The sequence below is a fragment of the Pseudomonas sp. TE9122 genome (assembly GCF_056278925.1).
In genome coordinates, this window is the sequence record NZ_JBWBQI010000001.1 from 2,672,605 (window position 1) to 3,130,818 (window position 458,214).

At 59.6% G+C, this 458,214-nt stretch carries 392 protein-coding genes, 1 tRNA gene, 16 pseudogenes and 1 riboswitch (2 of these 410 cut by a window edge); of the genes and pseudogenes, 225 read left to right on the top strand and 184 right to left on the bottom strand.

What is annotated here, in order from left to right:
- Both ACZ9BE_RS12055 and ACZ9BE_RS12060 read left to right on the top strand, forming a co-directional pair.
- A pseudogene (locus ACZ9BE_RS12055) lies at positions 1-1,176 on the top strand (ATPase domain-containing protein) (it extends 328 nt beyond the left edge of the window).
- Positions 1,173-2,844, top strand: a pseudogene (locus ACZ9BE_RS12060) (ATP-binding protein). The pseudogenes ACZ9BE_RS12055 and ACZ9BE_RS12060 overlap by 4 nt, the downstream one beginning before the upstream one ends.
- Before the next feature lie 34 nt (positions 2,845-2,878).
- Here the strand turns inward: ACZ9BE_RS12060 and ACZ9BE_RS12065 are convergent.
- From ACZ9BE_RS12065 to ACZ9BE_RS12085, 5 genes are read right to left on the bottom strand one after another with little or no spacing between them, the layout of a single operon-like run.
- Positions 2,879-3,256, bottom strand: a complete 378-nt coding sequence (locus ACZ9BE_RS12065) for a response regulator (RefSeq protein WP_056789776.1) — start codon at positions 3,254-3,256, stop codon at positions 2,879-2,881.
- Between the two features lie 44 nt (positions 3,257-3,300).
- Positions 3,301-4,515, bottom strand: a complete 1,215-nt coding sequence (locus ACZ9BE_RS12070; RefSeq protein ID WP_041480260.1) for a hybrid sensor histidine kinase/response regulator — start codon at positions 4,513-4,515, stop codon at positions 3,301-3,303.
- Positions 4,509-5,102, bottom strand: a complete 594-nt coding sequence (locus ACZ9BE_RS12075; protein WP_041480259.1) for a chemotaxis protein CheB — start codon at positions 5,100-5,102, stop codon at positions 4,509-4,511. Before ACZ9BE_RS12075 ends, ACZ9BE_RS12070 begins: the two co-directional genes overlap by 7 nt.
- On the bottom strand, positions 5,099-5,932 hold the full coding sequence (locus tag ACZ9BE_RS12080; protein ID WP_016774863.1) for a CheR family methyltransferase: 834 nt from the start codon (positions 5,930-5,932) through the stop codon (positions 5,099-5,101). Before ACZ9BE_RS12080 ends, ACZ9BE_RS12075 begins: the two co-directional genes overlap by 4 nt.
- Positions 5,932-9,405, bottom strand: a complete 3,474-nt coding sequence (locus tag ACZ9BE_RS12085) for a response regulator (protein WP_122706356.1) — start codon at positions 9,403-9,405, stop codon at positions 5,932-5,934. The genes ACZ9BE_RS12080 and ACZ9BE_RS12085 overlap by 1 nt, the downstream gene beginning before the upstream one ends.
- A 266-nt stretch (positions 9,406-9,671) precedes the next feature.
- On the opposite strand from ACZ9BE_RS12085, the gene ACZ9BE_RS12090 reads away from it, so the two are divergent.
- The 20 genes from ACZ9BE_RS12090 (at position 9,672) to ACZ9BE_RS12185 (ending at position 36,990) form a co-directional block, all read left to right on the top strand.
- Entirely contained in the window at positions 9,672-10,031 is a 360-nt protein-coding gene (locus tag ACZ9BE_RS12090; protein ID WP_095180108.1) for a response regulator, read from the top strand.
- 606 nt (positions 10,032-10,637) lie between these two features.
- The gene (locus ACZ9BE_RS12095) at positions 10,638-14,126 is read left to right on the top strand and encodes a hypothetical protein (protein WP_476249475.1); all 3,489 of its coding nucleotides are present in this window, start codon (positions 10,638-10,640) and stop codon (positions 14,124-14,126) included.
- 96 nt (positions 14,127-14,222) lie between these two features.
- Positions 14,223-15,527 carry a glycosyltransferase gene (locus ACZ9BE_RS12100; RefSeq protein WP_476249476.1) on the top strand — a complete coding sequence of 435 codons (1,305 nt, stop codon included), beginning with the start codon at positions 14,223-14,225 and terminating at the stop codon, positions 15,525-15,527.
- 107 nt (positions 15,528-15,634) lie between these two features.
- A complete protein-coding gene (locus tag ACZ9BE_RS12105; RefSeq protein ID WP_315435115.1) occupies positions 15,635-16,498 on the top strand; it encodes a PI-PLC domain-containing protein in 864 nt (287 codons plus the stop codon).
- An 88-nt stretch (positions 16,499-16,586) separates the two neighbouring features.
- Positions 16,587-17,492 (top strand): AraC family transcriptional regulator, encoded by a 906-nt coding sequence (locus ACZ9BE_RS12110; protein ID WP_056789758.1) that lies wholly within the window; start codon positions 16,587-16,589, stop codon positions 17,490-17,492.
- Positions 17,493-17,834: 342 nt separating this feature from the next.
- A complete protein-coding gene (locus ACZ9BE_RS12115; RefSeq protein WP_476249477.1) occupies positions 17,835-19,145 on the top strand; it encodes an ABC transporter substrate-binding protein in 1,311 nt (436 codons plus the stop codon).
- 156 nt (positions 19,146-19,301) lie between these two features.
- Positions 19,302-20,228, top strand: a complete 927-nt coding sequence (locus ACZ9BE_RS12120; RefSeq protein WP_041480415.1) for a carbohydrate ABC transporter permease — start codon at positions 19,302-19,304, stop codon at positions 20,226-20,228.
- A gap of 8 nt (positions 20,229-20,236) precedes the next feature.
- Complete coding sequence (locus ACZ9BE_RS12125; RefSeq protein ID WP_016774872.1) at positions 20,237-21,067, top strand: carbohydrate ABC transporter permease; 831 nt, start codon at positions 20,237-20,239, stop codon at positions 21,065-21,067.
- Between the two features lie 164 nt (positions 21,068-21,231).
- The gene (locus ACZ9BE_RS12130; protein WP_252884290.1) at positions 21,232-22,335 is read left to right on the top strand and encodes an ABC transporter ATP-binding protein; all 1,104 of its coding nucleotides are present in this window, start codon (positions 21,232-21,234) and stop codon (positions 22,333-22,335) included.
- A gap of 15 nt (positions 22,336-22,350) precedes the next feature.
- On the top strand, positions 22,351-23,823 hold the full coding sequence (locus ACZ9BE_RS12135) for a mannitol dehydrogenase family protein (RefSeq protein WP_476249478.1): 1,473 nt from the start codon (positions 22,351-22,353) through the stop codon (positions 23,821-23,823).
- Positions 23,824-24,027: 204 nt separating this feature from the next.
- Complete coding sequence (xylB, locus tag ACZ9BE_RS12140; protein ID WP_236169059.1) at positions 24,028-25,524, top strand: xylulokinase; 1,497 nt, start codon at positions 24,028-24,030, stop codon at positions 25,522-25,524.
- Positions 25,525-25,537: 13 nt separating this feature from the next.
- Positions 25,538-26,476, top strand: coding sequence for a carbohydrate kinase family protein (locus tag ACZ9BE_RS12145; RefSeq protein ID WP_252876384.1), 939 nt, complete (start codon positions 25,538-25,540; stop codon positions 26,474-26,476).
- A 77-nt stretch (positions 26,477-26,553) separates the two neighbouring features.
- Entirely contained in the window at positions 26,554-27,141 is a 588-nt protein-coding gene (locus ACZ9BE_RS12150; RefSeq protein ID WP_041480414.1) for a transglycosylase SLT domain-containing protein, read from the top strand.
- A 275-nt stretch (positions 27,142-27,416) separates the two neighbouring features.
- Complete coding sequence (locus ACZ9BE_RS12155) at positions 27,417-29,465, top strand: type VI secretion system Vgr family protein (protein WP_476249479.1); 2,049 nt, start codon at positions 27,417-27,419, stop codon at positions 29,463-29,465.
- A complete protein-coding gene (locus tag ACZ9BE_RS12160; RefSeq protein WP_476249480.1) occupies positions 29,456-30,313 on the top strand; it encodes a DUF4123 domain-containing protein in 858 nt (285 codons plus the stop codon). Before ACZ9BE_RS12155 ends, ACZ9BE_RS12160 begins: the two co-directional genes overlap by 10 nt.
- A 28-nt stretch (positions 30,314-30,341) precedes the next feature.
- The gene (locus tag ACZ9BE_RS12165) at positions 30,342-33,896 is read left to right on the top strand and encodes a LysM peptidoglycan-binding domain-containing protein (protein ID WP_315435120.1); all 3,555 of its coding nucleotides are present in this window, start codon (positions 30,342-30,344) and stop codon (positions 33,894-33,896) included.
- Positions 33,893-34,900 (top strand): tetratricopeptide repeat protein, encoded by a 1,008-nt coding sequence (locus ACZ9BE_RS12170; RefSeq protein WP_476249481.1) that lies wholly within the window; start codon positions 33,893-33,895, stop codon positions 34,898-34,900. The genes ACZ9BE_RS12165 and ACZ9BE_RS12170 overlap by 4 nt, the downstream gene beginning before the upstream one ends.
- An 89-nt stretch (positions 34,901-34,989) precedes the next feature.
- The gene (locus ACZ9BE_RS12175) at positions 34,990-35,961 is read left to right on the top strand and encodes a tetratricopeptide repeat protein (RefSeq protein WP_252886290.1); all 972 of its coding nucleotides are present in this window, start codon (positions 34,990-34,992) and stop codon (positions 35,959-35,961) included.
- A 270-nt stretch (positions 35,962-36,231) separates the two neighbouring features.
- The gene (locus ACZ9BE_RS12180) at positions 36,232-36,501 is read left to right on the top strand and encodes a DUF2790 domain-containing protein (RefSeq protein ID WP_095180120.1); all 270 of its coding nucleotides are present in this window, start codon (positions 36,232-36,234) and stop codon (positions 36,499-36,501) included.
- 90 nt (positions 36,502-36,591) lie between these two features.
- Entirely contained in the window at positions 36,592-36,990 is a 399-nt protein-coding gene (locus tag ACZ9BE_RS12185) for a hypothetical protein (RefSeq protein WP_076562707.1), read from the top strand.
- Here ACZ9BE_RS12185 and ACZ9BE_RS12190 read toward each other — a convergent pair.
- Positions 36,987-37,256 (bottom strand): DUF1652 domain-containing protein, encoded by a 270-nt coding sequence (locus ACZ9BE_RS12190; RefSeq protein ID WP_041480220.1) that lies wholly within the window; start codon positions 37,254-37,256, stop codon positions 36,987-36,989. The genes ACZ9BE_RS12185 and ACZ9BE_RS12190 overlap by 4 nt on opposite strands.
- 369 nt (positions 37,257-37,625) lie before the next feature.
- Here ACZ9BE_RS12190 and eco point away from each other — a divergent pair, with 369 nt between their 5' ends.
- Positions 37,626-38,111: a serine protease inhibitor ecotin gene (eco, locus tag ACZ9BE_RS12195; protein WP_122611356.1), complete on the top strand. Its 486-nt coding sequence runs from the start codon at positions 37,626-37,628 to the stop codon at positions 38,109-38,111.
- 36 nt (positions 38,112-38,147) lie between these two features.
- Here the strand turns inward: eco and ilvA are convergent.
- A pseudogene (ilvA, locus tag ACZ9BE_RS12200) lies at positions 38,148-39,137 on the bottom strand (threonine ammonia-lyase, biosynthetic); the annotation flags it as partial.
- A gap of 286 nt (positions 39,138-39,423) precedes the next feature.
- Here ilvA and ACZ9BE_RS12205 point away from each other — a divergent pair.
- Positions 39,424-39,603, top strand: a complete 180-nt coding sequence (locus ACZ9BE_RS12205) for a hypothetical protein (RefSeq protein WP_252876388.1) — start codon at positions 39,424-39,426, stop codon at positions 39,601-39,603.
- A 15-nt stretch (positions 39,604-39,618) separates the two neighbouring features.
- Here the strand turns inward: ACZ9BE_RS12205 and ACZ9BE_RS12210 are convergent, their stop codons facing one another.
- Positions 39,619-40,920, bottom strand: a complete 1,302-nt coding sequence (locus ACZ9BE_RS12210) for an ATP-binding protein (protein WP_252878281.1) — start codon at positions 40,918-40,920, stop codon at positions 39,619-39,621.
- A gap of 4 nt (positions 40,921-40,924) precedes the next feature.
- Positions 40,925-41,626 carry a response regulator gene (locus ACZ9BE_RS12215; RefSeq protein ID WP_016774890.1) on the bottom strand — a complete coding sequence of 234 codons (702 nt, stop codon included), beginning with the start codon at positions 41,624-41,626 and terminating at the stop codon, positions 40,925-40,927.
- A 253-nt stretch (positions 41,627-41,879) separates the two neighbouring features.
- On the opposite strand from ACZ9BE_RS12215, the gene ACZ9BE_RS12220 reads away from it, so the two are divergent.
- From ACZ9BE_RS12220 to ACZ9BE_RS12235, 4 genes are all read left to right on the top strand, one after another.
- On the top strand, positions 41,880-43,037 hold the full coding sequence (locus ACZ9BE_RS12220; RefSeq protein ID WP_041480213.1) for an efflux RND transporter periplasmic adaptor subunit: 1,158 nt from the start codon (positions 41,880-41,882) through the stop codon (positions 43,035-43,037).
- A gap of 15 nt (positions 43,038-43,052) precedes the next feature.
- Complete coding sequence (locus ACZ9BE_RS12225; protein WP_476249482.1) at positions 43,053-46,151, top strand: multidrug efflux RND transporter permease subunit; 3,099 nt, start codon at positions 43,053-43,055, stop codon at positions 46,149-46,151.
- 180 nt (positions 46,152-46,331) lie between these two features.
- Positions 46,332-46,973 carry a DUF1345 domain-containing protein gene (locus ACZ9BE_RS12230; protein WP_476249483.1) on the top strand — a complete coding sequence of 214 codons (642 nt, stop codon included), beginning with the start codon at positions 46,332-46,334 and terminating at the stop codon, positions 46,971-46,973.
- Positions 46,974-47,140: 167 nt separating this feature from the next.
- Positions 47,141-47,650, top strand: coding sequence for a hypothetical protein (locus ACZ9BE_RS12235; protein ID WP_315435125.1), 510 nt, complete (start codon positions 47,141-47,143; stop codon positions 47,648-47,650).
- Positions 47,651-47,700: 50 nt separating this feature from the next.
- Here the strand turns inward: ACZ9BE_RS12235 and ACZ9BE_RS12240 are convergent, their stop codons facing one another.
- From ACZ9BE_RS12240 to ACZ9BE_RS12250, 3 genes are all read right to left on the bottom strand, one after another.
- On the bottom strand, positions 47,701-50,142 hold the full coding sequence (locus ACZ9BE_RS12240) for an autotransporter outer membrane beta-barrel domain-containing protein (RefSeq protein ID WP_476249484.1): 2,442 nt from the start codon (positions 50,140-50,142) through the stop codon (positions 47,701-47,703).
- A 249-nt stretch (positions 50,143-50,391) separates the two neighbouring features.
- Positions 50,392-52,476: a hypothetical protein gene (locus tag ACZ9BE_RS12245; RefSeq protein ID WP_056789691.1), complete on the bottom strand. Its 2,085-nt coding sequence runs from the start codon at positions 52,474-52,476 to the stop codon at positions 50,392-50,394.
- A 105-nt stretch (positions 52,477-52,581) separates the two neighbouring features.
- Complete coding sequence (locus ACZ9BE_RS12250) at positions 52,582-53,427, bottom strand: hypothetical protein (protein ID WP_476249485.1); 846 nt, start codon at positions 53,425-53,427, stop codon at positions 52,582-52,584.
- Between the two features lie 237 nt (positions 53,428-53,664).
- On the opposite strand from ACZ9BE_RS12250, the gene ACZ9BE_RS12255 reads away from it, so the two are divergent.
- From ACZ9BE_RS12255 to ACZ9BE_RS12275, 5 genes are all read left to right on the top strand, one after another.
- Positions 53,665-54,693 carry a LacI family DNA-binding transcriptional regulator gene (locus tag ACZ9BE_RS12255; RefSeq protein WP_476249486.1) on the top strand — a complete coding sequence of 343 codons (1,029 nt, stop codon included), beginning with the start codon at positions 53,665-53,667 and terminating at the stop codon, positions 54,691-54,693.
- A 150-nt stretch (positions 54,694-54,843) separates the two neighbouring features.
- Positions 54,844-55,626 carry a sugar phosphate isomerase/epimerase family protein gene (locus tag ACZ9BE_RS12260; RefSeq protein ID WP_150740936.1) on the top strand — a complete coding sequence of 261 codons (783 nt, stop codon included), beginning with the start codon at positions 54,844-54,846 and terminating at the stop codon, positions 55,624-55,626.
- Entirely contained in the window at positions 55,619-56,638 is a 1,020-nt protein-coding gene (locus ACZ9BE_RS12265) for a sugar kinase (RefSeq protein ID WP_476249487.1), read from the top strand. The genes ACZ9BE_RS12260 and ACZ9BE_RS12265 overlap by 8 nt, the downstream gene beginning before the upstream one ends.
- Before the next feature lie 57 nt (positions 56,639-56,695).
- Complete coding sequence (locus ACZ9BE_RS12270) at positions 56,696-57,994, top strand: MFS transporter (protein ID WP_041480189.1); 1,299 nt, start codon at positions 56,696-56,698, stop codon at positions 57,992-57,994.
- A gap of 13 nt (positions 57,995-58,007) precedes the next feature.
- The gene (locus ACZ9BE_RS12275; RefSeq protein ID WP_476249488.1) at positions 58,008-58,985 is read left to right on the top strand and encodes a 2-hydroxyacid dehydrogenase; all 978 of its coding nucleotides are present in this window, start codon (positions 58,008-58,010) and stop codon (positions 58,983-58,985) included.
- Between the two features lie 142 nt (positions 58,986-59,127).
- On the opposite strand, the gene ACZ9BE_RS12280 is transcribed toward ACZ9BE_RS12275, so the two are convergent.
- From ACZ9BE_RS12280 to ACZ9BE_RS12295, 4 genes are all read right to left on the bottom strand, one after another.
- Positions 59,128-60,315: a pyridoxal phosphate-dependent aminotransferase gene (locus tag ACZ9BE_RS12280; protein ID WP_476249489.1), complete on the bottom strand. Its 1,188-nt coding sequence runs from the start codon at positions 60,313-60,315 to the stop codon at positions 59,128-59,130.
- 41 nt (positions 60,316-60,356) lie between these two features.
- On the bottom strand, positions 60,357-61,982 hold the full coding sequence (locus tag ACZ9BE_RS12285) for a methyl-accepting chemotaxis protein (RefSeq protein ID WP_476249490.1): 1,626 nt from the start codon (positions 61,980-61,982) through the stop codon (positions 60,357-60,359).
- 305 nt (positions 61,983-62,287) lie between these two features.
- Positions 62,288-63,427: a glycerate kinase gene (locus tag ACZ9BE_RS12290; protein WP_236169077.1), complete on the bottom strand. Its 1,140-nt coding sequence runs from the start codon at positions 63,425-63,427 to the stop codon at positions 62,288-62,290.
- 238 nt (positions 63,428-63,665) lie between these two features.
- The gene (locus ACZ9BE_RS12295; protein WP_150635138.1) at positions 63,666-64,787 is read right to left on the bottom strand and encodes a sugar diacid recognition domain-containing protein; all 1,122 of its coding nucleotides are present in this window, start codon (positions 64,785-64,787) and stop codon (positions 63,666-63,668) included.
- 171 nt (positions 64,788-64,958) lie between these two features.
- Between ACZ9BE_RS12295 and ACZ9BE_RS12300 the strand changes: the two genes are divergently transcribed.
- Together ACZ9BE_RS12300 and rarD are read left to right on the top strand one after the other, a co-directional pair.
- A complete protein-coding gene (locus ACZ9BE_RS12300) occupies positions 64,959-66,269 on the top strand; it encodes an MFS transporter (RefSeq protein ID WP_476249491.1) in 1,311 nt (436 codons plus the stop codon).
- Positions 66,270-66,558: 289 nt separating this feature from the next.
- A complete protein-coding gene (rarD, locus tag ACZ9BE_RS12305; protein WP_071172591.1) occupies positions 66,559-67,440 on the top strand; it encodes an EamA family transporter RarD in 882 nt (293 codons plus the stop codon).
- A 173-nt stretch (positions 67,441-67,613) separates the two neighbouring features.
- Here the strand turns inward: rarD and hppD are convergent, their stop codons facing one another.
- Complete coding sequence (hppD, locus tag ACZ9BE_RS12310; protein WP_016774910.1) at positions 67,614-68,690, bottom strand: 4-hydroxyphenylpyruvate dioxygenase; 1,077 nt, start codon at positions 68,688-68,690, stop codon at positions 67,614-67,616.
- 351 nt (positions 68,691-69,041) lie between these two features.
- Here hppD and ACZ9BE_RS12315 point away from each other — a divergent pair, with 351 nt between their 5' ends.
- Positions 69,042-70,577 carry an EAL domain-containing protein gene (locus tag ACZ9BE_RS12315; protein WP_476249492.1) on the top strand — a complete coding sequence of 512 codons (1,536 nt, stop codon included), beginning with the start codon at positions 69,042-69,044 and terminating at the stop codon, positions 70,575-70,577.
- 227 nt (positions 70,578-70,804) lie between these two features.
- Positions 70,805-71,170, top strand: a complete 366-nt coding sequence (locus tag ACZ9BE_RS12320) for a histone-like nucleoid-structuring protein, MvaT/MvaU family (protein WP_041480175.1) — start codon at positions 70,805-70,807, stop codon at positions 71,168-71,170.
- A gap of 215 nt (positions 71,171-71,385) precedes the next feature.
- Here the strand turns inward: ACZ9BE_RS12320 and ACZ9BE_RS12325 are convergent, their stop codons facing one another.
- Positions 71,386-71,904 carry a DUF4946 domain-containing protein gene (locus ACZ9BE_RS12325; RefSeq protein WP_236169079.1) on the bottom strand — a complete coding sequence of 173 codons (519 nt, stop codon included), beginning with the start codon at positions 71,902-71,904 and terminating at the stop codon, positions 71,386-71,388.
- A 137-nt stretch (positions 71,905-72,041) separates the two neighbouring features.
- On the opposite strand from ACZ9BE_RS12325, the gene gloA reads away from it, so the two are divergent.
- Positions 72,042-72,563: a lactoylglutathione lyase gene (gloA, locus tag ACZ9BE_RS12330; RefSeq protein ID WP_039762746.1), complete on the top strand. Its 522-nt coding sequence runs from the start codon at positions 72,042-72,044 to the stop codon at positions 72,561-72,563.
- A 251-nt stretch (positions 72,564-72,814) separates the two neighbouring features.
- On the opposite strand, the gene ahpF is transcribed toward gloA, so the two are convergent.
- The 3 genes from ahpF to ACZ9BE_RS12345 form a co-directional block, all read right to left on the bottom strand.
- Positions 72,815-74,377, bottom strand: coding sequence for an alkyl hydroperoxide reductase subunit F (ahpF, locus tag ACZ9BE_RS12335; RefSeq protein WP_252876398.1), 1,563 nt, complete (start codon positions 74,375-74,377; stop codon positions 72,815-72,817).
- A gap of 124 nt (positions 74,378-74,501) precedes the next feature.
- Positions 74,502-75,065, bottom strand: coding sequence for an alkyl hydroperoxide reductase subunit C (ahpC, locus tag ACZ9BE_RS12340; protein ID WP_016774916.1), 564 nt, complete (start codon positions 75,063-75,065; stop codon positions 74,502-74,504).
- A 137-nt stretch (positions 75,066-75,202) separates the two neighbouring features.
- Positions 75,203-76,141 carry a site-specific integrase gene (locus ACZ9BE_RS12345; protein WP_056789641.1) on the bottom strand — a complete coding sequence of 313 codons (939 nt, stop codon included), beginning with the start codon at positions 76,139-76,141 and terminating at the stop codon, positions 75,203-75,205.
- A 177-nt stretch (positions 76,142-76,318) separates the two neighbouring features.
- Here ACZ9BE_RS12345 and ACZ9BE_RS12350 point away from each other — a divergent pair, with 177 nt between their 5' ends.
- Positions 76,319-77,335: a DNA-binding protein gene (locus ACZ9BE_RS12350; RefSeq protein WP_406226695.1), complete on the top strand. Its 1,017-nt coding sequence runs from the start codon at positions 76,319-76,321 to the stop codon at positions 77,333-77,335.
- On the opposite strand, the gene gorA is transcribed toward ACZ9BE_RS12350, so the two are convergent.
- Positions 77,332-78,690 (bottom strand): glutathione-disulfide reductase, encoded by a 1,359-nt coding sequence (gorA, locus tag ACZ9BE_RS12355; RefSeq protein ID WP_076562656.1) that lies wholly within the window; start codon positions 78,688-78,690, stop codon positions 77,332-77,334. The genes ACZ9BE_RS12350 and gorA overlap by 4 nt on opposite strands.
- Before the next feature lie 129 nt (positions 78,691-78,819).
- Positions 78,820-79,659, bottom strand: coding sequence for a UTP--glucose-1-phosphate uridylyltransferase GalU (gene galU / locus ACZ9BE_RS12360; protein ID WP_024013124.1), 840 nt, complete (start codon positions 79,657-79,659; stop codon positions 78,820-78,822).
- Between the two features lie 258 nt (positions 79,660-79,917).
- Between galU and ACZ9BE_RS12365 the strand changes: the two genes are divergently transcribed.
- Together ACZ9BE_RS12365 and ACZ9BE_RS12370 are read left to right on the top strand one after the other, a co-directional pair.
- Complete coding sequence (locus ACZ9BE_RS12365; RefSeq protein ID WP_016774922.1) at positions 79,918-80,103, top strand: hypothetical protein; 186 nt, start codon at positions 79,918-79,920, stop codon at positions 80,101-80,103.
- A 140-nt stretch (positions 80,104-80,243) separates the two neighbouring features.
- Entirely contained in the window at positions 80,244-80,531 is a 288-nt protein-coding gene (locus tag ACZ9BE_RS12370; RefSeq protein WP_016774923.1) for a hypothetical protein, read from the top strand.
- Positions 80,532-80,534: 3 nt separating this feature from the next.
- On the opposite strand, the gene ACZ9BE_RS12375 is transcribed toward ACZ9BE_RS12370, so the two are convergent.
- Positions 80,535-80,765, bottom strand: coding sequence for a hypothetical protein (locus ACZ9BE_RS12375; protein ID WP_016774924.1), 231 nt, complete (start codon positions 80,763-80,765; stop codon positions 80,535-80,537).
- Positions 80,766-80,837: 72 nt separating this feature from the next.
- On the bottom strand, positions 80,838-81,194 hold the full coding sequence (locus ACZ9BE_RS12380) for a hypothetical protein (protein ID WP_016774925.1): 357 nt from the start codon (positions 81,192-81,194) through the stop codon (positions 80,838-80,840).
- 211 nt (positions 81,195-81,405) lie between these two features.
- Here ACZ9BE_RS12380 and ACZ9BE_RS12385 point away from each other — a divergent pair, with 211 nt between their 5' ends.
- The 4 genes from ACZ9BE_RS12385 to ada all read left to right on the top strand — a co-directional run bounded on the left by ACZ9BE_RS12385 (position 81,406) and on the right by ada (position 83,728).
- Complete coding sequence (locus tag ACZ9BE_RS12385) at positions 81,406-81,708, top strand: DUF1883 domain-containing protein (protein WP_007912251.1); 303 nt, start codon at positions 81,406-81,408, stop codon at positions 81,706-81,708.
- 28 nt (positions 81,709-81,736) lie between these two features.
- The gene (locus ACZ9BE_RS12390; protein WP_016774926.1) at positions 81,737-81,907 is read left to right on the top strand and encodes a hypothetical protein; all 171 of its coding nucleotides are present in this window, start codon (positions 81,737-81,739) and stop codon (positions 81,905-81,907) included.
- Between the two features lie 7 nt (positions 81,908-81,914).
- A complete protein-coding gene (alkB, locus tag ACZ9BE_RS12395; RefSeq protein WP_476249493.1) occupies positions 81,915-82,586 on the top strand; it encodes a DNA oxidative demethylase AlkB in 672 nt (223 codons plus the stop codon).
- 80 nt (positions 82,587-82,666) lie between these two features.
- The gene (gene ada / locus ACZ9BE_RS12400; RefSeq protein ID WP_476249494.1) at positions 82,667-83,728 is read left to right on the top strand and encodes a bifunctional DNA-binding transcriptional regulator/O6-methylguanine-DNA methyltransferase Ada; all 1,062 of its coding nucleotides are present in this window, start codon (positions 82,667-82,669) and stop codon (positions 83,726-83,728) included.
- Here the strand turns inward: ada and acuI are convergent.
- Entirely contained in the window at positions 83,718-84,701 is a 984-nt protein-coding gene (acuI, locus tag ACZ9BE_RS12405; protein WP_056789624.1) for an acrylyl-CoA reductase (NADPH), read from the bottom strand. The genes ada and acuI overlap by 11 nt on opposite strands.
- A 206-nt stretch (positions 84,702-84,907) precedes the next feature.
- On the opposite strand from acuI, the gene ACZ9BE_RS12410 reads away from it, so the two are divergent.
- The 10 genes and pseudogenes from ACZ9BE_RS12410 (at position 84,908) to ACZ9BE_RS12455 (ending at position 92,230) form a co-directional block, all read left to right on the top strand.
- Positions 84,908-85,972, top strand: coding sequence for an NAD(P)H-dependent flavin oxidoreductase (locus ACZ9BE_RS12410; RefSeq protein WP_256810028.1), 1,065 nt, complete (start codon positions 84,908-84,910; stop codon positions 85,970-85,972).
- 133 nt (positions 85,973-86,105) lie between these two features.
- Positions 86,106-86,873: a molybdate ABC transporter substrate-binding protein gene (gene modA, locus ACZ9BE_RS12415; protein ID WP_476249495.1), complete on the top strand. Its 768-nt coding sequence runs from the start codon at positions 86,106-86,108 to the stop codon at positions 86,871-86,873.
- The gene (gene modB, locus ACZ9BE_RS12420; RefSeq protein ID WP_065616245.1) at positions 86,874-87,554 is read left to right on the top strand and encodes a molybdate ABC transporter permease subunit; all 681 of its coding nucleotides are present in this window, start codon (positions 86,874-86,876) and stop codon (positions 87,552-87,554) included.
- 3 nt (positions 87,555-87,557) lie between these two features.
- Positions 87,558-88,637 carry a molybdenum ABC transporter ATP-binding protein gene (gene modC / locus ACZ9BE_RS12425; RefSeq protein WP_476249496.1) on the top strand — a complete coding sequence of 360 codons (1,080 nt, stop codon included), beginning with the start codon at positions 87,558-87,560 and terminating at the stop codon, positions 88,635-88,637.
- Positions 88,638-88,708: 71 nt separating this feature from the next.
- Positions 88,709-89,746 (top strand): DNA topoisomerase IB, encoded by a 1,038-nt coding sequence (locus tag ACZ9BE_RS12430; protein ID WP_150740954.1) that lies wholly within the window; start codon positions 88,709-88,711, stop codon positions 89,744-89,746.
- Positions 89,747-89,907: 161 nt separating this feature from the next.
- Positions 89,908-90,138, top strand: coding sequence for a hypothetical protein (locus ACZ9BE_RS12435; protein WP_076562638.1), 231 nt, complete (start codon positions 89,908-89,910; stop codon positions 90,136-90,138).
- Between the two features lie 309 nt (positions 90,139-90,447).
- Positions 90,448-90,564 (top strand): annotated as a pseudogene (locus tag ACZ9BE_RS12440) (con-10 family general stress protein); the annotation flags it as partial.
- Between the two features lie 376 nt (positions 90,565-90,940).
- Positions 90,941-91,492 (top strand): ATP-dependent Clp protease proteolytic subunit, encoded by a 552-nt coding sequence (locus ACZ9BE_RS12445; RefSeq protein ID WP_041480149.1) that lies wholly within the window; start codon positions 90,941-90,943, stop codon positions 91,490-91,492.
- Positions 91,493-91,724: 232 nt separating this feature from the next.
- Positions 91,725-91,982: a DUF6555 family protein gene (locus ACZ9BE_RS12450; RefSeq protein ID WP_041480147.1), complete on the top strand. Its 258-nt coding sequence runs from the start codon at positions 91,725-91,727 to the stop codon at positions 91,980-91,982.
- Positions 91,979-92,230: a hypothetical protein gene (locus ACZ9BE_RS12455; RefSeq protein WP_150635126.1), complete on the top strand. Its 252-nt coding sequence runs from the start codon at positions 91,979-91,981 to the stop codon at positions 92,228-92,230. Before ACZ9BE_RS12450 ends, ACZ9BE_RS12455 begins: the two co-directional genes overlap by 4 nt.
- A 12-nt stretch (positions 92,231-92,242) precedes the next feature.
- Here ACZ9BE_RS12455 and ACZ9BE_RS12460 read toward each other — a convergent pair whose 3' ends face one another.
- Complete coding sequence (locus ACZ9BE_RS12460; protein ID WP_150635125.1) at positions 92,243-92,656, bottom strand: cupin domain-containing protein; 414 nt, start codon at positions 92,654-92,656, stop codon at positions 92,243-92,245.
- 215 nt (positions 92,657-92,871) lie between these two features.
- On the opposite strand from ACZ9BE_RS12460, the gene ACZ9BE_RS12465 reads away from it, so the two are divergent.
- Positions 92,872-93,252, top strand: a complete 381-nt coding sequence (locus ACZ9BE_RS12465) for a RidA family protein (protein WP_024013136.1) — start codon at positions 92,872-92,874, stop codon at positions 93,250-93,252.
- A gap of 164 nt (positions 93,253-93,416) precedes the next feature.
- On the opposite strand, the gene ACZ9BE_RS12470 is transcribed toward ACZ9BE_RS12465, so the two are convergent.
- A complete protein-coding gene (locus ACZ9BE_RS12470) occupies positions 93,417-93,893 on the bottom strand; it encodes a hypothetical protein (protein WP_460095265.1) in 477 nt (158 codons plus the stop codon).
- Positions 93,894-94,117: 224 nt separating this feature from the next.
- Here ACZ9BE_RS12470 and ACZ9BE_RS12475 point away from each other — a divergent pair, with 224 nt between their 5' ends.
- Positions 94,118-96,106 carry a peptidase U32 family protein gene (locus tag ACZ9BE_RS12475; protein WP_056789588.1) on the top strand — a complete coding sequence of 663 codons (1,989 nt, stop codon included), beginning with the start codon at positions 94,118-94,120 and terminating at the stop codon, positions 96,104-96,106.
- A 113-nt stretch (positions 96,107-96,219) separates the two neighbouring features.
- Here ACZ9BE_RS12475 and ACZ9BE_RS12480 read toward each other — a convergent pair.
- A tRNA-Gln gene (locus ACZ9BE_RS12480) sits at positions 96,220-96,294 on the bottom strand.
- Between the two features lie 306 nt (positions 96,295-96,600).
- Between ACZ9BE_RS12480 and ACZ9BE_RS12485 the strand changes: the two genes are divergently transcribed.
- Positions 96,601-97,635 carry an alpha/beta fold hydrolase gene (locus ACZ9BE_RS12485; protein ID WP_095180156.1) on the top strand — a complete coding sequence of 345 codons (1,035 nt, stop codon included), beginning with the start codon at positions 96,601-96,603 and terminating at the stop codon, positions 97,633-97,635.
- 219 nt (positions 97,636-97,854) lie between these two features.
- Here ACZ9BE_RS12485 and ACZ9BE_RS12490 read toward each other — a convergent pair whose 3' ends face one another.
- The 3 genes from ACZ9BE_RS12490 to ACZ9BE_RS12500 all read right to left on the bottom strand — a co-directional run bounded on the left by ACZ9BE_RS12490 (position 97,855) and on the right by ACZ9BE_RS12500 (position 101,153).
- Positions 97,855-98,865 (bottom strand): GlxA family transcriptional regulator, encoded by a 1,011-nt coding sequence (locus ACZ9BE_RS12490; protein WP_191636952.1) that lies wholly within the window; start codon positions 98,863-98,865, stop codon positions 97,855-97,857.
- Positions 98,866-98,980: 115 nt separating this feature from the next.
- A complete protein-coding gene (locus ACZ9BE_RS12495; protein WP_056789581.1) occupies positions 98,981-100,141 on the bottom strand; it encodes a radical SAM protein in 1,161 nt (386 codons plus the stop codon).
- A gap of 118 nt (positions 100,142-100,259) precedes the next feature.
- Complete coding sequence (locus tag ACZ9BE_RS12500; protein ID WP_476249497.1) at positions 100,260-101,153, bottom strand: LysR family transcriptional regulator; 894 nt, start codon at positions 101,151-101,153, stop codon at positions 100,260-100,262.
- 113 nt (positions 101,154-101,266) lie between these two features.
- Here ACZ9BE_RS12500 and ACZ9BE_RS12505 point away from each other — a divergent pair, with 113 nt between their 5' ends.
- From ACZ9BE_RS12505 to ACZ9BE_RS12545, 9 genes are all read left to right on the top strand, one after another.
- Positions 101,267-101,665 (top strand): RidA family protein, encoded by a 399-nt coding sequence (locus tag ACZ9BE_RS12505; RefSeq protein ID WP_041480136.1) that lies wholly within the window; start codon positions 101,267-101,269, stop codon positions 101,663-101,665.
- A gap of 157 nt (positions 101,666-101,822) precedes the next feature.
- Positions 101,823-102,686, top strand: coding sequence for a putative selenate ABC transporter substrate-binding protein (locus tag ACZ9BE_RS12510; protein WP_123442322.1), 864 nt, complete (start codon positions 101,823-101,825; stop codon positions 102,684-102,686).
- Positions 102,683-103,480, top strand: a complete 798-nt coding sequence (locus ACZ9BE_RS12515) for a phosphonate ABC transporter ATP-binding protein (protein ID WP_252878308.1) — start codon at positions 102,683-102,685, stop codon at positions 103,478-103,480. The genes ACZ9BE_RS12510 and ACZ9BE_RS12515 overlap by 4 nt, the downstream gene beginning before the upstream one ends.
- Entirely contained in the window at positions 103,474-104,301 is an 828-nt protein-coding gene (locus tag ACZ9BE_RS12520) for a PhnE/PtxC family ABC transporter permease (RefSeq protein ID WP_150635119.1), read from the top strand. The genes ACZ9BE_RS12515 and ACZ9BE_RS12520 overlap by 7 nt, the downstream gene beginning before the upstream one ends.
- On the top strand, positions 104,298-105,065 hold the full coding sequence (gene phnE, locus ACZ9BE_RS12525) for a phosphonate ABC transporter, permease protein PhnE (RefSeq protein WP_476249498.1): 768 nt from the start codon (positions 104,298-104,300) through the stop codon (positions 105,063-105,065). The genes ACZ9BE_RS12520 and phnE overlap by 4 nt, the downstream gene beginning before the upstream one ends.
- A 178-nt stretch (positions 105,066-105,243) precedes the next feature.
- Positions 105,244-106,923, top strand: a complete 1,680-nt coding sequence (locus tag ACZ9BE_RS12530) for an MFS transporter (RefSeq protein WP_130901568.1) — start codon at positions 105,244-105,246, stop codon at positions 106,921-106,923.
- 108 nt (positions 106,924-107,031) lie between these two features.
- A complete protein-coding gene (locus ACZ9BE_RS12535; protein ID WP_016774958.1) occupies positions 107,032-107,250 on the top strand; it encodes a hypothetical protein in 219 nt (72 codons plus the stop codon).
- A gap of 230 nt (positions 107,251-107,480) precedes the next feature.
- The gene (gene relB / locus ACZ9BE_RS12540; RefSeq protein ID WP_056789559.1) at positions 107,481-107,675 is read left to right on the top strand and encodes a type II toxin-antitoxin system RelB family antitoxin; all 195 of its coding nucleotides are present in this window, start codon (positions 107,481-107,483) and stop codon (positions 107,673-107,675) included.
- Positions 107,676-107,712: 37 nt separating this feature from the next.
- A complete protein-coding gene (locus tag ACZ9BE_RS12545; protein ID WP_236708189.1) occupies positions 107,713-107,934 on the top strand; it encodes a type II toxin-antitoxin system RelE/ParE family toxin in 222 nt (73 codons plus the stop codon).
- Between the two features lie 56 nt (positions 107,935-107,990).
- Here ACZ9BE_RS12545 and ACZ9BE_RS12550 read toward each other — a convergent pair whose 3' ends face one another.
- The 9 genes and pseudogenes from ACZ9BE_RS12550 to gspG form a co-directional block, all read right to left on the bottom strand.
- Positions 107,991-120,476, bottom strand: coding sequence for a filamentous haemagglutinin family protein (locus ACZ9BE_RS12550; RefSeq protein ID WP_476249499.1), 12,486 nt, complete (start codon positions 120,474-120,476; stop codon positions 107,991-107,993).
- Between the two features lie 174 nt (positions 120,477-120,650).
- On the bottom strand, positions 120,651-121,754 hold the full coding sequence (locus ACZ9BE_RS12555) for a substrate-binding domain-containing protein (protein WP_476249500.1): 1,104 nt from the start codon (positions 121,752-121,754) through the stop codon (positions 120,651-120,653).
- A gap of 437 nt (positions 121,755-122,191) precedes the next feature.
- A pseudogene (gspF, locus tag ACZ9BE_RS12560) lies at positions 122,192-123,405 on the bottom strand (type II secretion system inner membrane protein GspF).
- Positions 123,405-124,811: a type II secretion system ATPase GspE gene (gene gspE, locus ACZ9BE_RS12565; RefSeq protein WP_252876416.1), complete on the bottom strand. Its 1,407-nt coding sequence runs from the start codon at positions 124,809-124,811 to the stop codon at positions 123,405-123,407. Before gspE ends, gspF begins: the two are co-directional and overlap by 1 nt.
- Before the next feature lie 1,161 nt (positions 124,812-125,972).
- A complete protein-coding gene (gene gspD / locus ACZ9BE_RS12570) occupies positions 125,973-128,354 on the bottom strand; it encodes a type II secretion system secretin GspD (RefSeq protein ID WP_476249501.1) in 2,382 nt (793 codons plus the stop codon).
- Positions 128,351-128,899 carry a type II secretion system protein GspM gene (gene gspM / locus ACZ9BE_RS12575; protein WP_476249502.1) on the bottom strand — a complete coding sequence of 183 codons (549 nt, stop codon included), beginning with the start codon at positions 128,897-128,899 and terminating at the stop codon, positions 128,351-128,353. Before gspM ends, gspD begins: the two co-directional genes overlap by 4 nt.
- Complete coding sequence (gene gspL / locus ACZ9BE_RS12580; protein WP_476249503.1) at positions 128,892-130,013, bottom strand: type II secretion system protein GspL; 1,122 nt, start codon at positions 130,011-130,013, stop codon at positions 128,892-128,894. The genes gspM and gspL overlap by 8 nt, the downstream gene beginning before the upstream one ends.
- Positions 130,010-130,930, bottom strand: a complete 921-nt coding sequence (gene gspK, locus ACZ9BE_RS12585; protein WP_476249504.1) for a type II secretion system minor pseudopilin GspK — start codon at positions 130,928-130,930, stop codon at positions 130,010-130,012. The genes gspL and gspK overlap by 4 nt, the downstream gene beginning before the upstream one ends.
- Before the next feature lie 47 nt (positions 130,931-130,977).
- Positions 130,978-131,436, bottom strand: coding sequence for a type II secretion system major pseudopilin GspG (gspG, locus tag ACZ9BE_RS12590; RefSeq protein WP_076562599.1), 459 nt, complete (start codon positions 131,434-131,436; stop codon positions 130,978-130,980).
- A 148-nt stretch (positions 131,437-131,584) separates the two neighbouring features.
- Here gspG and gspI point away from each other — a divergent pair, with 148 nt between their 5' ends.
- Entirely contained in the window at positions 131,585-131,971 is a 387-nt protein-coding gene (gene gspI, locus ACZ9BE_RS12595; RefSeq protein WP_476249505.1) for a type II secretion system minor pseudopilin GspI, read from the top strand.
- Positions 131,972-132,337: 366 nt separating this feature from the next.
- Here the strand turns inward: gspI and ACZ9BE_RS12600 are convergent, their stop codons facing one another.
- Positions 132,338-132,697: a DUF6124 family protein gene (locus tag ACZ9BE_RS12600; RefSeq protein ID WP_016774969.1), complete on the bottom strand. Its 360-nt coding sequence runs from the start codon at positions 132,695-132,697 to the stop codon at positions 132,338-132,340.
- Positions 132,698-133,325: 628 nt separating this feature from the next.
- On the opposite strand from ACZ9BE_RS12600, the gene ACZ9BE_RS12605 reads away from it, so the two are divergent.
- The 3 genes from ACZ9BE_RS12605 to ACZ9BE_RS12615 all read left to right on the top strand — a co-directional run bounded on the left by ACZ9BE_RS12605 (position 133,326) and on the right by ACZ9BE_RS12615 (position 138,884).
- Positions 133,326-136,751, top strand: coding sequence for a P-loop NTPase fold protein (locus ACZ9BE_RS12605; protein ID WP_476249506.1), 3,426 nt, complete (start codon positions 133,326-133,328; stop codon positions 136,749-136,751).
- Positions 136,752-136,877: 126 nt separating this feature from the next.
- Positions 136,878-137,414, top strand: coding sequence for a hypothetical protein (locus tag ACZ9BE_RS12610; RefSeq protein WP_476249507.1), 537 nt, complete (start codon positions 136,878-136,880; stop codon positions 137,412-137,414).
- Between the two features lie 393 nt (positions 137,415-137,807).
- A complete protein-coding gene (locus ACZ9BE_RS12615) occupies positions 137,808-138,884 on the top strand; it encodes a hypothetical protein (protein WP_476249508.1) in 1,077 nt (358 codons plus the stop codon).
- Between the two features lie 372 nt (positions 138,885-139,256).
- Here the strand turns inward: ACZ9BE_RS12615 and ACZ9BE_RS12620 are convergent, their stop codons facing one another.
- Positions 139,257-139,694, bottom strand: a complete 438-nt coding sequence (locus ACZ9BE_RS12620) for a type II secretion system protein N (RefSeq protein ID WP_476249509.1) — start codon at positions 139,692-139,694, stop codon at positions 139,257-139,259.
- Between the two features lie 120 nt (positions 139,695-139,814).
- Between ACZ9BE_RS12620 and ACZ9BE_RS12625 the strand changes: the two genes are divergently transcribed.
- Both ACZ9BE_RS12625 and ACZ9BE_RS12630 read left to right on the top strand, forming a co-directional pair.
- The gene (locus ACZ9BE_RS12625) at positions 139,815-140,261 is read left to right on the top strand and encodes a GspH/FimT family pseudopilin (RefSeq protein WP_206422054.1); all 447 of its coding nucleotides are present in this window, start codon (positions 139,815-139,817) and stop codon (positions 140,259-140,261) included.
- A complete protein-coding gene (locus ACZ9BE_RS12630) occupies positions 140,258-140,866 on the top strand; it encodes a prepilin-type N-terminal cleavage/methylation domain-containing protein (protein ID WP_476249510.1) in 609 nt (202 codons plus the stop codon). Before ACZ9BE_RS12625 ends, ACZ9BE_RS12630 begins: the two co-directional genes overlap by 4 nt.
- Before the next feature lie 235 nt (positions 140,867-141,101).
- Here ACZ9BE_RS12630 and ACZ9BE_RS12635 read toward each other — a convergent pair whose 3' ends face one another.
- From ACZ9BE_RS12635 to ACZ9BE_RS12645, 3 genes are read right to left on the bottom strand one after another with little or no spacing between them, the layout of a single operon-like run.
- Positions 141,102-142,040 (bottom strand): FecR family protein, encoded by a 939-nt coding sequence (locus ACZ9BE_RS12635; protein WP_150740977.1) that lies wholly within the window; start codon positions 142,038-142,040, stop codon positions 141,102-141,104.
- A 32-nt stretch (positions 142,041-142,072) separates the two neighbouring features.
- Entirely contained in the window at positions 142,073-142,624 is a 552-nt protein-coding gene (locus tag ACZ9BE_RS12640; protein WP_122698125.1) for an RNA polymerase sigma factor, read from the bottom strand.
- Positions 142,621-143,343: a secretin and TonB N-terminal domain-containing protein gene (locus ACZ9BE_RS12645; RefSeq protein WP_168772673.1), complete on the bottom strand. Its 723-nt coding sequence runs from the start codon at positions 143,341-143,343 to the stop codon at positions 142,621-142,623. Before ACZ9BE_RS12645 ends, ACZ9BE_RS12640 begins: the two co-directional genes overlap by 4 nt.
- 150 nt (positions 143,344-143,493) lie before the next feature.
- On the opposite strand from ACZ9BE_RS12645, the gene ACZ9BE_RS12650 reads away from it, so the two are divergent.
- Positions 143,494-143,796, top strand: coding sequence for a hypothetical protein (locus ACZ9BE_RS12650; protein WP_041480100.1), 303 nt, complete (start codon positions 143,494-143,496; stop codon positions 143,794-143,796).
- A 132-nt stretch (positions 143,797-143,928) separates the two neighbouring features.
- Here the strand turns inward: ACZ9BE_RS12650 and ACZ9BE_RS12655 are convergent, their stop codons facing one another.
- Positions 143,929-144,369: a carboxymuconolactone decarboxylase family protein gene (locus tag ACZ9BE_RS12655; RefSeq protein ID WP_071172671.1), complete on the bottom strand. Its 441-nt coding sequence runs from the start codon at positions 144,367-144,369 to the stop codon at positions 143,929-143,931.
- 443 nt (positions 144,370-144,812) lie between these two features.
- Between ACZ9BE_RS12655 and pdxR the strand changes: the two genes are divergently transcribed.
- From pdxR to ACZ9BE_RS12675, 4 genes are all read left to right on the top strand, one after another.
- Positions 144,813-146,246, top strand: coding sequence for a MocR-like pyridoxine biosynthesis transcription factor PdxR (gene pdxR, locus ACZ9BE_RS12660; RefSeq protein ID WP_476249511.1), 1,434 nt, complete (start codon positions 144,813-144,815; stop codon positions 146,244-146,246).
- Positions 146,247-146,369: 123 nt separating this feature from the next.
- Positions 146,370-146,663: a putative quinol monooxygenase gene (locus ACZ9BE_RS12665; RefSeq protein ID WP_476249512.1), complete on the top strand. Its 294-nt coding sequence runs from the start codon at positions 146,370-146,372 to the stop codon at positions 146,661-146,663.
- A gap of 192 nt (positions 146,664-146,855) precedes the next feature.
- Positions 146,856-147,257 (top strand): cupin domain-containing protein, encoded by a 402-nt coding sequence (locus ACZ9BE_RS12670; RefSeq protein ID WP_476249513.1) that lies wholly within the window; start codon positions 146,856-146,858, stop codon positions 147,255-147,257.
- Positions 147,258-147,532: 275 nt separating this feature from the next.
- Positions 147,533-148,831 carry an NHL repeat-containing protein gene (locus ACZ9BE_RS12675; protein WP_476249514.1) on the top strand — a complete coding sequence of 433 codons (1,299 nt, stop codon included), beginning with the start codon at positions 147,533-147,535 and terminating at the stop codon, positions 148,829-148,831.
- A gap of 61 nt (positions 148,832-148,892) precedes the next feature.
- Here ACZ9BE_RS12675 and ACZ9BE_RS12680 read toward each other — a convergent pair.
- Both ACZ9BE_RS12680 and ACZ9BE_RS12685 read right to left on the bottom strand, forming a co-directional pair.
- Positions 148,893-153,789: pseudogene (locus tag ACZ9BE_RS12680) on the bottom strand (NAD-glutamate dehydrogenase).
- A gap of 479 nt (positions 153,790-154,268) precedes the next feature.
- Positions 154,269-155,663 (bottom strand): hypothetical protein, encoded by a 1,395-nt coding sequence (locus tag ACZ9BE_RS12685; protein WP_476249515.1) that lies wholly within the window; start codon positions 155,661-155,663, stop codon positions 154,269-154,271.
- 293 nt (positions 155,664-155,956) lie between these two features.
- Here ACZ9BE_RS12685 and ACZ9BE_RS12690 point away from each other — a divergent pair, with 293 nt between their 5' ends.
- From ACZ9BE_RS12690 to ACZ9BE_RS12730, 9 genes are all read left to right on the top strand, one after another.
- Positions 155,957-156,313 carry a hypothetical protein gene (locus ACZ9BE_RS12690; protein ID WP_252882159.1) on the top strand — a complete coding sequence of 119 codons (357 nt, stop codon included), beginning with the start codon at positions 155,957-155,959 and terminating at the stop codon, positions 156,311-156,313.
- Positions 156,314-156,832: 519 nt separating this feature from the next.
- Positions 156,833-158,020 carry a YcaO-like family protein gene (locus ACZ9BE_RS12695; protein WP_082530321.1) on the top strand — a complete coding sequence of 396 codons (1,188 nt, stop codon included), beginning with the start codon at positions 156,833-156,835 and terminating at the stop codon, positions 158,018-158,020.
- 26 nt (positions 158,021-158,046) lie between these two features.
- Positions 158,047-159,753, top strand: coding sequence for an ATP-binding cassette domain-containing protein (locus tag ACZ9BE_RS12700; protein ID WP_252878334.1), 1,707 nt, complete (start codon positions 158,047-158,049; stop codon positions 159,751-159,753).
- A 167-nt stretch (positions 159,754-159,920) separates the two neighbouring features.
- Entirely contained in the window at positions 159,921-160,880 is a 960-nt protein-coding gene (locus tag ACZ9BE_RS12705; RefSeq protein WP_007913915.1) for an AAA family ATPase, read from the top strand.
- A 5-nt stretch (positions 160,881-160,885) separates the two neighbouring features.
- Positions 160,886-161,830, top strand: a complete 945-nt coding sequence (locus ACZ9BE_RS12710; protein WP_016774988.1) for a DUF58 domain-containing protein — start codon at positions 160,886-160,888, stop codon at positions 161,828-161,830.
- Positions 161,827-162,324 carry a DUF4381 domain-containing protein gene (locus ACZ9BE_RS12715; RefSeq protein WP_476249516.1) on the top strand — a complete coding sequence of 166 codons (498 nt, stop codon included), beginning with the start codon at positions 161,827-161,829 and terminating at the stop codon, positions 162,322-162,324. Before ACZ9BE_RS12710 ends, ACZ9BE_RS12715 begins: the two co-directional genes overlap by 4 nt.
- Positions 162,317-163,396, top strand: coding sequence for a vWA domain-containing protein (locus ACZ9BE_RS12720; protein ID WP_476249517.1), 1,080 nt, complete (start codon positions 162,317-162,319; stop codon positions 163,394-163,396). The genes ACZ9BE_RS12715 and ACZ9BE_RS12720 overlap by 8 nt, the downstream gene beginning before the upstream one ends.
- Complete coding sequence (locus tag ACZ9BE_RS12725) at positions 163,393-165,129, top strand: tetratricopeptide repeat protein (RefSeq protein WP_252867732.1); 1,737 nt, start codon at positions 163,393-163,395, stop codon at positions 165,127-165,129. Before ACZ9BE_RS12720 ends, ACZ9BE_RS12725 begins: the two co-directional genes overlap by 4 nt.
- Entirely contained in the window at positions 165,126-166,757 is a 1,632-nt protein-coding gene (locus ACZ9BE_RS12730) for a BatD family protein (protein ID WP_476249518.1), read from the top strand. The genes ACZ9BE_RS12725 and ACZ9BE_RS12730 overlap by 4 nt, the downstream gene beginning before the upstream one ends.
- A gap of 90 nt (positions 166,758-166,847) precedes the next feature.
- Here ACZ9BE_RS12730 and ACZ9BE_RS12735 read toward each other — a convergent pair whose 3' ends face one another.
- The 6 genes from ACZ9BE_RS12735 to ACZ9BE_RS12760 all read right to left on the bottom strand — a co-directional run bounded on the left by ACZ9BE_RS12735 (position 166,848) and on the right by ACZ9BE_RS12760 (position 170,146).
- A complete protein-coding gene (locus ACZ9BE_RS12735) occupies positions 166,848-167,150 on the bottom strand; it encodes a hypothetical protein (protein WP_252884344.1) in 303 nt (100 codons plus the stop codon).
- Between the two features lie 81 nt (positions 167,151-167,231).
- Positions 167,232-167,651 carry a hypothetical protein gene (locus ACZ9BE_RS12740; RefSeq protein ID WP_236169867.1) on the bottom strand — a complete coding sequence of 140 codons (420 nt, stop codon included), beginning with the start codon at positions 167,649-167,651 and terminating at the stop codon, positions 167,232-167,234.
- Positions 167,652-167,769: 118 nt separating this feature from the next.
- Positions 167,770-168,111 (bottom strand): hypothetical protein, encoded by a 342-nt coding sequence (locus tag ACZ9BE_RS12745; RefSeq protein WP_252884345.1) that lies wholly within the window; start codon positions 168,109-168,111, stop codon positions 167,770-167,772.
- Between the two features lie 64 nt (positions 168,112-168,175).
- Positions 168,176-168,538 carry a ribonuclease toxin immunity protein CdiI gene (cdiI, locus tag ACZ9BE_RS12750; RefSeq protein ID WP_476249519.1) on the bottom strand — a complete coding sequence of 121 codons (363 nt, stop codon included), beginning with the start codon at positions 168,536-168,538 and terminating at the stop codon, positions 168,176-168,178.
- Positions 168,539-168,799: 261 nt separating this feature from the next.
- Positions 168,800-169,240, bottom strand: coding sequence for a hypothetical protein (locus ACZ9BE_RS12755; protein WP_252867736.1), 441 nt, complete (start codon positions 169,238-169,240; stop codon positions 168,800-168,802).
- Positions 169,241-169,669: 429 nt separating this feature from the next.
- Positions 169,670-170,146 carry a hypothetical protein gene (locus ACZ9BE_RS12760; RefSeq protein ID WP_252867737.1) on the bottom strand — a complete coding sequence of 159 codons (477 nt, stop codon included), beginning with the start codon at positions 170,144-170,146 and terminating at the stop codon, positions 169,670-169,672.
- A gap of 724 nt (positions 170,147-170,870) precedes the next feature.
- On the opposite strand from ACZ9BE_RS12760, the pseudogene ACZ9BE_RS12765 reads away from it, so the two are divergent.
- The 6 genes and pseudogenes from ACZ9BE_RS12765 to ACZ9BE_RS12790 form a co-directional block, all read left to right on the top strand.
- Positions 170,871-171,332 (top strand): annotated as a pseudogene (locus tag ACZ9BE_RS12765) (toxin VasX); the annotation flags it as partial.
- Between the two features lie 3,109 nt (positions 171,333-174,441).
- The gene (locus ACZ9BE_RS12770; RefSeq protein ID WP_236169625.1) at positions 174,442-175,557 is read left to right on the top strand and encodes a SoxR reducing system RseC family protein; all 1,116 of its coding nucleotides are present in this window, start codon (positions 174,442-174,444) and stop codon (positions 175,555-175,557) included.
- 201 nt (positions 175,558-175,758) lie between these two features.
- On the top strand, positions 175,759-176,919 hold the full coding sequence (locus tag ACZ9BE_RS12775) for a hypothetical protein (RefSeq protein ID WP_236169624.1): 1,161 nt from the start codon (positions 175,759-175,761) through the stop codon (positions 176,917-176,919).
- A 77-nt stretch (positions 176,920-176,996) separates the two neighbouring features.
- Positions 176,997-178,241, top strand: a complete 1,245-nt coding sequence (locus ACZ9BE_RS12780) for an exonuclease SbcCD subunit D C-terminal domain-containing protein (RefSeq protein WP_476249520.1) — start codon at positions 176,997-176,999, stop codon at positions 178,239-178,241.
- Positions 178,238-181,879, top strand: a complete 3,642-nt coding sequence (locus tag ACZ9BE_RS12785; RefSeq protein WP_476249521.1) for an AAA family ATPase — start codon at positions 178,238-178,240, stop codon at positions 181,877-181,879. The genes ACZ9BE_RS12780 and ACZ9BE_RS12785 overlap by 4 nt, the downstream gene beginning before the upstream one ends.
- Positions 181,876-182,472: a glutathione S-transferase gene (locus ACZ9BE_RS12790; protein ID WP_236169621.1), complete on the top strand. Its 597-nt coding sequence runs from the start codon at positions 181,876-181,878 to the stop codon at positions 182,470-182,472. The genes ACZ9BE_RS12785 and ACZ9BE_RS12790 overlap by 4 nt, the downstream gene beginning before the upstream one ends.
- 121 nt (positions 182,473-182,593) lie before the next feature.
- On the opposite strand, the gene ACZ9BE_RS12795 is transcribed toward ACZ9BE_RS12790, so the two are convergent.
- The 8 genes from ACZ9BE_RS12795 to ACZ9BE_RS12830 all read right to left on the bottom strand — a co-directional run bounded on the left by ACZ9BE_RS12795 (position 182,594) and on the right by ACZ9BE_RS12830 (position 189,393).
- Positions 182,594-182,851 (bottom strand): hypothetical protein, encoded by a 258-nt coding sequence (locus ACZ9BE_RS12795; protein ID WP_056789426.1) that lies wholly within the window; start codon positions 182,849-182,851, stop codon positions 182,594-182,596.
- Positions 182,848-183,060 (bottom strand): hypothetical protein, encoded by a 213-nt coding sequence (locus ACZ9BE_RS12800; RefSeq protein ID WP_039763920.1) that lies wholly within the window; start codon positions 183,058-183,060, stop codon positions 182,848-182,850. Before ACZ9BE_RS12800 ends, ACZ9BE_RS12795 begins: the two co-directional genes overlap by 4 nt.
- 265 nt (positions 183,061-183,325) lie before the next feature.
- On the bottom strand, positions 183,326-183,505 hold the full coding sequence (locus tag ACZ9BE_RS12805; protein WP_016775003.1) for a hypothetical protein: 180 nt from the start codon (positions 183,503-183,505) through the stop codon (positions 183,326-183,328).
- Positions 183,506-183,661: 156 nt separating this feature from the next.
- Entirely contained in the window at positions 183,662-184,837 is a 1,176-nt protein-coding gene (locus tag ACZ9BE_RS12810) for a lactonase family protein (protein ID WP_476249522.1), read from the bottom strand.
- Complete coding sequence (locus tag ACZ9BE_RS12815; RefSeq protein ID WP_056789420.1) at positions 184,824-185,135, bottom strand: DUF5629 family protein; 312 nt, start codon at positions 185,133-185,135, stop codon at positions 184,824-184,826. Before ACZ9BE_RS12815 ends, ACZ9BE_RS12810 begins: the two co-directional genes overlap by 14 nt.
- 207 nt (positions 185,136-185,342) lie before the next feature.
- Positions 185,343-186,923, bottom strand: a complete 1,581-nt coding sequence (locus tag ACZ9BE_RS12820; RefSeq protein WP_252878344.1) for an aldehyde dehydrogenase (NADP(+)) — start codon at positions 186,921-186,923, stop codon at positions 185,343-185,345.
- A 9-nt stretch (positions 186,924-186,932) separates the two neighbouring features.
- Positions 186,933-187,925, bottom strand: coding sequence for an AraD1 family protein (araD1, locus tag ACZ9BE_RS12825; RefSeq protein ID WP_073471123.1), 993 nt, complete (start codon positions 187,923-187,925; stop codon positions 186,933-186,935).
- A gap of 145 nt (positions 187,926-188,070) precedes the next feature.
- Positions 188,071-189,393, bottom strand: coding sequence for an MFS transporter (locus ACZ9BE_RS12830; RefSeq protein WP_071172697.1), 1,323 nt, complete (start codon positions 189,391-189,393; stop codon positions 188,071-188,073).
- Positions 189,394-189,585: 192 nt separating this feature from the next.
- On the opposite strand from ACZ9BE_RS12830, the gene ACZ9BE_RS12835 reads away from it, so the two are divergent.
- The gene (locus ACZ9BE_RS12835) at positions 189,586-191,322 is read left to right on the top strand and encodes an IlvD/Edd family dehydratase (protein ID WP_406226727.1); all 1,737 of its coding nucleotides are present in this window, start codon (positions 189,586-189,588) and stop codon (positions 191,320-191,322) included.
- Between the two features lie 187 nt (positions 191,323-191,509).
- Positions 191,510-192,229 carry a FadR/GntR family transcriptional regulator gene (locus ACZ9BE_RS12840; protein ID WP_024013185.1) on the top strand — a complete coding sequence of 240 codons (720 nt, stop codon included), beginning with the start codon at positions 191,510-191,512 and terminating at the stop codon, positions 192,227-192,229.
- 264 nt (positions 192,230-192,493) lie between these two features.
- Here ACZ9BE_RS12840 and ACZ9BE_RS12845 read toward each other — a convergent pair whose 3' ends face one another.
- Together ACZ9BE_RS12845 and ACZ9BE_RS12850 are read right to left on the bottom strand one after the other, a co-directional pair.
- Positions 192,494-194,878, bottom strand: a complete 2,385-nt coding sequence (locus ACZ9BE_RS12845; protein ID WP_076562517.1) for an efflux RND transporter permease subunit — start codon at positions 194,876-194,878, stop codon at positions 192,494-192,496.
- Positions 194,875-195,918: a WD40/YVTN/BNR-like repeat-containing protein gene (locus ACZ9BE_RS12850; protein ID WP_423662151.1), complete on the bottom strand. Its 1,044-nt coding sequence runs from the start codon at positions 195,916-195,918 to the stop codon at positions 194,875-194,877. The genes ACZ9BE_RS12845 and ACZ9BE_RS12850 overlap by 4 nt, the downstream gene beginning before the upstream one ends.
- A gap of 462 nt (positions 195,919-196,380) precedes the next feature.
- Here ACZ9BE_RS12850 and ACZ9BE_RS12855 point away from each other — a divergent pair, with 462 nt between their 5' ends.
- From ACZ9BE_RS12855 to ACZ9BE_RS12885, 7 genes are all read left to right on the top strand, one after another.
- The gene (locus tag ACZ9BE_RS12855) at positions 196,381-196,971 is read left to right on the top strand and encodes an amino acid synthesis family protein (protein WP_150635081.1); all 591 of its coding nucleotides are present in this window, start codon (positions 196,381-196,383) and stop codon (positions 196,969-196,971) included.
- Between the two features lie 32 nt (positions 196,972-197,003).
- The gene (locus tag ACZ9BE_RS12860; protein ID WP_024013187.1) at positions 197,004-197,837 is read left to right on the top strand and encodes an alpha/beta fold hydrolase; all 834 of its coding nucleotides are present in this window, start codon (positions 197,004-197,006) and stop codon (positions 197,835-197,837) included.
- Positions 197,834-199,315, top strand: a complete 1,482-nt coding sequence (locus ACZ9BE_RS12865; RefSeq protein WP_353187616.1) for an aldehyde dehydrogenase — start codon at positions 197,834-197,836, stop codon at positions 199,313-199,315. The genes ACZ9BE_RS12860 and ACZ9BE_RS12865 overlap by 4 nt, the downstream gene beginning before the upstream one ends.
- A 12-nt stretch (positions 199,316-199,327) precedes the next feature.
- Positions 199,328-199,813, top strand: a complete 486-nt coding sequence (locus ACZ9BE_RS12870; RefSeq protein ID WP_071172702.1) for a flavin reductase family protein — start codon at positions 199,328-199,330, stop codon at positions 199,811-199,813.
- 130 nt (positions 199,814-199,943) lie between these two features.
- Positions 199,944-200,333, top strand: coding sequence for a carboxymuconolactone decarboxylase family protein (locus ACZ9BE_RS12875; RefSeq protein WP_027613073.1), 390 nt, complete (start codon positions 199,944-199,946; stop codon positions 200,331-200,333).
- Positions 200,334-200,390: 57 nt separating this feature from the next.
- Positions 200,391-201,155, top strand: a complete 765-nt coding sequence (locus tag ACZ9BE_RS12880; protein ID WP_016775014.1) for a GntR family transcriptional regulator — start codon at positions 200,391-200,393, stop codon at positions 201,153-201,155.
- Position 201,156: 1 nt separating this feature from the next.
- Positions 201,157-201,720 carry an NUDIX hydrolase gene (locus tag ACZ9BE_RS12885; RefSeq protein ID WP_024013191.1) on the top strand — a complete coding sequence of 188 codons (564 nt, stop codon included), beginning with the start codon at positions 201,157-201,159 and terminating at the stop codon, positions 201,718-201,720.
- A gap of 123 nt (positions 201,721-201,843) precedes the next feature.
- Here the strand turns inward: ACZ9BE_RS12885 and ACZ9BE_RS12890 are convergent, their stop codons facing one another.
- Positions 201,844-202,140: a DUF1330 domain-containing protein gene (locus ACZ9BE_RS12890; protein ID WP_095180201.1), complete on the bottom strand. Its 297-nt coding sequence runs from the start codon at positions 202,138-202,140 to the stop codon at positions 201,844-201,846.
- 68 nt (positions 202,141-202,208) lie between these two features.
- Between ACZ9BE_RS12890 and ribBA the strand changes: the two genes are divergently transcribed.
- The 5 genes and pseudogenes from ribBA to ACZ9BE_RS12915 all read left to right on the top strand — a co-directional run bounded on the left by ribBA (position 202,209) and on the right by ACZ9BE_RS12915 (position 207,664).
- Positions 202,209-203,318 (top strand): bifunctional 3,4-dihydroxy-2-butanone-4-phosphate synthase/GTP cyclohydrolase II, encoded by a 1,110-nt coding sequence (gene ribBA / locus ACZ9BE_RS12895; RefSeq protein ID WP_016775017.1) that lies wholly within the window; start codon positions 202,209-202,211, stop codon positions 203,316-203,318.
- Between the two features lie 426 nt (positions 203,319-203,744).
- Complete coding sequence (locus ACZ9BE_RS12900; protein ID WP_016775018.1) at positions 203,745-204,770, top strand: ABC transporter substrate-binding protein; 1,026 nt, start codon at positions 203,745-203,747, stop codon at positions 204,768-204,770.
- Positions 204,767-205,675 (top strand): ABC transporter permease, encoded by a 909-nt coding sequence (locus tag ACZ9BE_RS12905; RefSeq protein ID WP_252887972.1) that lies wholly within the window; start codon positions 204,767-204,769, stop codon positions 205,673-205,675. Before ACZ9BE_RS12900 ends, ACZ9BE_RS12905 begins: the two co-directional genes overlap by 4 nt.
- Before the next feature lie 6 nt (positions 205,676-205,681).
- On the top strand, positions 205,682-206,491 hold the full coding sequence (locus ACZ9BE_RS12910) for an ABC transporter permease (protein ID WP_007918021.1): 810 nt from the start codon (positions 205,682-205,684) through the stop codon (positions 206,489-206,491).
- A gap of 17 nt (positions 206,492-206,508) precedes the next feature.
- Positions 206,509-207,664, top strand: a pseudogene (locus ACZ9BE_RS12915) (ABC transporter ATP-binding protein).
- A gap of 203 nt (positions 207,665-207,867) precedes the next feature.
- On the opposite strand, the gene map reads toward ACZ9BE_RS12915, so the two are convergent.
- Both map and ACZ9BE_RS12925 read right to left on the bottom strand, forming a co-directional pair.
- Positions 207,868-208,659: a type I methionyl aminopeptidase gene (gene map, locus ACZ9BE_RS12920; RefSeq protein ID WP_122704021.1), complete on the bottom strand. Its 792-nt coding sequence runs from the start codon at positions 208,657-208,659 to the stop codon at positions 207,868-207,870.
- Positions 208,656-208,883, bottom strand: coding sequence for a ParD-like family protein (locus tag ACZ9BE_RS12925; RefSeq protein WP_007918027.1), 228 nt, complete (start codon positions 208,881-208,883; stop codon positions 208,656-208,658). Before ACZ9BE_RS12925 ends, map begins: the two co-directional genes overlap by 4 nt.
- 209 nt (positions 208,884-209,092) lie before the next feature.
- Positions 209,093-209,284: riboswitch (cobalamin riboswitch) on the top strand.
- Positions 209,285-209,423: 139 nt separating this feature from the next.
- Between ACZ9BE_RS12925 and ACZ9BE_RS12930 the strand changes: the two genes are divergently transcribed.
- The 3 genes from ACZ9BE_RS12930 to ACZ9BE_RS12940 are packed head-to-tail and all read left to right on the top strand — an operon-like array spanning position 209,424 to position 212,211.
- On the top strand, positions 209,424-210,437 hold the full coding sequence (locus ACZ9BE_RS12930) for an ABC transporter substrate-binding protein (RefSeq protein ID WP_476249523.1): 1,014 nt from the start codon (positions 209,424-209,426) through the stop codon (positions 210,435-210,437).
- A complete protein-coding gene (locus ACZ9BE_RS12935; RefSeq protein WP_122507927.1) occupies positions 210,434-211,450 on the top strand; it encodes a FecCD family ABC transporter permease in 1,017 nt (338 codons plus the stop codon). The genes ACZ9BE_RS12930 and ACZ9BE_RS12935 overlap by 4 nt, the downstream gene beginning before the upstream one ends.
- On the top strand, positions 211,447-212,211 hold the full coding sequence (locus ACZ9BE_RS12940) for an ABC transporter ATP-binding protein (protein WP_252867753.1): 765 nt from the start codon (positions 211,447-211,449) through the stop codon (positions 212,209-212,211). The genes ACZ9BE_RS12935 and ACZ9BE_RS12940 overlap by 4 nt, the downstream gene beginning before the upstream one ends.
- Positions 212,212-212,420: 209 nt before the next feature.
- Here the strand turns inward: ACZ9BE_RS12940 and metE are convergent, their stop codons facing one another.
- Positions 212,421-214,709 (bottom strand): 5-methyltetrahydropteroyltriglutamate--homocysteine S-methyltransferase, encoded by a 2,289-nt coding sequence (gene metE / locus ACZ9BE_RS12945; protein WP_476249524.1) that lies wholly within the window; start codon positions 214,707-214,709, stop codon positions 212,421-212,423.
- A 364-nt stretch (positions 214,710-215,073) separates the two neighbouring features.
- Between metE and ACZ9BE_RS12950 the strand changes: the two genes are divergently transcribed.
- The 3 genes from ACZ9BE_RS12950 to ACZ9BE_RS12960 all read left to right on the top strand — a co-directional run bounded on the left by ACZ9BE_RS12950 (position 215,074) and on the right by ACZ9BE_RS12960 (position 218,595).
- Positions 215,074-216,450: a pyridoxal-phosphate dependent enzyme gene (locus ACZ9BE_RS12950; protein WP_095180209.1), complete on the top strand. Its 1,377-nt coding sequence runs from the start codon at positions 215,074-215,076 to the stop codon at positions 216,448-216,450.
- Positions 216,447-217,619 carry a cystathionine gamma-synthase gene (locus ACZ9BE_RS12955; protein ID WP_076562462.1) on the top strand — a complete coding sequence of 391 codons (1,173 nt, stop codon included), beginning with the start codon at positions 216,447-216,449 and terminating at the stop codon, positions 217,617-217,619. Before ACZ9BE_RS12950 ends, ACZ9BE_RS12955 begins: the two co-directional genes overlap by 4 nt.
- A gap of 250 nt (positions 217,620-217,869) precedes the next feature.
- Positions 217,870-218,595 carry a hypothetical protein gene (locus ACZ9BE_RS12960; protein ID WP_375122303.1) on the top strand — a complete coding sequence of 242 codons (726 nt, stop codon included), beginning with the start codon at positions 217,870-217,872 and terminating at the stop codon, positions 218,593-218,595.
- Between the two features lie 50 nt (positions 218,596-218,645).
- On the opposite strand, the gene ACZ9BE_RS12965 is transcribed toward ACZ9BE_RS12960, so the two are convergent.
- Positions 218,646-220,274, bottom strand: coding sequence for an ATP-binding response regulator (locus ACZ9BE_RS12965; RefSeq protein ID WP_476249525.1), 1,629 nt, complete (start codon positions 220,272-220,274; stop codon positions 218,646-218,648).
- A 114-nt stretch (positions 220,275-220,388) separates the two neighbouring features.
- Between ACZ9BE_RS12965 and ACZ9BE_RS12970 the strand changes: the two genes are divergently transcribed.
- Positions 220,389-220,991, top strand: a complete 603-nt coding sequence (locus ACZ9BE_RS12970; RefSeq protein WP_252878413.1) for a LuxR C-terminal-related transcriptional regulator — start codon at positions 220,389-220,391, stop codon at positions 220,989-220,991.
- Positions 220,992-220,997: 6 nt separating this feature from the next.
- Here ACZ9BE_RS12970 and ACZ9BE_RS12975 read toward each other — a convergent pair whose 3' ends face one another.
- Positions 220,998-221,996 (bottom strand): bile acid:sodium symporter family protein, encoded by a 999-nt coding sequence (locus tag ACZ9BE_RS12975; protein WP_041480047.1) that lies wholly within the window; start codon positions 221,994-221,996, stop codon positions 220,998-221,000.
- An 82-nt stretch (positions 221,997-222,078) separates the two neighbouring features.
- Between ACZ9BE_RS12975 and ACZ9BE_RS12980 the strand changes: the two genes are divergently transcribed.
- Positions 222,079-222,867 (top strand): helix-turn-helix domain-containing protein, encoded by a 789-nt coding sequence (locus ACZ9BE_RS12980; RefSeq protein ID WP_315434746.1) that lies wholly within the window; start codon positions 222,079-222,081, stop codon positions 222,865-222,867.
- Positions 222,868-223,106: 239 nt separating this feature from the next.
- The gene (locus tag ACZ9BE_RS12985) at positions 223,107-224,081 is read left to right on the top strand and encodes a TerC family protein (protein ID WP_476249526.1); all 975 of its coding nucleotides are present in this window, start codon (positions 223,107-223,109) and stop codon (positions 224,079-224,081) included.
- Between the two features lie 124 nt (positions 224,082-224,205).
- Here ACZ9BE_RS12985 and ACZ9BE_RS12990 read toward each other — a convergent pair whose 3' ends face one another.
- A complete protein-coding gene (locus tag ACZ9BE_RS12990) occupies positions 224,206-225,306 on the bottom strand; it encodes a polyamine ABC transporter substrate-binding protein (protein WP_041480044.1) in 1,101 nt (366 codons plus the stop codon).
- 249 nt (positions 225,307-225,555) lie between these two features.
- The gene (locus tag ACZ9BE_RS12995; protein ID WP_016775036.1) at positions 225,556-226,962 is read right to left on the bottom strand and encodes a purine-cytosine permease family protein; all 1,407 of its coding nucleotides are present in this window, start codon (positions 226,960-226,962) and stop codon (positions 225,556-225,558) included.
- A 323-nt stretch (positions 226,963-227,285) separates the two neighbouring features.
- Here ACZ9BE_RS12995 and ACZ9BE_RS13000 point away from each other — a divergent pair, with 323 nt between their 5' ends.
- Complete coding sequence (locus tag ACZ9BE_RS13000; protein WP_016775037.1) at positions 227,286-227,771, top strand: flavin reductase family protein; 486 nt, start codon at positions 227,286-227,288, stop codon at positions 227,769-227,771.
- 139 nt (positions 227,772-227,910) lie between these two features.
- Here ACZ9BE_RS13000 and ACZ9BE_RS13005 read toward each other — a convergent pair whose 3' ends face one another.
- Together ACZ9BE_RS13005 and ACZ9BE_RS13010 are read right to left on the bottom strand one after the other, a co-directional pair.
- On the bottom strand, positions 227,911-228,678 hold the full coding sequence (locus tag ACZ9BE_RS13005; RefSeq protein WP_370593578.1) for a methyl-accepting chemotaxis protein: 768 nt from the start codon (positions 228,676-228,678) through the stop codon (positions 227,911-227,913).
- 138 nt (positions 228,679-228,816) lie between these two features.
- Positions 228,817-229,857, bottom strand: a pseudogene (locus ACZ9BE_RS13010) (cache domain-containing protein); the annotation flags it as partial.
- Between the two features lie 203 nt (positions 229,858-230,060).
- Here ACZ9BE_RS13010 and ACZ9BE_RS13015 point away from each other — a divergent pair.
- Entirely contained in the window at positions 230,061-231,104 is a 1,044-nt protein-coding gene (locus ACZ9BE_RS13015) for an LLM class flavin-dependent oxidoreductase (RefSeq protein ID WP_101155121.1), read from the top strand.
- Positions 231,105-231,197: 93 nt separating this feature from the next.
- Here the strand turns inward: ACZ9BE_RS13015 and ACZ9BE_RS13020 are convergent, their stop codons facing one another.
- From ACZ9BE_RS13020 to ACZ9BE_RS13065, 10 genes and pseudogenes are all read right to left on the bottom strand, one after another.
- Positions 231,198-231,542, bottom strand: coding sequence for a hypothetical protein (locus ACZ9BE_RS13020; protein WP_056789328.1), 345 nt, complete (start codon positions 231,540-231,542; stop codon positions 231,198-231,200).
- A 139-nt stretch (positions 231,543-231,681) separates the two neighbouring features.
- The gene (locus ACZ9BE_RS13025; RefSeq protein ID WP_056789325.1) at positions 231,682-232,233 is read right to left on the bottom strand and encodes a hypothetical protein; all 552 of its coding nucleotides are present in this window, start codon (positions 232,231-232,233) and stop codon (positions 231,682-231,684) included.
- A gap of 465 nt (positions 232,234-232,698) precedes the next feature.
- On the bottom strand, positions 232,699-232,974 hold the full coding sequence (locus ACZ9BE_RS13030; protein WP_056789322.1) for a hypothetical protein: 276 nt from the start codon (positions 232,972-232,974) through the stop codon (positions 232,699-232,701).
- A gap of 498 nt (positions 232,975-233,472) precedes the next feature.
- Entirely contained in the window at positions 233,473-233,907 is a 435-nt protein-coding gene (locus ACZ9BE_RS13035; RefSeq protein WP_016775049.1) for a hypothetical protein, read from the bottom strand.
- Positions 233,907-236,597, bottom strand: a pseudogene (locus ACZ9BE_RS13040) (DUF637 domain-containing protein); the annotation flags it as partial. The pseudogene ACZ9BE_RS13040 and the gene ACZ9BE_RS13035, both read right to left, overlap by 1 nt.
- Positions 236,598-236,724: 127 nt before the next feature.
- A complete protein-coding gene (locus ACZ9BE_RS13045; RefSeq protein WP_237143779.1) occupies positions 236,725-237,207 on the bottom strand; it encodes a hypothetical protein in 483 nt (160 codons plus the stop codon).
- Positions 237,208-237,311: 104 nt separating this feature from the next.
- Positions 237,312-239,882 carry a DUF637 domain-containing protein gene (locus tag ACZ9BE_RS13050; RefSeq protein WP_476249527.1) on the bottom strand — a complete coding sequence of 857 codons (2,571 nt, stop codon included), beginning with the start codon at positions 239,880-239,882 and terminating at the stop codon, positions 237,312-237,314.
- 146 nt (positions 239,883-240,028) lie between these two features.
- Positions 240,029-240,295 (bottom strand): annotated as a pseudogene (locus ACZ9BE_RS13055) (hypothetical protein); the annotation flags it as partial.
- Positions 240,296-240,651: 356 nt separating this feature from the next.
- A complete protein-coding gene (locus tag ACZ9BE_RS13060) occupies positions 240,652-249,036 on the bottom strand; it encodes a two-partner secretion domain-containing protein (RefSeq protein ID WP_476249528.1) in 8,385 nt (2,794 codons plus the stop codon).
- Between the two features lie 25 nt (positions 249,037-249,061).
- Positions 249,062-250,768 (bottom strand): ShlB/FhaC/HecB family hemolysin secretion/activation protein, encoded by a 1,707-nt coding sequence (locus ACZ9BE_RS13065; protein WP_460095179.1) that lies wholly within the window; start codon positions 250,766-250,768, stop codon positions 249,062-249,064.
- Between the two features lie 223 nt (positions 250,769-250,991).
- Here ACZ9BE_RS13065 and ACZ9BE_RS13070 point away from each other — a divergent pair, with 223 nt between their 5' ends.
- A complete protein-coding gene (locus tag ACZ9BE_RS13070) occupies positions 250,992-251,810 on the top strand; it encodes an alpha/beta fold hydrolase (protein ID WP_095180222.1) in 819 nt (272 codons plus the stop codon).
- A 115-nt stretch (positions 251,811-251,925) separates the two neighbouring features.
- The gene (locus tag ACZ9BE_RS13075; RefSeq protein ID WP_056789310.1) at positions 251,926-252,549 is read left to right on the top strand and encodes a glutathione S-transferase family protein; all 624 of its coding nucleotides are present in this window, start codon (positions 251,926-251,928) and stop codon (positions 252,547-252,549) included.
- 12 nt (positions 252,550-252,561) lie between these two features.
- Here the strand turns inward: ACZ9BE_RS13075 and ptrR are convergent, their stop codons facing one another.
- Positions 252,562-253,440 (bottom strand): putrescine utilization regulator PtrR, encoded by an 879-nt coding sequence (gene ptrR / locus ACZ9BE_RS13080; RefSeq protein WP_038862196.1) that lies wholly within the window; start codon positions 253,438-253,440, stop codon positions 252,562-252,564.
- Positions 253,441-253,543: 103 nt separating this feature from the next.
- Here ptrR and ACZ9BE_RS13085 point away from each other — a divergent pair, with 103 nt between their 5' ends.
- Positions 253,544-254,935: an aldehyde dehydrogenase family protein gene (locus tag ACZ9BE_RS13085; protein ID WP_476249529.1), complete on the top strand. Its 1,392-nt coding sequence runs from the start codon at positions 253,544-253,546 to the stop codon at positions 254,933-254,935.
- Between the two features lie 252 nt (positions 254,936-255,187).
- Here ACZ9BE_RS13085 and ACZ9BE_RS13090 read toward each other — a convergent pair whose 3' ends face one another.
- Positions 255,188-256,357: an acetyltransferase domain-containing protein gene (locus ACZ9BE_RS13090; RefSeq protein ID WP_476249530.1), complete on the bottom strand. Its 1,170-nt coding sequence runs from the start codon at positions 256,355-256,357 to the stop codon at positions 255,188-255,190.
- 182 nt (positions 256,358-256,539) lie between these two features.
- Between ACZ9BE_RS13090 and ACZ9BE_RS13095 the strand changes: the two genes are divergently transcribed.
- Entirely contained in the window at positions 256,540-257,136 is a 597-nt protein-coding gene (locus tag ACZ9BE_RS13095; protein ID WP_476249531.1) for a paraquat-inducible protein A, read from the top strand.
- Positions 257,133-257,819, top strand: coding sequence for a paraquat-inducible protein A (locus tag ACZ9BE_RS13100; RefSeq protein ID WP_056789305.1), 687 nt, complete (start codon positions 257,133-257,135; stop codon positions 257,817-257,819). Before ACZ9BE_RS13095 ends, ACZ9BE_RS13100 begins: the two co-directional genes overlap by 4 nt.
- Here the strand turns inward: ACZ9BE_RS13100 and ydiJ are convergent.
- Positions 257,752-260,778 (bottom strand): D-2-hydroxyglutarate dehydrogenase YdiJ, encoded by a 3,027-nt coding sequence (ydiJ, locus tag ACZ9BE_RS13105; RefSeq protein WP_476249532.1) that lies wholly within the window; start codon positions 260,776-260,778, stop codon positions 257,752-257,754. The genes ACZ9BE_RS13100 and ydiJ overlap by 68 nt on opposite strands.
- 157 nt (positions 260,779-260,935) lie before the next feature.
- Here ydiJ and ACZ9BE_RS13110 point away from each other — a divergent pair, with 157 nt between their 5' ends.
- Positions 260,936-261,820 (top strand): LysR substrate-binding domain-containing protein, encoded by an 885-nt coding sequence (locus ACZ9BE_RS13110; RefSeq protein ID WP_150635058.1) that lies wholly within the window; start codon positions 260,936-260,938, stop codon positions 261,818-261,820.
- A 102-nt stretch (positions 261,821-261,922) separates the two neighbouring features.
- On the opposite strand, the gene ACZ9BE_RS13115 is transcribed toward ACZ9BE_RS13110, so the two are convergent.
- Positions 261,923-263,197, bottom strand: a complete 1,275-nt coding sequence (locus ACZ9BE_RS13115) for a glucarate dehydratase family protein (RefSeq protein WP_252882195.1) — start codon at positions 263,195-263,197, stop codon at positions 261,923-261,925.
- A gap of 30 nt (positions 263,198-263,227) precedes the next feature.
- Positions 263,228-264,595, bottom strand: coding sequence for an MFS transporter (locus tag ACZ9BE_RS13120; RefSeq protein WP_476249533.1), 1,368 nt, complete (start codon positions 264,593-264,595; stop codon positions 263,228-263,230).
- Positions 264,596-264,714: 119 nt separating this feature from the next.
- Between ACZ9BE_RS13120 and ACZ9BE_RS13125 the strand changes: the two genes are divergently transcribed.
- Positions 264,715-265,614, top strand: a complete 900-nt coding sequence (locus ACZ9BE_RS13125; protein WP_056789291.1) for a LysR family transcriptional regulator — start codon at positions 264,715-264,717, stop codon at positions 265,612-265,614.
- A gap of 104 nt (positions 265,615-265,718) precedes the next feature.
- Here the strand turns inward: ACZ9BE_RS13125 and ACZ9BE_RS13130 are convergent, their stop codons facing one another.
- Both ACZ9BE_RS13130 and ACZ9BE_RS13135 read right to left on the bottom strand, forming a co-directional pair.
- Positions 265,719-266,363 (bottom strand): DUF6338 family protein, encoded by a 645-nt coding sequence (locus ACZ9BE_RS13130; protein ID WP_252876470.1) that lies wholly within the window; start codon positions 266,361-266,363, stop codon positions 265,719-265,721.
- Between the two features lie 189 nt (positions 266,364-266,552).
- Entirely contained in the window at positions 266,553-266,888 is a 336-nt protein-coding gene (locus ACZ9BE_RS13135; protein ID WP_041480781.1) for a hypothetical protein, read from the bottom strand.
- A gap of 184 nt (positions 266,889-267,072) precedes the next feature.
- Here ACZ9BE_RS13135 and ACZ9BE_RS13140 point away from each other — a divergent pair, with 184 nt between their 5' ends.
- Positions 267,073-267,312 (top strand): hypothetical protein, encoded by a 240-nt coding sequence (locus ACZ9BE_RS13140; RefSeq protein ID WP_041480783.1) that lies wholly within the window; start codon positions 267,073-267,075, stop codon positions 267,310-267,312.
- Positions 267,313-267,376: 64 nt separating this feature from the next.
- Here the strand turns inward: ACZ9BE_RS13140 and ACZ9BE_RS13145 are convergent, their stop codons facing one another.
- A complete protein-coding gene (locus tag ACZ9BE_RS13145) occupies positions 267,377-267,574 on the bottom strand; it encodes a DUF2188 domain-containing protein (protein WP_095180231.1) in 198 nt (65 codons plus the stop codon).
- Between the two features lie 218 nt (positions 267,575-267,792).
- Here ACZ9BE_RS13145 and ACZ9BE_RS13150 point away from each other — a divergent pair, with 218 nt between their 5' ends.
- Positions 267,793-268,155, top strand: coding sequence for an NUDIX hydrolase (locus ACZ9BE_RS13150; RefSeq protein WP_460138113.1), 363 nt, complete (start codon positions 267,793-267,795; stop codon positions 268,153-268,155).
- A gap of 3 nt (positions 268,156-268,158) precedes the next feature.
- On the opposite strand, the gene ACZ9BE_RS13155 is transcribed toward ACZ9BE_RS13150, so the two are convergent.
- Positions 268,159-268,401 carry a DUF1652 domain-containing protein gene (locus ACZ9BE_RS13155; protein WP_016775073.1) on the bottom strand — a complete coding sequence of 81 codons (243 nt, stop codon included), beginning with the start codon at positions 268,399-268,401 and terminating at the stop codon, positions 268,159-268,161.
- A gap of 105 nt (positions 268,402-268,506) precedes the next feature.
- Entirely contained in the window at positions 268,507-269,406 is a 900-nt protein-coding gene (locus ACZ9BE_RS13160) for a polysaccharide deacetylase family protein (RefSeq protein ID WP_476249534.1), read from the bottom strand.
- A gap of 198 nt (positions 269,407-269,604) precedes the next feature.
- Between ACZ9BE_RS13160 and ACZ9BE_RS13165 the strand changes: the two genes are divergently transcribed.
- Complete coding sequence (locus ACZ9BE_RS13165) at positions 269,605-270,285, top strand: SOS response-associated peptidase (RefSeq protein WP_041480789.1); 681 nt, start codon at positions 269,605-269,607, stop codon at positions 270,283-270,285.
- A 263-nt stretch (positions 270,286-270,548) separates the two neighbouring features.
- On the top strand, positions 270,549-270,821 hold the full coding sequence (locus tag ACZ9BE_RS13170) for a hypothetical protein (RefSeq protein ID WP_041480791.1): 273 nt from the start codon (positions 270,549-270,551) through the stop codon (positions 270,819-270,821).
- Between the two features lie 44 nt (positions 270,822-270,865).
- Here the strand turns inward: ACZ9BE_RS13170 and ACZ9BE_RS13175 are convergent, their stop codons facing one another.
- On the bottom strand, positions 270,866-271,009 hold the full coding sequence (locus ACZ9BE_RS13175; RefSeq protein ID WP_164488351.1) for a hypothetical protein: 144 nt from the start codon (positions 271,007-271,009) through the stop codon (positions 270,866-270,868).
- Between the two features lie 129 nt (positions 271,010-271,138).
- On the opposite strand from ACZ9BE_RS13175, the gene ACZ9BE_RS13180 reads away from it, so the two are divergent.
- Positions 271,139-271,525, top strand: coding sequence for a DUF2784 domain-containing protein (locus ACZ9BE_RS13180; RefSeq protein WP_041480792.1), 387 nt, complete (start codon positions 271,139-271,141; stop codon positions 271,523-271,525).
- Here ACZ9BE_RS13180 and ACZ9BE_RS13185 read toward each other — a convergent pair.
- Positions 271,522-272,049 carry a DUF3087 domain-containing protein gene (locus ACZ9BE_RS13185; protein ID WP_095180232.1) on the bottom strand — a complete coding sequence of 176 codons (528 nt, stop codon included), beginning with the start codon at positions 272,047-272,049 and terminating at the stop codon, positions 271,522-271,524. The genes ACZ9BE_RS13180 and ACZ9BE_RS13185 overlap by 4 nt on opposite strands.
- A gap of 222 nt (positions 272,050-272,271) precedes the next feature.
- On the opposite strand from ACZ9BE_RS13185, the gene ppnN reads away from it, so the two are divergent.
- Complete coding sequence (gene ppnN, locus ACZ9BE_RS13190) at positions 272,272-273,645, top strand: nucleotide 5'-monophosphate nucleosidase PpnN (RefSeq protein ID WP_056789275.1); 1,374 nt, start codon at positions 272,272-272,274, stop codon at positions 273,643-273,645.
- A gap of 202 nt (positions 273,646-273,847) precedes the next feature.
- Here the strand turns inward: ppnN and ACZ9BE_RS13195 are convergent, their stop codons facing one another.
- Together ACZ9BE_RS13195 and ACZ9BE_RS13200 are read right to left on the bottom strand one after the other, a co-directional pair.
- Entirely contained in the window at positions 273,848-275,251 is a 1,404-nt protein-coding gene (locus ACZ9BE_RS13195) for an FAD/NAD(P)-binding protein (protein ID WP_476249535.1), read from the bottom strand.
- The gene (locus ACZ9BE_RS13200; RefSeq protein WP_476249536.1) at positions 275,252-275,815 is read right to left on the bottom strand and encodes a helix-turn-helix domain-containing protein; all 564 of its coding nucleotides are present in this window, start codon (positions 275,813-275,815) and stop codon (positions 275,252-275,254) included. It abuts the gene before it with no gap.
- A gap of 85 nt (positions 275,816-275,900) precedes the next feature.
- Here ACZ9BE_RS13200 and ACZ9BE_RS13205 point away from each other — a divergent pair, with 85 nt between their 5' ends.
- The 7 genes from ACZ9BE_RS13205 (at position 275,901) to ACZ9BE_RS13235 (ending at position 283,064) form a co-directional block, all read left to right on the top strand.
- On the top strand, positions 275,901-276,836 hold the full coding sequence (locus tag ACZ9BE_RS13205) for a DMT family transporter (RefSeq protein WP_476249537.1): 936 nt from the start codon (positions 275,901-275,903) through the stop codon (positions 276,834-276,836).
- Positions 276,837-277,006: 170 nt separating this feature from the next.
- Positions 277,007-279,925 carry a monovalent cation/H+ antiporter subunit A gene (locus ACZ9BE_RS13210; RefSeq protein ID WP_476249538.1) on the top strand — a complete coding sequence of 973 codons (2,919 nt, stop codon included), beginning with the start codon at positions 277,007-277,009 and terminating at the stop codon, positions 279,923-279,925.
- The gene (locus ACZ9BE_RS13215) at positions 279,925-280,269 is read left to right on the top strand and encodes a Na+/H+ antiporter subunit C (RefSeq protein ID WP_016775082.1); all 345 of its coding nucleotides are present in this window, start codon (positions 279,925-279,927) and stop codon (positions 280,267-280,269) included. Before ACZ9BE_RS13210 ends, ACZ9BE_RS13215 begins: the two co-directional genes overlap by 1 nt.
- The gene (locus ACZ9BE_RS13220) at positions 280,266-281,945 is read left to right on the top strand and encodes a monovalent cation/H+ antiporter subunit D (RefSeq protein WP_095180236.1); all 1,680 of its coding nucleotides are present in this window, start codon (positions 280,266-280,268) and stop codon (positions 281,943-281,945) included. The genes ACZ9BE_RS13215 and ACZ9BE_RS13220 overlap by 4 nt, the downstream gene beginning before the upstream one ends.
- The gene (locus ACZ9BE_RS13225) at positions 281,942-282,430 is read left to right on the top strand and encodes a Na+/H+ antiporter subunit E (protein WP_041480806.1); all 489 of its coding nucleotides are present in this window, start codon (positions 281,942-281,944) and stop codon (positions 282,428-282,430) included. Before ACZ9BE_RS13220 ends, ACZ9BE_RS13225 begins: the two co-directional genes overlap by 4 nt.
- On the top strand, positions 282,427-282,705 hold the full coding sequence (locus tag ACZ9BE_RS13230; RefSeq protein WP_041480807.1) for a K+/H+ antiporter subunit F: 279 nt from the start codon (positions 282,427-282,429) through the stop codon (positions 282,703-282,705). Before ACZ9BE_RS13225 ends, ACZ9BE_RS13230 begins: the two co-directional genes overlap by 4 nt.
- Complete coding sequence (locus tag ACZ9BE_RS13235) at positions 282,702-283,064, top strand: Na+/H+ antiporter subunit G (protein ID WP_041480808.1); 363 nt, start codon at positions 282,702-282,704, stop codon at positions 283,062-283,064. Before ACZ9BE_RS13230 ends, ACZ9BE_RS13235 begins: the two co-directional genes overlap by 4 nt.
- 114 nt (positions 283,065-283,178) lie before the next feature.
- Here the strand turns inward: ACZ9BE_RS13235 and ACZ9BE_RS13240 are convergent, their stop codons facing one another.
- The 4 genes from ACZ9BE_RS13240 to ACZ9BE_RS13255 all read right to left on the bottom strand — a co-directional run bounded on the left by ACZ9BE_RS13240 (position 283,179) and on the right by ACZ9BE_RS13255 (position 285,518).
- Complete coding sequence (locus tag ACZ9BE_RS13240) at positions 283,179-283,619, bottom strand: DUF3995 domain-containing protein (RefSeq protein WP_353187595.1); 441 nt, start codon at positions 283,617-283,619, stop codon at positions 283,179-283,181.
- A 92-nt stretch (positions 283,620-283,711) separates the two neighbouring features.
- The gene (locus tag ACZ9BE_RS13245) at positions 283,712-284,728 is read right to left on the bottom strand and encodes an ABC transporter substrate-binding protein (protein WP_236168660.1); all 1,017 of its coding nucleotides are present in this window, start codon (positions 284,726-284,728) and stop codon (positions 283,712-283,714) included.
- A 125-nt stretch (positions 284,729-284,853) separates the two neighbouring features.
- Positions 284,854-285,051: a hypothetical protein gene (locus ACZ9BE_RS13250; RefSeq protein WP_476249539.1), complete on the bottom strand. Its 198-nt coding sequence runs from the start codon at positions 285,049-285,051 to the stop codon at positions 284,854-284,856.
- The gene (locus ACZ9BE_RS13255) at positions 285,048-285,518 is read right to left on the bottom strand and encodes a hypothetical protein (RefSeq protein WP_039763128.1); all 471 of its coding nucleotides are present in this window, start codon (positions 285,516-285,518) and stop codon (positions 285,048-285,050) included. Before ACZ9BE_RS13255 ends, ACZ9BE_RS13250 begins: the two co-directional genes overlap by 4 nt.
- Positions 285,519-285,977: 459 nt before the next feature.
- Here ACZ9BE_RS13255 and ACZ9BE_RS13260 point away from each other — a divergent pair, with 459 nt between their 5' ends.
- Together ACZ9BE_RS13260 and ACZ9BE_RS13265 are read left to right on the top strand one after the other, a co-directional pair.
- Entirely contained in the window at positions 285,978-286,190 is a 213-nt protein-coding gene (locus tag ACZ9BE_RS13260; RefSeq protein WP_236168680.1) for a hypothetical protein, read from the top strand.
- 49 nt (positions 286,191-286,239) lie between these two features.
- On the top strand, positions 286,240-286,479 hold the full coding sequence (locus ACZ9BE_RS13265) for a DUF2789 family protein (RefSeq protein ID WP_056789253.1): 240 nt from the start codon (positions 286,240-286,242) through the stop codon (positions 286,477-286,479).
- 6 nt (positions 286,480-286,485) lie between these two features.
- On the opposite strand, the gene ACZ9BE_RS13270 is transcribed toward ACZ9BE_RS13265, so the two are convergent.
- The 3 genes from ACZ9BE_RS13270 to ACZ9BE_RS13280 form a co-directional block, all read right to left on the bottom strand.
- On the bottom strand, positions 286,486-286,689 hold the full coding sequence (locus ACZ9BE_RS13270; protein WP_016775093.1) for a hypothetical protein: 204 nt from the start codon (positions 286,687-286,689) through the stop codon (positions 286,486-286,488).
- Between the two features lie 109 nt (positions 286,690-286,798).
- Positions 286,799-288,403 carry a methyl-accepting chemotaxis protein gene (locus ACZ9BE_RS13275; RefSeq protein WP_476249540.1) on the bottom strand — a complete coding sequence of 535 codons (1,605 nt, stop codon included), beginning with the start codon at positions 288,401-288,403 and terminating at the stop codon, positions 286,799-286,801.
- 228 nt (positions 288,404-288,631) lie between these two features.
- Positions 288,632-289,036 carry a TraR/DksA family transcriptional regulator gene (locus tag ACZ9BE_RS13280; protein ID WP_016775095.1) on the bottom strand — a complete coding sequence of 135 codons (405 nt, stop codon included), beginning with the start codon at positions 289,034-289,036 and terminating at the stop codon, positions 288,632-288,634.
- A 403-nt stretch (positions 289,037-289,439) separates the two neighbouring features.
- Between ACZ9BE_RS13280 and ACZ9BE_RS13285 the strand changes: the two genes are divergently transcribed.
- From ACZ9BE_RS13285 to ACZ9BE_RS13295, 3 genes are all read left to right on the top strand, one after another.
- Complete coding sequence (locus tag ACZ9BE_RS13285) at positions 289,440-290,348, top strand: MurR/RpiR family transcriptional regulator (RefSeq protein WP_041480819.1); 909 nt, start codon at positions 289,440-289,442, stop codon at positions 290,346-290,348.
- 61 nt (positions 290,349-290,409) lie between these two features.
- Positions 290,410-291,015, top strand: a complete 606-nt coding sequence (locus ACZ9BE_RS13290) for a glutathione S-transferase (protein WP_252867782.1) — start codon at positions 290,410-290,412, stop codon at positions 291,013-291,015.
- A 2-nt stretch (positions 291,016-291,017) separates the two neighbouring features.
- Complete coding sequence (locus tag ACZ9BE_RS13295) at positions 291,018-292,121, top strand: DNA alkylation repair protein (protein WP_252886369.1); 1,104 nt, start codon at positions 291,018-291,020, stop codon at positions 292,119-292,121.
- A gap of 102 nt (positions 292,122-292,223) precedes the next feature.
- Here ACZ9BE_RS13295 and ACZ9BE_RS13300 read toward each other — a convergent pair whose 3' ends face one another.
- Positions 292,224-292,703 (bottom strand): GNAT family N-acetyltransferase, encoded by a 480-nt coding sequence (locus tag ACZ9BE_RS13300; RefSeq protein ID WP_056789243.1) that lies wholly within the window; start codon positions 292,701-292,703, stop codon positions 292,224-292,226.
- 34 nt (positions 292,704-292,737) lie between these two features.
- Positions 292,738-293,649: a LysR family transcriptional regulator gene (locus ACZ9BE_RS13305; RefSeq protein WP_150635036.1), complete on the bottom strand. Its 912-nt coding sequence runs from the start codon at positions 293,647-293,649 to the stop codon at positions 292,738-292,740.
- A 133-nt stretch (positions 293,650-293,782) separates the two neighbouring features.
- Between ACZ9BE_RS13305 and ACZ9BE_RS13310 the strand changes: the two genes are divergently transcribed.
- Positions 293,783-295,444, top strand: a complete 1,662-nt coding sequence (locus ACZ9BE_RS13310; RefSeq protein ID WP_150635035.1) for a GMC family oxidoreductase — start codon at positions 293,783-293,785, stop codon at positions 295,442-295,444.
- Positions 295,445-295,576: 132 nt separating this feature from the next.
- A complete protein-coding gene (locus ACZ9BE_RS13315; protein WP_476249541.1) occupies positions 295,577-297,199 on the top strand; it encodes an MFS transporter in 1,623 nt (540 codons plus the stop codon).
- A 53-nt stretch (positions 297,200-297,252) separates the two neighbouring features.
- Here ACZ9BE_RS13315 and ACZ9BE_RS13320 read toward each other — a convergent pair whose 3' ends face one another.
- Entirely contained in the window at positions 297,253-297,615 is a 363-nt protein-coding gene (locus tag ACZ9BE_RS13320; protein ID WP_431078056.1) for a DUF427 domain-containing protein, read from the bottom strand.
- A 192-nt stretch (positions 297,616-297,807) separates the two neighbouring features.
- On the opposite strand from ACZ9BE_RS13320, the gene ACZ9BE_RS13325 reads away from it, so the two are divergent.
- Entirely contained in the window at positions 297,808-299,751 is a 1,944-nt protein-coding gene (locus tag ACZ9BE_RS13325; RefSeq protein WP_476249542.1) for a DNA topoisomerase III, read from the top strand.
- A gap of 542 nt (positions 299,752-300,293) precedes the next feature.
- Complete coding sequence (locus ACZ9BE_RS13330) at positions 300,294-300,623, top strand: hypothetical protein (RefSeq protein WP_041480831.1); 330 nt, start codon at positions 300,294-300,296, stop codon at positions 300,621-300,623.
- 173 nt (positions 300,624-300,796) lie between these two features.
- On the opposite strand, the gene cynR is transcribed toward ACZ9BE_RS13330, so the two are convergent.
- Positions 300,797-301,678, bottom strand: a complete 882-nt coding sequence (gene cynR / locus ACZ9BE_RS13335) for a transcriptional regulator CynR (RefSeq protein ID WP_476249543.1) — start codon at positions 301,676-301,678, stop codon at positions 300,797-300,799.
- Between the two features lie 122 nt (positions 301,679-301,800).
- Here cynR and cynS point away from each other — a divergent pair, with 122 nt between their 5' ends.
- Both cynS and ACZ9BE_RS13345 read left to right on the top strand, forming a co-directional pair.
- Complete coding sequence (gene cynS, locus ACZ9BE_RS13340; protein ID WP_041480833.1) at positions 301,801-302,268, top strand: cyanase; 468 nt, start codon at positions 301,801-301,803, stop codon at positions 302,266-302,268.
- A gap of 57 nt (positions 302,269-302,325) precedes the next feature.
- Positions 302,326-302,985, top strand: a complete 660-nt coding sequence (locus ACZ9BE_RS13345) for a carbonic anhydrase (protein ID WP_476249544.1) — start codon at positions 302,326-302,328, stop codon at positions 302,983-302,985.
- Positions 302,986-303,114: 129 nt separating this feature from the next.
- On the opposite strand, the gene ACZ9BE_RS13350 is transcribed toward ACZ9BE_RS13345, so the two are convergent.
- Complete coding sequence (locus tag ACZ9BE_RS13350; protein ID WP_476249545.1) at positions 303,115-304,617, bottom strand: aldehyde dehydrogenase family protein; 1,503 nt, start codon at positions 304,615-304,617, stop codon at positions 303,115-303,117.
- 196 nt (positions 304,618-304,813) lie between these two features.
- Positions 304,814-305,722: a glutaminase B gene (glsB, locus tag ACZ9BE_RS13355; protein ID WP_024013269.1), complete on the bottom strand. Its 909-nt coding sequence runs from the start codon at positions 305,720-305,722 to the stop codon at positions 304,814-304,816.
- Between the two features lie 139 nt (positions 305,723-305,861).
- Between glsB and ACZ9BE_RS13360 the strand changes: the two genes are divergently transcribed.
- Positions 305,862-306,350: a GFA family protein gene (locus ACZ9BE_RS13360; protein WP_137214906.1), complete on the top strand. Its 489-nt coding sequence runs from the start codon at positions 305,862-305,864 to the stop codon at positions 306,348-306,350.
- Positions 306,351-306,449: 99 nt separating this feature from the next.
- On the opposite strand, the gene ACZ9BE_RS13365 is transcribed toward ACZ9BE_RS13360, so the two are convergent.
- The 3 genes from ACZ9BE_RS13365 to ACZ9BE_RS13375 form a co-directional block, all read right to left on the bottom strand.
- Entirely contained in the window at positions 306,450-307,736 is a 1,287-nt protein-coding gene (locus ACZ9BE_RS13365) for an ATP-binding protein (protein ID WP_150741051.1), read from the bottom strand.
- Positions 307,737-308,444, bottom strand: a complete 708-nt coding sequence (locus tag ACZ9BE_RS13370) for a response regulator (RefSeq protein ID WP_137214904.1) — start codon at positions 308,442-308,444, stop codon at positions 307,737-307,739.
- A gap of 262 nt (positions 308,445-308,706) precedes the next feature.
- Positions 308,707-309,315, bottom strand: a complete 609-nt coding sequence (locus tag ACZ9BE_RS13375; RefSeq protein WP_041480839.1) for a MiaE family protein — start codon at positions 309,313-309,315, stop codon at positions 308,707-308,709.
- A gap of 159 nt (positions 309,316-309,474) precedes the next feature.
- On the opposite strand from ACZ9BE_RS13375, the gene ACZ9BE_RS13380 reads away from it, so the two are divergent.
- Entirely contained in the window at positions 309,475-310,338 is an 864-nt protein-coding gene (locus ACZ9BE_RS13380; RefSeq protein ID WP_476249546.1) for a universal stress protein, read from the top strand.
- Positions 310,339-310,431: 93 nt separating this feature from the next.
- Here the strand turns inward: ACZ9BE_RS13380 and ACZ9BE_RS13385 are convergent, their stop codons facing one another.
- Positions 310,432-310,902 (bottom strand): DUF1289 domain-containing protein, encoded by a 471-nt coding sequence (locus ACZ9BE_RS13385; protein ID WP_024013275.1) that lies wholly within the window; start codon positions 310,900-310,902, stop codon positions 310,432-310,434.
- A 467-nt stretch (positions 310,903-311,369) separates the two neighbouring features.
- Between ACZ9BE_RS13385 and acnB the strand changes: the two genes are divergently transcribed.
- Complete coding sequence (gene acnB, locus ACZ9BE_RS13390) at positions 311,370-313,979, top strand: bifunctional aconitate hydratase 2/2-methylisocitrate dehydratase (protein WP_039763151.1); 2,610 nt, start codon at positions 311,370-311,372, stop codon at positions 313,977-313,979.
- 198 nt (positions 313,980-314,177) lie between these two features.
- Here acnB and ACZ9BE_RS13395 read toward each other — a convergent pair whose 3' ends face one another.
- The 3 genes from ACZ9BE_RS13395 to ACZ9BE_RS13405 form a co-directional block, all read right to left on the bottom strand.
- Positions 314,178-315,458, bottom strand: a complete 1,281-nt coding sequence (locus ACZ9BE_RS13395) for a serine/threonine transporter (RefSeq protein WP_476249547.1) — start codon at positions 315,456-315,458, stop codon at positions 314,178-314,180.
- A 254-nt stretch (positions 315,459-315,712) separates the two neighbouring features.
- On the bottom strand, positions 315,713-315,883 hold the full coding sequence (locus tag ACZ9BE_RS13400) for a hypothetical protein (protein WP_177434191.1): 171 nt from the start codon (positions 315,881-315,883) through the stop codon (positions 315,713-315,715).
- Positions 315,884-315,932: 49 nt separating this feature from the next.
- Positions 315,933-316,127 carry an FtsB/FtsL family cell division protein gene (locus ACZ9BE_RS13405; RefSeq protein ID WP_056789207.1) on the bottom strand — a complete coding sequence of 65 codons (195 nt, stop codon included), beginning with the start codon at positions 316,125-316,127 and terminating at the stop codon, positions 315,933-315,935.
- 248 nt (positions 316,128-316,375) lie between these two features.
- Between ACZ9BE_RS13405 and ACZ9BE_RS13410 the strand changes: the two genes are divergently transcribed.
- From ACZ9BE_RS13410 to ACZ9BE_RS13425, 4 genes are all read left to right on the top strand, one after another.
- Positions 316,376-316,759, top strand: a complete 384-nt coding sequence (locus ACZ9BE_RS13410; RefSeq protein ID WP_095180253.1) for a tautomerase family protein — start codon at positions 316,376-316,378, stop codon at positions 316,757-316,759.
- Positions 316,760-316,914: 155 nt separating this feature from the next.
- Positions 316,915-317,883, top strand: a complete 969-nt coding sequence (locus tag ACZ9BE_RS13415; protein ID WP_476249548.1) for a 2-hydroxyacid dehydrogenase — start codon at positions 316,915-316,917, stop codon at positions 317,881-317,883.
- A 163-nt stretch (positions 317,884-318,046) separates the two neighbouring features.
- A complete protein-coding gene (locus tag ACZ9BE_RS13420) occupies positions 318,047-319,114 on the top strand; it encodes a phosphotransferase family protein (RefSeq protein ID WP_095180255.1) in 1,068 nt (355 codons plus the stop codon).
- A 37-nt stretch (positions 319,115-319,151) separates the two neighbouring features.
- Entirely contained in the window at positions 319,152-319,919 is a 768-nt protein-coding gene (locus ACZ9BE_RS13425; RefSeq protein ID WP_041480848.1) for an SDR family oxidoreductase, read from the top strand.
- A 1,085-nt stretch (positions 319,920-321,004) separates the two neighbouring features.
- On the opposite strand, the gene ACZ9BE_RS13430 is transcribed toward ACZ9BE_RS13425, so the two are convergent.
- The 4 genes from ACZ9BE_RS13430 to ACZ9BE_RS13445 all read right to left on the bottom strand — a co-directional run bounded on the left by ACZ9BE_RS13430 (position 321,005) and on the right by ACZ9BE_RS13445 (position 326,104).
- Complete coding sequence (locus ACZ9BE_RS13430) at positions 321,005-321,262, bottom strand: DUF1652 domain-containing protein (RefSeq protein WP_024013284.1); 258 nt, start codon at positions 321,260-321,262, stop codon at positions 321,005-321,007.
- A 140-nt stretch (positions 321,263-321,402) separates the two neighbouring features.
- Entirely contained in the window at positions 321,403-322,899 is a 1,497-nt protein-coding gene (locus ACZ9BE_RS13435) for a helix-turn-helix transcriptional regulator (RefSeq protein WP_095180256.1), read from the bottom strand.
- 201 nt (positions 322,900-323,100) lie between these two features.
- A complete protein-coding gene (locus ACZ9BE_RS13440; RefSeq protein ID WP_476249549.1) occupies positions 323,101-324,384 on the bottom strand; it encodes a Zn-dependent hydrolase in 1,284 nt (427 codons plus the stop codon).
- A 235-nt stretch (positions 324,385-324,619) separates the two neighbouring features.
- Entirely contained in the window at positions 324,620-326,104 is a 1,485-nt protein-coding gene (locus ACZ9BE_RS13445; RefSeq protein WP_252867800.1) for an NCS1 family nucleobase:cation symporter-1, read from the bottom strand.
- A gap of 624 nt (positions 326,105-326,728) precedes the next feature.
- Between ACZ9BE_RS13445 and hydA the strand changes: the two genes are divergently transcribed.
- From hydA to preA, 3 genes are all read left to right on the top strand, one after another.
- Positions 326,729-328,168: a dihydropyrimidinase gene (gene hydA / locus ACZ9BE_RS13450; protein WP_252876494.1), complete on the top strand. Its 1,440-nt coding sequence runs from the start codon at positions 326,729-326,731 to the stop codon at positions 328,166-328,168.
- A 155-nt stretch (positions 328,169-328,323) separates the two neighbouring features.
- Entirely contained in the window at positions 328,324-329,691 is a 1,368-nt protein-coding gene (locus tag ACZ9BE_RS13455; protein ID WP_476249550.1) for an NAD(P)-dependent oxidoreductase, read from the top strand.
- On the top strand, positions 329,692-330,966 hold the full coding sequence (gene preA / locus ACZ9BE_RS13460; RefSeq protein WP_476249551.1) for an NAD-dependent dihydropyrimidine dehydrogenase subunit PreA: 1,275 nt from the start codon (positions 329,692-329,694) through the stop codon (positions 330,964-330,966). It abuts the gene before it with no gap.
- Positions 330,967-331,168: 202 nt separating this feature from the next.
- On the opposite strand, the gene ACZ9BE_RS13465 is transcribed toward preA, so the two are convergent.
- Positions 331,169-331,789, bottom strand: a complete 621-nt coding sequence (locus ACZ9BE_RS13465; protein WP_024013291.1) for a TetR/AcrR family transcriptional regulator — start codon at positions 331,787-331,789, stop codon at positions 331,169-331,171.
- A gap of 90 nt (positions 331,790-331,879) precedes the next feature.
- Complete coding sequence (locus ACZ9BE_RS13470; protein WP_476249552.1) at positions 331,880-332,902, bottom strand: hypothetical protein; 1,023 nt, start codon at positions 332,900-332,902, stop codon at positions 331,880-331,882.
- A gap of 280 nt (positions 332,903-333,182) precedes the next feature.
- Here ACZ9BE_RS13470 and ACZ9BE_RS13475 point away from each other — a divergent pair, with 280 nt between their 5' ends.
- Complete coding sequence (locus tag ACZ9BE_RS13475) at positions 333,183-333,464, top strand: hypothetical protein (protein ID WP_122751039.1); 282 nt, start codon at positions 333,183-333,185, stop codon at positions 333,462-333,464.
- Positions 333,465-333,515: 51 nt separating this feature from the next.
- Here the strand turns inward: ACZ9BE_RS13475 and ACZ9BE_RS13480 are convergent, their stop codons facing one another.
- Positions 333,516-333,722 (bottom strand): hypothetical protein, encoded by a 207-nt coding sequence (locus ACZ9BE_RS13480; RefSeq protein ID WP_016775135.1) that lies wholly within the window; start codon positions 333,720-333,722, stop codon positions 333,516-333,518.
- A 244-nt stretch (positions 333,723-333,966) separates the two neighbouring features.
- On the opposite strand from ACZ9BE_RS13480, the gene ACZ9BE_RS13485 reads away from it, so the two are divergent.
- The 4 genes from ACZ9BE_RS13485 (at position 333,967) to paoC (ending at position 339,763) form a co-directional block, all read left to right on the top strand.
- Positions 333,967-335,721 carry an L-lactate permease gene (locus ACZ9BE_RS13485; RefSeq protein WP_041480863.1) on the top strand — a complete coding sequence of 585 codons (1,755 nt, stop codon included), beginning with the start codon at positions 333,967-333,969 and terminating at the stop codon, positions 335,719-335,721.
- 270 nt (positions 335,722-335,991) lie between these two features.
- Positions 335,992-336,615 carry an aldehyde dehydrogenase iron-sulfur subunit PaoA gene (paoA, locus tag ACZ9BE_RS13490; protein ID WP_041480864.1) on the top strand — a complete coding sequence of 208 codons (624 nt, stop codon included), beginning with the start codon at positions 335,992-335,994 and terminating at the stop codon, positions 336,613-336,615.
- Positions 336,612-337,568 (top strand): FAD binding domain-containing protein, encoded by a 957-nt coding sequence (locus ACZ9BE_RS13495; protein ID WP_236168639.1) that lies wholly within the window; start codon positions 336,612-336,614, stop codon positions 337,566-337,568. Before paoA ends, ACZ9BE_RS13495 begins: the two co-directional genes overlap by 4 nt.
- On the top strand, positions 337,565-339,763 hold the full coding sequence (gene paoC, locus ACZ9BE_RS13500) for an aldehyde oxidoreductase molybdenum-binding subunit PaoC (RefSeq protein WP_476249553.1): 2,199 nt from the start codon (positions 337,565-337,567) through the stop codon (positions 339,761-339,763). The genes ACZ9BE_RS13495 and paoC overlap by 4 nt, the downstream gene beginning before the upstream one ends.
- Positions 339,764-340,087: 324 nt before the next feature.
- On the opposite strand, the gene ACZ9BE_RS13505 is transcribed toward paoC, so the two are convergent.
- Positions 340,088-340,564, bottom strand: coding sequence for a (R)-mandelonitrile lyase (locus ACZ9BE_RS13505; protein WP_056789169.1), 477 nt, complete (start codon positions 340,562-340,564; stop codon positions 340,088-340,090).
- Positions 340,565-340,660: 96 nt separating this feature from the next.
- Between ACZ9BE_RS13505 and ACZ9BE_RS13510 the strand changes: the two genes are divergently transcribed.
- Entirely contained in the window at positions 340,661-341,554 is an 894-nt protein-coding gene (locus ACZ9BE_RS13510; RefSeq protein WP_150635015.1) for a LysR family transcriptional regulator, read from the top strand.
- A 333-nt stretch (positions 341,555-341,887) separates the two neighbouring features.
- On the opposite strand, the gene ACZ9BE_RS13515 is transcribed toward ACZ9BE_RS13510, so the two are convergent.
- Positions 341,888-342,847: an aldo/keto reductase gene (locus ACZ9BE_RS13515; RefSeq protein ID WP_406226757.1), complete on the bottom strand. Its 960-nt coding sequence runs from the start codon at positions 342,845-342,847 to the stop codon at positions 341,888-341,890.
- Positions 342,848-342,958: 111 nt separating this feature from the next.
- On the opposite strand from ACZ9BE_RS13515, the gene ACZ9BE_RS13520 reads away from it, so the two are divergent.
- Positions 342,959-343,729 (top strand): alpha/beta hydrolase, encoded by a 771-nt coding sequence (locus tag ACZ9BE_RS13520; RefSeq protein WP_056789165.1) that lies wholly within the window; start codon positions 342,959-342,961, stop codon positions 343,727-343,729.
- A 133-nt stretch (positions 343,730-343,862) separates the two neighbouring features.
- Here the strand turns inward: ACZ9BE_RS13520 and ACZ9BE_RS13525 are convergent, their stop codons facing one another.
- Positions 343,863-344,672 carry an OBAP family protein gene (locus ACZ9BE_RS13525; protein WP_476249554.1) on the bottom strand — a complete coding sequence of 270 codons (810 nt, stop codon included), beginning with the start codon at positions 344,670-344,672 and terminating at the stop codon, positions 343,863-343,865.
- Positions 344,673-345,111: 439 nt separating this feature from the next.
- On the opposite strand from ACZ9BE_RS13525, the gene ACZ9BE_RS13530 reads away from it, so the two are divergent.
- Complete coding sequence (locus tag ACZ9BE_RS13530) at positions 345,112-345,540, top strand: nuclear transport factor 2 family protein (protein ID WP_150741067.1); 429 nt, start codon at positions 345,112-345,114, stop codon at positions 345,538-345,540.
- 97 nt (positions 345,541-345,637) lie between these two features.
- Here ACZ9BE_RS13530 and mqo read toward each other — a convergent pair whose 3' ends face one another.
- Entirely contained in the window at positions 345,638-347,284 is a 1,647-nt protein-coding gene (gene mqo / locus ACZ9BE_RS13535; RefSeq protein ID WP_041480875.1) for a malate dehydrogenase (quinone), read from the bottom strand.
- 529 nt (positions 347,285-347,813) lie between these two features.
- On the opposite strand from mqo, the gene ACZ9BE_RS13540 reads away from it, so the two are divergent.
- Positions 347,814-348,245, top strand: a complete 432-nt coding sequence (locus ACZ9BE_RS13540) for a nuclear transport factor 2 family protein (RefSeq protein ID WP_071172808.1) — start codon at positions 347,814-347,816, stop codon at positions 348,243-348,245.
- 179 nt (positions 348,246-348,424) lie between these two features.
- Here the strand turns inward: ACZ9BE_RS13540 and ACZ9BE_RS13545 are convergent, their stop codons facing one another.
- Together ACZ9BE_RS13545 and ACZ9BE_RS13550 are read right to left on the bottom strand one after the other, a co-directional pair.
- Positions 348,425-349,288: a methyl-accepting chemotaxis protein gene (locus tag ACZ9BE_RS13545; RefSeq protein ID WP_406229202.1), complete on the bottom strand. Its 864-nt coding sequence runs from the start codon at positions 349,286-349,288 to the stop codon at positions 348,425-348,427.
- Positions 349,283-350,059: pseudogene (locus ACZ9BE_RS13550) on the bottom strand (MCP four helix bundle domain-containing protein); the annotation flags it as partial. The gene ACZ9BE_RS13545 and the pseudogene ACZ9BE_RS13550, both read right to left, overlap by 6 nt.
- A gap of 222 nt (positions 350,060-350,281) precedes the next feature.
- On the opposite strand from ACZ9BE_RS13550, the gene sodC reads away from it, so the two are divergent.
- From sodC to ACZ9BE_RS13565, 3 genes are all read left to right on the top strand, one after another.
- Positions 350,282-350,803, top strand: a complete 522-nt coding sequence (gene sodC / locus ACZ9BE_RS13555) for a superoxide dismutase [Cu-Zn] SodC (protein ID WP_476249555.1) — start codon at positions 350,282-350,284, stop codon at positions 350,801-350,803.
- 125 nt (positions 350,804-350,928) lie between these two features.
- A complete protein-coding gene (locus ACZ9BE_RS13560) occupies positions 350,929-351,243 on the top strand; it encodes a DUF2388 domain-containing protein (protein ID WP_024013308.1) in 315 nt (104 codons plus the stop codon).
- 80 nt (positions 351,244-351,323) lie between these two features.
- On the top strand, positions 351,324-351,725 hold the full coding sequence (locus ACZ9BE_RS13565) for a hypothetical protein (protein ID WP_071172813.1): 402 nt from the start codon (positions 351,324-351,326) through the stop codon (positions 351,723-351,725).
- Here ACZ9BE_RS13565 and ligD read toward each other — a convergent pair whose 3' ends face one another.
- On the bottom strand, positions 351,726-354,341 hold the full coding sequence (ligD, locus tag ACZ9BE_RS13570) for a DNA ligase D (RefSeq protein WP_476249556.1): 2,616 nt from the start codon (positions 354,339-354,341) through the stop codon (positions 351,726-351,728).
- Between the two features lie 132 nt (positions 354,342-354,473).
- Positions 354,474-355,211: a tellurite resistance TerB family protein gene (locus tag ACZ9BE_RS13575; protein ID WP_476249557.1), complete on the bottom strand. Its 738-nt coding sequence runs from the start codon at positions 355,209-355,211 to the stop codon at positions 354,474-354,476.
- A 260-nt stretch (positions 355,212-355,471) separates the two neighbouring features.
- Here ACZ9BE_RS13575 and pcsA point away from each other — a divergent pair, with 260 nt between their 5' ends.
- Complete coding sequence (gene pcsA, locus ACZ9BE_RS13580; protein WP_039762346.1) at positions 355,472-356,194, top strand: phosphatidylcholine synthase; 723 nt, start codon at positions 355,472-355,474, stop codon at positions 356,192-356,194.
- Between the two features lie 133 nt (positions 356,195-356,327).
- On the opposite strand, the gene ACZ9BE_RS13585 is transcribed toward pcsA, so the two are convergent.
- The gene (locus ACZ9BE_RS13585) at positions 356,328-357,140 is read right to left on the bottom strand and encodes a class I SAM-dependent methyltransferase (protein ID WP_095181981.1); all 813 of its coding nucleotides are present in this window, start codon (positions 357,138-357,140) and stop codon (positions 356,328-356,330) included.
- A gap of 230 nt (positions 357,141-357,370) precedes the next feature.
- Between ACZ9BE_RS13585 and ACZ9BE_RS13590 the strand changes: the two are divergent.
- Positions 357,371-357,832: pseudogene (locus tag ACZ9BE_RS13590) on the top strand (GNAT family N-acetyltransferase).
- Positions 357,833-357,849: 17 nt separating this feature from the next.
- On the opposite strand, the gene ACZ9BE_RS13595 reads toward ACZ9BE_RS13590, so the two are convergent.
- The 3 genes from ACZ9BE_RS13595 to ACZ9BE_RS13605 all read right to left on the bottom strand — a co-directional run bounded on the left by ACZ9BE_RS13595 (position 357,850) and on the right by ACZ9BE_RS13605 (position 359,828).
- Positions 357,850-359,061 (bottom strand): cytochrome c biogenesis protein DipZ, encoded by a 1,212-nt coding sequence (locus ACZ9BE_RS13595; RefSeq protein ID WP_252876510.1) that lies wholly within the window; start codon positions 359,059-359,061, stop codon positions 357,850-357,852.
- Between the two features lie 89 nt (positions 359,062-359,150).
- Positions 359,151-359,531 (bottom strand): hypothetical protein, encoded by a 381-nt coding sequence (locus ACZ9BE_RS13600; protein ID WP_476249558.1) that lies wholly within the window; start codon positions 359,529-359,531, stop codon positions 359,151-359,153.
- Positions 359,532-359,564: 33 nt separating this feature from the next.
- Positions 359,565-359,828 carry a DUF2790 domain-containing protein gene (locus tag ACZ9BE_RS13605; protein WP_016775158.1) on the bottom strand — a complete coding sequence of 88 codons (264 nt, stop codon included), beginning with the start codon at positions 359,826-359,828 and terminating at the stop codon, positions 359,565-359,567.
- Between the two features lie 299 nt (positions 359,829-360,127).
- Between ACZ9BE_RS13605 and ACZ9BE_RS13610 the strand changes: the two genes are divergently transcribed.
- The 4 genes from ACZ9BE_RS13610 (at position 360,128) to ACZ9BE_RS13625 (ending at position 364,270) form a co-directional block, all read left to right on the top strand.
- Positions 360,128-360,868: a response regulator gene (locus ACZ9BE_RS13610; RefSeq protein ID WP_024013314.1), complete on the top strand. Its 741-nt coding sequence runs from the start codon at positions 360,128-360,130 to the stop codon at positions 360,866-360,868.
- The gene (locus tag ACZ9BE_RS13615) at positions 360,865-362,175 is read left to right on the top strand and encodes an ATP-binding protein (RefSeq protein ID WP_071172820.1); all 1,311 of its coding nucleotides are present in this window, start codon (positions 360,865-360,867) and stop codon (positions 362,173-362,175) included. Before ACZ9BE_RS13610 ends, ACZ9BE_RS13615 begins: the two co-directional genes overlap by 4 nt.
- Positions 362,176-362,325: 150 nt before the next feature.
- The gene (locus ACZ9BE_RS13620; protein ID WP_476249559.1) at positions 362,326-363,372 is read left to right on the top strand and encodes a class I SAM-dependent methyltransferase; all 1,047 of its coding nucleotides are present in this window, start codon (positions 362,326-362,328) and stop codon (positions 363,370-363,372) included.
- Between the two features lie 55 nt (positions 363,373-363,427).
- Entirely contained in the window at positions 363,428-364,270 is an 843-nt protein-coding gene (locus ACZ9BE_RS13625; RefSeq protein WP_258706862.1) for an NAD-dependent protein deacetylase, read from the top strand.
- A 150-nt stretch (positions 364,271-364,420) separates the two neighbouring features.
- On the opposite strand, the gene ACZ9BE_RS13630 is transcribed toward ACZ9BE_RS13625, so the two are convergent.
- A complete protein-coding gene (locus tag ACZ9BE_RS13630) occupies positions 364,421-366,037 on the bottom strand; it encodes a L,D-transpeptidase family protein (RefSeq protein ID WP_476249560.1) in 1,617 nt (538 codons plus the stop codon).
- Positions 366,038-366,189: 152 nt separating this feature from the next.
- Between ACZ9BE_RS13630 and ACZ9BE_RS13635 the strand changes: the two genes are divergently transcribed.
- Positions 366,190-366,903 carry a murein L,D-transpeptidase catalytic domain family protein gene (locus tag ACZ9BE_RS13635; protein WP_016775166.1) on the top strand — a complete coding sequence of 238 codons (714 nt, stop codon included), beginning with the start codon at positions 366,190-366,192 and terminating at the stop codon, positions 366,901-366,903.
- Here ACZ9BE_RS13635 and ACZ9BE_RS13640 read toward each other — a convergent pair.
- A complete protein-coding gene (locus ACZ9BE_RS13640; RefSeq protein WP_150741083.1) occupies positions 366,900-367,520 on the bottom strand; it encodes a cell wall hydrolase in 621 nt (206 codons plus the stop codon). The genes ACZ9BE_RS13635 and ACZ9BE_RS13640 overlap by 4 nt on opposite strands.
- A 197-nt stretch (positions 367,521-367,717) precedes the next feature.
- On the opposite strand from ACZ9BE_RS13640, the gene ACZ9BE_RS13645 reads away from it, so the two are divergent.
- The 5 genes from ACZ9BE_RS13645 to ACZ9BE_RS13665 all read left to right on the top strand — a co-directional run bounded on the left by ACZ9BE_RS13645 (position 367,718) and on the right by ACZ9BE_RS13665 (position 373,970).
- Positions 367,718-368,569 carry a CAP domain-containing protein gene (locus ACZ9BE_RS13645; RefSeq protein ID WP_095181988.1) on the top strand — a complete coding sequence of 284 codons (852 nt, stop codon included), beginning with the start codon at positions 367,718-367,720 and terminating at the stop codon, positions 368,567-368,569.
- A gap of 119 nt (positions 368,570-368,688) precedes the next feature.
- On the top strand, positions 368,689-369,687 hold the full coding sequence (gene moaA, locus ACZ9BE_RS13650) for a GTP 3',8-cyclase MoaA (protein ID WP_041480911.1): 999 nt from the start codon (positions 368,689-368,691) through the stop codon (positions 369,685-369,687).
- A gap of 25 nt (positions 369,688-369,712) precedes the next feature.
- Positions 369,713-370,612 (top strand): bestrophin family protein, encoded by a 900-nt coding sequence (locus ACZ9BE_RS13655; protein ID WP_252867818.1) that lies wholly within the window; start codon positions 369,713-369,715, stop codon positions 370,610-370,612.
- 563 nt (positions 370,613-371,175) lie between these two features.
- On the top strand, positions 371,176-372,540 hold the full coding sequence (locus ACZ9BE_RS13660) for a glutamine synthetase family protein (protein WP_476249561.1): 1,365 nt from the start codon (positions 371,176-371,178) through the stop codon (positions 372,538-372,540).
- Between the two features lie 146 nt (positions 372,541-372,686).
- On the top strand, positions 372,687-373,970 hold the full coding sequence (locus ACZ9BE_RS13665; protein ID WP_476249562.1) for an NAD(P)/FAD-dependent oxidoreductase: 1,284 nt from the start codon (positions 372,687-372,689) through the stop codon (positions 373,968-373,970).
- A 112-nt stretch (positions 373,971-374,082) separates the two neighbouring features.
- Here ACZ9BE_RS13665 and ACZ9BE_RS13670 read toward each other — a convergent pair whose 3' ends face one another.
- Positions 374,083-374,865, bottom strand: coding sequence for a DeoR/GlpR family DNA-binding transcription regulator (locus tag ACZ9BE_RS13670; RefSeq protein WP_476249563.1), 783 nt, complete (start codon positions 374,863-374,865; stop codon positions 374,083-374,085).
- Positions 374,866-374,948: 83 nt separating this feature from the next.
- On the opposite strand from ACZ9BE_RS13670, the gene ACZ9BE_RS13675 reads away from it, so the two are divergent.
- Entirely contained in the window at positions 374,949-375,113 is a 165-nt protein-coding gene (locus ACZ9BE_RS13675) for a hypothetical protein (protein ID WP_163012744.1), read from the top strand.
- A 108-nt stretch (positions 375,114-375,221) separates the two neighbouring features.
- Here the strand turns inward: ACZ9BE_RS13675 and ACZ9BE_RS13680 are convergent, their stop codons facing one another.
- Complete coding sequence (locus ACZ9BE_RS13680; RefSeq protein ID WP_476249564.1) at positions 375,222-376,241, bottom strand: AbrB family transcriptional regulator; 1,020 nt, start codon at positions 376,239-376,241, stop codon at positions 375,222-375,224.
- Between the two features lie 166 nt (positions 376,242-376,407).
- Positions 376,408-376,830, bottom strand: a complete 423-nt coding sequence (locus ACZ9BE_RS13685) for an HD domain-containing protein (protein ID WP_476249565.1) — start codon at positions 376,828-376,830, stop codon at positions 376,408-376,410.
- Positions 376,831-376,989: 159 nt separating this feature from the next.
- Between ACZ9BE_RS13685 and ACZ9BE_RS13690 the strand changes: the two genes are divergently transcribed.
- Positions 376,990-377,421: a hypothetical protein gene (locus ACZ9BE_RS13690; protein WP_258706871.1), complete on the top strand. Its 432-nt coding sequence runs from the start codon at positions 376,990-376,992 to the stop codon at positions 377,419-377,421.
- Between the two features lie 70 nt (positions 377,422-377,491).
- On the opposite strand, the gene ACZ9BE_RS13695 is transcribed toward ACZ9BE_RS13690, so the two are convergent.
- The 5 genes from ACZ9BE_RS13695 to ACZ9BE_RS13715 all read right to left on the bottom strand — a co-directional run bounded on the left by ACZ9BE_RS13695 (position 377,492) and on the right by ACZ9BE_RS13715 (position 383,269).
- Positions 377,492-377,776, bottom strand: a complete 285-nt coding sequence (locus tag ACZ9BE_RS13695; protein WP_217849279.1) for a hypothetical protein — start codon at positions 377,774-377,776, stop codon at positions 377,492-377,494.
- Positions 377,777-377,918: 142 nt separating this feature from the next.
- The gene (locus ACZ9BE_RS13700) at positions 377,919-378,467 is read right to left on the bottom strand and encodes a cupin domain-containing protein (RefSeq protein ID WP_011333561.1); all 549 of its coding nucleotides are present in this window, start codon (positions 378,465-378,467) and stop codon (positions 377,919-377,921) included.
- Positions 378,468-378,814: 347 nt separating this feature from the next.
- A complete protein-coding gene (locus ACZ9BE_RS13705; RefSeq protein WP_353188110.1) occupies positions 378,815-380,098 on the bottom strand; it encodes an NAD(P)/FAD-dependent oxidoreductase in 1,284 nt (427 codons plus the stop codon).
- A 49-nt stretch (positions 380,099-380,147) separates the two neighbouring features.
- Positions 380,148-381,638, bottom strand: coding sequence for an aldehyde dehydrogenase (locus tag ACZ9BE_RS13710; protein WP_041480929.1), 1,491 nt, complete (start codon positions 381,636-381,638; stop codon positions 380,148-380,150).
- 254 nt (positions 381,639-381,892) lie between these two features.
- Complete coding sequence (locus ACZ9BE_RS13715) at positions 381,893-383,269, bottom strand: glutamine synthetase family protein (protein ID WP_476249566.1); 1,377 nt, start codon at positions 383,267-383,269, stop codon at positions 381,893-381,895.
- A gap of 282 nt (positions 383,270-383,551) precedes the next feature.
- On the opposite strand from ACZ9BE_RS13715, the gene ACZ9BE_RS13720 reads away from it, so the two are divergent.
- The 5 genes from ACZ9BE_RS13720 to ACZ9BE_RS13740 all read left to right on the top strand — a co-directional run bounded on the left by ACZ9BE_RS13720 (position 383,552) and on the right by ACZ9BE_RS13740 (position 388,898).
- Entirely contained in the window at positions 383,552-384,313 is a 762-nt protein-coding gene (locus tag ACZ9BE_RS13720) for a gamma-glutamyl-gamma-aminobutyrate hydrolase family protein (protein ID WP_476249567.1), read from the top strand.
- Between the two features lie 369 nt (positions 384,314-384,682).
- Positions 384,683-385,825 carry a polyamine ABC transporter ATP-binding protein gene (gene potA / locus ACZ9BE_RS13725; RefSeq protein ID WP_024013333.1) on the top strand — a complete coding sequence of 381 codons (1,143 nt, stop codon included), beginning with the start codon at positions 384,683-384,685 and terminating at the stop codon, positions 385,823-385,825.
- A complete protein-coding gene (locus ACZ9BE_RS13730) occupies positions 385,822-386,736 on the top strand; it encodes an ABC transporter permease subunit (RefSeq protein ID WP_024013334.1) in 915 nt (304 codons plus the stop codon). The genes potA and ACZ9BE_RS13730 overlap by 4 nt, the downstream gene beginning before the upstream one ends.
- Positions 386,733-387,605, top strand: a complete 873-nt coding sequence (locus ACZ9BE_RS13735; RefSeq protein ID WP_056789082.1) for an ABC transporter permease subunit — start codon at positions 386,733-386,735, stop codon at positions 387,603-387,605. Before ACZ9BE_RS13730 ends, ACZ9BE_RS13735 begins: the two co-directional genes overlap by 4 nt.
- Before the next feature lie 195 nt (positions 387,606-387,800).
- Positions 387,801-388,898, top strand: a complete 1,098-nt coding sequence (locus ACZ9BE_RS13740; RefSeq protein ID WP_024013335.1) for a polyamine ABC transporter substrate-binding protein — start codon at positions 387,801-387,803, stop codon at positions 388,896-388,898.
- 257 nt (positions 388,899-389,155) lie between these two features.
- Here ACZ9BE_RS13740 and thpR read toward each other — a convergent pair whose 3' ends face one another.
- The gene (thpR, locus tag ACZ9BE_RS13745) at positions 389,156-389,695 is read right to left on the bottom strand and encodes an RNA 2',3'-cyclic phosphodiesterase (RefSeq protein ID WP_095182001.1); all 540 of its coding nucleotides are present in this window, start codon (positions 389,693-389,695) and stop codon (positions 389,156-389,158) included.
- A gap of 107 nt (positions 389,696-389,802) precedes the next feature.
- On the opposite strand from thpR, the gene ACZ9BE_RS13750 reads away from it, so the two are divergent.
- Positions 389,803-389,997, top strand: coding sequence for a hypothetical protein (locus ACZ9BE_RS13750; protein WP_024013337.1), 195 nt, complete (start codon positions 389,803-389,805; stop codon positions 389,995-389,997).
- A gap of 126 nt (positions 389,998-390,123) precedes the next feature.
- Here ACZ9BE_RS13750 and ACZ9BE_RS13755 read toward each other — a convergent pair whose 3' ends face one another.
- Positions 390,124-391,266, bottom strand: a complete 1,143-nt coding sequence (locus tag ACZ9BE_RS13755) for an HlyD family secretion protein (RefSeq protein ID WP_041480937.1) — start codon at positions 391,264-391,266, stop codon at positions 390,124-390,126.
- Positions 391,263-392,918: an MFS transporter gene (locus ACZ9BE_RS13760; RefSeq protein ID WP_476249568.1), complete on the bottom strand. Its 1,656-nt coding sequence runs from the start codon at positions 392,916-392,918 to the stop codon at positions 391,263-391,265. Before ACZ9BE_RS13760 ends, ACZ9BE_RS13755 begins: the two co-directional genes overlap by 4 nt.
- Before the next feature lie 309 nt (positions 392,919-393,227).
- Between ACZ9BE_RS13760 and ACZ9BE_RS13765 the strand changes: the two genes are divergently transcribed.
- The 6 genes from ACZ9BE_RS13765 to ACZ9BE_RS13790 all read left to right on the top strand — a co-directional run bounded on the left by ACZ9BE_RS13765 (position 393,228) and on the right by ACZ9BE_RS13790 (position 399,477).
- Positions 393,228-394,523, top strand: coding sequence for an OprD family porin (locus ACZ9BE_RS13765; RefSeq protein WP_016775185.1), 1,296 nt, complete (start codon positions 393,228-393,230; stop codon positions 394,521-394,523).
- 272 nt (positions 394,524-394,795) lie between these two features.
- Positions 394,796-395,620: an NAD-dependent epimerase/dehydratase family protein gene (locus ACZ9BE_RS13770; RefSeq protein ID WP_236168613.1), complete on the top strand. Its 825-nt coding sequence runs from the start codon at positions 394,796-394,798 to the stop codon at positions 395,618-395,620.
- A gap of 44 nt (positions 395,621-395,664) precedes the next feature.
- Positions 395,665-396,558, top strand: coding sequence for an SMP-30/gluconolactonase/LRE family protein (locus ACZ9BE_RS13775; protein ID WP_460061856.1), 894 nt, complete (start codon positions 395,665-395,667; stop codon positions 396,556-396,558).
- 61 nt (positions 396,559-396,619) lie between these two features.
- The gene (locus tag ACZ9BE_RS13780; RefSeq protein ID WP_150634991.1) at positions 396,620-397,594 is read left to right on the top strand and encodes a TRAP transporter substrate-binding protein; all 975 of its coding nucleotides are present in this window, start codon (positions 396,620-396,622) and stop codon (positions 397,592-397,594) included.
- 75 nt (positions 397,595-397,669) lie between these two features.
- Entirely contained in the window at positions 397,670-398,197 is a 528-nt protein-coding gene (locus tag ACZ9BE_RS13785) for a TRAP transporter small permease (protein WP_056789065.1), read from the top strand.
- A complete protein-coding gene (locus ACZ9BE_RS13790; protein ID WP_016775191.1) occupies positions 398,197-399,477 on the top strand; it encodes a TRAP transporter large permease in 1,281 nt (426 codons plus the stop codon). The genes ACZ9BE_RS13785 and ACZ9BE_RS13790 overlap by 1 nt, the downstream gene beginning before the upstream one ends.
- A gap of 85 nt (positions 399,478-399,562) precedes the next feature.
- On the opposite strand, the gene ACZ9BE_RS13795 is transcribed toward ACZ9BE_RS13790, so the two are convergent.
- The 3 genes and pseudogenes from ACZ9BE_RS13795 to ACZ9BE_RS13805 all read right to left on the bottom strand — a co-directional run bounded on the left by ACZ9BE_RS13795 (position 399,563) and on the right by ACZ9BE_RS13805 (position 402,127).
- Entirely contained in the window at positions 399,563-400,363 is an 801-nt protein-coding gene (locus ACZ9BE_RS13795; protein ID WP_476249569.1) for a sulfite exporter TauE/SafE family protein, read from the bottom strand.
- 10 nt (positions 400,364-400,373) lie between these two features.
- A pseudogene (locus tag ACZ9BE_RS13800) lies at positions 400,374-401,619 on the bottom strand (NAD(P)/FAD-dependent oxidoreductase).
- A gap of 166 nt (positions 401,620-401,785) precedes the next feature.
- Positions 401,786-402,127 (bottom strand): ArsR/SmtB family transcription factor, encoded by a 342-nt coding sequence (locus ACZ9BE_RS13805; RefSeq protein WP_016775194.1) that lies wholly within the window; start codon positions 402,125-402,127, stop codon positions 401,786-401,788.
- Between the two features lie 92 nt (positions 402,128-402,219).
- Between ACZ9BE_RS13805 and ACZ9BE_RS13810 the strand changes: the two genes are divergently transcribed.
- Positions 402,220-403,083, top strand: a complete 864-nt coding sequence (locus ACZ9BE_RS13810; protein ID WP_476249570.1) for an MBL fold metallo-hydrolase — start codon at positions 402,220-402,222, stop codon at positions 403,081-403,083.
- Between the two features lie 177 nt (positions 403,084-403,260).
- Here ACZ9BE_RS13810 and bkdR read toward each other — a convergent pair.
- Positions 403,261-403,750, bottom strand: a pseudogene (gene bkdR, locus ACZ9BE_RS13815) (Bkd operon transcriptional regulator BkdR).
- 185 nt (positions 403,751-403,935) lie between these two features.
- Here bkdR and ACZ9BE_RS13820 point away from each other — a divergent pair.
- The 5 genes and pseudogenes from ACZ9BE_RS13820 (at position 403,936) to ACZ9BE_RS13840 (ending at position 410,152) form a co-directional block, all read left to right on the top strand.
- Positions 403,936-405,171, top strand: a complete 1,236-nt coding sequence (locus ACZ9BE_RS13820) for a 3-methyl-2-oxobutanoate dehydrogenase (2-methylpropanoyl-transferring) subunit alpha (RefSeq protein WP_071172847.1) — start codon at positions 403,936-403,938, stop codon at positions 405,169-405,171.
- Between the two features lies 1 nt (position 405,172).
- On the top strand, positions 405,173-406,231 hold the full coding sequence (locus ACZ9BE_RS13825; protein ID WP_273528165.1) for an alpha-ketoacid dehydrogenase subunit beta: 1,059 nt from the start codon (positions 405,173-405,175) through the stop codon (positions 406,229-406,231).
- Positions 406,232-407,506 carry a dihydrolipoamide acetyltransferase family protein gene (locus ACZ9BE_RS13830; protein WP_476249571.1) on the top strand — a complete coding sequence of 425 codons (1,275 nt, stop codon included), beginning with the start codon at positions 406,232-406,234 and terminating at the stop codon, positions 407,504-407,506.
- 6 nt (positions 407,507-407,512) lie between these two features.
- Complete coding sequence (gene lpdA / locus ACZ9BE_RS13835) at positions 407,513-408,886, top strand: dihydrolipoyl dehydrogenase (protein WP_476249572.1); 1,374 nt, start codon at positions 407,513-407,515, stop codon at positions 408,884-408,886.
- Between the two features lie 245 nt (positions 408,887-409,131).
- Positions 409,132-410,152, top strand: a pseudogene (locus tag ACZ9BE_RS13840) (branched-chain amino acid aminotransferase).
- 184 nt (positions 410,153-410,336) lie between these two features.
- On the opposite strand, the gene ACZ9BE_RS13845 reads toward ACZ9BE_RS13840, so the two are convergent.
- The 4 genes from ACZ9BE_RS13845 to ACZ9BE_RS13860 all read right to left on the bottom strand — a co-directional run bounded on the left by ACZ9BE_RS13845 (position 410,337) and on the right by ACZ9BE_RS13860 (position 414,560).
- Positions 410,337-411,239 (bottom strand): TIGR03915 family putative DNA repair protein, encoded by a 903-nt coding sequence (locus ACZ9BE_RS13845; protein ID WP_476249573.1) that lies wholly within the window; start codon positions 411,237-411,239, stop codon positions 410,337-410,339.
- Entirely contained in the window at positions 411,236-412,456 is a 1,221-nt protein-coding gene (locus ACZ9BE_RS13850) for a putative DNA modification/repair radical SAM protein (protein WP_024013352.1), read from the bottom strand. The genes ACZ9BE_RS13845 and ACZ9BE_RS13850 overlap by 4 nt, the downstream gene beginning before the upstream one ends.
- A 167-nt stretch (positions 412,457-412,623) precedes the next feature.
- Positions 412,624-413,943, bottom strand: coding sequence for an Nramp family divalent metal transporter (locus tag ACZ9BE_RS13855; protein WP_041476995.1), 1,320 nt, complete (start codon positions 413,941-413,943; stop codon positions 412,624-412,626).
- An 80-nt stretch (positions 413,944-414,023) separates the two neighbouring features.
- The gene (locus ACZ9BE_RS13860) at positions 414,024-414,560 is read right to left on the bottom strand and encodes a chalcone isomerase family protein (protein WP_056789037.1); all 537 of its coding nucleotides are present in this window, start codon (positions 414,558-414,560) and stop codon (positions 414,024-414,026) included.
- 146 nt (positions 414,561-414,706) lie between these two features.
- Here ACZ9BE_RS13860 and ACZ9BE_RS13865 point away from each other — a divergent pair, with 146 nt between their 5' ends.
- Both ACZ9BE_RS13865 and ACZ9BE_RS13870 read left to right on the top strand, forming a co-directional pair.
- Complete coding sequence (locus ACZ9BE_RS13865; RefSeq protein ID WP_476249574.1) at positions 414,707-415,480, top strand: hypothetical protein; 774 nt, start codon at positions 414,707-414,709, stop codon at positions 415,478-415,480.
- 84 nt (positions 415,481-415,564) lie between these two features.
- Positions 415,565-416,122, top strand: coding sequence for a DcrB/PsbP domain-containing protein (locus tag ACZ9BE_RS13870; protein ID WP_095182014.1), 558 nt, complete (start codon positions 415,565-415,567; stop codon positions 416,120-416,122).
- On the opposite strand, the gene ACZ9BE_RS13875 is transcribed toward ACZ9BE_RS13870, so the two are convergent.
- The 4 genes from ACZ9BE_RS13875 to ACZ9BE_RS13890 all read right to left on the bottom strand — a co-directional run bounded on the left by ACZ9BE_RS13875 (position 416,112) and on the right by ACZ9BE_RS13890 (position 419,863).
- Positions 416,112-416,828: an alpha/beta hydrolase gene (locus ACZ9BE_RS13875; protein ID WP_476249575.1), complete on the bottom strand. Its 717-nt coding sequence runs from the start codon at positions 416,826-416,828 to the stop codon at positions 416,112-416,114. The genes ACZ9BE_RS13870 and ACZ9BE_RS13875 overlap by 11 nt on opposite strands.
- Before the next feature lie 181 nt (positions 416,829-417,009).
- Positions 417,010-418,122 carry a succinylglutamate desuccinylase/aspartoacylase family protein gene (locus tag ACZ9BE_RS13880; RefSeq protein ID WP_476249576.1) on the bottom strand — a complete coding sequence of 371 codons (1,113 nt, stop codon included), beginning with the start codon at positions 418,120-418,122 and terminating at the stop codon, positions 417,010-417,012.
- A gap of 199 nt (positions 418,123-418,321) precedes the next feature.
- Entirely contained in the window at positions 418,322-419,101 is a 780-nt protein-coding gene (locus ACZ9BE_RS13885) for an ABC transporter substrate-binding protein (protein WP_056789026.1), read from the bottom strand.
- A gap of 333 nt (positions 419,102-419,434) precedes the next feature.
- The gene (locus ACZ9BE_RS13890) at positions 419,435-419,863 is read right to left on the bottom strand and encodes a rhodanese-like domain-containing protein (RefSeq protein ID WP_252884435.1); all 429 of its coding nucleotides are present in this window, start codon (positions 419,861-419,863) and stop codon (positions 419,435-419,437) included.
- Positions 419,864-419,965: 102 nt separating this feature from the next.
- Between ACZ9BE_RS13890 and ftrA the strand changes: the two genes are divergently transcribed.
- The 3 genes from ftrA to ACZ9BE_RS13905 all read left to right on the top strand — a co-directional run bounded on the left by ftrA (position 419,966) and on the right by ACZ9BE_RS13905 (position 421,782).
- A complete protein-coding gene (gene ftrA, locus ACZ9BE_RS13895; protein WP_476249577.1) occupies positions 419,966-420,955 on the top strand; it encodes a transcriptional regulator FtrA in 990 nt (329 codons plus the stop codon).
- 191 nt (positions 420,956-421,146) lie between these two features.
- Complete coding sequence (locus ACZ9BE_RS13900) at positions 421,147-421,470, top strand: type II toxin-antitoxin system RelE/ParE family toxin (protein WP_457262757.1); 324 nt, start codon at positions 421,147-421,149, stop codon at positions 421,468-421,470.
- Positions 421,471-421,473: 3 nt separating this feature from the next.
- Positions 421,474-421,782, top strand: a complete 309-nt coding sequence (locus tag ACZ9BE_RS13905; RefSeq protein WP_016775213.1) for a helix-turn-helix domain-containing protein — start codon at positions 421,474-421,476, stop codon at positions 421,780-421,782.
- A gap of 134 nt (positions 421,783-421,916) precedes the next feature.
- Here the strand turns inward: ACZ9BE_RS13905 and ACZ9BE_RS13910 are convergent, their stop codons facing one another.
- Complete coding sequence (locus tag ACZ9BE_RS13910) at positions 421,917-422,255, bottom strand: FKBP-type peptidyl-prolyl cis-trans isomerase (protein ID WP_041477007.1); 339 nt, start codon at positions 422,253-422,255, stop codon at positions 421,917-421,919.
- A 131-nt stretch (positions 422,256-422,386) separates the two neighbouring features.
- On the opposite strand from ACZ9BE_RS13910, the gene ACZ9BE_RS13915 reads away from it, so the two are divergent.
- Positions 422,387-423,433, top strand: coding sequence for a M4 family metallopeptidase (locus ACZ9BE_RS13915; RefSeq protein ID WP_056789017.1), 1,047 nt, complete (start codon positions 422,387-422,389; stop codon positions 423,431-423,433).
- A gap of 14 nt (positions 423,434-423,447) precedes the next feature.
- Positions 423,448-423,759, top strand: a complete 312-nt coding sequence (locus ACZ9BE_RS13920) for a protealysin inhibitor emfourin (RefSeq protein WP_041477010.1) — start codon at positions 423,448-423,450, stop codon at positions 423,757-423,759.
- Between the two features lie 21 nt (positions 423,760-423,780).
- Here the strand turns inward: ACZ9BE_RS13920 and ACZ9BE_RS13925 are convergent, their stop codons facing one another.
- Positions 423,781-424,089 carry an RcnB family protein gene (locus tag ACZ9BE_RS13925; protein WP_150634977.1) on the bottom strand — a complete coding sequence of 103 codons (309 nt, stop codon included), beginning with the start codon at positions 424,087-424,089 and terminating at the stop codon, positions 423,781-423,783.
- Between the two features lie 887 nt (positions 424,090-424,976).
- Between ACZ9BE_RS13925 and tcuC the strand changes: the two genes are divergently transcribed.
- Both tcuC and ACZ9BE_RS13935 read left to right on the top strand, forming a co-directional pair.
- The gene (gene tcuC / locus ACZ9BE_RS13930) at positions 424,977-426,269 is read left to right on the top strand and encodes an MFS transporter (RefSeq protein WP_016775219.1); all 1,293 of its coding nucleotides are present in this window, start codon (positions 424,977-424,979) and stop codon (positions 426,267-426,269) included.
- A gap of 12 nt (positions 426,270-426,281) precedes the next feature.
- Positions 426,282-427,052, top strand: coding sequence for a substrate-binding domain-containing protein (locus tag ACZ9BE_RS13935; protein ID WP_252876540.1), 771 nt, complete (start codon positions 426,282-426,284; stop codon positions 427,050-427,052).
- On the opposite strand, the gene ACZ9BE_RS13940 is transcribed toward ACZ9BE_RS13935, so the two are convergent.
- Positions 427,042-427,956, bottom strand: coding sequence for a LysR family transcriptional regulator (locus ACZ9BE_RS13940; protein WP_476249578.1), 915 nt, complete (start codon positions 427,954-427,956; stop codon positions 427,042-427,044). The genes ACZ9BE_RS13935 and ACZ9BE_RS13940 overlap by 11 nt on opposite strands.
- A gap of 249 nt (positions 427,957-428,205) precedes the next feature.
- Here ACZ9BE_RS13940 and ACZ9BE_RS13945 point away from each other — a divergent pair, with 249 nt between their 5' ends.
- Positions 428,206-430,014, top strand: a complete 1,809-nt coding sequence (locus tag ACZ9BE_RS13945; RefSeq protein ID WP_095182026.1) for a monovalent cation:proton antiporter-2 (CPA2) family protein — start codon at positions 428,206-428,208, stop codon at positions 430,012-430,014.
- Between the two features lie 121 nt (positions 430,015-430,135).
- Here ACZ9BE_RS13945 and hcnC read toward each other — a convergent pair whose 3' ends face one another.
- The 4 genes from hcnC to ACZ9BE_RS13965 form a co-directional block, all read right to left on the bottom strand.
- On the bottom strand, positions 430,136-431,395 hold the full coding sequence (gene hcnC / locus ACZ9BE_RS13950) for a cyanide-forming glycine dehydrogenase subunit HcnC (RefSeq protein WP_476249579.1): 1,260 nt from the start codon (positions 431,393-431,395) through the stop codon (positions 430,136-430,138).
- Positions 431,388-432,797: a cyanide-forming glycine dehydrogenase subunit HcnB gene (gene hcnB / locus ACZ9BE_RS13955; RefSeq protein ID WP_375122360.1), complete on the bottom strand. Its 1,410-nt coding sequence runs from the start codon at positions 432,795-432,797 to the stop codon at positions 431,388-431,390. The genes hcnC and hcnB overlap by 8 nt, the downstream gene beginning before the upstream one ends.
- A complete protein-coding gene (locus tag ACZ9BE_RS13960; protein WP_056789002.1) occupies positions 432,794-433,108 on the bottom strand; it encodes a (2Fe-2S)-binding protein in 315 nt (104 codons plus the stop codon). The genes hcnB and ACZ9BE_RS13960 overlap by 4 nt, the downstream gene beginning before the upstream one ends.
- Positions 433,109-433,527: 419 nt before the next feature.
- On the bottom strand, positions 433,528-434,457 hold the full coding sequence (locus ACZ9BE_RS13965; RefSeq protein ID WP_056788998.1) for a hypothetical protein: 930 nt from the start codon (positions 434,455-434,457) through the stop codon (positions 433,528-433,530).
- Positions 434,458-434,764: 307 nt separating this feature from the next.
- On the opposite strand from ACZ9BE_RS13965, the gene ACZ9BE_RS13970 reads away from it, so the two are divergent.
- Entirely contained in the window at positions 434,765-435,448 is a 684-nt protein-coding gene (locus ACZ9BE_RS13970; protein ID WP_056788996.1) for a response regulator transcription factor, read from the top strand.
- Positions 435,426-436,820, top strand: coding sequence for a sensor histidine kinase (locus ACZ9BE_RS13975; protein ID WP_041477024.1), 1,395 nt, complete (start codon positions 435,426-435,428; stop codon positions 436,818-436,820). Before ACZ9BE_RS13970 ends, ACZ9BE_RS13975 begins: the two co-directional genes overlap by 23 nt.
- 142 nt (positions 436,821-436,962) lie before the next feature.
- On the opposite strand, the gene ACZ9BE_RS13980 is transcribed toward ACZ9BE_RS13975, so the two are convergent.
- The 4 genes from ACZ9BE_RS13980 to ACZ9BE_RS13995 all read right to left on the bottom strand — a co-directional run bounded on the left by ACZ9BE_RS13980 (position 436,963) and on the right by ACZ9BE_RS13995 (position 439,682).
- Complete coding sequence (locus tag ACZ9BE_RS13980; protein ID WP_252878487.1) at positions 436,963-437,373, bottom strand: SRPBCC family protein; 411 nt, start codon at positions 437,371-437,373, stop codon at positions 436,963-436,965.
- A 21-nt stretch (positions 437,374-437,394) separates the two neighbouring features.
- Entirely contained in the window at positions 437,395-438,192 is a 798-nt protein-coding gene (locus tag ACZ9BE_RS13985; RefSeq protein WP_073471267.1) for an SDR family NAD(P)-dependent oxidoreductase, read from the bottom strand.
- 351 nt (positions 438,193-438,543) lie between these two features.
- Positions 438,544-439,212: an HAD-IA family hydrolase gene (locus tag ACZ9BE_RS13990; protein WP_431078063.1), complete on the bottom strand. Its 669-nt coding sequence runs from the start codon at positions 439,210-439,212 to the stop codon at positions 438,544-438,546.
- A gap of 56 nt (positions 439,213-439,268) precedes the next feature.
- The gene (locus ACZ9BE_RS13995) at positions 439,269-439,682 is read right to left on the bottom strand and encodes a response regulator (protein WP_056788985.1); all 414 of its coding nucleotides are present in this window, start codon (positions 439,680-439,682) and stop codon (positions 439,269-439,271) included.
- Positions 439,683-439,880: 198 nt separating this feature from the next.
- On the opposite strand from ACZ9BE_RS13995, the gene ACZ9BE_RS14000 reads away from it, so the two are divergent.
- Positions 439,881-440,822 (top strand): class I SAM-dependent methyltransferase, encoded by a 942-nt coding sequence (locus tag ACZ9BE_RS14000; RefSeq protein WP_476249580.1) that lies wholly within the window; start codon positions 439,881-439,883, stop codon positions 440,820-440,822.
- Positions 440,823-440,944: 122 nt separating this feature from the next.
- Here ACZ9BE_RS14000 and ACZ9BE_RS14005 read toward each other — a convergent pair whose 3' ends face one another.
- Positions 440,945-441,724 carry a helix-turn-helix transcriptional regulator gene (locus ACZ9BE_RS14005; protein ID WP_476249581.1) on the bottom strand — a complete coding sequence of 260 codons (780 nt, stop codon included), beginning with the start codon at positions 441,722-441,724 and terminating at the stop codon, positions 440,945-440,947.
- A gap of 111 nt (positions 441,725-441,835) precedes the next feature.
- On the opposite strand from ACZ9BE_RS14005, the gene ACZ9BE_RS14010 reads away from it, so the two are divergent.
- Both ACZ9BE_RS14010 and ACZ9BE_RS14015 read left to right on the top strand, forming a co-directional pair.
- The gene (locus tag ACZ9BE_RS14010) at positions 441,836-442,939 is read left to right on the top strand and encodes a polyamine ABC transporter substrate-binding protein (RefSeq protein ID WP_476249582.1); all 1,104 of its coding nucleotides are present in this window, start codon (positions 441,836-441,838) and stop codon (positions 442,937-442,939) included.
- A gap of 73 nt (positions 442,940-443,012) precedes the next feature.
- Positions 443,013-444,137, top strand: a complete 1,125-nt coding sequence (locus tag ACZ9BE_RS14015) for a DmpA family aminopeptidase (RefSeq protein WP_460068089.1) — start codon at positions 443,013-443,015, stop codon at positions 444,135-444,137.
- Positions 444,138-444,354: 217 nt separating this feature from the next.
- Here ACZ9BE_RS14015 and ACZ9BE_RS14020 read toward each other — a convergent pair whose 3' ends face one another.
- On the bottom strand, positions 444,355-444,987 hold the full coding sequence (locus tag ACZ9BE_RS14020) for a TetR/AcrR family transcriptional regulator (RefSeq protein ID WP_056788969.1): 633 nt from the start codon (positions 444,985-444,987) through the stop codon (positions 444,355-444,357).
- Between the two features lie 158 nt (positions 444,988-445,145).
- Between ACZ9BE_RS14020 and ACZ9BE_RS14025 the strand changes: the two genes are divergently transcribed.
- Positions 445,146-445,586, top strand: a complete 441-nt coding sequence (locus ACZ9BE_RS14025) for a hotdog fold domain-containing protein (protein ID WP_056788967.1) — start codon at positions 445,146-445,148, stop codon at positions 445,584-445,586.
- Positions 445,587-445,649: 63 nt separating this feature from the next.
- Here the strand turns inward: ACZ9BE_RS14025 and ACZ9BE_RS14030 are convergent, their stop codons facing one another.
- The 4 genes from ACZ9BE_RS14030 to ACZ9BE_RS14045 form a co-directional block, all read right to left on the bottom strand.
- Entirely contained in the window at positions 445,650-446,336 is a 687-nt protein-coding gene (locus ACZ9BE_RS14030) for a GNAT family N-acetyltransferase (protein ID WP_110600861.1), read from the bottom strand.
- Positions 446,337-446,423: 87 nt separating this feature from the next.
- Positions 446,424-446,981, bottom strand: coding sequence for a YceI family protein (locus ACZ9BE_RS14035; protein ID WP_252876548.1), 558 nt, complete (start codon positions 446,979-446,981; stop codon positions 446,424-446,426).
- A 62-nt stretch (positions 446,982-447,043) separates the two neighbouring features.
- Entirely contained in the window at positions 447,044-448,069 is a 1,026-nt protein-coding gene (locus tag ACZ9BE_RS14040) for an acyltransferase family protein (protein WP_252876549.1), read from the bottom strand.
- Positions 448,070-448,157: 88 nt separating this feature from the next.
- Positions 448,158-449,516, bottom strand: a complete 1,359-nt coding sequence (locus ACZ9BE_RS14045) for an MATE family efflux transporter (RefSeq protein ID WP_071171782.1) — start codon at positions 449,514-449,516, stop codon at positions 448,158-448,160.
- A gap of 198 nt (positions 449,517-449,714) precedes the next feature.
- Here ACZ9BE_RS14045 and ACZ9BE_RS14050 point away from each other — a divergent pair, with 198 nt between their 5' ends.
- Both ACZ9BE_RS14050 and ACZ9BE_RS14055 read left to right on the top strand, forming a co-directional pair.
- Positions 449,715-450,284 (top strand): chorismate mutase, encoded by a 570-nt coding sequence (locus ACZ9BE_RS14050; RefSeq protein ID WP_150634961.1) that lies wholly within the window; start codon positions 449,715-449,717, stop codon positions 450,282-450,284.
- Between the two features lie 124 nt (positions 450,285-450,408).
- A complete protein-coding gene (locus ACZ9BE_RS14055) occupies positions 450,409-450,888 on the top strand; it encodes a phage infection protein (protein WP_476249583.1) in 480 nt (159 codons plus the stop codon).
- 74 nt (positions 450,889-450,962) lie between these two features.
- Here ACZ9BE_RS14055 and ACZ9BE_RS14060 read toward each other — a convergent pair whose 3' ends face one another.
- Positions 450,963-451,298, bottom strand: a complete 336-nt coding sequence (locus tag ACZ9BE_RS14060) for a hypothetical protein (protein WP_476249584.1) — start codon at positions 451,296-451,298, stop codon at positions 450,963-450,965.
- 177 nt (positions 451,299-451,475) lie between these two features.
- Between ACZ9BE_RS14060 and ACZ9BE_RS14065 the strand changes: the two genes are divergently transcribed.
- Positions 451,476-453,131, top strand: a complete 1,656-nt coding sequence (locus ACZ9BE_RS14065; protein WP_236168585.1) for a sensor domain-containing diguanylate cyclase — start codon at positions 451,476-451,478, stop codon at positions 453,129-453,131.
- A 506-nt stretch (positions 453,132-453,637) separates the two neighbouring features.
- Here ACZ9BE_RS14065 and ACZ9BE_RS14070 read toward each other — a convergent pair.
- Complete coding sequence (locus ACZ9BE_RS14070) at positions 453,638-454,015, bottom strand: c-type cytochrome (RefSeq protein WP_476249585.1); 378 nt, start codon at positions 454,013-454,015, stop codon at positions 453,638-453,640.
- 40 nt (positions 454,016-454,055) lie between these two features.
- Positions 454,056-455,387 (bottom strand): aminotransferase-like domain-containing protein, encoded by a 1,332-nt coding sequence (locus ACZ9BE_RS14075; protein ID WP_476249586.1) that lies wholly within the window; start codon positions 455,385-455,387, stop codon positions 454,056-454,058.
- 89 nt (positions 455,388-455,476) lie between these two features.
- On the opposite strand from ACZ9BE_RS14075, the gene ACZ9BE_RS14080 reads away from it, so the two are divergent.
- Positions 455,477-456,370, top strand: a complete 894-nt coding sequence (locus tag ACZ9BE_RS14080; protein WP_476249587.1) for a DMT family transporter — start codon at positions 455,477-455,479, stop codon at positions 456,368-456,370.
- A gap of 3 nt (positions 456,371-456,373) precedes the next feature.
- Here the strand turns inward: ACZ9BE_RS14080 and ACZ9BE_RS14085 are convergent, their stop codons facing one another.
- On the bottom strand, positions 456,374-457,189 hold the full coding sequence (locus ACZ9BE_RS14085; protein WP_150741130.1) for an AraC family transcriptional regulator: 816 nt from the start codon (positions 457,187-457,189) through the stop codon (positions 456,374-456,376).
- A 131-nt stretch (positions 457,190-457,320) separates the two neighbouring features.
- Here ACZ9BE_RS14085 and ACZ9BE_RS14090 point away from each other — a divergent pair, with 131 nt between their 5' ends.
- Complete coding sequence (locus tag ACZ9BE_RS14090; RefSeq protein ID WP_095182048.1) at positions 457,321-457,839, top strand: carboxymuconolactone decarboxylase family protein; 519 nt, start codon at positions 457,321-457,323, stop codon at positions 457,837-457,839.
- A gap of 186 nt (positions 457,840-458,025) precedes the next feature.
- Positions 458,026-458,214: the 5' portion of a response regulator gene (locus ACZ9BE_RS14095; protein WP_476249588.1), read on the top strand. Its footprint extends 2,043 nt past the window's final position; the window shows 189 of its 2,232 coding nt (coding positions 1-189); the start codon lies at positions 458,026-458,028; the stop codon falls past the right edge of the window.

Consider the following 458,214-nt stretch of genomic DNA (forward strand, 5'->3'; position numbering starts at 1 on the left):
ATTCCTCGGACCTTGAACTGGGTGAGGCGACTAGGCAGATTTTCGAAGTGGTCGAACGTTTCAAACCGACTCGCGTTGTGCTCGACAGTCTCTCGGAGATCCGTCTGTTGGCGCAGAGCTCGTTGCGCTATCGTCGGCAGATTCTGGCGATCAAGCATTACTTCGTGCGCTACGACGCCACCGTCCTGCTGCTCGACGACCTGACCACCGAGTCCCTCGACAAGACCGTGCACAGTGTCGCCCACGGCGTGATTCGTCTTGAAGAGCTGACACCGAGCTACGGCGCTGAGCGTCGGCGCGTTCGAGTGGTCAAGTATCGCGGGCAGAAATACCGTGGCGGTTTCCACGACTTCACCATCATGGGCGACGGCGTCCCATGTTTTTCCACGCTTGGTAGCGGCGGAGCATCGCGGCGACTACCCACGTCTGCAGCTGTCCAGCGGCATCCCGCAAATGGACGCCCTGCTCGGCGGCGGCATCGAAACCGGCTCCAGCACGCTGATTCTCGGCCCGGCCGGTACCGGTAAATCGCTGATCTCGATGATCTTCGCCGCCGCAGCGGTGGCTCGAGGCGAAAAAGCCGCGCTGTTCATTTTCGATGAAGAGCTGGGCCTGCTGTTCGAACGCATGCGTCATCTCGGTATCGACCTCAAAGCCTTGCAGGCCACCGGTAATCTGCTGATCGAACAAGTAGACGCCGCCGAATTGTCTCCCGGTGAGTTGTCCCATCGCGTGCGGCGTTGCGTCGATGAGCTGGGTATCAAAACCGTGGTAATCGACAGCATCAACGGCTATCAAGCGGCGATGCCGGAAGAAAACGCGCTGGTGCTGCACATGCACGAGCTGTTGCTGTACCTGAACCGCAAAGGCGCGGCGACTTTCATGACGGTCGCCCAGCACGGTCTGGTGGGCGATATGCAGGCGCCGGTCGATATCACTTACCTGGCCGACACGGTGATTCTGTTGCGCTACTTCGAAGCCCTCGGCAAAGTCCGCCGGGCGATCTCGATTATCAAGAAACGTACCGGCAACCACGAGTCGACCATCCGTGAATACCGGATTTCCTCGCATGGCATGACCATCGGCCAACCGCTGGAATCCTTCCAGGGCGTGCTGCGTGGCGTGCCGACCTACATGGGAGCGAGCAATCCATTGCTTGAGGATGAAAGCTTGTGACGGTCAACACGCCGTTGGCCGAGCGGGTGCTGGTGCTGGCGCCCATGGGTCGCGACAGCCAGATCGCGTTGATGATCCTCAACGAAGCCGGCTACGGCGGCATGGTGGCGCCGAATCTCGGCGCTTTATGCACCGAGCTGGAGGTCGGTGCCGGACTGCTGCTGATTGCTGCTGAAGCGCTGCGCGGACCTGAACTGGAAAGGGCTAATCGCCTACCTTGACCAGCAGCCCGCGTGGTCGGACATGCCAATTGTCCTGCTGACTCATCATGGCGGCGATGAACAAGGCCCTCCGTCGCGCCTCAGTACCCTGCTCGGCAACGTGACGTTTCTCGAGCGCCCCTTCCATCCCGCGACGCTGGTCAGCCTGGTCTCCGCCGCCCTGCGTGGGCGACGACGACAATATGAAGCGCGCGATCGGCTGATCGACCTGAGTGAAAGCGAACGACGCCTGCAATCGACCCTGGAAACCCTCGAGCAGCAAGTCGAAGAACGCACCGCACAACTTCGCCACAACGAAGAAGCCCTGCGCCAATCGCAGAAAATGGAAGCGGTCGGCCAACTCACTGGCGGCATCGCTCACGACTTCAACAACATGCTCACTGGCATCATCGGCAGTCTCGAATTGCTGCGTCGACGTCTGGCCCGAGGCCGCACGGAAGACCTCGACAGCCTGATCGATCTAGGTGTGACGTCAGCGAACCGCGCCGCCGGCCTGACTCACCGTCTGCTGGCGTTCTCGCGCCGTCAGTCACTCGACCCGAAAGCCGTGCAAATGAACACGCTGGTGCTGTCGATGGGCGAGCTGCTGCAACGCAGCCTCAATGAAAGCATTCATCTGGAAATGCGCCTGGACGACAATCTCTGGGTGGCCGAGGCCGATCCCAATCAACTGGAAAGCGCCCTGCTCAACCTGGTGATCAATGCCCGTGATGCGATGCCCGAGGGTGGCAAGCTGGTGGTGGAAACCAGCAATCAGGTGCTGCATCGCGAATTCACGGCTGCGTACAGCAATCTGGAGCCAGGCGATTACGTGATGCTCAGCGTCACTGACAATGGCAGCGGCATGCCCCAGAGCGTGGTCAGCCGTGCGTTCGATCCGTTTTTCACCACCAAGCCGATCGGCCAGGGCACCGGCCTCGGACTGTCGATGATCTATGGTTTCAGCAAGCAGTCGCGTGGGCATGTGTCGATCGACAGTGAAATCGATGAAGGCACCACGGTAAAACTCTATCTGCCGCGTTTCCGGGGTGAGGAAGTAGAAATTCCCGTCTCGGATTCGCAGCAGGCTCCGTATGCGATGGATGGCGAAACCGTACTCATCGTTGAAGACGACCCTGCGGTGCGCGTATTGGTCAGCGCCGTGCTCAGTGAGCTGGGTTACGCGTTCGTCGAGGCCGGTGATGCCGACGGCGCCATGCCGATTCTCAATTCGACGCAACGTATTGATTTGCTCATCAGTGACGTTGGTCTGCCGGGGATGAACGGTCGTCAACTGGCGGAGGTTGGTCGGCAATATCGCCCAGGTCTGAAAGTGTTGTTCATCACCGGCTATGCCGAGCACGCTGCGGTGCGCGGAGGCTTCCTCGACTCGGGGATGCAGATGATCACCAAGCCATTCACCTTTGATCTGCTCACCGCAAAGGTGCGCGAGATGATCAATAGCTGAATCGATAGGAGCTGCCGACGGCAGCTCCTACATATCAGGCCAGCAATTCCTGAATCTTTTCCTGCAACACATCCAGATCAAACGGTTTTTCCAGAATCGGTGCGCTGTTGGTAATCGGGCTGCCGGTCTCACGGATTTCCTGCGGATAGCCGCTGATGAAAATCACTTTGAGGTCCGGTCGCAATTTCACCGCCGGATCGGCAATCTGCACGCCGGAGATCCCGCCCGGCAGGCGGAAATCGGTAATCAGTATGTCGAGATGAGGTTTGCTGGCGAGGATCTCGAAAGCCTGCTCGCCATTTTCCGCTTGCAACACGCGATAGCCCTGCCCCGACAGGTAATCCGTCAGGACCATCAAGATAACCGGTTCGTCTTCGACGACGAGTACTACATCTTGCGCATCTACGCTCATGGGAAGCCTTTGTTCGGTCAATAGCTGCTGATACGACCGTGTGGTCACTCAGAGGTTGCGTCGGATATGCCGTTTTCCTGGATTGGCAGACAAACGCGAAACAGGGCGCCCTCGTTGATTTCACTCTCGACGACGATGGAGCCGCCATGGGCGGCGACGATCTGCTCGGAAATGAACAGACCCAGCCCGAGCCCGGCCACCACCGTCTTGGCGGACACCCGTTCGAACTGCTGAAAAATACGCTTCTGGTTCTCGGCGCTGATGCCGATGCCGTGGTCTTGTACCTCGACCCGGGCCTCGTCATCTTCGCGATAGACGCGCACCTGAATCGGGCTGCGACCACCGTAACGCAAGGCATTGGTCAGCAGATTGGACACCACTTGCTCGATGCGGAACTCGTCCCAGCAACCTTCTACCGGCGCCGATGCCTCGAAGGAAACGCTGGTTTCTGCCGCTTCCATTTGCGAGGCAAAATTCTGCAGGAGATTGCTGACCAGTTGCACCAGATCAAAACGACTCGGTCGGATCGACAGTTTGCCGGTGCGGATTCGCGAGACATCGAGCATGTCTTCGATCAGGCGAATCAGGCTTTTGATCTGCCGCTCATCGCGGTCGACCATCGCCTGCATCTTGTCGAGGGTGAACGCTGAGGCGTTGTCTCGCGCCAGATGCATTTTACGCAACTGGGTTTCGAGAATCAGGCCATTGAGCGGCGTACGCACCTCGTGGGCGACGATGGACATGAAGTCATCACGCATGCGCACCGCTTGTTCCAGCTCCAGCTGGGTGCTTTGCAGTTGTTGCAGCAGCGCTTCCTGCTCACGCCGGGCCTGCTCCAACGCCTCGACCTGCTGCTTCATCGCCTTGCTCTGGCGATACAGATCGACGAAAACGTTGACCTTGCTCTTCACCGCATGGATATCCAGCGGCTTGTGCAGGAAGTCCACCGCACCGCTTTCATAGCCTTTGAACGCGTAGTTGAGTTCTCGGCCGGCAGCGCTGACAAAGATGATCGGAATGTTCTTGGTCTTCTCTGTACCGCGCATCAGCTCGGCGAGTTCGAAGCCGTTCATGCCGGGCATCTGCACGTCGAGAATGGCCATGGCGAATTCGTGCTGCAGCAACAGCGACAGTGCTTCGTCCGCCGACAGAGCCTTGTAGACCGTGCGATCCTCGCGCTTGATCAGCGCTTCCAGCGCCAGCAGGTTTTCTGGCAGATCGTCAACGATCAACAGTTTGGCTTGGATATTACTCAGCATGCGATTCGTTCCAGCTCGACTAGCAGACGGCCGATGCCGTGAATGGGTAGGACATGATCCGGCTGCAGAACGTTCAGTGCAGCCTGGGGCATGGTGGCAACTTGTGCATCCTCGGGGTCTTGAACAATGGTCAGGCCGGCGCAACGCTTGACGTAAGCGAGCCCGCGCGCGCCATCGTGATTGGCGCCGGTCAGCAGGACGGCGGCGAGTGTCTCGCCGTAAACGTCAGCGGCGGATTCAAACAGGTAATCAATAGACGGCCGCGAATGATGTACGCGGTCCTCCAGGCTCAGTGACAAGCTGCGATCCGCTTCGACCGACAAGTGATAACCGGGCGTGGCGAAATACACCGTGCCGGCTTCAATGTCCTGCTTGTCTTCAGCTTCCTTGACCGGCATCGCCACACGGCGGGAGAACACTTCGGCCAGATGACTGCGGCGTTCTTCCGGCAGATGCAAAACGATGATGATCGGCAGCACATAGCCTTTGCGCAACGGCCCGAGCAGGGTCAACAAGGCCTCGACACCGCCCGCAGAGGCGCCGATCACGACAGCCTCGATACGAGGCAGGCTCGGGGTGTCGTTCATGATTTGCGGTAGATCCGTTCTTGTTTGACCAACGCCTCGAACTGATTCGAATAGTTGGAAAAATCCAGGGTTTCCTTGCTGCCCAACACCAGAAAGCCGCGATGCGACAGTGATTCATGGAACAGCCCGAATGCCCGGTCCTGCAGCTTCTTGTTGAAGTAGATCAGCACATTGCGGCAGGAAATCAACTGGGTTTCGGAGAACACGCTATCGGTGGCCAGGCTGTGGTCGGCGAATGTCACGTTCTCGCACAGGCTCTTGTCGAAAATCGCGTAGCCGTAGGCTGCCGTGTAGTAATCGGCAAACGAACGCTGACCGCCGGCCTGCTGATAGTTGGCAGTGTAGGCGCGGACGTTTTCCATGGAGAAAATCCCTTGCTTGGCCTTCTCCAGCGAGCGCGGGTTGATGTCGGTGGCATAGATGATCGTGCGGTCGAGCAGGCCTTCTTCGCGCAGCAGAATCGCCATCGAATAGACCTCCTCGCCCGTGCTGCAGCCGGCAATCCAGATTTTCAGCGACGGATAGGTGCGCAGCAGCGGCACCACTTCGTTGCGGATCGCCAGGAAGTGCGACGGATCGCGGAACATCTCGCTGACCGGGATCGTCAGCAGTTGCAGCAGCTGCATGAACGCCGTCGGGTCGTGCAGGACTTTTTCTTGCAGGGCCGAGATGGTCGCGCACTCGAACTGACTCAGCGCGTGCTGCACCCGGCGCTTGATCGAAGCGCCGGAGTAGTCGCGAAAGTCATAGCTGTACTTCAGGTAAATCGCCTCGATCAACAAGCGTAATTCGATTTCGCTGTTGCGCTCGGCTGAACTGCTGCGTTCCACTAGATGCGTTCCATTTTCGGTAACCACACACGTATCAGCGAGAACAGACGATCAAGGTCGATGGGCTTGGCCAGGTAATCGTTGGCGCCCGCTTGCAGGCAGCGCTCCTGATCGTCCTTCATGGCCTTGGCCGTTACCGCGATGATCGGCAGCTTGCGCCAGCGCGGATCCTTGCGGATTTCCATGGTGGCTTCGAAGCCATCCATTTCCGGCATCATCACGTCCATCAGCACCAGGTCGATGTCCTCGACTTCATGAAGTTTCTCAATCGCTTCGCGGCCATTACGGCCGATCACCACGACTGCGCCTTTGTGTTCCAGTGCACTGGTCAGGGCGAAGATGTTGCGCACATCGTCGTCCACCAGCAGCACTTTACGACCTTCAAAGACCTTGTCGCGGCTGCGCGCGGTCTTGAGCATCTTCTGCCGTTCATGGGACAGCTGCGATTCGACTTTGTGCAGAAAGAGTGTGACCTCGTCGAGCAACCGCTCCGGGGAGCGTGCGCCCTTGATGATGATCGAGCGTGAATACTTGCGCAGCTCGGCCTCTTCATCGCGGGTCAGGTTGCGGCCGGTGTAGACAATGACCGGCGGGAACGAGCAAATGTCTTCGGTGGACATGCGCTTGAGCAGATCGTTGCCGAGCATGTCCGGCAGCTTGAGGTCGATGACCATGCAGTCGTAGATGGTCGTGCGCAGCAATTCCAGGGCGTCCTGGGCCAGGCCGACCGCAGTGATTTCGATGTCTTCGTCGCCAATCAGCCGCGCGATGCTTTCGCGTTGCAGATCGTCGTCTTCGACCAGCAGCACGCGCTTGACCTTCTGCGTCAGCTTGGCCTCAAGACGGGCGAACACGTCCTTGAGCTCTTCGCGGGTGGTCGGCTTCACTGCGTAGCCGATGGCGCCCATGTGCATGGCGGCTTCGACGCGGTCTTCCACGGAAATCACGTGCACCGGAATGTGCCGGGTTTCGGCGCGTTCTTTCAAGCGTTGCAGCACGGTCAGACCGGAATGATCCGGCAGGCGCATGTCGAGCAGGATCGCATCCGGCACGAATTCGCGGGCCAGGTCGTAACCTTCGTCAGCGCCGTGGGCGACCAGACACATGTAGCCCAACTCATGGGCCAGGTCATAGAGGATACGGGCGAAGTTCGGTTCGTCCTCCACCACCAGAATGCAGCGGGTGGCGAACGGTGCCTTGTCGCGATCGTCGGCAAAGCGCGGGATGACTGCCGGAATCGCCGATGCCAGCGGAGCCGCAACAGCAACTGGCGCAGGCGTCACAGGTGCCGGGTGGAAGGTCAGCGGCGCGGCCGGCGTTTCACCGAATTCGTGATACTGACGCGGCAACACCAGCGTAAACGTACTGCCCTGCCCCGGTACGCTGTCGACGCTGATCGAACCGCCCAGCAACGTCGCCAGATCCCGCGAGATCGACAGGCCCAGACCGGTGCCGCCGTACTTGCGATTGGTGGTGCCATCCGCCTGACGGAACGCCTCGAAGATACTTTCCTGCTGATCCGCGGCGATACCGATCCCGGAATCCTTGACGCTGAAGGCGATGTGATCATTCGGCTGCGCGGTGATGGTCAGGCTGACGGCGCCGTGCTCGGTGAACTTGATCGCGTTGGACAGCAGGTTCTTGATGACCTGCTCCAGACGCTGACGGTCGGTGAACAGTAAGCCCGGTGCGTCCGGCTGAACCTCGACGCTGAAGGCCAGTTTCTTGTCCGCCGCCAACGGTTCGAACATCGAGCGCAAGCCGTCGACCAGACGATCGACGCGGGTGTTTTCGGCAATCACTTCAAGTTTGCCGGCCTCGACCTTGGAAATGTCGAGAATGTCGTTGATCAGGTTGAGCAGATCGTTGCCGGCCGAATAGATCGATTCGGCGAACTTGACCTGTTCCGCCGACAGATTCTGCTGCGGGTTTTCCGCCAGCAGTTTGGCCAGAATCAGCGAACTGTTGAGCGGCGTGCGCAGTTCGTGGGACATGTTGGCGAGGAATTCGGACTTGTACTTGCTCGAGCGTTGCAGCTCTTCGGCACGCTCTTCAAGCTGGATCTGCGCCTGATTCAGCTCGGTGTTTTTCTTGTCCATCGCATCGCGCTGCTCGGCGAGCTGCTCGTTGGTCTGCTCCAGCTCAACCTGCTGGGTTTCCAGATGCGCCTGGGATTCCTTGAGAATCCGCGACTGTTCTTCCAGCTCTTCGTTGGCGGTCTTCAGCTCTTCCTGCTGCACTTGCAGCTCTTCATTGAGCTGCTGGGTTTCGGCGAGCACTTCCTGCAAGCGCTGACGGTAACGCGCCGCTTCGATCGAGGTGCCGATGTTGCCGGCAATCAATTCCAGCAGTTCGATGTCGCGCTCGGACAGCGGACGCAGGAAACCCAGCTCGATCACGCCATTGACCCGATCGTCATCGCTGGTCGGCACCACCAGCACACTGTGCGGCAGACCTGCACCGAGCCCGGAGCTGACTTTGAAATAGTCGCCCGGGACCGCGTCGAGACGGATCAGGCGTGCCTGTTCTGCCACTTGGCCGACGATGCCTTCGCCGCTGTAGATCGTTTGATTGAGCTCTTCCTGCTCGCGGGAGAAACCATAAGTCGCCACGCGCTTGAGGCCGCCATGTTCTTCGCGCACATAAAGCGCGGCGACGGCAGTACCAAGGTATTGCGCACAGAATTGCAGAATGTTGCGCCCCAGCAGGTTCAGCGTCAGTTGCCCCAACACCTGCTCGGCCAATTGTGTCTGGCCGTTGCGCAGCCACGCCTGCTTCTCCAGGCGTTCAGCGCTGGCCAGCTGCGCGGCGAGGTTGGCGCTGTAATTGGTCGACAGGTTGAGCAGATCACGGCGGCCGATGTAGGCCAGCAAACCGCTGATCCCGACGATGAAGATCAGATAAAGAGTGATGCTCCAGATGGTGGTGCGACGCACATCCTCGTTGCGCGTGGCGCGCAGCACTTGCTCGGTCTCGATGACGTCCTCGAATTGCTTGCGGATTTCATCTGTCAGGCGCTTGCCCCGCCCGGCCTTGACCGCGCCTCGATAATCACCGCTGCTGCGCTGCAGATCGATCATCGATTGCGCGTAGTTGGCCCATTCCACCTGCAAGGCTTGCAAACGGCGCAAGCGATCGGTCTGCACCGGATTATCGGCGGTCAGCTCCAGCAACGTATTGAGAGCGACCTCGATACGCGGCTTGGCAACTTCGTACGGGTCGAGAAAGTGCTCGTCACCGCTGAGCAGATAGCCGCGCATGCCGGTTTCGAGATCGACAGTGAGTTTCACCGCCTCATTGGCGTTATTGATCACCCGGTCGGTATGCTCGACCCACTGGATGACGGACAGCAAATAGGTGATCAGTGAGACGAAAAACACCGCACTGAGCACGCCGACGCCCAGCGGCAGGCTGACGTTGCGACTCAGAAGTTTGCGGAACCGTTGTTCATCAACCGAGGACGGAGAGGACATGGGGCAGCCTTGTCGAACTGTTGAAAACCCGAGAGTTTGCCCCAAAACCCCGCCATGGATCCATTTTTCTCACACAAATGATGGCATTTTCCTACGCACACCTGCGCATTGGACGACGCCAACGGTTATCCTTGCCTCACCGCACTGACCTGTTCTTTTTTTGTATCAGCTCGGGAACTTGTGGCTATGCGCCACTTACTCATGCAAGAGTCCGGCAAATTCGCTTGCCCGGTATCCCCCGATTTCATTTTTCTGAGAGTCCTGCCATGTCTGCCACTCCATCCACTATCCTGGTCGTAGAAGACGACTCCATCGTGCGCATGCTTATCGTCGATGTGCTGGAGGAGCTGGAATACACGGTATTGGAGGCTGATGACGGCAACGCGGCACTCGAAATCCTTGCGGATCCTGGCAAAGCCATCGATTTGATGATGACCGACTACGGCCTGCCTGGCATGAATGGCCGCGAACTCTCTCAAAAGGCCCGTCAGCTGCGCCCTGCTCTGCCCATCCTGTTCGCCAGCGGCTATGCCGAGAGTCTCGAAGTACCCGATGGCATGCATGTCATCGGCAAGCCCTTCTCCATCGATCAATTGCGCGACAAAGTTAAAGGCATTCTGAAATAAACCTGATAAATGCCCGTCGCAGATGCAACTTGTCACATCCGAAAATAATCAGCAACTAACTAACACTGCCATTGCTTAACCTGCCAGCTCTATCCTGAATCATCTTTGGCCGCGTTAATAAATAACGAAATACAGCCAGGGAACTTTCGATACTCATTCAGGATAGTGCCCATGCAGTTCATTTCTTCCGACGTGCCTGCCGCCGTCGATTGCTCCGCTTCTGACAAACAGGAACGCGCGCTTATTGTTCAGTTACTTGTTGAAGCCCTTAAGGCAACTGAGTTTGAAGTCTCGGCCGACAGTTACTCGGCAAGCGCCTCGCTGCCGGTCGCCACTGTATTTAATGTGCAAGATCGCTTCATACCCCGGGTCATCGGCAGCAGTTTTGACGAACGCTGTGAACCAGCACGCAATGCCTTGAAAAATTTAATTGCAACCCCGGAGTTTGCGCAGCTGTTACGCAACCATTCTTTTTCAGCTGATATTCAACTAGCAGTGGATACCAACGCCGGAGTTCTCGTTGTTTATGACTCAGAGTTCGAATCCCATCGTTTCAGTATTGCACTGGATAATGCTGAAGTTTCGGTGTTTTCCGAAGAACTCGATATGCTCGCCGATTTGGCGAAGAACATCGGCGGCGTCGTTTATTCCGGCCAAGTGATTGGCATAGTGCAATGGTTGAAGTTCAACGGTTATGACTTGCCGACGAACATTGCCGAAACCCGGGCTCTGATTGAATGGCTGGCCTTCGAACTGCCCGAGCCACCCGCCTTGGGCGACTACCACGAATTGCTCCACGCCGATGAGTCATCACCGTTTCATCTATCGATGGCGGACCGCAAAGTCATAACCCAGACAGTGCATGAGCTGACCCAAGGTGCGACAAGCCTGTTGCAGGTACTGGCGTTCGCCAACTTCAACCTGATTCCGGCACAGGACATACGCGACAACGCGGACAAGTTCCTGCACAACTTCCTGAGGCGAAAAACCGCTCGCGCCCTGGGAGAAACCCTGCATGCACGCCTTGGCTGGCATCTGGAAGCCAATAACGCGGACGTGCGCGAACGCCAGGTCAATGAGTTAGTCATCGCTGCGCTGATCATCGACATGCAATTGCGCTCCGATCAGCCTCTTGTCGCCGGCTATGACTTCTATCAACCGGCGAATTCCACACTCAGCGCTGCCGAAGTACGCGTCCTGTTCGAACAGCATCTGGTTGATCTGGGCCTGAGCGAAGCGCACAACGCGCCACTGGCAGCGCATCTATTGATCGCGGGTGCAGCACCGGAGTTGCTGATCGACCAGATCCCGCCCGGGCTCACGCTGGACAAGCCAGGCTGGGTAACTGCGCGCCAGAGCGCTGCCGTGGTCGAGCACGCCGCACCTGGCAGCTCGCGTGCAATGACGTTTGCACAACTCAAGGCGTTTTCCGAGCTGACCCCGGTTTCCGGTGAGCTCGACAAGTTGTACGAAGCGGCGGCGATCCCGGCGGTGGTGGACTGGGCGGTACTCAACGGAGTCATCCCTTACCGCAGCGACAAAGACTACGACAAGACCACGGTGATCAAGGCCAGCGCGTATTTCTCGCGTTACATGGAGGCTCTGGCCCAGTCTGAAACAGGCTTGTCCACCGCGCCACCGGACCGGCGCAAAATCGCTCTGCGTGCGCTGGAGCAAGTGATGCCCGCCGGCGCCTATCTCGAACAGCCGGCCTTCGAAATAAAGTACCTGGACAGTTTCGGCGAACGTAGCTGGCTCGAAGGGTTGAAGGCTGCGCATCCGGCGGGAATTCTCACCGAGTTCTGGAATTTCCTCGCCAGCGCCACTGACAACAACCAATACGCGATCAACGGCCTGTTGCGCCTACGCCTGTCGATTCTCGATCTGTATCTTTCCGGCGATCTGGTTGAAGACGGGCAACTTTCGGACAAATTCAAGACCCGCGACAACTTCCACCCCCCGGCCGATGCCTTCACCCGCCTGGCCGAACTGCAATCGCCGTCGCAACTGTTTGACCAGGCGTTTGATCGTTACTACCGGAACGTGCGCGAGGGTCTATCGTCCCTGATCAAAATGGCGATCACGCAGATGCCAGAGCATGATCGTCAGGCCTTGACCAGCGGCCAAATGACCTTCTACACCGTCAGGAAGGAAGTCAATCCACTGAATACGCAGCAAGAAACGCAAATCCAGCGAGATGAGGCCAATGGGCGTTACGGGATTATTCTTTGCTGCGACAACGGTGATCGGCTGCGCGCTTACGAACTGTTCACGCTGCGCGGCGTTTGCTACGAGCGTCCGGATCTGGCGCTCAAGCTGCAACACACCGGTCTCATTCATCAACGGCCGACCCTTTCATACACTGGCAGCAAGTACGATTTTCAGGACAAGAACAAAGCCAGCGAGTGGCCCCTCGATTACGCCGCCTACCGCGAAGGCAGCGAACCACGCCAGGGCATGACTTCAAAAGTAGTGGTGGAGAAGCTCTGGCAGTTGCAACTGCAAGAGACTGATGTGCGCGCGGTTCCGCTGTTCTTTTCTGCGCAACTGGATGAGATCGCCCAATGCGTACTGGACAATCATCCTGTCGCCCGCCGCGAAGAGTTGTATGCCGCACTGGATGTGCGCAACGGCCTGGAAGAATGGCGCGACACCAGGGAGATCGTCGAGAACCTGGCAATCAATGTCATCGTGCCGTTCAAACAGTGCATTGAAGACATTCGTTCCGGACGCACCGACCGTGTCGCCGAAGGCATTGGTGGCTGCATTCTGGATGGCCTGTCGGTCATCGGCCTGCTGGTCGGTCTTGGCGCGTCGGCAGCGAGCATCATCGCCAAGACCGGGTCGACCACCCTAAAACTGCTGAAAGTCGCCAAAGCCGTGGCCCGAGCGGCCGTGTCGCTGATCAACCCGCTCGACGGATTGCCCACCCTCGCCCGCAAAGGTTTTCGTCTGGTCAAACGCGGCGTGGTCTTTGCCGGTGAAACCGCGCTCGACACCGCGCACACCGCCAGCGTGCAATTGAAAAGGTTGATCCATGGCGTCGAGAGTCGGGACTGGCTCAGGCTCTCCCACACCGGCGATGTGCGTCAGGCGACCTGGCGAGGCGCCGACGCGCTTGGCGAGGCGATCGACATCGCAGTGCTGGAACGCAACCAGGACTGGCACGCGCTGAGCATCCGCACCGGCGGTGCCTGGGGCCCGCGCCTGAAACTGCTCGACCTGGGTAACTTCGCCCCGTTGAAGCGCCTGTTCGGCCGCTTCAAGCCATTCAGTTACACCCGCGGTTATCTGAAAAAAGCCATTCCCCGCGCCCGGACCAAGCTGGACAACTCCATCAACGCGCTGTCGCAACCGTCTTCCAACGACGACATTCGCGCGGTGCTCAAGCATGTGTTCGGTAACGATTCCGATGAAGTGGCACAGCACGTGTCGAAACATCTCAGCGCGATGCGCAAGGATCTCGAGTCGATCAGTTTCAGCAATGTGACGTTCCGCCCGCATCAACCCGGCGTGATCGCCTCGCTTTCGCCACCGGCCTATAAGCGTTGGCAGACAGCGCTGCGCACCGGCGAAAAAATCGATGAGTCCGCAGGCCGGTTTCTGTCGATCTACCCGGACAATCTCGATGAGTTTTACAAGTTGTCGCGCTACGACGACGGCAGCGTCGCCGACGTGCTGATTCACGAAATGTCCCACGGTGGCCCGGACACCCTCGACCTGTACTACGGCAAGGTCTACCCGGAGTTGCATCAGGCGGAGTTCGATGCGGTCGGACTGCTGGAGCTGGCTCGGGACGCGCGCAAGGCGCATCCGGACAACCTGATCAATCCACATCACGCTCTGGCGCACCGACCGGGATTCGTCGAGTTCAACCAGGTAAAAACCAGTCTGCCGAAACTGGTCCAGGACCATCCGGCGCTGGCCAACGCTGAGTCATACATGCTTGCGGTATCGCTGCTCGATCAAGCACAAACGCGTCCGGCCATATTGAGCTTCAATGTGAAGACCATCGACGATGCCGTGCGCAACACCGCTGCAGGCAAGTTTCTACAAGGGCCGCTGCTGCTCAACCTCGCCAAACCGGTCATTTAAACGCTGAAACGGCTGGTCGGTGGACAGGGTGCATTTCAATCACTTCGCTGTGGTTTAATTGCGCCCTTTTTTCTTCCATGGGTCAGAGGATCAGTCGTGAGCCATTCGCGTACCACCAAAGTTCTGGTCATCGGCTACGTCTGGCCAGAACCGCGCTCATCGGCGGCCAGCGGGCATGTCATGCAGATCCTCGAGACATTTCTCGATCAGGGATGGGACATCACGTTCAGCAGCCCGGCCGGCCCGGGTGAACACAAAGCTGATCTGACGGCGCTGGGCATTCGCGAAGTATCGATCGAGCTCAACAACAGCAGTTTCGACGTGTTCATCAGCGAGTTGGCGCCGGATATCGTGCTGTTCGATCAGTTCATGATGGAAGAACAGTTTGGCTGGCGGGTGGAGAAACACTGCCCGGGCGCCCTGCGCCTCCTGGAAACTTCCGACCTGCAAAGCCTGCGGCATGCGCGTCATCAGCGCCTGAAGGACCGGCTGAAAAGCAACGACGAGCAGACTGATTTCACCGGGCTGTTTGCACCGGCATTGCACGAAGAATTCCAGCTGATGGCCGGCACCGATCTGGCCAAACGGGAAATCGCTGCGCTGTATCGGTGCGACTTGAACCTGATGATTTCCGAAGTCGAGATCGACCTGCTGGTGGAGGAATTTGGCCTGCCTCGGCAAATCCTGCATTGGTGTCCGTTGATGATTGATCTTCCGGACACCGCCCCGCCAGGTTTCGAAGAGCGGGAGCATTTCCTCAGCATTGGCAACTTCCGTCACGCGCCGAACTGGGATGCCGTGCTCTGGATGAAGACCGCCCTCTGGCCGCTGATCCGCGCGCGCTTGCCTCGCGCGCAACTGCATATCTATGGCGCCTATACACCGCCCAAAGCCACCGCACTGCACAATCCGGCCCAAGGCTTTCACATCATGGACTGGGCCGAAGATGCACTTGAAGTGATGTCGGCAGCACGAGTCTGCCTTGCGCCATTGCGCTTCGGCGCGGGAATCAAGGGCAAACTGCTCGATGCCATGCTCTGTGGCACGCCGAGTGTGACCACACCGATCGGCGCCGAAGCCATGCACGGCGAAGCTCCGTGGCCGGGAGCCGTCGCCCTCGACGCAAACACCTTTGCCGAACAGGCGGTGCAACTGTACGAAAATCCGGCGCGCTGGCAGCAGGCGCAGATTCAGGCTTCGGCACTTTTGCAGCAGCGTTATCAGCGCAGCGTACATGGCCCGCGTCTGATCAACCGGATAGATGATTGCCGACAACACTTGGCACAACTTAGAAACGACAACTTCACCGGCGCCATGTTGCGACATCACACACTCAAAAGCACTCAATACATGGCTCAATGGATCGAAGCCAAAAACCAATCGAGCCCAACAGAGCGCTGATTACATCAATTACATGACTTGCATTAAAAGCCAACTTTCGCAATAACACGAACATGCTTATAAACATCCTGCGCGCAACTTACTAACCACTTCGCAGGATGTGCAACATGGAAAACTTCGACGATATACCAACCCATCAATGGATGGCTTATTCACCACAAATCGATAATCTTTCGTTATTTGAAATGACCCTGCCCGGCGCGCATAACGCCGGTTGTGACTGGGAAGCGTCTTACGCCCTTATTCCCGGGAAAAACTGGCTTGCCTGCCAGGACGTTTCCTTTTATTCGCAGTTGAATCGCGGCGCTCGCGCACTTGATGTACGCCTTGTTTACAACAGCAAGGCGAAACAACTGGCGAGATTCCGTTTTCACCACAATGGATTCAACTCTTCGCGAACGCTTGAAGACCTGATCAGGGACCTTAAGGGGTTTTATGAAAGAAGCCCGAATGAGTTTATCATTCTGGACTTTCATGAACTTTCCAGCGCTACAGATCCATTCAACCATGAGGAATTCAAAACAGCTTTGCTGGAGCACCTTGGGGAACGGATCATTCCCACCGACAATCTGCATCTGACAATTGGCCAACTCAAAGCCATCAATCCATTGCAACGCATTATGGTGGCCGCGCCGATGACCTGGGAAAGCGAAGACTTTCGTTTCTACAGACCAATCAATCACAAGTGGATCGGCAAATCACAGGTCAGCACCTCGGATCTTTATGGCTATATAGACAACGTACTGAGCACACCTGTCAGTACGCTTCGCCCATGGTCGCTGTCGGCAACCAGTTACACACTCGGCGGGCCGCAGCGAATCCTCGACAGTCTTGACGAGTGGTTCGACCCGGAAAAATCCGATTGGGCGCGCAAGTGCAACATTATCAATTTCGACTTCATCAAAAATTCCAACATCGTGCGTTTCTGCCAAATGGCCAACCTGCAAAAGGCGCGCGACAAGCTCAGTTGAGCGGTCACCACGGACGGCCGGTCGGAAGTGGCACAAATGGCAAAAAACGAGGCATGATCGCGCAGCGATAATAAAAAAGTGCCCCGTCATGACCCGAACCGCTCGCGTGACCGACCCTTCCTACGAGTTGATGGACGACCATAACGGTTTGTCCATCATCTACCGCCAGCACGGCTTCCCCTGCCCGCTGGTGCGCTGGCATTTCCACAAGGAGTACGAGCTGCACCTGATCGTGGCCAGCTCCGGCAAGGTGTTCATCGGCGATTACATCGGCAACTTCTATCCAGAGACTTTGTTTTTGACCGGTCCCAACCTGCCGCACAACTGGATCAGCCAGGTCGCCGAGGATGAAGTGGTGGAGAAGCGCGACATGCTGGTCAACTTCACCGACGAATTGTTCGAGAGCGGGCACCAGGTGTTCGCTGAGCTGAAATCCCTGGCGCCACTGCTTGAGCGTGCGCAGTACGGCATCGAATTTCGTTGCAAGCGCACGATCCGTCAGGCCATGACACTGATGCAGCGGATCGCCGACAGCACCGGCATCACTCGCCTCGGGCACTTTTTCATCCTGATGGAATTGCTCGCGGCCAGTGATGACTTCCAGTTGTTGTCCGGCGCCACCACGCCGCAACTGGCCGACGAACACAACATCGACCGCACCAACCGCGCGGTCGACTACATCTTCAGCCACTACGCGCGGGACATCTCACTGGAAGAAGTGGCCGAGCACCTGGGCATGACACCGACCTATTTCAGCCGGGTATTCAAACAGGCCACCGGGCGCAACTTCATCGAATTCGTCAATCGCCTGCGCATCAGCAAATCCTGTGAGCTGCTGGCCGATGGTGACAAACCGGTGACCGAGGTGTGCTTCGAGTCGGGCTTCAACAATATTTCCAACTTCAATCGACGCTTCCAGCAACTCAAGGGCATGACGCCGTCGCACTATCGACGGCTGGCGGTGCAACGGCTGACTGAACAGAACCATCTCTGACGACACGCCACCTGTGGGAGCGAGCCTGCTCGCGAAAGCGGTCTGTCCGTGAAAAATCCTGTGGCTGACACACCATCTTCGCGAGCAGGCTCGCTCCCACAAAAAACCGTGCCCCGGCTGGCGAAATCTGTACGCATTCGCTAACGCCCCCTCGCGCAAAACCCCTTCCCTGCGTTCCCCCGCCCAAACCCCAGTGCAAAAAAGTATCGACAAAAGTGCTAGGGATGATTTGTCAGCTCCGCCGTGGAAGGCTGTAATCAGCGCAGATTCTTCCTGCATTCGGAAGACACAAAAACAATAACTGTCCTTCTGCCCCGTCGGGTGTCAGAAAAGGAGTGCACGATGCAACCCACTGCAAAAGCTCTGCTCGCTCTCACCTGCATGACCCTCAGCAGCGTCAGCCTTGGCGCCCAGACCCTGACCATCGCCACCGTCAACAACAGCGACATGATCCGCATGCAGAAACTCTCGAAAACCTTCGAGAGCGAGCATCCGGACATCAAGCTCAATTGGGTGGTGCTGGAAGAAAACGTCCTGCGTCAGCGCCTGACCACCGACATCGCCACTCAGGGCGGCCAGTTCGACGTGTTGACCATCGGCATGTACGAAGCCGCACTCTGGGGCGGCAAGGGTTGGCTGGAGCCGATGAAGGACCTGCCGGCCAATTACGCCCTCGACGACGTCTTCCCGTCGGTGCGCGAAGGCCTGTCGGTGAAGGGTTCGCTGTATGCGCTGCCGTTTTACGCGGAGAGTTCGATCACCTATTACCGCACCGACCTGTTCAAGGAAGCCGGGCTGACCATGCCGGAGCGTCCGACCTGGGAAGAGATCGCCGGGTTTGCCGAAAAGCTCACCCACAAAGACAAAGAGCAGTACGGTATCTGCTTGCGCGGCAAGGCTGGTTGGGGCGAGAACATGGCGCTGGTCACCACGGTCGCCAATGCTTATGGCGCGCGCTGGTTCGATGAGCAATGGAAACCGGAATTCAGCGGCCCGGAGTGGAAAAACGCGCTGAATTTCTACGTCAACACCATGAAGAAATCCGGCCCGCCGGGCGCATCCAGCAACGGTTTCAATGAAAACCTCGCCCTGTTCAACAGCGGCAAATGCGCGATCTGGGTCGATGCCAGCGTGGCTGGTTCGTTCGTCACCGACAAGACCCAGAGCAAGGTCGCCGATCACGTCGGTTTCACCTTCGCTCCGCATCAAGTCACGGATAAAGGCTCGGCGTGGCTGTATTCGTGGGCGCTGGCGATTCCGACCAGCTCCAAGGCCAAGGACGCAGCAAAAACCTTCAGTGCTTGGGCCACGTCCAAAGAGTACGGCGAACTGGTTGCCAAGACCGATGGCATCGCTAACGTGCCGCCGGGCACCCGCGCTTCGACCTACAGCGATGCTTACATGAGCGCCGCGCCGTTTGCCAAAGTGACGCTGGAATCGCTGAAAGCCGCTGACCCGAGCAAACCGACGCTGAAACCGGTGCCGTACATCGGCATTCAACTGGTGACCATTCCTGAATTCCAGGCAGTCGGCACCCAGGTCGGCAAGCTGTTCTCGGCAGCGCTGATCGGCCAGACCACGGTGGATCAGGCGCTGGCGGCGGCGCAGCAGACCACGGAACGCGAGATGAAGCGCGCGGGTTATCCCAAGTAACCGCTGAATGCCTTGCTCCTGCCTCTTGTGGGAGCGAGCCTGCTCGCGAAGGCGTCGTGTCAGCCAACACACATGACACTGACCCAGCGCTTTCGCGAGCAGGCTCGCTCCCACATGGGGATCTCCATAGGTCTGTATGACTCGGTTGTGAATGCCATGAATACTTCAACTGCCAAAGCCCACATCGACCTGTCGCCACCGCAGCGCAAGCTGCGCGTGCGCAATCCCGGCTGGTTTCTGGTCAGTCCTTCGGTGGCGCTGTTGCTGCTGTGGATGATCGTGCCGCTGGGCATGACCCTGTACTTTTCGATGATCCGCTACAACCTGCTCTACCCCGGCGAGAATGAATTCGTCGGGCTGGAGAACTTCACCTATTTCCTCACTGATTCGGGCTTCATGCCCGGTGCGACCAATACGTTGTTGCTGGTTGGCAGTGTGCTGCTGATCAGCGTGGTCTTCGGCGTGCTGATCAGCGCGTTGCTCGAGGCCAGCGAATTCCTTGGTCGCGGCCTGGTGCGGGTGATGCTGATCTCGCCGTTTTTCATCATGCCCACCGTCGGCGCGTTGATCTGGAAAAACCTGATTTTCCACCCGGTCTCGGGGATCCTCGCCTACATCTGGAAACTGTTCGGTGCGCAACCGGTGGACTGGCTGGCGCACTACCCGCTGCTGTCGATCATCATCATTGTTTCGTGGCAATGGCTGCCCTTCGCGATCCTGATTCTGATGACCGCGATGCAATCGCTGGATCAGGAACAGAAAGAAGCTGCACGCCTGGACGGTGCCGGCCCGATCGCGATTTTCTGGCACTTGACCCTGCCGCACCTGGCGCGGCCGATTGCCGTGGTGGTGATGATCGAAACGATCTTCCTGCTCTCGGTGTTCGCCGAAATCTTCACCACCACCAACGGTGGCCCCGGCTACGCCTCGACCAACCTCGCCTACCTGATCTACAACCAGGCGCTGGTGCAGTTCGACGTCGGCATGGCTTCGGCCGGCGGTTTGATTGCCGTGGTCATCGCCAACATCGCCGCGATCATTCTGGTGCGAATGATCGGCAAAAACCTGACTGACAAAGCGTGAGGCCTGCCATGACGCTCCAACAATCCCGTCGCCTGCAAAGCCTGCTGCTCGGCACGCTGGCCTGGGCCATCGCGATCGTGATTTTCTTCCCGATCTTCTGGATGGTGATGACCAGTTTCAAGAGCGAAATCGACGCTTTCGCCACGCCGCCGCAGTTCATCTTCACGCCAACGCTGGAGAACTACCTGCACATCAACGAGCGCAGCGACTACTTCAGCTTCGCCTGGAACTCGGTGGTGATCTCCTTCAGCGCCACCGCCCTGTGTCTGTTGATCGCGGTGCCGGCGGCCTACTCGATGGCGTTCTACGAAACCCAGCGCACCAAAGGCACGTTGCTGTGGATGCTCTCGACCAAGATGCTGCCGCCGGTGGGCGTGCTGATGCCGATCTACCTGCTGGCCAAGAGTTTCGGCCTGCTCGACACGCGCATCGCGCTGATCGTGATCTATACGCTGATCAACCTGCCGATCGTGGTCTGGATGGTTTACACCTACTTCAAGGACATCCCCAAGGACATCCTCGAAGCCGCCCGCCTCGATGGTGCGACGCTGTGGCAGGAAATGGTCCGCGTGCTGCTGCCAATCGCCAAGGGCGGCCTCGCCTCGACCGTGCTGCTGTCGCTGATCCTGTGCTGGAACGAGGCGTTCTGGTCGCTGAACCTGACCTCATCGAATGCCGCACCGCTGACCGCGCTGATCGCCTCGTATTCAAGTCCCGAAGGGCTGTTCTGGGCCAAGTTGTCGGCCGTATCGACCCTGGCCTGTGCGCCGATTCTGATCTTTGGCTGGATCAGCCAGAAGCAACTGGTGCGCGGTCTCTCGTTCGGCGCCGTGAAATGAACATCCCGAATCCAACCCTATCCCCTGTGGGAGCGAGCCTGCTCGCGAAAGCGGAGTGTCATTCAACCCTGATGTCGACTGACACGGCCCCTTCGCGAGCAGGCTCGCTCCCACAGAAAAGCCGATCTGGTTTAACCCAATAATAAATTGCGGAGGCCCATCTCATGGCCAACCTGAAAATCAAGAATCTGCAAAAAGGCTTCGAAGGCTTTTCCATCATCAAGGGCATCGACCTGGAAGTGAACGACAAGGAATTCGTGGTCTTCGTCGGCCCGTCGGGCTGCGGCAAATCCACCCTGCTGCGCCTGATCGCCGGCCTTGAAGAGGTCAGCGGCGGCACCATCGAACTCGATGGCCGCGACATCACCGAAGTCAGCCCGGCCAAGCGCGATCTGGCGATGGTGTTCCAGACCTACGCGCTGTACCCGCACATGACGGTGAAAAAGAACATGTCGTTCGCCCTCGATCTGGCCGGCGTGCCGAAAGCCGAAGTCGAGCGCAAGGTCGGCGAAGCGGCACGCATTCTTGAACTCGGGCCGATGCTCGAGCGCAAACCCAAACAGCTGTCCGGCGGTCAGCGTCAGCGCGTGGCGATCGGCCGCGCCATCGTGCGCAACCCGAAGATTTTCCTCTTCGATGAGCCGCTGTCCAACCTCGACGCGGCGTTGCGCGTGCAGATGCGTCTGGAACTGCTGCGCCTGCATAAAGACCTGCAAGCGACGATGATTTATGTGACCCACGATCAGGTCGAAGCGATGACCATGGCCGATAAAGTCGTGGTGCTCAATGGCGGCAGAATCGAACAGGTCGGCTCGCCGCTGGACCTCTATCACAACCCGGCCAATCTGTTTGTCGCAGGCTTCCTCGGTACGCCGAAAATGGGTTTCCTCAAAGGCAAGATTGCCCGCATCGACGGCGCCAGCTGCGAAGTTTCGCTGGACGCCGGCACGCGCATCACCCTGCCGTTCAACGCCGCCAACCTCAGTGTCGGAGGCGCAGTGACGTTGGGCATTCGCCCTGAACACTTGGAGCTGGCGCAACCCGGCGACTGCACGTTGCAGGTGACTGCCGACGTCAGCGAACGCCTTGGCAGCGACACCTTCTGCCACGTCACCACCAGCGCCGACGAAGCCCTGACCATGCGCGTGCGCGGCGATCTGGCCAGCCGTTACGGCGAGCAATTGAGCCTGCGCCTGGACCCGACTCACTGCCATCTGTTCGATGCCGAAGGTGTGGCGCTGACCCGTCCACTGCGCGCTGCGGCCTGATTTCGAGACTATCCGATGAAACTCAACCAACAGAACCTCAATCGCCTCGCCGCCCAAGTGCAGCTGCCGGGCTACGACCTCGGCGCCACACGCCAGGGCATCGCCCACATCGGCGTCGGTGGTTTCCATCGTGCGCATCAGGCGTATTACACCGATGCCTTGATGAACACTGGCGAAGCGCTGGACTGGGCAATCTGCGGCGTCGGGCTACGCCCGGAAGATCGCCGCGCCCGCGATGATCTGCGCGAGCAGGATTACCTGTTCACCCTGTTTGAACTGGGCGACAGCGATGACACCGAAGTGCGCGTCATTGGCGCGATCCGCGACATGCTGCTGGCCGAAGATGGCGCGCAAGCACTGATCGACAAACTCGCCGAACCGCAGATCCGTATCGTTTCGCTGACCATCACCGAGGGCGGTTACTGCATCGACGACAGCAACGGCGAATTCATGGCGCACCTGCCGCAGATTCAACACGACTTGGCCCATCCCGAGGCGCCGGGCACCGTGTTCGGTTTCCTCTGCGCCGCGTTGGCCAAACGGCGTGCGGCGGGCGTTCCGGCATTTACTGTGATGTCCTGCGATAACCTGCCGCACAACGGCGCCGTCGCCCGTAAGGCGCTGCTGGCTTTCGCCGCCCTGCGTGATCCGGATCTGCGCGACTGGATCGACCAGAACGTCAGTTTCCCCAACGCCATGGTCGATCGCATCACACCGATGACCAGCACCGCGCATCGCCTGCAACTGGCCGACAAACACGGCGTCGACGATGCCTGGCCGGTGGTCTGCGAACCATTTGTACAGTGGGTGCTGGAAGACAAATTCGTCAGCGGCCGCCCGGCATGGGAAAAGGTCGGCGTGCAGTTCACCGACGATGTGTCGCCGTACGAAGAGATGAAAATCAAACTGCTCAACGGCAGTCACCTGGCGCTCACTTATCTGGGTTTCCTCAAGGGTTATCGCTTCGTCCACGAGACCATGAACGATCCGCTGTTCGTGCGTTACATGCGCGCTTATATGGATCTGGATGTCACGCCGCAGCTGGCCCCGGTGCCGGGCATTGATTTGAGCGAATACAAGGACACGCTGGTCGCGCGATTCTCCAATCAGGCGATTGCCGATCAGCTGGAGCGCGTGTGTTCGGATGGCTCATCGAAGTTTCCCAAGTTCACCGTGCCGACGATCAATCGGCTGATCGCCGATGGCCGCGAGACCAAACGTGCAGCGCTGGTCGTGGCGGCGTGGGCGTTGTATTTGAAGGGCGTGGATGAGAATGGCGATACGTATTCGATTCCGGATCCGCGAGCGGCTTTCTGCCAGGGATTGGTGGCGGACGATGAGTTGATCACCGAGCGCCTGTTGGGCGTGGAGGAGATTTTCGGCACGGCGATACCGAAGTCGGCGGAGTTTGTTGCGGCATTCGAGTGGTGCTGCCAGAGTTTGCGCGAGGTTGGGGTTTCGCGGACTCTGGAACGGGTGCTCGGCTGAAAAGCCCCTCACCCTAGCCCTCTCCCGGAGGGAGAGGGAACCGACCGCGTGGTTCTTCCGTTATTCATCGACCTGAAATTCCGAGTCGAATACAGAGTGTGAAAGGCATGAAAATCTGCTCCCTTTCCCCCTCGCCCCCGTGGGGGAGAGGGCTGGGGTGAGGGGGTAGCTCTTGATCTTCAGCGCAATCTGACAGGCCCATACATGACAACAACAAAGCTCTTCCTGGGTATCGACTGCGGCACCCAAGGCACCAAAGCGATCATCCTCGATGCCGACAGCGGTCAGGTGCTCGGTCTGGGCGCGGCGCCGCACACGATGATCAGCGGCGCCAACGGCCGCCGCGAACAAGACGTTCAGCAATGGCTCGATGCATTCGTTAGCGCCACCCGCCAGGCCTTGCAAGCGGCAAACGTCGACGGCCAAGCGATCCTCGGCGTTGGCGTCTCCGGCCAGCAACACGGCCTGGTGCTGCTCGATGAGCAAGGCGCAGTGCTGCGCCCGGCCAAGCTCTGGTGCGACACCGAAACCACGCCGGAAAACGACCGCTTGCTCGCGCAACTGGGCGGCGAGCAAGGTTCGCTGGAACGCCTCGGCGTGGTCATTGCGCCGGGCTACACGGTGTCGAAACTGCTCTGGACCAAAGAGCAGCATCCCGACGTGTTCTCACGCATTGCACGCATTCTGTTGCCCCACGACTACCTCAATTACTGGCTCACTGGCCGCGCCTGCAGCGAATACGGCGACGCCTCCGGCACCGGCTATTTCGACGTGCGCACGCGGCAATGGGATGTGCAGATCCTGCGCGACATCGACGCCAGCGGCCGTTTGCAAGCCGCGCTGCCGGAGCTGATCGACGCGCACGCCGCCGTCGGCACCCTCCTCCCGGCAATCGCCGAGCAACTCGGCATCAACCCCAACACGGTGGTCTCGAGCGGCGGTGGCGACAACATGATGGGCGCCATTGGTACCGGCAATATTCAGCCCGGCGCGATCACCATGAGCCTCGGTTCGTCCGGCACGGTCTACGCGTTCTCCGACGCACCGAACGTCAGCGCCGACGCCTCGGTTGCCACGTTCTGTTCCTCCAGCGGCGGCTGGCTGCCGCTGATCTGCACAATGAATTTGACCAACGCCACCGGTGCGATTCGCGAACTGTTCAAGCTCGATCTGCCGACCTTCAACGAACTGGTCGCGCAATCGCCGATCGGCGCCGAAGGCGTGAGCATGCTGCCGTTCCTCAACGGTGAGCGCGTCCCCGCCCTGCCCAACGCCACCGGCAGCTTGCACGGCCTGACCATGGACAACCTGACCCAAGCCAACCTGTGCCGCGCCGCTGTCGAAGGCACCACCTTCGGTTTGCGCTACGGGCTGGATTTGCTCCGCCAGAATGGTTTACAAAGCCTGCGCATTTGCCTGATCGGCGGCGGCTCGAAGAGCGCGGTGTGGCGGCAGATCGTCGCCGACATCATGAACGCTCCGGTGATCTGCACCGAACAAAGCGAAGCCGCCGCACTGGGCGCGGCGATTCAGGCAGCGTGGTGCGCGTCGCGCTCGAACGGCGATGATGTGTCCCTGGCCGATCTGTGCGAACGCTGCGTCAAACTCGACGCGCGCAGTGAAACCCTGCCGATCGCCGCCAATGTCGCGGCGTTCCAGCAGGCCTACGAACGCTATCAACAGCATGTCGCAACCCTATAACGAGCAAACAACTATGTACCTGGTGTGTGGCGAAGCCCTGTTTGATTTTTTCAGCGAAAACGACGCCAGCGGTCTGGCCTCGAAAGTCAATTTCAAGGCGATTGCCGGCGGCTCGCCGTTCAACGTTGCCGTAGGTTTGCGGCGTTTGGGCGTGGACTCGGCGCTGTTCGGCGGGTTGTCCACCGACTACCTCGGCCGACGTTTGCAGCAAGTGCTGCAGGACGAAGGCGTGCGCCCGGAATACCTGGTGGATTTCGCCGCGCCGACCACCCTGGCGATGGTCGCGGTAGGCGCCAATGGCTCACCGCACTACAGCTTCCGTGGCGAAGGCTGTGCCGACCGGCAACTGAGCGAGGCGCATCTGCCGACACTTGGCGACGAGGTGCGCGGCCTGCACATCGGCTCGTTTTCGCTGGTGGTGCAGCCGATTGGCGACACGTTGCTGAAACTGGTCCAACGCGAAAGCGGCAAACGCCTGATCAGCCTCGACCCCAACGTGCGCCTCAATCCCGAGCCGAACATCGAGCTATGGCGCGAGCGCATCGCCACGCTGGTGCGCCTGGCCGATCTGATCAAAGTCAGCGACGAGGATCTGAGCCTGCTCTATCCCGAGCAGGATCCGCAGCATGTTATTGAAAGCTGGCTCGAGCATCGCTGCCAGATCGTATTCCTGACACGCGGTGGCGACGGCGCAACGGTGTTCAGTCGCACCCATGGCTCGTGGTCGGTACCGGCGAATCCGGTGAAAATTGCCGACACCGTTGGCGCTGGCGATACCTTCCAGGCCGCGCTGATCACCTGGCTGACGGAGCATTCGCTGGACTCGGTAGAAGGCGTGCAGCAGCTCAGTCGAGAGCAAATCGACGGCATGCTCAGGTTCGCCGTACAAGCCGCCGCACTGACCTGCAGCAAAACCGGTCCGGATCTGCCCTATCGTCATCAATTGAGCTGAGCGCGTAGACTGTCGGCCTTTTTGCGCACGACGGAAAACAGCTCTTGAATCACAGGCACATCCTCGCCCTCCTGACCATGGCCACCCTGCTGAGCGGTTGCGGCACCTCGCCGCCCCGCTCCCCGGAAGACATCTGCGCAATCTTCCGCGAGAAAAGCGATTGGTACGACGCTGCGCAAGTCACGCAGAAACGCTGGGGCGTGCCGATCCAGGTGCCGTTCGCGATCATGTATCAGGAATCCGGCTACCGCTACGACGCCAAGACGCCGCGCAAATACCTGCTCTGGGTGATTCCTTGGGGCCGCGTCTCGACCGCGTCCGGCTACGCGCAAGCCAAGGACGAAGTCTGGGCCGACTACCAGAAAAGCACCGGCCGCAACTGGGCCGATCGCGAAGACTTCGACGACGCCATCGACTTCGTCGGCTGGTACATGGACAAGACCACCTCGATCAACGGCGTGTACAAATACGACGCCTATAACCAATACCTGAACTACCACGAAGGCTGGGGCGGCTTCCGCAACAAGACCTACGCGAGCAAAGCCTGGCTACCGCCGACCGCGCGCAAGGTGCAGAACCGTTCGGATCTGTATGCGCAGCAATATGCCGGCTGCAAGGAAGACCTCAATCGCGGGTTCTGGAGCCGGTTCTGGCATTGGTTGTAGAAGCCCTTCGCGAGCAGGCTCGCTCCCACAAGACCTTAGTGAACGCCGATTTTGTGTACACCCGAGAAACCTGTGGGAGCGGGCTTGCCCGCGATGGCAATCTCTCAAACACCATCAAAGTCTATGAAAGGCCCGATTTCACTGACCCAAACCGCCCTCCTAAGGGTTTTCCCTATGGCACTGACGCCCCACACCTACGCCATTTGCGCCTTGAATGAGGCCGTCTAATCCTGCAACATCCATCACCTGCTTATTCAACGGACGGAATTCAAGGCATGCTGGACGCCAATGCAACCCACATCACCCTCTCGATCGAAGACGCCAACGCCGACCTGCAAGTCCTCAGCTTCACCGGTCGCGAAGCCCTCAACGAACCGTTCCGTTTCGACCTCGAACTGGTCAGCGCCCGCCCCGACCTGAAGCTCGAAGAGCTACTGCACAAGCGCGCCTGCCTGACCTTCGGCGCCACCGGAGAAGGCAAGATTCACGGCCAGGTCTACCGCATCGAGCAGGGCGACTCCGGCAAGACCCTGACCCGCTACAGCATCAGCCTGATGCCGCAACTGGCGTATCTGCAGCACAACCATGATCAGCAGATCTTCCAGCAACTGACGGTGCCGAAAATCATCGCCCAGGTGCTGGAAGATCGCGGCATTCTCTCTGACGCCTACAGCTTCCAGCTCGGCGCCGAGTATCCGGAACGCGATTATTGCGTGCAATACGACGAGTCCGACCTGCATTTCATCCAGCGTCTGTGCGAAGAGGAAGGCATCCACTTCCACTTCCAGCACAGCAGCAGCGGCCACAAACTGGTGTTCGGCGACGACCAGACGGTGTTCCGCAAACTGAAGCCGGTCAGCTACCAGCAAGACTCCGGCATGGCCGCCGAGAAGCCGGTGATCAAGCGCTTTAACCTGCGCCTGGAAACCCGCACCACCCGCGTCAGCCGTCGCGACTACGATTTCGAAAAACCAAAGCTGCTGCCCGAAGGCGCGGTCAAATCCGAATTCGCCCCGGATCTGGAAGACTACGATTACCCCAGCCGCTTCACCACCCGCGAGCGCGGCAAGTTCCTCTCGACTCGCGCCCTCGAACGCCATCGCAGCGACTACAAACTCGCCGAAGGCAAAGGTGATGAACCGACGCTGACCAGCGGCCATTTCCTCACGCTCGCCGAACACCCGCGCGCCGAGTGGAACGACCTGTGGCTGCTGCTGGAAGTCTTCCACGAAGGCAAACAGCCGCAAGTGCTCGGCGAAAACGTCACCAGCGACGTCACCGACAACAAAAGCGATTTCCATCAGGGCTACCGCAACAGCTTCCTCGCCACCCCGTGGGACGCGCACTACCGCCCTGCCCTCGAACATCCGAAACCGAAAGTCCTCGGCAGCCAGACCGCCGTCGTCACCGGCCCTGCCGGTGAAGAAATCCACTGCGATCAATACGGCCGCATCAAGGTGCAATTCCACTGGGACCGCGACGGCCAGTCCGACGACAAAACCACCTGCTGGATGCGCGTCACCAGCGGCTGGGCCGGCGCAGCCTACGGCGGCATCGCCATCCCGCGCATCGGCATGGAAGTCCTCGTCACCTTCCTCGAAGGCGACCCCGACCAGCCCCTCGTCACCGGCTGCCTGTACCACAAGGAAAACGTCGTCCCCTACGACCTGCCGGCCAACAAAACCCGCAGCACCTTCAAAACCCTCAGCTCCCCGGGCGGCAAGGGCTACAACGAATTCCGCATCGAAGACAAAAAAGGCGCCGAACAGATCTACATCCACGCCCAGCGCGACTGGGACGAAAACATCGAACACGACCAGAAAATCCGCGTCGGCAACGAACGGCATGACACTGTTGAAGCCAATGTGCTTAGCGAATTCAAGGTTGAAGAGCACCGGATCACCCATCTGGACCGCATCAGCGAAATGCGCGCGGATGATCACCTGACGGTGGGTGTGACGCAGCATGTGAAGGTTGGGACTGGGCAGTTTGTTGAGGCCGGCAACGAAATCCATTATTACGCCGGCCAGAGAGTCGTGGTCGAAGGCGCCATGGAGCTGACCGCGAAGGCTGGAGGCAGCTTCGTCAAGGTCGATGCGGGTGGCGTGACCATCAGCGGCGCTGAGGTGAAGGTCAATACCGGCGGCTCGCCCGGGGTGGGCACGCCGGCGGCGCCGTTGCTGCCGGGGCCGATGAAGGTTGCGGATGCGGATAAGGCGGGGAAAGCACCGCTCCCTGCCCGTCTTAATGAGTCAGGTATTACCCCGCTGTGTGGAAAACAGAGTAACGGCGCTTGCAGCCGTAAGGATTGCACATGCATGTAAAAGCGCTGAGCGCTCTCCTCGCCGAGCCTTGTTACAACTTTTCTGACTTGCCCGCTACCAGCGAGTCGCTGTGTTTCATCATTGACCAAGGGCTCCAGCCTGACGCTTTAGGCCGTCTTTATCGATTAGGCGAACCCGTCGTCGCTCAAGGTCTGTTTGTAGGGACAGACCTTGCAGGGATTCCTGACGAGCCATTGTGGCTGGTGGCCCCAAAGGGCGGCAAAGTGGCAAAGGTCGCTGTGGAACTATGTGAGGAACGCTTTTCGGGAATCGCAATCTCAACCCGGGATCCTGGAAAAGCTCTGGCTCATGCGCGCTGGCTGCTTAAGGCAAACGATGGTTCAGGTGGCCAAAGTCTGCTGAGTTTCCACAAGCCGAGTCTATGGGCTGCGCTGGCCTACACCGCCGATAAAGCATTCGATCAGTTACTAGGCTGCTGGGATGCGGTCTACAGCCCGGCTCCAATTCATTTCGGTCAAGAGCGTGGGCGATGGCTGACCTGGAAAGCCACCGATCAATCAACGTGGGACGGTGACAGAGCGGCGTTCAATCTGCCCGAGGCGGCCGCGAAAGTACAAGCGCGCCTGGGCTGGATGTACTGGATCGATGAGGAATACACAGCATTCAATGAGCCAGACGATGACCGCTTGAATGACATGGCGGACAACCTCGACATGTTGCTCAAAAACAACATTTATGATGGCGATCACCTGCTCAAGCTTGGCCATGTCGTGAACGGTCCGCTGTTCGAGACCCAGCCTGGGATCATGGCGATCCTGCAATCAAAGGACGAGTCGTTTATCAAAGTAGATCGGCTCCTGGAATCAGCCGCCGTTGCCCAACACTAAGGCGACGCGACAACAGAACGGAATCACCATGGAAATTACAAATCACGCTGTGATGCCCGGCGAAACTCTGGGCCAGATTGCTACGCGCTACAACACTACTGTGGCGCAACTTCGTCAGATGAATCCCTTCATCACCAACCCGGATAACGTCAAAGTCGGATGGAACCTGAGCGTTCCGAAAAGCGCACTAACGCCTGCTGCGCCTGCCGCTCAGACACCCGCCGCAGCTCAACCGCCTGCGCAAACTACCCCGGAAGCCGCAACTCAGTGCTCTGCGGAGGATCTGGTTGAACTGGAGCCTGTCAAAGACACCCCAGATCAGAGCTCAAAGACTTTCAAACCGCACGCGCCGCCCTGCTCGAAAAAGTTTGCCAGTGCGATTTATGCCACCGAAGAGCAAGAATTTTGGCTGCTTCCCGAACGGGCAAAGTCCGCCATCAAAGAATCCATGTTCGCCCTGGATAAAATGATTGCACCCAGCAAACCACGTGATGCACGCCTGAACGGGTTGCAGGAATCTGGTTTGCTGGAATACTTCCTTGAACCTAAGTTGAGTAATTTCCTCACGGGCGCACAGCGTGCACGTATGGAAGAGTTTGAAGCGATGGGCGATGAGATCGAAATCGATCCAGCCACCGCCAAAAAAAGGCAGAACGAAGCTAATGGAAACAAACCGGCAGTCGCTCCTGCTCAGTCCATGGACGAGGAGACGCCAGTATCTCGCCTCGACCGTCTAGCGGCAGACATAGCTACTGACCAGCGCGTTCACGAAGCATATGCCGACTTTTACAAGCGGCGGGCTGAGTGGGTCGCGTTAAAAAAAGAAGCGGTAGCGGCCGCTAAGTTAGAAGGCTACACCTACGAAAGCGGCTCGCTGTACTCCAAGGAGGCGATTGAAGCGCGGGCACGCGTGCAAGCTTATCTGGAGGCTCGCAAGAAATTCCTCGGCAACAAAAACTTCAAGCAGGTATCGCTGGAAGACGTTGCCAAAGCCTTGGCGGAAAAGAAAAAAAGTTACGACAATATCTGCAATGGCATGACTGACTGCACCGCCGATCTGGTCGGCTATGTTTACACACTACACAAAAACGCCGATGCGCTTGATTACCACGCTTACACCGAATCCATCATGAAGGCTTCCGATTATGGAATCGCGCTTCCAGAGTTTGCGCTGATAAACGACGGCCTTGCCTCTGGCATCGAACAATTCAAGCTGTATTTGGATACAGAGAAAAAGCAATCGGAAGCAACTGCGCAACTTCAGGACAAGTACAAACGCTGGATCGAAGCAACAGGCCAAAATGCCCAGGCCCCTGCAGGTTTGGTGGAAGCAGAGCGTGCAAAGTGGGACCAACTGCAGAAAATCAAAGAAGACCTCTATACAGCCGCTCAGAATAATGTCAACGCGACGAAACCCCGACGTTATCTGATCTGGGAGCCGGAAGCGTTCCAGCCCAAGCCAGTAGATCGCATGGTTAAACCTGGTTTTCCTTTGCGCGAAGTCAGCCTTTCGGACGCCAAGGGCACTCCGTTGGGCTGGTTCAGTATGTCGAACCTGAAAGACGCAAAAAAAATAATGAAAGAGGACTTCAAAAAAGTCCCTGGCTCTGTATCCAAGGCCTTTAAAAGTCCCCCGACAGATGCCACTGAAGGTTCTGATAAAAACAGTGAGCTCAGTTCGTTCCGCCAATGGCTGTTGGCTCAGGGCGCTGTAAAGTTCAGCGATCAGGTCGGCGACTGTTTCGATGAAAAAGGTTGGTTCAAAGCCAAAGACTTTTACGCTCACTTAAAAAAGGAAGGCTATGAGGTCACTGAACTAGAGGACGAGGCAGCTCTTACCAATTGGGGTAAGCATCTTCAGCAGCTGGTGTTTCAGAAAAGTGTACGCGGTAAAGTGAGACTCTTCGATGCCAGTCCTCAGGCGCAGTTCGTTCGCTGCCTGACACCTCCACAACCAAGCATTCACGCTGAAGTGAAGCTGGAAAGCCCCCCCATCAGCGCTGCAGAAGGTTTTCAAGCGTCGGCCAGCGCGGGGATGAGCCTCGACTTGGCACGCGGCGAAGTGGAATTGATGAAAGTCGATATGCCCGCCCAAGCGAGCGCACAGGAAATCACGCTCGACTACCTATTGGACGGTAGCCCACAAAAAATGAATTTTGGGCGTTTCTCCTTCCACTTCGGCGTGAAGGCGTGGGGATATGCTGGTGCTTCGCTGCTACTTGCCGGCAGCGTCGAATTGAGCCCTATCTTCGGTAACGTCAAATACGGTGCCTCACTGAGCCCGGTCAAACGCGCACAGCGTGAAGATGCCTCAGCCAAACAGGAGCGCGCCGATCACGCAGCCGCCAAGCAAGCAAAAGCCGACAGTGGCGACGATAGTCCTACTCCAGATCTCGTCCATCAATCAAAAGCCCCCACCGCTGCGGGCACCCTGAGCACAGGTCAGATGTCGACTGGTCGCCTCGCCAATGGTCAAATCGAAAATGGCGCGAAGGCAAGCTTCAACGTATTCGGCGGTTTGCAAGCCGCTATTGAGCTCACTGGTGCACTAAACTGGGCGCCGCCAAAAGAGCTCGTCGCCCGAAGTACCGCGCCATCGTTGGGTATAAGCGGTCCTAAAGACGCAAGGACAGCCAATCCATGGCTGACGCTTGCAAAATTGGGCGGGTCCGTAGGAATCGCGTTAGGCGCAGGATTTCAAGGGAACGCTCAGGTTTCTCTTGATAAAGGACGGTTCATTCTTAATTTGAAGGCAACAGTAGTGCTTGGACCGGGCGCTAACGGTAGTTTCAAATTTGAAGTGGGTTATGAGGCGGTGGTCGACCTCATTAACATATATCGCAAAGAGCTGCATAAGACCAAAGGCCGTAAAGTTGAGTGGATGGATCCTGAAGCGAGTGAGTATGCCTCCGCACTTAACGCTTTGGGCGTTGCCGGATTGAATGTGGCAATGGCATACATGATGCGTTGGGATGTTGTGATGGGTCTTTATGAGTCTCTGACGCGACGTGGCAAGGGCGGACCGATTGCGGACGCGATCATGAATTATAAGAACCAAAGCGAGCTCGAAGAGTGGATTATTAATGCAATTCCTAACGCGCTGGGCCCACTGTTAAGAACGCTTATAAGCCAGCCCGAAGAGTTTAAAATTACTACAGCCAGTCCTGAAAACAATAGCATATCTGACAAGGGTCGCACATATAGTCAATCCGAAGGCCATGTTCTCCAGCAAAAAGCCATAGAAAGAATTTTGCGCTGGATAGTCAACAATGCAAAAAAAACCAACACTATTGACAAAGCACAAAGACAATTTGAACTCGCATGCATGTCAATGAATGAGTTTGGCATAAAAGAGCAAGCTGGAGAACAAGAGTATTGCAAAAATCGTATGTCACTAGATACTTTCATGGCGGAAAGCGTTCAAAGCCTCTTTGACGATACAATTGTTGAAGTACGTAAAAACTATAAATCGCACGCAAAATTACTTGGCGCAAATCTGGCCGATTATTGTCAACAAAATTATGTCCCATCACCAACCTACTCGCTTAGTGGGGCGACACCCTATTTAAAAGGCTACCAATGAACAGACTAATAAAAATCAAATTAAATCAAATCATTCTAATGTTCAGCTTGGGTTTGATTTCAGTATCGCCGTATAGCGCCAATTTTACCAATGCATCCTCAGTCCCTCAGCAAAGTGGACCAAGCGGAATCATTCTTTACAACCAGATGAAAATAGATGCGGCAATTCCACAGCTAGAGCGAGAGGCAAAAGACGGCGCAATAGAATCACAGTATTATCTTGCCGAAGCTCTTCGAAAGAAAAATGGATACATGACTCCCGAAGCCCAATTTTGGTATGAATCGGCAGCAGAGAAAAAAAACATATACGCAATGATTCAGTTGGGTCGAGCAAAAAAAGATCTTTGCGCAACGATGGGAAATTGCCCGTCGTCAAAAAAAACTCAAGCAGAATGGTTCGTAGAGGCAAAAAAAATAACGTTACCTAAGGCAAATGATGGCGATCCTGAATCTTTATACTTGATGTACGAAATCACGCTGGATCACCATTGGTTAGAAAAATCTGCTAATGCAGGCTATCCGCTCGCGCAATATTGGATGGCGATCAGCGAAAGGCAGGGAGAGGGTTACTTCTTTACTCCTGGAGGACGTGAAGCGTCGGTCAAAAAATGGCTGCTACTCTCTGCGGAAGGTGGCAACCCTAAAGCTATGATGCAATATCTAGAGACGCTTTATAAGCAAGGAGACATGGCGAGCATTCGACATTGGCTCGAGAAGGCTGCCGCAACAGGCGAACAAGCTGCAATGAGTAACTATGGTGCGTACATTTCACATACGCCAGATAAAGTAGGTTACTCTTTGGATTTAGTCAAAGGCTACGCTATTTTCTCTTTGTTAAAAGAACTCGGTGACGCCGGTGGCGTGCAAGATTATGTCGACCGTAAGATCGAAAAAATTTCTGAAAAGATGACACCAGAACAAATTGAAGAATCAAAAATCGTCGCTGAAGAATGGAAAACCAATCACCCACCGCTGTCTTTCTTCCCCGACAAGCTGAGTAATTGAGTATATTTTTAGGTTGTCCGCACCCAAATTCCATCTAGATAAATTATCGCCACTGCCCTTGATGAACGACTGAATAGGCAAAGACTTCAATGAAACTGCTGGCCACTGCGTTAACATTTTTAAGCCTAGTATCAGCCCAGTCAAACGCGCTTACGAACGAACAATCTCAGGCAAAAATCAAGGGCATTGAACTATACAATCAACACAAAGCCATCTCCGCAATTGAAACATTACAAATAGCAGCCGAAGGCGGTGATGATGAAGCACTTTACTATTTGGGAGAATCTATAAGAAAAAACAATAGATACATGACTCAAGAAGCGCAAAAGGCTTACGAGGAGTCAGCAAAGAAAGGCAATATTTACTCTATGATTCGGCTCGGCGGCGCGGATCAAGATTTGTGCGTAACTATGAATAATTGTTCTTCCTCTGAGCAATCGCCTAAAGATTGGATGAACAAAGCCAAAACCCTTGCTACAGATCAGGCATCTCATGGTGACGCTGAGTCGATGTACCTACTATGGGAGATAACAGGAAACGATGAATGGCTTGAAAAGTCCGCAGAAAAAGGTTTTGCATTAGCGCAATTTCGTTTAGCGACCAAGTATCAAGAGGGGGGAGGCATGTTCCTACTACCCTCTAGCAGATCAGATGAAATCGAAAAATGGATGAAAGCCGCTGCAGAGAATGGTTATCCACCAGCCATGATGGGATTTGCCGCTACGAGGATTGAAAAAGCCGATTTGTCATCATTTAGAAAATGGAATGAAAAAGCTGCAGCCTCAGGCTATGCATCTGCAGTTTTTGGTTACGCGTCATATATTGGCGAAGCTGAACCAAAATACGGATTCGAATCAGACCCGGTAAAGTCATACGCACTATTGTCGAATCTACTGGAGCTTGATGGTGGTGGAAACGTAATAAACAACGTTAACGACGTATTGCCGGAAGTAGAAAAAAAGCTGTCAAAAGAGCAACTAGAAAAAGCAAAAGAACTCGCAAAAACGTGGAAGGCCACTCACCCACCGCTCTCGTTTTTTCCAGATAAGTTAGGGTACTGAAATTTAGCAGCACAGCCTTATCATTAATTTTTTTCGAGCACGTCAAAGCCCGTACCCTAATGATTCATATCGCAAACGACAAATGCCCGAGACAAGGGAAAAGCAACCGTAAATAACTCAGCTCATGTTCACATCGGTTAACTCAGCCTTAACGCCACAGTCAGAGACTCCATATCACCGCACACCCTCAGCTTTCCCCCGCTGACGCCCAGTGCGGCAGGCTCGCCCGGCTTCGTGCCGGGCGCCTACCCGCAACGCTGGAGTCCTCTCATGAACATTCGTCCCTTCCTGCTCACTGCCACCCTCGCCTGCAGCTCATACGCCGCACTGGCCCAAGCCAACGTCACCTCCGCCACATCGAATCAAACACCCTACCAATACGGCATGCCACTACACGTGGCGAAGGTGCTTTCGCTAACCGAGCCGCCGACCTCGGAATGCAAAGTCATCACCGCCGACATGAAATACATCGACAACACCGGCAAGCCCGCACAAATCAGTTACAGGAAATTATCTGACGCATGCAGTCAACAGAACTGACAGACGCTTCTGATTTTCCGCTTGGCCATAGGCGTGCGGTGGTTTCGGCGGGTATGCTCGGGGCCTTCCCTACTGCCGCAAGGATTGGCCATGCAGTTGTCGTTCCGCACGTTGTCGAGCTTCACTTCAATCCTGTGTTTTCTGCTGGCGCTGGTCTGGGGATTTTTTCCGGAGGTGTTGCTGGCGATCTGGAGTATTGGCTATTCGGAAGGCACTGGCGTAGTCGCAAGGCGCAGCGCGGTGCTGTTTGCGGCGTTGGCGGTGATGTTTTGTTTGCTGCGCAATGCTCCGCCGTCAGTGGCACGCAGTGCACTGAGCAATGGTTTTATCGTCGGCTGTTTCGGTTTGGCGGCGTTGGGTTTTGGCGAATGGCTCAATGGCCATGCCGGCCCCGGGATTTTGCTCGCGGTGCTGGTCGAGTTCGCGCTGGGCCTAGGTTTCGTGCAGGCCCGGCGCGTGACGGTCGAACTGGGTGAAACGGTGGGTTAAACGGCTCGAGAGCGAGCGCTGGTTTGATGGGTCGTGGTTTGTTGCGCGAGGTCGGAACGCAGGCCAGCGACCAGGTTGTTGATCTCACGGCAGCTGTTCAGGCGGCTGGCGTCGATTCCACTTACGTAGAGATCGGCTTGGTCGGTTCGATGGTCGCCAAATACTTTGACGGACATCGACAAGTCTGGTGTCAGCGTGCACTGGCAGCGTTTCGGCAGGAAGCTGCTTTCAATGATATTGCGTAATTCCAAGGCAGATAAAAACATGGCGAACCCTCTCCTTTCTGTGCGATTGCCAATCAAGTATTCACGCTGACCCTCTGCTGCGCCTTCACGGGTGTGCCCCCGCTGTTTCCCTGGTGCGGCAAGTGGTGGTACTGCGAAATGCCCATTGGAGTGTAGGCGCCCAAATCCTGTGCGCCTCACCAAAAGAACGCATAAAACGTGCCTTTGATCGGTTCGTTTTGCTCCCTTCAAAATCAAGCACTTGGAAATGTGGCCAGTATCCTGCTATTTGCAAATTGCATGAATCGACCACCCGTCCCCTGCAATCTGCAATCTCCGGGCAAATTTGCTTTCGAAGGCTATGACGGCAAGAATGTCTCCCATTGCAATTCAACCCGCACGGAGGCCTCCATGAATTCCTTAAGCGTTTGCGCGATCACCGGCCTGTTGATCGCCAACCTTTCCACCCTCGCCCACGCCGCCAAGCTCGAAGACGTCGCGCCGTACCCCAAAGCCGAAGCCGGGTTTACCCGACAAGTCATCCATCTGCCCAAGCAAGAGCAGGAAGAGAATTTCCAGGTTGAAATTCTCGCCGGCAAAACCCTCGAAGTGGATTGCAATCGCCAGCGTCTGGGCGGTGTGCTCGATGAAAAGAATCTGCAAGGCTGGGGCTATCCGTTCTATCGCCTGGAAAAAGTCATCGGCCCGATGAGCACGATGATGGCCTGCCCGCCTGGCAGCCAGAAAAAGCGCGCTTTCGTTCCGGTCGTCGGCGATGGCTTCATGTTGCGCTACAACAGCAAGCTGCCAGTCGTGGTGTACGCCCCTTCGGACGTCGAAGTGCGCTATCGCATCTGGTCGGCGTCGGACAAAGTCGGCACCGCCCTGCAGGAATAACCGGAGAGCTTATTACGCCGGCACGCCGCAAGCAGCGGCGCGTTCGGCGACATGGCGCAGGCTGTCGAAGTTGATGTTGGCCCCGGAGTCGATGGCGACGAATGTCTGATCGCGAACCCCACTGCGCGCCACGTACTGCTTGATCCCCGCCACGGCCAGCGCCCCCGACGGTTCAGTGATCGAACGGGTATCGTCGTAGATATTCTTGATCGCGGCGCAGAGTTCGTCATTGCTGACCGTGATCACTTCATCTACGCAGAAGCGGCAAACCTCAAAGCCATACGCGCCAATCTGTGCTACCGCTACGCCATCGGCGAAGGTGCCGACACTGGGCAGGACCACCCGCTCGTCCGCACTTAAAGCCGCCTGCAGGCACGCCGAATGTTCGGATTCGACGCCGATGATCCGCACTTCCGGACGCAGGTATTTGACGTAGGCCGCGATACCGGCGATCAAACCTCCGCCCCCGACCGGGATGAAGATGGCGTCCAGCGCGCCTTGATGCTGGCGCAGGATTTCCATTGCCACGGTGCCTTGTCCGGCGATCACGTCAGGATCATCGAACGGTGAAACAAACGTGCATCCGGTCTGCTCGGCCAAGTGCAACGCATGGGCCAAAGCAAAGGGGAAACTATCACCGTGCAGCAATGCGTCGGCACCGCGACTGCGCACGCCGAGCACCTTGAGCTCAGGGGTGGTAGACGGCATGACGATCGTCGCGGCAATGCCCAATTCCCGTGCCGCCAGCGCTACACCCTGCGCGTGATTACCCGCCGATGCAGTGATCACTCCCCGCGCTCGCTGATCATCGCTCAGTTGCACGAGTTTGTTGTAAGCACCACGGATCTTGAAAGAGAACGTCGGTTGCAGATCTTCGCGCTTGAGCAGGACCCGATTGCCCAATGCTTGCGACAATGCCGGCGCAGGCTGCAACGGGGTACGCACCGCAATGTCGTACACCGGCGCGGCCAGGATTTTCTTTACATAGTGCTCGAGCAGGGATTGCTGGTCGGGGCTGTGCGGCATGGTCGTCTCCTGACATTTTTCAGAACCCCGGAGACAGAAAGTAAAAACCCGCCTCTAGGGCGGGTTGGGTGCTGCAGTCGTGAGCTAGCCCGCCAAATAAGGAATGGCGGTAATAATGCTTGGCTGGCAGCGCGATACGGTGAAAGTCATGGACTGGAAATTAGCCTGCCGTTGGATGACAAGTCAATGGCCCGCTGCAGAACTTTGAATCTTCCGCAGAACTGAGCAGTAACTGCAAAGGAGAACAACAACTTCTGCTCCAAGCCGATGAAAGTGGAGATCGACCATGAATATCCGCCAAATGCTGTTCGCCGTCCCGCTGCTGGTCGCCGCCCTGTCCAGCCCTGCTGCTTTCGCCGTCGATGAAAGCGACGCCGTGAAAAAGCCCGAATGTCCGAAAGGCCAGGTGTGGGACAGTAAAACCCAGCAATGTGTGTTGCAGACCAGCGGCACAACGCAGCCCTGAAATTCGTCATACGGTTCAGGCCATGGCCGGCAACCACAGCCTGAATCGCGCCCCACCCAGCGGCGAACTCTCAACGGTAAGTGTGCCGCCCTGCGCTACGAGCGCTCGGCGGCTTATCGCCAAACCGAGGCCGAACCCACCCGTCGCGCGATCACGGCTGCGGTCGAGCCGATAGAACGGTTCGAAAATCCGCTCGCGCTCATCGTCGGGAATGCCGATGCCATCGTCGTCAACCCATATCTCACACCCGCCGGCAATGACCTGCACGCCAATCTGAATGCGCTTTTCGCAATAGCGCATGGCATTGCGCAACAGGTTCTGGATGGCCCGGGCGGTCAGGCGCGGATCCAGCGCGAAGCGTTCGAGTTGACCGTGCAGCAGAACGTCAATCACGATGTCTGGCGACTCCAACTCCTCATCGACGCTGCCGAGAATGCTGTCGATGAATTCGTCCAGCGACACCTCGATGCGCTCAGGCGACTGCGCCGGATTCTGCAAACGGCTGTAGGAAAGCAACTCCAGCACCAATTCATCCAGCTCACGAATATGGGCGACCAAACTCTGCAGGCGCTCGCGGCTGGCAGCCGGCAAGTCTTCTGACAATGCCAGCGCCAGGCCGAAATCCAGACGCGTCAACGGCGTACGTAGCTCATGGGAAACGGCGTTGAGCAGATCACGTTGCTGGTTGAGAAGGTTTTCGATATCGCCGGCCATGGTGTCGAACACGTTGGCGAGGCTGCCGATGTTCGAACTAGGGGCGATTCTGGTTCGCTCGCTCAAATGCCCCTTGCCGAAGCGTTCGGCAGTGCCCTTCAAACGTTCAAGGTCGCGCCAGTGCGGGCGCAACCAGAGCAGCAGGCAGCCGAGCAACATGGCGCCGATGAGCACATTAATGCTCCAGTACAACAGATCGACGTCGACCGGATCCGGCGGTACGACCATACGCACGGCCATGTCCGCATTCAGCGGAGTGACTGCCAAAGTTCGCCAGCCCCAATCGCCGATGCGCACCACGTTCTCACCACGGTGCAAACGTTCCTGCTCGATGGGCGTGAACACTGGGTCGTCGATTGGCGTCAGGACGATGTGCAGCGGCTGAAACTCCTTGTCCATCGCCGCCGCAATCGCCGGCCATTGCTCTTGCGGCGCAGCATGAAACTGCTTGGTGATCAGCGATTGCAGACCTCGGGAGAATTCCAGATTGTAGGTGACGAAGCGATCCCGAAAGGCCATGACCACCAGATCCGGCACCAGATAGATCGCCGCACTATAGGAGACGATCGTCACCAGATACAGGCGAAACAGAATGCGAAACATCAGCTCAACATTCCCATTCGGACCGGCTGAACAGATAGCCCTTGCCCCACACGGTCTTGATCTTGCGCGCCTCGCCGGCGTGATCATCGAATTTGCGCCGCAGCTTGGAAATCGCCACGTCCACCGAGCGGTCAGTGCCATTGAATTCAATACCGCGCAGCCGCTGAAGAATCTGATCGCGACTCAGCACTTCGCCGGCATGTCGGGCCAGCACCACCAGCAAATTGTATTCGCCGCTGGACAGTTCAACCGCTTGATCACGCCAGGTCACGGTGCGCTCGGACAGATCGATGCACAGATTGCCCATGACGATCCGATCGTTGACCGCCAGCGGTTCGCCGAGGCTGCTGCGCCGCAACAACGTGCGCACTCGCGCCAGCAGCACTCGTGGCTCGCAGGGTTTGGTGACGTAGTCGTCAGCGCCCATTTCCAGGCCCAGTACCTGATCATGACTGTCATCGCGGGCCGTGAGCATGAGGATCGGCAGTGTCGCCGAATCGGCACGCAGCAAACGGCACACCTGCAAGCCGTCGAGGCCCGGCAGCATGAGGTCGAGGATCACCAGATCCGGCGGACTGATCCGCGCCCGCTCGCGCACATGGTCGCCACGGCCGATGACGCTGACGGAATAACCGTTGCGCTCCAGGTAGCTGGAAATCAGTTCGGCGAGGGCGGTGTCGTCTTCGACCAGGAGAATGTTGGGCATGGGGTGTTCCAGAGAATGCTGTGGCGACAGTCGGGACTCATTCGCTCGCACATTGAAATGCGATCTCCTGTGGGAGCGAGCCTGCTCGCGAAAGCGATCGAACTGTCGCAATAAATTTCAAGGCCTGCAGGATATACGCCCTCGCGCACCACCGAGCAAAACCCTTACACAATTTCACACAGCAGCTACAAAGCTTCACCGCTAACCTCCCCGTCTGGCCGTAGGATGCGGCCTTCAATATTGGGGGTGGTACATGTCTGGAAAACTGCTGGCCGGGCTCGGCCTGATCGCATTGGCGCTGACGCTGAGCGCCTGTGACTCATCCTCGAACGCCGAAGAGCAAGCACCACCAGCCACCGTGCGCATCGAGACCATCAAAACCCAGCCATTGTCGATCAGCAGCGAACTGAGCGGCCGCATCGCCGCGCCACGGATTGCCGAAGTGCGTGCGCGAGTGGCCGGCGTAGTGTTGCAACGCACCTACCGCGAAGGCAGTGACGTGAAAAAAGGCGATGTGCTGTTCCGCATCGACCCGGCACCTTTCAAGGCGGATCTGGACAGTGCCGAAGCCGCGCTGCGCAAAGCCGAGGCCAACGCCTTTCAGGCCAGATTGCAAGAACAACGCTATGCGCAGTTGATCGAGGACCAGGCCATCAGCGGTCAGGACTACGACAACGCCCGCGCCGCTGCACGGCAGACGGCAGCTGATGTCGCGGCCAGCAAAGCGGCGCTTGAACGGGCGAAACTGAACCTCGGCTATGCCACCGTCACCGCGCCGATTTCCGGCCGTATCGGTCGCGCCTTGGTCACCGAGGGTGCGCTGGTCGGGCAGAACGAAACCACGCCGCTGGCGTTGATTCAGCAACTCAACCCGATCCATGCCGACCTCACCCAGTCGACCCGCGAGCTCAATGAACTGCGCCGGGCATTGCGCTCCGGGCAGTTGCAGGAAGTCGGTCAGGATCAAGCGAAGGCCACGCTGATTCAGGATGACGGTAGCGTGTATCCGTTGCCCGGCAAGCTGCTGTTCAGCGACATCACTGTCGATCCCGGCACCGGGCAGATCATTGTGCGCAGCGAGTTTCCCAATCCGGATCTCGACTTGCTGCCGGGCAGCTTCATCCGCGTACGCCTTGAGCAGGCAACCATCCAGAACGGCATCACCGTACCGCAACGCGCGGTGCAGCGTGACAGTGCCGGCATTGCCCAGGTGCTGACTGTCGATGAACAGATGCGCGTGGCGCAGCAACCGGTGCAACTGGGTGCGGTGCAGAACAATCGCTGGATTGTCACCGGCGGCCTGAAGCCCGGCGACCGTGTTGTCATCGAAGGCCTGCAACACGCCCGTCCCGGGGAAAAGGTGCAGATCGACGAAACCCCACTTCCACTTGCCCAGACCACTGGTCAGTAAGCAGGACGCTTCTATATGCCGCAGTTCTTTATCGACCGCCCGGTGTTTGCCTGGGTGGTCGCCCTGTTCATCCTGTTGGCCGGTGCGCTGGCCATTCCGCAGTTGCCGGTGGCGCAATACCCCGACGTCGCCCCGCCGCAAATCGAGATTTACGCCGTCTACCCTGGCGCCTCGGCGCAAACCGTCGATGAAAGCGTGGTCAGCCTGATCGAGGAAGAGCTCAACGGCGCCGATCACTTGCTCTATTTCGAATCGCAGAGCAGCCTGGGCAGCGCGACGATCAAGGCAACCTTTCAGCCGGGCACCAATCCCGAGCTGGCGCAGGTCGATGTGCAAAACCGCCTCAAGGTGGTCGAGTCGCGCCTGCCGCAAGCGGTCAATCAGCAGGGATTGCAGGTGGAGAAGGTCTCTTCCGGTTTCCTCTTGCTGATCACTTTGACCTCCAGCGACGGCAAGCTCGATGACGTTGCGCTCAGCGATTATCTGGCGCGCAACGTGATGAACGAGATAAAGCGTCTGGACGGTGTCGGCAAGGCGCAGTTGTATGGTGCCGAGCGGGCTATGCGCATCTGGATCGATCCGCAGAAGCTCATCGCGTTCAACCTGACGCCGGCCGATGTCAACGACGCCATTGTTGCGCAGAACGCCCAGGTTTCGGCAGGTAGCATCGGTGATCTGCCGTCACCTTCGACGCAGGAAATCACCGCGACAATTCTGGTCAAAGGCCAATTGTTGACTCCGCAGGAATTCGCCGACATCGTGCTCAAGGCCAATCGCGATGGCTCCACGGTGCGCATCGGTGATGTCGCGCGAGTGGAGATCGGCAGTCAGGAATATCAGTTCGGTACACGCCTGAACGGCAAGCCGTCCACCGCCGTTGGCGTGCAGCTTTCTCCAGGCGCCAACGCACTGAACACCGCGACGCTGGTGCGGGCGAAGATGGATGAACTGGCGCGCTACTTCCCGGCCGGCGTGGAGTACAAGATTCCGTACGACACCTCGCCCTTCGTCAAAGTCTCGATCACCAAAGTGATCTACACCCTTGGCGAAGCGATGCTGCTGGTGTTTGCGGTGATGTTCCTGTTTCTGCAAAACGTGCGCTACACGCTGATCCCGACACTGGTGGTGCCGGTGGCGTTGATGGGCACTTTCGCGACCATGCTGGCGCTGGGGTTCTCGATCAACGTGCTGACCATGTTCGGCATGGTGCTGGCCATCGGCATTCTGGTGGACGACGCCATCGTCGTGGTGGAGAACGTCGAGCGGATCATGGCCAGCGAGGGCCTATCGCCCAAGGAAGCCACGCGCAAGGCGATGACGCAGATCACCGGGGCGATCATCGGCATTACTCTGGTGCTGGTCGCGGTGTTTATTCCGATGGCGTTCATGCAGGGTTCGGTAGGGGTGATCTATCAACAGTTCTCGCTGTCCATGGCCACCTCGATTCTATTCTCGGCGTTCCTTGCTCTGACGTTGACCCCGGCATTGTGCGCGACCTTGCTCAAGCCTGTTGCCAAGGGCGAGCACCACGAGAAGTCCGGATTTTTCGGCTGGTTCAATCGTCGCTTTGAGCAATTGACCGACCGCTATCAGGGTTGGGTCGGCTATGCGCTCAAGCGTACGGGTCGCTACCTGATGATCTACGTGGTCCTGCTGATTGGACTCGGAATCTGTTTTGCGCGCCTTCCCTCTTCGTTTCTGCCGACCGAGGATCAGGGCTACACCATCACCGATATTCAGCTGCCACCCGGCGCAACGAAGAACCGTACTGTACAAGTGGCCGAACAGCTCGAAGCGCACAACGCCGGTGAGCCGGGAATCAGTGACAGTGTGGTGATCCTGGGTTTCAGTTTCTCCGGTAGCGGGCAGAACGCAGCGCTGGCGTTTTCGACGCTCAAGGATTGGTCGGATCGTGGCAGTGACGATGCTGCCAGCTCGATCGCCGATCGCGCCAACGCGGCGCTGAGCCAGATCAAGGACGCCATGGCCTTCTCGGTGCTGCCGCCGCCGGTGGATGGCCTTGGCACGTCCAGCGGTTTCGAGTTCCGCTTGCAGGATCGCGGTGGTCTGGGCCATGCGACGTTGATGCAGGCGCGTACGGAACTGCTCGCCGCCGCCGAGAAAAGTCCGGTATTGATGAACGTCCGTGAAAGCGCGCTGGCCGAAGCACCGCAGGTGCAGCTGATCGTCGACCGCAAGCAGGCGAATGCCTTGGGCGTATCGTTCGCCGACATTGGCAACGTGCTGTCCACTGCCGTGGGTTCGAGTTACATCAATGACTTCCCCAATCAGGGCCGTATGCAGCGGGTGGTCGTGCAAGCCGAAGGTGATCAGCGCAGTCAGGTGGATGATTTGCTGAAAATGCATGTGCGCAACAATGCTGGAAACATGGTGCCGCTGTCCGCATTCGTCCAGGCCAACTGGATTCAAGGCCCGGCGCAGTTGACTCGTTACAACGGCTATCCAGCGATCGCGATATCTGGTGAACCGTCACCCGGGCACAGTACCGGCGAGGCCATGGCGGAAATCGAACGACTGGTTGCGCTGGGGCCGAAAGGTCTGGGTCAAGAGTGGACCGGTTTGTCGTTGCAGGAGCGTCTGTCCGGCAATCAGGCGCCGATTCTGCTCGGTTTGTCGCTGCTGGTGGTGTTCCTGTGTCTGGCGGCGCTGTATGAGAGCTGGTCGATTCCGACCTCGGTATTGCTGGTGGTGCCGCTGGGTGTACTCGGCGCGGTGCTGGCGGTGACGATGCGCGGCATGCCCAACGACGTGTTCTTCAAGGTCGGACTGATCACCATCATTGGTCTGTCGGCGAAGAACGCGATCCTGATCATCGAGTTCGCCAAGAGCTTGTATGACGAAGGTCACGATCTGATCGATGCGACGTTGCAGGCCGCGCGTTTGCGTCTGCGGCCGATCGTGATGACATCGCTGGCGTTCATTCTCGGCGTAGTGCCGCTCGCGATTGCAACTGGCGCGAGCTCGGCAAGTCAGCAAGCAATCGGCACAGGTGTGATTGGCGGGATGATCACTGCGACACTGGCGGTAATCTTCGTGCCGGTGTTTTTCGTCGTGGTCATGAAGCTCGTACAACGATTCACCAAACAACGCTGATCAAACTGTGGGAGCGAGCCTGCTCGCGAATGCGTCCGGTCTGCCAACATTAATGTTGAATCTGCTGACGTCTTCGCGAGCAGGCTCGCTCCCACAAGGATTGGCCAACATCATGCGCAGTGGCCACATCTGTCATCGCTGGGCTAAGGTGGTGAAACCTCCCTCGCCTACCGAGCTTTCATGCGCTTCCTCGCCCGCACCCACCCTCGCCTTTCCGCTGCCGCCTCGCTCGGCCTCGCCACCGGCCTGTTGGTCCCGGCCGATTCCATCGTCAGCAAAATTCTCATTGGCTGGAACGTCGGTGTCTGGACATACCTGATCCTGATGTTCTGGCTGACCATACGCGCCAAGGCCCCGGACGTGCGACGCATCGCTGAAGTCGAAGACGAGAACGCCGGGCTGGTGCTGTTTGTGGTGTGCATTGCCGCGTTGGCCAGTCTCGCCACCATCACCCTTGAACTGGCCGGCAGCAAAGACCTGGAAACCTCACGCAAACTCATGCACTACGGGTTCACAGCGCTGACAGTGACCGGCTCATGGCTGCTGATAGGTGTGATCTTCTGTGTGCACTACGCCAGATTGTTTTACACCTGGGACGGCAAAGAGCCGGCGCTGCGTTTTGCTGAAGGACTGACCACCCCCAATTACTGGGATTTTCTGTACTTCTCGTTCACCATCGGCGTGGCTGTGCAGACTTCGGATGTGGGTGTTGCAACGCGGAATATTCGAAAGATTGTGCTGGCGCAGTCGTTGATCGGTTTTGTGTTCAATACGGCGATCCTCGGGTTCTCGATCAACATTGCAGCAGGATTGTTCGGCTGAAAAACACGGCTTGTTCTGGCAGTTCAAAGCTCACAAAAACGTACGCCTGTAAACTGTCAACACTGACAGTTTACAGGCGTACTGTATTCACGCTTCCATACAACATCCAGAAGTAGGACGGGTCAGTCTTTGGATGTCCCCAACCATATTGTATGGAGATAAAACTCATGAGCTATGCAGCCCGAGCCTACACGACGATCTCTCCGGTTTTAGCGCCGACCTATTTGTCAGCCACTATCAACGGCGATGCCAACCCAAACTACAGGTTTGTCAAAATCCCTCAATTCATGGAGTTTCGATCTACCTCTGTACCTTCCTTCGGGCCGAAGCCCTACCCGGAAGGCCTGCGTTACGTTCTGACAGCCGGACACACTAAGGATGGTGTGACGCGTACGCTTGAGTTTGTGTTCCCTTTTAAACCCCAATCGTCGACCTATGAACTCTCCAAAGATAGCGATGATGTCAGAAGTACCTACTATTCCAATCCTGCGACGGGTGATCTGCACGTCTCTGTGAGCGGGAGCCTGACATTGAAATATGACGACATTGAAAAAACCCTGAGTGGCACTTGGTCCGGCACATATGACCATGGTGGAGAGAGCGGCAACGAAGAGTTTCCGATCACTGGGGAGTTTGTCGCTAACGCAGACCTGAGCAAGAGAAAAAACGCTTACTGACTACGACAAAAAGGAAGCTGCGAGGCTTCCTTTTTTTAATGCTGATGCAATCAGAAACTGAAGCTCAGCCCAACACTCCCTCCTAGCTCCTGGTCAGCTTTGCTGCCCCTGCTGGTCCCTATCTCGCCATACAGTTGCCATTTGTTATTGGCCGGAACCCAATTGAGGCCCCCGGTCAGTTCGAGGCTGGTGCTGGACAAATCGTTGTTGAATCCAGTGTCATTCACGCTGACACGATTATTGTTGACGAATTCATGACTTAACGCCGCGTGCAGCCTGGGTTGCAATTTTCCGCCATTGTTCAGCACCACCTCGCGACCAACGGTCATTCCGACCTTGCCGAGCAATGAGCGGGTCTCGTTGCTGTCTACCTGCAGTCCGTTGTCCAACTTGTAGTCCTTGCCTTTTACCGTCGCAACACCAACCTGAGCAGAGGGCTCGATGAAGTAACCTCGGTTAAAGACTATATGCTTACCTACTTCGACGGTTCCACTGATGCCGAGATTATCGAAGTCACCCTTTGTTCGAGTGTCATCGCTCAAGGTGACTTTGACGTCATTACTGAAACGGTTGATTTTGCCAACGGTATCCACGTAATACCCGGTCGTTTCGTCATACCAGGACAGATACATCCCGCCATAGGTGCTGTTGATCGTGCCGGCGCTGCCGCGGGCCAGGTTAAGGCGAGTGGTGCTGTAGCCACCAAAAACCCCGATCAACCATTGGCCATCACCTATCGGTAGTGGCGTGTCCACCCCCAATGAGACGCCAGTCTGATTTTGTTTATAACCATCACCGTAGGCATTCTTGACGTTGTACTGATTGGCATGAGTGCGTATCCACAGGCCGCTGGTCGCGTTCTGATTATCTGAGTCCAGTGACGCAATCGATCGCGATCGGGGCTGAGTGCCGGCCATGCGACGGTCGCCGAGGCGGGTATTGAGAGTGGTCATTTCCGAATAGATAACAGTAGGAGCGGTACCGGCAATTGCCAATGCTGTTTGTGAACCAGTGCTCGGCGTTGTCCCATCAGGCCGCAGGAAAATACCTTCGCCCTCTCGCACCAGTTTGTACGCCAAAGCACCACGATCAACCTGACCGTTTCTCAGATCGAACTCAGCATCCCCGCCAGCGATGTTAGCCACTTGAAGCGGTGCACCGGTGACAGGTTCGCTGGCGCTTGCACCAACTACCAGCTCGTGACGGCCACTGGCTGATTCCGTGACATTGAGAAAGTCCGTTTCACCGGTGGACACGTCAGCATCCAAAAAAAACCGGCCGTTGCCTGACAGGTTGGCAACATCCAGGCGGACGAACTCGGCGGGCGTGCCGAATCTCACATTCCCGCCCTGCATTTCGAGATTCGATAACGAATTGCTGCCAACCAGGTTCCATTCAGCGCCACGCCCGATGGACATAGCACTGACGCCGGTAACCGAACCGTGCAGGATCGAGTCGTTATCCAGCATCACGACGCCAGTCCCGGAGCCCTGAATGTTACCGGTGAGTATGCTTCGGGTATCGAGCGAAACAGAATCGACGTTGGTCAAATCGCCGTCAAGGCTGGCATTGTTTTGCAAGAAAACCGCGGCGGTCCCGCCGTCAGCAACCGCTACATTGCCGGTCAACTGGCTGTCGTCGATTTGAAAGCGCGCTGCTGCGCCATCCATGACCTCGAGGATATTACCGTTGCCGCCGATCAGATTCGAACGGTTAGCTATCTCGATCAATACCGGTTGATCGTCCGGCGTCGCAAAATCGACTTTGATCGCTGCGCCGGTGCGGCCCTGCACGGTTGACCCATCAATCTTCAGTACACTCTGTGCGGTGACATCGCTCGGGTTCAGGACAGTATCCTCGCCAAAGATGATCCCATCCAGTTCTCCGATGACCTCGCTGGCTGCACTGATGTTGGCGTTGCCGCCGTAAAGTTCGAGGCCAACACCGTCTGCGTCGGTCCCTTCAACCCGGCTGTCCACCAGATTCAACGTACTGAGGGATGTCACCGCTGCACCCGAAAAACCGCCTGTCAACGTACTGCCAGTGACGGTCGCTGTTGAGCCAACGGGTATATTCAGGTCGCGCGCAAGCGACATTGCTCTGCCATCGCTGGACAGCGTACTGCCGGATACCACTGCCGAGCTGTCGGTCAAGCTCAGCGCAGTGTCGAAATTGCTAGCCGTCACCGTTGCCGCCTCCAGAGACACTCGGGCGTCTGCTGAGGCTTCAATCTGTGAAGTGCTGGCGGAAATCGCGTTTAACGTCCCACCGCCGACAACGATGTTCAGCGTATCACCGCCATTGACGTTAAGCGTGGCAGTGGCAGGGATGAACCAGGCTTCTGGCGTAGCACCGACGGATACGGTTTCGACTTCACCAGGATTGAGATTTCGGGAAAAGGCCGTCTCGGATATTGCGATCAGTAATGCTGCACAAGAGAGCGTGCCAGTGAGTTTCAAAACTGTCGGTCCCAAGCTATTTTCAAACGTCATATACACTTCTCGTTGAGGTTTATCGGGACGGAAGAAGGACGGTTCAGACGTACATATTCCATCAGACGACCTTTGTAGGCGACGCCGGAGAATACCTGCTAGTCTGGACTTTCTCTGTAGGACTAATCCTCTTAGTAGGTGGGCTTAATCGCCCACTCGCGACATTTCGAGCTATTTCTTGCTTCCCCAATTAAATTGCATTGCCTGAAGAGGTTGGCTCTCCGGCAATGCAATGATCGCGAATGCCGTTTATGGAGCAGGCGCAGGATCCCAGCCCGGTTCCGATTCGCAGTACAAGAAGTCAGCATTGAGCAGGTAGACAATCATTTCCTGAACTTCTGACGTGGTTACAATTGGCGTCGAATACCAGATTTTGACATAACCTGCGTAAAAGTCGGTCGGATCAGGCGTGGTAGCAGGTGGACGAGGAAGATTACGAATAAAAGGTGCGTATGGCACTTCCCAAAGCATCCCCTCCGTTAACTCGAGCGAAGTGATCGCACGAGTATCGGAAAAAACCGTATCCGGCGGTGCGTCTATGGTGTATTTATCGTCATGCCAGCCTTGCCAATTGAATGTGATATTCATCCCATCGGTGAAATGATCATTAGGTTTGATCTTGAACGTCGCAACGTGATCATCCCCCGTCAAGCTCTCGCAAATAATGTATGGGTCTTCGGTGCCATCTGTAGGTGGGCGTTGGAATTCTGGCTTATCGAGAACGATGACTACAGTATTGACAGTTACCGTCTCCTTTGCCGAGTCTTGAGTATTATTCCGGGCGGGGTTTTCATATGTCCACCAAGCCTCTTTAAGCCCGATACCACCCGGACCGACAACGGTATATGGCAAATCTATCTGAACGACATTATTGATATTCGACTGAGTCATTTGAATGGAATTAACGATAATTTCGCCTTGATCCCCAAGATACTTCAGGGTAACCAGATCGCCCGGTTCGGGATCGGGAAACGACGTCCCGGCGGTGACAGGCGAGACATCGATGTGAGCCTTGGCTGTCTGATCGACATCCTGAGGGCCCAGTAAGTTATCCGTGACAGGTGGCTGTCCGCGGACGATCAGTTTCCGGAATTCGGGATTAACTTCAGGGGGCGGGGTCGTCGGGTCGACGGTATAAGGCGGATGCGTCGAGAAATCTGTTTTGACAGTTGTTGATCCGTCGTCGATGGATAAGCCGCCACGCATCAAGTCAGCTTTGACGACCACGTCCAATTCAAAATTCGTACCCGTCTGGTTATCAAAGTATTGTTTGCTCAGACTCGACCAAGGAATGGTGAACTCCAGCTCCGTGAGTGCGTTGAATGGCAGATCCTGGGCTGGTTGAGCGCCGTATGTCAGGCTCACTACGTCGGTGCCGATTGTATCTACCAACCGGCTGACTTTTACCTTCACACCTGCACGCGCATCTTTTAAATCGATCAGACCATCTTCGTTTGCCGGGACGGTAATGACGCCCAGTTTGGGAAGTGGCAGAAAACGCACGTTTTTGAAATACACGCCCCATGCGCTCTGGTTGCCAGCAGCGTCAGTAATGATGAACCAGATGAAGGCCCGGCCGCTCGTTACCTTGCGTAGCTCTGCGGTCGGGATGGACAGCTTGCCATCGGTGGGCATCGGTCCGTTGAAAAAAGGGGGCACCTGCGGAGGGTTGGTACGTGTACCTGCCACGTACAGGGTCAACGTGTCATCCGGCTGAACGTTGGCGTAGCCGGTATCAATTTGTACCTGCAATCCCCCTTCGTTACCTGGCTGACCTGCCCATGTGTCATCCAGATCCCCGGGGGCATTTGGAAACGTGGCTGGCGGAATTGTTCTGGCGCCTGGAACCTGTCCTGGATTTGTACCTGTTTGTGCAGGTTTCGCTTGCCAGGCACCAGTACGGTCGATAAAAAACTTCATCACAGGACCGGTCAGCGGGTTGAGCCCCCGCTCATACAGCACGCTACGCACCCAGATCGGCGTCGGCCCCACCGGGGTTGCATCCTCACCCAGAAATTCGGTAGGCACTGTGATCGGAAAATCTACAGGACGGCTGGCCACGTCGCCGAGGTTTACCCTGTTTAACCGCGTGAAGTCTGTCGGCAGCGGATTGGCAGGAGGCTGGGTTCGCGTAACGTCAAGGGCGATCTGATCTCTGCTGTTAGGATTCGACCACACATTGGTCTTGACCATAAGTGTCAGCGCGGCGCCCACAGGTATCGCAGCTATCGGAATGATGTCCTTGTTCGTGCCGCGCCCGTCTGGCAATTCGGGGGTAGGTGCGACCAGAACGCCCAAGGGTGTGCCTGACTCCGCAGTTTGAATACTTGTCATGTGCCTTCTCCATTGCGTAGAAAATGTTTTTTGATCCATGCATCTTCGACAATGACGAATGTCGCCAACTGCAGTCGTAATATCGCTGCTACTGTTGCGGCCTGATCACTGCATCCAACTTGCATCCGAGCAATACTTGCTTTCTCCCGGAATTTTCCTGTCTACCTTCACCAGCCCGGTAAACGAGCGAAAGATAGGTACACCGTCGCGCAATAGTTGGTAATTAACTAAGGCCGAATCGTTTTCCTCCATGGGTTCTATATGTGAAGCAAAGGGCTTGATTACAATCTTCACTGGCTCCTTGGTCACAACATCTGTCACAACCTCAGTAAAGTTAAACACCTGTGTCAAAGGGTTTCCCGACCCGTTTAAAGAATCCCATGCCTGCCAATCCAGGCTGAGGACATCCGCAAGCTGAAACAAGTCATCGAAAGGAATTTCGATACGTACCCCTTCCCAGATAAACAAGGCTTCCGGATCGCCGGGATGGTTCTTGTAACATCCGATATATCCCCAAGCATCCGCATCGGGAAAAGTAACCTCCTTCAAAAGTTGCGGCGGCTTAACTATCGCAAAAGTCAGGCGTCGTGAAGGTGACGTAGTAGGGTTGATCGAACGTACTGTGTAGAAAAGCTCAAACGAAGCCACATCCGGAAGTTTCTCGGGAGCTACTGGAATACGAAACTCCGGCGCATCGTCCGCGGCCCCATACTCGCCAAAGGCGACGAAATCAGGGTTACCAACAATGAAAATTTCAACACGATCTTTATTCACGCCTGAAACAGGAAAGTTCGGCCAGCGGTCAATAATACAAACGATGCCCACCTGTTTTGCGTCCGGCGGCAATGTTCCGGCCGGGTCAAGCGGATCGACGCCTTCCACTCGTGGCAGGCTCAGAAGCACGCCGGGATTCAATGGATTGCTGGAGGTAGTCGGCGTTTCGATCGGCATGGAATTTCTCACTGGCTGGTCATCTAGGCCTGAAAGAAATTAAGCGCTGGTATTGGAAAGATGCCTACTGTCAGATCTGACAGGTAAAGCAACCGTTTGTCGGAAATCCATTTTGCCGTGACTGCTTCCGCTGCATTTGAAGGTTGACGGCTCAAGGTCAGATAGTGTCTTCTGAAACCGGTTTCAGCGGTATCCATGCCGTTAAAACGCTACATTTCAAAAATAAGGTCTGCCCCATTGAACGACTTCTCCGCCGCCCAGCGCAGCCGCGTGACCATGCTTGATGTTGCCGAACGCGCTGGTGTATCCAAGGCCAGCGTCTCGCGCTTCATCGGCGAAGACCGCGCGCTGCTCTCCGATGCCATTGCCCGGCGCATCGAGCAGGCGATTGATGAACTCGGTTACCGCCCCAACCAAATGGCCCGCGGCCTGAAACGCGGGCGCACTCGGCTGATCGGCATGCTCGTCGCCGATATCCGTAACCCCTATTCGATTGCCGTGATGCACGGGGTGGAAACCGCCTGCCGTGCGCACGGCTACAGCCTGGTGGTGTGCAACACCGACCGCGATGACGAGCAGGAACGCCAGCATCTGGCGCTGTTGCGCTCGTACAACATCGAAGGGCTGATCGTGAACACGCTGGGCCATCACCGTGACGAATTGCACGAGCTGCGCCGCGAGATGCCGCTGGTGCTGGTGGACCGCAAGGTCGACGGGCTGGACAGCGACATGGTCGGACTGAATAACCCGCAAGCGGTTGAAATGGCACTCACACACCTTGAGCAGCGCGGATATCGGGACCTATTGATGGTCACCGAACCGTTTGACGGCACCAGCTCGCGGATCGAACGGGTCAGCAGTTTTCAAGCGCAGATTGCCCACCGCTCGGCCCTGACCGGGGCGGTGCTGGAAACCGGCGATGATCTGAAGGCGCAACTGCAAACTTTTCTAAGCACCTCCGGTGACGGTCCGAAAGCACTGTTTTGCGCCAATGGCGTGGCGGCGCTGGCGGCGACTCACGCGTTGCGCGCACTCGGTGTGCGCTTGTTCGAGGATGTCGGGCTGATTGCCCTGGATGATCTGGATTGGTATCCGCTGGTGGGCAGCGGGATCACCGCGCTGGCACAGCCGACGCAAGAGATAGGCGCGCGGGCGTTTGAGTGTCTGCTCAAGCGCTTGCGCGGGGATGATGAGGTGGCGCGAATTGTGGATTTTGCGCCGGTGCTGATTGAGCGGGGTTCGACCCGAGGGATTGGCGGCGTCTGATCTGGCGCTTTCGCGAGCGGGCTCGCTCCCACAGGTGACCGTGTTGCAAATGTGGGGGCGAGCCTGCTCGCGAAAGGGCCTGCAAAAACACTACAGAATCACCTGATTTTTTTTGAACAAAAATGAAACCGGTTTCAGAGGTCAATAACAATGAATAAACCCGCCGTTTCCATCAGTTTGTCCAGCTACGGTGCCGAGCTCGTGCGCCAGCGTGGGCAAGATTGTTTTATCGACATCCTCGCGGCAGCCGGGGCGAATCGCATCGAGTGGCGTGAAGAGCTGCTGACCCGTGAAGACCCGGCGCAACTGGCTCAGGCTACCCAGGCGCAGGGCCTGCAAAGCATTTATTCCTCACCCACCGAACTCTGGCTCGCAGGGCAAGCGCAGCCAAATCCCGAACTGATTACCGCGCTGCAACAGGCCCAGGCATTCGGCTCGAAATGGCTGAAAGTGTCCCTCGGTTATTTCACCGACAACTCTGACTTGCAGGCACTGGCCGAGCGACTCAAGCAAAGCCCGGTGCAACTGCTGGTGGAGAACGACCAGACCTTGCACGGCGGACGTATCGAGCCGTTCCAGCGTTTCTTTGCCGCCGTCGAGCAGTACAACCTGCCGATCAAAATGACCTTCGACATTGGCAACTGGCACTGGCAGGACCAGTCCGCCGCCAGCGCCGCACGCGCGCTCGGCCGTCACGTCGGTTATGTGCATTGCAAAGCCGTTGCGCGCCGCGCCGACGGCAAACTGATCGCCGTACCGCCGGCCATCAGCGATCTGCATCTGTGGGAACAACTGCTGCGGCACATGGACCAAGGCGTTATGCGCGCCGCCGAGTACCCGCTGCAAGGCGATGATCTGGTGCAACTGACCCGCGAACACGTCGCCGCCCTCGCCCGCCTCGGTCAATCGCGCCTGGAGCCAGCTCATGTCTGAGATCGATATTCTTTCTTTCGGTGAAACCATGGCGATGCTGGTCGCCGAGCAGACCGGCGATCTGGCCAAGGTCGAGCAGTTTCACAAACGGATTGCCGGGGCCGACAGCAACGTCGCGATCGGCTTGTCGCGCCTGGGTTTCAACGTCGCGTGGCTGAGCCGGGTCGGTAACGATTCACTCGGACGCTTTGTGGTCGAGACGCTGATCAAGGAAGGTCTGGATTGCAGCCACGTCGAAGTCGATAAAAACCAGCCAACGGGTTTCCAGTTCAAATCGCGCAACGACGATGGCAGCGACCCGCAGGTCGAATATTTCCGGCGCGGTTCGGCGGCCAGTCATTTGTCGCCGAACTCCATCAGCGACAACCTGCTGAGCGCCCGCCATTTGCACGCCACCGGTATTCCGCCGGCGCTGTCAGGCTCCAGCCGGGAAATGTCCTTCGAGCTGATGACCCGGATGCGCAACGCCGGGCGCAGCGTGTCGTTCGACCCGAATCTGCGCCCGAGCCTGTGGGCCAGCGAGGGCGAGATGATCCGCCAGATCAACCGCCTCGCCGCCCTTGCCCACTGGGTCCTGCCGGGGTTGAGTGAAGGTCGCTTGCTCACCGGTTTCGACGACCCGGCCGACATTGCTGCGTTCTATCTGGATCAGGGCGCCGAGGCCGTGGCGATCAAGCTCGGGCCTGCGGGTGCTTACTACCGCACGCAGCTGGATCAGGGCTTCGTTGCTGGCGTGCCGGTGAGCAACGTGGTCGATACCGTGGGCGCCGGTGACGGCTTTGCGGTGGGGATGATCAGCGCCCTGCTCGAGCATCAGAGTTTTGCCGAGGCCGTGCAGCGGGCGAACTGGATTGGCAGTCGCGCGCTGCAGAGTCGTGGCGACATGGAGGGGTTGCCGACCCGCCAAGAGTTATCGGTTGAATTTGAATCCGCCTTCGCGAGCAGGCTCGCTCCCACATTTGGAATGCAATCCTCTGTGGGAGCGAGCCTGCTCGCGAAGAGGCCCGCCTGATCACCGCAAATCAATGAACCTGCTGCGACAAAAACAACAAGCTCAGGAGTCACACCGATGAAAACCGCTACCCTCGCCACCCGCCGCTGGTGGTACATCATGCCGATTGTGTTCATTACATACAGCCTGGCCTATCTAGATCGCGCCAACTACGGTTTTGCCGCCGCATCGGGCATGGCCGAAGACCTGATGATCACACCGGGTCTGTCCTCGCTGCTTGGTGCGCTGTTCTTTCTCGGTTACTTTTTCTTCCAGGTTCCCGGCGCGATCTACGCGCAAAAGCACAGCGTCAAGAAACTGATTTTCGTCAGCCTGATCCTCTGGGGTGGTCTGGCCACGTTGACCGGCGTGGTGTCCAACGCCTATTGGCTGATCGTCATTCGCTTCATGCTCGGCGTGGTCGAAGCGGCGGTGATGCCGGCGATGCTGGTGTATCTGTGCCATTGGTTCACCCGTGCCGAACGTTCGCGGGCCAACACCTTTCTGATCCTCGGTAACCCGGTGACGATGCTGTGGATGTCGGTGGTGTCGGGCTATCTGGTGCAGCATTTCAGCTGGCGCTGGATGTTCATCATTGAAGGTCTGCCGGCGGTGTTGTGGGCGTTTATCTGGTGGCGTCTGGCCGATGATCGACCAGCTCAGGCCAAGTGGCTCAATGAGCAGGAAAAACACGATCTGGAAAGCGCGCTGGCCGCTGAGCAGGTCGGGATCAAAGCCGTGAAGAACTACGCCGAGGCGTTCCGTTCGCCGAAGGTGATCATCCTGGCGCTGCAGTTTTTCTGCTGGAGCATCGGCGTCTACGGTTTCGTTTTGTGGCTGCCATCGATCCTCAAGGCCGGCGCGCAGATGGACATGATCGAGGCTGGCTGGCTGTCGGCGCTGCCGTATCTGGCGGCGGTGATCGGCATGCTCGCGGTGTCGTGGGGTTCGGACAAATTGCAGAAGCGCAAACGCTTCGTCTGGCCGCCGCTGCTGATCGCCTCCATCGCGTTCTACGGCTCGTATGCCTTGGGCGCCGAACACTTCTGGTGGTCGTACACGCTGCTGGTCATTGCCGGCGCCTGCATGTACGCGCCATACGGGCCGTTCTTCGCCATCGTCCCGGAGATCCTGCCGGCGAACGTCGCTGGCGGCGCCATGGCGCTGATCAACAGCATGGGCGCGCTCGGTTCTTTTGGCGGCTCATATCTGGTCGGTTATCTGAACAGCTCGACCGGTTCGCCCGGCGCTTCCTATCTGCTGATGAGCGGCGCGCTGTTGCTGTCGGTGGTACTGACGATTTTCCTCAAGCCCGGCGCCAGTGATCGCGTCGTCGCCAAAGCCGTCGCCACGCCGCGTGTGCCGGCGCATTCCTGAAAGGACTTTTGCCATGAAAAAACAGGTCGTGCTGTACAAGAAACTTTCGCCCGCGCTGATGGCGCGCCTGCAAGAGCAATTTGACGTAACGCTGATCGAAAGCCTCGACGCCGACGGCCTCATGCAGATGCGCGATGCCCTGCCCCGCGCCCACGGTTTGCTCGGCGCCAGTCTGAAACTCGATGCCGCGCTGCTGGATCTGGCGCCGCAGCTGGAGGCGATTGCCAGCGTCTCGGTGGGTGTTGACAACTACGACATCGAGTATCTGAACCGGCGCAAGGTTCTGCTGACCAACACCCCCGACGTGCTCACCGAAACCACCGCCGACACCGGTTTCGCCCTGATCCTCGCTGCCGCGCGGCGGGTGGTCGAACTGGCGAACATGGTCCGTGGCGGGCAGTGGAGCCGCAACATCGGCCCGGCGCATTTCGGCACCGATGTGCACGGCAAGACGCTGGGCATCATCGGCATGGGCCGAATCGGCGAAGCCTTGGCCCAGCGCGGGCATTTCGGTTTCGGCATGCCGGTGATCTACCACAGCCAGTCGCGCAAACCGGCGGTCGAGGAGCGTTTCGACGCACAATATCGCAGCCTCGAAGAGTTGCTCCAGCAGGCCGATTTCATTTGCCTGACCTTGCCGCTGACGGCGCAGACCGAACGTTTGATCGGCGCCGAGCAATTTGCGCTCATGCGGCCGGAAAGCATTTTCATCAATATCTCGCGGGGAAAGGTGGTTGATGAGGCGGCGATGATCGAGGCGTTGCGCAGCAAGCGGATTCGCGCGGCGGGGCTGGATGTGTTCGAGCGCGAGCCGTTGAATCATGACTCGCCGTTGTTGCAGTTGAGCAACGTGGTGGCGACGCCGCACATGGGCTCGGCGACTCATGAAACGCGTGAGGCAATGGCGCGGTGTGCGGTGGAGAATCTGTTGGCGGCGTTGAATGGACAGCGGCCGGCGAATCTGGTGAACGCCTCTACTTGGCAAAACTGAGATCTTTATTGCCGGCTCTGGCCTCATCGCTGGCAAGCCAGCTCCCACAGGATTTCGGGTCGTCCATGAGTGTCATGGACACTGAAAAACCTGTGGGAGCTGGCTTGCCAGCGATTTGGCCAGTGAAGACACAGCAAATCCATCAGGCACTCCGCGCCTGCAACAGCTGCACCGCACACAACGCAATCCGCGCGCAGGCATCCGCCAGTTTGACCCGATCCACCACCAGCCCGATGCGAATATGCCCCGCCGCGCTCGGCCCGAACGCTTCACCGGCCAACACTGATACCCCGTAACCTTCCAGCAAGCGCTCGGCAAATGCTTGCGCGCCGAGGCCAGTCTGGCGCACATCGACCATCACGAACATGCCGCCATCCGGGCAAATCGGCTGCAACCCAGGGCAACCGTACAAACGTTCGCAGACCAGATCGCGGCGCAAGCGATACTCCTCGCGCATCTGAGAGACTTCCGGCAGATCACTTTGCAGCGCCACTTGCGCGGCCTTCTGTACAAAATCCGGCAGACCGAAGAGCATGCTCAGCGACAGATTCACCAGATGCTCGGCCAAGGGTTTCGGGCCGATCATCCAGCCGATACGCCAACCGGTCATCGCATGGGATTTCGACAGACTGTTGATCGTTGCGGTGCGCTCGGCCATGCCCGGCAGGCTCGCCGGGCTGATGTGCTCGCCTTCATATAACAGCTCGCTGTACACCTCATCGCTGATCAGCCACAGATCATGACGAATGCACAGCGCTGCCAGCTCCTGCCAGATCAGCAAGGGCAAACTCGCGCCGCTGGGATTGTTCGGACTGTTGAGCAGCATGGCGCGCGTTCGCGGGGTAATGCGCGCGGCAACATCGGCCGGGTCGACACGGAAACCGTTCTCCGGGCGCACCGGCACCGCAATCACCTTGGCACCGCAGGCGCCAAACACACCTTCGTAAGTGACGTACATCGGCTCGGCGACGATCACTTCATCGCCCGGATCGAGCAGGCACTGCGCCACCGAGTACACCGCGCATTGTGCGCCGGGCAGGACAATCACCTGATCAGGATCAACCCGTTGACCACTGCGCTGGCGATGACGCTCGGCAATCAGCCTGCGCAGCTCAAACCGCCCACGCACATCGGCGTAATGGGTATCGCCGGCCAACAGGCTATCGATCGCGCCATGGACGATCGGCAACGGCGTATCGAAATCCGGATCGCCGACGCTCAACAACAAAACATCAACGCCCTCGGCGCGCAGTTCCAGCGCTCGGTCGTGAATCTGCCAGGCAGCGGCACCCTCCCCGGCGATTCGTTGGGTCAAGGCTGAATAGCGCATGTACGTCTCCTGTTAGCGCGGTTTCCAGCCTTCACCGTATCTCAAATCACGAAACGCGCCACCATGGCGTTCAAATCCACTGCCAGTCGCGACAGTTCGTGGGTCGCGGCACTGGTCTGATTGGCGCCGGCGGCCGATTGCGTGGCGAGGTCGCGGATGTTGACCAGGTTGCGATCGACTTCGCGCGAGACTTGCGCCTGCTCTTCCGACGCACTGGCGATGACCAGGTTGCGTTCGTTGATCTGGTGAATCGATTGCGTGATCTGCTCCAGTGCCACGCCAGCCGCGCGGGCCATTTCCAGAGTGGACTGGGTACGCTGGTTGCTTTGCTGCATCGAGGAGACCGCTTCACCGGTACCGTTCTGGATGCCGGCAACCATTTTCTCGATTTCCTGGGTCGACTGCGCGGTGCGATGGGCCAAGGCGCGCACTTCGTCAGCCACCACGGCAAAGCCACGGCCAGCCTCGCCGGCACGCGCCGCTTCGATGGCAGCGTTGAGGGCGAGCAGGTTGGTCTGCTCGGCGATGGCCCGAATCACGTCCAGCACCTTGCCGATGTCACGACCCTGCGCGGCGAGGCCTTCGATCATCTGCGCGGTGTTCTGCACGTCGTGGGTCATGGTCTGGATCGCGTCGACGGTTTTCACCACTTGATCGCGACCTTCGCGGGCGGCGTGGGTCGACTGATTGGAAGCTTCGGAAGTCGAAACGGCATTGCGCGCCACTTCTTCCACCGCAGCGGTCATCTCGTTGACGGCCGTGGCGGCCTGTTCGATTTCGTTGTTCTGCTGCTGCAACCCGCGCGACGCTTCTTCGGTGACCGCGCTGAGTTCTTCGGCAGCGGCGCCCAGTTGCGTGGCGGAACCGGCGATCTGCTCGATGGTTTTGCGCAGGTTGGTCTGCATCGCGGCCAAGGCTTCGAGCAGGCGCGCCGGTTCGTCCTTGCCGTCGACTTCGATGGCTTTACCGAGGTCACCGCCAGCAATGGTTTGCGCAGCGAGCACGGCGCGGTTGAGCGGCGTGACGATGCTGCGGGTCAGCAACCAGGCGAGCAACACGGTGGCCAGCGCCGCAATCACGGCGACGATGATGATCCCGGTGATGGCGCTGTCATAGTTTTCACCGGCCTTAATGGCCGCCGCTCTGGCCCCGGCGGTATTCATGCCGATCAGCTTGTTGAGCTGCTCGCCCATCTGATCGGTGCCTTCCTTGATGCGCGTGTTGATCAACGCGCGCATCGCTTCCAGATCGCCCTTGCGCGACAGCTCAATCATCTGATTCTGCGCTTGCAGGTAATTATCGAGCGTCGTCGAAAACGTCTGGAAGACCGCGCGCTCTTCAGGGCCTGCCGGCAACGCAGCGTAGCTGGCCTGCGCTTTGCGCACCTTGTCGACGAGCACCGCGATGCGGGTTTCTGCCTCTTGCAGGCTGGCCGGTTCGCGATTGACCAGCACACGGAACGAGAGAATGCGCATGCGCAGGACGTTTTCCGTGACCACGCTGAGGTGGGTCACGCTTGGCAATTGGTTGGTGTCCATGTCGACCGACGCCTGACGAATGACCGTCATGCGGCTGACCGCGAACACGCCGAGGACAATCACCAACAAGGCGATAAAGGCAAAACCGAGGAAAGCACGTGGCGCGATATTCAGGTTACGCAGGGACATGGTCGGACTCTCGAAAGAAAGAAACTACGAGCGTCCATGCCGTGAGCACTGGCCCATAGCGGGCGACAGTCCGGCGGCACTGAATTGTGGTTTTGTGTGCGCCTGACCGTTGTATCGGCCAGGCTTGAGGAAGGTTTCGGGTCTGCGGTAAATATTTTTCAGGACGTGGCAACAATCAAAAACTGCTCCGCTGCCCTTGGTAGGAGCTGTCGAGTGCAACGAGGCTGCGATCTTTTGATCCTGCTTTTAAAAGTCAAAAGATCGCAGCCTCGTTGCACTCGACAGCTCCTACATAGGCAAGCCGATCAGCGTTGGGCGGCGAGTTGCCAGACCCGAGCAATATCGGTGGCGCGTTCACGCAGCAGGCGCGGTGCTTCGGCGCAGGCTTGTTCGAGTGTCATCGGTCCGCTGGTCACGGCGAAAGCGGCGTCGATGCCGTGTTGATAGAGCTCCTGATAGCCCTCGCCCAAGGTCCCGGCAATCACGATCACCGGCACAGCGTGTCGTTTGGCAACTCGCGCAACACCGAACGGCGTTTTGCCGCGAAGGGTTTGCGCATCGAAGCGGCCTTCTCCGGTAATCACCAGATCCGCACCCTTGACCGCGTCAGCGAGCCCGACCAGTTCCGCTACCACCTCGACGCCCGCCTGAAACTGCGCACCGAGAAAAGCCTTGGCGGCAAACCCCAGACCACCCGCCGCGCCGCTGCCCGGTTCATCGCGCACGTCCCTGCCCAATGCTTGCGCGCAAAGCTCGGCGAAGTGCCCCAGCGCCTGATCGAGCTGCTCAACCTGCGCAGGCGATGCGCCTTTCTGCGGGCCGAAAATGGCCGAGGCGCCGTGAGGGCCGCAGAGCGGATTGTTGACATCAGCGGCGATGTCGAAACGCACATCGGCCAGACGTCGATCAAGTCCACTCAGATCCAGTCGCGCCAGTTGCGCCAAGGCGAGGCCGCCGGGCACCAGCGACTGATTCTGCGCATCCAGCAACTTCACCCCCAGCGCCTGCATCGCCCCGGCGCCGGCGTCATTGGTCGCGCTGCCGCCAATCGCCAGAATCACCCGTTGCGCGCCGGCATCCAGCGCTGCACGAATCAATTCACCTGTGCCAAACGTGCTGCTGATGCAGGCATCGCGCTGTCCCGGCGGGACCAGTTGCAGACCGCTGGCCTCGGCCATTTCGATGATCGCGGTGTGGTTGTGCGGCAGCCAGCCCCATGCGGCTTCGACCGGCGCGCCCAGTGGACCGCGCACGCGGGTGCGGCGTAACTCACCTTCGCAGGCTGCGAGAATCGACTCGACCGTACCTTCGCCGCCATCGGCCATCGGGCATTTGATCAGCGTCGCCTGCGGCCAGACCTGGGCCAGTCCGAGGGCAATGGCTTCGGCAACGCCTTGGGCACTCAGGCTGTCCTTGAACGAGTCGGGGGCGATGACGATTTTCATGGGAATTCTCCGGTTGCAGTGGCGTTCATGCTGCCAGCGGTCGTGAGCGTTGACGCCAGTCGGGTGCACAAGTGGCGTCGACGTTTATTGTTCATTTCCACAAAAGATATGTGTTGGTCGTACCGGCCTCATCGCTGGCAAGCCAGCTCCCACAGGGTTCTGCGGTGGCTATGGAAGTTATGAACGCCTTCTGACCTGTGGGAGCTGGCTTGCCAGCGATGGCGGCCTCAAGGACAACTCATGGCAATGGATCAGTCTGCGGCAGCAGCTGCACCCCAAGATACAACGCCAGCATCCCGTCCAGCTTCAACGGATCAACCCCGCTCAACTCGGCAATCCGCTCCATGCGATAACGCAGACTATTGCGATGAATGCCCAACGCCTCAGCGCAGGCCTGACTCTGCCCGTCGTGCTCGCACCAACTGCGCAGGGTCGCCAGCAACTGGCCGTTGCTGTCCTTGGCGATGACCTGGCGCAGCGGCTTGAGCAGTTCGTCCAGCGCATCATCGTTGCGATGACGCCACAGCATGACCGGCAAGCGATAACGATTGAGCGTCAGCAGTCTGGAATTCGGCAGCACGTCACGACCATAAGCGAGCAAATCGCCGACTCGTCGGTAACAGCGACGCAACCCTGCCAGACCATCCGCCTGCCCGCCGACGGCGATGCGCAAAATCTTCCAGCCGAGGCCATCGAGTTTTTCCAGCAGGCGATCATGCTCGACGTTCTGGCTCGCCGGGCGACACCACAACAACGAAGACTTCGCCGAACTCACGCACCAACTGTCCGGATAACGCGAGGTCAGCCACGCACTCAGTGCCTCGACGGTTTGCCCTGGGCCGTGCTCGAGCCCCAGTTCAAACAGATACGGCACCCGGGTCAATTGCGGCTTGAGCCCAAGCTGCTGCGCCTCATCGATCAGACGCGGCGAATCCCCCGCTTCGCTCAGCAGCAACGCCAGCAGATCATCGCAACGCTGCCGTCGCCATTGTTGCTCGGCCTGCTGGTTGCGCTGGCCGACCAGCATTTCAGCGGTCATGCGCACCAGCTCGGCGTAGGTGCGCAATTGCTCCGGCTCGCCGGTGATGCCGAGCACGCCGATCAAGCGCTGATCGAGCAGCAGCGGCAGATTGATCCCCGGTTGCACACCTTTGAGATGCACCGCCGTCTGCGCGTCGATTTCCACCACACGCCCGTTGGCCAGCACCAGTTGCGCGCCTTCATGACGGGTGTTGATGCGCTCCGGTTCGCCGCTGCCGAGGATCAGGCCCTGACTGTCCATGACGTTGACGTTGTACGGCAAAATGGCCATGGCCCGGTCGACGATGTCCTGGGCAAGGTCGTGATCGAGTTCGAACATAGCGGCGGCAATCCTTCAGTTCAGGCACGAACGGTTGTTCAGCCGCACAGGGTCTGGCGGCAAACCCTGTGCTCAGGCACAAAGACAATCCGGCCAAAGGTGGCCGAGACTCTCAGGGCGATCAACGTTACCCTTTGCATCGCAAAAAATCATAATAAAGAGAGAGCCGCTATGTCGCAGAGCGCCGCAGCTACCCAGACCATCGACGACGGTAAAAACGCCGTCTACAAACGCATCACCCTGCGTTTGATTCCCTTCATTTTCATCTGCTATCTGTTCAACTACCTCGACCGGGTCAACGTCGGCTTCGCCAAACTGCAGATGCTCGATGCACTGAAATTCAGCGAAACGGTGTACGGCCTCGGCGCCGGGATTTTCTTCATCGGTTATGTGCTGTGCGGCGTGCCGAGCAACCTGGCACTGACCCGCTTCGGTCCTCGGCGCTGGATTGCCTTGATGATGATCACCTGGGGCACGCTGTCGACCTGCCTGTTGTTCGTCACCACCCCGACCGAGTTCTACACCCTGCGCTTTTTCACCGGTGCCGCTGAAGCCGGTTTCTTCCCGGGCGTCGTGCTGTATCTCTCGCAGTGGTTCCCGACCTTCCGCCGTGGCCGGATCATGGCGTTGTTCATGTCGGCAATTCCGGTCTCCGGTTTGCTCGGCAGCCCGTTTTCCGGCTGGATTCTCAACCACTTCGCCGCTGGCCAGGGTGGCCTGGCCGGCTGGCAGTGGATGTTCCTCCTGCAAGGCATTCCGACGATGATCCTCGGCGCACTGGCGTATTTCCTGTTGAGCGACAGCTTCGCCAATGCCAAATGGCTGACCGCCCATGAACGTTCGGTGCTCGAAGCCGACCACGCCGAAGACCTCGCCAACAAACCGAAAACCGCCACCGACTCGCTGCTCGCGGTGTTCAAGAACCCAGCGATCTGGGCCTTCGGCCTGATCTATTTCTGCATCCAGAGCGGCGTGTACGCGATCAACTTCTGGCTGCCGTCGATCATCAAGAACCTCGGCTTCAGCGACAACCTGGTGATCGGCTGGCTGAGTGCGATTCCGTACCTGCTCGCGGCGGTGTTCATGCTGGTCGTCGGCCGCTCGGCGGACTTGCGCAAGGAGCGCCGCTGGCACTTGGTGGTACCGATGCTGATGGGCGCTGTCGGGCTGGTGATCGCGGTGAATTTCGCGGCCAATCCGGCGATTGCGATTCTCGGCCTGACCATAGCGACCATGGGCGCACTGACCGGTCTGCCGATGTTCTGGCCGGTGCCGACCGCCATGCTGAGCGCGGGCGCAGCGGCTGGTGGGCTGGCGCTGATCAACTCGATGGGGCAGATGGCCGGGTTCCTCAGCCCGTACCTGGTGGGTTGGGTCAAGGACAGCACGGGTTCGACGGATGCAGCGTTGTACGTGCTGGCGGCGGTGATCGTCGGCGGGAGTCTGCTGGCGTTGCGGATGACGCGGACGTTGCGGGCCTAATCAGACGCGCAGATCAAAAGATCGCAGCCTTCGGCAGCTACTGTGGAATGCGTTCCCTGTAGGAACTGCCGAAGGTTGCGATCTTTTGCGTTTAAGCGATGCAATCATGCATAGCGCCAGCCGACGCAACATCTATGCTGAATCTGCTGGCCTCTTCGCGAGCAGGCTCGCTCCCACAGGTTTTGTGCTTGGCTCCAGGATGTGGGAAATAATGAGCATCCGCTCAATATTCAGCACAAAAACCACGTATCCTGCGCGCCCCGTTCAACCATCACGTCGCGAGGACAGTTTGTCTAAAGGTATCGCTCTATCGGTTTCAGCCTCCGTGCTGTTTGCCGTCATGTATTACTACACGTCGCTGCTGACCCCTCTGAGCGGCGTGGAAATCTTCGGCTGGCGCATGCTTCTGACCGTGCCGTGCATGACGGTGTTCATGCTGGTTTCCGGGGAATGGCGGCGGGTGCTGGAGCTGTTCCGATTGATGGCCGCCAGGCCGAAGCTGATCGCCGGGCTGCTGGTTTCTTCCGCCCTGCTCGGGGTTCAGCTGTGGCTGTTCATGTGGGCACCGCTCAATGACTACAGCCTGGATGTATCACTGGGCTATTTCCTGTTGCCACTGGCGATGGTGCTGACCGGGCGGATTGCCTATGGCGAGAGCCTGTCTTACCTGCAGAAAATCGCGGTATTTTTCGCCAGTCTTGGCGTGTTGAACGAGCTGTATCAGGTTGGCGGATTTTCCTGGGCGACGCTGGTGGTCGTGGTCGGTTATCCGCTGTATTTCGTGCTGCGCAAATACCTGAAAACCGACAACCTCGGTGGCCTGTGGGTCGACATGACCCTGATGCTGCCGGTCGCCTACTGGTTTGTGCAGGGCGGCGAACAGGGCCTGGCCGTGTTCGATCAATATCCGGGGCTGATGTGGCTGATTCCACTGCTCGGTCTGATCAGTGCGTCCGCGCTGGTGGTGTATATCATCGCCAGCCGCTTGCTGCCGTTCAGTCTGTTTGGGTTGTTGAGTTATGTCGAACCGGTGCTGTTGCTCGCGGTGGCATTATTGCTGGGAGAGAGCATCAAGTCGGGCGAGTGGCTGACTTACATCCCGATCTGGCTGGCGGTTGTGGTGCTGGTGTTCGAGGGCTTCAAACACTTGACGCGCCAACGCCGCTCTTGAATGCAACACAAGACAAATGTGGGAGCGAGCCTGCTCGCGAAGTCGTCAGACCAGTCAACATGACTGTTGAATGAAAGTCCGCATTCGCGAGCAGGCTCGCTCCCTCAGGTTTTGTATGAAGCAAAAAAATCCCGGCCCTGCATTTCTGCAGGCCGGGATTTTTTCATTTCAGATTACTCGGTGGTCAACACACCACGACGCACCTGGTCACGCTCGATCGATTCGAACAGGGCCTTGAAGTTGCCCTCGCCGAAGCCATCGTCGCCCTTGCGCTGGATGAATTCGAAGAACACCGGCCCCATCAGGGTCTCCGAGAAAATCTGCAGCAGCAGACGCTTGTCGCCCTGCTCCGATGCGCCATCGAGCAGGATGCCGCGCGATTGCAGCTGATCGACCGGCTCGCCGTGATTCGGCAGGCGACCTTCGAGCATTTCGTAGTAGGTATCCGGCGGCGCGGTCATGAAGCGCATGCCGATTTTCTTCAGTTGATCCCAGGTCTTGATCAGGTCGTCGGTGAGGAACGCAACGTGCTGGATGCCCTCGCCGTTGAACTGCATCAGGAACTCTTCGATCTGCCCGGCGCCCTTGGACGACTCTTCGTTGAGCGGAATGCGGATCATGCCATCCGGTGCGGTCATGGCCTTCGAGGTCAGGCCGGTGTACTCGCCTTTGATGTCGAAGTAACGGATTTCACGGAAGTTGAACAGCTTCTCGTAGAAGTTCGCCCAATAGGCCATGCGACCGCGATAAACGTTGTGGGTCAGGTGGTCGATGATCTTCAGGCCAGCGCCAACCGGGTTGCGATCAACACCTTCGATGAACACGAAGTCGATGTCGTAGATCGAGCTGCCTTCGCCGAAACGGTCGATCAGGTACAGCGGCGCGCCGCCAATGCCTTTGATTGCCGGCAGGTTCAGTTCCATCGGACCGGTCTCGATGTGAATCGGCTGAGCGCCGAGTTCGAGTGCGCGGGAATAGGCCTTCTGCGAATCCTTCACGCGAAACGCCATGCCGCAAACGGACGGGCCGTGTTCGGCGGCGAAGTACGAGGCGACGCTGTTGGGTTCGTTATTGAGGATCAGGTTGATTGCGCCCTGGCGATACAGGTGCACGTTCTTGGAACGGTGGGTCGCGACTTTGGTGAAGCCCATGATCTCGAAGATCGGCTCCAGTGTGCCAGGAGTCGGCGCTGCGAACTCGATGAATTCAAAGCCCATCAGGCCCATTGGGTTTTCGTATAAATCTGCCATGGTGACGCCTCATCATTTCTTATCAATTAACCAGGGTTATTTGTCAGGAAAGTGATGTGGAGGGCGGCGCGCAGGAGATGCCACGCACGCTGCGCGCGAGGAAGTCTCCGTAGATCAGTTGAAACCCGAATATCTTCATTGTCGACCCAAGGCTCTTGCGGGCGAGGCTTCTGCTGCCAGAAGACGATTATTATTGTATGCGTAACCCGATTCTACACAGCGTAACCAGGCCTGTCTGCCCTCTGTATAAAATCCGCTTTTTTACCTACGGCGCAAGCGCCATCTGCCATCTATTCTCCCCTCTGGCTCAATTGTTTATCGGGTCGGATTTCTAAACCACAGGATGTGTCCATGCCACTGACCCACCGATCCCGCCGCAAACGCAGCACCCGAATCGCCGTGACTTTGCTCAGCGGTCTGCTGCCAATCGTGCTGGGCAGTGGGATTCTTTATATGCAGGCAAAACGAACGCTGGAGCAAAGTGCCGGGGAAACGGCCGAACAAGCGTTGCAACAGTTCGATCTGATGCTCGACAACACGGCAGAAGCCGCCCGGGTTCTGCTGCCTCTGGCCGGGAAAAATTGCGAAGACGTGAAACTGGCCCTGCGCGACCAAGTGACCCGCCGCCCCTTCGTGCGCTCGACCAATCTGGTCTGGGACAACACGCTCTACTGCAGCTCACTGTTCGGGCAGTTCAAGGAAGCGGTCAATGCCGGGGACTATCATCAAGGCAAACTGTGGTTGATGAACGGCAATCCCGTCACTCCCGACACGGCATTGTTGATCTACCGCCTCAGCGACGGTCGTGGCGGCGCGCTGACCACGCTTGATGGTTATCACCTGAGCAACATCCTGCGCCTGATCGGCCGCCAGACATTACTGATGTTGCAAGTGGGCGATAACTGGCTGTCCGCCGACGGCAGAGTGCATCAAGGGCCCCTGCCCGCTTTCCCGGTCGCGCACAGCATGCTCGAATCCGAACGATACGGTTTCAACGTGTCGGCGGGTTTTCCCGAGGGAGAGACCTGGCGTTACATGGCGGCCAACTACCCGCCGTTGTTCAGCCTGCTGATATTTTTCGGCGTGATCTCGGGCGCCATCGGCCATGTCGTGCAGAAACGCTCGAACTCGCCCAGTCACGAAATGCTTCGCGCACTCGAGGCCTGGGAATTCATTCCTTATTTCCAGCCGGTGGTTCACGGTGACAGCAAGCAGTGGTCCGGCGCTGAAGTGCTGATGCGCTGGAATCACCCGAAAGAGGGCCTCGTACGCCCGGATCTGTTCATTCCATTTGCCGAGCATTCAGGCTTGATCGTGCCGATGACCCGCTCGCTGATGCAACAGACTGCCGCCCTGCTGGGACCGCATTCTGCGGCCTTCGCCAAACCTTTCCATATCGGCATCAACATCACTGCCAGCCATTGCAAGGATCTGGAACTGGTCGAAGACTGTCGCGACCTCCTGGCGGCGTTTGCGCCCGGCAGCGTCGAGCTGGTGCTGGAATTGACGGAGCGCGAGCTGATCGAACCGAACGACATGACCCTGCAACTGTTTGAGCAATTGCACGCACTGGGAGTGAAAATCGCGATCGACGATTTTGGTACTGGCCACTCAAGCCTCGGCTACTTGCGCGCCTTCAAGGTCGACTTTCTCAAGATCGATCAGAGCTTTGTCGCCATGATCGGCATCGATGCGCTATCACGACATATTCTCGACTCCATCATTGAACTGTCGGCAAAGCTGGATCTGGCCATTGTTGCCGAAGGTGTCGAAACACAGGCCCAAGCCGATTACCTGACGGAGCATCAGGTGGATTTCATGCAAGGCTATTTGTTTGCCAAGCCAATGCCGGCAGCAGATTTCATCAGCGCATTAAGTGATCGTTAACTCATTAGCATAGCCCGTCCAACAACCGCACCAAATTGATACAAAAAGTCATTGTTGTTACATGGCGACAACATCAGGATTTACTCTTGTCGCATTAACTACTACAATTTTTTCAACCTGAGCCAGACTGACAGGTGAGCCAATTATCACCGAGTCGCTTCCAGGCTCTTGGCTTATAGCTTTGTTTGCGGTTGGTATCAGCCAAACACACTATTGGAGTAAAGATATTGTCCAGACTCGCTGAATTTCGCGCAGCTGAAAAGGCCCTTCAGGAACAGCTCAAACAGCTGGAGTCACTGAAGAATGACGCCGGGCTCAAGAAAGAAATCGAATTCGAAGAAAAGCTCCAGGGACTGATGAAAACCTATGGCAAAGGCCTGAAAGACATCATCGCCATCCTCGACCCGAACCCGGCGAAGTCCGGTCTGCAGGCCGCCCCAGCGCCGAAGACCCGCCGCGCCCGCGTCGTCAAGGTTTACCAGAACCCGCACACTGGCGAGCTGATCGAAACCAAGGGCGGCAACCATCGCGGCCTGAAAGCCTGGAAAGAACAGTACGGTGCGGCCACCGTGGATTCATGGTTGCGCGGTTAATCTGACGCCAACAAAAAGCCCTGCGCGATGCAGGGCTTTTTTATTGACAATATCTAACAAATGAAATGATTTTCATCGAACAAGTTGGAAAATTGTGTAACGTTACTGAGTCATCACGCTAAACATTTTGCTGCGCGATGTTGCTGCAAACGATGAATCAAACTTTGTGCTTAATCCTTTCCGGCATTCAAAACACCGCGAGTTAGTACGGACGTTTATAATTTCAGGCTGTTACGTGCCGCCTCTATGTCGTCGGCGCTCGCCTTATAAACCTCAGCCTGACCGGCATATGAAAGTACATAAGCCTTGTCTGTTTCCACGGCAGCCACCAGCGTTTGTGATAATACGTGCCGGCCGTTCTCGGTGATCGTGCAGGTCGTCTCCAACCCGGTCAATGATCCGAGCGCAGCCGGATGGATTCGGTTGCAGACGCTCTGATAACCACTGCGGAAGAAATCCTTCTGGATGGATTTGCGCATCTCCAGCAGCACGCCTTGCAAATTGACCTGATGCCCCGCCTCCACTTGCGTCATGGTCAACTCCATCACCATCACCTGATTGCCGTCGGCATCGAGCTTCACCGCCCTTTGCCGCGAGACTGGCGGCGCGGTATCCGGCAACATTTCAACCTTCCAGCCCGCCGGCCAGGTGATGCTCGGTTCGGCCATGGCCGGGAAAACCACGGCCAATGACAAAGCAAAAAAAACAAACACGGATTTGAACAGTCGGATCATTGCCGGACGCACTCGAAGGTAGAGAGCAAAGTCTGAGCCCCGCCCTCGCGCAGGGCAAGCCCGCCTTGCATTTGGCGATGCCGGCCGGCATGCGTATCATTGCGCCCATTCACTCGCCCATTGTTATTGGAGGGCCCATGAGCCTCAACGAACTGAACACTTTCCCCGGTGTGACAGCCACGCCAGACAGCGCAACCCGCAACTTCGTGTTCAACCACACCATGCTGCGCGTGAAGGACATCACCAAGTCGCTGGATTTCTACACCCGCGTCCTGGGTTTCTCGCTGGTCGAGAAGCGTGATTTTCCGGAAGCCGAATTCAGCCTGTACTTCCTTGCGCTGGTCGATAAAGCGCAGATCCCGGCCGATGCTGCTGCGCGTACCGAATGGATGAAATCGATTCCAGGCATTCTCGAATTGACCCACAACCACGGTACCGAAAACGATGCCGACTTCGCCTATCACAATGGCAACACCGATCCGCGTGGCTTTGGTCACATCTGCATTTCGGTGCCGGACATCGTCGCAGCGTGTGCACGCTTTGAAGAGCTGGGTTGCGATTTCCAGAAGCGCCTGACCGACGGCCGGATGAAGAGCCTGGCGTTCATCAAGGACCCGGATGGCTACTGGGTCGAGATCATTCAGCCTGCGCCGCTGTAAAAGCTGAAAGCCCCTCACCCTGGCCCTCTCCCAGAAGGAGAGGGGACTGATTGCGGGATGTTGGAGAATTACGCCGACTTGAACGATTGGCGGTGAATCCATAATCGACCGGCTCTCTCAGGTCGATGGATGACTTCAGACACCTCGGTCGGCGCCCTCTCCCTCGGGAGAGGGCTGGGGTGAGGGGTGGCTTTCCACGCGCAAAAAAAACCCATGATCGCTCATGGGTTTTTTCGTTTTCGACCTGGCAGTTACGCCGGGGCCGAAGTCCGGATCAAGTGATCGAACGCACTCAGCGAAGCCTTGGCGCCCTCGCCCACTGCAATCACGATCTGCTTGTACGGCACAGTCGTCACGTCACCCGCTGCAAAGATTCCCGCAATGGAAGTCTCGCCACGGTTGTCGACAATGATCTCGCCACGCGGCGACAGCTCGATGGTGCCCTTCAGCCAATCGGTGTTCGGCAGCAGACCGATCTGCACGAAGATGCCTTCCAGCTCAACCGTGCGCAGTTCATCTGTAGTGCGGTCCTTGTAGCGCAGGCCGTTGACCTTCTCGCCATTGCCGGTGACTTCAGTGGTTTGCGCACTGGTGATCACGGTAACGTTCGGCAGGCTGTGCAGCTTGCGTTGCAGCACGGCGTCGGCACGCAGTTGCACGTCGAATTCCAGCAGCGTTACGTGCGCCACGATACCGGCCAGATCGATCGCCGCTTCAACGCCGGAGTTACCGCCGCCGATCACTGCTACGCGCTTGCCCTTGAACAGCGGGCCGTCGCAGTGCGGGCAGTACGCCACGCCTTTGTTGCGGTATTCCTGCTCGCCCGGGACGTTCATTTCGCGCCAGCGTGCGCCGGTCGCGAGAATCACGCTCTTGGCTTTCAGGGTTGCACCGCTGGCGAAGTGGACTTCATGCAGCTCGCCATTCTTGCCCGGGATCAGCTTGTCAGCGCGTTGCAGGTTCATGATGTCGACGTCGTACTGCTTGACGTGTTCTTCCAGCGCCGTGGCCAGTTTCGGCCCTTCGGTTTCCTGCACGGAAATGAAGTTCTCGATGGCCATGGTATCCAGCACCTGACCGCCGAAGCGCTCAGCCGCGACACCGGTGCGGATGCCTTTACGTGCGGCGTAGATAGCGGCCGAAGCACCCGCCGGGCCACCGCCGACGACCAGCACGTCAAAGGCTTCTTTGGCGCTGATCTTCTCGGCCTGACGCTCAATCGCGCCGGTGTCGAGTTTGGCAAGGATTTCCTCCAGGCCCATGCGGCCCTGGCCGAAGTTTTCGCCGTTGAGGTAGATGCTCGGCACAGCCATGATCTTGCGATCGTTGACTTCGTCCTGGAACAGCGCGCCGTCAATGGCGACGTGGCGGATGTTCGGGTTGAGCACGGCCATCAGGTTCAGCGCCTGAACGACGTCCGGGCAATTCTGGCAAGACAGGGAGAAGTAAGTCTCGAAGCTGAACTCGCCTTTAAGCGAGCGGATCTGCTCGATCACTTCAACGCTGGCCTTCGACGGGTGGCCACCGACTTGCAGCAGAGCCAGCACCAGCGAGGTGAATTCGTGGCCCATTGGAATGCCGGCGAAACGCAGGCTGATGTCGGCTCCAGGGCGATTGATCGAGAACGATGGCTTGCGGGCATCGTCACCGCTGTCGATCAGAGTAATCTGGCTCGAAAGACTGGCAACGTCTTTCAGCAGTTCCAGCATTTCACGGGATTTCGCACCGTCGTCGAGGGATGCAACGATCTCGATCGGTTGGGTGACCCGTTCCAGGTACGATTTCAACTGGGCTTTAAGATTGGCGTCCAACATACGGGCGATTTCCTTTATTTGAGGCGAAAAAAAGCCCGAGCGAATCTCGCCCGGGCATTTTTATTGGGCGGTGCAGCTAACTTAAGAAGGTGCGGCGTGCCGCCCTGCGTTGCATGTCACAGACTTAGATCTTGCCGACCAGGTCCAGCGACGGAGCCAGAGTGGCCTCGCCTTCTTTCCACTTGGCCGGGCAAACTTCGCCTGGGTGTGCAGCGACGTACTGAGCAGCCTTGATCTTGCGCAGCAGCTCGGAAGCGTCACGGCCAACGCCGCCATCGTTCAGTTCAACGATTTTGATCTGGCCTTCAGGGTTGATCACGAAGGTGCCACGGTCAGCCAGACCAGCTTCTTCGATCAGCACGTCGAAGTTGCGGGAGATGACGTGGGTAGGGTCGCCGATCATGGTGTATTCGATTTTGCCGATGGCTGGCGAAGTGTTGTGCCAGGCAGCGTGAGCAAAGTGGGTGTCGGTCGAAACGCTGTAGATTTCCACGCCCAGCTTCTTGAACTCAGCGTAGTTGTCAGCCAGGTCTTCCAGCTCGGTTGGGCACACGAAGGTGAAGTCGGCTGGGTAGAAGAACACTACGGACCACTTGCCTTTCAAGTCAGCATCCGAGACTTGAACGAAGTCGCCGTTTTTGAACGCGGTAGCTTTGAACGGTTTTACTTGGCTGTTGATGATAGGCATCGATGACTCTCCGTCAGGGGTTATGAAGTTGATGGGTGAATCCTACCCACTCACTCGACGGAAGGCTCATTGGCAAACCTGATACTGCTGATTTGTTTTCGCTATTAGCTGACTGTATTAATAGAAGAAAACGATCTCTACGGCTGATCCGGCTTATCCATAATCCGAGCCATTCCCTGGAATGGGCTGACCTCAACATAGCGCATGGCGGATTTCATGTCCTTCCAGCCAACGTAGCTCATCAGCGATTTCAGGTCCCAGCCGCTTTGATGCGCCCATGTGGCAAAGCCACGCCGCAGTGAATGGCTGGTGTAGTTGGCGGCGGCAATCCCGGCGCGCTGCAACGCCTGTCTCAACAGCGGAATGATGCTGTTGGCGTGCAGCCCCTCCTCGCTCAGATTGCCCCAGCGATCAATGCTGCGGAACACCGCGCCGCGCACCAGCGCAGCCTCTGTAATCCAATCGATATAGGCCTGCACCGGGCACAGCTTCAGCAGCGCCGGGGCCTGATAAGTCTGCCCGAGGTTTTCCCGGTCGCCCTTGCTGCGCGGCAAATACAAAGTGATTCCTTTGCCAGCACTCGCCTGCACATGCTCGATCTGCAAGCGGCACAACTCGTCGCTGCGAAAGCCGCGCCAGAAGCCCAACAGAATCAGCGCGCGATCCCGATACGCCTTGAGCAAGGTCGGGCGGTCCTGTTCTTCCCGGGCCGTCTGCACCTCCTGCTCAAGCCAATCGATCACGCGCTGCAGATCCTGCAATTGCAGCGGCTCAGCCTGTTTTTCCTGCGCCGGGTGCAAAGCACGAATGCCCTTGAACACCTTGCGCACCACTGGCGCCTTGGTCGGATCGGCAAACCCCTGACTGTTGTGCCACTGCGCCAGCGCCGACAGACGCAGCTTCAGCGTGTTGATCGACAGCACGCCAGCGTGCGCCACCAGATAGCGCGCCACGCTATCGGCAGTGGCCGGCAGAAATCCGCCCCACGTCACCTCGAAGTGCTCGATCGCCATGCGATAGCTGCGGCGGGTGTTGTCCCGGGTGGCGGCTTGCAGATATCGATCAATGTCGCTCATGGGCAATTGTCTCGCTGGTGTACGGGTTCAGGCATGCAGATGCGCATTTTGCCCCCTGACATTGGGTAATACCAGTATATCCCGCCTGTTTTATCTCAAAGATTTACCTATATTTTCAGCATGGTACACTGCGTACTTTAGTGGCATGTACCACAGTACGTAAACGTAGGAGTTCACATGGCCCGTGGCGGCATTACCAAAGCATTGGTGCAAATCGCACGCACAGCGATCCTCGCTCGCGGCGAACACCCAAGCATCGATGCAGTACGCATTGAAATGGGCAACACCGGCTCGAAAACCACGATCCATCGCTATCTGAAAGAACTGGACGACGGTGCCCAGCCGAATGAGGCGTCAGCAGAACCGATCGATGATGAGCTCACCGCCCTCGTCTCTCGACTCGCCCAGCGCCTGAAAGAACAAGCACAGGAACCCATCGAGCAAGCCCGCGAACAGTTCGAGGAACAACGCCAAGCACTGGAAGCCGAGCTGAAGCAGACGCGCCAGGCGCTGGAAAAACTCGAGCACGACCACGACATTCAAGGCGCCGCGCTGCAACGCGAATCCGAGGCGCTGAGCAACACCCGCTCGATGCTGCAAACCGAACAGACGCGCAACGCCGGCCTCAACCAGGCATTGGCTGACTTTGAATTGCGCTTGCAGGACAAGGACGAACAGATTCGCTCACTGGAAGAGAAGCACCTGCACACCCGCGATGCGCTTGAGCATTACCGTAACGCAACCAAGGAACAGCGCGAGCAGGAGCAGGCCCGCCATGAAGGGCAACTTCAGCAGATACAGGCAGAATTGCGTCAAGCCCAGCAGAGCGCGTTGGTGCGTCAGGATGAGATCACACAGTTGCACCGTGACAACGAACGCTTGCTCACCGAAAACCGTGGCACTCAGCGCGAGCTGAACCTGGTGCAGGATCAGCTCAAGCACAGCAATCAGCGTCAGGATCAGTTGCTCGAGCAGGCCACGCGCATGGACAGCGAGCGCACCCTCCTCCAGGAACGTCTGCGCGTGGCGGCACTGGAAAGCCAGGCGCTCAAACAGAGCGTCGACGAGCAGACGCAGCTCAATCAGTCACTGGAGAAGGAATTGCTCAAGGTTCAGGCAAGCCTTGAAGACAGCCAGCGTCTGGCGTCTACCGTTGCGGCAGCGCCAGACTCGGCCAAAGCGACAGACGCTTAAGCGCTGACCGGCGTACGCATGGTGACGAACTCCTCGGCGGCCGTCGGGTGCACCCCGATGGTGTCGTCGAAGTCGCGCTTGGTCGCGCCGGCCTTCAAGGCGATCGCCAGACCTTGCACGATCTCGCCAGCGTCCGGGCCGACCATGTGGCAGCCAAGCACCTTGTCGGTTTTGGCGTCGACCACCAGCTTCATCAGGGTTTTCTCCTGGCAGTCAGTCAAGGTCAGCTTCATCGGCCGGAAGCGGCTCTCGAAGATCACCACCTCGTGGCCGCATTCGCGCGCTTCTTCTTCGCTCAAACCGACCGTGCCGATGTTCGGCAGGCTGAACACGGCGGTCGGAATCATCTTGTAGTCCACCGGACGGTATTGCTCCGGCTTGAACAGACGCCGCGCCACGGCCATACCTTCGGCCAGAGCGACCGGGGTCAGTTGCACGCGACCAATGACGTCGCCCAGCGCCAGAATCGACGGCTCGGTGGTTTGATACTCGTCGTCGACTTTGATAAAGCCCTTGTCGTCGAGCTGCACATCGGTGTTTTCCAGGCCCAGATTGTCCAGCATCGGACGCCGGCCGGTGGCGTAGAACACGCAGTCGGCTTCGAGTACGCGACCATCCTTGAGCGTCGCCTTCAAGCTACCGTCGGCCTGCTTGTCGATGCGCGCAATGTCGGCATTGAATTGCAGATCGAGGCCACGCTTGGTCAATTCCTCTTGCAGGTGCTTGCGCACCGACCCGTCGAAACCACGCAGGAACAGATCGCCGCGATACAGCAGCGTGGTGTTGGCGCCGAGGCCATGGAAAATTCCGGCGAACTCGACGGCAATATAACCGCCGCCGACCACCAGCACACGCTTGGGCAGCTCTTTGAGGAAGAACGCTTCATTCGAACCGATCGCATGCTCATGCCCCGGAATTTCAGGGATCTGCGGCCAGCCGCCGGTGGCGATCAGAATGTTTTTCGCGGTGAAGCGCTCGCCATTAACCTCGACCTCGTGCGGCCCAACGATTTTCGCGTGCGCCTCATGCAGGGTCACGCCACTGTTGACCAGCAAATTGCGATAAATGCCGTTGAGGCGATTGATCTCGCGATCCTTGTTGGCGATCAGCGTGGCCCAGTCGAAGTTGGCTTCGCCCAGGTTCCAGCCGAAACCGGACGCCTGCTCGAAGTCCTCGGCAAAGTGCGCGCCGTAGACCAGCAGCTTTTTCGGCACGCAGCCGACGTTGACGCAGGTGCCGCCCAGGTAACGGCTTTCGGCCACCGCCACTTTCGCCCCGAAGCCTGCGGCAAACCGCGCAGCCCGCACACCGCCGGAACCGGCACCAATCACATAAAGGTCAAAATCGTAGGCCATTTCTATCTCCTCGGCAGGCCATCAGCATACCCGCAGCCATTCATTGGGCAAGCACTGCCATCCATATAAGGGCGGAAAATGAAAAAGCCACCCGAAGGTGGCTTTCTTTTGCAGACGCGGCGAAGACTATTAGTAAGCCTTGCCAGTCTTGTAGAAGTTTTCGAAGCAGAAGTTGGTCGCGTCGATGTAGCCTTCAGCACCACCGCAGTCGAAACGCTTGCCCTTGAACTTGTAGGCCATGACGCAGCCGTTCTGGGCCTGCTTCATCAGGGCGTCGGTGATCTGGATTTCGCCACCCTTGCCTGGTTCGGTCTGCTCGATCAGATCGAAGATGTCCGGGGTCAGGATGTAACGACCGATGATCGCCAGGTTCGACGGCGCGTCTTCCGGCTTTGGCTTCTCGACCATGCTGTGCACGCGGTAGATGTCGTCGCGGATCATTTCGCCGGCGATGACACCGTACTTGTTGGTTTCCTGCGGATCGACTTCCTGGATCGCGACGATCGAGCAGCGGAACTGCTTGTACAGCTTGACCATCTGGGTCAGTACGCCGTCGCCGTCGATGTTGACACACAGGTCATCCGCCAGGACCACGGCGAACGGTTCGTCACCGATCAGTGGGCGGCCAGTCAGGATTGCGTGGCCCAAACCTTTCATTTCGGTCTGACGGGTGTAGGAGAACGAGCACTCGTCCAACAGCTTGCGGATACCGACCAGGTACTTTTCCTTGTCGGTGCCCTTGATCTGGTTTTCCAGCTCGTAACTGATGTCGAAGTGGTCTTCCAGAGCACGCTTGCCACGGCCGGTGACGATGGAGATTTCCGTCAGGCCCGCGTCCAGTGCTTCTTCAACGCCGTACTGGATCAGTGGCTTGTTTACCACCGGCAGCATTTCTTTAGGCATGGCTTTGGTCGCTGGGAGGAAGCGAGTGCCGTAACCGGCTGCTGGAAACAAGCATTTCTTGATCATATAAGTCCTTGAAAAGGCTGTGTGTACGAGTTTCGAGGCAGTCTAATCAGGCGGCGTGCGCCTTACAATGCCCCGCGCTGGCTAACCGATGCCAACATAGAGAAATATTCGCGCGGATAGTTCCATTCGGGTATTTCAGCGGCGGCGTCAGCGTAGCTCAAGATCCGGGCAAACAGGATCACCATACGCTTATCAGCCCCCATTGCGAGCATTTGCCGCTATCATGGCGCCTTTGAACCAGCGAATGAGACAGACTAGATGGCCGCGGTAAAAATCATCAACGGGTATGTGATCGACAAGAAAGACGGCAAGTGGACGCTGACCACTACCAATGGCGAACACATCGCCGGGCCTTTCGACAGCGAGCAGATGGCGACAGATGTGGCCTCGGTGTTCACTGATACGCCTGCTTCTTCCAAGCGCCGAGGCAAAGATCAGGACTGATCCTTTTAGCACTTGCGCCAAGCCCTGCCAGCATGCAGGGCTTTTTTGTGCTTTGTTGGCAAACAAGTGGCCAATCGCTATAACCTTTTCATCGCGGCGCTGTCAGAGCAACCAGTCCCCCACTTGAAGACCTCGCAACCATGAACCTGAACAAACTGCAGCCGCTTTTCGCGGTATTGGTACTGAGCGGCTGTGCCACTTCGCAGCCCACCTATCTGAACAATGGCGAACAGGGTCTGAGCATCGACTGTTCCGGCGAAGCCAACTCATGGGCCATGTGCTACGAAAAGGCCGATGCCTCCTGCGCCGGCACCGGCTATCGCATCGTCGGCACTGATGGCACACCGGCGCCCAAGGAAGATGACAAAACCCTGGGCGTTGACGTTGGCAATTACAAGACCCGTAACGTCGTGGTCGTCTGCAAGTAAGCCTTACATGTGGATTTCAGCGAACTTGATCCCGAGGCCACGGACGACCTCGATGAGATCGTCGAGCCGATTGAAGGATTCGACTTCATCATTGTCATCCACCAAAAAGTAGCTGCGCCCTGCACTCTTCTTGAAAAACACGATCCATTCACCCGGATTCGCCGGGTTCTGGATGACATGAGTGGCAGAGATAAGGCCCTCTGCGTGGCGCTCCCGCACGTGCTCTCGCTTCATTGCGACTCCATAAATGACAATGCCGCCACAGCAGGACTGTGACGGCATCGGGTGCTGATGTTCGATAGTCTATCAGCCGGAAATACAGGCGTTCGCAGCTTTCTGTACATCGCGAGGGCGAACCGGCACGTTGGACATGCGCTCATGCAGCTTGATGCTGCTGCCGCCGGCGCGATCCTCGATATCAAACACGGCTGCCGGGCCTGACGAAAGTTTGCCGGGAACGATGACTCGTACACCGTCCTTCTGCGGCTGGACTTGCAACGCACCACGACTGTCAGCGAGCTTGTCGGTCAGACACTGCGCATACTCCTGGGGCTTTTTGCCGGAGATCACGCTCATGGTTGGCAGCGTTTCATTGATTTCGGAAACATTTGCACAACCGGCCATCGCCAGAATCAACGGCACACACACCACACCCCACTTCATAGAAATCCTCCGTTAAAGACCGTCCGACAGCACAAATGCCGCTTTTCTCCGGGGCCTTGTGCATTTAACCCGCCCGCCATGGCGAAGTTCTGTTCAAAATTTGTCAAAGCAACGCCCGACGGCCAGATAATAACCCGTGCGGGCTGATAAACTGCGCCCATCGACAAGCTATCGTTTTGATTTAGTAGAAAAAGCCCTTCTGGAGGCGCCCATGAAATTCATTCACCAGCGCGAGCACCTCAACGAAGACGACATCGTCGTCATTCAATGCTCGCAGATGTGCAACATCCGTTTGATGAACGACGCCAACTTCCGCAGCTTCAAAAACGGCGGCCGTCACACCTACCACGGCGGCGCGTTCGACACGTTCCCGGCACGCATCACCGCACCGAGCACCGGCTTCTGGAACATCACCATCGACACCGTCAACCGCCGCGCAATCAGCGTGACGCGCAAGCCGACGCTGACCCACTCGATCAAGATCATCCGTCGCTCCAGCACTAAACTGAGCTGAGACGCGCAGCCTATTCTGCAAGGGAAACATGACCGTGGCGCAAAAAACCAAATACGTGATCAAGTACAAACTGGACGGTGAACAGCGTTTCGAATTCGCTGAACTGGAAACCGGCACTGACGAGGAAGCGAAAGCGGCGCTGAAGAAAATGCACGCTGACGAAGAACTCAGTGACATCAAGGTCAGCAAAGCGCTGTAACCGAGTCATGCAACCGACCACGTTTGACCTGTTCGCCGACAACGAACCCGTACAGCAGCCCCGCGCCGAGCAGATCGGCGAACAATCGTGGGTGCTGCGCGGGTTCGCCTTGCCGCAGGTCGAGCAACTGCTGACCGGGCTCGACGCCATTCTTGCCGCCGCCCCGCTACGCAACATGGTCACGCCCGGCGGTTTCAGCATGTCGGTCGGCACCAGCAGTTGCGGACAGCTGGGCTGGATCACCGATCGCAGCGGTTACCGTTATTCCAGCGTCGATCCACTCAGCGGCTTGCCGTGGCCGTCGATGCCGGCGGTGTTTGCCGAACTGGCACACCAAGCGGCTGAGCGCGCCGGTTTCCCGGATTTTCAGGCCGACTCCTGCCTGATCAACCAGTACGTCCCCGGCGCCAAGATGTCGCTGCATCAGGACAAAGACGAAAAAGGTTATGCCGCGCCCATCGTTTCGCTGTCGCTAGGTTTGCCGGCAATGTTTCTGTTCGGCGGCTTCGAACGCAGCGATAAAACCCAGCGCATTCCGCTGTTGCATGGCGACATGGTGGTCTGGGGCGGCGTGGACCGCCTGCGCTATCACGGCGTGCTGCCAATCAAACCTGGCCATCACCCGCTCTTGGGCGAACGGCGCATCAACATCACCTTCCGCGTCGCGGGCGCTCAATAAAAGTTTGACCGCAAGGCGCGGAGTGTTGCGGGTTACGATGCTGGTTAACCTGAATCAAACAGGTCAACGGATTCCCTCTCATGGACAAGCTTTCGAAGACAATCAGCATTGAACACGATCCCCGCTGGGCCGCTGTGGTGGCGCGCGATCCGCGTGCCGACGGGCAATTTGTCTATGCGGTCAAAACCACTGGCATCTATTGCCGGCCGAGCAGTCTGGCGCGCCTGCCGAAACCGCAGAACGTCGAGTTTTTCGACAGCGCCGAACTGGCCGAAGCTGCCGGGTATCGGCCAAGCAAACGCGCCAGCAAGGATCAGAGTGATGCGCAGCATGCAGCGATCGTGGCTGCAGCCTGTCGGCAGATCGAGACCTGTGAGACGCTGCCGGCGCTCAACAGCCTCGCGGCCACCGCTGGCCTCAGCCCTTTTCATTTCCACCGGCTATTCAAAGCCGCGACCGGCCTGACGCCCAAGGCTTACGCCACGGCGCATCGCTCACGCAAACTGCGTGCGCGCCTGGCGGACGGCGGCTCGGTGACCGACGCGCTGTATGACGCTGGCTTCAATTCCAACAGCCGCTTTTACGAATCAGCCGATCAACTGCTGGGCATGAAGCCCACCGATTACCGCGCCGCCGGGCAGAACAACGACATTCGCTTTGCCGTTGGCCAATGCTCGCTGGGGGCGATTCTGGTGGCGCAAAGCGAACGGGGGATCTGCGCGATTCTGCTCGGCGACGATCCGCATCAGCTGGTCTGCAACCTGCAGGATCAGTTTCGCAAGGCCAACCTGATCGGCGCCGACCGCGAATTTGAACAGTTGATCGCCAGCGTCGTCGGCTTTGTTGAAGCGCCCGCGACGGGCCTGAACTTGCCGCTGGATATACGCGGCACAGCGTTTCAGGAGCGCGTCTGGCAGGCGCTGCGTGAGATCCCCGCAGGCAGCACCGCAAGTTACGCCGAAATCGCGCAACGCATCGGCGCGCCGACTTCGATGCGCGCCGTGGCCCAGGCTTGCGGGGCCAACCGTTTGGCGGTGGCGATTCCCTGCCACCGCGTGGTGCGCAGTGACGGCAATCTTTCCGGCTACCGCTGGGGCGTCGAGCGCAAACGCCAACTGCTTGAGCGCGAACTCAACGATTGACGTCGACCACCACCCTGCCCCGCAGTTGCCCGGCGAGTAATCTGGGCGCGGCCTCAAGGGCTTCGCTCAAGCTGATTTCGTGACTGATCAATTGCAATAACGAGAAATCCAGATCCTTGGCCAGTCGGCCCCAGGCCTCGATACGGCGCGCCTTGGGCTGGGTCACGCTGTTGATCCCGGCCAGCGTTACGCCGCGCAGAATGAACGGTGCTACCGAGGCCGGGAAATCCATGCCTTGCGCCAACCCGCATGCCGCGACCACGCCTTCCGAGCGCGTGCTGGCGCAAGCATTCGCCAGCGTATGACTACCGACCGAATCGACCACCGCCGCCCAGCGCTCTTTAGCCAACGGCTTGCCCGGTTCCGACAAGGTGGCTCGATCGATGATTTCGGCAGCACCCAATTGCTGCAGGTATTCATGCTCGGACACCCGCCCCGTGGACGCCACCACCCGATAGCCCAAATTGCTGAGCAAGGCGATGGCAAAGCTACCGACCCCGCCATTGGCGCCGGTGACCAGCACTTCGCCGTGATCCGGTGTCAGGCCATGGCGCTCCAGCGCCAGAATGCACAGCATTGCCGTGTAACCTGCGGTGCCGATGGCCATGGCTTGCGCCGGGGTGAAAGCTTCGGGCAGTGGAATCAGCCAGTCACCGTTGAGCCGGGCCTTTTGCGCCAGTCCGCCCCAGTGGCTTTCACCGACGCCCCAACCGTTGAGCAGCACCCGATCGCCCGCCTTGAAATCGGCATGCGAACTGGACTCGACAGTCCCCGCCAGGTCGATCCCCGGTACCATGGGAAACTTGCGCACCACCGGGCTGCTGCCGGTGATCGCCAGGCCATCTTTGAAATTCAGGGTGCTGTACGCGACGTTCACGCTGACGTTGCCTTCGGGCAGTTGCTGCTCATCGATTTGCTGCAGATTGGCGCGATAACCGCTGTCATCTTTGTCGATCAGAATGGCATTGAACATGACGGCCCCTCGAAAATAATGGGAAGAAAGCGTGCCCTGAAATAACACATCGCAACACATTGCCACACTCGACTTTCGCTAAGCCACCCGCACCGACGCTGAAAAACTGCACGTAATGTTCAGAATTTCAGACTGGCCCCGCAGCCGGTTTTGCTGCTAAAACCGCTTGCCGTCCCTGCCCGTTTCATCGTTCGGAGAATTGCTTTATGAGCCAGTGGCCAGACACCCGTATCCTTGATCTTCTCGGTATCGAACTGCCGATCATCCAAGGCCCGATGGCCGGTGCGACCAATTCTTCGATGGTGATTGCCGTGTGCAATGCCGGCGGCCTCGGTTCAATGCCCGCAGCGATGCTGAGCATCGAGCAACTGCGCGAAGAACTGAAGACGATTCGCCAGCACACCACCAAGCCGTTCAACGTCAATTTCTTCTGCCATCAGCCACCGGCGCCTGATGAGCAGCGAGCCCGGGACTGGAAAAATCTGCTCGAACCTTACTACCGCGAACTCGGTGCCGATTTCGAGGCGCCGACGCCGGTGTCCAACCGTGCTCCTTTCGACGAGACTGCGTGTGCCGTGCTCGAAGAATTCCGCCCCGAAGTGGTGAGTTTTCATTTCGGGTTGCCGGAGAAAAATCTGCTCGATCGGGTCAAGGCAACCGGGGCGAAAATCCTTTCGTCTGCCACCACGGTCGAAGAAGCGATCTGGCTGGAGCAACACGGCTGCGATGCGATCATCGCCATGGGTTATGAGGCGGGCGGGCATCGCGGGATGTTTCTCAGCGATGATCTGAGCAGCCAGGTCGGCACCTTTGCACTGGTGCCGCAGGTGGTCGACGCGGTGAAAGTGCCGGTGATTGCGGCGGGTGCGATTAGCGATGCCCGAGGCGTTGCAGCCGCGTTGATGCTCGGAGCCTCGGCGGTGCAAGTCGGCACGGCGTTTCTGTTTACCCCGGAGGCGAAGGTCAGCGCCTCGCACCACAAGGCCCTGCGCACCGCCAAGGAAAGCCAGACCGCCATCACCAACATTTTCACCGGACGTCCGGCGCGGGGCATTGTCAATCGGGCGATGCGTGAACTCGGCCCGATGTCAGCGCAAGCGCCAGCCTTCCCGTTGGCCGGCGGTGCGCTGATGCCGCTGCGGGCCAAGGATGACGCCGATTTTGCCAATCTGTGGGCCGGTCAGGCGCTGACGTTGGGCAAGGATATCGGTAGCGCTGAACTGACCCGGCAACTCGCCGAGGGCGCATTGGCGAAACTCAACCGTCATTGAATTTACGCGGCGAGCGGATTTATTCCCTCGCCACTTGGCGGCATATCGCTATATATTTCCGTATACAGCGATTGCGCCCGTGTATCGGCGTTATCCAAAGCAAAGCATTCAATGCCGATCACGGAGCCTTTACATGACACTTGCTGCCACACGCCTCGCCCCTGCCTGTCTCGCCTCATTCCTCGCATTTTTCAGCATCGGTGCCGCGCAGGCTGACGAAGTGCAAGTGGCGGTCGCCGCCAATTTCACCGCGCCAATCCAGGCCATCGCTGCCGACTTCGAAAAAGACACCGGGCACAAACTGGTCGCCGCCTATGGTGCAACCGGCCAGTTCTACACCCAGATCAAAAACGGCGCGCCCTTCGAAGTGTTCCTCGCCGCTGACGACAGCACCCCGGCAAAACTCGAACAGGAAGGCGAAACCGTCAAAGGCTCGCGCCTCACCTACGCCATTGGCACGTTGGCGCTGTGGTCGGCAAAAGAAGGTTATGTGGATGCACAGGGTGACGTGCTGAAAACCAACCAATACCAGCACTTGTCCATCGCCAACCCGAAAGCCGCGCCATACGGTCTCGCCGCCACCCAGGTGCTGGAAAAACTCCAGTTGAGCGAAGCCACGAAAAGCAAAATCGTCGAAGGCCAGAACATTACTCAGGCCTACCAGTTCGTCTCCACCGGCAACGCCGAACTGGGCTTCGTGGCCCTGTCGCAAATCTTCAAGAACGGCAAAATCAGCAGCGGCTCGGCATGGATTGTTCCCGCCACCCTGCATGATCCGATCAAACAGGACGCGGTGATCTTGAACAAAGGCAAGGACAGCGCTGCTGCCAAGGCCCTGATCGATTATCTCAAAGGCCCGAAAGCCGCTGCGGTGATCAAGTCCTTCGGATATGAACTGTAAATGTCGCTGACCAGTGCCGACTTCGCCGCGATCTGGCTGACCCTGAAACTGGCGTCGCTGACCACCGTGATCCTGCTGGTGATCGGCACACCGATCGCGTTATGGCTGTCGCGCACCTCGTCTTGGTTGCGCGGCCCGATTGGCGCCATCGTCGCCCTGCCGCTGGTGCTGCCGCCGACGGTGATCGGCTTTTATCTGTTGCTGGCGCTGGGGCCGCACGGTTTTCTCGGCCAGTTCACTCAATGGCTGGGGCTGGGCACGCTGACGTTCAGTTTCACCGGGCTGGTGATCGGCTCGGTGATCTATTCCCTGCCGTTCGTGGTGCAACCGCTGCAAAACGCTTTCTCGGCAATCGGCACCCGCCCGCTGGAAGTCGCCGCGACGTTGCGCGCCAATCCCTGGGACACGTTCTTCAGCGTGATCCTGCCGCTGGCACGCCCCGGCTTCATCACCGCAGCGATTCTCGGCTTCGCCCACACCGTCGGTGAATTCGGCGTGGTGCTGATGATCGGCGGCAACATTCCCGACAAGACCCGCGTGGTCTCGGTGCAGATTTACGACCACGTCGAAGCACTGGAATATGCCCAGGCGCACTGGCTGTCCGGGGCGATGCTGGTGTTCTCGTTTCTGGTGTTGCTGGCGCTGTATTCCAGCCGCAAAACCCGCGCAGGCTGGAGCTGATCGATGATTGATGTACGCCTGAAACGCACTTATCCGGGGTTCGAACTGGATGTTGATCTGCAAGTGCCGGGCCGGGGCGTCACTTCGCTGTTTGGCGATTCCGGCTCGGGCAAAACCACTTGCCTGCGCTGCATCGCCGGGCTGGAGCGCGCCGAGCAGGGTTTTGTGCAGATCAATGACGAGATCTGGCAGGACAGCGCCAACGGCATCTTCGTACCGCCGCATAAACGTGCGCTCGGCTACGTGTTTCAGGAAGCCAGCCTGTTCCCGCATCTGTCGGTGCTGGCCAATCTGGAGTTTGGTCTCAAACGCATCGCCAAGTCGCAACGCCGGGTCGATATCAACCAAGCGACCGAACTGCTCGGCATCGGCCATTTGCTCGAGCGCCATCCGCAGCATCTGTCCGGCGGCGAGCGGCAGCGCGTCGGCATCGCCCGCGCCCTGCTGACCAGCCCGAAACTGCTGCTGATGGACGAACCACTGGCGGCTCTCGACAGCCGGCGCAAGAGCGAAATCCTCCCATACCTGCAACGCCTGCATGACGAACTGGATATTCCGCTGCTGTACGTCAGCCATGCCCAGGATGAAGTCGCGCGTCTGGCCGATCATCTGGTGTTGCTGAGCGATGGCAAAACCCTCGCCAGCGGCCCGATCGGCGAGACCCTGGCGCGTCTGGATCTGCCTTTGGCGCTGGGCGATGACGCCGGGGTGATCATCGAAGGTCAGGTCAGCGCCTACGACGCCACCTATCAATTGCTTAGCCTGCAACTGCCAGCTACCGAAATGAACATTCGCGTCACCCATGCGCCGATGGCCGTGGGTCAGGCCCTGCGCTGCAAGGTGCACGCCCGTGACATCAGCCTGGCGCTGAACAACGATGCAGCCAGCAGCATTCTCAATCGTCTGCCCGTTACGGTCATCAGCGAACAGGCCGCTGACAACAGCGCCCACGTGCTGATCCGCTTGGATGCCGGCGGCACGCCGCTGCTGGCGCGGATCACCCGCTTCTCGCGTGACCAATTGGGCGTGCATCCGGGCCAGCGGCTGTGGGCGCAGATCAAGGCGGTGGCGGTGCTCGCGTAAATCATTCGGCACGACGGCCAGCGCCTGCGGTCAATCAGTTACAGACTGCCGTATGACCGAAGGAAACCGCCATGCCCGATACCGTGCTGACAGATGCCCTGCCCGCCGATCTGCATTACGTCGATGACACTCAGCCTGGTATCACCCGGAAAAAACTGCGCGGCAAGTTCGTCTATTTCGAACCGTCGGGCCAGCGCATCACCGACCCGGACGAAATCAAACGCATCAATGCCCTCGCGGTGCCGCCGGCTTACACCGATGTGTGGATCTGCGCCGACCCGTGCGGTCATCTGCAAGCCACCGGCCGCGATGCGCGCGGGCGCAAGCAATACCGTTATCACGCACGCTGGCGCGAAGTGCGCGACGCCGACAAATACTCGCGCCTGCGCGAGTTCGGCCTGGCCTTGCCCAAACTGCGGCGCCAGCTTGAGGCGCTGCTCGACGCCCCGGGCTTCAGCCGCGACAAGGTCATGGCCACGGTCATCACCTTGCTCGACGCCACGCTGATCCGCGTCGGCAATACCCAATATGCGCGAGACAATCGCTCTTATGGCCTGACCACGCTGCGCAGCCGCCACGTCGAGGTCAATGGCAGCGCGATCCTGTTCCAGTTCCGCGGCAAGAGCGGCATCGAGCACCAGATCACCGTCAAGGATCGGCGTCTGGCGCGAATCATCAAGCGCTGCCTGGAGATTCCCGGGCAAAACCTGTTTCAGTACCTTGACGAACACGGCGAACGGCACACTGTCACCTCCTCCGACGTCAACGCCTATCTGCAAAAGCTCACGGGCGCTGAATTCACCGCCAAGGACTACCGCACCTGGGCGGGCAGCGCATTGGCTTTGGCAGTGCTGCGCGAGCTGCAGCATGAGTCGGAAACCGAGGCCAAGCGCCATGTGGTCGAAGCCGTGAAGAACGTCGCCAAACAGCTGGGCAACACGCCAGCGGTGTGCCGCAAATGCTACATCCACCCTGCGGTGCTCGAACATTTCATGCTCGGCGCGCTCGCCGAACTGCCCCGCCCGAGAGTGCGCAAAGGCCTGCGCGCTGAGGAAGTAGCCTTGGCGATGTTTCTCGAGCGGATGTGTGAGGTGAGCGAGGCGTCCTGAGTCGCACAACCCCCCTGCAGGCTCACTCCTACAAGATTTGCCGATGAGCTGAGCCGGGTATTTTTTGCACGATCGCGCAGGGCTTCTATAGTTGATCTGAAGGTTCGCGCCATGCGGGCTTTTTGTTGCAACTCAGCCGTTTCAGCGAACGGAGGTGTTTCATGTCCGAGAAAGAGTCCATCACCACCCTCCTCACCCTGCTCGACGCCCGCCAGGCGCGCCTGGCAGCCGCCTGCAAAGAGATCGCCGACTGGGTTGATCATCAAGGCGGGCATCCGACAGCTTTGCGCATTCGCGATCGACTGCACGACATCGAGAAAGATACGCCGCTGATTCGCGATACGCTTTCGACGCTCAAGCCAATTGATCGGCCGTTGCCACGATTCAGATAGTCGAGGTTCAATTAACTTCAACAACCGGCTCGGCATCGGTGTAAGTGTTTTTCTTTATTATCCAATGCGATTGAGCGTAGCCCTTTTAGTTATATGTGCACTACTGGCCGATACAAGTTGAAAGTGCAGGCACCGCTCATCGGATCAATTAAAAAAAATCAAAACACCGTGAACCGATATGTAATCGAAGTAGGTGTCCATGACGAAAACGGACATCACTAGCGAAACGTTAATAGATATCGGAGAGCTATCATGACCACCGGAAATAAAAATACAGGTAACGCCGGCAACGATCGTGACAAGATGCAAGAGTCCGGAAAAAAAGGCGGACAGTCTGGCGGCAACTTCGCCAACGATCGTGAAAAAGCATCCGAGGCTGGTCGCAAAGGCGGACAATCCAGCCACAGTGGAGGTCGCAAGTCGTAAATGAGCGGTACAAGGGCAGCCTCGCTGCCCTTGTAATATTCGACGGAGCGCAAAGATGAACACCTCCACACATACGCCTCCAAGCCAGTTACACCAACACGAAGGCGCTGAAGTTGTAGCAGAAGCGACGCGCAGCTCCCCGGAGAAACTGCCGGACAACGCTGTGTCTCCGTGCATTGAAAGAAAACCTGGCCACCCGCAGCACAGCGATCGTGCCCAACATGAATGTTACGAGCGCAGGCAGTTGCTCGTTGACTCTGAAAACTCTCGAGAAACGCAAACGACGCCAACGTACGAACGCAGCTCCTGACTGACGAGCACCAGTCCTTGCGCAAAGAGCCCGTTTGCAGAGCCCCGGCCCGTCGAGGAAATTGCCATGCCTGTTCACGTGATTAACTTTACCGGCCCGATCAATGCTTCAACCTGTGGTCAGCTGATTGATAGAGCCTCGCGTGCGGTAAAGGAAGATGCACCCAGGTTGATTCTGAACATCGCTACCATGGGTGGCGAATGCAGTTACGGTTTCACGATGTACAACTTTCTGATGGCGCTGCCCGTCCCGGTACACACGCATAACCTGGGAACGGTCGAGTCGATGGGCAATATCGTTTTCCTCGCCGGCCAGCGCCGCACTGCGTGCACTCATAGCAAGTTTCTGTTTCACCCTTTTCATTGGCACTTGCAGGGAGCGGTTGATCATTCGCGCATGTCGGAATATGCCATGAGCCTGGATTACGACTTGCATCTGTACGCGCAGATTGTCGCCGAGCGTACCAGTAACGGGAAAAATGCGTTGGAGACAGAAAAATACCTGACAGCGGCTCCGCGCATTATCAATCCTGAAGAAGCTTTGCATGCAGGTCTGATCACAGCGGTTGAAGACACCGAGATTCACGCAGACTTTGTCTGCTCATGCATTTACTCCTGAAGCCCCTCCTGAATAACGCGCCGTTTTAGATGCGTTTCATTCTAGTGAGATCGCCACTCTCAGCAGCGACATTACAAGATCATGTAGTGCATTGGCGCATCAACTTGTACACGCCCCAACGGGCGGTATAACGCAAAACAAGCGGCTTATGCCGGTCATCCCAGCCAAAAGAATTTTCTCTGAATTATTTATTTCGCCAGACATCCCTCTTTTTAACAGCCGGAGGAAATGTATGAGCGCAGTGGACTTGTACGTGATCGAGTACCTGTTACATGGAAAGCCCAGGTCATTCGTCATTCGCACAAAAAACATGAACAACGCCGAAGCGTGGCAGTGGGCAAGTTGCGACGCAGGAATCGCGCCCATCCCCCGCCCCGGTAGGCCTCCGTTGAAACGTTTTTCCAAACCAATGGCGGAACGCTTCGGCGTAACCGAGGTGCAATGGCGCGAGTCGGTGCCTCTGGTGTGGGAGGAGGATCACGCAAAATGAATGAGCACACGTTGAAATTCGGTTTCGGCCGATCCTGGGATGACGAGATGGCAGAAAACGCCGCGATGTTCCGCGAGGCCGACCTGCTGGAAGAGGCGGCCTACAGAATCATTGAGCATGACGCCGACAGTCCTGAGGCCTGGGCTCGCTTCAGCGAAGCAAAAGCCTTGGCCGACGCCAAGCGAACGGCGGCCTATCAGGACTGGATGCGCATCAAGCGCGCAATGAGCAAGCCGCGCTCGAAATAGCAGCCTGACAGGTCATGGTTTGAGGATCAGCAGCGGCTCGCCTTTCGGCACGACGTAAGTGGCCAGTTCCACGCCCTTTTCGCTGCCAATGTTTTTCGCCACATGCGCCACGCCCGCCGGAATAAACAGGGAATCGCCGGCCTTGAGCGTAACCGGCGCCTGACCTTCGAGCTGGTATTCAAACGTGCCACTGATCACGTAGGCAACCTCAACGCCGGGGTGAGCATGCCGAGGCGAGGTGACGCCAGCATCAAAATCGATACGCGCCTGAATCACTTCGCGATTGTCAGCGCCGAGATCCTGGCGAACCAGATCAGTACGGCTCAGACCTTTCTGCCAACTCGTCGCCGGCGCATCTGCCGCATGGGCGAAACCGGCAAGGGAGGCGAAGACAACGGCAGAAGCCAGAAACAGTGGACGGTACATGGTGGTGCCCTCTTGAACGTAGTGTTGGTGTGAGGGCTACTTTGGGCTCGGCATGTAGGGCGGATGTGTCTCGAAGGCGCAGTTTGGTGTTGCCGTGTGTATCGGCTGAGCGGTGATACACGCTTATACAAACGTGTCGCGGTCCCCGTCCGGGCCATGGTGGGAAAGAATCTGTAAACTGCCGCAATCTTCATTCACCCAAACAAGAGATGCCCATGGCTAATCAAGACATCATCTTCACGCCTGATCCGGACACCGATTCGATTTCTTCCGACGTCGCCACCTTTGGCGGGATCATGGTCTCGACGCAAATCCCGACCCGCGCCGATGGCAGCCTGGAACTCGGCGGCATCACCGAGCAAAGCGAGTGCACGCTGCAAGCGCTGAAAGTCGCCTTGGAACGTGCTGGCAGTTCGATGGACCGGGTGCTGCACCTGACCATTTACCTCACCGACATGGGCGATCGCGGGGCTTTCAATGAAGTGTACAAACGCTATTTCGCCAAGCCTTGGCCAGTGCGGGCAGCGGTGGGCGTCGCCTCGCTGGCGGTTGAAGGGATGCGTGTGGAGGTGACGGCGATGGCGGCCAAGGGCTGATTTGCGGAAATACTGCGTAGGCTGCCGCCACGATTCCGGTTGCGGCGTACGCAGTGAAATACTCAAGGGCGCGCGCCAAACACAGCAGCCACCAGGATGCGGCCGTTTGGCATGCGCTGGCTCGCTCGTTGAGCGAATTGGCGTCAACGGTCTATCCACAAAACTTAAAGTGGACCGCTAGCTACAACAAACAGTTTACCTTCTGATACCCGGTATGTTTGCCCGCGGTGCTCGATTTCAAAATTGAATGTTGCCGTAATCGAATCGATGCCTTCTTCGTGTTTGCGAGCAAACTCTATTGTTCCTGTTTTCGCATATAAGATTTCATGCGACATAGTCATCAATCCCGCGACAGGGCTTCCGAACCCGCCAATTTCATGCGTACCGTCCGTAAGGGAGCGATCTATCACAAATGAAATGATCTCACCCACCTCGTCCGTAAAATATTGACCAATAACGCTAAACGTCTCTTTTGTGCCGAAATAAAGATGCCGAGTAGCGGAGAATATTGGCTTGCCTATGCCCGGATGATCGGGTGACACGACCGCTTTGTAATACACTTCGGCCGTCTTGCGAGGACGCGGTTTAAACGACGCGAAATCCGAGATACCAATCGTCGCGAAGGCGTTATTACCTTTCATGATATTAATCTCCAATGTCTTGCGTGATATAGGCCAGAGCGACTTTCCCGCTCCCACCTGATGTTCACGCTTTGGACGCGGGCGGACAACTGACAGTCTTTACAGTTATGCATTGCCTCGTATTGTGCTAGGTCCTTCGTACCTGATATCGGCACGCTGATGCCGCCCAGGTGTTTCACAGGTACAATGCGCCCCTTGCCCGTGACCGCCTGACTAAAAAAACTATGTCCTTGCCCAAGCATCACCTGGAATTGCTCAGCCCTGCCCGCGATGTCGCCATTGCCCGCGAGGCCATCCTGCATGGCGCTGACGCCGTGTACATCGGCGGCCCGAGCTTCGGCGCACGCCACAACGCCTGCAACGAAGTCAGCGAAATCGCCGAACTGGTCGAGTTCGCCCGCCGTTACCACGCACGCATCTTCACCACCATCAACACCATCCTGCACGACAACGAGCTGGAGCCGGCGCGCAAGCTGATCCATCAGTTGTACGACGCCGGCGTCGATGCGCTGATCGTTCAGGATCTGGGCGTAATGGAGCTGGACATTCCGCCGATCGAGCTGCACGCCTCGACCCAGACCGACATCCGCACCCTCGAGCGAGCGAAGTTCCTCGATCAGGCCGGTTTCTCGCAGTTGGTGTTGGCCCGTGAGCTGAACCTGCAAGAAATCCGCGCCATCGCCGATGAAACCGACGCGGCCATCGAGTTCTTCATCCACGGCGCGCTGTGCGTGGCCTTCTCCGGCCAGTGCAATATTTCCCACGCGCAAACCGGCCGCAGTGCCAACCGAGGCGACTGCTCCCAGGCTTGCCGCTTGCCGTACACCTTGAAAGACGAAAAGGGTGGCGTGATCGCTTACGAAAAACACCTGCTGTCGATGAAAGACAACAACCAGAGCGCCAACATCCGCGCGCTGGTCGAAGCAGGCGTGCGTTCGTTCAAGATCGAAGGTCGCTACAAGGACATGGGCTATGTGAAGAACATCACTGCCTATTACCGCCAGCGTCTGGACGACGTGCTCGAAGACCGCCCTGACCTGGCCCGCGCCTCCAGCGGCCGGACCGTGCATTTCTTCCTGCCCGACCCGGAAAAGACCTTCCACCGTGGCAGCACCGATTACTTCGTCACCGATCGCAAGATCGACATCGGCGCCTTCGATTCACCAACCTTCACCGGGCTGCCGGTCGGCACGGTGGAAAAAGTCGGCAAGCGTGACATGCAGGTTGTCACTCACGAGCCGCTGTCCAACGGCGACGGCCTGAACGTGCTGGTCAAGCGCGAAGTGGTCGGTTTCCGCGCCAACATCGCCGAGGCCAAAGGCGAGTTCGAAGAAGACGGCGAGAAGCGCTACCGCTACCGCGTCGAGCCGAACGAAATGCCCGAGGGCCTGTTCAAGCTGCGTCCAAGCCACCCGCTCAATCGCAACCTTGATCACAACTGGCAGCAGGCGTTGCAGAAAACTTCTTCGGAACGTCGCGTAGCCCTGAGCTGGTTCGCCCGCCTGCGCGAAGAACAGCTGGAAGTGACCGCGACCAGCGAAGAAGGCATCAGCGCCAGCGTCACCCTCAACGGGCCGTTTGGTGTCGCCAACAAGCCTGAACAAGCGCTGGAGCAATTGCGCGACCTGCTCGGCCAGCTCGGCACCACGCAGTATCACGCCACCGACATCAAGCTGGATGCGCCGCAAGCGTTCTTCATTCCCAACTCGCAGCTCAAGTCGCTGCGTCGCGAAGTGATCGAAGCGCTGACTGCGGCACGTGTCGCCGCGCATCCGCGTGGCAGCCGCAAGGCCGAGACCACGCCGCCGCCGGTGTACCCGGATTCGCACCTGACCTTCCTCGCCAACGTCTACAACCAGAAGGCGCGCGACTTCTACCACCGTCACGGCGTCAAGCTGATCGACGCGGCGTACGAAGCTCACGAAGAGCCAGGCGAGGTGCCGGTGATGATCACCAAGCACTGCCTGCGTTTCTCCTTCAACCTGTGCCCGAAGCAGGCCAAAGGCGTGACCGGCGTGCGCACCAAGGTCGCGCCGATGCAGTTGATCCACGGCGATGAAGTGCTGACGTTGAAGTTCGATTGCAAGCCGTGCGAGATGCACATCATCGGCAAGATGAAAGGCCACATCCTCAACCTGCCGCAGCCGGGCAGCGTGGTCGGCCACATCAGCCCTGAAGACCTGATGAAAACCATCCCGCGCGCACCGCACTGAGTGACCGGCGTGCGCGGTGCTTCGGCATCGCGCACGCCTGCTTGGCTCAAGCGCAGTAAATCGCAGGCATAAAAAAACGCCAACTTCTTGCGAAGTTGGCGTTTTTTCGTAGATGGCAGGGGCGGCTGGATTCGAACCAACGCATGGCAGGATCAAAACCTGCTGCCTTACCGCTTGGCGACGCCCCTGTAGCTCTGTCAGCGGCTCCGTTAGGATCGCTGTGAGAACGGGGCGCAATTTAACAACATTCATTTCATTTGGGAAGCCCGGAATAAATTTTTTTTTGTTTTAAAACAGCCACTTATTATTTTCGCGCGAAAACTCACCGTTTCATCGCCATGTATCACACTGTGTACGCGCCCCGCTGCTACACAACCCAATGCAAAAACGCTCTCTGGCGACACAGAGCAGATACCTCGCCACGCTTCAATGCACCCAGGGTTTCAAGGGTTCATCCAGCCCCTTGGCCACAGGCTCGCAAAGGAGACGTCAGCATGAAACAGGCTCTGCACACCTCTAAAATCACCGCCGCGCTCGGCTTGTCAGTCCTGGCGCTGTCACTGTTCGGCGCCGTCGGCAGCGCTCAGGCGCAAACCACAGAACCCGCCGCCGTCAGCTATTCCGCGCCCTCGCCTTTCGGCCCGCTGAAGCACATCAAGGCTGGCTTGCTCGACGTGGCCTACGCCGAAACCGGCCCCGCTGATGGCCCAGTGGTGATTCTGCTGCATGGCTGGCCCTACGACATTCACAGCTACGACGAAGTCGCACCACTGCTCGCGGCCAAGGGTTACCGCGTGCTGATGCCGTATGCGCGGGGTTATGGCGACACGCAGTTCCTGTCCAAAAACACCCTGCGCAACGGCCAACCGGCGGCGCTGGCCAGCGACGTGATCGACTTCATGGATGCGCTGAAGATCAAGCAAGCAGTGCTGGGCGGCTACGACTGGGGCGCGCGTTCGGCGGACATCGTCGCGGCCTTGTGGCCAGAGCGCGTGAAGGCGCTGGTGGCGGTCAGCGGCTACCTGATCGGCAATCAGGCCGCCGGGCAAAACCCGCTGCCGCCGAAAGCCGAATTGCAATGGTGGTACCAGTTCTACTTCGCCACCGAACGCGGCCGTGCCGGCTATGAAAAAAACACCCACGACTTCGCCAAACTGATCTGGCAGCTGGCTTCGCCGCAGTGGAAGTTCGACGACGCCACTTTCGACCGCAGCGCCCAAGCGTTGCAGAACCCCGATCACGTCGAAATCACCGTGTTCAACTACCGCTGGCGGCTGGGCCTGGTGCAGGGCGAGGCGAAATATGCCGCGCTGGAAGAAAAATTGGCTACTGCGCCTTCGATCAGCGTGCCGACGATTACCCTGGAAGGCGACGCCAATGGTGCGCCACATCCCAAGCCTGAGGACTATGCCAAGCGTTTTACCGGGAAATATCAGTTCCGGTTGATTGAGGGTGGGGTTGGGCACAATTTGCCCCAGGAAAGCCCGGCGGCGTTTGCGCAAGCTGTAATCGATGCTGATCGTCTCTGACAGACCCGCCCTCAATACCCCTCACCCTAGCCCTCTCCCGGAGGGAGAGGGAACTGATTGGGGGATATTCGAGATTTACGCCGACCTGAAAGCGCTGTATTGAATCCAAAGTCGACGTCCATCTTTCAGGTCGATGTACAGCGCAAGATACCTCGGTCGGCTCCCTCTCCCTCTGGGAGAGGGCTGGGGTGAGGGTTTTTGGGGATTGCACCGGTCGATCTATTTAACCAGCCGTTTTTCCTTCGAAGGCCGATAACCAAAATACGAGCTGTAGCACTTGCTGAAATGGCTCGGTGAAACGAAACCACACGCCACCAGCACTTCCACCTGCGACAGCTCGGTATGTTGCAGCAGGCGCCGTGCTTCGGTGATGCGCAGTTCCAGGTAATAGCGCTGCGGCGTGGTGCCCAGTTGTTCCTTGAACAAGCGCTCGAGCTGGCGCCGTGAGCGGCCGGCGTAGACCGCCAATTGTTCCAGCTCCAACGGTTCTTCGAGGTTGGCGTCCATCAGCTTGATCACTTCCCGCAACGGCGCGCTGACGCAGATGTTTTCATCCGGTTTGATCCGCCGGTAGCGCGATTCCTCAAACGCCAGAATGTCCTCGACACCCTCGACCAGCGCCTTGCCGTGCAGGCTTTTGATCCAGTCCAGCGCCATGTGGAAAGCCCCCGATGGGCTCGACGCGGTGAGACGGTCGCGGTCGATCACATAAGGCTCGCTGCTGACGTGCGTAGCCTTGGCAATTTCCGTCAACGCGGGGCGATGTTCCGGGTGAATCGCGCAACGGTAGCCGTCGAGCAACCCGGCACGCCCGAGAAACCACGAACCATTCCACAACCCGGCCAGACTGACGCCCCGCTCCGCCGCCAGTTTGAGCAAGTGCACAAACCCATCGCTCGCTCGCAGTTCAGTGCGATAACCGCCGCAGACCACCAGCAGATCCAATTCCTCGAGCGCTGCTGAGTCCAGACGCGCATCGGGGCGGATCACCAGCCCCAGGTCGCTGATGACCTCGCCCTCACCCAGCCCGAAGGTGCGCGAGGTAAACAGCCCCGGGCGCAACAGATTGGTAGTCACCACGGCGTCCAGCGTCTGCGTAAAGGCCGGTAGCGAAAAGTGTTCGAGCAGCAGAAAACCGGTGCGCGTCAACTGCGCGTTATCGCTTTGCTCATTCAGATAGCGGAGGTTTTTCCCCTTCATGCCTCCGCTGAATTGGCGTCGTTCGGTCAAGTTTCAATCCATCGGTCACATTGTTGTGCGCCGATAGTTGGCCGGAACCGGTAAAGAGTCAATCACGTCATCAGGCCACACCTTCAAACAACCCATGGCCGTCGCCCCGGGTATCTCAAACGATCGTATTCAACCCCGCCCCGAGCCGACCTTCGAGGCGCCCAAACAGGACGTAGTGTTGATAGCCACTGGAGAAGGCGCCTGTGGCGATTGCAGTCTTTACGTCGGCATTGAGGCGCAAATATTGCTCCTCATCGAAGTGCTCGGCGCTGACTTCACCTGTACGGCCCAGACGTTCGCTATCGATCGGCTGTTCGAGAATCGTGCGTCGTTGAAAGTCGATGATGCGATTGACCGCATGACTTTCCAGCGGCCCCTTGTTGGGCGATGCGGAGTAGATGTGCAGACCGTTCTTCGCGCAGCGGTTGCACAAGTCCACGCAGTTCTTTTGCGTGGATTTGCGACTCATCAATTCCTGTACCGGCATGTCCAGATACTTGCCGACGCTGTATTCCGCCTGATTGAAAATCGTGCAGCACAGCACGGTATTGCCATTGCAATCGAGTACCAGCCAATCATCTTTCAGGGTGCACGCCTGTTTGGGGTATTGCTTGACCAGATTGACCAGGTCTGCATACGGTGGCAACGCCAGGCGCTTGAGGGTTTCCCGGTCCGTGTCGGTGACCGAGGCATCGTCTTCGACGATAGCGAAGGTTTTTTCCAGCGGCATCATCACCGAGTAGCCGGTGGAGAAATTGAAACCCAGGCGCTCGCTGAACTGGCGCATCAGCCCCTCTTCTTCGAGGTTATCCAGATAGCGATGGTAATAGACCTCGATAAGCGTATTCAGGCCGTGACGCTGCTTGAGGTCATGCAGCTTGATCATGTTCTGCTTGACCACTTCGATGTCGCCGCCGACATGCCCTTGGCGGTAGGTATCCTGGTGGAACCCGGACAGGGAGACACGGAAGAACCAGGGATTGGCGAGCATCGCGCTTTCAATGTTCTTGGCCAGGTTAAGGTTGGAGCTGATGCCGCTTTGCAAGCCAGCTGCGTTGATGATTTCGACGAACTCACCAATGCGCGGGTGAATCAACGGCTCGGTCCAGTTGTACAAGAAGATCGCCTTGACCCCTTCACGACGTGCCTTATCGACAATCTGCGTGAACATATCGAGCTGCATGGCTTTCTTGAAATTGGCATTTTCCGAATTACCCATCGGGCATGACGGGCAGCTCAGATTGCAGGCGCCGACGATATCGATGTACATATTCATTACGCGCATAGCTCCTTGGGTCGAACGTGCGCCTCTCATCACGAGCACGTTCGGGTCGCCGGGTTGGTTGTTTTTCTGACGACCTGCCTTCACGTAAAGCAATAAGCGCACCAGAGCCCTACGCCATTAACGCCACAATCCAGTCGATAAATACCCGCAATTTCAAGTTGACATGCCGGTTCGGCGGATACGCGACGTAAAGCGGCATGCTTTCCAGGCGCCAGCCCGCAAACAACGGCACGAGCTCGCCGCGCGCGACATGCGCATCGGCCATATACGTCGGCAACCACAACACCCCCATGCCCGCCAGTCCCGCCGCTAGATAGGCATTGCCGTCATCTACCGCAAGCACATGCCGGCCCTTGATCTGCAAGCGCTCGGTGCCGTTGTGCAACGTGTACGGAAGAGGTTTACCAGTGCGAGCCCAAAGAAACGCGACCACCCGATGATGGGAGTCTTCCAGTTCGCGTGGATGGTCGGGCGTACCTTCGCGAGCCAGATAAGCCGGCGCGGCAAATACCCCCAATGGTAGATCGGCGAGCTTGCGCGCCATCAGCGATTGATCGAGCAATTCGCCGCCGCGCACCACGCAATCGACGTTCTCATCGATGATGTCGACGATGCGGTCGCTGACGCCCATGTCGATCTGGATGTCCGGGTAGCGCGCATGAAACTCCGGCAACGCCGGCACCAGAATGTGCCGCGCGAACGGGCTCGGCACGTCGATGCGCAAGCGCCCCCGTGGCCGTGCGGCGGCACCGGGCAGGCTGGTTTCGGCGTCGTCCATGTCGGCCAGCAACTTGATCACCCGCTCGTAATACGCCGCACCATCGGCGGTGACTTTGACCTTGCGCGTAGTGCGATTGAGCAGCTTGACCCGCAGCCGCGCCTCCAGCTGCTGCACCAGTTGCGTCACCGTGGTCTTGCTCATGTGCAGGGTTTCGGCAGCTTTGGTGAAACTGCCCGCCTCGACCACCCGGGCAAAGGCCTGCATCGCATCGAACCGGTCCATCCGCGCCCCTCGATTGTTTGGAATTTGCAAACAGTGAACGCCAAGCTTGCGCGTTTATCCAGCAGCTGCAAACACCTAAAGTCACCCCATCAACCACTGATGGAGTCAGCCCCATGTCCAAGCGCGATGTAGTTTTTCCACCTGCCCGCCACGCCCTGTATGAACGTCACCGTTACTCGCCGGCGATTCGCTCCAACGGTTTCCTGTTTGTCTCCGGACAAGTCGGCAGCCGTGAGGATGGCTCGCCCGAGGCCGATCTGCGCGATCAGGTGCGCACCGCCTTCCACAACCTCAACGCGATCCTCGCTGCGGCCGGTTGCAGCTTCGATGATGCGGTGGATGTCACCGTGTTCATGGTCGATCCGCACTCGACGTTCGAAACGATCTGGACTGTGGTGCCGGAGTTTTGGGGCGAAGCGCCGTTTCCGACCATCACCGCTGTCGGCGTGACCTGGCTGGCGGGTTTCGATTTCGAGATCAAGGTGATTGCCAAACTGCCCGAGGCGGCTTGACCACAACCGTACACAAACAGACACACCGCGCCGGCACGGAGGCTGGCCAATCTCCTCGCGAATGCGTATAACCTCGCCGTTTCGTCTACCCTGACGTGGCGCGCCGCCCGGTAGCGGCTGCCCTTCGAATGTTGACGCTTACGAAACGGAGAATTCTATGTTCAAGCGTACCCTCGCCCTCACCGCCGGTCTGGCGCTGTCCTTTTCTGCCCTGATGACGCAAGCCGCTGATGTCCTGCGCGTCAGCGCGATTCCCGACGAAGCCCCGACCGAGCTGCTGCGCAAGTTCGAACCACTGGGTGCCTATCTTGAGCAGCAGTTGGGCATGAAGGTGCAGTTTGTGCCTGTCGCCGACTACCCGGCGGTGGTTGAAGCGCTGGCCACCGATCGCCTCGACATGGCCTGGCTCGGCGGTTTCACTTTTGTGCAGGCTCGTTTGAAGACCGACGCCACTACACCAGTGATCCCGCTGGTGCAGCGCGAACAGGATGCGCAGTTCACCAGCAAATTCATCACCGCCGACCCGAACGTGAAAAGCCTCGCCGACCTGAAGGGCAAGACCTTCGCCTTCGGTTCGGTGTCGTCCACCTCGGGCAGTCTGATGCCGCGTTACTTCATGCTGAAGAACGACGGCATCAAGCCTGAGGGCTTCTTCAGCCGCGTCGCCTACTCCGGCGCGCATGACGCCACCGTTGCCTGGGTGCAGGCCGGCAAGGTCGACGCTGGTGTGTTGAACGCCAGCGTCTGGCAGAAACTGGTCGACGCCGGCAAGGTCGACACCAACAAGGTCAAAGTCTTCGCCACCACCCCGACCTACTTCGATTACAACTGGACCGTGCGCGGCACCCTTGATCCGAAGCTGGCCGCGAAGATCAAGCAAGCCTTCCTCGACCTCGACCCGGCCAATCCTGAGCAGAAGAAGATCCTCGATCTGCAGGCCGCCAGTCGCTTCATCGAGACCAAGCCCGAGAACTACAAGGGCATCGAGGAAGCCGCCCGCGCCGCCGAACTGCTGAAATGACCCTACGCCTCACCCAGGGCAGCCTGCGCCATGCCAATGGCGTCGATGCCCTTCGCAACATCGACGTGCAGATTGGTGCCGGCGAACAGGTCGCGATCATCGGCCCGTCCGGCGCGGGCAAGTCGAGCCTGCTCAATCTGCTGGCCACCGCGCTCAAGCCCAGCAGTGGCGACATCGAAGTGCTCGGCGAACGCGCCTGGCACTTGTCGGCGCACCAGCGGCAGCGCCTGCGTGCGCGCATCGGCCTGGTGCATCAGGCGCCGCCGATTCCGCCGCGTCAGCGGGTCATTACGGCGGTGCTGGCCGGCAAGCTCGGTCAGTGGAGTCTGGGCAAAAGTCTGCTGAACCTGCTGCATCCACTGGATGTGGCGGGCGCTCGCGCGGCGTTGGCGCGGCTGGATCTGGGCGACAAACTGTTCGCCCATTGCCAGCAGTTGTCCGGCGGGCAATTGCAGCGCGTCGGCATTGCGCGAGTGCTGTATCAGGCGCCGGAAATATTGCTCGCCGACGAGCCAGTGTCAGCGATGGACCCGGTGCTTGCCGGCCACACGCTGTCGATCCTGTCGCGCCACGCCCGTGAGCACAACGTCACGCTGGTGGCGAGCCTGCACGCGGTGGACCTGGCGCTGGCGCACTTTCCACGGATCATCGGTTTGCGCGACGGGCAGATTCTTTTCGATTGCCCTTCTGCTGAAGTCAGCCGCGACAAGCTCGATGCGCTGTACGCCAATGAACAACTGCAATCGCCTGCGCCGGCGGTCGCGCCTTTGATTGTGCAGATTCCGCGATGCTGAAAGCCGATTCACGGGACCCGGCGGCGTGGCCGCGATTGTTGCTGACGCTGCTGGCGCTGGCTTTGCTGTGGCCGGGCATTCAGCTCAGCGAACTGGACTTGGGCGTGCTGTTTCAGGCCGATAGTCAGAACGAAATGGGCCGTTTTGTTTCGGCATTCTGGCCGCCGGCGCACGATCAGGCGTTCCTGCAACTGCTGCTCAAAGCCACCCTGCAAACCCTGGCGATTGCCACAGCGGGAATGGCCCTGGCGTTGCTGCTGGCAGTGCCGGCAAGCCTGATCGCCAGTCGCGCGTTGTCGCTCTCGGCGGCGTCACGGGGCGGCGTGCCGAGCCTGCCCGGGCGCTTGCTGCGCTGGCCGGTACGCGGCTTGCTGATCTTTTTGCGCAGCGTGCCGGAGATCGTCTGGGCGCTGTTGTTCGTGCGCGCGGTCGGCCTCGGCCCGGCGGCTGGCGTGTTGGCCATCGCCATCACCTACAGCGGCATGCTCGGCAAGGTCTACGCAGAAATTTTCGAATCCACCGACCAACGCCCGGCGCACGCATTGTTGCAGGCCGGCAGCGGTCGACTGGCGGCGTTTGCCTACGGCACGCTGCCGAATGTCGCCGCCGAACTGCTCTCGTACACGGTGTATCGCTGGGAGTGCGCGATCCGTGCCTCAGTGGTGATGGGCTTTGTCGGTGCCGGTGGGCTGGGGCAACAGATCGACCTGTCGATCCGCATGTTCGCCGGCGGTGAAGTCGCCAGCATGTTGCTGACGTTCCTGCTGCTGGTGCTGTGCGCCGATCAACTCAGCCGCTTGCTGCGCTGGAGGCTGGCATGAGGCGCCTGATCAACCTGCTGCTGCTCGCCGCCATTGCGGTCGCGGTGGTCGCCTCTTTTGCCTATCTGGAACTGGATCTCGCCGAACTCGGCAGCGCCAACAGCCTCAAGCAGATGGGCAGTTATGTGCAGCGTTTTCTAAGTCCCGACTTGAGCGCCGGTTACCTGAAAGCCATTGCCCACGGTTCACTGGAAACCCTGGCCATGTCCGCGTTGGGCACCCTGCTTGCGGCGCTGTTCGGCATCGTTCTCGCGCTGCCCGCTGCCGGGCGTTTCGGCTGGCCGCTGCAAAGTGCGGCGCGCCTGCTGCTCAACGGCTTGCGGGCGATTCCAGAGCTGGTCTGGGCGGCGCTGATGGTGCTTGCCGCCGGTCTCGGACCGAACGCCGGCACCCTCGCCCTTGCCCTGCACACCACTGGGGTGCTCGGTCGGCTATTTGCCGAAGCATTGGAAAACACTCCGCCACAACCGGCCGAGGCGATCCGTTTGCAGGGCGGCGATCCGATCCTCGCGTTCTGCTACGGCACCCTGCCGAACCTCGCCCCGCAACTGCTCGCCTACTGCCTGTATCGCTGGGAAAACAACATCCGCATGGCCAGCGTGCTGGGTTTCGTCGGCGCCGGCGGCCTGGGGCAGATGCTGTATGTCAGCTTGAGTCTGTTCCAGGAAGCCCAGGCCAGTACGGTGATTCTGGCGATGCTGTTGCTGGTGTTTCTGGTCGATTGGTTGAGCGCCTGGAGCCGGCAGCGTTGGGTCAACGCGTAGGCCAAGTGGATATTCGCCAAAAGCTGATTATGCTTCAGGAAACCTTGCAGCCCTGCGAGGCGGTCAGACTGTGCAAGCTTCACGCTAGAGCAACGGCGGCAGATGCCAACGGGCCAGAGTGCGACAGGCAGTAACGGGGGACTCCGGCCTACAACAATAAGCACGACGGAGAACCCCCATGGCCACAATCGACACAGCATCCACCGGCACACCGCCCCGCAGCGGCGGCATCACCAAGGAGGAGCGCAAGGTCATCTTCGCTTCCTCGCTGGGCACGGTTTTCGAGTGGTACGACTTTTACCTCTACGGCTCACTGGCGGCGATCATCGCCAAGCACTTCTTCGCCGGCGTCAACGAAACCACCGCGTTCATCTTTGCCCTGCTGGCGTTTGCCGCCGGGTTTGCGGTGCGGCCGTTCGGCGCCATCGTCTTCGGGCGCCTGGGTGACATGATCGGGCGCAAACACACGTTTCTGATCACCATCGTGATCATGGGCGTGTCCACAGCAATCGTCGGTTTGCTGCCCGGCTACGCCACCATCGGCGTCGCTGCCCCGGTGATTCTGATCACCCTGCGCTTGCTGCAAGGCCTGGCGCTGGGTGGTGAATACGGCGGCGCGGCGACCTACGTAGCGGAGCACGCACCACGCAATCGCCGTGGCTTTTTCACTTCGTGGATTCAAACCACCGCCACCCTCGGTCTGTTCATGTCGCTGCTGGTGATTCTCGCCTGTCGCACGGCGCTGGGTAACGAGGCGTTCGAGGCTTGGGGCTGGCGGATTCCGTTTCTGCTGTCGATCATTCTGCTGGCCGTGTCGGTGTACATCCGCCTGCAACTGAGCGAGTCGCCGGTATTCCAGAAAATGAAGGATGAAGGCAAGGCCTCGAAAGCGCCGCTGACTGAATCCTTTGCACGCTGGGACAACCTCAAAGTGGTAATCATGTCGCTGCTGGGCGGCACGGCCGGGCAAGCAGTGGTCTGGTACACCGGGCAGTTCTATGCGCTGTTCTTCCTGTTGCAAACATTGAAGATCGACGCGCAGACCGCCAACCTGCTGATCGCCGGATCGCTACTGATCGGCACACCGTTCTTCGTGATTTTCGGCAGCCTGTCCGATCGCATCGGGCGCAAACCGATCATCATGGCCGGGTGCATTCTGGCTGCTTTGACCTACTTTCCGATCTTTACTGCGCTGACCCAGTACGGCAACCCGGACGTGTTCGTCGCTCAGGAAAAAAATCCGGTCAAGGTGATCGCCAATCCTGATCAGTGTTCGTTCCAGTTCGATCCGGTGGGCAAGGCCAGATTCACCAGCTCCTGTGACCTGGCGAAAACGTTGCTGGCGAAACGCGCGATCCCTTATGAGAACGTCGCCGCCGAACCGAACACGGTCGCGCAGGTGCGCATCGGTGACCGCGTTGTCGAGAGCTTCGAAGGCAGCGCCCTCACCGCCGCCGACTTCAAGGCCCGCAACGACGCCTTCACCGCCAGCCTCGGCGCGGCGTTGAAAGACGCCGGTTACCCGGAAAAAGCCGACCCGGCGAAAATCAATTACCCGATGATGCTGCTCCTGCTGACCGTGCTGGTGATCTACGTGACCATGGTTTATGGCCCGATCGCCGCGTGGCTGGTCGAGCTGTTCCCGACGCGCATCCGCTACACCTCGATGTCGCTGCCCTACCACATCGGCAACGGCTGGTTCGGCGGCTTCCTGCCGACCGTGGCGTTCGCCATGGTCGCCGCCACCGGTGACATCTACTACGGGCTCTGGTACCCGATCGTCATTGCAGTGGCGACGGCAATACTCGGCACGTTCTTCCTGCCGGAAACCAAGGATCGCGACATTCTCAAGGACTGAAAAAAGCCGCAGCGCCCTCTCCTGCCGGAGAGGGCCTCGCAGCTGAAAAATTTCGAACGTCTGCCGCCGCGCTGTCTCCAATGTGTACACCCACAGGAGGCCAGCGCCATGAACCCCAACGACGACAAAACTCCCAACGCCCCACCCACCGATGCCAGCGGCAAACCGGTGAACGTGGTCGAGCGCGATCTGCAGGACCGCGACAACAACACCGAGGGCGTAGACAAAGTCATCACGCCGTCTTCCACTCGGGTCAAAGAGCAGGAAGCTGAAGAGCTACAGCGCAAAGTCGATGAGATCGAGCGTAAGGTTGCAGACGGTAACTGAGTGCAGCGTGGCTGTGGCCGCAGCTTTGAGCGGCGGCTGTCAGCCCGATGACCAAAAGCTGATTTCCTACAGAATTGAACTACACAGCTGATCGACTTCACGTGCATCACAAGCGAAGCGTCTGACAGATTTGCATCGTCTGTTTGCGGATGATGTCTCCCTCGTCCCGCCAGTGACGACAACGAGCCCACATCCCCTTAGACTGCTTCACATTGATCATGGAGGTCATGATGAGCGCTGAACTTTCACTTATCGTTTCAGACTTCGAAACCGAAGAAGAGGCTGCGGATTACGATCTTTGGTATCGCGCCAAGGTACAAGCCGCACTTGATGATCCACGTCCGCCTATCCCCCACGATGAGGCAATGGTGCTGCTAGGTCAGATGCTGGAAGAGAGACGCAAGAATCGACGCGCTGCCGGTTAGCTGGAGTAAACCGGCTCTTGGAGACCTGGCTGACATCATCGAATACGTAGAACAACGCAACACTGTCGCTTCAGTTGCACTGCACCAAAAGCTCAGCGCCGCAGCGCGAAGGCTTTCCTGGATACCGCATGGTTTCCGCTCCGGCCGAATACCGGGCACTCGCGAAATGGTCATCAACTCGAATTATTTACTGGTCTATCAGGTGACAGACCACATCAAAATTCTGACCGTGTTGCACGCCCGTAAAAAATATCCATAACCATTCATAAAAAAAGGCGGCCAACCGGCCGCCCAAACGTACTGCACGAGAGCCTTTTACAACGTCAGCTGCCCACGCTCCTCCTCGGTCAGCTGCTGCTTAGCCTGTTCATCCAATGCCCCGGCGCCCAGCACCTGCACCGGGCTGTCCGGGTTATAACCCGTCGCTGGCGCGCGACTGGCACCATCGCGCGTTGGTGCCAGTTGCTCGTTGCCGAAGCTGAGAACCTGCACGGTGAACACCGAGGCCTGGTTCTGCCGCGCCGCTGCCTGTTGCTGCCGGACGACGTCTTCCGCCGCTTGCGTAGCGGAGGATGCCGCCGAACTGGCCGAGGTGATCGCGCCGGTGTTCACCGCCGACACCACCGGCACGCCGGTTGCCTTGCCCTGCACCGAAATGTTCGCGGCGTTGACCACAGTCAGCGCGGCGATGTTGACGTTACCCGACACGCGAATCCCCGCCTCGCCGGCATCGATGGTGCCCAGTGGCGCAATCAGGTCGATGTTGCCCGGTGCCACTTCGGCGATCGGATTGAGCGTGGCGATACCGGCGCCGGTACTCGGCACCGACGGCGACAGCGTGACGTTGCCCCAGATGTCGTAGACACGTTTTGGCGGCGTGTAGACCACGGTGGTTTTCGAGCCGCGACCGGCGTTGATGTCGCCCTCGGCGGACCAGCCGAGAATCGAGCCGCCGAACGTGGTCATGATCCGGCTCTGGCCGAGCAGAATGCTGCCTTGCGAGTACAACTGAATGTCGCCCGAACCTTGGGTGATGATCCCCGCCGTCGACGGCGGCGCCGCGCCTTCAATACCGAACACCTGACCACCGCCCGGCGTGAGCATCTGGATATCGCCGCCAAACAGCGTCTTGACCCCGGCGCCGCCGTACATCGTGATATCGCCGTCGTAGCGAATCGGATTGCCGGCGACATCAGTGGTCGGAAACAGTGCCGCAATGGCGTTGCGACCGCGCAGGTAACTGCCAGTGCGTGGACCATCGGCATCGGTGTATTCCAGGCCACCGGCACGCAATTCGGCGAAGTACACCTGGCGGGCGAAGATCGCCTGTTCGGTACTCGGCAGTGCGGCGAAGAACGCTTGCGCCTGTTCGTCGCTACCCTTGAAGCCATAACCCAGGCTCAGCCAGCTCTGCAGTTCTTCGACGAAGGTCTTGACCACTTTGCCCGGTTGCGCGCTCAGAGCCACCGCTGAATCCGCTACGTTTTGCGGGTTCAGATAACGCGCAATGAACCGTGAGTAATCCGGCCCCTGCGCGCCCGCACCCGCTTGCATCACGATGCTCGCACCGGGGCGCTGATCACCTGCCACGACAGGGCCGAGGCTGGTGATGCTGGCGCGATCTTCCATCAGGATATTGCGCCCGGCATTGACGTCCAGAACACCCGGGCCGGCAATGTCGAAGCTGCTGTAGAGAATGTCTCGCCCGGCCGAAATCCGCGAAATGTCGCGCGCATCGTTATGCACGAACAGATTGCCGGTAGACGCGATCTGTTCGTTATTGCGACCCATGCCCCCAACGGGCGCAAACGTGGGTTGCCCCAAATTGGTACCGGACGCCACGATGTCACGCCCCGCCACCATCCACACCGGGCCTGCCGATTCATACCAGGTGCGCTTCGTGGTCGCGAACGCCAGCGTTTCGCCCGTGCGAATTCCTACCAGGTCACCGGTCAGTGCATAGAAGCGCGCCGGCCCCTGAACACTGCTCAACCCCGAGTAGCTATCGGGACCAAAGGCAAACAGTGGATAGCGCGAATTGGTTTGCGCCAGCACACCATCGCTGCCGGCGTTGGTCGTGATCGGCCGAGCGGACTGGTTGTTGCCGTAGCCATTGAACGCGGGTGCAAACGGTGTGGCGAGCGCCGCTGGGCTGGCCCCTGACTGGTTGATGGCGTAGCCGCCGGCATAGATCGAATCCCCAGCGATCAGTTCAAGCTGCCCCGCGCTGGAAGGCGCCAACAGCAATGACCAGGCCAGAGCCGGCGCCGGGTTGCCTATGCCGTAGGCCGCTGATGGTCCCGCATAAATCGAGCCCTGGCCGGCCACGGCACGCAATATCGAAGGAAAGACGAAGCGGTCATCGGTCGGTGACCCGTTAAGCCCGGCGACGGGGTCCTGCCCGGTGGTTTCCATCAACTGGGTGCTGGGCGTCAGGTTGCCGCCGGCCGAGAACAAATCGATGGCCGTGTGATCGGTCCACAGCGAGAAACCACTCAAACCGCCACCGGCATGGTAAATGCCATCCGCCGTGGTAAACGGTGTGGAGTTCTGCAACCTCACGCGGCCCGGATCGGCGGCGCCACCCAACACCAGATCGCCGCGGGTGTTGAGGCGCATGCCGGAGTCACCGGGAATCAGCACCAGCCCACCACTGGCATTACTGGCCGTCGAGTTGAACGGGTCGAAGGCGCGCGTTTCCCGTGGGTCATGAAACAGCGCCGAGGCGCCGTACTGCAGATTGATACCGCCCAACGCGGCGCCCGTCAGTTGCGCCGCACCGCGCAGGTTGATGAGCGCGCCCTGCAAGTCGTGCGTCGGCGTGCCGGTACCCGCGAGGCCGGCACGTGCCTGCAGAGACGGATTAAGGACACCGCCCAGACGAATATCCAGGTCTCCGCCACCGGTCAGTTGCAGGTTCCCGTCACTGTCCACGCGGCCCGTACTGCCGACAGCCACGATCAACCCCTGACTGCGAGGGTACGACGCATACCTGTCGTCGCCCATGGCCTTGAGCATGCCTGCATCCCCGCCGGCGCTCAGACTGATGTTGCCGCCGCCCAGCGTACCGAACCCGGTAAAGCCCACCAGATAAGGTCTGGTTTCCTCGCCCAGCGCTGGCAATGGCTGCGCAGCGTAGCTGCCGAAATTGATCCACCAGGCAGTCGGTACATCGTTGTTGCCGGTGCCCTGGCGCCAGAGCCAATTGCCCACCGCCACACTGGGCACCTGCTCCCGCGTACCGTCGCCCGTGGCGACCGAGCGACGGCCAAGCACATCACCCGACACAGACCCGCCGGCATTGATCGTCAGGTTACCGCCCATCTGCGGATACCAGGCCTGATAGAGGTTGGCACTGCCGCCATCGACCCATTTTTCGTAATCGCTGCCAACGCTGCCCAATACCGAGCCATCAGCCGACAGCCTTCCGCGGGGCTGGTTATAACGCGCGTCGACGTCTGCCGATTGGGTGCCGGCGGTGTAGACGCCGAAAGGTGAGGCCATGCTCAGGTTACCGGCCGCCATCAAATCCAGGTCGCCGGTGCCAGTACGCAAAACGCTGAACATCTGCGTGTGGGCCTGGGCGCTCTTGCTCGGATTGTTTTCAATGCACAGTGCCGGGTCGATGGAGCACCAGAACAATTCGTCATCGTTCATCGGTGTGTAATCCGGCATGCCCATCCAGTTGCCAGGCGCCCACACACTGCGCGCCATGGGCGCGCAAGAACCGGGAGCGATATCACAGAGCACAAGGTATTCCTCGGGAACCGGTTCGTACGGTGTAAAGCCATACTCGTTATCCACCGCCCAGACCAGTTTGCCGGCCACCTCGATCATGCTCACACCATAGTGAGTGTCGGCCATCTGCAAGTTGCCAACGCTGGCCTGAGGTTTCACGCTACGGCTGTCGGCCGCGGTCAGATCGGCCCCTGCCACCATGCGCATCGACCACGACGCACTGCCCGCCGGCAGCATGCTGGCGATCGCCCAGTTTCGACCTTGCTGGTTTCCATTGGCAGGACGCAGGTCGAGGAATACCGTGCCATCGGCGAGCTTCACGTTGGTCATGGAGGGGATCAGCGAACCCCGCAACAGCGCCAACGTTCCGTTCAACACCACACCCACCGTTTTATTGTCGGCATCAACCGCACCCGGCAGCGGCACGCCTTTGGGCCAGAGCAGGGCCTGCAGTGCGGTGGCGTTGTTCAAGCGAATACCTGCACCCAAACGACTGCCGGCCGGCAGGGTCACAGCGTTGTCGAGCAACGTACCGGCGGCATACATCAGGTTACCCGCCGCGTCATGCACATCGCCGGCCAGCACCGTTCCACCCTGTAACACGTAAGGTGCGGCCAAAGTGCTCTGAACCGGCAACACCGTGCCCGCAGCCAGTGTGGCGGCTTGAATCGGCAGGTCGTAATTCAAGGTGGCGCCAACCGGAAAGAGCGTCCCTTCGGCAAGGCTGACACCACTGCCCGGTACGATCAGGTCACCGCCGAAAGGCTGTATCCCCGGCAACAGTTTCCAGCCGGCGTCGTCCACGGTTTCCGGCGGCGGTGCGAAACCGTCGTTGATGCTGCCGTAGATATCGAGGTTGCCACCGGCACGGATCAACAGGCTGCCCGCTTCCCCGCTGCCATACACCGAGGTCCGGCGAGTGTGCGGGTTGAGGCTGGCGTAACGGTAGCCGGACAAGTCGAGATCGCCCTGCACCACCAGATCGCCGTCAGCGGTTTTGCTGACGATTTCCACCCCCGGGCGCAGATGAAACGCATCGGCATAGGTCGCATTGTTGAGGCCGGCCAGTTTGCGTTGTAGCAGATCACTGTTACCCAGCGCCGCATCGATAAAGCCGCTGCTGTCTGAGTGAATGCGATCCAGGTAGGCTTGATCGATCACTTGATACGGGCGACCGCTGGCCGCCGGATCGGTGCCATCGGCAGCATCACTGTAACTTCGCACGGCATTCAGCCCGATGGAGCGGGCACCTTGAATATTCAACGTACCGCTGGCATCCACCGCAATGTCACCGCCGCCCAGGCGCGGTGCATTCAGCTCCAGCGTCCCACGCAACACGTCATCGCGTTGTCCCGCCTGGTTTCCAGGCACGGCATCGGTGCCGTGACGCAGATCAATCCGTGCACCAGCGGCCAGCGTCAGCACGCCGTCACCTGAATTGAGTTCAACCATGGCGCGGTTCGGTGCGTCGATGATTTTGCCGTAGCTGTCGACGCGCAGTACGCGGCCATGGGCATCGAGCAGCGCGTTGCCTGTCAGGTTCAAACCGTTTTTGCCGGCAAGGCGAATGCTGCCGACCCGTTCACCACTGGCATCGATCACCCCGCCCACGGTCAGGTTGCCGTTGTCCACCGAGACATTGACTTGGCCCGCTTTGAGTTCGTTACCGATACGCAGATTGCCCTGCTTGAACTGGAAACTTCGACTGCCCACTACTCCGCCGGCATTCAAGCGCAGGTTAAGGCTGGCAAAGGCCTCGCTCAAATCACCCGCCAGGCGCTGGGCGCGAATGTCCACGCCAGCGGCCTTGTACGGCACCCACGTACCGCCCGCGTCGTAATAGCCACTGCTGCTGCCGACAATCTGCCCTTGCAGATCAACCTGTCCAGCGTCAGTGGCCAGGGCCACAACGTTCAATTGCCCGGCCTGATTGTTGACGGCGGACAGATCGATTCGCGAGCCCGCCAACTGACGAATATTGCCGTTGTTGCTCTGCAACGACACGTCGCCGCCCCAGCTGTATTTCTGCACATCATTGAACGGCAGAACCCGGCCCGCCATGTCCACCTGCGCGCCGCTGCCAAGCAGCAGATCATCCTCGGCATTGACCAGCAGCTTGCCGCTGGCGAGGACGATGCGACTGTCGAGCACAACACTGCGTGCCGTCAGGCTCAGTTGCGCACCGAGGGCATCCGCGGCAGACGTTGTGGCGCTACCACTCAGAGTCAGGTTGTTGCCCGCCTTGAGTTCACTGACCGAGGCGGCCTCGCCGGTCAGCAATGGCGTGCGCAGATTGAGATTGCCGCCGCTGTAGCTGAACCCCTTGACCGCGTCATAAGCTCCTTGGGATTCGTACACCGCCAGACTGCCCTTGTGGTTGGCGGTGATGCGCTCGCTGGCGTTGAAGTTGACGTTGGCAAATCCCAGGGCCAGTCGGTTATTGCGATCCAGGCCATTGGGCTGCGGGTTCGGGCCATAACCCAATTCGATCCGCTGCGCCTGAATATCCAGCGTGCCGTGCCCGTTGCCGGCGCCGTCGTTGACGACCGTACCCGGGGCCTGAGTCGCCCCGTTCCAGATCAGATTGCGGGTGCGGATCGTCGCGACATCGGTGGCAGCGCCCGAGCCGTAGATAGCCGGGCTACCCAACACCAGATTCTGCAAACGGCTCTGGCCGGTCTGCGGATCAATGGTGTCGAGGGTCACGCTGCCGAAAAAGTTGAACGCATCGCGGGCCACCAGACTCAGGGTTTCCAGGGCGGGGGCGCCAGATTGCGTGTCGCCCTGCAACAGGCGATCCAGCACGTTCTGGTTAAGCGTCAGGCCCGCGGGTGTGCGGCCGCTGGCTGCGGCCAGTGCTTGCGGACTGCCGGCATTGACCACACCGACCGAAAGCCCGAGTTGGCGAGTGCCAAAGCGCACGCTTTCGCCCAGTTCGAAGTCTTTGTCAGTGGCGGCGATGATGCTGCCGTTGGAGTACAGCAACGCCGCAGCGGTGCAATCGGCCGTCGGACAGTTGCCGATACGAATGCTCCCGCCCCCGCCATCGGAGGGCGCAAGCACCGGCGTCCAGCCGTTGGACACCACCAGCAGGCTGGAGCGCCCCGGTTCGTAGACGAAACCGGCTGCGGCATCATACGGGACGTTACCTCGCCCCAAGGTATTGACCCCCGCTCCCGCATCGATGGTGATGCCGCCATTGGCGCTGTTACTGCTCAACACAACCTCTGGCGCCGATAGGATCGCGCCTTCGCGCAGACGAATCGCCGAGGTATTGCCGATCACCTTGATCGAGCCGCCCTCTGAACCGTAATACACGGTTGGGGTGCCACCGATGGTCAAACGTCCGGCATTCAAGCGGTTGAGGGTGTCGGCGTACAGCGATACACCGTCGAACCCTGGCGTTCGCGTATGCCCGGCACCGAGAATTTCAAACTCTGCGCCGGTATAACCGCCCTGAACGACCGCCGTACCAATGACTCCGCCGCTGGCAGGTTTGAACAGCACCTGCCCGTTGAAATCCAGGGCTGAGTCGTGCTCGCCGCCACTGACCATGCGCAGGTGCAGCGTGTTGCCGTCCAGCGGTGTGCGGGCGCGCGGCAGACCGCGGCGGGCAGCATCGTTGAGCACAAATTGGCTGAACCCGGTTTCGTTGTACTGTGAATAGCGCCGCAGCACATCGGCAGACGTCACGATGACCTGGCTGGGCAAACTGTCGCGGATACCGGTGTTGGCAATCGACAGCTGTCCGGCCGTGGTCCACGAGCCATTGCGCAACTTCAACGCACTGTCCATCGGCCCCGCAATCGCTTGACCATTGATTTCGACCCGGAAGGCGCCCGGTAACAAGGCAAAGGTCGATGGCAACAAGGTGTAGGTGCCGGGTGCCAGTCCGGCAACGCCGGTCCCGAGGGTGATCTGCTGGCCGATACGCGGGTCGACCGCGCCGGCCTCGGCCAGCATCGGCGCATAGCGGCTCTGGTCACCGGCCACGATTGCATACACGGGGTTGTTGGCCAGTCCCGGCAAACTGAAGGTGCCATCGGTGGCATTGCGTACCAGCGGATTGAAACGCGCATCGGTGGAGCCACCTCGTCCGGAGACAAAACCGGCACCGCGCAAATCGCCGCCGCCCGAAAGGTCGATCACCGCCCCGGCCTGCACATTGGTGTATTGCGCATCAAGGATGACCCCGGAGGTCGCTCCGGCAATGCCATTCAACATCACCGACTTACCGTTGTACCGATAGTCGATACCGTCGGTGGTTCCTCCATAGGGCATGACCAGTCCGGCGGCGCTGACTGAAGTCACGCTGCCCGGCAGAAGTTGAAGTTCACGGGTTTTGACAATGACGTCATCACCCAGGGATATCAGCCCCAAAGGCGCACGAATGACGCCGCCCTGCTCGATCTGTCCCGCACTGAGTGTCAGGCTGCCGAACACCGAGTAAGGCAAAGCGGTCGGCGCCGCCCCGTGATTGCCGATACGCAACGTATGCTCCGGCACCGATCCGGCCATACTTTGATAGCCCACTCGCACCTCAGCCGAGACGCCACTGGCCGGGTAGATCTGCGCAGCCCGCATGTGCATGTCACCCGCAGTCCACAGACGGCTGCGCTGCTGTTCATCGGTTGGCGCGAGGAAGCGCAAGTCGCCCTGGCTGTCGAGCGTGACCAGACCAAAGCCACGGCGGCTGACCGCCAGCGCCGGTGCGGCCGATTGCACAAGAGTCCCTTCGGTGCCGAATGAAAGCGAGTTGCCCACGTCCAGCAGGTTCGCGCTGGCGGTGAATTGCGCGCCGGACAACTGCGCTGTCGGATTGCTCATCACCCGCGGACGCACTTTGACTTCCGAGCTCAAATAGGTGCCCAGCCCTGACAGGCGCAGGTAAGGTGCGCTGAGGTTGACCCGGGCGCTGTCACTCGCCGACTCGGCCAATGAAAGAGAACCGGCGAACAGGCTCAGGCCCTGCCCCATATGCAGGTCGACATCGCCGTCGAACGTCATCAGACCGTTGCTCAGCAGACTCACGCTGCCGAAGCCACCGCTCATCAGCTGATCGGCACTCAAGCGTGCACGCCCGTAGCGTAAAAGTGGCGAAGCCTCACCCGCTCGCAGCGGCTGCGGCAGTGCCGGCGCGGACCCTTGGCCAATGATCATTTCACGTGGCACGCGCACCGCATTGCTCAAGTTCGCGGGACCGTACGCCGGTGTATCCAGAGCGATCTCCAGACGCCCGCCCGCCGCACCTGCACCGCCAGCACTGGCCTGCAGACTGCCCTCGATGAACAGACCATTGTAGGAACTCAGGGTGATCCGTCCGCCATCGGTGGCCACACGAGCGGGGCCTTGCCCACCGCTATCGAGCACGGCTTGCGCACCGGACGCTTCCAGTCGCGCACCTTGGCGGATGATGACGTAAGCATCGGCAGCGGTCGCCGTGATTTTCTTCACATCAATCTCGCCACCGACAATGATCGAGCCACCCTTGCCAACCTGGCCGTAGACGCGGCCCAGCGCATCGACAGCGGTCGCTGCCCGACCGGCGACATCGATCAAGGCATGTTCACCGATCCAGATCGAACGGTTGTGCGGGGTCGGATCGGCCTCTTGCAAGGACGTCGCCACATCAATCGCGCCGAACTGCTGTTGACGGATATCGACAATACCGCCCCAGGCGTTGAGTTCACCATCAAGCGTGATCTGGCCTGCCCCGCGCAAACCGATGCGCTGGCCGGGATCGACACTGATCCGTGAGCCTTCGCCAATCGACAACGGACTGCTGGCGGGATCAATCAAGCCAGCAAGCGTCGCGCCGGCCTGCAATGCGACAGAAGCGCCGGCCCTTTGCGTCAAGACGCCCTTGAGCGGGTCTTCCTGAAATAACGCGGGAGTCCATAGCTCCAGCGCAGCGCGCGGCGACAAACCGGACACAATGGTCGAGGCGGATTCGCCAAATCGATAGACCGGCATCTGCACATCGATCGCGCTTTGCGCGGCGACCTCCAGCTCCTTCAGACCGATGATGTTGTAGGCGCTGAACCCCGTGCGGAACAGCTCCGGCGTCAGGCGCAGGGTCTGGTCTTCGGACACTTCGCCGGAAGCGCCGATCCGCACCTTGCTGGCCTGCACGGTCAAGGTGCCGCCGCCGTTCACGCCATAGCCCTGCACCTCGCCATCGAGCACCATGCGCGACAGGCCTGGCGCACTGTTGGCGCTGGATTCAAGCGTCACGTCGCCACCCTTGCCGCCACGCATCTTGCCGTTGGCCAATACCGCACCGCCCGACGAAACATCGACCAGACTGCCACTGGCCAGCAGAATATCGCCGGTACTGCGGATCGACACCGTCCCGCCATTGAGGTACGCCAGGCCGCCCGCGTCGTCCGGGTTACTCGACAGGTTGCTCCACAGACCGCGTGTCTGCAGCTGCACACCCTGCGCAACCGTCACCCGCGCTTGCTTGCCTGCTGAAACCTGGAGACTGGTGTCATCACGCCGATCGGTGGCGAGCTGGTTCAAAACGTTGCCCAATTGCAGGCTGCCGCCTTGCGCAATCAGATCGGCATTGACCTGCACGTCAGGGCTGAACAGGGTGATGTTGCCACCGTGATCCACCGTCACGCCTTCATTGACTTCAATCGTGTTTTTCGCCGAAATCTTCAGCGCGCCCAGCGCGAAACCATTGAGCAGCCCGGCATCGAGGAACAGTTTGCCTGCGCGTTCTGCCGCGACCGCGTCGGTCAGCCCTGCGTTCGCTACGCTGGCATGCGCGCCCCCCACTTGCACCTGATCGAGCAACGGGTCGAGTTGATAGAGCAGGCCTGCACTGGCAGCGACATAAGCAGCATCGTAACTGCCAACCACCAACTGCCCTCGCCGCGCCCGGGCGGTCTGGGTCTGGGCATAGCCGTCCAGACCTGCCCGCGGTGCCTGGATTTGCCGTTCGCCCTGAAATACCTCACCCAACAGCTGGCCTTCCAGCACGGCGTTGCCCGTGGCGATCACCAACTGGCCGGCATCCCGGCCAACGGTGTAACCCGCTTCCTGACGACGCGCCGGCGCGATCAGCGGGCTATAGAAATAATCCGTCTGGCCCCAGCGCTCGCTGTGACTTTCGTAACCTTTGTAAAGACCGTTGTAGAGAATATCGCCCGGCGCACGCGACACTTCGTATAAGCGCCCGTCCGCACCGCGCAGCCAGCTCTGGCGAATCTCGCCGCCCTGCACATCAAGCGTGCCGCCGGACACATTGATCAGCGAACCTTTTTCGCTGATCACGTCCTTTCCGGAAAACCGCACCTCACCGCCCTGCGCCATCCATTCACCAACGCCATGGCCCTGAGTGCCGAGGTATCCGCCGACCTCCAACAACCCACCGGCGGTGTACCAGCGGTCGGTGGCGTAACCGTTGGTGCCCGCCGGCACGAATACCAGCTCACGGACATCGACCCAGATGTCGTTACTGTTGAGCGCGCCGCTCTCGCGATTGACCGGCGCATCACGCTGCTCGTTGCCCTGGACGTTGATCTTGATGTTGTTGTTTGCCATCGCCACTTTGACGCCGAGGGCGCCGGACACGTCGATCACCGCCCCCTCGCGCAATAGACTGCGCTGTCCGGCGGCAACCGCCACCTGCCCACCGGTGGCAAGGGTGATCGAGCCGCTTTTGAATTCGACGGTGCCGCCGCTGCCGATGTCGATGCGTGACTGATCGCTGCGGATCCGGTTGTTGGCATTGACGCCGGTCAGCGCCGCCTCGCGCTGGCTGTCCAGGGCCGTGAGATCACTGCTGTCGAGCAGAATCGCACTGACGCCATTTTCGCCCAGGGTCACACGGCCTTGGGCATCGCTGGCCGGATTGAGCAGATGCACGGTGCCGCGCGTCGCCACCGAAGTGCTCGCCAGCAGCACACCGTTTTGCACAACATCGCGGCCGGTCAGGGTGATGTCGCCGGTGGATGCCTGGATCAGGCCGGTGTTGCTGACTTTGCCCGAGCTGTCAGCCTTGAAACCGGGAATGACCTCACTGCCGAAAGTGGTTGAATAACCATTGCCGTCAGTGCCCGAGCCCTTGCGGATATAGAAACGGTCCCCCGCACCCAGCACCGTCTGACCTTTGGCCGTACTGATCGAGCCGTCGTTCTGCACGTCCTGGCCGAGCAGCAAGGTATAGCCGCCGGCGTCGGTGGAGAGCGCAGGTTGATGCGTTTGTATGGTTGCGCCACGCTCCACCAGGACTTTGCCAGCAGCGTCGGTAAAGGTTGGCTGACTGCCGGTGCTGTCGAAATACAGACCCCGATTGCGAAATTGTGCATCGGTCATGTTCGCGGCTGCCGCTACCAGATTTCGTACATTGACCTGGCTGCCACCGCTGAAGACGATGCCGTTGCGGTTGATCAGCATCACCGTGCCGTCCGCTTTGATCTGCCCCTGAATCTGGCTGGCCCGTGCGCTCGGATCGTTGACGCGATTGAGCACCGCCCAGTTGGCCTGCTGGGCAAATTCCACTGTGGTATTGCGGCCGACGTTGAACGTTTCCCAATTGAGAATCGCCTTGTCGGCGGTCTGCTCGATCTTCACCGTGGTCTTGCCGTCGGCCTGGGTTTGTTGCGGGCCTTTGGCGTTCATCCAGCCCTGGCTCAGGCTGTTATCGACCTTAAGGCCGCCCTCGCCCAATCCGTCCGGAACCACTTGCACACTGCCCAATGCGGCGGCACGTCCAGCGGCTTGTGCGGCCTGCTGAGCGGCAATCGCTGCAACGGTGTTATTGAGTGTCTGCAAAGAGCGCTGCAACTGCTGGCTGGCCCGTTGCTGCTGTGCCAGCGGTGGGGTCATCCCCGGCAGACCGCTCCCACCCGGACGCGACGCCGAAGCCTGCTGCGCTGCGCCCTTCGCGGCAAACCAGGTGGAACTGAACGCTGTCGCCGCCTCGGCACTGCCCGCCACCAGACACAAGGCGACAGCTTGCGCCAATGGCTTGAGCAGCCACTGTGCGGGATCGCCCGCGCCACGTTTGATCGGCCGGATACGGTTACTGTGACGGGAGGTGCGAGCAAGCATCACTACAGGTCCTTTTGGGTGGCAGGTCGGATCAGCCCTGCTGTTACGACATAGGCAGTTGGCGAGCCTCACGACCGAACGGATGTCACACAAACTTCATGTTCGAGGAGTAAATCGGCAAAAAAAAACAGCAGCCCGAAGGCTGCTGCCGTTTCATTGCAGTTGAGACAAGGCTTACAAAGGACGACCAATGCCGTTACAGGCGTTGGCGTTGTTGATGTCCAGGTTATTGCCCGAGGTGTTGGTGATGAAGTTGGCGGTCACAGCGGTTTTCCAGTTGTTGGGAACCGGCGTGAAGCTGTGGGCGACGGTGGCGACGTTGTTGCCCGGGTTGCTGTAGTGGGTGGTCAGGAAGTTGCGCACGGCGGTGGCCACGGCTGCATCTTTGTAGCACTGGCCGAAGATGAAGTTGGTGTAAGCCACAATCGGGTAACCGCTTGCCGGGTTAGGCACGACCGGGGCCCAGCCAGCCGGGTTGGCAGGTGCGCTTGGCACCGGTGCAGTGCTCAGCGCCAGCGTCACGTTAGCGTTGGTTGGCTGGACGCCATTGACGCGGGCAACCACAGCGTTGCTGGTGGCGTTCACGCCGTCCGGACCCACATAGCCGATCGAACCGTCCACGGCGTTCACCGCAGTGGCCACATCAGCGGTGTTGGCTACGCCGACCCAAGTCGATGGCAGCGCGGAACCGGCCGGCAGACGAGCGTTGGTGAAGGTGGAGTTGACGGCGAATTTGCCTGGGCAAACGGCGTTCAGGTGGCGACTGAGGATTTCAGTGGTGCCACTGGACACGCTGCGGTAAACCACACGGATCGGCGTGCTGTCGGCGTTACCCAGCAGAGCGCCCCAAGTGGTGGCGGTGCCCGACAGCGCATCGCACAGTTGAGCGCTGGTCAGATTGAGCGCGGTCTGACCGGATTTTTTGTACGGAATGGCAACCGAAGTGGCCACCGATGGCAGCTGGATCAACGGGCCGTACGAAGCACCGAAGTTGGTGGTGTAGGTGCTGAGTTCCGTAGCGCTGAGGATCGAGTCGCTAGCGGCGAAGTGCACGGTGCCGGTGGTGCTGAACTGGGCAGCGTTGTTGGTCAGGAAAGCGCTTTTGCCAATGCCGCTACCGGTTACGGCGTAGCTGAAGTTGGCTGGCAGGATGCTGTTGGCAGAACCTTTGTACAGAGCGGCAGGCAGGGAAGCACCACCACCGGTTACGGCCATGGCCTGGGCGGAAGCCAGAGCGGCGACGGTCAGTGAGGCGGCGATCAGAGTGCGCTTGAACATGAAGAATCTCCTTTTCAACTTGGTTTGGAACACAGGTTTCGGAAGGCTTGCATGACACCGGGAGGGTCCACCGCAGTGGAGCCGCAGGAAGAAATTCGCAGCTTCCGGTGACAGATAAAGGAAAAAACCTCGGGAGCTGCGCGGGGATTTTGGTGCGGATTTCTCGGGTGTTTGCGGTGGGTTGCGGCGCGTCTGGATCGGGGGTTTGGCTGAATCGGGCTGGAGCCGTTGGCGGATGGTTGCAGATGACAGAATGGAGAACCCGAGGACGGGCGGATTGGGGCTCGGGTGAGGGTCAGGCCGGTGCAAAATATTTGAGTTTTGTGTTGTCGGGACTGGCGCTTTCGCGAGCAGGCTCGCTCCCACAGTTGAAATGCGTTCCTCTGTGGGAGCGAGCCTGCTCGCGAAGAGGCCAGCCCGGCCAACATCAAAAGCGGCTACTGCACCAACTGATTGATCTCAATAATCGGCAACAACACCGCCATCACAATCACCAGAACCACCCCGCCCATCACCACAATCATCAGCGGCTCCAGCAGCGCGGTCATGCCCATCGCTCGCCGTTCGATATCCCGCGACAAGGTCTGTGCCGCGCGCTCGAGCATCGGCGGCAGCGAACCGGTTTTCTCGCCGCTGGCGATCAGGTGAATCAGCACCGGCGGGAAGACATTCTCCACGCGCAGCGCGGCGGCGAGGTTGACACCTTCTCGCACCTTCGCCGTGGCCTCGCTGACGCTCAGGCTCAAGCGGTCGTTGGACAAGGTCTGCCGCGCTGCTTCCAGTGCACGCAATAACGGCACGCCGGCACCGCCGAGAATTGCCAGGGTCGAGGCGAAACGCGCGGTGTTCAGGCCGAGAATGAAACGCCCGAACAGCGGCAACTTCAGCACCCGGTGATGCCAGCTCAAGCGCGCCGCCGGATTGCGCAAATACAAACGCCAACTCCAGAACGCCCCGGCCATGAGCGCCGCACACAACCAACCCCACGCGCGAATGAAATCACTGGCGGTGAGCATCGCCAGGGTCAACCCCGGCAAATCCTGCCGCGCTTGAGAGAACGCGCTGACCACCTGCGGCACCACGTAGCTGAGCAGGAAAATCACAATGCCGATCGACACCAGCCCCCGACCACGCCCGGATAGATGAACGCGGTAAGAATCTTGCCGCGCAGGTTGTTGCGTTCCTCGATGTAATCGGCCAGCCGTTCCATCACCTGCGCCAGATCGCCGGACTCTTCGCCAGCGGCAATCAGCGCGCGGTAAATCTCGGGAAAATCCCGTGGCCGCGACGCCAGCGATTCCGCCAGACGCATGCCGCTGCGCACATCGGCGCGCACGGCGCTAAGGGTCTGGGCGATGTGCTTTTTCTCGGCCTGCTCGACCGTGGCGCTCAGCGCTGCTTCGAGCGGAAGACTGGCGCCGAGCAGGCTCGCCAGTTGCCGCGTGGCCCAGGCGAGGTCGTTGTCGGAGAGTCTGGCGCTGAACAAACCGCCGCCGCCGTGTCGGGCGACGTTGCTTTCCTCGTGCACCGACAGCGCCGTCAGGCCACGCCCGCGCAAGGCACTGAACGCCGCGCTCTGGCTGTCCGCCTCAAGGTGCCCGGACTCGATTTTCCCGGTGGCATCCGCCGCTTCAAAGCGATAGCGATTCATCAGGCGTCCCGTGTCACACGAAGGATTTCTTCCGGCGCGGTGGCACCGCTGCGAATCCAGCGCTCACCGTCCTCACGCAGGCTGAACATCCCCGCTTTCGACGCCGCCGCGCGCAGGGCCTGCTCCCCTGCTCCTTGGTGAATCAGCGTGCGGATGTTGTCGTCGATGCAGAACAATTCGTGGATGCCGGTGCGGCCGCTGTAACCGGTGTGATTGCACGCCGCGCAACCGACCGGACGCCAGGTGCCGGGCGTCGCCGGGTCTTCCTGTTTGCACTGATTGCACAGGCGTCGCACCAGGCGCTGCGCAAGCACGCCGAGCATGGATGACGCGAGCAAGAACGGCTCAACGCCCATATCGATCAGGCGATTGACCGCCGACACCGCGTCGTTGGTGTGCAGCGTCGCCAGCACCAGATGCCCGGTGAGCGAGGCCTGCACGGCGATTTGCGCGGTCTCGAGATCGCGGATCTCGCCGATCATGATGATGTCCGGGTCTTGCCGCAGAATCGCCCGCAGCGCGAGGGCAAAGGTCATGTCGATCTTGGCGTTGACCTGAATCTGGCTGATCCCCGGCAAATCGTATTCCACCGGATCTTCCACGGTGAGGATGTTGCTGGTGCTCGCATCCAGCCGCGCCAGCGCCGCGTAGAGGCTGGTGGTTTTGCCGCTGCCGGTAGGCCCGGTGACCAGAACGATGCCGTGGGGCTGGCGGATCAGGTGATCGAGTTTGGCCAGCACCTGCGCATCCATGCCCAAGGTTTCCAGATGCAGGCGCCCGGCCTGTTTGTCGAGCAGGCGCATCACCACGCGCTCGCCGTGGCCGGTGGGCACCGTCGACACCCGAATATCGATCGGCCGCCCCGCTACGCGCAAGGCAATGCGACCGTCCTGCGGCAAGCGTTTTTCGGCGATGTCGAGCTGAGCCATGATCTTGATCCGCGACACCAGCGCACCGTGCAACGCCTTGCGCGGCGAGACCACGTCGCGCAGAGTGCCGTCGACGCGGTAGCGCACCACCGAATGGGTTTCGAACGGTTCGATATGAATGTCGCTGGCCTCATCGCGCGCGGCCTGGGTGAGCAAGGCGTTGATCATGCGAATCACCGGCGCGCCGTCCTGGGTGTCGAGCAGGTCGGTGATTTCCGGCATGTCCTGCATCAGCCGATCGAGGTCGACTTCGTTTTCCGCCGCGCCGACCACCGCCGCCGCACTGCCGGTATCGGCGTAAGCACTGGCGAGCAGCCCGTCGAGCTCGTCATCACGCACCCGCTCAACCTGCGTCGCACCGAACTGCCGACGCACTTCGCTGATCGACCAGCCGGGCGTCGATGGGCACACCGTCAACACGCCATCGCGCAAAAGAATCCGCTGCGCCTTGGCCCAGGCGTACGGCAATACACTCATCGTCCATGCTCCCCACAATCCACCGTGGCAATGAGATCCCCTGTGGCAATGGGATCCTCAGTGGCAATGAGATCCCCTGTGGCAATGCGATCCTCTGTGGCGAGGGGATTTATCCCCGTTGGGCTGCGCAGCAGACCCAAACCTTGAGAACCGGTTTCTACAAGCACATCGCGTGTACCGGTTTTACGACTGCTGCGCAGCCGAGCGGGGATAAATCCCCTTACCACAGTCATCATCTCAGTCAAAACCGGGTGCTCCCTTCAATCAGTACCGTGGCAATGGGATCCTCTGGGGCAATGAGCCCCCCTGTGGCGAGGGGATTTATCCCCGTTGGGCTGCGAAGCAGACCCAAACCTTGAGAACCGGTTTCCACAGGCAAATCGCGTGTGCCCGGTTTACGACTGCTGCGCAGCCGAGCGGGGATAAATCCCCTCGCCACCGTCATCCTCTCAGTCAAAACCGGGTGCTCCCTTCAATCGAAACCGTGGCAATGGGATCCCTTGTGGCAATGGGATCCTCTGGGGCAATGAAATCCTCTGGGGCAATGAGCCCCCCTGTGGCGAGGGGATTTATCCCCGTTGGGCTGCGCAGCAGACCCAAACCTTGAGAACCAGTTTCTCCAGGCAAATCGCGTGTACCGGTTTTACGACTGCTGCGCAGCCGAGCGGGGATGAATCCCCTCGCCACAGTCATCATCTCAGTCAAAACCGGGTGCTCCCTTCAATCGAGACCGTGGCAATGGGATCCTCTGGGGCAATGCGATCCTCTGTGGCAATGCGATCCCCTGTGGCGAGGGGATTTATCCCCGTTGGGCTGCGCAGCAGACCCAAACCTTGAGAACCAGTTTCTACAGGTAAATCCCGTGTACCGGTTTTACGACTGCTGCGCAGCCGAGCGGGGATAAATCCCCTCACCACAATCACCATCTCAGTCAAAACCGGGTGCTCCCTTCAATCGGTACCGTGGCAATGGGATCCTCTGTAGCAATGCAATCCTCTGTGGCAATGCGATCCCCTGTGGCGAGGGGATTTATCCCCGTTGGGCTGCGCAGCAGACCCAAACCTTGAGAACCGGTTTCTACAGGCAAATCGCGTGTGCCCGGTTTACGACTGCTGCGCAGCCGAGCGGGGATGAATCCCCTCGCCACCGTCATCATCTCAGTCAAAACCGAGTGCTCCCTTCAATCGGTACGGCTTTGATCGTGGCCCGTGGGCCTGATGTCGGCCCCGGCGCTGGCACGCCTTGCGCGGCGCTTGGCAATTGCGGCGCCTGCATGTCGGGCATCGCCCAGCTGCGTTCCGGTTGCAAGCCACCCTGGGCGCGGCGCATGAAGTCGTAGCGGTTGAGGGTGATGCTGCGCCCCGCTTCGCTGTCGCGGATGATGTACGGGCGCAGGAACACCATCAGGTTGGTCTTGGTGATCGCCCGGCGTTCGTTGCGAAACAGCGCGCCGATGCCCGGCAGGCTGCCCAGCCACGGCACTGCATCACTGCTCTGGCTGTAACCGTCCTGAAGCAACCCGCCGAGGACCATGATCTGCCCATCGTCGAGCAGAATGCTGGTGTCGATCGCGCGCTTGTTGGTGACGATGCCCGCCGCAGTCACGCTGTTGGATGCGCGCTCATCGATGCTGCTGACTTCCTGATAGATATCCAGCTTCACCGTGCCGCCCTCGGAGATCTGCGGGCGTACGTTGAGCTTGAGGCCGACCTCTTCGCGGGTCACTGTCTGGAACGGGTTGTTGCTGGTGCCCCCGCCGCCGGTGACGTAGCTGCCGCTGACAAACGGGATGGTCTGGCCGACAAAAATGCTCGCCGCTTCGTTGTCCAGGGTCAGCAGGTTCGGCGTCGACAGCACGTTGGTGCCGCCCTTGCTCTTCAACGCCCGGGCCAGCACTTTCAGGTCGAGAATCTTGCCGATGCCGGGGATGTAGACCGTGCCGTTGACATAGCCAAGGTTCAAACCCTGCGGCAGTACGTCGATGCTGTTCTTCGCTCCCGTATTGAGACCCGCGCCACCCAGATTGGCGCCACCGATCACGCCCTTGCCGCCAAGATTGCCGGTCTGCCATTGCACACCGAATTCGCTAGCATCGTCCTCGCCAACCTCGACGATCAGGCTCTCGATCACCACTTGCGCACGGCGCTGGTCGAGCAGATCGATAACCTCACGCAGGTTGCGATACAGCGGTTCCGGCGCGGAAATCAGCAGTGTGTTGGTGGTGGCGTCAGCCTGAATCGTCACACCGCCAGCGCTGAAAGCAACGTTCTGTTCGCTGCTCTGCGTACCGCCACTGCTGCTGCCGCCGCCACTGCCCTGCGCATAGCTACCGCCGGTTGCGCCGCTGCCAGTCGTCGTTGAAGTGCCAGTGCTCGGCGTGCTGCTCTGGCCGTTCTGCCCGGCATTGCCGCCGGTGCTGCTGCCCATCGCGCTGAGCACCGACCGCGCCGCGTCGCTGCTGCCGCTATCACTTTCGCCGGTGAGCAAACCGCGCAGCGCCTGCGCCAGTTTCGCCGCTTGGGCGTTGCGCAGATAAACCACGTGCAGATTGCTCGGATTGCTCTGCGCGTTGTCGAGTTTGTAGATCAGGTTGCGCGCCAGCTCGGTACGCTCGGGGCTGCCGGCGCGGATGATGATGGTGTTGGAGCGCGGGTCGCCGATCACGGCGATTTTCTGCGTCGGATCATTGCCCGGCGCGTCGAGCAAGTCGGCCACCATCGGCGCGATATCGGCGGCAATGCCGTTCTGGATCTGCACCACATCGGTGTCGATCGCGCTCGGCGTGTCGATGCTCTCGATCAACTGCGCGACACGGGTGAGGTTCTCGGCGTAATCGGTGATGACCACGGTGTTGTTGCCGGGATAAGCGTTGATCGGATTGTTCGGCGAGACAATCGGACGCAGCACCGGAATCAGGTTCACCGCGTTCTCGTATTGCAGGCGAAACGTGCGCGTGAGCATGCCGTTGCCGGCCGGTTTGTCGGCGCTGTAGATCGGCCCGCCGAGCAGTTTGGCGTCGGCCTCGGGAACCACCTGCGCCACGCCGCCGACATCGACCACGCTGAAGCCTTGCATGCGCAACGCCGCGAGCAGCATGTCGTAAGCCTGGCGGGCTGGCACCTGACCTTCCGAGACCAAGGTCAGATTGCCCTTGACCCGTGGATCGACGAGAAACTGCTGCCCGGTGGCCCGCGACAGCGCCCGCACCACCGCCTGAATATCGGCCTCGACAAAATTCAGCGTCACCGGTTGCTCGCCCAACGGATTGCGCGGGATCGCATTGCTCGGCGCAACACCAGCACTGCGCCCACGCTGACTGATGTTGTGCAACTGCTTGGGCACCGGTCGCGCCTGGGCCTGCGCCCGCTCGCGATCGGCCACCGCATCGCCGCTGCGCTGGGTGTTGGCCAGGGGCCGCCCGAGTTCGCTGTCGACCAACAGCGGCGGCTGATGCTGCGGCGCCGTGGTGCTGTTGCACGCGCTCAATGCCATCAGCAACAACGGCAGCGCCAGACGTGCCGGTTTGCAGCGTGACTCCTTCATGAAGCTTCCTTAGCGCCCTGCGCCTGATCCATGCGAACGGTGCCTGACAATGTGCCGGCAGTGACTTCGGTCGAGGCCGCGCTTGCGCGCTGCAACTGCGCCTCGACCACCTGCAGAGAAAGTTGTGATGGCTGGCTGAGCAGCCAGTCGAGCAGCGCATCGGCCGGCGCGGCGTCGACATTCAACTGCCACGCACCGCCCTCCGCTGCTTGTAATTGGTAATGCCCGGCCAGCCCCGCCGCTTGCAGACTTTGCTCCAGCGACTGGTCAACGCTTTGCCCCTGCGGCCGCACATTGACGCTGCGCAACAGCACTTCCAGCGCCTCGGTTTGTGCGCGCAACTTGGGCGTTTCGCTCTGCCAAAAAGTGATCCTGGCCAATGGCGGCTTGACCAGCGTCAGCCAGATCAGCAGACCGACAAGCACCAGCGCCATGCCGGCGACCATGCGTTTCTCACGCAGCGCCAACGGCTGCCAACGCGCCTGCAACTGACTGCTGAAGCGCTGCCAACGCGCACGGTAAATCGCCAGCGTCGCCCTACTCATCGTCTGCTCCGCTGTCGTCGTCTTCGTTGGTGTTGGCGCTGGATTCATCGCTCGGGCGCAGCGTCCAGCCTGCGTCATCGGCAGTGACGCTGATGCCGGCCTGGGCCAACGTGCTTTGCCAGTCCTTATCGTTGCCGCCACGGTTTGCATCGCTCAGCAAGGCCAGTTGCAAGGCGCCGTCGCGATAGGTCATTCGCTCGACACTGCCGGCCATGAACGGCATGCCCGTGCCGGCCTGCAATACCAGCCGATTGAAGTTCTGCGCCGGGTCATCGACCGCGCCTTTTTGCCGCTGCTCCAATTGCTGACGCGCCTGTTGCAGCGGGTTGAGAATCACCGGCAATTCAGGGAAAGCCTGCTTCACCCGCTGACTCATTTGCGCCTTGAGCTGCTGGCCCTGCCGCGCTTCGCGAGCGGCGTAAAGATTCAGACCAATCACCCAAACCGCCACGGCCAAAGCCACACACCCGACAGCGCGCCCCCAGCCGCGTTGCTCGCCGCCGGTTTGCTGCAGACCTCCGTGCAAACCCCAACCGGACAAGGGGCCGATCCAGCGTTGTGCTGATCCGGCTTCAAACGATGCCTCATCAACTTCGTCACCGAGCAACGGCTCAACCTGCGCACTGTTCAAACTCTCGCGACGGAGCAAATGCCCGTCCGCCACACAAGCGACAACCCCCGGCAGCACTGGCAGGCTGTACGGCGCCGGATACAAACCGCGCAGCGTCAACCCCGCCTGCTTGAGTACCGCAGCCAGACGCTGCAAGTGCTGCCGCGCCACCCAGGCGATTTGCACCTGCCCACTCGCATCACGAGGGCTGTGGCCGATATGCATTTGGCTGCTGTCGCCGAGCATCAAAGCCTGCGCCGCGCACTTAACAGCGGCCGCCGTTTTGTTCGCGGGCAGTGGCGGTAGATCAATGCTGGCGAGCAGGCTGTCGGCCGGATGCAGAAAACACAGCAATGGCGGCTGTTTCGGCTGCTGCCCCAACTGGCGCAGGGTGAGCCGTTCCTCACGACTGACCTGCCCCTGACGATCCAGCCAGGCGCAACTCACTTCGCTGTGCAACTCCAGCTCCGCCAGCGGCGGCAACCCGACGCGCAACTGGCTCATGCGCCCACCCGCGACCAGATCACCTGCGGCAGCCGATCCTCGCTGCGATGCAACAAAGCGTCGAGGCTGACCCGGCGCTGATCACGCCGCGCTTCACCGCGCAAACGAAACCAGTCACTGGTGATGCCGACTTTGACGCTGCTCATTTCCAGCTGCGGCATGCGCAAGCGGTTCACAAAATCGCCGCGATTGATAAACCAGCGCCCGGCGTCACGCTCGGCAATCAACGCCGTCGCCCGCTCCAGCGAAAGCCCCGGCACATACGCCGCCAGCACCTGCGCCGTGGCGGTGTTGCCGTTGATCCACGTCGTCGCCGGAATCACCGTCACGTACGGCGCCAGTTGGCCGACCAGTGCATCGGTCACGCCTTCGACGCTGCGCAAATCATCCAGCGTGCGCAGCATCGGCACCTTCGGCGGTGGCGGTTTGTGATCGGCATCGGGCGAAGTCGCGCGGCCGCTGTCGAAACCCGCTTTGCCCGTCGCACCAATCTGCGCATTCAGCAGATGCGGATAACCGGCAATCACCCGCTGACGGATGCGCTGGCTGACCACGCCACTCACGCCGATCAGCTCACACAAGCGCTCGAACGCCTGCACCTGCGCCTCATCGATGCGCTCATTGGCGACCAAATTGCGCAGGTTGAACTTGCCCTGCTCGTCCTCCAGCCGCCCGGCAAAACCCGCCGCCAGCAACGGCTGCGCCCAAGGCTGATCACGCCGAGTCAACGGATCACGCAGGCGCGCATCCCAGAGCAACTGCCGGCTGATCTCCAGACCACCCTGCGCGACCCAACGCCCCTGCACCCGCTGCTGATCGGCTTCCAGCGCCCGGGTCGCCACGCTCTGCCGCGTCAACATCCCCGCCGCAATCACCGCCACCACGGCGGCAATCAACAAAGCGCTGATAATCGCCATGCCCCGTTGCTTCGCCCCGTTGAGCGAACCAGTTTTCACGGCCGGCCTTACAACTGCCAGGAACCGATATCGGCATTCACGCCATCGCCGTCAGGCTGACCATCGGCGCCGAGGGAAAAGATATCGACCTCGCCATTCGCGCCCGGGTTGAGGTACTGATAAGGCCGGCCCCACGGGTCATTCGGCAAACGCTCCAGATACGAACGCCAGTTGCTGTTCTTCGCATCCGCCGGCCGCTCGACCAACACCTTCAGCCCCTGATTCATGCTCGGATACGTGCCGTGATCGAGGCGATACAACTTCAACGCCTGCATCAACCCACCAATATCCTGCTTCGCCGCCGTCGCCCGCGCCTGATCCGGCCGGTCGAGCACCTTGGGCACCACCATCGCCGCCAGAATCCCCAGAATCACCACCACCACCATGATCTCAATCAAGGTAAAACCCTGCTGCCCACGCGGCATGCGCGGCGACTGACTGAGCGTGTTCAAAGGTGCGATATCCATCTCGACATTCCCTGGCTTGACCTGATTTCGACGCGCAGTGTTGCAAGAAGATATGTCAGGGATGTTGAAAATCCTCGGGTGTTTCCGTCGTCAAGCCGTCAAGGACGGGGGTTAGCGTCGAGGGCTGGGTTTTGCTTTTGGGCCATGTATGCGCGCGCGTTCGCGAGAGGAAGGATTCACCCTGATTGAAGTGCTGGTGGCACTGGCGATCATCGCCGTCGCCATGTCCGCCGCCGTGCGCGTCGCGGGGTTGATGACGCAGAGTAATGGGGTGTTGCGGGATAGATCGATTGCGCTGATTGCGGCGCAGAGTCGGATGGCTGAGCTACGCCTTGAAGGTCGGTTGCCGAATGGGATGAAGGCTGTTGAATGTGATCAAGGACGGCTTATGTTGCGCTGCGAACAGGTGATCGCCAGCGCAGAAAATGGACGGCTGCTCAGGATTGGAATCCAAGTATTTGATCGCAACCAAGATGCGCCGCCGTTGGCCAGACTGGAGACCCTGTTGCCACGGCCAGGAAGCCCCTCACCCTAGCCCTCTCCCGAGGGAGAGGGAACCGATTCGGGGATGTTCCAGAGATACGCCGACCTGAACGCATCGCTCTGAATCCAGCATTGCTGAAGCCCAGCAAAGCCATAGCCGCTAAGGTCTTCCAGGTCGATGTATAACGCAAAACACCTCGGTCGGCTCCCTCTCCCTCCGGGAGAGGGCTGGGGTGAGGGGCTCTTCTGCTGCGGTGCATAAGCATCAAAAATCCATAATCAACACGCTCGTCCAGGTCGATGCACAACGCAAGACACCTCGGTCGGCTCCCTCTCCCTCCGGGAGAGGGCTGGGGTGAGGGGCTTTTCTGCCGCACCTAAAATCCCAAGGCCCAGCGCCGGATCAAGGCCAACGACATCACCCCGCCACCTCCAAATTATCCATCACCCGATTCACCGCCAGCTCCCCCAGCATGATCAGTTGAGCAACCCCCAACAATGCCCGCCGCTGCGGCGCCGGCAGCAAACTGGAAATGTCCTGAGCAATCGTCTTCGCCGAAGCAAGCGTTTCACTCGCATCAGCCAGCAGTTCTTCATTCTTGGTATCCGCCGTCACCGCATACATCCCACGCGCCTTGCGCGGCGGAGGCAGGAGATTGTTTGGCGACAGGTAATGATCGAGCGCGCGGTCAGCGGCTTCGTGGAGTTTGTTGGAATCGAGGGACTCGTAGGGAGACGTGGGATCGGTTTCGGGTGGGTTGGGTGTTGGTTTGATCATGAGTGAATCTCCAAATCATAGAAAAGGAGCCATCATCTTTTCGCTACCAAACGAAGGGGTGGTGGCCATACGAAGGTTGGTAGACCGGTGACTTGGAAAACCGGCGCGCCCGAAGACGCCCTGCGCATGGCCACCATAAAGACACAGCCCCAAAAAGGACTGAATCGGGTGACGCTATGCGCCAAGTCTAAGCCGGGCTACCAAACCCGATCGCTGATTCGTCAGCGACCCGACCACAATAGAACCCGCCCCCAAGGCGCACAAGCCGGCGGATTCTGGCGTAGCTGTAGGCAAAAGCGCAAGGATATGTAGCCTAGGAGCGTGACTGGAGATGTTTTTTTAAACATTTGTGTTTATGAGGCGCAATTGCGCCACGTTGGGCTAGACACATGCGTCCCGCATCGGCTTGTTGAGCTGACTATTACCCTTTAAAACGGCAGCTTTCGGCTAAAAGCGGACGCTTCCGAAGCGTCCTAAGCTGGCTATCCTTGAGGCTTAGGTTATCTATGGAACTAGGTAAGGCACTTGCTCGGATAATCATTAATTCGCTTGCCATCACAGGCGGTCGTCCGTGATATTAATGTGCTATTTTTCTCACCTGACTTGATCCCCTCGAAAAGGATTTTCCGTGTCACGCATATCCTTCCAAAATGAGCAGCCGTCTGAGCTGGACGTGTTTCCTGGTGGTAGCCATGACAAGGTGGCCTCTGCGATGTGTGACTATATTGCGGATGACGAAAACTCCAGAGTAATCGGGCTCGATGGTGAGTTCGGGTCAGGCAAGAGCTCCATCCTGAAGATGCTGCAGCAAAAGCTCGTGAAGGTCGATCAGAAATACAAGGTATGGTTTTTTGATTGCGAGCAAAACTATCAGGGCTCCATAAAGAGCAATTTTATTGAGCTATTTACCGATGAGCTAACTGACAAAATCGGTTCTGACAAGAAGATAAAAGAATCACTTAATGATAGTCGAGACCGTGCTTTAGGACGGCAATTCACGTACACCAAGAGCACGGTAAGTCGTGTAAGTTCCTGGGCATTGATTCTCGTAATTGCCTTGTTTTTCTCGACTAGTTCCTTCAAAGAGCTATTTGGGATAGGCAAGATGAAAGATCCTATTGTTGCTTGGATCTTTGTTCATATTTTTTCCCTGATAAGTCCCTTGATTGTGTTGCTTGTTGCGCATTTCAAGCTTAAAAACACTATGGTAGGCGACCAGCCTTGGAGCATTCTCCACCTCTTTAAGGGAGGGTCTGATGATACCATCAACGAAAAAATCAAGGTTGCTAAGGAAGTAACGCCTCTAGATCTCAAACGCACACTTGAAGATGATTTGAAACTGGTAGGTGACCTTCATTATGTAGTCATCTTGGACAACCTGGATCGCTTACCGAAAGAGAGCTTGCGAGCAGTCTGGAGCGATTTAGAAATCTTTACTTGGGTCTCGGCAGACAACCATTTTACGGTTGTCGTGCCGTTTTGCTCAAATAAAGTTGCCAAATATCTTGCGCCCGAGAATGAGCGAACTTATGATTCGCGAGATTTTATAGCAAAAAAATTCCCGGTTGTTTTTCGCGCTCCGCCTATTATTACAGCAGGCTGGAAGGATGGATTCTACCAATTGTGGAAAAATACCTTTCCAGATATCTCTAAAGACGTTGCGGAAAAATGCGCGCTGCTACTTCAGCGCCATAGTCCAATGAGAAATAAGTTGGTAACTCCTCGCTTACAAAAGCGCTTTATCAACGATATTGCCACTACTTCTCTGACGTTGGGTGATGATATAGATATCGTCTGCATTGGGGCACAATTGCTCCTATGCAAGTACGGTGAGCTGCCACTTGCAGAAGTGATCAGGGCAAATGGGCTTTCAGATACCTATAAGAAAGCCAATCCAGAATTTGATGATGCTGACCTTGTTATTACACAGCATCTCCTAGAAAAGCATGCGGGCTCCGACTTGGAGGGTGGATGGCAGATACAGTTTCTCCAAATCCACTTTCTGACCGACAGAGCGATTGCGATGGCCGAATTGATTGATGAGCCTTTACTGTCGTCTGTTAGTGAGAAAGATGGTGAGCGCTTTGCTGAGCTCGTATCAACATTCGGATTCAACGATGCGTTCAAGCGGTACCTCTCGAAAGATGTCTTTAACCAGGATCTGATTCGAGTAGTTGCGGATGCGTCACAGAAGCTATCTGAAGAGAATTTACAGCGCGTAATTTCTTTGTTGAATGCCGAAGGAAAGATATTTCAGGGCAGTGTCCCAGACGATGGCGACGAGTTCTTTGCTGCATTGAAGACCTGTCGACTGGCAGGTTTGAACACTGCCGGAATGGAACGGCTAAAGGCTGATTTGGCGAAGTCTCTGAGGTTGGCTGTTAATGATGGCGTCGATACTGAAACCCTTGAGGTCAAACGAGACCTGCTAAGGGATTATGATCTCTTTATCGATGCGCTTGGTCATGAGCCAATTACGTTTAACATAAGTAATGCTGCTTACTTTGTTCACGTTTTTACTGAGTGCGAGGATCTGAAAGCTGTCAGTATCGATCAATTTAATTTCACGCCGACTGGACTAAAGAGTGTAAAGCAACACATAGTTGCGCTGCCGGATTCGACTGAGACTTTGCTTGTCAATGAGATTCAGCGGGAAATACTACTAGATGTCCTCAATGGTGCCCGTAGGATAGGTCAAGACCTCCAAGTTCCTGTGACTGATGAGGAGGTTTTGCAGCTTTCGCAATCGCTGACGGCTTATCCAAATAACGAAGCACTTCTTTACGGCATGGCTCTGTCTAAAGAGTTGCCAGAGATGGCTATCACTCAGGTCATGAATCAATCCTTTGATAAGAGAACTGTAAATCAAAATGCCGCAGTTGCTGTGGTGTTGATGGTGGCTAAAAAATTTGATGAACTAGCCAAGTTTGAAAGTCTAGATAGTATTGTAGAAAGTAAGGTTTTCAAGCTGCTTTTTCGGGGTGTGGGCAGTGCTGACACACTAATTTCTGGATATCTTGATCCAGCAGTTGGGCCAATTATTTCTAAAGTTTGGGCTTGGATAATTCATGATAATGCGGCGTGGAAGATGAATTCTGTTTATGTTTGTCGTAATTTTAGTAAGGTAGTTACCGCCGTTTCGTCTAACGGTGTCGATTCGCAAGTGCTATTCGACTGGATTGAAGATTGGCAGCATAATTTTAAAGCTGACTTCGATGCTCTTGATAAACTTGATGGCGTTTTTTTAGATAAGTTCGTCACTTCCTCCGTTGAACAGTGTAAAGATTTTAAGCTTAAAGTTTTGGAATTTTACAGTTCCGATCGCAGTAGCGAAGAATGGGAACCGATCTTGTTGAGCCGTAGCGATAATCATCATAAATTAATCGGATGGTGCTACGAGCAGGGAGGTTTCATCCTCGCCTCCACTTATCGCAGCTGCTTTATTGATATCTTGAGAAAGATCATGGTGGGCGAGTTGGAGAACCACGAATGCGTTCGTGCTGTGCGTAGCCTAGCTCCACTGATCACGGTCGCAGATCAGGCTCAGAAAAATCTATTGGGTGCTGACCTTCGAGATATTGTGTATGTGGAAGGTGGCAATGCTGAATCAGCCGTCTGGCTTTTAAGAAACTTCGGCAATCTTATTGTCGATATCCAACCTGCCAACACTGCTGAAGTTGGCAGGCTAATGGGGCTTCTGGATTACTTGAGGGTGCACCTGCAGGAATCGAATGATGTACTGACTTACCTTGAAGACCGTGCTAAACAAATCGCAAGCTTCAATTACTCTGAGGAACTTCGTGAGGCAATGGCTACTGCCGTAGCCAAGCTTAAAAAGTCTGCGCCAAAGCTCTATCAAGCGTTCGCTAAGCGATCTATGTTTAAGAATATCTTCAAGATCATCCAAACTTCCGAGAAAAAAGCCGAGCAGGCGAACGTTGAGTTGCTCAAGGCAGAACAGGCGGTCGCTCAAGATGCTATCCAGACAAAGCCCGAAGAGCGAGACTCGCTTTCAACACTCCCTGACGCAGACGCCTCTAATCCTAAAAAATAAAGCGCTCCCCCTGTCGGGGCCTTGTAACAGATGGTTAAGGGCTAAGTTCCCAGGAGCGTAGACACATGTTTGAATGGGAGCACATAAAGCCAGTCGTTGCGTTTAGCCAGTCGAAGGAAAAATGTTATGTGGCTATGTGAAGGATCGAAAGTCGAATGGACTGCGGTTGCTGCTTGTATCGCGCTCGCAGTTTGGATTATTGACAAATTTCAAAGAGGGCGTGAACGAACTGCAAGTGCCAGGCTTTTAGCCCAGATCATGATTTCCCACATTGCGACCACGCAAGGTGAATTAGCTAAATTCAGATCCACAGTGGTACCGTCAAGCGGCGACCAATCGTTTTTGATTGACGTTCGAAATAGTCAGGAAGCCCGGCAAACTTTAGCATCAAAAGCCTTACTGCTGTCAGTCGAGCTACCCTCTCAGTTTCTAGACAAAGCTGACCTTTTTAGCGAGTCGCTGAGTCAAACTCTCGCCAACGCGCTCTTCCAAGTTAACCACTTAAAAAACTTCAGTAAATTGCTGGGAGATGTCCCTGACTCCTCGCCCGAAGTGGAGATCGATCAGCACCTGATGGCTGTTCTCACGCAGATCAAAGATGCCGAAAAAGCTATCGATGATGCGTTTAAAGTCTTGAGGCACGCAGGTACTTCTTCGACGTAATCCTCATTTGCATCGTCGCTAATTTTCCACGCGATACTTCAATGTCTTCGTGTGCCTGACTGTGGTCTCGTACGAGTGACGGTTTTTGGCCGGCTCAAGTCCCCCACGGATGGCCGCTATGGGTCGAAAGCCGTCGTTCGTGAACGGCAGCCATCGGTCAGTACCGGACGGTGATAATAGGCAGAAGACGGCCAGACGTGCGAATCAAGGGCAACTCGTTTCTCGTCAGGGACAGATTTTGTTGGTGGGTATCACTAACACGTCGTCAGAGATGTATCAGTTATACCAGCAAGCACCGCAGCTAAAATTCAAAAACAGCCCGATAAGACATATAATGCTTGCTCAATATTTTTATGCCAAATTACCATGTTTTTTAAGGTGGGTGGAGGAGTTATGGAGTCTGTGATTGAGCCGTATTTTTCAGATAGTTCGAGAAGGTCAATCTTCGAGCATGCATCCACACGAATCAGGACAGTTATCGACGGCCTTGGCGAAGATGAGGATGAGAAGAACCGATATCTATTAAATTTCATTGGCGCTACTTTCCATCATATAAAATCTTATCCTGAGCTTTTTGATGAAAGGTGCCCTGTAAATATAAACAGCATGGGAGATAGATATGTCGAGGGCGCAAACCACCTAGTGCTGAGCGACATTTCAGATGTAGAGTTTATGTTTTCAACATCATACAGGTTTCTTGTTGAGTACCAGCTAGGAAGCGTTGATACATTGCCAGGCGACTTGTTAGGGCTTATTGCTCGCATATATGACTATGAATATGATGGAAGGACATTTTCCCAACTGAAATATGCCGAGCATCAAATGTTGATTGATATTGCCAAGCGCTACATTCACCATCCAAACATGCTAGCGCTAAGAGAATTACCTGCACAGCTTGAGCAAGTTGAACTTGAACGAAAAAGAATAGCTACAGACTTGGGTGAGCGTGAAGTTAGAGTCAACTCCTTAAAGGAAAAGTTAGACACCTACAAAAATGCCTTTAACTTCTTTGGTTTGTATGACGGTTTCAGCAAACTTCGAGCTGCCAAAGGAACAGAAGGAGCTATAGGTTTATTCGTATTGGTTTTTTTGGCGCTGTTAATGGTTCTACCGTTCGCTGTGAAATTTTATATCGCGCTTACTCCTGGTTCTCGGCCAGAGCTTGATACTCAGTTTTATTTGGCGCTTCTAGGCTTTGAAGTCGTAATGGCTTACTTTTTTAGAGTCGCGCTGCAAAATTACAGATCAGTAAAGGCGCAATTAATACAAATAGATCTTCGCATGACGCTTTGTCAGTTTGTTCAGGATTATGCTGTATACGCTAAAGAGGTAAGCAAGGATAATCCCCAATTGCTAGATCGATTTGATCAAATAGTTTTTAGTGGGATAGTAAATGATGAGGGGGCAATTCCTTCGACATTTGATGGGCTCGAACATCTTGCCAATGTAATATCAAAGATCAAAAAATAGCAAGTGCAGCTTAGGCGAGCTTCTGATAACTATACTTAGAGCACGTCACCTGAGGACTCACTCTATCGATCACGACAGGTTGGATCCTTGGGCTTATAGCATGCATATTTGATTTGCTTTCCCATCTTGGAGTTCTTGCCATCTTATTCTATATCCATATAAATACTGATTTCTCTTCAAATTACCAGTATCAATATGCCAGTACAAGCGCGGGAGCATGACCGATAGATGCTTCAAACGTTTCAGAATGCCCAGCGAATAGGGAGCCAGAGGACGAGACTAACGTCCGCTTCTGGCCGATAGCGGACAAACACAATTGTTTTTATTTAGGTAGAGCAACGCCAAGACCTCGGGATTGTCCCTTTGCCCTCTCTACAATTCGGGCCTCACTAACCTCGGCAAAACCACCCCCTCCCCCAACCTCTCCACCCCCAACCGCACCCTCTCCCCCCCTCGCTCAATCACCACCCCGTCCCCCTCAACCCCCACCAACTTCACCCCAACCCCAACCTTCTCCCCCACCAAAAAACTCCTCGGCGCGCCATCATTCAAACTCAATATCGCCACCGTCCCACTCCCGCCCGCGATCACCCCGCTCACCTTGATATCCACCGGTGCGGTCTCATTGGAGAACCACTGCAACGCCGGGCTATCGCTCCTGGTCGCGAGCACTTGCGGGGCGGCTGCGGGTGTGTGGGATTCCGCCGAGGTCAGCAGCAGCGACGACCATGTCGCGACGCCCACCAGGGCGGCGAGCAGGGCCAGGGCCTGGACGGTTTGTGCCGGGGTAATCCGTGCGGTGAGTTTCATGGGTTGTCGCTCCTTGTTGTCCCTGTTGCCAGCCTACGCGGCAATTCTCTCCGTTTTATTTCACATGCCTTACATGTTCACCGGGCACGATGGGGTGGGACGCCAAGGAGCGCGTGGGTGATGAGCAGGCAGCAGGGTTTTACGTTGATCGAGTTGATGGTGGTGCTGGTGATCATCGGGATTGCCAGTGCGGCGATCAGTTTGAGTATCAGGCCCGATCCGTTGCAGTTGTTGCGCAAGGATGCCGAGCGGGTTGCGCAGTTGTTGCAGGTGGCGCAGGCCGAGGCTCGCGCGGATGGGCGGCCGATTGTGTGGGTGACGGATGCCAAGGGGTTTCGCTTTGGTCGGCGTGGGGATGATGGCGTGGGGTTTGAGTCGTTCAAGGAGGATGCGCAGTTGCGGCCGCGTGTGTGGCAGAGCCCGAAGGTGGAGGTGCGTGTGGAGCCCCGGCAGACGGTGGTGCTGAATGCCGAGTGGATCAATCCGCCGTTGCGGCTGATTTTGTCTGATGGGGCCAATCGGCTGAGTGTGCTGCGCGATGGCAGTGGGCGGATCAGTATTCAATGAAGACTCAGCAAGGGTTCACTTTGATCGAGGTGATGGTCGCGATTCTGCTGATGGCGGTGGTGAGTCTGATTGCCTGGCGCGGGCTGGACAGCGTGACGCGGGCGGACAGTCATTTGCAGGCGAGCAGTGAGCAGAGCGATGGCTTGTTGCGGGTGTTGAATCAGTTGCAGCGCGATGTCGACATGCGCGCGGGGGTGGAGTTGAGCGAGCCGCGCAAGGTCGGGGCTGAGGATGAGGCGCCGACCGCGCCGCCGGCGGTGACGGTGCGCAGCAGTGACAGCAAGGGGTTTCGGCTGGACATTATTCGTAGCGCGGCGGATCAGCCGGGGGCGTTGCAGCGGGTTCGGTGGTGGGTCAAGGGGGATACGTTGTATCGGGCGGTGGCTGAGGCGCGCAATCGCTATCCGTTGCCGGCGCCTGGGAATGGGGTTGCGGTGTTGAGTGAGGTGAGTGATGTGCAGGTGCGGGTTTGGGAGGTGGACAAGGGCTGGCGGAAGCTGAGTGGGAATCGGCGGGAGGATCCGTTGGGATTGGAGATTAGTTTGAGTCGGCAGACGGCGCAGGGGGTTGAGCGGTATCGGCAGGTGATTGGGTTGTTGCAATAGCCGGGGTCACCGCAGCTTTTTTTGTAGGAGTGAGCCTGCTCGCGATTGCGGTGGGTCAGTCAATATTGTTGTCACTGGTAGACCGTTTTCGCGAGCAGGCTCGCTCCCACAATTGGGTTGGGGGCGGTCTTTTAGGCCGTCAGCGCTGGCAAGCCAGCTCCCACAGAAGGCAGGATCAAGATCAGAAGATCGCAGCCTTCGGCAGCTCCTACATTTGGATCGCGCTGGGCTTTGGTTAGCTGAGCACGACCACGCCGCCGGGCAGTTCGGTGCATTTGACGCCGTACGCATCACGGATCAGCAAGGCGACGCCGGCGAGTTGGTCGAGGTTGAAGCGGGCCTGGACGCGGCGTTGGCCGAGTTCGCGGTTGAGCAGCAGGAGCATGCCGGGGCGGTAGCGGTTGATTTCGTCGATCATCTGGCTGAGGGTCGCGCCGTTGAACACCAGCACTTGTTGGCGCCAGTTCATCACGGCGGCGGTGTCGACGGTTTGCACGTTGCCGATTTGCCGTGCGTCGTAGGTGACTTGCTGGCCCGCTTCGAGGCGCAGGTTGCGGCCTTCGATGGCGACGTCGACCGTGCCGTCGAGGCAGGTCACGCAGACTTGCTGGTCGGTGTTGCGCAGGTTGAAGCGGGCCTGGCTGGCGCGCAACCACCCTGCTCCGGCCTGCATCGCCAGCGGCAGGCGTGCGGTTTGCACTTCGACTTCGCCGCTGACCAGTTCAAAGCCCTGCACGCCGTTTTCGACGCTGCGCTGGTTGATGCGGGTCTGGGTGTTGAGCTCGAGGCTGACACCTTGTGCCGGTTCGACTCGGCGCTGTTGGCCGACTTCGGTGATGTAGTCGGCGCCCAAGCCTTCGAAGCCGCCGGGAATCGTGCCGCGCACCAGCAGGAATGCGGCGGATGCGGCAATCGCGCCGCCGAGAAATGCCCGTCGACCGAAGCTGCGTCGGCCCTGCACGGCTTCGGCGGCCGGTTGCAGGTGATGCCACAGCCGCTTGGCTTCTTCGAACGCCTGGGCATGTTCGCCGCTTTGCGCGCACCATTCGCGCAGGGCGCGGGCGTCGGCGACGGTGGCGCGGCCCGAGGTCAGCAGGATCAGCCAATCTTGGGCTTCGCTGTGCAGAGACTCGGTGGCCGAAGGCTCGGCGGGTTTCAGTCGAAAGATGTTCAAACGCGCAAATTCTCAACGGATTAATCGGGTCACTATTCGCTAGACGGTTTTCCGGCCCCGCGACCGAACCGCTGAAACACTTTTCTTTCCAGTTTTGCTGCGCAGAAGCCCAGCGCGGCTTTGATTTCCTTCTCGACCATGCGCGTGGAAATGCCGAAACGCTGGGAGATTTCCAGGTGTGGCGCCTCTTCCAGCCGCGCGGCGATGAAGATCCGCCGACGCCGTGCGGGCAGTTCGTACAAGGCGCTGAGCAGGGCCTGCATCTCCTTTTGCCCGCCGACCACCCGCGCCGGGTCGAGGGCTTCGTCGCCCAGTTGCAGCAGCTCTTCGACCTCAGTACCGGTGAGCAGGCGCGCATCGGCCTGGCGGCGGTCGGCGGCGATGTTCAGGGCCATGCGATACAGGTAGGCGTTGGGCTTGAGCAGGTTCGGCGGGGTCTCCATGCGATCGACCCGCAGCCAGGTCTCGTGCAGCACGTCATTGGCCAGGTCCTCGGAACCGAGGCGGCGGCGCAGGCGCACGCGAAAATCCTCGTAGGAGCTGAGGAACAGCTGGCCCATCACGCTTTGTCCGGCGTCTTTCATCCCCCGGAAACTCCTTCCCATCTCGTGCATTCCATGCGCTTCCCTGACGACTCCGGTAACAACAGCAACGTGACCGGCTGGCGCAAGGCGCTGGGCGTCGGCCGATCGATTGTGAGGTTGCGAAAACTTTCCACCAGCGCGTTATCGCGCCGTACATCGCCGGTCGAAGTGACCAACCGGTTGTGCTGCACCACGCCGTCGCGCCCGACCCACACCTGCAACACCGCGCGATAACTGCCCGGTCGTGTCAGCGGCGAGCGGCACAGCTTGCGCTCGATCGCCGCTTGCACCGCCGTCGCGTAACTGCGGTTGACCGCGACAGCGGCCGGCGTGGGTTTGTCCGTCGGCACCGGCAGATCTTCCACCTGCGCCGCTTGCAGGGTGAACGCGTCGGCGCGGGCGTAACGCGCCATCAACCCGGTGCCGCCGAGCAAATGGCGCAAGGCATCGGCGGCGGTGAATTCGCCATCCACGGCGAGGGAGCGGCGGCCCCGGCTCAACTGGCTGTCGACCAGCACGGCGACGCCCGTGGCGCGGCTGTATTGATCCAACGCCCGAGCAAGTTCCTGCGCGGGGATGTGCAAGGTCATGCGCATATCTGCCGCTGCTGGATCTGCATTGGCCGCGCAGGCCAGCAGACCGAGTAGCCACCCCAGACCCGCGCGGCGCACAAGCGTCGCCGAGCGCTGAAGACTGATCCGCGAACTGCCTCGCTGCACGACTGGCGCACCCCTGAAAATCGCTATCCTGCGGGGCATTTATGACTCTGGTATGACGGGCGGTGCAAAAAAACCATCACGGGTTTTGCGCCGCGCTTGCACTAGACTCAAACCCCAGAGCGGCCCATTCGGGCGGGCCAGGAGGCGGACATGAAAACGCGGTGGATGTGGGTCTTGCTGATGACGGTGGGCGCGGCGCAGGCGGAAGAGCCGCTGGGCTGTGTCGAGGTCACGGTCGGCGGTTACAAGGCGCCGAATTACGATTGCCTGAGCCAGCAGATGGGCAACAATCCCGACGGCGCGGCGGCGGCGCAGAAGAATATGGAAGCGTTGAATGTGCCGGTGCACAAGCGCGCGCCGAATCAGGTCGGACTGGCGACCCCGGCTGCGACCAGTACGCGGATGGGCAATACGTTTGGCACATCAGTGAAACCGCAGCGGCCGGCGAATTAGGCAGGTTGATCGTTCCCACGCTCCGCGTGGGAATGCCTCAAGGGACGCTCCGCGTTCCAATGGGACGCAGAGCGTCCCGGGCTGCATTCCCACGCGGAGCGTGGGAACCATCAAAGACAGGGATGGGTGCTTTCAGTCACTCGGGGTCTGACGGAAGCTGACAGCCAAACGATTCCAGCTGTTGATGGTGCTCACCGCTACGGTCAGGTCCACCAGTTCGCCTTCATCGAACTGCTCGCGCGCCTGCTGGTAGACGTCATCCGGCACGTGGCTTTCGGCCAACAGCGTCACCGCCTCGGCCCAGGCCAGCGCCGCGCGTTCGCGGGGGTTGAAGAAGTTGCTGTCGCGCCACACCGCGACCGCATACAGGCGCCGATCACTCTCCCCGGCCCGCCGCGCGTCCACCGAGTGCATGTCAGTGCAGAATGCGCAGCCGTTGAGTTGCGAAGCGCGGATCCGGATCAATTGCAGAAGCGGCGCTTCGATGCTCAGGTTGGCGGTCAGCGCCTCCATGGCAAGCATCGCTTTCATCGCCTTGGGCGAAGCGTTGTAGTAATCCAGACGCAGGGACATGGCGCGGCTCTCGGCAGGCGGAATGATGAGTTCACGGTAAGGGCTGTGAGGGCTGTGTTACAGCCCCAATTCCATGAATTCCGGCTACACCAATGAACCTCGGCCAAACGCAATACCTGTGGGAGCGAGCCTGCTCGCGAAAGCGGTTTCCCAGACAAATATTCATCCACTGCACCACCGCCATCGCTGGCAAGCCAGCTCCCACAAGGTTTAACTTCGTTCACAAGATTTGTGCACGCCGCAAAAACTGTGGGAGCTGGCTTGCCAGCGATAGCGGAGTGTCAGACAACGAATCTGTTCAATGACACACCGCCATCGCGAGCAGGCTCGCTCCCACAGGGACTTGCGCCAATTTGCGGTTTTTACTCCACGCAACTACTGCCATAAGCCCAACAACGCTAATCTGACCGACACTTCACTCAACACCCGGGAGCCTCGTCGGTATGGAACTTCATGTCGTGATCAACGGCCGCAAGGATCTTGCCGGTCAGTTGTATCAGCAGTTGCGCGCGGCGATTGAATCCGGGCGACTGGCGGAGGGTACGCAGTTGCCGCCGAGCCGCTTGCTGGCCGAGCAATTGGGCATTTCGCGCAAGACCATTTCCGACACTTATGCGCAGCTGACCTACGAAAACTTCCTCACCGGCGTGATCGGCAAAGGCACCTACGTCAACGCCCGACCGGCGCAGGTGCAGCGCAAGCAGAGCCACACCGAGCTGGCCAGTGCCGAGGTGATCGAGAGCTGGCGCAATCTGCCGGTGTTCCTGCGTCACCCGACGCTGGAAGGTTCGCTGCGCTACGACTTTATCGGCGGCGCCACCAGCAAAGGCCAGTTCCCCCACGACGACTGGCGCCGCTGCGTCGCCCATGCGATGCGGCAGATGGCGCAGTCGAAAGGTTTCTACAGCGTCGCCGAAGGCTTGCCGGCGCTGCGCAATGCGATCGCCCGGCACATCGCGTTTTCCCGTGGCATCAACTGTCAGGACGAGGACATCGTCGTGTGCAACGGCGCGCAGCAGGCACTGGACCTGATTGCCCGCGTATTGACCCGTCCCGGCAGTCTGGTGGCCATGGAAGACCCCGGCTACCCGCCCGCGCGCTTGTTGTTCGGCACGCATGGCGCGGAGGTGGTCGGGGTGCCGGTGGATGCCGAGGGCATTCAGGTCGAGCACATTCCCGATGGCACCCGGCTCATCTATGTGACGCCATCGCATCAGTTTCCGCTGGGCATGGCGATGAGTCAGGCGCGCCGCGAGGCCCTGCTCGCCCGTGCTCACGATCTCGGCGCGATCATCATTGAGGACGACTACGACAGCGAATTCCGCTACGAGGGCCGACCCACCGATTCGCTGTACAACCTCGATCAGCGCGGCATCGTCGCCTACGTCGGCACCTTCTCGAAAACCCTGCTGCCGGAGTTGCGCCTGGGCTACGCGATCCTGCCGCCGTCGATCATCGAGGCGGTGATCCGCGCCAAACAGCTCACCGATCTGCACGCCTCGACTCTGCCGCAATGGGCGCTGGCCAAGTTCATCGCCGAGGGTTGCCTGCTCAAGCACATCCGCCGCTGCCACACGATCTACGCGCAACGCCGCGAACGCATCCTGGAGCGCATGGCGACGGATCTGGCGCCATGGCTGCAAGCCGTGCCGGCCAGCGCCGGGTTTCACATGGCGGTGTTCTGCAAGGTGCCTATCGATTTGCCGTTGGTCATCGAGCTGGCAAAAAAGGTCGAGGTCGGCCTGTATGCGATCAGTGGTTTCTACTACCAGCAGCCGGCGAAAGAAGGCCTTTACTTCGGTTTCGGCGCCATCGAAACCCTCGACATCGACATTGCCCTCGATCGCTTGCGCGACATCCTCGAACAGCTGTCATGAGCCGTTGGTATAAGGCTTTTACCGCCGATTGGTTATTGGTGATTCATGGCGACAGGCCTATTCTGCACAGGCGTTATCCCTCAGTGAGCAGGATTCGTCCGGCCTGATTCAGGAGTGTGAGCAATGTCCAACGAAGTGATCAACACGGTTGAAGTGAAGGCTTTTGCGGGCCGCTCGGAAGAGCTCGGCAAGCAATTGCAGAAGATCGTCGACACCCTGCGCGAAACCCCGGGCTGCGATTCCTACCTGGTCGACCGCTGCCCCGAGGACAGCCACCGCTGGACGGTCAGCGCGCGCTGGCAGTCGGAAGCGGCGATGCAGGCGCATTTCAACCGGCCCGAGGCACAGGGGTTTATCGACCTGATCGATAGCCGCCTGGCCAATAGCGTCGATTTCAACAGCTTCCCTATCGTCTAAAAGCAAGATCAAAAGATCGCAGCCTTCGGCAGCTCCTACTCTGGAATGCGTTCCCCTGTAGGAGCTGCCGAAGGCTGCGATCTTTGCTTTTGAACCAGAATTGGTCACCTGATCTTCGCGAATATTGGCCGTTTGAACCGGCCACATTGCGGCCTACTGTGAGCACACCCCCACCATCACAGGTAACCCGCCATGAAAGCCCTGCACCTCGTCGCTGCCGCCCTCGCCTTCACCCTCTCCGCCTCGGCAATTGCTCACGACCCATCCGAAAAAATCACCGTCCTGCAGGACCAACTGCTGAAAAACGCCCCCGGCAAGAAAGCCATGATGATCGAAGTCGACTACCAGCCCGGGCAATCCTCGATCGCCCATAAACACGAAGGCACGGCGATGGCTTACGTGCTCGACGGCGAAGTGATTTCCCAAGTCAAAGGCGAACAGGCGATCACTTACAAAAAGGGCCAGTACTGGTACGAGCCGGCCGGCTCCGAGCATCTGGTGTCGAAAAACGCCAGCTCAACCAAGCCTGCCAGGTTGCTGGTGTTCATGGTGATGGCCCCGAACGAGCAGGTGCTGATCCCGCTGGAAAACTGATGGCTGCCTGATCACATTTGGAATGCGATCAACCGTGGGAGCGAGCCTGCTCGCGAAGGCGCCAGACCAGACACCACAAAATCCCTCAGACATTAAATCCCCGGCAAGACAGGCCATCCCGTCTTCCAAATCCACAATCATCCGCCGCTGTCCACTGTCAGGTCTGACAGTGGACAGCGCGACCGAAAGCTCCCCAAATACCAGCACTGCGTTGATTTGCCGGTCCCTATCGACTGATCGCTTTACGCAAAAACAGCGTATTCGAGGAGCAGACCATGACTGAAGTAAAAGACACCGCTGTGCATAATCTGGACCCCACTTTCGGCCCCGATAAAAATGGCCTCACCTGGTTTAAATATCCCGATCAGGAAAACGGCTTCGCCAACGCAGTTGCCGTCGCGGCGGACGGCAAGCTGCTGATCGCCGCAAGTCCGGGCAACAAGTTCGCCATTGTGCGATTGAAGCCTGATGGCACACAGGACACTTCGTTTGCCCGGGATGGCGTGGCCAGCGGGGTTTTCGCTCCGGGCTATAAATCCACGGGTGGCAGCATCAGCATCCTCAAGAACGGAAATCTGTTGCTTCAGGGTGCCTTTTATCTACACGAATACGCACAGCCACAACGCTGCCTGGCAATGTTTCGCAATGACGGAACGCCCGAGACCGCATTTGGCGTCAACGGCATAGTCTTCGTTGGCCCGATTCCGGTGCCCGCGCTCACGTCGTCCGAGATCGAACTTGGGCAAAAACGCACTACGGCATCCGATTACAGTGGCCATGCCATTGAACTGGACGACGGAAAACTGATGGTGTTGAGCAACCATCGATATTCCCCCAATGACCAATGCGGTCTTTTGATCAGACTGCAAAGCAACGGGGCTCTGGACACTGCGTTTGGCCAGGGGAAGGGTTACGTCGTGATTCGATACCTGGCCAACTTCACGTGGGCTGGCTCACTGATCCGGCTCCAGGACGGCAAATTCGCCATCGCAGGTTACGTTTCACGTGAAAACCGCTACCGCGCAATGATCGCCCTCTTCGACGCCACAGGTAAGCCTGTCAGCAGCTTTGGCGATAACGGTTTTGCCCTGTTCGACCGCCTGGACAAGCTCAGTCAGATCAACCAACTGGTCGAAATGCCTGGTGGCAACATCCTTGGCATCGGTAGCGCCACCTCGAAGGATTTTGTTCACCAGGGCGTCCTGGTTTGTGTCGACAGGAACGGGAAATACGCCATCGACATCAATGAAGGGAGGCCAGTCCTGACGTCCTATCCAAAAGCCCTTTTCGGCATCCAATGGACTGCTGGCACGCTGAGGGACGGACACATCGTCGTGCTTTCCAGCACCCACGGCGAACAAGACTCGGAAATCGTCATTGCCCAGTTCAAATCGGACGGCTATCCAGATAGCGATTTTGCCGACGACGGTGTGCTGGTCATCAATCTGACCGGCGTGCTCGACATGGCGGGAGGCCTTGCCATTCAGGACAATCAGATTGTCGTAGCCGGAACATCCCTGCCCCGTACGGACGGCGTCGGTAGCTTCGCCTTTCGCTGCGCCGATACGTTCTGAATGACAGACAAGAAAAAGCCCCGCCTCTTTCGAGAGCGGGGCTTCTTCATTCAGCCACTACTTACGCCAGTTCAAGCTCGGCATTCGCAGTGATCGCAGGCACGATTGCTTGCCCGCTCAACGCCAGATCCAGCAGTTCACGGTTGGCCACCGCGTACATGGCGTAGTCCGTACCGCTCGCAGCACGGATTTCCACCAACATGGCGCGCCAGCGTTCGATCATGCTTTCGTGCTGGGCCATCCACAGCGCCAGGCGTGCTTCCACGTCCTGCGAGCCGTCGCCCTGTTGCAGGACGGAGATGGTGATCGCCCGTTGCTGCCAGTCGACGTCATCACGGAACGCTTCACGGGCCAGAGCCTGCCAGTTGTTTTCAACCGGCAGAGCGCTGATCTGTTGCAGGTACCAGGTGATGTCCAGCGCAGAGCCGACGGCGAAGTAGGCCTTGGCCACTTCGGCCGGGTTCTGCCCGGTGACGTCTGCGGCTTCGATGATCGGCAGCAGCGTGTACAGGTGCGAAGTGCCCGCAACCATACGCGCCAGCAGTTCCGGCACACCGGCTTCGACGTACGCTTGATAACGCGACTGCCAGTTCTCGCGGATTTCGCCGCTGAGCAGCTCGTCGAGTTTCAGGCCCAGTTCTTTCAGGTGCGGACCGAAATGCGCGACGTCACGGGCAGCGTTCTGCTCGTTGCGGCGGGCACGCAGGAACCAGCGCGTGGCGCGACGGCCCAGACGCATCAGCTCGTCCATCAGCTCCAGCTGCACGTCAGCGGAAACCTGGTAGTCCAGCGCTTCGATCTGACGGAACCAGTGCGGGAGGTGGAAGATGTCGCGCACGATCACGTAAGCGCCAGCCACGTTTGCCGGGCTCATGCCGGTCGACTCTTTGAGTCGCTGCACGAAAGTGATGCCCATGTGGTTGACCAGATCGTTGGCGATCTGGGTGCTGACGATCTCGCGCTTCAGACGGTGGCGACGCATGGCTTCGGAGAACTTGCTGACCAGGGTCGGCGGGAACGCCGTTTCCATGTCGCGGGTCAGGTAGTCGTCGTCCGGCACCAGCGAACCGAGCAGCTGTTCCTTGAGGTCGATCTTGCTGTAGGAAATCAGCACCGACAGCTCAGGACGGGTCAGGCCGTGGCCCTCAGCGACGCGCTCGGTCAGTTGCTCTTCGGTCGGCAGGAACTCGATGGCACGGTCCAGCTTGCCACGGCCTTCCAGATCGCTCATCAGACGCTTGTACTCAGCGATGCGCGCGTAGGCACGGCGCGCCGCCAGGGACAGGGCCTGAGTCTGCTTGTAGTTGTTGCCCAGCACCAGATTGCCGACTTCGTCGGTCATGCTCGCGAGCAACTGGTTGCGTTGCTTGTCGGTCATGTCACCGGCCTGAACCACTTCGTTCAGCAGGATCTTGATGTTCACTTCGTGGTCGGAGCAGTCCACGCCACCGGCGTTGTCGATGAAGTCGGTGTTGGAACCGCCGCCATTCAAGCCGAATTCCACACGACCCAGTTGGGTCATGCCAAGGTTACCGCCCTCGCCCACGACTTTGCAGCGCAGCTCGTTGCCGTTGACGCGCAGTGCATCGTTGGCCTTGTCGCCGACATCAGCGTGGCTTTCGGTGCTGGCCTTGACGTAGGTGCCGATACCGCCGTTCCACAACAGATCCACCGGCGCCTTGAGCAAGGCATTGAGCAGTTCGGTCGGGGTCAGCTTGTCAGCCTGGATGTCGAAGCGTTCTTTCATCTGCGGCGAGATCGCGATGCTCTTAGCGCTGCGCGAGAAGATACCGCCACCTTCGGACATGATGCTGGTGTCGTAGTCGGTCCAGGCCGAACGCGGCAGGTCGAACAGACGCTGACGCTCGACGAAACTGGTCGCCGGGTTCGGATTCGGGTCGATGAAGATGTGCATGTGGTTGAACGCAGCGACCAGTTGCAGCTTGTCGGACATCAACAGGCCGTTACCGAACACGTCGCCGGCCATGTCGCCGACACCAACCACGGTGATGCTGTCTTCCTGAACATTGATGCCGCGTTCGCGGAAGTGGCGCTGTACGCCGACCCACGCGCCCTTGGCGGTGATGCCCATTTTCTTGTGGTCGTAACCGGCCGAACCACCGGAGGCGAACGCGTCACCCAGCCAGAAGCCGTAGTCGATGGCGATGCCGTTGGCGATGTCGGAGAAGGTTGCGGTGCCCTTATCCGCCGCGACCACCAGGTACGGGTCATCATCGTCATGACGCACGACGTTGACCGGCGGCACCAGGGCGCCGTCCTTCAGGTTGTCGGTGATGTCCAACAGGCCGGAAATGAAGATGCGGTAGCAGGCGATGCCCTCGGCCGCGATTTCGTCACGGCTGCCGCCCAGTGGCAGGCGACGCGGCAGGAAGCCGCCCTTCGCACCCACCGGCACGATGACCGAGTTCTTCACTTGCTGGGCTTTTACCAGGCCGAGCACTTCGGTACGGAAGTCTTCTTCACGGTCGGACCAGCGCAGGCCACCACGAGCGACGTTGCCGAAGCGCAGGTGCACGCCTTCGACCGCGTGGCGAGTAGACGAAGATTTCAAACTTCGGCACTGGCTTCGGCAGTTCAGGAATCGCATGCGGGTTGAACTTGAAGCTGAAGTACGACTTGTTCTGGCCGTTGGCGTCAGTCTGGTAGAAGTTGGTACGCAGCGTGGCTTTGATCAGGTCAAGGTAACGACGCAGGATGCGGTCTTCGTTGAGCACCTGAACATCGTCCAGTGCAGTCAGAATCGCTTGTTCCAGACGCAGTTGCTTGTCTTCCAGATCATCGCTGCCGAGCTTGCGCGCCAGGTAGAAACGGGTCTTGAACAACCGGGTCAGCTCGCGAGCGATGTCGGTGTGGTTGTTCAAAGTGCTGGCGATGTAACCCAGATCGAAGCCCAGACGAATCTGCTTCAGGTAGCGGGCGTAGGCACGCAGCAGCGCCACGTCGCGCCATGGCAGACCAGCGGTCAGCACCAGACGGTTGAACGCATCGTTCTCGGCATCGCCACGCACGATGTGCACGAACGCGTCCTGCAGGGTGTCGTTGAGTTGCTGGATGTCGAGGTCCAGACCTTCAGCGGCGGTGAAGGCGAAATCGTGAATCCAGAATTCGCGGCCGTTGGTGTGGCGCAGGCGGTACGGGAATTCACCCAGCACGCGCAGACCGAGGTTTTCCAGAATCGGCAGGACGTCGGACAGCGCCAGCGGCGTGTCGGCGTGATACAGCTTGCAATGCAGCTCGCGCTGGCCGGAGACCTGACCGAGCGGCTGATAGAAGCTCATCACCAGCGGATTTTTTTCGTTGAGGCTCAGCAGGTGCTGCATGTCGACCACGGCCGAATGCGCAGCAAAACGCTCGCGGTAGCCGGCCGGGAAGCCTTTCGGGAAGTCGGCCAGCACGTTGGTGCCGTGGGCTTCGCCGAAGCTCTCGACGGTCAGTGCGGCGTAGTCGTCCTGCCAGCTGCGGCACGCTTGTACGACTTCTTTTTCCAGCAGCAGCGGGTCGATGTCGAGGCGGTTCTTCGGATCGACGCGCAGAATCAACTGCACACGGGCCAGCACGGATTCCGAGAAGAAGGTCCAGAATTCGCAATCGGACGCCTTCAGGCGCTCCATCAGCACTTGCTGGATCTTCTGGCGCACTTCGGTGGAATAGATGTCGCGCGGCACGTAGGCCAGGCAGTAGCAGAAGCGACCGTACGGGTCTTTGCGCAGGAACACGCGGATCTTGTTGCGTTCCTGGATCTGCACGATCGACATCACGGTGGTGAACAGTTCGTCGACCGGGGTCTGGAACAGGTCGTCACGCGGCAGCACTTCGAGGACCTGGGCCAGTTCCTTGCCCAGGTGAGCCTTGGACTGGAAGCCGGAGCGGCGCTCGATTTCTTCGACCTTGCGGCGGATGAACGGGATGACCCGCACGCTCTCGCCGTACACCGACGAGGTGTACAGGCCCATGAAGCGGTGTTCCTTGATGACTTTGCCGTCGGCGTCGATTTCACGGATCGACACGTAATCCGGGTAAGCCGGACGGTGCACACGGCTCGGGTGCGCAGCCTTGGCGAACGACAGCAGGGTCGGTTCGCGCAGATAGGACACGGCGTAGTCTTCGATGCGCAGGTCTTCGTAGGTCAGGCCGGTGCGCAGCAGTTTCGTCAGGCCGAGGAAGGAGTTCCGGTCGTACTCGATGTGGCCGCCATCGGCCTGATCGGTGACCACGAACTCTTCGTAGCCGAGGAAGGTGAAGTGGTTGCCCACCAGCCATTCCAGGAAGCTCTTGATTTCATTCTTTTCGTCGGCATCGACCGGATAGGCGCTGTTGTCGAGCTGGGTGAGGATGTCCTGCACCTTGGCTTTCATCGGCTCGAAGTCAGCGACGGCGACGCGCACTTCACCGAGCACCTGCTCAAGCTCTTTGCTCAGCACATTCAGCTCGGCCGCATTGGCGCAACGGTCGATTTCCAGGTACATCAGCGATTCGTGCAGCACGCCTTCGCCGGTGCTGCCTTTTGGCAGGATTTCCAGCAATTCGCCCTTGCTGCCACGACGCACGCTGAGCACGGTGGTCTGCAGGGTGTGAATGCTGTAGCCGCGACGGTTCAGCTCGGTACGCACCGAGTCGACCAGAAATGGCAGGTCGTGGTGCAGCACTTCGACCGCGGTGTGGGTCGACTGCCAGCCGTGGCGTTCGTAATCGGGGTTGTAGACACGCACTTGCGGTTGCGCGTGATCGAAGCGCTCAAGCAGGCGCCACGCAGAGAGAGTACAGCCAGCGAGGTCGGAGAGACGACGTTGAGTCAGCTCGTCCAGGGAAATGATGCCGAAGAATTGTTCAGCGAACAGCGCCACTTGTGGCAGTGCCTGTTCACTGATGTGCTGCGCCAGTGCCGCTTGCAGTTGGTGCTGGAAGTCGGCTTTGCTGGCTGCGGTGAAGAACGCCATCTGTGGTACTCCGCTTAAGCTTGTTATTGATGGAAAGCGTCGCGTGCAACACCCCTTTCGGGGCTGGTGTCGCCCTGTTCCTGATTCTCGGGCAGAGGAAACAGGGAGACAGGTGGGTGAAGCTGGACGGGACACTCAGGTCACATTCACCTTCCATGAATGAGCATCTGCAAAAGCGACTGCCAACGCTGCCGACAATGCCTTTACGGGTGCTCATCCGTTGCGCAGCTTAATGGGTGCGACAATGTGTCTGCTTGCGGTGCTGCGACATATTCGGTCATTGGCACGTAAATGCAGGGTTTCGCCTGCTTCAACACTAGCAGGCGTGAGCTTAAATGCAGGTTCGAAACCCCGGTTTCACGGGACTTTCGTGCCAGGACAATCCTTGGGAGCGTTACATATCCGGAAACGAAAACGCCCAAGGCCCTGTTATCGACCCTGAGCGTGGCATCCGGTTCAGCGGCAGCGGTTGACGCGGATCAGTCCGGCAGTTCCTCAAAGGCTCTGAATTTGCTCACCGTGGCGCAGTCGTAGCACATCGTCTGCAGGATCTGCTTGTCCATGCTGGCGTCAATGTTGCTCGAATCGCATTCGCGGCAGAACAGGCGCAGATTGCCCAGCAAGTCGCTGTCGAACGCTACGGCGCTGAAGAATTGCGGAACCAGTTCGTCGCGCCAGTACATGCCCGGCGATTTGGAGAATCCGGCGCCGCTGTCCTTGAGCACCACGTCGTAGAGCAAGCGCTGCAAGGCCGTTTGCGGTACTCGCGAATCGCGATGGCCGTTCTTGCGCCAGTTACGGGCGAGCGCGTCCTGCGCCGTGCCCAGCATGTTGCGCGAAATGGTGTTGGAGGCGTGACTGCGCCCCTTGGAATTGCCGGTGGCATAGAAATGCGCGGCGTTTCTCACGGCCAGCCGGGCAAAGTAATACAGCTGACTGACCGAGAAGTCCTGCAGCAACTGCCCGACCACCTCCTCGGCACGGGCCTCGGCCGTGAAGGCGAAATCCACCTCACTGGCCAGCACACGAATGTATTGAAGCGACTCTTCGCGGGCGAGACTGAAGACCAGCGAATAGATTTCGCTCTTCCAGGCCGCCTTTACGCTGCCCGACAATTCCTGATACAGCGCCAGATACAGATTCTCTCGGGTACAGCGCGCCAATCCATCCAGCGTGACGTTGGGCAGCCAGCGCACGGCGCTGTAATCGCGAATACTGCAGCCCTCGCTGCGATCGAAGGCGTTGATATCGGATTCGGTGGAAACCGCCAGCACCCCGGCTTCGTGCAGGTTTTTGAGCAACTCTTCCCGCGCCTCGAACGTCAGGGCAAGCAGCTCTTCTCGGGATGGCGCGTTCAACGGCGCAATCCATTCAACGTTTGCGCCGTAGCCATCATCAAGCAAGGCGAGCAACGTCAACTTTTGCACAAAGCCCAGATTGGCGTAAGGCACTGCAGGGAGTTGCGCGCCATATCTGGCCTGCAACTCCAGACGGTCCCGCGCTGCCCGGGCGGCCAGTTGCTGCTGGCGAACCTTGAAACATTCTGTGCAGTTGCACGCTGTGTGGCGGCCATTGGCGCCGGGGACACTGTGCTGGTGTTCACAGCGTACGCATTTGAACTGACCCCGCAGTGAGAGCGGAGTACCTCTGGCGTATCGGCGCACCCACATCGGAAGTTCACAGTAAGGACAGGTAAGGTCTGCACTGACAATCGGTGGCAAAACCTTGAGCAGACTGCGCACCCTGGAAGGAATCTGGAATTGCTCCATCAGCTGCGAAGTTTTCTCACCTTCCAGATAGCGCTTGTAGATCTCCTCGATCTGTTCATCAGACAGGTGGCGAATTTCTTCGGCGCGTTCGAAATATTGGGTCATGGCAAAGGTCCTTTTTTTGGGTTTTGGTAACGCACTCCGTTGCGCAAGAGCGGCGAAACTAACGGCAAAACGGTGGCGATCACAAGCGAAAAATCGCAATTTCGGGTGGATTTAGCGCATCCGGTAATTGCCTTACGCTGGCGTCGGATTTTCCCTTCTCGCTATTCGGAACCGGGCGACGGAAATGTCCTGCTTTGCGACCTTTTGCCGATGCAGGCAGCGCGAACGAGCAGAGACTGGCAAAATCGCGCCTTCGAACAGATTCACCGCCGCCACTGCCCAGGATTTCCCCCATGCAAATGACCACCGCCCTACTGATCGTCAACCCGTGCGACGACGAAGAAGACAACATGGCCATGCTCTGCTGCCACAGCGACAAGGGCGAGATGTTCCTGATGAGCCGTTATCCGGATGAGGATGAGCTGGAGATCACGCTGGATGGCGAGCCTTCAACGCTGGAGGGAGTGAAGGTCACGCTGACGTCGGAACTGCTGAAGATCGAGATTGCTGCGACGGATGCCGATGCGTTGAATGGGGATGATGTGCTGGAGATCAGTTTCAATCCGGATATGGTGGATATGGATGAGGTTGTTGAGACCTTGAAGAATATTCTCGATGGGACAGGAACTTTTGTAATTAATCTGGAATAACCAGTTCGGCTCGCATGACAAGATAAATGACGACGGCATTTGATCGCCCCTTATGCCATCGTCATTAATTCCACGCTGATCGATACCTCTACAAGCTCTAAACACCTGAAAACCATAATTCGCGCTAATTTTCCGCATAGAACGCCGCTGTGTTTAACAGCACGAAGCTCGATCCTACTACTCCTCAAGAAGTGCCCTACGCAATCATCGGAAGCCGTCTGATTGCGGGCCCACCCCTCCCTTGTTATTACTCGTTGCGCTTGCAAAAAAACATGCAAGCTCGGCGCACAAAAAAGTGCCGACAACGTGATATTCAATGGAGTCATATGTAATGGGTAGAAAACGTTCTGAAATAAACACCTTCGAGGATTTGCCTTATGGCTCGGGCCACTTTGAAGGTTTCCTGGCGACGGAACTGGACTTCTTCGCCTCACTGACCCGCTGACTCGGCCTCCCGATCAGCCAATCCTGAAAATGCCGAAAGTCGATCTTTCGGCATTCAAGCCTACGAGGCTCACCATGTCAGAGCGTGAGATTTCATCCAGCGAAGCGTTTGTCCGAATAAACAATGTTATTCAGACACTGGGTTTGAAAGCGCGAGTGCGCTATGTCGATGACGGTAATCTGGTCGCTACTGCCGAACTCTATAACGAATACGACACGCTGATTGAATCAGGCGCAGGCAAAGGTCCCGACGCGCTTGTAGGTGCACTTGCTGAAAGCCTTGAGCACTACGCGATGTTTCACGCCGAGCCGCCATTTTGCACAACGCTCGGTTGCAGTGACATCGCTTCGCAGAACGGGGTCGAGTCGGACGGCATTTTCACAAGTCTGCGAAAAAACATCGAGCCTCTACAGTGTCTGCAGCTTGCAGCACTCGACGGCTGCGCCGGGCTTTTTGTGCCATGCGCCCTGCTGTATCCGGTCAAAGATGAACGTAAAACAACGAGTCAACCGACGCGCTTTTTAAATCGCTACGCCTCTAACTCAGGAACTGCTTTCGGCTGCACGAAATCAGAAGCACTGCTGCACGGTACCCTGGAACTGATTGAGCGACACCTGTTGTCCCGGTTTTTCATGGCCGTCTGCAGACTGATACCTGCGATAGATCTCTACTCACCGTCGGCGCCCCTGCTTGCGCAAGCCCTGTTCAACAACTCATACGCGCTACGGGCTGCCGAAGCTTTGCAGATCATCATTATCAAAGACGAGTCAGAAGTTTATCTGGCGGTTGCATTCCCACGAACCGGCCCCGGCGACCGACATATATCCGCAATCGGCTCCGGCTGTTCTTTGGACATATTTATCGCCATCCAAAGAGCGGTAACGGAGCAATTCCAATCAAACGCCTTATACGACGCCAACGATGAAATCGCGGACCGAAAGGTACTTGATGTGCTTTGTCAATCCGAGAAACTGAAACAGCTGATAGACTTTGCACCCGTTAAAAACTTGAAACTCAATACCCTGGCGCCGCCAAAAAGCCTGCTTGCACTCTCTGTTCCTGAACAACTTGCCTTGCTCCGAAAAAACCTGAGCGGTATGAACAAAGTCCTATTTTTCAGAACAGTCATGGAGTACCCGGGGACCAACGTAGTTACCCAGACTTATATCCCGGGTCTCGACCGATTCAACATAATCAGAAATGGCCAACCCGTAGCTCCTCAGCACATTTTGCTCGGCACCAGGAGCACGCCAACGGCGTGATCCAAAACGACCACAGGCCCATACTCATGCAGACATTTATAAGAACAGCCTGCGAGAAACATCGACTCCTGCTGGTGATGACAATAGGCGCGACCATCACCCTGAAAATCCTGGCCCTGGCCCCTCCTTTGTTATTGGGCAAGATCGTCGATTCACTAAACGATGCCGATCACACAACGCTGCGTACGCTGCTTTTTTTCACCGCAGCTTTTACGCTGGCCGGTTGCATTCAGTCGATGACCACCCCCCTGCAAACGCTGCTGCTCTCAAAGCTCGTCCAGCGAATTGTCATGGATGCTTCCATCAATTGGATGGCGCGGTTGATGGGCAAGGATTTTTCCCAGTTTGGCACGTGGCGAGTAGGACACTTCATCAAGTCGGTCGAGCGCGGAATCACTGCCCACGAACAGTTGCTGATGTTCTTCGTCACTACGGGTTTTCCCCTGTGCCTGGAATTTCTTATTGTGGCCGGCGCATTCTGGTATATGGGCGGAGCCTGGGTTTTCTGCGCGCTAGCTGGCCTCGGTGGCTGTTATCTCTATGCAACTCACCGGATCATTCGATGGCGCAGAAAACACATCGATGCTGTTAATGACCAGGAGGATGAGCTGAGTGCAACCTTGGTCAATACTTTGAGGGCTGGTAAATCCATAAAACTGGAACGCGCCGAACGCACGGCCCTGCAACCCTTGAACCGAGCGTTTGAGCGCTACGCCAATGCTGCGGTGACCGTAGCAGGCTCGGGCGGACTGTTGAGCGCGGCGAAGATTTTGTTTATCAGCCTGTCCACCGGCGGTTTGTTGGCTTGGGGAGTCATGGATCAGACGTCCGGACAAGCAAGTATCAGCGTCGGTCAGTTGGTGGCCATTTCCTCTATTGCTGGTACGTTCCTGTTGAATGTATCGGCGCTGACCGAAGGCTATCGGGTGCTGGATCAATTTTCGGCTGATCAACGGCGACTCAAAGAATTACTTGCAACTGCTGACTTCGATAACGATCGCCGCAATGACTCTGATGCGTTGCATAACCTATCAACATTACGGCTCGAGCCCTGCGAGATCACCCATAACGGTGTTGCGCAGCTATCAATTGCCAGCCAGATCAGCTTCCGACAGGGCCAATCCGTTGCGATCATCGGGCCCAGCGGCGCTGGCAAATCGACGTTACTCGAAGCGCTGGCAGGACTGGATTTTTCGGTGCGGCCCCGGCTGTTCATCGACGAGCTGTGCATAGATCGCTTAAATGCTCGCGTTCATCTGGAAACGGTGCGTTACAGCCCCCAGTCTCCGCAGTTCCTGGAAGGAAGTTTTGAACAGTCCGTACTTTTCGGTGTTGAGCAGTCGAAAACATTGAACGAGGCAATTCAATGCCTCCAGCTTGATGAAATCATTGGCCGAGGTCACATCGCTGAAAACGCCACCAATATCTCCGGAGGTGAAGCGAAGCGGCTTTCGTTGCTGCGACTTCTGAATCGACCGGGCAAATTCAATCTGTTTGATGAGCCGAGTGCTTCGATTGAACCGAAACTCGCTACACCAGTGTGGGATTTGCTATTCAAGACATTCGCTGGACAGGGCCTTATATGTGTCACCCATGATGTTGAACATCTCCATCGTTTTGACCGCGTGCTCGTCATGCAGCAAGGCGCCATCGTTGATGAAGGCAAATGGTTCGAACTGCTTGAGCGCCCCGCCATCAAGGTCATATTGCACAGCTTGCACACGCAGACCTGAATCGCAAAAACGTCCAGAAACGGCCCCACGCAGTGCAAACGAGGGCCGATACTGACAAATCGCGCAAATGCCGTTAGTCGCCGCCCCCCACGATGGATTAAAGTAACGCCCCCAGCCCCGGCGTTATCCGAACGCCCCGGCCACCCCCTTTCCAGGAACAGTCACCGATGGAACATCGTGAAGCGCTGCTGGCGCTGCGAACCTTTCTTTCAACGCAGATTCTCGGCCAGGAAAAACTCATCGAGCGCCTGCTCATCGCCCTGCTCGCCGACGGCCACATGCTGGTCGAGGGCGCTCCCGGTCTGGCCAAGACCAAAGCGATCAAAGAACTCGCCGAGGGCATCGAAGCCCAGTTCCATCGTATTCAGTTCACCCCCGACCTGCTGCCGGCCGACATCACCGGCACCGAAATCTACCGTCCGGAAACCGGCAGCTTCGTCTTCCAGCAAGGGCCGATCTTTCACAACCTTGTGCTGGCGGACGAAATCAACCGTGCGCCGGCCAAGGTGCAATCGGCCTTGCTCGAAGCGATGGCCGAGCGCCAGGTCAGTGTCGGGCGCAGCACCTATGAGCTGTCGCCGCTGTTTCTGGTAATGGCCACGCAGAACCCGATCGAACAGGAAGGCACCTATCCGCTGCCGGAAGCCCAGCTCGACCGTTTCCTCATGCACGTCAAGATCGGCTTCCCTGACGCCGCCGTCGAACGGCGCATCCTGCAACAGGCGCGCGGCGAGGCGTTGAACGGCGAGACCAAGCCCGAGCGTCGGGTCAGCCAGCAGGCGATCTTCGCCGCGCGCAAGGAAATCCTTGGTTTGTACATGGCCGACGCCGTGGAGGAATACCTGGTGCAACTGGTCATGGCCACGCGCAACCCGGCCAAGTTCGACCCGGAAATGGCCGAGTGGATCGCTTACGGCGCGAGTCCGCGCGGTTCGATCGCCCTCGATCGCTGCGCCCGCGCCCACGCCTGGCTGGCCGGTCGCGATTTCGTCAGCCCGGAAGACATTCAGGCCGTGCTGTTCGACGTGTTGCGCCACCGCATCATTCTGTCGTTCGAAGCCGAAGCCGCTGGCATCGATCAGGATCGCGTGGTGCAGCGGATTCTCGACGTCGTCGCCGTCGCTTGACCCCCATGAACGCCGCCCTGCCCTCCGAACCCGGTATCCGCATCAGCCTCGCCGAGCTGATCGAGATGCGTCACCGCGTGCGCGAGGTGCAGCTGTTTTCCACGCCGAGTCAGCGCAGCCCGCTGATCGGCCTGCATCACTCGAAATTCCGTGGCCGTGGCGTCGACTTCGATCAGGTGCGGGTGTATCAGGCTGGCGACGACGTGCGCACCATCGACTGGCGCGTCACTGCGCGCACGCAGGAGCCGCATACCAAGCTGTTCCATGAAGAACGCGAGCGGCCGATTTTCATCATGGTCGAGCAAAGCACGCGGCTGTTTTTCGGCTCGGGGCTGATGTTCAAGTCAGTGCTGGCGGCGCAGGTTGCAGCGTTGATTGGCTGGGCCGCGCTGGGGCACAACGACCGCGTTGGCGGGCTGGTGTTCGGCGATAACGAGCACTACGAAATCAAGCCTCGGCGCAGCAAGCAGAGCCTGCTGCAATTGCTCAACCGGCTGGTCAAGGTCAATCAATCGCTGCACAGCGAGCGCGAGCCGGATCGCGATGCCTTCGGCGTGGCCTTGCGCCGGGCGCGGGAAGTGCTGCGGCCGGGCAGTCTGGCCATCGTTATTTGCGATGAGCGCGCGTTGTCCGACAGCGCCGAGCAGCAATTGAGTCTGCTGGCGCGGCATTGTGATCTGCTGATGTTGCCGCTGTCCGATCCACTCGATCACGCCCTGCCCGCCGCCGGCCTGCTGCGCTTCGCCGAACGTGGCGCGCAACTGGAGATCGACACGCTGAACTTCGACCTGCGCCAGACCTACCGCGCCCAGGCCGAAGCGCGCATCGCTCGCTGGGAGCTGCTCGCACAAAAGCTGCGGGTGTTGCTGATGCCGCTGAGCACGCAGAGCGAAATGGTCGAGCAGATGCGCGAGTTCCTGAACCCGCAGCGTCCGGGGAAAGGTCGATGAACGGCCTCGAACAACTGCAACCGCTGATCTCACCGCCGCCGATCGCCTTCTGGCCGCCGGCGCCGGGCTGGTGGCTGCTGCTTCTGCTGTTGCCGCTGCTGGGTTTCGCCGTGTGGAAGCTACGGCGTTTCATTCCGATGAAGAAACGCCCGGTGGTGCGCGCCGAGCAGCCGCTGGATCCGGTGCGCATCGCCGCACTCGCCGAACTGGCGCAAATGCCCAAACCCTACGACGGTGCACCCGCCGGCGCCTGGCTGCAACAACTCAACGGCCTGCTCAAACGCCTGTGCCGCAACCACTATCCGTACAGCCAGAGCCACACCCTCAACGGCCGCAAATGGCTGGCCTTCCTCGATAACCGCTGCCCCGCTGCCGGCCTGACGCGCTGGATGGTGCTGGTTGAAGGCGCGTACAAACCGGAATGCAAACTCGACGACAAAGCCATCGTCGGCCTGACCCAAGCGGTCGACACGTGGATTCGCAAACATGTTTGAGTTCGCCTGGCCTTGGATCTTTGTGCTGCTGCCGCTGCCGTGGCTGATGCGTCTGATCCTGCCGGTGGCCGACAGCGGCGAGCCGGCATTGAAAGTCAGTTTCCTCGCCGACCTCGAAGGCCTCGCCCGCCGCCGCGCCCGCGCCAACTTGCCGGCGTGGCGGCAGCAGGCGCCGTTTATCTTGCTGTGGCTGATCTTGCTGATCGCCGCCGCGCGCCCGCAATGGCTCGGCGAACCGCTGCCGATTGCCGCCAGTGGCCGTGATCTGCTGGTGGCGGTGGACGTGTCCGGTTCGATGGATTTCCCCGACATGCAATGGCAGGACGAAGAAGTCAGTCGCCTGTCGCTGGTGCAGCACTTGCTCGGCGATTTCCTTGAAAGCCGCGACGGCGACCGCGTCGGCCTGATCCTGTTCGGCAGCCAGGCCTACCTGCAAGCGCCACTGACCTTTGACCGGCGCACCGTTCGCGTGTGGCTCGACGAGGCGCGGATCGGCATCGCCGGCAAGAACACCGCGATCGGCGATGCCATCGGCCTGGCCCTGAAACGCCTGCGCCTGCGCCCGGCGCAAAGTCGCGTGCTGATTCTGGTCACCGACGGCGCCAACAACGGCGGCGAAATCAATCCGCTGACGGCCGCAAAACTGGCCGCCAGCGAAGGCGTCAGAATCTATCCGATCGGCATCGGCGCCAATCCCGAGGACAGCGGCTCGACCGGCCTGCTCGGGGTCAATCCGAGCCTCGATCTGGATGAGCCGGCACTCAAGGCCATCGCCGAAATCACCGGCGGCCAGTACTTCCGCGCCCATGACGGCAAAGAGCTGCAAGCGATCAAGGACACCCTCGATCAGCTCGAACCGGTGACTCAGCAACCGACTCAGGCACGCCCGGCGCAAGCCTTGTATCACTGGCCGCTGGCGCTGGCGCTGTGGTTGAGTCTGTTGCTGGTCGTCCGCGAACTGTGGCCGGATAACCCGCTGCAACGCCTGTTTACCAAACAACTGTATTTGCAAAGTCCGCTGCCGGACTGGCGTGAGCGCTTGCAGCGTTTGCGCCTGCGGAGGCGCCGATGATCGCGCTCTGGCCGCACTGGTTCCGCCCTTGGTGGCTGCTGCTGTTGCCGCTGCTCGGCTGGCTGCTCTGGCAACTCTGGCACAGACAGAAACGCGCCGGGCGCTGGCAGATGATTCTGCCGCCGGCATTTCACGCTGCGCTGCTCAGTGGCGGCAGCGGTCGCCAGAGCAAACTGCCGTGGATCGCCCTAGGCGTGGCGTGGTTGCTGACCATTCTGGCCTTGCTCGGGCCGAGCTGGGAGCGCGTCGAACAGACCAGCCAGAAACCCGCCGACCCGCTGGTAGTCGTGCTCGAACTGACCCCGGAGATGCTCGCCACCGACTCTCCACCGACGCGTCTGGAACAGGCGCGGCGCAAGCTGTTCGACCTGTTGCAGGCGCGCAGCGATGCGCAGACCGCCATCGTCGTTTATGCCGGCAGCGCGCACACGCTGGTGCCGCTGTCGGATGATCTGGCGACCAGCCGCAATCTGCTCGACGCGCTGAAGCCGTCGCTGATGCCGGAAGCCGGCCACCGCGCCGATCTGGCCGTGGGCAAAGCATTGGCCTTGCTCAAGCAAGGTGCGCTGGGACAGGGACGGATTCTGTTGATCGGTTCGTCGCTCAATGAAGAGGAACGGCGCGGCATTCGCCGTGCGCTCAATGGCGAGTCGACGCAACTGCTGATGCTCGGCATCGGCACCGCCGAAGGTGCGCCGATTGCCCAGGAGGACGGCAGTTTCCTCAAGGACGAGCAAGGCGCGATCCGCGTGCCGCAACTCGACAGCCCCGGTCTGGCGACTTTCCTCAACAGCGTAGGCGGTGAGTATCACCCGGCGCGTCTTGACGAGGCTGATCTTGGCGCCCTTGGCCTGCTCAACGGCCCCCGCAGCCTGCGCGACGACGGCCAGACCGTGCGCCTCGATACGTGGGCCGATCAGGGCTATTGGCTGCTGTTGCCGCTGCTGTTGCTCGCCGCTTGTGCCGGGCGCCGTGGCTGGCTGTTCTGCCTGCCGCTGCTGTGGTGCCTGCCGCAACCGAGCTACGCTTTCGACTTCGAAGACTTGTGGTTGCGCCCCGACCAGCAAGGTTTGCACCTGCTCAAGCAGAAACGCCCGGCCGAAGCCGCGCAGCATTTCGATGATCATCAGTGGCAAGGGGTGGCGTTGTACGAGGCCGGCGACTACAGTGGCGCCGCTCAGCGTTTCGCCGAGGGCAGCGATGCCCGCGCCCACTACAATCGTGGCAACGCCCTGGCCAAAAGCGGCGAGCTGGAAGCAGCAATCGACGCCTATGAACAGGCGCTCGAGCTGCAACCGGATCTGCGTCCGGCGCAGACCAACAAGGCGCTGGTGGAAAACCTGCTGAAGCAGAAAAACGCCCCGCCGCCGCCCGAACCGGACAACCAGCCCAACGAACAAAGTCTACCCGGCGATGAGCCTTCGCCCACCACCGCGCCCCCTCCGGCGGTGAGCAGTGAAACCCAGAGCGAGGCGCAACCGACCGAGTCGGCCAGCGAACCGCCTCCGACCGCCCCGCCGCTGCCAGGCCCCAATGAAATCCCCGGCAGCAACGAGGAAGAGGAAACCGACACGGTGCCGACCCTGCGCCCGAGCGAGAACAACCTCGAAGGCGAGCAGCGTCAGGCGCTCGAACAATGGCTGGGCAAGATCCCGGACGACCCGGGCGAACTGCTCAGGCGCAAATTCTGGTACGAACAGCAACAACATCAGGATCAGGAAAACAATCGATGACCCGCTTCACCGCTCTCTTGCTGCCCCTGCTGATCTGCACGGCCACCGCTCATGCGGCCGAGCTGACCGCCAGCGTGGATCGCAGTCGCCTGAACTCCGGCGAGACGGTCGAGCTCACCCTCGAAACTGACGACGTCACCCAGTTCGGCAAGCCCGATCTGTCGGCGCTGGAAACGCTGTTCGAAGTGCGCGGCACGCGCCAGGTCAACCAGCTCAACACCCTCAACGGCGACAACCGCGCGACCACACGCTGGATCATCACCCTGCTGCCAAAAGAAAATGGCAGCGTAGTGATTCCGCCGCTGCAACTGGGCGAAGCACAGAGCCAGCCGATCACCGTGCAGGTGATCGCCAGCGACAACCGCGAAGACAACAACAGCCTCGATCCGGTGTTCATCGAAGCCAGCCTCGATCAGACCAGCGTCTACGTGCAGGCCCAGGCCATCCTGACTTTGCGCATCTACCACTCGGTTTCGCTGTACGACGACAGCAGCCTGAGCCCGCTGCAAATTGCCGATGCGCGCATCGAACAACTTGGCGACACGCGCACCTACGAGAAAGACATCAACGGTCTGCGCCACGGCGTGATCGAGATGCGCTACGCGATCTATCCGCAACACAGCGGCCTGCTGACCATCGCGCCGCAGACGTTCAGCGCCACGCTGGTCGATACCGCGCCATCAGCAGACGCCTCGGGGCCGAAGCCCGGCAAACTGATGCGCGTCAGCTCGGCGTCGATTCCGCTGACGGTCAAACCGAAACCGCTGACCTACCCGGTCGATGCACCATGGCTGCCGGCGCGCAACCTCAGCCTCAGCGAAAGCTGGAGCCCGGAACCGGATCACACTCAGGTCGGCGATTCCCTCACCCGCAGCCTGACCCTGAAAGTCGAAGGCCTCGCCAGCTCGCAACTGCCGGCCCTGCCCGCCACCGACGTCAACGGCCTGCGCCGCTACCCCGACCAACCGGTGCTGGGCAACCAGAGCAGCGACCGCGGCATCATCGGCAGCCGCGAAGAACGCGAAGCCCTGGTGCCAAGCCGCAGCGGCGCGATCGACCTGCCAACCGTCGACGTGGTCTGGTGGAACACCTTCGAAGACCACCTCGAACACAGCAGCCTGCCCGCGCGCACCCTGCAAGTAGCGAACAACCCCAGCCTGCAAATCGACACCCCGGCCGGCACCCTGCAACCGAGCACGCCCGACAACGACACCCTGTGGTGGTGGAAACTCAGCACCCTGATCCTCGCCTGCACCACCCTGCTCGGCTTCGGCCTCTGGTGGCGCGCCCGCTGGCAACCGGCAATCCACCGCGCCGCCCAGACCGGCCCTAGCCCACGCACCCTGCTAGACGACATCAAACGCGCCAGCCAAGCCAACGACCCCCACGCCACCCGCCAGGCACTGGACGCCTGGGCGCGGCAGCAGCCGGAGACACTGGCAGACATGGCCGCGCGGTTTGTGCCGTTATCGGATGCGTTGGATGGCTTGAACGGCGCGCTGTACAGCGAGACCGGGCAGCATTGGCAGGGTGAGGATTTGTGGCGGGCGATTCGTACTATTCCCGCCGCCGAGCGCGTGCAGGATCCGGTGAGTGAGAGTGGATTGCCGCCGCTTTACCCCAAGTAAAAGCAAAAAGATCGCAGCCTTTGGCAGATCCCTACGGATTGTGTGTAGGAGCTGCCGAAGGCTGCGATCTTTTGGTCTGAAAGTCTGGAATCAATATGCGAATTTTGTTTGGACTTGTTCGCCTTCTCGATAGGAGAGGACGAATGACTTCCATGGCTCGCCACGCTTGACTGCGTTTTCCTGAAGCTGGTCGACCAAACGAAGGATAATCGCCCCGTTAATATCAGTTTCAGCGTTCCAGTCCTCGACGCCATCTTTCTCAACGCACAGCTCCGTCTCGATGTAGCCCTCCCCCAACTCCACGCCATAACGGAACGCGTCATAGCCATGGACGATGCCGGCTTCGACCACCTGGAAGATCTCTTGGACGATCTTTATGTCTTCGGTAATCACTGTAAAACCTCCAGATTGCGACTGAAGCTGAGTTCCTCTGAGATGTCCAATCCATAAGCTATTTGTTTCCCGCGCCTCTCCTCATGCGCCACCAACTTCTACATAGACAGCCTCAACGATGGCGTCGTTTTCCCCGAAATCAGGCACATAAAACCTTAAACCCACGCCAGTGACACTGAAGCCTGAATTATTGAAAACCAGAACCTCTCCTCGCTTGGCCAAAAACTGTCGAACCACAAGCGCATTCTCACCGACCAGTTTCTGGTTGTCCCAAACAAGCTCACTCCATTTCAAAAACTCAACGCCAAAGACCCGGTAGCGCTCATCAAAGTAAACGTGCACGCCTAAATCATCGTAAGCGTCGGTCGGTACTGTCGAATATTCGGCTTTGTAAAACGCCTCAAACCGATCACCAAGAGCCTTCCTTGATTCTTCTCGGGACATGCCAGCGTGAATCAATCCGAGATCACCGCGACTTAAAAAACTAAATACCATTGTCATCTTTTCCGGGATCTCCTGAACCAAGAAAGATGCGCGAGTCCTTCCAAGATGGTCACGCTTGACGCCCGCGCCCCTTACTAAAGACCCGATGTCGTCGCATTCTGCACCTATGGATAACTCACTGGTGGTAGCCCTGATAATCAAATCCTTCTGGAATATCCGGCCAGACTGGCTTGCGCAGCAGTGCATCCAAATCGTCGAAAATATCCCTGAAAAAATTGGCGAGATCCATGAAGTCCGTTCGTGAATTCAGCAACGCGGCTTTCAACATGACATCATCTGTATTTTCTTTGGCGGATGCCGCTCTAGACATATTGTAGAAAGCGTTTGCTAGCCTTTCCGCTAACTCGTCTTCCCAGTTCAGCTTGTAATCAGCTTCCCAACTGCCACCATCAAAATCACCGGCTTTATCTTTCACCAATTGGATAATCAGTTTCTTTACTGACTCTAAATCTTTCATCCTTCAACTTTCTCTTGATCGGATAACTTTTGGCTGCGCTGGACAAATGGCACATTTTTACTTATCAGACATGGCTCTCACTCAAGAGAACATCGACTTCCGCCTTATTTTCAGGATGACGCTGCAGGTATTTATCACAAGCTAGCCGAAGGTATTCCATGCAAACCTCTTCACTGACAACAATTGTGTCTGCATCGCTAGAGGGATACCCATAAGAAAACTCCACTCCTTCGAAATGGCCCTCTTCAAATGAGCTATTTACATCAGGGAAGTTACAGTATGCTCCATCAACACTGAACCCCCAACGCCCCACAATATAGCCGGCCGCCTCGATGAAACGGCCATCATCATACATCCTGTCGAAATACCCTTTGACAATCCAATAAGGGTCTGACTGGCGGTATGGCTGACCGAACAACTCCTTCATAACAACCTCACTTCATTGCCGGATCATACACTGTCATTTCTTGAGTCTTCTGAACCGGAAACAATGTCCAACTCGCCCCTATGGCATCGACAAGCCTATGCTTTCCATATAAGTCCCAAAATCCAGAAAAGGCGCAACGCCGATCGCCTCAATTGAAAACCAGGTAGCGTCGCACTCTGGGCACATGAATAACTCTTTCCCAGTGGCGTTGACATGGGCACAGACAATGTAATCCTGCTGACATCTTGGGCAGATGATCATCTATGCCTCCTGCAAGGGCACGACACCATTGAATGAGTTTTCGCGACGCAGACTGATATATAAAGTGGTGATCAAGTCGTCGTCATCGTCAACATAGAACCCCATACCCAACTCACCGACTTCAAATCCGTCATCGTCAATGACGGGATCAATACCGTGGCGACGAAACAAAGCCAACACGTCCGAGGATGTTTCGCCTACCAGCCTGTGGCCGTTCCAGGACACCGTGCTTCTTTCGAAAAACTCTACCCCTTTAACCATATCGCGCGCGTCGTAGTAGACATGAAGGTCGAGCTGAAAATAAGCATCCGTAGTATTCAAGGAGTCAGCTGTTTTCCAGAACACTTCGAAACCGGCTCCCAGAATTTCGCGCACTTGAGCTCTGGACAGTTTTCCATTCAGGGGGCCGACCAATCCGTATTCCGCAATTGAAAAGTCCATTTGAAGCCTCTTGCTGGCGAACAATCCAGTTTCTACTCTTTCCCCGCAACGCATGTGGGCGCGCCCTAACGTACTTCCTTGGTATAGGAAGAAAATTTACCGCCACCTTGATCAATATGTAGTCGTTCGCATTTATTGCATCGATAAACAGTAGTAGCACCCGCTCCTATCTGCTGATAGAACTCTTCCTCTGACAACCAACGATCTGCCAAGGCAGCACCCAGCTCATCTATCTTTCGCTCGGCAACCATCGAATATTCTGACTCGGACGTACCATGAGACAAATTGATTATCTGACCGCACACACAGGAAAATTTAGGCATTGTATTGGTGGCTCAACTCAAGAAAAGTAACTGCTCGCACACGGTCTTGAGACGGGCACATCAAGACAAAAAATCTTTTATCAGCGAGCATTGGGAATGGGATCAATCATTGTTTCACCTGACAAAACGTAACCACCGGGCCGTAATCCTCATCCGAGTTCGACACCTCGACAGTGAATAATGTGTCCGGGAATTTCTCCTTCAGCACCATTCGCCAGGCAAACCCGATCATCTCGCACAGCTGAAGAAATATTCTGGGCGATACACCATTTCCGTATTGGCCAAAAACATCATAAATCTTCACACAATTCATAAGCAGCTCAACCTCCGCCATGTCGCCAGCGGCCAGGTTCACGCAGCGCGCGAACGCTTCGTGTGAAAAATTTCGCTCGAGGAAGACGCCTCCCTCAGACACGATGAACGTCGGGAACAGCAACGTGGAAAACATCAATATCTGTTCCGGGTGGCATTGGTCGTTGATATACGAATGAATATCCAGGCCTTCCTGATTTGCCCATTGCTGCTTCCACGCGTCATAGGGTTCAGTGTCGATGACGAAGGGTAAAGAGTTGATCAGATGCATTGCATGGGCTCCAGACACGATTTTCCGCCGTAGGGGACCTGGGGGACAGATCTCTGTTTATCAGAACTTGGTTTGTCCCTGGTTCTGCTCCATTACCCGCACGATCCAGCGAGATACTGGGATTGGCAACGACGAGGCCATCGGCCTGCGCTCATAGTGGCTGCAAGACCATGATGTTTGCCAGCAGGAACGTCTGTCCGCGCTTGGGCATGCCAATGAACTGATGAGTTCGCCCACAGGGGCAGGAGACTGGTGCGCGAGGAATACGTACGACGAACGTCCATGTAGAAGATCCTGTAACGGGCAATAATCGATCTGATCAGGTGCCATGCTCGGCCGGACAGCGGCGCGGATGAGCGCAAAGAGTCGCTGGCGTCTCTACAATGGCGCATCAGCCGGCATGATATTATGTGGCCACTATTTTGGCGTCAATCAATGGATGGGTTGAACAATCGGTTTCGATGAGCGGTACAGCCCGTATCCTCGGGCAATGCGCCTGTTAAAGGCTCTGTTTGCCCTGCGTCGGTTGGCGACCGCGGGTACGCATTTCGAGCTACTCACGATTCATCCGAAGTAACCTCTGTAAGATTTCAGTCGATCCCTCGTAGGTTTCATCCCGAGTGTTCGATTCCTACGCAAAACACAGAAAGATCTGACTGCTGTCGCTTTCCAGATACACGCACATTTCTCTGTCACAAACAGACACAGGGAAATGTGCTCAATGATGCACCCCGCCAACCTCGCGGCAGCTGCCGCCTCGAAAGCGCCCATTGGTGCGCCAGCCGCCTGCCCCTTGCGCAACACCCACGTGCAACTGCTGCCCCTCGCTTACGGCCTTGTCGAAAAACCCTTCGATCCCAGCACCGAGCTCACGCTGCCGTACACCCTGACCACGCGCCCCATGGGCATCCGCCGCCTGCGCGACGGTTGGCTGTACATCGTCGACAGTCTCAGCGGCGAGCTCTATGAATACCGTGTGCTTGAAGGCGTCATCAGCGCATTGCTGCATCGCGGCAAAAGCGTCAGCGAGGATCAGCGCAGCGCCATCGAAGAACGTCCGGCGTTGATCTTTTCGCGCAAAAGCACCCTTTACGTGACCTTCGCCGATGTGCAGTTGAGCGCGGCGAAGTGCCGACAGGTGCTGGACAGTGCGCAGGAACGCGAGCACTTCATGCAGGCGGTCGATCTTGGTCCTGTGCATTGTCTGATCGGCGGCGAGCATTTGCTCACCGTGGCTCAGGCGAAACAGTGGCTGGCGGAAGTGGCCTGCACAGCGAAACCGCTGGCCGAGGCGGACGCCACGCGGATGCCGGCGTTGCAGGTCAGCGATGCGCCGGAGCACGAACGCGAACCCTATCTGTGGGAAAACCCGCGACGTTTTCGCGAGGCGCATATCGGCGAATTTCTTGGTCGGGTGCGCGGACCTTATCAGGACGACACGCTGTTTCTGCTGGTCAACGACGACCTTGGGGTGATGCGCGACCTGGCCGATTATCAGGACCTGGTAGTCGGCTGGATCGAGCAGTGGAGCAACACCGACAACAACGAGCGCGACTATCTGCTGGCCAGCTACATCGAGTCGCTGAGCCAGTTGGGCGCTCAGGATTTCGACTCCTTGGCCAAGGCCAGCGACGATCCGCGCGCCCAGGCATTGTTTGCTGAACTGGAGCAATTGCCCGAGCCGGATCGGGAAAATACCCGGCAGGCGCTGCTCGAGTATTTGAACAAGGGGGGTGAGGTCGAGCCAGTTGCAGTCGAAGCCACGCCTGAATTGCAACAGCTTCGGGAAAAGGCACTGGACGAGTCATTGGCGCTGAACCGCTTCGACGGCGTCGCCCCTGATTTCACCGCGCACGCTCGCGTCACCGCCGAGGCAGATCGGCGCTTTTACACCCGCGAATATTTTGCTGAAGTGGCCCCGGCCGATTTCGTCGAGCGTCATCTGAACACACTGGTCGACCTCGGCAAGGATCAGAACCGACGCATGAGAGACGTGCTCGACGGCCCGTTGCTCAGCGGCAAACGCGGCATCAACGACCTGATCGACCGCCCGGCGATGGACGAGGTTCTGAACAGGCATCGCGACAACCTCGGACGCTGGAATCGCCTGCTCGAACGCATCACCGCCGATCGCGCGCAACTGCTGTGCGCCGGGCGTTTCCATCGCTCTGCGTGGTATTTCGACGGGCAAGTGCAGATCGATCAGGCGCTCGCCAGCGAATACGCCTGCCTCAAGGACATCGGCCGTAGCGACGCGGCCAATGAGCAAATGCTCGGTTACCTCGAGCAGCACCCGCAACTGACCCGCCCGTTGTTCTACACCTTGCCGCTGCGCTTGCAGACCGAACAGGCCGGGCAATATTCAACGCTGTCCAACGCCGGCATGGCGATGTTCAACAACCTGCCGGACTGGCTGGCCAAATTGCAGAGCATCGAGCAGCCGCAGCTGCCCGCGCTGGACGACCTGCCCGCACACAGCCGAGTCCTCGCCGATGCCGTGCAAGACACCTACAGCCCGGCGCTGAACCTCGGCCTGAGCCGGGCGCTGGAAGGTTTTGATCTTGCCGGCGAGAAAATTCCCGACCTCGACGAACTGTTCCAGCGCCTGCCCAAAGCCCTGCGCCTGCGCGTGTTCGACGCCGCGCGAACCAGCGGCGTGACCTTCACCGTATCCACCCCGGCGGAGCAAGCGGCGCTGCAAGCCACGATCAAGGAAGTGCTGCGCGAGCGCGACTACCTGAAAACCCTCAACCGCGAACGCAACCAGCTCACCCACAACAAAAACCGCCAAGGCCACAAAACCGCCCGGGCGGTGGAATTGCAGCAGGAAATCGTCCGCGTGCGCACGCAATTGGCGCTGTTCGAAGGCCGCCTTGCGGCAGCGTTGAGCCCGATTGATGAACTGCCGGATCGCTTGGCACGGCTGTATGGCGCCACCCCGGCGAAAGCGGGCGTGACGGTGGTGTTTCCGTCGGCGCAGCAAGGGGAATTGCGCGGGTTGCTGGAGAATATTCGCGCGGGAGTGGCGGGAGTTTCGAAGGCGAGCCTGGTGCGGACGGAGGGGATGGGATTGTTGGTGGTGTTGGTGCAGGTGGTGAATTTGGTGGGGGTTTATCGGGAGCTGCGCAGGCAGGCTGTAAATGAAAGAGTGTGGACCTCGTTGATGAATTCAGTCGTTGCAACGGGAGCGGCGGGATTTAGTGCCGCACAAAGTCTTGCTGATACGGCGTTAAAAGTTCGCTGCGCTTCTCTAGTGGCAAGCGTTCAGCTCCATGCCTTGCAGACCGTGCACGTGCAGATGGGGAAATTGCATGTGGGATTGGGTTTTTTTACATATTTGTCAGGGTTGGCTTCTTCTACGAACAGTATTGTCACGCAGCGCAAAAACTGGGAACAGGCGGTTCGCAGTGGAAATCATTCGGCGCAAAGCGCAGCTGCATTGGCGACGATGGGAGCTGGTGGAATGACATCAGTTAGTGGCTATGGTTTGACCAACACTGTCCACTCCACATTCAAGGTATTGAAGGCGTCAAGTAATGCCGCTCGTAGAGCTGCTTGGGCCGCTGCTGGCACACGTTTATCCACCGTCTTTTTCCGCTTCAATCTCGCTGGAGCACTTTTTACTGTTCTAGAGCTGGGGGGTAGCTTGCTGTACAGCCGCTACAACATCAGTGCTCACGATAAATGGTTGAAAATCACACCGTGGAGTAGGGATAGCGAGATGCGTGGCGACCACTCACTTGATGACTATCAAAGTTATCTGGCTTTTTTAATTCACGCACCTTACGCGCAGCTTGGCCCAAATCTGTACGACTCTTGGCTGAAGGATCTGTTATTCAAAGCCAAACCCAGCGATATTCACTTAGCATTGCCGACCCTAACGCTGAATGATCTGCTGCGTCCGTTTGGCGGCAACCCAACCTCCCGTTTAGGTATCGGCGCGCACCGCATTTCAATTCCGCTGCACAGTCGAGGAGCACCACGAGAGCAGCGAGATGTCATTAGTGACGAGATTTTAAGCAGCCTGCGCATCGTGAAGTCCAGCCCAGAAGGACTGATACTTTGTCTCCAGTATCCAGCGGGCCTCGGGTCGGAATTTGTTCCCGCGAAAGAAACGCTGGAATTGGCTGTGTGCGTTCAGACATTGAATAAAAAAGGTGAATGGGCATCTCGAACTCGCGTCATTCACCTCGATCCGCGTGGTGAGGGTCATTTTGGGGTTGTTACTCCCCAACAGGTCAAAGAAAAACCTCCAGTTTTGCTGGTTGAGGCTCACCTGTTAGAAAGAGCTGACCATGCTGAATAATCACGATGATCCATTAGCAACTCGCCCGCTTCGACAGCCTAGAAAGACCGGTGACATTGAGGCGTTTCCGAGCGGAAAAATTACCTATCTCGCGCCCTTGCCATTACCAACATCAATGCCAGCTTACGGTCCGCATATTGGTGAACTGAATGACGTTTATATGGATTTCGGTTTAGGGACACTGGAGGTTTTTTCTTGGCAAGTCATTTTAGGCGGACCATTCAGCGGCACATTAATGATCGCGTTTCTATATCCACTGATGGGAGGGTTTATAGGACTTCTGTTAGGTGATAGCTGGGAGTTCATTAAAGAAGTCATTGAGGGTATTTTTTTTGCCATTTACAAATTGGCTTTCTCAACGGGTTTAATTGCCTTGTTTATTGGCCTAGGCGTCTGGCACCACGTCCACAAAACCCGCGCCACCCTCATCCCAACCCGCTTCAACCGTCAACGCCGCGAAGTCTGTTTCATGCCCCAAGGCGCCACCGAGCCGGTCTTTGTCCCGTGGGAGTCGCTCAGCGCCTGGATCATCGAAGCCAAAGGCGCCACCCAGTTTGGCATCCACCGCCAATACGGCATGGGCATCGGTTTTCATCACGGCGAAACTCTCACCAGCCAGGAATTCCAATGCGCCGGCCAGCAGCTCGCGATCAGCCATTGGGAGGCGATTCGCGGTTACATGGAGTACGAAGTCAACGACCTCAAATCGATTCAGGACCTGCAAGACCTGCAAGGCCCGGACGACCCGCCCCACGAAGGCCTGCACACTTTCCGCAATGCCCGCGCGCGGATGCATCAGCAGATCCGTGAAGGCCACCGCTCGCGGCTGTCGGGGTTCTTCTGGTACCTGTATCACGTCATGACTTTATGGACGATTCCCAACCGTCTGGTCGAATGGGAAGTGCGCCGTCTGGAAAGAATCGGCAAGCAGGCGCTGCCGGAAGTCATGCGCGAATGGTCTGAGCCGCTGCCGAAAGAGCAATGGGCCAAGCCCAGTGAAGAGTTGCTGCGGCTGAGCGAACAAGTGCGGCGGATGCACAAGCGCCAGCCGCATCGGCCGATTACGCAGATTTTCGCTGAGATTTGCAGGCGGGCTGTGGACTGATGCAGAGCAGTTTTGTGACCAGACGGAGGGAGGTTTTTTGCCTGTTTGAGCGCCTTCGCGAGCAGGCTCGCTCCCACAGGGGACCGCGTTGGATGCGGATGTTTCGGTTGATCTTGGCCGAGGCGAGAGACCCTCGGGGTGACGGCCATTTCCCAGTTGTTGCTACCGGCTCGTTCAAGGAAAACCCGATGGTTCTGCTGGTTGAAAATCAATACCTCGAAAGGGCTGACCATGCTGAATAATCACAATGAGCCTCTTGTTGATGCGCAATGTGAGGTGATCAGAAAAGCGGGCGATGTAGAGCCGTTTCCGAGTGGAAAAATTACCTATCTCGCGCCCTTGCCATTACCAACACAAACGCCACCCTACGGGCCTCATATAGGGGTACTAAACAGTGTTTACATGGACTTCGGGTTGGGAAACCCGCAGGTATTCATGTGGCAGATGACTTTAGGAGGACCGTTCAGTGGCACATTCATGATCGCGTTTCTATATCCACTGGTGGGAGGCTTAATTGGGCTCATGTTTGGAGATAACTGGGAGTTCATTAAGGAAATTATTGAGGGTGTTTTTCTTGCCCTTTACAAATTGGCGTTATTAACGGGTTTTATGGCCTTGGGTATCGGCCTGGCCGTTTGGCACCACGTCCACAAAAAACGCCTCTCCCTCATCCCAACCCGCTTCAACCGTCAACGCCGCGAAGTCTGCTTCATGCCCCGGGGCGCGACCGAACCGGTCTTCGTCCCGTGGGAATCGCTCAGCGCCTGGATTATCGAAGCCCAAGGTGCCAGCCAGTTCGGCGTCCATCGCCAATACGGCATGGGCATCGGTTTCGATCACGGCGAAACCCTAACCAGCCTCGAATTCCAATGCGCCGGCCTGGAGCTTGCGATCAGCCACTGGGAAGCGATTCGCGGCTACATGGAGTACGAGGTCAACGACCTCAAATCGATTCAGGATTTGCAGGATCTGCAAGGCCCGGACGACCCACCCCACGAAGGCCTGCATACATTCCACAATGCCCGCGCGCGGATGCATCAGCAGATCCGTGAAGGCCACCGCTCGCGGCTGTCGGGGTTCTTCTGGTACCTGTATCACGTCATGACCTTATGGACGATTCCCAACCGTCTGCTCGAATGGGAAATTCGTCGGCTGGAAAGAATCGGCAAGCAGGCGGTGCCGGAAGTCATGCGCGAATGGTCCGAGCCATTGCCGAAAGAGCAATGGGCCAAGCCGAGCGAAGAGTTGTTGCGGCTGAGTGAACAAGTGCGGCGTATGCACAAGCGCCAGCCGCATCGGCCGATTACCGAAATATTCGCCGCTGTCGGTGCAAGCAGACACACGACAAGGCAAGGGGCGTGATTTGCCAGTAAACTCCCCTCCTTTCGCCGCCCTTTGTTCCTCGCGGCCACCCTCTTGATCAAAATGCGGAGTCCACCTTGCGTCTGTTCCACACCTCCGACTGGCACCTTGGGCAAAACCTGCACGGCCAGGAGCGCGATTTCGAGCACGCGTGTTTTCTCGAATGGCTGCTGCGCCAGTTGCACTTGGCGCAGCCGGATGTGCTGCTGATTGCCGGCGATATCTTCGATACGGTCAATCCGCCGGTCAAAGCTCAGGAACGCCTTTACGACTTCATCGTCAGCGCTCACGAACAGCAGCCGTTGCTGACCATTGTCATGATCGCCGGCAACCATGATTCCGGCTCGCGGATCGAGCTGCCGGCGCCGTTGATGCGGCGTTTGCGCACTCACGCGTTGGGTCGGGTGCTGTGGCTGGATGACGGGCAGCTCGACGCCGAACGTTTGTTGCTGCCGCTGCCGAATGCCCAGGGAGAAATCGCCGCGTGGTGTCTGGCGCTGCCGTTCTTGCGCCCGGCGGAAGTCACTGGCGCGCATCTGGGTGACAACTATCTGCGCGGCATCGCTCAGGTGCATGAATGGCTGATCGCGGCGGCGAATGCCAAGCGTCAACCCGGGCAGGCGTTGATCGCTATCAGCCACGCGCACATGGCCGGGGGCTCTGTGTCGGAGGATTCCGAACGCAGCCTGATCATCGGCAATGCCGAAGCGCTGCCCGCCAGCCTGTTCGGCGAAAGCATCAGTTACGTCGCCCTCGGCCATTTGCACAAGCCGCAGAAGGTCAACGGCGAGGAGCGCATCCGCTACAGCGGCTCGCCGATTCCGCTGTCGTTCTCCGAAATCGGTTATCAACATCAGGTTCTCGATGTGGTCCTCGAGGGTGAAACCCTGGTCGGCGTCGAGCCGAAATTGATCCCGCGCTCGGTCAATCTGCAACGCATCGGCCCGGCGCCGCTGGCCGAGATTCTGCTGCAACTGGCCGACCTGCCGAACATCGATCTGCTCGCCGAAACCCAGCGCCAGCCCTGGCTCGAAGTGCGCGTGCGTCTGGATGAGCCGCAGCCGGATCTGCGCCATCAAGTGGAAACCGCACTGCAAGGCAAAGCCGTGCGACTGGTGCGCATCGCCGCTGAATACGCCGGCAATCGTGGTGCCGATGGCAGCGATGACGGCAGCACGTTGATCGAACTAGACCAGCTCACCCCGCAGGAATTGTTCAGCCGCGCCTGGCTCGACAATTACGGCAGCGAGGTCGACGAGCAGACGCTCAAGGACTTCGCCGAACTGCTGCAGGACGTGCAACTGGAGGGCGAGCAGCCATGAAGATTCTCGCCATTCGTTTGAAGAACCTGGCCTCGCTGGCCGGTCCGTTCGAGATCGATTTCACCGCCGAACCGCTGGCCAGCGCTGGTCTTTTTGCGATCACCGGCCCCACAGGCGCTGGCAAGAGCACGTTGCTTGATGCGTTGTGTCTGGCGCTGTTCGGCGCCGTACCGCGCCTGAACAACACCGGTCGCGATGCCAAAGTCCCCGACGCTGACGGTGAAATCGCCACTGGCGACCCGCGCACCTTGCTGCGACGCGGCACCGGTGAAGGCTATGCCGAAGTGGATTTTGTCGGCGTCGATGGCCGCCGCTATCGCGCGCGCTGGGAAGCCAATCGTGCTCGCGAGAAGGCTGGTGGCAAACTCCAGGCCAGTCGGCAGAGCCTGCGCGACATCGATCAGGATCAACTGCTCGCCAGCCAGAAAGGCGAATACAAAACCCAGCTGGAAGCCGCGCTGGGCCTGAACTTTGAACAGTTTACTCGCGCTGTGCTGCTGGCGCAGAGTGAGTTCAGCGCGTTCCTCAAGGCTGACGACAACGACCGCAGTGAACTGCTGGAAAAACTCACAGACACCGCGCTCTACACCCGCCTCGGCCGCCGCGCTTTCGACAAGACCAAAGAAGCCCGCGAAGCGCACAAGCTGTTGCAGGATCAGGCTACCGGGATAACGCCTTTGGCGCCGGAAGCGCGCGCCGAACTCGACGAGCGTTTCAACACCGCGCAGCAACATATGAAGGCGCAACAGGCGCAGCTCAAACAGCTTGAGCAACAACACGGTTGGCTGAAGGATTTGCGTCAGTTGCAGGACGCGCAAAAAGCCGCCAGCGAACAACTGCAAACCGCGCAACAGCAATGGCAGGCACTGGCCGGCGAGCGGGTGAAGCTGACGCGTCTGGAACAGCTTGGCCCGCAACGCCATCAGTTCGCGCGCAAGGCCGAGCTTGATGCGCTGCTGACGCCACTGACGACGCAGATTGCCGCGCACACCCAACAACACGCCGCGTTGGGCGAACGCCAGACGCAACTGGCGCAAAACCTCGACGCAGCAAAAGTCGCCCTGAGCGAAGCGCAACAGCGCCAGAGCGAAAACGCGCCGCTGTTGCGTCAGGCATTCGAAGAGCAAAGCACCCTCGCCCGTCTGATCAAGGACACTGCCAGCAGCGCCGAAGCCCGACAAACCGCCGAGCAAGCGTTCAAGGATGGCCAGAGCGCGATTCAGGCCTTGCAGGAAAAACAGGCTGAAGTCGCCGCACGCTTGCAACGCATCGCCACCGAGCTTGAGCAGAGCGCCCATCTGGCGCCCTTGAGCGATGCCTGGAGCGCCTATCGCGACCGTCTGCAACAGCTGATGCTGATCGGCAACCGCATGAACAAGGGCCAGACCGAACTGTCGTCCCTCGAACAGAACGCCGCGCGCAGTGCTGAGCAACTGGCCTCGCACAAACAGCAACTGGAAGTGCTGTTCAAAGAGGCCGGCGCCGAGCCCGATGCGGTTGCGGAACAGATCGGCCTGCTCGGCACCTTGCTGCAGGACAACCGCAAAGAGCTGCGCGCAATCGAAGACCTGTCGCGCCTGTGGGCGTCTCAGCAGGATCTCGACAAGCGCAGCGCCGAGTTGCAACAACGTCAGCTCGACGCGCAGCAGCAACGCGAACGCCTGACCCAGGACGGTGTGAAAACCAAGGCCGAACTGACCGTCGCCGAGCAGACCCTCAATGTCACTCGCGAACTGCTCGAGCGTCAGCGGCTGGCGCGCAGTGCCAGTGTCGAAGAGTTGCGCGCGCAGTTGCAGGACGATCAGCCCTGCCCGGTCTGCGGCAGCAACGAGCATCCCTATCATCAGCCCGAAGCTCTGTTGCAAAGCCTTGGCCGTCACGATGAAAGCGAACAGGCCAACGCCCAGCAAGTGGTCGATCAGCTCAAGGAAAAACTGATCGAGCTGCGCGGCGAAGTCGGTGGCGTGATCGCGCAACAGAAAGAATTGCTCCAGCAACAGGAACAACTGGCGGCGCAACAACAAGCCCTGGCGCCGAGCCTCGACGCGCATCCGCTGGCCGCGCAACTGTTCAATCAGGACGCCGACAAACGCGACGCCTGGCTCAGCCGCCAGACCGAGCAGTTGAACCAGAGCATCACTCAAGACGAGCAACGGCAAAGCGCCCTGCTCACCTTGCAACAGGACGCGGCGCGCTTGTCGCAACAATTGCGTCAGGCCGAGGTGGCGTATCAGCAAGCGGCGCAACAGCTGAGCCATCAGCAGCATGAACTCAACAGCGACCGTCAGCGCCTTGAAGAAGAACTCAGCGCGTTCGGTCCGCTGCTGCCGGCTGACACCCTCGAAGCACTGCGCCTGGAGCCGGCGGCAACATTCATGCAGTTGGATCGGCAGATCGCCGAGCGTCTGGCCCAGCTCGAACAGCAAAAGGAAGAGCTGAGCGAACAGCAGCAACGCCAGCAGACGTTGGAGAAAGAACAGGATCGCCAACAGCTGCGCACTCAGCAACTGCACAGCGCCGAGCAACAATTCACCGCGCTGACCGAGCAGCAGCAAAGCTGTCAGGAAAAACTCGCGCAGTTACTTGGCAAGCACGACAGCGCCGAGCATTGGCAGCAGCAGCTGGAACACGCGGTGGAACAGGCGCGCGTAGCCGAAACCAGTACAGCTGAAGAGCTGCAAAGCGTGCGCACGCAGCTGGTGCAGATCGCAGCCGAACTCAAGTCACAGCAGGATCGCCTGAAAGCATTGGAGGCTGAAGAACAGGCACTCGCCGGCAAGATCGCCGATTGGCGCGCCAGCCACCCGGAACTGGATGACAGCGGCCTGGAAGACTTACTGCGCTTCGACGACGCGCAAGTCGCCGACCTGCGTCAGACCCTTCAGCACAACGAAAAAGCCATCGAACAGGCCCAGGTCTTGTTGCAAGAGCGCGATCAGCGCCTGCTCGATCACCAGGCCCGGCAGGACGGCAATCTTGACGCCGAACAGCTGGACAGCGCCCTCGCCGAGCTGCAAAACCAGTTCGCCGTCAGCGAACAGCAGTGCGCCGAACTGCGCGCCGAACAGGCGGAAGACCAGCGCCGACAGAACGCCAATCAGGCGTTGGCCCGGCAGATCGCTGACGCCTACGCCGAGTATCAACGCTGGGCGCGACTCAGTGCCTTGATTGGCTCGGCCACCGGTGACACCTTCCGCAAGATCGCCCAGGCGTACAACCTCGACCTGCTGGTGCACCACGCCAACGCGCAGCTGCGCCAACTGGTCAAACGCTATCGCCTCAAACGTGGCGGCAGCATGCTCGGCCTGCTGGTGATGGACACGGAAATGGGCGACGAACTGCGCTCGGTGCATTCGCTGTCGGGCGGCGAGACGTTCCTCGTATCACTCGCCCTTGCGCTGGGTCTGGCCTCGATGGCGTCGAGCACGCTGAAAATCGAATCGCTGTTTATCGACGAAGGTTTCGGCAGCCTTGATCCGGAATCCTTGCAACTGGCCATGGACGCGCTCGATGGCTTGCAGGCACAGGGACGCAAGGTGGCGGTGATTTCCCACGTGCAGGAAATGCACGAGCGGATTCCGGTGCAGATTCAGGTGCGGCGCCAAGGCAATGGTTTGAGCACGCTGGAGGTGAAATGAACACGCTGTATTCCTTCCGCCGCTGCCCTTACGCCATGCGTGCGCGAATGGCGTTGCGTTATGCGGGCGTGCCGGTGGAGATTGTCGAAGTCAGTCTCAAGGACAAACCGGCGCAGATGCTGGCGCTCTCGCCCAAGGGCACCGTGCCGGTGCTGAATGCCGATGGCGTGGTGATCGATGAGAGTCTGCAGATCATGCGCTGGGCGTTGGCGCAGAATGATCCGGATGATTGGTTGCTGGGCGGTGATTCGTTCGCGGCACTGTGGATGGAGAAACTGATTGAAGGCAATGATCAGATTTTCAAATCGGCTTTGAATCGCTACAAGTACGCCGAGCGTTACCCTGAGCAGCCGATGGAAGCTTATCGGGCTGAAGGTGCGTTATTTCTGCAGAAACTGGATGAGCTGCTTGAAGGACGTGAGTACTTGCTGGCCGATCATCCGAGCCTCGCCGACATCGCCCTGCTGCCCTTCGTCCGGCAGTTCGCTCACGTTGATCGAGAGTGGTTCGCGCAGACGCCTTATGTTCGCTTGCAAGCCTGGTTGCAGCGCTTGCTCGAATCCGAGCTGTTCACCTCGATCATGAAGAAGTAACCCTCTCTCCCTCTTGATCGTTCCCACGCTCCGCGTGGGAATGCAGCCGGGGACGCTCTGCGTCCCAGTGGAACGCGGAGCGTCCCTTGAGGCATTCCCACGCAGAGCGTGGGAACGATCATTAGGCCAGTGCTTGGCACATGCCCAGCGCCATGCAATCCACTTCAAACGGCCCGAGAAAATCCAGCGCAACCTTGACCGGTGGATTGCCGGCCATCAGCCCCAGCGTGTTGGCTCGTTCAATGTTGTGCGCGATGTTGTGGTTGGCCTCTATGGCCCGGGCCAAGCCGCCCACCGAGCCCTGGCCAAATCCCAACAGTGAGGCGCCGTTGGTCATCAGCGCGAGGCTGGCGATGACCCAGAGTCTGTAGCCTTTCATGCGCCGCCGACTCCTGCGAGTTCGGCCCTGTCGACCATTGCGCTTTGCGAGCGCAGTTCGAACTGGATGCCGGGGTGGGCGACGTCGATCGGGGCGTCGAAGCTGTGTTCCATTTGCGCGCCGATGCTGACAAACAGCACCACGGCCAGGTACAGACCGATGGCCAGATAGGCGCCGCGTTTGGCGGAAGTGAGGATTGCGCTGGCCATGGTGTTCTCCGTGGGCAAAGGTTTCGATGGCCACAGAATCAAACAAAAAAGCCGAAGCAACCACTCAGGGTTTGCAATGATGAATATCAGCTTCGTTGATTATTTAGCGGCTCTATTTGCCGGCGAGAGAAAACCTATGAGTGGAGAACGCGTACGCGCACAGGAGCTGCCGAAGGCTGCGATCTCTTGTTTGATCATTCCCACGCAGAGCATGGGAACGATCAAGATCGCAGCCTTCGGCAGCTCCTACAGGAGAACGGTGCGCTCAGGCTTGGGTTTTGTGATCCAGCGCGGCGTAGAAGTTGGCGCTTTGTTGCAGGTATTTCTGGGTGTAGCTCTGGGTGTGGGATTTTTTGCTGGCGATTTCGACGTTGGCACCGGCTGGCAATACCACGGTGGCAGAAATGGCGGAAGCGGCGATGACGGAGAAGAGATTGAAATTCATGGCGGTAACCCTCGTGTTCGTTTGCTTGGTTTGCCCGGTCGGGCTGTGAAACAAACGTAACGCTCGAGGGTTGCTCGCTTGAAATCTTTTGTAGCATTAGCCGATATCAGTGCAATTAATACAACGATGCAGGCCCCGCAGACCGGGGCCTGTGGCTTATTGTCGCACTAGAAACTTCAGATCGCTTGGCGCGTCCATCGGCAGTTTTTGCACGGTTTTACCGAGCAGACCCGTCTTGGTATCGCGCTCGACGACGACAATCTGGTTGCTCTTCTGGTTGGCGATCAAGACGAATTTACCGCTCGGATCGAGAGCAAACTCGCGCGGGTGATCCCCCTCGACCGAGCGCTTTTGCAGCTCTTTGAGCTGACCGGTCGCAGGATCAATGCCGAACACTACGAGTTGATTGGCCGTGCCGCGATTGCTCACGTAGAGAAACTTGCCGTCAGCCGAAGCATGCAGCGCCGCGCCGGCCTTGTCCGAGGTTGGCTGGCCCGCCGCCAGATCGACCAACTGCGTCTGGCTCAGTACGCCGTCCTTGTAGTCGAACATCGCGACCTGTGCACTCATCTCCATGGTCAGCCAGGCGTGTTTGCCGTCAGCGCTGAACAGCAGATGACGCGGGCCACTGCCGGCCGGCAAGGCTACCGAGGCGGTTTTCGCCGGGGTTAGCGGCAGGTGCGGGTTGGCCTTCGGGTCGTACTGATAGATGAAAACCTTGTCCGCGCCCAAATCATTGGAGAACACATAGCGACCGTCCGGCGAAGACACCGTCGAGTGCACGTGATTCGAGGCCTGGCGCTCAGGGTTGACCCGACTGGCCGGGTGGCCGCTCATCTGCACCACCGGTTTCAGCTGGCCGTCGGCATCGACCGGCAATACCGCCAGGGTGCCGCCCGGGTCTTCCATCACCGAGTAGTTGCTGACGAACAGGTGTCTGGCATCAGCGCTGAGGCTGGAATGGGTCGGCTCGTTGCCCAGGCTCTGCACCTGATTGATCAGGCTCAGCGCGTGGGTCTTCGGGTCGATGGCGAAGCTGCTGACGCGGCCGACCGGGTCAGTCTGGCCCGGGCCGTTTTCGTTGACCACGAACAAGCGCTTCTGGTCTTTCGAGAGGGTCAGCCAGGACGGGTTTTCGGTCTTGATCACTTGCAGCGGCTTGGCGTCGATCTGGCCGGTGGCACTGTCGAACTGCATGCGGTAGATGCCCTGGCTGGAACCGGCGGTGTACGAGCCGACCAGCAACTGCAAGGTGTCGGCGCTGGCGCTGGAAAGCCCCATCGCGCCGACGCTGCCGGCCATCAGCAAAGGCCAGAAATTACGCATCTTCATTATTGTCATCCTCATCGTCGCTGCTGCTGACTACGTCGCCGAGGCACACCAGACGATGCTCGCCCGTGGTCTTGGTGTCGCTGGCGTAACCGACGATCAGCCAGCTCTGCAGCGTCTCATCGAACGTCGCTTGCGCGACCTGCGCCGGGGTGAATTCCCAGTGCTTGGCTGCACGGCCATCAATGCATTCGATGTGCAGGTTATCGTCCTCGTCGAGGGCGAATTCGAAGGCGTGCAGGCCATCGATTTCGACCATATCGCAGTGTTCGAGGGCGTTGAGAAGGGTTTGGGCAGTCATGGCAAACAGTCTTTCTTTGGGGGGAAAGGGCCAATGATAGCCCAATGTGATCCAGAGGCCCCTGCTGGAACCTCTGTCTGATCGTTCCCACGCTCCGCGTGGGAATGCCTCAAGGGACGCTCCGCGTTCCATTGGGACGCAGAGCGTCCCGGGCTGCATTCCCACGCAGAGCGTGGGAACGATCAACACAAAAAATCGCGGTGCTGGCTAGATCGCCTCACGCGATGGCTTGCCATCCACCAGGCGCTGAATCCGCAGCGGGTTGGCGTTTTTCAGTGGTTCGGGCAGCAAGCTGTCCGGGTAGTTCTGGAAGCACACCGGGCGCAGGAAGCGATCGATCGCCAGCGTGCCCACTGACGTGCCGCGCGCATCGGACGTCGCCGGGTACGGGCCGCCATGCACCATCGAATCGCACACTTCGACACCAGTCGGATAACCATTGAGCAGGATGCGCCCGACTTTCTGTTCCAGCAGCGGCGTCAGTTCGGCGAATTGCTCGAAGTCAGACGGCTCACCAATGATCGTCGCGGTCAGTTGACCGTGCAGGCCGTGCAGCGCTGCGCTCAGTTGTGCCTGATCGGCCACTTCGACGATTACTGTGGTCGGACCGAACACTTCTTCCTGTAGCACTTCGTCGCCGTTGATCAACAGGCTGACATCGGCCTTGAACAACTGCGGCTGCGCCTGATTGCCCTGCTGCGGATTACCGGCCAGATGCTCAATGCCGCTGTGCGCCAGGAGCTTTTCCAGGCCTTTACCGTAGCTGCCGAGGGTGCCGGCGTTGAGCATGGTTTGCGCCGGTTGATCACCGATCGCAGCGGCGACTTGCTCTACAAACGCGCTGAACTGCGGTGAGCGAATACCGATCACCAGCCCCGGGTTGGTGCAGAACTGACCGCAACCCTGCACTACCGAAGCGGTGAGGTCGCGCGCGACGGTTTCCGCACGCGTGGCCAGGGCCTGCGGCAAGACGATCACCGGGTTGATGCTCGACATCTCGGCAAACACCGGGATCGGTTGCGGACGTGCGGCAGCCATGTCGCACAGGGCGCGACCGCCCTTCAGCGAGCCAGTGAAACCAACGGCCTGAATCGCCGGATGCTTGACCAGCCATTCGCCGACGCCGCCACCGTAAATCATGTTGAACACGCCAGCGGGCATACCGGTTTTTTCTGCGGCACGAATGATCGCGTCGGCGACCAGTTCAGCCGTGGCCATATGGCCGCTGTGGGCCTTGAATACCACCGGGCAACCCGCGGCCAGTGCTGCTGCGGTATCGCCACCGGCAGTGGAGAACGCCAGCGGGAAGTTGCTCGCACCAAACACCGCGACCGGGCCGAGGCCGATGCGGTACTGACGCAGATCCGGACGTGGCAGCGGCTGGCGATCCGGCAGTGCCAGATCGATCCGTGCGCCGTAGAAATCACCGCGACGCAGGACTTTGGCGAACAGACGCATCTGCCCGCTGGTGCGACCACGCTCGCCCTGAATGCGTCCGGCGGGCAGCGCGGTTTCGCGGCAGACCACGGCGACGAAATCGTCGCCAAGCGCATCCAGTTCATCCGCGACCGCATCGAGGAACTGCGCGCGACGTTCGGCGCTGAGGCTGCGATAGGTCGGGTAAGCCGCAGCGGCAGCCTTGGCGGCGGCATCGACCTCTTCGGCCGTGGCCTGGATGAAATCATGCGGCAGGGCCTCGCCAGTGCTGGCGTCGACCGAGTGCAGTTTGACGCTGCCGGCGGCGCTGCGCTGACCGCCGATGTAGTTGTGACCGAGAATCTGAGTCATGGGATCTCCTTAAAGGGTGCCGATGCTGTCCGGTTCAAAAGCCGCCTGAACCGGTGCGATACCGTTGACCAGCGGTGCGCCGAAGTCGGCCTGGCTGATCTCGAACGTGTCGCCCGGCTGGGTGCGGATGCCGTCGGCAAACGACAGGGTCGCAGTGCCGAAAAAGTGAATGTGCACGTCGCCCGGACGCAGGAACTGACTGTATTTGAAGTGGTGGTACTCGAGGTTCGCCAGGCTGTGGCACATGTTGGCCTCGCCACTGAGGAACTCGTTCTGCCAGAGCACTTCGCCGTCACGCAGGATTCGGCTGGTGCCGGCAAGGTGTTGAGGCAATTCACCGGTACGAAGTTCCGGGCCATAACTGCAACTGCGCAATTTCGAGTGCGCCAGGTACAGGTAATTCTTGCGTTCCATGACGTGATCGGAGAACTCGTTACCGACGGCGAAACCGAGGCGATACGGCTTGCCGTCGTTGCCGATGACGTACAGGCCGGCCATCTCTGGCTCTTCACCGGCGTCTTCGGCGAACGGCGGCAGCGGGAACGCCTGCCCCGGACGCACGACAATGCTGCCGTCGCCCTTGTAGAACCACTCCGGTTGCACACCGGCCTGCCCCGCCGCCGGTTTGCCACCCTCCACGCCCCATTTGAAAATGCGCATGGTGTCGGTCATTGCCGCTTCATCGCCGGCCTGCTGGTGCATCTTGTCCCGGGCCGAAGCGCTGCCCAGATGGGTCAGGCCGGTACCGCTGACCAGCATGTGCGCCGGGTCCGGGTGATCGAGTGGCGGCAGGATGCGCAGGTCTTTGAGCAACTGCCCATAGTCGTGACTGGCGCCGAGGCCGAGGCTTTGCACTTGCTGCTCAAGCGAGTTGCCGGCCTCGATTGCCGCCAGGGCCAGATCACGGACACTGCGGGCGTCCTCGACTTCGCGGACCTGACCGTTGTCGACCACGCCGACCCGGCGCTCGCCGTTGGGTAATTCGAATTGAACCAGATGCATGATTTTCTCCTGTTCCATCAAAAACGCCGCTATCCCCTGTGGGAGCGAGCCTGCTCGCGAAAGCGGTGTACCGGTCACCAACAGTGTTGAATGTGATGGCCTCTTCGCGAGCAGGCTCGCTCCCACAGGGGCCAGTGTTGGTCAGTCAAGTTCGGGTCGCGCCACGGGCGCTGGCGGCGAACTGGTCGACGGGCAGCACATGCTTGCGTTCCAGCACGCGGTAAACGACGCCGGTCAGAATCAGCCCGAACACCATCACGCCCGAGAGGAAGTACAACCCCGAAGCCAGATTGCCGGTGTATTCCTTCAACGCGCCGATCACGAACGGCCCGATATACCCGCCCAGATTGCCCACCGAGTTGATCAAGGCAATCCCCGCCGCCGCACTCGCGCCAGCAAAGAAACGCCCCGGCAAGGTCCAGAACACTGCGGTGCATGAGAACAGCGCGAACGCCACCAGACACAGCGCCGCCAGTTGCGCCACCGGTAGCGACAGCCAGGCACTGAGGAACAGGCCCAGCGCACCGAGCACATAGAGCACCGCCAAGTGGCCGTAGCGATCATTCAAGCGGTCGGAACTGCGCGGAATGATCAGCAGGCCGATGATCCCGAAAATGTATGGCACCGAAGAGACGAAACCGGTGACCAGATCGCTGCCGCCGAACTGTTTGATCAACGTCGGCAGCCACAGGCCCAGACCATAAATGCTCAGGGTCACCGGCAGATAGAACAGCGCCAGCAACAACACACGTTTGTCTTTCAGCGCATGCAGCGGATTGCCGTGACGGGTCTGGCCGTACTCCTGCAAATCCTTTTTCAGTTCGCCGGTCAGCCAGTCTTTTTCCGCCTGATCCATCCACTTCACTTGCTGCGGGCCGTCCGGCAGCCAGCGCAGCACCGGCCAGGTCAGCAGGATCGCCGGGGTGCCGATGACGATGAACAGCCACTGCCAGCCGTGCAGGCCGAGGATGCCGTCCATGCCGAGCAAACCGCCGGACACGGGACCGGTGATCATCATCGCGATGGGTTGCGAGAGGATGAACAGGCCGAGGATCTTGCCGCGATGGCGCACCGGGAACCATTGGGTGATGTAGTACAGCACGCCGGGAAAGAAGCCCGCTTCGGCCGCGCCGAGCAGAAAACGCATCACATAGAAGCTGTGCGGCCCTTGCACGAAGGCCATGCCGATGGTGATCGCGCCCCAGGTGATCATGATCCGCGCGAACCAGCGCCGCGCGCCGAAGCGTTCGAGCATCAGGTTGCTGGGAATCTCTAGAAGAAAGTAGCCGATGAAAAACAGCCCGGCACCGAGGCCATAGGCGGCGTCGCCGATACCAATGTCCGCGCCCATGTGCAGCTTGGCGAAGCCGACGGCGGAGCGATCCACATAGGCGATCAGGTACAGCAGGATCAGGAAGGGAATCAGTTTCAGTGTGATGCGCCGGACAAGCCGCAATTCCTGGCTCATGAGATCGGTCTCCGATTGTTGTTTTTATAGAACCTCGGGGGACGCCTCTCGCCAAAACAGCCAGGGCCATCCCTCCGTCGAAAACGACTATATAGTAATACTAATTACCCAACAACACTACCAAAGCGCGGATTTTGAGCTTAGATTAAGCGTCAGCTCGCAAACAATAGTCTTACAATAAGAGAATCGATCATGTCTGATAAGAAACCCACCCTGCGCTCCGCCCAATGGTTTGGCACGGCCGACAAGAACGGCTTCATGTACCGCAGCTGGATGAAGAATCAGGGCATCGCCGACCATCAGTTCCACGGCAAGCCGATCATCGGCATCTGCAACACCTGGTCGGAACTGACCCCGTGCAACGCGCACTTCCGCCAGATCGCGGAGCACGTCAAACGCGGGGTGATCGAGGCTGGTGGTTTTCCGGTGGAGTTTCCGGTGTTCTCCAACGGCGAATCGAACCTGCGCCCGACTGCCATGCTCACCCGCAACCTGGCGAGCATGGACGTTGAAGAAGCGATTCGCGGCAACCCAATCGACGGCGTCGTGCTGCTCACCGGTTGCGACAAAACCACTCCAGCACTGTTGATGGGCGCGGCCAGTTGCGACGTGCCGGCCATCGTCGTCACCGGCGGGCCGATGCTCAACGGCAAGCACAAGGGCAAAGATATCGGCTCTGGCACCGTGGTCTGGCAGCTCAGCGAACAAGTCAAGGCCGGCACCATCACCATCGACGACTTCCTCGCAGCCGAGGGCGGCATGTCGCGTTCGGCGGGCACCTGCAACACCATGGGCACCGCGTCGACCATGGCGTGCATGGCTGAAGCGCTGGGCACTTCGCTGCCGCACAACGCCGCGATTCCGGCCGTAGATGCGCGCCGTTATGTGCTGGCGCACATGTCCGGCATGCGTGCGGTGGAGATGGTTCGCGAAGATTTGAAACTGTCGAAGATCCTCACCAAGGAAGCCTTTGAAAACGCCATTCGCGTCAACGCCGCCATCGGTGGTTCGACCAATGCCGTGATCCACTTGAAAGCCATTGCCGGGCGCATCGGCGTCGAGCTCGATCTGGACGACTGGACCCGCATCGGTCGCGGCATGCCGACCATCGTCGACCTGCAACCGTCCGGGCGTTTCCTGATGGAAGAGTTCTACTACGCCGGTGGCCTGCCAGCGGTACTGCGTCGCCTCGGCGAAGCCGATCTGATCCCCAACCCGAACGCACTGACCGTCAACGGCAAGTCCATCGGCGAGAACACCAAGGACGCGCCGATCTATGGCGAAGACCAAGTGATCCGCACCCTCGACAATCCGATTCGCGCTGACGGTGGCATCTGCGTGTTGCGCGGCAATCTGGCGCCGCTGGGCGCGGTACTCAAACCGTCCGCCGCTAGCGCTGAACTGATGCAGCATCGCGGTCGCGCCGTGGTGTTCGAGAACTTCGACATGTACAAGGCGCGGATCAACGATCCGGAGCTGGACGTCGATAAGGATTCGATTCTGGTGATGAAGAACTGCGGGCCGAAGGGTTATCCGGGCATGGCTGAAGTCGGCAACATGGGCTTGCCGGCCAAGCTGTTGGCGCAAGGCGTGACGGACATGGTGCGCATTTCCGATGCACGCATGAGTGGCACCGCTTACGGCACGGTGGTTTTGCACGTTGCCCCGGAAGCGGCAGCGGGCGGGCCTTTGGCGGCGGTGCAGGAAGGCGACTGGATCGAACTCGATTGCGCCAGCGGCCGTCTGCATCTGGACATTCCGGACGCGGAACTGGCCGCGCGCATGGCCGATCTGCAAGCGCCGCAACAGTTGTTGGTGGGCGGTTATCGTCAGCTGTACATCGATCACGTCCTGCAGGCGGATCAGGGTTGCGACTTTGACTTCCTGGTTGGTTGCCGAGGTGCCGAGGTTCCGCGCCACTCCCACTAACAGCGCAATTCCCCTGTGGGAGCGAGCCTGCTCGCGAAGAGGGAGTGTCAGTCGACATCTATTTGACTGATATGCCGCCTTCGCGAGCAGGCTCGCTCCCACAGTTGCTTTTGCGTATCGCCTCAAATCTGTGCCGTGCCTGCTATGATGCGCGGCATCTCCATCGCTCAGGATCGCGCCACTCCCCATGGATTACCGCAAACCTTCCGACCGTAAAAGCATGCACTCGCGCATCGTCCAGGAACTGGGCATGCAGATCGTCTCCGGACGCTTTTTGCCCGACGACAAACTGCCCGCCGAAGCCCTGCTGTGCGAGGAGTACGCGGTCAGTCGGCCGGTGTTGCGCGAAGCCACGCGGGTGCTGGTGGCCAAGGGGCTGGTGTATTCCAAGCCGCGCGTCGGCACCGTGGTCAAGGCGCGCCGCGAATGGCACATGCTCGACCCGGACGTGCTGCACTGGTTGATGCAGAGCAGCCCGCAGAATGAATTCTTCAACGTGCTGACCAGCGTGCGCAGCATCATCGAACCGGCAGCCGCCGCCCTCGCCGCCCAGCATGCAACCGATGCCGACATCGCCGCGATCAACGAAGCCTACCAACGCATGGAAGCCGCGCCGACCCCGGAAGCGCTGTTGCAGCCGGACCTGGACTTCCACAGCCGCATCGCCGATGCGACGCACAACGACCTGCTGGCGAACCTGTGCAATATGTTGGCGGTAGCGATTGCCGAGGCGTTGAAGCATTCCAATCAACGGCCGAATCTGCATGAACTGGCGTTGCCGCGACACAAGGCGATTCTGACGGCGATCGAGAATCGTGATGCCCTGGGCGCCCGGCATGCGACGCTGGTGCAGCTGGATGATGCGCGCAGTGCGTTGAGTGTGGTGCTTGGCGCTGAGCTTTCTTAGGGCTTGAGACCGCTTGCCCTCACCCTAGCCCTCTCCCAGAGGTAGAGGGGACCGATTGGGGAATATTTGAGATTTACGCCGGCTTGAACGTTCTGCTGTGAATCCATAACCGACTCGGTATTTCAGGCCGATATATCTAGCCGCACCCCTCGGTCAGTCCCCTCTCCCTCCGGGAGAGGGCTAGGGTGAGGGGCTCTTGATGTTGATTCACAAAAAAAGCCGCAACCCCTCAAGGTTGCGGCTTTGTCGTTTCAGCCTGTCAGATCAGTGGGCAAACAGCGAATTGCCCTTCTGCCCCGCCAGCTTCTCAGGCTTGATCAGGAACTTGGCCAGCGCCGGCAGCAGCCACAGCGCACCGAACATGTTCCACAGCAGCATGAAGGTCAGCATCAGGCCCATGTCGGCCTGGAACTTGATCGCCGAGAAGATCCAGGTGCACACGCCGATCGCCAGGCACAGGCCGGTGAACAGCACCGCTTTACCGGTCGACTTCAGCGTCTGGTAATAGGCTTCCTGCAACGGCAGCCCGGCACGCAGGAAACTTTCCAGGCGGCTGTAGATGTAGATGCCGTAGTCCACGCCAATCCCCACGCCCAACGCCACCACTGGCAGCGTCGCGACTTTCACGCCGATGCCCATGAACGCCATCAGCGCGTTGCCGAGTACCGAGGTCAGCACCAGCGGCAGGACGATGCACAGGGTCGCTGCCCATGAGCGGAAGGTGATCATGCACATCACTGCCACGCAGATGTACACCAGGATCAGGATGGTCAGCTCAGCCTGTTTGATGACTTCGTTGGTGGCTGCTTCGATCCCGGCGTTACCGGCAGCGAGGATGAATTCCAGGCCGTCCTTGTTGTTTTCCTTGGCGAACTCCTGCACCGCGTTGACAGCACGATCGAGGGTTTCAGCTTTGTGATCGTTAAGGAACACCAGTACCGGTGCCAGCGAGCAGCTGTTGTTGTACAGGCCATCGGCGCGGGCGATCGAGTTGTTCAGTACGTCCGGGTTGCGCGACAGGGTTTCCCATTTCAGGTTGCCCTCGTTCATGCCCTTGATCATCTGCTTGGACACGGTCACCAGCGAGATCGCCGACTGTACGCCCTCGGTGTTCTGCATCTTCCACATCAGCTGATCGATCGGCGCCATGGCTTCGTAGCGCGAGCAGCCTTCAGCCTTGGTCTTGACCATCACCACCAGCACGTCGGAGCTGGTCGAGTAGTTGCTGATGATGAAGTTGTTGTCCTTGTTATAGCGCGAGTCCGGACGCAGTTCCGGCGCGCCCTGGTCGAGGTCGCCGATCTTCAGGTTCTGGCTGTACCAGAGGCCACCACCGAAGGCGATCAGCGCCAGCGCTACCGAAATCGGCGCGACTTTCGGGCTGGCGAAGTTCGACAGCAGGCGCCAGAACGGGTGTTCGCGGTTCGCATCTTTCTTGCTCTTGGCAATCGCGCGCTTGCTGATGCCGACATAGGAAATCGCCACCGGCAGCAGGATCAGGTTGGTGAACACGATCACCGCAACGCCGATGGACGCGCCGATGGCCAGTTCACGGATCACCCCGATGTCGATGATCAGCAGGGTAATGAAGCCCACCGCGTCGGCCAGAATCGCGATCATCCCCGGCAGGAACAACTGGCGGAAGGTGCGCCGAGCAGCGGTCAGCGCGTTATCGGCCTCGCTGGATTGCAGGGCGATACCGTTGATCTTCTGCACGCCGTGGGAGATGCCAATGGCGAAAATCAGGAACGGCACCAGCATTGAATACGGGTCGAGGCCGAAGCCGAAGAAGTGCATCAACCCGAGCTGCCAGACCACCGCCACCAGCGTCGTGCTCAACACCGCGATGGTGCTGCGCAGGCAGTTGGTGAACCACAGCAGCAGTATCAGGGTGATGACGAAGGCGACACCGAAGAACAGCACCACCATCACCAGACCGTCGATCAGGTCGCCGACCTTCTTGGCGAAACCGACGATGTGGATCTTGATGTTGGGGTTCTGCGCTTCGAACTTGTTGCGGATCTTGTCTTCCAGCTCATGGGAGAACTGGCGATAGTCCAGCGCCAGCAACTTGCCCTGATCCTGCGGGTCCGGGTAGGCCTCCAGCAGCGGGATGTCGACGATGCTCGACTTGAAATCGTTGGCTACCAGACGCCCGACCTGGCCGGACTTGAGCACGTTGTTGCGCAGCAGATCGAGACTGTCTTGAGAGCCGTTGTAGCTCTGCGGAATCACTTCACCGCCGGCGAAACCCTCTTCGGTCACTTCGGTCCAGCGTACGCTCGGGCTCCACAGCGATTTGAGGCCGGAACGATCGACGCCGGAAATGTAGAACACTTCGTCGTTGATCTGGCGCAGGGTCTCCATGTACTCCTTGGAGAAGATGTCGCCGTCGGTGGCTTCCACCGAAATACGCACGGTGTTGCCGAGGTTCGCCAGATCGTTGCGGTGTTCCATCATCTTTTCGATGAAGGGATGCTGCAGCGGGATCATTTTTTCAAAACTGGTCGACGGCCGGATCAGCGTGGCCTGCCAGAACAGGAAAATGCTCACCACCAGGCAGATCAGGATCACGGCCGGACGGTTGTTGAAGATCAAGCGTTCAAGAAACGTCGCCTTGTCTTGCTGAGGAGTGATCAAGGAAGTCATAGCCCCGCCTTCTTGTTATTGGTCTCGGCACCGTTTGGCTGGGTGATGTGCAAGCCACCCTGCCCGGTCAGAATCAGGTTGCCGTTGCCGGCGGCGGTGACCGACGACAGCGAAATGCGATCCGGGCGGTTGAACACGCTGAAGCTCTCGCCATTGTCGCTGCTGCTGATCACCGAGCCGCCGTTGCCGACGATGACGATCGAGCCGTCTTCCAGCAGCGTGCCGCCGGACAGGCCGAACTCCAGCGCACCGCGTGCGGCTTTGAGTTCGACCTGCTCCCAGTTGCTGCCGAAATCAGTGGAGCGATAAAGATTGCCGCGCAAGCCGTACGCCAGCAGGGTCTGCGGCTGCGCCGTGCCGATCACACCGAACAGCGAACCTTCGTACGGGCCTTCGAGCTTTTCCCAGGTCTGGCCGTCATCGGCGGAGCGGAACATGCTGCCGGACTCGCCGACGATGAACAGCCCGGCGTCTTTCACGGCGGCGATGGCGTTGAGGTGGAACTGGTCTTCGTTGTCGAGGCGATCGCTGACGTCTTCCCAGTTCTTGCCGCCGTCGGTGGTTTCCAGCAGCGTGCCGTAGGCGCCCACGGCAAAGCCGCTGCTGGCGTCCTTGAACCAGACGTCGAGCAGCGGCGATTCGCGTGCGAGGTCTTCGAATTGTTTGGTCCAGGTCAGACCGCCGTCTGCGCTGGCGAGAATCTGTGCGTCGTGGCCCACGGCCCAGCCGTTTTTGTCATCGACGAAATACACGGCAGTGAGCAGTTGCCGGGTCGGCACCTTGGCCTGGGTCCAGGTTTTGCCCTGGTCATCGGAATAGACGATGTGCCCGCGATCGCCGACCGCGACAAGACGCGCGCCAGCGTGGACGACATCAAGAATCAGGCTTTTTGCGGCCTTGGCCGATTCGGTGGCATAGACCACGTCAGCCGGGGCCTCGGCGGCAATCACAGGTGCCGATAACGTGGCAAAGCCCAGCAGCGAGAGTGCTGTGGCCAGCAACGCGGTGTTGCGTAACGCCGGCGGGCGGCAACGACTCATAGACCTTCCCCTATTTATTATTGTTGGGCCATCGGGCCTTCAAGGGCGCCGCAAGGGTGCTCGGCTACTGGCGTTTCAGAAGCATAGTCCTGAAACCCGCAATCCAGAGCCCCTTCGGAAGCTGGCTCATCCTATCGGGCTTTGCAAATGTCTGACAATCGGCGCCGCGTTATCTTTTGTTAACCGAAAGCGGCTCTCTGTAACCCATCATTTTCCCTGTGGGAGCGAGCCTGCTCGCGAATGCGGTGTATCAGTCACCCTGTTTATTGGCTGACCCACCGCTTTCGCGAGCAGGCTCGCTCCCACAGGGTTTGTAGTGATGGTTGGTTTTGCGACAAAGGGTGAATGCGCAGCCATTCGTAGGATGGATGACGCAATTGTTGCGGAGGGGACTTGCAGGATCGGTATTATGGTATACCATCAGACGCACAGACACTCTCAATCCCCCAAACGGAGCAGCTCATGAGTTTCGAAATTCGCAAGATCGTCAGCTATGTCGAAGAAACCTTCATCGAAGGCGGCAAGTCCACTGACAAGCCGGTGACCATGGTCGGCCTCGCCGTGGTGATGAAGAACCCGTGGGTGGGCAATGGTTTTGTCGAAGACCTCAAGCCGCAGATCCGCGCCAACTGCTCCGACCTCGGCGCAATGATGGTCGAGCGTCTGGTGGGCATCATTGGTGGCGCCGAGAAGATCGAGGCTTATGGCAAAGCGGCGGTGGTCGGCGCTGATGGCGAGATCGAACACGCCTCCGCGGTGATCCACACCCTGCGCTTCGGCAACCACTATCGCGAAGCGGTGAAAGCCAAGAGCTACCTGAGCTTCACCAACAAGCGCGGCGGTCCGGGCACGTCGATTCAGATCCCGATGATGCACAAGGACGACGAAGGCCTGCGTTCGCACTACATCACCCTGGAAATGCAGATTGAAGACGCGCCGCGTGCCGACGAAATCGTGGTGGTGCTGGGTTGCGCCGACGGTGGCCGCCTGCACCCGCGCATCGGCAACCGCTACATCGATCTGGAAGAACTGGCCGCCGAAAAAGCCCAGTAATCACAACAAGAAAGGCATTGCAGGAGCGCTCCATGATTCGGCTCACCGCTGAACTCACCCCGGCTGGCACCAGTTACCTGGCGACCGGCCAAGGCCAGCCCGTGGTATTGATCCACGGCGTGGGCCTGAACAAAGAAATGTGGGGCGGGCAGATTGTCGGCCTCGCCAGCCAGTACCAGGTGATCGCCTACGACATGCTCGGCCACGGCGCCAGTCCGCGCCCGGCCAGCGGCACCGACCTGCTCGGTTACGCCGATCAGTTGCTCGAGCTGCTCGATCACCTGAATCTGCCCCAGGCAGCGGTGATCGGTTTCTCCATGGGCGGTCTGGTCGCGCGGGCCTTCGCCCTGCACTACCCGGAGCGCCTGCAAAGCCTGGTGGTGCTGAACAGCGTGTTCAACCGCAGCGAAGAACAGCGTGCCGGCGTCATCGCACGCACTGCGCAGGCTGCCGAGCATGGCCCGGACGCCAACGCCGAAGCCGCCCTGTCACGCTGGTTCAGCCGTGAATATCAGGCGGCCAACCCGGCGCAGATCGCCGCGTTGCGCCAGACCTTGGCCAACAACGATCCGCAGGGTTACCTGACCACCTACGAATTGTTCGCCACCCAGGACATGTACCGCGCCGACGACCTGAGCAGCATTCAGGCGCCGACACTGATCGCCACTGGCGAACTCGACCCCGGTTCGACCCCGGAAATGGCCGAGCAACTGGCCCGACGCATCCCCGCTGCGAAGGTTGCCGTGCTGCCCGAGCAACGGCATATGATGCCGGTAGAGTCGCCGCGTCTGGTCAATCAGATGCTGCTGGAATTTCTCCAATTCGCACACGCCCGACAAAACCATATAAAGGGGATCGTTGCATGACACTCGCACGCTTCCAGATGTGCATCGGCGGAGACTGGGTCGACGCCCTCTCCGGCAAGACCTTCGAAAGCCTCAACCCGGCCTCCGCGCAAGCCTGGGCGCAATTGCCCGACGCCGATGAAGCGGACGTCGAACGCGCCGTGCAAGCAGCGCAAACTGCTTTTGACAGCCCGGCGTGGCGCGGTCTGACCGCCACTGCGCGCGGCAAACTGCTGCGCCGCCTCGGTGATCTGATCGCAGAAAACAAGGAACACCTGGCGCAGCTTGAAAGCCGTGACAACGGCAAGCTGATCCGCGAAACCCGTGGCCAGGTCAGCTATCTGCCAGAGTTCTTCCACTACACCGCAGGCCTCGCCGACAAGCTTGAAGGCGGCACCCTGCCGCTGGACAAGCCTGACCTGTTTGCCTACACCGTGCACGAAGCCATGGGTGTGGTCGCCGCGATCATTCCATGGAACAGCCCGCTGTACCTGACCGCGATCAAACTGGCCCCGGCCCTCGCCGCCGGCAACACGATTGTGATCAAGCCGTCCGAGCACGCCTCGGCGACCATTCTCGAGCTGGCGCGTCTGGCCCTTGAAGCCGGGATTCCGCCGGGCGTGGTCAACGTCGTCACCGGTTACGGCCCGAGCACCGGCGCCGCCCTCACCCGCCATCCACTGATCCGCAAGATCGCCTTCACCGGCGGCGCGGCGACGGCACGGCATGTGGTGCGCAGCAGCGCCGAGAATTTCGCCAAGCTGTCGCTGGAACTGGGCGGCAAGTCGCCGAACATCATTTTTGCCGACGCCGATCTCGACAGCGCGATCAACGGCGCGATTGCCGGGATCTACGCAGCGTCCGGGCAGAGTTGCGTGTCCGGTTCGCGCTTGCTGGTGCAGGACGAAATCTACGACGAATTCGTCAATCGTCTGGTCGAGCGCGCCCAGCGCATCCGCATCGGCAACCCGCAGGAAGACCACAGTGAAATGGGGCCGATGGCCACCGCGCAGCAACTGGCGGTGGTCGAAGGTCTGGTCGCCGATGCGATCGCCGAAGGCGCGCGTTTGCGCACCGGTGGCAAGCGTCCGGCGGATCTCGGCGAAGGCTGGTTCTACGAGCCGACGCTGTTCGAGTGCGACCGCAATTCGATGAAGATCATGCAGGAAGAAGTCTTCGGCCCGGTGGCTTCGGTGATTCGTTTCAAAGACGAAGCCGAAGCACTGGCGATCGCCAACGACTCGCAGTTCGGCCTCGCCGCCGGCATCTGGACCCGTGACCTCGGCCGCGCCCATCGTCTGGCGCGTGATGTGCGCTCGGGGATTATCTGGGTCAACACTTACCGCGCAGTGTCGGCGATGGCGCCGATCGGCGGCTTCAAGAACAGTGGCTATGGACGCGAAAGCGGCATCGACTCGGTGCTGGCCTACACCGAACTGAAAACGGTGTGGATCAACCTCTCCCAGGCGCCAATGCCTGATCCGTTTGTGATGCGCTAGGAGTCCTGCGAAATGATCGAACCCGGCATTTACAAAGACGTCATGAGCTCGTTCCCGTCCGGCGTCACGGTGGTCACCACCCTCGACCCGGACGGCGGCATCGTCGGTATCACCGCCAGCGCGTTCAGCGCGCTGTCGATCGACCCGGCGCTGGTGCTGTTCTGCCCTAACTATGCGTCCGACACCTACCCGGTACTGCGCGACAGCAAGAAATTCGCCATCCATTTGCTCTCCGCCGAGCAGACCGCCGAAGCCTACGCGTTCGCCGGCAAGGGCAAGGAAAAGGCCAAGGGCATCGAGTGGCACTTGAGCGATTTGGGCAACCCGATTCTGGCCAAGGCCACGGCGATCATCGAGTGCGAGTTGTGGCGTGAATACGACGGCGGCGATCACGCGATCATTGTCGGCGCAGTGAAGAACCTGATCCTGCCCGAGCAACCGGTGACGCCGATGATTTATCACAAAGGCAAGCTCGGCCCGTTGCCGACTCTGGCCTGAAGCGACAATGCAAAACCCTGTGGGAGCTGGCTTGCCAGCGATGGCGACGGAACATTCAACATCAATGCTGACTGAACTACCGCTATCGCTGGCAAGCCAGCTCCCACAGGATTGAGGTGAGGCGAAAGAAATGAGTAACGAGAAGTATGAAAAAGGTCTGAAAATCCGCACCCAGGTATTGGGCGAAGCCTACGTGCAGCGCTCGATAGACAACGCCGACGATTTCACCCGTCCGCTGCAGGAAATGGTCACCGAATACTGCTGGGGACATGTCTGGGGGCGTGAGGGTCTGTCGCTCAAGGAACGCAGCATGATCAACCTGGCGATGATCTCCGCGCTCAACCGCCCGCATGAACTCAAGCTGCATGTGCGTGGCGCCTTGCGTAACGGCCTGAGTCGTGAGCAAATACGCGAAATTCTGCTTCAGGTCGGCATTTATTGCGGCGTTCCGGCGGCCGTGGACAGTTTCCGGCTGGCCCGTGAAGCCTTTGCCGAAGCCGACGCCGAGGCCTCCAGTTAACCCTCGGCTGTTTTGATGCCCGTCTGGCATGGACAGCCAAGCTCAAGAGCGGACCCCATGAAACGCCAGCCACTCGACGACAGCTTCAAGGTCAATCGCAACCCCGTTACCCTGCGCGAAATCGTGCTGGACAAACTGCGTAGCGCGATCATGAATTTCCAGCTCATGCCAGGCGATCGCCTGGTCGAACGCGACCTGTGTGATCGCCTCGGCGTCAGCCGCACTTCGGTGCGCGAAGCATTGCGTCACCTTGAATCCGAAGGTCTCGTCGAATTCGCCGACGCCAAAGGCCCGCGCGTAGCCATCATCACCCTCGACGACGCCGTCGATATCTACGAATTGCGTTGCGTGCTCGAAGGCTTGATCGTGCAGTTGTTCACCCTGCGTGCCAAAGCCAAGGACATCAAGGCCCTGGAAAAAGCCCTCGATGACAACCGCAAGGCGTTGAAGGACGGCGAGCTGCAACAGGTGATCGACTCGGTGCAGGGCTTCTACGACGTGCTGCTCGAAGGCTCGGGCAACCATGTCGCCGCCACGCAATTGCGTCAGTTGCAGGCGCGCATCAGCTATCTGCGCGCGACCTCGGTCTCCCAAGAAAACCGACGCGGCGCGAGTAATCACGAGATGGAAAAAATGGTCGAGGCGATCAAGAGCGGCGATCCGCTGGCGGCGCATCAGGCCTGTGTGGATCACGTCCGCGCGGCGGCTGCCGTGGCCCTCGATTACCTCAAGCGCAAACAGGAAGAAACCGGCGTCGCCGTCAAAGGCACCCCGGCGATCACCCTGCCGATCGCGCTGAAAGAACCCCGCATAGGTCAATGACATGTTCAGCCCGAGCTTTTGCCCGAAATGCGGTGGCCCTGACCTCGGTCAGCAGACGCCGCCGGGCGATACGCACGAGCGCCTGATGTGCCGCGGCTGCGGCTATATCCACTACGTCAATCCGAAGATCATTGCCGGCTGCATCATCGAGCAGGACGGCAAATACCTATTGTGCCAACGGGCGATTCCTCCGCGCCCGGGCACATGGACCCTGCCGGCCGGTTTCATGGAAAGCGGTGAAACCACCGAGCAGGCGGCGCTGCGCGAAGTCTGGGAAGAAAGCGGCGTGCGCGCGGAAATCGTCTCGCCATATTCGATTTTCAGCGTGCCGAAGATCAGCGAGGTGTACATCATCTTCCGCGCCATCGCCCTGGAGATCACCGGGCAGTACGGGCCGGAGACCATGGATTACAAGTTCTTCGCCCCGGAAGAGATTCCGTGGGAGCAGATCTACTACCCGGCGATCCGGCAGATCCTCGAGCGCTATATCGAAGAGCGCCAGGCCGGGGTGTATGGGATCTACATGGGCAATGATGACAGCGGCAAGATCCATTTCATGCGCTGATCACCACCTATACCCCTGTGGGAGCGAGCCTGCTCGCGAAGGCGTCGTGTCAGTCGATACAAATGTTGAATGATCGAACGCATTCGCGAGCAGGCTCGCTCCCACATAGTTTGGTGGTGTGGCTCAGTTCGGGGCGATGCCTTCTACGATGATGATCTCCGCCCTCGCCCATTCTTCGCGGTAACTTTTCGCCTCCTGATACGCCGCCGAGCGATAGCACGCCACGGCCTGTTCGTAGCTCGCGAACTCGATGATCACGGTGCGCTGTGGCGTCTGCCGCCCTTCCAGCGCTTCACTGCGCCCGCCTCTGGCGAGAAACTTGCCGCCGAATGCGGCAATCGCCTGCGGGGTGCGCTGGGTGTATTGGCTGTAGTGCTCGGCATCGGCTATATCCACATGTGCAATCCAGTACGCCTTCATAGTGACCTCTTTGTTGATTTTGTATTATGGTATACCAATATATTTCCAACGAACCCTGAGAGTCCAGCATGGCCTTCAACAGCATCGAAGAAATCATCGAAGATTATCGCCTCGGCAAAATGGTCCTGCTGGTCGATGACGAAGACCGCGAGAACGAAGGCGACCTGCTGCTGGCCGCCGACCGTTGCACGCCGGAGGCTATCAGCTTCATGGCCCGCGAAGCACGCGGGCTGATCTGCCTGACCCTCACCGACGAACATTGCCAGCGTCTGGGCCTGGAGCAAATGGTACCCGCCAACGGCAGTGTGTTCAGCACTGCATTTACCGTGTCGATCGAAGCGGCGGTCGGCGTGACCACCGGCATCTCCGCGGCGGATCGTGCCTGCACCGTGGCCGCCGCCGTCGCGCCGAATGCCCGTGCCGAAGACCTGGTGCAGCCCGGTCACATCTTCCCGTTGCGCGCCAAGGAAGGTGGCGTGCTGACCCGCGCCGGGCACACCGAGGCCGGTTGCGATCTGGCGCGCCTGGCCGGTTTCACCCCCGCCTCGGTGATTGTCGAAGTGATGAACGACGACGGCACCATGGCCCGCCGCCCGGATCTGGAGCAGTTCGCACGCAAACACGGGATCAAGATCGGCACCATTGCTGACCTGATCCACTATCGCCTGAGCACCGAGCACACCATCGAACGCATCGGTGAACGTGAGCTGCCGACGGTGCATGGCACCTTCCGTTTGATCACCTTCGAAGATCGCATCGAAGGTGGCGTGCACATGGCGATGGTCATGGGCGACCTGCGCCGCGAAGAGCCGACGCTGGTGCGCGTGCATGTGATCGATCCGCTGCGCGATCTGGTCGGCGCCGAGTACAGCGGACCGACGAACTGGACCCTCTGGGCAGCGTTGCAACGGGTCGCGGCGGAAGGTCATGGAGTTGTGGTCGTGCTGGCCAATCATGAATCGTCGCAGGCGTTGCTGGAGCGCGTGCCGCAGTTGACCCAGCCGCCACGGCAGTTCAGCCGCTCGCAGTCGCGGATTTATTCCGAGGTCGGGACGGGGGCGCAGATTCTGCAGAACCTTGGGGTTGGCAAGCTGCGCCACCTTGGCCCACCGCTGAAGTATGCAGGGTTGACCGGGTATGACCTTGAGGTGGTTGAGAGCATTCCGTTCACTGAATGACGCCGCCCTCACCCCAGCCCTCTCCCAAAGGGAGAGGGAGCCGACCGCGTTGACCGGTCGCTATACATCGACCTGGGATACCGAGTCGAACTCAGCTTTGAGCAGCATACGGATCCACTCCTTTCCCATTACCGAATCGGGCTCGGTTTTGAACAGCATGAAGATCGGCTCCCTTTCCCCCTCTCCCCTTGGGAGAGGGCTGGAGTGAGGGGCTGGATCTCACATTCACAAAATATCTCAGGCCGAACGGCTCAAAAAAACCAACCGGCCAGATAACCGGTAAGGCAAAGTGCTTGCACAAAGTTTGGAATACCATAATATGATATTCCATAGACCGGACGACGTGAAAAAGCGTCCAGCTACTGCTCCCGACAGGCGGGCAACAACGCAAGGCCCGCTCAAAAACACAACAATGAGGGCGTGAACATGGTGTTGAACAAAGCTGCAACCGCGATCTTTTTCGCGGGACTGCTCAGCGTTACCGGCCAGGCTGCAATGGCTGCCGAAAGCGTGAATTTTGTCAGCTGGGGCGGTAGCACCCAGGATGCGCAGAAACAGGCCTGGGCCGATCCGTTCAGCAAGGCCAGCGGCATCACCGTCGTCCAGGACGGCCCCACCGACTACGGCAAACTCAAAGCCATGGTCGAAAGCGGCAACGTGCAGTGGGACGTGGTCGATGTCGAAGCCGACTTCGCTCTGCGCGCCGCTGCCGAAGGCCTGCTCGAACCCCTCGATTTCAAAGTGATCCAGCGCGACAGGATCGACCCGCGCTTTGTCAGCGATCACGGCGTCGGTTCATTCTTCTTCTCCTTTGTCCTCGGCTACAACGAAGGCAAGCTCGGCGCCAACAAGCCGCAGGACTGGAGCGCGCTGTTCGACACCAAGACCTACCCGGGCAAGCGCGCCCTGTACAAATGGCCAAGCCCCGGCGTGCTCGAACTGGCGCTACTGGCCGACGGCGTTGCGGCTGACAAGCTCTACCCGCTGGATCTGGATCGCGCCTTCAAGAAACTCGACACCATCAAGAAAGACATCGTCTGGTGGGGCGGCGGCGCGCAGTCGCAGCAACTGCTGGCGTCCGGCGAAGCGAGCATGGGCCAGTTCTGGAACGGTCGGGTGCACGCCTTGCAGGAAGACGGCGCACCGGTCGGCGTGAGCTGGAAGCAGAACCTGGTCATGGCCGACATTCTGGTCATTCCCAAAGGCTCGAAAAACAAAGATGCGGCGATGAAGTTCCTCGCCAATGCCAGCAGCGCCAAAGGCCAGGCCGACTTCTCCAACCTGACCGCCTACGCGCCGGTCAACCTCGACAGTGTGGAGCGTCTGGATTCGACGCTGGCTCCCAACCTGCCGACGGCTTACGCCAAGGATCAGATCACCCTTGATTTCGCTTACTGGGCCAAGAACGGTCCGGCTATCGCGACACGGTGGAACGAATGGCTGGTCAAATGAAAATCGCGGCCACTGCGCCTCGTCCTTCCACTGCCACCGGGAGCGCCGCCGGCGCTGCCGGTCCGGCCCTCAAGCAACGCTGGCGCGGCGCCGGCAACCTCGTCCCGGCGCTGCTGTTCCTCGGCCTGTTCTTTCTCGCGCCGTTGATTGGCCTGCTGTTGCGCGGTGTGCTGGAACCTGTGCCTGGTCTCGGCAACTACGAACAGTTGTTCGCCAACTCGGCCTATGCGCGAGTGCTGCTCAACACCTTCTCGGTGGCCGGGCTGGTGACGCTGTTCAGCCTGCTGCTGGGCTTTCCGCTGGCTTGGGCGATCACCCTGGTGCCGCGCGGCTGGGGGCGCTGGATCCTCAACATCGTGCTGCTGTCGATGTGGACCAGCCTGCTCGCCCGCACCTATTCGTGGCTGGTGTTGCTGCAAGCCTCGGGCGTGATCAACAAGACCTTGATGGCCATGGGCATCATCGATCAACCGCTGGAGATGGTGCACAACCTGACGGGCGTGGTGATCGGCATGAGCTACATCATGATCCCGTTCATCGTACTGCCGTTGCAGGCGACCATGCAGGCCATCGACCCGATGATCCTGCAGGCCGGCTCGATCTGTGGCGCCAGCCCGTGGACCAACTTCTTCCGGGTGTTCCTGCCGCTGTGCCGGCCGGGTCTGGCCTCCGGTGGTTTGATGGTGTTCGTGATGTCGCTCGGTTACTACGTCACCCCGGCACTGCTCGGCGGGGCGCAGAACATGATGCTGCCGGAGTTCATCATTCAGCAGGTGCAATCGTTCCTCAACTGGGGCCTGGCCAGCGCCGGCGCCGCGTTGCTGATCGCAATCACCCTGGTGTTGTTCTACTTCTACCTGAAGCTTCAACCGGAATCCCCGGTTGGCGCCAGTAACGCGAGGTAAGCCGACATGCTCCTGACCCCCAATGCCATGAGCCGGCGCATGCGTTTCGGCCTCTACGCTACGACTGGGCTGATCGGCCTGTTCCTGCTGTTGCCGATCGTGTTCATCGTGCTGCTGTCGTTCGGCTCCTCGCAGTGGCTGGTGTTCCCGCCACCAGGCTGGACGCTGAAATGGTACGGCCAGTTCTTCTCCAATCCCGACTGGATGAACGCCGCTGCCGCCAGCCTCAAGGTCGCCGTGCTGACCACCATCTGCGCTGTGGCGCTCGGTTTGCCGACCGCGTTTGCGCTGGTGCGCGGACGCTTTCCCGGCCGCGAGATGCTCTACGGCCTGTTCACCCTGCCGATGATCGTGCCGCTGGTGATCATTGCCGTGGCGGTGTACGCGCTGTTTCTCAAGCTCGGCTACACCGGAACGATGTTCGCCTTCGTCGTCAGCCATGTGATCGTCGCGCTGCCGTTCACCATCATCTCGATCATCAACTCGCTGAAGCTGTTCGATCAGTCGATTGAAGACGCGGCGGTGATCTGCGGTGCCTCGCGCTTGCAAGCGGTGTTCAAGGTGACGTTCCCGGCGATTCGTCCGGGCATGGTCGCCGGCGCCCTCTTCGCCTTTCTCGTTTCGTGGGACGAAGTGGTGCTCAGCGTGATGATGGCAAGCCCGACTCTGCAAACCCTTCCCGTGAAAATGTGGACCACCCTGCGCCAGGACCTGACCCCGGTGATCGCCGTCGCTTCGACGCTGCTGATCGGCCTGTCAGTGTTGGTCATGGTGATCGCCGCCGCCCTGCGCCGGCGCAACGAAATCAGCGCCTGAGCGCCCAGGAGTACGACATGAGTGCCGTGATCAAAGACGCATCCCAGCAGAGCGACAAACCCCTGGTCAGCCTGCGCAACCTGAACAAGCACTACGGCGATTTCGCTGCCGTCGACAATATCTCGCTGGACATCAAGGACGGTGAATTCCTCACGTTCCTGGGCTCCAGCGGCTCGGGCAAAAGCACCACGCTGTCGATGCTCGCCGGTTTTGAAACACCGAGCAGCGGCGAGATCCTCGTCAACGGCCAGTCGCTGGTCAACGTGCCGCCGCACAAGCGCGACATCGGCATGGTTTTTCAGCGTTACTCGCTGTTCCCGCATCTGTCGGTACGCGACAACATCGCCTTCCCTCTGGCCATTCGCAAACTGGCTGCGGCCGAGCGCGAAAAACGCGTCGATGCGATGTTGAAGCTGGTGCAACTCGAACAGTTTGCCCATCGCCGCCCTTCGCAACTGTCCGGTGGTCAGCAACAACGTGTTGCTATCGCCCGGGCGCTGGTTTACGAGCCGCGCATTCTGCTAATGGATGAACCGCTGGGCGCGCTGGACAAGAAGCTGCGCGAGGACTTGCAGGATGAACTGCGCCAACTGCACCGACGCCTGGGTATCACCATCGTGTACGTGACCCACGACCAGGAAGAAGCCATGCGTCTGTCGCAACGCATCGCGATTTTCAGCCACGGCAAAATCGTTGGTCTGGGCAGTGGTTATGACCTTTACCAGAATCCGCCGAATGCGTTTGTCGCGTCGTTTCTGGGTAATTCGAACTTCCTCAAGCTCAAGGTGCAAGGCAATGCAGCGGCGAGTTTCGAGGGCCAGTCGTTGTCGATTCGGCTGACGTCCGGGTTGCACACTGATCAGGATGTGCTGCTGATGGTGCGTCGCGGAAAAGGCCTTGGCGCTGAGCACGCAGCAGGCGCTGGATGAGCCGCTGGCGGCGGGCTGGAATGAGGTGTCGGCGAACGTTGTGGAGGTGCTGTTTCTCGGTGAAAGCCAGACGTGCAGCGTGGTGACTGCGGGCGGGACGTCGATGACGGTGAAAGCGCTATCGGCAGCGGGCATGCCGCTCAAGGCCGGCGATCCGGTACGGGTGCGCTGGGCGACGGCGGATGCTTGTGTTTATACCGAGTGGACCGAGAGCGACTTGAACAAGGCTGCCGGGGCTCACTGATTGCGCTGAGTCAGTTGGATCTACCCCCTCACCCCAGCCCTCTCCCCCACGGGGGGCGAGGGGGAAAGGGAGCCGATCTTCATGCTGTTCAAAATGTAAGTTCGACTCGGTATCGCACGTCGGCGTATCTCGCAACAACACCTCGGTCAGTCCCCTCTCCCATTGGGAGAGGGCTAGGGTGAGGGCAAGCAGGCGACACGGTATTAGCCAATGGCCCGGTACCCTTCAATCTCATCCGGCCAAGCCGTCAGCACTTCGAACCCGCTCTCCGTCACCGCGACCATATGCTCCCACTGCGCCGACAACGAGCCATCCTTGGTCAATACGGTCCAGCCATCCGGCATGTTCTTCACATGGCGTTTGCCGGCATTGAGCATCGGTTCCACGGTGAAAATCATCCCGGCCTTAAGCTTCAGGCCCTGATTGGGAAAGCCGTAATGCAGGATCTGCGGTTCATCGTGATAGACCTTGCCGATGCCATGGCCGCAGTATTCGCGTACCACACTGAAGCCCTCCGCCTCCGCCAGGCTCTGGATCGCGTGACCGATATCGCCCAGCGTTGCGCCCGGCTTCACTGCACGGATGCCTGCGCACATGGCTTCGTAGGTGGTCTTGATCAGGTGCTGCGCTTCAGGAGTCGCCTCGCCCACCACATACATGCGACTGGTATCGCCGAACCAGCCGTCCTTGATCACCGCGATGTCGAGGTTGACGATGTCGCCGTCTTTCAATGGCGTACCCGATGGAATCCCGTGGCACACCACATCGTTGACCGACGCGCAGACGGTTTTCGGAAAGCCGTGATAACCGACATTGGCTGGCACCGCCTTCTGCACATTGACGATGTAATCGTTGCACAGTCGATCCAGCTCATCGGTGGTCACGCCAGCCTTCACATGCGGCACCAGCATTGCCAGCACTTCAGCGGCGAGTTTGCCGGCGGCACGGGATTTTTCGATGTCGGCCGGGGTGTTGATCTTGATCTGGTTTCTCATGCGCTGACGGCTTCCTGAGTCAGTTGTTGCAGATCCAGCCCACCATTCTGTTCGGCGCGGATCAGCAGGCGGCAAATGGCGCTGTGGTCGAGATTGGGATGCAGCTCGGCGAGCATGCCGATGCGCATCCAGTGCTCGGCCTGCGCGTTGATCGAGCGGCTGAGGGCGTTGCTGGAGATACGCAGGTTCTCGTGCATGTCCTCTGAAATCTTTACGATGCCCATGTCTATATCCGATACGAAATGTATATGGATCGTATACTAGCCAAGCTTACCCTCGGATTGCAAACACTCCGCCACGCAAACACGCACCCGTGTAGGAGCTGCCGAAGGCTGCGATCTTTTGATCTTGCCCGTTAAAGACCAGATCAAAAGATCGCAGCCTTCGGCAGCTCGTACCAAAGCAGATTCGGCTCCCCATCAGCGGCCTGATCGACTACCATGCCCGCGCCGGTTTCCACACGGAATTAATAGGGAATCCGAGGTGCTCCACGCATCAATCGGAACTGCCCCCGCAACTGTAGGTGCCGAGCCTGCTCCTCGACTGCCACTGGGTGAACCCCGGGAAGGCCGGAGCGTGGCGATGACGCATCAGTCAGGAGACCTGCCGGCACAGTGACTGACCAACCGGCGGGGTGTCCGGGAAGGACATCGTGCCGTGCGCATTTTCCCCGTGCCGGCCTTGCGCAGTTTCCACGACCGCGCCCGAGGTGTGTTTCCAAACCGTACCCGCCCGCTCCCGTACGGTTCCCTTGGAGATGCCCCATGCTGCTGCCCCGCGTTGCCACCCTGCTCACCGCTCTGAGCCTTTGCGCCCTGGCGCAAGCGGCGCCGACTGCGTATCCGCTGACCGTCGAAAATTGTGGCAGCAGCCTGACCTTTCAACACGCACCTGCGCGCACGGTGACTATCGGCCAGGCCGGCACCGAAATGCTCTACGCCTTGGGTCTGGGCGACAAAGTCGTCGGCACTTCGCTGTGGTTCAACGATGTGCTGGGCACATACAAAGCACAGAACGACAGGATCGAGCGCCTCGCCGACAACGAGCCGAGTTTCGAAGCGGTGATCGCCAAACGCCCGGAGCTGGTTGCCGTCGAGCTGGAATGGATGGTCGGCCCGCAAGGCGCGGTCGGCACCCGCGAGCAGTTTCATGAACTGAAGATTCCGACCTATCTGCTGCCCTCCGATTGCGAAGCCAAGGACAACCTCGTTGGTTCGGACGGGACGCGGCTGGCACCGTTTCGCATCGACAGCATCTACAAAAGCGTGAGCCAACTGGCGGCGATTTTCGACGTGCAGGCGCGTGGCGAGCAGCTCAATGAGCAGCTCAAAGCCAGCCTCGCGCAGTCGATCGCCACCGCGAAAAACCAGCAGCGCAAAGACGTCAGCGCCCTGGTGTGGTTCTCCAGCGCCGAGATGGACATCGAGCCGTTCGTGGCCGGGCACAAAGGCGTTCCCGATTTCATGCTCAGCACCCTCGGCGTGCGCAACGTCGTCGAGTCCGATGAAGAATGGCCAACGGTCGGCTGGGAAACCATCGCCAAGGCCAACCCGACGTTTCTGGTGATCGCGCGCATGGATCGTCGACGTTTCCCGGCGGACGACTATCAGAAGAAACTCGCCTTCCTGCGCAGTGATCCGGTGACGCGCAACATGGACGCGGTCAAGCACAACCGCATCATCATCCTTGACGCCATGGCCATGCAGGCCAGCCTGCGCACCTTCGACGGCCTCGAACAACTGGCCAGCGCCATCAACGGCTACGACCTGTCGCAATGAGCAGACGCCTGATCCGTTTGCTGCTGGTGCTGTTGACGCTGTCGGTCGCGCTGATCGGCGGCGTGGCCATTGGTGAGACTTCGATCGAGCCGAGCGTGGTGTTGCAGGTGCTGGCCAACAAGCTGTGGGGCGCCGGTTATGTGCTCGACCCGATCGACGAAGGCATCGTCTGGAACTATCGCCTGACCCGCGCGCTGGTCGCGGCGGCCTGCGGCGCCGGTCTGGCGACGTGCGGGGTGATCCTGCAATCGCTGCTGCGCAATCCGCTGGCCGATCCGTATCTGCTGGGGATTTCCGCGGGTGCCTCGACTGGCGCGGTGATGGTCGCCCTGCTTGGCGTCGGCGCCGGGGCGATTTCACTGTCGGTCGGTGCGTTTGCCGGCGCGGTGACGGCGTTCGTACTGGTGATCCTGTTGGCACGGGTCAGCGGCTCGGCCAGCGGCACCGGGCAGATCATTCTTGCCGGGATTGCCGGCTCGCAGCTGTTCAACGCCCTCACCGCTTTTCTGATCACCCGCTCGGCCAGCTCGGAACAGGCGCGCGGGATCATGTTCTGGCTGCTCGGCAATCTCGGCGGCGTGCGCTGGCCGTCGGTGTGGCTGGCGGTGCCGGTGGCTGTGTTGGGGTTGGTTGTTTGTCTGTGGCATCGCCGGGCGCTGGATGCGTTCACCTTTGGTGCGGACTCGGCGGCCTCCCTCGGCATTGCCGTGCGTAGCGTACAGATCCTGCTGATCGGCTGCGCCGCGCTGGTGACGGCGGTGATGGTGTCGATTGTCGGCTCGATCGGCTTTGTCGGTCTGGTGATTCCCCACGCAGCGCGGTTATTGCTCGGCACCGGTCATGCGCGTCTGCTGCCGGCCAGCGCCCTAGGCGGCGCGGTGTTTCTGATCGCCGCAGATGTGCTGTCGCGCACCCTGATCAAGGGTCAGGTGATCCCGGTCGGCGTGATCACTGCGCTGGTCGGCGCGCCAGTGTTCGCGCTGATTCTGGTGGGCCGGAGATCGGCGCGATGAACACGGTTCTGAGCTGTGCTGGGTTGAGCTTCAAGGTGCGCGGTGCCGAGTTGCTCAACGGTGTCAGCATCGACGTTCAGCGCGGCGAGACCCTGGGCATTGTCGGGCCGAACGGTTCGGGTAAATCCACGCTGCTCAAATTGCTGGCCGGCCTGCGCGAACCGAGCGCGGGCCATGTGCAGCTCGGCGGTCAGGCGCTGGGCAAAATGTCGCGGCGCAGCATCGCGCAGACGCTCGCGGTGGTTGAGCAACAGGCCGATACCGACGATGGCATTCGCGTGTTCGACGCGGTGGCGCTGGGGCGCACGCCGTGGTTGTCGGCGCTGCAACCGTGGTCGCCCGCCGATGACGCCATCGTCGAGCAAGCGCTGATTGACGTCGACGCCGTGCACCTGCGCAACCGCCTCTGGCGCAGCCTCTCCGGCGGGGAACGCCAACGCGTGCACATCGCCCGCGCACTGGCGCAGCGCCCGCAGATCCTGCTGCTCGACGAGCCGGCCAACCACCTCGACATCCAGCATCAGTTGAGCATTCTGCAAGTGGTGCGCGCACTGCCGGTGACTACGCTGATCGCCCTGCACGATCTCAATCAGGCGCTCAAGTGCGATCGCCTGGCGGTGCTGGAGCGCGGGCGTCTGGTCGCGCTTGGCGAGCCGCTGCAAGTGCTGACGCCGGAGCGGTTACAGACGACTTTCGGGGTCAGGGCGCACTATCTGACAGACCCGTTCGATGGTGCGCCGATATTGCGCTTCCTTGCCTGATGCATGGGTGGCTGACACACCGCTTTCGCGAGCAGGCTCGCTCCCACAAAGGATTTGTGTGTTGCCGTGAATGACGGGGAGAACGCGAGTTCTGTGGGAGCGAGCCTGCTCGCGAAGGCGTCAGGTCATCCAACATGGTGTCGATTGACACACCGCTTTCGCGAGCAGGCTCGCTCCCACAGGGTTATGTATTCCAGGGCGGTAAAGGGTCAGGCCCACTCTTTGCGCAGTTGCCGCGCGGCGCTGACCATGTGCACCAACGCCGCCTCGGTCTCTGGCCAGCCTCGGGTTTTCAAGCCGCAATCCGGATTGACCCACAGCCGCTCCACCGGAATACGCTGCGCCGCCTTGCGCAGCAAGCCAACCATTTCCGACACATCGGGAATGCGTGGCGAGTGAATGTCGTACACGCCGGGGCCGATGTCGTTCGGGTAGGCAAACGCTTCAAACGCTTCGAGCAGTTCCATGTCCGAACGCGAGGTTTCGATGGTGATGACATCGGCGTCCATCGCCGCGATCGACTCGATCACATCGTTGAACTCGCTGTAGCACATGTGCGTGTGGATCTGCGTTTCGTCGCGCACGCCGGAGGCGCACAGGCGGAACGCTTCGCTCGCCCAGTGCAGATACGCCGGCCATTGCGCCCGGCGTAACGGCAAGCCTTCACGGAACGCCGCTTCGTCGATCTGCACGATTTTGATTCCCGCCGCTTCCAGATCATTCACCTCGTCACGAATGGCCAGCGCCAGTTGTTGAGCCTGCACCTCGCGGCTGACGTCTTCGCGCGGGAACGACCACATCAGCATGGTCACCGGGCCGGTCAGCATGCCTTTCATGACCTTGTCGGTTAGGCCTTGGGCGTAGCGGATCCACTCGACCGTCATCGCCTGCGGGCGGCTTAGGTCACCGAAAATCACCGCCGGTTTGACGCAGCGCGAACCGTAGCTCTGCACCCAGCCAAAGCGGGTGAAGGCATAGCCGTCGAGCTGTTCGGCGAAGTATTCGACCATGTCGTTGCGCTCGGCCTCACCGTGCACCAGCACATCCAGGCCGAGGCGTTCTTGAATTTCCACCGCGTGGCGAATCTCCGTGTGCATCGCATCGGTGTAATCGGCCGCGCTGAGCTTGCCTTGCTTGTAGGCCTGACGCGCCAGACGGATCGCCGCCGTTTGCGGAAACGAGCCAATGGTGGTGGTCGGGAATAACGGCAGGTCGAGCTTGCCGCGCTGTTTGGCAATACGCTGGGCAAACGGCGATTGGCGTTGCGCATCCTTGGCAGTGATCGCCGCGACCCGCGCTTGTACCGCCGGTTTGTGAATACGCGGCGAGGCAGCGCGGCTGGTCTGCACCGAACGGCTTTGCGCGAGGGCACGCAGTACCTTCGGCGCTTCCGGTTCGCTGACCGCTTGAGCGAGCACGGCGACCTCTTCGCACTTCTGCACGGCGAACGCCAGCCAGCTTTTCAGTTCGGCATCGAGCTGGTCTTCGCGGCCCAGATCAACCGGGCTGTGCAGCAACGAGCAGGACGGCGCTACCCACAAACGATCACCCAGACGCTCATGAGCATGGCGCAGCGTCGCCAGCGCGTTTTGCAGATCGCAGCGCCAGACGTTCCGACCGTTGACCACACCCAACGACAGCACCTTATAAGCCGGCAGACGATCCAGAATGGTCGGGTATTGATCCGGCGCGCGCACCAGATCGATGTGCAAGCCATCGACCGGCAGGTTCGCCGCCAGACCGAGGTTTTCTTCCAGACCACCGAAGTACGTGGCGAGCAGTTTTTTCAGCGGATCGCGCTGGATCTGGTTGTAGGCGCGCTCGAAGGCATTCTTCCAGTCCTGCGGCAAATCGAGCACCAGAATCGGCTCATCGATCTGCACCCACTCCACGCCCAATGCCGCCAGCCGCGCGAAGATCTGGCCGTACAGCGGTAGCAGGCGATCAAGCAAATCGAGTTTGTCGAAATCGGTGCCTTTGGTTTTGCCGAGCCACAGATAGGTCAGCGGACCGATGATCACCGGTTTGACGTTGTGCCCTAGCGCACGGGCCTCTTCGGTTTCTTCAAACAGCTGCTCCCAACTCAGCTGAAATTGTTGATCGACGCTGAATTCCGGTACGAGGTAGTGATAGTTGGTGTAGAACCACTTGGTCATTTCCTGAGCGTGGCCTTCGCCGCAGCAAGTATTGCTGACGCCACGGGCCATGCTGAACAGGGTGTGCAGCGTGGCTTTGCCGTCATGGGGGCGGAAGCGCTCGGGGATCACGCCGAACATCAGCGAGTGGGTCAGCACTTGGTCGTACCAGGCGAAATCGCCAACCGGCAGCAAGTCGATGCCGGCGTTTTTCTGCAAGTCCCAATGGACCTTGCGCAGCTCACGCCCGACGTCACGCAGGCCCGCCTCGTTCAGTTCTCCTTTCCAGAACGCCTCTTGCGCTTTCTTCAGTTCGCGGTCGCGACCGATGCGCGGAAATCCAAGGGAATGGGCCAGTGCCATGACAAACAACTCCAGATGCTTATTCGATGGCGGGTATTGTCGGGAACCGGACTTGATGAAACAAACTCAATAAATTCTAGATCATCACAAGTTCTACTCATGCACAGGCGCCCCGTGGGAGCTGCCGAAGGCTGGGATCTTCTGGCCGTAGGGACGCAGAGCGTCCAAGGCTGCATTCCCACGCGGAGCGTGGGAACGATCAGAACACCTCAGGGCAACATGCAAGTTTTCGTTCTATCGTTAGATCCAAATGGCTGGATTTTCCAAGGATTAGAGGTTGCGAGAGAGGATGTCTGCGCCTAAGTTGCACGCGAGTCTTTTCCCCGCGATTGGAACGCGATCAACACCATAAAGAGGTGAAGAAATGTCAAAGGAATCACGCCCTGCCGTGCTTGGGCTGATAGGCAATACTCCGCTGGTGCAGGTCACCCGCTTCGATACCGGACCGTGCACGCTGTTTCTCAAACTCGAATCGCAGAACCCTGGCGGCTCGATCAAGGACCGTATCGGTCTGGCGATGATCGACGCTGCCGAACGTGACGGCCGCCTGCAACCGGGCGGGACGATTGTCGAGGCCACTGCCGGCAATACCGGTCTGGGTCTGGCGCTGGTCGGTCGCGCCAAAGGCTATCGCGTAGTGCTGGTGGTACCGGACAAGATGTCCACCGAGAAAGTCCTGCACTTGAAGGCCATGGGCGCCGAAGTGCACATCACTCGTTCTGACGTCGGCAAGGGCCATCCCGAGTATTACCAGGACGTCGCCGCCCGCTTGGCCAAGGACATTCCCGGCGCGTTTTTCGCCGACCAATTCAACAATCCCGCCAACCCGCTGGCCCATGAATGCAGCACCGCGCCGGAAATCTGGGCGCAGACCGAACATGATCTGGACGCCATCGTCGTCGGCGTCGGATCGGCCGGCACGCTGACCGGGCTGAGTCGTTTCTTCAAGCGCGTGCAGCCGGATCTGGAAATGGTCCTCGCCGATCCGATCGGCTCGGTGATGGCGCAATACAGCCGCGACGGTACCTTGCCGACGCCCGGTTCGTGGGCGGTCGAGGGTATCGGCGAAGACTTCATTCCGTCGATCACCGACCTCTCCAGCGTGCGTCACGCCTACTCGATCAGCGACGCGGAAAGCTTCGATCACGCGCGCCAGTTGCTCAAGGCCGAGGGCATTCTCGGCGGTTCATCGACCGGCACCCTGTTCGCTGCTGCGCTGCGTTATTGCCGCGAACAGACCGAGCCGAAACGCGTGGTCAGCTTCGTCTGCGACACCGGCACGCGGTACCTGTCGAAGGTCTACAACGACCAGTGGATGACCGATCAAGGCCTGTTGCAACGCAAAGGCTACGGCGACTTGCGCGACTTGATCGCACGGCGTTTCGAGGACGGCCGGGTGATCAGCGTCGGCCCTGACGACACCCTGCTCACTGCGTTTCAGCGCATGCGTCTGGCGGATGTTTCGCAACTGCCGGTGCTGGTCGAAGGCAAGCAACTGGTGGGCGTGATCGACGAGTCCGACATCCTCCTCGGCGTCCACGAAGATGCCGCGCGCTTCAGCCAGTCAGTGTCCAGCGTGATGACCGACAAACTGCAAACCCTCGCCCCGGCTGCGACCCTGGCCGAGCTGGAAGCGGTGCTCAGCCGTGGCCTCGTCGCGATCATCGCCGACGCCTCCGGCTTCCATGGCCTGATCACCCGCACCGACATGCTCAACCAATTACGGAGATCCCTTGCATGAGTCAGCACGACGATAAATCCCAAGGCTTCGCCACCCGGGTGATCCACGCTGGGCAAGAGCCGGACCCGACCACCGGCGCGCTGATGCCGCCGATCTATGCCAACTCCACCTACCTGCAAGACAGCCCCGGCGTGCACAAGGGGTTCGACTACGGCCGCTCGCACAACCCGACGCGCTTCGCGCTGGAGCGCTGCGTCGCCGACCTCGAAGGCGGCACCCGCGCGTTCGCCTTCGCCTCGGGGCTGGCGGCGATTTCCACGGTGTTGGAACTGCTCGACGCAGGCTCGCACATCGTTTCCGGCAATGACTTGTACGGCGGCACCTTCCGCCTGTTTGACAAGGTCCGTCAGCGCAGTGCCGGGCACCGTTTCAGCTTCGTCGACCTGACCGATCTGTCGGCGTTCGAAGCCTCGCTGCAGGACGACACGCGCATGGTCATGGTCGAAACCCCTACCAACCCGCTGCTGAGCCTGTCGGATCTGGCCGCCATTGCGCGCATCTGCCGCGCGCGCGGGATCATCTGCGTCGCCGACAACACCTTCGCCAGCCCGTACATCCAGCGCCCGCTGGAGCTGGGCTTCGACATCGTCCTGCACTCGACCACCAAATACCTCAACGGCCACTCCGACGTGATCGGCGGCATTGCCGTGGTCGGGCAGAACGCCGAGCTGGCGGAAAAACTCGGTTTCCTGCAAAACGCCGTCGGCGCGATTTCCGGGCCGTTCGATGCATTCCTCACCCTGCGCGGGGTGAAGACTTTGGCGCTGCGCATGGAACGTCATTGCAGCAACGCCCTGGATCTGGCGCAGTGGCTGGAACAGCAACCGCAGGTCAAGCGCGTCTACTATCCGGGCCTTGAGTCGCACCCGCAGCACGAACTGGCCAAGCGGCAGATGCGCGGTTTTGGCGGGATGATTTCTGTTGATCTGAACAGCGACCTGGCCGGTGCGCGGCGCTTTCTGGAAAACGTGAAGATCTTTGCGTTGGCCGAAAGCCTCGGTGGCGTGGAAAGCTTGATCGAGCATCCGGCGATCATGACCCACGCGACGATTCCACCGGAGACGCGCGCCAAGCTTGGTATTGGCGATGGCTTGGTGCGGTTGTCGGTCGGAGTTGAAGACGTTGAAGACCTGCGCGCCGATCTGGCTCAGGCACTGGCAAGAATGTAAACAGCTCCACCCAAAGAAGCCCGCGCAATGCGGGCTTCGTCTTTTTTTGTCCGTCGATCTTTCTGCCGTGGCAGTTCCCGAGGCCGATCCTATACTCAATCGGCTCGATCAAAATTATCTCGACACCCGCACGCCGTTCGGTGTGCCCGTGCCTTTCGCCAACCAGGTAGAACCCAAGCCAGTGAGTCGTGGCGTCTGTATGCATCGCGCGCGATTGATCGCTGTTTGGCAACGGGTCGTGGAGAAAACCATGAAATACAAGTTGTTGTCAGGCGTGCTTCTTGCGGTAGCGGCCAGCGTTGTGGTGCCGAATGTCTTGGCGGCGCAACCGCAGGCGTTGGCTTCGGATGGGGCTGATCATGTTGGCGCCGGCGCGGTGGCTGCCGATGGTGCTGATCGCGTCGGTGCAGGCGCGGTGGCTGCCGATGGCGCTGATCGCGTCGGTGCAGGCGCGGTGGCTGCCGATGGCGCTGATCGTGTCGGTGCCGGCGCGGTGGCTGCCGATGGCGCTGATCGCGTCGGCGCGGGCGCGGTGGCTGCCGATGGTGCTGATCGTGTCGGCGCTGGCGCAGTGGCTGCCGATGGCGCCGATCGTGTCGGTGCCGGCGCGGTGGCTGCCGATGGCGCTGATCGCGTCGGCGCGGGCGCGGTGGCTGCCGATGGCGCTGATCGCGTCGGCGCGGGCGCGGTGGCTGCCGATGGCGCTGATCGCGTCGGCGCGGGCGCGGTGGCTGCCGATGGCGCTGATCGCGTCGGCGCGGGCGCGGTGGCTGCCGATGGCGCTGATCGCGTCGGCGCGGGCGCGGTGGCTGCCGATGGCGCTGATCGCGTCGGTGCCGGAGCATTGGCAGCGGATGGGGCCGACCGCACCGGCGTCAACCGAGTGGCCTACTCCCGGGTCGGAGTCGGTTCTGATCGCGTGGCATCGGCGCTGATGACCGGCAGCTATTCCGACCAGTTCAACAGCCCACAATAATCGCCGCGAAATAACGGGCGAGCTCCTGAGCCGCCCGTTTACATCGGCCTTTACAGCATCTGTTCAACCGCTGCGCCTTGTCGATCACGCAGGGCGCGCAACGTCGCGCGTAACTCGGCCGGGCGCACAGGTTTCGACAGAATCGCAATCTGCCGGTCATGCAAGGCTGCCTGAATCTTCTCGACGTCGTGCCCGGTGATGATCATCGCCGGCACGGCCCAGCCGCGCTGCCTGCGCACTTCGTCAATGCATTCGATACCCGTGGCATGGGTGCCGAGGTCATAGTCGGCAACGATGATGTCGCAGTCGGTGACCAGGCCTTCAGCCGACCACTCGGCCTGCACCACACAGCCCCAGCGTTCGAGCAACGCCGAAGTCGCGAGCAACACGTTGCGGTCATCCTCGACCAGACACACCTTCAGCCCGGTCAACAAACCTGCCTGCCGCGCTTCACTGCGAACCACCGGTGACTGCGGCGCGGCCACGATCGGCAACCCCGCAAGCGTCACAGCTGTGCCGCGCCCCAACTGTGAACGCAGAGCAACGTGCACATCGATCAGTTCACCCAGACGCTTGATGATCGACAGGCCCAGCCCCACGCCCTCGACATCTTTGTCGCGCACTTGCCGTACCCGATAAAACTCCTCGAAGACCTTGTGCAGATGCTCTTCGGCAATGCCGTTGCCACGGTCATGGATGACGATGGCCAGCCCTGCCCCACGTTTACGCACGCCGATCAGCACGGGACGTTGCGCGCCGTATTTGAAGCAGTTGGAGAGCACGTTCTGCACCATGGTCGCGAGCAGCGCCGGGTCGGTTCTGACCCAGTGGTTGCACGGTCGCAGCCGCAGCTCGACGCCTGCCCAACGGGCCGCTTCCTGGTGTTGGCGTATCAGATCCGCAAGCCATTCACCGAGATTCAGCGTTTGCATTTTCGCTTCGACCCGACCGTTATCGAGGGTGTAGAGGTCGAGAATCGAGCGGAACAATTGCGAGACGTTGAGCAGTGAGCGGTCGATGTTATCGACCAGCCGCCGCTCGTCATCGCCCAGGCGCGACTCTCGCAGACACGCGGTAAACAGACCGATGGAATGAATCGGCTGACGCAAGTCATGACTGGCCTGCGCCAGAAACCGCGACTTTTCCAGATTAGCCGCCAGCGCTTCTTCCGACGCCTTGCGCGTACGCTCAAGCAGCAAGTGCGCATAAAACGGAATCACCGTGCTGGTGATCAGCAGCATCAGCACCATGAACGGCTGCGCCTGCCAATACGGCGTCAGGCGATAGACCACCAGCAGCGCCACCAATGCAAGGCCGGTGGCAATTGCCAGATAGCGCGAGCCGTAGCGCATGCCGTTGCCCAGATTGACCCAGACCATCACCGCATACAACGGCAGCGCCGCTTCGCCGCCGATCACCAGTCCAAAACAGGTGCCGGTGTAATCGTGGACCATGGCAAAAATCCGCCGCGCCGGATAATGCCCGGGCCAACGCGCAATGGCTTGGCGGAACGTGATCGAAGCCAGCAGAAACAAGACAATGTAAGTGATGACCGGCAGGTAGGTATCGAAGCGATGGCCCGGCAGAAAACCCAGCACGACCATGTAAACTACCGCAATGGCAGCGATGATAATGCGCAGGTTGGCCTGGTCGAGTTCGGTATTTTTTTCGAACTTCATGGTAAACGTCCTTGTGCAGCAATCGTCAGTTTCGGAAGCAGCCTACAGGCAACCTTCGCGTCCAGTGCTAAGGTGCAGGCCTTGAATCACGCCTGACCCAGGGAGGGTCGCGTCATGACGTGCCGGATCATCATAGCCGACGATCACCCGCTGTTTCGCGAGGCGATGCTGCGCACCGTGCAGCGCTTGCTGCCCGATGCCGATACCTGCGAGGCCGGCGACTTCGACGCGGTGCTCAAGCTGCTGCCACAGGGCGACGAGCCGGACACGCTGATGCTTGATCTGCGTTTTCCCGGACTGACCTGCATCACTCAACTCGCCGACTTGCGCCAACGATTGCCGCGCACCACGCTGATCGTGGTGTCGATGGTTGACGATCAGACGCTGATCAGTGAAGTCATGGCGGCGGGCATTGACGGTTTTATCGGCAAGAACATTGCGCCGGATGAAATCGGCCAGGCAATTCTGGCGATCCGTGAAGGTGAGGTGCTGGTGAAGTCGGCGCCGTCCGGCTTGTTGCCGCTGGAAACCGCGACGACGCTGACGGCGCGTCAGCAGGACGTGCTGCGGTTGATTGCGCAAGGCAAGACCAACAAGGAAATCGCCCGTGAGCTGGATATTTCGCCGTTCACGGTGAGGATCCACGTGTCTTCGTTGTTGCGCACGCTGGACGTGCCGACGCGGGCGGCAGCGGCGGTCAAGTATTCGGGTCTGTGAAGCGTTTTACGGGTCCACCTGCGCCATCAGATCAGGCACCGACTCCGGCCGCTTGGCATAGCGCTGGGCCAGCACCGCGCAGACCATCAGCTGAATCTGGTGGAACAGCATCAGCGGCAGAATCAGCACGCCGATGGTGCTACCGGCAAAGAGTACCTGCGCCATTGGCACGCCGGTGGCCAGGCTCTTTTTCGAGCCGCAGAACAGGATGGTGATGCGGTCTTCCTGATTGAAGCCAAACGCTTTGCTCAACAGAATTGATGCCACCAGAACCAGTGTCAGCAGGATGCAGCAGACCACGACCAGACCGAGCAACTCGAACAACGGAATCTGCTGCCAGATGCCTTCGTTGACGGCTTCGCTGAATGCGCCGTACACCACCAGCAGAATCGAACCCTGATCAACGAATTTCAGCCAGTTCTTGTTGCGCCCTACCCACGCGCCGATCCAGCGGCGGGCGATCTGCCCGGCAATGAACGGCAGGAGCAATTGCACGCTGATCTTCACGATCGCATCGAGGGTCGAGCCGCCGTCGCCGTGGACGTTGAGCAGCAAAGTCACCAGCAGCGGCGTAAGAAAAATCCCGAACAGGCTGGACGCCGCCGCGCTGCAGATCGCCGCCGGAATATTGCCTCGCGCCAGCGAAGTGAACGCGATGGCCGACTGCACCGTAGCTGGCAACGCGCAAAGGTAGAGCATGCCCATGTACAGCTGATCGCCGATCAGCGGTGACAACAGCGGTTTCAGCGCCAGACCGAGAATCGGGAAGAGCACGAAGGTCAGGCCGAACACCAGCAGATGCAGACGCCAGTGGCCAGCGCCGGCGATGATCGATTCGCGCGACAGCTTGGCGCCATGCAGGAAAAACAGCAGGGCGATGGCGATGTTGGTCAGCCAGCCGAAGCCGACCGCGACTTGACCGCTGGCGGGCAGGAAGCTGGCCAGCAGAACCACGCCGATCAAAGTCAGGGTGAAGTTATCGGGCAGAAAACGTGGGCGCGTCATGAGATTCATCCGGGGGTTGCCAGTGCGTGCCGACGACTCTAACGTGACTGGCAATTACCGACTAACGCCGAAGAGCCGCAAGATGCCGCCTAAAGGACATGCCAAAAGCGTCCGCCGCAGTGTTCCCGGGCTGCCGAGCCTGCCGCGCCCCGTGTATGGACGCACTGAATCTCTGCCCAACCGCGCCCTCACCCGCCGCCACAGTCATCCGTGGGTGCAGTTGTCCTACGCGATTCAGGGCGTGCTCGAAGTGCAGACCAGCGCTGGCCGTTTCGTCGCGCCGCCGGAGCGTGCGGTGTGGATTCCGGCGGGCGTGCCGCACCGGGTGTTCAGCGCGCCACACACGGAAATGCGCAGCCTGTACATCGACAGCAGCGTCACCGGTTGGGCGGCCGAGCATTGCCATGTGCTCGGCGTCAGCGCGCTGCTCAGGGAATTGATTCGCGCCTTCAGTCAGGTCCCGGTGGAATACGACGAGAGCGGCCCTGACGGACGCTTGGCCCAGGTGATCCTTGATCAATTGGCCGACGCGCCGACCATCGATTTGATGCTGCCGCTGCCGCAAGACCCGCGCCTGAAGCAGATCTATCAGAGCCTGGAGCAACATCCGGAGCAGCAGACCACGCTGAGCCACTGGAGCGAAAAATTCGGTGTCACCGAAAAGACTCTGACACGGCTGTTTTTGCGCGACACCGGCCTGACCTTCCGCGCCTGGCGCCAGCGCCTGCGCTTGCTTGGCGCCCTGACCCCGCTGGAAAAAGGCGAGCGTGTGACCGATGTTGCGCTGGCTTGTGGATACGACTCGACCTCGGCGTTTATCGCCGCATTTCGTCAGCAGTTTGGCGAGACGCCGGGGGAGTTTTTCCGCTGACACTTCGTTTTTGCCGAACTGTCAGTCAGAAATAAACGATTTTTCTTTGCTCCAGATCCGTCGCTAGCATGGCCCCGTCTGACTTTGATCGAGAAGAGAAGATGATCCCTGTGGGAGCGAGCCTGCTCGCGAACGCGGTGGGTCAGCAACCTCAACTTCGCTGTTCCATCGCATTCGCGAGCAGGCTCGCTCCCACAGGAGATGTGCTTGCTGCAAATAAAAAGACAGGGGAGCGTGCCATGCCTGCCACGAACATCAACATCGGCGAACCCTGGATGTGGGGCGCCTTCATCGTCTTCGTTCTGGCCATGCTGGCCCTGGACTTGTTTGTCTTCGGCGGGCGCAAGGCGCACCGGGTGTCGGTGCGGGAAGCGTCGGCCTGGGTGGTTGCCTGGTGCCTGTTGGCGCTGAGCTTCGCCGGGCTGCTCTGGTGGTATCTGCACGGCGAATTCGGCAGTGAAATCGCCCGACAGAAAACCCTGGAATTTCTCACCGGTTACCTGATCGAGCAGTCGCTGTCGATCGACAACATGTTCATCTTCGTGATGATCTTCAGCTACTTCGCCGTGCCACCGGAATTGCAACGACGAGTGCTGCTGTACGGCGTGCTGGGCGCGATTGTCATGCGCGCGATCATGATTTTCGCCGGTGTGTGGCTGGTGTCGCAGTTCGAATGGCTGCTGTATGCCTTCGGTGTGTTCCTGATCATCACCGGGATCAAGATGCTGGTGTTCGCTGATCATCAACCGGATCTGGAAAAGAATCCGTTATTGCGCTGGGTGCGCGGGCATATGCGCATCACCAGCGGCTTTCATGGCGAGAAGTTTTTCATCCTGCAGAACGGCGTGCGCTGGGCAACACCGATGTTTCTGGTGCTGGTGCTGATCGAAGCCAGCGACTTGATGTTCGCGGTCGACAGCATCCCGGCGATCTTCGCCGTCACCACCGACCCGTTCATTGTCTTCACTTCAAACATCTTCGCAATCATGGGCCTGCGCGCGCTGTACTTCCTGCTGGCGGACATGGCTGACCGTTTTCACCTGCTCAAGTATGGCTTGGCGATCGTGCTGGTGTTCATCGGCGGCAAGATGGTGCTGATGCCGTGGTTCCACATGCCGGTGGAATGGTCGCTGGCAATAGTCGGAACGGTGATCCTGGGGTCGGTGCTGTTGAGTCTGGCGACCAGCCGCGAGGCAGAACGCCGCACCGAATGACACAACCCACCCCCACCTGTGGGAGCGAGCCTGCTCGCGAATACGCCGGTTCATTCAACATAGGAGTTGAATGACACACCGCTTTCGCGAGCAGGCTCGCTCCCACATTTGAAGTGCGATGCTCTTATTTATCGGATTTGATACTGGTCCACACCCGCGTGCGCACCCGTTCCATTTTCTGCGGCAACGGCTGCACCACATACAGGGTTTTCAGCGCTTCGCTGGTCGGGGTCAGGTTGGGGTTGTCGGTGATGTCCTTGTTGACCAGCGGCATCGAGTCCTTGTTGGCATTTGGATACCCGAGGAAATCACTGATCGGTGCGATCACTTTCGGGTCGAGCAAGTGGTTGAGGAATTCGTGGGCCTCGGCGACGTTCTTCGCGCTCTTCGGAATGGCGAACGTGTCGAACCAGATCGGCGCGCCCTCCTTCGGCAGACGCCAGTCGACCACCACGCCGTTGCCCGCCTCTTTGGCGCGATTACCGAACTGGTAGAAGCTGCCGGAATAACCGATCGCCACGCAGATGTCGCCGTTGGCAATGTCGGTCATGTACTTGGCCGAGTTGAAGTAGGTCACGTAAGGGCGAATCTTCATCATCAAGGCCTTGGCCTTTTCATAGTCCGCCGGGTTTTGGCTGTTCGGGTCGAGGCCGAGGTAATGCAGGGCCAGCGGCAGGATCTCCGACGGCGAATCGAGCATCGCCACGCCACAGGCCTTGAGCTTTTCCATGTTCTCGGGCTTGAACACCAGATCCCAACTGTCTACCGGCGCATTTTCGCCCAGGGCGGCCTTGACCTTGGCCGGGTTGAAGCCGATCAGCACGGTGCCGTACATGTACGGCACGCCGTACTGGTTGCCGGGGTCGTTGGCGTCGAGCAATTTGAGCAGGGCCGGATCCTGGTGCTGCCAGTTCGGCAATTTCGACTTGTCGAGTTTCTGGAACACGCCGGCCTTGATCTGGGTTTCGATGAACTGATTGGACGGCACCACCAGGTCGTAACCGGAGTTGCCGGTGAGCAGTTTGGCTTCCAGGGATTCGTTGGTGTCGAAGGTGTCCCAGGTCACTTTGATCTTGCTTTGCTCGGCGAAGTCCTTGGGCACTGACGGCAGAATGTAATCCGCCCAGTTGTACACCCGCAGTTCGCGCTGCTCGGCCTGGACGGCGCTGGCCAGCAGCGTCAGGCCACACACGGTGGCGCCCAGAATGCGTTTGATCGTGACCATGGTTGTTTCCCCGAATGCGACGTGAGATCGATGGTTTTTATGTTCTGTACACGGCAGTGGCAGTAACGCTAGCCAAGGGCAAAAAAGGTCGAGCCTGTTGTTATGGTTTCGATTCTTGCTGACAGCGTAGCGCGATGACAGTAGGCGGCGGGCCAAAAGGGGATCGATATGGCCAATTTGCTTGACCGCCGAGATACGCAAACAAAAATGCCCAGCGCTGGGCCGGGCATTGCTGTGTTGCCGTTTCGATCAGTCGGTATAGCCGAGTCTGGCTGCCCTGCTCTGCTGCGCCTGACCACGGGTTGCGAGGCAGTAATACAGCGGCACCGTTACCACCAGACCGACCAGCCAGGACAGGTCGGCACCTTCCACCAGATTGGCGTACGGCCCCACGTACAGCGAGGTGTTGGCAAACGGCAGCTGCACGATAATGCCGATGAAATAGGCAATGATCGCGTGCAGGTTGAAGCGCCCGTAGATCCCGCCGTCAGCGCGGAAGATCGAGGCGATGTCGTAGTTACCGCGCTTGATCAGATAGAAATCGATCAGGTTGATCGACGCCCACGGCACCAGCACCAGCAGCAGCGCCAGAATCAACCCGATGAACTCGGAAATGAAATCCGCCGAAGCACCGAGGGCGACCACACAGCATCCCGCCAGGATCACGCTCGACAGCACCACGCGCACCTTGATGCTCGGCGTCCACTGGCTGGCGAAAGTCTGAATCGAGGTGATGATCGACAACACCGCGCCGTACAGATTCAGCGCGTTGTGGCTGATGATGTTGAGCAGAAACAGCACCATCAGAATCGGCCCCAGCCAGCCGGTGGACTGCTTGACCGCGGCCATCGCTTCAGTGCCTTCCGGCGTCGCCAGTACCGCCACCGCGCCAAAACTGAACGACAGAATCGTGCCCAGCGTTGCGCCCAGATACGTCGCCCAGAAGGGTTTGGCGATGCCGATGTCTGCTGGCAGATAACGCGAATAGTCGGAGACGTACGGCGAGAAGCTGATCTGCCAGATGATCCCCAGCGACACCGTCGCCAGCCAGCCGGAGAGGTTGAAACTGCCGCGCGTCAGGAAGTCTGCCGGCAAGTCATGGGCGAAGATGTAGATGAACCCGGCGAGCAACGCGCCGCCCATCACCCAGGTGCCGATGCGGTTGAGGGTGTGGATGAAGTTGTAGCCGATCACACCGATCGCCGTAGCAGCCAGCGCGCCGATCAGAATGCTCAGCGGCGCTGGCACTGACGGGGCAATGCCGACAATGGATTTACCGGCCAGCACGATGTTGGAAATGAAGAAACCGATGTAGATGAGCGCCGCAAAGAACACGATCAGCAGTGCGCCATAACGACCGAACTGACCGCGACTCTGGACCATTTGCGGAATGCCCATGCGCGGACCCTGGGCCGAGGCCAGCGCAATCACCACGCCGCCGATCATGTGCCCCAGCGCAATCGCCAGCAGCCCCCAGAACAGATTGAGGTGGAACACCTGAACCACCATGGCGCCGGTAACGATGGGCAGTGGCGCGATGTTGGTGCTGAACCAAAGAGTGAACAGATCGCGGGCCTTCCCGTGGCGTTCCGCGAGTGGGACGTAATCGACCGTATGATTCTCGATCAACGGATCTTGCCGGGACATCTGGGACATATGCATGAACTCGAGTTTGTCTGTTTTTATCTTTGTATGAAGCCAAACCGGGAGGACTCTTGGGTCGCCCCTCAGATGCAGACCATATTATGGTATTCCAAACTTTACACAAGCCTGATCCGCTGATTCTGTCGCTCTCTGATCCGCTATCCTCGCTGATCCCGCCCCTGCCCGGCTAGCTGAACGCCCCGTAAACATTGAGTTTCCGACGAAAGTGGCACGTTTATCGGTTCACCAGAAAAGCTCTTGCAAGATGTGTATTACGGTATACCATCAGACCTACAAACCATAAAAACCGCGTCACACCACCCGAGGACCACCCAATGATCGATGCTGCCATTTACAAACAAGTCATGGGCTCGTTCCCGTCCGGCGTCACCGTCATCACCACGCTGGACGACGACGGCCAGATCGTCGGCCTGACCGCCAGCGCGTTCAGCTCACTGTCGATGGACCCGGCGCTGGTGCTGTTCTGCCCCAACTACAGCTCCGACTCCTATCCCGTGCTGATCAAGAACAAACGCTTTGCGATTCACCTGTTGTCCAGCGTGCAGCAAAGCGAGGCCTATGCCTTCGCGCGCAAAGGCAAGGACAAGGCGCAGGGCATCGAGTGGACGTTGAGCGAACTGGGCAACCCGATCCTTGCCAATGCGACGGCGGTGATCGAGTGCGAGTTGTGGCGTGAATACGAAGGTGGCGACCACGCGATCATGGTCGGCGCGGTGAAGAACCTGATCGTCCCCGAGCAGGTCGCCGGGCCGCTGGTGTATTGCCACGGCAAGATGGGTGCGTTACCGGTTGTGGCGTGATTTCACCAGATCTCGGATATCCCATGTGGGAGCGAGCCTGCTCGCGAAAGCGATGGGTAGTTGTTACATTTTTGACTGACCCGACGCCTTCGCGAGCAGGCTCGCTCCCACAGGTTTTGGTGTTGCCTGGGCGACCGTGTCAGGTCCTAAACCGGCTCACCAACTGATTCAACGTCTGCGACAACGCCGTCAGGTTCTGCGCATCCTGCCGAGTTGAATCCGCCAGGCTCGCCACCAACTGCGCATCGCCATGAATCTGGCTGATGTGCCGATTGATGTCTTCCGCCACTTGATGCTGTTCCTCCGCCGCTGTGGCGATCTGCGTGTTCATGTCGCGGATCACGTCGACCGATTCACGGATCAATTCAAAACTCGCCCGCGCCTCGTTGATCGACACCACGGTTTCCTGCGACACCTCAAGGCTGGCGTGCATCTGCTTGCCCATCTGGTGGGTGCGCCGCGCCAGATTGCCCAGCAGTGCGTCAATCTCACCGGTTGAATCCGAGGTGCGTTTGGCCAGCGCCCGAACTTCATCGGCGACCACGGCAAAGCCCCTGCCCTGTTCACCGGCGCGCGCGGCTTCGATGGCGGCGTTGAGCGCGAGCAGATTGGTCTGCTCGGCAATCGAACGGATCGTGCCGAGGATCGACTGGATGTCGTTGCTGTCCTGCTCCAGTTGCTGCATCGACTCGGCGCTGTGGCCGATCTCCTGACTCAAGCGCCCGACGTTACTTACCGCCGCGTCGATCTGCTGCTGCCCGGTGTGTGCCTGACGCTGACCGTTGTCTGCCGAGTCGGCCGCCTGACTGCACGAGCGCGCAACCTCGTTGGAAGTGGCGACCATTTCGTGAAACGCCGTAGAAACCATGTCCACCGCCTCACGCTGACGCGAAGCGACGTCGGCCATTTCCGCCGAGACCTCGGTGGCGCTGCCGGAGCTGCTGTGAATCTGCCCGGCTGCCTGGCCGATGCGTTGAATCAATGTGCGAATAGCTTCAAGAAACTGGTTGAACCAGCCGGCCAGTTGCGCGGTTTCATCCTGCCCGCGTACTTCCAGTCGCGCAGTCAGATCGCCCTCGCCCTGGGCAATGCCTTCGAGTCCGCTGGCGACACCACGAATCGGCTTGACCATCAGCCCGGCGAACCACGCGCCGGCCATTGCAAACAACAGTGCGCAAACCACAGCGATAGCGCCGATCAGCCAGGTCAAACGCGTCGCCCCGGCCATAACTTCGCTGGCCTTCACCAGCCCGACAAACCGCCAGCCCAACGCCTGCGACGGCCAGACCAGCGCCATGTAATCCTCGCCGGCCAATTGCACCTCGACCAGGCCTTTGCCCGCCTCGGCCAGTTGCTGATAACCGTCGCCGAGATCGCTGAGTTTCTTGAAGTTGTGCGCCGGATCACTCGGGTCGACCAGCACGGTGTTGTTGGCTTCCATCAGCATCAGATAACCGCTCTCACCGAGGCGGATCTGCTTGACCAGGTCGGTCAATTGCTTGAGCGACACATCGATGTTGACCACGCCGGCATTGCTGCCCAACTGGTTGTTGAAGCTGCGCACAGTGCTCACCAGCACCACGTCATCCGCCGCCCAGTAATAGGCCTCGGTGCGCAGGGTTTTGCCGGGATTGGCCATCGCGGTTTTGTACCAGGGCCGGGGGCGCGGATCGTAGTTGGCCAGTTGCGCATCGCCCGGCCAGAACAGGTAACCGCCCTGCTCGGTGCCGACAGATAGATAGGTGTAAGCCGGGTGCGCCTTGGCCAGACCGTCGAACAGCTTGAACAGCTGTTGATCCTGCGGCCCCAGCGGCACTTGCGCGGCGTCGCTGCTCAGGTAGCGTTTGAGGCTGGTGTCGATGCTCTGCAGTTGCGGATGCTCGGCCAGGTAAGCAACGTTCTGGCTGATGCCCTCGAAAAACAGCTGCATCGCGTTTTCCACCTGACGCACTTCGCGCCCGGTGCTGTCGGTAAAGGTGTCGCGCGCGCCCTCGCGGACATTGAGGATGATCAGCGCTGCCACCAGTAACACCGGCAGGCTGGCGATTACCGCAAACGCCAGAGTCAGTTTTTGTTTTATGTTCATTGCTTGCGCCTTCCTTGTTCGAAGTGTCGGTCAGAAATATTTTGCGGATATTCCGTATTATGGTATACCAATATTCAATCAACCGAACAGCCGTACTCGAAGGCGTGCTTGAATGGTGAGAAGACTCGCGAGCGCGCAGCGTTCACGTCAGTTCGACAGGCCCGCACACGACCGGCCAATTACAAAAGACTCGAGGTAGCGTCATGAAATTTTCCCTGTTCGTACACATGGAACGCTGGGACGAAAGCGTCAGCCACCGCCAACTGTTCGAAGACCTGACCGAACTGACCCTGATGGCCGAGGCTGGCGGTTTCAGCACCGTGTGGATCGGCGAACACCACGCCATGGAATACACCATCTCCCCAAGCCCGATGCCGCTGCTGGCCTACCTCGCGGCGAAAACCACCACCATCCACCTCGGCGCCGGCACCATCATCGCGCCGTTCTGGCACCCGCTGCGCGTCGCCGGCGAATGCGCCCTGCTCGACGTGATCAGCAACGGCCGCATGGAAGTCGGTCTGGCGCGCGGCGCCTATCAAGTCGAATTCGACCGCATGGCCGGCGGCATGCCCGCCTCCAGCGGCGGCCAGGCCCTGCGCGAAATGGTCCCGGTGGTCCGCGCCCTGTGGCAAGGCGACTACGCCCACGACGGCGACATCTGGAAATTCCCCACCTCCACCAGCGTGCCGAAACCGATCCAGAAGCCAAACCCGCCAATGTGGATCGCCGCCCGCGACCCCGACTCGCACAACTTCGCCGTGGCCAACGGCTGCAACGTCATGGTCACGCCATTGATGAAAGGCGACGAAGAAGTCCTCGACCTGAAGAACAAATTCCAGACTGCACTGGACAACAACCCAGACGTACCGCGCCCACAATTGATGGTGCTGCGCCACACCCACGTGCACACCGCTGATGACCCGGACGGCTGGCAAGTTGGCGCCAAAGCCATCTCACGTTTCTACCGCACGTTCGATGCCTGGTTCGGCAACAAGCAAACCCCGGTCAATGGCTTCCTCGCGCCGAGTCCTGAAGAGAAGTTTGCCGGGCGTCCTGAGTTTGAACTGGAGAGCCTGCACAAGACCGCAATGATCGGCACGCCGGAAGAGATCATTCCGCGGATCAAGTATTACCAGGAATTGGGGGTGGATGAGTTTAGTTTCTGGTGCGACAACAGCTTGCCGCATGAAGAGAAGAAGAAGTCGCTGGAGTTGTTTATCAAGCATGTGGTGCCGGCGTTTCGCTAAAGGTTTCGCAGGTTAAACCAAAAAAAACGCCCCGCTTCAGACGGGGCTTTTTTTGGAAAAAGGCATCAATTCGTGCAACCTGGCTTTCGCAGCCTATTCGCCGCTGCCATCCTCGCTGAGCACTTTGAAGGAGTGGAAGTTGAAAGCTATTTTTTCTTCTTCCTCATCAACCAGCTCATACCGGATACGATCCAATCCGCCTTCAACCCTCGACACGCAAAGATCCATGAACTGTGTCAGGCCACCACCAAATCCCCGCACGTTCAAACCGCCCACCTTAAAAAACATGACCGCGATAGTCGCTGCTCCAGGATCCGCAGACTTCGCCAGCGTCATCAACAGGTTGTAACCGCTAAGTCCATCTTCGGAATCCAGATGAAGACTTTCCACATAAACGTATTCATGTAGACCGTCATTCAGTGCTTTGAGATTGCTCAATGGTTGATCCTCGTATGCTGTCCATTGTCACCCTTGCCCGGCCCGTACTGGTAGGTATGAGTATGAGGATCCGTATGAAATGTATAACGCGAAGAGCGATTTATTTGTTCCACCTCACGAAAGGAAAACTATTCACAATCTATATTTTTTCAAAATAGGCATGAAAAGCTGCAATTATTTTATCCAAGGCTTTATCGTAACCTCTAAGACTCTGAAACTCTGCAGAGCTGATCAAGTTGCAGCTTAAACACTCAGAAAACTCACTAGAAGCATGCCGTGAATCGAAAGCCAGCACACCGTACTCTTCGCAAGCACTTTCAAACAATAGCCAATCAAAACTCACATTACCCATGACAACCGGATAATTTACTGTACCCTTGAAAAAATCTCGAAACCCCACGCTTAACTCCTCAACATCTTCTTGAGTATTCTCCCCATCAAAAAGATAACAAGTGCTAGCCAGCGGCGCATCGAACAGGGCAAACGCACTCGTCGAAAAAACTTTAAAGCTAGAACAGAGCAAACTATCGAGTACATCAACATTGCTCAAAAGAGGCCTCTCAAAAAAATAAAACTCTAATCCTGAATCTCGAAAAACCATTTCGGGCAAATCTTTATTCAGTTCAAGACGATTCGATAACATCGCGGTTATCTGATTTAGCTCTTGATGTTCGAGTTTGGTGAGGCTCATTTAGTTACCCTTGAATCGGATTTTGACAATCGTTTTTTTGATACCTGCAATATCCAGCGATGCAGTTGGTTCTTTAGTCGACGTCGACTCTGGATAGAACCTATAGGTCCTATCTCCCTTGGTCAATATTGAAACTTTTCCGTCTTGTGAGAATGTCCTGCTATAACCATTGACTTCAAGCATTTTTATTGCTTCTGCGGGAGAGGTAAAAGCATCGATCTGACCCGAGCTGTTTCGCGTCCATTTTGGCACAAACTCCACTGCGGTAGAGAGGTAACGGGGACAGACCACGTTTTCAGAGTGCTTTCTAAACGTGGTCTGTCCCCATTTACCCCCCGATGGCATCTTCAATATGTTGCGCCGACTCGGGGAAACGGGGACAGATCACGTTTTGGAATGCGTTTTAAACGTGGTCTGTCCCCGTTTATCTGGGTGCTAGGCCGGTGTCAGATCACATCTAGGCCTCTACAATTTACAAGAGACATTCAAACCACAAGCAGAGATAAAATCACGTATCGGTATATCAAGAACGCTACTTTCTCTAGCGGAGAGTACATCTTGCAATGTGACGATGCCTTTTTCAAAGTCTAAAGAAACGTCAAAGCAATTAAACTCGAACGCCCTGAACAGAATGCTCTCTGAGCAAACCCGCTCATCAAAGGCGTTTTTCAAAATAGAGCGAACGCTGTCGTCCAACTCTTGGGCCACAAATCGTTCTATTATCGTGCCGCCACTGCTCATAACCATTCCTAACCAGTACGAGAACGCAGTCTGGATCCCACCATCCCGAACATTTATTTTGATTGTCGAGATTGGAGCGCATCAGACGTTTGTTCCAATCACCTTACTTGGGAAAACGGCGGACAGACACGTTTTACTCCTTCATGTCGTAGAGGGTGCGGCCCTTGTTTTGCGCGGCCAGCAGGTTCAGATCATTACCGGCGTAGACGTAGGCTTCGTTGCCTGTGCAGATCTTCCCCGCGACCAGTGTGGTGTCGAGGTCCGGGCTGGTATTTGCGTCGCCGCCGGCGATGAATCAGCAGCTTCCTGAAAAGAGTAGTCGTCCTCTTCATGGACGCGTTTCTTGCCGTGCCTGCTGTGGATTTCGACGTTGTGTTCATCACCGGCCGAGACAGGGAGATATCGCGCTTGGCCTCGGCGGTAAGGTTGCCGGTAGCTTCGGCGATGGCGACAACGTTGATGTCGCGACCGGCATTGAGCTTCAGGTCGCCACCGCTTTTACGCTGGACGAGAATTGAAAGGTGGTCTGTCCCCGTTTATCTCCTCCATTTGTTGTGAATAACGCTTTTCTAATCTTTCAGCAGACCTTTGAACTCCATCGCGTTCATCTGGAAAGTAAGCAGAATAAACATCAGCTGCAATTTTCATCAGAGAAACGTAGTCAGCCACAGGTATGCTAGAAGTTAACGCTTCCCCCAAGAAGAAACTTACCTCATTGAATTCTTCTGGATCGTCCCAATCCTGATCAAGCGAGTAAAAAAAACCTTCAGCCACTGAGAACCCATGTCCCTGCGAAGCGTCGTAGATGAACGCAGGAAAATTAGTCCTCCCTCTTACGATAGAAGCCTCAATTAACTCGTAAAGACCCTCATAATCTGCGTCAGTTGAAGAAAATGATTCCTTGAGAACCTCTAACCAAACCAAATCAGCCATTATTTCATCCTCGGCGGCATAGTAATAAATGAGTTTGTTATATCTCCAGTTTTGCTATCACGCGTCACTTGAAAGTAATAACCATCAACTTTGATACTGGCCTCCCTCATGGCTGGATTAGCTCTGAACAAAGAGCCAGCTTCGACTGCCGCCCTGCTCGACATATCAGCCACCTTGATATCTGACAGAATTTTCGAATCATAAGTTGTTTTGGTGGATTTGGACTTGTATCCACCGACCAACTCGCCCCGAGTGTTAGTTTTAGGCAACTGATAACTATACTCCACAAGGCCAGGATAACGGACATCCGTAGTTTTGTTGGAGATTTTTGCCCCAGTTTTTTCAACCGACTCCAAGAAGGCATCGCTGTTATGAGCACCAGAAATCGTCCCCGCCTTACTATTACGCACGCCAATCTGGGTGTTATGACTAAGAACTTTCTCGCCAAAATCTTTCAAAAATGTAGAGGTTGCCTGACCTCCAACGGTGGCTGCCCCCTCTGAACCTATCGCTGCCGGCCTAACGACTGCCGCAATCTGCTCAGCCGTTAGCTTAGCCCCAGTTTTCGCTTCGATCTCCATCAAACCGCGGAGATCACTCAGTTCCTTGGCTGCGGCCCCACCTGCTGTGGCCCCTAACCCCACGGGAAGTGCCTCCGACATTCCTGCCTCAGCGGTCCAGATCGCGACTTCGTTCGCGCACAGCACTGGGTTTGCTGCACAAGTAGCTGCACCTCTCGTGGCCAACTGTCCAAGCAAACCAATCGCTTCCGGCGCAAGAGCAATAATTCCCGCTGCAGCCAACAATTTCACCGCATTAGCCGGATCCCCTTTCGGAAGGTGGTCGAGGACCGCTCGCGTCCTAGCGTTGGTCGAGTCGGCGATATTGCTATGAAGGAATTGATCTGTGATCCCCGAATCGTCATTTTCCCAAAGTTTATTTAATGCAAGAGAGCCTTCATCAATCTCAGCCTTGATCTGCGCGCAATCGCCGGTCGCCCAACAGTTATTGAGCCGCGCCGTGTTATCCGCATCACGCTTGGCAAACTCAGCTCGAACAGCATCACAGTTGTCTTTACACTCCTTAAGCGCTTTCTCGAGGTCTTTTACATCCTGATGATTCAGGAAGTTGTACTGTGTCGCGTTGTTGGCAACCCAAGAAGCGTTTTCCAATGACTCTTGATCAGTATTGCCCAGCGCAGTTGCGGAGAGCACCCCCACTATCTGCGACCCCATGAGCAACAACTCGGGATTGCCCTTGAACCATTTGTTCATCTCACCAACAAGCGCTTCATTCGCACCAGCCGCCAACGCGCCTGTCGCAAAATCCCCGCCGGTCATCTCCGACAACAGCCCACCCACCGCCGCATGAATGATGATTTTGCCCGCTGAGCCATCATCCAGAACGCCCTGCGTGAGATCGCCCACCATGTTGAAGCTGAACGCTGCGACGGTATTGAACAGAGCCGTCTTCAGAACGTCACCGGCACTTGCATCGCCGCCGACTGCCTTGGTGATCAGCGCGGAAGTGCCACCCTGGATGATTTGGCTTCCAGCAAATCTGCCGACGCCCTCCCACGTGGCTAACGACGGGCCGAGCAGCTTTCCGGTATTCGGATCGTATTTCATACCCGTCAGCTGGTTCAGGTATTCGGCCATCAATCCGGCTGTCACTCCGGAAATCACATAGCCCTTCAGTGCATCGGATGAAGTAACGTCCGCGAAAACCGCTCCAAGGTTTCCGCCGTTATTGATAAAACTGGTCGTGGCATTTGTGGCTGCACCTGTTGCCACAGCGGCGAGGCCTGCGGCCCAGGCGGTGCCCATGCTCGCGCTTAGCGAAGCGAACGCAGCAGGCCCGACAAAGGCAGCCATCACGATCGCAATAATCATCTGCGAAGCCGGGCCAAGCCCCGAGTTGCTGTATTTAAACGACTCGTGAATCTCCTTCACGCGCCGCCAATCAACATCTCCCCGAGCCTCCGCATCCTTCAACCACGCCAGTTGCGGATCAGCCTTGACCATCGCATCAATGGTCTGGCTGACGGACTCCTGACTCACATCCTTGATATCAATCTTCAGCCCATCGACCGCTTTCAAAACGATGTTGCCCTTGGCGATCATCTGCGTCTGGCGCAGGGTTTCGTCGGTGTTGCCGCGACCCTTGGCCGAGACCCATGCGGCGTTGTTGTTGGTTTTGGTATGGCTCTCGTCATGCAGATCCTTCACCCCTTCGAAGGTGATGGCGCCGCCGCTGTCGAGGAGGATGTCCTTGCCACTGTCGAGTTTGGCCACCTGGTAATGCTGGTCGCCCAGGCTGACCAGAGACAGGTTGCCGCCGGTCTTGATTTCGCTGCCGACGTGGGTGACCTGGGTGACTTCGTCGCGCTGGAGTTTCAGGTTGCCGAAACCGCCCTTCTCCTTCATGTCGTAGAGCGTGTGGTCCTTGTTCTGCGCGGCCAGAAGACTGAGGTCGTTACCGGCGTAGACGTAGGCTTCATTGCCTGCGCTGATTTTGCTCGAGATCAGTGTGGTGTCACGGCCGGAACTGGTTTTTACGTCGCCGCCGGCGATGAACTCAGCTGCTTTCTGAACAGTGTGGTCATCCTGTTCATGGACACGTTTCTTGCCGTCCTTGCTATGGGTTTCGACGTTGTGTTCATCTCCGGCCGAGGACAAATAGATGTTGCGACGGCATCGAGCTGCAGGTCACCGCCGCTTTTACGCTCGACGCGAATTTGAAGGTGGCCTGTCCCCGTTTGTCTCTCGAAAGGTGGTCTGTCCCCATTTATCCGGTCCCCATTTATCCGCTTTTCTTTCAATCGTCGGGAATCTCGATATGAAACGAATCTGCATCAATTTTCAAAGACATCCATCCTGGCCCAGGCAAAACGTTTATTTCACCCTCAAGAAAATACTCACTTGCCGACTTATCGACTTTAGGCCCACTAATAAACTCCTCGACAAACTCATTACCTGAGGAACTCTTTCGATCGAGAGAATATTCATAGATAACTTTTCTCAACACACTCACACCCGAAAAGACCAGCCAGCAGTCACCCACATATTCATGCATTGCGTGCAAACCTTCACTCTTGCTCTCGTATCTGACCCATTCACCACCCTCGCTTCGAGCGTGTAACAAACCATTTACAAGACTCCATTCAACATACTCCACATCTCTAGCGGGATCGTAAATGTAATGAACAGGAAAAATACTTTCGCCCTTAGGACACTCATCTTCATCACACTGTACGATCCGAGCGCCATCCGCCGCTGTTACCAACTTCGTCTTTTTCAAGGCTAGGCCTCTTTCGACATAAAGGCGAACTACTCCATTTTCGAGCTCAAAGCCTCCATATACGCAGTCAAATGTGACGAGGGAATCAAACATCGCTGAAACTATCATTTTATTTTCTCTAGAACGATGGTTTTCATACTATGGAGATCAGTAATCTTACTACCGTCTGTGCGTAGGAACGTGTGCCCCGAGAATCGAGCATCTAGACCTCCATCCTGGATAACCCTGACGCCAACCGACTCAAGATCGGCTGCACTTGGTAGTTTTCCATACGGATTTGCCGAGTTAGTGTTTATGAATATTTTCCCACCGGGCTCAACCACCCGTGTCGCCTCAGGCAAAAAGTCCATCATGGAGAAAGTGCCCCCTGCACCTTTAGGTATGAATGGGTTACTGGCCACGATTTCTCGCACGGAGTTATCTCTGAGAGGTAAGTTCCTGGCGTCGGCACGGACGCCTGATTCGATACTGCCACTAATATCAATATTAAGCGCACCTGGAGTTTGAGCGCTCTTACCTCCAAATAGCTCAATAGTTGGTTTAGGTTGATCAATTGGAGCAACCCATTTGCCACCGACCCACTCGACAGCTTTCCCACCAATGTGAGCAGTCAAGAGTCCGGTAACAGCGTCAAAAGCCATACCACCCAATTCCTGGGCGGAGGCAGTCGCTACTTTATCAAATTCTTTTTCCAGCGTATGCGACGGGATCGGACTGGTAATCCAATCCTTAAACCCCAGAGCTAGCCCGCCAATACCGTTTGCGATTGCACCAATCGTGTCAAAAGGTGATGAGACGGCATTCCAGAAGGATTCCGCTGTTTTGACTGCTCCACCTGGCCATGCAGCAACTATTTCACGAACGCTAGTACCCCCTTCTCTGGCCAGAAATCCCGGATCCAGCGAAGGAGGGTAAACAGTCGTAAGCTCTTTTGGGTCAATGCCTGCAAAATAATTGGCCTTGGCGGCATTGTATTGCTCAAGCGTCCATCCTTCTTGTAGTGCTTGTAGCTGAATCTTGCGCCCGAACTCCTCCATATCACGTTGTCTTTCGGCATCCAATGCCGCTGTTGCCCGGGTGATATTGTCCCGGCACCCTTGAGCGCCCTCTCCCGAACCACAAGCTGCTCGAGCTCTGTCCGCCGCGACAACGTCTCTATGTAACAGCCAGTTGTACTGAGTGGCATTCTTCGCAATATTTGCACCCTGCTGCAGATCACCATCCACCGCTGCGGCAGCAACGAGCCCGGTTAGCTGCGACATCATCAAGTGCAACTGATCATTGCCACCAGCGAACTTCACAAGGACATTCATCGCCGCTTCGTTCAACCCGGCAGCCGCCGCACCAGTAGCAAAATCCCCACCCATCGCCTCGGAAAGCAAGCCCCCCATCAGCGCATGCGCGACAACTTTTACTACGCCACCTTCCGGGAACTTGATCGTTTGATCGCCAACAAAATTGAACCCGGTCGCCATCGCGACACTGCCCGCTTCTCCCAGCAACGCGGAACCAAAGTTGTCACCAAAGCTACCGCCACCAATGGTGGTAGAGATGCCACTGGAAATGACCGCGCGACCCGCAGTTCGGATCGCTACGTCGGTAAAATTACTGCTGGTCAGAATACTTGCGGCTTTGCTGCCCCCCGCTGCAAACCAATTGGCATCGGCATAATCAAGCATGCCTGCGGTGAAGCCAGCGATAGCTGCGTTCTTGAGACTGTCGGCGCTGAATGTTTCCTTGAAAGCAGCGCCGAGGTTCCCTTTGTTGCTGATCGTGCTTGTCACGCCCGTCGTAGCGAGGGTTGTGGCGAATGCGCCGCCGAAGCCACCGCCGACCAAGCCCAGTCCTGCCGGCCCCATCACAAAAGACATCATGATGGCGATGGCAATTTGCGCCGCTGGCCCGACGCCCGAATTCTCGTATTTAAACGACTCGTGAATCTCCTTCACGCGCCGCCAATCAACATCTCCCCGAGCCTCCGCATCCTTCAACCACGCCAGTTGCGGATCAGCCTTGACCATCGCATCAATGGTCTGGCTGACGGACTCCTGACTCACATCCTTGATATCAATCTTCAGCCCATCGACCGCTTTCAGGACGATGTTGCCCTTGGCAATCATCTGCGTCTGGCGCAGGGTTTCGTCGGTGTTGCCGCGACCCTTGGCCGAGACCCATGCGGCGTTGTTGTTGGTTTTGGTATGGCTCTCGTCATGCAGATCCTTCACCCCTTCGAAGGTGATGGCGCCGCCGCTGTCGAGGAGGATGTCCTTGCCGCTGTCGAGTTTGGCCACCTGGTAATGCTGGTCGCCCAGGCTGACCAGAGACAGGTTGCCGCCGGTCTTGATTTCGCTGCCGACGTGGGTGACCTGGGTGACTTCGTCGCGCTGGAGTTTCAGGTTGCCGAAACCGCCCTTCTCCTTCATGTCGTAGAGCGTGTGGTCCTTGTTCTGCGCGGCCAGCAGATTGAGGTCGTTACCGGCGTAGACGTAGGCTTCATTGCCTGCGCTGATTTTGCTCGCGACCAGTGTGGTGTCACGGCCGGAACTGGTTTTTACGTCGCCGCCGGCGATGAACTCAGCTGCTTTCTGAACAGTGTGGTCATCCTGTTCATGGACACGTTTCTTGCCGTCCTTGCTATGGGTTTCGACGTTGTGTTCATCACCTGCCGAAGACATGTTGATGTCGCGCTTGGCCTCGGCGGTAAGGTTGCCGGTAGCTTCGGCGATGGCGACGACGTTGATGTCGCGACCGGCATCGAGCTTCAGGTCACCATCGCGTTATACGCTCGACGCGAAATGAAAGGTGGTCTGTCCCCGTTTATCTCCAGGACAATGTTGCCTATGGAAATCATCTGGGTCTGTCGCAGGGTTTCGTCGGTGTTGCCCCAGACCTTTGGCCGAGACCCACGCGGCGTTGTTATTGGTTTTGGTGTGACTCTCGTCATGCAGATCCTCCACCCCTTCGAAGGTGATGGCGCCGCCGCTATCGAGGACGAAGCCCTTGTCGCTGTCGAGTTTGGCCACCGGTAATGCTGGTCGCCCTAGCTGATCAGCGACAGGTTGCCACCGGTCTCGATTTCGCTGCCGACCATTCCCGAAAGAAGCCACACACCGCACTTCTAGATACGCTGAGCTTTCGACTGCCGAACCTGCCAACTCTTTAGTCAGAGGTAGATTCCAGCTCTTTCAAGCTCGCAGAAAAAAAACCTCATACCTTCTCGTATATTATCTGTGTCCTTTCTTAGAACCACGTTACTTTGCGAAGAGGCATTTAGAACAAAAGTATAAATATCGGACTTCCTTTCACCGTCGATTTTAAATATAAAGAATCCTTCGCATTTTTTTGCTACCAGCTCCATAATCTGAATGAAATCATCCAGATGCACACTATTCATATCTAAAAACCCAAAACGAGCAGCATATTTATCAGAAGGATCACAAGACATCAATCCAGACCTCTCAATGCGTTAGAAATATCTTTAACATCTGTTAATTTCCCTGTAGCAACCTTATCTACGACATTCCATATCACCTGCTTTGGCGGACCATCGACACCGTTTCTTATAATTAGCCGCTCCACAACCTCAACAGCCGTTCGTTTATTCCCATTATCAAACAGATGCCCCCCTGCGATATCTCTTATAATTGAACCAGCCTTATTAAAGAATCCATCATAATTGCTGGCGTTTGCAATAGCCGTATCCACGCTTCGAAACGATATTGAACCATCAAATTTTGAATTGATGGCGTTTATTTCACCCGCGCTTAGTCCAAATTTGAAACCACCAAGTCCTGCTCCCGATGGAATGCTAGGTGACGAGAGTAGGCCTGGTGTCGAACCTAAGCCGGGAAGAGCTACGTCGTCTACGGCTCCGATATCCGCCGCACCTTTTGCACCAACCAGAACCTCCTCGGTTTTGCCAACCAATTTGCTCCCAGCCCCGATCCCTCCAGTCAGAATCGTCCCAGCGATTTCCGCATGATCACCCAGCATCGTTTTATGGTGAGAGTTCAGCTCGTCCGTGTGGTTCGAGTCTTGGAAGTCCTGAACAATCGCTCGCTCTTCAGCACTTAACCCGCCATTTGCATCGTAGTTTTCAAGCGCCAGGGTCCCTCCTTCAGCGGCGTTCGTCTGACCATTACACTGATCGAAACCCTCGCACTTGAACAGTTCGGATCCACTGGTTTTCGCGCTCAGTTTCGCATAGGTATCCTTCACTTTCTCTCGACAGGCTGCTGGATTTTCGCTAGCTCTACAGCCCTTCAACTCTGTGACGAGATCGTCTACTTGCTGATGATTCAGGAAGTTGTACTGTGTCGCGTTGTTGGCAACCCAAGAAGCATTTTCCAATGACTCTTGATCAGTATTGCCCAGCGCAGTTGCGGAGAGCACCCCCACAATCTGCGACCCCATGAGCAACAACTCAGGATTGCCCTTGAACCATTTGTTCATCTCACCAACAAGCGCTTCATTCGCACCAGCCGCCAACGCGCCTGTCGCAAAATCCCCGCCGGTCATCTCCGACAACAGCCCACCCACCGCCGCATGAATGATGATTTTGCCCGCTGAGCCATCATCCAGAACGCCCTGCGTGAGATCGCCCACCATGTTGAAGCTGAACGCTGCGACGGTATTGAACAGAGCCGTCTTCAGAACGTCACCGGCGCTTGCATCGCCGCCGACTGCCTTGGTGATCAGCGCGGAAGTGCCACCCTGGATGATTTGGCTTCCAGCGAATCTACCGACGCCCTCCCACGTGGCTAACGACGGGCCGAGCAGCTTTCCGGTATTCGGATCGTATTTCATACCCGTCAGCTGGTTCAGGTATTCGGCCATCAATCCGGCTGTCACTCCGGAAATCACATAGCCCTTCAGTGCATCGGATGAAGTAACGTCCGCGAAAACCGCTCCAAGGTTTCCGCCGTTATTGATAAAACTGGTCGTGGCATTCGTGGCTGCACCTGTTGCCACAGCGGCGAGGCCTGCGGCCCAGGCTGTGCCCATGCTCGCGCTTAGCGAAGCGAACGCAGCAGGCCCGACAAAGGCAGCCATCACGATCGCAATAATCATCTGCGAAGCCGGGCCAAGCCCCGAGTTGCTGTATTTAAACGACTCGTGAATCTCCTTCACGCGCCGCCAATCAACATCTCCCCGAGCCTCCGCATCCTTCAACCACGCCAGTTGCGGATCAGCCTTGACCATCGCATCAATGGTCTGGCTGACGGACTCCTGACTCACATCCTTGATGTCAATCTTCAGCCCATCGACCGCTTTCAGGACGATGTTGCCCTTGGCAATCATCTGCGTCTGGCGCAGGGTTTCGTCGGTGTTGCCGCGCCCCTTGGCCGAGACCCATGCGGCGTTGTTGTTGGTTTTGGTATGGCTCTCGTCATGCAGATCCTTCACCCCTTCGAAGGTGATGGCGCCGCCGCTGTCGAGGAGGATGTCCTTGCCGCTGTCGAGTTTGGCCACCTGGTAATGCTGGTCGCCCAAGCTGACCAGAGACAGGTTGCCGCCGGTCTTGATTTCGCTGCCGACGTGGGTGACCTGCGTGACTTCGTCGCGCTGGAGTTTCAGGTTGCCGAAACCGCCCTTCTCCTTCATGTCGTAGAGCGTGTGGTCCTTGTTCTGCGCGGCCAGCAGATTGAGGTCGTTACCGGCGTAGACGTAGGCTTCATTGCCTGCGCTGATTTTGCTCGCGACCAGTGTGGTGTCACGCCCGGAACTGGTTTTTACGTCGCCGCCGGCGATGAACTCAGCTGCTTTCTGAACAGTGTGGTCATCCTGTTCATGGACACGTTTCTTGCCGTCCTTGCTATGGGTTTCGACGTTGTGTTCATCTCCGGCCGAGGACATGTTGATGTCGCGCTTGGCCTCGGCGGTGAGGTTGCCGGTGGCTTCCGCTGTGCTGGCGACGACGTTGATGTCGCGACCGGCATCGAGCTTCAGGTCGCCGCCGGTTTTCACTGTCGACGCGAGGTTTTCCACGGTGGTGGTAATGACTGAGCGGTGGCCGCCATCGAAGGATTCGTGGAGTTCGTCTTCGTCGCGTGTCGCCAACAGGTTGATGTCGCGCGCTGCACTCAGGCTGGCGTCACCGCCGCTGCTGATGGCAGACGCGTTGGTCAGATCCTGTCCGGACTTGATGGTCAGGCTGTCGCGGGCGCTGATGATGCCGCCGTCGTCGACGAGGGTGCGCATGCCGTTGCCATCACGCACCTCGATGGCGGTGCGATCGTTGACGATATCGCCCTTGAGTGTCGTCAGTTCGACCTGATTGCCGCGGATTTCGCCGGCAAGTGCGTTGCGGATGCTGTCGGTGGCCATGAGTTTGATGCGTTCATCGGCTTCCACCAGACCGCCCTGATAGAGGCTGCCCTTGACGTCGACGGACACGTCGTTGCTGGCCTTCAATGTGCCGACGTTGACCAGATCGCTACCGGCCAGCATTTCCAGATCTCGGCCCTGAATCAGGCTGCCACCGCGCACGTTGCGCGACTCGGCCTGCGCCAGATACAACACCGGCACCAGCACTTTCTGGCCGTCGACGATGCGCTCTTCCATCCAGACAATGTCGTGGGTCAGCGCAGCGACCTGCGCCGAGGTCAGGCTGACGCCGACTGAGAGGTTCAGTTGATTTTTGCTGGCGAGCGCGTTATCCATCAGATAACGAAATTGCTCGTAGTCGTTCTCCAGGCCACCGGCGAGAAAACGCTGGCCGGTCTGGGCCATGACGGCGTCGCTGATCAGCCGCGATTCATAGCGACCGTCACCGAGGCGACGCGCCGCTTCATCGGCGCTGAAGTCGAGCTTGCCGAGCAGGTAGTCGGAGCTCATGAACGCCGTCGTCTGAGTCAGCTCTGGGTTGGTTTCGATCAGATAACGGCTCTGCGGATTCGTGCTTTGCACGAACATGCCGTACGGGCCTTTCGGCAACCGGAAGGTCGAGGAAGCCGTCGGGTCGACGGCGGCGAACGGCACACCTTTGAAGTCCACCGGTGTGAAGCTGATCTGCTTCACGCCATCGGCGTCGACATGCTCGATACGGGTAACGGATCTGGAGGTTTGGGCGACAGCGTCGGTGCTATGTTTGCCCAGGTTGATGTTGATGCCGCCGACCGCGTCAGTCTGGTCGCTGGCCAGAGAACCTGTCAGTTGGCCATAAGTGTTGTCGTATAGCGTGCCGTTCTGGATGCTGTTGGTGACGTCGAGCTTGACCTTGCCGCCGGCCTGCATCACCGCAGCGTAAACGGCGTTGCCGTTTGCGTTCCAGGTGGTGACGTCACTCATCAAAGAGAATCGCGAATCACTGGAGCGACTGATCAGTTCATCGAACCGCACCTGATCGAAGTTGCCGGCCGCGGTAGCCGCGTTGAACGCCGGAACATCGACGAACTCCATCTTGTCCCAGAGGCTGTTGTCGATACGCCCTGGGGTGCCCCTTTTCACCACGCGCGTCCCCGAACGCGACTCCCCGCCCTGGTTCAGCAGGCTGTCAGCCGTCACGGTCAGGTTGCCGTTGGCGGCCAGCAGGCTGTAACGGTTTTCAACCTGGTTGGCGTGGATGGTGAAGTTCTTGCCTGCCACGAATCGCGCCGCGCGCGAGTCCTTGAGCACCTCGTCGTTGAATTGGGTAGTGATGGTGATGGTGCCGCGCTTCCAGCCATCACCACCATCGCAGTGCTGACCGCACACCCAGCTCAAACTGCCGGACGACTGACCGGAAGTCAGCTCGAACTCGGCTTTGGCGTTTTCGAAGGAAACCGCGTTGATATCGACGTCACCCTCGCCTTCGATGGTGCCCGACAAGTTGCTGAACAACGCCGCGCGCCCGCCATCGACAGCGTCGAAGCTCATGTTGCCGCGGCTGTAAATATCGCCGTAATAGTTATTCAGGCTGTTGCCGTGCAGCTTCATCGTGCCGCCGCTGAACAGCAGCGTGTCGGCATCGTTGTAGAGACCGTTGGCGGCGGTGAATTCGAGATTGCCTTGGGCGCCGAGGGTGCCTTTGTTATTGATCCGTGCCGCCGTCACCGTGAGGTTCTGGTTGGCGATCAGGCGACCGAGATTGTCCAGTGTGCCGCGCAAGGTCATCACGGTGTCGCCGCCGCTAACCAGTCGCCCGTCCTGCTGGATCACGTCGTTGGCGCTGATCGTGAGTTTCTGCTGCGCGGAGACTTTGCCGCTGTTGAGCAGATTGCCGCCAAGGGTCAGCGCCAGATCGCCGCCGCTGAGCAATTGTCCGGCATTGTTCAGGTTGGCCACGTTGAGGCTGAGCGCCGAAGCACTGGCGATCCGTTCGCCAGCATTGAGCGTCAGGTTCTGCGCACTGGTGTAGGTCAGCCCGCCGTTCAGTTGCCAGGTTCCAACACCGTTGACCGAGCCGACATCCCATACACCATTGCCCAGCCCGGTGAGACTGCCCTGGTTGTTGGCCAGTTGGCTCACATCCAGGTCGAAAAGGCCCTGTGCCGCGTGGCGAACATTGCCGCTGAAGTTATTGATTTCGGCACCGGATAGCAGCAGGTCCTGACTGCCGATTTCGATCACGCCGCTCTGGTTGTTCAGATTGCCGGTCAGCTTGATCTGACTCGCAGCGCCACCGAGGGCGCGGAGCTGGCCGCCGGCGCTGTTATCCAAGCCGCTGGCAGTCAGCTTGAGGCTGTTCGCCGATTCGATCAGGCCGCCCTGATTGAGAACCTGCCCGACGGCTTCGAGCCCCAGCTGATTACCGCTGATCTCGCCGCCGGTGTTGTCCAGGCTGGTACCAGTGAAGATCACCTGATCCTTGCCGAACATTCTGCCGGCGCGGTTAGCCAAGCGCGTCACGGTCAGCGTCAAGTCATCAATCAGGCTGGAAATCAGCCCGGCCTTGCCGCTGGCTGCACTGTTGTCGAGGTCGGCACTGGTGATGCTCACCGAGTCGGCTTGCAGCGTGCCGCCCTGGTTTTGCAAATTGCCGTTGTTCAGCGCCAGTTCGGCATGGCTGCCGTTGGCCAGAATCACACCTTGCTGGTTGAGCAGTGTTTTGCCAGTAATCTTCAGGCCGTCGCTGCCAGCGATGATCTGCCCGGCAGCGTTGTTGTTGATCCAGGCGCTATTGATGTCCAGGCGCTTGCCTTGCAGGGTGCCGCCCCGGTTATCCAGCGAGGTCAGTTGATCAAGGAGCAAGCGCTGTGCGCCAGCATCGACCAGACCGGTGACGTTGCTGAAAACTCCGGCAATGTTGAGGACGACATCGCCGCCATTACCGACGATGCCGCCCTTGTCGTTGTTGCCAAGTTGTTTGGCATTGATGTCGATAGCGTTGCCGAGCAGGACACCGGCGCTGTTGTCGATCTCGTCACCGTCGATGTGCAACTGACCTTCGCTCTGAATCCGGCCCTGTTGATTCAGCAGTTGCGACTGGCTTGGTGCAGTTTGCTTGAGGATCAACCGCGCGCCATCGGCACCTGCGGCCAACAACCCGTTGGCACGGTTATCAAGGCTGGCCGCGTGCAACTCCAGGCCGTCGGCGATCATCCGCCCGCCACGGTTGTCGACGTATCCGTCCTTGGCCACCACCAGCAATTGCCGGGCGGCGACTACACCGCCACGGTTATCGATAGAGCTGGCACGCAGTTCCACATCGCCTTTGATGGATTGCAGACGGCCCAATGCGTTGTTCAAGTGCTGCTGGACGAGGAGCGTCAGTTGCCCGGTTTCGGCGCTGAGCGTGCCGTCGTTGTTGCCGATCAGATTGCGCAGGTTTGCGTCGACGATGCCGCCCAAAAGTTGGCCGCTGGCGTTTTGCAGATCTTGCGCGGTCAGGCTCAGGCGATCGGTCCCCTGGATCAGGCCAAGGCTGTTATCCAGGTCTGCACTGGAAACCACGCTGTCATCGGACGAAATCGCGCCTTGCGTATTATCCAGCGTGCCGCGACTGGCCACCTCGAGGGTTTTGCCCGTCAGACTTGCGTTGCGGTTGTTGATGCTCTGCGCAAAGACGGTCAAGCGATCCGAAGTCTGCACCTTGCCGTCGTGGTTATCGAAATCCTGCATCAGCGTCAGATCAGCAGCACCTTTTTCCGCGCTGATCACACCCTTGGCGCTGTTATCGAGGCGAGTGGCCGTGACGAGAATGTCGTCGGCTGCCAGCGTCCCCCCCTGATTGAGCAACTCCCCTCCCGACAGTGCCAGTGTGGTTTTCGCCTGGATCTTGCCCGCGCCGTTATTCAGACGTTCGCGGGCGACAACCTTGGCCTCACCGTCGCTGGCGCCGATCAGGCCGCCGCTGTTGTCCAGTTGACGGGCGTCCACGTCGAGGCGACCGGCGATCACTTTGCCGCCGGTGTTTTTTACCTCCTGAGCATTGAGCTTGAGGCTGCCGCCGGCGATTTCGATACGACCCTGACGGTTGTCGATGCTGTCGACCACCAGTGTTGCCGCTTGCCCATCGGCGAAGCGAATCAGGCCGCTGAGGTTGACGATGGCCGGCGCGCTCACGACTAGACGGGTTTCACCATAAACACGCGCATTCACACCTTGGTTGACCAGGCGCGCCGCGTTCAGAGTGATGTCTTGAGCCTGCACGGTACCGTTCTGGTTCTCGAACGTTGCGGCTGCGCTGGCGGTCAGGGTTCGGCTGGCCAACACGCTGCCACTGTTGCTCACCGAAGCACTGTTGATCGACAGATCACCCTTGGCGTTGCGGCTGTTGTCTGCGTTCACCCCGGCTTCAATCACACCAGCGTTGGTCAGCCTGCCGCCGCTGCTCAGGCTGACGCTGTCACGGGCAGCGAGGCTTTGGCGATTGATCAGGTCTTCGGCGGTTTGTACGGTGACCTGCGTACCGGCATAAACCGCGCCCTGGGCATCGAGACTTTTGGCCTTTACATCGACGGCATTACCCGCCGTGACTTTAGCCAGGGTCAGCTGGCCATTGGCGTCGATCCGGATGTCACCGGCGCTGGCGGCAAGATCCCCCGCCAGCTTCACACCAACGCCCTGCTCGGTACCGACCAGTTTGATTGCACCGGCATACATGCCGCCGAGCGCCGAGGAGTCGATGGCCAGTTGTGGTCTGGCGCTGCCGTCATCGGCACGGGCGGTGGCACTGAGCGTGTCGGCGTTGACGTCGTTGCGGCCGGTGGTGATGTTCAGGTTTTTTGCGTGGATCTGTGCATTGATCTGCGCACTGCGAGTAATGATTTCGAAACTGTCGACGTTGCTCGCATCAAGACCGACGCCGTCAATCGACACGCTTCCCTGATCAACCTGAAAGCGCTCCAGGCGACCATTGTCGAGCACCGGCTTACCGGTGGTCAGCGTGACACGTGGCGTGTTGATGAAACCGCAACCGTTGCAACTGATGCCGTAAGGATTGGAAACGATCACCCGTGCCGATTGCCCTGCGACTTCGGTGTAGCCGCGCAACTGGCTCGGGCTGCCGCCATTGACTTCGTTGAGGATGGTTTGTGCCGCTGCGCCACGCAGGTTCGGGTTGCCGAGAATGATCCCGCCCAGTTGCGTCTGTTGCATGCGGTCGGTGGCGTTGTTGAGGATGACGCCTTGCGCACCGACGTTGTAGTCGTGGAACTGGTTATGCGACAGGCCACTGCCATTGGGCGCTGCGATGTTGACGATTGGCACGCCATTGCCGGCGCGATCCAGACTGGTGCCGGGTGCACTGACAACGATGCCGTCCGCCTGCGCCCACACCGGTTGCCAGAACATGACGTTCGCCAGCAAAAAGGCCAGACCACGCTTGGGCATGCCGCAGAATTGCTCGCGCTTTTTTACGGCCGCAGAAGGTTGGCTAGCCAGGAAGGCCAGGTGGCGAATGTCCATATCAGAATCTCGAAGCGGGCAAAAATTAAATGAAGAAATCCAGGCGGAAATAGATCGGCGCTTCACGCTCAGTCAGCGCGTCCGGTCGTTCCAGGGAATGCGCGAAAGTCACGCTGGCGGCCACATGCTGACCACGTGCGAACAACTCCAGCGAGTTGCTCGACATGCGCCCGTGCTGGTCGCCGTTGTAGCGATCGCCGCGAATTACGCCCTGGTCGTATCCGAGGCTGGTGCCGTACTCGGCGAACACTGGCCGCAGCCATTCGGCAGTCACCGGGCGGCTCCAGCGCAGGTCGTTGCGCCAGTAGCCACCACTGTCGCCGGACAGCGATTGATCCTTGTAGCCACGGATCGACGCCGAGCCGCCAAGGCTGGTGCGCTGTGGGCTGAACAGCACGTCTTCGCTGCGCTGGCCGGTCATCAGGCTGCTGAAGCTGAATGACTCGTCCCACAGTTTGAACGGCTGCAGATAGCTCAGGGTTGCGGTGTATTTGCGATAGCGTGCGTCCGGTTCGCCCGGGCCGGGATCGTGACTGCCCTGCGCATCGAAAGCGCCGATGCCCTCCTGCATGCCAGCGTCGAAGTTGACGAACGCGCTGCCGACACGACGGCCGTGGTTGAAGCCGAATTGCGCTTCGCTGATGCGATTGCTGCTCAGTTTGAGTTTGCTGTCTTCGATGAAGTTGTTGCTGCGCAGGTACGAAAGTCCCGCACTGAGGGAGGTCTTGCTGACCGCGTCGCGATGGATCACGCGTTCGGCGCGCAACTGATGGTTTTCGCTGTCGCCGGTCTGCTTGAAGTTGTAGCCGTTGGCGGCGATCTGCGAGCGGTACTCGCTCTGGCTGTAGGTGTAACTGAACGTCCACCAGCCCCACGGCAGACTGTAATTGAGCATGGCGTTGTTGGAGGTGTGCTGATGATCGGTCATCGCATCATGACCGCCGCGCAGGCTCAATTGGTCAGCCAGACCCAGCGGGCTGTCCCAATCGAACGAGGTACCCCACTGCTGCTCGCCGGTGCTGCGCTGACCGTCGTTGCTGCGCGACAGGCCGGCGCGCCAAGGCTTCTGCGGCGTGTTGGTGACGCGCACTTCACTGCCGCCGACATTCTGCCCCGGCGCCAGCTCCATTTTGGCCTGGTTGGACGGCAGGCGATTGAGCTGGTCGACCATTTGCTCGATCTCGCGCAGGTTGACCAGTTCACCGCTTTTGCCGGGAAAAGCCATGGCCAGTTCGCGATCCGAGAGCCGGCTGTTTTCTGCGCCTTTCATGCCTTCGAGTTTGCCTTCGACCACGAGCACTTTCAGGTGCCCGGCGGACAGATCCTGTTGCGGCAGATAAGCACGGCTGGTGACCAGACCTTTTTCGATGTAGTGATCGGTGATGACTTTGAGCAGCTCGTTGAGCCGCGGCACGCCGAGGCATTCGCCGATATAAGGCTTGAGCAGCCGCGTCTTTTCGCGCTCCGAGAGGCTGTCGGCGCCCTTGAGCTCGATGTCCTTGATGGTGAAGCAGCGCGTATCGGCGGGTGCTGTCGGTTGCGCCGGTTTGGCGTCTTTGCCGGGCAGATCCTTGAGTTCTTCGAGGCGCCGCTGCTGCTCTTCGAGCAAACGGTTCTGACGTTCGCGGATCAGGTCGGTTTCACCAGGAGTGGGCGCGGCCCAGGCAGATTCAAGCGGAGAAAGGCAGAGCAGCGCCAGGCACAACCGCGCCGTGAAGGCGGGTGAAAACATGTTCGATCCCTCGACATAAAAAGTGACATCAAAATAGTGGCGCGATATTAGAGGGCCATCATTTTGACGTCAAACTTAAGTTTGTTCCGCTCATCGGGATTTGCCGCGCTTTCATACGGGTGAAACCAGCACCTGCGTACAAGTGGCGGGCGCGTTTTGCGCGGATAGTGGCCGTTGCCCATTCGGCATCTATTCTTGCCACACACGATCACAAGGAGTTTGCATGAGCACCTTCAAAACCCAAGACGGCACCGAGATCTATTACAAGGACTGGGGCAGCGGCAAGCCCGTGCTGTTCAGCCACGGCTGGCCGCTGGATGCCGACATGTGGGAATACCAGATGGAGTACCTGAGCAGTCGCGGCTACCGCACCATCGCCTTCGACCGCCGTGGTTTCGGTCGCTCGGAGCAGCCGTGGACCGGCTACGACTACGACACTTTCGCCGATGACATCGCCGGTTTGATCAACCATCTGGACTTGCGCGACGTAACTCTGGTCGGCTTCTCCATGGGTGGCGGCGACGTCAGCCGCTACATCGCCCGCCACGGCAGCGAGCGTGTTGCCGGCCTGGTATTGCTCGGCGCGGTCACGCCGCTGTTCGGCAAGAAAGCCGACTTCGCCGACGGCGTCGACAAATCGGTGTTCGACGGCATCAAGGCCGGCCTGCTGAAGGATCGTGCGCAATTCATCGCTGATTTCAACGCGCCGTTCTACGGCACCAATCAGGGCCAGAAAGTCTCTGACGGCGTGCTCACGCAAACCCTGAACATCGCGCTGATGGCCTCGCTCAAGGGCACCGTCGATTGCGTGACCGCGTTCTCGGAAACCGACTTCCGCCCGGACATGGCCAAGATCGACGTGCCGACCCTTGTGATCCATGGTGACGGCGACCAGATCGTGCCGTTCGAAACCACCGGCAAACAGGCCGCTGCGCAAATCAAAGGCGCTGAGTTGAAGGTTTACGCCGGCGCGCCGCACGGGTTCGCCGTAACCCATGCGCAGGCGTTGAATGAGGATCTGCTGGCGTTCCTCAACCGGTAATCCCGCCCGGCAAAAGCCGTAGTCAGATGCTGATGAACCAAGGCCCGCGCAATGCGGGCCTTGTGTTTTGCGCTATGGTATTTTTCTGCGTCCACTACCCGGAGAAGGAAATCCCATGCTGCGACTACTCGGCAAAGCCTCATCGATCAACGTGCGCAAAGTGCTGTGGACCTGTGCCGAACTGGACATCCCGTTCGAGCGCGAAGACTGGGGTTCGGGTTTCAAGTCGCCAAACACGCCGGAGTTTCTCGCGCTGAATCCCTGCGCCATGGTGCCGGTGATCCAGGACGGCGATTTCACCTTGTGGGAATCAAACACGATCATTCGTTATCTGGCGACGCGTTACGGCGGCGCGCATTTGTATCCCGCTGAGCCTGTTGCCCGGGCGCGGGTCGATCAGTGGACCGACTGGCAGGCCTCGGAGCTGAATCGCTCGTGGTCGTATCCGCTGATGGCGCTGGTGCGCAAGTCGCCGGACTATCAGGATCGCGATGCCCTGGCCGCCGGCTGCCGGGACTGGACGCGCAACATGCAAATCCTCGATCGCCAACTGGAGAAGACCGGCGCTTACGTCAGTGGCGAGCAGTTTTCCCTGGCGGACATCCCGATCGGGCTGTCGGTCAATCGCTGGTTCGAAACGCCGCTCGATCACGGGGATCTTGCTGCGGTGCGCGCCTATTACGATCGCTTGAATCAGCGCGACGGTTATCGTTTGTACGGGCGCAACGGCACGCCATAAAGACATGCTCGATCAGGCTTGCTCACGCACCACGCCCCGCTCTTCAAGCAAGCGCACGAACATGCTCAGACTGCGCGACACTGTGCCCCGGCGCCACACCAGCCAAGTGGTCAGATAGCGGAAGTCCGCGGTCAGCGGCCAGACGCTGACCGTCGCGCTGCCGGGCATGCTTTGCAGCATTTTTCGCGGCATCAGTGCCAGGCCGGCACCGGCGCTGACGCAGGCGAGCATGCCGTGGTAGGACTCCATTTCGAAGATCTTGCCGGGTACGGCAGCGTCGGTGCTGAACCATTTTTCGAAATGATGCCGGTAGGAACAGTTGGATCGGAAGGCGTAGATATTCTCGCCGTTCACGTCCGCCGCACGTTCGACCGGTGAATGATTGAGCGGCGCGATGATGACCATTTCCTCCTCGAACGCCGGCACACCTTCCAGGGCCGGATGCAGCACCGGGCCGTCGACGAATGCCGCAGCCAGGCGCCCGGACAGTACGCCGTCGATCATCGTCCCCGATGGCCCGGTCGAAAGATCGAGATCGACCTTCGGGTGCTGCTGGTTGTACGCCGCCAACAGTTCTGGAATGCGCACCGCTGCGGTACTTTCCAGCGAGCCCAAGGGGAACGCCCCCTGGGGTTCTTCGCCTGCCACCGTAGCGCGGGCTTCCTGCACCAGATCGAGAATGCGCCGCGTGTATTCGAGAAAACTCCACCCGGCCGGCGACAGGCGCAGACGGCTCTTCTCGCGGATGAACAGATCGACGCCGAGATCCTGCTCAAGCTGTTTGATCCGTGTGGTCAGGTTCGACGGCACGCGGTGGATCTGCGTGGCGGCGGCGCTGATGCTGCCGTGCTCGGCCACGGCCTTGAAGATTTCCAGTTGCACCAGATCCACAGTCATTCTCCAATCGTGAAGGAAACGCTCTTTATTATTCAGTTTCCAGAAAACTAGCGCCACCCTACTCTAGGCCCATCCGACGAACCTACAGGACAACGTCATGAGCCAGATTTCCAGCCAGACCCACGCCATCTCGATCAACCCCGCCACCGGTGAGCAGATCGGTCACTACGCGTTTGAATCCGCCGCTGCCCTTGATGCGGCACTGACTCGCGCTGCATTCGCTTTCGGCAAGTGGAAGCGCAAGCCGCTGCAGGATCGTTCGCGCCTGTTGACCGCCCTCGCCGGCGCGCTGCGTGAAACCTCAGAAGCGATGGCAACCATGATCACCCAGGAAATGGGCAAGCCGATCGCCCAGGCCCGTGGCGAAATCGAGAAATGCGCCAAGCTCTGCGAGTGGTACGCCGAACACGGCCCAGCCATGCTCGACGCCGAGGCGACTCAGGTGGAAGGCGGCAAGGCGCGCATCGAGTACCGCCCGCTGGGGCCGATTCTGGCAGTGATGCCGTGGAATTTCCCGATCTGGCAAGTGCTGCGCGGCGCGGTGCCGACGCTGATTGCCGGCAACACCTACGTACTCAAGCACGCGCCGAACGTGATGGGCAGCGCTTACCTGCTGCGCGATGCGTTTGTTCGCGCCGGCTTCCCCGATGGCGTGTTTGAAGTGATCAACGTGACCCCGGAAGGCGTTTCCACCGCCATCGCCGATTCGCGCATCGCCGCTGTGACGCTGACCGGCAGCGTCCGCGCCGGTATGGCCATCGGCGCTCAGGCCGGTGCGGCATTGAAGAAATGCGTGCTGGAACTCGGCGGCTCCGATCCGTTCATCGTGCTCAACGATGCTGATCTGGATGAGGCGGTGCACGCGGCGGTGGTCGGTCGTTATCAGAATTCCGGCCAGGTCTGCGCGGCTGCCAAACGTCTGATCATCGAACAAGGTGTGGTCGAGGAATTCACCCGCAAGTTCGTTGAAGCGACATGCCAGTTGAAAATGGGCGATCCGCTGAACGCCGACACTTACATCGGGCCGATGGCGCGGTTCGATCTGCGTGATGAACTGGATCAGCAAGTGCGCGACACGTTGGAGGAAGGCGCGACGCTGTTGCTGGGGGGCGGCAAGGTTGAGGGTTCGGGCAACTACTATGAGCCGACGGTACTGGCCGATGTCACCGACCGCATGACCTCGTTCAAGCAAGAGCTGTTCGGCCCGGTCGCTTCGATCATCACCGCCCGCGATTGCGCACACGCCGTGGCCTTGGCCAACGACAGCGATTTCGGCCTGACCGCGACTATCTACACCGCGAACGTGGTGCTGGCTGAGCGACTGACCAGTGAACTGGAAACCGGCGGCGTGTTCATCAACGGCTACTCCGCCAGCGATCCGCGTGTGACCTTCGGCGGCGTGAAAAAAAGCGGCTTCGGTCGTGAGCTGTCGCACTTTGGCGTACGGGAATTCTGCAACGCGCAGACCGTGTGGCTGGATCGTAAATAAGCCGGATGCTGTAAAACCTGTGGGAGCGAGCCTGCTCGCGAAAGCGGTGTATCAAGCGATGAAGATGCCGAATCCACCGGCGCCATCGCTGGCAAGCCAGCTCCCACAAATACTGCGGTGGAAACTGATACAGCAAACACCATAGAACCCTGTGGGAGCTGGCTTGCCAGCGATGGCGGTGCATCAGCCAGCATTTATACCGGCTGATTCACCGCTTTCGTGAGCAAGCTCACTCCCACAAGTCCACGCAATTTACAGATATTTCAGCCAGCTGATGTCCCGCCGCCGCGCTTTCAATGCCGAGAACCAGCGCACTGCCGGGAACAGCACCACGGCAAGAACCACCGCCGCCAGCCACACCGCCGTCACCGTCGAAAAGCCGAAATAGCTGCCCTGATTCAGGCCGAACAGCGCCACACCAATCAGGTACAACACCTTCAACACGTACAAGTGCAGCAGATAGAAAAACATCGGCGCCGAACCGAACACCGTCAGCCAGCCAATCCAGCGGCGACTCTGCACGCGCTCAAAGGCGAGCAACAGCAACAGCCCCACGCTCACAGTCAGCGCGATGAACAGCAGCGACGGCGGATACTTGGTGATGTTGAAAAAACTCATCAGCGTCTGCACCAGCGAATCGCTGATCGCCCACGGTTTTTCGCCGTAGCCATTGATCAAGCGCAGCGCCACGAAGCCGAGCAATCCAGCGACCCCGGCGATCAGCAAACGACGCTGACGCACCGCCGCGTCCATGCCGCGAGCATACCACGGCCCCAGCGCATAGCCCAGGCCGATTACACCAATCCACGGCAGCAGCGGGTACGAGGTGCGCAGGCGCAAGGTGTCGCTGATCTCGATCCAGCCCCGATCATGCAGAACCGCCCAAGGCACATGCATCGCCGACTCGACCGGGAAATGCACCGCGTCGAGCAGGTTGTGCCCGGCGATGATCGCCACGCTCAGCGTCAGCAGCAGCGCACGTGGCAACCAGACCAGTAATGCCAGAGCGATCATGCTCAGGCCGATCGCCCAGATCACTTGCAGGTAGATCACGCTGGGCGGCAACTGGAACGTCCAGGCGAAGTTGACCAAAGTGAATTCCAGCGCCACGAGGAACAATCCGCGCTTGAACAGAAACGCGCTGACATCGGCTTTGCCAGCGTATTTTTCGCCGTAGAGCCATGCCGACAAACCGGTCAGCAAGACAAACACCGGCGCACACAAATGCGCCAATGTGCGGCTGAAAAACAGCGCCGGCTCGGTGCTGGCGATGTCCATCGGATCGGAGACCTGTCGGTGCAACAGGAAGGTTTCACGTACGTGATCGAGCAGCATAAACAGGATCACCAGGCCTCGGAGCGCATCAATGGACAGCAGCCGGCCAGTCGTCAATGGGGAAGAACGGGGAAGCACAGGAGTCATGGGGCTTTCGCAATCGAGAGGAATAACACCGGACGGCCGCAACGCCGCCCGCAAATTCGCGTTACCTTATAACATCAAAAAAGCAAAACCCAAACAAGTCAGGATCAAGGTTGCCCATCGGCCCCGGCCTTCTATAGTGAACAGGTCTGCCCTGCCGTCGCGGCCCTCCTCGAGCGTTGTCCATGTTCAACACCGAACACCTGATCATCTGCGAGCACTGTGATTGTGTGTACGAGAAAGTCGTGCTCGCCCAACACCAGAAAACCCTGTGCGTGCGCTGCGGTGGCGTGCTGCAGCGCTTCAACGGCCTGACCATCGAGCAGCGTCTGGCGCTGACGTTCACGGCGGCGATGCTGTGGCTGTTCGCCAATTTCTACCCGGTGATGAGCATCAGCCTCAAAGGCATGAAAAACAGCGCAACCCTTTGGGATTCGGTGCTTGCTCTGAGTCAGGGGCCGATTACGTTCATTGCAATGGTCGCGGCGATTGCGATCATCATCGCCCCGGCATTTCAGCTGGTGTTGCTGGTCTGGGTGTTGAGTTTTGCCCTCGGCCTGCGTCGGGCACCGGGGTTCAATCTGTGCATGCGCTGGCTGGAAACCCTGCGCCCGTGGAGCATGCTCGAAGTGTGTCTGCTGGGGGCGATGGTCGCGGTGTTCAAACTCGCCGGACTGCTCGATGTACTGCCCGGGATCGGCCTGTTCGCCCTGGCGGTGCTGAGCCTGATGATGATCCGCATTGCCGGCCGGGACATTCGTGAACTGTGGGACATTTTATGAAGCGTCCACCGACCGCCAGCGAACTCAACCTGTGCCTGTGCCACAGCTGTGGCCTGGCCTGTGACATGACCGACGAGCCACACCAGTGCCCGCGCTGTGATGCGCCGTTGCACCGGCGCAAGACCAATTCGCTGGCGCGAACCTGGGCGTACATGCTCGCCGCGCTGGCGTTTTATGTTCCCGCCAATCTGCTGCCGGTGATGAATACGGTGATGCTTGGCAACGGTGCCGACAGCACGATCATGAGCGGCGTGCTGGAGTTCTGGGAAGCCGGGGCGTGGGATATTGCGCTGATCATTTTCATCGCCAGCATCGCGGTGCCGGGGGTCAAATTCGTCGCCCTGACCTTGCTGCTCGTCACCGTGCAGCGCAACAGCGACTGGGCGCGCAAGGAGCGTTCCAAGCTGTATCGCTTCGTCGAGCTGATCGGTTACTGGTCGATGCTCGATGTGCTGGTGGTCGCGCTGGTTGCTGCGCTGGTGAAATTCCAGGCGCTGGGCGATATCGAGCCACGACCGGGCATCCTCTTCTTCGGCCTGGTCGTGGTGTTCACCATGCTCGCGGCGATGAGTTTCGACCCGCGCCTGATCTGGGACAAGGAAACCAGCGACACGGTCAGCGACGCAGCGTCTGGAGCAGCACCTGCAACGGATGGCGCAGCGCCTGATCCGACTGGCGCTTGACCTGGCTGCGGCAAGAATAGCCAGTCGCCAACGCCTCGCCCTGCTCCGCCGAAGCCTGCACCTGACGCGCCCACGATTGCTCATAAATGACTGCCGAGGTCTGGCGATTACGTGCTTCGTGGCCGTAGGTACCGGACATGCCGCAGCAACCGGTGGCTTGCGTGGCCAGCTGCAAGCCGGCCCGTTGGAACACCTGTTCCCATTGGCGGGTCGCGGCCGGCGCGTTGGTTTTCTCCGTACAATGGGCGAGCAGACGGAACGCTTTCGGCTGAGCATCAGGCGTCCGTTCTGGCATGACCTTGAGCAACCATTCCTGCACCAGCGCCACTTCAGGACATTCATTCAGGCCCGGTACTTTCAGGTATTCCTGGCGATAGACCAGAGTCATCGCCGGATCCAGCCCCAGCAAAAGCACCCCGGTCTGCGCCAGCGCCTGCAACTGCTCAGCGTTACGCAAAGCCGCGCGATTGAACGCCGAGAGAAAGCCCTGCACATGCAGCGGTTTGCCATTGGCGCTGAACGGCGCCAGATACACCTGATAACCCAACCGCGAAATCAGCTCGACCAGATCAGCCAGCAGCGGCGCTTCGAAGTAGCGGGTGAAGGCGTCCTGCACGATAACCACGCTGCGTTCGCGTTGCTCTGGGGTCAGCGCCGACAGCGTTGCAACCGTTGCTGGCTGCACCTGCCAACGGCGCATCGCTGCGTGGAAATCGAAACGGCTGAGCAACGGCACATCGACCATGCCACCGATCCGCGCCAGTGCGCCACGCACCCAGCCAGCGCCCATCAGACCGTTGTACAGCGCCGGAATCCGCGCCATATAGGGAATGGTGTATTCCAGCGAGGCAATCAGGTAATCCCGTGCCGGCCGCAGATAACGACTGTGATACAGCTCGAGAAAACGCGAGCGGAATTCCGGCACGTTGACCTTGACCGGGCACTGCCCCGCGCAGGATTTGCAGGCCAGGCAACCGGCCATGGCGTCATACACTTCATGGGAGAAGTCCGCCGACGGATCGCGGCTGTTGCGCCAGCGCTGCCACAGCGAGCGGAAAAAAGCCGGTTTGCGAATCGCATCCGAGAGCACGTCGACGCCCGCCTCGCCCTGCAACCGCAGCCATTCACGAATCAGCGAAGCGCGGCCCTTGGGCGACTGCGCGCGTTCGCGGGTGGCTTTCCACGACGGGCACATGGCGTCATCGGGATCGAAGTTGTAGCAGGCGCCGTTGCCATTGCAGTGCATGGCCGCGCCGTAGCTTTGCCAGACTTTCTCGTCGATCTGCCGATCCAGCTCGCCGCGCAGGGTCACTTCGTCGATCTTCAGCAATGCCGCGCCGCCGTTGGCCGGCGTGGCGATTTTGCCAGGGTTGAACTGATTGAGCGGGTCGAACGCGGCTTTCAAGGCTTGCAGCGCCGGGTACAACTCGCCGAAGAATGCCGGCGCGTACTCCGAACGCAGGCCCTTGCCATGCTCGCCCCAGAGCAGGCCGCCGTAGCGCTGGGTCAACGCGGCGACGCCATCAGACACCGGGCGTACCAGCGCCGCTTGCTGCGGGTCTTTCATGTCGAGAATCGGCCGCACGTGCAGTACGCCGGCGTCAACATGGCCGAACATACCGTACTGCAAACCGTGGCTGTCGAGCAGCTCGCGCAGCTCGGCGATGTATTCGGCCAAATGCTGCGGCGGCACTGCGGTGTCTTCGACGAAAGGCTGCGGGCGGGCTTCGCCGGCGACGTTGCCGAGCAGGCCCACCGCCCGTTTGCGCATGCCATAGACCTTGTTCACCGCTGCCTGACCGATCGCCAGTGTATGTCCGAGGCGCTCCACGGTGCGGTCGCTTTGCAGATGTTCGAGGAACGCTTCGACGCGGCGCTGCAGGTCTTCGGGATCGTCACCGCAGAACTCGACCAGGTTGATGCCCAGAGTCGGTCGCTCAGGGTTTTCGGGAAAATATTCGGCAACGCCGTGCCAGACGATGTCCTGCATCGCCAGCAGCAAGACCTTGGAATCGACGGTTTCAATCGACAACGGCTTGAGCGCCATCAACGCCCGCGCATCGCGCAGGGCATCCATGAACCCGGCGTAGCGGATATTCACCAGCATCGTGTGCTTGGGAATCGGCAGCACGTTGAGCCGCGCTTCGACGACGAAGCCCAGCGAGCCCTCCGCGCCACACAGCACGCTGTTGAGGTTGAAGCGCTGGTCGGCCTCACGGAGGTGCGCCAGGTCATAACCGGTCAAGCAGCGGTTGAGATCCGGAAAGCGTGCCTTGATCAGCTCGCCCTGTTCATCAATGATCTGCCGCGCACAACGATAGACTTCGCCGACCCGATCGTCGCGGGCGCACTGCGTTTCAAGCTCGTCCTCCGTCAGCGGCAGACCGTGCAAACGCTCGCCGCCGCGCAGGATCATCTCCAGTTCCAGCACATGGTCGCGGGTCTTGCCGTAGGTGCAACTGCCTTGGCCACTGGCGTCGGTATTGATCATGCCGCCGACCGTGGCGCGATTGGAGGTCGACAGTTCCGGGGCGAAGAACAGCCCGGCGGATTTCAACGCGGCGTTGAGCTGATCCTTGACCACCCCGGCCTGCACCCGCACCCAGCGCTGTTCAACGTTGATTTCCAGAATGCGATTCATGTGCCGCGACAGGTCGACGACGATACCGTCCGTCAGCGATTGACCGTTGGTGCCGGTGCCACCGCCACGCGGGGTGATCACCACTTTCTCGTACGCCGGTTCGGCAATCAGCCGTGCGACACGTGCCACATCATCCGCATCCAGCGGAAACACAGCGGCTTGCGGCAGGCGCTGATAGATCGAGTTGTCGGTCGCGAGTACCACGCGGCTGGCGTAATCAGCGCTGATTTCACCGCGAAAGCCGCTGTCTTTCAGGGCGGCGAGGAATTGTTGGTAATCGCCGGTCAAGGCTTTGGCGGGCGACAGCTGGGCAATCATTGGTCGGGTTATCTCGGTCAAATCGGGCTGTGTGGCGGTGAACAGTTGTGCGCAAGGAATGATTGCGTCAGGCTCCGCCATCTGATTGCGCCCATGTTCATTGCTGGCCAGCCATGGAACAAGCGTAATTTCGACCCGCTATCGATGAGTTTTACGAATGAATCCGCGCACCCTCACACCGTCCATGTCGCTGCTGCTGGCTTTCGAGGCCGCCGCTCGTCATGAGAGTTACACCCGCGCCGCCCATGAACTGTCACTGACGCAGAGCGCGGTCAGCCGCCAGGTACAGATTCTCGAGAAGATGCTGGGCATGCGCTTGTTCAGCCGCGAAGGCCGGCAGGTGGTGCTGACCGATGTCGGTCGCATGTATCAGCGCGAACTCAGCGAAGCCCTCGGGCAGATTCGCAGCGCAACCTTGCAGGCAATGGCGTTTGGTTCGGGCATCCACAGCCTGCGCCTGGCGACGCTGCCGACCTTCGGCTCGAAATGGCTGCTTCCACGGCTTAAGGATTTCTACACGGCGCACCCGGGCATGACCGTGCACCTGCACTCGCGGATCGAAACCATCGACTTCGATACCAGCGAAATCGACGCCGCCATCTGCGTCGGCGGCGGAGAATGGCCAGGCCTGACCGCCCTGCCCCTGCACACCGAAGAACTGGTGGCCATTGCCAGCGCGCAGTTGTCGGCACCTGAACGCGACAAAGCTGAGCAGCACATTGCCGGGCAGTTATTGCTCAACGTCAGCAGCAATGCCCAGGCGTGGGCGGAATGGTTCAGCCATCATCAACTGCCGCATCGCAGCATGCGGATCGGGCCGAGCTTTGAAATGACCTCGCACTTGATCCAGGCAGTACGCGCCAATATCGGTGTTGGCCTGGTGCCGCGAATTCTGGTCGAAGACGAATTGCTCAAGGGCGAATTGCTGCAACTGGGCGAGCCGATTACCAGCCGACGCAGCTATTACCTGGTGTACCCGCCGCGTAATGAGAATCTGCCTTCGTTGAAGGCGTTCAGGGATTGGCTGATTGATACCCTCTGAAGGATCGAGTCGCGGCCATTCGCGAGCAGGCTCGCTCCCACAGGGAAACGTATGTCAAGTGTGGGAGCGAGCCTGCTCGCGAAGAAGCCAGTCGCAACGAACTTAAAACCTCGGCTTGACCGCCCGCCAATCCGCCTTGTACCGCTGCATCTGCCGCACATCATCGCGCTGGCGAATCCCGCACGTCAGGTACTGGTCATGCAGCTTGGCCAGTTGCTCATGGTCCAGTTCCAGCCCCAACCCCGGCGCACGGCTGATCTTCACACAGCCATCGACAATCGGCAGCTTGCCGCCCTTGATCACTTCCTCGTCCGGCTCCTGCCACGGGTAGTGGGTGTCGCAGGCGTAATCCAGATTCGGCACCGCCGCCGCGACGTGCGCCATGGCCATCAGGCTGATGCCCAGGTGCGAGTTGGAATGCATCGACACGCCGAGGCCAAACACATCGCACATTTTCGCCAGCGTCTGCGTATCCCGCAGGCCACCCCAATAATGGTGGTCGGCGAGGACGATTTGCACGCTGTTCTGCGCAACGCTGCGGCGGAACTCGTCGAAATCGGTGACGACCATATTGGTCGCCAAGGGCAGACCGGTGCGCTTGTGCAGTTCGGCCATGCCATCAAGGCCCGGGGTCGGGTCTTCGTAATACTGCAGATCATCGCCGAGCAGTTCGGCCATGCGAATCGCCGTCTCCAGCGACCAGTTGCCGTTCGGATCGATGCGCAGCGGGAATCCCGGAAAGGCTTTCTTCAGTGCCTTGATGCAAGCCACTTCATGCTCCGGCGGCAAGGTGCCGGCCTTGAGCTTGATGCTCTTGAATCCGTACGCTTCGATCATCCGCGCTGCCTGCGCGACGATCTGTTGCTCGCTCAGCGCTTCGCCCCAGTTATCTGGCTTGTAGGGGGAGTCGATGTGTTCGGCGTATTTGAAAAACAGGTAGGCGCTGAACGGCACTTCATCGCGGATCGCGCCGCCGAGCAGGTCCACCAGCGGCACGTTCAGGTAGTGCGCCTGCAAATCGAGAAACGCTACTTCGAATGCCGAGTAGGCATTGCTCACCGCTTTGCTGGCATGGGAACCGGGGGCCAGTTCGGCACCAGCGACGCTGACGGGTTTATTCGCCGCCACGGTGGCCTGCACGATCGCGCGCAATTGATTGAGGTTGAACGGATCGAGGCCGATCAACTGGCTCTGCAATTGTTGCTGGATCGCCAGCGCCGGGGCATCGCCGTAGCTTTCGCCGAGGCCGATGTAGCCGTTGTCACTTTCAATCTCGATGATCGAGCGCAGAGCAAAGGGTTCGTGGATGCCGCTGGCGTTGAGCAGTGGCGGATCGCGAAAGGCAATCGGGGTGACGCTGACACGGGTGATTTTCAAGATAACGCTCCTGACAGATCAACAATCGATTCAGTGGCTCGCAGCCGGACGAGCCGGCGCCACAACGGCGTCTTCGTCACTTGGTTTTGCCGGGGTTTTATCTTTGGCGCCAGGCGCCGTGCGGGCGAAGAAGATCACCACGGCAGCGATCAGCGATGTCGCCGCCAGGCCATACAGGCCGCCCTCGATGGAGCCGGTGGTTTGTTCAAGGATGCCGAACGCGGTCGGCGCGACGAAGCCGCCAAGGTTGCCGATGGAGTTGATCAGCGCGATCACCGCCGCAGCAATGCGCGCATCCAGATAGCTCTGCGGAATCGGCCAGAACAGCGCCGACGCCGCTTTGAAACCGATGGCGGCGAAGCAGATCGCGACAAAGGCAAACACCGGCCCGCCGGTGGTCGACATGAACATACCGATGGCGGCGATTACCAGGGTCAGCGCGACCCAGGCCTGCTGGAATTTCCACTTGCCGGCCAGCGCCGCGAAGCCGTACATGGCGACAATCGAAATGATCCACGGAATGGAGTTGAGCAGCCCGACCTGGAAATCACCGAGGTTGCCCATCTTCTTGATCATGCTCGGTAGCCAGAAGGTTGCGCCGTAGATGGTCAGGGCAATGGAAAAGTAGATGAAGCAGAACAGCGCGATCTGCCGGTCGGCCAACAGTTTGAACATCGACGGCTTGGCGACTTGTACCGCTTCGCGAGCGCGCTGCTCCTCGGCAATCGCCGCGACCAGCGCTTCACGCTCCTCCTCGCTCAGCCACTTGGCTTGGCGCGGGTGCGATTGCAGCCAGAACCAGACGAAAGCACACAGCACCACCGACGCAGCGCCTTCGATCAGAAACATCCACTGCCAGCCGTGCATGCCCAATCCGCTGATATGCAACAGCGCACCGGACACCGGGCCGGAAATGACCGAGGCAATCGCCGAGCCGCTAAGGAACACCGCCATGGTTTTGCCGCGCTCGGACGCTGGCAGCCATTGGGTGAAGTAGTAAATGATTCCCGGGAAGAACCCGGCCTCAGCCGCGCCAAGAATAAAGCGCAGTACGTAGAAACTGGTTTCGCCCTGAACAAAGGCCATGGCCATGGCCGCAGCGCCCCAGGTGAACATGATCCGCGTCAGCCAGACCCGCGCGCCGTAGCGCTGCAACAGCATGTTCGACGGCACTTCGAACAGCGCATAACCGATGAAAAACAATCCGGCGCCAAGTCCATAAGCCGCTGCGCCAATGCCCAGATCGGTCTCCAGATGACTGCGCACGAAACCGATATTGACCCGGTCGATGTAGTTGACGATGAACATCACCACGAACAGCGGCAGCACATGGCGTTTGACCTTGGCGGCGGCGCGGGCGAGCACCGTGATGTCCGGCGGACTCTGGAGGGTTTTCAAGGGGCGACTCCCGATCTTGTTTTTTTAGGGATGACTTGAAGCAATGAGCCGATCATGGACGTCGTGCATTGATCCCGTCTAATCTAAACAGGCATTCGATTGATACCTGGATTAGATCAATGTTCGAACTCACCCAACTGCGCTGCTTTACCACGGTCGCCACCGAACTCAACTTCCGCCGCGCCGCCGAGCGTCTGAACATGACGCAGCCGCCGCTGAGCCGGCAGATCCAGTTGCTGGAGCATCACCTTGGCGTCGAGCTGTTCACCCGCAGCACACGCAGTGTTGCGCTGACGGCGGCAGGCCGGGCATTTTTCGTTGAAGCGCAGAATCTGCTGGAGCGCGCCCAGCAAGCAGCGATCACCGCACGCCGGTTTGCCGAGGGCGATATTGGTTCGGTAAACATCGCGTTTGTCGGCAGCGCGGTGTATGAGTTTCTGCCCAAGGTGATCGCCGAAGCGCGACTTAAACAGCCCCAGGTGAAAATCGATCTGGCAGAGATGAACACCTATCAACAGCACGAGGCGTTGCGAGCTCGCCGTATCGACCTGGGCATCGCCCGAGCGCCATTGCAGGAACCGGGTTATGCCACCGAATGCCTGGTGCGCGAACCATTTGTGCTGGCAGTGCCCAGCGGGCACAAGTTGGCAAACGCGACTGAAGTGTCTGTCGCCGATCTGGATAAACAACCGTTCCTGATGTACTCCCATGAAGCCTATCCGCCGTTCAACGAACTGTTGACCGGCACGCTACGCTCAGCGCGGGTGGCGCCGGATTACGTGCAGTGGCTGGGCTCGTCGCTGACGATTCTGGCGCTGGTCAACGCTGGCATGGGTCTGGCGCTGGTACCGCGTTGCGCTACCAGCGTGGTGTTCAGGAATGTGGTGTTTCGCGAGATCGATCTGGGCGAAGGGGTGCAAAGCGAACTGCATCTGATCTGGCGGGAGAACAATGACAACCCGGCGTTCGCGATGTTGCTGGAGGCGATTCGCCGGGCGGTGGTGCAGGGTTGGGGCTGAAGAAGTTTATCGTCTAGACCGTGGTTTCAGAGGCGGCGGCGCACTGGGTCCCTTGATCAAGGGCACGTCGAGCATTTTTCCGTCCGGCCCGACAAAGAGTCGCTCTAAATGCTTTGGCATGGGTTGTGGTGCTCTGGCAGTTGGCATGTTGATCCCTCTGATACTGGGCTGAACTCGACCCATTTGACTTTCGCGGAATCTATCAACAAAAACTCCGCGCCAATAGATGCAGGTTGGCCATCATCCGTGAGCCAACGCGGATATTTCATGACGAACTGACCATTTGATGATTCCCGTGGCCACTCGACCGGCCAGCCAAATACGCGCCTTTCGTCGCTTAAATGCAGGGTTATAAAGCGCTCATGTTGGGCAAAGGCGCAGAACCATTCACTGGGGAAAGAAGATTGTTTCGTGACGTTTCGCTTACGTAACCAGCCGTGCAATTTGTCACTCGTAGCCAGGTAACAGGCAAACAATCCCAGCATCAGCGAAAACACAAATGCCCAGAGCGTTTGCGCCCGATCATCCCAGTTTCCTAATGAAAAACCCTTCGAGCCAATCCATAAACAGAGGTTGCCCACCGCCAACACCGCGCCCTGAATCACAAAAGTAAATATCAGCGCCTGCACGATCTGGCCGAACGTATCCGGTCGCTTGAATGCCGTAAGTGAATAGAAGATCCAGGTCGATAGAAACCCGGGGATGAGGTACTGCAACAGCGGAATGATGTCCTTGACCAGATCATCCATGATCCGAGGCTCCTTTTAGTCATGCCGAACCCGTCACGGGCCGACATTCAAAGCCTAGTCAAGGATCCTGCTGCGCCTCGGGGGCAACTGTCACAGCTCATTGCGAGCGTTTGGCTGGAGTCTCCATCCGATGAAAAAAGGCAGACACCGAACTTCAGTGTCTGCCTTTTTTGAGATCCGGGCGCCCGGTTACAGGCAGTCACGCACCGATTGGCGCAGCGACCCGGACTTGGCCCACGGCGGCCCCTGGTAGAGAGACACTTTGCTGCCGTCCTTGTATTTGACGATATCGAGAATCTCATCCGCCGTGATAATGCTCGGCGCGGTAATCCGGTAGCCGTTGGAAATCGACGTCTGCGAAGTCTTGGCCACGTCTTTCTGCCACAACGGTAACAAACACGCAGCATATTCCTTGGGTGGCTTGTCACTGGTCTTGCTGAGGTTTGGCTCGCCCGGCACCAGCGACGCCGGTAACGAGCACCCCGTCAACAGAGCCAGTGCCAGACTGCCGATCCATACGCGCATGTTGTTTACCTGTGCGGAAAAAAGCTGAATGTACCGTTTAACTGCTTGCACATCCATCGTGGCAACCCGCCGTTACCGGCGTTTGGACAATTTTTCACATCGGTTCAGCCGGGCGTCAGATGACTTGGCCGCATCCGGGAAAATGCGACTACTCTTTTCTACCGAGAACGTTCAGGAGGTGATCATGCGGCTCAATGAATACGAACACGAACTTCAACGGGATTTGCAAAGCGTGGCGTCGGACCTGAGATGGTCGGCGGTCGATCTCAAGCGCATCGCTGAACAACTGCGTAAATCCGGCAACGAGGCAGACGCCCAGACCGTGTTGCGGTCGTGCGAAATCCTGCAAAGCGACGAAGAGAGATTGCAGATCTATGCCAAGGAGGTAAAAGCCCGGACCATCAGCCGAATCAAGGTGCACTGACAAGCGTTCCAAAGCCACAAATAAGAAGCCCCGGTCAAGACCGGGGCTCTTTCGTTACACAGCCTCAACCGCCATTGTGGCTTTGACCCTGCCGGGAGCGCTTTTTGTAACCGGGAAGCGCCGCCGCATAGGCCATCGCTTCCTCCCTGCTGGTGAATGACGCCAACCGGTCGCCCAGGGTGCAGACCCGCCATGGGCCGTTGTTCACGCTTAGCACGTCATAACCGTTCATGCGCAGCTTGTTCAGCATTGGAATGCTCATAAGCACCTCCATTTCGTCAACGGTGTTTTCGGTGTACGGGCTTACCTTACACCCGCTCCCCGCTGCGGTGTGAACCGGATTCACCGTGGCACATGTCAATTCACTGGCACTTTTTGCTATGCAAATGGCTCCGAATCAAGAAGGAACCTTTAAAACCGCCTGCGGCTCGAATATTGCAGTTTGATTACAGATTTATGACACACATCAACAGGGCAATCATGAAAGTACGCGCCACCGTCATTTGCGAACAGGATCGCCATATCCTCCTGGTCCGCAAACCCCGCCATCACTGGTCATTGCCCGGCGGCAAGGTCGAACCCGGGGAAACCCGTGCGGCGGCAGCCGTGCGCGAGTTGCAGGAGGAAACCGGGCTCAATGCTGAGGACGTCCTGTACCTGATGGACTTTCAGGCGGGAAGTACGCGACATCATGTGTATGAGGCTTCGGTGGTCAACATCGACGACGTGCGCCCGCAGAATGAAATCGTCGATTGCATCTGGTATCCGCTCGATGCCCTGCACAATCTTGAAACCAACGACGCGACACGGCGCATCGTGCAGGCCTTTCAACGCCGTTTATGACAATCAGCCGGCGAACGCCCGGCGACCGGCGCTGATTTCCGTGCGCAACTCACCGATGAAATTGGAAATATCGCGAATCGTCACCAGATGTTCGGGAGAAACGCCGTCAAGCAACAACTCGACACGCCCACTGCCCGGCTCATACACCTTGATCCGCAACAGACCTTGTCCGGTCGGTGTGCAATCACACTTGAACGTGGGGAAGCCTGACTCGACGATCCGGCAAATATCGGCAATGGCAAGCATGGACGGGCGCCTCGCAGGCGGAGAATCGATCCATCGAGCATAGACCTACGGTCTGTTAATTGCCCGCTCGGGAATGCCAAGCCGATCACAACTCACCCACGCCATTCAATGCGCGTCGTGATCCCAGACCCAGTTCCACATACCGGGCAGATTCACCGGCTCAGCGCTTTGCTGAACCGTACGCGCCAACGCGGCTTTTTGCAGTGCGGCCTGATCGTCGTAGAACGGCTCGTCCGCCAGTCTGACCCCGCTCGCCGCCGCGCTATCGAGCAGAATCTGCAGATATTCGCGAGTGTGGCGCGCGGTGTAGCGATTGAGATCATGGAACGTCACCACGACCGGAATCACGCCATCCACGGTCGGCAATTGACCCACCGCGATGCGCTCGCGCACTTCCGATAACTGCCGCAGCATGTTCGCCCGACGCCGAGGGCTGGCGTTGAAGCCCCAGATCTTGCCGTCGTTGGCACTCAGGTCCGTGAGCAAGACGTGCAAGCCGTGTTTTTGATAGGCCGCAAATGTGCGCTTGTCGTAGTTCCAGAACGGTGGGCGCAACAGCTTGGGCGGCGCTCCGGTGATGGCGGCAATGTCAGCGCTGCCATCGGTCAGCGATTGCTCCAGCTCTTGCGGATCGAGCGAGCGATGGTTGGTGTGCCAGTGGGTTGCGGTGTGAAAGGCGAGAATATGCCCCTCGGCGTGTTCACGACGCATCAGGCTGCGACCGATCTCGCTGTTGCCTGCTCTGGGTGCTCGGGTCTGCACGAAAAACACGGCTTTGATGTTTGCCTGCAGCGGATTGCTTTTGAGGCTGTCGAGCACCGTCGCCGTGGGATTCCACCATCCTGAAGCGCTGGGGCCATCGTCAAACGTCAGCAGAAAACGTACGGGGACCTGAGCCTTCAGGCGCGTTTCGGTTTGCGTGGTCATTTCAATCGGCGCGGCGATGCAACCGGCCAGACCGAGCGCGATGAGCGCAACACAAAGAAGTTTGCATCCGGATGTCATGTCTTGCCCCGAGGCCGCGGCCGTGGTGTTGTCGAATGGCAAACCTCCCTCGCCTTTGTCCATCCCTGCGCGGCTATCCGCGAGCGCAGGTTGGATAAGGTACACAGGGTTTGGTTCCGGTGCTGGTTTCAGTGCGTCATCGGCCAGGCACATCGGCATGTCCGACTAGACTCAAATTTCCTCAAGGAGATTTCAGCCATGTGCGGAAGACTCACGCAGTACCGTGGGATTCACGATTTCGTCGCGGTGCTCAGCATCCCCGATGCGTTGATCAATCACGTTGGCGATGCGCCGCTCAATCGCTACAACGCAGCGCCCACCACTGCGCTGGCGGTTCTGCACCAGCACGAACAGGCCATTCATGCCGACAATCTGCGCTGGGGCTGGCGGCCGCATTGGGCCAAGGATCGTGCCGCGCCCATCAACGCACGGGTGGAAAAAGTCGCCCATGGCGCGTTCTTCCGGGCGATCTGGCGGCAGCGGCTGATTGTGCCGGTCGACAACTGGTTTGAATGGGTTGATACCGGGGAAAAATCCCGACAGCCCTGGTTGATTCGTCGGGCGGATCAGGCTCCGGTTTTCTGTGCTGGTATCGGCCAGTTTCCGGCACCGGGGGTTGCGCCGAGGGAGGACGACGGGTTCGTCATCATCACCGCTGACAGCCTGGGCGGCCTCCTCGATATTCACGATCGCCGCCCGGTGGTCTTCGATTCGACGCGGGCTCGGGAATGGCTTGATCCGGCGACGCCACTGGAGCGCGCCGAGCAGATGCTGCTGTTTGAAGGCGAGCCCAGTGATGCCTTCGAATGGTACAAAGTCGGCAAAGCGGTCGGTAATACGCGTAATCAAGGTGCGCAATTGATAGAACGAGTCGACTAAATAATTACTTCACTGCTGCGTTAATCAAGCGAGCCCGTCACTGAATCCCGCGCGTTACAAAAAGTGTTTCAACCGCGATACAACCTCCGTAAAACAGCCGTTTGAGCGAATCAACCGCCTGTCAGACATTTCGACAGTCATACATACATTTCCCCGCGCTGCGGATAGCATGCGCGCCGCCTTTCCGATTGGTATACCAGTTGACCAAAGAGTCAAAGAAATCAGGAATCCATCAACAACTTTCAAGCCTTGCAGAGAAATAAGTGAGCGACGATTTTGCAATCAAACAGGTCAGCGGCCTGAAGTGTGTCCATCTGTCCAAGACAGAACGCCTGGAACTCGACTGTTTTATCGGCCATTACATCAAGACCCGAAACCTGCACAGCGTGCCCGATATCGAACGCACCCTGCGCAGCACCCTCGAGGGTTATCCCGGCCATCCGCCGGTGATGGTCAATGAGCTCAATGCGTGGATCGATCGAACGTTGGGGTATCGAGCGACCTACCCGGATTTCACGCAGCTGGAAGACTTCTGAAACGCGAAGAGCCCCGCTGCTGCGGGGCTCTTCGTATGCGCTGTTCAAGGTTTCAGAGGACGCTCCTGATCGCGGTCCGATAGCTCGCGGCTGTCATCATGCTTCCAGGTTTTTTCCTGCCTCTTCTGCTGCTCGATTTCTTCTTCCGTTGGCTCATCATCTTCCGCGCGCGTTTGCTCAGTTGCCATGTGCACCTCACCTCAGAACAGTTGATGATCGTTAAAGGGTAGAACACTTTTGCGCGCCCAGATTCACCAACGCATTTTGTCCCGCGCGGCGTACCATAGCGCCATCTCCCCTTACGTCAGGAAGACGCCATGCTGTACCGAATCGCCGCCGACGGGCTGGTGCTGTTTCACTTGTGTTTCATCTTGTTCGTACTGTTCGGCGGGCTGCTGGTGCTGCGCTGGCCACGGTTGATGTGGCTGCACCTGCCGGCGGCTGCCTGGGGCGTAGCGGTCGAGGTGTTGCACCTGACCTGTCCGTTGACCTACTGGGAAAATCTCATGCGCCACGCGGCCGGGCAGACCGAATACGCCGGCGGTTTCATTGAGCATTACATCTGGCCGATCATCTACCCGGCCGGTCTGACGCCGCAGATTCAACTGGCACTTGGCAGCGTGGTGCTGGCGGTCAACCTGTTGGTGTACGCACGACTGCTGCGCTCGTGGAAACTGCGCCGCGCCCGGCGCATTCCGTTTTAACGCGAGGCCGGTTTCAACGTTTCCAGCCACTGCGGATCGAAGCGTGGCTGGTCAGGATCAAGGCCCAGCGCCTGCATCCTCGCCTTGTGCTGTGCGACTTCGTCACGCAGTTGTCCATGATCGCTGGAGTTGCCGTCCAGCTCATGCATCTGCAGCAGTCCCAAGTGATAGAAACGCAGCACCTTCATCGCCGTCGGATCGTTGTTCTGCGCCGCCGCTGTTACCTGATGCATCACATTGGTGATGCTCATCAGATTGCGCTTGAGGCGCCAGCTGTACACCGCCGGGGCCATCCAGGTCTGATGCCAGAAACGTCCGCGCAACAGCGCCGCCGTCAGCAGAAACGCCACAAATACCCCGCCCACGTTGAATCGCAGATTATCCCCATCGGGCTCGCCAAATACCGCCACCGCGACAGACGAAAACAGCATGGCCAGCAGCAGAAACAGCACGGCGATGATGATCGTGCTGCGGCGGGTCTGCTGACGAAAGGTAGCGGGGTCCATCGGCTGAATCTCGAACATCGAAAATGACTTCCTTGAGTGACAAAACGCGCAACGGAAAAAACTCGCCGGCGCATTATCGCATCGCACCGGGTTTTAGCTATGCTGGAGCTCCTTTTCATCTTTTCAAAGTCCAACGGGACATGGCGGTATAGCGCAGATCGTGCCATCTTCATTCATGGATACACACTATTCGGATGCCATCCGCTGCCTTGTGGATGACATCGTTTTAAGGATCACTGCATGACCCAACGACACGTAATCAATGCCTCGGTCAGCCCGAAAGGCAGTCTGGAAACCCTTTCTCAACGTGAAGTCCAGCAACTGAGCGAAGCCGGATCCGGCAGCACCTATACCCTCTTCCGCCAGTGCGCCCTGGCCATCCTCAACACCGGCGCGCATGTCGACAATGCCAAGACCATCCTCGAAGCCTACAAGGACTTCGAAATCCGTATTCACCAACAGGATCGCGGCGTACGCCTGGAGCTGCTGAACGCTCCGGCCGACGCGTTCGTCGACGGCGAGATGATCGCCAGCACCCGCGAAATGCTCTTCAGCGCCCTGCGCGACATCGTCTACACCGAGAACGAACTCGACAGCCAGCGCATCGACCTGAGCAATTCCCAAGGCATCAGCGATTACGTGTTCCACCTGCTGCGCAACGCGCGCACCCTGCGCCCGGGCGTCGAGCCGAAGATCGTGGTGTGCTGGGGCGGCCACTCGATCAATACCGAAGAATACAAATACACCAAGAAAGTCGGCCATGAACTGGGCCTGCGCAGCCTCGACATCTGCACTGGTTGCGGCCCTGGCGTGATGAAAGGTCCGATGAAGGGCGCGACCATTGCCCATGCCAAACAACGCATTCACGGCGGTCGCTACCTCGGCCTGACCGAGCCAGGCATCATCGCCGCCGAAGCGCCGAACCCGATCGTCAATGAGCTGGTGATCCTGCCGGACATCGAAAAACGTCTGGAAGCCTTCGTCCGTGTTGGCCACGGCATCATCATTTTCCCGGGCGGCGCCGGTACGGCCGAAGAGTTCCTGTACCTGCTCGGCATCCTGATGCACCCGGACAATGAAGGTCTGCCGTTCCCGGTGATCCTCACCGGGCCGAAGCATGCCGCGCCGTATCTGGAACAGCTGGATGCGTTTGTCATCGCGACCCTCGGCGAAGAAGCCAAACAGCATTACGAGATCATCATCGATGATCCGGCCGAAGTAGCGCGGCAGATGACTCAAGGCTTGAAAGCGGTGAAGCAGTTCCGCCGCGAGCGTAACGATGCGTTTCATTTCAACTGGCTGTTGAAGATCGATGAGGGCTTCCAGCGTCCGTTCGATCCGACCCACGAAAACATGGCCAACCTGAAACTGCACCGCGACCAGCCACCGCATGAACTGGCGGCCAATCTGCGTCGGGCGTTTTCCGGGATCGTCGCCGGTAACGTCAAGGACAAGGGCATTCGCCTGATCGAAGAGCACGGGCCGTATCAGATCCGTGGCGATGCGGCGATCATGCAGCCGCTTGATGCACTGCTCAAAGCCTTCGTCGCCCAGCACCGGATGAAACTTCCGGGTGGCGCGGCGTATGTGCCTTGCTACCGGGTAGTCGCATAATCTCAAGCCGTCACAAAAGCCCAATGTGGGAGCTGGCTTGCCAGCGATAGCGGTCTTTCATTCAACAGAGACGTTGAATCAGATGACGCTTTCGCGAGCAAGCTCGCTCCCACAGGATTTATGGTGTGCCGCAAATTGTAGTCACAACCTGAATCCCATTGTGGGAGCGAGCCTGCTCGCGAAGAGGCCCAAGAAAAACACATCAGTCTCTCAGGCTATCCACCAACCGCCGAGCCAACGCTTTAGCCTGCGCAGCGACGTCCGTCACCGCCGTACTCTCCCACCACATCCCGCGCAACGGCGGTCCCATGGCAAACAGCTGACTACTCACGCGCCCTTCGGCATCCACCACTGCGCCGTCCTTTGCTCTAATCCCCAGCGCCAGCGGCCCCGGCTGCACCAGCCCCCGCGCCAGCAACTGCTGTGGCAACGGCCGAGCAACACGCCGCCAGTCGTATTCAATGCCGCTGGAGTTGATCAGCGCTGCACCGCTGACCACGCCTGTTTCAGTCTCACCCCGAGCACGGATGCGAATGGTCACGGCATCGCCAGCGCCGGGCTCAATGCCCTTGAATGACGCGGCGTGAATGCGCAAGCGTCCTTCCTTGTGCAGCCGTTCGATCAACTCGGCACTCAGTGGCGGCGAACGATGGTGGTGACTCTCCCACCATGGCCGTACATGCCGTACGAATTGTCGACGCTGCACGTCAGTCGCCTGACTCCACAACCGCGCGATATGCGCGCGAACCGTATCCAGCGGCGCCTGCCAGTCGATGCCTTGGGCGATTGCGTCGCGACAATGTCGGCGCAATTCGCGCACCAACTGGCGTGGCGTGCGGATGCTGTGATCTGCTGCCAGAAAATCCACCCAGGCCGGCGGTTGACGGCGCACGTGCGGGAGCAGGCCATGCCGGGAGAACACCTCGATCGGCCCGCGATGCCCGGCCTGCTCCAGCGACACCACGGTATCGACCATGGTCAGACCGGAGCCGATGATCACCACGGTGGACTGCGGGTCGAGTTCGCGCATGGCCGCCACATCCCAGGGATCAAGCGCGGCGGCATTAAGGCCACTGGACTGCGTCTGCGGCGTGCGGGCGGCGGGAAACATGCCGGTGGCCAGCACCGCCTGCGACCCACGCAAAATCCGGCCATCACTCAAGGTGAGCTGCATTGAGCCGGAATCGCTTTGCAGGTCGACGGCTTCAGCACAAATATGTTCAACGGTCGAACCTTGCAGCGCGCCCACCGCCCGGGCCTCAGCCAGACGCTGTTGCACATAGACCCCGAACAGGCCGCGCGGCGGAAACAGCTCACTGACCGGCACGTCCTGCTCGGCAGATTCCGGCCAGCCGCCGCCGGCAATATGCGCGGTCAGCCACTGCGTCAGATCATCAGGATTATCCGGATCGACGCTCATCCGCGCCGCGTTGCCGTTCAGCGTATGTCCCAACTCGACTGCGCTGTAAGCCTCACCACGTCCCAGTTCAGCGCGAGGCTCGATGATGAGAATCTTTCGTTGCCCCGGCAACCGGAGCAATTGCACTGCCAGCATCGTGCCGCTAAGGCCGCCGCCGATGATCAGAATGTCCGCAGGCTGCTCCATTCAGATCACCACATTACGCACGAACCGCGCAGCCACATCGCCATCGTTGCGGTAGGCATGCGGTTGATTGCTGGCGAACATGAAAAACTCTCCTTTATTGATGTGCTGCGCCTGATCGCCGAGCATCAGCGTCAGGCAACCCTCAAATACGTAGATCTGCTCGCTCCAGCCATCGGCGTCCGGTTGCGACGGATAAACCTCGCCCGGTTGCAGGCACCACTCCCATTGCTCGACTTCGCGGCTCGCGGTGGCTTTGGACAGTAGCACGGCCCTGCTGCCCGCAATCGTGCCAGCCCAGGCAACCTCGTTGATACGGCTCGGATCGCGCGCATCGTGCGCCTGGATCAGATCACTGAACGCAACGTCGAGCGCTTCGGCGACGCGATCAAGCGTGGTCAGGCTGACATTCTTTTCCCCCGCCTCGATCGCCACCAGCATCCGTCGGCTGACCCCGGACTTTTCCGCCAGTGCGGTCTGGCTCATATCCGCCGCATGCCGCAGGCGTCGAACGTTCTGGCTGACGTGTTGCAGGACGGAGGCTCGCTGAGTCGAATCTTTGTGCACTATATTGCTCACTCGGTGGGGTTGGGCAGTATACTGCGCAACGCTGGCGGCATTGTGCGGCCTCCCTTTTAATGTGCGCAAGGTCATGATGTCGCCAAACAATTCTGCGTCCCGAATCCGCTTTTCCCGCTTCAGCAAAGCCGAGTGCGTGCTGGTGCTGATCACCATGATCTGGGGCGGCACGTTTCTGATTGTGCAACATGCCATGACGGTCAGCGGCCCGATGTTTTTTGTCGGCCTGCGCTTTGCCGCCGCGGCGGCGATCGTGGCGATGTTCTCCTGGCGTCATCTGCGCGAACTAACCTTGTTCGAAGTCAAGGCAGGGTCGTTCATCGGTGTAGCGATCATGCTCGGTTACGGCCTGCAGACGGTCGGATTGCAAAGTATTCCGAGCAGTCAGTCGGCGTTCATTACCGCGCTGTATGTGCCGTTTGTGCCGCTGCTGCAATGGCTGGTACTTGGCCGTCGCCCAGGATTGATGCCGAGCATCGGTATCATGTTGGCGTTTACCGGGTTGATGCTGTTGTCGGGTCCTTCGGGGGCGGCGTTGAATTTCAGTCCGGGAGAAATTTCGACCTTGATCAGCGCCGTTGCGATTGCGGCCGAGATCATCTTGATCAGCACATTCGCCGGACAGGTTGATGTGCGGCGGGTGACGGTGGTGCAACTGGCGGTGACGGCGGTGTTGTCGTTCTTGCTGGTGGTCCCGACCGGTGAAGTGATTCCGGACTTTTCCTGGTTGTTGCTGGTGACCGCTTTGGGTCTGGGCGCAGCAAGTGCGGCGATTCAGGTGGCGATGAACTGGGCGCAGAAGAGTGTTTCGCCGACTCGGGCGACGTTGATCTATGCCGGTGAACCGGTGTGGGCCGGGATTGTCGGACGGATTGCCGGAGAGCGCTTGCCGGCGATTGCACTGGTGGGCGCCGGGCTGATTGTGGCGGCGGTGATTGTCAGTGAGTTGAAGACCAAGGGAAGGACCACCGAGGCAGAAGCTGAGCTGGAGCGGGAAACGCAGGCGTGACCCGCAATCTTTTCTGGCTGCTCGCGAAAGCGCCGCACCATTGTTGCCTCTGAAACAACGCCAAACACAAAATTCCAGACTACTTTGTAGGATTCTGAGACATCCTCGCGTTTGGTGATCAGGGAGCTGGCACGTATGATGCTTCACAAACTTCCGCAGATTAGAAGCCTATGTCCCTGATAGTTCTACTGCTTCTGCCGTTCATCGGCAGCTGTCTGGCAGCGGTGCTGCCGCACAATGCGCGCAATGCCGAATCGCTGCTGGCGGGTCTGGTCGCTTTGATCGGCACCGTTCAGGTCGCAATGCTGTACCCGCAAATCGCCCACGGCGGCGTGATCCGCGAAGAATTCATGTGGCTGCCCAGTCTGGGGCTGAACTTCATTTTGCGCATGGACGGCTTCGCCTGGCTGTTCTCGATGCTGGTGCTGGGCATCGGCACGCTTGTTTCTTTATATGCCCGTTATTACATGTCGCCGGACGATCCGGTGCCGCGTTTTTTCGCGTTTTTTCTCGCGTTCATGGGCGCCATGCTTGGCCTGGTGATCTCCGGCAACCTGATTCAGATCGTGTTCTTCTGGGAGCTGACCAGCCTCTTCTCGTTCCTGCTGATCGGCTACTGGCACCACCGCGCCGATGCGCGGCGCGGGGCTTATATGGCGCTGATGGTCACCGGTGCCGGCGGGTTATGTCTGCTGGCGGGGGTCATGATTCTCGGCCATGTCGTCGGCAGCTATGACCTGGACAAGGTCCTGGCCGCCGGCGATCTGATTCGTGCACATGCCCTCTACCCTGTTCTTTTGCCACTCATCCTGATCGGCGCGCTGAGCAAAAGCGCGCAATTCCCGTTTCACTTCTGGCTGCCCCACGCGATGGCGGCACCGACGCCCGTCTCGGCCTATCTGCACTCGGCGACCATGGTCAAGGCCGGGGTTTTCCTTTTGGCACGTCTGTGGCCGTCGCTGTCCGGCAGTGAGGAATGGTTCTACATCGTCAGCGGAGCGGGCGCCTGTACACTGTTGCTTGGCGCGTACTGCGCGATGTTCCAGAACGATCTCAAAGGTTTGCTGGCCTATTCGACCATCAGCCATCTCGGTCTGATCACTTTGCTCCTGGGCCTCAATAGTTCACTGGCCGCAGTGGCAGCAGTTTTTCACATTCTCAACCACGCGACGTTCAAAGCTTCGCTGTTCATGGCCGCCGGCATCATCGACCACGAAAGCGGCACCCGTGATATCCGCAAGCTCAGCGGTCTGATCAAACTGATTCCCTATACGGCGACGCTGGCCATGGTCGCCAGTGCCTCAATGGCCGGCGTGCCGCTGCTCAACGGTTTCCTGTCGAAAGAAATGTTCTTCGCCGAAACCGTGTTCATCAACGCCACCGCGTGGGTCGAGACCAGTCTGCCAATCGTCGCGACCATCGCCGGCATGTTCAGCGTCGCCTACTCCCTGCGATTCACCGTCGACGTGTTCTTCGGCCCCACCGCCACTGACCTGCCACACACGCCGCACGAGCCGCCGCGCTGGATGCGCGCCCCGGTCGAGTTGCTGGTCTTCACCTGTCTGCTGGTGGGGATTTTCCCGGCGCAGATCGTCGGGCCATTACTCGCCGCTGCGGCACTGCCGGTGGTCGGTGGTGAGTTGCCGGAATACAGCCTGGCCATTTGGCACGGTTTGAACGCACCGATGATCATGAGCCTGATCGCCATGTCCGGCGGCATCATCCTCTATCTGCTGCTGCGCAAGCAGTTCAAGCTCGGCCATTTCAAGTATCCGCCGCTGGTCGGCCGCTTCAACGGCAAGCGTTTGTTCGAGCGCAGTCTGGTCGTGATGATGCGCATCGCCCGGCGCGTCGAGCGGCGCCTCGGCACCAAGCGCTTGCAGATGCAGCTGTTCCTGATGGTTTCGGCCGCCGTGCTCGCCGGTCTGATCCCGATGCTGCACGGCACGCTGACCTGGGGCGACCGGCCGAAAATACCTGGTTCCATCGTCTTCGTGACCCTGTGGCTGTTGGCGATCGCCTGTGCGCTCGGCGCCGCATGGCAGGCGAAATATCACCGTCTCGCTGCACTGACCATGGTCAGCGTCTGTGGCCTGATGACCTGCGTGACCTTCGTCTGGTTCTCCGCGCCTGATCTGGCGCTGACGCAACTGGCGGTCGAAGTGGTGACCACGGTGTTGATCCTGCTTGGTCTGCGCTGGTTGCCACGACGCATCGAAGAGGTCTCACCACTGCCAGGCAGCCTGCGCAAGGCGCGTATCCGTCGTCTGCGCGACTTGCTGCTGTCGATTGCGGTCGGTGCGGGGATGGCGCTGTTGTCCTACGCCATGCTCACCCGACAGACGCCGAACCATATTTCCTCTTTCTACCTCAGTCGCGCCCTGCCCGAGGGCGGCGGCAGCAACGTCGTCAACGTGATGCTGGTGGACTTCCGTGGCTTCGACACCCTCGGTGAAATCACCGTGCTGGTCGCCGTGGCGCTCACCGTGTTCGCCCTGCTGCGCCGCTTCCGCCCGCCGAAGGAAAGCCTGCAGTTGCCGGCGCAGCAACGCCTGCTCGCGCCCGACGTGGTCACCGATCTGGTCAACCCGCGTTCGGCCAGCGACACCGCGCTCGGCTTCATGATGGTGCCGGCGGTGCTAGTGCGCCTGCTGCTGCCTGTCGCGCTGGTGGTGTCGTTTTACCTGTTCATGCGCGGGCACAATCAGCCGGGCGGCGGTTTTGTCGCCGGGCTGGTGATGTCGGTGGCTTTTATCCTGCAATACATGGTTGCCGGCACGCAGTGGGTCGAGGCGCAAATGAGCCTGCGGCCATTGCGCTGGATGGGCACCGGTCTGCTGTTCGCCACCGCCACCGGTCTCGGTGCGATGCTGGTCGGCTATCCGTTCCTCACCACTCACACCTGGCACATCAGCGTGCCGGTGCTGGGTGACATCCATATCGCCAGTGCGCTGTTCTTCGACATCGGCGTGTACGCCGTGGTAGTCGGGTCGACGCTGCTGATTCTCACCGCCCTCGCCCACCAATCGGTGCGCGGCCACAAGACGGCCTCGCTGCCCAAGTCAGTCGCCAGCAAAGGAGCCGTCTGATGGAAGAAGTCATCGCAATCGCCATCGGCATTCTCGCCGCCTCCGGGGTCTGGCTGATCCTCCGGCCGCGAACCTTTCAGGTGGTCATGGGCCTGTGTCTGTTGTCGTATGCGGTCAACCTGTTCATTTTCAGCATGGGCAGCCTGTTCATCGGCAAGGAACCGGTGATCAAGGACGGCGTGACCCAGGACTTGCTGCACTACACCGACCCGCTGCCCCAGGCGCTGGTACTGACGGCTATCGTCATCAGCTTCGCCATGACCGCGCTGTTTCTCGTCGTATTGCTCGCCTCGCGCGGCTTGACCGGCACCGACCATGTCGACGGCCGGGAGCCTAAAGAATGATGGCGATGACTCACCTGATCGCTGCACCGATCCTGCTGCCGCTGCTGACCGCCGCAATCATGCTGATGCTCGGCGAGAAACACCGGCCGCTGAAGGCGAAAATCAACCTGTTCTCCAGCCTCCTCGGCTTGTTCATTTCAGTGATGCTACTGCAATGGACGCAGACCACCGGGGTGCCCGGCTCCATCGGTGTGTACCTGCCGGGCAATTGGCAGGCACCGTTCGGCATCGTCCTGGTGGTTGATCGCCTGTCGGCACTGATGCTGGTGCTGACCGGCGTTATCGGCGTCAGCGCGTTGCTGTTTGCCATGGCCCGCTGGGACGGCGCCGGCTCAAGCTTTCACGCTCTGTTCCAGATCCAGCTGATGGGCCTGTATGGCGCGTTCCTGACGGCTGATCTGTTCAACCTGTTCGTATTCTTCGAAGTGTTGCTCGCGGCATCCTATGGTTTGTTGCTCCACGGCTCGGGCCGGGCGCGGGTGTCGTCGGGGTTGCATTACATTTCGATCAACCTGTTGGCATCGTCACTGTTTTTGATCGGCGCTGCATTGATCTACGGGGTGACCGGCACGCTGAACATGGCTGATCTGGCGATGAAGATTCCGCTGGTGCCGGAAGCCGATCGTGGTTTGCTGCATGCTGGCGCGGGGATTCTTGCGGTAGCGTTTCTGGCCAAGGCTGGCATGTGGCCGCTGAACTTCTGGCTGGTGCCGGCTTATTCATCCGCCAGCGCGCCGGTGGCGGCAATGTTCGCGATCATGACCAAGGTCGGCGTCTACACCCTGCTGCGCTTGTGGACCCTGTTGTTTTCCGGTCAGGCCGGCGCCTCGGCATTCTTCGGCGGCGACTGGCTCATCTACGGCGGCATGGCGACCATGGCTTGCGCAGGGCTGGCGATTATCGCCGCGCAACGCCTGGAGCGCATGGCCAGCCTGAGCATTCTGGTGTCGGCGGGCATCCTGCTCTCGGCGATCGGCTTCGCCCAGCCGAACCTGATCGGCGCTGCGCTGTTTTATCTGGTCAGCTCGACCCTGGCGCTGAGCGCGCTGTTCCTCTTGGCCGAACTGATCGAGCGCTCGCGCTCGGCCAACGAGATTCCCCTCGAGGACGAAAGCGAACTGCTGCCGCGCCCGCAGGAATCGCTGCAACCGCCCAAGGGCATCAACCTCGACGACGAACAGAAAGCCGTGGTCGGTCAGGTCATCCCGTGGACCATGGCCTTTCTCGGTTTGAGCTTCATTGCCTGCGCCCTGTTGATTATCGGCATGCCACCGCTCTCCGGATTTATCGGCAAGCTCAGCCTGATCGGGGCATTGCTCAACCCGTCGGGACTTGGCACTGCGGCGCCGCTGCCTCCCGGCGCATGGGGATTGCTGGCCCTGTTGATCCTGACCGGTCTGGCCTCCCTCATGGCCTTCTCTCGCCTGGGTATCCAGCGCTTCTGGACGCCGGAGGAGCGCCCGTCACCACTGCTGCGCAAACTCGAATGCGCGCCGATTTTTCTGCTGCTCGGGCTGAGCATTGTTCTGACGTTCAAGGCTGAACCGCTGTTGCGCTACACCCAGGCTACGGCCGATGCGCTGAACAATCCGCAGCAATATGTGCTCGCAGTTCTCGGTACACGTGCGGTGCCGAGTCCGCAAGCCAGAGCTGACATGCTCGAGGTGCAGCCATGAATCGACTGTTTCCGGCTCCGTGGTTATCGCTGGCGCTGTGGGTCTTGTGGCTGACCCTGAACCTGTCCGTCAGCCCGGGCAATCTGCTGCTCGGTGCCGCGCTGGGCTTCGCCGCGCCGCTGATGATGCGCAAATTGCGGCCGAAACGTGCGCGCATTCGCAATCCGATGGCCGTGCTGCGCCTGTTTCTCCTGGTCGGTCGTGACGTGATCATGTCCAACCTGATCGTCGCCTGGGGCGTACTCAACGCCGGACGGCGCCCGCCCAACTCATGCTTTATCAAGGTGCCTCTGGATCTGCGCGATGCTCATGGTCTGGCGGCACTGGCGATGATCTGCACCGTGGTGCCCGGCACCGTATGGTCGGAGCTGGCACTGGACCGCAGCGTTCTGTTGCTGCACGTCTGGGACCTGCACGACGAGGCGCAGTTTATCGAGCACTTCAAAAGCACCTACGAGCGACCGTTGATGGAGATTTTCGAATGAGCCCATTGCTGTCGAATGCGATTCTGCTCACGCTTTTTCTGTACTGCGTGGCGATGACGCTGACGCTGGTGCGTCTGTTCAAAGGCCCGTCAGCGCAGGATCGGGTACTGGCGCTGGATTACCTGTATATCGTCGCCATGCTGATGATGCTGACCCTGGGCATTCGCTACGCCAGTGATACCTACTTTGAAGCGGCGCTGCTGATTGCGCTGTTCGGCTTCGTCGGCTCGTTTGCCCTGGCGAAATTCCTGCTGCGTGGCGAGGTGATCGAATGAATGCCGAATTGTCTTTGTGGGTCGAGATTCCGGTGGCGGTCCTGCTGGTGCTCAGCGGCGTGTTTACCCTGCTGGGCGCAACCGGATTGCTGCGCATGAAGGATTACTTCCAGCGTATGCATCCGCCAGCGCTGGCGTCGACAATCGGTGCCTGGTGTGTGGCACTGGCGTCGATCATCTGCTTTTCAGCGCTGAAGTCCGGGCCAGTGGTGCATGCCTGGCTGATTCCGGTTCTGTTGGCCATCACCGTGCCAGTGACCACCCTGCTGCTGGCGCGGGCGGCGTTGTTCCGCAAGCGGATGGCCGGGGATGATGTGCCGGCTGAGGTGAGCAGTCGTCAGACTGAAAGTGGTAATTGATGATCATGTGGCGCCTGTGATGGCGCCATCGCTACACCAGGAATCCGCTCTCCCATGTGGGAGCGAGCCTGCTCGCGAAGCGGCCAGTCGGGTCGTCGCCAATTCCGGATCAGCTCAAACCCAAGCCACCGCCAACAACCCCGCCCCCAGCAGCGCACACAACGGCGAATACACCCAGGTATCCAGCCGCGCAAATCGCGAACCTTTCACTTCCTTGAAAAATCCGACCAGATTCGAGTCACCGATCGCTCGGGCGAACATCAACAACGCTATTGCGCTGATCACCCATTGCAGTGCCTTGTGCTGCACCGCCGGCACGCCCCAACCGACCCGCATGCAAACCAGCGCGGCAATTATCAGCAGCGCAGCGGCGACTGCCAGCGTCAGCCAGCCTGAGGGCTTGAAGGCCGGGCGTACCGAGGCCACGAAGCCCGACACCGGCACCTGCGGCACCACCACCGCAGCCGCCCATTGCCCACCCAACGCCCAATACACGTGCATCAGGCCGATTGCCGCGAAGACAGTCACCAGCCATTGAGCCAACACAAAGGTCATGGTTGAAATCCTTCAAAGGGATTTGAACAAACCATCCTAGTCGGATTTTTTGGCCGTGCACGACCGGTCGGCGGTGCGCTGCGTTGACCGCGTTATTTCAGATCAGCCGTCACCTTGTCAGCCACATCCTTGGGTAACCAGGCCTGCCACACGTCCGGATGCGCTTTCATGAACGCGACCGCCGCCTCACGAGGTGCGGTGTGCTTGTCACTCATATCCGCCAGTGCCTTGTTCAGCGGCTCGATGGGAAAATCGACCTTGCTGAAGAATTCGGCAATTTGCGGGTTCTGCTTTTGAAACGGCGTAGACACGCCAATCGACAGCTTCGATGCCAGCGAGCGGGTTGGTTTCGGATTGGGATTATCGGCATCTGTCAGCGTCTTCCACGCCTCGGCATCGAACGGCGGCTCTTCCAGCTGCACCAGTTTGAATTTGCCAAGCAGCGGCGTCGGCGACCAGTAATAGAACAACACCGGTTTGCCGCGACGAATCGAAGAGCTGATCTCGGCATCCAGCGCAGCGCCGGAGCCGCTGCGGAAGTTGGTGTAGTCGTCCTGCAAGCCATACGCCGTGAGCTTCTGCTTGTTGACCACTTCCGAAGTCCAGCCGATCGGGCTGTTGAGGAAACGCCCTTTGCCCGGGCTTTCCGGGTCTTTGAACACGTCCTTGTATTTCTTCAGATCAGTGACACTGCGCAGATCCGGCGCCAGCGGCTTGATGCCTTTGGCCGGATCGCCCTTGATCACGTACTCCGGCACCCACCAGCCTTCAGTGGCGCCTTTTACCGTATCGCCCAGGCCGACCACTTTGCCCTCGGCTTCGGCCTTGACCCAGACCGGACTGCGTCCGGCCCACTCCTCGCCAATCACCTGGATGTCATTGTTGGCCAGCGCGGTCTCAAGCGTGATGGTGGTCCCGGGCAAAGTGTCGGTCGGCAGGCCATAGCCTTTCTCGACGATAACCCGCAGCACCTCGGTAATCAGGCTGCCGCTTTCCCAGTTCAGGTCGGCAAAGTGCACCGGCGCCTGTGCCGCCTGCAGCGATTGCGCTGACGTCAGCAAACCAAAGGTGGCCACGCTGGCGGCCAATAACCGTCGAAATCCGTTCATGCATCGCACCTCGTGCTGTTCACAGCAATGGCAGTTGGCCTGACAGAAACGCAAGCCTCTGAATGACTCAGTCAACTGACTTTAGCCGAGGTTCCTGCTTTTTTCGGGGTCTGCTGCGCGCGGTGTTACGTTTCAGACTTTTCCTGCAGGCTTTGCAGCTCACGTCTGACCATGCTGGCGTATGCCGCCGGTTGCAATGCATAGAGCTGCGACGCTACCCAACTCAGCCAGGCACCTTGCAGTTCGGCCTTGCGGGCGAACAAGCGCTGAGCTTCTTCGCGTGCGCTGTCGAAATTTTGCGCATGGAAATCCGCGCGCTTCACTCGCTGGCCTTGAAGGTCACCAGCTCGCCCTTGCGCCATTTGGCGGCTTTGGCAGTGACGGCTTTGAGGGTTTTGGTCAAACCTTCCTGCAGCTGCTCATTGGCGGCGAACACGGTGACGACGCTATGGCCTTCCTTGAACAGGATCGCGTGACCGTCGGCCGTGCTGACAAAGGCGTAATCGCCCAAGCCGTAGACCGTCAGTTTGATGTCGCGAAAACGAATGTCCATCTTGCCGCCTTCACGGCTGGGCAAAACTGACGCGATGAAATGGTCGCCAACCTTGAGTTTGAGTCCCGGTTTGTCATCGACTACCAATGCACTTTCGGTGTCGATTTCGGCGATGTAAATGCCTTCGGCGTTTTGCTCGGTGATGTAAACAAAACGTGATTGGAATTGCTTGACCAGCTTTGCACGCAAATCACCCAGCACGAACAAAGCATGCATATCGAGGTTACTGACTGCCAAAGAAACATCCCCACATTTGAAAAACCGCGCAGCGAAAAACGCCCACGGCAAAGAAACGGCCAGGCCGATGAAAACTGCAAATACATTCAAACACCCGAAGCGAGCAAAGCACTCTTGAATCGCGAGGTTCGTAGACTACTGGATTGTCATTAGTGAAACCTGCTCTGAAATCGCCAAAGCTTGAAGGAAAACGCCTCAAGTGCGACTAGAGCAATTCTGACTACGAACTTCAGGGAAATTTCTCACGAAAAAAAGCACTTTTCCGACATATCGCTGGCGAAAAATTGCTTTAGATAAGCCCGGTCGTCAACAGGTACTGGCGATTCTAGAGCAGCGATGCTCATTACGACTACCCGCAACGGCCGTTAAATCCCGGCCGACTGATGAAAAGGACTTCATATGTGCACTTTGACTCATTTTGCCACGTCGGCTGACGCGCGAATCACCCCATCTCTGACGATGAAGGTTGCCGACCTCGACAACCTTCCGACATCTTCTAACAATCATCGAACCCCGCACTTTCAAGTGGTGCCGGCAGGTATTGCGTTCTTTCACATCAAGGAGATATCCACGGGACGTGTCAGAGGTTTCCGCGGCAATCACAACGAAGCCTGCGCCCTTGCCCGCTCGCTTGAATCAAAAATCGAACTCCGCGCCAGCGCCTGCCTCTGATAAGGGAGTGAACGAACAAGCCGTACCGGCACCAACCCAGGAGTAGATGATGGAACTGCCAACCGAGCTTAACCTGACCACCCTTTTCGAACAGCTGGGCCTACCGGCCGATGAAGCGTCGATCAATAATTTTGTCGAAGCCCACCCTTTGAAATCTGATATCAAATTGATCGATGCCGATTTCTGGACGCCCCAACAGGCGCAACTACTAAAAGAGTGGCTGCGTGAGGACGGCGAAGAAGCGATAACTGTCGATGAGCTGAACGTGCGCCTGCATCGCGGTAAATAAGGGCGATCAGTGCAGGCTGTCGCCGGGCTCGATGTTCAGTTGTTCGAGCCAGGCAGCCTTGCACTCCTCCGCTTCATCGCGACTGGCGAAGGCTGTGCCGCGTCGCTCCCCGTTGAGCAAAACCACCCAGCACACACTGCGCCCCATCGCGCGTAAGCCGGCCGGAACGCCGCTGCCGATCATTACTGCCACATCCACCCTGCACTGCATGTGCCCTCCGAAATAATTAGCTACCTAACTAAGTCGTCAGATTAAAGCTTTCCTTCGGGAGGAAACAGCAACCGCCGTGCACAGATTCATTGCGTCAACGGTAACAATCTCAGTGTGGGTTCTCAGGTTTATAGCCCAGCCGCAATCCGCCCCAATGCCGGCCCTTGATCATGATCGGCACCGAAAGATCATGCATCAGCTCACCCGTATCGCGCGTGTAAGTCTGCAGCAAAACTGGTTGTTGATGGCTGCCGCAACGGATGCCCGTGCGGTCAGCGAATTTGCGTTTGGTGCGGTTATTTACCGTGTCGACCTGCACATCACCCGTCAACGGCTGGCTGAATGCCTGGTTATGCGTCGGTACATAACCCTGCTGCGTGCAGGCGATCGCGAAAACCAAACCTTCATGACGCGTTAACAGAGGCTCTTGAATCGCGGGCAAGACCTGATCTGTGTACTGATCAAACCTGGTCTGAAATTTGGCTGGTTCGGTACCCGGAATCGGCTGGTAGCTGCGATCGAACAAATCATCCAAGCTGATCCGCCCCTGCTCGACATCCGCCTCGAAGCGCGCTGCGATCAGGCTCGCACCTTCGCGCGCCAGGTCATAAATGCGCTGGTGATAGTCGTCCAGACCGACTTCGGCCAAGCGTTCGCTGATGGTTTCCGCCTGCCCTTCCATCTGCACCGCTGCCTCGGCGAGGCGGCGGGTCTGCTGATCGCTGATCGCCAGATCGCTACGCATTTGCTCAATCGCGCTGAACAGCGCATCAAGCTGCTCGCGATTGGTTTGCGCGCCACGGGCGATTTCGCTGACCTGGGTTTCCACTCCGGCGGCAAGTCGCGCGATGTTCTCCAGATGCTGACCGGTGTGCTCGACCTGTTCGACGCCAGTATGCAGATCACTCGACAACTCGCGAATCTGCGCCACCACTTGCGCGGTGCGCTGCTGAATGTCTGCAACCATCTCACCGACTTCGCCCGTGGCCGCCGCCGTCCGTGCCGCCAATCCGCGTACTTCATCGGCGACCACGGCGAAACCGCGACCATGTTCGCCCGCCCTGGCCGCTTCAATAGCTGCGTTCAAGGCCAGCAGATTGGTCTGGCTGGCGATCGACTGAATCACCAGCGTCACCCGCTGAATGTCGTCGCTGCGCACACTCAGGGCCTCGATCAATTCGCGGCTGGCGTTGGCGCGCTGACTGAGTTGCTGCATGCGCGAAATCGAGTCGAGCAGTTCGCTGCGCCCCGCCGCGCTGCTGTAATGCGCTTGGCTGGCGGCGTCCAGCGCGTCGCGACTGAGCTGTGAAGTCGCCTGTTCGGTGGCGATCATCACTTCGGCATTGCTGACGATCTGCGCCGCCGCGTCGAGTTGCGATTCGAGTTTGTTCGCCAGCGCCTTGACCGAGAACGCCACGCCGGCGGCTGACAGTGCGTTGTGACTGGTGGTGTAGGAGAGATCGCGAGTCAGTGCGGACAATGCGCTCGCACTATCGACCGGGACAGCAGCTGGAACGTTGCGCGAACGCAGGCGCGGCAGCCAGACAATCAGTATCGCCAGCGGCATGCCGAGGTAGAGCGACCACTCGGCCATAGCCATGCCGGCCAGCAACAGCATCAGGGCGATGCTTTGCAGGGTCGGCGCGATCCAGCGGTTTTTCGGCAAAAGCACTGGTGCAGGCAGCGCCGCAACCAGAGATCCATCTCTCGTCATCTTGATCACCCCACGTTTGTTCTCATTGTTGTGACTGCATTAAACGCCACTACAACGCCATTATCCATGGTCCGTTAGTCGTGGGGTCTGTGGCAGGTCAATGGAACGACGGGGGAAATAGCGCAGACGAGCAAAAACAAAGATCGCAGCCTCCCGCAACTCCATGTAGAAGCTGCCGAAGGCTGCGATCTCTTGCAGGCGCCCCCCTATTCAGGGGCCGCCATGGAATCAGGCCTGACGCTGGTGCTTGTCGATCTGCTCGTGACGCTCTTGAGCTTCGATGCAGTATTTGGTGGTCGGGCTGATCAGCAGGCGCTTCAGGCCGATGGCCTCGCCGCTGTCGTCGCACCAGCCAAAGCTGTCGTCCTTGATGCGCTCAAGAGCTTGTTCCAACTGCGGCAGCATGCGCTGGTCGCGATCGATCGCGTTGACCAGCCAGGTGCGCTCTTCTTCAACCGAAGCCGCGTCCGCCGGGTCAGCCGGGGTGTCCAGGCTTTCGATGGCGATACGGTTTTGCTCAATGCGCTCGTGGGTTTCGACTTTCATGTTCTGCAACAGCTCAGTGAAGAAAGCGTGTTGCTCTGCATTCATGTAGTCATCTGCCGGCATAGCCAGCAACTTGTCCTTTGTCATTGATATCTCTATAAAAAAACGTGCATTAAGGCGAATAAGGGAGCGTTTCGGCGAACCGTGTCGGCCGTCGAAAAGGCATCGTTTTATTGCAAACGCCACCCGGCACTCAATTTACGAGGGGCGGCAGTCTAAGGCCCGATCAAGGCCTCAGCAACTGTAAATACAGGGAATTTGTCCGACAGGACCAGGAAACTGCTCTGACACAGGCTTCACACGGCCATCGGAGTGCGTTTATAGCAAGAAATTCACTCCAGCGGCTGTATATAGAAGACAAACGGCTAACCATGCCGCCATCGACAGCGGAAATTATTCTCGCAAGGTGCATCGTTTCAGCCCGGCAGAGCCCGCGCAGCCCTTCTATGATCAGGCTTACCGCGTGATCAACCCGCCCGAAGGATGTCCTATGCCCCGCCCCGATCTGCCGGCCGCCGACGAACTTTCGCTCGCCAGCCCCCCGATCACTGCCGAGCGTCTGCTGCAAACGATTAGCGACGAATATGACGCCCTTCCGCGTCAGCTTAAACGTATCGCCAGTTACATTAGCCAGCAGAGCGAGCGAATCATGGTCGACCGCATCAGCGACATCGCTCGTGAATGCGAGGTGCATCCGTCCGCCATCGTGCGTTTTTCGCAGCGCTTCGGGTTCAGCGGCTTCAGCGAAATGCAGGCGCTGTTCCGCCAGGCCTGGACGCACAAGGCCACGCCGGCGCAGAACTATCAACAACGCATCCGCAGCCTGATCGCCAACAAATCGCAGACCGCCAACAGCGGCGAGCTTGTCCGCGAGTGCATCGACGCAACGCTATCGGGCATCGAACGTTTGGGCCGCGAACTGGATGGGGCTGCGTTCGACAAAGCTGTCGATCTCATCGTCAATGCCGACGACATCTATGTGGTCGGGGTCCGCCGTTCGTTCGCCGTCGCCGATTATCTGGTTTACAACCTGCAGCACACCCAGAAGCGCATTCATCTCGTCTCCGGCATCGGCGGCAGCTATCGCGAGCAAATGCGCAGCGTGCGCGCCAACGACCTGGTCATCGCCATCAGTTTTGTGCCCTACGCCAAGGAAACCCAGCACTGCCTGCGATTCGCACAACAGCAAGACGCCAATGCCCTGATCATCACCGACAGCCCTCTGTCGCCACTGGCGAAACTTGCCAATAGCGTGTTGCTGGTCAATGAAGGCAGTGCGCTGGCCTTTCGTTCGCTAAGCGCGACACTGTGTTTATGTCAGGCGCTGTTTGTGGCGGTGGCCTATCGGCTGGAACTGAATGTCGATGAGATTCACGAACAACCCGGATTCGACGACTGACAATTGTCTCAGGCTCGGCTAGGTTATGCGTTCCCACCGGTTCGACTTGAAGGAACGCGTCATGAAACTGATCGGCATGCTCGACTCTCCCTACGTGCGCCGCGTAGCAATCTCCGCCAAATGCCTGGGGATTGACCTCGAACACGAGTCGGTCTCGGTATTCCGCCACTTCGAGCAATTCCAGCAGATCAACCCGGTGGTCAAAGCGCCCACGCTGATTCTCGACGACGGCGTGGTCCTGATGGACTCGACCCTCATCCTCGACTACCTCGAAGCCAGTTCCGGCAAGAGCCTGCTGCCCAGCGATCTCACACAACGCGCCCACGCCCTGCGTCTGATCGGCCTCAGCCTCGCCGCTTGCGAAAAAGCCGTGCAGCTGTATTACGAACGCAACTTGCGCCCGGCCGACATTCAGTATCAACCTTGGGTTGAACGCGTTGAAGGCCAACTCGCCGCCGCGTTTACCGCCCTGGAAAAAGAACTTGAGCAAATTGACTTGCCGGTCGACGGCTCCCTCTCCCAGACCGGCATAAGCCTGGCGGTTGCCTGGAGCTTCACCAACCTCGTCGTGCCCGATCAGGTCGACTCCGCGCGCTATGCGCGCATCGCCGAATACACCGCCTACGCAGAAGGCACCGATGCGTTCATCAGCACACCGATGACCTGACCATGAGCACGACCGACACCGCCGCCCCGGCGTTAAAGGAAATCTTCAACGCCGAGCGCTTGCAGCACATCGCTGACGAAATGAGCGCGGTGTACCCGGCATTCAAGGCCAAGGCGTTTCTCAAACACGCCCAGGACGGACTCGCTGAATTATCAGTGATGCAACGCATGGCCCGCGTCGCCGAAAGCCTGCATGCCGTGCTGCCGCTGGACTACGAGGATTCCCTCCAAGTGCTGTTCGAACTCGCGCCACGGCTGAACAGCGGCTTCGTCAGCATGTGCCTGCCGCATTACGTCGCGAGCTATGGCGGGCACGCCTTCGATACCTCCATGGACGCCCTGAAGTACTTCACCACCTTCGGCTCCTCCGAGTTCGCCATCCGCCATTTTCTGCGCGCCGACCTTGAACGCTCGCTGGAACGGATGCACGAGTGGACCCGCGACGAAAACCACCACGTCCGCCGCCTCGCCAGCGAAGGCAGCCGCCCTCGCCTGCCGTGGTCCTTTCGGTTGGAAGCGGTACAAGCGGATCCGCTGCTGGCCGCCGGGATACTGAATCGGTTGAAGGCGGATGAGAGCTTGTACGTGCGCAAGTCCGTGGCGAATCATTTGAATGATGTGACGAAAGTGCATCCGGAGTGGGCGTTGGACACGATTGAAGGTTGGTCGCTGAACAACAAGCATACGGCCTGGATTGCCAAACATGCGCTGCGCAGCTTGATCAAACAGGGCAACGTGCGCGCGCTGACGGTGATTGGCGCAGGGGCGAAGGCTGAGGTTGAGTTGTTGGATGTGCGGGTTGAGCCGGCGGTGGTGAGGTTGGGGGACGCGATTACGTTGTCGTTTACGGTGAAGTCGACGGTGGCGCATGAACAGCGGCTGGTGATCGACTATGCGATTGAGTATGTGAAGGCGAATGGCGGGGTTTCGAGGAAGGTATTCAAGTTGAAGACTCTGGGATTAGCGGGGTTCGGGACTGAGGTAGTGCGACGGAATCAAGTAATCAAGGATTTCACGACGCGCAAGCATTTCGCTGGTCGGCATGGGGTGCAGGTGATGGTTAATGGGGAGGTGTTGGGTAGTGCAGGGTTTGAGGTTTTGATTTGAGAAATGAGTCATTGATTGGTCTTGAAGACCGGTCGCGAATCAGTGCACTGGCAGCCGTGCATCGATAATGAGCGCGGCAGCACAATGGACAAACTCCCGCCTTCAGTAGTTACCAACTTCCGTATGGGACGCCGAATTAAGCCCTGAGGGAGCACCCGTTGTCACAAGCACTTTCAACAGCGTATGGCGACTCCACGGGCCGCAGTACTCAGGCACGTGCGCGATCAATCGGTATCCGCAGCGGGTGTACCAACGGGCGACGTCGTCATCCAGTGTTTCGATCAACGCATCTACGCATGCTCTTTCAACCGCTAATGCCTCAAGCTTGTGCAACACCTGAGTACCCAGCCTGGTTCCACGCCATTGCGCGTTGATCCACAGGTAATTGACAAACAGACGCCTGAATTCGGTTCTACCGGAAGCGCCGCCGATTAGTGCCCCGTTCTCCATCAGCGAACAGGCGATGGCCTCAGCTTGTCCGCCGCGAGCCTCGGACAAGGCTCGGCCATGCTGTAAGACGCCGTCACTGATGGCCTTCATGGTGTCCGGATTGATGTCGCGAACGGTAAGCCATTCCCTCATTGCTGCTCTCCATTGCTAAAAGTCCTTGGCGCTTTCAAGCAAAAGAGGAGCCAACCTGAGATCTTCCCAGCAACAACTCCTGCTCTGCCTCACACAACCCCACCACATAATCCCAGACTACCCGCAGCCGCACCGATTTGTGCAACTCCCGCCGCGTGCTGATCCAATAGCTGCGTTCGATGCTTTCATCCGGCAGCAGCGCCACCAGATCCGGGTCGGACGCGGCCATGTAACACGGCAGCACGGCGATGCCCAACCCCGAGCGCGCCGCTTCCTGCTGGGCGATGACGCTGGTGCTGTGAAAGACCACGCGCGGGCTGCGGCAGAAGCTGTTGAGGAACATCAGTTCCTGACTGAACAGCAGGTCGTCAACGTAACCGATCCACGCATGTCGGCCCAGGTCTTCGCGGCTATGCAGCGGTGGCGCTTTGTCGAGGTAGGTCTGGCTGGCGTAAAGCGCGAGCCGATAGTCAGTGAGCTTGCGCGTGACCAGCATGTCGGCGGATGGCCGTTCGAGGTGGATGCTGATCTCCGCTTCGCGGTTGAGGATGCTGACGAAGCGCGGCACGGCGACCAGTTCCACCTCCAATCCCGGATAACGCTCGAACAAGCCAATCATGCGACTGGCGAGAAACTTGATGCCGAGGCCTTCGGTGACGCCGACGCGGATCTTGCCCAGCGGCGCGGTGGACTGGGTGATTTCTTCCTGCGCCAGCAGCGCGACGTTTTCCATCGCTTCGGCGTGCTTGAGCAGCGCCTCCCCCGCCGGGGTCATTTCATAGCCCTGGGCGTGCTGGACGAACAGCGCAGTGCCGAGGCTTTTCTCGATCGATTCAATATGCCGCGCCACTGTCGCGTGGGTGGTGTTGAGCCGGCGCGCGGCAGTGAGCAGGCGGCCGCTGCGTTGCAGCTCGAGAAAAAAGCGCAGGTCGTTCCAGTCGAACATGGCGGGTCCTTGTCGGCTATCGTCGTTGCACGCTGTTTGAAAACGCACAGCGGCTGCGCAAAAACTAACATTCTTTTAACGAAAGCTAACAACTAGAGTGTCCGACAATAAAAACAAAAAGCGAGGTCAGGGCATGCAGACGTCCCTGGATGAATTCGACTACATCGTGGTCGGCGCCGGCCCCGCCGGTTGCTTGCTGGCCAACCGGCTCTCAGCGGATCCACAGCAGCGGGTGTTGCTGCTCGAAGCCGGCGGACGCGACAACTACGCCTGGATTCACATTCCTGTGGGTTACCTGTTCTGCATCGGTAATCCGCGCACCGACTGGTGCTTCAAAACCGAACAACAACCGGGCCTCAATGGCCGCGCGCTGAGTTATCCGCGCGGCAAGGTGCTGGGCGGCTGTTCGTCGATCAACGGCATGATCTACATGCGCGGCCAGGCCGGCGACTATGACGGCTGGGCGGCCGCAGGCAATCCGGGCTGGGCCTGGAAGGATGTGCTGCCGCTGTTCAAACAGAGCGAAAACCACTTTGCCGGCGGCGCTGAATTTCATGGCGATCAGGGTGAATGGCGGGTCGAACAGCAGCGCCTGTCGTGGCCGATTCTGGATGCCTTTCGCAGCGCTGCCGAGCAAAGCGGCATCGCCAGCATCAATGACTTCAACCAGGGCGACAACGAGGGCTGCGGTTACTTTCAGGTCAACCAGAAAGCCGGGGTACGCTGGAACGCGGCCAAGGCCTTTTTGAAACCACTGCGCAGTCGGGCGAACCTGACTGTGCTGACCGGCGTCGAGGTTGATCGTGTGTTGCTGGAGAACGGCCGCGCGGCGAAAGTCAGCGCGCAGCATGAAGGTCAGATCAAACAGTTCAAGGCGCGCAAGGAGATTGTTTTGTGCGCCGGTTCAGTCGGCTCGCCGAGCATTCTGCAGCGCTCCGGGATCGGTCCGCGGCCGCTGCTCGAACGCTTGGGCATCGGCGTGATTCATGAGCTGCCGGGGGTCGGCGGCAACCTGCAGGATCACCTGCAACTGCGGCTGATCTACAAACTGGAAAACGCCCGCACCCTGAACCAGATCGCCGGCAGCGTGTGGGGCAAGATGGGCATGGGCCTGCGTTATCTGTATGACCGTAGCGGGCCGTTGTCGATGGCGCCGAGTCAGTTGGGCGCATTCGCCCGCTCCGGTCCCGAGCAAACCTCGGCGAACCTGCAATATCACGTGCAACCGCTGTCGCTGGAGCGCTTTGGTGAGCCGCTGCACAGCTTCCCGGCGTTCACCGCCTCGGTGTGCGACCTGCGCCCGCAGAGCCGTGGACGCATCGAGATTCGCTCGGCCGATCCGCAAGCAGCGCCGCTGATCCAGCCCGATTACCTCAGCCATCCAGAAGATCTGCGCGTCGCCGCCGATGCGATTCGCCTGACCCGGCGCATCGTCAGCGCCCCTGCCCTGCAAGCGTTCAAACCGGTCGAATACCTGCCCGGCGACAGCTTGCAAAGCGAAGAACAATTGCATGAAGCGGCGGCGAAGATCGGCACGACGATTTTCCATCCGGTCGGCACCTGCCGCATGGGCAATGACGGTGACGCGGTGGTCGATGCGCAATTGCGCGTGCATGGTGTGCCGGGTCTGCGCGTTGCCGATGCGTCGATCATGCCGCGCATCACCTCGGGCAACACCTGTTCGCCTACGCTGATGATTGCCGAGAAGGCGGCACAACTGATTTTGTCCAGATCTGCAGATATCTCCCCTGTGGGAGCGAGCCTGCTCGCGAATGCGGTAGCTCACTCAGCCTAGGAGTTAACTGACAAAAAGCTTTCGCGAGCAGGCTCGCTCCCACAGCAATCATCACCAGACTCAGGCATCGCGCATTACCGGACACGCAACACCAGTGGAACAACAAAAACAATCACTGTGAGGGATACCGATATGTCAGAACACGTTCAGCCGCTGGACGCTGCGGGCAGCGCCGAGACCAGCAACGCCACGCAGAAAGTCATCTTCGCTTCATCACTCGGGACGGTGTTCGAGTGGTATGACTTCTTCCTCTACGGCGCCCTCGCGGCAGTGATCAGCAAGCAGTTTTTTGCCGGGGTCAATGACACCACGGCGTTCATCTTCGCGCTCATGGCGTTCGCCGCCGGCTTCATCGTACGGCCGTTCGGTGCGTTGGTATTCGGCCGTCTGGGTGACATGATCGGGCGCAAATACACCTTTCTGGCGACGATCATTCTGATGGGCGTGGCGACGTTCTGCGTCGGCCTGCTGCCGACCTACGCCAGCATCGGCATCGCCGCGCCGATCATTCTGGTGGTGCTGCGCATGCTTCAGGGCCTGGCGCTCGGTGGCGAATACGGCGGTGCGGCGACCTACGTGGCCGAGCACGCGCCCATCGGCAAACGCGGCTTCCACACCAGCTGGATTCAATCCACCGCGACCCTCGGCCTGTTGCTCTCGCTGCTGGTAGTGCTCGGTTGCCGCTACTTCACCGGCGACCAGTTTGAGGTGTGGGGCTGGCGCATTCCGTTCCTGCTGTCGATCGTCCTGTTGGGCATTTCCACCTGGATTCGCCTGAGCCTGCACGAGTCGCCGGCCTACCTGAAAATGAAGGAAGAAGGCAAAACCTCGAAGGCGCCGATCCGCGACTCCTTCGGCAAATGGGAAAACCTCAAAGTCGTGCTGATCGCCCTGTTCAGCATCAATGCCGGGCAAGCAGTGACCTTCTACGCCGCGCAGTTCTATGTGCTGTTCTTCCTCACCCAGTTCCTGAAAATGGACCCGGCGGTGGCCAACAGCCTGTTGATCATCAGCGTGGTGATCGGCGCGCCATTCTTCATCTTTTTCGGCTGGCTCTCGGACAAGGTCGGGCGCAAACCGGTGCTGATGCTCGGTCTGTTGCTGGCCACCGCGCTGTACTTCCCGATCTTCAAATCCCTGGCCCACTACGCCAACCCGGCGATCGATCAGGCCAGCCGTCAGGCACCGATCACCGTCCTCGCCGATCCCGCCACTTGCACCTTCCAGTTCGATCCGGTGGGCAAGGCCAAATTCGACAGCCCGTGCGACAAGGTCAAGACCTTCCTGGTCAAGCAAGGCCTGCCCTACTCCAGCGTCGCTGCACCTGCGGGCAGCGCCGTGCAAGTGAGTGTCGGCGACGTGAAGCTGGATGGTTTCGATGAGGCGGCACTGCGCGGCGCGATCACCCTCGCCGGCTACCCGCAACAAGCCGATATGCAGCAGATCAACAAACCGATGATCGTCGCCCTGATCGTCGCGCTGATCATCATCTCGGCCATGTGCTACGGCCCGCTGGCCGCGTTGATGGTCGAACTGTTCCCGACCCGCATTCGCTACACCTCGATGTCGCTGCCCTATCACATCGGCAACGGCTGGTTCGGCGGATTCCTGCCCACCGTGTCGTTTGCGCTGGTGGTGTACACCGGGGATATTTTCTACGGGCTGTGGTATCCGGTGCTGATCACCGGGGTGAGCCTGGTGGTGGGGATGATCTGTCTGCGTGAGACGAAGAATATCGATCTCGATAAAAACTGAAAAACCCGCTGACAACAATGGCGAGGGAAGCGATTCTCTCGCCATTTTTTGCTTCAGGCGCCCGCTTTGATCACTTCGAATTTCACCTGGTCCGGATAAAACGCCACATAGTTGCGGATCGGTTCAACCGAGATCTTGGGTTTTTCGTAAGTCCACACCGCATTGGCGCCCTCATGCCCCGGCACTTGCAGGCTGAAGTAATTGGCGTCGCCCTTGTACGGGCAATAGCTGGTGTGGTCGGTGCGGGCGAAGTATTTTTCGTCGATGTCTTCGCGCGGGATGTAGTACACCGGCGGATAGTTGGCTTCGTTGAGGATCATCGCGTGAGAGGACGCGGCGACCTGGATGCCGTGGAACTTCACCAGCAGGCAGCCGGCAAGTTGTTCCAGGCTGATCACGGGACTGGGGCTTTTCATGAGGTTCTCCTGAGCACAGCGAAGAGACCGGTTCAGGTATAGCTGATGGTTGCGCAGCTCGACTGGATTACGGCCGAACGGCTAAACCTCCTGCAACGCTTTTATCTGTATATCCATACAGATAAAAGTTGCTCCCGCCGCGAACTCCCGCCATCCTGTGCCCTCTCCACACACCAACCAGCGATGGTAGCTATGCGGCTGTACCTCTGTGAAAAACCTTCCCAGGCCAAAGACATTGCGGCCGTACTCGGCGCCAAGCGTCGCGGCGACGGCTGCTGGTTGGGGACGGACGTCACAGTGACCTGGTGCATCGGCCATTTGCTCGAAACCGCGCCGCCGGACGCCTACGACGCGCGCTACAAACGCTGGGTGCTGGCCGATCTGCCGATCATTCCGGACAAGTGGAAAATGACCGTCAAGCCGCGCACTGCCAGCCAGTACAAAGCGGTAAAGCGCCTGCTCGGCGATGCCAGCGAACTGATCATCGCCACCGATGCCGACCGTGAGGGCGAGATGATCGCCCGGGAACTGGTCGAGCACTGCCGCTATCGCGGGCCGATCCGCCGTTTGTGGCTGTCGGCACTGGACGAGGCGTCGATTCGCAAGGCACTGGGCGCACTGAAGCCCGGAGCAGAAACGTTCAGCCTGTATCACTCGGCGCTGGGCCGTTCGCGGGCGGACTGGTTGATCGGCATGAACATGAGCCGACTGTTCACCTTGCTGGGCCGTCAGTCGGGTTATCAGGGCGTGTTGCCGGTAGGACGAGTACAAACGCCCACCCTGCGACTGGTGGTCGACCGCGACCGCAGCATCGCCGATTTCGTCCCCGTACCGTTCTGGGCAATCGACGTGGATTTGCTGCACAACGGAACGGCGTTTACCGCGCAATGGCGCGCGCCGTCGGACGTTTGTGATGATCAGGATCGCTGCCTGAATCAGGCGTTGGCGCAACAGGCAGCGGCGGCGATCAGCAGTGCTGACAGCGCACGGGTGATCAAGCTGAAGACCGAGCGCATGCGCGAAGTGGCGCCGCTGCCCTTCGATCTTGGCACCTTGCAGGAAGTCTGCTCGAAAAAGCTTGGCCTTGGCGCGCAGGAAACCCTCGACATCGCCCAGGCCCTTTACGAAACCTACAAAGTCATCACCTATCCGCGCAGTGATTGCGGCTTTCTGCCCTTGAGCCAACACAGTGAGGCGCCATCGATCCTCACAGCGTTGCGCCAGGCCGATCCGAGCCTTGAAGCCTTGCAGGGTTATCTCGAACCGCAACGGCGCTCGCGGGCGTGGAATGACGCCAAGGTCAGCGCTCACCACGGCATCATTCCCACCATCGCCGCGAAGAATCTTGAACGTCTGACCGGCAAACATCGCGCGGTGTACACGCTGATTCGCGCGCGCTACCTGGCGCAGTTCCTGCCCAACCACGAATACGATCGCACCCAGGCCGATTTCGATTGCAACGGGCAGGCCCTGCGCGCGGTGGGCAAGCAGATCATCGAAGCGGGCTGGAAGCGCGCATTGCCCGAAGCACTGGCACCGGCCAGGGGCCGCGAAGCACCAGCACCGCAAACCTTGCCGACCCTCAGCCAAGGCGTCGAATGCGCTGTGGCGAAAGTGAATCTCAAGGATCTGTGGACGCAGCCACCAAAACCCTACACCGAAGGCGATCTGATCAAGGCGATGAAGAACGTCGCCAAACTGGTCGAGGATCCGCTGCTCAAACAGAAACTCAAGGACACCACCGGCATCGGCACCGAAGCCACCCGCGCGTCGATCATTCAGGGTTTGCTTGATCGCGGTTATCTGGTCAAGAACGGCAAGGCACTGGCGGCGACACCTGCCGCGTTCAGCCTGATCGACGCAGTGCCTCGCGCGATCGCCGACCCTGGCACCACGGCGATCTGGGAACAGGCCCTGGACATGGTGCAGAGCGGCGAGATGAGTCTGGAAGAATTCGTTACCAAACAGGCCGCGTGGATGAGCAAGCAGGTCACCCGCTGCTCCGCCCTCAGCCTGACCATCAGCGGCCCGCCGCCTGCGGGCAAAGCTGCAGCGCCGTGGAAGAAAAAGCGTATGTCGACGCCCAGCAAAACCGCCGGTACGCGCAAACGCACGGCGCGTCCGACGACTCGCTGAATCCCTCGCGGTTCCCTTCTCGACGTTGTCGAAACGGATCTTTTCTCATTCCAAAACAGCTTTGTCCGACAATATGTAGTGCTTGAAAATAATCACTACAAAACCGTTGACGGCATCGTTTTGCTTTTGCATGATGAAGACGTTCCCCGATCGGGAACACTGGTAACACGCTTGAGCAAACTCGTCTGACCGCCGAGTTGTTTTTTCCGGATACACGCTGCCCACAAGGCAGATTGAAGAAGCTGACCTGGCCTGAACGTCCAGTACAAGGACGAGAAGCGCTGGCGAAAATTCTCAAGACGCTTGTGGCCGACACTGGATTGTCGTCAAGGAGCCTCCCGGTTTTCGCTGCTTCTCCTCGTTGTGACGCTATTGCGTAGCAGTTATTCAACACGACTACATGCAACAGATGCACGACCCCGTACTTCACACGGGCGAACGCTGACGTCCTGGTTTCGGTGCCAGGGATCAACTAACCGATGGGCTACCTGTATTAGCGAATCAACTTTGAAAGATCACCAGACTGGTCAAGGGGCATAACAATGAATCTGAACAATCAACCCACCATCGAAGAACTGGCGCGTATGTTCGCGGCGCAGAAAGACAGCCACGACAGCCATATTCTCTGGATCAGCAAGTCGGGGCAGGTACACATTGACTGCCTGTCGCCCCACGCTGGCGAAGAAGAATTCGACCGCAATCACCAGAACCTGCTGGCCCGCCTGAAGATGTACCGCCGCGGCCACGGTTATGTCGGCAAGAAGGCTGCGGCCGACAAGGACTTCATCGGCAGTGTGCTGCAGACGCTGAAACAGGCGTGGGATTCGATGCAGAATCAGAATGAAGTTCGGGTGATTGATCGGTTGTATTGAATAACACTTCAGTCAAAAAGGGCCTGCTTTGATAAGAAACAGGCCCTTTTTACATCCAGAACTCACACTGCAACTTTGTGGGAGCGAGCCTGCTCGCGAATGCAGTCTTCAGGCGCAAACATCAGTGTCTGACACACCACATTCGCGAGCAGGCTCGCTCTCACAGGTCTTGTTCATGTCATATGCGTTTCCAGGACAAGATCAACAAACGCCAACGCCGCCGCGCTGTGATAATTATTCCTGCGCCGCAACAACGCCGCTCCCCGCTGCGGCGCCTCCCCTTCGACCCGCAAGCGGCGCAACGCGCGGTCTTCGCTGGCAATCGCCTCGGGCAGCATGGTCGCCAGCGGCGCATGCCGCACCACTTCCAGCAGCGTACTCACCGAATTCACCTCGATGCGCACCTGCGGCGTAATCCCCTGCTCACGGAAATACTCATCCACCAATAACCGCGTAATGAAACCCGGCGCCAGCAACGCGAAATCCAGTGAAGCCAATTCCGTCGGCGTCAACACCGAAGGGCTGTCATAGAGCGGGTGCCCAGGCCCGACCATGATCCCCAGCGTCTCGGTAAACGCCGGTATGCATTCGATATCGGCATTGCGTACCGGCGTAAACGCGATCGCGACGTCCAGCGAGTCATCCGCGAGCCCGGCCTCGATGTCGTCCATCGACAATTCGAAGATTTCCAGATGAATCCCGGGAAACCGTGCCCCGTAGTCGCGCACCAACGGCCCGACCAGATACGCCATGAACGTCGGCGTCATCGCCAGGCGCAGGGTGCCGCGCGACAAATCCTTCACATCGTGCAAGGCGCGCTGTCCGGCCTCCAGCTCCACCAGTACGCGCCGTGCGCATTCAATGTAAGCCGCGCCTGCATCCGTCGGCTTCACCGTGCGTGAGGTGCGATCGAACAGGCTGACGCCGAGGGTTTCTTCCAGCTGCCGGATCTGCTGCGACAACGTCGGCTGCGATACATGCAGCGCTTCGGCGGCGCGGGTGAAGCCGCCGTGATCGGCAACGGCGAGCAGATAACGCAAATGTCGCAAAAGCATGAGTACACCATCTATAGGCAGGGCTTATGCGCAGCATTGTATATCGGTCTTGGACGCTATGAATCGACCGGCGCAACATTGCTTCCACACACAGCAAGCCAACCCCTGAAAGGAGTGACACCATGCAACAGTCCCACGCCTACAACGACAACAGCCTGGCCCTGACTACCCGCGTTCTCGACGCCAAGGCGAAAAAAGATCTGTCGTGGCAGGATCTCGCTGACGGCACCGGCCTCAGCCTGGCTTATGTCACCGCCGCCCTGCTCGGCCAGCATCCGTTGCCGGAAAACGCTGCTCAAGTGGTCGGCGACAAGCTTGACCTCAGCGCAGATGACGTCGCCGCACTGCAGATCATTCCTTTGCGTGGCAGCCTCAGCGGCGTGCCGACCGATCCGACCATCTACCGCTTTTATGAAATGATCCAGATCTACGGCACCACGCTGAAAGCGCTGGTTCATGAACAGTTCGGTGACGGCATCATCAGTGCGATCAACTTCAAACTGGACATCAAAAAAGTCGAAGACCCGGAAGGCGGCTCCCGCGCCGTTGTGACCCTCGACGGCAAGTTCCTGCCGCTGCGTCCGTTCTGATACCCCCGGCCCGCACCCTGCGTGCGGGCCATCTCATTTCTGCCACGAGGACATGCCATGAAAGCCCTGATCGACGGCTTCCTGAAATTCCAGAACGAAGCCTTCCCGCAACGCAGCGAACTGTTCAAACATCTGGCCACGACTCAGCAACCCGGCACGCTGTTCATCACCTGTTCCGACAGCCGTGTGGTGCCTGAGCTGCTGACCCAGCAAGAGCCCGGCGAACTGTTCGTGATCCGTAACGCCGGCAATATCGTGCCCTCCTACAGCCCGCATCCGGGCGGGGTGTCGGCGACGGTGGAATATGCGGTGGCAGTGCTGGGGGTGACCGATATCGTGATTTGCGGCCACTCCGATTGTGGTGCGATGACCGCAATTGCCCAGTGCAAATGCATGGATCACCTGCCCGCTGTCAATGGCTGGCTGCAGCATGCCGAATCGGCGAAGGTAGTGAACGAAGCGCGCGTGCATGGCAGCGACGCGGCGAAATTGAGCTCGATGGTGCGCGAGAACGTGATTGCGCAACTGGCGAATATCCAGACCCACCCGAGTGTGCGCGTGGCCCAGGAGCAAGGCCGGTTGAATCTGCATGGCTGGGTTTACGACATCGAGACCGGTTCGATCGACGCGCTCTCTTCCGATCGTCGCACCTTTGTGCCGCTGGCCGAGCGGCCTGAGACTTGCGCGATCAGCGCGCAAGCCAGCCACGCTGCCTGACTCCCCACCGTGATCGTTCCCACGCTCTGCGTGGGAATGCCTCTAGGGACGCTCTGCGTCCAGTGACGCGGAGCGTCACGGGCTGCATTCCCACGCGGAGCGTGGGAACGATCAACAACGGGTTTCAAGTCAGCGTTTTACCGTGAGATCAACCTGAGTCATCCGGCTGCGCACGGTGAACACGCCGTCACCGGAAAGAATCGCACTGCGCGCAAACAGGCGCCCGCTCTCCCAATTCGAAAGGCCCAGCTCCGGCTTGTTCAACGCGTACTGGCCATCGACCCAACGGGTGATGCCGTTGCCTACAAACGGCGCATTCACCGCGTTGTAGAAGCGTTCCTGAACCGCCGCCGCCTCGCTGATCAACGACACGGTGAATTGCGGGCTGTAACGGTTGAACAGCGCAATCGCCTGATCCAGATCGTCGACAATCATCAGGCTGACTTCCGGGGTTTCTTCCCATTCCCACTCGCGGCCCAGGTCCGACTCGGGCAAGGATTCGGCCAGCGCTTCGGTCCGGTAACCCTCGGCGCGATAAACCTCGACTGTTGCGTTCTGCCATTCGCTTGGCAGGCAACTTTCACTGCCCGCGACGATGTGCAATTTGCAGCCTTGGCCGCGCGCAGTACCGGCGTCTTTCAAAGCTTCGAGGAACAGCGGCACCAGCTCATCGGCGCGTTCGCGCTGAATCAGGCAGACGTTCATGGTATTGCAGACCTTGCGGTCCAGCGAGTTGCGCACCACCGCCGCGAAGCGTGTGGCGTCGGCGTCACGGTCGGCGATCAGCCACGCGCCGCCGGTGCCGTGCAGGCTGACGGCAGTGCCGGCCTGCTGGGCGATGCTGCCCAACTGACTGACCGCACGGCCCGAGCCGCGCGCCACCGCCAGCGACAGACGCCGATCGGCAAACATCGCCCAACCGGCGGCGTGATTGACACTTTCGACCAACGACACCGCCCCCACCGGCAAACCGGCTTCGGCCAGCGCCGGGTTCAAGGCGTGAGTGACGATAGCTTGCGCAGTGCCCAACGCATCGCTGCCGATGCGCAGCACAGCCGTATTGCCGGTGCGCAACACGCCGGCGGCGTCGGCAAATACGTTGGGACGGCCTTCGAAGACAAACGCGACGATGCCCAGCGGCGAGACGACTTGCTCAACCTTCCAGCCGTCGTGCTCGACACTGCTGATCACTTTGCCACGCGTGGGCGGCGCATCACGCCAGGCGCGCAGCCCGGCGATCATGTCGCGGCGCATGCGTTCATCGGCGAGCAAGCGTGTGGTCGAGCGACCGCGCGCCTTGGCCCGCTCGATGTCGGCGCGGTTGGCGGCTTCGATCTGCGTCCAGCACTGAGGATTTTCCAGGCGCTGGGCAAACAGCTCGAAGAATTGGCTGATGGCTTCATCGGACACCGCCGACAACGCGGTGAATGCCGCAGCCGCACGCTCGATTGCCACCGAGGCGGCCCGCTGATCGGCCACGGGGATCAGCAACAACTCGCCACTGACCTGCTCGACCAGCAGATGGTCACCGGGCTGAAACCGCGCGGCCAGTTCGGGGCTGACCACGGTGACACGGTTACCAGCGAAAGGGATCGGCGTGCCAGCGACTAGACGTTCGAGCGCAAGAGACATGAAGCGGATTCACCATGCAGAGGGCGGCCGGAAAATGTAGCGGATTACTGGCTGAAATACACCTCCTCAAACACTAAAGAAACCTGTGGGAGCTGGCTTGCCAGCGATAGCGGTGGTTCAGGCAAATTTATAGTGGCTGACAGGGCCTCATCGCTGGCAAGCCAGCTCCCACAGGGTCATGTGGTGTTCAGGTGGGTCAGAACACCGACCAGCCAATCCGCGAGCTCAGCAATTCCAGCGCTGCCATCCCCGCCAGCGAGTTGCCGGCGGCGTTCAACTCCGGCGACCACACGCACACGCTGAACTGTCCCGGCACTACCGCAACGATGCCGCCGCCGACCCCGCTCTTGCCTGGCAAGCCGACGCGATAGGCGAAATTGCCCGCCTCGTCGTACAAACCGCTGGTGGCCATGATCGAATTGACCTGCTGGGTCTGGCGGCGCGTCAGGATCTGCTCGCCGCTGTGCTTGCAGAACCCGTCATTGGCCAGAAAGCAGAACGCCCGGGCCAGATCGATGCAATTCATCCGCAGTGCGCAGTGGCTGAAATAGCTGCGCAACACCGCCTCGACATCGTTGTGAAAGTTGCCGAACGACTGCATCAGATAGGCCATCGCCGCATTGCGCGCGCGGTGCTGGTATTCGGAGTCGGCGACCTTGCCGTCGATCATGATTTGCGGGTTGCCGGACAGACGCCGGACGAAGTCGCGCATCGACAGTGTCGGCGCGGCGAAGCGCGACTGGTTGATGTCGCAGATCACCAGCGCACCGGCATTGATGAACGGATTGCGCGGGCGGCCGCGCTCGAATTCCAGTTGCACCAGCGAGTTGAACGGCTGGCCGGACGGCTCGTGGCCAAGCCGCTCCCAGATCGCTTCGCCGGAATGATCGATGGCCTGCACCAGGCTGAATACCTTGGAAATACTCTGCACCGAGAACGGCGTTTCAGCGTCGCCGGCGCAATACATTTCGCCGTCGTTACTGTACACGGCGATGCCCAACTGGTTGGCCGGTACCGTGCCGAGGGCGGGAATATAGTCAGCAACTTTGCCCTGCCCGATCAGGGGCCGGACGGCGTCAAGGATCTCGTTCAACAGCGCTTGCATGCCGGGTTCCGAAAGTCTCGCCCCATGGGATCGCGGGGACACTGGGGCTAGACGCTGCGCCCGCCGGTCGCATCACACCGGCAAGCATCCAGCAGAATGTTCTAGGCTGAAGCGGACCATTCAGACACAGGAGAGCACCATGCACCTCGAAGGCTCCTGCCATTGCGGCGAAGTCACGTTCAGCCTCGACAGCGCCCATCCTTATCCCTATCAACGCTGCTACTGCTCAATCTGCCGCAAGACCCAGGGCGGCGGCGGTTATGCGATCAACCTTGGCGGCGACGCGACCACTCTCAAGGTTCGCGGACGCAAAAACATCAGCATCTATCACGCGAAGATGAAAGCTGACGGCGATAAGCGCGCCCATCGCAGCAGCGCCGAGCGTCACTTCTGCTCGCTGTGCGGCAGCGGCCTGTGGCTGTTCAGCCCGGAGTGGCCGGAGCTGATTCATCCATTCGCCTCGGCGATCGACACGCCACTTCCGGTGCCGCCGGAACACACGCACCTGATGCTTGGCTCGAAAGCGCCGTGGGTTGAGGTGGAGGCCAAGCCGAAGGATCAGCAGTTTGATGAATATCCTGAAGAGTCTATTGCTCAGTGGCATGAGCGACTGGGTGTGACCCGCTGAACACCGCGCCCTTCGCGAGCAGGCTCGCTCCCACATTTGGATTGCGATCACCTGTGGGAGCGAGCCTGCTCGCGAAGGGGCCGGGTCAGGCAATATCAATCAGTCCAGATGCGCCCAGGTCATCCTGAACAACGCCCCGCCCCACACCGATTCGCCAACCTCAACCTGCCCGCCATGGGACTGCGACACCCGCCGCACCAGCGCCAGGCCCAGTCCGAAACCACCGGTGCGCCGATCACGGCTGGCATCCAGTCGGGAAAACGGTTCGAAGATTTTTTCCCGTCCCTCCAGCGGCACACCCGGCCCGTCATCGCTGACCCGCACTTCATAGTCATCGCCATTGCGCAGCAGCGACACCTCGACGCGCTGCTCGGCGTAGCGAATGGCATTGCGTAAAAGGTTGATCACCGCCCGCGCCATGAAGCGCGGTTCGATGCTTACAGTGTCGACCTGGCAATCGGTGATCGACAGCTGCACGCCCACTGCTTCGGCCTCAAGCGCCACACTGCCGACGACGCTGTCGAGCCAATCGGCTGCGTGAATATTCTCCCGTTTGATCACTGTCGCGCCGTGCTCGAGGCTGGCGTAGGTCAGCAATTCCGAGACCATCTCCTCCAGCTCACCAAGGTCGGCATACATGTCGGCGATCAGCTCGCGATTCTGGCTCGCGTCCGGTTGCTGTTTGAGCTGATCGAGCTCAAAAGAAAGCCGCGCAATCGGTGTGCGCAATTCGTGGGACACCGCATTGGTCAGCTCGCGCTGATTGGCGATCAAGCCCTCGATGCGCGCCGCCATCAGATTGAAGTGCTCGGCCAGATCGCGGATGTTTGAGCGCCGCGACAACTGGATGCGCACCGACAGATCGTTGTCGCCGAAACGCTCGGCCGCCAGCCGCAGCTTTTCCAGATCGCGCCAGTGTGGACGCACCCAGAAAAACAGGACGATGCCGATCAGCACTGCGAGCATCATGTACGCCGCAGTGATGTAGAACGGCATCAGGCTCGGCTCCGGCGGCAGCTTGATGCTGAGCAATTGCGAGCCGCCATCGATGTTGCTGATGAACTGCGTGTAATCGTCGCGGATCACCAACAGGTTCCGCGCGAGCTCGGCTTTTTCCTGCGGTGTGAGCGCCAGTTGATCGGCCTCGACCAGACTCAGCGACAAACCGTAGTGCGCACGCAATGAATCGAGTTTCTGTTCACGCTCGGCCCCTTGGCGGCCTTGCAGATGATCGACCAGCGACCACGCCTGACCGCGCACGGCTTCACGGTTGTAATCCTGCGTCTGGCTGTCGAGCAAGGCGTTGAAGGTATGCTCGACCGTCTGCAACGCCAGCACCAGCCCTACCGTCATCACCAGAAACAGCCCGAGGAACAAACGCAGCATCTACAGCTCCCACGCGAACGGATTGAACAGATAGCCCTTGCCCCACACGGTCTTGATGCACACCGGCTCGCGGGGATTGTCCTTGAGTTTGTTGCGCAATTTGCTGATGTAGACGTCGACGCTGCGGTTGAGGCCGTCGAAAGCGATGCCGCGCATGCGATTGAGAATGTCATCGCGGGAAAGAATCTTGCCTGCCGCGCTGGCGAGCAACCAGAGCAATTCGAACTCCATGGTGGTCAGCTCGATCAGCTCACCGGCCAAGCGCACTTCCCGGCAACTGCGGTCGATGCTCAATTGCCCGAACTCAAGAAAACTCACCACGCTGGTGTCCGGCGTCTGCCGCCGTTGCAGCGCCCGTAGCCGCGCAAGCAATACCGGCGGTTTGATCGGTTTGATCACGTAATCGTCAGCGCCGGACTCCAGACCGAGGATGTGATCGAGATCGTCTTCCTTGGCGGTGAGGATCACGATCGGCGTGTCCGAGACACTGCGAATTTCCCGACAGACCTGCAAACCGCTCTGCCCCGGCAACATCAGGTCGAGCACCAGCACTTTCGGCTTGAATTCCAGGAATGCAGCCATGGCGAGATCGCCGCGATGCACCGTGCGCACCTCGTAGCCGTGTTGCTCAAGAAAGTGTGCGATCAGTGCGGCGAGACGCTCATCGTCTTCGACCAGCAGGACTTTGCCAAAACCCAGGTTATCCATAACAACCGTTGCCAAGCCAAACGTGGAAGGGCCGATATTATGCTGGCATTCATCGCACAGGCGATCACGGCAGACAGCAAAAACCGGCCACTTGGGCCGGTTTTCGGTGATGTTTCATACTTTTAAGATTTTTTTACAATCCGACAATGATGTCCGATTGAATTGCGGACCTCTGTAGGAGCTGCCGAAGGCTGCGATATTTTGATTTTCGATTTGTAAAAACAAGATCAAAAGATCGTAGCCTGCGGCAGCTCCTACCCGATCATGCAGCGACTGGCACACCGCTGTGGAAGCGGAATTCTTCGTCCGGCGACTCGATCAGTTCCTGCTCGGCCGCACGGACGCGCTCGATCACCTGCGCGACATCCTTGGCATCACCATACTGATAGGCCAGTTTCAGATAACCCTGAAAATGCCGCGCCTCGCTTTTCAGCAAACCGAAATAAAACTTGCCCAGCTCTTCGTCCAGATGCGGCACCAGTGCTTCGAAACGTTCACAGCTGCGCGCTTCGATGAAGGCACCAACCACCAGCGTATCCACCAGTTTCACCGGTTCGTGGCTGCGCACCACTTTGCGCAGGCCGGAGGCGTAGCGGCCGGCGTGCAGCTGACGCAACTCGATCTTGCGCCGTTTCATGATGCGCATGACTTGCTCGTGGTGCACCAGTTCTTCCCGGGCCAGGCGCGACATCATGTTGATCAGGTCGACGTGGGCGTGGTACTTGGCAATCAGGCTCAGCGCCGTGCTGGCGGCTTTGAACTCGCAGTTCTTGTGGTCGATCAGCAGGGTTTCCTGGTCGGCCAATGCCGCCTGGACCCAGGCGTCGGGGGTGCGGCAGCCAAGGAATTCGTGGATTTCGGGAAGGATCATGGGGCTCACGGTAAAAGGTGTTCGAGCGAAGGGCGCCGATTATACCGGCCTGCCCGCAGACCACCAGCGGCGGCTGTTGATATGCATCAAGTCGCAGACGTTCGGGTAGCAACTATAGTTGTGCAACGCCGTGCCTTTTCTTTGCTGGAGACTCCGCTCATGCAAGCCATTCGCAGCATTCTGGTGGTCATCGAACCTGAACATGCAGAAAGCCTGGCGCTCAAACGCGCCAAGCTGATCGCCGGTGTTACCCAGGCCCATCTGCATTTACTGGTGTGCGACAAGAAGCATGACCATGCCGGCCTGCTCAGCGTGCTCAAGGCTGCATTGCTCGCCGAAGGGTACAGCGTGACCACCGAACAGGCGTGGAACGAGAGCCTGCACGAAACCATCATCGATGTGCAGCAGGCCGAGGGTTGCGGCCTGGTGATCAAACAGCACTTCCCCGACAGCTCGCTGAAAAAAGCCCTGCTGACCCCGGCCGACTGGAAGCTGCTGCGCCACTGCCCTACCCCGGTGCTGCTGGTGAAAACCGCCGGTTCGTGGAAGGACAAAGTGATTCTGGCTGCGGTCGATGTCGGCAATGCCGACGGTGAGCACCGGCATTTGCACAGCACCATCATCGATCATGGATACGACATCGCCAGTCTGGCCAAGGCGCATCTGCACGTGATCACCGCGCATCCGTCGCCGATGCTCTCGGCGGCAGACCCGACGTTTCAGCTCAAATCGACCATAGAAGCCAAATACCGCGAGCAGTGCCGGGCGTTTCAGGCGGAGTTCGATGTCGATGACGAGCACCTGCACATAGAGGAAGGCCCGGCGGATGTGCTGATCCCGTTCATGGTGCACAAGCTCCAGGCGGCGGTAACGGTAATTGGCACGGTAGCGCGCAGTGGTTTGTCAGGCGCGTTGATCGGCAATACGGCGGAAGCGGTGCTGGATACCCTGGAAAGCGATGTGCTGGTGCTCAAGCCGCAGGAGGTTGAGGATCATCTGGTGGAACTGACGGCAAAACACTGAGGATTGCCATGTCTGACTGGCGCTTTCGCGAGCAGGCTCGCTCCCACATCTCGAATGCATTTCCCTGTGGGAGCGAGCCTGCTCGCGAAGCTTCTAGGCGCCGAAGGCGTCTTTCAGAAAGCCCGGGGCAATGTAACGCTGATAATGCGCTTCCGACAGCAGGAAGAATTCCCGATCAATGGCATCGCGCAGTTCCGGCAGGTTCCAGTCGCGGAATTCCGGCAGCAACACCATCCCGTACGCCTCGAGATTAATGATCACCCGCGCCCCCCTGGCGATCAGCTGGTAGGCCCAGCAATATTCCGACTGATGCGGTACGAAACGGATCTTGCGCTGTTCGAGCTGCTCGCGCAGGCGCGCCGGATCGAAGATCTCGACTTTGCTCGCCATCACTTGTGACAGCAATTGCTCCAGACGCAGCCACACCGCACGTTTTTCCTCCTCGTTGTATCCGTTCCAATGGATCACTTCGTGATGGAAACGCTTGCAGCCACGGCACACCAGGTCACCGTAAACGGTGGAGCAGAGGCCGACGCAGGGGGTCTTGATGGTCTGATTGGGCATAAATGGGCAGAACACTGAAACGCGGAACAGGCCGGCATGTTAGCCCTTTGTCGGGCATTGATCACCCCTCAAACAACAGGGTCTCGCCAGCGTCGCAGGTTTGCTCCGGCCGCGCTGATTGCCACGAAAGTCCAATAGAGCGCGACTTACCTTTAAATTTTTTTTGCCGTAGAATCAGCCAGCCTTTTAAGGCGCCAATGTCCGTTAGAAGCTGTTTTCAAAGCGTCACGAGCACAGTCGTTCCTTCAGAGCGGTGTTGGCGAAGGGTTTTTCCAGCGGGGAAAAGCCCAACGCCAACCCTCATCAGCTCCCCGTTCTGCAGGCGTAAAACTTTGAAAGCAGCTTCTGTAAGGGATTGCCGGTAATTCTGGCCGAACGACCCACAACGTCGTGAGGCGCATGAGTACGGCAATTTCGGGATGAGCGTCCCGGACACCCATTTGGGACCACTGATGAGGGTAATAACTGTGCTTGAAGCCTACCGCAAACATATCGAAGAGCGTGCAGCCCTGGGTATCGTTCCCCAGCCGCTTAACGCCGAACAAACAGCAGGCCTGATCGAGCTGCTGAAGAACCCTCCGGCTGGCGAAGAAGCTTTCCTCGTTGACCTGATCACCAATCGCGTACCGCCTGGAGTGGACGAAGCCGCTTACGTCAAGGCCGGTTTCCTGTCTGCCCTGGCCAAGGGCGAAGCCACCTCCCCTCTGCTGGACAAGAAACGCGCTGTAGAACTGCTCGGCACCATGCAGGGCGGCTACAACATCGTCACCCTCGTTGAACTGCTGGACGACGCCGAGCTGGCGCCAGTCGCCGCCGAAGAACTCAAGCACACCCTGCTGATGTTCGACGCCTTCCACGACGTCGCCGAAAAAGCCAAGAACGGCAACGTTCACGCCAAGGCCGTGCTGCAATCCTGGGCTGACGGCGAGTGGTTCAAGAAGCGCCCGGTGCTGGCCGACAAGATCAGCCTGCGCGTATTCAAGGTCACCGGCGAAACCAACACCGACGACCTCTCCCCTGCGCCAGACGCCTGGTCGCGTCCTGATATCCCGCTGCACGCCCTGGCCATGCTGAAAATGGCCCGTGACGGCATCGTTCCGGACGAGCAAGGCAAGACCGGCCCGATGAAGCAGATCGAAGAAATGCGCGGCCAGGGCTTCCCGATCGCCTACGTCGGTGACGTGGTCGGTACCGGTTCCTCGCGTAAATCGGCCACCAACTCGGTGCTGTGGTTCTTCGGCGACGACATCCCGTACGTGCCGAACAAGCGCGCTGGCGGTTTCTGCTTCGGCAGCAAGATCGCTCCGATCTTCTACAACACCATGGAAGATGCCGGCGCCCTGCCGATCGAGTTCGACGTGTCGAACATGAACATGGGCGACGTGATCGACCTGTACCCGCACGCTGGCAAAGTCTGCAAGCACGGTACCGACGAAGTCATCACCACTTTCGAAATGAAAACCCCGGTGCTGCTGGACGAAGTCCGTGCCGGCGGTCGTATTCCGCTGATCATCGGCCGTGGCCTGACCGAGAAGGCTCGCGCCGAATTGGGTCTGCCGCCGTTCGACCTGTTCAAGAAGCCGGAAGCTCCGGCTGAAAGCACCAAGGGTTTCACCCTGGCGCAGAAAATGGTCGGCAAGGCTTGCGGTCTGGCAGAAGGCCAGGGCGTGCGTCCTGGCACCTACTGCGAACCGAAGATGACCACCGTGGGTTCTCAGGACACCACCGGTCCAATGACCCGTGACGAACTGAAAGACCTGGCGTGCCTGGGCTTCTCCGCTGATCTGGTGATGCAGTCGTTCTGCCACACCGCGGCTTATCCAAAGCCGATCGACGTGACCACCCACCACACCCTGCCTGACTTCATCATGACCCGCGGCGGCGTTTCCCTGCGTCCGGGCGACGGCATCATCCACTCGTGGCTGAACCGCATGCTGCTGCCGGACACCGTCGGTACCGGTGGTGACTCGCACACCCGTTTCCCGATGGGCATCTCGTTCCCGGCCGGTTCCGGTCTGGTCGCGTTCGCCGCTGCCACTGGCGTCATGCCGCTGGACATGCCGGAATCGATCCTGGTGCGCTTCAAAGGCAAGATGAAACCTGGCATCACCCTGCGTGACCTGGTTCATGCCATTCCGTACTTCGCTATCCAGAACGGTCTGCTGACCGTCGAGAAGAAAGGCAAGAAAAACGCCTTCTCCGGCCGCATCCTGGAAATCGAAGGTCTGGAAGGTCTGACCCTGGAGCAGGCGTTCGAACTGTCCGACGCCTCGGCCGAACGCTCGGCTGCCGGTTGCACCATCAAGCTGTCGAAAGAGTCGATCACCGAGTACCTGCAGTCCAACATCACCCTGCTGCGCTGGATGATCGGCGAAGGCTACGGCGATGCGCGTACCCTGGAACGTCGTGCTCAAGCGATGGAAGCCTGGATCGCCAATCCTGAGCTGATGGAAGCCGATGCCGACGCCGAATATGCCGAAGTCATCGAAATCGATCTGGCCGAGATCAACGAGCCTGTGCTCTGCGCGCCGAACGATCCGGACGACGCCCGTCTGCTGTCCAGCGTTGCTGGCGAGAAGATCGACGAAGTGTTTATCGGTTCGTGCATGACCAACATCGGTCACTTCCGCGCTGCCGGTAAACTGCTGGATCAGGTCAAGGGTCAGCTGCCAACCCGTCTGTGGCTGTCGCCGCCGACCAAGATGGACGCTCACCAACTGACCGAAGAAGGCTACTACGGCATCTACGGCAAGGCTGGCGCACGCATGGAAATGCCAGGCTGCTCGCTGTGCATGGGTAACCAGGCACGCGTTGAGCCGAACAGCACCGTGGTCTCGACGTCGACCCGTAACTTCCCGAACCGTCTGGGCGACGGCGCGAACGTCTACCTGGCCTCGGCCGAGCTGGCGTCCGTTGCTTCGATCCTGGGTCGCCTGCCGACCGTCGAGGAGTACATGGAATACGCTGGCAAGATCGACAGCATGGCGGCCGATGTCTACCGCTACCTGTCCTTCGACCAGATCGCCGAGTTCCGTGAAGCTGCTGCGAACGCCAAGATCCCGGTCGTTCAAGCCTAACGCTGCAAGGCCATAAAAAACGCCGCCCATCGTGAGATGAGCGGCGTTTTTTTATGCCTGCCGGGCAAGCATTCTGATCGTTCCCACGCTCTGCGTTGGAACGCAGCCCCGGACGCTCTGCGTCCCCAAGCGTGACGCAGAGCGTCACAAGAGGCATTCCCACGCAGAGCGTGGGAACGATCAGTCATCAGTGACAGGTCAGACAGCCAGCTTGTAAACCAGCGCCGAAATCGCCACCAGTCCCACCGCGGTAACAAACACATTCGACGCCTGACCGCGATAGCGCGCCATCGCTGGCACCTTGCGAATCGCGTACATCGGCATCAGAAACAGAATCGCCGCAATCACCGGCCCACCGACGGTTTCGATCATGCCCAGGATGCTCGGATCAAGCGTCGCGACGATCCAGCAGATCACCAGCATGAACGCCGCCACGATGCGATCCAGCGTTTTGGCACCCGGACGTCTGCCGCTCTTGACGATCAGGCCCTTGAGGCCTTCGCTGGCCCCGATGTAATGACCGAGGAACGACTTGGAGATCGCCACAAACGCAATCAACGGCGCCGCAAACTCGATGGTCGGGTTGCTGAAGTGGTTGGCCAGGTACGACAGGATCGACAGATTCTGCTCTTTTGCCTCAGCCAGTTGCTCTGGCGACAGGGTCAGCACGCAACTGAATACGAAGAACAGCACCAAAATGACCATCAATGCATGAGCGCGCGCGAGGATCTGTGAGCTGCGCTCATCGGCGTGCACACCGTAACGACGCTTCTGATCCATCGCGAACGCCGAGATAATCGGCGAATGGTTGAACGAGAACACCATCACCGTAATCGCCAGCCACAGCGTGTGCAGCAGCGCTGACGGCGCCGGCACTTGCGCGGCGGTGGCGAGGATGCCGCCGTTCCAGTGCGGAATCAGGTACACGGCGAGGAACAGCAGCGCAACGATGAACGGATAGACCATCAGGCTCATGGCCTTGACGATCGCCTGCTCGCCGCAACGCACGACGGCCAGCAGGCCGAGAATCAGCACGAACGAGAGCAGCGCGCGCGGTGGCGGCGTGATGTGCAGTTGGTGTTCGAGGAAACTGGCGACCGTGTTGGTCAGGCCGACGCTGTAGATCAGCAGGATCGGGAAGATGGCAAAGAAGTACAGCAGCGTGATCAAGGCACCGGCCTTGATACCGAAATGCTGCTCGACCACTTCGGTGATATCGGCGCCTTCGCGACCGGACAGCACAAAACGGGTCAGGCCACGGTGCGCGTAAAACGTCATCGGGAAGGCCAGCAGCGCGAGGATCACCAGCGGCCAGAAGCCACCCAATCCTGCGTTGATCGGCAAAAACAGGGTGCCGGCGCCAATGGCCGTCCCAAACAGTCCCAGCATCCAGGTGGTGTCCTGGCGATTCCAGCTCGAAAGTTCAGCGGGTGCTGCTGCGTCGAAGCGCTTTTCGAGGCTATTGGCCTGATCATTCATCCGGTCGGATCTCCGCATTCCGGTCACTTGCCACTCGGTCAGGACGCGTCGGAAAAAACCGACAGACATGCTCCGGCCGAAACAGGGGCGCGATTCTCCGTGATAAATCAATGCAAGCAAAGACTTAGCTGAGGAATGGTTGTGCGGAGCAGATCCAAGGATGGTCGTTTATAGAAAAAACAAGGTCGTTTATGGATACGTCGGATGCCGCAAACGGATACGTTTTGCACCCACCCATGCGTCATCGAATGCGCCTAGAGCGATATGCCGAGCATGAAACCCAATAAAACGCAGTACAGCCCGAAGCCGAAAAGCAACCAGAGCTTGCCATTTTCGCGCTTGTCTCTATTGCGCAACGCTTCGTCATATTCTGCGAACTCTCGCTCAATTTGCTCCAGTCGTGCCTTACGGTCATATGTGCTCATACTGATTAACCTTTGAATAATGCGCCTGACGGTCGTGAAGCATGAAGACTCACAACTTGAAGAAAAACCCTGCCACTGCGGTGATTGCAGTCAAGACTCCACCAAACACTGCAATTGGATAGAGCTTCGTCTCCCTTGATAACTTTTTCTCTTCAGCCTGAAGCTTTTTCCATTCAGCCACGAGTTTCCTTGATTCGTTTTCCAGCCTGTCTAGCTCCAGATTTTCGCGATCGTTATGGAACATTTGCCCTCCTTGGCTGCTGGCGGATCGGTGTCAGCATTTGCATGCACATCGACGGCTATCGTCATGCCCTTATCATCAAACTGTTCCATTCACGCTGACCAGCAGACGCATCTGCCATCCCCGTAGGCAAAATCCGCGATTCACGTAAGCCTCCTCATACGAGTGGTCCGCAATATTCCAGACCAACTACCTGCCAGAACTCCGCCATTGATCTAGCGTGAGAGAAGCCATAACCCAAGGAGCCTCCCATGCCACTGGTCCGCGTCGACATCCAGCAAAACCCAGACCCCACTTTCGCCAGGCGCATCGGCGAACAGATCTACGCCGCCCTGCGCAGCTGTATCGATGTGCCCGAGCACGACAACTTCCAGATTCTCAACGAGCACGACGGCCAGCACTTCGTGTACGACCCGCAATACCTCGGCATCGAGCGCAGCGACGGCGTGGTGTTCATCCAGATCACCATCAGCGAAGGGCGCAGCGTGGAAAAGAAGCAGTTGCTGTTCAAGACCATTGCCGAGAGCCTGCATGCGCAACTGGGTATTCGCCTGGAGGATGTGTTCATCAATCTGCTGGAGGTAAAGAAAGAGAACTGGTCGTTTGGCAACGGCATTGCGCAATACGTCAGCTGATTCGCAGCGCCCATGCCTGCGTACTTGCTTGTTCCACGAACCCGTCCAGAATCAAAGCACCACTGCGTGAATGCAACGATTGCCAAGCCGCTGCGGATTCAGCACTCTGAGTCGACTTTCGCGACCCACCCGCCGCCAATCACAGGAGCCGCGCAATGCCCGCAACCGTTCTGGTACTGGTTGAAACGATCAATGACTATCTGCCGATTCTTGAGCATCAGGGATTCCACCTGATCCTCGCACCAACGCCAGCCGAACGTGCGCAAGCCATCGCCACCCATGGCAGTCGCATCGATGCCGTGCTCACTCGCGGCCCGCTGGGTCTGACCGCGCAAGAGATCAGCGCCCTGCCCGCCCTGAAAATCATCACGGTGATCGGCGCCGGTTATGAACAGGTCGATCTGCAAGCGGCCAGTGACCGTGGGATCACCGTCACCAATGGCGCCGGAGTCAACGCCTCGTCAGTGGCCGATCATGCGATGGCGTTGCTGCTGGCATTGGTCCGCGATATCCCGCGCTGCGATGCAGCCGTGCGCCGCGGTGAATGGCCGAAAATCATGCGCCCGTCGCTGGCCGGCAAGCGTCTGGGCATCCTCGGGCTGGGCGCCGTGGGCATGGCGATTGCCAAACGTGCGGAGCTGGGTTTCGACATGCAGGTCAGCTACCACAGCCGCCAGGTGCGCAGCGATGTCGCTTATACATTCTGCTCGACACCCACCGATCTGGCGCGAGCCTCGGACTTCCTGGTCGTTGCCACGCCCGGCGGCATTGGTACGCGACATCTGGTGACGCGAGCTGTGCTCGATGCGCTCGGCCCCAAGGGTTTTATCGTCAACATCGCCCGCGCCAGCGTTATCGCAACGGCAGACCTGATCACCGCACTTGAGCAACGTCGTATCGCCGGCGCTGCACTGGACGTGTTCGATCACGAACCGGAAGTGCCTGATGCCCTGAAACACCTCAGCAACGTTGTGCTCACCCCACACGTCGCCGGGTTGTCCCCTGAAGCCACGCAAGGCACCGTTGAACTGGTGGGGAAAAACCTGATGGCGTTTTTCTCCGGGCAACCGGTGCTGACTCCCGTCGCCCTGCCGCCCAAGTTGAACAACCAGCGCGTGCATTAACGCGCGTGGCATCGTCGAACCGCGCCGATCTTTGCCCCATTCTCAAAGTTGATTATCCAGCAACACGCTAACCTATAAGACCGACCCGCGCTTGTGAGCACCCGAGCGCGCCATTAGATTAGCCAATGATGTCTGGCCTCCAAAATAAGCAGAAGGGATAAGCATGGCGCTTACTGACCAGTCCACCCGGATCCGTGCAGGCGAAGAACTTGATGCCAGCCTGATCGATCCGTACCTCAAGGCGCACATTCCCGGCCTGACCGGCACGCCGCAGATCAGCCAGTTTCCTGGCGGCGCGTCGAACCTGACCTACCTGCTGGAATACCCCGAGCAAGAGTTCGTTCTGCGCCGTCCGCCGTTTGGCCACAAAGCCAAATCCGCCCACGACATGGGCCGTGAGTTCCGCATTCTCAACCAACTGCGCGACGGCTTTCCGTATTGCCCGAAGGCCTACGTGCATTGCACCGACGAAGCCGTTATCGGCGCCGAGTTCTATGTGATGGAACGGGTCAAGGGCATCATCCTGCGCGCTGAACTGCCGCCGGAGCTGGGCCTCGATTCGGCGAAAACCGAAGCGCTGTGCAAAAGCTTCATCGACCGGTTCGTCGAACTGCACCGGGTCGATTACAACGCCTGCGGCCTCGGCGACCTGGGCAAGCCCGAAGGCTACGTCGCGCGGCAGATCAAGGGCTGGAGCGAGCGCTACGAAAAAGCCCTGACCCCGGACGCGCCGCACTGGGAAGCGGTCAAAGCCTGGCTCAACGACAAGATGCCGGCCGACCACCCGACGTCGAGCATCGTCCACAACGACTACCGCTTCGACAACGTCATTCTCGACCCGGCCAATCCGATGCAAATTATCGGCGTGCTCGACTGGGAACTGACCACCCTCGGCGACCCGCTGATGGATCTGGGCAACACCCTCGCCTACTGGATCGAAGCCGGCGACCCGGCACCGGTGCAACTGATGCGCCGCCAGCCAAGCCACGCGCCGGGCATGCTGACCCGCCGCGAATTCGTCGACTACTACGCCGAGCGCTCGGGCATCCGCATCGACAATTTCGATTTCTACTACACCTACGGCCTGTTCCGCCTGGCCGGCATCGTGCAGCAGATCTACTACCGCTTCTACCATGGCCAGACGCAGGACAAACGCTTCGCGCAGTTCATTCACATGAACAAACTGCTGGAGCAGATGAGCCTGCAGGTCATTCAGAAATCCAGCCTCTGATCCGGGCCAATAACAAGACTTTCAACAAGGGAAACCCATGTCCAAGACTCAGTTGTTCGACCTCGACGGCAAAATCGCTTTCGTCTCCGGCGCCAGCCGTGGCATCGGTGAAGCCATCGCCAAACTGCTGGCCCAGCAAGGCGCCCACGTGATCGTCTCGAGCCGCAAGCTCGAAGGCTGCCAACACGTCGCCGACGCCATCATCGCCGCCGGCGGCAAGGCGACAGCCGTGGCCTGCCACATCGGTGAGATGGAGCAGATCAGCCAGGTCTTCGCCGGGATCAAGGAACAATTCGGCCGCCTCGACATCCTGGTCAACAACGCCGCGACCAACCCGCAATTCTGCAACGTGCTGGACACCGATCTGGGGGCGTTCCAGAAGACCGTCGATGTGAACATTCGCGGCTACTTCTTCATGTCGGTCGAAGCCGGCAAGCTCATGCGCGAAAACGGTGGCGGCAGCATCATCAACGTCGCGTCGATCAACGGCATCTCGCCGGGAATCTTCCAAGGCATCTATTCGGTAACCAAAGCGGCGGTCATCAACATGACCAAAGTCTTCGCCAAGGAATGCGCGCAATTCGGCATCCGCTGCAACGCCCTGCTCCCCGGCCTGACCGACACCAAATTCGCCTCGGCACTGGTCAAGAACGACGCGATTCTGAAACAGGCACTGACCCAGATCCCGCTCAAACGCGTAGCCGATCCAAGCGAAATGGCCGGCGCGGTGCTGTACCTGGCCAGCGATGCGTCGAGCTACACCACTGGCGTGGCGCTGAATGTGGATGGCGGATTCCTGTCCTGATATCCAAGGCAAATTGCTAACCCGTGTGGGAGCGAGCCTGCTCGCGAAAGCGTGGTGTCAGTCAGCTATGTTTTGACTGATACCACGCTTTCGCGAGCAGGCTCGCTCCCACAGGGGCGGTGCCGAAATCCAGAACTCCTGCATCCGCGGGATTGCCCGGCTTATTGGGTTATGCAACGCGTAGTGGTGATGTGGCGCGTCACCTGCCCATCCACATACACATCCCCGGCAACCTCAGTATTTTCCAGCACCTCACACCGACGTTCCGGCGGTGGCGGCGGCGCGACAGGCGCAGGGGGTGGAGGACTGGCACAACCGGCCAACAGCACAGCAAGAAAAGCCAACGGCAATACGCGTTTCCCAGGATTATTCATAGGACGACCCGCGGTAAAGAGAGACAAACTCCCGCAACCCAACCGGCCGCGGAAGACCTGACCACTCATTCTTTATAGCTGAGCGCCTTGTTAGCGCCAGTGGATTGGGGTGATTGGCTGGTTTGGGCTGTCGGTTTTTGCGGGGATTTTCCGGCAGAGGGCTGGATTGGGATGATGGTTGTCGGCGAGGGCCTCATCGCGAGCAGGCTCACTCCCACAGGTTTGATCGAGTGAGTTCAGTAACAATCAGGTCGGCTGTCAGGCCGCCTTCGCGAGCAGGCTCGCTCCCACAGAAAATCAAAATCAAAATCAAAAGATCCCAGCCTTCGGCAGCTCCTACACACGATGAGCGTTAGCTCGAGTACCGCTTTTGATCTTGATCTTGGAGCCCGTCGGCAGGCTGAGTGGAGGGATTGATCCGGGCGTGGGAGCGCAGCGACCGTACGACGCAGTCGTACACAGCGAGTGTAGGTGCAGCGAAGCAAACCGGAGCCGCTGCGCCAGGATCGATCCCGCAGCGAAGGAACCCCGAGCCTAAGCGAGCGGGCCGAACGTCAGGGCGAAGACCTTTTGGTTACTTTTGGGGCGTTTGCCAAAAGTGACCCGCCGTAAGGGCGGAACCGTAACCAGCAGCACCCGCAGAAACGGATATACACCCACCCCCCCCCCCAGAGCATGGCCGGCCCAAAGGCCGCCAAGACCAAAGCGCGCTTAAGCCAAATCCGGATCCCGCGAAGAACGCAAGGAATTGCTCTCAAGCTCATACCTCAACTCATCCACCAACGCCTCAACCGCCCCAGGCGTACGCAGCGAAGCCAGATCCAGCCCGCTGATCACCAGATCCACCTGCCCCGAATCCCGGTGATACAACTTGACCGTCAGCGAATGATCACCATCCACCGAACACTCACAAGCCAGCGGCGCAAAACTGTGCTCGAGCCGAGCGCGCAACTGCGCAAGATTCATCATTGACGTTGTTCCTATGACTGTTTCAAAAGGGGCACGATCGCAGGCCCGAAATGGCCCACACCGCACCCCACCAGCCTAAGAACACAACGTCTTGGCCAATACATGAATTTGCACCCTTGTAACTAGTGCATTTGCACCCCTCAGCGCTGGCCTTTGGTGCCCCACTCTCCCGAAAACAAACCGCGCTCTCGAGCCCAGACGATCGCCTCGCTGCGGCTATGCACATCGATTTTCGAGTACACGGTGGCCACATGATTGCGCACGGTATTGGGCGCCAGTTTCAACCGCGCGGCGATCTCCTTGTCCGCCAGACCTTCACAGATCAAACCCAGCACATCACGCTCACGGGCCGTCAGGTCGGTGAACGAGGCGCTGGGCAGCTGCGGCGAGTTGATCTTCTTCACGTTGGCCAGCTTCTCGATCAGCGTTCGGCTGAACCACGACGCATCCTTCATCACCTCTTCGATCGCCGCGACCAGTTCCAGCTCAGTGCGCTTGCGCTCGGTCATGTCCATCAACACCAGCAGATAGCAGGACGTGTCGTGAATGTTCACGGTGTCGGCCGAGACCGCACATTCCAACAACTCCTCGTCCTTCTTGCGCACCGGCACATCGACCCGATCCACCCGACCGTTCTTCGCCAGCGCCGACAGCAGGCGCGTGCGCGCGCTGTCATCGTGGATGAAGCTCAATTGCGTCACGGTTTTGCCGAGTACATCATCGCTGTCATAGGCCAGGGTATCGAGGAACGCCTGATTGACATCGATGACCTCCTGCTTGTCAGCGGTGCAGATCAAAATCGGTACCGGAGTCAGACGAAAAGCCTTGGCAAAGCGCTCCTCGCTCTGACGCAAGGCAACCTCGACCCGGCGCCGAGGCTCCATGTCGACGAAGGAGAACAGCATGCAATTCTCGTCATTGAGCAGCAGCGGCTGACCGGCAACGATCACCTGTTTACTGCCACCGTCCGGGAGGCGCAGTTCCGCCTGCATCTGCGGAATGGTCGCGACATCGCGCAAGCGCTGGACAGCCAGATCGCGCTGATCCGCCTGCTCGAAGATATCGATTTCGTAGGCCGAAGTGCCGATCACCTGATCGCGGGTATAGCCGGTCATTTCCAGAAAGCCCGGGTTGACCTTGATGTAGCGCAAATCGCTGAGTCGGCAGATCACTGCCGGTGCAGGGTTGGCATTGAAGGTTTTTTCGAAACGCAGCTCAGCGTTGGCCCAATCGGTGACGTCGCTCATGATCAGCACCAGCGACTCGGGCTGGCCGACGCGGTCGGTCAGGACCATGCTGCGCACGCTGTGCACCCAGACCCGCTCCGGGTCGTCCACGGACGAAACTTCGATCAGCACATCATTGAACGCCTCGCAGCGGGCGACGCGGCTGATCGGGTAGTTGTCCGGCGGCAAGACATGATTATTGCGATAGCGCAGCGTGAAGCGTCTGGCGTACTCGTCGGCGTTACTGCCCAGATCACCGATGGTGCTGACACCGTGCATGGTCAGCGCCGCTTCGTTGGCCCAGAGAATGCTTTTGTCGAGTTCCAGCAGAATCACCCCGTCCGACAGCCCGGCAATGATCTGCTGCAACTGGCGACGGTTGGTTTCGGTGGTCAGGACTTCCTGGCTCATTGGATCTCCACACTGTGATGCGGCTAGGTGAAGAGTACGACCGCGGCGGCTCGGGATCGTGCCACAACCCCAAAATCGCCAAAAACCCCCTGTGGGAGCGAGCCTGCTCGCGAAAGCGGGGTGTCATTCAGAGCATTCGTTGACTGACCCGGCGCATTCGCGAGCACGCTCGCTCCCACAGGTTTACTGGGTGTGTTTACCTTAGGCGGCACGCTCGCTGGCCGCCACCATCGCCGACGCCGCGAGCATTGCCCTTAGCAACACCGCACACCCCGCCGCGAGATCATCCGGTGCGGCATTCTCGATTTCGTTGTGACTGATCCCGCCCTCGCATGGCACAAAAATCATTCCCGCCGGGCCGAGCTCGGCGAGGAAAATCGCGTCATGCCCGGCGCCACTGACGATGTCCATGTGCGACAGACCCAGCCCTTTCGCAGCACCGCGCACCGCTTCCACGCAGCCTTTTTCGAAGTACAGCGGCGGGAAGTCGGCGGTCGGGGTCAGTTCGTAGGTAAGGCCGTGCTCTTCGCAGGTCGCCTCGATCACTTGTTTCACTTCGGCAATCATCGAATCCAGCCGCGCCGGCTCCAGGTGGCGAAAATCCAGAGTCATGCGCACTTCGCCGGGAATCACGTTGCGCGAGCCGGGATAGGCTTGCAGGCAGCCGACCGTGCCACAGGCGTGGGGCTGATGGCCGAGGGCGGCGCGGTTGACGGCGCCGACGATCACCGAGGCACCGACCAGGGCGTCCTTGCGCAGGTGCATCGGCGTCGGGCCGGCGTGGGCTTCGACGCCGCGCAATTTCAGGTCGAACCACTTCTGCCCGAGCGCGCCGAGTACCACGCCGATGGTTTTCTCTTCGTCCTCGAGAATCGGGCCTTGCTCGATGTGCGCTTCGAAATACGCGCCAACCGCGTGCCCGCTAACCTTGCGCGGGCCGGCGTAGCCGATCGCATCCAGTGCTTCGCCGACGGTGACGCCGTCGGCATCGACCTTGGCGAGGGTTTCCTCGAGGGTGAATTTCTCGGCGAAGACCCCTGAGCCCATCATGCACGGGGCAAAGCGTGAGCCCTCTTCGTTGGTCCAGACCACCACTTCCAGCGGCGCTTCGGTTTCCACGCCGAGGTCGTTGAGGGTGCGCAGCACTTCGACGCCGGCGAGCACGCCGAAGCAGCCGTCGAACTTGCCGCCGGTGGGCTGGGTGTCGATGTGGCTGCCGGTCATGACTGGCGGCAGGCTCGGGTTGCGCCCGGCGCGGCGGGCGAAAATGTTGCCGACGGCATCGACCGTGACGCTGCAACCGGCGTCCTTGCACCACTGCACGAACAGGTCGCGCGCCTGGCGGTCGAGGTCGGTCAGGGCCAGGCGACAGACGCCGCCCTTGACCGTGGCGCCGAGTTTCGCCAGTTCCATGAGCGAGGCCCAGAGGCGATCGCGGTTGATGTGCTGATGGGTGGATTGCAGAACGTCTACGGCTGCGTTCATGGGGATCTCCTCAATGCTGATGCCGATAGTGCCCATGCTCTGCGTGGGCATTCATCCATGGACGCTCTGCGTCCGCTGTTGGGACGCGGAGCGTCCCGGGCTGCGTTCCCACGCAGAGCGTGGGAACGATCAGTTTCGGCGGTGTATGGAGCATCGCATTCGCGAGCAGGCTCGCTCCCACAGTGAGAATGCATTTCCAATGTGGGAGCGAGCCTGCTCGCGAAAAGGCCCTTGCTCACACCGCTGTTTTCACGGCAGAAGGCTGCGCCCGCATCACGCACAACCCGTAATAAATAATCCCGCCCAGCGCCGAGCCGGTGAACCAGCCATAGCTGTAGAACCAGCTGAACGCGTCGCTGCCCAGCGACAGCAGAGTCAGCGCCACCGGCACGCCAAAGGCGAGAAAACCGGCCCAGTTCCACGCCGGATACACGTCATCGCGGTACAGCCCGGCGAGGTCCAGTCGCTGTTTCTTGATCAGGAAATAATCCACCACCATGATCCCGGCGATCGGCCCGAGCAGGCTCGAGTAGCCCAGCAGCCAGTTTGAGTACACGGTTTCCAGGCTGATGTCGGAAACGATCAGGCCAAGCTTTTTCAGCAGTTCATGGCCCATCAGCACCAGCCCGACCAGACCGGTGAGCAACACCGCTTTGGTGCGGTTGATCACCTTCGGCGCGATGTTCTGGAAGTCATTGGTTGGCGAGACGATATTGGCGGCGGTGTTGGTCGACAGTGTGGCAACGATGATCAGCGCCATGGCCACCGCCACCCACACCGGGCTCTGGATATGGCCGATCAGCGTGACCGGGTCGGACACGGTGACGCCGACCAGTTTCACCGATGCGGCGGTCATCACCACGCCCAGCGCAGCGAAGAGGAACATGGTCAGCGGCAGACCGAAAATCTGCCCGAGAATCTGATCCTTCTGGCTCTTGGCGTAGCGACTGAAGTCGGGAATGTTCAGCGACAGCGTGGCCCAGAAGCCGACCATTGCCGTCAGCCCTGCCGCGAAATAACTGACCACGCTGGCGCCTTCCGGGCGCTTGGGCGGGATCGCCAGCAACTCAGTCATCGACACATTGGGCATCGCCCACACCAGCAGGCCGATGCCCACCGCCACCAACAACGGCGCCGACAAGGTTTCCAGCCATTTGATCGACTCGGCGCCGCGAATCACCACCCACAGATTCAGCGCCCAGAACACCATGAAACCGATCACCTCGCCGGTTCCGCCGAGGGATTTCCAGCCCTCGAACACCGAGCCGAGGAACAGGTGAATCGCCAGTCCGCCGAACATGGTCTGGATGCCGAACCAGCCACACGCCACCAACGCGCGGATCAGGCACGGCACATTGGAACCGAGAATGCCGAACGACGAGCGCAGCAGCACCGGAAACGGAATGCCGTACTTGGTGCCCGGGAAGGCGTTGAGGGTCAGTGGAATCAACACAATGACGTTGGCAAACAGAATCGCCAGCAGCGCTTCGCCGACGCTCAAGCCGAAATACGCGGTGAGCACGCCGCCGAGGGTGTAGGTCGGCACGCAAATCGACATCCCGACCCACAGCGCGGTGATGTGCCATTTGTTCCAGGTGCGTTCGCGCACCTTGGTCGGTGCCATGTCGTGGTTGTAACGGGGGCTGTCGAGGACGTCGTTGCCGGCTTCGAGCTCGAACAAGCCGTCGCGCTCGGTCACTTGTGATCTGGTCTGTTGCATGGCCGCTCCACTGTTCTTCTGATTATTTTTTGCTCATCAGGCGGCGGGCGCATACGGCGCCAGCCGGACGATGGCCGGAGGAACTGACAACTTTCATGCACCGGCCATGGTGTCAGCGGCGGCATCAATAAACGTGCCGGTTCTCGCGCTTAACGCTTGGGCGGTGCACTGGATGCTTTGCAACTTTCTGATATTCATCAGTTTTAATTGAATATTCGCTGAGTCCGGGAAAACTTGTCTGAACGCTCAGGCTAAACGTCGGGCAAGTTGTCCGAAGTGTCAGGACTCAAACTGGTGCACTGCATTTATTTTTGTCGGTGAACCCGCAACCGCAGCACAACTTCAAGCGGCTGATTTCACATAGGAAATCTTGCTCATATTTCCATCCTGTCAAGTGCGTCAAAATGGTGAGCGCCCTACCCATTTTGGTGATTTCTCGTTTTTATCTTTATTTATCAATAGCTTCAAACAGCTATAAGCTTATAAAAAATATTCTTGATCATTCTTGAAATCGCGACTAGTTTCTATTCCTGACAGCGATGACAGGAATACGAACTGCGCCGCTGTACTTCAATAAAACATTTAGAACCGGCACAAGTCGGTCATGCCTGCGAGGAATCCGGAATGTCTCTGTTGATCCGTGGCGCCACCGTTGTTACCCATGATGAAAGTTACCGCGCCGACGTCTATTGCGCTGACGGCGTGATCAAAGCCATTGGTGAAAACCTCGACATTCCCGCCGGCGCAGAAGTGCTCGACGGCAGTGGCCAGTACCTGATGCCCGGCGGCATCGATCCGCATACGCACATGCAGTTGCCGTTCATGGGCACCGTTGCCAGTGAGGACTTCTACAGCGGCACTGCAGCCGGCCTGGCCGGCGGCACCACCTCGATCATCGATTTCGTGATTCCCAATCCGCAGCAATCGCTGATGGAAGCGTTTCATCAGTGGCGCGGCTGGGCGCAAAAGTCTGCGTCGGACTATGGCTTCCACGTCGCGATCACTTGGTGGAGCGAGCAGGTGCGCGAGGAAATGGCCGAGTTGGTCAGCCACCACGGCATCAACAGCTTCAAGCATTTCATGGCCTACAAGAACGCGATCATGGCCGCCGACGACACTCTGGTGGCGAGTTTCGAGCGCTGCCTGGAACTCGGTGCGGTGCCGACCGTGCACGCGGAAAATGGCGAGCTGGTCTATCACCTGCAACGCAAGCTGATGGCTCAGGGCATTACCGGGCCGGAAGCGCATCCGCTGTCGCGACCTTCGCAGGTCGAAGGTGAAGCCGCGAGCCGGGCGATCCGTATCGCCGAAACCATCGGCACGCCGTTGTACCTGGTGCACGTTTCCACCAAGGAAGCTCTGGACGAAATCACCTATGCCCGCAGCAAGGGCCAGCCGGTGTACGGCGAGGTGCTGGCCGGGCACTTGCTGCTCGACGACAGCGTCTATCAACACCCGGACTGGCAGACCGCTGCCGGCTACGTGATGAGCCCGCCGTTTCGTCCGCGCGGCCATCAGGAGGCGCTGTGGCACGGGCTGCAGAACGGCAATCTGCACACCACCGCCACCGACCACTGCTGTTTCTGCGCCGAGCAGAAAGCTGCCGGACGCGACGACTTCAGCAAGATTCCCAACGGCACCGCCGGCATCGAAGACCGCATGGCAGTGTTGTGGGATGAAGCCGTCAACTCCGGGCGATTGTCGATGCAGGATTTCGTCGCGCTGACCTCCACCAACACCGCGAAGATATTCAATATCTATCCACGCAAAGGCGCGATCCGCGTTGGCGCCGATGCCGATCTGGTGCTGTGGGATCCGCAAGGCACACGGACCATTTCCGCCAAGACCCACCATCAGCAGGTGGACTTCAACATCTTCGAAGGCAAGACCGTGCGCGGCGTGCCGAGCCACACCGTCAGCCAGGGCCGCGTGGTCTGGGCCGACGGCGACCTGCGCGCCGAACGCGGCGCCGGACGCTACATCGAACGGCCGGCCTATCCGGCGGTGTTTGATTTGTTGAGCAAGCGGGCGGAGTTGCACAGGCCGACGGCGGTGAAACGCTGACAGCCAGGCCTTCGGCCTTCGCGAGCAGGCTCGCTCCCACAGGTGAGCGCATAGCAAATGTGGGAGCGAGCCTGCTCGCGAAGAGGCCCTCCCTGACGCCATAAAACCACTGCCCACCAGAGGCAGCACCTCAATTAGCCATGAGGCCATGAACCGTGATCGAGACCCTGAACCACCTTCCCCACCCGCACGAAAGCGCGGCCGCCCTCGCCGGCCATTTCACTGATCTGGCGCCGCCGCTTAATGCCCGGCAGGCGCATCTGGAAGCCTCGCGCTGCCTGTATTGCTACGACGCGCCTTGCGTCAATGCATGCCCCAGCGAAATCGATATCCCGTCGTTCATCCGCAACATCCATCAGGACAACGTCCAAGGCGCGGCGCAGAAAATCCTGTCGGCAAACATCCTCGGCGGCAGTTGCGCGCGGGTCTGTCCAACGGAAATCCTCTGCCAGCAGGCCTGCGTGCGCAACAACGCGCAGGAATGTGCGCCGGTGCTGATTGGTCTGCTGCAACGTTATGCCGTAGACAATGCGCATTTCGCTGAACACCCGTTCCAGCGCGCCCCGGCCACGGGCAAACGTATCGCCGTGGTCGGCGCCGGGCCGGCCGGGTTGTCCTGCGCCCATCGCAGCGCGATGCACGGGCATGATGTGGTGATTTTCGAAGCACGGGAAAAGGCCGGCGGGCTCAACGAATACGGCATCGCCAAGTACAAACTGGTCGATGACTACGCGCAGAAGGAGCTGGACTTTCTCCTGCAGATTGGCGGAATAGAAATCCGCCACGGCCAGAAACTCGGCGCAAACCTCACCCTGAGCGAACTGCATCAGCAGTTTGACGCGGTATTCCTCGGCCTCGGCCTGAATGCCAGCAGGCAACTCGGTCTGGCCCACGAAGACGCGCCGGGCCTGCTCGCCGCCACCGACTACATCCGCGAACTGCGCCAGGCCGATGACCTCACGCAGTTGCCCTTGGCTGAACGCTGCATCGTTCTCGGCGCCGGTAACACCGCGATCGACATGGCCGTGCAGATGGCCCGCCTCGGCGCGCGCGACGTCAATCTGGTGTATCGCCGTGGTGCGGCAGACATGGGCGCCACCCACCATGAGCAGGACATCGCCAAAGCCAACCAGGTGCGGTTGCTGACCTGGGCGCAGCCGGAGCAAGTGTTGCTCGATGATCAGGGCCGCGTGCGCGGCATGCGTTTCGCCCGCACCGATCTGGTTGAAGGGCGTCTACAAACCACCGGAGAAACCTTTGAGCTGGCTGCCGATGCGATCTTCAAAGCGATCGGCCAGAGCTTCGATGACAGCGCTCTCAGCGATCCGTTGGCGCGCGAACTCAAGCGTCAGGGCGAACGCATCGCGGTCGATGAAAACCTGCGCACCAGCGTCCCCGGCGTGTATGCCGGCGGCGACTGCACCAGCCTCGATCAGGACCTCACCGTGCAAGCGGTGCAGCACGGCAAACGCGCCGCCGAGGCGATCAACGCTCAACTGATGCTCAACGTGGAGGCTGCGTAAATGGCCGATCTCTCGATAGTCTTCGCCGGTATCAAAGCGCCCAACCCGTTCTGGCTGGCTTCCGCGCCACCCACCGACAAGGCCTACAACGTGGTCCGCGCCTTCGAAGCGGGCTGGGGTGGCGTGGTCTGGAAAACCCTGGGTGAGGATCCGGCGGCGGTCAACGTTTCCTCGCGTTATTCGGCGCATTACGGTGCCAATCGCGAAGTGCTGGGCATCAACAACATCGAACTGATCACCGACCGTTCGCTGGAAATCAACCTGCGCGAAATCACCCAGGTGAAGAAGGATTGGCCGGATCGCGCGCTGATCGTGTCGCTGATGGTGCCGTGTGTCGAGGAGTCGTGGAAACACATTCTGCCGCTGGTCGAAGCCACCGGCGCCGACGGCATCGAACTCAACTTCGGCTGCCCCCACGGCATGCCCGAACGCGGCATGGGCGCGGCGGTCGGCCAGGTGCCGGAGTATGTCGAACAGGTGACGCGCTGGTGCAAGACGTACTGCTCGCTGCCGGTGATCGTCAAACTCACCCCGAACATCACCGACATCCGCGTCGCTGCCCGGGCGGCGCATCGTGGTGGCGCCGATGCGGTGTCGCTGATCAACACGATCAACTCGATCACCAGCGTCGACCTGGACCATATGGTCGCCCTGCCCACCGTCGGCAGCAAAAGCACCCACGGCGGTTATTGCGGTTCGGCGGTCAAGCCGATTGCGCTGAACATGGTCGCGGAAATCGCCCGTGATCCGCAGACCCAGGGCTTGCCGATCTGCGGCATCGGCGGCATCGGCAGCTGGCGCGACGCGGCGGAGTTCGTGGCGCTGGGCAGCGGCGCGGTGCAGGTATGCACGGCGGCGATGCTGCATGGTTTCCGCATTGTCGAAGAGATGAAGGACGGCTTGTCGCGGTGGATGGACAGCCAGGGCTACGCCAATATCGCCGAGTTTTCCGGGCGCGCCGTGGGCAACACCACGGATTGGAAGTACCTCGATATCAACTACCAGGTGATCGCGAAGATCGACCAAGAGGCGTGCATCGGTTGCGGGCGTTGCCACATCGCTTGTGAAGACACGTCACACCAGGCGATCGGCAGTTTGAAACAGGCCGACGGGACGCATAAATATGAAGTGATCGATGAGGAATGTGTGGGCTGCAATCTGTGCCAGATCACCTGCCCCGTGGCCGACTGCATCGAGATGGTACCGATGGACACGGGCAAGCCGTTTCTGGACTGGAATCATGATCCGCGCAACCCCTATCACGTTGCAGTCTGAAAAAAACCCTCACCCTAGCCCTCTCCCAAAGGGAGAGGGGACTGATTGGGGGATGCTGACAAACTTCGCCGACCTGAAAGAGTTGTTGTGAATCCATAATCGACACGGTCTTTCAGGTCGATGTACCTCTCAATACACCTCGGTCGGCCCCCTCTCCCTCTGGGAGAGGGCTGGGGTGAGGGTAAGCCCTTGATGGTGCTCTTCAAGGCTCCAGCCCGATCCCGCGCAAAATCACACCTGTCACTGTCTGCACCGCCCGCTCGAACTGCATATCCGACAACGGCTGGTGATCATTAAGAATGTTCACCTGATGATCAAAGTCGGCGTAGTGCTGGGTCGACGCCCAGATCATGTACAGCAAACCCGACGGCTCCACCGGCAGGATCCGCTTGTCCTCGACCCACTGGCGAATCTTCGCTTCCTTCATCTTCGCCCAGTCATACAGGCTCGCATCCAGCGCTTCGCCCAGGGTCGGCGCGCCGTGGATGATCTCGTTGGCCCAGACTTTCGAGCCATAGGGCCGGCTGCGCGAATGATTCATCTTGGCGCGGATGTAACTGCTCAGCACCACGCGCGGGTCGTCGAACATCTCGAAGCACAGCGCGTCCTGCTTCCACACTTCCAGCAGATCGAACAGCACTGCGCTGTAAAGCTCGCTCTTGGTGCTGAAGTAGTAATGCAGATTGGAACGCGGCAACTGCACTTCGGCAGCGATGTCCGCCATGGCGGTGCTGCCGAAGCCTTTTTCGGCGAAAACCTTTTCCGCCGCCAGCAGGATTTTCTCGACGTTACTGCGGCGAATCTCGATCTTGTGATTGCCCATGTGGGCTCCCTGACAACAGCGTTGCGCAAGACTAGCATCCGCTCTGATCCGGGCGCGACCGCCGCCAACAAAACTTCGCAGGTACAAGCGCTATGGCGCAGCGCTCACACCGATAGGCGTTGGTTCACTCACGCCCAGATTACCTTCAACCTGCCCGGCCATGTGCAGCGTGCCGGCCATCACCCCAGTGGTCGGGTTCTGCAGCAGCTTCTGCCAGGCTTTGTCGAAGGTATTGCCGAGGCTGCTGCGAATCAGCGCTTCGCTGTCGGGGCGGTCGTTGGCCTGGATGATTGCGCGTATGCCGGCCACGCCGACCGAAATCATCGCTCCGGCGAGCTTGCCTGCTGCTGCCGCCACTGCACTGGCGGCGCCGCGCGGGGCCATTTCTGCTTCGATGCGCTGGCTGGCGCGCTTGGCCACCGGGGCCATCGCCGCGTCGGTGGAGGAAATGCCCTTGGCGCCGCCGTCGGTGTGGATCTTGTCGATCAGTGCGGCGTACGCCGGGAGGGTGTTGAGCGGCTCGGTGCTGATGACTTTGAACAGCGAAGCATCCCGCGCAGGCGGCGGGCCGAGGGCGATGGCCGGGATCTTCTGCAAGCGTCCGTTGAGCTGCGCAATCGGCACACCGTGACGCTGGGCGATGAGCGGCATCTGCTGCGCCATCAACTGCGCGTAGAACGCCGTGGCCTGCGCCAGGATCGCATCCGGATCGATCTCCACTGCTACCGGCGCGAGGACTTTTTCCTGATATTGCTCAAGCAGATACGCCGCCAGCCGTTTCGCCGAAGCATCCTGCTCACCGCCGGCGCTGATCGTGTACCAACTGACCTTCATCGACAGCCATTCCTGGGTCCAGTAGCTGCTGAACCAGGGGATGAAATTTTCTTCAGTTTGCTGATAGACCCGAGTGCGCCAATGTTCCATCGAGCCACGGGCGAACAGCTTGACCTGCTCGGTGGCCTGCTGCGATGCGCTGAGGATCTCACGGTCGATCTGCTGCCAGGTTTGCGCCGACACCACCACCGCCTGCGGCGCGCTCACCGGCGCCCGAGCCGAGGAGGCGCAGCCGGCCAGCAGAAACAGTGCGGCGACGACCAGCGCGCGCGGGTTCACGGTGGCGGTGTCCTTTGGCTTGGGGAGGTGCAGGTTTGAGTATAGGCAGGTCAGTCGATTTCGATGCTGAAGGTTCCGGCCTCTTCGCGAGCAGGCTCGCTCCCAAATTTGAAATGTGTTGCACCTGTGGGAGCGAGCCTGCTCGCGAAGGCGCCAACAGCAGCACCACAAACCTCAACCATCACCACCATCGATATCCACCATCGCCACGATTGCCTTCCGCCCTCCCATGATGAAAGGCACGATTGACTCATCCGAAACACAACGAGGCGTTCACATCATGATCCACACCCAAGTCACCCTCTCCGTGAGTTTCCCGGTGTTCGGCAGCAACTACTACCAACAGCACGTCGTGCCGCGCAAGGCGCAGACGCTGGTGTTCAACAAGGATTTCGACGATCTGCTGATGCCCGCCGCCAGCAATCATTTCAGCAATGAAGTGGTCGGCCTCAACGATCAGTTCCGTTTTCTGAGCGACATACTCGCCACCCATCTGCTCGATCACGAGGCTCCGGTGCCTGCGCGATCCCGCGTCCAGGCGAACGCTCGTTTTTTCAACTGAAGGCTGATGCACAGAGGGCGTTCCTTTAACGGTAACGCCCTCTGCTTTCAATCAGTCATCATCGCGATCACGGTGATAACGACGGCCATCGCGGCGGTCGTCATCGCGGTCGTCCCAGCGCCGGTCATGGTCGTAATAGCGGCCATGGTCGCGGTCGTAGTGCCGGCCATGCCGGTGGTCATCATCAAAATCCGCAATACAGCCGCTCAGCAATACGGCGGCGGTCACAGTGAGCAGCATCGTTGTCGCTTGCTTCATTCAACACTTCCCTAAAACCCAAGGTCTTGACGACGGAAATCGCCACGCTGCCCGCGTCTTCGGGACGCAGTGCGCGCAGCCGCAGATACGACCGGGCAAAAGCACGTTGATTCAGTGGCCACTATCGACCGTTGGTCGGCCCGTTCGCCATGCCCGAACGGCGGCGGAATGCCACCTATACTGCTTGCAACCAACCCCCATGCAATGGATCTGCGCCCTCAATAACAATAAGCAGAGGTGGACCATGGTCTGGCAGCAAATCTACGACCCGTTCGGCAACCCGGTGCTCTCCACGCTGATGGCCGCGGTGCCGGTGGTGGTGATGCTCGCGGCGCTGGCGTTCTTTCACGTCAAGGCACATCTGGCAGCCTTGCTGGCGCTCGCGTCCGCCCTGCTGATCTCGATCTTCGCCTTCGACATGCCAGCGGGCATGGCCGGCTCGGCCGCGCTGTTCGGCGCGGCGAATGGCTTGCTGCCGATCGGCTGGATCGTCCTCAACATCATCTTTCTGCATCGCCTGACCACCGAAAACGGTTCGTTCAAAGTGTTGCAGGATTCCCTCGCGCGCATCACCGATGATCGACGTCTGCAATTGCTGCTGATCGCCTTCTGTTTCGGTGCGTTCTTCGAAGGCGCGGCAGGCTTTGGCACGCCGGTGGCGGTGACCGGTGCGATTCTGATCGGCCTGGGTTTTTCGCCATTGGCCGCATCGGGCCTGGCGCTGATCGCCAACACTGCGCCAGTGGCTTTCGGTGCGCTGGGCACGCCGATCATCACCCTGGCCAAAGTCACCGGGCTGGACGAGATGGAGCTGTCGATGATGGTCGGGCGGCAGTTGCCGTTCTTCTCGGTGCTGGTGCCGTTCTGGTTGATCTGGGCCTTTGCCGGGTGGCGCAAGATGCTCGAGGTGTGGCCGGCGATTCTGGTGGCCGGGGTGAGTTTCGCCATCCCGCAATTTCTCGTGTCCAACTACCACGGGCCGATGCTGGTGGACGTCATCGCTGCGCTGATTTCCATGGCCTGTCTGACGCTGTTCCTCAAGGTGTGGAAACCAGCGACCATCCACACCTCGGCAGCGCTGTCCGGGCGCGTCGACAACTCCAAGGTCGACGAAGAAACAGTCACCGCCAGCGCCGCGTTCAGCGATCAGGCGCGCCCGGCGGTGATGCGCGCGTGGATGCCGTGGATCATTCTCACGGTGTTCGTGTTTGCCTGGGGCACCCAGGGCTTCAAGAACATGTTCGATACGCGCCCGGTGATCGACCCGGTCACGCAGTCGGTCAAGCTCGACCCGCAAGGCAAACCGGTACGCGAGGCCAATCCGATCTTCGCCCCGGCGGTGACCTTCACCGGTCTGCATCTGCAAATAGAAAAAGTACCGCCGGTTGTCGCAGCGCCGAAAGCCGAGGAAGCGATTTACAAGTTCACCTGGCTGACCGCGACCGGCAGCGGGATCTTGCTGGCGGCGATCGTTGGCGGCTTGCTGATGGGTTATTCGATCCCGCAATTGATCAAGCAGTACCTGCGCACATTGTGGGTGGTGCGGTTTTCGCTGATCACGATTGCGGCGATGCTCGCGCTGGGCTTCCTCACCCGCTATTCGGGACTGGATGCGACCATGGGCCTGGCGTTTGCGGCGACGGGGATTTTCTACCCGATGTTCGGCACGCTGCTCGGCTGGCTGGGGGTGGCGCTGACTGGTTCCGATACCGCGTCAAACGTGCTGTTTGGCGGATTGCAACGGGTAACGTCGGAACAGCTGGGTATCAGCCCGGTGCTGATGGCGGCAGCGAACAGTTCCGGTGGGGTGATGGGCAAAATGGTCGACGCGCAGTCGATCGTCGTCGCCTCCACCGCGACCCGTTGGTACGGGCATGAGGGCGAGATCCTGCGTTACGTGTTCTTCCACTCGATCGTGCTGGCGATTCTGGTCGGCGGGCTGGTGACGTTGCAGGCGTATGTCGCACCGTTTACCTCGATGGTGGTGGGTGGGCCATAACTGCAAAACACAACTCCACTGTGGGAGCGAGCCTGCTCGCGAAGAGGTCGGCACATCCAGCAGCGGCTGGGTCTGACCCGACGCTTTCGCGAGCAGGCTCGCTCCCACAGGCCAATTGATGAGTTCAGCACATAACTCTTTAGCGCAAATCCGACAAAACCTTTTCCCTCCCGCTGCGGTCACTCCTTTTACGAGACTGGCATGCATGCCGGCGCGCCCGTTTGGGCCTTTTGCAATCCTGCCGCCCGATGAGAGACAAGGAATCGAACCATGCCGATTTCCCGACGCAACTTCATGATCCTCGGCGCCGTAACCGCGACGGCGTTCGCTATGCCCCCCTTTATCAGCCTCAAGGCCTACGCGGCCAGTCTGGAGCAACCGGCCATGAGTCAAGTTACCCTGCAAGTCAACGGCAAACCGCAAACCCTCGAAGTCGACACCCGCACCACGCTGCTCGACGCCCTGCGCGAACACCTGCACCTGACCGGCACCAAGAAAGGCTGCGACCACGGCCAGTGCGGCGCCTGCACGGTGATCGCCGACGGTCGGCGGATCAACTCCTGCCTGACCCTGGCGGTGATGCACGACGGCAGTGAGGTGACCACCATCGAAGGCCTCGGCATGCCGGACAAGCTGCACCCGATGCAGGCCGCGTTCATCAAGCACGACGGTTATCAGTGCGGCTATTGCACGCCGGGGCAGATCTGCTCGGCGGTAGCGGTGCTCAAAGAGATCCGCGATGGCATTCCCAGCCACGTCAGCCCGAGCCTGACCGAGCCGCCGAAACTGATCGCCGCCGAACTGCAGGAGCGCATGAGCGGCAATATCTGCCGTTGCGGCGCTTACTCGAACATCATCGAAGCCATCACTGAAGTCGCGGAGGTGCCGGCATGAGAGCCTTCAATTACAGCCGCGCCGACTCACCTGCCGCAGCCGCTTCCCAGGCTGCGCACGTCGAAGGCGCCAAGTTCATCGCCGGCGGCACCAACCTGCTCGACCTGATGAAACTCGACATCGAAACCCCGGTCCACCTGATCGACATCAACCACCTCGGCCTGGACCAGATCGAGGCCACCCCCGAGGGCGGGCTGCGCATCGGCGCGCTGGTGCGCAACACCGATCTGGCCGCCGACGCGCGCGTGCGCAAGGACTACGCCCTGCTCTCCCGCGCCTTGCTCGCCGGGGCTTCCGGGCAGTTGCGCAACATGGCGACCACCGCCGGCAACCTGCTGCAACGCACCCGCTGCCCGTACTTCTACGACACCCACCAGGCGTGCAACAAACGCAATCCAGGCAGCGGTTGCGCGGCGATCGGCGGGGTCACCCGGCAGTTGGGGATCATCGGCGTCAGCGACGCTTGCATCGCCACCCACCCGAGCGACATGGCCATCGCCATGCGCGCACTCGATGCGCAGATCGAAACGGTCAAGCCTGACGGCAGCACGCGCAGCATTGCCATGGCCGATTTCCATCAATTGCCGGGCAACACGCCGCACATCGAAACCAGCCTTACGCCCGGCGAATTCATTACCGCCGTGAGCCTGCCGGCGCCAGTTGGCGGCACGCACATTTATCACAAGGTGCGGGATCGCTCGTCTTATGCGTTTGCCCTGGTCTCGGTCGGTTTGATCCTGCAAAAGGACGGTACCGGCCGCGTGGCCGTCGGCGGTATCGCGCCGAAACCGTGGCGGGTCGAAGCCGCTGAAGCGCTGTTGCCCAAGGGCGCCAAAGCGGTCAGCGAACGCCTGCTTGAAGGCGCGACGCCCACCGATGACAACCAATTCAAACTGACACTGGTCGAGCGCACGCTGGCCTCGGTGTTGGCGCAAGCGAGGGAAACCGCATGAAATTCGACACGCCCGCCACCACCAATCCCATCGACCGCCTGAAGGTCGTCGGCCAGCCCACCAAGCGCATCGAAGGCCCGTTGAAAACCAGCGGCCAGGCCACTTACGCCTACGAACAACATGAAGCGGCGGCCAATCAGGCCTACGGCTTCATGGTCGATTCGGCGATCGCCAAAGGGCGGATCAAAGCCATTCATCTGGGCGAGGCCAAAGCGGCGCCCGGCGTGCTCGCGATCGTTACTGCCGAGAATGCCGGCAAGCTCGACAAGGGTGATTACAACGCTGCGCATCTGCTCGCTGGTCCCGAAGTGCAGCATTACCAGCAAGCCGTTGCATTGGTGGTTGCCGAGACCTTCGAACAGGCGCGCGCCGCCGCGCAATTGGTCAAGGTCGATTACGAAACCACCGAGGGCAAGTTCGATCTGGCCAGCGTCAAAGACCTCGGCGTCGAGCCGAAAGACGAGCTGCCCGACGTCAATCACGGCGACTTCGACAAGGCCTTCACCGCCGCACCGGTGCAGTTCGATCAGACCTACACCACGCCAGACCAGTCCCACGCGATGATGGAACCGCACGCCACACTGGCCGCGTGGAAAGGCGATCAACTGACCGTGTGGACATCGAACCAGATGGTCGCCTGGAGTGTCGGTGACATTGCGAAAACCCTCGGCCTGCCGAAGGAAAAAGTCCGCTTGATCTCGCCGTACATCGGCGGTGGTTTCGGCGGCAAACTGTTTATTCGCGCCGACGTGATCCTCGCCGCTCTCGGCGCGCGCATGGCGGGGCGGCCGGTGAAAGTCGCCCTCGCCCGCCCGCAAATGGCCAACAACACCACCCATCGCCCGGCAACGATTCAGCGCATCCGCATGGCCGCCACGGCGGACGGCAAGCTGACCGCCATCGCCCATGAAGGCTGGTCAGGCAACCTTGCTGACGGCAAGGTTGAACTGGCCGCGCAACCGAGCCAGTTGCTCTACGCCGCAGAAAACCGCCGCGTCAGCATGCGCCTCGCCCCGCTCGACCTGCCCGAAGGCAACGCCATGCGCGCGCCGGGTGAAGCGCCGGGGCTGATGGTGCTGGAAATTGCCATGGACGAAATGGCCGAACAGCTGAAGATGGACCCGGTGCTGTTCCGCATCGCTAACGACACTCAAGTCGACCCGGTGAAAACCGAGCGGCCGTTCTCCCAGCGTCAACTGGTCAAATGCCTGCAGATCGGCGCGGAGAAATTCGGCTGGGATCAGCGCAAGGCGCAACCGGGCAGCCGTCGTGAAGGCCGTTGGCTGATCGGCATGGGCGTGGCGGCGGCGTTTCGCAACAACCTGCTGGTCAAGTCCGGAGCCCGTGTGCGCCTGGAGCGTGGCGGCAAAGTCGTTGTCGAAACCGACATGACCGATATCGGCACCGGCAGCTACACGATCATCGCGCAGACAGCCGCCGAGATGATGGGCGTTGGTCTCGATGATGTAGTCGTGCGTCTGGGTGATTCGGACTTCCCGGTTTCGGCCGGTTCTGGCGGTCAGTTCGGTGGGAACTGCTCGACCTCCGGCGTCTATGCCGCCTGTGTGAAACTGCGTGAAGCGGTGGCGCAGAAGCTGGGACTGGCGGCGGATCAGGCTGAATTTGTCGACGGCCACGTGCGCGTTGGCGACAAGAGCCTGCCGCTGCGCAACGCGGCTGAAGGCGGCGCACTGGTCGGCGAGGACAGCATCGAATTCGGTGATCTGGCCGAGAAATATCAGCAATCGACCTTCGGCGCGCACTTCGTCGAAGTCGCCGTCGATGCTGCCACTGGCGAAGTTCGCGTACGGCGCATGTTGGCGGTGTGCGCTGCGGGGCGGATCCTCAACCCGACGTCGGCGCGCAGTCAGGTCATCGGCGCGATGACCATGGGCGTCGGCGCCGCCTTGATGGAAGAGCTGGCGGTGGACAAGCGTCTGGGCTTTTTCGTCAACCATGACCTCGCCGGGTATGAGGTGCCGGTGCACGCCGACATACCGCATCAGGAGGTGATTTTCCTCGAAGAAACCGACCCGATTTCATCGCCGATGAAAGCCAAGGGCGTGGGTGAATTGGGGATTTGCGGCGTGAGTGCGGCGGTGGCGAATGCAATCTACAACGCCACCGGCGCGAGGGTGCGGGAGTATCCGATTACGCTGGACAAGATTCTTGATTCGTTGCCGGAGATGATCTGAAGCGAAAAGCCCCTCACCCTAGCCCTCTCCCAAAGGGAGAGGGGACCGATCCGGGTATATTCAGGATGTGCAGCGACGTGAAAGTCTTTCTGTGTATCCATAATCGCAACGGCAAGTTCAGGTCGATGCACATCGCAAGACACCTCGGTCGGCTCTCACTCCCCCGGGAGGCGCCTGGGGTGAGTCGCATGCTGTTAGCGCACCTGCATGGGGTGCTAGGGGTCGAGTGGATTCACCACCACGTTTGCAGAATGCCGAACGTCTCGAGCATCCCCCAATCGGCTCCCTCTCCCTCGGGAGAGGGCTGGGGTGAGGGGAACGGTTTCACTCGGTCTTCGGATATTGCTCATCACCGACCTGCTCCATCCAGTCCACCACCTTGCCATCCAGCACTTCGGCAATCGCGATATGACTCATCGCCGTCGTCGGTGCTGCGCCGTGCCAATGCTTGGCGCCCGGAGCAATCCACACGGTATCGCCCGGCCGGATTTCCCGCACTGGCTGCCCCCACTCCTGCACGAACCCTGCCCCCGAGGTGACGATCAATGTCTGCCCCAGCGGATGGGTATGCCACGCCGTTCGCGCGCCCGGCTCAAACGTTACGGTCGCGCCACTGACCCGCGCCTCGTCGGTACCTTTGAACGGCGCATCCACCCGCACCGTGCCGGTAAACCAGTCAGCCGGGCCTTTGGCCGACGGTTGCGAGCCATTCGGTGTGACCGTGACACGCGGATTTTCAGTGGCATACACCTCGCCAGCCAGCAGCGAGAGCGTCAGCGCAGAAGCAGCAATCGGGTTCATGGCTTTTCCTCCAATAAATGATGCAACCACTGTAGCGATCCGCACTCTTTGGATAATCGACTAGAATCCGAAAAAACTTATGCAGGACGATCATCAATGCTCCGGGAAAACGCCACCGACCTGCTCGCCTTTCTCGCCGTCGCCCGTGAACGCAGTTTCACCAAGGCCGCAGCCAAACTCGGCGTGTCGCAATCGGCGCTCAGCCACACCATTCGCAGTCTCGAGGCGCGACTCGGCCTGCGCCTGCTGACCCGCACCACGCGCAGCGTTTCGCCGACCGAGGCCGGCGAACACTTGCTGCAAACCATCGGCCCGCGCTTCGACGAAATCGAAGTGGAACTGGCCGCCCTGAGCAACCTGCGCGAAACCCCGGCGGGAAAGATCCGCATCAGCGCCACCGACCATTCGCTGAACTGGATCCTGCGTCCGGTGTTGCAGGATTTCCTGCCGCAGTACCCGGATGTGTCCGTCGAGGTTTGCTGTGACTATGGCTTCGTCGACATCGCCGGCCAAGGCTTCGATGCCGGTGTGCGCCTGGGCGAAGACGTCGCCCAAGGCATGATCGCCACCCGTATCGGTCCGGACATGCGCATGGCGGTGGTCGGCTCACCCGCCTACTTCGCCCGGCGCCCTGCGCCGCAAACCCCGCGCGACCTGACCGACCACGCCTGTAACAACCTGCGCCTGCCAACCAATGGCGGACTGTATTCGTGGGAGTTCGAAAAGGATGGTGAAAGCCTCAAAGTGCGCGTCTCCGGCCAGGTCACCCTGAATGGCGTGTACCCATTGCTCGACGCCGCGCTGGACGGTTTCGGTTTGAGCTACATCCCGGAAAACGTCGTTGCGCCGTTTCTGGCGGACGGTCGCCTGGTCCAGGTGCTGGGAGACTGGTGCCCGGCATTTTCCGGTTATCACCTGTACTACCCGAGCCGACGCCAGGCAGCGCCGGCGTTTGCGTTGTTGCTGGAGGCGTTGCGCTATCGCAGTTGAGTCACTTTTTATAGCAGCCGGCAGCCCCCCACGCTGCCTTGGCTATCTGGTTCGCCTCCAATAAAGAATTTGCCCGCACGATTGCGATTTGGCCTCGCTGGCTGCCCATGCACACGTACTCTGCGGTTTCGCCGATTACCTCAAGGGACGTCAATATCAGGCAGACGCCTGCCAAACCAAGAAATCTCTGGTGTTTCAAATTCATGACTGATCTGCCGTTTGGCTGGAACTGCATGATTGGCATCGGGCACAGCTCAGCCAACTGTCAGGTTTGACAGTTTTTCAGAACAATTTGCAATTAACCGGGAGGGCTTTGCGAAGCTTAAGGACTGATCAGCCCAGCAACGCAATCAACTGATGCCGTTGCGCATCGGTCAACATCGGCCCAAAACCGGCTCCGGCGTTGTCAGCCATGTAGCGCGGATTGCTGGTCCCCGGAATCACACAGGTCACCGCCGGGTGCGCCAGGAGAAATTTCAGTGCCAGTTGCGGCCAGCTGTTGACCTGTACATCCGAGACCCAGGCCGGCAGCGGCTTGCCCTTGAGCCGGGCGAGCAGATCGCCGCCGCCAAACGGCCGATTACAAATCACCGCCACCCCACGCTCACGGCACAGCGGCAGGATGCGTTTCTCGACCGCGCGATCATCCAGGGCGTAGTTGATCTGCAGAAAATCCAGCTTTTCGGCTTTCAGCACGGCCTCGACCTCGTCATAGGCCGACGAGGTGTAATGGGTGATGCCGATGTAGCGAATCCGCCCCTGCTCCTGCCATTCGCGCAGGGTCGGCAAGTGGGTTTGCCAGTCGAGCAGATTGTGAATCTGCATCAGGTCGATGCGTTCGGTTTGCAGCAGACTGAAGGACTGCTCCATCTGCGCGATACCCTCCTTGCGCCCGCGCGTCCACACCTTGGTGGCGAGAAAAGCCGGCGAACGTGGTTCGTGGATCGACAGCAGTTCACCGGTGGTCTGCTCGGCGCGGCCGTACATGGGCGAGCTGTCGATCAGCGTGCCGCCCTTTCTGAACAGCGCTTCGAGGACGGCGGGCAACTGCCGGTAAACCGGATCGCCCGGGGCGACGTCGAAACCGCGATACGTGCCCAACCCGACCATGGGCAGTGCCTCGGAGCTGGAAGGGATGGCGCGGGTCTGCATGGTCTGGTCTCCTGCCGTGGGCGGCGCAGTGGCGGTCGGCGCTACGCTGCCGGCCAACGCCCGATCAATGGTGAGCAGCGCCGCAGCTTGGGCAGCCAGCGTGAGCAAGCGGCGACGTGAGTAACCCTCAGTGTGGCGCATGCGTGTCCTCCTGCTGCGCGGATCTGTTGCATGGTGTGTGCGCAGGCTGTCAGGCGCAGGCGCTGAACTACACTGCCACAGCCAACCTCTCTTCCCGTTAAAAGTAGCCGAATGTCCCGAACCCTGATGTCACTCGTCGTTTTCATCGTTGCCGTTTACCTGGTGCTGTGCGCCGCGCTGTTCGTGTTTCAGCGCTCGCTGATCTGGTTTCCCCAGCCTGCCGCCGTGGTTGCAGCGGATTCGCGATTGAAACTGTCGATGCCGGATGCCGAGGTCTGGGTGACTGACCGAGAGCGCAGCGGAACGCGGGCTCTGATCTATTTCGGCGGCAATGCCGAGGACGTCTCGCGAAATCTGCCGGAATTCGCCGAGGCGTTTCCCGACTACGCGCTGTATTTCCTGCACTATCGGGGCTTTGGTGGCAGCACCGGCTCGCCATCGGAAGCCGCGATTGCCGAAGATGCGCTGGCGCTGTTCGATCAGGTCTATGCCAGCCACCCGCAGATTGCAGTCATCGGACGCAGCCTCGGTTCGGGGGTGGCGGTGCGCCTGGCCAGTCAGCGGCCGGTGCAGAATCTGATCCTGGTGACGCCGTTCAACAGCCTTGAGGAAATCGCCGAACGGCAATACCCGTGGGTGCCGGTGAAGTGGTTGCTCAAGGATCGTTTCGAATCAGGCAAATACGCGGCGCATATTCGCGCACCGACGTTGCTCTTGGCGGCCAGTGATGACGAAGTGATTGGGCGCAGCAGTACGCAGCGGCTGTTCGAGCGTTTTCCTGCGGGCGTGGCGACGCTGAAGGTGGTGCCGGACTCGGGGCATAACTCGATTTCCGAGCGCGAGCAATATTTGCAGTGGATTGTGGATGTGTTGAATCGCTGAAGGATGTAGCGATCAGACGGACGCCATCGCGAGCAGGCTCACTCCTACAGGGGGAACGCATTTTAAATGTAGGAGTGAGCCTGCTCGCGATGACGCCGGTACAGACAACACCATTTGCAGCTACTGTCCAAAGCTAAGGCTGACTGCCGCTCCGGGCATTTTCATCGCCAGAGGTGGCCGAGCGCGGCGTGACGTGCTGATGCCCGGTCGGGTCGTTGAGCTGCACGGCGTTGCCCTTCTGCCACGCGTCAGCCCCCGTTGCGACAGGTGCCGGTTTGATCCCGGCGCGAGCGTTCTTCTTCTCGGCACTGTCGATGCCCAGGCGCTGATCGCGCTGGCGGACCATTTGTGCATCGGCCTGACCGTCAGCGGTAAAGCCCATCATCAACTGCGGCACGCCCAGCGGCAGTTGCTTGTCCTGATCGGTGTGCCAGGTGTGCCAAGTCTTGCCATAAGTATTGGCGAGTTTTTCCATCAGTCGCTTTTCCGCCACTTGCGGGATGCCCGGCGCGACCAACTGGCCAGAAGTCACCTCGTGAGCGTGGCTGTGCCACAAGGCTTTTTCTTTTGTCGGCAATTGCGTAAACAGGCGCTGACTGATGATGTATTCCACGCCCATCAACTTAGCTTCAGCGGTGTTGCCGTCGTAGATCACGCACTGGAACACTTCTTCGTTGAGCGCCGAGCAGTAATGGTGCGCTTCCATCTGCGCGCCGGGATGACCGTTGTAAAAATGAAAGCCATCAAGGTACATGTTCAACGCGCGGATCGGCGGTTTGTCCTGCAACCACTGCGCGCCGACTTCGAGCATTTCAGTATCGGAAGCCTTGGCCTGACCCGGTGTCTGCACCGGTGAATCGGTGTTGCTCATCGCGCAGCCAGTCAGCGCGGCGACCATCAAACCAATGGGAACCCAACGTCCCTGCGAGGTTATCGTACGCATGTTTCACTCCTCGAACTTCTGTAACGGGCGCATGCTGGCCCTGTTCTGCAACTGAAAGCAGGAGAACGGCGGAGTTCGAAAAAATGCGCGCGGATCAGACTGGGGAGATCGTCGCCAGCACGCCGATCAGAATGGTCAAGGTCAGAAAACCGCCGAGAAAAATTGCCATCTTGTACATGTCGCGCTCCTTGATGCGGGGTGTGCGGTGCACCGGACGCTTCGGAATGAGGTCGGAGGGTGATTGGCCGCACTGCCGGGGCATTCTGAGCCTGTGGCTGTACTGAATACAGAGGCAGATGAAACAGAAAAATACGGATCAGATGCGCATCTGATCCGCTTCGGGCATGAACAGATATTCAGCCTGAGACTTGGGGATTCACTTTCGGCGCGGTTGATCTACAGTCATTGCCGACCGACAACAATAAAAACCGGAGTGACCATGCCCGACCTCGCCTTGCAGCCCAACGTCGCCGCGTCCCTTGAGCGCTGGCACGAGATGATCCGCAGCGGCAATCTCAAAGCCCTGCCTGAACTGCTCGATCCGCAAGCTGTGTTCCGCTCGCCCATGGCCCACACGCCCTACCCCGGCGCGCCGGTGGTGGCGATGATCCTCAACACCGTGTTTGAAGTCTTCGAAGATTTCGCCTATCACCGCGAGTTGGCGACGGCGGATGGCCTGAACGTGATTCTCGAATTCAGCGCCAGGGTCGGCAGCAAGGAACTCAAAGGCATCGACATGATTCGCTTCGATGAACACGGCAAAATTGTCGAGTTTGAAGTGATGGTGCGGCCGCTGAGCGGGTTGCAGGCACTGGGCGAAGAAATGGGTCGGCGCCTGGGGGCCTACCTGGCGAACGCGAAAGCCTGACCCTACCGAATGCACTCGTCAGCGCCTACAGGTCCGGCGTATAAAAAAACCCACTGACCGTCGCCGGTTCAGTGGGTTTTGTGTGTCAGGGTTCTGGTTACAGAGCCATGTCACGTGCAGCGTTTTCCTTCGGCGCTACGGCTTTGTCAGCCGCAGGTGCCGCCGGAGCAGCTACCTGACCGATCGCTGGAGGCGTCGGCAGTTCGAGGATTTTCGCGGTGTAAGCCCACTCTGCAGCCACTTTGGCCGGATCGCTGTTCAGCTGGGTGCCGTAGCTCGGCACGATCTGGTGCAGCTTGGTCTGCCACTCAGGGGTTGCGACTTTGTCTTTGAAGACTTTCTGCAGCACGCTCAGCATGATCGGTGCAGCAGTCGACGCGCCTGGCGATGCGCCCAGCAGGCCGGCGATCGAGCCGTCTTGCGAAGCAACGATCTCGGTGCCCAGCTTCAGCACGCCGCCAGCGGCTTCATCACGCTTGATGATTTGCACGCGCTGGCCGGCTTGCCACAGGCGCCAGTCTTCGGCTTTGGCGTTCGGGAAGTATTCCTTCAGCGCGTTCAGACGGTCTTCATCCGACAGCATCAACTGCCCGGCAAGGTACTCGACCAGCGGGTATTCCTTGATGCCGACCTTGGTCATTGGCCAGATGTTGTGGGTGGTGGTGCTGGTCAGCAGGTCGAAGTACGAACCTTCCTTGAGGAACTTGGTGCTGAAGGTCGCGAACGGGCCAAACAGAATGACGCGCTTGCCGTCCAGAACACGGGTGTCCAGGTGCGGAACGGACATCGGTGGCGCGCCAACCGAAGCTTTACCGTAGGCCTTGGCCAGGTGCTGCTCGGCAATCGTCGGGTTCTCGGTCACCAGGAACGAGCCGCCAACCGGGAAGCCTGCGTATTCCTTGGCTTCAGGAATGCCCGACTTCTGCAGCAGGTGCAGAGCACCGCCGCCAGCGCCGATGAACACGAACTTGGCGTCGGTTTCGGTCTTGGTACCGTCTTTGAGGTTTTTGTAGCTCACACGCCAGGTGCCATCGGCGTTCTTGGTGATGTCTTCAACTTCGCTCGACAGTTTCAGATCGAAGTTGGGTTTGGTTTGCAGGTGAGCGGCGAACTGGCGGGTGATTTCGCCGAAGTTCATGTCCGTACCCAGCGGGCTCCAGGTGGCCGCGATTTTCTGGTTCGGGTCACGCCCTTCCATCATCAGCGGTACCCACTTCTTGATCACAGCCGGGTCTTCGGAGTACTGCATGCCGGCGAACAGCGGGCTCGCCTGCAGCGCTTCGTAGCGCTTTTTCAGGAACTTGATGTTGTCATCGCCCCACACGAAGCTCATGTGCGGAGTGGTGTTGATGAACGAACGAGGGTTCTTCAGCACGCCCTGCTGAACCTGCCACGCCCAGAACTGACGGGAAACCTGAAACGCTTCGTTGATCTCGACAGCTTTCGGGATCGTTACGTTGCCCTTGTCGTCTTCCGGGGTGTAGTTCAGCTCGGCGAGGGCGGAGTGACCGGTACCGGCGTTGTTCCAGCCGTTGGAGCTTTCCAGGGCGACGCCATCGAGGCGCTCGACCATTTCCATCGACCAGGTCGGTTCCAGCTCATTGATCCACACACCCAGGGTGGTGCTCATGATGCCGCCGCCGATCAGCAGGACATCAACTTTCTTGGCTTCGGCAGCATTGGCAGACGACATCCCCATCGCCAAAGCCAGACCGAGCAAGGCTGTGTTCACTTTCTTAAACATCTGTTGCACCTATGATAAAACGCCTTCCGCCCGTCGTTGTTATCAGTCTGCGTTGCGCTTTGTTGACGCTCAGGCTGGCGTCGCGCAATCCGGCACACTTCAATATTGACGGGTGGGCACACAAGGCCGACATGTGGCATCGACCTCAGTTAATGTCCCTTCTGAACTGACTTCTTATCGTTATTGGCTTCAGCTGCTTGAGCGACAGGGATCCCGTCGGCCCGCCCGAAAGGCCAGCCAACCGAATTAAGTCAAAGCAAATTTGGCGCGGAGAATATCACGTCAGGGCGAACCCGCGCGTCTGTTCCCGACTTGAAAGTCTTTTTCCGCTCAGAGACTTATCGGCCATCGGCAACCAAACATGACTGCGATTAGGCATTGGCCTGCAAAGTTTTTTGCGCGATACGCATCGCAACTTGATAAATCAGCGCCAACGGCTCGTTGTTCATGCAGAAAATAACCTGCTAAGTTGTATGATGACTGACGAACAAAGCCAGTCATCCCAACCCAATAACAACAAGGAAACAACATGACCAAATCCCGCCTACTCATCGGTTTCTTCTGCGCCTTCAGCGCCTGCGCCATGGCCGCCCCTGCCCCGGCGGAAAGAGAAGTCGCCCAAGCAGTTGATCACCTGACTCAGGCGATGCTGCATAAAGACATCGCCGAGTTGAACGCTCTGACCGCGCCGAACCTGACCTACGGCCACTCCAGCGGCAAGATTCAGGACAAGCAGGAATTCATCGCCGACATCGAAACCGGCCGCAGCGCATTCAAGACCCTGGAGATGCAGAAGCAGACCATCACGATGTCCGGCGATACCGCATTGGTGCGCCACCACTTCTCCGCGCAGGCGTTGAAGGGGACTGAGGTGATTCCGACCGAGATCGAAAATTTCCAGATCTGGCAGAAACAGGGTGGGAAATGGTTGTTGGTGGGACGACAGGCGTTCAGGTTTTGATTAAGGGCACATAGGCCTGATTCAGTGTTGCCCGAGCTGGCCTAATCGCGGGCAAGCCCGCTCCCACAGTGGATGATGGTGTGCACACCGTTGCATTCACAACATCAGACCCTGTGGTAGCGGGCTTGCCAGCGATAAGGCCGTGATAGACACCAGAAATGTAATGGGTCCTACCGCTATCACAACCGAAACCGATCCACCGACCGCGCCAGCTGCCCCGCCAGATTCGACAATTCATCGGTGGTCGTCGCCGTTTGCCCGATCACCCGACTGTTGCCCTCGCTCATCCCGGCAATCATCTCCACCTGATGGGCGATCTCGTTACTGGCCTGGCTCTGTTCGCCAATCGTGCGGGTGATGTCGTTGACCAGTTGCGTGGTGTTCAGCGTGGCGTCGAGGATCTCGCGAATTGCCCGCTCAACGTCCGCTGTTACCGCCATGCCTTTGTCGACCTGCGCCACACCGGCCTCCATGCTGTTGACCGCCTCGCGCGTGCTGCTCTGGATGCGCGCGACCATTGCGGCAATTTCCTGGGTCGAGGCGCTGGTGCGTGCGGCCAGACTGCGCACTTCATCGGCGACCACGGCAAAGCCACGGCCCTGCTCACCTGCCCGCGCCGCCTCGATCGCGGCGTTGAGGGCCAGCAGGTTGGTCTGGTCGGCGATGCTCTTGATCACCTGAATGATGTTGAAGATCGCCTCGGATTCCTGATCCAGCGTGCGGATCACCTGCGCCGACTGCTGTGCCGAGCGGGCGATGTCGTCCATGTCGCTGACCACTTGATGAATCACCCCGCCGCCCTCCTTCGCTAGATTTTCCGCCTGATTGGCCATGCTCAGGGCACGTTCGGCGTGGCGGGTGATTTCTTCGATGCTCGCGGTCATCTGGCTGGCGGCGGCCGCCATGGTCCCGGCGGCAACGCTTTGCTGCTGGCTGCTGTCGGCGACCTGATGGCAGCCCTGACTGAGCTGCTCGCTCATGCCGCTGACACCGTGGGCGTTGCGCCGGACCACGTCGATCATGTTGCGCAAGTCACGTTGCATGGTCGCCAATGTGCGGATCAGCACACTGGCTTCGTCCTTGCCGGCGGGCTCGACAATCGGTTCGCTGAGATTGCCATGGGCAATGCTTTCAGCGATGCGGCTGGCGGATTTGAGCGGCCCCATGATACTCAGGATCACCCAGCGCCCCTGAATCAGCAGCAGCAACAGACTGGCGATCAGCACCACACCAAGGGCCAGATTGGCATTGCTAATGGCCGCTTCGGTGCCTTCGCTGGTTTGCCGAGTGTTGCTTTCAATCAATTCGCTGAGCGTCGCCATTTGCTCTTCGAGCTGGCTGAACGCGGCATTGAACGTGCCGAGCTGCTGCTGGGCGGCATCCGGATTGTCCAGCGCCACGCCGACGATCTGCTCGGCGGATTTGATGTAGGTGTCGAGGCTCGGCTTGATCTGCTCCAGCGCCGTGCGCAGCTGCGGGTTGATCGGCAGTTTCAGGTTGTCATCCAGCACTTCACGAAAATGCCCTGCGTGCTCGGCCAGCGAATCGCGCACTTCTGTGGCGGTGGCGGTGCTTTTGCCCAGGCCGACCAGCATCGCCGAATAGACATCGGCGCGCAGGGCGTCGTGCATCATGTCCGCTTCCATGTGATTGCGCAGCGCGCTCATGCTTACCGTGTTATCGCCGACCGCCGTGGCCATCCGCAGATTGCCGACGTAACTGACCAGGCTCACGATCAGCGCCGTCAGCAGGCTGGTCGCAATCAGCAACACCAAACGCAGTTTGATCGACACCGTGGAATCTCCCGTGGGCACGCTGGATTGCGCTTGTCGGATTTCAGTTAAGCCTATGTGCAGGGAACTGCCGACACAGAGCGTATCGGCTGATGTCAGGGGCGACTTGAATCCGGCAAAACTTTTCAAGCGTGAACCCGGTCACACCTTGCAGCGCCGATGGATAACGCCTTCATCGCTGGTTAACCCCGGCAGGCTATCAATCCATGGCTACGAACATTCATGCAGCTGAAGGAAACGCTTATGAAACGCGCACTGTGGTTTGGTCTGCTCGGCACGTTGGCAATCGGCACCGCACAGGCAGCAACGGAGAAAGTCGCAATCAATCTGGTCAGCGCCGACGGCGCGCCGCAGGCGATCGGCTCTGTCACTGTCAGCGAAACGCCGTACGGCCTGCTGTTCACACCCGAGCTGAAATCATTGCCGGCCGGCATCCACGGTTTTCATGTCCATGAAAACGGCAGCTGCGAAGCGGGCACGAAGGATGGCGTGAAAGGCGCGGCAATGGCCGCTGGCGGACACTTCGATCCGGCGAAAACCGGCAAGCATCTCGGCCCTTACGCCGACGGGCATCTGGGTGATCTGCCAGCGGTGTATGTGACGGCTGACGGGGTCGCCAACTATCCGGTGCTGGCACCGCGCCTTAAGAAGATTTCCGAGATCAAGGGCCACGCCCTGATGATTCACGCCGGCGGCGACAACCATTCCGACATGCCCAAGCCACTGGGCGGTGGCGGCGATCGCATGGCCTGTGGGGTGATCTGAACCGACTGAGCGGTGAAAACTCTGACTCACGGCTTTTCACCGCTCACGGAACTCCCGCGCGCCGTTCACCTCTGACGTTATGTAGTCCCTTCCCTTTTTGCTTAGCGCTTGTGGAGGAACACGTCATGCGCAAGTTAGTCCTGATTTCTTCTTTAATGCTTTGCCTGCCGGTCGGTTCTGCGCTGGCCCGCGTTGACGCGGGTGACGTCGCCACCTCGGCAGGTGTCTCCGCGTCGCTGTACTCGACCTTCAAGGACGACAAAATGGTGATTCCGGCCCGTGACGACGTGTCTGCGTTCGTTGCAAGCGGCGGGGCCATTCGTGGGGTTTATCTTGAGTCGGTACTGCAACAGGTGCGCCAGGCAAACCCTGGCTTGAACGCCAGTGATGAAGACCTGGCAAACGCCATTCTGGTGCACTACGAAGGCGTGCAGCAGTAGTCACGAGGGACGCAGCGGCCGATGGACGGCCGCTGAGTGCGCATAGGCAAACATGTCCGACGGCCTCTATGATGGAGGCCATGACGACGACCGTGCCCTTGCGCTCACCCTGCCCTCCCGGCGCCTGCATCTGCGGGCGCGATCCGTTGCTGGAAACCCCCGGCGCCGATCTGCGCATCCTGCGCCTGACTCGCGCTGAGGAAAAAATTCTTCTGGCGCGCCTGGAACAACTCAAAGACCTCGCCGACCTCAAACGCCTGCAACAGCGTATGTACGAGCAACTCGGCATCCGTGTCGACGTCGCCCCCGGCTTCAATGAAGTGCGCACCATGCGCGGCATTGCCATTCAGATCGACGAGCTGCCAGGCTTGTGTCGCAAGACTCGCGCGGCAATCCCGGCGGCGATTCGCAAGGGCCTGGAAAACCACCCGCAAATCGCCTTCGAACTGCTCAACGCCCACGACTTGCTGCGCGACACCTGATCACGATTTCATGCCGACGCGTTTGCGCATCTCGGCGGTGATGGTCTGACGGGTTTTCTTCATGTCCGCCCAAGGTTCATCGCCGACTTCGGTCAGACGCTCGTGAACGTTGTAGATGTTCCAGTGATTACCACCCTTGATTTCAGCGACCTCCTCTCGGTACAGCGGCACCGACACCGGCATGCCTTCCCGCGCCCGGGCGGCGTAGGCGCAAATGGTGGTGGCACCGAGGCCGTTGCGCAGGTAATCGATGAAGATCCGCCCGACGCGGTTTTTCGGCCCGGACACCGCTGAAATCCGGTCCGGCAGCAACTTGGCCATGTGGCTGACGATGGCGTGGCTGAAGTCCTTCACTTCGTCCCAGCCATGCTTGCGCGTCAACGGCACCACCAGGTGAATACCTTTGCCGCCGCTGGTTTTCAGGAAGGCTTTGAGGCCCAGCTCATCGAGCACAGTCAGGGTCAGCGCGGTGGCTTCAACCATGCTTTTCCATGGCAGCGCAGGATCCGGGTCGAGGTCGAGAACGAAGCGATCGGGCTTGTCCAGATCCACCTTCGTCGCGTTCCAAGTGTGCAGTTCGACGGTGCTCATCTGCACCGCACCGACCAGCGCTTCGGGATTGTTGATCATCATCACTGGCTGGCCGGTGACGTCCTTGTCCAGAGCAGTGATACCGGGAATGGCCAGGCGTTCGGCGTTCTTCTGGAAAAACAGTTCGCCGGCGATGCCGTCCGGTGCACGCACTAAGGCCACGGGACGATCCTTAAGTTGCGGCAGGATGTGTTCGGCAACGCTGGCGTAATACTGCGCCAGTTGCATCTTGGTTGTGCCGCTGACCGCATCGATCACTCGATCGGGGTGAGTGATGCGTACCTTGCCGCCGGCCAGACCTGCTTGCGAAGGGGCGGTTTCGTCTTTTTTGCTGGCGGCGGTTTTCTTTGCCGGCTGCTTGTCGGCGGTTTTGGTCTTTTCGGTTTTTTCGGACTTGGCAGCTTTCACAGGCTTCGCTCGCTCCTCGGTAATGTCCTTGGCCGGTTTGTCATCGCGCAAACCATGGAACACGGCATGACGCACCGAGCCGTCCTTGGTCATCTCGGCGAACGCCACCTCCGCCAGCAGTTTGGGTTTGAGCCAGTGCACGCCTTTGGCCTCGAAACCGCTGGGCGGATTGACCACTGCGGCGGCTTTGGTCTGCAACGGCTTAAGTTGGGCGAGGATGCTTTTCAACGTGGTTTCGTTGAACCCGGTGCCGACCTTGCCGGCGTAGCGCAACTCGCCACTGTCAGCGTCGTGCAGGCCGAGCAGCAAGGCACCGAAGGCACTGCGCGCGCCTTTCGGATCGGTGTAGCCGACGATGACGAATTCCTGGCGATGCTTGCATTTGAGCTTGATCCAGTCACCGCTGCGCCGCGATACATAAGGCGAGCCGAGCCGCTTGCCGATCAGACCTTCCATCTGCATCTGGCAGGCGCTGTTGAGCAGCGCATCCGGGGTTTCTTCGAAGGCTTCGGAGAAGCGCAGCGTTGACGATTCTTTCTGCGCGCCGAGGATGGTGCTCAGCGCGGCGCGGCGTTCTTCGACCGGCACGTCGCGCAGGTCGACGCCATTCAGATACGGCACGTCGAACAGGTAATAAACAATGTTGCCGCTGCGCCCGGCATCGAAGGCATTCTGCAGCGCCTGAAAATCCGGCACGCCTTGCTCGTTGGCCACGACCATTTCGCCATCGAGCCAGGCCGATTCCAGACCCAGCGCCGCCAGCGCTTTGGCCTGCTGCGGCAGTTTGTGCGTCCAGTCATGGCCGTTGCGGGTGAACAGCTGCACCTCATCGTGATCGATCCGCGCCATGACCCGGTAGCCGTCAAACTTGATCTCGTAGCTCCACTGCCCTTCGGGCGCGCTGTCGACCAGCGTCGCCAGTTCCGGCTTGATCAGCGCTGGGAGCTTGCCCTTGCGCGCGCCGGTAAGCTGCCCGGACGCCTGCTTGCGCGGCTTGGCCGGGGCCTTTTTCACCGGTTTGGCTTTATCGGCAGCAGCCGCCGATTTGCCGACAATCGTGCGCTCGCTGAGCACGCTGTCGGGCTCGGCGACCAATACGTCGAAATCATCCTGCGGGCGCGCGGCGTTGTCCTGATGCTTGATCAGGAACCATTGTTCTTTCTTGCCCGGCATGTGCGTGCGCACCAGATTCCACACGCCGCCGAGCTTCTCGCCTTGCAACTCAAACTTGAGCCGGCCCTTGGCATAGGCCTTGTGCGGATCTTCCAGCGGAATCCACACGCCGCGATCCCAGACGATCACATCACCGGCACCGTAATGCCCCTCGGGAATGCTGCCTTCGAACGTCGCGTAATCGAGCGGATGATCCTCGACATGAATCGCAAGACGCTTGACCGACGGGTCCAGCGACGGCCCCTTCGGCACCGCCCAACTCTTCAGGGCGCCGTCGAGTTCCAGGCGAAAGTCGTAATGCAGGTGCGAAGCGTCGTGCTTCTGGATGCAGAACTGCAAGGCATGATCCTTGGCCGACTTACGGCCCGAGCGCTTGACTGCGGCCGGTTCCGACGTCGCGGAAAAATCACGCATGCGGTTGTAATCGTCGAGGTTCCTGTTCATGAGCACACCGATGGCAGACGGGTTCTGTTATGCAGAAGAGCGACACGGCGGCGGAAAAATTCAATCGAGGTAAAAAAGCCCCGGACGGATGGAACGGCCGGGGCTGGCAGTGTCAGGGATTTTTACAGCGGGTCAGGCTTGCCCTTTCGCCTGCTGTTCCAGATGCACCTGCAGATCCGGATCGATCTGTAAGGCTGCGGCCAGCTCATCGAGATAGCTGCGTTCGGCGTCCTGTTGATCGTCTACCAGCATGACGCTGGCCAGGTACATTTCGGCGGCTACGGCCGGATCGCCGTTAGCGGATTGCGCCACTTCGCGGGCATCCAGCGGCTTGGCGACTTCGGCGTCGAGCCATTGCTGCAACTGCGGGTCGGCGGTGTGTTTGCCGATCTCGCTGCTGATAAGGTGCTTTTCTGCGTCGTCGATGCGGCCGTCAGCCTTGGCGGCGGCGATAAGGGCGCGCAGTACCGCGTGGCTGTGGGTTTCGATTTGCGGGCCGGCGAGCAGGTCGGCGGTTTGTGGCAGCTCCTGCGGCGCGGTGCTGGCCTGGCTGCGTTGCCATGCTTGATACGCTTGGTAAGCCATCATGCCCAGCGATGCGAGCGCCGCGTAACTGGTCCCACCGGTACGGCTTCTGCTACCGCCACCGAGGGCGCTTCCCAAGCCACCGCCGCCGAGCAAGCCACCGAGCAAACCACCCAGGCCGCCGAGGCCACCCGAAGCAGCCGCGCCACCCGCTCCGGACTGACTGCCGCCGCCCAACAGGCCACCAAGTAAACCGCCCAGGCCGTCACCGGCCGAAGCCCCGCGTTGTTGCCCTGCCGAGGCCTGGCCTCGGAGCAGTTGTTCAAGCAAATCGCTGGTGTTCATGACGTTATCCTCCGAGGCCCCGGCCTGATTGCGTCTGGCAACGATAGACCGACGCAGCCATAGCGCCAGCACCGTTGGGCTGACGCCCGATCACCATCGAATCGCCACGCGAGAAAATTTTCGCCGGCCAGCTAAGATTCAAGGGTGGTGAACCTTATCGCGGCTAAACCGGTCGATAGCTGCAACCCGACCCGGTTCGCCGACGCCCTTTCTGATGATGGGCGATACCCGGCTTGCTTCACTTTCTGGAGAACACCCCCGTGATATCCACCGTACACATCGCCAGGCTGAAAGCATGGGGCGCCCATGGTTTTACCGCGACCGGCGTGGTCACCGCCTTCCTTGCCACCCTCGCGCTGCTGGAAAACCAGCCGATTCATTGCCTGATGTGGCTGGGCGTGGCGCTGATCGTCGACGGCCTCGATGGCGCACTGGCGCGCAAGGTCAATGTGCAATCGGTGCTGCCGAGTTTCGACGGTTCGATCCTCGATCTGGTCATCGATTACCTGACTTATGTATTCATCCCGGCACTGTTTATCTACCGCTACATTCCCCTGCCCGATTACACCCTGTTGCTGACGGTGTCGGTGATTCTGGTGTCGTCGCTGTTCTGCTTCTGCAACGTCAACATGAAGAGCAAGGACAACTATTTTGTCGGCTTCCCGGCGGCCTGGAACGTGGTAGCGCTGTGCCTGTACATCATTGGCCCGGGGCCGTGGATTACCTTTCTCACCGTGATCGGGCTGGCGCTGCTGACGGTGACGCGGATGAAGTTCCTGCACCCGTTTCGCGTGCGGCGTTTCATGCCAATCAATATTGCGGTGACGGCGATCTGGCTGTTGTGCAGCCTGTCGCTGGTGCTCAATCACCCGGTGATCAACCCGCTGGTGATGGGCTTGTGGCTGCTGATGTCGGCTTATTTCCTGGGGATCTGCATCTGGCGCACGGCGCTGGAGTGGTTTGATCGCGGCCATTTGAAATAAGCACATTCCCTGTGGGAGCGAGCCTGCTCGCGAATGCGGTCGTTCCATCAACATCAAGGTTGGCTGGCACACCGCTTTCGCGAGCAGGCTCGCTCCCGCAGAGATCTTCATCGATCAGGAGATCCGATGGGGACTAGCGCTTGGTAATAACCACCTCCAGATACTCACTCGGCACCACCAGCGACGCCTCCCCCGCGCGATTCGCTCGATTGAGCAACTCGGTCAGATCATCCTCCAACGCCTGTCCGGCCTCCGCCGGCAACACCGCAAAAGCCTTGTGCACCGGCCCATACCAGTGCCGAAAGATATCAATGAAATGCGCCGCCGAGCGGTAGCGGAAGTTGAAGTGGCTGCGGGTCACGCGCACGACAAAATCGCGGTCATCGAAATGCTTGTGCAGCCACGCATCCGAGCCCCAGTTCGATGGAGGCTGTGCAACCGCTGGCGGTGGCAGATGCTGGCCGAGAGTCTTGAACATCTGGCCGACGAAGCCCTCCGGCGTCCAGTTCGCCATACCGATCCGTCCGCCGCGACGACAGACCCGCCCCAGTTCAGCAGCGGCGGTGACCTGGTCAGGCGCGAACATCACGCCGAACGTCGACAACACGGCGTCGTAGCTTTCATCGGGAAAAGGCAAAGCCTCGGCATCGGCCACCTGAAAAATCACCTCCAGATGCTCGGCCCGGGCGCGATCCTGACCACGCTCCAGCAATGCCGCCACATAATCGGTCGAAGTCACTACACACCCGCGCCGCGCCGCTGCCAGGGTTGCATTGCCGTTACCGGCCGCGACATCCAACACCTGTTCATCACAGCGCAGATCGCAGGCCTCGGCGAGGTTTTCCCCAACAATTTGCAAGGTGGTGCCGATCACGGCGTAGTCGCCACTGGCCCAAGCGACTTTCTGACGTTCCTTCAGGGCAGTGAGGTCAAGCGGGGTACTCATGACAGCGAGCTCCGTGGCAGAGAGAATGCACAGTCGGCGGCGCAGACTGTGCTTGGTCACTATCGCGCCGAGGCTGCCCGGCGTCCCTGCCAATCGTCCGCCAGCCCCGTAAACCCGGCACTTTGCCGATGAGCGGCGCAAATCTGTCAAGCGCCTGATACACCTTGCGCATTGTCAGCGTCGCGGGATTGGTTTCTGATGCGGGCTCGCCCACGCAAAGGACTCGACCGATGTCACTGCACCTCGACTGGCTCGCCGCGCACATGCAACACAGCGATCGCTACGCGGCGTGGATTCACCAACAATTCCACTACGAATACGCCGACCAGCCCCTGGCTCAATGGCAGCGCGAATTTGCCGAGGGCCAAAGCAATGGCGAATGGTCGTGCCTGATTGCCATGGACGGTGAACGCCTGCTCGGTGGTGCCGCACTGGCCCGCAACGACTTGGCTGATCGCGCCGATCTCGGCCCATGGCTCGCCTGCGTATTCGTTGATCCCGAGGCGCGCGGGCAAGGCTTGGCGGAGCATCTGATTGAAGGGATTTGCGAGGCAGCAAAGCAGCGTGGGGTGTCGCGCTTGTAGTTGCACACGCAAGACAAACACGACTACTACGGTAAACGCGGCTGGCAGCTATTGGAGGGTTTTCAGGCGTGGGAAAAACAACAATGGCTCATGGTCCGCGACCTGTGAGCCATTGGTTTTTTTGATCAGGCTGCCGGAGCTTTCGCCTCTTCCAGCAACTGCTTGATCATCTGCTCCTGCTCCGCATAGCGACCTTCACCAAAGTGGCTGTAACGCATCTGGCCCTTGGCGTCGATCAGGTAATGCGCCGGCCAGTACTGATTGTCGAAGTTGCGCCAGATTGCGTAGTCGTTGTCGATCGCCACCGGGTAGGTGATACCGAGTTTTTTCACCTGATCCTTGACGTTGTTGATGATGCGCTCGTAGCCATACTCGGGTGTGTGCACGCCGATCACCACCAGGCCGTCCTTCTCGTATTTCTTCGCCCAGTCTTTGACGTACGGCAGGGTGTGCTGGCAGTTGATGCAGTCGTAGGTCCAGAAGTCCACCAGCACCACTTTGCCGCGCAGGGATTCGGCGCTGAGCTCTGGTGAATTGAGCCACTGCACAGCGCCCGACAGCGACGGCATCGCGCCCCGCGCCTCGTCCATCATCGAATCGGCGCGGACCTTGCTGACAAAGTAGTCGACCACTTTCGGCACGTTTTCCAGGACGTTTTTCTCGACGCTGGCCACGCCTTCGGAAGAGGTATTGGCGAGCAGAGCCTTGTCGGCGCCCGTGGAAATCACCGCGACTGTCGCAAGCACCGCAACCCCGGCACCACGACGCAACCAGCCGCTGAACGGGATCGACGGTTTCAGCCGATTGACCAGACCGCGCCCGGCGAAGATCAACGTTCCCAGCGACAAGGCACTGCCGACGCCGTAAGCCAGCAGCAACAGGCTGGTCTGGGCATTGGCGCCTTGCAACATTGCGCCGGTCAGAATCACCCCAAGGATCGGCCCGGCACAGGGCGCCCACAACAGGCCGGTGGCGACGCCGAGCATGATCGAGCCCATCGGTCCGGCTCGTTTACGGGTGTCCTGATCGAGACGATTGCCCAGGGCGACGAAGGGCCTGGTCAGCCAGTCACCGACGCGGGCCGAGATCAGCGACAAGGCGAACAGCGCCATGACCAACAAGGCAACGTGACGGCCGGTGTTGCTGGCCTGAATCACCCACTCGCTGCTGACCACCGCGAGGCTTGAGATCAGCGCAAAGGTCAGCGCCATGCCGGCGAGGGTCAGCAAGATCGAGGAACGTGTACGGTTGGCGCCAGCGAACAGAAACGGCACCACCGGCAGGATGCACGGACTGAGGACGGTCAGCAGACCGCCGAGAAATGCGATGAGGTACATAACGGGGTCACCTTGAATGGGGGGGCTGGGCACGCAACCGGGCAGCGAGGGAAACGTCCCTCGCTAGCCTGCTTTATCTACGCCGTGGCTCATGCGGTCTGGCCGTCCAGCAGCTGCCCTTGAGGCGTGCGACTGGCACCGTTTTCCGCGACCAGTTGGCCTTGCGGTGTGCGGTTGGAACCATCAGCGGCAACCATCTGGCCTTGCGGCGTGCGGCTGGAACCATCTGCGGCAACCATCTGCCCCTGCGGTGTGCGGTCGGAACCATCAGCGGCAACCATCTGCCCCTGCGGCGTGCGGCTGGAACCATCAGCGGCGATCAGTGCATCGCTGCCCTCCTTCGCGACCGTGGTCAGCTGGAAGCAGGTGCTGCTGGCGCAGCTGCTCTGCTCCAAGGCACTGTTGGCGTGGGCGGCGGCACCGGTGAAGGCGAAGGCTGCTGCGGTCAGAAAGCGCGAGACGTTGTTCATGGCAAAACTCCTTGCAGAAAAAGTAGGGATGACTCAGTTCTGGTTGTTGCAGCCGTCAGCGAATTTGCTGTAATCCAGCTCGCGGGTTTTGCCGGCGGAATCGAGGTAGGTCATGCGCGCCTCGGTGATGCCGCAGGTCACGGAAGTGTCTTCAGTCATCGACAGCACTTTCTGGATATCCAGATGGGTGCCGTAGGTGTAGGTTTGCCGGCTGACGTCAGCTTCGGCGTGGGCCGACAGGGTGCAGATGTTCAGAGCGGCGAACAGGCAGGCGGCGAATACGGATTTATTGTTCATGGTGTAGTCCTCAAGGCTTCAGTGGGTTTGAGCCGAGGCGGTCTGTGTGTGTGCCTCGATGGAGCCTATTTGAGGCCTTCGAGGTATCGCGTCTGTGTCAGGAAAGGACGAGAATCACTCGTTGTGTATCCATGCAGTGTGTAGATACAGAGCGATACAAAACCCCGAAAAAATCGTGATTTTGCGTCGGTGTGTATCCGCCGTCGCGACAGATACACTGCAATACAAAGGCAGGCAGGCGTGCGGTCAGCGGCGCTATAGACTGCACGGCATTCCCCCTTTGACAGAGGCTTGAACCGATGGAACATGTCGATCACATTCTCATCGTCGACGACGACCGCGAGATCCGTGAACTGGTAGGCAACTACCTGAAGAAGAACGGCCTGCGCACGACAGTGGTCGCCGATGGCCGACAGATGCGCAGCTTCCTTGATGCCAACACCGTCGACCTGATCGTGCTCGACATCATGATGCCCGGCGACGATGGCCTGCAGTTGTGCCGTGAATTGCGCGTGGGCAAACACAAGGCCACGCCGGTGCTGATGCTCACCGCGCGCAACGATGAGACCGACCGCATCATCGGTCTGGAAATGGGCGCCGACGATTACCTGAGCAAACCCTTCGCCGCCCGCGAACTGCTGGCGCGGATCAACGCTGTGTTGCGCCGTACCCGCATGTTGCCGCCGAACCTGGTGGTCACCGAAGCCGGTCGCCTGCTGGCCTTCGGTCGTTGGCAGCTGGACACCTCGGCCCGGCACCTGCTCGACAGCGACGGCACCATGGTTGCCCTCAGCGGTGCCGAGTACCGCTTGCTGCGGGTGTTCCTCGACCATCCGCAACGGGTGCTCAGCCGTGATCAGTTACTCAATTTGACCCAAGGGCGCGAGGCCGATCTGTTCGACCGCTCCATCGATCTGCTGGTCAGTCGCCTGCGTCAACGCCTGCTGGACGATGCTCGCGAGCCGGCTTATATCAAGACCGTGCGCAGTGAAGGTTATGTGTTCTCGCTGCCGGTCGAACTGCTTGGGGCTTCGGCATGAAACTCAAGCTGCAATGGCCACGCACTCTCGCCTCGCGCCTGTCGCTGATTTTTCTGATCGGACTGATTCTGGCGCAGGGCCTGTCGTTCGGCGCGCAGTATTACGAGCGTTACCAGAGCGCGAAAAGCACCATGCTCGGCAACCTCGAAACCGACGTCTCGACTTCGATGGCGATCCTCGATCGCCTGCCCGCCGCCGAGCGCGAGGCCTGGCTGCCGCGACTGGCCCGGCGCAATTACGGCTACCTGCTCAACGAGGGCGAACCGGGCATGCCGGTGACCTCAGCTGAAAAGTCCGTCGCGATCGCCTCGATTACGGCGGCCATCGGCGACACTTATCCAATCGTGTTTACCGAAGTTCCCGGCGGTCCGAGACAACACTTCCAGGGCCACCTGCGCCTGAGCGACGGCAGCCCGGTGACCATCGATATCCGTCCGGCGATGGTGCCGTTGTCGCCGTGGTTGCCGGTGGTGCTGCTCGGCCAACTGGCGTTACTGATCCTCTGCACATGGCTCGCCGTGCGCATCGCCATCCGCCCCCTCACTCGCCTCGCCAACGCCGTGGAAACCCTCGATCCCAACGCGCACCCGATCAAACTCGACGAGCAAGGGCCGACCGAAGTGGTCCACGCCGCGCGGGCGTTTAACGCCATGCAGACGCGCATTGCCGCCTACCTGAAAGAACGCATGCAACTGCTCGCGGCGATTTCCCACGACCTGCAAACGCCGATCACCCGGATGAAACTGCGCGCAGAGTTCATGGACGACTCGGTCGAGAAAGACAAACTGAGCAGCGACCTGGGCGAGATCGAGCATCTGGTGCGCGAAGGCGTGGCTTACGCTCGCAGCGTTCACGGCGCCACCGAAGAAAGCCGGCGTACTGATCTCGACTCGTTCCTCGACAGCCTGGTCTTCGACTATCAGGACATGGGCAAGGACGTGCAGCTCGGCGGCAAAAGCAAAGCGGTAATCGAAACCCGCCCGCAGGCCCTGCGCCGGGTGCTGGTGAACCTGACCGACAACGCCCTGAAATTCGCCGGCGCCGCGCAATTGCAGGTCGAAGCGCAGGGCAACAGCCTGTCGGTGAAAGTCCTCGATCGCGGCCCGGGCATCGCCGAGGCCGAACTGGCGCAGGTGCTGGAACCGTTCTACCGCGTGGAAAACTCGCGCAATCGTGATACCGGCGGCACCGGGCTCGGGTTGGCGATCGCCCAGCAATTGGCGTTGGCGCTGGGTGGCTCGCTGCTGTTGAGCAATCGTGAAGGTGGCGGGTTGTGCGCTGAACTGAAGTTGCCGCTGCCACGCTGAGAAAAACACCGACTAGACTCATTCATTACCCAGTCGAGGGGGCCGCAGGACGTCTGCTGTGCCCTGCCCCAATCCGTGACCACCGCCCGGTGGCGCCTGCCTCGACATTCAACGCCGCCGGACGGTGATCCTGTTTCAGGAGCACACGTGATGAATGAGGCGAAGCTCAACGAATTCATGGGCAAACTGGTCAACGACATGGGCGGCGCGGCGATGCTGGCCAATGTCATTGTCGGCGAAGAACTCGGTCTGTACCGGGCGATGGCCGACAGCCAACCGATCAGCCCCGAAGCCCTAGCTGCCAAAACCACCTGCAATCCGCGCCTGGTGCGTGAATGGCTCAGCGCCCATGCCGCATCGGGCTATATGGAACACCTTGACGGTCAATTTCGCTTGCCTGAAGAACAGGCACTGGCGCTGGCCGTAGAGGATTCGCCGGTGTACGTTGCTGGCGGTCTCGGCGTTGTGGCGTCGTTTTTCCATGACAAGGACAAACTGGTCAAGGCCATGCGCGGCAATGGCGCCTTGTCGTGGGGCGATCACCATCCGTGCATGTTCAGCGGCACCGAACGTTTCTTCCGCCCCGGCTACAAAGGTCACCTGATTGCCGAATGGCTTCCGGCGCTCGACGGCGTGGTGGCGAAGCTGGAACGCGGCGCCAAAGTTGCCGACATCGGCTGCGGCCACGGCGCCTCGACGGTGATCATGGCCCAGGCGTTTCCGAAATCGCAGTTTGTCGGCTTCGACTTCCATGCGCCGTCAGTCACCGTCGCCACGCAACGGGCCGAAGAAGGTGGCGTGGGCAATCGCGCCAGATTTTTCGAGGGCACGGCGAAAAACTATCCCGGCGGCGACTACGACCTGATCTGCTTTTTCGACTGCCTGCACGACATGGGCGACCCGGTCGGCGCCGCTCGCCACGCTTATGAGTCGCTGAAAGGTGATGGCACGGTGTTGCTGGTCGAACCGTTCGCCAACGACAAACTGGACGACAATCTCAACGCGGTCGGGCGCCTGTACTACGCCGCCTCGACGTTTATCTGCACGCCCAATTCGCTGTCCCAGGAAGTCGGCCTCGGGCTCGGTGCGCAGGCTGGGGAAATGCGCCTGCGCAAAGTCTTTGTCGAGGCCGGGTTCAAGCAGTTCCGCCGCGCCACGCAAACGCCTTTCAACCTGATACTGGAGGCGCGCAAGTAACCCGTACGGATCGCGTGCTAACCTGCGGGGCACTGCCCATTCTGGAGTGCTGAGCATGCTCGATAGCCCGATCCGCGAACATCTCGATACGCTGTTGCAGGCCATGGCCGATGATAACTTGCTGATATTGACCGGCGCCGGCATCAGCACGCCATCGGGCATTCCGGACTATCGCGACAGTGACGGCGTGCGTCGCGGGCGGCAGCCGATGATGTATCAGGAATTTCTCGCCGCCCCGGAATCACGCCGGCGGTATTGGGCGCGGGCCATGCTCGGTTGGCCGCGCGTCCGTCAGGCCCGACCGAACGCGGCGCATGAGGCGCTGGCGACGTTGCAGCAGCGCGGCCGGATCAGCGATTTGATCACGCAGAATGTCGATACCTTGCACGATCAGGCCGGCAGCCAGGATGTGATCGAGCTGCATGGCAGTCTGCATCGGGTGCTGTGCCTGGATTGCGGGCAACGCAGCGAGCGCGATGCGATCCAGCAGCAGATGGAGGCACAGAATCCCTACCTGAGTGGTGTTGATGCGGTGCAGGCGCCGGATGGCGATACCTTGCTCGACCCGGCATTTGAAGCGCGCTTCCGGGTACCGCAGTGCCCGCATTGCGCGGGTGAGCGGATGAAACCGGATGTGGTGTTCTTCGGCGAGAACGTGGCGCCGACGACAGCGGCACGCGCGCTGGCCGCCGCCGAGAATGCGGCGGGGTTGCTGGTGGTGGGATCTTCGTTGATGGCGTATTCGGCGTTTCGCTTGTGTCGGGTGATCGCCGAGCGTGGCAAACCGTTGATGGCGATCAATCTGGGCAAGACCCGGGCGGATGATTTGCTGGATTTGAAGATTGAAGGGTCGTGTGAGGAGCTTTTGCCGTGGTTGGTGGAGGAGCTGAGGCGGTGAGATTTTGAGTAATGGGTTCGGCTTGAAATCGGCCCCTCACCCTAGCCCTCTCCCGAGGGAGAGGGGACTGACCGAGGTGTCTGTACGGGATTCGTCGACCTGAAATCACTCATCGAACTCAGATCTTTGACTGCCGTGCTGGTGCCGGACTCAATGCGCCCGATCCAGCCCCGCCAGCAATACGCTGTCGTGGCTGTAGATGTCCGGCGCATAACGCACCTGGCCGCTGCTGTCGACTTGCGCCGTCCAGTAGGTCATCAGGATCGGCACCGGCGCCGACAGGCGAAATTCATGGGTGCTACCGGTTGCCAGCAAAGTATCGGTGCGGGCTTTTTCTGCCGGGGACAGCAGCAGATCGCGCAGTTGCAGCGGGTGCTCGACGCGCACGCAACCGGAGCTGAACGCCCGTGGGCCTTTGTCGAACAGCGCCTTGCTCGGCGTGTCGTGCAGGTACACCGAGAACGGGTTGGGGAAACGGATGACCATTTGCCCCAGCGGATTGCGCGGGCCGGCGTCCTGGCGCAGGAGGATGTTGCCGGGGTTGTCCCAGTCGATATCCGCCGCCGCCAGAGGCTGGCCGTTGGCGTCGAGCACTTGCAGATTCTGGCGGCTGAGGAAGGTCTGGTCCTTGCGGATTTCCGGCAGCTTGTCTTCCTTCCAGATAGTCGGCGGTACGGTCCAGGTCGGATTCAGCGTCAGGCGGGTGACGCGGGATTTGAGCAGCGGTGTCTGGCGTTCGGCGCGGCCGACCTGGGTGCGGGTCTGCCACACCGGTTGACCGCCCTGATACAGCGTCAGCTCAGCGGCGGCGACATTGACCACCAGACCACTGGGCTCCATGTCCTGGGCCATCCAGCGGAAACGTTCGAGATTGACGCGCAGCTGATCGCGGCGGGTCAGCGGGCTGATGTTCAGCTCGGCAATGGTGCCCGGCCCGACCACGCCGTCAGCTTGCAACGAATGGCTGGCCTGAAAGTGCTTCACTGCCTCCACCAGCACGTCATCGTAGGCGTTGTCCGGCGGCACCAGTGCGTGTGGCAGATAGCCTTCGCTGTACAGACGACGGGCCAGTTCCGGCACGCGCGGGTCTTCCATCGCCGGGCGCAGCAACGGGCCGCTGCCGACCGGCTGCCATTGCGGCAAGGCTTGCAAGCGTTGCGCGGCATACAGCTGACGCAGGCTCTGATATTGCGGCAGATGCGGACGCGCCAGGTTGAACGCCGCAGCGATATCGTTCATGCCCGGCACGGCAATGCTGAGCAATTGCGCCTGACGATCGGTCGGCGGGCCGTCGACACGCCACAGCGGTTCGAAATGCGATTGCAACAGACGGCCGTAATGCAGATCCTGCAAGGCCTGCAGATAGTTGCGGCTGATGTCGATGTCGGCACACAACTCGCCATCCTGCGGCGGTGTCGTCGCGACCGCATAGCGATTCGGATTCAGCCCGTCGTCGGCCAACAGCTGCAATTGCGCGCGCAATGCCGGCAAGCGTGCCGATTCACTTGCCCACACCGGCATCCAGTCCTGCTGTTCATAAAACGCCTGCAACTGGCTCAACGACGGGCCATTGAGACGCGGAGCGATGGCCGGGCACGACTGCGACAGGCTGATCAAAACTGCCTGCAACGGGCTGCGCGGCTCGACCGGCAATTGCGTTTCAGGCGTCGGCAGGGTTTCGAGCGGGGGCAGCGGCTCATCGGCGCAAGCGACAAACGGCGCAGCGAGCAAACAAATGCTCAAGTAGCATGCGTACTTTTTGAACAACTGCTTTACTCCAATCCATGGCCGTCCAGATGACGGTCAACCTTACATCAGGTGCGCTGAACAGTCAGGCTCGAACCGCGAGCCTGCGGGTATTGACTGGGAGTCAGGAGCCAAAGTGCCGTTTATGTAGCAAGTTGAGGACACTTTATAAAATGTTGACGTTTTTGCGCCGACTTCTGTTGAGCACCGCGACCCTTGTCGCCGTGACTAGCCCAGTATTTGCCGCCGGCAAGCCATCGCCGGTTCTCTACAACAGCCTCGCCCACGCCGCGCCGGAACTCAATCCCCAAGCGCTCAAAGGTGCATTGAACGCCATGCAATGCGCGGTCAACAACGGCGCGAAACCCTCGCGGCATCTGGCGATCATCGATTATTCGCAACCGTCCACCGAACGCCGCCTGTGGATCTTCGATCTGAGCAAAAAGAAACTGGTGCTGCGTGATCTGGTTGCCCACGGTTCCAACTCCGGGGAAAACTTCGCCACGCAGTTTTCCAATCGCGAAGGCAGTTATCAGTCCAGCCTCGGTCTGTTCCGCACTCAGGAAAGCTACGAAGGTACTCACGGCTATTCGCTGCGCATGGATGGTCTGGAGCCCGGTTTCAATGATCTGGCCCGTGATCGCGCGATCGTGATTCATGCCGCCAGTTACGTGAACCCGCTGTGGAGCAAGCGTCAGGGGCGCATCGGCCGCAGTCAGGGTTGCCCCGCCGTGCGGCCGCAGATCGCCAAACAGGTGATCGATCGCCTGAAGAACGGCCAGTTCATGTTTTCCTGGTATCCGGATCAACGCTGGCTGCAGAAGTCACCGTACCTGAACTGCCAGCCGCAGCAGGTGGCGAGCATTCTCAACACCCACGCCAGTTAACGCGCGTCGCCTCCGGCGGGTTTGTAGAACAGGAACCTGCCGGTCTGCGCCGTGTTGCGATAGGCCTTGGCCCAACTCGGGTGCACGCCGCGATCGTGAAAATACAGGGCACCGCGCGTGCGGTCCTTGAGCTGACGGTTCAACGCCTTGCCGGCGATTTCCTTGGCCAGCGCGTATTCGGCGTCTTCCTTGACCTGATCGGGCCTGCCATCGCACCACCAGGAAAACTGGCAATTGCCGCTTTCCGAACCTTGCTTGACCACCGCGCATACCGTGTCGGGAAAGCCGTCGTGGCCGAGGCGATTCATCACCACACTGGCGACGGCTTCCATTTCCGGGGTGTCCTTGCCCTTGGCTTCCCAATAGATACTGCGCGCCAGACAGGTCAGCGGATCGTCCAGCGGCGCGGCGCCGGCCGGGTCTACCGCCTGCGCTTCGGTGGGGGTGATGGCCTCGGATTTCGGCGCCGGAGCAGCGCTGACTTTATCCGCCGCTTTCTCTTCAAGCACCTCGGCTTTCTGTTCGGCCTTGGCCTCGATCGGCGCCTGCGCCCCGGCCCATGCTGCGCCGGTCAAAAAGATCCACAACAAACCGCCCGCCAAGCATTTCGATCCCATGTCGATTCTTCCGTCAGCGCCCGCCCGGGGCAAGATGTTACGTCGGTGAGACGCCCGGTTTGCGGGGTCTTCGCAGAGTGTAGCGAGCAAATGAGCGGCCACACCAGCGCAGAAAAAATCCGCCGCAAAGAAAAACACATTCACTCACCGGGGGCCTTTCGCGCATCATGGGCGCATTCAGCTCAAGGGAGATTTCCATGCGCTTCATGCCGTCCGTTTTGCGTTATGCCGCATTGTCGCTGGGCGTGGTGTTCGCCACCTCGGCGCTGGCCGCCGATGAACTGCAATTGATCGAGTCGATCAACAGCTATCGCAGCCAGCCCCAGCGTTGCGGCACGCAGGCGTCAAACGAGTTGCCACCGCTGTCGGCCGATCCACGGCTGCGCCTGCCGGCCAGCGGCGCGGTCGATCTGCAGCAGGCCATGACCAGCGCCCACTACCCGATGGTCAACGTGCAGGCGATCACCCTCAACGGCCCCCGCGATGCGGCGTCAGCAATGAAGGCGATTCAGGAAAGCTTCTGTCAGGTGGTGCTCGATCCGCAGTTTGTCGATATCGGTGTCAACCGCGTTGACCGCGATTGGCGCATCGTCCTCGCGCGGCCGTTGCTGACGGCGAAACTCGGCGATGCACAAAGCGAAGGGCAAAAGCTGCTGGCGCAACTCAACACCGCGCGCAGCCAGGCGCGCCAGTGCGGCGGCCAGTCCTTCGCGGCGGCAGCACCGCTGGCGTGGAACGCCACGCTGGGCACGGTCGCTCAGGACCACAGCCGCGACATGGCCAACAACAATTACCTCGACCACAAGGACCGCGACGGCCGCACGCCGGGCGACCGCGCCGAACTGTCCGGTTACAGCGGACAACTGGTCGGTGAAAACATCGCCGCCGGGCAAGACACCGTCGGCAAGGTCGTTGACGGCTGGCTCGCCAGCCCAGGCCATTGCGCCAATCTGATGAATCCGCAATATCAGGAACTGGGCGCCGCTTACGCGACCGATCCGAAAAGCAACGCCGGCATTTACTGGACGGCAATGTTTGGCGCACCGTAAGGCATCATCGACGCCGTCAATCACTCGGTCAGCCAGAGTGATTGGACGGCGTGGCGAGCGCAGCCTACCCTGCGCGATCTGCGCCCGCTGACGGCGCTCCACATCCACGAGGCGAGCCCATGACACAGCGTGAATTGATCGATGGTCACAACCGCCGCGTGGATTATCTGCGCTTGTCGGTCACCGACCGCTGCGATTTTCGCTGCGTCTATTGCATGGCCGAGGACATGCAGTTCCTGCCGCGCCAGCAGATCCTCACCCTCGAAGAGCTGTTCCAGGTGGCGCAAAGCTTCGTCGCCCTCGGCACGCGCAAGATCCGCCTCACGGGTGGCGAGCCGCTGATCCGCCCCGGTGTCGTGCAACTCTGCGAACAGATCGCCGCCCTGCCCGGCCTGCGCGAGCTGTGCCTGACCACCAATGGATCGCAGCTGGGCCGACTGGCCAGGCCGCTGTTCGACGCCGGGGTCAAGCGCCTCAACATCAGCCTCGACAGCCTCGATCCGCAGCGCTTCAAAGAGCTGACCCGTACCGGCGATCTGGCGCAGGTCATCGACGGCATCGATGCCGCACGTGCCGCCGGTTTCACCCGTACCAAACTCAATTGCGTAGTGATGCAGGGCCGCAACGATCACGAGATCAACGATCTGGTCAGTTTCGCCATCGAGCGTGATCTGGATATTTCTTTCATCGAAGAGATGCCGCTGGGCGCGATCGCCGAACATAGCCGCGCCGAATCCTTCTACTCCAGCGCGCAAGTGCGCGAACGCATTGCCGAACGCTTCACCCTGATCGACTCGACCGAATCGACGCAAGGGCCGTCGCGTTACTGGCGCGTGGCCGAGGCGCCGAACATTCGCCTGGGCTTCATTTCGCCGCACAGCCACAACTTCTGCGGCACCTGCAACCGCGTGCGCCTGACCGTCGAAGGTCGCTTGCTGCTGTGTCTGGGCAACGAGCATTCGATGGACCTCAAAGCGGTATTGCGTGCCCATCCGGGCCACCCGGAACGCCTGGAAAACGCGATCATCGAGGCGATGAAACTCAAGCCGTATCGACACAATTTCGAAGTCAACGACGACGTACAAGTGGTGCGTTTCATGAACATGACCGGCGGCTGATTCGCCGCGCAACCGGGACCGCGAGATGATCGTCAGACCGAGACCCAATCAGTTCGCCGTGCTGTTCACCCTTAGAGGCTCGATCGCCAAACGCATCGCCGTGCGCACCTTGATGCTGACACTGCTGGCGGCGGCGATTGTGCTGATCGAACTTCTGGTGCCGAGCTACTTCGCCCAGATCAATTCGACGCCGTTCACCCTGCTCGGCCTGTCGCTGTCGATCTTCCTGAGCTTTCGCAACAACGCCTGTTACGACCGTTGGTACGAGGGGCGCAAGGCCTGGGGCGAGGTGCTGCTGCGGGTGCGCGCGGTGATGCGCGAAACCCAAGGCATCGATGACACCCGCCTGCGTGGGCAACTGTTGCGCAACCTGTGCGGTTTCGCCCATGCGTTGAATGCACGGCTGCGAGGAGACAGCGAGGAGCAGGCCAGTGCCGACTGGGTCAGCCCACCGATCGATGGGGCTGCGCCGGATCACTGCGGACAGATCCTTCATCAGCTCGGGCGCCAGTGCTCAGCGCTGGAAACGGCCGGTGTGCTGTCGCCATGGCGTTATCAGTTGCTGGCCAATCACCTGACCTGCCTGAGCCAGGCCCAGGCGGTGTGCGACCGGATCAAGAACACGCCACTGCCCTTCCCTTACACCCTGCTGCTGCACCGCACCATCTATCTGTTCTGCCTGCTGCTGCCGTTCGCCATGGCGCAATCGCTGGGTTGGTTGACGCCGCTGTTCACGGCAATTGTCAGCTACACCTTTTTCGGCTTTGACGCGATTGCCGATGAACTCGAAGATCCGTTCGGGCGCGATGAAAACGATCTGCCGACCGATGCACTGGTGCGCACTCTGGAGCGCGATGTGCTTTACGAACTCGGCGTATCGCCGTTGCCGCCCGCGCCGGAGCCGGACGATTACGTGCTGCGCTGAATGGCGCAGCGGCGGGCTCGGCGTGTTGACTCTGGATCGAGGTGCTGCCATTCGCGAGCAGGCTCGCTCCCACAGTTGAAATGCACTCTCCTGTGGAAGCGAGCCTGCTCGCGAAAAAGGCAACTCGGTCAATCAGCCCAAACGCCGGAAAGCGCCACCGACGAATCTTCCGTTTACACGCGCGCAAATTCCCCCTTACTATCCGGGCACACCGGTCGCCAGGTTCGCCCTGCTGCCGACGCTTTCCGCCAACGGAAACACGCGTTATGAGTACGTCACCACAACAACCGCAAAGGTTGCACGTCTCTGCTGTACGCGCCCACTGCAACAGGGGCCGCGTATGAACCGCATCGTCAATCTGCCCATGGCCCTGCGCCGCTCCAAGCTGCGTCACTCCGCACGCCCGCCGGATATCGCCGTTCCCGTCTGATCGCGTGAGCTGAAACCGCGACAGTCAATTTCCCGATTTTCCTGATATCCCTGCCGGGACACTTGCGCCTTTTTGTCGCGTCGTGTCCGGCCGAATCTGCGCGCCTGTGCGGCGCCATCGTGAGTGATTTGCCATGAAATTCGCAGCCATCGAAGACGCACGCCTGTTCCTCGAACAGAACCCCGATATCGACATGATCGAATTGTTCATCCTCGACGCCAACGGCGTGCCGCGCGGCAAGCTGTTGCATCGCGAAGAGCTGCTCGCCGTGTACGAAAGCGGCCGACCGCTACCGAGCACCATCCTTGGCCTGACCGTACAAGGCGAGGACGTGGAAAATTCCGGGCTGGTGTGGGACGTCGGCGACATCGACTGCCGCGCCTATCCGCTGCAAGGCAGTCTGGTGCGCTTGCCGTGGCGACAGATTCCGACCGCCGCCGTGCAGGTCAGCATGCACCCGAGCGAGGGCCTGCCGGCGAGCATCGCTGACCCTCGGCACCTGCTGATCAAAGTCATCGACGGGCTCAAGGCCGAGGGCTATCACCCGATCATGGCGTGCGAGCTGGAGTTCTATCTGCTCGATGCCAAACGCGACCACAACGGCCGCCCGCAACCGGCGCTGGACGCCGACGGCGGGCGACCGCGACACACGCAAGTCTACGGTTTGCGCGAGCTGGAACAGATCGAGCCGTTCCTCGCCGACCTCTACAGCGCGTGCAAACTGCACGGCATTCCGGCGCGCACGGCGATCTCCGAATACGCGCCGGGTCAGGTCGAAATCACCCTCGAACACGGCGACGCACTGGAGGCGATGGATCAGGCGGTGCGCTACAAACGTCTGGTCAAAGGCGTAGCGCACAAGCACGGCATGCAGGCGACGTTCATGGCCAAGCCGTTCGATGATCTGGCCGGCACCGGCATGCACATGCACGTCAGCCTCGCCGATGCCGAGGGGCGTAATCTGTTCGCCTCTGAAGACCCGGCCGGCACGCCACTGTTGCGCACGGCGATTGGCGGCATGCTCGCCTCCCTGCTCGATTCGCTGCTGCTGTTCTGCCCCAACGCCAACTCTTACCGGCGTTTCCAGGCCAACAGCTATGCGCCACTGGCGCCGACCTGGGGCGTCGACAACCGCACGGTCAGCCTGCGCGTACCCGGTGGCCCGGCCCCTGCGCGACACATCGAACACCGCATCTGCGGCGCCGACGCCAACCCGTATCTGGCAGCGGCAGCGATCCTCGCCGGCATTCATCGTGGCATTCGTGAAGAGCTGGATCCGGGGGCACCGGTCGAGGGCAATGGTTATGCCCAGGCGAAAGAACTGCTGCCGACCGATTGGCTGACGTCGTTGCAGGCGCTGGAAAATTCCACGTGGGCACGAGAGGCGTTGGGACAGGAGTTCCTTGGGGTGTATCTGGCGGTAAAGCGTGCCGAGTATCGGCAGTTCATGGCTGAAGTGGGTGAGCAGGATTGGCGGTGGTACCTGACCGAGGCTTAAAGATCCAACACCGAACCTGTGGGAGCGAGCCTGCTCGCGAAGGCGTCGTCACATTCAACATTTTGGGTGACTGACACACCGCTTTCGCGAGCAGGCTCGCTCCCACAGGGAATGCACTTCGAACAAGAATTTTTGTGGACCCTGACATGACCATTCGCTGCAATTCCTACTACACCGCCACCCTCAACCACGACACCGATTACCCCACCCTGCAAGGCCGGCACAAGGTCGATGTGGTGATCATCGGCGGCGGTTTCACTGGCGTCGCCACTGCCGTCGAACTGGCGGAAAAAGGCCTGAAAGTCGCCATCGTCGAAAGCCACAAGATCGGCTGGGGCGCCACCGGGCGCAATGGCGGGCAAGTTACCGGCAGCCTTTCCGGCGACGGCGCGATGCGCAAGCAGATGCGTGCAAAACTGGGCGATGACGTGGACGATTTCATCTGGCATCTGCGCTGGCGCGGGCATGAAATCATCCGCCAGCGCGTCGAGAAATATGCGATCCAGTGCGACCTCAAACACGGCCATTTGCACGCGGCGTACAAGCCGAGCCACATGGTCGATCTGCGCAAGGATTACGACGAAGCCGTGCGTCGCGGATTAGGCGATGAAGTGAGCCTGCTCGACCGCAGCCAGGTTCGCGACCTGCTGCAAAGCGAGCTTTACCACGGCGCGATCAAGAACACCCGCAACATGCATCTGCACCCGCTCAACCTGTGCCTTGGCGAAGCACGCGCAGCCGAAAGCCTGGGCGCGCTGATCTTCGAAAACAGTGAAGTGCTGGAGATCATCCACGGCGACACACCTGGCGTGCGCACCGCTCACGGCCAGATCGACGCCAGTCAGGTGATGCTCGCCGGTGACGTCTATCACAAGCTCGAACCGGGCCAGCTCAAGGGCAAGATTTTCCCGGCCATGGGCGGCATCGTCACCACCGCGCCGCTCGGTGATCTGGCGCAACAGATCAACCCCGAAGACCTCGCCGTGTACGACTGCCGCTTCGTCCTCGATTACTACCGGCTGACCGCCGACGGCCGTTTGCTGTTCGGCGGCGGCGCCAACTACAGCGGCAAGGATTCGCGCGACATCACTGCGGAACTGCGCCCGTGCATCGAGCGCACATTCCCGGCGCTCAAAGGTGTCCCGATCGATTACCAGTGGAGCTGCGCGATGGGCATCGTCATCAACCGCATCCCGCAACTGGGCAAGCTCTCGGACAACGTCTGGTATTGCCAGGGCTACTCGGGACACGGCATCGCCACCACACACATCATGGGCGAGATCATGAGCCGGGCAATCACCGGGCAAATGGAACAGTTCGATACCTTCGCCGCGTGCCAGCACATCCGCGTGCCAATGGGCGACCTGCTAGGCAATCCGTTGCTGGCGGCGGGGATGTGGTATTACCAGATGCTCGAGCGGTTGCGCTGAATTCACTGGCCCTATCGCGAGCAGGCTCGCTCCCACATTGGATTTGTGCACGACACAACACCCTGTGGGAGCGAGCCTGCTCGCGAAGAGGCCCTCAAACCCCACACAAAATTCAATCCGGCAACTGCTCCACCACAATCCCCAGCCGCCGATAATCCTCGACATTCGCCCCCGGATGCCGCTCGGTAATCAACATATGCAGGCGCGTACACGGCGCCACCACAAACGGCTCCACCGCACCCAGCTTGTCTGCCGTAGTCACTGCAATCACCCGCGCTGCACTGTCGAGCATCGCCTGTTTGATCGGCACTTCATCGAAATGCAGCGAGGTAATCCCGACCTCGGGATGAATCGCACACACCCCGGTAATCGCCAGATCCGCCTTGATTCCGGCCAACAGTCGCAGCGCTTCCTGACCACTGGCCGACATCGAATGCGGATTCAATTCACCACCCGCCAGAATCACTTTCACACCTTTATATTCGGACAAGGCAATCGCCGTCAGTGGGGAAGCGGTCACGGCGGTGATGCGGATGTTGGCGGGTAGCGCGCGCGCCACCTGCAAGGTGGTCGAGCCGGAATCGAACAGCACAATCTGCCCGTCCTCGATGTGCTGCGCCGCCAATTGCGCCAGGCGCACCTTGACCTCGTCGGTCTCATCCAGACGGGTGAAGTAATCTTTGCCCGAGTCTTTCGGTCGCGGCAACGCCCCGCCATGCACCCGCTGCACCAGTCCGGCGCTGTCCAGCTCGGCAAGGTCGCGGCGGATGGTGTCTTCGGACACTGCGAAATGCTGGCTCAGTTCGGAGGCCATGACCTTGCCGTCACGTTCGAGAAGCAAAAGGATTTTCTGCCGGCGCAGGGACGGCAATTCGGCGATGGAGTGGTCGTGCATGGTTATGCCTGTTTGTGCTTGTAGTTGCAGGTTTCAGCGACACTAGCGAAAGTCTCAGGCAAATACAAACGCAACGGCTATCAATGCTTTCGATCATTGGAATCAACACGGCGAATTTTTTCTTTGCGCTGCGCCTGTTCACAATGGCCCCACTCTCAAAAGCTCAGGATGAACAGCCCATGAATCTCAATTTTGCCTTCGCCTGCATGATCGTCGTGTCGTTCGCGATTGCCTTGGGCCACGCCTGATAGCGCGGCAAACCGAGGTCAGCAACTGCTCACGAAGCCGTTTATGCGCAGCAGCCGTCCTGGGGGAAAGGGCTGGGCTGAGCAATCGCCAGGCAGCACTGGCTTGCTTCAAGTTTCCTGGCGCACCCGCCTGACCTGCACCAACAAAGCCGGAGCAAAATGCAGCAACACCATCCGGCTCAAGTGATGCGTCAGGATAAACACCACATTCAGCCCGCCGCCAAACGCGACAATCGCAATCGTCTCGATCGCGCCCGGCATGTACGCCAGCCAAAGGGACAGCGGATCACCGCCCAGCCAGCGCGCAGCCACCTCGGCAAACACCGCTGCAACGACGATCATCAAACCCACCGAGACCAACGCCGTGCGCCCATGCCGCGCCAGCTCTGCGATGCCGAGTCCCTGAAAACGTGAGCCGATGCGCACGCCGAGAATCAGTGCGGCCAGGTTCAGGCTCCACTCCGGCATGTGAAAACCGTGCAGCCATCCCGACTTCACAAATACAGCGGTTATGAGAATCGCGGTAAGCATGAATGGTGCCGGGACGCCGACCAGCAACAACAGGCGGCCGAGCAATACGCTCAAAGCGATGACTGAGCACGCGGTCAGCGCCATGCCTGTGGTCAACGGATCGCTGGCCACTTCAGCCACCGCTGCTTGCCCGGGAATGAGCAAACTCACCAGTACGGTGATCAACAGCAGCCGCATCAGATGCACGATGATGACTTTGCTCGAAGCCTTTTCCGACTCGAGCAAATCGAACACTGCGGCCAATGCGCCGGGATACACCGCCAGCAGTGCATCGGTGCGATTCCATCCGGCACCGCGTGTCAGCCACCATCCGGCGAGTGCAATTTGTACGCTCAGGCAGATCAGCAATACGCCAAGGCTGGGCAACATTGTTGCGGCCGTTTCGCTGTCCCATGCTTCGAACATCAGCCCGGTGGCGATGCCCAGCGTGACCTGGATGTAGCCCAAGCCATAAGGAGTTGCCGGGGCGATGCCGGTTTTGCTGGCAAACAACGCGGTCACCACAATCGAGCCGAGCAGCAAGCCGTGAGGCACGCCTTCAAACTGCAACAACGCGCCAAAACCAGCCGCAAGCAACAAGCACACAATGGATTTCATGGTTCGCCTTCCTGGCTATTTATCTGACACACCACCAGTCCCTGGTAGGAGCTGCCGAAGGCTGCGATCTTTTGGGACGCAGAGCGTCCCCGGCTGCATTCCCACGCAGAGCGTGGGAACGATCGGATCGCAGCCTTCGGCAGCTCCTACAGGGGGATTTGCATTCCTACGTGCGAAGGCGTGCAATCGCCCGCCGATATTTCTCGATCCGCTCCAGATCCTCCCAATTCGGCGAGGCGATCCGCGAGATATCGCTGTTCTCTTCCAGATCCGCCAGCTTCACCACCCGGCCGATCGGGTTTTGCGCGGCGCGGTCGACAAAATCCTCGTAGGACTCGCCGGGCACTTTGGTCACCGCCGCAATCGCCGCCAGCACCTCTTCGCTGAAACCTTCCCCGCGTAAGTCATCCAGACTTACCCCGCAATCCTCGACCACATCGTGCAGCACAGCGACGATGCGCTCCTCCAGCGTGTGCATGCGCAACATGACTTTCAGTGGATGCAGAATGTACGGCGCCCCGCCCTTGTCCACCTGCCCGCTGTGGGCCGTGGCGGCAATGGCGATAGCGCGTTCGAGGGTTTGGGCCATGGGAATCGAATCCTGCGCTTTATGTTTCTGATTGTTGCGCAGTGTACGCGAAGATCGCGCAGCGCAAAGCCGATTGAACCTTGCCCGCCCTCGCCGCCTCGAAACCAGACAAGCGCCAAATCACCGATCAGACGCGGCGCCATTGGAGAGGAATTGCCGATGAAAACCCGACTGCTGCTCCTGATCGCCACGTTCGCCATCATCCCCACCTGCGTCATGGCCGAAGGCTGCGACGTGCAGACCCGCTCCTCCAGCGCCGCAGTGCCCGCCGTGGAAACCCATAGCTGTTACGAATACGAAGGCATGCCGGTGGACTCCATCAACTGGTCATGCAGCAACGAAACCAAGGACACCCTCAACGCCATCAAGAAGAAAGTCCAACGCTGCGACGACCACTACCAAGCCACCTGCACCGCTCGCCTCACCCAGGAATCCCTCGCCAACCCGCACTCGACCAGCAAAGACAAAAGCGCCAAACCGCTGAACATGCCCGACAACGCCAAAGTCACCACGTATTACTACAACGGTGAGCACTTGGCGCAGGCGAAGATTGATTGCGAAAACAGTGGCGGGAACTGGAAGGCTAAATAGTCTCGGTTATCGAGGATTGCCTGACAGAGAGCCCGGCTTGATGCCGGGCTTGCTGCATCTGCAAACAGCTTCAACCTTCACCTGCACCGCTGCTCGTGCCGCTGTCGTTCGATTGCTTCGAACCACTGGGCTTGGAACCCGAAGGTGTAGAGCCGTCATTGTTGGTGGTGTTGCCCTGCGTGCCTTTGGGCACGGTGGCGCCATTGGAATGAATGTCTTCCGGCGCACTCGGATTGGTTTGGCTATTGCCGTCGTTAGCGGTGGGTGCCGGGGTATCGCTGGCGGCTGTTGCATAGAGCGAAGTGGCGGATAACAGCGTGGCCAAGGTGAATGCTGCGAGACTGGATTTATGCATGTCGGCGGTTCCTCTGCGGGGGTGAGTTATGCATTGGAAGCGCGTGCGCGGGGAAAATGCGGAAGGGGTGACGAATGGCAGGAACAAACAACCCGACACCCCCTAAAAGATGCCGGGTCAACAAACAATATGCGTTATCCGATCAGAAATTCGCCGGCGTATTCGCACTGATAATCTCAGCCTCATCCGCGCCGATATTGCGAAACTTATGCGGCAACGTCGTCGGAAAGTAATACCCATCCCCGGCACTCAGCACACTCACCTGCCCGTCCACGGTCAGTTCTACCGTGCCGCGCGTGACCAGTCCGCACTCTTCGCCTTCGGCATGAACGATCGGTTCTTCGCCGGAGCTGGCGCCGGGGGCGTATTGTTCGCGGAGCAGGCGCATCTGCCGGCTAGGGACGGAGGCGCCGATGAGCAGCAGGCGCAGGCCGTGGCGGCCGAGGTCGGGTTGTTCGTTGGCGCGGAATACGTATTGGTGTTCGCGCGGGGGCTGGTCGAAGGTGAAGAAGTCGGCCAGGGACATCGGTATGCCTTCGAGCAGCTTTTTCAGCGAGCTGACGGAGGGGCTGACGCGGTTCTGTTCGATCAGCGAGATGGTCGCGTTGGTCACGCCGCTACGCCGGGCGAGTTCGCGCTGGGAGAGTTTGTAGCTTTCGCGTACTAGTTTGAGTCGAGAACCCGTATCCATGACAGCCTTATGTTGAGGTACTTAAGGGTAATGGGGGTGGGTGGCGGGTGACGCGCAGGTCGCGCGGATCACGTTGCTCCCGTGTCCCGGAACCGTGAAAGGCGGCTATTAAATCACGTTTGCCGGTGTTGCTCAGCAGGTTCGATGGATGGTGCGGCAAAAGTCCTGTTGGCCTTGGCAATACAGTCACTGTGGGAGCGAGCCTGCTCGCGAAAGCGTAGTGTCTGGCGAATCGATGTCGCCTGATATGGCCTCTTCGCGAGCAGGCTCGCTCCCACAGTGGACATCAGTGGTTTTGCATAAGTGAAAAACCGGCGAGGTCTTTCGGGCCGCCGCCGGGAGGTCAATCAGACGCCGAACCGGTCGCGCAGGGAATAGTAGACCGCGCCCAGAGCGGTAAGCGGTGCGGAGAAGGTGCGGCCGCCGAGCATTGGCATGTGCGGCAGCGAGGCGAAGGCGTTGAAGCGTTCGGCGTCGCCGCGGATCATTTCCGAGATCAGTTTGCCGGCCAGGTGCGAGCAGGTGACGCCGTGGCCGCTGTAGCCCTGCATGTAGTAGGCGTTCTTTTCGATGCGGCCGAATTGCGGCATGCGCGACATGGTCAGCAGGAAGTTGCCGGTCCAGCGGTAGTCGATCTTCACGTCCTTGAGCTGCGGGAAGGTCTTGAGGATCTTCGGCCGGATCAGTTGCTCGATATCGTCCGGCTCCCGCGCGCCATACACCACACCACCACCGTAAAGCAGGCGGTTGTCAGCGGTGAGGCGGTAGTAATCCAGCAGGTAGTTGCAGTCTTCGACGCAATAGTTGTTGGTGATCAGGCTGCGCGCCTGCTGCTCGGTCAGCGGTTCGGTGACGACGATCTGCGAACCACACGGCATGCTTTTCGCGGTGACGCGATTGTCGAGGCCTTGCGGCAGATAAGCGTTGCCGGCGATCAGCAAATATTTGGCGCGGACCAGACCTTTGGCAGTGCGCACGGTGATCGGCTCGCCGTAGGTGATTTCCACCGCCGCCGATTGCTCGTAGATTTTGCCGCCCAAACGCACGATGGCGGAGGCCTCCCCTAGCGCCAGATTCAATGGATGAACGTGGCCACCCTGCATGTCCAGCAAGCCGCCAACGTAAGCGTCGGAGCCGACTTCGCGACGAATATCCGCTGCATCGAGCATCTTCAGATTGCGGTTGCCGTAGCGCTCCCAATTGCGCTTCTGCTCTGCCAGGCCATTGAGTTGTTTCTTGTTCATCGCCGCGAAGATGCCGCCCGGGCGATAGTCGCACTTGATGTCGTAATCCTTGATGCGCGAACGGATGATGTCGGCGCCTTCAAAGATCATGCTGCCGAGGATTTCGGCAGTCTTGTCGCCGTAACGCTCTTCGATGACATCGACGTCGCGGCTATAGGAATTGACCAGTTGCCCGCCATTGCGACCGCTGGCGCCGTAGCCGACTTTCGCCGCTTCCAGCACCGTGACTTTGTAGCCGGCTTCGCTGAGGAACAGTGCCGAGGACAGGCCTGTGTAGCCGGCGCCGATGATGCAGACGTCGCAGTCCAGCGCTTCTTCGAGAATCGGGAAGTCGATGACTTCGTTGCGGGTGGCGGCGTAGTAGCTGTTGACGTGTTGCTGTTTCATACATTTCTCCGAGGGTCGCCAACCAGGGGCGACCGCCGCTGTAAAAGAATTAGAGCTTGATCCAGGTCGCTTTCAGCTCGGTGTACTTGTCGAACGCATGCAGCGATTTGTCGCGGCCGTTGCCCGATTGCTTGAAGCCACCGAACGGCGCAGTCATGTCGCCGCCGTCGTACTGGTTGACCCAGACGCTACCGGCGCGCAGGCCGCGGGCGAAGGTGTGCGCCTTGCTCAGGTTGCTGGTCCACACCCCGGCGGCGAGGCCGAAGATGCTGTCGTTGGCGATCTGCAGCGCTTCTTCGGCAGTGTCGAAGGTGATCAGCGACAGCACCGGGCCGAAGATTTCTTCCTGAGCGATGGTCATCGCATTGGTCACGCCGTCGAAAATCGCTGGCTGCACGTAGAGGCCGCCGGTTTCTTCGAGGGTGCGCTGGCCGCCGGCAATCAACTCGGCGCCCTGCTCGCGGCCGATGCTGATGTAGCGCAGCACGTTATCGAGCTGACGCTGGTCGACCACGGCGCCGACGGTGGTCGCCGGATCCAGTGCATGCCCCGGTTTCCAGGCTTGCAGCGCCTCGACCAGCAACGGAATGAATTGCTCGCGAATCGAGCGCTCGACCAGCAGACGCGAGCCGGCAGTGCAGACTTCGCCCTGGTTGAAGGCGATGGCACTGGCTGCTGCCTGGGCTGCCGCGCGCAGGTCCGGTGCGTCGGCGAACACCACGTTCGGGCTCTTGCCGCCGGCCTCGAGCCAGACGCGTTTCATGTTGCTCTGGCCGGCATAGATCATCAGCTGCTTGGCGATCGCCGTGGAGCCGGTGAAGGCCAGCACGTCGACGTCCATGTGCAACGCCAGCGCCTTGCCGACGGTGTGGCCGTAGCCCGGCAGCACGTTGAACACGCCCTTCGGAATACCCGCCTCCAGCGCCAGTTGCGCGATGCGGATAGCGGTCAGCGGTGATTTTTCCGAAGGCTTGAGGATGAACGAATTACCCGCCGCCAGCGCCGGGGCGAACTTCCAGCTGGCCATGATCAGCGGAAAATTCCATGGCACGATGGCGGCGACCACACCCGAGGGCTCACGGGTGACGAGGCCAAGTTGGTCGTGCGGCGTGGCGGCGACTTCGTCGTAGATCTTGTCGATGGCCTCGGCGCTCCAGCGGATCGCGTTGGCGGTCGCCGGGATGTCGATGCTCATCGAATCGCTGATCGGTTTGCCCATGTCGAGGGTTTCCAGCAGTGCCAGTTCTTCCTGGTGTTGCAGGATCAGATCGGCGAAGCGGATCAGGACGCGCTTGCGCTCGGCCGGGGCTTTTTTCGCCCAGATGCCGGAGTTGAACGACTGGCGCGCGGCTTCTACGGCGAGGTTGGCGTCGGCTTCATCGGTGCTGGCGACGGCGGCAAGAAAGCGGCCATCGACCGGGCTCAGGCATTCGAAGGTGTCGCCACTGATTGCCGGGCGATATTCACCGTTAATGAAGGCGCGGGATTCGATGGACAGAGACTGGAAGCGTTGTTCCCAGTCGTTGCGGGTTGTGGTCATTGTTTTGAGCTCGACAAGGGGGAATTTGGGGGTTGGTCTGGTTGCTTTGTCTGGCCGGGAATCGCTGCCCTCACCCTAGCCCTCTCCCAGAGGGAGAGGGGACCGATCGGGGGATGCCTGGTAACTGCGCCGACCTGAAAAATCTTTGCCGAATCCATCATCGACTGGATCGTTCAGGTCGCCGGATATCTCCAGACGACGCGGTCAGTCCCCTCTCCCTCCGGGAGAGGGTTAGGGTGAGGGGCTTTTGATCTTCAGACCGTATGCAGATACCAGTTGTACTCAAGGTCAGAAATCGAGTTCTCGAACTCGGCCAGCTCGCTTTCCTTGCACGCAACGAACACGTCGATGTACATCGGGTCGATGTAGCGCGCCATGACTTCGCTGTCGTCGAGCTCGCGCAAGGCGTCGCGCAGGTTGTTCGGCAGACTCTGCTCGTTCTGCTCGTAGCTGTTGCCTTCGACCGGCGCGCCGGGCTCGATCTGGTTGGTAAGCCCGTGGTGGATACCGGCCAGCACCGACGCCATCAGCAGGTACGGGTTGGCATCGGCACCGGCGACGCGGTGCTCGATGCGCACGGCGTCCGCTGAACCGGTCGGCACGCGCACGGCCACGGTGCGGTTGTCGATGCCCCAGCTCGGCGAGTTCGGCACATAGAATTGCGCGCCGAAGCGGCGGTACGAGTTGACGTTCGGGCAGAGGAACGCCATTTGCGCCGGCAGGGTCTCGAGCACACCGCCGATCGCGTGACGCAGTGCGGCGTTCTGCTCGGGATTCTCGCTGGCGAAGATGTTGTTGCCTTCTTTGTCCAGAATCGAAATGTGCACGTGCAAACCATTGCCGGCCTGGCCCGGATAAGGCTTGGCCATGAAAGTCGTGTCCATCTCGTGGTCGTAGGCGATGTTCTTCACCAGACGCTTGAGCAGGACCGCGTAATCGCACGCCTTGATCGGGTCGGAGACGTGATGCAGGTTGACTTCGAACTGCGCCGGGGCGCTTTCCTTGACGATGGCATCCGCCGGGATGCCCTGCTCTTTCGCGCCTTCAAGGATGTCTTGCAGGCAATCGACGTATTCGTCGAGATCGTCGATCAGGTAAACCTGGGTCGACACCGGACGCTTACCGGATACCGGTGAACGCGGCGATTGCGGACGACCATTCACGTTGTCCTGGTCGATCAGGTAGAACTCGAGTTCGAACGCCGCGCAAATAGTCAGGCCGAGGTCATCGAATTTGCGCACGACGTTGGCCAGCACTTCACGCGGGTCGGCGAAGAACGGCTGGCCTTCGATCTCGTGCATGGTCATCAGCAGTTGTGCGGTCGGGCGTTTTTGCCACGGCTCGATGCTCAGGGTGCCGGGGATCGGGTAGCAGATGCGATCGGCATCGCCGATATCCAGGCCCAGGCCGGTGCTTTCCACCGTCGAGCCGTTGATGTCCAGCGCAAAGAGCGACGCCGGCAGGTTGATGCCTTTTTCGTACACCTTATGAAGACTGGTGCGTTCGATGCGCTTGCCGCGCACCACACCGTTCATATCCGCAATCAGAAGGTCGACGTACAAAACCTCAGGATATTTCTTAAGGAATGCGTTGGCTTCGTTGAGTTGAACGGTACGCAGAGGGACCGACATGATGCACCTATTTAGCTGTTAATTATTATGTTCACCACCGTGTTGCGCAGCCAGTCAATCCGAAAGGCAAAGTGAAGTCAATAGCGAACACCCTGCCCTGCAGCCTTTATTTTTCGGGCTTTTCTTAACACTCTCGAGCCATATCTACCGGCAAACCCCGGTAAACCTAAGCGATTTGATGAACGGCGTTTAGAATTTTTTACATGACAGTTGTTAATTAAAATCAACGAGGCTAAGCTCCGGAAAAGCTCGTTCAAGTGACAGACTTCGAGGTGAATAAAAATGGCATTCAAGCCATTGATCGGCGTTACTGCGTGCGTCAAACAGATTGGCCTGCACCCCTATCACATCAGCGGCGACAAGTACGTACGTGCTGTCAGCGTTGGCGCTGAAGGGTTGCCAGTGGTCATTCCTTCCCTCGGCAACTTGACTGAAATCGATGACCTGCTCGGTCAACTCGACGGTTTTTTGCTTACCGGCTCACCCTCGAACGTGGAGCCCTTCCACTATCAAGGCCCGGCCAGCGCCCCCGGCACGGATCACGATCCGGCCCGCGACGCCACCACCCTTCCTTTATTGCGTGCAGCCATCGCGGCGGGCGTTCCGGTGCTCGGCATCTGCCGTGGCTTCCAGGAAATGAACGTGGCCTTCGGCGGCAGCCTGCATCAAAAGGTGCACGAGCTGCCCGGCATGCTCGACCACCGTGAAGCCGACAGCCCGGATGTGGCCGTGCAATACGCACCAGCCCATGCGGTCAGCGTGATCGCTGGCGGCGTGTTCGAAGCGTTGGGGCTGCCCGACAAATTTCAGGTCAATTCGATTCACAGCCAAGGCATCGACCGCCTCGCTCCCGGCCTGCGTGCTGAAGCCGTGGCGCCGGACGGTTTGATCGAGGCGATCTCGGTCGAGCACAGCCCGACCTTCGCCCTCGGCGTGCAATGGCACCCGGAATGGCAAGTGCTGGACAACCCGAACTACCTGAGGATTTTCCAGGCGTTCGGCGCAGCGTGCCGGCAACGGGCGGCGAAGCGCAGTCAGCGCTGACTCAACCCAAGAATCCATAACGATTTACTGCCCCCACGGCTGGCGGGTGTGCGTTTGCACATCTGCCAGTCGTGAACCGCAACACCCGTGATAACAACAAGTACGACCCAGGCAGCCAGGACGGCGGCGCCGAACAAGCCGGATCGGTACGGACAAAGGCCACTCAGGTCAACGCATATCCCCTGTGGGAGCGAGCCTGCTCGCGAAAGCGGTGTATCAGCAAACGATGATGTCGACTGACACTCCGTATTCGCGAGCAGGCTCGCTCCCACAGGTTCTGCGCCAGCTGACAGGCATTCCGGACCGCTCCGCAATCCACTTAAGCCCGGCCACATTGGCCAGGCACACGACACCTGTTGGGAGTTTCACATGGCAAACGCCTCCAGCACTTACCGCAAGGCACTCGAAGGTCAGCAGCAACCGAAAAAGGTGCTGGTGAAAGTCGATCGTGTCACCAAGAAGTTCGACGAAACCGTGGCCGTGGACGATGTGTCCCTGGAGATCCATCAGGGCGAAATCTTCGCGCTGCTGGGCGGTTCCGGTTCGGGCAAATCGACGCTGCTGCGCATGCTCGCCGGTTTCGAGCGGCCGACCGAGGGGCGGATTCTGCTCGATGGCGTGGACATCACCGACATGCCGCCTTACGAGCGGCCGATCAACATGATGTTCCAGTCCTACGCGCTGTTCCCGCACATGACCGTGGCACAGAACATCGCCTTCGGCCTCAAACAGGACCGTTTGCCTGCCAGCGAAATCGATGCCCGCGTCGAAGAAATGCTGCGCCTTGTGCACATGACCCAATACGCCAAGCGCCGCCCGCACCAGTTGTCCGGCGGCCAGCGTCAGCGCGTGGCCCTCGCCCGCTCGTTGGCCAAACGGCCGAAACTGTTGCTGCTCGACGAGCCGATGGGCGCGCTGGATAAAAAGCTGCGTTCGCAGATGCAACTGGAGCTGGTGGAGATCATCGAGCGCGTCGGCGTGACCTGCGTCATGGTCACCCACGACCAGGAAGAAGCCATGACCATGGCCCAGCGCATAGCGATCATGCACCTGGGCTGGATCGCGCAGATCGGCAGCCCGGTGGACATTTACGAAGCGCCGGTCAGCCGCATGGTCTGCGAATTCATCGGTAACGTGAACGCCTTTGACGGCACCGTGGTGGAAGATCTGGAAGGCCACGCGATCATTCACAGCCCCGACTTGCAGCAGAAGATCTATGTCGGTCACGGCGTCAGCACGTCGGTGCAGGACAAATCGATCACCTACGCCATCCGCCCGGAGAAAATGCTCGTCAGCACCACCCAACCGGAGTTCCGCTACAACTGGTCCGAAGGCAAGGTCCACGACATCGCCTACCTCGGCGGCCATTCGGTGTTCTACGTCGAGCTGCCCGGCGGCAAGATCGTTCAGTCGTTCATGGCCAATGCCGAGCGGCGTGGCGCGCGGCCGACCTGGGACGACAAGGTCTACGTCTGGTGGGAAGACGACAGCGGCGTGGTGCTGCGCTCATGAGAACTTTCAATCAGCAATTCTTGCGCCTGGTGCCCAGCGGACGAAAACTGGTGATCGGCATTCCGTTCATCTGGCTGTTCCTGTTCTTCATGCTGCCGTTCTTTCTGGTGATGAAGATCAGCTTCTCGGAAGCCGCGCTGTCGATCCCGCCGTACTCGGAGATCTACACCTTCGCCGAACAGAAATTCCAGCTGCTGCTGAACATCGGCAACTACACCCTGCTCGGCGAAGACGAGCTGTACCTGTCGGCGTACCTCGGCTCGCTGAAAGTCGCGGCACTGAGCACGCTGATGTGCCTGGTGATCGGTTTCCCGATGGCTTACGCGATCACCAAGACCGGCAAGGAAACGCAAAATGTCCTGCTGCTGTTGATCATGATGCCGACCTGGACGGCGATCCTGATCCGCGTGTATGCGTGGATGGGCATCCTCAGCAACAACGGTCTGCTCAACGGGTTTCTGATGTGGACCGGGCTCACCGACCACCCGATCGAGATCCTCAACACCAACACTGCCGTCTATATCGGTGTGGTTTACGCCTATCTGCCGTTCATGGTTCTGCCGCTCTACGCCAACCTGGTCAAGCACGACAACAGCCTGCTGGAAGCCGCGCAGGATCTGGGTTCGAGCAACTTCAACAACTTCTGGAAGATCACCGTGCCGCTGGCCAAGAACGGCATCATTGCCGGCTGCATGCTGGTGTTCATTCCGGTGGTCGGCGAGTTCGTGATTCCGGAACTGCTGGGTGGCCCGGAGACGCTGATGATCGGTCGCGTGCTGTGGCAGGAGTTCTTCAATAACCGCGACTGGCCGGTGGCTTCCGCGCTGGCGGTGGTGATGCTGTTGATCCTGATTGTGCCGATTCTGCTGTTCAACCGCAGCCAGGCCAAAGAGATGGAGGCACGGGGATGAAACGCTTCAACTTTTCCAAATTCATGCTGATCTTCGGCTTGATGTTCATTTATCTGCCGATGCTGATTCTGGTGATCTACTCGTTCAACGCCTCGAAACTGGTGACGGTGTGGGGTGGCTGGTCAGTGAAGTGGTATGTCGGCCTGCTCGACAACACGCAACTGATGGGCTCGGTGCTGCGCTCGCTGGAGATCGCCTGCTACACCGCGATTGCCGCTGTGGCACTGGGGACGCTGGCGGCGTTCGTGCTGACGCGGGTGACGCGCTTCAAGGGCCGCACGCTGTTTGGTGGTCTGGTGACCGCGCCGTTGGTGATGCCGGAAGTGATCACCGGTCTGTCGCTGTTGCTGCTGTTCGTGGCGATGGCGCAACTGATCGGCTGGCCGCAGGAGCGCGGCATCGTCACCATCTGGATCGCCCACACCACGTTTTGTGCAGCCTATGTCGCGGTGGTAGTCTCCGCGCGCCTTCGCGAGCTGGATCTGTCGATCGAAGAAGCGGCGATGGATCTCGGCGCCAAACCATTCAAGGTGTTTTTCCTGATCACCATTCCCATGATCGCGCCGTCGCTGGCCGCCGGCGGAATGATGTCGTTTGCCTTGTCGCTGGACGATCTGGTGCTGGCGAGTTTCGTTTCCGGGCCGGGCTCGACGACGCTGCCGATGGAAGTGTTCTCGGCGGTACGCCTGGGTGTGAAGCCTGAGATCAACGCCGTCGCCAGCCTGATTCTGCTGGCGGTGTCGCTGGTGACTTTCCTCGTCTGGTATTTCGGCCGCAAGGCAGAGGCCAACCGCAAACGGGCGATTCAGGAAGCGATGGATCAGACCGCGAACGAGTCGTGGCAGCAACCGGCAACGGCGACTGCCTGAGCAACACCGATGAACAACTGTGGCGAGGGGATTTATCCCCGTTGGGCTGCGAAGCGGCCCCTGCAGTTCTACCTGAAGACTCCGTATTCAGGTTTTGCGACTGCTTCGCAGCCGAGCGGGGATAAATCCCCTCGCCACAAGGTTCAAGTGCACCGAGCTTTTGTTTTGTTGAATAAGAAGAAGGGAGTTGTACCGATGAAAATGTTTGGCAGGACTCTGCTGACACTGTCCTTAATGGGCGCAATGGTCATGGGCGCCCAGGCCAACGACAAGGTGCTGCGTGTTTACAACTGGTCCGATTACATCGCGCCGGACACCGTGAAGAAATTCGAAGACGAGACCGGCATTCGCGTGACCTACGACGTCTTCGACAGCAACGAAACTCTGGAAGCGCGCCTGCTCGCGGGCAAATCCGGCTATGACATCGTCGTGCCGTCGAACAGTTTCCTGGCCAAGCAGATCAAGGCCGGCGTCTACCAGCCGCTGGACAAGTCGAAGCTGCCGAACTGGAAGAATCTCAACCCGGTATTGCTGAAAAACGCTTCCGCCAGTGATCCGGACAACGCGCATGCGTTCCCGTACATGTGGGGCTCGATCGGCATCGGTTTCAACCCGGCGAAGGTCAAGGAAGTGCTCGGCGCCAACGCCCCGACCAACTCCTGGGACTTGCTGTTCAAACCGGAGAACGCGGAAAAACTCAAAGCCTGTGGCATCAGTTTCCTCGATTCGCCGACCGAAATGCTCCCGGCCGCCCTGCACTACCTGGGCTATCCGGTGAACGACAAGGACAAGGCGCACATCGCCGAAGCCGAAGCGCTGTTCATGAAAATCCGCCCTTACGTGGCGTACTTCCATTCCTCGAAGTACATCTCCGATCTGGCTAACGGCAACATCTGCGTGGCGGTCGGTTACTCCGGCGACGTCCTGCAGGCCAAGGCCCGCGCGGTGGAATCGGGCAACAACGTGGTGATCGACTACAGCATACCCAAGGAAGGCGCCGGCAGTTTCTACGACATGGTCGCCATCCCCCGGGATGCGGCGAACGTCGACAACGCCTACCTGTTCATGGATTTCCTGATGCGCCCGGACATCATCGCCGAAGTCACCAACAGCATCGGCTACAGCAACGCCAACGCAGCGGCCACGCCACTGGTGGACGAAGCGATCCGCAACGAACCGGGCTCGTATCCGTCGCAAGCGGTGATGGCGACTTTGTATGCAGTGCCGGATCAGCCGATTGCCACACAGCGGATCATGACGCGCGGCTGGACGCGGGTGAAGCTCGGTAAATAAGCACACCAGTCAACACTGATAAACCCTGTGGGAGCTGGCTTGCCAGCGATGGCGGTGGGTCAGACAACGATGACGCTAGATGCGCTGGCCCCATCGCTGGCAAGCCAGCTCCCACAGGTTTCGATCGAATTCGGACATTGCCAGATTTCCGTTCACGCAGCGCCTTACCACCGCTGCATCCTGCTCTGAACGGCCTCACCCGGCTCCCTCGGCTCGGGTGAATTTGCAGGCGCCTTCGGGCGCCTTTTTTTGTCCGTTCAGATCAGCGACCAGTCCTGCACAACTCGATAGCGGCCCTTGTGCGATTCGAATAAGCCGAAGCGTTCAGGGCGCAGGAAAAACTCCGGCGGCGTGCGCGCTTCCGGCTCCGGCGCGCGGTACTCGCGGGCCAGCGTCAAGTGCGGACGGAACTCGTGGGTGGGTTGTTCAAAACCGAACGGCAGCATCGCCTGCTCCAGCGCGTAGACCAGGCGCAACAGCGCCGGCGGTGCCTGCTCGGGCGCCAGCGACAGCACACCGGCGCGATGCCAGACCTGCAAGCGATCCAGCTCAATACGCAACGTTTCGCCGGGAATACGCACACTGCCCGCTGCTTCACAGACGCCATGAATCTGCGCCAGCGGCACCGCTCCAAGAAACAGCAGAGTCAGATGAAAGTTATCCGCCGGCACCGGTTTGCCGCTGCGCAGGCCCAGTTCTGCGCGCCACTGTGCGATTGCCTTGCGCTGCGCCGGCGGGCAATCCAGGGCAAAGAACAGCCGCTTTGCAGGTTCATCCTTGCGCACCCCATCAATCATTGCCCTGCCCCCTTGTTCGTCATGATCGCGCCGATTCTACACAGCCTGTGCTGACGACTCGCGACAGGAAGCTATAGTTCAGGGATTGCCATCAACCGGAGGCTGCCATGCGCGAGATCCTCAGCAAAGAACCCTGGTGGGCCCGGCCACCGCATCCCGGACAGGACGAAAGTGAACTGGAATGGGGCTGGCTGGTGCATTACAGCGAAGGCGAACCGCGTTTCGAATTCGTCCGCGAGAGGCCCAGCGACGAGCAGATTCGCAACCGCAAAAGTTGCCGGGTCACCCCCTCGCCCGAATGAATAGAGCCCCGTGAGCACTAATCCTGTGGGAGCGAGCCTGCTCGCGAAAGCGGTGTGTCAGATAAAGAAATGTTACTGATACGACGCTTTCGCGAGCAGGCTCGCTCCCACAGGGTTATGCATTGATCAGTGGGGTTGGGTGTCGCCGGCGGCGGTGTCGATGCTGACAACAACTGACATCCCCGGCCGCAAGCGTTCTGCTTCCTGCTGATCGGGATCGATGGTGATGCGCACCGGCACCCGTTGGGCGATCTTGACGAAGTTGCCGGTGGCGTTGTCGGCCTGCAGCAAGGCAAATTCCGAGCCGGTGCCCGGCGAAATATGCTGCACATGGCCGGTGAATCTGCGGTGGTTCAAGGCGTCGACGGTGAAGCGCACCGGTTGCCCGACACGTACGTTGGCCATCTGGGTTTCCTTCATGTTGGCGATCACCCATTTCTGGTCCGGGACCAGCGCCATCAATTGCGCGCCGGAGTTGACGTAGGCGCCCAAGCGCACGCCGATCTGCCCGAGCTGGCCGTCGCGCGGGGCGACAATTCGCGTGTTCGACAGATCGATGCGCGCCAGTTGCACCGCTGCTTCGGCACTGGCCACGGCGGCCTCCAGCGAGCCGCGATTGACGATCACCGTTTGCAGATCCTGACGGGCGATTTCCAGATTGGCCTTGGCCTGCGCCACAGAAGCCGTGCTCTGCGCGTTGGCAGCAAGGGTCACGTCGAATTCGCGCTTGGACACCGAGCCGTCGCGCACCAGTTCCTGATTACGCCGCAGATCGGCCTCGCTCTTGCGCAACTGCGCCTGGCTGTCGGCGAGCACCGCCTGACGCAATTTGATCGTTGCCTCGGCGCTGTTGCGTTGCTGCACGACGTTGGCCAGCCCGGCCTTCTGCACCGCCAGTTGTGCCAGGGACTGGTCGAGGCGTTGCTGATAAATGCGGTCGTCCAGACGCACCAGCAGATCCCCGGCCTTGACGTACTGGAAGTCCTGCACCGGCACCTCGAACACATAGCCGCTGAGCTGCGGGCCGATGATCGTCACCTGCCCGCGCACCAAGGCGTTTTCGGTGGTTTCGACCGCACTGCTGAACGGCGGCAGTTGCCACGCATACAGCACGATCAGCACGCCGACGATGGCGATTGCGGCAAAGCCCAGCGAAGATATGATCCGCACCCGCAGCGAACGCGGCGCAGTGTTCGGCGACGATGGCGGCGCTTCCCCTTCAGGCGTGGCGGCGATGGCATTGGTGGTTGTGGTGGTCGGTTCGGTCATGAAGAAGTGGCACCGCTGGGTGGTACGGAAGGTGTCGGCTCAATGGCTTTGGTGGTGCTCATCAGCCACAACGCACGAATCGAAAGCCAGATCATGGTCAGGACGGCAATGACCGCGATCAGCATGAAGACATCGTTATAGGCCAGCACGTTCGCTTCGCGTGTTGCCGCATTGGCGAGGCTGCGAATGCCGGCCAGATTGCGCAGGCTCGGGTCGGCGAGCAAACCGCCGAACGCCGAGCCGCCGCTCTGCACACGCGCCGCCACCAACGGATCGGACATCACCAGATGATCGACGATGTGGCTGGAGTGGTACTTCTCCCGCACGATCTGAAAGGTGCCAAGCAACGCCGCGCCGAGCAGCCCGCCGAGGTTGTTGCAGATCCCGAACAGCACGGAAAAACTCACCAGGTTGCGCGGATTGGTCAGCACGTTGCGCGTGCCGAAGACCATGGTCGGGCCGAGAAAAAACGTACTGCCGAATGCCAGCAGGAACTGGCTGAAGTAGAGATTTTGCGGGCGGGTCAGGTTGTTGGAAAAACTGTCCATCACCGAACCGGTGGCCATCAGCGCCAGCGAGATGATCAACGGCATCAGCAAGTGCTTGGGGTCGATGGTCAACGCGCTGGTGGCAAGCCCGGCGATACTGCCGATCAGCATCACCACATACAGACTGTGCAACTGCTCATAGCCCATGTTGAGGTTCTGCATGAAACCGACCGCGCCGGTGGATTGCTCCGAGGTGACCATGCGAATCAGGGTCACCGCCAGCGCCAGGCGAATCATCGTTCCGCTGCCCAGCCACCGCGTCATCAGCATCGGGTTGCTGCGGTTGTGCTCGATGGCTAGGCCCATGATGATCAGCGCGATCGAACAGGCCAGCGCCACGCCGATCCAGTCCGCCTCCAGCCACCAGTCGATGCGCCCCAGCGACAGCACCGCGCACAACAACGCCACACCGGTGGCGAGGATGGCGAAGGTCAGGAAGTCGAGTTTTTCGAAGGTCTTGAAGCGGTCACCGGGCGGCAACTTCAGCAGCAACACACAGCCGAGTGACAGCAGGGCCATGCCCAATTCGAACAGGTACAGACCGCGCCATTCGGCGATCTGCAACAGGTCTTCGGAAAACAGCCGCGCCAGCGGTAACGCCAGTTGCGACGTGCCGAGGCCGAGTACCAACGCTTTGAGCCGCCACTTCGCCGGGAACGCCTGCACCATGTAATACAGACCCAGCGAGCTCAGCGCCGCACCGACCATGCCGTGGGCAGCCCGCACCGCCACTGCCGAGTTGAGATCGTTGACGAACAAATGGCCGAAGGTCACCAGCGCATACAGCACCAGAAACACTTCGGTGAACGCGCGCAAGCCGAATTGCTGGCGAAACTTCACCAGCAGCAGGTTCATCGACACGTTGGTCATCACATACGCCGCCGGCAACCAGGCCATTTCCGCCGTGGTCGCGCCGAGCGAGCCTTGCAGGTAAGGCAGGTTGGCAACCACCAGCGAGTTGCCTAATCCACCGGTCACCGCCACCAGCACGCCAACCGCCGCGTACGCCAGGCGCTTGGGCGTGGAGTGCAGCGGTGTCGACGGAGAACCGGGCAGGCTGGGCTTTTCGTGGGGTTGCCAGTTGCGCGGGGCGTATTTATCCATGGAGCGGCCTGGTGCTGGGGGTGAGGGAAGTTTGCCGCAATTTCACGGGCAACACACGACTCGACAGACACCAAGGAACCCTGTGGGAGCGAGCCTGCTCGCGAAAGCGCTGTGTCAGTCGACAACTTCATTGATTGAAAGTCCGCATTCGCGAGCAGGCTCGCTCCCACATGGGTTCGGCGTCGCACGGGAGGTCATCGTATAACTTCCAGTTGACAATCCCTGAAAATCTGGGAAATATCCGCATCGATGTTGTACGACGACGTATGACAAATAATAAAAACAACAAACGATCCAGGGAGCGTCACAGTGAGCCCACTCGCCCGCAATTCCGTCCGCCCTTCACGTTTTGCCCATTTCAAGCCGCGTTCGACCCTCAGCCTGATCGGTTGCAGCAGCCTAGCCCTGGCCCTGCCCATGAGCGCTGATGCCGAAGGCTTCCTCGACGACAGCAAAGCCACGCTGAACCTGCGCAACGCCTACTTCAACCGCAACTTCGTCAACCCGGCCTATCCGCAGGGCAAGGCTGAAGAGTGGACACAGAGCTTCATTCTCGACGCCAAATCCGGCTTCACCCAAGGCACCGTCGGCTTCGGCCTCGATGTGCTCGGGCTGTATTCGCAAAAGCTCGATGGCGGCAAAGGCACTGGCGGTACACAGTTGTTGCCGATTCATGATGACGGTCGCCCGGCCGACAATTTCGGTCGCCTCGGCGTGGCGCTGAAAGCCAAAGTCTCGAAGACCGAATTGAAGGTCGGCGAATGGATGCCGGTATTGCCGATCCTGCGCTCCGACGACGGCCGCTCCCTGCCGCAGACCTTTCGCGGCGGCCAGATCACGTCCACCGAGATCAACGGCCTGACCGTTTACGGCGGCCAGTTCCGTGGCAACAGCCCGCGCAACGACGCGAGCATGGAAGACATGTCGATGAACGGCCGCGGTGCATTCACCTCCGATCGCTTCAACTTCGGCGGCGGCGAATACAGCTTCAACGAAAAACGCACGATGGTCGGCGTGTGGTACGCCGAGCTCACCGACATCTATCAGCAGCAGTATTTCAACCTCAGCCACAGCCAGCCGATGGGCGACTGGACGCTGGGCGCTAACCTCGGTTTCTTCACCGGCAAGGAAGACGGCAGCGCTCAGGCCGGCGACCTCGACAACAAGACCGCGTTCGCCCTGCTCTCGGCGAAATATGGTGGCAACACCTTCTACGTCGGCCTGCAGAAACTCACCGGCGACGATGCCTGGATGCGCGTCAACGGCACCAGCGGCGGCACCCTGGCCAACGACAGTTACAACGCCAGTTATGACAACGCCAAAGAGCGCTCCTGGCAGGTGCGTCACGACTACAACTTCGTTGCGCTGGGCGTGCCTGGCCTGACCCTGATGAACCGCTATATCAGCGGCGATAACGTACACACCGCCACCACCAACGACGGCAAGGAATGGGGCCGCGAATCGGAGCTGGCCTACACCGTGCAGAGCGGCCCGCTGAAGAACCTCAACGTGAAATGGCGCAACGCGACCATTCGCCGGGACTTCAGCACCAACGAATTTGACGAGAACCGGATCTTTATCAGCTATCCGATTTCGTTGTTGTAACGGTTGGCGGTTTGCCCTGTGGGAGCGAGCCTGCTCGCGAAAGCGCCGGACCAGTCGACTTGTTCTGACTGGCACAACGCCTTCGCGAGCAGGCTCGCTCCCACAAGGGGATTGCATTGCAAGGCAAGTATCGGGTGTTGAAAAAATGAATCGCCCCTTCCGTCATCTACACCAAAAGTCGCGTTGACAAGATCCGGAAACCCTACCGATACTTCAGCGCAGTCATACGACAACCTACAACAAACCTAATAACAATGTGTTCAGGGATTGCCATGACGTCTATTTCTACCCCCCGCGCTCCTTTCAATCGCCTGCTGCTGACCGGTGCCGCCGGAGGCTTGGGCAAAGTCCTGCGCGAACGCCTGCGCCCTTACGCCAATGTGCTGCGCCTGTCCGACATCGCCGCCCTCGCCCCGGCCGTCGATGACCACGAAGAAGTCGTGCTCTGCGATCTCGCCGACAAGCAAGCCGTGCATCAACTGGTCGAAGGGGTCGATGCGATCCTGCATTTCGGCGGCGTTTCGGTTGAGCGGCCGTTCGAAGAAATCCTCGGCGCCAACATCTGTGGCGTTTTCCACATTTACGAAGCGGCACGCAAGCACGGTGTGAAGCGGGTGATCTTCGCCAGCTCCAACCACGTCATCGGTTTCTACAAACAGGACGAGAAACTCGACGCCATATCTCCACGCCGCCCCGACGGTTACTACGGCTTGTCCAAGTCCTACGGCGAAGACATGGCCAGTTTCTACTTCGATCGCTACGGTATCGAAACCGTCAGCATCCGCATCGGCTCCTCGTTCCCCGAACCGCAGAACCGCCGGATGATGCACACCTGGCTGAGCTTCGACGATCTCACGCAACTGCTCGAACGCTCGCTGTACACCCCAAATGTCGGCCACACCGTGGTCTACGGCATGTCCGCCAACAAAGACGTCTGGTGGGACAACCGCTACGCCAGCCACCTCGGTTTCGAAGCCAAGGACACCTCGGAAGTGTTCCGCGACAAGGTCGAAGCGCAACCGATGCCAGCCGACGATGATCCGGCGCGGATCTATCAGGGCGGCGCCTTCGTCGCAGCAGGCCCGTTTGGCGATTGATCGCTCGACTTGATCCCCCTCCAATAAAAACCATGGGAATGAGTATGCAAGCCGAATTGATCGTCGACGCCCGCAACGCGGTCGGTGAAAGCCCGGTCTGGGTGCCGCAGGAAAACGCCCTGTACTGGGTCGATATTCCCAACGGCGGGCTGCAACGCTGGAGCGCTGACACCGGGCACGTCGCCTCGTGGAAAGCCCCGCAAATGCTCGCCTGCATCAGCCGCCACCGCAGTGGCGGCTGGGTCGCCGGCATGGAAAGCGGTTTCTATCGCCTGCACCCGCACAGCGACGGCAGCCTCGACAGCGAATTGCTCGCCACCGTCGGGCACAGCCGCGCGGACATGCGCCTCAACGACGGTCGCTGTGATCGCCAAGGTCGTTTCTGGGCCGGCAGCATGGTGCTGAATATGGGCCAGAACGCGCCTGAAGGCCGGCTCTATCGCTACGGCGCCGGGCAGACTGGCGTGATCGAAGCGCAGCTGGATGGCTTCATCGTACCCAACGGCCTCGCCTTCAGCCCCGACGGCAAAACCATGTATCTGTCGGATTCGCACCCCAACGTGCAACTGATCTGGGCCTTCGATTACGACACCGAGACCGGCACGCCATCGAATCGCCGAATCTTCGTCGACATGAATCACTTCCCCGGCCGCCCCGATGGCGCTGCCGTGGATGCCGAAGGCTGCTACTGGATCTGCGCCAACGACGCCGGCCTGATTCACCGCTTCGCCCCGGACGGTCGTCTGGATTTTTCACTGGAAGTACCGGTGAAGAAACCGACCATGTGTGCCTTCGGCGGCAGCAACCTGGACACCTTGTTTGTCGCCTCGATTCGCCCCGGCGATGACCACGATCCGCAATCCCTGGCCGGCGGCGTGTTCGCCCTGAAGCCAGGCGTCAAGGGCCTCGCCGAACCGCAATTCAACGATTTGCTTTAGACCCTCTGCTGCACCGCTGCGCCTTGAACACAAAAATAACAAGACTGGAGACTCACCCCCCATGAACTTCAAACGCACCTTGCTCGCCGCTGCACTCCCGCTGATGTTCACCTTTGCTGGTGGCGCTCAGGCAGATATGAAACTCAAATTCGCTGATATTCATCCAGACGGTTACCCAACTGTGGTGGCCGAAAAGAGCATGGGCAAAACGCTTGAAAAGGAAACCAACGGCGAGCTGACCTTCCAGTACTTCCCGGGCGGAGTGCTCGGTTCCGAGAAGGAAGTCATCGAGCAGATGCAAGTCGGCGCGATACAGATGTCCCGGGTCAGCCTGGGTATCGTCGGCCCCGTGGTGCCGGATGTGAACGTGTTCAACATGCCGTTCATTTTCCGCGACCAGCAACACATGCGTAACGTCATCGATGGCCCGGTGGGCGATGAGATTCTCGACAAGATCACCAACTCCGAATTCAAATTGGTGGCCCTGGCGTGGATGGACGGCGGCACGCGCAACATCTACACCAAGAAACCGGTGCGCAAGCTCGAAGACCTCAAGGGCATGAAAATCCGCGTACAAGGCAACCCGATGTTCATCGACATGATGAACGCCATGGGCGGTAACGGTATCGCCATGGACACCGGGGAAATCTTCAGCGCCCTGCAGACCGGCGTGATCGACGGCGCGGAAAACAACCCGCCGACCCTGCTCGAACACAACCACTTCCAGAACGCCAAGTTCTACAGCCTGACCGGTCACCTGATCCTGCCAGAGCCGATCGTGATGTCGAAAATCACCTGGGAAAGACTCACTCCGGATCAACAGAAGATGGTGAAAACGGCGGCCAAAGCTGCCCAGGCTGAAGAACGCGTGTTGTGGGACAAGAAGTCCGCCGCCAGTGAAGAAAAACTCAAGGCCGCCGGCGTCGAGTTCATCACCGTTGACAAGAAACCCTTCTACGACGCCACCGCTCCGGTACGTGAAAAGTACGGTGCGAAGTACGCAGATCTGATCAAAAAGATCGAAGCCGTTCAGTAACACCTCCCGCTCCGTACTCATGAAAAAGGCCCGGCGCGCCAGCGGTTCAGGCGCGCCCGGTTACGGTGGAACCCGATGAAGAATCTGCTGCTGCGTATCAACGACAAGATCTACATGACGTGCATCTGGGTCGCCGGCCTTTCCGTCCTGGCGATTTCCCTGATGATTCCCTGGGGCGTCTTCGCCCGCTACGTGCTCGGCACCGGTTCGAGCTGGCCTGAGCCCACGGCGATCCTGCTGATGATGGTGTTCACCTTCATCGGCGCTGCCGCCAGTTACCGCGCCGGTGCGCACATGGCCGTGGCCATGCTCACCGACCGCATGCCACCGCAGCTGAAATCCGCAGCAGCGATTTTTTCGCAACTGCTGATGGCGGCAATCTGCATCTTCATGACCATCTGGGGCACCAAGCTGTGCATCTCCACCTGGAACCAGTTCATGGCCGCCCTGCCCGATCTGCGCGTTGGCGTAACGTATTTGCCGATCCCCGTGGGCGGCCTGCTGACGCTGATTTTTGTTCTGGAAAAACTCTTGCTCGGTGACCAGAGCAAACGGCGGGTCGTGCAGTTCGACCTGGTTGAAGAAAGTGAAGGTGCCGCTTAATGGACGCTCTGATTCTGCTGGGCAGTTTTATCGTATTGATCCTGATCGGCATGCCGGTCGCCTACGCGTTGGGCGCCGCTGCGCTGATCGGCGCATGGTGGATCGACATCCCGTTCCAGGCGGTGATGATCCAGGTCGCCTCGGGGGTGAACAAATTCTCGCTGCTGGCCATTCCGTTCTTCGTCCTCGCCGGTGCGATCATGGCCGAGGGCGGCATGTCCCGGCGGTTGGTGGCGTGTGCGGGGGTGCTGGTGGGTTTCGTCCGCGGTGGCCTGTCGCTGGTCAACATTGTTGCCTCGACTTTCTTCGGCGCGATCTCCGGTTCGTCGGTGGCTGACACGGCGTCGGTGGGTTCGGTGCTGATTCCGGAAATGGAACGCAAGGGCTATCCACGGGACTTCTCCACCGCCGTGACCGTCAGCGGCTCGGTGCAAGCCCTGCTGACTCCGCCAAGCCATAACTCGGTGCTCTACTCGCTGGCCGCTGGCGGTACGGTGTCGATCGCTTCGCTGTTCATGGCCGGCATCGTCCCGGGCCTGCTGATGAGCGCCTGCCTGATGGTGCTGTGCCTGATCTTCGCGAAAAAGCGCAACTACCCCAAGGGCGAAGTGATTCCGATGCGCCAGGCGCTGAAGATCGTCGGCGAAGCCCTGTGGGGCATGATGGCGATGGTGATCATCCTCGGCGGCATTCTCTCGGGTATTTTCACCGCCACTGAATCGGCGGCCATCGCGGTGCTGTGGTCATTCTTCGTGACCATGTTCATCTACCGCGACTACAAATGGAGCGAGCTGCCCAAGCTGATGCACCGCACGGTGCGCACCATCTCCATTGTGATGATCCTGATCGGTTTCGCCGCCAGCTTCGGCTACATCATGACCCTGATGCAGATCCCGGCGAAGATCACCACGCTGTTCCTGACCCTGTCGGACAACCGCTACGTGATCCTGATGTGCATCAACGTGATGTTGCTGCTGTTGGGCACGGTGATGGACATGGCGCCGCTGATCCTGATCCTCACGCCGATCCTGATGCCAGTGATCATGGGCATCGGTGTCGATCCGGTGCAGTTCGGCATGATCATGCTGGTGAACCTGGGGATCGGATTGATAACACCGCCGGTGGGCGCGGTGCTCTTCGTCGGCTCGGCGGTGGGCAAGGTCAGTATCGAAAGCACCGTAAAAGCGCTGCTGCCGTTCTATGGCGTGCTGTTCCTGGTGCTGCTGCTGGTGACCTACGTTCCAGCGATTTCGCTGTGGCTGCCGCACCTGGTGTTGTAACCCGCTGAAAAGATCGCAGCTCCTGCAGGAATCGCATACCCCTGTAGGAGCTGTCGAGTGCAACGAGGCTGTGATCTGTTGATCTTCACGCCCGCACCAGCATGTACCCCGCCACCACCAGACAGACACTGGCAAACCCCACCTGCAACGCCCGCGCCGGCACCTGCGCGCACAGCCTGCGACCGACGATCATGCCAACGATGCTGGCGACAATGAACGCCGCACCCTGGCTGTCAATGCGCACACCCGCATGAAACGCGCCGATCACCCCGATCGCGGAAATCAGACTGATCACCATCAACGACGTCGCAACGATGCCGCGCATCTGCACATCGGTCAGTTGCTTGAACGCCGGCACGATCAGAAAGCCGCCGCCGACGCCGAGCAAGCCCGAAACCACGCCAGTAACCGCTCCCAGTGCAGCCAGGGTGGCGGTGCATTTGGCGGTCCAGTCGAAGCGCCCGGTCTGCTCGTTGAGCATGCAGTTTTTCTGCCCCCAACTGGCATGGCCGTGATCGCTCGGCCCCGCTTGCTGACGGTCCTTTCTGAACATTCGCCAGGCGACCAAGACCATCAGCAGACTGAACAGCATCATCAGAATCTTTTCCGGCAACTGATGCGCGAAGTAGATCCCCAGCGGCGAAAACACCGCGCCCAGTGCCGCAATCAACAGCGCCGCGCGGTAACGTACCAGGCCATGGCGCAAACCGTCGATCGCCCCGACCGCTGCCGCGCTGCCGACCGCAAACAAGGCCACCGGCGCCGCTTGCGTCATCGTCCAGCCGAGCCCGAGCACCAGCGCCGGCACCGCGAGAATCCCGCCGCCCGCGCCGGTCAGGCCGAGGACCAAACCCATCACCACGCCAAACAGACTTGCCAGCAACATAGGAGTTTTCTCAGTCGACCCTGGACAGACGCGTCAGCCACTCGCGGCCCTTGAGCATGCCGTGCCAGTAGAACCACGGCAGCAGCGTCGCCTTCAGCCACCATGCCGAACGGCGGGCCACGGTCGGGTCCAGCGGGAAGGTCGGCAGCAGTTTGCCGCCATAGCCGAACTCGGCGAGGATCACCTTGCCCTTCTCCACCGTCAGCGGGCAGGAACCGTAGCCGTCGTACTTGAGCGGCAGCGGCTGTTGTTTGCGCGCGGCCAGCAGGTTCTGCGCAACGACGACAACCTGCTTGCGCACCGCTGCGGCAGTTTTCGCATTGCTGGTGCCGCAGATATCGCCCAGTGCGAACACCTCGGGATAGCGCGGATGCTGCAAGCTGTGTGGATCGACTTCGCACCAACCGCCGGCATCGGCCAGCGGACTCTGTGCGATGAAATCCGGCGCGACTTGTGGCGGCACGACGTGCAGCAGGTCGAAGGTTTTCGCGACCCGGCTGACATTGCCGTCGGCGTCCTTGACTTCAAACCACGCGGTTTTTGCCGGGCCGTCGACCTTGACCAGATTCGAGTTGAACGCCAGTTGCGCGTCGTACTGTTCGATGTACTTCATCAACGGCGGCACGAAGGTCGGCACGCCAAACAGCGCAGCGCCAGCGAGATTGAATTCAACCTTGATGTCTTTCAGCACGGCGGATTTGCGCCAGTGATCGCAAGACAGGTACAGGGCTTTTTGCGGCGCGCCGGCGCATTTGATCGGCATCCGCCGGCTGGGTGAACAGCGCCCGGCCGTCGCGCAGTTTCTGCACTTGATCCCAGGTGTACTGGGCGTGTTGATAGCTGTAGTTGGAGGTGACGCCGTGCTGACCGAGGCTTTCCTGCAAGCCTTCGACTTTTTCCCAGGCCAGGCGCAGGCCGGGGCAGACAATCAGGTTTTGATAGCTGACGGTGCGCTGGTCGTCGAGGGTGAGTTGGCGGCTTTGCGGGTCGATGGCGCTGACATTGGCCTGAATCCACGTCGCCTGACGCGGCATGACTTTGCTCATCGGCCTGACGGTGTCTTTCACATCAAACGCGCCACCGCCGACCAGCGTCCACGCCGGTTGATAGTAGTGCTGTGAACTCGGTTCGATCACGGTGACTTTAAGCTGCGGGTCACGCTTGAGCAGGCTGGCGACAAAACCGATGCCGGCCGTGCCACCGCCGATGACCACGATGTCCCCACTGATGGATAGGCCCCAGTGTTGATCGTTCATTGCTTGTTCCTTTTGCTGCACGCAAGGATTTTTTGGCTCACCACAACAACCAATGTGGGAGCGAGCCTGCTCGCGAAAGCGGTGGCTCAGTCAACTATTCGTCGGCTGACACGCCGCCTTCGCGAGCAGGCTCGCTCCCACAGGAGATGTTTGTGAGGGCTGGCATTTATGGCTGTTCCCAGCTCTTGAGTACCGCTCCGCAATACAGCCCCGAGAGGGTTTTCATCACCTGGATCACTTCGTGACTGGCCAGGCCATAGAAAATGTATTTGCCTTCGCGGCGGGTCGCGACCAGGCCTTCATCGCGCAAGATGCCCAGTTGCTGGGACAGCGTCGGCTGGCGTACGCCGGTCATTTTTTCCAGCTCGCCGACGTTGCGTTCGCCCTGGGTCAGTTGACAGAGAATCAACAGGCGATCCTCATTGGCCAGGGCTTTGAGCAAGGCGCAGGCTTTGGACGCCGAGGCGCGCAGTTGGGCGACTTCACATTCGGTCAGACTGGATTGCATTTGCACGAGGCCTTGAAGGTCACTTAAGCTGCGAACATTATGTTTTTACATAAAGTGTTGCAACCCGAAATTACCCAGCACAGGTTTTCGCCATGCCCGCCCTGATTGAAGCGTTCCTCGACCCCGCCTCCTCGACCTACAGCTACGTGGTCTACGAAGCCGACGGCGGCCAGTGCGCGATCGTCGACCCGGTGCTCGATTACGATGGCGCCGCCGGGCGCACCGGCACGGCGCAGGCGGACAAGATCATCGCCTTCGTGCGTGCGCATCGCTTGCAAGTGCAATGGCTGCTGGAAACCCACGCCCACGCCGATCACCTCTCCGCCGCGCCGCACCTGCGTCGAGAACTGGGCGGCAAGATCGCCATCGGTGAATCGATCAGCAAAGTGCAGAATGTGTTCAAGGCGCTGTTCAATCTGGAGCCGGAATTTTGCGTCGATGGCTCGCAGTTCGATCACCTGTTCGCGCCGAACGAGTCGTTCATGATCGGCAACCTCAAGGCCACCGCCCTGCACGTCCCCGGCCATACGCCAGCGGACATGGCCTACCTGATCGACGGCGAACAGATCCTCGTCGGCGACACGCTGTTCATGCCCGATGTCGGCACCGCGCGCTGTGATTTCCCCGGTGGCAATGCGCAGCACTTGTTCAAGTCGATCCAGAAGCTGTTGGCTTTTCCGGCCAGCGTGAAGCTTTACGTTTGCCACGATTACCCACCCGAAAGCCGCGCCTCGCAGTGCCAGACCACTGTCGGCGAACAGCGCAAAAGCAATATTCATGTGCATGACGGGATCGATGAAGCGGCGTTCGTCGAAATGCGCACCCAGCGAGATGCCGGGCTGGGCATGCCGACATTGCTGCTCCCGGCGATTCAGGTGAATGTACGGGCGGGGAATATGCCGGCGCCTGAGGACAACGGCGTGGTTTACCTGAAGATTCCGCTGAACAAACTCTGACCGCGCTGATTCACGCGCGGAGCCAACTGATCGTTACCACGCTCTGCGTGGGAATGCCGCCAGGGACGCTCCGCGTTCCGCCTCAAGAAGTGACGCAGAGCGTCACGGGATGCATTCCCACGCGGAGCGTGGGAACGATCGGCGAATGGAGCTGCCGTGGCTGCGATGTTTTGATCTTCACGTCCCCAACGTCAAACCGTTCGCAGGCAACGGCAACGCGGTCTTATAACGCACCTGCTTCAGCGCAAAGCTCGAACGAATATTCGCCACCCCCGGCACCTTGGTCAAAAAATCCATCATGAAGCGTTCCAGCGACTGGATGCTCGGCACCAGCACGCGAATCAGATAATCCGGATCACCCGCCATCAAGTAGCACTCCATCACCTCCGGCCGATCAGAAATCGCCTCCTCGAAGTGCTGCAGCGCTTCCTCCACCTGCTTTTCCAGGCTGACGTGAATGAACACATTCACATGCAGCCCCAGCAGATCGGCATCCAGCAGCGTGACCTGCTCGCGAATCAAGCCCAATTCTTCCATGGCCTTGACCCCGGTTGAAGCATGGCGTGGGTGACAGGTTCACCGAGCGGGCGAGGTCGGCATTGGTGATCCGCGCGTTCTCCTGAAGGCTGTTGAGAATGCCGATATCGGTACGGTCCAGTTTGCGCATGAGACAAAACCACCTGTTTTTTATGTTTATGCAGAATTTCTATCTGCAAATGGTCGCCAGCGCAACGAAACACAGAGAAATATTCTTCCTGGCCACGCCTATGATTGTTGTAGGACAAGATTTCCCCTACCCGGGAATGACTGCCAGCTCACTACAAGAAATTCACAAGATCGAGCGTAGAAGCCATGACCCAAGCGTATGAACCGCTGCGCCTGCACGTCCCTGAACCCTCGGGCCGTCCCGGCTGCAAAACCGATTTTTCCTACCTGCATCTGACCGATGCCGGTACGGTGCGCAAACCCCCTGTCGATGTAGAACCTGCCGATACCGCCGACCTCGCCCGTGGCCTGATTCGCGTGCTCGACGATCAGGGCAACGCCCTCGGCCCGTGGGCCGAAAACGTGCCGGTCGAGATCCTGCGCAAAGGCATGCGCGCGATGCTCAAGACGCGCATCTACGACAACCGCATGGTCGTCGCCCAGCGGCAGAAAAAGATGTCGTTCTACATGCAGAGCCTTGGCGAAGAAGCCATCGGCAGCGCCCAGGCGTTGGCGCTGAACATCGACGACATGTGCTTCCCGACCTACCGCCAGCAAAGCATCCTCATGGCCCGTGATGTGCCGCTGGTGGACCTGATCTGCCAGTTGCTGTCCAACGAGCGCGATCCGCTCAAGGGCCGCCAGTTGCCGATCATGTACTCGGTCAAGGACGCTGGCTTCTTCACCATTTCCGGCAACCTCGCCACCCAATTCATTCAGGGCGTCGGCTGGGGCATGGCCTCGGCGATCAAGGGCGATACGAAAATCGCCTCGGCGTGGATCGGCGACGGCGCCACCGCCGAATCGGATTTCCACACCGCCCTCACCTTCGCCCACGTTTATCGGGCGCCGGTGATCCTCAACGTGGTCAACAACCAGTGGGCGATTTCCACCTTCCAGGCCATCGCCGGCGGTGAAGCCACGACTTTCGCCGGACGCGGCGTCGGTTGCGGCATCGCCTCGCTGCGTGTCGACGGCAACGATTTCTATGCGGTCTACGCCGCTTCCGCCTGGGCTGCCGAACGCGCCCGGCGTAACCTCGGCCCGACCATGATCGAATGGGTCACCTACCGCGCCGGCCCGCACTCGACCTCCGACGATCCATCGAAATACCGCCCTGCCGATGACTGGAGCCACTTCCCGCTCGGCGATCCGATCGCGCGTCTGAAACAGCACCTGATCAAGGTCGGCCACTGGTCGGAGGAAGAGCACGCCGCCGTCAGCGCTGAACTTGAAGCCGAAGTGATTGCTGCGCAGAAACAGGCCGAACAGTACGGCACCCTCGCCGGCGGTCAGATTCCAAGCGCCGCGACCATGTTCGAAGACGTCTACAAAGAGATGCCGGAGCACTTGAAGCGCCAGCGTCAGCAGTTGGGGATCTGACATGAACGATCACAACAACAATATTGAGTTGGAAACCGCCATGACCACGACCACCATGACCATGATCCAGGCCCTGCGCTCGGCCATGGATGTGATGCTTGAGCGTGATGACAACGTCGTCGTCTTCGGTCAGGACGTCGGCTACTTCGGCGGCGTGTTCCGCTGCACCGAAGGCCTGCAGACCAAGTACGGCACCTCGCGGGTGTTCGACGCACCGATCTCGGAAAGCGGCATTGTCGGCGTCGCCGTCGGCATGGGCGCCTACGGTTTGCGTCCGGTCGCCGAAATCCAGTTCGCCGACTACGTCTACCCCGCCTCCGACCAGATCATTTCCGAAGCGGCGCGTCTGCGTTATCGCTCGGCCGGCGAGTTCACCGCACCGATGACCCTGCGCATGCCTTGCGGCGGCGGCATCTACGGCGGCCAGACGCACAGCCAGAGTATCGAGGCGATGTTCACTCAGGTCTGCGGTCTGCGTACGGTGATGCCGTCCAACCCGTACGACGCCAAAGGTTTGCTGATCGCCTCCATCGAAAACGATGACCCGGTGATCTTCCTTGAACCGAAACGCCTGTACAACGGCCCGTTCGATGGCCATCACGACCGCCCGGTAACCCCGTGGTCGAAACATCCGCAAGCCCAGGTGCCGGACGGTTACTACACCGTGCCGCTGGACGTTGCCGCGATCACTCGCCCGGGCAAGGACGTGACCGTGCTGACCTACGGCACCACCGTCTACGTCTCGCAAGTCGCTGCCGAAGAATCCGGCGTCGATGCCGAAGTCATCGACCTGCGCAGCCTGTGGCCGCTGGACCTGGAAACCATCGTCAAGTCGGTGAAGAAAACCGGCCGCTGCGTGGTGGTACACGAAGCCACCCGCACCTGCGGTTTCGGCGCCGAGCTGGTATCGCTGGTGCAAGAGCACTGCTTCCATCACCTGGAAGCGCCGATCGAACGCGTCACCGGTTGGGACACGCCCTACCCGCACGCGCAGGAGTGGGCGTATTTCCCAGGGCCGTCCCGCGTGGGCGCGGCGTTGAAACGGGTCATGGAGGTCTGAATGGGCACGCACGTTATCAAGATGCCGGACATCGGCGAAGGCATCGCAGAAGTAGAACTGTCGCAGTGGCACGTCAAGGTTGGCGATCTGGTGGTTGAAGACCAGGTGCTGGCGGATGTCATGACCGACAAGGCGATGGTCGATATTCCGTCGCCGGTACACGGGAAAGTGATTGCGCTCGGTGGTCAGCCGGGTGAAGTGATGGCGGTCGGCAGTGTGCTGATCAGCATCGAGGTTGAAGGTGCCGGCAACCTTAAAGAGTCCGCCGCACCCGCGCATGTCAAAGAAGCACCGGTTGCGCCGAAAGTTGAGACCGCTGTTGAAAGCAAGCCCGCCGCAGCCGCCGCACCACGTCCGGCTGCCGTTTGCCAGGGTCCGATGGTCGCTCGCGAAGCGGATGAACGCCCGCTAGCCTCGCCAGCCGTGCGCAAACATGCGCTGGATCTGGGCATTCAATTGCGCTTGGTGCGCGGTTCCGGCCCGGCCGGTCGCGTGTTGCACGAAGACCTTGAAGCCTATCTGGCGCAAGGTCAGTCGAATGCTTCGGCGCCGGCCGCTGCCGCTTATGCCCAGCGCCACGACGAAGAACAGATTCAAGTGATCGGCATGCGCCGCAAGATCGCCCAGCGCATGCAGGATGCCACTCAGCGTGCCGCGCACTTCAGTTATGTCGAGGAAATCGACGTCACCGCAATCGAAGAACTGCGCGCGCATCTGAATGAAAAACATGGCGCCAGCCGTGGCAAGTTGACCTTGTTGCCGTTCCTTGTTCGCGCGCTGGTCGTCGCCCTGCGCGACTTCCCGCAGATGAACGCCCGTTACGATGACGAAGCGCAAGTCATCACCCGCCTCGGTGCGGTGCATGTCGGCGTCGCCACGCAAAGCGATGTCGGCCTGATGGTGCCCGTGGTGCGTCACGCCGAAGCGCGCAGCCTGTGGGACAGCGCCGCGGAAATTTCGCGTTTGGCCAACGCCGCGCGCAATGGCAAGGCCAGCCGTGACGAGCTGTCCGGTTCGACCATTACTCTGACCAGCCTCGGCGCATTGGGCGGCATTGTCAGCACGCCGGTGCTGAACCTGCCGGAAGTGGCCATTGTCGGCGTGAACAAAATTGTCGAGCGGCCAATGGTGGTCAAAGGCCAAGTGGTGATCCGCAAGATGATGAACCTCTCCAGCTCCTTCGATCACCGCGTGGTCGACGGCATGGACGCGGCGCTCTTCATTCAGGCCATTCGTGGCTTGCTCGAACAACCCGCTACCTTGTTTGTGGAGTAAGCCCGAATGCAATCTCTGAACACCACGCTGCTGATTATCGGCGGCGGCCCCGGCGGTTACGTGACCGCGATCCGCGCCGGGCAATTGGGTATTCCGACCATTTTGGTCGAAGGCCAGTCGTTGGGCGGCACCTGCCTGAATATCGGCTGCATTCCGTCGAAAGCGCTGATTCATGTGGCTGAGCAGTTTCACCAGACGCAACATCACAGCCAGCATTCGGCGCTGGGCATCAACGTTGCCGCGCCGACTCTGGATATCAGCAAAAGCGTCGAGTGGAAGGACGGCATCGTTGATCGCCTGACCACTGGCGTCGCCGCGCTGCTGAAGAAAAACAAGGTTCAGGTCATCAATGGCTGGGCGAAAGTCATCGACGGCAAAACCGTGGAAGTCGGCGATACCCGCATCCAGTGCGAGCACTTGGTACTGGCCACCGGTTCGACCAGCGTCAACCTGCCGATCCTGCCGATTGGCGGGCCGATCACCTCCTCCACCGAAGCGCTGGCGCCAACGGCTGTGCCGAAACGCCTGGTGGTGGTCGGCGGTGGTTACATCGGGCTGGAGCTGGGCATCGCTTATCGCAAGCTCGGCGCCGAGGTCAGCGTGGTCGAAGCACAGGACCGTATCCTGCCGGCCTATGACGCAGAACTGACGCAACCAGTGCATGAGGCGCTCAAGCAACTGGGTGTGAAGCTGTACCTCAAGCACAGCGTGCTCGGTTTCGACGGCACGTTGCAGGTGCGCGATCCTGAAGGCGAAACCCTCAATCTGGAAACCGATCAGGTACTGGTCGCGGTCGGACGCAAACCCAATACGCAGGGCTTCAATCTCGAAGCGTTGAATCTGGACATGAACGGTTCGGCGATCAGGATCGACAGCCGTTGCCAGACCAGCATGCGCAACGTCTACGCCATTGGCGATGTGAGCGGCGAACCGATGCTGGCCCACCGCGCCATGGCTCAGGGCGAAATGGTTGCCGAGTTGATCAGTGGCAAGAGCCGTGAGTTCAACCCGACCGCCATCGCCGCCGTGTGCTTTACCGACCCGGAACTGGTGGTGGTCGGCACAACCCCGGACGAGGCCAAGGCTGCGGGGCTGGACTGCATCGTTTCCAGCTTCCCGTTCGCCGCCAACGGCCGGGCGATGACCCTGGAATCGAAAAGCGGCTTCGTCCGCGTGGTCGCACGTCGCGACAATCATGTGATTGTCGGCTGGCAAGCGGTGGGCGTTGGGGTTTCCGAACTGTCGACGGCGTTTGCGCAAAGCCTGGAAATGGGCGCGCGACTGGAAGACATCGGCGGCACCATCCATGCCCACCCGACCTTGGGTGAGGCGGTGCAGGAAGCGGCGTTGCGGGCGCTGGGGCATGCGCTGCATCTGTGACAGTTGCAGCTGAATGCCGCTGTGGCGAGGGGATTTATCCCCGCTGGGTTGCGCAGCAACCGCAAAATCTGCCACCGCCGGGCGTCAGATATTTGAGCCAAAGGGGCCGCTTCGCAGCCCAGCGGGGATAAATCCCCTCGCCACAAGCTGCGAAACCGCTCAAGAATGAAGTATTGTTGTGCCCATCCAAAAAAACGTCAGAAGCCTTGAACCGTTTCGGCGGTTGTTCAGTGATAGAGGGTGTCATGGGTAACGAAAGCATCAATTGGGACAAGCTGGGTTTTGACTACATCAAGACCGACAAGCGCTATCTGTCGTACTTTCGCGATGGCGAGTGGGACAAAGGCACCCTGACCGAAGATAACGTCCTGCACATCAGCGAAGGCTCCACCGCCCTTCACTATGGTCAGCAGTGCTTCGAAGGCATGAAGGCCTATCGCTGCAAGGACGGCTCGATCAACCTGTTCCGCCCGGACCAGAACGCCCTGCGCATGCAACGCAGCTGCGCGCGTCTGCTGATGCCGACGGTCGACACCGAGCAGTTCATCGAAGCCTGCAAAGCCGTGGTCCGCGCCAACGAGCGTTTCATCCCGCCTTACGGCACTGGCGGCGCGCTGTACCTGCGTCCGTTCGTGATCGGCGTCGGTGACAACATCGGCGTGCGCACTGCGCCCGAGTTCATCTTCTCGATCTTCTGCATCCCGGTCGGCGCCTACTTCAAGGGCGGCCTGACCCCGCACAACTTCCAGATCTCCAGCTACGACCGCGCGGCCCCGCAAGGCACCGGTGCGGCCAAGGTCGGTGGCAACTACGCCGCCAGCCTGATGCCGGGCTCGAAAGCCAAGAAAGCCAACTTCGCCGATGCGATCTACCTCGATCCGATGACCCACACCAAGATCGAGGAAGTCGGTTCGGCCAACTTCTTCGGGATCACCCACGACAACAAGTTCGTCACCCCGAACTCGCCGTCGGTCCTGCCAGGCATCACCCGCCTGTCGCTGATCGAACTGGCCAAATCGCGTCTGGGCCTGGAAGTGGTTGAAGGCGACGTGCTGATCGACAAGCTGTCGGACTTCAAGGAAGCCGGTGCCTGCGGTACCGCTGCGGTGATCACGCCGATTGGCGGCATCAGCTACAACGACCACCTGCATGTGTTCCACAGCGAAACCGAGGTAGGCCCGGTAACCCAGCAGCTCTACAAAGAGCTGACTGGCGTGCAGACCGGCGACATCGAAGCGCCAGCGGGGCTGGATCGTCAAGGTTTGATCTGACGACTGCTGATGCTCAAAGCCCTCCACCGAGTGATTGGTGGGGGGCTTTTTTGTAGGGCTGGGCTCTGGTGTCGTATTGAAGAACGTCACCCCCTCACCCCAGCCCTCTCCCCCAAGGGGGCGAGGGGGAAAGGGAGCCGACTTGTGCGCTTTTCAAAAATCGCGTTCACCTCGGCCATTCAGGTCGATGGAGTTCGCAAGAACACCTGGGTCGGCTCCCTCTCCTTCCGGGAGAGGGCTGGGGTGAGGGTTTGCTTTTGATTTTTGGAGGCAATGCGCTTGCCCGTCCGATCCGAAATCCCGCTCGCCTGCCCATTCTGCTGCTTGCCCATCCGCGCCTGGGTGATCAATCCCGGTATCAACTCCCCCTCCGGCAGATTCTTCCAGAACCGCACCGGCAGATGCCCTTGCATGACCTTCGGGTTCAACCGCGCCGGGTTGAAGATGTGGCTGTAGTAGGTCAACCACAAATCGCCGTGGGGATCGTCGACGTTCTGCGCCAGTTGCTGCCACTCAATCGGGCACTGCCGCTCGTGAATCAATTGCTCACCGTCGTAATAAACGCCGTCACGCGGTGTGGCGATCAACCAGCGATGCTGGCCCATGCGCCCGATAAAGTGCTCGCTGGCGCTGTGCAGGATGTCATGGGCCGGTTCGTGCCACGCCACATATTGTGGACCGGGCTGATCCTTCGACCGCTCGATGAAACGCACAAATGCATGCAGATGATGGGCCTCGCGGCTGACCTGCTTGATGCGCCGCTGCAATTCGCTGCCGAGCTTGTCGCCCGCCATCATCGCCGTGCGGTCGCCGTGACTGACGCGCCAGAGCACTTCATACAACAGGCTCCAGCGTTGCTCGCCGCGATAGCGCGCCGCTTGTTCGAGGGTGTCGAGCAGCGCGCGGGGAATACGCGCCTGAAACGGCCCCTGCCCGTCGGGCACGTGCTCATCACTGGCAAACAGATCGCCCACCCCTTCCGCCGCCCAGCTCACCAGACTCGGATCGATTTCATGGCTGAGCAACCAGCGCGCCTGCTGACGCCATGTGTCGAACAGGTCATCGCAATCAAGACTGATCATCCCCACAACCCCATCTGCTGCGGCATCGGTCGGTCGCGCAATTGCTGATAGAGCATGTGGCTGGTGACTTCCGCCTGTTGCGGGTGGTAATCGCTGGTGATGATGAAAGGCTTGGCCTTGGCCAGCACGCAGCGCATCCGCGCCACGTCTTCGTAACGGATGCGGCGCTGGCGACGCAACTCGACCAGGCGCTCGGTGGTGCGCAAGCCGATGCCGGGGATGCGCGCGATCAACGTCGCGTCGGCACGGTTCAGGTCCAGCGGAAACACTTCGCGATTTTCCAGCGCCCAGGCCAGCTTCGGGTCGATATCGAGCGCCAGATTGCCCGGGCCTTTAAGCAATTCGTCAGCGCTGTAGCCGTAGCTGCGCAGGAGGAAATCAGCCTGATACAAACGGTGCTCGCGCATCAGCGGCGGCGCGGCGAGCGGTACGCTTTTCGGGCTGTCGGGGATCGGGCTGAACGCCGAGTAATAGACCCGGCGCAAACGGAAGTTGCCGTACAAGGATTGGGCGCTGTGGAGGATGGTGCTGTCGTCGGTGTCATCGGCACCGACGATCAATTGCGTGCTCTGCCCGGCCGGGGCGAACTTTGCCGAGCGCGGCTCGTTCAATACCGTCTGCACGCCGGTGTAGATGGTGTTCATCGCTTGCTTGATGGAAGTTATGTCCTTCTCCGGCGCCAGTGTCTGCAGGCTGGCATCGGTGGGCAATTCTATGTTGACGCTGAGGCGGTCGGCGTAACGCCCAGCCTCCTCGATCAAGGCCGGATCGGCTTCCGGAATGGTCTTCAAATGGATGTAGCCGCGAAATTCGTGCTCTTCTCGGAGCAACTTCGCCACCCGCACCAGTTGCTCCATGGTGTAGTCCGCCGAGCGAATGATCCCGGAGCTGAGAAACAGGCCGCTGACGCAGTTGCGGCGGTAGAAATCCATGGTCAGCGTCACGACTTCTTCCGGGGTGAAGCGCGCACGCGGCACATCGCTGGAACGGCGGTTGACGCAATACTGGCAATCGTAAAGGCAGAAGTTAGTCAGCAGGATTTTCAGCAACGACACACAGCGCCCGTCCGGCGTGTAGCTGTGACAGATGCCCATGCCATCCGTCGAACCAAGCCCGCTCTTGCCCTCGGAGCTGCGCTTGGGCGCACCACTGCTGGCGCAGGAGGCGTCGTACTTGGCGGCGTCGGCGAGGATGCTGAGCTTGTCGATGATTTGCATGGCACGGACTCTTTACTGTGTGCATATACAGTATAGGCTCGCCCGCCGCGAAACAAGTTGATGGATGACCCCTCGTCGGCTGGCCAGCTGAATTGTGGCCGCCCGCGAAAACCTGTGGGAGCGAGCCTGCTCGCGAAGAGGCCCTGCGAGTCACCGCAACTCAGTGATCAAACCGCCCACTGCAATATCAACCAGCTGTTCGCCCCGCTGATCAACACAAACAGCCCCCAGGCCAGCACCCGCGTGGGCCAGCGGTTGACGAACGGCCCCATCAACTGCCGGTCGTTGGTCATGCGAATCAGCGGGTACAAGGCGAACGGCAGTTGCAGGCTGAGCACGACCTGGCTCAACACCAGCAACTTGCCGATCGCGTTATCGCCCATGAGCCAGACGCCGATGAACGCCGGAATCAGCGCCAGCCCGCGGGTGATCAAACGCCGCTGCCAGCACGGGATGCGCAGGTTCAGATAGCCCTCCATGATCACCTGCCCGGCGATGGTCCCGGTGAAGGTCGAACTTTGCCCCGACGCGAGCAACGCCACGCCGAACAGCACACTGGCCAGCGCACCGCCAACCAGCGGGTCGAGCAGGTGATAGGCGTCCTGAATGTCGACCACATCGGTGTGTCCGGACTGGTGAAACGCCGCCGCCGCGAGAATCAGGATCGCAGCGTTGACCAGCAGCGCCAGGGCCAGCGAACCAATGGTGTCGATACGCGCGAGTTTCACCGCGTCCTGCTTGCTCGCCAGGTCCTTGCCGATCATCCGCGTCTGCACGATCGAGGTGTGCAGGTAAAGGTTATGCGGCATTACTGTGGCGCCGAGGATGCCAATGGCCAGATACAGCGGCGCTGCATCGCTGATGGCGGACAGCGAGGGTTTGAAGCCCAGCGCCACGTCTGGCCAGTACGGTTTGATCAACAACAATTCGACGAAGAAACACACACCGATGGTCGCGACCAGCACCAGCATGATCGCTTCGAGACGGCGGAAGCCCCGGTTTTGCAGGGCCAGCACCAGCAACGTGTCGAACGCCGTCAGGGCGATGCCGAAGGTCAGCGAGCAACCGAGCAGCAAGTGAAACGCGAGAGCACAGCCAAGCACTTCGGCGAGGTCGGTGGCGATGATCGAGATCTCCGCCAGTATCCATTGCAGGCGCGCTGTCGGGGTGCTGTAGCGCTCGCGGGACAGCTGCGCCAGATCGCGCCCGGTGGCGATGCCCAACCGCGAGCACAGACATTGCACGACCATGCCGGCCAGACTCGCCAGCAACACGACGAATAAGAGACTGTAGCCAAAACGCGAACCGGCCTCGATCGCGGTCGCCCAGTTGCCCGGGTCCATGTAGCCGATCGACACCAGCAAACCGGGACCGGCGAAACGCAGCACACGTTTGAAGAACGAGGCAGTCGGATCAACCGCGACACTGCCGGCCACTTCCGGCGGGCAAAACGGCGCGGTGGCGATTTTGGGCAGACTGAATTTCACGCACACATCCAGAAACAAAAACGGGAGCCCGGCAGCTTAGTCGTTTCGCCTGATGCCTTGAAGCGCAAAGATCACTGAACCTATGGGTTCACCCCCAACAACTGCTCGCGCAACTCGGGACTGCGTGTTCGCGGATCCAGCCAGATATCGAAAAACGCCTTGGCAAACTGTGGATCCTCAATCTCATGCTGGAGCTTCTGGCCGACAAAAAACCGCGCGCCCTGCCCCGGCAGATACACGCCGGTAATCCGCGTGCCGGCCTGAACGTCGACAAACGATTGCTGCATCTGCGTCTGCCAGCCGGCCAATTGCGCTGAAGTGACCCGGGGACCGGCAAGGCGTTTGATCTCATCGACGCTGGTGCTGACCAGATCGTCTCGCGAGATGTTGCGCCGGTAGATCAGCTCCAGAGCAAACGGCTGGCCATCCGCCAGGGGCCACGCGGCACTCCACAAGCGCGCGCTGTAAACGTCGAAGCCGAACACGCTGAAATCGCCGCTGCCGATAATTTGCGCGCCCGGGACTGCGTCCTGCCAATTGGCCCATGTCGGTGTGAGCAACAGCGCCCATAAACCGATGCCACAACAGCCACGAACGAGCTTGGGTGTTCTGTTCATCGCCGTATCGTCTCCGCTGCATTCTGATGATCAAAGCATAGCCGGATTCGCGCCTGAATTTTTGTATACAAAAATTGCGAACATAGGCAGCAATCTTCAATCGGCAGTGCTAACGTGGCTCATCCTGACCCGATGGAGACACCCGCGTGCTGATCCTGAAATTGCTGCTGATTCCCGGTTTTCTCCTGCTGATTTCCCTGGCGGGCAAACGCTGGGGGCCGAGCGTGGCCGGGTGGCTGTCGGGATTGCCGGTGGTGGTCGGGCCGATTCTGTTTTTTCTGGCGATCGAACAAGGGCCGCAGTTTGCCGCGCAATCAGCGGTCGCGGCGCTGTCGGCAATGTTCGCGATGATCGCTTTCTGCATCACCTATGCGCAGGTGGCGCAGCGGGCGAACTGGCCGTGGGCGTTGACCATTTCACTGGCGGTTTGGGCCGCGCTGGCGGCGGTCTTGTCGGTGATCCCGGCGTCCTTGCCGTTCTCGGTGATTGCGGCAGCGGTGGCACTGCTCGCTTCGCCTTATCTGTTCCCTGAAGTGCAGCCGGTGTTGAACGGGCCAGCAGCGAAGTCGGACAAACTGATCTGGCGGATGATCGCCGGTGCGGCGCTGACGCTGGTGGTGACGATGCTCGCCAGCACCGTCGGCGAACGCTGGAGCGGCCTGCTCGCGGTGTTCCCGGTGCTCGGCAGCGTCATGGCAGTGTTCTCGCAACAAACCCGCGGCCCGGCGTTTACCGCTGCGTTATTGCGCGCAACGGCGACCGGCATGTATTCGTTCTCGGCGTTCTGCCTGGTGTCGGCCTTGACGCTGCCGAGCATGGGCCTGAGCGGCTTCGCAGTGGGAGTGGCAGTGTCGGTGGCGATGCTCGGGGTGACCCGGCGTCTGCTGGCGCGGCCAGTGGCCAAGGCGCAAGCGCAATAACCGCCCGGACGAATCGCGCTGGAACGGCCGGCACGCTCCGTGGGATGATCGCCCGCCTCGCGCGACCATTCACCGGAGATTCACATGTCATTGTTGAGCAAAAAAGCCGTCGTCCTGATGCTGGCGGCCGTCGCTGGTTTCGCCGCGATCAACGCGCACGCCGCCAAGGAAAAAGTCAAAACCGAGAAGGTCTCGCTGCTCGACGGTAAGTTTGCCTTTGTCCTGCCCAAAGGCTTTGTCGCCGACCCGCTGCCCGCCAGCCCGAGCGGTGCCAAGGGCACGATGTACACCAACCAGACCACCAAGACCGTGGTCATCGCCGCCGAAAACCAGATTCCCGCAGGGCAGAACGTCAAGGACAACGACGGTGAGTTTCTCGACGGCAGCGTGTCGAGTTTCATCGACGATCAGCGCAAGGCCCTGCCGGACTTCAACAAGCTCAGCGAGAAAAGCCTGACCCAGAAAGGCACCGGCCTGGGGCTGCGTCAGGTTGACAGCACCGCCACTCAGGGCGGTGGCCAAACCCTGAACACCACGCTGCTGGCCGGCTCGGGGACGAAGATGGCGCTGGTGCAGGTGATTTCCCGCGCCAGCGACAAGAAAGCTCACGATGCCTTGATCAAAGCCATCGTCAAGGATTGAGCCGCTGCAACCAGCCATTCAGATCGCGCAACTCGGCCGCACTGATGCTGTGGCCGACGCCCGGATAAGCGTGAAACTCGGGCTTGTAATCGAGTTTCTGCAATAGCGCGTTGGCCTCGGTGCCGTGACGGTAAGGCACCGGATCATCAGCGGTGCCGTGGCCGATAAAAATGCTCAGCGGCAGCGGCGCTTGCCCAGGCTTGAGTTCGGCTTTGAGCACCGGCAACAAGCGCCCGCTCAACGCGGCAAACCCGCCCACGACCGCCGGCGCGCGCAGGCCCACTTCGTAGCTCATCATCGCGCCCTGGCTGAAGCCGATCAGGTACACCTTGTCCGGCGCGGCGTGATATTTCTTCGCCGCCTGGGCGATAAAGTCGCGCAGCTTCTGGCTGCTGACCTTCAGATCATCGGTCTCGCCGTTGTAGGCGCCTTCGCCCTTCTTGCGAAACCACTGGTAACGTCCTTCACCCAACGTCATCGGCGCGCGCACGGAAAGGTAGTTGTACTGCGCCGGCAGCTGAAACTTCATACCGATCAGATCGGCCTCGTTACTGCCGTAACCGTGCAGGAAAATCACCAGCGGACGTGGTTCAGCGTCGGCGTGGACCTGTTCGAGGTACTTGAGTGGCAGATCGGATTGCAGGGTGGTTTGCGCGTGGACGGCGGTGGATGCGAGCAGGGTCAGCAGGGCGAACAATTTCAGCATTGCAGCGTTCCTTCACAGAGTGTCGGGTTCGCGGGGGAGCCTAACATTCTCGGCTGAGGATCCAAATTTTGTGGAGTGGCTGATGGCCCTTTCGCGAGCAGGCTCGCTCCCACCGTTGAAATGCGTTCGTCTGTGGGAGCGAGCCTGCTCGCGAAGAGGCCCGCACCTTCACCGCAACCTATCAGTCGTTGGTCAGCTTGCCGGTACGAAACGGCACCCGCCCCGCCACTTTCGCCTGCCAGATCCCCGGCTCGGTATAACGCCCGCGATCAATCGCGAACAGCACCCCGCTGGTGCCGGCGCGCACGGTGGTCACGCGATCCTGCAACGGGTCAACAACCTCGAACAGCGCATCGCCCTGCTCTACCCACTCGCCGGCATTGCGCAAGAAACTGACCACGCCATGGTGCGGGGCGAACAGGTATTCGGTGCCTTCAAACGGCAGACCTTCACAACATTCGCTCGGCGCCGCCGGCCATTCCCCGCTGATGAAACCCTGCTCGGCGAGAAAGCCCAGAATCGCTTCGCAATTGGCCTGAGCCTGTTCGACGCGGGTGTCGCCCATACTGCCCAGCTCCAGCGTCGTCGCCAGATTCGCCGCCGGAATCGACGCGTTCGGGAATGCTTTGGCCAGACGCAACCATGGCGTCGAGCAGGACTCATCGAACGAACTGCCACCGGAGTCCTCGCAAAGCAATGCCACGCCCGCCTTCAGCCGCGCCGCCAGCGATTGCCACTGCGGCCAGTGTTGCGGCAGCGCATAGAGGTGAATCGCAGCGTCGAAGTCGCAATGCAGATCGAGGGTGATGTCGGCGTCGCAGGCGTGGCGCAGCAACAAGCGGTGCAAGGCCTCCAGTTGCGAGGCCGGCGCCGGCAATTCTTCGAAGACTTGAGCCATGGCCTGGCGAATCAGCGCGACGTTGGCCTCGGCATCCGCGCCCAGACGCTCGCCAACCAGCGCCGCCACCGGGGCGCTGAGCTCGACGAACGCGCGGTTGAAGTTCTTGCCGCTGCCCAATTCGAAGCGACCCATGTGATTGCCTTGCAGATGCTGATCCAGGCCGATCGGATTGGCCACCGGCACCAGTTCGATAACGCCCTGCAAACGGCCCTGCCGTTCCAGTTCGTTCAGGCGCAGCTTGAGTTCCCACGCGGTACGCATGCCCGGCAGTTCATCAGCGTGCAGGCTGGCCTGGATATACACTTTGCGGCTGCCGGCGCCGTAGCGGAACACGCTGAGGGAGCGCTCGCTGCCCAAATGGCTCCAGGGCAGAACGTGGTCGATGCGTTGCATGGAAAACTCCTGAATAGCTGGGTTACGTAAAACCCTGTGGGAGCGAGCCTGCTCGCGAATGCGTCAGGTCAGACGATGACGATATCGAATGTCAGACCGCATTCGCGAGCAGGCTCGCTCCCACAGAGAATTTCCATAAATAAAAAAGCATAAAAAAAGTGGCCACCGCGCAAACGGGGCCACTTTTTTTCACGGCGTATTAATGGCCGTACACGTCAAAGTCGAAGTACTTGTCCTGGACTTTCTTGTACTCGCCATTGGCGCGGATTTCGGTGATGGCTTTGTTGAATTGCTCAGCCAGTGCGGTATCGCCCTTGCGCACGGCAATGCCAGCGCCGCCGCCGAAGTATTTGGCGTCTTCGTAGGTCGGACCGACGAATTCGAAACCTTTGCCGGCATCGGTTTTCAGGAAACCGTCGCTGAGGTTGACCGAGTCAGCGAGCATCGCGTCGATACGCCCGGACACCATGTCGAGGTTGGCTTCCTGCTGCGAGCCGTAGCGCACCAGTTCGATCCCGGCCGGAACCAGCACTTCGGTCGCGTAGCGGTCATGAGTACTGGCGCGCAGCACGCCGACTTTCTTGCCCTTGAGTTCGGTCAGCGGGTCTTTGACGCCGGAGCCTTCCTTCATCACGAAGCGTGCCGGGGTGTGGTAGTACTTGATGGTGAAGTCGACGTTCTTCTTGCGATCGTCAGTGATGGTCATCGACGACAGGATCGCGTCGATTTTTTTCACTTTGAGTGCCGGGATCAGGCCATCGAACTCTTGCTCGACCCACGTGCATTTGACTTTCATCTGCGTGCACAGTGCGTCACCGATGTCCACGTCAAAACCAGTGAGTTTGCCGTCAGGGGTTTTCATCGAGAATGGCGGGTACCCGGCTTCGATACCGATGCGGATCGGCTTGTCGTCTTTGGCCACAGCGGTCAGGGACAACATCGACAGTGCCAGGGCACCGAACATCACTAGCTTTTTCATTTATTACTCCCGTGCGGAGGCTTTTATTGGCAGCTTTCGAGTCAGCGTTCGGTCATGGCGTTCTAACGGCAAAAACCGAAGTGGCCGGCAGTCTATGGCGGCGCGCACGGAGGCAATTGTTTTTAAGCGACAAATACTTACAGAACATCGGCGATCACTTTGACGAGAGTAAACGCGTGCGCCGTGTTGGTGCGAAGGATGTAGGACAAGACTGTTTTCAGAGCAAGAAACGCCGATCCTCCCGTAGAGCTCGCGGAGGCTGCGATCTTTTGATCTTGTTTTTTTGAGATCAAGATCAGAGGATCGCAGCCTTCGGCAGCTCCTACAGAAACGTCAGCATTCGCAGGCGACAGGTGTATTGGCGACTGACGCCGCGCTCAGTTCGAAACCTTCATCGAGCCATCCGGTGACGCCGCCGATCATCTCCTTGACCGGATAGCCCAATGCCGCCAGCTTCACCCCAGCCTTGTTCGCCCCATTGCAATGCGGCCCGGCGCAATAGACTACGAACAAAGTGTGTTTCGGGTAATCGGCCAAGCGCTCCGCCGTGAGCAAGCGTGTCGGGATATTGATCGCGCCGGGCACATGGCCGCGCTCGAACGCCAATGGGCCGCGCACATCCACCAGAACGAAGTCGACCTCCCCGGCCTCTTGGCTACTGAACACGTCGGAACAATCGGTTTCGAAGGTCAGACGATTGCTGAAATGCATCAGGGCAATCGCCGAAGGGGCGGCGGGAATTTCGCGAACCAGGCTGGTCATGCTTTGTTGCTCCTTTTGTCTGAGGGGGATGAACAGACTTTATCGAGACGGCACTTGCCGCTACAGTGGCGCGCAAGACACCGACCGGGAGTTTTCCGCCAAATGCTCACTCAGCCCAATCTGGTTGCCATTCTGGCCTACGATGGCCTCTGCACATTCGAGTTCGGCATTGCCGTGGAGATCTTCGGCCTGGCCCGACCAGAGTTCGATTTCCCTTGGTACGAGCATGCGATTGCCGCAGTCGATCCAGGCCCGATGCGCGCCATGGGTGGCATTCAGGTGCTGGCCGATGGTGGCCTGGAATTGCTCGCCGCAGCGCGCACCATCGTCATTCCCGGCTGGCGCGACCGCAACGCCCCGGTACCGGCTGCGCTGATCGACGCGTTGCGTCAGGCCCATGACCGAGGCGCGCGGTTGCTGTCGATCTGCTCCGGGGTGTTCGTCCTTGCAGCCAGCGGCCTGCTCGACGGCCACCGCGCCACCACGCACTGGCGCTACACCGGTGAACTGGCGCAACGCTTCCCTGCGATCGAGGTCGATCCGGACGTGCTCTACGTCGACGCCGGTCAACTGATCACCTCCGCCGGCAGCGCCGCCGGCATCGATGCCTGCCTGCATCTGGTGACACGTGACTTCGGCACGCAGGTCGCCAACGCCGTCGCGCGGCGACTGGTCATGTCGCCACAACGCACCGGCGGCCAGGCCCAGTTCATCCCCACCCCGGTCAGCCCGACGCCCCGCAGCGACCTGTCGCGCGTCATGCAATGGGCCCGCGAACGCCTGCACGAACCACTGGAAGTCCGCGATCTGGCCAGCGAAGCGGCAATGAGCGAGCGCACGTTTCTGCGGCGCTTCACCGAAGCCAGCGGGCAATCGCCGAAAGCCTGGCTGCAACATGAACGCCTGGCGCGAGCGCGGGAGCTGCTTGAGAGCACCCATCAACACACCGAGCAGATCGCCCAGCGCTGCGGCTATCGCTCGGTGGAAAGTTTTCGTGTGGCGTTCCGCAGCGTGGTGGGCGTACCGCCGTCGGTTTATCGGGAGCGGTTTGGGCGAAGCAACAAGCTTTCGCTCCATCCCGCAGCGTTTTAAGCGCTGACGTTGACGGCGAGGCCGGCAGAAACGCTCGCGGTGAAAATTGTGAAACGGAAAATGCGGCTTGCTTTATATTGATTCTGATATAACCTGAAAATCAAACGGGCACTGGCATTTCTTGCAATAAAACTCACCGTCGCCGCTTACGTTCAGCTATTACGCTTTTCCTTTTGACACAGGACAAGCCGATGCCGAAACACAAGGATGTGGTGTTCGTGGGAAGCGCGTTGAAAGATCTCAAAGCGTTCCCGGTTGATGCCCGAAGAGCGGCGGGGTTTGAGCTGGACCTGTTGCAACAGGGTGATGCCCCACTCGATTGGCGCCCTGTGAAAACCGTAGGACGCGGTGTTAACGAAATCAGGATCACCGAGGACTCAGGGGCGTTTCGCGTGTTTTATGTAGTCAATCGACCTGAAGCAATCTATGTGCTTCACGCCATGCACAAAACCACACGTAAAACGGAAATTAGAGACATCGAACTGGCCCGGGCCAGATATCAGGAAATAGGTTAAGCCATGAAGGAACATCAAGACTCATCCCAACGATTTTCCAGTGTATGGGATGCATTGGAGGACACGCCTCAGGAAGCTGCCAACATGCGTCTGCGAGCCAAGCTCATGCGTTCGCTTTGCGAGACCATTCGAGCGTGGGAGCTCCCTCAAAAGGACGCGGCACAGAGATTGGGAATCTCGCAGCCACGCCTCAATGATGTACTCAACGGGAAAATCGACAAATTCTCGCTGGATGCGTTGGTCAACCTGTCAGCTGCTGCAAGGCTGGAGGTGGACATTTGCTTTCCGTCAGGCCCGTTGCAATGGGCCTGACACTGGCTTTGCGTGGCAATGTACACCCTGCATTCCGAGTTTTGAAATCGAGGGAGTTGAATAGCATTCAACTTCGCGGTTAACCATCGACATCATCCAGCTGCACAGGAGTTCCGCTGGATGATTCCTCCCCTTCAATCCTCCCGCGTCAAAACCTCCAGCAACTCAATTTCAAACACCAGATTCGAATTCGGCGGAATCTTGCCCATGGTCCGCTCGCCGTAGCCCAGATGCGCCGGTACGAGCAATTTGCGTTTGCCGCCGACCTGCATGCCCATCAGCCCCTGATCCCAGCCTTTGATCACGCGGCCAGTGCCGATCACGCACTGAAACGGTTTGCCTCGGCTCCAGGACGAATCGAATTCAGTGCCGTCTTCCAGCCAGCCGGTGTATTGGGTGGTGATCAGCGCGCCTTTCACCGCGGCTTTGCCGTCGCCCGGTTGCAGGTCGATGATTTGCAGTTCGTCTGTCATGTCGTTGGCTCTCGAGATGTTCGCAGGCGGCGTTTTTCGCAGAATCCGGCGTCGATGGCAATCCATGGAACCGAAAACGCGCCTTGCCGCTCACATGTGTATCGACATCGTATGACGACAAGGATGCTTAGATGACCGACTCTCGATTGCTGCGCAGTTTCATCCCGCCCTACATCCTCAACCGCATCATCGCCCACGGTTCCGAGCCGCAGCGCAACGCCGCGATGCAGACGCTCAACCATGTGCGCAGCCTGCTGCCCAACCCCGGCCGCCCTTCGCAGCCGCCGGCGCGCGCGATTCTGCCGGAAGCGAGCAAGCCTGGCCTGGCGCGGCGCAGTGTGCATGATGCGCAGAACAAAATGCTCTTGCCGGGCATGCCGGTGCGCCTCGAGGGCCAGCCGGCGTCGGGGGATCCGGCGGTCGACGAGGCTTACGATGCGCTGGGCGCCAGCTATGATTTCTTTTGGAAGGTGCTTGGTCGCGACTCGATCGACAATCAGGGATTCGCGCTGATCGGCAGCGTGCATTACGGGCAAGCCTACGAAAACGCATTCTGGAATGGCGCGCAGATGGTTTTCGGTGACGGCGATGGCGAGATCTTCCAGCGCTTCACCCGCTCGCTCGACGTCATCGGCCATGAACTGGCCCACGGCGTCACCGAAAGCGAAGCCGGGCTGATTTATGCCAACCAGTCCGGCGCGCTGAACGAGTCGCTCTCGGATGTATTCGGCGTGTTGATCAAGCAATACATCCTCGGCCAAACCGCCGAGCAGGCAGACTGGCTGATCGGCGCCGACCTGCTGATGCCACAGATCCAAGGCAAGGGCCTGCGCTCGATGTCGCACCCCGGCACGGCATACGACGACCCGATGCTGGGCAAGGATCCGCAACCGGATCACATGCGCAAGTTCGTCATCACCAGCGAAGACAATGGCGGCGTGCACATCAACTCCGGCATTCCCAACCGCGCGTTTTACCTGGCAGCGCGAGCGTTTGGCGGCTTCGCTTGGGAAAAGGCCGGACGCATCTGGTACGACACGCTGTGTGATGACCGTTTGAAACAGGACGCAACGTTCGACGCGTTCGCGAAACTGACGATCGACCATGCTGGCCAGCGCTTCGGCGCCGAAGCAGCCGACACGGTGCAGCAAGCCTGGGCACAGGTCGGTATCGAATAATCTGAGGAGACCGTATGAAAACGCTACCCGAGCTGGATAAAGATTCCGTTTTGCGTGTATCTCGCCAGGGTGGCGTTGCAGCGATTCACAGCCTGAGCCGCCCACGGGAAATCGAATTCGCGCAATGCGACATCAGTCAGCGTTCGAGAATATGCTCGGTGCTTGAGGGTTGCCTGCCACTGGACAGCAGCGAATCCGGTCGTGGGGATCAGCGCTTCTACCAGATTGAGGTGCGCTACCCGTCAGGGGAAATGGTGTTGAAGGTGCCAGAGGATCGGGCGCCTGGGGAGCTGGTGCAGCTTTGGGACAAGGGGGAGCTTCTGTAAACGCTCCCCCCGATGTTCAGGCTATTTCTCGACGGGTTGCATCTCGACAATCGTGCCGTTGGTGATCATCACCATCACGTACTTGTCATTGATCTGCACCCACTGCGCCTGCTCGATCGGTGCTTTCAGACCTTTGGCTTTCCAGTTCTTCAGCGCCTTGTCTTCGCGCTGGTACATTTCTGGAGCGCGGTCGTTGACCTTCAGTTGGCGATCGCTGGTCGGCGATTGCACGGCTGGTTCGCTGGAGGTTTGCGCCGCTTGAACAACGGGCGTGATCCCGGCAATACCGGCAACAAGGGCCAGGCTGGCGATTAGGGTTTTGCTGTTCATCGGTGAACCTCTTTCAGATGGGTAGTACCTGAACTCCGACTGCGTGGCGCGGGAAACATTCCTTGTTTTTTTGCCGGATGCGGCCGTTAGAAGGCTTTGTCCATCAGACCGCCATCGCTGGCAAGCCAGCTCCCACAGGGATTGGTATTACAGCGCAATTATTGTCCAGAGCTCCGGTCCTCTCCTACAAAACCAAGCAAAGCAAAGCAAGATCAAAAGATCGCAGCCTTCGGCAGCTCCTACAGTTGGATCGCGTGAATTCGATGGAAACGGGTTCACCTGCAGGCCGTCGTCGCGATCAGGCTCGCCCCCACCAGAAAAGCAAAGCAGCGCAGCTGCCCGCGGCGAAGCCGCCCCACTCAACAATGAGCGCAAGCTCGAGTACCGCTCTTGATCTTGATCCACCGGCGACGTCGGAAGGCTGAGTGGAGGGATTGATCCGGGGGTGGGAGCGCAGCGACCGTCTGGCGCAGCCAGACACAGCGGAAGGAGGTGCAGCGAAGCAAACCGTAGCCGCTGCGCCCGGATCGATCCCGCAGCGAAGGAACCCGAGCCTGCGAGGGCCGAACGCAGGAGCAAGCGTTTTTTTGCTTACTTTTTTTAGGCGTTTGTAAAAAAAGTGAGTCGCCGTAAGGGCGAAACCCTAAGCGGCCATGACCGCAGCAACGGATATGTACCCGGTCAGCCAGAACAAATCATCGCCCGACGCGACGCAGGCTTGCTCCCACAAATGCGCCAGGCACTGAATCCATTGATCCGCCCCACGCATCAATCCATGCCAACAATGCAATTAACAGATTGTTACATCTGCGCCACCATCCACCTCAATAAAAACCGTGCGCCGCCTCTCCGTAGCGCACGTCATAAAAGCGGTGGAGTACTTTTCAATGACAGCCTCAATCCCAACCAACGGCTCGCGGGCCGGTGCCATCTTCCGGGTGACCTCGGGCAACTTCCTCGAACAGTTCGACTTCTTTCTGTTCGGCTTCTACGCCACGCAGATCGCGGCGGTGTTCTTCCCGGCGAGCAGCGAGTTCGCCTCGCTGATGATGACGTTCGCGGTGTTCGGCGCAGGCTTCCTGATGCGTCCGCTGGGCGCCATTGTGCTCGGCGCCTACATCGATGACGTCGGCCGGCGCAAAGGTCTGATCGTCACCCTGTCGATCATGGCCAGCGGCACGATATTGATCGTGCTGGTGCCCGGCTACGAAACCATTGGCCTGTTCGCCCCGGCGCTGGTGTTGATCGGGCGACTGCTGCAAGGCTTCTCCGCCGGCGCGGAACTCGGTGGTGTCTCGGTGTATCTGTCCGAAATCGCTACGCCGGGCCGCAAAGGCTTTTTCACCGCTTGGCAGTCGGCCAGCCAGCAAGTGGCGATCATCGTCGCGGCAGCGCTGGGCTACGGTCTGAACCAGTGGATGGAGCCGCAAGCCGTGGCCGCCTGGGGCTGGCGCATTCCGTTTTTCGTCGGCTGCATGATCGTCCCGTTCATCTTCTTCCTGCGCCGTAACCTGGCGGAAACCGAAGAGTTCGCCGCACGCAAACACCGTCCAAGCATGCGCGAAGTGTTCCGCACCCTCGGCCAGAACTGGGGCGTGGTACTCGGCGGAATGTTGATGGTCGCGCTGACCACCACCGCGTTCTACCTGATCACCGTGTACGCACCGACCTTCGGTAAGACCGTGCTGCACCTGAGCACTTCCGACGCGTTGCTGGTAACGCTGTTGGTGGGCGTGTCGAACTTCTTCTGGCTGCCGATTGGCGGCGCGTTGTCCGACCGTATCGGCCGTCGTCCGGTGCTGATCGGCATGGCCTTGCTGGCACTGGCCACGACTTATCCGGCGCTGTCGTTCCTGGTGCAGGCGCCGAGCTTCACCAACATGCTGCTGTCGCTGCTGTGGTTGTCCTTCATTTACGGCTTGTACAACGGCGCGATGATTCCGGCGCTGACCGAAATCATGCCGGTGGAAGTGCGCGTCGCCGGTTTCTCCCTGGCTTACAGCCTGGCCACGGCGATCTTTGGCGGTTTCACCCCGGCGATGTCGACCTTCCTGATCCAGTACACCGGCGACAAAGCCGCGCCAGGCTACTGGATGAGCATCGGTGCCCTGTGCGCTCTGTGCGCCACTCTTTACTTGTACCGCCGTGCCGGTGGTCGTCTGCAACCTGTCGCGGCCTGAGGAATACTCGCCATGAAAAAACTCTTTACTGTCACCGCCCTGCTCGCCGGTCTCGCATTCAACTTCGCGGCCCAGGCCGAAGAACTCAGCGTGATGACCTCCGGTGGTTTCACTGCCGCCTACAAGATCCTCGGGCCGAAATTCGCCGCCGCAACGGGCAACACGCTGACCACCAGCCTCGGCCCGTCGATGGGCAAGGCGCCGGAAGCGATTCCCAATCGTCTGGCACGCGGTGAGCACGCCGACGTGGTGATCATGGTCGGTTACGCCCTCGATGAGCTGATCAAACAAGGCAAGGTCGACCCGGCCTCCCGCGTTGAACTGGCGGATTCGCGGATCGGCATGGTAGTGCGTGAAGGCGCGCCGAAACCGGACATCAGCAGCGTCGACGGCCTGAAGAAAACCCTGCTTGATGCGCAGTCGGTGGCCTACTCCGACAGCGCCAGCGGCGTGTACATCGAGCAGCAGCTGTTCAAGAAACTCGGCATCGAAGATCAGTTGAAACCGAAAGCCAAGATGATCGCCAGGATCCCGGTCGGTTCGGTGGTTGCCACTGGCGACTATCAGTTGGGCTTCCAGCAGGTCAGCGAATTGCTGCCGGTGCCGGGCGTAAGCTTCGTCGCGAAGATTCCGGAATCGGTGCAGTCGGTGACGCGTTTTGCCGCGGGCATCCCGGTCAAGGCCGAGCATCCGGAAGAGGCCAAAGCCCTGCTCGCCTACCTCGCTGCACCGGCCGCTCAGGCTGATGTACAGGCCACCGGGCTGGATTCGGTCAAGCGTTGATCGCTGGCGGCTGGACGCGCATCTCCACGACCAGCCGCTCCAGTTCCAGTGCCGCCGGGGTCAACGTGCGATCCCGGCGCTTGATGATGCCGACACTGCGCATCACCTGCGGCTCAATCAGCGGCACCCGCGTCAGGATCGGATGATCCGGCCCGGGCATCGCCATCAACGGCACCGCTGCCACGCCCAGACCCGCCTCTACCAGACCGATCATCGTTGTCACATGCCGCGTCTCGCAGATGCTCTGACGCTGCGGCACCACCTCGCCCAAGGCCTGATCGAGCAGAAAGCGATTACCCGAGGTCTTGTCCAGCGCGATGTAATCCTGCTGATAGAACTCGTCCCAACTGACGCTGCTGCGCCCGGCCAGCGGATGATCGCGACGACAGGCGACAACGTAGCACTCCTGCACAAGCGGTTCGAACTCGACTTTGGCATCCTGCGTGCCGAGAAAACTCAAACCGAAATCCGCCTCGCCATTGACCACCGCACTCAACACATCGTGAGCGCTGGAATCGAGGACTTTGACCTTGATCCGCGGAAACTGCTGGTGATAGCGCGCGACCACGCGGGGCATGAAGTAGTAGGCCGCCGAGGGCACGCAGGCGACGGTGACATGGCCCAGACGGGTCGAGGCGACTTCGCTGATGCCGAGCAAGGCAATGTCGAGATCATCCAGCAAGCGCTCGACGCTGGGCATGAAGCCACGCCCGGCCTGGGTCAGGCTGACCTTGCGTGTGGTGCGCTCGAACAATTTGACCCCGAGGGCGTCTTCGAGCTTTTCGATGCGCCGACTCAGCGCCGGTTGTGACAGGCGCACAGTGTCGGCAGCCTTGCGAAAACTGCCCTGCTCGACCACCGCGCGAAAGGCTTGCAGGTCGTTTAGGTCGAAGTTGATGGCCATGGCGTTTCCGGAAATTGATGCGCAGGGGTTATAAATGTAACCAGTTGATGCAAATTATTACAGACCTGATGGAAGCTGCCCTTGTGGGAGCGAGCCTGCTCGCGAACGCGGGGCATCAGTCAATGGATAGGTGGCTGACCCGGCGCATTCGCGAGCAGGCTCGCTCCCACATTGGTTCTCGAATGGTCTGGAGACCGCGTAACCCTTATCCTTGTCACCCCCGCCGTAGCCGTAGTCAGGAGTCGTTCCATGCCCCATGAAGGCAATCTGTTGCAAGCCGCCGTCGTGTTTCTGTTCGCGGCCGTGCTCACCGTGCCTTTGGCCAAACGTCTGCAACTGGGCGCGGTGCTCGGTTATCTGTTTGCCGGGGTGATCATCGGCCCGTCGGTGCTCGGTCTGATCGGCAACCCGCAAAGCGTTGCGCATATTTCCGAGCTGGGCGTGGTGTTGCTGCTGTTCATCATCGGCCTGGAGCTGTCGCCGCGACGCTTGTGGGTGATGCGCAAATCGGTGTTCGGCGTCGGTCTGGCGCAGGTGCTGTTGACCGCTTCGGTGATCGGCGTGCTGGCACTGGCGGTGTTCGGCCAGCCGCTGAACAGCGCGATTGTGCTGGGCCTCGGTCTGGCGCTCTCCTCCACGGCGTTCGGCCTGCAAAGCCTCGCCGAACGCAAGGAACTGACCAGCCCCCACGGGCGTCTCGCGTTTGCGATTCTGCTGTTCCAGGACATCGCCGCGATTCCATTGATCGCCCTGGTGCCGATGCTGGCCGGCGTCGATCATCACACCAGCACCGCCGACGATATTCGTCACAGCTTGCAGGTGCTCGGCGGCATTGCCGTGGTGGTGATCGGCGGACGGTATCTGCTGCGTCCGGTGTTCCGCGTGGTGGCAAAAACCGGGCTGCCGGAAGTGTCCACCGCCACCGCGTTGCTGGTGGTGATCGGCACGGCGTGGCTGATGGATCTGGTCGGTGTGTCGATGGCGCTGGGTGCGTTTCTCGCTGGACTGCTGCTGGCGGATTCGGAATACCGGCATGAGCTGGAAGCGCAGATCGAACCGTTCAAGGGCCTGCTGCTCGGGCTGTTTTTCATCAGCGTCGGCATGGGCGCCAATCTCAGCCTGTTGTTGAGCGCGCCGATCACCGTATTGGGCCTGACCTTGTTGCTGATCGGTCTGAAATTGCCGCTGCTGTTCGTGGTTGGGCGCTTGGCAGGAGGATTGAACAAAATCAGCGCAATCCGCCTCGGCATCGTCCTTGCCGCCGGCGGTGAGTTTGCGTTCGTGGTGTTCAAGATCGGTCGCGATCAGGGCCTGTTCGAGCCGCGTCTGTACGACCTGCTGGTGCTGACCATCACTCTGTCGATGGCGCTGACGCCGTTGTTGCTGTTGATCTGCGCGCGTCTGGTCAGCCCGAAAGTGCAGCCGGTGGAAGTGCCGGAGAAATTCCGCGAAATCGACACCGAAGCGCCGCGCGTGGTGATTGCCGGCATGGGCCGGATGGGGCAGATCGTGGCGCGGATTCTGCGCGCGCAGAACATCAAGTTCGTTGCGCTGGACACCTCGGTGGAAACCATCGAACTGTCACGCAGCTTCGGCGGCGTACCGGTGTTCTACGGCGACCCGATGCGCCCGGAAATCCTTCACGCGGCGAAGGTCGGCGAGGCGGAATATTTCGTCATCGCCACGGACGATCCGGAGACCAACATCAAGACTGCCGAAGTGGTGCACAAGCTATATCCGCACATGAAAATCATCGCCCGCGCGCGTAATCGTCAGCACGTGCATCGCCTGGTGGATGTCGGCGCGGAAGCGATTCGTGAGACCTATTATTCGAGCCTGGAAATGAGCCGGCGCACGCTGGTCGGCCTCGGTCTGACGCAAGCCCAGGCCGATGCGCGGATCAAGCGTTTCAAGCATCACGACGAACAGGTGCTGGAGGCGCAACACGCCGTCTACGACGACGCCGCCAAAGTCCTGCAGACCGCCCAGGAAGCCCGGGCGGAACTGGCCAAATTGTTTGAATCGGATCAGCTCGAAGAGGAAGCCCGAAAATCCTGATCGTGCCTTGCCCAGAACCAACTGTGGGAGCGAGCCTGCTCGCGAAAGCGTCGTGTCAGTCACCCAATACTTCACTGACAGATTGCATTCGCGAGCAGGCTCGCTCCCACAGGGGATTGGGTCAGGCCAGTTCCAGCGCGGGCGCAGGCTCGACGGCTGTGACTGCAAACCGATCCGCCAGAAACGGCGTGATATCCAGCGGCAAAGGCTCGTCATTCACCAGTTTATCCAGCAGCACACCGGTAATCGCCGAGGTCAGAATGCCGGTGCGGAAGTGCCCGCAAGCATTCAGATACCCTTCTACCCCACGCATCGGCCCGAGGATCGGCAACTCATCCGGCGAGCCCGGGCGCAATCCCGCCCAGGTGCGCTTGAGGTTGACGTCCGCCAGCTCCGGCAGACAGCGCACCGCGCCCTGCACCAGCCCGGCGATTTCCGGGTAGGTGGTGGTGACGTCGAAGCCTTTGTCTTCGGTGGTGCTGCCGATAAGGATTTCGCCGTTGTCCTTTTGCGCCACGTAGCAATCGCTGGTGGTCAGGCAGCCGTTGAGGATTTTCGGCATGCGTTCGGTCAGCAGAATCTGTCCTTTCACCGGTTTCACCGGAATGCGAATCCCCGTGGCCCACTCACTCAGATCCGCCGCCCAGGCACCGGCGGCGTTGATCAGCGTCTTGCAGTGGAACACCCCCGCCTCCGCCGTCTGCACGCCGGTCACGCGAGTGCCGTGATGCAGCACGCCGGTGACGTTGGTGTTGACGAAGATATCGACGCCGTTCTGCCGCGCACCTTCCATGTAGGCATCCGCGAGGCGGAACGGGCTGACCTGATGGTCGCAGAGAAACTCCAGCGCCCCGCGTGCTTCATGGCTGACACTCGGTTCCGCCGCGCGCAACGCCGCCTGATCGAGCCAACGCACCTGATCGGCCAGATGCGGAATGCAGCCGACGATGTGCTCGGCGTAGAGCCGGTCTTCATCGTCATAGATCACGAATTTCAGCCCGGTCTTCTCGAACTTGCAATCCATGCCGTGATTGTCTTTCAGCTCGCGGTGCAGCGCCGGGTACAGCGCGTTGGACTGCAAGGCAAAATCGAAAAACGACGCCGGCAAGATATGCGGCGTACTGGCGTCCACCGCCACCGCTGCGCCCCGGGTTTCGCGCTTGCGGTTGGCCGACATCATGCGAAAGAAAATCACCCCGCAACCGAGGCCGACCGACTCGCCGATCGCCCATAAACCACCCGCCGAAGCACGGGTCGCATTGCCGGGGCGCTTGGCGTCGATCAGTGCCACCTTGAGATCTTTGCGTTTGGACAATTGGTAGGCGCAGGAGGCGCCGATCACTCCGCCACCGGCAATGACCACGTCGTAGAACTTACTCATGGCAAGCGCCCTCCTTGCCGAGGGACTGGAACGCGGAAAACGGCACCGGATCAATCGGGAAGCGCGGGCGCAACCAACCGACATCCTGACGTCCGGTGGCCTGGCGCAGGCGATCGCTGCAATAGCCGACGCACATCCGCCCCTGGCAATCGCCCATGCTCACGCGGGTGCGCATTTTCAGACTGGCGATGTCTTGCACACCCTGCTCCAGCGCCAGATCGATGTCGGCGCGGGTCGCATGTTCGCAGCGGCAGATCACTGTGTCGGCCGCAGGCAAAGCAATCTGCCCGACACCGCGCTCGGTGTAGCGATCCACCGCCGCACGAAAGCGCACGATGGCTCTGAGCTTGCTCGCGTAACGATCGCGGCGCACCCGGGCCAGCTCGGTGTCGAGCACACCGCGTTGCAGCAGGATCGAAGTGGCGGCGATCTTGCCGGCGAGCATCGCCGCTTCGCCGCCGCGGATCCCGCCCATGTCGCCGGCCAGATGCACATGCGCCACGCTGCTTTGCTGCCAGACATTGGCATTGGCACGCAGGTAGCCATCGGCGCTGAAGCCGTGATCAAGGCCCATCTGCTGGCTCAATTGCGTGCGCGGAATAAAACCGTAACCCACCGCCAGCGTCTGCACTTCGAAACGCTCGACCCGCGACAGATCCGCCTCCCACGTCGACGAATACGGCGCGACGCTGACGCTTTTCAGCTCGCCGTCGCCATGGGCTTCAACCACGCCCCAGCCATAGTTCATGGGGATGCCGTGCAGCTTGAGGTAAGCGAGCATGCTCAAGCCGTCGAGGAACAGCTGCGGTTTGTTCAGCAGCGCCAGACTCTCGCGGGCGATCTTGCCGAACGCACACGCCTCGTAGACGCCAGCGACACGCACGCCGGAGGCATGCAACTGGGTCGCAACCAGCGGCAGCAACGGCCCGGTGCCGGCGATGATCACCGGCCCCCGCGGCTTGACCACACCACTCTTGATCTGCAATTGAAGACCACCGAGCAGAATCACTCCCGACAACGTCCAGCCGGGGAACGGCACACTGCGTTCGTGACATCCAGCGGCTAACAGCAGTTGCGGATAAGCGATCTCGTGCAGTTGCTCATCACCGTCGAGCACCACCACTGCGCGGGTGCCTTCGGCGCCGACCACGCGATGGTTGAGGCGCACGTCAATCAGCCCCGATTGCTGCTGAAATTCGCCGTGCAGTTTGTCCAGTGCTTCGGAATAACGCGGGCCGAGATAATCCAGTTGCACACCATCACGCAGCGGCCCGCGATAGACCACGCCGCCGAGGCGCGAAGCCTCTTCGAGCAAGGTGCAGCGCACGCCGTGGCGCGCCAGTTCGATGGCCGCCGCCATTCCCGCCGGCCCGCCGCCGACAATCAACGGTTGCAGGCTCATACAACCTCCTGCCCGACGACGCGGTTGACTTGGGTTTCAATCAGCATGCCGTCGCGCACCACGGTCTGGCAGGCGCGGCGCTTGTGCCGACCGTTGATTTTCACCAGACAGCACTGGCATACGCCCATGCCGCAATAGGCGCCGCTGATCTGATCGTGATCGTTGCGTGCGATCTGGCGCACGCCGAGGGACTGGATGACGCTGAGAACGGTTTCGCCGATGGCGGCGCTGACCGCTTGGCCATTGATGTGCACGGTCATGTCCGCCTGCACCAAGGGCTGGATATCGAAGGTTCTTTCTAGGCAGTTCATTACGGTGTTCGTCCGTGAAGATTCAGTTGAGGTTGTGTCAGCTCCTTGCCGCACTACGCCTCGTCGACGCTTTTTTATTGCTGTGTTTTCAACGTCGACGCGGATACTTCATCAGCGCAACAAGGTGCGCGACAAGCACTGTAGCTCATACCTCAGCAAAGGCCTGGATCATTTACGGTAGGCGATATCGCCAGGCGAAATATTGATCCAGGCCAGTGAAAATGGCGGGATGGAAACGGTTAGTTGGAGAAAACGAACTGGCCCCGCCGAAAGCAAAAAGCCGCTTTCACCCGAAGATGAAAGCGGCAGAGGCATCCTGCCTCAGAGGGATCAGTGTACGAACAGGGCGATCAGGATGATGATCGGGATCGGTACGCCGAGGAAAAACAGCAGTAATGAGCGCATGGTGACTCTCCTTTTTAACGGACCGGAGTGGTAGTGGTGTAGGTGTCGACTTCAACGTACTCGACTGCATCGCGACGACGACCGCCGAAGGTGGCTGCCAGGCTGGCGAAGAACGCACCGGCCAGCAGCGCGACGAACATCCACAGCGAGGTGTAGGCCGCGACTTTGGCGGCGGTATCGGCCGCTTGCTGAGCTTTGAGTTTCGCGTCAGCGATGGCTTTCTGGGTGTTGGCGTAGATTTCGTCGACACGACGTTCAGCATCGGCCTGGCTCAGATTGGTACGTTGCGATACCAGTTGTGCGAGGTAGGTACGGTCTTCGGCGCTGAGCTGACCGTTGGCCAGGCTTTGCGTGAAGATGCGGGTCACAGTGCCGCGTGCAGCGTCATCGCTGACGGCAGCAGGACGATCATCGCGGAACAGGCTGTCGACGAAGTAGCCGTACTGATCGCTGTCAGTATTGGCTGCGGCAGAGCCGGCGGCCTGGCTCATCGCACCGGCAGCACCGCCGACTACGTTGGCACCCGCCTGCACACCGCCACTTACGACGCTGCTGACCGAACCGACCACCAGCACAGCGGTCACCAAAGTAGCGACGCACCAGGCGAGGAAACCATGTGCGGTGTCGCGGAAGTAGACTTCGTCACCGTGCATGTTGGCCCACTTAACGCGCAGACGGCCGGCAATGTAGCCGCCCATGCCGGAAGCGATGATCTGCGTCACCGCCAGCCAGACGATCGTTGAAATGCCCAGGCCCTTGGCGCTGACGCCTTCTCCGGCCCACGGTGATACAGCCGAAAAGCCCAGGCCAAACCCGAGCAGCACCAGAATCATCGACAGCGCGGCGGCAGCCGCAGCACCGGCGAAGATCGCGCCCCAGGACACGCCTGACACGCTGCTCGACTCTTCCAAGGCAGGATAATAGCCATCAGGGGATCTATTCATTGTTGTAGTGCTCCAGGCATGAAAAATGGTGTTACAAGTCGTCGTGTGAGGAATTGCAGTGACCGTGCCAGTCGCACACTTTTAATAACTTCTTTTCTTTCAATGAGTTACAAAACTTGAACTTCCTCGGACCGTGCAACTTGCAATAAAGCGCATCCGATTGCGGGTTTTCTGCATTAACCAAAGCGTGGCAAATCCGATCAGTTCTGATTCACCAGGCGACGAAGATGAAAGTTAATTTAAAGCGCCACGGCAAATTCTTGGCAAAATGCTGCCATTCCGTTTGAACCGATCAGCAGGCCTGCCTATGACTCGTATCTTGACCATCGAAGACGACGCCGTGACCGCGCGGGAAATCGTTGCCGAACTGAGCAGCCACGGGCTGGATGTCGACTGGGTCGACAATGGCCGCGAAGGCCTCGACCGCGCCGTGAGCGGCAACTACGACCTGATCACCCTCGACCGCATGCTGCCCGAGCTGGATGGTCTGGCCATCGTCACCACCCTGCGCACCATGGGCGTGGCGACGCCGATTCTGATGATCAGCGCCCTCTCCGATGTCGATGAGCGCGTACGCGGCTTGCGCGCCGGTGGTGATGACTACCTGACCAAGCCGTTCGCCACCGATGAAATGGCCGCGCGGGTCGAAGTGTTGCTGCGCCGGCAGAACAGCGTCGCCACCCAGGCCACCACGCTGAAAGTCGCCGACCTCGAGCTCGACCTGATCAGCCACGAAGCCCGCCGCGCCGAGCAGGTGCTGACGCTGTTGCCCACCGAATACAAACTGCTCGAGTTTCTGATGCGCAACAGCGGCCAGATTCTCTCGCGGATGATGATTTTCGAAGAGGTCTGGGGTTATCACTTCGACCCGGGCACCAACCTCATCGACGTGCATATCGGCCGACTACGCAAGAAGATCGACGCAGCCGGCAACGTTCCGCTGATCCGCACGGTACGGGGCTCCGGCTATGTCATTGCCGAACCCGTCTGACGGCTGGCGCTCCTCCAGCAGCCGCTTGCTGGCGCTGTACAGCTCGCTGTTCGTGGCGTGGAGCGCGATCCTCATGGGGGTCATGTATTACGAGGTGTCCGGCTACCTCGACAAACTGGCCAAACATTCGTTGATGCAACGCCAGCACCTGTTCTCGCATTTTCGCGGCGAGCAACTCGAAGACGCGCTCGCGGCCAGCATGACCTTCGATATTCGCGGTATCGACGCCTATGGTCTGTTCAGCGCTGACGGTGTTTACCTGGGCGGCGCACTCCAGCAAATTCCCGAAGGACTGCCGCTGGATGGCAAGATCCATATGCTCGCCGAGTGCGCCGATTCCGATGACCCGACCCTGCCGAGCGACAGCTGCGATGCCGTAGCCACGCAAACCCGTGACGGGCGCTGGCTGGTGCTGCTGCGTGACAATGGCTCGCTGTTCGCGGTGACGCGGATCATTTTGCACGCGCTGTTCTGGGGGGTGTCGCTGACGATTATTCCCGGGGTCGCCGGTTGGCATCTGCTGCGGCGTCGACCGTTGCAGCGCATCCGCGCGATCCAGAATAGCGCGCAGGCCATCGTTGCCGGCGACCTGACGCACCGCTTGCCGCTGTCCAATCGCCGCGATGAACTGGACATGCTCGCCGCCATCGTCAACGCCATGCTCGAGCGCATCGAGCGCTTGATGAACGAGGTCAAGGGCGTCTGCGACAACATCGCCCACGACTTGCGCACGCCGCTGACCCGTTTGCGCGCGCAGTTGTATCGCATGCAGCAACAGGCGGGTGAAGGTTCGCAAGAAGCGGCGCAACTGGATCTGGTACTGGCTGAGGCGGACACGCTGATGGCGCGGTTTCGCGGTTTGCTGCGGATTTCCGAACTGGAAGATCGCCAGCGCCGTTCAGGTTTCGTCGAACTTGATCCGGTGCGTTTGCTGGAGGAGTTGCACGAGTTCTATCTGCCGCTGGCCGAGGAAGGCGATCTGCGCTTTCAGTTGAACATGCCGGAGACGCTGCCGCCGCTCAATGGCGACCGCGCGTTGCTGTTCGAAGCGCTGGCGAACCTGTTGAGCAACTCGATCAAATTCACCCCGCCCGGCGGTACGGTGATGTTGCGTGGGGTCAATGCCGGTGGGCAGACGCGGATCGAGGTGCACGATTCAGGGCCGGGGATTCCCGAGGCGGAACGTGAGGCGGTGTTCCAGCGCTTTTATCGCACCGAGGGTGGCCAGCCGCAGAGTGGTTTTGGTCTGGGGTTGTCGATCGTTGCGGCGATAGTCAGCTTGCACGGCTTCAGTCTTGAAGTCGGCAGCAGTGATCTGGGCGGGGCGAAACTGGTGCTGGATTGTCGGCAGAGTTTGATCAGTCAGGCCTGAGGGAATGCAATCCACCCGGTGGGAGCGAGCCTGCTCGCGAATGCGGTGGTTCAGTCACAACAATGTTGACTGAACTGACGCCTTCGCGAGCAGGCTCGCTCCCACAGGAAGTCCCATGCTTCATAGGCGCTGTGTGAATCAATCAGGTCGGGTAGTTCGCCCGCAAGGCCTCGAGCCCGCCCTGGTAGATGCCGTTGAACAGCGCCACCACTTCTTCATCGCTCACGCCGACCGCATTGAAGCGCCCCGACCACGTCACCCGCGCGCCCTGCCCTTGGGCTTCAACCTTGATCGTCGCCAGGTAATCGCTGGCCGGAAACGGTGCCTGTTCAATCGAATAGCTGTAGGTTTTTGCGGCGTTATCGAATGTCTGCAGACGTTCGACCACTACGCCGCCGTCAGCGGTGTGCAGGGTGCGCACTCGCCCGCCTTCGCTCAGTTCGCTGTTGGTGATCAACGGCAGCCAGTCCGGCAGCGTGTTGAAGCCGCCGATCAATTGCCAGACCTGATCGGCCGAGGCCGGGATGTCGATGGTTGCGGATGCAGTTGGCATAAAACCTCTCTTTTGGAAAATTCAGATCGTCAGGCTGTCGACCACGCCGCCATCGACGCGCAAGGCTGCGCCCGTGGTGGCCGAGGACAGCGGTGAAGCAATGTACGTGACCAGATGCGCCACTTCCGAAACATCCGCTACGCGCTGGATGATCGAAGTCGGACGGGCCTTGCGCACAAAGGCGTCGGCTTCGTCGCGTAGGTCGCGCCCGGATTCGGCGGCCGCGTCTCTGAGCATGTCCTGCAGGCCATCGGTGAAAGTCGGTCCCGGCAGGATCGCATTGACCGTGACCCCGGTGCCAGCCAGACGTTTGGCCAGGCCGTGGGACACCGCGAGGTTGGCGCTTTTGGTCACGCCGTAATTGAGCATGTCCGCCGGCGTCGCCACCCCGGATTCCGATGACAGAAAGATCACCCGGCCCCAACCCTGCTCAACCATCGCCGGCACATAATGCCGCGCCAGGCGCACGCCGGAAATCACGTTGACTTCATAGAAGCGCGTCCACTCACTGTCGGGAGTCTCGAAGAAATCGACGTCGTTGAAGATGCCGAGGTTGTTCACCAGAATGTCCGCGCGCGGTTCGGCGGCGAACAGCTTTTCCGCACCCTCGGCCGTGCCCAGATCAGCGGTCAGACCGCGCAACTGCGCGCTGGGCACGGCTTGGCGTATGCTCGCCAGCGCCTGCTCGACCTTGGCCGTGTCACGACCGATCACCACCACCGTCGCCCCGGCTTCGGCCAGCGACTGGCTGATGCCCAGACCGATGCCGCCGGTACTGCCGCTGACGATGGCCAGTTTTCCACTCAGATCGATCTTCATGCGTTTACCTCATTAGCAAGGAGTTCCACCGCGCTCGACTTTGGCGACGATTTCACAAGCATGGATCAGCGTAGTTGCGATATTGCCGGCATGGTTGAGCTGCCGACCGGTGACGGGGATGTTGTTTGATCGACGATCCCCTGTGTCTGGCAGACCGTAGCCCCTCACCCTAGCCCTCTCCCGGGGGAGAGGGAACCGATCGAGTTGTGCTGAGTTTGCCCTCGACCTGAAAGACCATAGCGATTATGGATTCAGAGAAGACCTTTCACGTCGGCGTATTACCTGAATATCCCCCGGTCAGTCCCCTCTCCTTCCGGGAGAGGGCTAGGGTGAGGGGCATTTCGGAACAGATCAGATTTCCGTCAGACGAAGCAAACCATCGGCGCCGACGCTGACGCCGATGGCATCGTAACTGGCCAGCGTCGCATGCGCCGTTTCGATCGGGTGCTGGTGCGTGGTGGTGATGATCATCAACGCCGCGCCCGCCGCTTCCGCAGCCTGAATGCCAACCGTGGCGTCTTCAAAAATGAGGCAATCCGCTGGCTCGACACCGAGCTTTTTCGCCGCCAGCAGATACCCCGCAGGATCAGGCTTGCCAGCCTTTACATCTTCCGCCGTGATCATGACCGCCGGCTCGGGGATACCCGCCGCCGCCATCCGCCGCAACGCCAGATCGCGAGGCGCAGACGTCACCATTGCCCAGCGATCTTTCGGCAGAGCGTTGAGAAATGCCGCCGCCGCAGGGATCTCGACAATGCCTTCAACGTCATTGATTTCCGCTGCGGTGATGAACGCCGCTTGTTCATCGGCATCCACTCCCGGCAGATTCAGCCGGGTGATGGTGTCGATCGCACGTGCGCCATGGATGGTCGGCAAAAACGTCTCGACATCAACACCATGACGCACCGCCCACGCTGACCAGATGCGCTCGGCGGCGGCGATGGAATTGAGGACGGTGCCGTCCATGTCGAACAGGAACGCGCCGAATGCGCGATCAAAAACCGATGCTTGTGCAGACAAAAGAACAAATCCTCTGACAGTTGGCCGGGCAGCCTGGCCCGGCAATGTAGCACTTGTCAGTGCAACTGCGGGGCCTTGGATTTGAACGCACTTTCCACACAGTCGAGCAATTGACCGATCGCCCACGGCTTCTTGATGAACGCCACCGAATGCTTGACCCCGGAGGTCTCGGGCGTCTCGTAGCCGGACATGACCATCACCGGTTTTTCCGGCCAGCGATCGCCGACCAGATTCGCCAGGTCGGCGCCGTTAAGCGTGCCGGGCATGGTGATGTCGGTCAGCAATAGCGCGACGTTCGCCGCGTGTTCTTCCAGATACAGTGAGGCGGCGTCGGCGCTGGTTTGCGGTTCGACCTTGAACCCTTCCTCCTGAAGAATTTCGCAAAGAAACTCCAGAATCAACGGATCGTCCTCGACAACCAGAATCAACCCGCCAGGAAGGTGCGCGCTCGACGTAGGTGTAGGGCACATGAACAGCACTCCCCCGAATTACATTTTTGATAAGCGGTTTTGAATCCGCTGCTTATCTGGTATGAGCAGCGCGCCCTGTAGAAATTCATTTTTGATACAGAGGATTTCGCCAAGGTGTTGTTTTTCGAAGCGCAGCGCCCATCGAATCCCCTCATTTGTGGTTAAAATGCCGGCCCTTTGCCTGGCCGATCCTGATCCATGAACCCTGAAGCCCTCGCTACCCTCCACGCTCATTTGCTGCCCGCACTGGCGGCGGCGCCCAGCGAAACCCGCCGTTTGTTTCACGGGCGCGGGCGCTGCTGGCCGGGGTTGGAGCAGTTGACCGTGGACTGGTTGCAGGGCGTGGTGCTGGTGTCGCTGTTCAAAGAACCGGCGCCTGAGCAACTGCAGGATCTGCGGGATTCGCTGCTGCAACTCGCCGCCTCGCCCCAATGGCAGCAGTCCGGTGCACATACCCTGCTGATCCAGCACCGTTACCTGCCGCAGAGCACGGCCGAATGGCTGATCGGTGAGGAAATCGAAGAAATGACCATCGTCGAGGGCGGCTTGCAGTACCGCGTCGACCTGGGACGCAAGCAGAACACCGGGCTGTTTCTCGATATGCGTTACGGACGCAACTGGGTCCGTGAACAGGCAGCGGGCAAGCGGGTGTTGAACTTGTTCGCTTACACCTGCGGCTTTTCCGTAGCGGCAATCGAGGGTGGCGCCAGCCATGTGGTGAATCTCGACATGTCCCGTGCGGCCCTGAGCCGAGGTCGCGACAATCACCGTTTGAACGGCCACGACCTGAGCAAGGTCAGCTTTCTCGGCCACGACCTGTTCAAATCCTGGGGCAAAGTGATCAACAGCGGCCCGTACGATCTGGTGATCATCGACCCGCCGTCGTTTCAGAAAGGCAGCTTTTTGCTGACCAAGGACTATCAACGCGTATTGCGCCGCTTGCCGGAACTGTTGACTGCGCAAGGCACAGTGCTGGCGTGCATGAACGATCCGTCGTTCGGTTCCGACTTTCTCATTGATGGCGTGACCCGGGAAGCGCCGAGCCTGCGCTTCGATCATCGGCTGGACAATCCGCCGGAGTTTCCCGATATCGATCCAGAGAGCGGCCTGAAAGCCCTGGTCTTCCAGCGCAGCCACTAACACAGCGTAAGTTCACCTGTGGGAGCGAGCCTGCTCGCGAAAGCGCAGTGTCAGATAACAATTTTGTTGACTGATACACCGCTTTCGCGAGCAGGCTCGCTCCCACACAAGTTCTGCGTTGATCAAAAAGCCGTCGGCCGCAGCACCAGTGCAAACAACTCACCATGCCCGGTGACGTTGAGCTTGTGATAGAGATTGCGTCGATGCACTTTCACGGTCTCCGGCGAAATCCCCATCTGCTGGGCCATCGCCTTGCTGGAAAAGCCCTGCAGGATCAGGCGCGCCGTGTCGATCTCGCGCGCGGTCAGGCGGGCATCGAAACGGTCCAGCAACGTCGCCAGATCACCCACCACCGCTTCAGCCACCGGCCCTTGCGGCGGCAGCAACTGCATGTGGCGACGCATCGCCGCCAATACCCAGTCACGAACGCACAACAGCCGACCCTGCTCGGCCATGCCAAACGCGGTCGAGCGGCCCAGGGACAAGCCAAGTACCGCGCCTTCGACGTTGATCAGAAACTGCAATTCATCCTCGCCCACCACGGCACGAAAGTAGCTCTGGTAATACTCGCTGTGCAGAAACTGATCCGGCGCAACGGAGGCCAGGCTGTGCAGGCCGTCGCTGATCCCGCTGACGGCGGCTTGATAAAACGGATCGAGCAGGTACATGCCGGCGGTATAACCGGCCAGCTCCTGCTGGTCGTCCACGTAGCCCTTGCTGTCGAAGTCGATCAGCAAACGCGGCGGCTGGCCGGCCTGCATCAGGGCGACGAGGGCATTGTCCAGCGGCACCAGCAGGCGCAGGGTGTCGACCAGCGCGCGCCAGAAACCGTCCTGCCCGAGGTGAGAAAATACCCGCGCCAGACTCTGATGCACCGGCAATTCCTGCAACAACGCGTCCACGCACTACCCCTTTCGAGTAACCCATGATGGGAATGGGGCTGGTGTGACCGGCCCGTTAGCCTGACCACTCCAGTTCATCACCGGCCTGCGACAGGCCAGGAGTGCCGCATCATGCGTCGTCACCGTGGATCTATCAACCCGGGCCTGCTGGCCTGTTTTTGTCTCTCCTCGGTCGCCATGGCGGCAGACGTACCGAGCGTGCATGTCTACAACTGGTACGACTACATCGGGCCGAACACCCTGCATGATTTCCAGCGCGACAGCGGCATCCGGCCGGTGTACGACACCTTCGACAGCGCCGAAGTGCTCGAAGGCAAACTGATGACCAGCCGCAGCGGCTACGACGTTGTCGTGGCGAGCAACTTCAGCCTGCCGACCCTGATCAAGGCCGGCGCCCTCGCCCCCTTGCCTCGCGATCAACTGCCAGGCTGGCAAAACCTCGACCCCGATCTGCTGAAAAAACTCGCGGTCAACGATCCGGGCAATCAGTACGCTGTGCCTTACCTGTGGGGCACCAACGGCATCGGCTACAACGTCGACAAAGTCCGCGCCGTGTTGGGTGACAAAGCGCCGGTGGACTCCTGGGAGTTGCTGTTCAACGAAGCCAATCTGGCCAAACTGGCCGAGTGCGGCGTGGCGATGCTCGATTCGCCGTCGGAAATGCTGCCGGTCGCCCTGCATTACCTGGGCTTGCCGCCCAACAGCACCGATCCCGAGGACTACAAAAAAGCCGAAGCACTGCTGCTCAAGCTGCGCCCGCACATCGCCTACTTCAACTCCTCGAAGTTCATCAGCGATTTGTCCAACGGCAATATCTGCGTGGCGGTTGGCTGGTCCGGGGCGATGCTCGAAGCCAAAACCAACGCCGAGCAGGCCAGCAACGGCGTAAAGATCGCCTACAGCCTGCCAAAGGAAGGCGCGCCGGTGTGGTTCGACACTCTGGTACTGCTCAAGGACGCGCCCAATCGCGCCCAGGGCCTGGCGTTTATCGATTACCTGCTGCGGCCGGAGGTGATCGCGCCGGTCAGTGATCACTTGTCATACCCGAATGGCAATCGCGCCGCGACAACGCTGGTGGCAGCAGCAACTCGCGACAACCCGGCGGTCTACCCGTCCCCTGCCGCCATGGCCACCCTCTACACCCTCGAACCCTTGCCCAAAGCCGCCGAACGCGTGCGTACGCGGGTGTGGAGCAAGGTCAAGAACGGCCAGTAACCCGCGCAAGAAATCTGCCTGCCTCATCCGAGCGGTAAGCCGCCCGACCTTTTGAATGAAGAGACTGAATCTTATGAATCCGCGTGCCCGTGATCTCGATATCCTGATTGGCCAGATGCAACCCGGCCCGCTCAATGCCATCACCGATGTGCCGGGCGTGCGCGTCGGTCAGAGCAATGTACGCGGTCGCAGCAGCAGCGGCCGTGACATCTGCACCGGCGTCACGCTGATCGAGCCGCGCCCCGGCTCGACCTGCCAGCAACCGTGCTTTGCCGGCGTGCATGTACTCAATGGCAACGGCGATGCGACCGGGCTGGAATGGATTCGCGAGGCCGGTCTGCTGACCAGTCCGATTGCCTTTACCAACACCCACAGCCTCGGTGTGGTGCGGGATGCGCTGATTGTGCTGGACCGTGAGCAACAGCCGGATGACGGGCGGCTTTACTGGAATATGCCGGTGGTGCTGGAAACCTTCGATGGACTGCTCAATGACATCAACGGCTTTCACGTCAAGCCCGAGCATGTCGCCGAGGCACTGAACGGCGCCGTGGACGGCCCGGTGCTCGAAGGTGCGGTGGGTGGTGGCAGCGGCATGATCTGCCATGAGTTCAAGGGCGGTATCGGCACCGCATCGCGCCGTTTGAGTGCTGCCCAGGGAGGCTGGACCGTTGGCGCGATCGTGCAGGCCAACCACGGCATTCGCAGTGAACTACGCGTCGATGGCTACCCGGTCGGACGCTATATGGAACAGAAGGATTCACCGTTCCTGCGGGCAGCGCTGCCGCACCCGGGCATGGGCTCGATCGTCGTTTGCCTGGCGACTGATGCGCCGCTGCTGCCCCATCAATGCACGCGCCTGGCACAGCGTGCCAGCCTGGGCCTGGCGCGTACCGGCGGAGGTAACGAAGACCACAGCGGCGACATCTTCATTGCCTTCGCCACCGGCAATGATCACGTCCCGCCCGCCGCTTATGAGGCTAAACGCGCAGCCACCTGCGACGGCTTGCGCATGGTCAACAACGACCACATCAGCGAGCTGTTTCTGGCCGCGACCGAAGCCGTTGAAGAAGCGATCATCAATGCCCTGCTCGCCAGCGACAGCAGCGAGGGCAACGGCCATTCGGTGCCGGGCCTAGATGCGCAGACGCTTCTGGCGGCGCTGAAAAAATCCGGTTGGCCGGGGTCGCTCCCGGCATAATCCGGCATTGTGCAAGGACGACTGGCGGTACTTGAGTCGTCCATTGCACGCTCCCAGGATGAAGCTACGCGGTGCCTGGATTGATCCGGCGCTGCGTAGGCGTGGGTGTACTGACTCCCAATCAAGCCCAAGTTCTGCTTCACACGCCTCTTGAGCCTCACTGGCTCTACTTCCTCCCCATCAAAGAGCTTGGAGGCTCTTTTTTTGTCTGCGTATTTCAGTTCTCGGCGAGACCTTCGGCGCGAATCGACCGCCATGCCGCCTGCGCAAGCACTTCGCGATAAGCCATCGGACTGCCCTTAACTCGCCCTGCCAGCCAGGCCCGGCAGTAACTGTCCGCCTGGCCGATGATCAGCGATGGCAGCAACTCCGCAGGCAAATCCTTAATCTCAGCGGCGCGACCCGATTCGGCCAACCACTGGCCCAAGCGCAGGTTGCGCGTCTTGTTGCGCTCGGCCAGCTCTTCCTTGAACGGGCCTTTGGTCACTGCGAATCGTGCGTGGTACTGAAAACGCGCCCACTGCGGCTGCTGCTCGACCCAGTCGACATAGCTGAAGACCAGCGCCTGCACTCCTTCCTCCGTGGTATTGGCCGCGTCCAGATACGCATCACGCAGACGCGCCTGATCCTCCAGCGCGGTGAAAAACAGCGCCGCGACCAGCCCTTCCTTGTTGCCGAAATGGTGGTAGATCGCGCCAACGCTGGTGTCGCACTCGGCACGGATCATTTCGATGGTGGTGGCCTCGATCCCCTGTTCATTGAACAGGCTCAGGGCCTTGCGAAAGATATCGCGTTTGAGTTCGGCGCGGCGGCCGGGGTAGCTGCGTTCCAGTAGATCGGCGGTGTCCATGCTGCTCGGGTCCAAAAACGGAGGTTGATAAAGGCGTCACGTGCCCGTGAACAAATCGCGCCTAGGTTGACAGATTTGCCGCGAACAGAATACCGTTCCGTTACAGAACATTATTCTGTGACGGAACATAATTCTGCAAACCACCCAGTGAGGCTTCCATGAGTCAATCTCTCAGCATGTTCAACAGCGTCGGCGCGGATGCATTCAGCAAAATGGCCTGTCAGTTCGCCCCGTACTTCAGCACCATCAATCCGCTGATCAGCGAATTGCGCCCGAACGCCGCCACCGTACAAGTGCCGTTTCGCAAGGAAATTACCAATCACCTTGGCACGGTGCATGCGATCGCCCTGTGCAACGCGGCGGAACTGGCCGGCGGAATGATGACCGACGTCTCGATCCCGCCCGGCGCGCGCTGGATTCCAAAGGGCATGACCGTGGAATACCTGGCCAAGGCGAAAACCGACGTCACCGCCGTGGCCAGCGCCGAAGGTGTGGATTGGCAAAGCGATGGCGACAAGGTGGTCAACGTCGACATTCACGATGCCGAGGGCAAAAAAGTCTTCACCGCGCGCATCACCATGAACGTCAAGATCGGTTGAGATTGCAGGCACAAAAAAGCCCTCGTTGCGCAATGCGCAGCAAGGGCTTTTTTATTGGCCGGGTCAGTGCAGAGTCAGGCGCTGACGGACAAATTCTTCTACGTGGCGGCTGGTCTGATCCAGATGACGATCGCGTTGTTTCTCCGCATCGAGCATCGCGCGCTTGCCGTTTTTCTGCAGCAAGTAAGTATGAATCTGCTGCACTTCCAGCGAGCGGTAGATCGGCGTGGTGTCGATGAACCCGCGCAAGCCGTTGCTGCGGTAATGCCGCGTGCTCATCAGCACCTGAGTCTCGCGCTGGCCGATCACTTCAAAACCCAGCGCCTCGAAATACGGCACCTTGCCAATGCTGCAGGCCAGTTCCGCATGCGGATAGCGCCCGACCATGTCCGCGAGCATCGCCCGCGCCACACCTTGGCGCCGATGGCCTTCACGCACCGCCATGTACGCGACGCTGCACGCCTCCCAATCGCCCTGCACCGGCAGACAGATGAGAAATCCGATGACTTGCTCTGGATCCTCATCGTCAGTGGCCACCAGCAATTCCACCTCGGTGCCCTTCTGGCCGTTCAACGCCTCGAGGTACAGATGCACCTCATAACCCACCGCGTACTGATAAACGTTGTACAGCAGATTGCTCGGGCCGAGGCCGACAGCACTGATGTCGGTCAGGTAATCGACGACCATTTGCAGGATCTGGCTGTTGACGCTTTCCGGGCATGGGGAGGTGTAGTGGGTGATGCGTGGCATGGGCAAACTCCGGCGATAAAAAACGTTGCCGATGATCAGAGCCGTCGACGAACCGCGACATCATACCGCGCCGAATCTATCGAACCGTCACTGTTGTGGCGCCACCACCCTGAATTTGATGTAGATGTCCTTCGACACCACGCTGTCCGCCCACTCCCCTGCGCCGAGGCCGAACTCCTCACGGTTGAGCACCAGCTCGCCATCGAAAATGCCAATGGCGTTGTCCGGTTTCAGCTCCACCGGCACCTCGACATCGCGAGTGACGCCCTTGAGCGTGAGCTGACCGGCGACCTGGTAACGATGCTCGGCCACCTGGGTGAAGCGGCGGGACTCGAATACCGCGAGCGGGAATTTTTCAGTATCGAACCAGGCGGGTTTCACCAGCTCGGTATTGGCGTCTTCGCTGCCGGCGTCAATGCTGCTCAGGTCGATATGCAAGGTGGTGCGGGCGTTGGCAAGGTTTTCGGTATCTAAATCCAGAGCCGCCTCGAACTTGCCAAAGGTGCCGTACATTCGCGAGCCCATCTGGTTGTAGGTGAAACTGATCTGGCTGGCGCTGGTGTTGACCCGGTTATATTCAGCGGCCTGCGCACAGGCCATGACAAAGGATGTAAACGCGGCAACCAGCAGCAATCGCGACGTCATGGAATTCTCCGGGCGGCGTGTGTCGTCGAGGGCCTTGGTTGACTTAAGCAAACAGCCGAGCGTTATGCCAGTTCACGCTCACCCAAAGGGGATACAATTTTCTCGGCGCTCCCCGGTTGAACCGGCCTTTCCTTCGCCCTGCCGCGCAGGTGGTGACGCAACTTCAGCGCCGGTCGCTCGACGCAGTAATACGTCAGGCCACTGCAGAAAAATGACAACGCCAGCACCGCTCCGACAACGTAGGCGTCATACGCGACGGGCCAAAAACCCCGCAGTAGATACATCACCACAAAGTGGTTAAGAAACACGCCATAACTGATATTGCCCAGGAACTCGTCCATCCGGTGGAACTTGAGTTTGGTCAACAGGTAGACCAAGGGAATGCCCACGGCGATACCCAGAGTGACTTCGGCATTGAACGGACGACGCTCAATCCATCCGACCATGATCGCTACAAACAGCAGTCCCGCCGCAGCGGCTGTGCCGGTGACAACGACCATTGCTCTGATATTGCGTTGGTATAGATAACAGCCGCACAGGAAGATGAACAACACACCCGGCAACAGACGATATCCATAGACATCGGTATTGATGAAGCCCAGGCAGGCCAGCAGAAAAACCCCGACCGAGACAGCAAAGGCGACACCCTGCGCCTTGCAAATCAGCAGAAATGGAATCAGCAGGTAGAAACTCATTTCCAGCCCCAGCGACCAGCCCGGTGGCAGGATCTCGGTCCCGCCGACGCCGAACATGTAATAGCCAAGCGGTAGCATGAGCAAACTGGTGGACAGGGTCTTCCATGTCAGCTCAGCCGCTTGGGGCGTACCGGGCAACAGAAAATGAATAACCAGACACGAGGCGACGAAGTAGACCAGAAATTGCGGATACAACCTCAGAGCCCTGTCGATATAGAACAGACCGATCTTCCTCGGCTCACGGTAGTTTCGCTCGATGAGCGAAGCCATGACGAATCCACTGATGATCAGGAACGAGATGACGGCGATCACACCAGGATTCAGTCCGGCGAACTTTTTGCCCATATGAGATACAGCGACCAACACCGCCAACAGCAGTCGAAAAGCTCCCACTTGAACCCTCGTCATTCCCTTATTGTTGTGGGCGCATACGCTACGATGCTTTCGTCTCGGGGGACAGAGAAATGTTTGTCCGCCGTGCCTAAATCAACCGCTCGATCTTCTGGTGTTTCCAGACCAGTTTGTAATAGAGCGTCTGCAGTATCAGCATCCCCAGATAGGCAACCGGAAAAGCCATCCACACACCCTGCAAACCGAACTGCCCATCGAGCCAGTACGCCGCCGGCAACTGCACGCCGACCACGCAGACAATCGAAATGACCACCGGCACCAGGACGGTGCCGCTGGCGCGCATGATCCCGCCGATGATGGCCTGAAAGCCGAACACCAACAGGCTCCAGAGCATGATGTGCAGCAGATGCTCGGCCATCGCCCGGGTCGAGTCCTCGGTCAGGAACAGGCCCAGCAACCAGTGCGATAGCAGATAACCCAACACAATCAGGCCACCGGTCAGGCACACGTTGATCAACAGCCCGGTGCGCAGGATCGGCCCCATGCGTTGCAAATGCCCGGCGCCGATTGCCTGGGCACCGAGAATCGATGCGGTGATCGCAATCGACAGCGCCGGAAACTGCACATAGTTGACGATCTGCGTTACTGCGCCATACGCCGCCGTCGCTTGCGAGCCGTGCTGGTTGACCAGTGCCAGGATAACCAGCTCCGATAACGACAGCACGATCATCTGTACGCCGGTGGGCAGGCCGATGCGCAGGACCTTGCCGAGAATGACCCGATCCAGTCGCAATGCGGCAAAGAACTCTCGATCCGGCGCCAGCGGATGGCCCTTGCGGATCAGCCGCCAGGCCAGCCACGCCATTGCTGAGAGATTACCCGCCAGCCCGGCATACGCCGCGCTCTGAATGCCCAATGGCGGCAAACCCAGCCAGCCGCGAATCAACGCCGGCGTCAGCGCCAGCCCCACGGCGGTGGAGACGATCAGCGCGAGTAGTGGCGACAGCGTATCGCTGACACCACGCAGCAATTGGGTGAACAGCACGAATACCAGTAGCGATGGCAGAATCCACAACATGACGTGGGCATAGTCCACCGCGTCGTCGAGCACATCCGCCGGCGTGCCCAACCCCGTCAGTGCCTGTCGCGCAAACACCGTGCCCAGCACCGCCGCGACCAAACCGATCAACACACCCAGTAGCAACGTCGCTCCGGCAATCGCCTTGACCATGTGCGTTTCGCGCGCGCCCCACGCCTGACCGATCAACACGCCTGCGCCAGCTCCAAGGCCGATGACCAGGGCGATGAAAAAGAACACGACGGGAAACATGCCGGATACCGCCGCCAGCGCCTGGGTGCCGAGCATCTGGCCGATGTAGATGCTGTTGACCGTCCCGGACATCGATTGCAGGAAGTTCGACAGCACCATCGGCGCGAGAAACAGCAGATAGGTTTGCCAGAGCGGCTTGGCGAAGGTGGCGCTTTGCATTGAATGGAGGTCCATCTCGACGGCGGCAGGCCTGATTGACGATAGCTTCGGTGAGTTGCGTGCAGCGTGCAATCAACATTTCCCATCGGCGTTGATTGCCTGTTTTGCATTTGTGTAAATGCCAGGCATCGCTTTGTGTCAGTGTGCGGCTGTGGTAAATCAGCGATTCTCTCGACACGTACTATTGAGGCTCGGTTCATGCGTAACGTTGCAAATTTTCTGCTTGGCTCCCTCCTCGCTCTGTCGGCCGCCTACGCTCAAGCGGCCGCACCCGCAGCGGCGCCTGCTTCATTGAAACCGCTACTGGCCACTTTGAATGAACGCCTGAGCATCGGCGATCTGGTTGCGTTGACCAAGTGGGACAGCGGCAAGCCGATCCAGGACAGCCCGCGAGAGGCGCAGGTCATCGCCAATGCCCGAACTCTGGCCACCGAACACAAACTCGATCCGGACGACGTCGCGCAGCTGATCGCCGCACAGATGGAAGCGAACAAACTGGTGCAATACGGTCTGCTCGCGCAATGGCAAGCGGCAGGTGCTGCACCGGACACACCGCGTCCGGATCTGGGCAAACAGATCCGCCCGCGCCTGGATGAACTGCAAAAGCGCTTGTTGCAGCAGTACGCCGCCTTCGCGCCCTATCGCCAGGATCCGAATTGCCCGGCATGGCTGGCCAATGTCCGCAACGGTCTGGCCGCTGATTCGCTGCATGACATGGCGCTGATTCGTGCCAGCGGCGAGTTGTGCATTCGGGCAAAAGCCCTCTGAATCGCCGCTCATGGCAAACATCATCGGCGTCGATGTTCACCATCACGTCAATGAAGTTCTCATAAAAACTGCGCGGCGTAACATCGGCTCCAGACAAACAAACAACTTTCTGGAGCACACGATCATGAAACGCCAAACCCTTCTCGGCATCGCTTTCTCGGTTTTCGCAGTTAACGCTTTTGCAGCAACCCCTGCCCACACCCTGGTCGCTGAAGGCGGCTCGGACAAGTTGATCGAAAGCCGCGTCGCTGAGGGTGGCTCTGATCGTCTGATCGAACGCCGCGTCGCTGAGGGTGGTTCGGATCGTCTGATCGAACGCCGTGTTGCCGAGGGTGGCTCCGATCGCTTGATCGATCGCCGCGTTGCTGAAGGTGGCTCTGATCGTCTGCTCGAACGCCGTGTTGCCGAAGGTGGTTCTGATCGTCTGCTCGAACGCCGTGTTGCTGAAGGCGGTTCGGATCGTCTGCTCGAACGCCGCGTTGCTGAAGGTGGCTCTGATCGTCTGATCGAGCGCCGCGTTGCTGAAGGTGGTTCGGATCGTCTGCTCGAACGCCGTGTTGCCGAAGGTGGTTCTGATCGTCTGATCGAACGCCGTGTCGCCTGAATCATCTGCATGACCGCAACACCCATGAAAAAGCCCGGCCTGATCAGCCGGGCTTTTTTGCATTCAGCCGTCGCTTATTGCGCGGTTTTCAGCTTGACCACGTCACCGGAGATGGTGCTGGTGTAGCCGGTCAGAACCCAGGCCCAGAACCAGTTTTCCTGAACCTGCGTGTTGATCATTGCATCGCCGCCCTTGGCTTGGATGGCCGCGTTTTGCGCGCGCACAAATCGGCTGTTCTGGCGGATAGGGATGATGCCAAACAGCAGCAGGCCGGTGGCCGATGCTTCGCTGTGGCCAACCACGGTGTATTGGTTGCTGTCGTAATGGGCGGTTTTCATCGGGGCGCCGGTGCAACCTGCCAGAACCACACCGAACAGTGTGGCGGCGACTACTTTGCTGAGGTATTTCACGGTAAAACTCCATGGGAAAACGCCCGGGATCCGTCTCTCGGGCGGCGAGCATTCTAACCAAAATGATGGCTCATTGGCATCAATCTTCTTTGTATTTACATGAACCCGTTCGCTGGCCGCCCATCGGCGATGTCGCATACCATGGCGCCACTTCAATAAAGACAGACACCCGCCTCCATGTTCAAAGCCAGTCTGCGTAGCCATCTCACCCTGTGGTTCGGCGGTTTGTCCCTGCTGACGTTATTGAGCGTCGGCTTTTATGTCGGTCACATCGCCACCGAACAAATGAAGCAGGCCAGCGGCAACGCCTTGCTGAACACCGCGCGTGCAGCGGCGACGCTGTTGGGCGAACAACTGCGCGAACGGCAACTGGAGGTCTACCTGCTCAGTCGCGCACCGCATCTGGAGCGCGGAGATCTGGACAATCCAGCCATCCTCAAGTCGATGCAGTTGCGCACCCAGGCGCGCGCCGAATATGCGTGGATGGGTGTCACCGACGCCGAGGGTAATGTGCGCCAGGCGGTCAATGATCTGCTGGTCGGTCAATCGGTGCAGAAACGCCCGTGGTTCCAGATCGGCTTGCGCCGGCAATACACCGGCGATCCCCACGAAGCAGTGTTGCTGGCCAAGTTGTTGCCGGGCCTGGCCAATGGCGAGCCGCTGCGCTTCATCGATTTCGCCGCGCCAATCCACAATGCCGAAGGACAGGTGATTGGCGTGCTGGGCGCACATGCACACTGGAGTTGGGTAACGCGCATCGTCGAGTCGGCGGCGTTTTCCCACAAGAACTCGGCGCCGGATATCCAGGCGCTGATCGTCGACCACGACGGCAAGGTGCTCTACCCCGAAGCGCTGATGGGCCAACAGCTGGCGACCAACGATCCGGTATTGTCGGGCTGGACGGCGGCCAACGGTTACCTGACCAGCATGGTCACTGTGCCGACGCCATCGGGCACGGCGCTGTCGTGGTCGATCGCCATTCGCCAGCCACTGGAGACCGCGCTGCAACCGGCGCGAACGCTGCAATATGAACTGTTGATACTCGGCGTTTTCGCCGCCATCGTTTTCGGTCTCGTGGCTTATTACCTGGCGCTGTACCTGAGCCGGCCGATCGAACAACTCGCGCACTCGGCCAAACAGGTGCAGAACAACCAGTCCGGCGCGCAGTTTCAGCTGCAGCATCCGGTACTGGAAATCGCCCAGCTCGGCCAGTCCATCGACGCAATGACGCAGTCACTGCTCGGCAAGGAACGCGAGCTGCAAGAAGCCAACGCCTCGCTGGAAGCCACCGTGGCGCAACGCACTGCCGCACTCACCGAGGCCAACGCCGAACTGCTGAGTCTGGCCACACACGACGGCTTGACCGGCGTTTACAACCGTCGCCGTTTTGACGAAAAAATCACTGAATACTCGCTGCTGTCCCGACGCACCGGACGCCCGTTCGCCCTGCTGCTGATCGATGCCGACCACTTCAAACGCATCAATGACAGCCACGGCCACGCGGTCGGTGATGAGGTCCTGCAACAACTGGCGACCTTGATCCAGAACAGCGTACGCAGCACCGATTTCGTCGCCCGCTACGGCGGCGAAGAGTTCGCCGTACTGCTGCCGGAAGTCGCGCAACCCGACACCCCGGAAGTCGTCGCCGAAAAGATTCGCACGGCAGTCGCCGAAGCGCAGTTTCCGGGCGTCGGCAACGTCACGGTGAGTATTGGCCTTGGCCTGGCAGATCCGGCAGACAACAACCACACGGCCCTGATCAAACGCGCCGATCAGCAGCTGTATCAGGCGAAAGCTGCGGGGCGCAATCAGGTGGCGTTCCATGCTCACTGACACCGGCGTATATCAACCAGAGACAGGCTGCCATCGCTGGCAAGCCAGCTCCCACAGGGATGAGGTAAAGCCGGAGATATTGGTCGTTTGGAGAACCGCTTTCGCGAGCAGGCTCGCTCCCACAGAAAAGCAAAGCAGCGCAGCTGCCCGCGGCGAAGCCGCCCCACTCCACAATGAGCGCAAGCTCGAGTACCGCTTTTGATCTTGATCCACCGGCGACGTCGGAAGGCTGAGCGGAGGGATTGATCCGGGGGTGGGAGCGCAGCGACCGTCTGGCGCAGCCAGACACAGCGGAAGGAGGTGCAGCGAAGCAAACCGTAGCCGCTGCGCCCGGATCGATCCCGCAGCGAAGGGACCCGAGCCTGCGAGGGCCGAACGCAGGAGCAAGCCTTTTGGGTTACCTTTTTGGCGTTTGAAAAAGGTGACCCGCCGTAAGGGCGGAACCCTAAGCAGCCGTTACCGCAGCAATGGATATGTACTCAATCAGCCAGGAAACCATCGCCCGACTAGGGCTCAGCACTGAACCTCTGCAGATAAGCCAACAAATTATTCAACTTCTCCTGATCACTCAGCCCCCAGAAAATCATTCGCGTCCCCGGCACCACCCCTTTCGGATCCTTCAGATACGCTTTCAACGTCGCCCGATCCCAAGTAATCCCCGAGTTTTTCATCGCAGCGGAATAAACATAATTGGCCGAAGTCCCCGCAGCCCGGCCAACGATGCCGTTCAACTGCGGACCAAACCCCGAACGCGCCGACTCGCCAACCTGATGGCAACCGCCGCACAGACGCGGAAAGATTTTCGCCCCGGCTTCAGGATCGCCCTCAGCCTGTGCGCTGGTGCTGAAGATCAAGGCGAGAAGCAGTGCTGTGGTGAATTTCATTAAACAGTCCAAACCTGGCTTTTCATGGCGTGAACGCAGTTTACAGATAAGCGCCGACAATCGTTCTGACAGTGATCAACGCCTGACGCAACACGTGCATGTCCACCGACCCGAGAGCCAGACGAATCGCATGGGGCGTATGGCCCGACAGCGAAAACGGCTCTGCACTGGTGACCGAAATCTGCTGCTGCATCAACTCGACCACGATCTGATCGGCACGCACATCTTCGGGCAACGGCAACCACAGAAAATACGAGGCCGGATGAGCAATGTAGCGCAGCCCCTTCAGCACCTCGGCGGCCAAGGCCTGTCGCGCCATCGCATCACTACGCTTCTGCTCCTCAAGCACGGTGACGGTGCCGTCGTCGAGCCAACCGCACGCAATGGCGGTCATCACCCCGGGCGTGTTCCACGTTGTCGCGCGAATGATTCGCTCCAGTGCGGGCACTTGAGGCAGCGGCGCCGCGATGAAGCCGACGCGCAAACCGGTGGCGATGTTTTTCGACAGGCCCGATACGTAAAACGTCCGTTCCGGTGCCAGATCGATCAAGGTTCGCGGCGGATTTTCCACCAGAAACGCGTAGGCCGCATCTTCGATAAGTGTCAGATCATAGCGCCGGGCAATCGCCACCAATTGCTCGCGCTGTTCCAGTGGCATGACCCAGCCCAGCGGATTGTGCAGCGTCGGCATGCTGTACACGGCGCGCACCGCACGCTGGCGGCAGAGCCTGTCCAGTGCCGGCAAATCCGGGCCGTGCTCTGTCATCGGGATCGCCAGCACTTCCAGATGCAACGCGTCGGCCAGCACCTTGAACCCGGAATACGTCAGCGCATCGGCGGCGATCACATCACCGGGTTTGAGCAGGGCCATCAGCGTCACCGCCAAACCTTGCTGAGCGCCATTGACGATCAGCACTTGGTCGGCTCCAACGGTCACGCCGCGTGTCGACAAATGTCGCGCCACCGAGGCGCGTTCGTGGGCACGTCCGGCGTGGGGTTGATAACGCAGCAACGCTTCGAGATCGCCGGACAACGCCAGTTGTCGCAACGCCGTGCGCAACAACTCAGCCTGACCGGGCAACGACGGATAGTTGAAATTCAGGTCGATCATGCCGACCGCTACGTCTTTCTGATCGATGCCCTGCCCCGGCGCCAGCGACGTTTCCCGCACAAAAGTGCCGCGCCCGGCTTCGCCACTGACCAGGCCCATCGCCTCAAGCTCGGCATAAACCCGTGAAGCGGTAACCAGCGCCAGTCCTTCCTGCGCCGCCAGTTGCCGATGCGTAGGCAATCGCGTGCCCGGCGGCAGTCGTCCGCCACGAATATCCGCCGCGTAACGGTCAACCAAGGTCTTGTAACGGGATCGGGGCATGCCGGCTGTATCCATGACAATTTTTTGATTGTGCTGATTCTCAGCCCTAGGATCGCCGCAATACAACCCACTATTTGAGCGCGACCGACATGCACACAACATCGACTGCGGCCAACCCGGCGCTGGAAAAAACCAGCGGCTGGATCAACGGTTTTATCGGTGTGCTGATTTTCAGCGGTTCACTTCCGGCGACACGGCTGGCGGTGCTGGAATTCGATCCGGTGTTTCTGACCGTGGTGCGAGCAGCGATTGCCGGCGCACTGGCGGTCGGACTTCTGCTGTTGTTCAAGCAACCGCGACCGTCGCGCCATCAGTGGCTGTCGCTGGTGATTGTGGCGCTGGGCGTGGTGTTGGGTTTTCCGCTGCTGACCGCGTTGGCATTGCAGCACGTAACGTCAGCGCATTCGATCGTGTTTGTAGGATTGCTGCCGCTGGCCACAGCAATGTTTGGTGTCTTGCGTGGCGGCGAGCGGCCACGGCCGGTGTTCTGGATCTTTTCGGTGCTGGGCAGCGCATTGGTGGTGGGCTTCGCTCTGTCGCAAGGCCTAAGCGCCTCGCCCATCGGGGATCTGCTGATGCTCGCGGCGATTCTCGCCTGCGGCCTCGGTTACGCCGAAGGCGCGAAACTGTCACGCAACCTCGGCGGCTGGCAGGTGATCTGCTGGGCGCTGGTAATGTCGTTACCGCTGATGGCAGTGCTGAGCCTGTGGCTGGCGCCCGCCTCGTTCGGCAACATCAGCTTGCCTGCGTGGATGTGCCTGGGCTACGTGTCGCTGTTCAGCATGCTGATCGGCTTTGTGTTCTGGTATCGCGGCCTGGCCCAGGGCGGGATTGCGGCGGTCGGGCAGTTGCAGTTGCTGCAGCCGTTTTTCGGTCTGGCGCTGGCGGCGACGTTGCTGCATGAGCAGGTCAGCGTCGGCATGCTCGGCGTAACGCTTGGGGTGATTCTTTGCGTGGCCGGAGCGAAGAAATTCGCCAGGTAATGTTCAGTGTCCGGCTTTCCATTGCCGAGGACTCAGCCCGGTCTTGCGCCGAAACGCCCGGGCCAGCGCCGACGGACTTTCGTAACCGACCTCTTCGGCAATCAGCGCAATCGGCCGGCCTTCGCGCAGGCGTTTCTGCGCAAGACTGACGCGCCAGCTCAGCAGATAATCGGCCGGCGTCTGCCCGACCACGCGGCGAAACTGCTCGGCGAAACCGGCGCGGGACTGGTTCGCCGCCGCCGCGAGATCGGCCACACTCCAAGGCTTGTGCGGTTGCTCATGGATCAGGTTCAAAGCGCGAGACAAGCGCGGGTCAGCCAGCCCGGCCATCATGCCCGGTTGCTGATCTCGACTGCCGATGAGATGGCGGAGCAGCAGAATCACCAGCAATTCGAACAGGCGATCCATCACCGCCACGCGCCCGCAATGCCCTTCAAAGGCTTCATTGAACAGCCAGTCAAGGGTGCTGCGCAGTTCCGGGATGTCGGTGAGCTTCAATACCAGATAGTCGGGTAGCGCGGCGGCCAGGGCATTGCCCGAGCCACCGTCGAAGGTCAGCGAGGCACAGACAATCTGACTGGCCATGGCTTCGTCGGCAAACATCCGATGGGTAAACGGCCGGGGAAAGAAAATCAGTGACGGTTCGTCCAGACGGATCTCCCGCTCGTTGCCCGGTTTGAGCAGCAACGCCCCGGCTTGCAGAACATGCACGTGCCCGACCGGCTCGCCTTCGTGAACGCTCACGCCGCAAAACGCGCCGCTATGAAAGGTGCCGGCGTTCACGCCGAAATGACTGAGTAATGTGGAAAGGCGATCCATGGCTGACTCCCGAAGGCATATCTGGACGATCTGCCGCATATCCTCGACGATTTGCCGCCAAAGCGCCATTGGCAGCCCCTAAGATCTCTCCATCGCCGCTGCACTTCGCTGCGGAATTTCGGAGAATCACCATGAGCCGCATCCCCGCTATCAGCCTCGACACCGCCACCGATGCCACCCGTCCTGCACTGGAAGGCGTGAAGAAAAAAATCGGCTTCCTGCCCAACGTCTTCACTACCCTCGCCCAAGCGCCAGTTGCATTCGACACTTACCTGCAAGCTTCGGCGATCCTCGGCAAGACCTCGCTCAGCGCCCAGGAAAAAGAAGCCGTCTACCTCGCCACTTCGCAAGTAAACGGCTGCGACTACTGCCTGTCCGCACACACAATGTTCGCCGGCAAGGCCGGGCTCTCGCCACAGGACATCGTCGCGGCCCGTCACGGCGAACTGAATGCCTACGCCGCCCTCGCCCGCCAACTGACCGAAACCCGTGGCCACTTGAGCGATGAACAATTGGCCGCTGCCCGCGCTGCCGGTATCGATGACCGCAAGATCATCGAAGTGATTGCCCTAGTGGCCGTGCAGACATTGACCAACTACCTGAACAACACGGCGTTGACCGACATTGATTTCCCGACCGTCGAGGCCTGAGCAGTCGCTCACGAACTGAAGAAAAATCCGCTGGCGAAAAGATGCTCTTTTCGCCAGCGCTGTTTTTTGCTGCCATGATGTAGGTCAGAATAATTCGCAGCGCAAACAGTGTCTGGTGCGCTGAAACCAAACACCCTGCGCGCAGGTCTTTGTTCTCAGACAAATGCCCGGAAAGATACGAACCCCATGACAGACTGGTTGCAAGACAACGGCGAGATGGCCGGGCAGATCCGCCGTCACGACTGGGCGAATTCGCCCCTCGGCCCGTTGGAACACTGGCCCGATGTACTCAAGACCACTGTCTCGCTCAGTCTCGCGTCGCATTTCCCTCAGGCGATCGTCTGGGGTCCGCAACTGATCACCCTTTATAACGAC

What these genes read in the sequence shown, in the direction of transcription:
- ACZ9BE_RS12065 (WP_056789776.1), bottom strand. Translation starts at nt 3,256, where the DNA reads ATGAGCGTAGATGCGCAAGATGTAGTACTCGTCGTCGAAGACGAACCG.
- ACZ9BE_RS12070 (WP_041480260.1), bottom strand. Translation starts at nt 4,515, where the DNA reads ATGCTGAGTAATATCCAAGCCAAACTGTTGATCGTTGACGATCTGCCA.
- ACZ9BE_RS12075 (WP_041480259.1), bottom strand. Translation starts at nt 5,102, where the DNA reads ATGAACGACACCCCGAGCCTGCCTCGTATCGAGGCTGTCGTGATCGGC.
- ACZ9BE_RS12085 (WP_122706356.1), bottom strand. Translation starts at nt 9,405, where the DNA reads ATGTCCTCTCCGTCCTCGGTTGATGAACAACGGTTCCGCAAACTTCTG.
- ACZ9BE_RS12090 (WP_095180108.1), top strand. Translation starts at nt 9,672, where the DNA reads ATGTCTGCCACTCCATCCACTATCCTGGTCGTAGAAGACGACTCCATC.
- ACZ9BE_RS12095 (WP_476249475.1), top strand. Translation starts at nt 10,638, where the DNA reads ATGCTCGCCGATTTGGCGAAGAACATCGGCGGCGTCGTTTATTCCGGC.
- ACZ9BE_RS12105 (WP_315435115.1), top strand. Translation starts at nt 15,635, where the DNA reads ATGGAAAACTTCGACGATATACCAACCCATCAATGGATGGCTTATTCA.
- ACZ9BE_RS12110 (WP_056789758.1), top strand. Translation starts at nt 16,587, where the DNA reads ATGACCCGAACCGCTCGCGTGACCGACCCTTCCTACGAGTTGATGGAC.
- ACZ9BE_RS12115 (WP_476249477.1), top strand. Translation starts at nt 17,835, where the DNA reads ATGCAACCCACTGCAAAAGCTCTGCTCGCTCTCACCTGCATGACCCTC.
- ACZ9BE_RS12120 (WP_041480415.1), top strand. Translation starts at nt 19,302, where the DNA reads ATGAATACTTCAACTGCCAAAGCCCACATCGACCTGTCGCCACCGCAG.
- ACZ9BE_RS12125 (WP_016774872.1), top strand. Translation starts at nt 20,237, where the DNA reads ATGACGCTCCAACAATCCCGTCGCCTGCAAAGCCTGCTGCTCGGCACG.
- ACZ9BE_RS12130 (WP_252884290.1), top strand. Translation starts at nt 21,232, where the DNA reads ATGGCCAACCTGAAAATCAAGAATCTGCAAAAAGGCTTCGAAGGCTTT.
- ACZ9BE_RS12135 (WP_476249478.1), top strand. Translation starts at nt 22,351, where the DNA reads ATGAAACTCAACCAACAGAACCTCAATCGCCTCGCCGCCCAAGTGCAG.
- xylB (WP_236169059.1), top strand. Translation starts at nt 24,028, where the DNA reads ATGACAACAACAAAGCTCTTCCTGGGTATCGACTGCGGCACCCAAGGC.
- ACZ9BE_RS12145 (WP_252876384.1), top strand. Translation starts at nt 25,538, where the DNA reads ATGTACCTGGTGTGTGGCGAAGCCCTGTTTGATTTTTTCAGCGAAAAC.
- ACZ9BE_RS12150 (WP_041480414.1), top strand. Translation starts at nt 26,554, where the DNA reads ATGGCCACCCTGCTGAGCGGTTGCGGCACCTCGCCGCCCCGCTCCCCG.
- ACZ9BE_RS12155 (WP_476249479.1), top strand. Translation starts at nt 27,417, where the DNA reads ATGCTGGACGCCAATGCAACCCACATCACCCTCTCGATCGAAGACGCC.
- ACZ9BE_RS12160 (WP_476249480.1), top strand. Translation starts at nt 29,456, where the DNA reads ATGCATGTAAAAGCGCTGAGCGCTCTCCTCGCCGAGCCTTGTTACAAC.
- ACZ9BE_RS12165 (WP_315435120.1), top strand. Translation starts at nt 30,342, where the DNA reads ATGGAAATTACAAATCACGCTGTGATGCCCGGCGAAACTCTGGGCCAG.
- ACZ9BE_RS12170 (WP_476249481.1), top strand. Translation starts at nt 33,893, where the DNA reads ATGAACAGACTAATAAAAATCAAATTAAATCAAATCATTCTAATGTTC.
- ACZ9BE_RS12175 (WP_252886290.1), top strand. Translation starts at nt 34,990, where the DNA reads ATGAAACTGCTGGCCACTGCGTTAACATTTTTAAGCCTAGTATCAGCC.
- ACZ9BE_RS12180 (WP_095180120.1), top strand. Translation starts at nt 36,232, where the DNA reads ATGAACATTCGTCCCTTCCTGCTCACTGCCACCCTCGCCTGCAGCTCA.
- ACZ9BE_RS12185 (WP_076562707.1), top strand. Translation starts at nt 36,592, where the DNA reads ATGCAGTTGTCGTTCCGCACGTTGTCGAGCTTCACTTCAATCCTGTGT.
- ACZ9BE_RS12190 (WP_041480220.1), bottom strand. Translation starts at nt 37,256, where the DNA reads ATGTTTTTATCTGCCTTGGAATTACGCAATATCATTGAAAGCAGCTTC.
- eco (WP_122611356.1), top strand. Translation starts at nt 37,626, where the DNA reads ATGAATTCCTTAAGCGTTTGCGCGATCACCGGCCTGTTGATCGCCAAC.
- ACZ9BE_RS12205 (WP_252876388.1), top strand. Translation starts at nt 39,424, where the DNA reads ATGAATATCCGCCAAATGCTGTTCGCCGTCCCGCTGCTGGTCGCCGCC.
- ACZ9BE_RS12210 (WP_252878281.1), bottom strand. Translation starts at nt 40,920, where the DNA reads ATGTTTCGCATTCTGTTTCGCCTGTATCTGGTGACGATCGTCTCCTAT.
- ACZ9BE_RS12215 (WP_016774890.1), bottom strand. Translation starts at nt 41,626, where the DNA reads ATGCCCAACATTCTCCTGGTCGAAGACGACACCGCCCTCGCCGAACTG.
- ACZ9BE_RS12220 (WP_041480213.1), top strand. Translation starts at nt 41,880, where the DNA reads ATGTCTGGAAAACTGCTGGCCGGGCTCGGCCTGATCGCATTGGCGCTG.
- ACZ9BE_RS12225 (WP_476249482.1), top strand. Translation starts at nt 43,053, where the DNA reads ATGCCGCAGTTCTTTATCGACCGCCCGGTGTTTGCCTGGGTGGTCGCC.
- ACZ9BE_RS12230 (WP_476249483.1), top strand. Translation starts at nt 46,332, where the DNA reads ATGCGCTTCCTCGCCCGCACCCACCCTCGCCTTTCCGCTGCCGCCTCG.
- ACZ9BE_RS12235 (WP_315435125.1), top strand. Translation starts at nt 47,141, where the DNA reads ATGAGCTATGCAGCCCGAGCCTACACGACGATCTCTCCGGTTTTAGCG.
- ACZ9BE_RS12240 (WP_476249484.1), bottom strand. Translation starts at nt 50,142, where the DNA reads ATGACGTTTGAAAATAGCTTGGGACCGACAGTTTTGAAACTCACTGGC.
- ACZ9BE_RS12245 (WP_056789691.1), bottom strand. Translation starts at nt 52,476, where the DNA reads ATGACAAGTATTCAAACTGCGGAGTCAGGCACACCCTTGGGCGTTCTG.
- ACZ9BE_RS12250 (WP_476249485.1), bottom strand. Translation starts at nt 53,427, where the DNA reads ATGCCGATCGAAACGCCGACTACCTCCAGCAATCCATTGAATCCCGGC.
- ACZ9BE_RS12260 (WP_150740936.1), top strand. Translation starts at nt 54,844, where the DNA reads ATGAATAAACCCGCCGTTTCCATCAGTTTGTCCAGCTACGGTGCCGAG.
- ACZ9BE_RS12265 (WP_476249487.1), top strand. Translation starts at nt 55,619, where the DNA reads ATGTCTGAGATCGATATTCTTTCTTTCGGTGAAACCATGGCGATGCTG.
- ACZ9BE_RS12270 (WP_041480189.1), top strand. Translation starts at nt 56,696, where the DNA reads ATGAAAACCGCTACCCTCGCCACCCGCCGCTGGTGGTACATCATGCCG.
- ACZ9BE_RS12275 (WP_476249488.1), top strand. Translation starts at nt 58,008, where the DNA reads ATGAAAAAACAGGTCGTGCTGTACAAGAAACTTTCGCCCGCGCTGATG.
- ACZ9BE_RS12280 (WP_476249489.1), bottom strand. Translation starts at nt 60,315, where the DNA reads ATGCGCTATTCAGCCTTGACCCAACGAATCGCCGGGGAGGGTGCCGCT.
- ACZ9BE_RS12285 (WP_476249490.1), bottom strand. Translation starts at nt 61,982, where the DNA reads ATGTCCCTGCGTAACCTGAATATCGCGCCACGTGCTTTCCTCGGTTTT.
- ACZ9BE_RS12290 (WP_236169077.1), bottom strand. Translation starts at nt 63,427, where the DNA reads ATGAAAATCGTCATCGCCCCCGACTCGTTCAAGGACAGCCTGAGTGCC.
- ACZ9BE_RS12295 (WP_150635138.1), bottom strand. Translation starts at nt 64,787, where the DNA reads ATGTTCGAACTCGATCACGACCTTGCCCAGGACATCGTCGACCGGGCC.
- ACZ9BE_RS12300 (WP_476249491.1), top strand. Translation starts at nt 64,959, where the DNA reads ATGTCGCAGAGCGCCGCAGCTACCCAGACCATCGACGACGGTAAAAAC.
- hppD (WP_016774910.1), bottom strand. Translation starts at nt 68,690, where the DNA reads ATGGCAGATTTATACGAAAACCCAATGGGCCTGATGGGCTTTGAATTC.
- ACZ9BE_RS12315 (WP_476249492.1), top strand. Translation starts at nt 69,042, where the DNA reads ATGCCACTGACCCACCGATCCCGCCGCAAACGCAGCACCCGAATCGCC.
- ACZ9BE_RS12325 (WP_236169079.1), bottom strand. Translation starts at nt 71,904, where the DNA reads ATGATCCGACTGTTCAAATCCGTGTTTGTTTTTTTTGCTTTGTCATTG.
- gloA (WP_039762746.1), top strand. Translation starts at nt 72,042, where the DNA reads ATGAGCCTCAACGAACTGAACACTTTCCCCGGTGTGACAGCCACGCCA.
- ahpF (WP_252876398.1), bottom strand. Translation starts at nt 74,377, where the DNA reads ATGTTGGACGCCAATCTTAAAGCCCAGTTGAAATCGTACCTGGAACGG.
- ahpC (WP_016774916.1), bottom strand. Translation starts at nt 75,065, where the DNA reads ATGCCTATCATCAACAGCCAAGTAAAACCGTTCAAAGCTACCGCGTTC.
- ACZ9BE_RS12345 (WP_056789641.1), bottom strand. Translation starts at nt 76,141, where the DNA reads ATGAGCGACATTGATCGATATCTGCAAGCCGCCACCCGGGACAACACC.
- ACZ9BE_RS12350 (WP_406226695.1), top strand. Translation starts at nt 76,319, where the DNA reads ATGGCCCGTGGCGGCATTACCAAAGCATTGGTGCAAATCGCACGCACA.
- gorA (WP_076562656.1), bottom strand. Translation starts at nt 78,690, where the DNA reads ATGGCCTACGATTTTGACCTTTATGTGATTGGTGCCGGTTCCGGCGGT.
- galU (WP_024013124.1), bottom strand. Translation starts at nt 79,659, where the DNA reads ATGATCAAGAAATGCTTGTTTCCAGCAGCCGGTTACGGCACTCGCTTC.
- ACZ9BE_RS12365 (WP_016774922.1), top strand. Translation starts at nt 79,918, where the DNA reads ATGGCCGCGGTAAAAATCATCAACGGGTATGTGATCGACAAGAAAGAC.
- ACZ9BE_RS12370 (WP_016774923.1), top strand. Translation starts at nt 80,244, where the DNA reads ATGAACCTGAACAAACTGCAGCCGCTTTTCGCGGTATTGGTACTGAGC.
- ACZ9BE_RS12375 (WP_016774924.1), bottom strand. Translation starts at nt 80,765, where the DNA reads ATGAAGCGAGAGCACGTGCGGGAGCGCCACGCAGAGGGCCTTATCTCT.
- ACZ9BE_RS12380 (WP_016774925.1), bottom strand. Translation starts at nt 81,194, where the DNA reads ATGAAGTGGGGTGTGGTGTGTGTGCCGTTGATTCTGGCGATGGCCGGT.
- ACZ9BE_RS12385 (WP_007912251.1), top strand. Translation starts at nt 81,406, where the DNA reads ATGAAATTCATTCACCAGCGCGAGCACCTCAACGAAGACGACATCGTC.
- ACZ9BE_RS12390 (WP_016774926.1), top strand. Translation starts at nt 81,737, where the DNA reads ATGACCGTGGCGCAAAAAACCAAATACGTGATCAAGTACAAACTGGAC.
- alkB (WP_476249493.1), top strand. Translation starts at nt 81,915, where the DNA reads ATGCAACCGACCACGTTTGACCTGTTCGCCGACAACGAACCCGTACAG.
- ada (WP_476249494.1), top strand. Translation starts at nt 82,667, where the DNA reads ATGGACAAGCTTTCGAAGACAATCAGCATTGAACACGATCCCCGCTGG.
- acuI (WP_056789624.1), bottom strand. Translation starts at nt 84,701, where the DNA reads ATGTTCAATGCCATTCTGATCGACAAAGATGACAGCGGTTATCGCGCC.
- ACZ9BE_RS12410 (WP_256810028.1), top strand. Translation starts at nt 84,908, where the DNA reads ATGAGCCAGTGGCCAGACACCCGTATCCTTGATCTTCTCGGTATCGAA.
- modA (WP_476249495.1), top strand. Translation starts at nt 86,106, where the DNA reads ATGACACTTGCTGCCACACGCCTCGCCCCTGCCTGTCTCGCCTCATTC.
- modB (WP_065616245.1), top strand. Translation starts at nt 86,874, where the DNA reads ATGTCGCTGACCAGTGCCGACTTCGCCGCGATCTGGCTGACCCTGAAA.
- modC (WP_476249496.1), top strand. Translation starts at nt 87,558, where the DNA reads ATGATTGATGTACGCCTGAAACGCACTTATCCGGGGTTCGAACTGGAT.
- ACZ9BE_RS12430 (WP_150740954.1), top strand. Translation starts at nt 88,709, where the DNA reads ATGCCCGATACCGTGCTGACAGATGCCCTGCCCGCCGATCTGCATTAC.
- ACZ9BE_RS12435 (WP_076562638.1), top strand. Translation starts at nt 89,908, where the DNA reads ATGTCCGAGAAAGAGTCCATCACCACCCTCCTCACCCTGCTCGACGCC.
- ACZ9BE_RS12445 (WP_041480149.1), top strand. Translation starts at nt 90,941, where the DNA reads ATGCCTGTTCACGTGATTAACTTTACCGGCCCGATCAATGCTTCAACC.
- ACZ9BE_RS12450 (WP_041480147.1), top strand. Translation starts at nt 91,725, where the DNA reads ATGAGCGCAGTGGACTTGTACGTGATCGAGTACCTGTTACATGGAAAG.
- ACZ9BE_RS12455 (WP_150635126.1), top strand. Translation starts at nt 91,979, where the DNA reads ATGAATGAGCACACGTTGAAATTCGGTTTCGGCCGATCCTGGGATGAC.
- ACZ9BE_RS12460 (WP_150635125.1), bottom strand. Translation starts at nt 92,656, where the DNA reads ATGTACCGTCCACTGTTTCTGGCTTCTGCCGTTGTCTTCGCCTCCCTT.
- ACZ9BE_RS12465 (WP_024013136.1), top strand. Translation starts at nt 92,872, where the DNA reads ATGGCTAATCAAGACATCATCTTCACGCCTGATCCGGACACCGATTCG.
- ACZ9BE_RS12470 (WP_460095265.1), bottom strand. Translation starts at nt 93,893, where the DNA reads ATGAAAGGTAATAACGCCTTCGCGACGATTGGTATCTCGGATTTCGCG.
- ACZ9BE_RS12475 (WP_056789588.1), top strand. Translation starts at nt 94,118, where the DNA reads ATGTCCTTGCCCAAGCATCACCTGGAATTGCTCAGCCCTGCCCGCGAT.
- ACZ9BE_RS12485 (WP_095180156.1), top strand. Translation starts at nt 96,601, where the DNA reads ATGAAACAGGCTCTGCACACCTCTAAAATCACCGCCGCGCTCGGCTTG.
- ACZ9BE_RS12495 (WP_056789581.1), bottom strand. Translation starts at nt 100,141, where the DNA reads ATGAATATGTACATCGATATCGTCGGCGCCTGCAATCTGAGCTGCCCG.
- ACZ9BE_RS12500 (WP_476249497.1), bottom strand. Translation starts at nt 101,153, where the DNA reads ATGGACCGGTTCGATGCGATGCAGGCCTTTGCCCGGGTGGTCGAGGCG.
- ACZ9BE_RS12505 (WP_041480136.1), top strand. Translation starts at nt 101,267, where the DNA reads ATGTCCAAGCGCGATGTAGTTTTTCCACCTGCCCGCCACGCCCTGTAT.
- ACZ9BE_RS12510 (WP_123442322.1), top strand. Translation starts at nt 101,823, where the DNA reads ATGTTCAAGCGTACCCTCGCCCTCACCGCCGGTCTGGCGCTGTCCTTT.
- ACZ9BE_RS12515 (WP_252878308.1), top strand. Translation starts at nt 102,683, where the DNA reads ATGACCCTACGCCTCACCCAGGGCAGCCTGCGCCATGCCAATGGCGTC.
- ACZ9BE_RS12520 (WP_150635119.1), top strand. Translation starts at nt 103,474, where the DNA reads ATGCTGAAAGCCGATTCACGGGACCCGGCGGCGTGGCCGCGATTGTTG.
- phnE (WP_476249498.1), top strand. Translation starts at nt 104,298, where the DNA reads ATGAGGCGCCTGATCAACCTGCTGCTGCTCGCCGCCATTGCGGTCGCG.
- ACZ9BE_RS12530 (WP_130901568.1), top strand. Translation starts at nt 105,244, where the DNA reads ATGGCCACAATCGACACAGCATCCACCGGCACACCGCCCCGCAGCGGC.
- ACZ9BE_RS12535 (WP_016774958.1), top strand. Translation starts at nt 107,032, where the DNA reads ATGAACCCCAACGACGACAAAACTCCCAACGCCCCACCCACCGATGCC.
- relB (WP_056789559.1), top strand. Translation starts at nt 107,481, where the DNA reads ATGAGCGCTGAACTTTCACTTATCGTTTCAGACTTCGAAACCGAAGAA.
- ACZ9BE_RS12550 (WP_476249499.1), bottom strand. Translation starts at nt 120,476, where the DNA reads ATGCTTGCTCGCACCTCCCGTCACAGTAACCGTATCCGGCCGATCAAA.
- ACZ9BE_RS12555 (WP_476249500.1), bottom strand. Translation starts at nt 121,754, where the DNA reads ATGTTCAAGCGCACTCTGATCGCCGCCTCACTGACCGTCGCCGCTCTG.
- gspE (WP_252876416.1), bottom strand. Translation starts at nt 124,811, where the DNA reads ATGAGTGTATTGCCGTACGCCTGGGCCAAGGCGCAGCGGATTCTTTTG.
- gspD (WP_476249501.1), bottom strand. Translation starts at nt 128,354, where the DNA reads ATGAAGGAGTCACGCTGCAAACCGGCACGTCTGGCGCTGCCGTTGTTG.
- gspM (WP_476249502.1), bottom strand. Translation starts at nt 128,899, where the DNA reads ATGAGTAGGGCGACGCTGGCGATTTACCGTGCGCGTTGGCAGCGCTTC.
- gspL (WP_476249503.1), bottom strand. Translation starts at nt 130,013, where the DNA reads ATGAGCCAGTTGCGCGTCGGGTTGCCGCCGCTGGCGGAGCTGGAGTTG.
- gspK (WP_476249504.1), bottom strand. Translation starts at nt 130,930, where the DNA reads ATGGCGATTATCAGCGCTTTGTTGATTGCCGCCGTGGTGGCGGTGATT.
- gspG (WP_076562599.1), bottom strand. Translation starts at nt 131,436, where the DNA reads ATGGATATCGCACCTTTGAACACGCTCAGTCAGTCGCCGCGCATGCCG.
- gspI (WP_476249505.1), top strand. Translation starts at nt 131,585, where the DNA reads ATGCGCGCGCGTTCGCGAGAGGAAGGATTCACCCTGATTGAAGTGCTG.
- ACZ9BE_RS12600 (WP_016774969.1), bottom strand. Translation starts at nt 132,697, where the DNA reads ATGATCAAACCAACACCCAACCCACCCGAAACCGATCCCACGTCTCCC.
- ACZ9BE_RS12610 (WP_476249507.1), top strand. Translation starts at nt 136,878, where the DNA reads ATGTGGCTATGTGAAGGATCGAAAGTCGAATGGACTGCGGTTGCTGCT.
- ACZ9BE_RS12615 (WP_476249508.1), top strand. Translation starts at nt 137,808, where the DNA reads ATGGAGTCTGTGATTGAGCCGTATTTTTCAGATAGTTCGAGAAGGTCA.
- ACZ9BE_RS12620 (WP_476249509.1), bottom strand. Translation starts at nt 139,694, where the DNA reads ATGAAACTCACCGCACGGATTACCCCGGCACAAACCGTCCAGGCCCTG.
- ACZ9BE_RS12625 (WP_206422054.1), top strand. Translation starts at nt 139,815, where the DNA reads ATGAGCAGGCAGCAGGGTTTTACGTTGATCGAGTTGATGGTGGTGCTG.
- ACZ9BE_RS12630 (WP_476249510.1), top strand. Translation starts at nt 140,258, where the DNA reads ATGAAGACTCAGCAAGGGTTCACTTTGATCGAGGTGATGGTCGCGATT.
- ACZ9BE_RS12640 (WP_122698125.1), bottom strand. Translation starts at nt 142,624, where the DNA reads ATGAAAGACGCCGGACAAAGCGTGATGGGCCAGCTGTTCCTCAGCTCC.
- ACZ9BE_RS12650 (WP_041480100.1), top strand. Translation starts at nt 143,494, where the DNA reads ATGAAAACGCGGTGGATGTGGGTCTTGCTGATGACGGTGGGCGCGGCG.
- ACZ9BE_RS12655 (WP_071172671.1), bottom strand. Translation starts at nt 144,369, where the DNA reads ATGTCCCTGCGTCTGGATTACTACAACGCTTCGCCCAAGGCGATGAAA.
- pdxR (WP_476249511.1), top strand. Translation starts at nt 144,813, where the DNA reads ATGGAACTTCATGTCGTGATCAACGGCCGCAAGGATCTTGCCGGTCAG.
- ACZ9BE_RS12665 (WP_476249512.1), top strand. Translation starts at nt 146,370, where the DNA reads ATGTCCAACGAAGTGATCAACACGGTTGAAGTGAAGGCTTTTGCGGGC.
- ACZ9BE_RS12670 (WP_476249513.1), top strand. Translation starts at nt 146,856, where the DNA reads ATGAAAGCCCTGCACCTCGTCGCTGCCGCCCTCGCCTTCACCCTCTCC.
- ACZ9BE_RS12675 (WP_476249514.1), top strand. Translation starts at nt 147,533, where the DNA reads ATGACTGAAGTAAAAGACACCGCTGTGCATAATCTGGACCCCACTTTC.
- ACZ9BE_RS12685 (WP_476249515.1), bottom strand. Translation starts at nt 155,663, where the DNA reads ATGACCCAATATTTCGAACGCGCCGAAGAAATTCGCCACCTGTCTGAT.
- ACZ9BE_RS12690 (WP_252882159.1), top strand. Translation starts at nt 155,957, where the DNA reads ATGCAAATGACCACCGCCCTACTGATCGTCAACCCGTGCGACGACGAA.
- ACZ9BE_RS12695 (WP_082530321.1), top strand. Translation starts at nt 156,833, where the DNA reads ATGTCAGAGCGTGAGATTTCATCCAGCGAAGCGTTTGTCCGAATAAAC.
- ACZ9BE_RS12700 (WP_252878334.1), top strand. Translation starts at nt 158,047, where the DNA reads ATGCAGACATTTATAAGAACAGCCTGCGAGAAACATCGACTCCTGCTG.
- ACZ9BE_RS12705 (WP_007913915.1), top strand. Translation starts at nt 159,921, where the DNA reads ATGGAACATCGTGAAGCGCTGCTGGCGCTGCGAACCTTTCTTTCAACG.
- ACZ9BE_RS12710 (WP_016774988.1), top strand. Translation starts at nt 160,886, where the DNA reads ATGAACGCCGCCCTGCCCTCCGAACCCGGTATCCGCATCAGCCTCGCC.
- ACZ9BE_RS12715 (WP_476249516.1), top strand. Translation starts at nt 161,827, where the DNA reads ATGAACGGCCTCGAACAACTGCAACCGCTGATCTCACCGCCGCCGATC.
- ACZ9BE_RS12720 (WP_476249517.1), top strand. Translation starts at nt 162,317, where the DNA reads ATGTTTGAGTTCGCCTGGCCTTGGATCTTTGTGCTGCTGCCGCTGCCG.
- ACZ9BE_RS12725 (WP_252867732.1), top strand. Translation starts at nt 163,393, where the DNA reads ATGATCGCGCTCTGGCCGCACTGGTTCCGCCCTTGGTGGCTGCTGCTG.
- ACZ9BE_RS12730 (WP_476249518.1), top strand. Translation starts at nt 165,126, where the DNA reads ATGACCCGCTTCACCGCTCTCTTGCTGCCCCTGCTGATCTGCACGGCC.
- ACZ9BE_RS12740 (WP_236169867.1), bottom strand. Translation starts at nt 167,651, where the DNA reads ATGACAATGGTATTTAGTTTTTTAAGTCGCGGTGATCTCGGATTGATT.
- ACZ9BE_RS12745 (WP_252884345.1), bottom strand. Translation starts at nt 168,111, where the DNA reads ATGAAAGATTTAGAGTCAGTAAAGAAACTGATTATCCAATTGGTGAAA.
- cdiI (WP_476249519.1), bottom strand. Translation starts at nt 168,538, where the DNA reads ATGAAGGAGTTGTTCGGTCAGCCATACCGCCAGTCAGACCCTTATTGG.
- ACZ9BE_RS12755 (WP_252867736.1), bottom strand. Translation starts at nt 169,240, where the DNA reads ATGGACTTTTCAATTGCGGAATACGGATTGGTCGGCCCCCTGAATGGA.
- ACZ9BE_RS12760 (WP_252867737.1), bottom strand. Translation starts at nt 170,146, where the DNA reads ATGCATCTGATCAACTCTTTACCCTTCGTCATCGACACTGAACCCTAT.
- ACZ9BE_RS12770 (WP_236169625.1), top strand. Translation starts at nt 174,442, where the DNA reads ATGCTGAATAATCACGATGATCCATTAGCAACTCGCCCGCTTCGACAG.
- ACZ9BE_RS12785 (WP_476249521.1), top strand. Translation starts at nt 178,238, where the DNA reads ATGAAGATTCTCGCCATTCGTTTGAAGAACCTGGCCTCGCTGGCCGGT.
- ACZ9BE_RS12790 (WP_236169621.1), top strand. Translation starts at nt 181,876, where the DNA reads ATGAACACGCTGTATTCCTTCCGCCGCTGCCCTTACGCCATGCGTGCG.
- ACZ9BE_RS12795 (WP_056789426.1), bottom strand. Translation starts at nt 182,851, where the DNA reads ATGAAAGGCTACAGACTCTGGGTCATCGCCAGCCTCGCGCTGATGACC.
- ACZ9BE_RS12800 (WP_039763920.1), bottom strand. Translation starts at nt 183,060, where the DNA reads ATGGCCAGCGCAATCCTCACTTCCGCCAAACGCGGCGCCTATCTGGCC.
- ACZ9BE_RS12805 (WP_016775003.1), bottom strand. Translation starts at nt 183,505, where the DNA reads ATGAATTTCAATCTCTTCTCCGTCATCGCCGCTTCCGCCATTTCTGCC.
- ACZ9BE_RS12810 (WP_476249522.1), bottom strand. Translation starts at nt 184,837, where the DNA reads ATGAAGATGCGTAATTTCTGGCCTTTGCTGATGGCCGGCAGCGTCGGC.
- ACZ9BE_RS12815 (WP_056789420.1), bottom strand. Translation starts at nt 185,135, where the DNA reads ATGACTGCCCAAACCCTTCTCAACGCCCTCGAACACTGCGATATGGTC.
- ACZ9BE_RS12820 (WP_252878344.1), bottom strand. Translation starts at nt 186,923, where the DNA reads ATGACTCAGATTCTCGGTCACAACTACATCGGCGGTCAGCGCAGCGCC.
- araD1 (WP_073471123.1), bottom strand. Translation starts at nt 187,925, where the DNA reads ATGCATCTGGTTCAATTCGAATTACCCAACGGCGAGCGCCGGGTCGGC.
- ACZ9BE_RS12830 (WP_071172697.1), bottom strand. Translation starts at nt 189,393, where the DNA reads ATGAGCCAGGAATTGCGGCTTGTCCGGCGCATCACACTGAAACTGATT.
- ACZ9BE_RS12835 (WP_406226727.1), top strand. Translation starts at nt 189,586, where the DNA reads ATGTCTGATAAGAAACCCACCCTGCGCTCCGCCCAATGGTTTGGCACG.
- ACZ9BE_RS12840 (WP_024013185.1), top strand. Translation starts at nt 191,510, where the DNA reads ATGGATTACCGCAAACCTTCCGACCGTAAAAGCATGCACTCGCGCATC.
- ACZ9BE_RS12845 (WP_076562517.1), bottom strand. Translation starts at nt 194,878, where the DNA reads ATGACTTCCTTGATCACTCCTCAGCAAGACAAGGCGACGTTTCTTGAA.
- ACZ9BE_RS12850 (WP_423662151.1), bottom strand. Translation starts at nt 195,918, where the DNA reads ATGAGTCGTTGCCGCCCGCCGGCGTTACGCAACACCGCGTTGCTGGCC.
- ACZ9BE_RS12855 (WP_150635081.1), top strand. Translation starts at nt 196,381, where the DNA reads ATGAGTTTCGAAATTCGCAAGATCGTCAGCTATGTCGAAGAAACCTTC.
- ACZ9BE_RS12860 (WP_024013187.1), top strand. Translation starts at nt 197,004, where the DNA reads ATGATTCGGCTCACCGCTGAACTCACCCCGGCTGGCACCAGTTACCTG.
- ACZ9BE_RS12865 (WP_353187616.1), top strand. Translation starts at nt 197,834, where the DNA reads ATGACACTCGCACGCTTCCAGATGTGCATCGGCGGAGACTGGGTCGAC.
- ACZ9BE_RS12870 (WP_071172702.1), top strand. Translation starts at nt 199,328, where the DNA reads ATGATCGAACCCGGCATTTACAAAGACGTCATGAGCTCGTTCCCGTCC.
- ACZ9BE_RS12875 (WP_027613073.1), top strand. Translation starts at nt 199,944, where the DNA reads ATGAGTAACGAGAAGTATGAAAAAGGTCTGAAAATCCGCACCCAGGTA.
- ACZ9BE_RS12880 (WP_016775014.1), top strand. Translation starts at nt 200,391, where the DNA reads ATGAAACGCCAGCCACTCGACGACAGCTTCAAGGTCAATCGCAACCCC.
- ACZ9BE_RS12885 (WP_024013191.1), top strand. Translation starts at nt 201,157, where the DNA reads ATGTTCAGCCCGAGCTTTTGCCCGAAATGCGGTGGCCCTGACCTCGGT.
- ACZ9BE_RS12890 (WP_095180201.1), bottom strand. Translation starts at nt 202,140, where the DNA reads ATGAAGGCGTACTGGATTGCACATGTGGATATAGCCGATGCCGAGCAC.
- ribBA (WP_016775017.1), top strand. Translation starts at nt 202,209, where the DNA reads ATGGCCTTCAACAGCATCGAAGAAATCATCGAAGATTATCGCCTCGGC.
- ACZ9BE_RS12900 (WP_016775018.1), top strand. Translation starts at nt 203,745, where the DNA reads ATGGTGTTGAACAAAGCTGCAACCGCGATCTTTTTCGCGGGACTGCTC.
- ACZ9BE_RS12905 (WP_252887972.1), top strand. Translation starts at nt 204,767, where the DNA reads ATGAAAATCGCGGCCACTGCGCCTCGTCCTTCCACTGCCACCGGGAGC.
- ACZ9BE_RS12910 (WP_007918021.1), top strand. Translation starts at nt 205,682, where the DNA reads ATGCTCCTGACCCCCAATGCCATGAGCCGGCGCATGCGTTTCGGCCTC.
- map (WP_122704021.1), bottom strand. Translation starts at nt 208,659, where the DNA reads ATGAGAAACCAGATCAAGATCAACACCCCGGCCGACATCGAAAAATCC.
- ACZ9BE_RS12925 (WP_007918027.1), bottom strand. Translation starts at nt 208,883, where the DNA reads ATGGGCATCGTAAAGATTTCAGAGGACATGCACGAGAACCTGCGTATC.
- ACZ9BE_RS12930 (WP_476249523.1), top strand. Translation starts at nt 209,424, where the DNA reads ATGCTGCTGCCCCGCGTTGCCACCCTGCTCACCGCTCTGAGCCTTTGC.
- ACZ9BE_RS12935 (WP_122507927.1), top strand. Translation starts at nt 210,434, where the DNA reads ATGAGCAGACGCCTGATCCGTTTGCTGCTGGTGCTGTTGACGCTGTCG.
- ACZ9BE_RS12940 (WP_252867753.1), top strand. Translation starts at nt 211,447, where the DNA reads ATGAACACGGTTCTGAGCTGTGCTGGGTTGAGCTTCAAGGTGCGCGGT.
- metE (WP_476249524.1), bottom strand. Translation starts at nt 214,709, where the DNA reads ATGGCACTGGCCCATTCCCTTGGATTTCCGCGCATCGGTCGCGACCGC.
- ACZ9BE_RS12950 (WP_095180209.1), top strand. Translation starts at nt 215,074, where the DNA reads ATGTCAAAGGAATCACGCCCTGCCGTGCTTGGGCTGATAGGCAATACT.
- ACZ9BE_RS12955 (WP_076562462.1), top strand. Translation starts at nt 216,447, where the DNA reads ATGAGTCAGCACGACGATAAATCCCAAGGCTTCGCCACCCGGGTGATC.
- ACZ9BE_RS12960 (WP_375122303.1), top strand. Translation starts at nt 217,870, where the DNA reads ATGAAATACAAGTTGTTGTCAGGCGTGCTTCTTGCGGTAGCGGCCAGC.
- ACZ9BE_RS12965 (WP_476249525.1), bottom strand. Translation starts at nt 220,274, where the DNA reads ATGAAGTTCGAAAAAAATACCGAACTCGACCAGGCCAACCTGCGCATT.
- ACZ9BE_RS12970 (WP_252878413.1), top strand. Translation starts at nt 220,389, where the DNA reads ATGACGTGCCGGATCATCATAGCCGACGATCACCCGCTGTTTCGCGAG.
- ACZ9BE_RS12975 (WP_041480047.1), bottom strand. Translation starts at nt 221,996, where the DNA reads ATGACGCGCCCACGTTTTCTGCCCGATAACTTCACCCTGACTTTGATC.
- ACZ9BE_RS12980 (WP_315434746.1), top strand. Translation starts at nt 222,079, where the DNA reads ATGCCGCCTAAAGGACATGCCAAAAGCGTCCGCCGCAGTGTTCCCGGG.
- ACZ9BE_RS12985 (WP_476249526.1), top strand. Translation starts at nt 223,107, where the DNA reads ATGCCTGCCACGAACATCAACATCGGCGAACCCTGGATGTGGGGCGCC.
- ACZ9BE_RS12990 (WP_041480044.1), bottom strand. Translation starts at nt 225,306, where the DNA reads ATGGTCACGATCAAACGCATTCTGGGCGCCACCGTGTGTGGCCTGACG.
- ACZ9BE_RS12995 (WP_016775036.1), bottom strand. Translation starts at nt 226,962, where the DNA reads ATGTCCCAGATGTCCCGGCAAGATCCGTTGATCGAGAATCATACGGTC.
- ACZ9BE_RS13000 (WP_016775037.1), top strand. Translation starts at nt 227,286, where the DNA reads ATGATCGATGCTGCCATTTACAAACAAGTCATGGGCTCGTTCCCGTCC.
- ACZ9BE_RS13005 (WP_370593578.1), bottom strand. Translation starts at nt 228,678, where the DNA reads ATGGCCGACGTCGCTTCGCGTCAGCGTGAGGCGGTGGACATGGTTTCT.
- ACZ9BE_RS13015 (WP_101155121.1), top strand. Translation starts at nt 230,061, where the DNA reads ATGAAATTTTCCCTGTTCGTACACATGGAACGCTGGGACGAAAGCGTC.
- ACZ9BE_RS13025 (WP_056789325.1), bottom strand. Translation starts at nt 232,233, where the DNA reads ATGAGCCTCACCAAACTCGAACATCAAGAGCTAAATCAGATAACCGCG.
- ACZ9BE_RS13030 (WP_056789322.1), bottom strand. Translation starts at nt 232,974, where the DNA reads ATGAGCAGTGGCGGCACGATAATAGAACGATTTGTGGCCCAAGAGTTG.
- ACZ9BE_RS13035 (WP_016775049.1), bottom strand. Translation starts at nt 233,907, where the DNA reads ATGGCTGATTTGGTTTGGTTAGAGGTTCTCAAGGAATCATTTTCTTCA.
- ACZ9BE_RS13050 (WP_476249527.1), bottom strand. Translation starts at nt 239,882, where the DNA reads ATGTCTTCGGCAGGTGATGAACACAACGTCGAAACCCATAGCAAGGAC.
- ACZ9BE_RS13060 (WP_476249528.1), bottom strand. Translation starts at nt 249,036, where the DNA reads ATGGACATTCGCCACCTGGCCTTCCTGGCTAGCCAACCTTCTGCGGCC.
- ACZ9BE_RS13065 (WP_460095179.1), bottom strand. Translation starts at nt 250,768, where the DNA reads ATGTTTTCACCCGCCTTCACGGCGCGGTTGTGCCTGGCGCTGCTCTGC.
- ACZ9BE_RS13070 (WP_095180222.1), top strand. Translation starts at nt 250,992, where the DNA reads ATGAGCACCTTCAAAACCCAAGACGGCACCGAGATCTATTACAAGGAC.
- ACZ9BE_RS13075 (WP_056789310.1), top strand. Translation starts at nt 251,926, where the DNA reads ATGCTGCGACTACTCGGCAAAGCCTCATCGATCAACGTGCGCAAAGTG.
- ACZ9BE_RS13085 (WP_476249529.1), top strand. Translation starts at nt 253,544, where the DNA reads ATGAGCCAGATTTCCAGCCAGACCCACGCCATCTCGATCAACCCCGCC.
- ACZ9BE_RS13090 (WP_476249530.1), bottom strand. Translation starts at nt 256,357, where the DNA reads ATGACTCCTGTGCTTCCCCGTTCTTCCCCATTGACGACTGGCCGGCTG.
- ACZ9BE_RS13095 (WP_476249531.1), top strand. Translation starts at nt 256,540, where the DNA reads ATGTTCAACACCGAACACCTGATCATCTGCGAGCACTGTGATTGTGTG.
- ACZ9BE_RS13100 (WP_056789305.1), top strand. Translation starts at nt 257,133, where the DNA reads ATGAAGCGTCCACCGACCGCCAGCGAACTCAACCTGTGCCTGTGCCAC.
- ydiJ (WP_476249532.1), bottom strand. Translation starts at nt 260,778, where the DNA reads ATGATTGCCCAGCTGTCGCCCGCCAAAGCCTTGACCGGCGATTACCAA.
- ACZ9BE_RS13110 (WP_150635058.1), top strand. Translation starts at nt 260,936, where the DNA reads ATGAATCCGCGCACCCTCACACCGTCCATGTCGCTGCTGCTGGCTTTC.
- ACZ9BE_RS13125 (WP_056789291.1), top strand. Translation starts at nt 264,715, where the DNA reads ATGTTCGAACTCACCCAACTGCGCTGCTTTACCACGGTCGCCACCGAA.
- ACZ9BE_RS13130 (WP_252876470.1), bottom strand. Translation starts at nt 266,363, where the DNA reads ATGGATGATCTGGTCAAGGACATCATTCCGCTGTTGCAGTACCTCATC.
- ACZ9BE_RS13135 (WP_041480781.1), bottom strand. Translation starts at nt 266,888, where the DNA reads ATGCGCGTATGGATCGGCAGTCTGGCACTGGCTCTGTTGACGGGGTGC.
- ACZ9BE_RS13140 (WP_041480783.1), top strand. Translation starts at nt 267,073, where the DNA reads ATGCGGCTCAATGAATACGAACACGAACTTCAACGGGATTTGCAAAGC.
- ACZ9BE_RS13145 (WP_095180231.1), bottom strand. Translation starts at nt 267,574, where the DNA reads ATGAGCATTCCAATGCTGAACAAGCTGCGCATGAACGGTTATGACGTG.
- ACZ9BE_RS13150 (WP_460138113.1), top strand. Translation starts at nt 267,793, where the DNA reads ATGAAAGTACGCGCCACCGTCATTTGCGAACAGGATCGCCATATCCTC.
- ACZ9BE_RS13155 (WP_016775073.1), bottom strand. Translation starts at nt 268,401, where the DNA reads ATGCTTGCCATTGCCGATATTTGCCGGATCGTCGAGTCAGGCTTCCCC.
- ACZ9BE_RS13160 (WP_476249534.1), bottom strand. Translation starts at nt 269,406, where the DNA reads ATGACATCCGGATGCAAACTTCTTTGTGTTGCGCTCATCGCGCTCGGT.
- ACZ9BE_RS13165 (WP_041480789.1), top strand. Translation starts at nt 269,605, where the DNA reads ATGTGCGGAAGACTCACGCAGTACCGTGGGATTCACGATTTCGTCGCG.
- ACZ9BE_RS13175 (WP_164488351.1), bottom strand. Translation starts at nt 271,009, where the DNA reads ATGGCAACTGAGCAAACGCGCGCGGAAGATGATGAGCCAACGGAAGAA.
- ACZ9BE_RS13180 (WP_041480792.1), top strand. Translation starts at nt 271,139, where the DNA reads ATGCTGTACCGAATCGCCGCCGACGGGCTGGTGCTGTTTCACTTGTGT.
- ACZ9BE_RS13185 (WP_095180232.1), bottom strand. Translation starts at nt 272,049, where the DNA reads ATGTTCGAGATTCAGCCGATGGACCCCGCTACCTTTCGTCAGCAGACC.
- ppnN (WP_056789275.1), top strand. Translation starts at nt 272,272, where the DNA reads ATGACCCAACGACACGTAATCAATGCCTCGGTCAGCCCGAAAGGCAGT.
- ACZ9BE_RS13195 (WP_476249535.1), bottom strand. Translation starts at nt 275,251, where the DNA reads ATGGAGCAGCCTGCGGACATTCTGATCATCGGCGGCGGCCTTAGCGGC.
- ACZ9BE_RS13205 (WP_476249537.1), top strand. Translation starts at nt 275,901, where the DNA reads ATGATGTCGCCAAACAATTCTGCGTCCCGAATCCGCTTTTCCCGCTTC.
- ACZ9BE_RS13210 (WP_476249538.1), top strand. Translation starts at nt 277,007, where the DNA reads ATGTCCCTGATAGTTCTACTGCTTCTGCCGTTCATCGGCAGCTGTCTG.
- ACZ9BE_RS13215 (WP_016775082.1), top strand. Translation starts at nt 279,925, where the DNA reads ATGGAAGAAGTCATCGCAATCGCCATCGGCATTCTCGCCGCCTCCGGG.
- ACZ9BE_RS13220 (WP_095180236.1), top strand. Translation starts at nt 280,266, where the DNA reads ATGATGGCGATGACTCACCTGATCGCTGCACCGATCCTGCTGCCGCTG.
- ACZ9BE_RS13225 (WP_041480806.1), top strand. Translation starts at nt 281,942, where the DNA reads ATGAATCGACTGTTTCCGGCTCCGTGGTTATCGCTGGCGCTGTGGGTC.
- ACZ9BE_RS13230 (WP_041480807.1), top strand. Translation starts at nt 282,427, where the DNA reads ATGAGCCCATTGCTGTCGAATGCGATTCTGCTCACGCTTTTTCTGTAC.
- ACZ9BE_RS13235 (WP_041480808.1), top strand. Translation starts at nt 282,702, where the DNA reads ATGAATGCCGAATTGTCTTTGTGGGTCGAGATTCCGGTGGCGGTCCTG.
- ACZ9BE_RS13240 (WP_353187595.1), bottom strand. Translation starts at nt 283,619, where the DNA reads ATGACCTTTGTGTTGGCTCAATGGCTGGTGACTGTCTTCGCGGCAATC.
- ACZ9BE_RS13245 (WP_236168660.1), bottom strand. Translation starts at nt 284,728, where the DNA reads ATGAACGGATTTCGACGGTTATTGGCCGCCAGCGTGGCCACCTTTGGT.
- ACZ9BE_RS13260 (WP_236168680.1), top strand. Translation starts at nt 285,978, where the DNA reads ATGAAGGTTGCCGACCTCGACAACCTTCCGACATCTTCTAACAATCAT.
- ACZ9BE_RS13265 (WP_056789253.1), top strand. Translation starts at nt 286,240, where the DNA reads ATGGAACTGCCAACCGAGCTTAACCTGACCACCCTTTTCGAACAGCTG.
- ACZ9BE_RS13270 (WP_016775093.1), bottom strand. Translation starts at nt 286,689, where the DNA reads ATGCAGTGCAGGGTGGATGTGGCAGTAATGATCGGCAGCGGCGTTCCG.
- ACZ9BE_RS13275 (WP_476249540.1), bottom strand. Translation starts at nt 288,403, where the DNA reads ATGACGAGAGATGGATCTCTGGTTGCGGCGCTGCCTGCACCAGTGCTT.
- ACZ9BE_RS13280 (WP_016775095.1), bottom strand. Translation starts at nt 289,036, where the DNA reads ATGACAAAGGACAAGTTGCTGGCTATGCCGGCAGATGACTACATGAAT.
- ACZ9BE_RS13285 (WP_041480819.1), top strand. Translation starts at nt 289,440, where the DNA reads ATGCCCCGCCCCGATCTGCCGGCCGCCGACGAACTTTCGCTCGCCAGC.
- ACZ9BE_RS13290 (WP_252867782.1), top strand. Translation starts at nt 290,410, where the DNA reads ATGAAACTGATCGGCATGCTCGACTCTCCCTACGTGCGCCGCGTAGCA.
- ACZ9BE_RS13295 (WP_252886369.1), top strand. Translation starts at nt 291,018, where the DNA reads ATGAGCACGACCGACACCGCCGCCCCGGCGTTAAAGGAAATCTTCAAC.
- ACZ9BE_RS13300 (WP_056789243.1), bottom strand. Translation starts at nt 292,703, where the DNA reads ATGAGGGAATGGCTTACCGTTCGCGACATCAATCCGGACACCATGAAG.
- ACZ9BE_RS13305 (WP_150635036.1), bottom strand. Translation starts at nt 293,649, where the DNA reads ATGTTCGACTGGAACGACCTGCGCTTTTTTCTCGAGCTGCAACGCAGC.
- ACZ9BE_RS13310 (WP_150635035.1), top strand. Translation starts at nt 293,783, where the DNA reads ATGCAGACGTCCCTGGATGAATTCGACTACATCGTGGTCGGCGCCGGC.
- ACZ9BE_RS13315 (WP_476249541.1), top strand. Translation starts at nt 295,577, where the DNA reads ATGTCAGAACACGTTCAGCCGCTGGACGCTGCGGGCAGCGCCGAGACC.
- ACZ9BE_RS13320 (WP_431078056.1), bottom strand. Translation starts at nt 297,615, where the DNA reads ATGAAAAGCCCCAGTCCCGTGATCAGCCTGGAACAACTTGCCGGCTGC.
- ACZ9BE_RS13325 (WP_476249542.1), top strand. Translation starts at nt 297,808, where the DNA reads ATGCGGCTGTACCTCTGTGAAAAACCTTCCCAGGCCAAAGACATTGCG.
- ACZ9BE_RS13330 (WP_041480831.1), top strand. Translation starts at nt 300,294, where the DNA reads ATGAATCTGAACAATCAACCCACCATCGAAGAACTGGCGCGTATGTTC.
- cynR (WP_476249543.1), bottom strand. Translation starts at nt 301,678, where the DNA reads ATGCTTTTGCGACATTTGCGTTATCTGCTCGCCGTTGCCGATCACGGC.
- cynS (WP_041480833.1), top strand. Translation starts at nt 301,801, where the DNA reads ATGCAACAGTCCCACGCCTACAACGACAACAGCCTGGCCCTGACTACC.
- ACZ9BE_RS13345 (WP_476249544.1), top strand. Translation starts at nt 302,326, where the DNA reads ATGAAAGCCCTGATCGACGGCTTCCTGAAATTCCAGAACGAAGCCTTC.
- ACZ9BE_RS13350 (WP_476249545.1), bottom strand. Translation starts at nt 304,617, where the DNA reads ATGTCTCTTGCGCTCGAACGTCTAGTCGCTGGCACGCCGATCCCTTTC.
- glsB (WP_024013269.1), bottom strand. Translation starts at nt 305,722, where the DNA reads ATGCAAGCGCTGTTGAACGAGATCCTTGACGCCGTCCGGCCCCTGATC.
- ACZ9BE_RS13360 (WP_137214906.1), top strand. Translation starts at nt 305,862, where the DNA reads ATGCACCTCGAAGGCTCCTGCCATTGCGGCGAAGTCACGTTCAGCCTC.
- ACZ9BE_RS13365 (WP_150741051.1), bottom strand. Translation starts at nt 307,736, where the DNA reads ATGCTGCGTTTGTTCCTCGGGCTGTTTCTGGTGATGACGGTAGGGCTG.
- ACZ9BE_RS13370 (WP_137214904.1), bottom strand. Translation starts at nt 308,444, where the DNA reads ATGGATAACCTGGGTTTTGGCAAAGTCCTGCTGGTCGAAGACGATGAG.
- ACZ9BE_RS13375 (WP_041480839.1), bottom strand. Translation starts at nt 309,315, where the DNA reads ATGATCCTTCCCGAAATCCACGAATTCCTTGGCTGCCGCACCCCCGAC.
- ACZ9BE_RS13380 (WP_476249546.1), top strand. Translation starts at nt 309,475, where the DNA reads ATGCAAGCCATTCGCAGCATTCTGGTGGTCATCGAACCTGAACATGCA.
- ACZ9BE_RS13385 (WP_024013275.1), bottom strand. Translation starts at nt 310,902, where the DNA reads ATGCCCAATCAGACCATCAAGACCCCCTGCGTCGGCCTCTGCTCCACC.
- ACZ9BE_RS13395 (WP_476249547.1), bottom strand. Translation starts at nt 315,458, where the DNA reads ATGAATGATCAGGCCAATAGCCTCGAAAAGCGCTTCGACGCAGCAGCA.
- ACZ9BE_RS13400 (WP_177434191.1), bottom strand. Translation starts at nt 315,883, where the DNA reads ATGAGCACATATGACCGTAAGGCACGACTGGAGCAAATTGAGCGAGAG.
- ACZ9BE_RS13405 (WP_056789207.1), bottom strand. Translation starts at nt 316,127, where the DNA reads ATGTTCCATAACGATCGCGAAAATCTGGAGCTAGACAGGCTGGAAAAC.
- ACZ9BE_RS13410 (WP_095180253.1), top strand. Translation starts at nt 316,376, where the DNA reads ATGCCACTGGTCCGCGTCGACATCCAGCAAAACCCAGACCCCACTTTC.
- ACZ9BE_RS13415 (WP_476249548.1), top strand. Translation starts at nt 316,915, where the DNA reads ATGCCCGCAACCGTTCTGGTACTGGTTGAAACGATCAATGACTATCTG.
- ACZ9BE_RS13420 (WP_095180255.1), top strand. Translation starts at nt 318,047, where the DNA reads ATGGCGCTTACTGACCAGTCCACCCGGATCCGTGCAGGCGAAGAACTT.
- ACZ9BE_RS13425 (WP_041480848.1), top strand. Translation starts at nt 319,152, where the DNA reads ATGTCCAAGACTCAGTTGTTCGACCTCGACGGCAAAATCGCTTTCGTC.
- ACZ9BE_RS13430 (WP_024013284.1), bottom strand. Translation starts at nt 321,262, where the DNA reads ATGATGAATCTTGCGCAGTTGCGCGCTCGGCTCGAGCACAGTTTTGCG.
- ACZ9BE_RS13435 (WP_095180256.1), bottom strand. Translation starts at nt 322,899, where the DNA reads ATGAGCCAGGAAGTCCTGACCACCGAAACCAACCGTCGCCAGTTGCAG.
- ACZ9BE_RS13440 (WP_476249549.1), bottom strand. Translation starts at nt 324,384, where the DNA reads ATGAACGCAGCCGTAGACGTTCTGCAATCCACCCATCAGCACATCAAC.
- ACZ9BE_RS13445 (WP_252867800.1), bottom strand. Translation starts at nt 326,104, where the DNA reads ATGCAACAGACCAGATCACAAGTGACCGAGCGCGACGGCTTGTTCGAG.
- hydA (WP_252876494.1), top strand. Translation starts at nt 326,729, where the DNA reads ATGTCTCTGTTGATCCGTGGCGCCACCGTTGTTACCCATGATGAAAGT.
- preA (WP_476249551.1), top strand. Translation starts at nt 329,692, where the DNA reads ATGGCCGATCTCTCGATAGTCTTCGCCGGTATCAAAGCGCCCAACCCG.
- ACZ9BE_RS13465 (WP_024013291.1), bottom strand. Translation starts at nt 331,789, where the DNA reads ATGGGCAATCACAAGATCGAGATTCGCCGCAGTAACGTCGAGAAAATC.
- ACZ9BE_RS13475 (WP_122751039.1), top strand. Translation starts at nt 333,183, where the DNA reads ATGATCCACACCCAAGTCACCCTCTCCGTGAGTTTCCCGGTGTTCGGC.
- ACZ9BE_RS13480 (WP_016775135.1), bottom strand. Translation starts at nt 333,722, where the DNA reads ATGAAGCAAGCGACAACGATGCTGCTCACTGTGACCGCCGCCGTATTG.
- ACZ9BE_RS13485 (WP_041480863.1), top strand. Translation starts at nt 333,967, where the DNA reads ATGGTCTGGCAGCAAATCTACGACCCGTTCGGCAACCCGGTGCTCTCC.
- paoA (WP_041480864.1), top strand. Translation starts at nt 335,992, where the DNA reads ATGCCGATTTCCCGACGCAACTTCATGATCCTCGGCGCCGTAACCGCG.
- ACZ9BE_RS13495 (WP_236168639.1), top strand. Translation starts at nt 336,612, where the DNA reads ATGAGAGCCTTCAATTACAGCCGCGCCGACTCACCTGCCGCAGCCGCT.
- paoC (WP_476249553.1), top strand. Translation starts at nt 337,565, where the DNA reads ATGAAATTCGACACGCCCGCCACCACCAATCCCATCGACCGCCTGAAG.
- ACZ9BE_RS13505 (WP_056789169.1), bottom strand. Translation starts at nt 340,564, where the DNA reads ATGAACCCGATTGCTGCTTCTGCGCTGACGCTCTCGCTGCTGGCTGGC.
- ACZ9BE_RS13510 (WP_150635015.1), top strand. Translation starts at nt 340,661, where the DNA reads ATGCTCCGGGAAAACGCCACCGACCTGCTCGCCTTTCTCGCCGTCGCC.
- ACZ9BE_RS13515 (WP_406226757.1), bottom strand. Translation starts at nt 342,847, where the DNA reads ATGCGCCACACTGAGGGTTACTCACGTCGCCGCTTGCTCACGCTGGCT.
- ACZ9BE_RS13520 (WP_056789165.1), top strand. Translation starts at nt 342,959, where the DNA reads ATGTCCCGAACCCTGATGTCACTCGTCGTTTTCATCGTTGCCGTTTAC.
- ACZ9BE_RS13525 (WP_476249554.1), bottom strand. Translation starts at nt 344,672, where the DNA reads ATGCGTACGATAACCTCGCAGGGACGTTGGGTTCCCATTGGTTTGATG.
- ACZ9BE_RS13530 (WP_150741067.1), top strand. Translation starts at nt 345,112, where the DNA reads ATGCCCGACCTCGCCTTGCAGCCCAACGTCGCCGCGTCCCTTGAGCGC.
- mqo (WP_041480875.1), bottom strand. Translation starts at nt 347,284, where the DNA reads ATGTTTAAGAAAGTGAACACAGCCTTGCTCGGTCTGGCTTTGGCGATG.
- ACZ9BE_RS13540 (WP_071172808.1), top strand. Translation starts at nt 347,814, where the DNA reads ATGACCAAATCCCGCCTACTCATCGGTTTCTTCTGCGCCTTCAGCGCC.
- ACZ9BE_RS13545 (WP_406229202.1), bottom strand. Translation starts at nt 349,288, where the DNA reads ATGCAACGTGACTTGCGCAACATGATCGACGTGGTCCGGCGCAACGCC.
- sodC (WP_476249555.1), top strand. Translation starts at nt 350,282, where the DNA reads ATGAAACGCGCACTGTGGTTTGGTCTGCTCGGCACGTTGGCAATCGGC.
- ACZ9BE_RS13560 (WP_024013308.1), top strand. Translation starts at nt 350,929, where the DNA reads ATGCGCAAGTTAGTCCTGATTTCTTCTTTAATGCTTTGCCTGCCGGTC.
- ACZ9BE_RS13565 (WP_071172813.1), top strand. Translation starts at nt 351,324, where the DNA reads ATGACGACGACCGTGCCCTTGCGCTCACCCTGCCCTCCCGGCGCCTGC.
- ligD (WP_476249556.1), bottom strand. Translation starts at nt 354,341, where the DNA reads ATGAACAGGAACCTCGACGATTACAACCGCATGCGTGATTTTTCCGCG.
- ACZ9BE_RS13575 (WP_476249557.1), bottom strand. Translation starts at nt 355,211, where the DNA reads ATGAACACCAGCGATTTGCTTGAACAACTGCTCCGAGGCCAGGCCTCG.
- ACZ9BE_RS13585 (WP_095181981.1), bottom strand. Translation starts at nt 357,140, where the DNA reads ATGAGTACCCCGCTTGACCTCACTGCCCTGAAGGAACGTCAGAAAGTC.
- ACZ9BE_RS13595 (WP_252876510.1), bottom strand. Translation starts at nt 359,061, where the DNA reads ATGTACCTCATCGCATTTCTCGGCGGTCTGCTGACCGTCCTCAGTCCG.
- ACZ9BE_RS13600 (WP_476249558.1), bottom strand. Translation starts at nt 359,531, where the DNA reads ATGAACAACGTCTCGCGCTTTCTGACCGCAGCAGCCTTCGCCTTCACC.
- ACZ9BE_RS13605 (WP_016775158.1), bottom strand. Translation starts at nt 359,828, where the DNA reads ATGAACAATAAATCCGTATTCGCCGCCTGCCTGTTCGCCGCTCTGAAC.
- ACZ9BE_RS13610 (WP_024013314.1), top strand. Translation starts at nt 360,128, where the DNA reads ATGGAACATGTCGATCACATTCTCATCGTCGACGACGACCGCGAGATC.
- ACZ9BE_RS13615 (WP_071172820.1), top strand. Translation starts at nt 360,865, where the DNA reads ATGAAACTCAAGCTGCAATGGCCACGCACTCTCGCCTCGCGCCTGTCG.
- ACZ9BE_RS13620 (WP_476249559.1), top strand. Translation starts at nt 362,326, where the DNA reads ATGAATGAGGCGAAGCTCAACGAATTCATGGGCAAACTGGTCAACGAC.
- ACZ9BE_RS13625 (WP_258706862.1), top strand. Translation starts at nt 363,428, where the DNA reads ATGCTCGATAGCCCGATCCGCGAACATCTCGATACGCTGTTGCAGGCC.
- ACZ9BE_RS13635 (WP_016775166.1), top strand. Translation starts at nt 366,190, where the DNA reads ATGTTGACGTTTTTGCGCCGACTTCTGTTGAGCACCGCGACCCTTGTC.
- ACZ9BE_RS13640 (WP_150741083.1), bottom strand. Translation starts at nt 367,520, where the DNA reads ATGGGATCGAAATGCTTGGCGGGCGGTTTGTTGTGGATCTTTTTGACC.
- ACZ9BE_RS13645 (WP_095181988.1), top strand. Translation starts at nt 367,718, where the DNA reads ATGCGCTTCATGCCGTCCGTTTTGCGTTATGCCGCATTGTCGCTGGGC.
- moaA (WP_041480911.1), top strand. Translation starts at nt 368,689, where the DNA reads ATGACACAGCGTGAATTGATCGATGGTCACAACCGCCGCGTGGATTAT.
- ACZ9BE_RS13655 (WP_252867818.1), top strand. Translation starts at nt 369,713, where the DNA reads ATGATCGTCAGACCGAGACCCAATCAGTTCGCCGTGCTGTTCACCCTT.
- ACZ9BE_RS13660 (WP_476249561.1), top strand. Translation starts at nt 371,176, where the DNA reads ATGAAATTCGCAGCCATCGAAGACGCACGCCTGTTCCTCGAACAGAAC.
- ACZ9BE_RS13665 (WP_476249562.1), top strand. Translation starts at nt 372,687, where the DNA reads ATGACCATTCGCTGCAATTCCTACTACACCGCCACCCTCAACCACGAC.
- ACZ9BE_RS13670 (WP_476249563.1), bottom strand. Translation starts at nt 374,865, where the DNA reads ATGCACGACCACTCCATCGCCGAATTGCCGTCCCTGCGCCGGCAGAAA.
- ACZ9BE_RS13675 (WP_163012744.1), top strand. Translation starts at nt 374,949, where the DNA reads ATGCTTTCGATCATTGGAATCAACACGGCGAATTTTTTCTTTGCGCTG.
- ACZ9BE_RS13680 (WP_476249564.1), bottom strand. Translation starts at nt 376,241, where the DNA reads ATGAAATCCATTGTGTGCTTGTTGCTTGCGGCTGGTTTTGGCGCGTTG.
- ACZ9BE_RS13685 (WP_476249565.1), bottom strand. Translation starts at nt 376,830, where the DNA reads ATGGCCCAAACCCTCGAACGCGCTATCGCCATTGCCGCCACGGCCCAC.
- ACZ9BE_RS13690 (WP_258706871.1), top strand. Translation starts at nt 376,990, where the DNA reads ATGAAAACCCGACTGCTGCTCCTGATCGCCACGTTCGCCATCATCCCC.
- ACZ9BE_RS13695 (WP_217849279.1), bottom strand. Translation starts at nt 377,776, where the DNA reads ATGCATAAATCCAGTCTCGCAGCATTCACCTTGGCCACGCTGTTATCC.
- ACZ9BE_RS13700 (WP_011333561.1), bottom strand. Translation starts at nt 378,467, where the DNA reads ATGGATACGGGTTCTCGACTCAAACTAGTACGCGAAAGCTACAAACTC.
- ACZ9BE_RS13705 (WP_353188110.1), bottom strand. Translation starts at nt 380,098, where the DNA reads ATGAAACAGCAACACGTCAACAGCTACTACGCCGCCACCCGCAACGAA.
- ACZ9BE_RS13710 (WP_041480929.1), bottom strand. Translation starts at nt 381,638, where the DNA reads ATGACCACAACCCGCAACGACTGGGAACAACGCTTCCAGTCTCTGTCC.
- ACZ9BE_RS13715 (WP_476249566.1), bottom strand. Translation starts at nt 383,269, where the DNA reads ATGTCGGTCCCTCTGCGTACCGTTCAACTCAACGAAGCCAACGCATTC.
- ACZ9BE_RS13720 (WP_476249567.1), top strand. Translation starts at nt 383,552, where the DNA reads ATGGCATTCAAGCCATTGATCGGCGTTACTGCGTGCGTCAAACAGATT.
- potA (WP_024013333.1), top strand. Translation starts at nt 384,683, where the DNA reads ATGGCAAACGCCTCCAGCACTTACCGCAAGGCACTCGAAGGTCAGCAG.
- ACZ9BE_RS13730 (WP_024013334.1), top strand. Translation starts at nt 385,822, where the DNA reads ATGAGAACTTTCAATCAGCAATTCTTGCGCCTGGTGCCCAGCGGACGA.
- ACZ9BE_RS13735 (WP_056789082.1), top strand. Translation starts at nt 386,733, where the DNA reads ATGAAACGCTTCAACTTTTCCAAATTCATGCTGATCTTCGGCTTGATG.
- ACZ9BE_RS13740 (WP_024013335.1), top strand. Translation starts at nt 387,801, where the DNA reads ATGAAAATGTTTGGCAGGACTCTGCTGACACTGTCCTTAATGGGCGCA.
- thpR (WP_095182001.1), bottom strand. Translation starts at nt 389,695, where the DNA reads ATGATTGATGGGGTGCGCAAGGATGAACCTGCAAAGCGGCTGTTCTTT.
- ACZ9BE_RS13750 (WP_024013337.1), top strand. Translation starts at nt 389,803, where the DNA reads ATGCGCGAGATCCTCAGCAAAGAACCCTGGTGGGCCCGGCCACCGCAT.
- ACZ9BE_RS13755 (WP_041480937.1), bottom strand. Translation starts at nt 391,266, where the DNA reads ATGACCGAACCGACCACCACAACCACCAATGCCATCGCCGCCACGCCT.
- ACZ9BE_RS13760 (WP_476249568.1), bottom strand. Translation starts at nt 392,918, where the DNA reads ATGGATAAATACGCCCCGCGCAACTGGCAACCCCACGAAAAGCCCAGC.
- ACZ9BE_RS13770 (WP_236168613.1), top strand. Translation starts at nt 394,796, where the DNA reads ATGACGTCTATTTCTACCCCCCGCGCTCCTTTCAATCGCCTGCTGCTG.
- ACZ9BE_RS13775 (WP_460061856.1), top strand. Translation starts at nt 395,665, where the DNA reads ATGCAAGCCGAATTGATCGTCGACGCCCGCAACGCGGTCGGTGAAAGC.
- ACZ9BE_RS13780 (WP_150634991.1), top strand. Translation starts at nt 396,620, where the DNA reads ATGAACTTCAAACGCACCTTGCTCGCCGCTGCACTCCCGCTGATGTTC.
- ACZ9BE_RS13785 (WP_056789065.1), top strand. Translation starts at nt 397,670, where the DNA reads ATGAAGAATCTGCTGCTGCGTATCAACGACAAGATCTACATGACGTGC.
- ACZ9BE_RS13790 (WP_016775191.1), top strand. Translation starts at nt 398,197, where the DNA reads ATGGACGCTCTGATTCTGCTGGGCAGTTTTATCGTATTGATCCTGATC.
- ACZ9BE_RS13795 (WP_476249569.1), bottom strand. Translation starts at nt 400,363, where the DNA reads ATGTTGCTGGCAAGTCTGTTTGGCGTGGTGATGGGTTTGGTCCTCGGC.
- ACZ9BE_RS13805 (WP_016775194.1), bottom strand. Translation starts at nt 402,127, where the DNA reads ATGCAATCCAGTCTGACCGAATGTGAAGTCGCCCAACTGCGCGCCTCG.
- ACZ9BE_RS13810 (WP_476249570.1), top strand. Translation starts at nt 402,220, where the DNA reads ATGCCCGCCCTGATTGAAGCGTTCCTCGACCCCGCCTCCTCGACCTAC.
- ACZ9BE_RS13820 (WP_071172847.1), top strand. Translation starts at nt 403,936, where the DNA reads ATGACCCAAGCGTATGAACCGCTGCGCCTGCACGTCCCTGAACCCTCG.
- ACZ9BE_RS13825 (WP_273528165.1), top strand. Translation starts at nt 405,173, where the DNA reads ATGAACGATCACAACAACAATATTGAGTTGGAAACCGCCATGACCACG.
- ACZ9BE_RS13830 (WP_476249571.1), top strand. Translation starts at nt 406,232, where the DNA reads ATGGGCACGCACGTTATCAAGATGCCGGACATCGGCGAAGGCATCGCA.
- lpdA (WP_476249572.1), top strand. Translation starts at nt 407,513, where the DNA reads ATGCAATCTCTGAACACCACGCTGCTGATTATCGGCGGCGGCCCCGGC.
- ACZ9BE_RS13845 (WP_476249573.1), bottom strand. Translation starts at nt 411,239, where the DNA reads ATGATCAGTCTTGATTGCGATGACCTGTTCGACACATGGCGTCAGCAG.
- ACZ9BE_RS13850 (WP_024013352.1), bottom strand. Translation starts at nt 412,456, where the DNA reads ATGCAAATCATCGACAAGCTCAGCATCCTCGCCGACGCCGCCAAGTAC.
- ACZ9BE_RS13860 (WP_056789037.1), bottom strand. Translation starts at nt 414,560, where the DNA reads ATGAACAGAACACCCAAGCTCGTTCGTGGCTGTTGTGGCATCGGTTTA.
- ACZ9BE_RS13870 (WP_095182014.1), top strand. Translation starts at nt 415,565, where the DNA reads ATGTCATTGTTGAGCAAAAAAGCCGTCGTCCTGATGCTGGCGGCCGTC.
- ACZ9BE_RS13875 (WP_476249575.1), bottom strand. Translation starts at nt 416,828, where the DNA reads ATGCTGAAATTGTTCGCCCTGCTGACCCTGCTCGCATCCACCGCCGTC.
- ACZ9BE_RS13880 (WP_476249576.1), bottom strand. Translation starts at nt 418,122, where the DNA reads ATGCAACGCATCGACCACGTTCTGCCCTGGAGCCATTTGGGCAGCGAG.
- ACZ9BE_RS13885 (WP_056789026.1), bottom strand. Translation starts at nt 419,101, where the DNA reads ATGAAAAAGCTAGTGATGTTCGGTGCCCTGGCACTGTCGATGTTGTCC.
- ACZ9BE_RS13890 (WP_252884435.1), bottom strand. Translation starts at nt 419,863, where the DNA reads ATGACCAGCCTGGTTCGCGAAATTCCCGCCGCCCCTTCGGCGATTGCC.
- ftrA (WP_476249577.1), top strand. Translation starts at nt 419,966, where the DNA reads ATGCTCACTCAGCCCAATCTGGTTGCCATTCTGGCCTACGATGGCCTC.
- ACZ9BE_RS13900 (WP_457262757.1), top strand. Translation starts at nt 421,147, where the DNA reads ATGCCGAAACACAAGGATGTGGTGTTCGTGGGAAGCGCGTTGAAAGAT.
- ACZ9BE_RS13905 (WP_016775213.1), top strand. Translation starts at nt 421,474, where the DNA reads ATGAAGGAACATCAAGACTCATCCCAACGATTTTCCAGTGTATGGGAT.
- ACZ9BE_RS13910 (WP_041477007.1), bottom strand. Translation starts at nt 422,255, where the DNA reads ATGACAGACGAACTGCAAATCATCGACCTGCAACCGGGCGACGGCAAA.
- ACZ9BE_RS13915 (WP_056789017.1), top strand. Translation starts at nt 422,387, where the DNA reads ATGACCGACTCTCGATTGCTGCGCAGTTTCATCCCGCCCTACATCCTC.
- ACZ9BE_RS13920 (WP_041477010.1), top strand. Translation starts at nt 423,448, where the DNA reads ATGAAAACGCTACCCGAGCTGGATAAAGATTCCGTTTTGCGTGTATCT.
- ACZ9BE_RS13925 (WP_150634977.1), bottom strand. Translation starts at nt 424,089, where the DNA reads ATGAACAGCAAAACCCTAATCGCCAGCCTGGCCCTTGTTGCCGGTATT.
- tcuC (WP_016775219.1), top strand. Translation starts at nt 424,977, where the DNA reads ATGACAGCCTCAATCCCAACCAACGGCTCGCGGGCCGGTGCCATCTTC.
- ACZ9BE_RS13935 (WP_252876540.1), top strand. Translation starts at nt 426,282, where the DNA reads ATGAAAAAACTCTTTACTGTCACCGCCCTGCTCGCCGGTCTCGCATTC.
- ACZ9BE_RS13940 (WP_476249578.1), bottom strand. Translation starts at nt 427,956, where the DNA reads ATGGCCATCAACTTCGACCTAAACGACCTGCAAGCCTTTCGCGCGGTG.
- ACZ9BE_RS13945 (WP_095182026.1), top strand. Translation starts at nt 428,206, where the DNA reads ATGCCCCATGAAGGCAATCTGTTGCAAGCCGCCGTCGTGTTTCTGTTC.
- hcnC (WP_476249579.1), bottom strand. Translation starts at nt 431,395, where the DNA reads ATGAGTAAGTTCTACGACGTGGTCATTGCCGGTGGCGGAGTGATCGGC.
- hcnB (WP_375122360.1), bottom strand. Translation starts at nt 432,797, where the DNA reads ATGAGCCTGCAACCGTTGATTGTCGGCGGCGGGCCGGCGGGAATGGCG.
- ACZ9BE_RS13960 (WP_056789002.1), bottom strand. Translation starts at nt 433,108, where the DNA reads ATGAACTGCCTAGAAAGAACCTTCGATATCCAGCCCTTGGTGCAGGCG.
- ACZ9BE_RS13965 (WP_056788998.1), bottom strand. Translation starts at nt 434,457, where the DNA reads ATGAATAGATCCCCTGATGGCTATTATCCTGCCTTGGAAGAGTCGAGC.
- ACZ9BE_RS13970 (WP_056788996.1), top strand. Translation starts at nt 434,765, where the DNA reads ATGACTCGTATCTTGACCATCGAAGACGACGCCGTGACCGCGCGGGAA.
- ACZ9BE_RS13975 (WP_041477024.1), top strand. Translation starts at nt 435,426, where the DNA reads ATGTCATTGCCGAACCCGTCTGACGGCTGGCGCTCCTCCAGCAGCCGC.
- ACZ9BE_RS13980 (WP_252878487.1), bottom strand. Translation starts at nt 437,373, where the DNA reads ATGCCAACTGCATCCGCAACCATCGACATCCCGGCCTCGGCCGATCAG.
- ACZ9BE_RS13985 (WP_073471267.1), bottom strand. Translation starts at nt 438,192, where the DNA reads ATGAAGATCGATCTGAGTGGAAAACTGGCCATCGTCAGCGGCAGTACC.
- ACZ9BE_RS13995 (WP_056788985.1), bottom strand. Translation starts at nt 439,682, where the DNA reads ATGTGCCCTACACCTACGTCGAGCGCGCACCTTCCTGGCGGGTTGATT.
- ACZ9BE_RS14000 (WP_476249580.1), top strand. Translation starts at nt 439,881, where the DNA reads ATGAACCCTGAAGCCCTCGCTACCCTCCACGCTCATTTGCTGCCCGCA.
- ACZ9BE_RS14010 (WP_476249582.1), top strand. Translation starts at nt 441,836, where the DNA reads ATGCGTCGTCACCGTGGATCTATCAACCCGGGCCTGCTGGCCTGTTTT.
- ACZ9BE_RS14015 (WP_460068089.1), top strand. Translation starts at nt 443,013, where the DNA reads ATGAATCCGCGTGCCCGTGATCTCGATATCCTGATTGGCCAGATGCAA.
- ACZ9BE_RS14020 (WP_056788969.1), bottom strand. Translation starts at nt 444,987, where the DNA reads ATGGACACCGCCGATCTACTGGAACGCAGCTACCCCGGCCGCCGCGCC.
- ACZ9BE_RS14025 (WP_056788967.1), top strand. Translation starts at nt 445,146, where the DNA reads ATGAGTCAATCTCTCAGCATGTTCAACAGCGTCGGCGCGGATGCATTC.
- ACZ9BE_RS14030 (WP_110600861.1), bottom strand. Translation starts at nt 446,336, where the DNA reads ATGCCACGCATCACCCACTACACCTCCCCATGCCCGGAAAGCGTCAAC.
- ACZ9BE_RS14035 (WP_252876548.1), bottom strand. Translation starts at nt 446,981, where the DNA reads ATGACGTCGCGATTGCTGCTGGTTGCCGCGTTTACATCCTTTGTCATG.
- ACZ9BE_RS14045 (WP_071171782.1), bottom strand. Translation starts at nt 449,516, where the DNA reads ATGCAAAGCGCCACCTTCGCCAAGCCGCTCTGGCAAACCTATCTGCTG.
- ACZ9BE_RS14050 (WP_150634961.1), top strand. Translation starts at nt 449,715, where the DNA reads ATGCGTAACGTTGCAAATTTTCTGCTTGGCTCCCTCCTCGCTCTGTCG.
- ACZ9BE_RS14055 (WP_476249583.1), top strand. Translation starts at nt 450,409, where the DNA reads ATGAAACGCCAAACCCTTCTCGGCATCGCTTTCTCGGTTTTCGCAGTT.
- ACZ9BE_RS14065 (WP_236168585.1), top strand. Translation starts at nt 451,476, where the DNA reads ATGTTCAAAGCCAGTCTGCGTAGCCATCTCACCCTGTGGTTCGGCGGT.
- ACZ9BE_RS14070 (WP_476249585.1), bottom strand. Translation starts at nt 454,015, where the DNA reads ATGAAATTCACCACAGCACTGCTTCTCGCCTTGATCTTCAGCACCAGC.
- ACZ9BE_RS14075 (WP_476249586.1), bottom strand. Translation starts at nt 455,387, where the DNA reads ATGCCCCGATCCCGTTACAAGACCTTGGTTGACCGTTACGCGGCGGAT.
- ACZ9BE_RS14080 (WP_476249587.1), top strand. Translation starts at nt 455,477, where the DNA reads ATGCACACAACATCGACTGCGGCCAACCCGGCGCTGGAAAAAACCAGC.
- ACZ9BE_RS14085 (WP_150741130.1), bottom strand. Translation starts at nt 457,189, where the DNA reads ATGGATCGCCTTTCCACATTACTCAGTCATTTCGGCGTGAACGCCGGC.
- ACZ9BE_RS14090 (WP_095182048.1), top strand. Translation starts at nt 457,321, where the DNA reads ATGAGCCGCATCCCCGCTATCAGCCTCGACACCGCCACCGATGCCACC.